Raw genomic sequence first — 461,373 nt, forward strand, 5'->3', positions numbered from 1 at the left:
AATCGCCGGCTCCAGCACGTCGCGCAGCCTCATCGTGCCGTAGTCGCGCAGCAGCAGCATCCAGGACTCGAACGTGCCGGGCACGCAGGCCGCGAGCAGGCCGGTGCCGGGCACCATGTCGAGGCCTTCGTTCCTGTAGTGCGCGATGGTGGCGCCTGATGGCGCCGGGCCCTGGCCGCAGATCACCTCGGTGCGCCCGCGCCTGACGTCGTGCAGGATGATCGGCACGTCGCCGCCAGGACCGTTCAAATGCGGCTCCACCACCTGCAGGGTGAAGGCCGCCGCGACGCCGGCATCGAAGGCGTTGCCGCCGCGCTCCAGCATCGCCATACCCACCGCGGTGGCGAGCCAGTGCGTGGAGGTGACGACGCCGAAGGTGCCGTCGATCTCGGGGCGGGTCGTGAAGGGATCGGGGTTGATGAAGCTCATGTGACTTTCATTCTGATGATCGGTCCGTCCGCACCACGACTCGTTGCCTCATGCAGGAACGGCCGCGCTCGCCGGCTGGTTCACCGCATGGCAGGCCACGCCGCCGATGAGTTCGGGCGACTGCTGCCGACAGAGATCGAATGCAAGGGGACAGCGTGGGTTGAAGGTGCAGCCCGAGGGCGGATTGATCGGGTTCGGGATCTCGCCTTTGACCGGAATGCGCTGGCGGCCGGACATCGACAGGTCCGGCACTGCGCCGAGCAGCATCTTGGTGTAGGGCATGCGCGGGTCGCTGAACAGCGTGCGGCCATCGGCGATCTCGACGATGCGGCCGAGATACATCACGCCGATGCGGCTCGCCATGTGGCGGACGACTGCGAGATTGTGGCTGATGAACAGATAGGTCAGGCCGAACTTGTCCTGCAAATCGCGCATCAGATTGAGGATCTGCGCCTGCACGGAGACGTCGAGCGCCGAGGTCGGCTCGTCGCAGACGATGAACTCGGCCTCGGAGGCGAGCGCGCGCGCGATGGCGATGCGCTGACGCTGCCCGCCAGAGAATTCGTGCGGGAATTTCTGGCCGTCGTCGGGATGCAGGCCGACCAGCGTCAGCAACTCGCCGACGCGGTCCTTGATCTGGCGCTCACCCTCGATGATGTCAAAGGCGCGGATCGGCTCGGCGATGATGCTATCGACGCGGAAGCGCGGATTGAGGCTCGCGTAAGGATCCTGGAACACCATCTGGATGCGGCGGCGCAGCTTGCGCCGCACCTGGGCCTGGCGCGCTTCGCTCATCGACACGCCGTCGATGATGACCTCGCCCGACGTCGGCGCCAGCAGCCCGACCACCATGCGCGCGACCGTGGTCTTGCCAGAACCGGATTCGCCGACCAGCGCGAAGGTCTCGCCCTTCCTGATGCCGAAGCTGACGCCGTCGACCGCCTTCAGGAACTCCTGCGGCTGACGCTCGATCACGCGGTTGAGCCAGGGTTTCGAGACGTCGAAGACCCGGCGCAGGTTCTTGACCTCGACGAAATCAGTCATGCCGCGGTCTCCGTCGCGCGATCGTACAGATGACAGGCGACGGCCTGCGTGCCCTGGCGCAGCGGCTCCGGCCGGTCGACGCGGCAGCGGTCGAAGGCGAAGCTGCAGCGCGGATTGAACGAGCAGCCGGGCGGGATCGCGGACAGTCGCGGCATCGAGCCTGGGATCTGCACCAGCCGCTTCTCCTCGCCCGCGAGCGTCGGGATCGCGCCCATCAGCCCCTTGGCGTAGGGGTGCAGCGGGTTATTGATCACCTCCTGCACCGGGCCGATCTCGGCGACGCGGCCGGCATACATCACGGCGACGCGGTCGCAGGTCTCGGCGATCACGCCCATGTCGTGGGTCACCAGCATCACGGCGGTGCCGTGGTCGCGGCCGAGCCGCTTGATCAGCGAGATGATTTGCGCCTGCACGGAGACGTCCAGCGCGGTGGTCGGCTCGTCTGCGATGATCAGCTCCGGCTCGGCGCACAGCGCCAGCGCGATCACGACACGCTGGCGCATGCCGCCGGAGAATTCGTGCGGATAGCCGTCGATGCGCTTCTCGGGCGCCGATATGCCGACCTCGGCGAGCAGGTCGATGGCTCGCTTGCGCGCCTGCTGCTCGGTGAGGTTGGTGTGGGTCCTGATGGTCTCGATGATCTGGTCGCCGACGCGATACAGCGGATTGAGCGAGGTCAGCGGATCCTGGAAGATCATGCCGATGCGCTTGCCGCGCACCTTGCGCATCTCCTCCGGCGGCAGGTTGTCGATCCGCAGGCCGGAGAGCTGGATCTCGCCGCCGGAGATGCGGCCCGGAGGATCGATCAGGCCGATCACGGCGAGGCCGGTGACGGATTTGCCGGCACCGGATTCGCCGACGACGCCGAGCACCTCGCCCTTGGCGATGTCGTAGGAGACGCCGTCGATCGCGCGCAGGGTGCCGCGCCGGGTCGCGAACTCGACCTGCAGGTTGCGCACGGACAGAACGGGGGCGGTCATGAGCTCAAGCCTCGGAAGGACGCATTCACGCGGGTCATCGCAGTTTCGGGTTGAGGGCGTCGCGCAGCCAGTCGCCGAGCAGGTTGATGGCGAGGATCAGTCCGGCCAAAGCGATGCCGGGGAAGGCAACGATCCACCATTCGCCGGCGAACAGATAGTTGTTGCCGATCCGGATCAGGGTCCCGAGCGACGGCATCGTTTCGGGCATGCCGGAGCCGAGGAACGACAAGGTCGCCTCGGTGATGATCGCCAGCGCGAGGTTGATGGTGGCGATCACCAGCACGGGACCGGTGGTGTTGGGCAGCACGTGGCGCAGCATGATGACGGGCGCGGGCAGGCCGATCAGTTGTGCCGCGGCGACGTAGTCCTTGTTCTTCTCGACCAGCACTGAGCTCCGCACCGTGCGCGCATATTGTACCCAGAAGGAGAGGCCGATCGCCAGCACGAGCACGACCAGCATGCTGAGCCAGTCCAGCCGGTTGCCGGACACCGACTTGGCGATGCCGTTGACCAGCAGCGCAATCAGGATCGGCGGAAAGGTGAGCTGGACGTCCGCGATGCGCATGATCACTGTGTCGACCCGGCCGCCGAAATAGCCGGCGATCAGGCCGAGGCCGATGCCGAGCGCGCCGGAAAAGGCGACGCCGAGAATGCCGACCAGGAGTGAGATGCGCAGGCCGTAGAGGATGGCCGAGAGCACGTCGCGGCCCTGCTCGTCGGTGCCGAGCAAGAACGGGCTCTGTCCGTCGGCGGTCCACAGCGGCGAAATCCGCGAGTTCAACAGCTGCAATTGGGCCGGGTCGAACGGGTTTTGCGGCGACAGCAGCGGCGCGAAGATCGCCAGCAGGAAGAACAGCAGCGTGATCACGGCCGCGGCGACCGTCAGCTTGGAGCGGCGGAACGAGTAGAACAGGTCGCTCGCAAGCGCACGCTTCAGCCATCCGTCGGCGGCGCGCGGCGTCTCGACGGGCGTGGGGTGGGGAAGGGCGGCGTCGCTCATGATCAGGCCGGACGGCTGATGGTCGCGCGCAGGCGCGGATCGACCACGGTGTAGAGGATATCAACCACGAGATTGATGGTGACGAAGATCAGCGACACCATCATCAGGTAGGCCGCCATGATCGGGATGTCGACATTCTGCACCGCCTGCACGAACAACAGGCCCATGCCCGGCCATTGGAACACCTGCTCGGTGATGATCGAGAACGCGATCACCGAGCCGAACTGCAGGCCGACCACGGTGATCACCGGCACCAGCGTGTTGCGCAGCGCATGGCCGAAATGAATCGCGCGCGTGGTCAGCCCACGGGCGCGGGCGAAGCGGATGTAGTCGGTGCGCAGCACCTCGAGCATCTCGGCGCGAACCAGTCGCATGATCAAGGTCATCTGGAACAGGCCGAGCGTGATCGAGGGCATGATGAGCGCCTTCCAGCCGGAGACGGTGAACAGGCCCGATGTCCACCAGCCGAACCTGACGGTGTCGCCGCGGCCGAACGACGGCAGCCAGCCCAGCGTGACCGAGAACAGGTAGATCAGGAGGATGCCGATCAGGAAGGTCGGCAGGGAGATGCCGATCAGCGACAGCATCTGGAACAGCTTGGCGAGCAGGGAGTCGCGGTGCAGCGCCGAGAACACGCCCATCAGGATGCCGCAGAACAGCGCCAGGATCGTCGCGCAGACCGCGAGCTCCAGGGTGGCGGGCATGCGCTCCTTGAGCAGATCGGAGACCGGCTGCCGGAACTGATAGGAGACGCCGAACTTGAACTGCGCCGCGTCGAACAGATAGCGACCGAACTGCACGATGAAGGGATCGTCGAGCCCGAGCGACTGGCGGATGCTGGCCCGTTCCGCGGCCGACGCGTCGATCGGCACGATCTGGCTCACCGGGTCTCCGGCGAAGCGGAACATGGCGAACGCGATGATTCCGACGGCGATCATGACGCCGATGGCCTGAATTGCTCGGCGAAGCGCGAAGGCGAGCATCTGATCCTTTCAGGTCCTTCGAGATGCGGCGGCGCGTAGCATCTGCCGCAGGAAATGAAAAGTCCCGAAAAGCAGTTCTGCTTTCCGGGACTTGTCGTTGCGTCTGGACTACTCGGTCTTGGTGGCGAGGAACAGCAGCACGGCGTTGTCGGCGCGCAGCGGAATCTTCACCTTCTTCGAGACGCCCCAGGCCACCGCCTGCTGATGCAGCGGGATGTAGCCGTAATCCTTGATGCCGATCTCGAAGGCCTGCTTGATCAGTTGATTGCGCTTGGCGGTATCGGTCTCGACCAGGACCTTGTCGGTCAGGGCGTCGAACTCCTTGTTGCAGTAATTGCCGAGATTGGCCTCGCCCCGGGTCGGGTCCTTGGCATCGTCACGGCAGCCCATGATGTCGTGCATCACGTTGTGCGCGTCCATCGAGGAGGGCGTCCAGCCGAGCAGGAAGAACGAGGTGTTGTAGCCGCCGGGCTTCAGCACCTTGGCGAAATACTGCGCCTTGGGCTGGGCGTTCAGGTTCACCTTGACCCCGATGCGGGCGAGCATGCCGACCACGGCCTGGCAGATCGCGGCGTCGTTGACGTAGCGGTCGTTCGGGCAATCCATGCCGACCTCGAAGCCGTCGGGATAGCCGGCCTCGGTCAGCAGCTTCTTGGCGGCGTCCGGATCATATTTCGGCCGGGTGAAGTCCTTCGACAGCGCATAGAGCTGCGGAGCGATCATCAGCGCCGACGGGGTCGACAGGCCGCGCATGACGCGGGTCTTGATCAGCTCGACGTCGATCGCCTTGTAGAAGGCCTCGCGGACGCGGATGTCCTTGAACGGGTTCTTGCCCTTGACGTTGGAGTACAAGAGCTCGTCGCGCGTCTCGTCCATGCCAAGGAAGATCGTGCGCAGCTCCGGTCCCTTCAGGACCTGGGCGTTCGGGCTGGAATCGACGCGGCCGATATCCTGCACCGGGACCGGCTCGATGACGTCGACCTCGCCGGACAGCAGCGCGGCGACGCGCGTGGCGTCGGAGGCGATGGTGGTGAACACGATCTCCTTGAGATTGTGCTCGGGCTTGCCCCACCAGTTCGGATTGACCTTGAACACGGTCTTCACACCGGGCTGATGGCTCTCGATGATGAAGGGGCCGGTGCCGTTCTCATGCAGCGCGGCGTAGCTCGGCGTGGTTGCCGACACCGGCGTCGGCGCGACCGAGTTGTTGTCCTCGCACCACTTCTTGCTCATGATGTACCACGTATCCCATTGCGAGATCAGGATGGGATTGGGGGCATCGAGCTTCACGTCGACTGTGTAGTCGTCGACCTTGATGAATTTTGCGTCCGGCGGAACGTTGGAGAGGAAGTTGGAACCGGTGGCGCGGACGCGATCGGCGGAGAAGATCACGTCGTCGGCCGTGAAGGGTTCGCCATTGTGGAACTTGACGCCCTTGCGCAGATGGAAGCGCCAGCGGGTCGGCTCGGGCGTTTCCCAGCTCTCGGCCAGCGCGGGGATGATCTTCAGATCCTTGTCGCGCGCGGTCAGCCCCTCGTAGACGTGAGCATGGTGCGCAATCGTGGTCGATTCCTTGAAGGTGTAGGGATCGAGCGATTTCAGGGTGCCCTGGTTGGCATAGCGCAGGGTCTGGGCCGAAGCTGGCATGACGGCGAGGCCGAATGCGACCGCTGCCGCGATGAGCAGGGATTTGCGTCCCGACATATGTCCAAATTCTCCGCGTTTGACGCTTGGTTTTTCGGCAGGCGCGATTGTGTCCGGCCTGTTTTGCTTCGAAGTTCGTGTTGTCTGCAGCGCCTCTTGCACGAACTTCAAGAAGCAACAAGACGCCGGGCGATATGCTTGCAAGTCTGATGCCGCGCCGGAATGAACTGATCCCGTTGGCTCTGGCCTGGCGGTGCGTCGTGCGACCCGCGGCAGATCGATCCGAATATGTTGCCAGAGTTCAGCGGCGGCACACAAGTGCAGTTTGTTTAAGCCTAAACGATATGGTTATCCCCCCGCCGCCGCTGTGCGGCGCACGCGAGCGGCGGCTTCCGGGATGGGGCTGAGGGCTCGCCGGATTGACCATGTCCCGGGAATTGCGCACCTGCAGCAACGCGCCGCTTGCTAGAGGGGGGCCGGCGCGGTGATACTGGACACCCCCTGCCGCGAGTCCGGGATGGTCTTCCTGGTGAAGGGAGCCCGGCCCGGGGCTCGCGTCGGGATGGTTCGAACAGCGGAGCGGACATGAAAGTCAATATCGAGATCGATTGCACACCGCTCGAAGCGCGGCAGTTTTTCGGACTTCCCGATGTCGGTCCGATGCAGGCTGCGGTCATGGACCGGCTGCAGAACCAGATGACGAGCAACATCGACAAGCTCACGCCCGAAGCCATCATGCAGAGCTGGTTCACGTTCGATCCCCGCTTGGCCGAACGGTTTCAGGACCTGATGCTGACCATGACAGGCCTCGGCGGCAGCCGCTCGAACGACAAGAAGTCGGCCTGACGCGGCCGACGGCCGCACGGATTACGCTTGCGCGGAACTCCGAAGGGACGTGGCGTGACGTCACGGCATGGAGCAGGCTCCATGCCGGAGCCGAAGACCGGTCGAAAAAGACCGGCTGAACACTTCAGGGGAGGACGCATGACCGATCCGTCTTGGATGCCGGCGCTGCAGTTCGCGACGACCAACGGCATCCGCATGGGCTATTACGAGGCGGGCCCCGTCAGCGACCGGCCGCCGATGATCCTCTGCCACGGCTGGCCGGAGCTGGCCTTCTCCTGGCGGCATCAGATCAAGGCGCTGGCCGAGGCCGGCATCCGCGTCATCGCACCCGATCAGCGCGGCTATGGCGCGACCGACCGGCCGGAGCCGGTCGAGGCCTATGACCTCGAGCATCTCACCGCCGACCTCGTCGGCCTGCTCGATCATCTGAAGATCGACAAGGCGATCTTCGTCGGTCACGATTGGGGCGGCTTCGTCGTCTGGCAGATGCCGCTGCGATACCCCGACCGAGTCGCGGGCGTGGTCGGCATCAACACGCCGCATCTGCCGCGCGCGCCCGCCGATCCCATCGCCATCATGCGCAAGCGGTTCGGCGACATGATGTACATCGTGCAGTTCCAGGATCCCGCACGCGAGCCGGACCGCATCTTCGGCAGCCGTGTCGGGGAGACCTTCGATGCCTTCATGCGCAAGCCGCTGCCGCGCAGCGATACGCCGCCGACGGAGCCGCCGGACGGCGGGATCGCAGCCTCGCCATCGCTCAACCTGGCGTTCCCGCAGATGATCGCAGCCTATGACGCCGCCAAGGACACGCGGCAGCCGATCCTGTCGGAGGCGGAGAAGCAGGTGTTCGTCGACACCTTCACGCGCACCGGCTTCACCGGCGGCATCAATTGGTATCGCAACATGACGCGCAACTGGCAGCGCGCCGAAGGGCTCGATCAAACGGTGCGCGTGCCGTCGCTGATGATCATGGCGGAGAACGACGCCGTGCTGCCGCCCTCGGCCGCCGACGGCATGGAGAAGCTGGTGCCAGACCTGGAGAAACATCTCGTCCGCGACAGCGGCCATTGGACGCAGCAGGAGCAGCCCGCGGAGGTCAGCGCGAAGCTGATCGAATGGCGCCGGCGACGGTTCGGTTGAAGAACGGCCGAGGCAGATTGCACGTCCGAGTGAGAGGCTGCGGCCGAGCCAAACAACAACAGATGTCGTCAAGCCTGCCGACGCAGCGCGTCGGCTCTCCTAAGCCGCCTGCGGATTCGCGCCGTGCGCGTGCTCGGCGATTGCGTCGATGATCTGCGGCCACATCGGCCGCGGAGTAGCGTGACCCATGCCGTCGATCATCAGGAGCTTGGCATTCGGAATCGACTCCGCCGTGTCCTTGCCGGCGGTGGGATGGACCAGCGGGTCGACCTTGCCGTGGATCACGAGTGTCGGCGCCGTCACCAGATGCAGCCGCGGCTTGCGGCTGCCGGAGGCCAGGATCGCGCGCAACTGACGTCCGACGCCGGCGGGATTGATGCCGCGCGCGAAGCAGCGTTCGGCGAGTGCCACGTCATTTACCTCGTCCTCGGGAAATGAGCCGACGCGCAGCGCCTTCCAGGTCTTCTGGAAGCGCTTGATGTAGTCGTCCTTGGTCTTCGGCGGCGGCGCCATCAGCAGCATCGCGACCTCGCGCGTCGGCGGCGGGATGCGCGGATTGCCGGTCGTCGACATGATCGACGTCAGCGAGCGCACGCGATGCGGAAAGGAGATCGCGATCTCCTGCGCGATCATGCCGCCCATCGACGCGCCGACCAGATGCGCCGACTTGATGTCGAGCGCGTCCATCAGGCCGACCGTGTCCTTGGCCATGTCGAGCAGCTTGTAGGGCGCGGAGACGGGAATGTTGAAGAAGCGCAGCTTGATCAGCTCGAACGGGGTCAGCCGGCGGCCGCCATGCAGCTTGCTCGATTGGCCGATGTCGCGGTTGTCGAAGCGGATCACGCGGAAGCCGCGGCTTGCGAGCTGTTCGCAGAACTCGTCGTACCAGATGATCATCTGGCCGCCGAGGCCCATGATCAGCACGAGGGGAGGGGCCGCCGGGTCGCCGAAGATCTCGTAGCAGATGTCGATACCGTTGGCGCGCACAGTCTGCGGCGGCTGATGAGCAGTTGCAGTCACTTGATCCCTCGTTCAAGGCCTTGGAACCCTCTATGGCATGGTTCTGTTGGTCGAGAGAAGCAAGCTACAAGTTCTCCCGCACCGCAGCGAAGGCGTGCTATGATAAGTTGTGTTTGAGTCTTGTATTGGTCTGAAGGAGCGTGCCGATGGCGAACAAAGCTGGCGACCCGATCGCATTCTGGCAGCAGATGGTCGGAGAGATGCAGAAGAGCTTCAGCGCCTTCACGCGGCTGCGCCCGATGGGTGTGACGCCCCGTCCATCCTCCGATGGTCCCGCAACTGGTTCAGGAAACGGACAGAAGCCCATGGTTGATCTGATGGAAAACTACTTCGCCGGCATGAACGTGCCGAGCCGTGGTCAGCTCACCGCCTTGAATGAGCGGCTCGCCTCCATCGAGGGCGAACTGGCGGAGACACGGGTGTTGTTGAAGGAGCTGCTGGCTTCCGCTCAGGTGCCCGCGACGACGCCCGCCGATCTCGCTCCGCAGTTGAATGAGATCAAGAGCGTGCTGGATTCGCTTCTCTCCGCGTCCAAGGCGCCGGCGCCAGTCGTGGCGCCGCCGCGCGACGTCACGCCGGACTTGAAGGCGATCAAGGACTTGCTCAACGAGCTTCTTGCCGCGACCAAGGCTCCGCAACCGGCGGCAAAACCCGCCGTCGACGTCACGCCTCAGTTGAGCGAGATCAAAGCATTGCTCGACCAGACGCTGAACGCTGCCAAAGCACCCGATCCGTCACCGACAGTCGCGATCGAGGCAGAGTTGCGCGAGATCCGGGCCATGCTCGACACGTTGATGAAGCCGTCTCAGCCCGTCGACGCCGCGCCCAAGGCTGATGAGGCGGCTCCAAAGCCGGCCGAGCCGGCCCGGCCGGGGAAGAACCGCAACAAAAAGCACGGCGGCGCCCCTGCCGAGCACTGAGGCTCACCCGAACGTTCCGACGTGCGGCGGGTCGCTCAGCGGTTGCCAGTCTTTTCCTCCCATCCAGGATGGTGCGTTGCAACATTTATGTTGCGTCGCACCATCCAGAATGATATAGCTGAGTCACTCCGGTTTCATAAGGGACGGAGCGAGCCATAGCTCAGAAGCATTGAGGATGGAGACAGCCATGACCACCGAGACCAATACCGTGTTCGACACCGTCAAGGACGCCTTTGCACCGGTGACCGACGCGTTCAAGAATCTGCAGACGATGGAAGTGCCGGAGTCCGCGCGGGAGTTCGTCAAGAAGACCGCGTCGACCGCCAAGGAGCGCGCTGCGGAGGCCCTCGCTGGCTCCGAGAAGGTGACGTCGGCGATCGAGACCGCCGTGTTCGACGGCGTGACCGAGGCCGGCAAGATCAGCCGGAACATTCAGCAGGCGCTGTATCAGGACACCGAGGCCTTCTTCGACGGCATCGACCGGCTGGCGTCCGCCAAGTCGATCAGCGAAGCCGTTCAGATCCAGGGTGAGCTGGCCCGTGCCCGTGGCGAGGCGCTCGTCGCCCGCGCCAAGTCGACCAGCGAGTATGTCGGCAAGCTCGTCACCGAGGGTGCAAAGCTCGCCCAGGAGAACATGGCCAAGGCCTACAACAAGACCGCCTGATCGCCTCGCGCATCAGCCGATCGACCTGCAAGGCCCGCATCGTGCGGGCCTTTTCTTTTGTGACCAGGCGAAACCGGATAAAGCGGAGACATGGCGCAGCCTCTGTCCCGCATCGTCAATCAACTGAAGAGCGAGCCGTCGCGCACGGGCTCGCTGATCATCACCGTGTTCGGCGACGCCATTGTGCCGCGGGGCGGCAGCGTCTGGCTCGGCAGCTTGCTCGCCTTCTTCGAAGGGCTCGCCATCGACGGCAGCGTGGTGCGCACGGCGATGTCGCGGCTGACGGCGGAAGGCTGGTTCGAGCGCAGCAGAATGGGCCGCAACAGTTTCTATCGCCTGACCCGGCGCGGCGAGCAGACCTTCGCCGGCGCCACCCGCCACATCTACGATTCGCCGCCGGCGGAATGGAACGGCAGCTTCGAACTGCTGCTCATCGGCAGCGCCGAGGATCGCGAGCAGGCGCGGACTGCGCTGCGCGATGCGGGCTTCGGCAGCCCGCTGCCCGGTGTGTTCGTGGCCCCCTCGAGCATCGCCGTCCCTGACGCAGTGGAGGGGGCCATCCGCCTGCAGGCGTCCGCCGGCTCCGACATGGCGCGACGGCTGGTCGCCGAGAGCTGGGCGCTGGAGCGGACGGCGGAGGCGTACCGCAAGTTCAGCGCCTCCTTTGCGCCGCTCAAGGACAGCATCGCGCGCGGCGAGGTGTTGTCCGACGGGCAGGCCTTCACCGCCCGGATCCTGCTGATCCACCACTATCGACGCATCGTGCTGCGCGATCCGCTGCTGCCGGCCGAGCTGCTGCCGGGGAATTGGCCTGGACGGCAGGCCCGGGCGCTGTGCGGCGAGATTTATCGGTTGCTGCTGCCGGGTTCCGAGCGCTGGCTCGACGCGCATGCGACAAATGAGGAGGGGCCTCTGCCGGCGGCCGGAGCGGCGCTGCTGCGGCGTTTCGCCGTTGAGAATGAGGTCCGTTGATATATTACAGAATTCGATTGCACGGATGAAATCTCGTTATATATTGGCGTCAACCAAGTCCTGGGAGGACGCCGCCGCATGTACACGCAGGCGCTCAATTCGCCCGAGGAGGGCAGCTTCGCCGAGGACGCTGGACGCGCCTCGCGCTTTCAGGCGCGCATCGATGCCGAAGAGCGCATCGAGCCGAACGATTGGATGCCGGCGGCCTATCGCAAGACGCTGGTCCGGCAGATCTCGCAACACGCCCATTCCGAAATCGTCGGCATGCTGCCCGAGGGCAACTGGATCACGCGCGCGCCGAGCCTGCGCCGCAAGGCGGCGTTGCTCGCCAAGGTCCAGGACGAGTGCGGCCACGGGCTGTATCTCTACGCCGCCGCCGAGACGCTCGGCGCCTCGCGCGAGGAACTGGTCGATGCGATGCTCGCCGGCAAGGCCAAGTACTCCTCGATCTTCAACTACCCGACTCTGACCTGGGCAGACATCGGTGTGATCGGCTGGCTGGTCGACGGCGCCGCGATCATGAACCAGATTCCGTTGTGCCGCTGTTCCTATGGTCCCTATGCGCGCGCGATGATCCGCGTCTGCAAGGAGGAATCGTTCCATCAGCGGCAGGGCTACGAGATCATGCTCACGCTCTGCCGCGGCACGCCCGAGCAGAAGGCGATGGCGCAGGACGCGCTGAACCGCTGGTGGTGGCCGGTGCTGATGATGTTCGGCCCGCCCGACCAGGCCAGCCAGCACAGCGACACCTCGACCAAGTGGAAGATCAAGCGCTTCTCGAACGACGAGCTACGCCAGAAGTTCATCGATGCCACCGTGCCGCAGGCGCAGTATCTCGGGCTCACCATTCCCGATCCCGAGATGACGCAGGACGAGCAGGGCCATTGGGTGCACGGCCCGATCGACTGGAACGAGTTCAAGCAGGTGCTGGCCGGCAACGGCCCGTGCAACCGCGATCGCATGGCCGCGCGCCGCAAGGCGCATGCCGAGGGCGCCTGGGTGCGCGAGGCCGCGACCGCCTACGCCGAGAAGCGCGCGCGGCGCCGGATGGCACAGGCTGCCGAATAGGACAGGGAGATCGAAATGGCGACGCCGAACACGCCGTTGTGGGAAGTCTTCATCCGCAGCCGCAACGGGCTTGCGCACAAGCATTGCGGCTCACTGCACGCGCCGGATGCGACCATGGCACTGCAGGCGGCGCGCGATCTCTACACCCGCCGCGGCGAGGGCCTGTCGATCTGGGTGGTGCCGTCGAGCGCGATCACCGCGTCCGATCCTGCCGACAAGGGCATGATGTTCGAGCCGGCGGAGTCGAAGATCTATCGGCATCCGACGTTCTACGAGGTGCCCGAGGAAGTCGGGCATATGTAAGTGCGGACGGCCGTCAGCCGTCGCTATTGCGAGCGCAGCGAAGCAATCCAGACTGCCGGCTCGGATGAATCCCTGGATTGCTGTGCTCGCAATGGCTGAGTTCGTGGCGGGCCTGATCGGATCACAACCATGACCGCTCCCTCGATCACCGTCTGCGAAACGCCGCTGGTGCTCTACACCTTGCGCCGCGCCGATGATGCGCTGATCCTCGGCCATCGCCTCTCCGAATGGTGCGGCCATGCGCCTGTTCTCGAAGAGGACATGGCGCTGTCCAACATGGCGCTCGACCTGATTGGCCAGGCGCGCGAGCTCTACGGCTACGCCGCCAAGGTCGAGGGTCGCGACAAGGACGAGGACAAGCTCGCCTATCTCCGGGATGTCAGGCAGTATCGCAACCTGCTGCTGGTCGAGCGTCCAAATGGCGACTTCGCGCACACGATGGTGCGGCAGCTGTTCTACGCGGCGTTCGCCGATCTGTATTGGCGCGGCATGATGGGCTCGACCGATGCGACCCTGGCGGCGATCGCGGCCAAGTCGGAGAAGGAATGCGCCTATCATTTGCGCCACGCCAGCGAATGGGTGATCCGGCTCGGTGACGGCACCGACGAAAGCCACGCCCGCGCGCAAGCCGCGATCGATGACCTCTGGCCCTATACCGGCGAGATGTTCAGCGTCGACGAGAGTGAGCGCGGTCTGATCGACGCGGGTATCGCGATCGATCCGACGATGCTGCTGCCGGAATGGCTGTCGAGCGTGTCGCATGTCGCGCGCGAGGCGACCCTGATGCTGCCGGAGAACGAGTGGATGCAGCAGGGCGGCCGCGACGGCCGGCACAGCGAGCATCTCGGCCATCTCCTCTGCGAGCTGCAATACATGCAGCGCAGCTTTCCCGGTGCGACATGGTAGTTGCGGATTTCAGCCCGGCCGAGCTGCGCCAGCGCGCCTGGGACGCCGCGGCATCGGTGGCCGATCCGGAAATCCCGGTGCTGACGATCGACGATCTCGGCGTCCTGCGCGAGGTCGAGGTCGTCGGCGACCGCGTCGAGGTCGCGATCACGCCGACCTATTCCGGCTGTCCGGCGATGAACATGATCGCGCTGGAGATCGAGCTGGCGCTCGAGCGCGCTGGCTTCCGTGAGACCCACGTTCGCACGGTGCTGTCGCCGGCCTGGACCACGGACTGGATGAGCGAGGCTGGGCGGCGCAAGCTGCGGGAGTACGGTATTGCGCCGCCGCAGCCGTCGAGCGGGCGCCGCGCGCTGTTCGGCGTGGCCGAGGTTGCGTGTCCGCAATGCGGATCCGTCGACACCGAGCAACTCGCCGAGTTCGGTTCGACCTCGTGCAAGGCGCTGTGGCGCTGCAGATCGTGCCGCGAGCCGTTCGATTATTTCAAGTGTCACTGATGCAGCAGCCGTCATCGCGAGCGCAGCGACTTTGTCCGCCGAAGCCCGAAGGGCGTAGGCGGAAGCGATCCAGAGTCCCGCGCGCGGCCCTGGATTGCTTCGTCGCTTCGCTCCTCGCAATGACGGGAGGATGAACCCGATGTCGACCACGCCACGCTTCCACCGTCTCGCTATCCGTGACCTGCGCCGCGAGGCGCCCGATGCCGTGTCGCTGACCTTTGCGATTCCGAACGAGCTGGCGGCGGACTATCAGTTCGCGCCGGGGCAATATCTCACGTTGAAGACCACGCTCGGCGGCGAGGAGGTGCGGCGCTCCTATTCGATCTGCTCCGGCCCCGATGATGACGAGATCCGCATCGCGGTGAAGCGCGTCGATGGCGGCGCGTTCTCCAGCTTCGTCACTGACGAACTGAAGCGCGGCGACGAGATTGACGTGATGACGCCAACTGGACGTTTTGGCGTGGCATTGCAGCCGGAGGCCGCGCGCACCCACGTCGGCTTCGCGGCGGGCTCCGGAATCACGCCGATCCTCTCGATCGTGAAGGCCGTGCTGGCGCGGGAGCCGCACAGCCGCTTCTTCCTGTTCTACGGCAACCGCACCACCGCAGGCATGCTGTTCCGCGAACAGCTCGAGGAGCTGAAGGATCGCTTCCTCGACCGCTTCTCGCTGTTCCACGTCATCTCCGGCGAGGAGCAGGATCTGCCGATCCTGCACGGCCGGCTCGATGGCGAGAAGGTGCGCGTGCTGCTGCGCTCGCTGGTGCCGGCCGAGAGCGTCGATCACGTCTTCATCTGTGGCCCCACCGGCATGAGCGAGGATATCGAGGCCGCCTGCCGCGCGCTCGGGATCTCCGACGACCGCGTCCATGTCGAGCGCTTCGTCTCCGGCGCCGGCGGCAAGCCGCGGCCCAAGATGGTCGTTCCGGACTCGGCGCCGCCGAAGGCCATCGCCGCCCTGATCATCGACGGCAAGCGCCGCGAGGTTCCGGTCGCCGACGGCGAAGCCATCCTCGACGCCGCGCTGCGTGCCGGTGTGGACTTGCCCTTCGCCTGCAAGGGCGGCATGTGCTCCACCTGCCGCGCCAAGCTGGTCGAGGGCAAGGCCGAGATGGAGCTGAATTACTCGCTCGAGCCTTGGGAGCTGAAAGCGGGGTTCGTGCTGACGTGTCAGGCCAGGCCGGTGACGGAGCGGGTGGTGGTGGACTACGATCATATGTGAGGTAGTGGCCGCGAAATTTCGACTGCTGATCGAGGCTTATGTGAGCACTCTCGCTCGCTGCACCTCGCCCCGCTTGCGGGGAGAGGTCGGATCGCATCGTTAGATGCAATCCGGGTGAGGGGGACTCTCCGCGAGTTCGGTGCGTGGAGAGTCCCCCTCACCCAACCCTCTCCCCGCAGGCGGGGCGAGGGAGCTCACTGTCATCGGCGCTCAATCTCGATTTCATCTCTGAACGGCTACCCCACCGGCCGCTTGTCCTTGATCCGTTTCGCTTTGCCGGCCGAGCGCTCCAGCGTGTCGGGTGGGACGACTTTCACCTTTGCCGTGAGGCCGATGGTGTTCTTGATGTGGATGGAGATGCGCTCGGCGTGCGCGCCGAGGCCGGTCTCGTCCCAATGCTCGGGGCGCGACTCCGCGTAGATGGTCAGCTCGTCCATGCGGCCCTCGCGCGTCAGCTCCAGCATGAAATGGCCGCCGCACCACTCGGTCGACAGCAGGATCTCCTCGATCTGTGACGGGAACAGGTTGACGCCGCGCAGGATGATCATGTCGTCGGAGCGGCCCGTGACCTTCTCCATCCGTCGCATTCCCGGCCGCGCGGTGCCCGGCAGCAGCCGCGTCAGATCGCGGGTGCGATAGCGGATGACGGGAAAGGCCTCCTTGGTCAACGAGGTGAACACCAGTTCGCCCATCTCGCCGTCGGGCAGCACCTTGCCGGTGTCGGGATCGACGATCTCCGGATAGAAATGATCCTCCCAGATGTGCAGCCCGTCCTTGGTCTCCAGGCATTCCTGCGCCACACCAGGGCCGATCACCTCGGACAGGCCGTAGATGTCGGTGGCGTCCATCGCGAACGCATCCTCGATCTCGGCGCGCATCGCATTGGTCCACGGCTCGGCGCCGAAGATGCCGATCCTGAGCGAGCTCTGCCGCGGATCGAGGCCCTGACGCTTGAACTCGTCGAGGATTGCCAGCATGTAGCTTGGCGTCACGGTGATGATGTCAGGGCGGAAATCATTGATCAGCTGCACCTGCCGCTCGGTCATGCCGCCGGAGATGGGCACCACCGTGCAGCCGAGCTGCTCGGCGCCGTAATGGACGCCGAGGCCGCCGGTGAACAGGCCATAGCCGTAGGCGTTGTGGATGATCATGCCGCTCCGGCCGCCGGCGGCGCGGATCGAGCGGGCCATCACGGCCGACCAGGTCGCGATGTCGTTCCTGGTATAGCCGACCACGATCGGCTTGCCGGTCGTGCCCGAGGAGGCGTGTACCCTTACCAGTTGCTCGCGCGGCACGGCGAACATGTTGAACGGGTAATTGTCGCGCAGGTCGGTCTTCACCGTGAACGGAAACTTGGCGAGGTCGGCGAGCTCGCGGAAGTCGGAGGGATGCACCCCCGCCTTGTCGAAGGCGCGGCGGTAATGGGCGACGTTGTCGTAGGCGTGCTTCAGCGACCAGGCGAGCCGGCTCGTCTGCAGCGCCATGATCTCGTCGCGCGAGGCTCGCTCGGCTGCGTCCATCTCGGGAACGTAGCTGCCGGTCGATTGAAGCTTGGTCGATGTCATGGTCAGGTCCTCCGGCAGGGGCGCGGGGCGATAGGGAAGCGGATCAGCTCGCGGCGGCCGGGACCAGCGTGCCGCCGATGCTGCGGGAATGGCCGCGGAATTCGGCGATCACCGTGTCGCCTGCCGTAACGCGGACATCATAGATGCCTGAGCGCCCGCTGCGGGATACCTCGTGCGCGCGAGCAAGCAGAACGTCGCCGAGCTTGCCGGGGCGGATGAAGCTGATGCTGCCCTGCGCCGCCACGGTGCGGTCGTTGTGCGAGTTGCAGGCAAAGGCGAAGGCGGAATCGGCCAGCGTGAAGATGAAGCCGCCATGGGCGATGCCATGGCCGTTGACCATGTGCGGCTGCACCGTCATCTGCAGCGTGGCGCGTCCGGGGCCGATCTCGACGATGTGCATGCCGAGCCCCTGGCTGGCGCGGTCGTCCTGCCACATGGCGTCGGCGCAGGCGCGGGCGAGAGCGTCGGCGGAAAGTGTCGCCACGCCGCTCACCGTGCGGCCTCCATGCATGCGCAATGCGTCGGCCACCCCTCAGGATGCGCTTCTGAAATCACGGCGTTCTCTCCCGTCGATGCTTGTTGGAACAAGCATTCTCATCTAGTTAGGTGCGACATCGTGGCAAATATTCTGCGCGCGTCAAGCGAAAGCGCTGCCTGCGCAACGCGCGTGTTGTCCGCAACCGGAAGGAATCCCGAACGTGCCCGAAGCCGCCAATCTGGCCATGATGGCCGGTCTCATGATCGGCCTGGTCTATGGCGTGGTGGGGCTGCTCAGCGGCTTCTGCATGATGAGCAGCCTGCGCGGCTGGTGGGCCGACGGCGACCGCCGGCTGGTGCGAACTTACGCCCTGGCGATGGGCATTGCCATCATCGCCACACAGCTGCTCGCGGCCAACGGCGCCGTCGATCTCGGCAAGTCGATCTATCTGCAGCCGACGTTCTCGGTGCCGCTGATGCTCTTGGGCGGTGTTCTGTTCGGCTACGGCATGGTGCTCGCCAACGGTTGCGGTTCGCGCGCGCTGGTGCTGCTCGGCCGCGGCAATCTGCGCTCCCTCGTCGTCGTGACCGTGCTCGCGATCGCGGCGGAGATGACGTTGAAGGGCCTGATCGCGCCGCTGCGCATCGCGCTGATGCAGGGCTCGCAGACCACGGCGACCGCGACGTCGCTGCCGGCTGTGCTGTCGGTCGGTGGCCTGCATGGTGCAGCGGCGCGGCTGCTGCCGGCCCTCGGGCTCGGCGGCGCGCTGATCGTCTTCGCCCTTGCGCATGCGCCATTCCGGCGCGCGCCCGGCCAGATGCTCGCCGGCCTCGTCGTCGGCCTGCTGATCGCGGCCGGCTGGTTCGCGACCGGCACTCTCGGCGCGGACGATTTCAACCCCGTGCCGGTCGCGTCCCTGACCTTCGTCGCGCCGATCGCCGATGCCCTGCAATACATCATGCTGTCGACCGGCTCGACCGCCAATTTCGGCATCGCCACCGTGGCCGGGGTGCTCGCCGGCAGCCTCGTCACCGCGGTGGCGACGCGGCGCTTCAAGCTCGAAGGCTTCCACTCTCCGCATCACATGCTGCGCTCGGTTGGCGGCGCCGCGCTGATGGGCATCGGCGGCGTGATGGCGCTGGGCTGCTCGGTCGGGCAGGGCCTGACAGGGCTGTCGACCCTGGCGCTGCCGTCCTTCGTCGCCGTCGCGGGAATCTTCATCGGCACGGCGGCCGGCCTGCGCGGAGCGTTGCGCGTCAGGCCGCTGAAGAGCGAGCCGCAGGCCGCGCGTTAGTCTCATTGTGTCACGACCACCGTCGTTCCGGGGCAATCGTCGATGCGAAGTCGCGAAGCGGCTGCGCGTCGGCGATTGAACCCGGAATCTCGACATTGCCGGAAATGGACGCAAGACAATCTCGGGATTCCGAGTTCAAGGCCTCACGGCCTTGCCCCGGAATGCGGTGGTTGTGACTCAGTCGAATGAGCTCACTCCGTCGCGCGCGTGACGATACGGATCTCCGACGTCAGCGTCCGGTGCACCGGGCATTTGTCGGCGATCTCCATCAGCTTCCTGCGCTGCTCCTGATCGAGCGCGCCGTCCAGGTGGATCTCGCGGTCGAGCTGATCGATCAGCCCGACCTTGGTCTCGCACTCCGCGCAGTCCTCCGCATGGATCTTGCTGTGGCGCAAGGTGACCGTGATGCGGTCGAGCGGCAGGAATTTGCGGTCGGCATAGAGCCGCATCGTCATCGAGGTGCAGGCGCCGAGCGCCGCGAGCAGGAGGTCGTAGGGGCCCGGGCCGGTGTCCTGGCCGCCGACCGAGAGCGGCTCGTCGGCGGTGAGATGATGCGGGCCGAGCGCGATGGCCTGCTGCAGCTTGCTCGACCGGGTCTCGCGCACGACCACGTCGCGCGGACCATCCTTGGCTGCCGGCTCGGCGGCCGCCGGCGCGACGTAACGGCGGGCCCAGCTCGCGATCACCTCGGCGATGTAGGCTGCGTCCTCCTTCCTGCTGATGAGATGATCAGCGTGATCGAGCGAGATGAAGCTCTTCGGATGCCTAGCGGCGACGAAGATCTTCGTCGCGTTGTCGATGCCGACGGTGTCGTCGACAGGCGAGTGCATCACCAGCAGCGCCTTGTGCAGATGCTTGACCCTGTCGAGCAGGCGCTGCTCGACGACGTCGTCGAGGAACGAGCTGCTGATGCGGAACGGACGGCCCGCGAGCGAGACCTCGGCCGAGCCGTCGCGGCGGATCGCCTCGAGGCTGTCCTTGAATAGCGCGGTGACGTGGCCCGGGTCCGAGGGCGCCGCGATCGTCACCACGGCTTTCGCATCGGGAATGTCGCCGGCGGCGGCCAGCACGGCAGCTCCGCCGAGGCTGTGGCCGATCAGGATCGCCGGCGCCTGTCGGGTCTCGCGCAGATGATTGGCGGCGCGGACGAGGTCGGCGACGTTGGAGGAGAACGTCGTGTTGGCGAAGTCGCCTTCGCTGGAGCCCAGGCCGGTGAAGTCGAACCGCAGCACGGCGATGCCATGGGCCGTCAGCGCCATGGCAATGCGCCGCGCCGCATGCGTGTCCTTGCCGCAGGAGAAGCAATGCGCGAACAGCGCATAGGCCCGCGGCGCGCCATCAGGCAGATCGAGCGCCGCGGAGAGCTTGTCGCCGCCTGCGCCTTCAAACTGGAAACGTTCGGTCGGCATGATGTGGTCTCCATCCGTTGCGTCTTCACCGCCGTGCGAGGCGATGACACGGCATCGTTCCCCGTTGTCATACAACAGATCTGGCCATACGCGCAGACATGGTGGCATACCCTCGCGGCCTGCACGGCCCGAGCTCCGCGGATCTTCCACCCTCTTGAAACAAGAGGGCGCAGGGAAGGTCGGGAGCCTGCCGCCCCCATGGCCCGCCTGCGGAAAAAATGCAGGCGGCAGAACCACAGGTACGGCTGAGGACATCCCGGCCTTCCCTGCGCAATGGTTGGAACGGCTTATACGTGCTCTCTCCGGGGAACGGCTTTCTTGCCCCCGTCATCGCGATGCGCGTCATCCGCACCACGACTTGACGCCAGCACCGCGGCGCCGAGACCACACGATTTCACCGTGCGCACCGGATCGTTCGTCCGCACGGAAGACCATGCTGCGACCCGTCGCGCCCACCGCATCCCGCGCTCCACGTCCGTGACGATCGCGATACGCCCCTCTGCAACGAGGCGGGATGGCGAGGAGTAAATCACGATTTTCAGAAAAACGCAAGGGGAGATTATTTAGGGGGCGAGGCTGGACGTGGGACCACATGATTGACGCCAACACCTTCCGGTCAGACCGAGGGCTGTCGCATTTGACGAACGGAGTTTTGTGCCGCCTGTCTCCAGGTCGTCATGGCCGGGCTTGTCCCGGCCATCCACGCCGTTCGGCATGCTGGGAACGACGTGGATGCCCGGGACGAGCCCGGGCATGACGGAGTAACTGGTGTGATGGTTCGTTACGACGTAGGTCAATATGCGATTGGACTGCGGTCGGCCCGGACCAGCGATCGATCTCACGACCAGGCGCCGATCAGTCTCGCGGAGGCAGGAGCTCGATCTCCTGTTCGCCATGCCGGATCGCGGTCGGCAGGTCCTGCGAGACGAGATCGGTAATCCATCGGACGAGCGCCGGCAGCGCTTCGTCCTTCGCTTGCCGGCGGAGTGGGGGTAAATCCCGCTCGTGCGCGGTGCCGACCTTGATGTTGAGACGCTCGTAAGGAATGTCGCCGTCCGGCGGCCGATATCGTGCATCGAACAGACGCCTGCCGTGGCTGCGAACGAGGTGGATGCGAATGCCGCCGAGATCTCTTGCGGTCAGTGCGGCGAGGATGACGCTCGGCTTGAGAAGGTACCCATAGCCTTTGGGGATCTTGCCGGTTTCTGAGGTGAACTCCATGCTGCATCTCTGGCACGTTCGGATATCGCGGTGACCGCGCTTCGGGTCGGAAGCGATAGCATGCAGTCCGTAGGGTGGGCAAAGCGAAGCGTGCCCACCAATCTTTTCTCATCGGCGGGGCGATGGTGGGCACGACGCGTTCCGCGTCTTTGCCCGCCCTACGGCTCCGCGGGCGTGTCGATACGCGAGCCCGTCAGTCCGAATAGCGCTGCTCGGCCCATGGATCGCCGCGGTTGTGATAGCCTCGCACCTCCCAATAGCCGGGTCTGTCGGCCTCGAGAAACTCGATCGCCTTCAGCCATTTCGCGCTCTTCCAGAAATACAGATGCGGCACGACGACGCGCACGGGGCCGCCATGCTCTCCAGTCAACGGCGCGCCGGACCAGCTATGCGCGAGCAACGCATCCTCGGTCGCGAAGTCTTCGAGCGTCAGGTTCGTCGTGTAGCCGTCATAGGAATGCAGCACGACGAATTCAGCGCTGTCACGCGGCCGGCAGGCGGCGAGCAGGTCACGTGTGGCGAGCCCTTCCCATTGATTGTCGTAGCGCGACCAGGTCGTGACGCAGTGGATGTCGGAGACGAACTGGCGCTGCTCCTGGGCGAGGAAGGCGCGCATGTCCCAGAACAGCGGGTTCTCGACGGCGCCATAGACATCGAGTCGCCAGCGCTCTGATGTGACCGACGGTGTCAGGCCGAGGTCGAGCACCGGCCAGTCGCGGGTCAGATGCTGCCCCGGCGGCAGGCGCTGGTCCTCCGGCCTGATGATGCGGCCGGTCAGGAATTTGCCCTCGCGCGCCCAGCGTTCCTTGCTGCGGGTCAGCTTGCTCTCGGGCGGCAGGCTGGACTCGTCGGCCATCTCGACACCTCGTCAATTCGTGCGGGCTTTTTCGTGCGGGCTCATTCGTGCCGGTGCATCGCGGACGCATGCTTGGTGTCGCGCATGGTCGCATAGATCAGCAGCGACAGGAAGATCACGCCGGTGAGATAATAATAGAACCACGTCTCGTGCCCTATACTCTTGAAGTAGAGGGCGATCGCCGGCGCGGTGCCGCCGAACAGCGATACGGTGATTGCATAGGGCAGGCCGACACCGAGCGCGCGGACATTGGTCGGAAACAGCTCGGCCTTCACCACCGCATTGATCGAGGTGTAGCCCGCCGTGAAGATCCAGGCGCCGCAGATCAGCAGGAAAGCTGTGAACGGCTCCTTGGTGCCCTTCAGTACCGTCAGGATCGGGATCGTCGACAAGGTGCCGGCGACGCCGAAGAAGATCAGCAGCGGCTTGCGACCGATGCGGTCGGAGATCGCGCCATACAGCGGCTGCAGCACGCAGGCGAACAGCAGCGAGCCGAAGATCACCATCGTGGTCTGGTCCTCGGTGAGGCCGACCGAGAGCTTCACGAAGGTCTGCATGTAGGTGGTGAAGGTGTAGAACGCGGCGGTGCCGCCCGCGGTCAGGCCGACCACCAGCAGCAGCTCCCGCGGATATTTGAACAGGGCGGTGATCGAGCCGGAAGGGCCTACGGTCTTCTTGGCCTCCACGAAGGCTTCGGTCTCGTGCAGGTTCCGCCGCATCACCGCGACGAAGATTGCGAGGCCGGCACCGATCGCGAACGGAATGCGCCAGCCCCAGGCTCTCAATTCTTCCGGGGTCAGGAACACCTTCTGCAACAGCAAAAGCACGATGATCGCGGTGAGCTGCCCGCCGATCAGGGTGACATATTGGAAGCTCGAATAGAAGCCGCGATGCTTGGCGTCGGCGACCTCGGAGAGATAGGTGGCGCTGGCGCCATATTCGCCGCCGAGGCTGAGGCCTTCGATCACGCGGGCGAGCGCCAGGATGATCGGCGCGGCGATGCCGATGGTGGCATAGGTCGGTGTCACCGCGATGATCAGCGAGCCGAAGCACATGCAGAGCACCGAGACGGTCAGCGACAGCCGCCGGCCATGGTGATCGGCGAGATAGCCGAACAGCCAGCCGCCGAGCGGGCGCATCAGGAACGTCGCGGCGAACACGACAGCGGCGTTGAGCTGCTCGACCACCGGGTCCTTCGACGGAAAGAAGGCCGGCGCGAAGTACAGCGCGAACGCCGTATAGGCATAGAAATCGTACCACTCGACCAGGTTGCCGGCCGAGCCGATCAGGATCGCCTTGATGCGCCGCTCGACGTCGGTGAATGTGGTAGTGTCCGCGGCAGGCAGCAGCGCCTCGTCTGTCATATCCGGTCTCCGGCAAGCATGATTTGCGGCCCTTCTACGGCAGCTGCCCGGATTGCCAACAGCCGATAACGGACATGGGTCCCCTGTTCAGAGCATGGAACTCGGCGGATGGCGGCCTTGAAGAAAAGCCCCGTTCGTCGGCCATCGCGCCACGAAAGCAAGTCCCGATCCTCATGGTGAGGCGCGCCGCAAGGCGCCTCTCGAACCATGAGGCCGCCGACCAAACTAGCCCTTCGGCGCGCGCGGATCGATCGGGGTCGAGCTGGCCACGCCAAGAACATCTTCCAGCAACTTGGCGCCAGCGAGCAGCTTGGCGTCGGCGCGCGGCGCCGCGATCATTTGCAGGCCGATCGGCAGGCCCGTTTCCGTGAAGCCGCAGGGCAGCGACAGGGCTGGGCAGCAGGCCAGCGTGATCGCATAGACGATGCCGAGCCATTGCACGTAGTTGTCGAACTTCTGCCCGGCGCATTCGGCGACGTAGCGGTTCTCGACCGGGAAGGGGGGCACGATGGTCGCCGGCGCCAGCAGCAGATCATACGTCTCGAAGAACTTCACCGCGCGCGCGGTGATCGCGACGCGCTGCGCCTCGGCGCGCGCGATCTGCGCGACCGTGAGCTTCAGCCCTTCCTCGATGTTCCAGATCACCTCGGGCTTGAGCAGGTCGCGCTTGGTGCGCAGCAGCTCCGCCTTGCTCATCGCGAAGTCGAGCGCGCGCAGCACGTGGAAGCATTCATGCGCCTCGCTGAAATCGGGATGCGCCTCCTCGACGATCACGCCGAGCTCGGCGAAGCGCTGCGCCGCCTTGCGGGTGACGGCAGCGACTTCGGGATCGACGGGCGTGATGCCGAGATCGGGCGAGTAGGCGACGCGGACCGGCTTCTGGCCGGAGCGCGCGCCGGCCAGGAACGACGTCGCAGGCGAGGGCAGCGAGATCGGATCCGCGACGTGCTCGCCGCTCATCGCGTCCAAGAGCAGCGCGAGGTCCGCGACGTTGCGGGCCATCGGGCCCTGGACGGCGAGATTGCGGTCGATGGTCACCGTCGGCGTATTCGCGACGCGGCCGAAGCTCGGGCGCAGGCCGACGATGCCGCAGAAGCTGGCGGGGTTGCGCAGCGAGCCGCCCATGTCCGAGCCGTGCGCCAACCAGGCCATGCCGGTGGCGAGCGCCACCGCGGCGCCGCCGGAGGAGCCGGCCGCCGAGCGGGACGTGTCCCAGGGATTGCGCGTCGCGCCGAACACCTCGTTGAAGGTGTTGGCGCCGGCGCCGAACTCCGGCGTGTTCGACTTGGCGTAGATCACGCCGCCATTGGCTTCGAGATGCTCGACCATGAGATCGGAGCGTTCCGGAATTCGGTCCTTGAAGATCGGCGAGCCCTGGGTGGTGAGCACGCCGGCGACGTCGGTGAGATCCTTGATCGGCACGGGCAGCCCGGCCAGCACGCCGCGCTCGGCAGCCGGCTTCTGCATCAGCGCCTTGGCGTGATCGCGCGCGCGATCGAAGCACAGCGTCGGCAGCGCATTGACCTTGCCGTCGACGGCTGCGATGCGCGCTTCCAGCGCGTCGAGGCAATCCAGCGGCGTGACCTTGCCGGACTTCAACTTGTCGACGACGGCGCAGGCGCTCTCGCGGATCAATCCCTGGTCGGCCAAAGCTTAGTTCTCCTGATGGCAAGCGTCCCGGCGCTTCGCTGTAGATCACGTTTCGGCTGAGGTGGAAAGGTCGCGGCGATCAACCCCACCCTGCGCTGATGCCGCCATCGACGGTATAGATCACGCCGGAGGTGTAGCCGGCACGGTCCGAGGCCAGGAACGCCATCAGGTCGGCGATCTCGCTGACATGCGCGGGACGGCCGAGCGGCAGGCTTTTCTGGAACTCCGTGTAGCGGCTCTCGTCACCGAACAGATCGCGGGCCCGCGTCTTCAACAGGGTGACGTGACGATCGGTGCCGACCGGCCCGGGATTGATGCCGACGACGCGGATGTTGTCGGCGAGGCTCTTGGAGCCGAGCGCGCGGGTGAAGGCCATCAACGCTGCATTGCCGGCGCTGCCGCAGATGTAGTTGGCGTCGAACTTCTCGCCGGCCGCGCCGATGTCGTTGATGATCACGCCGCCGCCGCGCGCCTTCATCTGGGCATAGACCAGCCGGGTCAGGTTGATGAAGCCGAACACCTTGAGGTCCCAGGCATGCCGCCAGGCCGCCTCGTCGATCTTGTCGATCGCGCCGCCCGGAATATCGCCGGCATTGTTGACGAGAATGTCGATCTCGGACGCCTCCTGCGCCAGCCGCGCGACGTCTTCGGATTTCCGCAGGTCCACCACATGCGCGGCTGCATCGATCTGGTGCTTCGATCGGAGCTGCTCGACCAGGGCGGAAAGGCGGTCGCCGCTGCGCGCAGCGAGCCGGACGTGGCAGCCTTCCTCGGCAAAGGCTTCGGCCGCCCCGGCGCCGATTCCCTTGGACGCGCCGGTGATGAGAACGCGCTTGCCGCGCAGATGAAGGTCCATGGAGGCTCTCGCTGAGGGGAGGGAGACCGGATTGTCGGGGGCGTCAGCCATGCGGTCAATCTTGCACCGCAGCGTTGCGCTGGGCCGTCGTTTGGTCCATTCAGGCGTCGACGATTTCAGCCGGGACAGTCCGGCAGCACCATCTGAGGATCCGCTCGATGAGCAAGAAGCCCTATCGCATCGCAGTCATTCCCGGCGACGGCATCGGCAAGGAGGTCATGCCCGAGGGCATTCGCGTGATCGAGGCCGCCGCCAAGAAGCATGGCGTCGCCGTGCAGTTCGACCATTTCGACTTCTCGAGCTACGACTACTACGAGAAGCACGGCCAGATGATGCCGGACGATTGGAAGGCGCAGATTGGCGGCCATGACGCGATCTATTTCGGCGCCGTCGGCTGGCCGGCCAAGATCGCGGACCACGTCTCGCTGTGGGGCTCGCTGATCAAGTTCCGCCGCGAGTTCGATCAGTACGTGAATCTCAGGCCCGTGCGCCTGATGCCCGGCGTGCCGTCGCCGCTGGCTGGCCGCAAGCCCGGCGATATCGATTTCTGGGTGGTGCGCGAGAACACCGAGGGCGAGTATTCCTCGGTCGGCGGCCGCATGTTTCCGGACACCGACCGCGAGTTCGTGACGCAGCAGACGGTGATGACCCGCACCGGCGTCGACCGCATCCTGAAGTTCGCCTTCGAGCTTGCACAGTCCAGGCCGAAGAAGCATCTGACCTCGGCGACCAAGTCCAACGGCATCTCGATCACGATGCCGTATTGGGACGAGCGCGTCGAGGCGATGGCGAAGAACTATCCGAGCGTGAAGTGGGACAAGTACCACATCGACATCCTCACCGCGAACTTCGTGCTGCACCCGGACTGGTTCGACGTCGTCGTCGGCTCCAACCTGTTCGGCGACATCCTGTCCGATCTCGGCCCGGCCTGCACCGGCACCATCGGCATCGCGCCGTCGGGCAACATCAATCCCGAGCGCCGTTTCCCGTCGGTGTTCGAGCCGGTGCACGGCTCGGCGCCCGATATCGCGGGGCAGGGGATCGCCAATCCGATCGGCATGATCTGGTCGGGCGCGATGATGCTGGAGCATCTCGGCGAGAAGACCGCGGCGCAGTCGATCGTCGGCGCGATCGAGCGTACGCTCGCCGAGCGCACCTTGCGCACGCGCGATCTCGGCGGCAATGCCGACACGGTGGCGTGCGGCAAGGCGGTCGCGGAGATGGTGGACTAGGAACGCTGTTTGTTGTCGCCCCCGGCGAACGCCGGGTTGCATAGCCACGGTTCGTAAGGCGGATTAGCGGAGCGTAACCCGCCTTACTAATCGTTGCTGGACGACGGCGGATTACGCTGCGCTAATCCGCCCTACGCGATTGCCACCGTCCGCTCTCGATCAATCACGCGGTATGATCCCGGCATTCGCCGGGACGACAGTGGTAGTTTAGGCGACAGCTCGACCAACAACCTCACTGCGAGGAGCGCAGCGACGAAGCAATCAGGGTCGCCGCGGGACTCTGGATTGCTTCGCTGCGCTCGCAATGACGGAGGAGAGAGCGTTTACTCTGCCGCCACCCGCCGGCAGTGCTCCCACGCGGCGTGGATCAGGTTTTCGCTCGCCTCCGGGGTGCGGAAGGCCGAGTGCGCGGACAGCGTCACGTTCGGGATCGTGGTCAGCACGTGACCGGCGGGCAGCGGCTCGGTGTTGAAGACGTCGAGGCCGGCGTGGCGGATGTGGCCGGAACGCAGGGCGTCGATCATCGCGGCCTCGTCGATGATGGCGGCGCGGGCGGTGTTCACGAAGATCACGCCCTTGCGCATCTGCGCGATGCGCTCGCGCGACAGGAAGCCGCGGGTCTCGTCGTTGAGCAGGAGGTGCAGCGAGACGACATGGCTCTGCTGCAGCAGCGTGTCGAGGTTGACGAAGTCGACGCCCGGATGGCTCTTCGGCGAGCGGTTCCAGGCGATCACCTTCATGCCGCTGCCCGACGCGATGCGCGCGACCTCGGCGGCGATGCCGCCGAAGCCGATCAGGCCGAGCGTCTTGCCGGTCAGCTGCATGCCGTCGTCGCGCAGCCAGTTGCCGGCGCGCATCTCGCGGTCCATCTGCGCGATGCCGCGCGCCGAGGCCCACATCAGCGCAATGGCGGCTTCGGCAACCGCCGTGTCGCCATAGCCCTTGATCAAATGCACGGTGATGCCGAGCTGGCTAAGCTCCTCGGGGTTCATATAGCTGCGCGCGCCGGTGCCGAGAAAGACGACGTGCTTGAGGCCCTTGCACTGCTTCGCGACCTCGGTGGGCAGGGCGGTGTGATCGACCACGCCGATCTCGGCGCCGTCGAGGATCGTGGGCCAGTCCTCCGGCTTGATGTCCGGATCGAGATGCACGCGCATCTCGGGATCGCCCGATTTGCGCTGCCGCTCGAAGATCTCGGCCAGCGAGTCGTTGGCGTCGATGAATACTCCGCGCACGGATACCTCCTAGTTGTCCTGCCTGGCTAGTGCGGCAACAGAGGCGAACTCCCTCCCCCCTTGTGGGGGAGGGTTGGGGAGGGGGTAGCCCCGGGCGACACCGCCGTTGTGGACCCCCACCCCCGACCCCTCCCCGCAAGGGGGAGGGGAGCCCAGCGTGCCCGCGCTATTCAGGCTTATGATTGATCATTGATATTGGAGTAGATTGAAGCAGTAGATCACGACGCCACGCCCGCCAGCGATAGCACGGTGTGCAACAGCACGTTGGCGCCGGCGGCGCAGTCGGATTGGGTGGCATCCTCGAGCTCGTTGTGGCTGATGCCGTCCTTGCAGGGCACGAACACCATGGCGGCCGGCATGATCGTGTTCAGATTGCAGGCGTCGTGGCCCGCTCCCGACGTGATGCGCCGGTGCGAATAGCCGAGCGTGCCGGCGGCGCGCTCGACGGCATCGACCAGCTTCGGATCGAAATGCGTCGGCGGCTTGCGCCAGACCTGGTCGATCGCGATCTCGACGCGGCGCTTCTTCGCAATTTCACCCGCGGCCGCGCGCAGGCTGGCATCGAGTGCGTCCAGCGTATCGGCATTGGCGCTGCGGCAATCGATGGTGAAGGCGATCTCGCCGGGGATCACGTTGCGCGAGGGATTGGCGATGACGGCCTCGCCGATGGTCGCGACCGCGTTCGGCCCGAGCTTGATCGCGATCTGCTCCAGGGTCAGCGCAAACTCCGACAGCGCCAGCAGCGCGTCGCGGCGCAGCGGCATCGGCGTCGAGCCGGCATGGCTCTCGAAGCCCGTGACCTTGCCGTCGTACCAGAACACGCCCTGGCCGTGGTCGACCACGCCGATGGTCTTGTTCTCGGCCTCCAGGATCGGACCCTGCTCGATGTGCAGCTCGACGAAACCGGAGAATTTCTGCGTGCCGACGGCCGTCGCGCCGCGATAGCCGATCTCGTCCAGCGCCGCGCCCACGGTCATGCCTGCGGCATCTGTCCGCGACAAAATGTCCTCAACCGTGAAGTCGCCGACATAGGCAGCCGAGGCCATCATGGCCGGCGCGAAGCGCGAGCCTTCCTCATTGGTCCAGTTGACGATGCACAGCGGCGCGTCGGTCTCGATGCCGGCGTCGTTGAGGGTGCGGATCACCTCCAGCGCGCCGAGCGTGCCCAGAATGCCGTCGAACTTGCCGCCCGTGGGCTGGGTGTCGAGATGCGAGCCGAGCCCGACCGGCGGCTTCGCCATGTCGCGCCCCTTGCGAAGTGCAAACATCGAGCCGAGCGTGTCGACGCGCACTTCGAGCCCGGCATCCTCGCAGGCTTTCCGGAACCAGTCGCGGACCTGCTTGTCCTCCTGGCTCAGGGTCAGCCGCCGCACGCCGCCCTTCGGCGTGGCGCCGAACCTGGCGGTCTCGTGGATGCTGTCCCAGAGGCGGGCGGAATCGATCTGCAGATTGGTGACGGCGCGGCTCATGCTTGAATTCCCTGTACTCCGGCATCCTGTCCATCGCGCGCCGCGACGAGCCCGTCAACCGATGCAGAGGGATGGCTGGCCGTCTGCGCCGTCCGGACTGCGAGCTCGGCGACGCGCTCGATCGCGATCATCTCGGGCGACGACAGCCAGCTCGCGGTGAAGGTCAGCGGTGGAATCCTCAGGTCCGTCTTCAACTCCTGCAGGCGGCCGCTCTCGATCTCGTTGGCGACGATCGCGGCCGGAATGACGGCGACGCCGAGCCCCTCGACCGCCATGTGGATCACGGTCGCCAGCGAGGCGCTGGCGTGCAGCCGCATCGGCGGCAGATGCGGGCGGTTGAACAGCGAACGCACATTGTCATAGGGCTGGGTGTTGCGCGGAAAGGTGATGATCGGAAACCGCGCCATCTGCTCGGCGGTGACCACGCCCGTGCCGAAGCCGAGGGCAGGGCTGGCGAGGAAGCTGATCGGATAGTCGCACAGCACGCGGCTGCGGATGCCGGACTCGGAGGGCGCGCCCAGCGCGAAGGCGAGCTCGATCTCCTGCGCCAGCAGGCGCGCGTGCAGATGGGGCGTGACGTCGACCTCGATCTCCAGCGACAGATTCGGATAGCTCTCGTTGACGCTCTTGATCAGCCGCGGCAGCCAGTCGTGCACGATGGTCTCGGCGACGCCGAGCCGGAGCACGCCGCGCATCGCCGAGCGGTCGCCGACCTCGGCCAGCATCTCCGCGCGCAGGCCGATCAGCTTCTCGGCATAGACCAGCATCTGCCGGCCGCTCGCGGTCGGGGACGCCACGCGATGATCACGGTTGAGTAGCTTGACGCCGAGCTCGCGCTCGAGCTGGGCGATGCGCTGGGAGATGGCGGGCTGGGTCGTATTGAGGCGCTGCGCCGCGCCGCGGAAGCTGCCAAGCTTCACGACCCAGAGGAAGGTCTCGATGGAACGGAAATCCAGCATCGCGCCCCGCTCGGATCAATTCGTCTTATCGATCCTGATTAAAAACGAAGATTAGACTTTATAGCATGGCTGATGTTCAGTGAGTTTGTCGAGATATTAGGCAAGTGGCACAAATGACTGTTTCTGCGGCAGTGCAGCAATCAGCCGGCGAGACGGATCTTCTCCCGAGCCATCGGGCCCGCCTGGATTATCGCGCGGGCAGGGGCTGGAGCACGGCGGGCGTCGCCAACGGCTTCGTCCAGGGCAATCTGGCTGTTATCCCCGAGCAGTACGCCGGCGCCTTCCACCGCTTCTGCCAGCTCAACCCGAAGCCGTGCCCGATCATCGGCATGTCCGATCCGGGCAATCCTTTCATTCCGGCGCTCGGCGCCGATCTCGACATCCGCACCGACGTGCCGCGCTATCGCGTCTGGCGCGATGGCGAGATGGTCGAGGAGCCGACCGATCTCATGGCGCATTGGCGCGACGACCTCGTCGCCTTCGTGCTCGGCTGCTCGTTTTCCTTCGAGGAGGCGCTGATGGCCGACGGCCTGCCGATCCGCCACATCGAGCAGGGCTGCCGCGTGCCGATGTATCGCACCAACATCGCCTGCACGCCGTCGGGGCCGTTCGCGGGGCCGATGGTGGTGTCGATGCGTCCGTTCAAGCCGGCGCAGGCGATCCGCGCGGTGCAGATCACGACGCGCTTTCCCGCCGTGCACGGCGCGCCGGTGCATCTCGGCCATCCCGACCAGATCGGCATCGCCGACATCAGCAAGCCGGACTACGGTGACCCGGTGCCGGTTGGCGCCGACGAAATTCCCGTCTTCTGGGCCTGCGGGGTGACGCCGCAGGCGGTCATCGCTGCGGCCAGGCTGCCCTTCGCCATCACCCACGCACCGGGCCTGATGCTGATCACCGATCTCAGGAACAAGGATCTCGCCGTCCTCTAATCAGGCAGCCATGCTGCTCATTGAGCCTTTACCGTCGACCTCAACCGCTTCATCGATGCGCTTTCATCAGAGGATCTTGCCATGACCATCACGCGCCGAAACGTCCTGCTTGGAGCCACCGCCGCCGCTGCGCTCGGTCCGATCGCCGCCCGCGCCCAGACGTCGGAAGTGAAGATCGGCGTCATCTATCCGTTCTCCGGCGCCAGCGCCCAGATCGGCGTCGACGCGCAGCGGGCGTTCGAGACGGCGGCCGAGATCATCAACGGCAAGTTCGACTACGACCTGCCGCTGGCCCGTACCGAGGGTCTGCCGGGCCTCGGCGGCGCCAAGATCAAGCTGGTGTTTGCCGACCACCAGGCCGACCCGCAGAAGGGCCGCGCGGAGGCCGAGCGCCTGATCACCCAGGAGAAGGTCGCAGCCGTCATCGGCTCCTATCAGAGCGCCGTCGCGGTGACGGCGAGCCAGATCTGCGAGCGTTACCAGATTCCGTATCTGTCGGCCGACAATTCCTCGCCGAGCCTGCATCGCCGCGGCCTGAAGTATTATTTCCGCGCCGCCCCGCATGACGAGATGTTTTCGCAGGCGATGTTCGACTTCTTCGACGCGATGAAGAAGAAGGGCACCAAGATCGACACGCTAGCCCTGTTCCACGAGGACACCATCTTCGGCACCGATTCGAGCAATGCCCAGCTCAAGCTCGCCAACGAGCGCGGCTACAAGATCGTCGCCGACATCAAGTACCGCGCCAACTCGCCGTCGCTGTCGGCCGAGGTGCAGCAGCTCAAGGCCGCCAATGCCGACGTGCTGATGCCGTCGAGCTACACCACGGACGGCATCCTGCTGGTCAAGACCATGGCCGAGCTCGGCTACAAGCCGAATGCGATCGTGGCGCAGGACGCCGGCTTCTCCGAGAAGGCGCTGTATGACGCGGTCGGCGACAAGCTCGAAGGCGTGATCTCGCGCGGCTCGTTCTCGCTCGACCTCGCTGCCAAGCGGCCGATGGTCGGCAAGATCAACGACATGTTCAAGGCCAAGTCGGGCAAGGACTTCAACGACTACTCGTCGCGCCAGTTCATGGGCCTGATCGTGATGGCCGACGCCATCAACCGCGCCAAGTCCACCGACGGCGAGAAGATCCGCGACGCGCTGGCCGCGACCGACATGCCGGGCGAGCAGACCATCATGCCGTGGAAGCGGGTGAAGTTCGACGAGAACGGCCAGAACAACGACGCCGATCCGGTGCTGCTGCAATATGTCGGCGGCAAGTTCGTCACCATCTTCCCGACCCAGGCCGCGGTGGCCCAAGCCACCTGGCCGATGAAGTAAGCGTCTTCGGCCCGAGGGGCGGGGAGACCATGGCGGAGCATCTGTCGTGCTCCGTCATTGCGGGGAGCGCAGCGACGAAGCAATCCAGTGGCCGCAAAGAAGGTCTGGATTGCTTCGCTTCGCTCGCAATGACGGGGAGCAAGTGAAGTGACAGCAGAAACAATCATCCAAAGTCTCGCCAGCGGCCTATTGATGGGCCTGCTCTACGGGCTGATCGCCGTCGGCCTGGCGCTCATCTTCGGCCTGATGGACGTCGTGAACTTCGCCCACGGCGAGTTCCTGATGATCGCGATGTACGCGACCTTCTTCCTGTTCGCCTATTTCGCGCTCGATCCGCTGCTGTCGGCGCCGATCGTCGCCGCTGCTCTCTTCGTGTTCGGCGCGGTGGTCTATCTTCTGATTGTCAGATTTGCGGTCAGGGCGAAGGCCAATACCGGCATGGTGCAAATCTTCTCCACCTTCGGTCTCGCCGTGCTGATGCGCGGTGTCGCGCAGTACTTCTTCACCCCTGACTATCGCAGCATTCCGCACTCCTGGCTGGGCGGCAAGACGATCTCGATCGCCGGCATCTATCTGCCGCAGCCGCAGCTGGTCGGTGCCCTCATTGCGATCGCCGCCTTCGCCGGCCTGTACTTCTTCATCCACCGCACCGATTTCGGCCGCGCGCTGGAGGCGACGCGTGAGGATGCCGGCGCGGTGGCGCTGGTCGGCATCGACAAGAACAAGGTGTTCGCACTCGGCTGGGGCCTTGGTGCGGCGCTGGTCGGCCTTGCCGGTGCGGTCATGGCGATCTTCTTCTATGTCTTTCCCGACGTCGGCGCGTCGTTCGCGACCATCGCCTATGTGACGGTGGCGCTCGGCGGCTTCGGCAGCGTATTCGGCGCCTTTGCCGGCGGCATCGTGGTGGGCCTCGTCGAGGCCATCACCACGCTGATCCTGCCGCCGTCGCTGAAGACTGTCGGAATCTACGGGGTCTATCTCCTCGTCGTCTTCATCCGCCCGCGCGGCCTGTTCGGATCGATCTGATGGACAAGGCATTCATCCAACGCCGTCGGCGCGACCTCGTCCTCGCCGCCTTCCTTGCGGCCATCGCCGCCGTCGTGCCGTTCTTCGTCAAGGACGTCTACGTCCAGAACATCATGGTGCTCACCCTGATGTACGCGGCGCTGTCGCAGAGCTGGAACATCCTGTCCGGCTATTGCGGCCAGATCTCGCTCGGGCACGCGCTGTATTTCGGGCTCGGGGCCTACACCACCGCAATTCTGTTCACCAAGTTCGGCCTGCTGCCGTGGTTCGGCATGCTCGCCGGCGGTCTGATCTCGGCGCTGATCGCCATGGCGCTCGGCTATCCCTGCTTCCGGCTCGGCGGCCATTACTTCGTCATCGCGACCATCGTCATCGCCGAGATCACGCTGCTCTTGTTCCAGAACTGGGATTGGGCGGGGGCGGCACTCGGCATCGACATTCCGGTGCGGCGTGACTCGTGGCTGACCTTCCAGTTCACCCGCTCCAAGCTGCCGTACTTCTACTTTGCACTCGTGCTCGCCTGCGTCGCCTGGTTCGTGACCTGGTGGCTGGAGGATTCGAAGTGGGGCTATTGGTGGCGCGCGGTGAAGGACAACCCGGTCGCCGCCGAGAGCCTCGGCGTCGACGTGTTCAACTCCAAGATGGGCGCGGCGGCCGTCTCGGCCTTCCTGGTCGCGATCGGCGGCAGCTTCTATGCGCAGTTCGTGTCCTACATCGATCCTGAAAGCGTGATGGGATTCCAGTTCTCGCTCTTGATGGCGCTCCCGGCCGTGCTCGGCGGCATCGGCACGCTGTGGGGACCGATGCTGGGCGCGGTCATCCTGATCCCGCTGACCGAGTTGACCCGCTCCTTCATCGGCGGCTCCGGCCGCGGCGTCGACCTGATCGTGTATGGCGGCCTGATCGTTGCGATCTCGCTGGCGCGGCCGCAAGGTCTGGTCAGCCTGTTCTCCCGCAAGCCGAAGCCGGCCGTTCAGCCCGCGAGAGAGGCGGTGGCGTCATGACCGCGCTGCTGGAAACCCGTAAAATCACCCAGCGCTTCTCGGGCCTGACCGCCAACTCCGACGTCTCCATCAAGGTGGGGCATGGCGAGATCGTTGGCCTGATCGGTCCGAACGGCGCCGGCAAGTCGACCTTGTTCAACCTGATCGCCGGTGCGTTCAAGCCGACCGAAGGCGCCATCATCTTCGACGGCGAGGACGTCACCGCGCTGCCGGCCGCCGAACGCTGCCAGCGCGGCATCGGCCGCACCTTCCAGGTGGTGAAAAGCTTCGAAAGCATGACGGTGATCGAGAACGTCATCGTCGGCGCGCTCGTCCGCACCACCAACATGCGCGAGGCGCGGCGGAAGGCGCATGAGGTCTTGGAGTTCTGTGGCCTCGGCGCCCGCGCCGATGTGCTCGCCAGCGATCTCGTGCCTTCGGAGAAGCGGCGCCTGGAAGTGGCGCGTGCGCTCGCCACTGAGCCGAAGCTGCTGCTGCTCGACGAGGTCCTGACCGGCCTGACGCCGGTCGAGTCACAGAAGGGCGTCGAGCTCGTGCGCCGCGTGCGCGACACCGGCATCACGGTGCTGATGGTCGAGCATGTCATGGAGATCGTGATGCCGCTGGTCGATCGCGCCATCGTGCTCGATCTCGGCAAGGTGCTGATCGAAGGCAAGCCCACGGACGTCGTCCGCGATCCCAAAGTCATTTCCGCCTATCTCGGAGACCGCCATGCTGTCGGTGCGTGACATCACCACCGCCTATCAGGGCCTGGTTGCGATCTCGAATATCTCGATCGATGTCGAGAAGGGCGAGATCGTCTGCGTCGCCGGCGCCAATGGCGCGGGCAAGTCGACCTTGTTGAAGTCGATCGCCGGGGCCGAGCGGCCGCGTGCCGGCAGCATCACCTTCGACGGCAGCCGCATCGACGGCATGGCGCAGCACCTGATCACGGCCAGGGGCATCGCCTATGTGCCGGAGAACCGCCGGCTGTTCCCGCGGCTCTCGGTGCGCGACAATCTGCGGCTCGGCAGCTATCTCTATCGCGGCGAGGCCAACCGCGAGGAGCCGCTCGACTTCGTATTCACACTGTTTCCGCGGCTGTCCGAGCGGCTCGAGCAGCGCGCCGAGACCTTGTCCGGCGGCGAGCAGCAGATGCTGGCGATCGGCCGCGCTCTGATGACCCGGCCGCGGCTTCTGATGCTCGACGAGCCGTCGCAGGGCATCATGCCGAAGCTGGTCGACGAGATCTTCCAGGCCGTCAAGCGCATCCGCGACGCCGGCATGACCGTGCTGATCGTCGAGCAACGCATGGCCGAATGCCTGGAGATCGCCGACCGCGCCTACATCCTCCAGACCGGCCGCGTGCTGATGCAGGGCACGGCAGCGGAGATCAGCGGCAACAAGGATGTGCGGAAGGCGTATTTGGGGCTGTGAGGCGATATGTTCAATTGCCTGCTCTGCGTCGTTGTGTTCGCGGCGCGTAGCGAAGCCATCTAGAGTCCCGTCCGAGGCCCCTGGATCGCGTCGCTGCGCTCGCGATGACAGCGTTCGTGGAAGGCGCGGTGTCCGCCACAACCGTCATTGCGAGCGCAGCGAAGCAATCCAGGGGCCAAGGCAAAGTTCTCTTTGGCTAAGATGTCGAGCAACAGCGGCGACTGTTCGGTCAGCCGCCGCGGCTACACCATCCCCTTGCCGGCGTCGGACCCCTGGCGGCGCTGCCGCGCCTGCAGCATCAGGATCACCGACAGCGCGGCGAAGATCACGACGAAGGACACCGCCGATGTCAGCGTGCCCAGCGCGTAGATGTCGGGCTTGGTGACGGTCGTCGTCAGGCCCTGCAATTCCAGCGGAAGCGTATTCACCGAGCCGATCGCCTGGCTGGAGCGGGCGAGTTCGTCCCAGGACAGGGTGAAGCCGAACAGGCCGATGCCGACAACGGATGGCAGGATGATCGGCAGCACGACGTGGCGGAAGGTCTGCCAGGGCGTGGCGCCGAGGTCGCGTGCGGCTTCCTCCAGCCGGCCGTCGAAGCGGTTGAAGATCGCGAACATGATCAGGAGTCCGAACGGCAAGGTCCAGGTCAGATGCGCGCCGAGGCCCGAGGTGAACAGGCCCATCGCGGTGGTGTAGCCGTCTGCGAGCCAGCCGAGCCCGACATCGGCGCCGTGCTTGTTGACGAAGTCGTCGATCAGCCGGAACTCCAGCGCGATGCCGAGCGAGGTGATGATCGAGGGCATGATCAGGCTGGCGATCGCGGTGTAGAACAGGATCGAGGCGCCACGGAACGGCTTGCGGAACGCCATGCCGGCCGCGACCGACAGCACCACCGTGATTACCATCACCACCAGGCCGAGCGCCAGCGAGCGCTTGAAGGCGGCGCCGATGTCGACGATGCCGCCGCCGGAGAACACCTTGCCGAACCAGGTCAGCGACACGCCGTTCATCGGAAACGTCAGGCCGCCATCCGGTCCTTGGAACGACAGGATGTAGATCGCGATCATCGGCCCGTACAGGAACAGCACATAGGCTGCGAAGAAGGCCGCAAGGATGTAGAAGGAGCGGGGGCGCTTGTCTCCCATCTCAGAGCTCCTTGCGCACGTCGACGATCCGCGTCAGCGCGGAGATGATGATGATGGTGATGCCGAGCAGGATCACGGCATTGGCCGCGGCGGCCGGGAATTGCAGTGCCGACAGCCGGGACTCGATGATCTTGCCGGCGGAGGCGATCTGCTGGCCGCCCATCACGCCGATGGTGACGAAGTCGCCCATCACGATGGTGATGACGAAGATCGAGCCGATCACGATGCCGGGCTTCGACAGCGGAATGACGATGTTGACCAGTGTCTGCCAGCCCGATGCGCCGGCATCATAGGCGGCCTCGATCAGGCGCTTGTCGATGCGGATCATCGAATTGAAGATCGGCACCACCATGAAGAACGTGAACAGGTGCACCAGCGCCAGCACCACCGAAAATTCGGAGAACAGCAGCCATTCGATCGGCTTGTTGACGATGCCCACACCTTGCAGGCCCTGATTGACGAGGCCGTTGCGTCCCAGCAGCGGGATCCAGGCGATCATCCGGATCACGTTGGAGGTCCAGAACGGGATCGTGCACAACAGCGACAGCACGATCTGCCAGGTCTTGCTGCGAACGTGGAAGGCGAGGAAATAGGCGACCCAGAAGCCGATCATCAACGTCAGGCCCCAGGTCAGCAGGCACAGCTTCAGCGTCTTCAGATAGGTCTTCAGGATCGTGCACAGCTCGGGCAGGTTCGCGACGCAGCCTTCGAAGGTGTCGGTATAGCCGCGGAAGCTGAACGCCGGGATCATCTCATATTCGTTGTAGTCCCAGGCGCTGACGACGACGACGAGCACCAGCGGCAGGAGGAAGAACAGCGCGAATACCAGCATCATCGGGCCGGCCTGCAGCCACGCGATCGAGCGCTGGGTCAGCTTGCGGAAGGTGCTCTCCGCGGGCGCTACGGTGTCGGGCGAATTGTCGATCGTCACGGCCACGTGGGAAACCTGTCGTCCGGTGCGGATGTTTCGAAACCTCTGAGACGAGCTGCCGCGCCCACGACGTCGCGGGCGCGGCAGCAATGGCGGTCACATCAGGCGGCGATGAACTCGTTCCACTTGCGGACCATGTAGTCGTTCTCGTCCATGACGGCGTTCCAGCAGACGACGTTGCCCATGCGGTCCTCGTAGGAGCCGCCGTCGCGCACGGCGCCGGCCTTTTCCATCAGGGTGCCGTCGGGGGCCTTGATGTCGTTCTTCGCCGGCTTGCCTTCCATCCAGTAGCCCCACTCGTCCTCGGTCATGTTGGCCTTGGCGGTGGAGAGCACGGCCGAGTAATAGCCCTGGCGGTTGAGATAGGCGCCGGCCCAGCCGGACAGGTACCAGTTGACGAACTCATAGGCCCAGTCGAGCTTCGGGCTGCCGCCCACCGCCTTGGAGACGCAGAAGCCCGAGGCCCAGGAGCGATAGCCTTCCTTGAGCGGCTGGAACACGCAGGGGATGCCCATCGAGCGCACCTTGGTGACGGCCGGCGACCACATCGACTGGATCACGGTCTCACCCGAGGCCATCAGGTTGACGGACTCGTTGAAGTCCTTCCAGAACGCGCGGAACTGGCCGGCCTTCTTGGCCTCGGTCAGCACCTTCATCGTCAGGTCGATCTCGGCCTTGGTCATGTTGCCCTTGTCGGCATATTTGTATTGGCCGGTCGCCTCGACGACGAGGGCGGCATCCATGATGCCAATCGAGGGAATGTTGAGGATCGAGGCCTTGCCCTTGAATTCGGGGTTGAGCAGCTCGGCCCAAGAGTTGATCGGGCGCTTGATCAGGTCGGGGCGGATGCCGAGCGTGTCGGCGTTGTAGACGGTCGGGATCAGCGTGACCCATTCGGTCGGGGTTGCCGAGAAGGTCTTGGAGTTTGCGCCGTCGAGATAGAGCACCTTCCAGGGCGCAGTGCCCTGGCCGCCGATCTTCTTGCCGTTCGGCAGCTCGCCCTTGGTGAAGACGGGCGTGATGTTGTCGAATTCCTTGATCTTGCGCGCGTCGAGCGGGAAGATGTTGCCCGACGGCACCAGCTTCTTGAGCGAGAAATATTCGGTGTCGAGCACGTCGAAGGAGTTCGGCTGGGTGATGACGCGCTTGGTGACGTCGTCGGTCGTCGCCGTGATGTATTCGATCTTGATGCCGGTGTCGGCGAGGCACTTCTTGGAGATCTCGTCGCCCTCGTTCACGGCGGTGCCGAGATAGCGCAGCACCTTGGCGTCGGCGGCGTGGACGTAGGGCGCGCTGAGCAGCGTGCCGGAGCCGGCGAGACCGGCAACGCCCGCCGCGCCCTTGAGCAGCGAGCGGCGGCTGATGGATGTCGTCTTCGATCGATCAGTCATGATCATCTCCTTGGGAAAGAACGAGCAAACGAAAATCAGGTGACCAGCTCCGCAGCCGGAGCGGCTGCGGCAGGGCGGGGCGTCAGTGCGTCAGCGAAGGCCATGTTCCAGGTGACGACGACGCGCTCGCCGATGCTGTGGGTCTGTGCATCGAACTGATCGTCGCTGAGCTGCGCCGAGATCTCGGGGCCACCGTCGGTCGCGACCGCGACCAGCACATAGGTGCCCTGATATTCGATCTTGCTGATGGTGCCGGGCACCACCGGGCCGTCGATCGCCGCATTCGGCGCCTTGAGCTGGATGCGGTCGACGCGCACGGCGAAGGTCTCGCCGTTCAGCGGGATCACGTTGTGGCCGCCGATGAAGCGGGCGGCGAATTCGGTGCGCGGATGATTGAAGATGTCGCGCGGGCTGCCCTGCTGCTCGATGCGGCCGCCATTCATCAGCACCACGAGGTCGGACAGCGCCATGGCCTCGTCCTGGCCATGGGTGACGTGAACGAAGGTGAGCCCGAGCTCGCGCTGCAGTCGCTTCAGCTCGGCGCGCATGCGCAGGCGCAGGAACGGGTCGAGCGCCGACAGCGGCTCGTCGAGCAGCAGGATCTGCGGCGAGGTGATCAGCGCACGGGCCAGCGCCACGCGCTGCTGCTGGCCGCCGGAAAGCTGCGCCGGCAGGCGGCCAGCATAGCTCTGCATGTCCACCAGTTCGAGCAGCTCGCGTGCCTTGGCGTGGCGCTCGGGCTTGGACACGCCTTTCATCTTCAATGCAAACGCGACGTTGTCGATCACCGACAGATGCGGAAACAGCGCATAGGACTGGAACATCATCGCGGTGCCGCGTCCTGCGGGCGGCAGCTCGGTCACGTTCCTGGCGCCGACGATGATGTCGCCCGACGTCGCGGATTCGTGGCCGGCGATCATGCGCAGGGTGGAGGTCTTGCCGCAGCCGGACGGGCCGAGCAGACAGCAATAGGAGCCGGCGGGAATCCGCAGGTCGATTGCGTCGACGGCGGTGACGTGACCGTACATCTTCGTCACCTTCACCAGTTCCAAGCTCGCGCCCGCCGCCATCCGCCCTCCGTCGTCCTGTCCCGTGTCGGTCATGATCGCAGCTCGCTCCGTCGGGCGCCCGCGATCCGGCCCGTCTGATGTCTGCAACGGATATGCCAAGGGTCGCCGTGGGCGCGGAGCAGCGCGTGAAAATTGCGCGCTGGATAAGATGCGTATGCAACGCTCGAAAGGGCATTCCCCGGTCCCGGCGTCAGTCCGCTCAGATGGGCCGCCGATCCGGCCAAACAGCCGCGCCCACGCCGATGTGGAGGCATTTTGCCCTGTCCTTTCGTGCTCCGGGCGTGCTCAGCGATAGGCTGCAATCGATGGTGGAAGAGCGGGGCGCATCCTCGCGCCGCGGCAGCGATGAGCTGCCGGTGTTGTCCTTGCTCGACCGATCCGTCCCTGATTGCTGCCGAAGTCGCACTTTGCCTGAATATTAGGCATCGTTGTCCTCCCGAGGCAAGGCAGCTTGATGAGCGACAAGGCGGCGCAGGCTACCTCGCATGCAGGCCGGGCTGGCGGGACGCTAGATCCGCCGTGCCCGCGATCTCGCCTGCGCGGCGGCCACCAGCATGCGCTCGGCAATGCCGCGCAGCTCGCTGACCGCGATCGGATCAGAGGCGGCGAACGCGTCATAGGAGTCGGCTGCGATCGGAAACCAGCGATAGAAGCGGGCCTCCTCGTAGAGCACCCGGGCAGCGGCATCGATCTCGGCCGGCGTTGTTGCGAAATATTGCATGCCCATCCATCCGCCGGCGGATCAGTGATGATCGTTGTGATCGGGCAGGGTGAGGCCGAAGACTTTGACCAGATCGTCGACCTGCTGCGGCGACAGATGACGCGGGTTGAGCCCGCGCAGCAGCAGATAGAGCTTTGCGGTCTCCTCGAGCTCCTCCATCGCGAACACGGCGGCTTCCAGCGTGTCACCGGACACGACGGGCCCGTGATTTGCGAGCAGCACCGAGGCGTATTTGCCGGCGAGACCCTTGATGGCATCGGCTACCGCGGGATCGCCCGGACGATGATAGGGCACCAGCGCGGTCTGGCCGCAGCGCATCAAGTAATAAGGTGTCAGCGGCGGCAGCGCGGCGCGCGGATCGATCTCCGGCAGCATCGAGATCGCGACCGAATGGGTCGAGTGCAGATGCACGACGGCGCGCGCGGCGTCGCGCGTCTGGTACAGCGCCGTGTGCAGCGGCACCTCCTTGGTCGGCGCATCGCCCGAGACCAGTCGCCCCTCGGCATCGAGCCGCGACAAACGGGCCGGATCGAGGAAGCCGAGCGAGGCATTGGTCGGCGTCACCAGCCAGCCGCCATCATCGAGCCGCACGCTGATGTTGCCGGACGACCCCGGCGTCAGTCCGCGCTCGAACAGCGAGCGGCCGAACCGGCAGATGGCCTCGCGAATCGCAGTTTCCGCCACGGGTCTTTCCTCGCATGTCGCTGTTTTGCCGCTTTGTCTCACGCTTTGGCAACGCGGCCAAGCCGTGATACCCAGAGTGCAGTCCGGGGCAACCGGACGTCTCCGGGAAACGCTTCAGGGATCTGCCGTATGCCGTCGCCATTGCAATTGAAAGTCGCCGTGATCGGGCTTGGCTCGATGGGATTCGGCATGGCGACCTCGCTGAAGCGCGCAGGCTTCGAGGTGACCGGATGCGACGTCTCGGCGGACGCGGTGGCGCGTTTCGTGGCCGACGGCGGCAAGGGCGCGACGACTCCCGCCGAGGCGGCTGATGGCGCCGACATCGTGGTCAGCGTCGTGGTCAATGCGGCGCAGACGGAAGCCATCCTGTTCGGCCCGGGCGGTGCTGCCGAAACCATGCCGAAGGACGCCGTGTTCGTCTCCTCCGCGACCATGGATCCTGACGTTGCGCGGCGGCTGGCGAAGCAGCTCGAAGCCACCGGCCGGCACTACCTCGACGCGCCGATCTCCGGCGGCGCGCAGCGCGCCGCGCAAGGCGAGCTGACGATCCTGGCCTCGGGCAGCGCGGCGGCGTTTGCCAAGGCGCGGCCGGCGCTCGATGCGATGGCGGCCAAGCTCTATGAGCTCGGCGATGCCGCCGGGCAGGGCGCTGCGTTCAAGATGATCAACCAGCTTCTCGCCGGCGTGCACATCGCAGCGGCGAGCGAGGCCATCGCCTTCGCCGCCAAGCAGGGCCTCGACATCCGCAAGGTCTATGAGGTCATCACCGCCTCGGCCGGCAATTCCTGGATGTTCGAGAACCGCATGCCGCACGTGCTCGACGGCGACTACACGCCGCGCAGCGCGGTCGAGATCTTCGTCAAGGACCTCGGCATCATCCAGGACATGGCACGCAGCCATCGTTTTCCGGTGCCGGTCTCGGCCGCCGCGCTGCAGATGTTCCTGATGACGTCGGCCGCCGGCATGGGCCGCGACGACGACGCCTCTGTGGCGCGTATGTATGCACAGGTCACCGGCACGACGCTGCCGGGCCCCTCCAAGTAGCAGCACGACGAGTCTTCACGCCATGCCCCGCTTCGCCGCCAATCTCTCGATGATGTTCACCGAGCATCCGTTCCTCGACCGCTTCGCGGCCGCCGCCAAGGCCGGCTTCACTGCGGTCGAATTCCTGTTTCCGTATGACCATCCGGCCGAGGAGGTCGGCCAACGGCTGCACGGCAACGGCCTGACCCAGGCGCTGTTCAACCTGCCGCCCGGCAATTGGGATGCCGGCGAGAAGGGCTTTGCGGCGCTGCCGGAGCGCTTCGACGATCTGAAGGCGAGCCTCGAGACCGCGCTGCCCTATGCCATGGCGACCGGCGTGAAGCGGCTGCACATGATGGCGGGGATCGCCGAGCGCAGCGATCCGAAGGCGGTGGAGGCGTACTACAAATCGGTCGCATGGGCGGCCGAGTTCTTCGCGCCCCACGGCCTCGACATTGTCATCGAGCCGATCAATCCGCGCAACGTGCCCGGCTACTTCCTCAACGATTTCGGCTTCGCCCGCGATCTGATCCGCGAGCTGAAGATTCCGAACCTGAAGCTGCAGTTCGACATCTATCATTGCCAGATCATCCATGGCGACGTCACGATGCGGCTGCGCGAGATGATGGACATCATCGGCCACATCCAGATCGCCAGCATTCCCTCGCGCAACGAGCCCGACGGCGAGGAGCTCAACTATCCGTTCCTGTTCGCGGAGCTTGACCGGCTCGGCTATGCCGGCTTCGTCGGCTGCGAGTACAATCCGCGCGGCCGCACCGAGGACGGGCTCGGCTGGTTCGCGCCCTACAAGGGAGTGAAGCCGTGAGCCTGAAGCTCGGCTGCATCGCCGACGACTACACCGGCGCCTCAGACCTCGCCAACACCCTGACCCGCGCCGGCCTGCGCACGGTGCAGACCATCGGCGTACCGGCTGATGACCTCACGCTGCCCGAGGTCGATGCCGTCGTGGTGTCGCTGAAGAGCCGCTCGATTGAGGCGTCGCTTGCCGTGGCCCGCTCACGCGAGGCCGACACATGGCTGCGCGCACGGGGCGCCGACCACGTGCTGTTCAAGATCTGCTCGACGTTCGATTCCACCGACGCCGGCAATATCGGTCCTGTCATGGACGCGCTGGCGGGCGATGCCGGTGACACGATCGTGCTGGTGACGCCGGCGTTCCCGGAAACCAGGCGGACCGTCTACCAGGGCAACCTGTTCGTCGGCGGCGTGCCGCTCAATGAGAGCCCGCTCAAGGATCATCCGCTCAACCCGATGCATGACGCCAATCTGGTGCGCGTGCTCGGCCGGCAAAGCCGACGGAAGATCGGTCTGGTCGATCTCGCCACCGTGGTGCATGGGCCGGAGGCGATCAGCCACCGGCTGCAGGAACTGGCCGGGCAGGGCATGGGTGCCGCGATCGTCGACGCCGTGTTCGATGCGGACCTGACCGCGATCGGTGCGGCCGCCTTGAAGAGCCGGGTCTCCGTCGGCGCGTCCGGCATCGGGCTCGGTCTGGCGCGCGCTTTGGTCGAGGCCGGGCGCGTGCATTCCCACGGCTTGGCGCATCACGCCGATGCCCCCGTCGGCGGCTTGGCCGCCTGCCTCGCCGGCAGCTGCTCGCAGGCGACGTTGCAGCAGATCGCGCAGGCCGAGACCATCATGCCGGTGCTGCATCTCGATGCGGCGGGTCTGGTCGCCGGTCCGGACGAGACGCAGCGCGCGCTCGCCTGGGCGCGTGAGCGCATCGCCAAGGGGCCTGTGCTGATTGCCTCCAGCGCGACGCCGGATCAGGTCAGCGCGCTGCAATCCAGGCACGGCCGCGAGGCGGCGGGGCACGCCATCGAGCAGGCGATGGCCGATCTCGCCGAGGGGCTGATCCAGGCCGGCGTGCGGCGGTTGATCGTCGCCGGCGGCGAGACCTCGGGCGCTGTCGTTGATCGGCTGGGGATTCCGGGCTTCCTCGTCGGTCCGGAGATCGCGGCCGGCGTGCCCGTGCTTCGCACGATCGGCGCCGACGCAGGCGACATGCTGCTGGCGCTGAAGTCCGGCAATTTCGGTGGGCCGCAGTTTTTCGCCGACGCGCTCGGGCTGATGCGCTAACTGCGCGTCAGCCGACTCCCGGCTGCGTCGGCCCGTGCCGGATTTTGGAACGACGTGCTTGGCCTCGGTCCCGATCTCATCATCTGCTTAGTTTGTGAGCCGTCGCTCGGGCGCGGCAGCGCCGTCGTGCCGCCATAAGCATCGGGACGCACACTGAAAAAGCAGAAGTTTTTTGCGTGTAATGCCCGATAACTCCCGTAAATTAACGGTCTCTAGGGACCTCACCGCTATACCTCCAGTACGGACCGTCGCGTGACGCGTTCATCTGTGGGTAGGGCAATGAAACTGAATCGGATCGGCTACAAACTCGGGCTCGCTGGCGCCATCGGCGCATCTCTCGCCGTCGGCATGATCGCTAACCAGTTGATGGCGGAAAGAGCGGTCAACCACGCCAATCAGCAGGCCGAGCGCGCGCGGCGCGTCGTCGAGAGCGTGCTGTCGGCCAGCATCAACATGCAGCAGACCCAGCTCGGTGGCCGTTCGGCGCGGCTGGCGCGTGCGCCGGCCGAGGCAGAGAAGGCAGCCGCCGACATTCAGCAGTTCTCGACCGGGATGGTGACGGACATCGACGCCGCACTCGCCAACGTGTCGACCGATGACGATCGCGCCCGGCTGACCCGGATCAAGGAGCTGATGACGAGCTATGCCGCGGGAGCGGTCGATCTCGCCGAGGCGCAGAAGAAGTTGCTGACGCAGATCGAGAAGCGCAGTGCCGTCTCCAACGACTGGAACACCAGCCTGAAGGCGCTGCTCGCCTCGCCGTCGCTGCCGAAGCTCGCCTTCCGCGAGCGGGTCGAGCGCCAGCTTCACGCGGCCGATGCCAAGTTGAACTACATGCGGTCGCAGGCCTGGCGGTTCGGTATGACTGGCGATGCCGCGACGATCCTGACGGTGAAGCAGACGGTGCCGGGGCTGAAGAGCTCGCTGACCGACGCCCGCATGCTGGCCGACGACCGCGAGATCCAGGCCACGATCACCAAGCTCAATGGCCTCGCCTCGGACTTCGTCGCCGCGAACGACGAGGTGGTGAAGACCGAGGGGATCAAGGAGGCCGTGCTGCGCGACCGCACGCTCATCTATCTCGGCGAGGCCGGCGAGCTGATGTCCTCTGCGATCCAGGACGCGCGCGCGCGCAACGCGAGCGCGCGGTTCGAGGCAGACCAGGTCGCCGCGCAGGCGAGCTATATCACGCTGTTTGTCGGATTGGCGGTTCTGTTGTCGGTGATCGGTTCGGTCGTGTTCTCGTTCCTCGGGATCGCGCGGCCGTTGACGCGGCTGAACGCGGCGCTCGGCGAGATGGCGCGCGGCCGGCTCGACATCGCCATTCCCGGCGCATCGCGGGGTGACGAAATCGGCGATCTCGCCAAGACCGTAACGGTGATCCGTGGCAATGCGGAGGAGAAGGCGCGCGCCGAGGCCGAGGAAAAGAGCGCGCAGGACGCGATCACGGCGCGCCAGCGCAAGGCCGACATGCAGCGGCTGGCCGAGCAGTTCGAAGCCGCGGTCGGCGAGATCGTGAACACCGTCTCGTCGGCCTCGAGCCAGCTCGAGCAGTCCGCCACCACGCTGACCCAGGCCGCGACGCGCTCGCAAGGCTTGACGACGGCGGTTGCGTCCGCCTCGGAGGAAGCCACGACCAACGTCCAGTCGGTGGCGTCTGCGACCGAGCAGATGGCCTCGTCGGTCACCGAGATCAGCCGCCAGGTGCAGGAATCGGCGCGCATCGCCAACGACGCCGTCGGCCAGGCCCGCACCACGACCGGGCGCGTCAGCGAGCTGTCCAAGGCTGCCACCCGCATCGGCGACGTCGTCGAACTGATCAACACGATTGCCGGCCAGACCAACCTGCTGGCGCTCAACGCCACCATCGAGGCCGCACGCGCCGGTGACGCCGGCCGCGGCTTCGCGGTCGTCGCCTCGGAGGTCAAGGCGCTGGCGGAGCAGACCGCGAGGGCGACTGGCGAGATCGGCCAGCAGATCTCGAGCATCCAGGTCGCAACGCAGGAGTCGGTCAGCGCGATCAAGGAGATCTCCTCCACGATCGAGAAGCTGTCGGAAATCTCCTCGACCATCGCAGCCGCCGTCGAAGAGCAGGGCGCGGCGACGCAGGAGATCTCGCGCAACGTCCAGCAGGCGGCGCATGGCACGCAGCAGGTCTCGTCCAACATCGCCGACGTCGAGCGCGGTGCGGCCGAGACCGGGTCGGCCTCGGCCCAGGTGCTCTCAGCGGCACAGGCGCTGTCCGGCGACAGCAACCGTCTCAAGCAGGAGGTCGCGAGCTTCCTCGGTTCGGTGCGGGCGGCGTAACGCCGAGACGCGGAAGCGGCCAACTCGGATTGCGCAGGGGATTAAAAGGCCGGAGCATCGAACGCTCCGGCCTTTTGCGTTGTCTCGCGTTGCATCGACGCCGGCAAACTAACCTGCGTAGTCAATCTGCGTTTTTAACTTGTGTTAAGAATCGGCGCGTAGGGTCCGGACGTTCGCGGCCAACGCGCAGTCGAGTCCCACGGGCAGACGGCGCTTCTCTCGTTCGGTCGCATGGCACGAGACGACGCGTCGCACGGCAAGCCGGAGCGCGTTACCGATCTGGACGGGCAACGATCAGTTTTCGATCGTTGCTCCGTATTTGCACGGACATCGTCTTAACCAGACTTAATATTGGGTTCCGTAGCTTCCACGCGTGGGCTGCGGGCCCGTTTGCGTGACGACGAGGGCGAGCCCCCCGACCGTCGACGTGATCTGTCCCCGAGCGCCCCAAGCATGAGTCGCGCCCGTGGAGACTGACATGTCGTTTGCAATGCCTCATCGCCTCAAGCTCACCATCGGGATCAAGATCTACGCCCTGATCGGTCTGAGCTTCCTCGGTCTGATCGGCCTGACTGCCTTCAATTCCCGTGAGCTCGCTGCCGGCCTCAAGCAGCAGAAGCAGCTCGAGCTGCGGCATCTGACCGAGCTCGCGCTCGCCATCTTCGCCGAGGAGCATGCTGCCGCGCAGAAGGGGACGATCTCGGTCGCCGACGCGCAGAAGCGCGCTCTGGAGCGCGCCTCCCAGCTCCGCTATGGCGGCAACGAGTATTTCTTCGTCACGGACATGACCGCGAAGATGCTGATGCATCCGATCTCGAGCAAGCTGATCGGGCAGGACGTCGCGGACATGAAGGATCCGAACGGCAAGAAGCTGTTCCAAGAGATGATCGACGTGGTTCGCCAGCATGGCCGCGGCTTCGTCGACTACGATTGGCCGAAGCCCGGCTCCGAGACGCCGCAGCCCAAGCTCACCCATGTCGCAGGCTTCGCACCCTGGAATTGGCTGGTCGGGACCGGCGTCTATATCGATGACCTCTCGGCTCAGGCCTGGGCCTCGACGCGGCAGTCGTTGATGGCGGCCGGGATCGTGCTGCTGATCCTGCTCGTCGTGTCGACGCTCGTCGGGCGCGGCATCACCAGCCCTCTGCATCGCATGACCAGCGCGATGAAGAGCCTCGCCGGCGGCCGTCTCGACGTCGAGGTCCCCGGCGTAGGACGCGGCGACGAGATCGGCGAGATGGCCGGCGCCGTCGAGGTGTTCAAGAGCAATGCGGTCGCACGTCACGCGCTGGAAGCGGAGCAGAAGGAAGCCGAGCAGCGGGCGCTGGCCCGCCGCAAGGCCGACATGCACAAGATGGCCGACGACTTCGAAAGCGCCGTTGGCGAGATCGTCGAGACGGTCTCGTCGGCTTCGTCCAGACTGGAAGTCTCGGCGGATACCTTGAGCAAGACGGCGGTCCGCGCCGGCGAGCTCGCAACCACGGTGGCGGCTGCGTCGGAGGAAGCGTCGACCAACGTGCAATCCGTCGCCTCGGCCACCGAGGAGATGACGTCCTCGGTCACCGAGATCGGCCGCCAGGTGCATGAATCGGCGCGCATGGCCAACGAAGCGGTCGAGCAGGCGAAGAAGACCAACGAGCGGGTGAGCGAGCTGTCGCGCGCGGCGAGCCGCATCGGCGATGTGGTCGAGCTGATCAACAGCATTGCCGGGCAGACCAATCTGCTGGCGCTGAACGCCACGATCGAGGCGGCGCGTGCCGGCGAGGCGGGGCGGGGCTTCGCCGTGGTCGCCGCCGAGGTCAAGGCGCTGGCGGAGCAGACCGCCAAGGCGACCGATGAGATCGGCCAGCAGGTGGCCGGCATCCAGGCGGCGACACAGGAATCGGTTGCGGCGATCAGGCTGATCTCCGGCAGCATCGAGCGGCTGTCGGAGGTTTCCTCGACGATTGCAGCCGCTGTCGAAGAGCAGAACGCCGCGACCAAGGAGATCTCGCGCAACGTGCAGCAGGCGGCGCACGGCACGCAGCAGGTCTCCGTCAACATCACCGACGTGCAGCGCGGCGCCACCGAGACCGGCTCGGCCTCGACCCAGGTGCTGGAGGCGGCCCAGGGGCTGTCGACAGACAGCAACCGCCTCAAGCGCGAGGTCAGCCGCTTCCTGCAGACGGTCCGCGCGGCCTGACAGGCCGCGGCAATCTCACTAGCTCAATCAACGATCCGACCAGCGTGTCTCAACGAGTTCAAATCCCGTCATGATGGCCTTCCTTGACCTCCGGCCCCGCCACGAGGTGGTGAACCGGATCCGATCGCTCGCGACTTCCTCGGTGATCATCCTCACCCTCATGCTCACGACCTCGGTCGGTGCCGCGCCCGGCGACAACCTCGCCGTCGTGCGCGACCTCGGCGGCAGGATCGGTCCCGCCATCGGAGCGGCCCTTGCCTGCAGCGAGATCCCTCGGCCGCGGATCCAGGCCATCATCGGCAAGTTCCAGGCCGTCATCCGGGAGGCGTCGAGCGACGACGGCGATCGCAACGAGCTGACGCGCGAGTTCGACCGCTCCATCGCCGACGGTCGCGCGGCCGTGGCGAGTGGCCGCCAGGACTGCCGGCGGGCCGAGCTTCAGCTCGCAGACATCGAGCGATCGATCGGCGCGCCCGCAACGGCGGCCGGCGCGCTGCCGGACTCTGCGCCCTCCATCGCTGCGGCTGGTGCGACGAGCGCCGTGCCTGCTCCATCGGTTCGCGGCGTCACGGAGCGCGACATCACGTTCGGCAGCGTCTTGCCACTGTCGGGCGCGAACAAGGAATCGGGCCGGCTGCTCAAGGTCGGCATCGAAGCCGCCTTCAACCGCGCCAACGACGCCGGCGGGGTCAATGGCCGGATGCTCAAGCTCGTCGTCGCCGATGACGGCTATGATCCGAACCGCACGCTCGACGCCATGAAGCAGCTCTACGAAAAGGAGCGCGTGTTCGGCTTCGTCGGCAGTTTCGGGACCGCGACGGCGGCCGTCGCGATCCCATATTCGCTCGAGCGCCGGATGCTGTTCTTCAGCCCCTATACCGGTGCGAACGTCTCGCGCCACGATCCGCCGGACCGCTACGTCTTCAACTATCGTCCGAGCTATTCGGAAGAAGCCGATGCGCTGGTCCGTTACCTGGTGAAGCTGCGCCGCGTGCCGCCACGCCAGATTGCGCTGTTCGCGCAGGACGATTCGTTCGGCGATGCAGGCTTTGCCGGCGTGGCAAAGGCGTTTCGCGTCCTCGGCCTCAGCGACGCCGCGATCCTGCGCGTCAACTACACCCGCAACACCGTCGATGTGGAGCCGGCGATCAACCAGCTCAAGGCCCAGAAGGTGCCCGTCCGCGCGGTCATCATGGTCGCGACCTCGCGCGCGGCGGCGAAGTTCATCGAAAAGGCGCGCGACGCGCTTCCCGGCGTCCTCTTCGTCAATGTGTCGGCGGTCGGCGCATCGGCGCTTGCCAATGAGCTCATGCTGCTCGGTTCGCGCTACGCGGCCGGGGTCGTCGTGACCCAGACCGTTCCCGCCGTCTCCGGCTATTCGAGCGTGGTGCTCGACTACAAGGCCGCGCTGGCTCGACACTTCCCCGGTGAACCGCCGGACTACACCTCGCTCGAGGGCTACATCGAGGCGAGTATCCTGGTTCAGGCCCTGAAGCAGGCCGGTCCGCAGCTCGATACCGAGCGGCTGATCGATACGCTGGAGTCGATGCGCAACATCGATCTCGGTCTTGGCGCCTCGCTCAACTTCGGCCCCGCCGAACATCAGGCCTCGCACAAGATCTGGGGCACGGCGCTCGACGAGACCGGCGCCTATCAGCCGATCGAGCTGGAATGACGCGGCTATCGCCGGGGTGCAGCGCGGCTCCGGCGAGACCGGCTCGGCGTCGTCCCAGGTGCTCTCGGCGGCGCAAATGCTGTCCGGCGACAGCAACCGACTGAAGCTCGAGGTTGGACGTTTCCTGTACACCGTGCGCGCAGCCTGATCCCGGCGCGCAGATCCCGACCAGACCAGGGCGTGGCCGCGAGGCCGCGCCCTTTTTTCGTGGGCCGGTCGGCGCGGATGGCGGGCGAGGCAGCCGGCCAGGCGCGCGGGACCACCGATCGCCTCGGCGGGCTGTCGAAGGCCGCGACCCGCATCGGCAAAATCGTCGAGCCGATCAACATCACCGCCGGCCGAACCAACCTGCTGGCGCTCTTGCGCTTCCTGCAAACGGTTCGCACCGATTGATCCAGTTTCCTGCATCAACGGCGGCAACATGGTTGGGCCGTTCTGTCTGGCTCGTATCGAGGAGACACGCCGGCGACAGGTCTTGTGAGATTGCGGCCGTCCGTGAACGGGGTCCAGCGACCCGTATTTCAACGGTTGCGGCATTTTATCTTAGGTTAATCGGCGACTGCGACAATCGATGCATCGTTTGCAGCAAAATTAGTCATGCCGATGCCGGCATGGCTCGCGGCCATCATCGTCGATTGAAAGACTCGCCATGCGTAAGAATTTGCCCGTCACCAACGTCGAGTATCCGATCACGGATGACACGCTGATCGTGTCCAAGACCGACACGAAGGGCAAGTTGACCTTCTTCAACCAGGATTTTGTCGATGCGGCCGGCTTCACCGAAGCCGAGCTGATGGGGCAGCCGCACAACATCGTGCGTCATCCGGACATGCCGCCTGAAGCCTTCGACAATCTCTGGACCACGCTCAAGGCCGGCCGTCCCTGGGTCGGCGCGGTCAAGAACCGCCGCAAGAACGGCGACTATTACTGGGTGCTGGCGACGGCGTCGCCGATCTGCAAAGACGGCCAAGTCGTCGGCTACACCTCGGTGCGCACCAAGCTGCCCGCCGACCAGCGCGCAGAGGCCGAGCAGGTCTATGCGGCGATCCGCGAAAAGCGGCCACATGGTTACAAGATCGACGACGGCATCGTCCGCCGCCGCTCGGTGTTCGACCATCTCTCGATGTTCACCGGCACGATCGCGGCAAGGCTGCGAACGCTGGTCGGATTGCAGACGCTGTTCCTGCTCGTGCTTGGTGTCATCTCGTTCGGGGAGGGCGGGCTCGCCGGAATGACCGCCGTGGCGATTGCTGCCACCGGTGTCGTGCTGTGTGGCCTGGTCGGACTGCGCACGATGAACGTGATCGTGGCGCCGCTTGATCATGTGAACGAGACGATGGAAAGCATCACCCAGGGCAAGCTCGACACCCGCATGCACATCGAGCGCGACGACGAGATCGGCCGCGCCTTGCGTAACCTGCAGACCGTCCAGACGATGGTGCGGTTCAACGCCAGGGAGCTCGGTGAGCAGGAGCGGCGAGCAGCCGCCTCGCGCAAGCGGGAGATGTCGGAGCTCGCCAACAGTTTCGAAGGCGCCATCGGCAACATCGTCAATACTGTGTCCTCGGCCTCCAGCGAGCTCGAGAGCTCGGCCAACTCGCTGTCGAGCACCGCCGTGCGAGGGCAGGAGCTTTCCACCACCGTCGCCGCGGCCTCCGAAGAGGCGTCGGCCAATGTTCAGGCCGTCGCCTCGGCGACCGAGGAGCTCACTTCGTCGGTCCGTGAGATCAGCCGCCAGGTGCAGGAGTCCGCGCGCATCGCCTCCGATGCGGTCGAGCAGGCACGCCGCACCAATGATCGTGTCGGCGAGCTGTCGAAGGCGGCGACCCGCATTGGCGACGTTGTCGAACTGATCAACACGATCGCCGGGCAGACCAATCTGCTGGCGCTCAATGCCACGATCGAGGCCGCGCGGGCGGGCGAAGCCGGCCGCGGCTTTGCCGTCGTCGCCTCCGAGGTCAAGGCGCTGGCCGAACAGACCGCCAAGGCGACCGGCGAGATCGGCCAACAGATTTCTGGCATCCAGGGGGCCACGCAGGAGTCGGTCGGCGCCATCAGAGAGATCTCGACGACGATCGAGCGGCTGTCGGAGATCGCCGCGACGGTGGCGGCCGCGGTCGAGGAGCAGGGCGCAGCAACCGCCGAGATCTCGCGCAACATCCAGCACGCCGCCGCAGGTACACAGCAGGTGTCCGCCAACATTTCCAATGTCCAGCGCGGCGCCAGCGAGACCGGCGACACCTCGGGGCAGGTGCTCAGCGCCGCGCGCCAGCTCTCCGGTGATAGCCAGCGTCTCAAGCTGGAGGTCAGCCGCTTCCTGCAATCGGTTCGCGCCGCCTGACCCAAGACAGTGACGAAGCGGAGGACAGCGGCCGAGATTGGCCGCTGTCGCATCCGATAGTCGAACGACACAGCCCTAACGATAGCCGCGGACAGAGCCGACGATGCCCCCGCGAACCACGTCGACGCTCATGCGTGCGCCGTTCGTCAGGCGGCGCCCCGCTCGACCGGATCATCCCCCACCGTTGCAGACTCCCCACACCTGACGCCCCGGCCAGAAAGGCCGTTGTCGCGCCATAATCCCGCTAAGGTGCGGAGATTAACTTGTGTTAGGCATTTATTCAACCGACGGTATATTTGAGTGGCAGGCAATGTGATTGCGGGTGGTTTTTCGCGAAGGACCCTGGTGCTATCGGCCGCGACGGCCGCGGCTGCTTTGGGTCTCGATGCGGGACTAGCCGTCGTTGCCGCCAAGCCGCACCGCCGCACTGAGGATCCCGCACGCGGCTATCGCCGGATCACGATCGGCGAGGCGGAGGTGATCGCCCTCTACGACGGCGTGTGGGAAAAGCCGCACGAGGCCGGCTTCATCAGCAATGCCAGCATCAGCGACGTGAAGGACGCACTGCGCGCCGCTGGTCTGAGCCCAGCCTTCGTCCCGGTCCCGATCTCCACCTTCGTGGTGCGGCTGAAGGGCAAGACCGTGCTCTGCGATGCCGGCGGCGGTGGTCAGGTGCAGGGCTACAATTCCGACTCGATCTTCGTTTCGGGTCGCATGCTGGACAATCTGAAAGCAGCCGGCATTCGCCCGGAAGACATCGACACCATCCTGATCTCGCACTTCCATCCCGATCATATCTTCGGCCTGCTCGGCGAGAACACCGACGCGCCGGTGTTTCCCACCGCCGAGATCATCGTGGCTGCGGCCGAGTACAAATTCTGGACCGATGCATCTCTGACCAGCCGGCTGCCGCCGTGGCGGCAGGCGCTGGCGCGCCGCATCCAGAGCGTGATCCCGGGCTGGAAGAACGTGCTGCCGGTCGAGGGCGAGGACGAGGTGGTGCCCGGCATCCGCTTCGTCAGCGTCCCCGGTCATACCCCGGGGCACACCGCGTTTCATCTCGGCTCCGGAGCGGAGCAACTGATGATCTCCGGCGACACCGCCTATGTGCCGGCGTTGTGCCTGCGCCATCCGGAATGGCACGGCGCCTATGACCAGGACGGCGCGGCTGCCGAGGTCAGCCGGCGCAGATTGCTCGATCGTATCGTTGCAGAAAAGATGTTGGTTTGTGGATCTCATTTTCCGTGGGCCGCGTTCGGTCGGCTCACCCGCGATGGCGCCCATTATGCGCTCGACCTGCTCCCCGCGTGATCCCGGACCGACCTCGGAAGAGAGGTTCGGGATCGCGCCATGACGACGCATTATGAGGTGCTCGGCGTATCGCCGCGGGCCGATCTCGACACGATCAAGCGGGCGTTCCGCCAGGCCGCCAAGGCGCACCATCCCGACCTCCGGGGCAGCGCCGATGCGGCGTCGGAGCATCAGCTCAAGCTGATCATCGTCGCCTACAACGTGCTGCGCGACGCGGGCCTGCGTGCCGAATACGACGCCCATCTCGCCTCCGAGCGCGACCGCGTCCGCCGCGAACGCTGGGACGCCATCCTGCAGTTTACCGCGGCGACCGCCGTGCTCAGCGCGGTCCTGATCGGCCTCGAGATTCTGCTGTTGCCCTCCGCCGGTGACTGGATGAGCAGGCAGGCGACGCGCTCGATCGTGACACCGTCGCCGCAGGCCCGATCGGGGCCGCAGCGCAAGGTCGCAGGTGAGACCGTCCCGGCGCCTGCCGTCCAGGATGCGACCGGAGCCGTGCTCCCGGTGCCGCCTCCGGCGGCGGAGGCCCCCGCGCCGCCTCCGCCGGCAGAGCCGAAAGCGGCAGAGCCGGTCGTCCCGGCTGCGCCGATGACCGCCGCATCCTTGGTGAAGCGCGCGATGGACCGCAGCCGACAGGGCGATCTCGAGGGCGCCGTCGCCGATTTCGACGAAGCAATCCGGCTCGCGCCCCGCAATGCCGATCTCTATCACTACCGCGCCAAGGATCTGGTCCGCATGGGCCGCTTCGACCGGGCGCTTGGCGATTATGAGCGGGCGATCCGGCTGGATCCGCACAACCCGATGCTGTTCCACGATCGTGGACTTGCGTTCCAGCGCAAGGGAGATCTCGACGAAGCCCTTGTCGATCTCGACCACGCCGTGCGCATGGGCTTCAGCGATGCCGCAACGTACAGCGACCGGGGCACGGTGTGGCTGGCAAAGGGGCACTACGACCGCGCGCTCGCCGACTTCAACCAGGCGCTCAAGCTGGATCCGGAATTGGCGGTCGCGGCCGCCCGGCGTGACGAGGCGCTCGCGCGCAAGCGCGACCAGCAATTGGCGGGCGACGACAGCGCGCCTCCGGCGGCTGCGGAGACCACGGGCACGGTGCCTGCCAACGTGAAGCCCAGGCGAAGTGGGCGCTGAGCGCCGGCCCGTGATCCGCACTCGACATCCAGGACGCGGTGGGCAGCGTTGTGCTCACACCTGTCGGCGCGACCGTTCCATCGCGCGGCGGTTTGCGATCCAGGAGCGCGCCATGAGCGTCTACGTGTCCGTCACCGGCTTCCGCCCGCATCGCGGCCTCACGCGGCTGGCGCGATTCTGGTGGCACACGCTGCGCGCCGTCCGCCAGGCGCGTGCGGCTCCCGGAAATCTGCGCGTCGAGCTTCGTCCGGTGAATGGCATCTATCACACGCTGACGGTCTGGACCGACGAAGCCAGCATGCGCGCCTATGTCAGAAGCGGCGCGCACCGCCGCGCCATGATCGGCTTCCGCGACCTCGGCGGCGGCAGGACGCTCGGCTTCGCGGCGGAGCGCGATCCCGATTGGGAGACGGCCCATGCGCGCTGGCAGCACGAGGCGCGGGAGGTGTGAGGCGACGGAAGCGAACTAATTCGTTCGCCACTCCGGCACACCATCGGCGGCCATCGTGATCGTGCCGAGCGCGCCGACCGGCGACCTGTCCTGATCCATCAGCCGCGCCAGCGTGGCTGCGTCCTGCGCCGGCACGCGCGCCAGCGTGCGCGTGTCCTGCTCGGTGCGCAGCATCACCACGCCATGCTCGACCTCGCCGTTGCGATCGAACAGCGCGGTGAAGCTCTCGACCCTGCCGCCGCCGCCGGCCTCGCTGACGAACTCCGGCGTTGCGGCGCGATGCCGATCGGCCTCGGCCTGCACGCTCACCTCCTGCGACAGCGATGACGGCGGCTCGCGCGAGATCACCAGCGCATGATGCTTGGTGACGAAGCCGCCCTGGCCGTACAGCAGGCCGCGCCTGGCGCCGCCGCGCAGCCGCCGCACCATCGCGCAGGCGGCATGCGTCATGTAGGTGTTGAGCGGCGCGCCGAAGAAGGTCAGCCCGCCGGTGACGGTCGGCTCCACGTCAGCGCCGAGGCCGAGGATCCGCCGCGCCATCTTCGGCACGCAGGGAAAGCAGCTGTAGAGCTCGATGACGTCGAACGCCGCGCCGTTGCCGCCGACGATGTTCATTGCGGCCCGCAACACGGCGTTCTGCGGATGACTCTCGGCGAACTGATCGCGCGTGAGGTAGTCGCGCGGATCCTCGGCAGACGCGCCGCCGAGCGGATAGATCATGCGGCTGTCGGCAATGCCTGCCGCACGCGCCTTGGCCAGGCTGGTCAGGATCAGCGCCGCGCCCATGTTGACCATGGGATTGGCGACCATCAGCTTGGTGTAGGGCCAGGCGATCGGGCGGTTGTCGGCCGACGGCGTCGTGATCTCCTCGGGCGCGAAGTGCCGCTTCAGCCAGGCGTTGGGATTGTAGGCGGCAACCGCGGAAAAGCGCGACCACAGCTCGCCGGATTCGGCGAGCGCCTGCCGCGTCGTCTGGCCCCATTTGGCTGCGCTCGCGACTTCGTAGAACGGATAGACCGTGACCGGACGGAACACGCCGAGCTTCACCGCCAGCGGCTTCTGGAATGCAGCGCCGCGCTTCGGCTCCTCGACATCATGCGCGAACGGCGTCCACGGCAGGGTCACGCCGGCGCGTTCGGCCTTGGTCGCCGTCGATTGCGCCTCGGCGCCGCAGACCACGGCGACCTCGCATTCGCCGCGCGCGATGCGCAAGGCGGCCTCGTGCAGAAAGCGGATCGGGCTCTCGCCGCCGACGGGACCGTAGTGGCAGTGCGCCGGGCTCACGCCGAGCCGCTGCGCGAGAAGCTGCTCGGGATCGCGGTAGCGCCAGCTCAGGAAGTTGACGACGTCGAGCGAGCCGGTGTCCTGGATGAGCTTGGCGCCCGCGTCATTTTCCGCGCGGCGGATCGCCTGTTCGAGCAGCGCCAGCGGCTCGAGACCGTCGCCGATGTCCTTGGGGCGATCGACGATCTCGCCCACGCCGACGATCACGGGAATGCGGTCGGGGGGCAGGGGACTTGCAGTCATCGGCGTTTCCAGGAGCCGGCCCGCGACGGACCGTCATTGTTGTCTTGTCTCCGTTCTGTCATCGCAGGTTCGACCGCGCAATGCAGAAAATGCTGATGGCGCCCGCGCGCAGCGTGGCTTCCGCTCGACGGCATATGCGCCTAAAACGCTCGCTCCTGACGCTCACGCCGGAGTCTGCCGTGTCTGAACAGAACAGCTATGTGCCGCCCAAGGTCTGGACCTGGAACAAGGCCAGCGGCGGCCGCTTCGCCAACATCAACCGGCCGATCGCAGGTCCGACGCACGAGAAGGAATTGCCTGTCGGTCGTCATCCCTTGCAGCTTTATTCTCTGGGAACGCCGAACGGCGTAAAGGTCACAGTGATGCTCGAGGAGCTGCTGGCGCTCGGCCACAGCGGCGCCGAATATGACGCCTGGCTGATCCGGATCGGCGAGGGCGATCAGTTCGGTTCGGGCTTCGTCGCCATCAATCCCAATTCCAAGATCCCGGCGCTGCTGGATCGCAGCGGGCCGGAACCGATCCGCGTGTTCGAGTCCGGCGCGATCCTGGTTTATCTGGCCGAGAAGTTCGGCGCCTTCCTGCCGACCGAGCCGGCCAAGCGCGCCGAATGCCTGTCCTGGCTGTTCTGGCAGATGGGGGCTGCGCCCTATCTCGGCGGCGGCTTCGGCCACTTCTATGCCTATGCGCCGACCAAGATCGAGTATGCCATCGACCGCTTCGCGATGGAGGTGAAGCGCCAGCTCGACGTGCTCGACCGCCGCCTGGCCGAAAGCGAGTATCTCGCCGGCCCCGACTACACCATCGCCGACATCGCGGTGTGGCCGTGGTACGGCGCGCTCGCCAAGGGCCTGCTCTACGAAGGCGGCGAGTTCCTCTCGGTGCAGGACTACAAGAATGTCCAGCGCTGGACCGACCAGATCGCGCAGCGTACCGCTGTGAAGCGCGGCCGCATGGTCAACCGCGTCTCCGGCGATCCCAAGAGCCAGCTCCACGAGCGCCACGACGCCAGCGACTTCGAGACCAAGACGCAGGACAAGATCGGGCAGGGCACGTAGTTGCGCGTGTGGGGTGCACAAAGGAGCGGCGAGCTCATCGCGGCGTGCAACAACCGTGGAGCGCGCCGTGCCCAACGTCGTCCCTCGCCGGCGCCGTCGGTGGGCACGCGCCGCCTGACGGCCCCGATTGCCCCCCTGCGGTTCGATGCACGATTGGTCTTGTTGCACGTGCGAAGTCTCGGCCGTTGCCGCGCTGCGATGCTATGATTGCGCACGTTCGCGGCTTTTCTCGCAGTGAGAGAATGTGCAACGATCAATTCGCAGCGGCCGTGCATGCCGCCAGATTTCGATGAGAGCCGGCGGTGATGACCGCGGGTTCAAAACGACCCTCCGGAGGGAGTTGCATGATCGACAGACGTGATCTGCTCAAGGGAGCAGGGCTGGCGGCGCTGCTGGGCGGGTTTGGCGCGACTCACGCGCTGGCCGAGGACACCGTGACGTTGCCCTTCGCCAACGGCGAGCGCCCGCTGGTGAAGTATCCGCAGAAGCGGCCGATGATCGGCCTGACCAGCCGGCCGCCGCAACTCGAAACGCCATTCGGGGTGTTCAATGACGGCGTGATCACGCCGAACAATGCCTTCTTCGTCCGCTATCATCTGGCGGGCCTGCCTTACGATCTCGATCCGGACAGGTTCACGCTCGCGATCAAGGGGAAGGTCGACAAGCCGCTCAAGCTGTCGCTCAAGGACATCCGGAAGATGAAGGCGACCGAGATCGTCGCCGTCAACCAATGCTCCGGCAACAGCCGCGGCTTCTTCGAGCCGCGCGTCGCAGGTGGCCAGCTTGGCAACGGCGCCATGGGCAATGCGCGCTGGCGGGGCGTGCCGCTCAAGACCGTGCTCGACATGGCGGGCGTCCAGGCCGGCGCCAGACAGGTCGCCTTCGGCGGCATGGACGGCCCGGTGATCGACAAGACGCCGGACTTCGTCAAGGCGCTCGACCTCGATCACGCCATGAATGGCGAGGTGATGCTGGCCTACGGCATGAACGGCGAGGATCTGCCGTTCCTCAACGGCTTTCCGCTGCGCCTGATCGTGCCCGGCTATTACGGCACCTACTGGGTCAAGCACCTCAACGAGATCACCATCATCGACAACGTGTTCGACGGCTTCTGGATGAAATCGGCCTATCGAATTCCAGACACGCCGAACAACGCCGTGGAGCCCGGCACCACGCCGAAAGCGACGATCCCGATCAACCGCTTCACGGTCCGCTCGTTCATCACCAGCCTGGCCGATGGCGCGAAGCTCAAGGCGGGCAGGGCGGTGCTGCGCGGCATCGCATTCGACGGCGGGGCGGGAATCAAGCAGGTCGCGGTCTCGACCGACGGCGGCAAGACCTGGACCGACGCCAAGCTCGGCAGGGATCTCGGGAAATATTCCTTCCGCGAGTGGAAGCTGGCGGTGAAGCTTGCCGCGGGATCCCACGATCTCAAGGTGCGTGCCACCAGCAATTCCGGCGAGACGCAGCCGGAGACGCCGCGCTGGAATCCGGCCGGCTATCTGCGCAATGTCATCGAAACCGTCCGCGTCACGGCGGCCTGAGGAGCAGCACCCATGCAGCGGACGTTTTTCCTCATCGCCACGCTAGCCACCGGACTTGGCTGCCTGGCGGGCAGCCCCATCGCCCTGACCGCGGCGCCAGTCAACTACCAAGTTCCGCAGGAGACTGCCGCCTTCAAGCCCGGGCCCGATCTCGCCGTAGTGCAGGGCAACTGCACGGCCTGTCACTCCTCCGACTACATCAAGACGCAGCCGCCGATGCAGAACAAGAAGGAGTTCTGGCAGGCCGAAGTCACCAAGATGATCAAGGTTTATGGCGCCCCGATCGACGCGGCCGATGTCGGCAAGATCGTCGACTATCTCGCCGCAACCTACTGACGCCAGGGCCCGGCGGCCAGGGCGTTCAGCCAGCGCCCTTCGCCGGCGGGAAATCCATCCGGTCGTCGGTGCGGCAATAGCGGTCGGCGAACATGCGCCCGACAGGATGGAACAACTCCATCTCGACCCGCATCTTCTCGGTGTCCCACAATTCGTCACGGATGTGGAAGGCGAGGCCTTCGCCGAGCACCAGCACGCGATCGCCATTGACGTCGATGAGCTGCCAGGTCTTGCACTCCATCGCGAACGGCGCCTCCGCCAACCGCGGAACGCCGATCATCCGGGACGGTGTGAGCTTGAGCCCAAGGTGATCCGGCTCGCCGATCTCGGGCGGAAAGTCGCCGCCGGTCTCATGCATCGCCTGCGCCAGGGGCTCGTCGGTGATGTGGACCACGAACTCGCCTGAGCTGCGGATGTTGACCAGCGTGTCCTTGATCCGGCCGTCCGGCCGCAGGTTGATCGCGAACACGCACAGCGGCGGGTCCTCGCCGAGCACGTTGAAGAAAGAGAACGGTGCGGCGTTGACCACCCCGGTCTCGCCTCTCGTCGTAACCCAGGCGATCGGCCGTGGCAGCACGAAGGAGGTCAGGATCTTGTAGCGCTCGCGCGGGCTGAGATCGGTGGCGAGGTATTCCATGTAGAGGCCTCTGATGCGTCGGTTCCCCGACCGTAGTGGGCCGCGACGCGATCAGGAAGCCAATAAAGCGGGCAGGGGTGCGCACCTCGGCGTCGTCGCGGGAAATTCCATGTTTCCGGGAACGGCTCCGCCGGCGCCACGTTCGGACAGCACGGCAACTACAAATGGAGGTCGCCCATGAAGCCAATGATCAGTCTGATTGCTTGCGCATTCGTCGTCTCGGCCACGTCAGCGCTGGCGCAGGGCAGCCCACAGACCACGCCGCCGCCGAGTGCGCAGAATTCCGGAGCAGGCATCCAGGGCGCGCCTGGCAACAAGAACGGACCGGGCACTGAGACGAAAGGCGGCACCGTCGGCTCGTCCACGATCAACCGCCATAATCCGGACGTCAGCGCTCAGGACCCGTCGAACATCAAGGGCATGCCGGGGAATAAGAACGGCCCACCGGTCAAGAAACCGCAGGACTGACGCCTGCGATGGCAGCTGCGCGATTGCGCAGCTGCCATCGCACGCCAGCGCTGAGGTGTCGTCAGATCAGGGCAGGGCCGCTGCGCCGTTGGTCACGATCAGATTGTCGGTGTCTGCCGGGGCCAGTTCGCTCGTCGCATCGCCGCCGAGATATTTGTCGAGCGTCGCCTGGATCCGTTCCCGCGCCGTGTAGGGGCCGCGGTCGCTCATCCAGGTGTGCTGGAACTCGGTCTTGATGATGTCGATGCCGCTCTTCTTGTCGACATGCGTTGGCAGAACGCCGGGGTCGGTCTTGAACTGCGGATCATCCGAGCGGAACGACAGGATCTTGAGCTTGTCCCTGATGACGAAAGGAACGCGCAGATTGTCGAGCGTCACCACCTGCGAGACGATGTTCGGATGCTCCTTGGCGAAATACATCGCGGTATCGCCGCCATTGGAGTGGCCGACCAGGGTCAGGTGATCGTAGTCGGCATTCGGATGACGCTTCTTCATCTCGTTCAGCACGCAGAGGATGTTGGCCTCGCCTTTCCGGTAGACGTCGAGCCGGCCGACATAAGGCATCCCGACCTTGGTGACGAGCGGCGGATCAGTCGGAAGGTCCTGCTGGACGCTGGCGACAAGGTAGCCGCGCGCGGCGAACACGTTCGCGAGGAAGGAGTACTCGGTGTTCTTCACTGTGTTGCCGTTGCTGATGATGGCGACCGGCAGCCGCCACAGCCCGGCATTGGCCTTCATCTCGTAGTCCTTGCGCACGGCGACATCGACATTGATCGACCGCTGCCGCGCGGCATCGAAGAACTCGCGGCTTTCGTGCTGAATGCCCCATTTGGCCATTGCAAAGTAACCGGCCACAGCCAGGGCAGACACACAGGCCAAAACCGTCACACCGCGCTTCATGGTATCCTTCCTTGGACGTCTCTCCGTTATGTGATGGAAGACAACGCCCGGGTCACGGGGGTGTGGCAGCCAGGGGTGGATTAAATTTCCGAAATCTTGCAGTGCAGCACGGGAACAATCCGCGGTTGGTGAACCGGCGCACCGGCTCACCTCCCACTGCGAGGAGTCAGAATGCGGTATAGCCGCCGTCGATCACGAGGCAGTCTGCGGTGTGATAGGACGACGCCTTGCTCATGAGGTAGACGGCGATGCCGCCGAAATCCGACGGCTCGCCGAAGCGGCGCACCGGGATACGCGGCATGACGTTGGCGACGAACTTCTCGTTTCCCATGATGCCTGCGGTCATGTCGCTCTTGATCCAGCCAGGCAGGATCGCATTCGCGGTGACGCCGTGGCGTGCGAGTTCGACCGCGAGCGCGCGGCACAGCGCATTGATTGCCGCCTTGGTTGCCGCATAGTGCTCGTTCCGCGCGGTGCCGAACAGCGAGGCGAGGCTGGAGGTCGCGACCAGGCGGCCGAACGGATCGCCGGCTTCGGCGCGCGCGGTCATGTGCTTGGCGGCGGCCTGGAAGGCATGGAAGACGCCGTCGAGATTGGTCGCGAACATTGTGCGCCATTCCTCCTCGCTGCGCTCGATGAAGGGTTTGCGGCCGCCGCCGCCGATGCCGGCGTTGGCAAAGCAGCCGTCGACGCGACCGAAGGTGTCGAGTGTCGCCTTCATCGCCTCGTTGACGGAAGCAGGGCTCGTCACGTCGCAGACATGGGTATCGACCCTGCCGGGCCCCGCGGCCATCGACGCCGCAGCCGCCTTGTTCTTCTCGGCGTTGCGGCCCCAGATCGAGACGTTGCAGCCACTGGACGCAAGTGCCTGGGCGATTCCGAGGCCTATGCCTCCATTGCCGCCGGTGACGACGGCCACACGGCCGGTGAGGTCGAACATGCTCATGGGGTTCTCTTGGGCGTTTCCGTGATGATGTGAGCGCGCTGCGCGCCGCTTCGGTTATTGGGATGATCCAACCATGGACAAGCGAAGCGCAAAAATCAAATATGCTGACAGAACCATGCCGCGCTTCAAATTTCCGCGGCGAAGAATGCACTGACCGAAAAGCTCTTGAGAGGAAAACATGCAGTTCAAGCACGTCACGCTCGATTTCGACGGGCCCGTCGCCGTCCTCACGCTCGATCATCAGGAGGTCATGAACGCGGTCTCGATCGACATGCTTGGCGGGCTCGCCGAGGCGCTCGACGAGATCGAGGAGAAGAAGGCCGAGGTGCGCTGCCTGGTCGTAACCGGCGCGGGGCGAGCGTTCTGCACCGGTGCCAATCTGCAGGGCCGCAATGCGCAGGCGAAGCCCGGCCGCAGCAATGCCGGCGCCGCGCTCGAGACGGCCTTTCATCCGTTCCTGCGCCGCTTGCGCAATCTGCATTGCCCGATCGTGACGTCGGTCAACGGCCCGGCCGCCGGTGCTGGCATGAGCTTCGCGCTGATGGGCGACATGATCCTGTGCGCGAAGTCCGCGTATTTCCTGCAAGCCTTCCGCCGCATCGGTCTCGTTCCCGACTGCGGCTCGACCTGGCTGTTGCCGCGCCTCGTCGGCAAGGCGCGCGCGATCGAGCTGTCGCTGCTCGGCGAGAAGCTGCCGGCCGAGACGGCGCTGCAATGGGGCCTCGTCAACCGCGTCTATGACGATGCGGCCCTCAAGGAGGAAACGATGAAGCTCGCGCGCGAGCTCGCCAACGGGCCGACGGTGGCGCTGGCGCAGATCCGCAAGCTTTATTGGGACAGCCCGGAGAACTCGTTCGAGGAGCAGCTCAACGCCGAATTCCAGTCGCAGCGCATCGCGGGCGGCACGTCGGATTTCAAGGAGGGCGTCACCGCGTTCCTCGAAAAGCGCCCGGCCAAGTTCAAGGGCCAATGATCGAGGCCGAGCTGTCGCGCTGCGTCGCCTCGTTCATGCCGGGGGCGACTGGCGTGCGCGGCGCCGCGAGACTCTCCGGCGGGGCCAGCCAGGAGACGTGGCGCTTCGACATCGTCCATCCCGGTGGTGATGTCGGCGCCATCCTGCGCCGCTCGCCGAAGGGCTACGGCGCCGCGCCCGGGCGTGCCGCCGGGCTCGACAACGAGGCGGCGCTGATGCGGCTCGCTTGTGCGGCCGGCGTGCCGTCGCCCGAGGCACTGCACGTGCTACGGCCGGAGGACGATCTCGGCGCCGGTTTCATCATGCGCCGCGTCGAGGGCGAGACCATCGCGCGCAAGATCCTGCGCGATGCTGAATTCGCCGAGGCGCGGCCGCGCCTCGCGCGCCAGCTCGGCGGCATCGCTGCCGGCATCCACGGGATTCGACGCGAGACGCTGCCCGCGTTGCGCGAGATGAACGCGACCAGGGAGATCGCGGAGCTCGCGCGCGAATATCAAAGCTTCGACTGGCCGCGCCCGGTGTTCGATCTCGCGCTGCGCTGGCTGTCGCACAACGATCCCGGCCCCTCGGCGGAGGTGACGCTGGTGCATGGCGATTTCCGCAACGGCAATCTCATCATCGGCCCCGACGGGGTGCGCGCTGTGCTCGACTGGGAGCTCGCCCATCTCGGCGATCCCATGGAGGATCTCGGCTGGATCTGCGTCAACTCCTGGCGCTTCGGCGAGATCGACAAGCCCGTCGGCGGCTTTGGCTCGCGCGAGGAGCTGTACGCGGGCTACGAGGCCGCTGGCCGCAAGGTCGATGCCGGCAGGGTGAAGTTCTGGGAGGTCATGGGCACGTTGCGCTGGGGCGTGATGTGTTGCGGCATGATGCAGCGGTTTCGCTTGGGTCCCGACCACTCGATGGAGCGCGCCATGATCGGCCGCCGCGCGTCGGAGACAGAGATCGATCTGCTGCGGCTGCTGGCGCCGAGAGGAGAGGGCTGATGCAGGACGAACCGACGCCGACGGAGCTGGTGAAGGCGGTCGCGGATTTCCTGCGCACCGACATCGCGCCGCTGATCTCCGGGCACCCGGCGTTCAAGCTGCGCGTGGGAATCAACGCGCTCGATCTGGTGGTGCGGCAGTTGACGCAGGCTGCTCCGGCGGATGCCGCGGAGCACGCGCGGCTGAAACAGCTATTGAGACGAGACGGCGACTTGCTCGAACTGAATCGTGTGCTTTCCGAGCAGATCGCCAGTGGTGCCGTCGATCTCGGCACGCCGGGACTGAAGGACCACCTCTGGCAGACCACGCTCGACAAGCTCGCTGTCGATCAGCCCAACTACGCGTCCTACAGGCGCGAGGCGGGGAGGGGCCAGGATGATGCCTAATTCTCCGTCGTCATTGCGAGGAGCGCCAGCGACGAAGCAATCCAGACTGCTTTGGGACTCTGGATTGCTTCGCTTCGCTCGCAATGACGGCGGCGGGAGCTGGACGGGCGTTGCGATCACCTCGGCCGTCGTCCCGGGGCGCGACGCAGTCGCGAGCCTGGAATCCAGACTCCCGTTCGTGGTCACGGATTCCGGGCGCGCGCTCCTCGTGTCCCGGAATGATCACCTTGGCGATGCGCTACCGCCCCAGCCATTTCGGCGGTCGCTTCTCGGAAAACGCCTTCGGCCCCTCAATGTAGTCCTGCGAGTGGATCATCGCCTGCACCGCCGCGTAGTCGCGCTGCTCGGTGATGGCCTGCTCCAGCGACACCGCGAGGCCCTTCTCGATCGCCTGTTTGGAGGCGCGGATCGACATCGGCGAGTTCTTGGCGATGGTGTCGGCCCAACGCTCCGCGGCCGCCAGCGCCTCGCCCTGCGGTACGACCTCGTTGACGAAGCCGAGCTCGTGGCCCTCGCGGGCGCCGACGTGGCGGCCGGTCAGGATCATGCCCATCGCGCGCTTCATGCCGATCTGGCGTGGCAGCCGCTGCAGCCCGCCGGCGAGCGCGGCGAGGCCGACGCGCGGCTCGGGCAACGCGAAGGTCGCATTCTCGGAGGCGATGATCAGGTCGCAGGCCAGCGCGATCTCGAAGCCGCCGCCCATCGCAACGCCGTTGACGGCCGCGATCAGCGGCTTGTCGCAATCGAAGCGCGAGGTCAGTCCGCCGAAGCCGCTTTTGCCCCAGCCGCGCGCGCCGCCGGCCGCCTGCCATTTCAGATCGTTGCCGGCGCAGAATGCCTTGTCGCCCTCGCCGGTGACGATCGCCACCCATTGCTCGGGATCGGCGGCGAAGCCGTCGAACACGCGCTCGAGCTCGTAATGCGCCTCGATGTGCAGGGCGTTGTAGACCTCGGGGCGCGCCAGGGTGACGATCGTGATCGGCCCCTTGCGCGTCACTCTCGAAAACTTCAGCTCCATCGGCCGTTCCTCCTGTTTTCTGATTGGCTGTCGCGCATCAGCTTAGCGCCTGCGCAGGTGTCGCAGTCATCCAAATACGCAACGGCGCTGCGCGCCACAAGCGCGCGACGGGAGGTCGCGCCCATCAGGACCAAGAACAACAACGAAACGCACAGGGAGACACGCCATGGATTTTTCCTTGCCGAAGGAATTGGTCGCCTACCTCGACGAGCTCGATCGCTTCATCGCCGCCGAGATCAAGCCGCTGGAGCAGGCCGACGACAACATCCGCTTCTTCGATCATCGTCGCGAATGGGCGCGCACCGATTTCGAGAATGGCGGCCTGCCGCGGCATGAGTGGGAGCAGCTGCTGCGCAAGGCCAAGGATCGTGCCGACGCGGCCGGGCACCTGCGCTTTGCGATCCCGAAGCGCTACGGCGGCAAGGACGGCTCGAACCTCTGGATGGCGGTGATCCGCGAGCATTTCGCGTCGAAGGGCCTCGGCCTGCACAACGACCTGCAGAACGAGCACTCGATCGTCGGCAATCTGCCGATCGTCACCATGCTCGACCGCTATGGCCGCGACCACCAGAAAGCGATGATCGACGGCTCGATCACCGGCAAGTACCGCATCACGTTCGGTCTCACCGAGCCGCATCACGGCTCGGACGCAACCCACATGGAAACCAAGGCGGAGCCGGCCACCCGCGACAACGTCAAGGGCTGGCTGATCAACGGCGAGAAGATGTGGACCACGGGCATGCACGTCGCCACCCATTGCGCATTGTTTGCGCGCACCTCGGGCAAGGACGGCGATGCCCGCGGCATCACCTGCTTCCTGGTGCCGGCCAAGACCGAGGGCGTCAAGGTCGAGGAGTATCTCTGGACCTTCAACATGCCGACCGACCATCCGCGGGTCAGCTTCACCGACGTGTTCGTGCCGGAGGACGCGCTGTTCGGCGAAGTCGGTCGCGGCCTGTCGCTGGCGCAGTGCTTCGTGCACGAGAACCGCATCCGGCAGGCGGCGAGCTCGCTCGGTGCGGCCGTATTCTGCATCAACGAGAGCGTGAACTACGCGCGTGAGCGCAAACCGTTCGGGAAGGCGCTGGCCGAGAACCAGGCGATCCAGTGGCCGCTGGTCGAGCTGGCGACGCAGGCCGAGATGCTGCGGCTGCTGATCCGCAAGACCGCCTGGGAGATGGACCAGCTCACCCAGGCGCAGGTCGAGCACACACTCTCCGACAAGGTCTCGATGTGCAACTACTGGGCTAACCGTCTGTGCTGCGAGGCGGCCGATCGCGCCATCCAGGTTCATGGCGGCATGGGCTATTCGCGCCACAAGCCGTTTGAGCACATCTACCGCCACCACCGCCGCTACCGCATCACCGAAGGCAGCGAGGAGATCCAGATGCGCAAGGTGGCGGGCTTCCTGTTCGGGTATATGGGGGTGAACAAGAGGTGATGTCGTCTTGATCGAAGGCCGCCGCAATCCCAGCGCTCAATTCACCTGCCGATCCTTGCCCGCCCAGTACGGGTCGCGCAGATTCCGCCGCAGGATCTTGCCGGACGGGTTGCGCGGCAGGGCGTCGAGGAAGTCGACGCTCTTCGGCGTCTTGAAGCCGGCGATGCGGGTGCGGGTGAAATTGATGATGTCGGTCTCGGTGGCGCGCTTGCCGGGCTTCATCACGACGATCGCCTTGACGGCCTCGCCCCATTTGTCGTCGGGAATGCCGATCACGGCGGCCTCGGCGACATCGGGGTGGTCGCAGATCGCGCTCTCGACCTCGGCCGGATAGATGTTCTCGCCGCCGGAGATGATCATGTCCTTGATGCGGTCGTGGATGTAGACGTAGCCGTCCTCATCCATGTAGCCGGCATCACCCGTGCGCAGCCAGCCGTCCTTGCCGAGCGTGCGTGCGGTCGCCTCCGGCAGGTTCCAGTAGCCGGTCATGTTGGAGCCGGAGCGGGTGGCGATCTCGCCGACCTGCCGCGGCGGCAGCGGGTTGCCCGAGGGATCGATGATCGCGACTTCGACGCCCGGCAGCGGCTTGCCGGCCGAGCGCATCCGCTCCAGCCCTTCGACGTGATCCTCGGGCGGCAGCGCGATGATGGTGCCCGTGGTCTCGGTCATGCCGTACATCTGCACAAAGCCGCATTTGAACACCTCGATGCATTCCTTCAGCAGCGCCGCCGGGATCGGCGAGGCGCCGTAGAGCATGTATTTGAGCCGCGAGAAGTCGACCTGCCGCGCTCGCGGCTGCCGGACCACGAACTGCATCGCGGCGGGCACCATGAACAGCTTGGTGATGCCGGACTGTTCGAAGAAGTCGAGGATCTTCGTGGGATCGAACTCGCGCGCGATCACGCCGCGGGCGCCGTGGTAGAGGCTCATCAGGCCCCAGCCGGAGCCGCCGATGTGGAAGATCGGCATCGCGATCAGCGAGACGTCGTCGGTCGTCCATTTATTCCAGTCCGGCTTCTCCTCGGGATTGCCGGTGTTGACGAGGTTGAGGAAGTTGGCGTGCGACAGCATCGCGCCTTTCGGCTTGCCGGTGGTACCGGAGGTGTAGAGCTGCAGCGCGATGTCCTTCGGCGTGATCGCCTCGCCGGGAGCGTCGGCGCTTTGCGCGTCGCGCCAAGCCGTGTAGTCCTGCCATTCCGGCGCGCCGCCTTCGGTGGTGATGATGTGCCGCACGCTCGGAATCTGGTCGCGGATGTTGCGGATCATCGTGACGAACTCGGGACCGACGAACAGGGCAGGCGCCTTGCAGTCCTCGACGATGAAGGCGACCTCGGGACCGGCGAGGCGCCAGTTCACCGGCGCCATCACGACGTTGGCCTTCATGGCGCCGACCAGCAGCTCGAAATAGATGTCGCTGTTCTTGCCGAAATAGGCGATCCGCTCATGCGGCTTGATGCCGATCGCCTTCAGCGCGTTGGCAACCTGGTTGGTCTTGCGGTCGAATGCGGCGAAGCTGGTGAGGCGGCCTTCGAACTCATAGGCGGTGGCGGAGCCAAGCGCTTCCGCCTGCCTGCGCACGACGTCGACGAGCGTCGACGCTGCCGTCGTGACGGACATGTTTCCCCTCCGATTGCGTCTTGTTCTTTGTTCGATGTCTTGTCGTGGTCCTCGCCCCGGATTGCGCCGGAGCAAGCATCTCTCGATCAGTCTACAGGGAGCAGATCGCCGATCAACAGGGTGATTGCGCCATCAGCTCGTGCGCGTCGCGCGATCCTTTTCGTTCTGCGCCTTGATCGACTCCTTGGCCTTGGTCCAGTCGTCGTCGCTCCAGTCGCGCAGCTGATAGAAGTTGCCGCCCATCGCCAGCGCCTGGGCACCGTCCATCGCGATTGTCTCGCCGTTGATCCAGTTGCAGCCGCCGGAGATCAGGAACACCGCGAGGTTCTGCAGCTCCTCCATGGTGCCGACCCGACCCATCGGGTTCATCGCCTTGGTCCGCGCGCCGGCCTCGTCACCGGGCTTGATGCGCTTGCTCATGCCTTCGGTCGGGATTTCGCCGGGTGCGATGGTGTTGAGGCGGATGCCGTAGCGGCCCCATTCAGTCGCGAGCGACATCGTCATGGCGTGGATCGCCGACTTGCTCATCGCCGAGGGCACCACGTAAGGCGAGCCGTTGCGCACCCAGGTTACCGTGATCGAGACGACGTTGCCCGGCTGCTTCGCGGCGATCCAGCGCTTGCCGACGGCGTGCGTCACGTAGAACGTGCCGTGCATCACGATGTTGGCGACCGCGTCGAAGCCGCGCGGGCTCAATTCCTCGGTGCGGGAAATGAAGTTGCCGGCCGCGTTGTTGATGAGATCGGTGAGACCGCCTTCCTGGAAGATGGCCTCGATCATGTCCTCCACCGCCATGGCATTGCGGATGTCGACGCCATGGCTGGCCACACGGCCGCCGTAGAGGTCCATGAGTTCGGTCGCGGTCTCGTCGCAGACGATTTTCCGCCGGCCGCAAATATGCACTTCGGCGCCGAGTTGCAGGAAGCGTGCAGCCATTGCTTTGCCAAGGCCCGTGCCGCCGCCGGTCACCAGAATGCGTCGACCTTCGAGGAGATTGTCCTTGAACATGGGAGTTTCCGCCTGACATGTTGTGAGTTAATTGGTCGATTGACTAAATCGCTCCGACAGCCTTCTGTAAAGTCACAAAGACATCCGTAGGGAGACCGCTCGATGGACAACCGCCTCGCGATCGAGATCAAGGACGGCGTCGCCGATGTTCGCCTGGTTCGCGCCGACAAGATGAATGCGTTGGACATGGAGATGTTCGAGGCGCTGGTCGCGGCGACCGACCGGCTGTCGAAGGAGAAGGGCCTGCGGGCGGTGGTGCTGTCCGGCGAGGGCCGGGCCTTCTGCGCTGGCCTCGACACGGGCCGCTTCGCGGCGATGAAAGATTCGGGCGGCAACGGCATACCCGGCGGCGAGAAGCGCGACCTCACCATTCGCACCCACGGCAAGGCCAACTTCGCGCAGCAGGCGGTATGGGGCTGGCGGCAGTTGCCGGTGCCGGTGATTGCTGCAGTGCATGGCGTCGCCTATGGCGGCGGCTTCCAGCTCGCGCTCGGCGCCGACATGCGCTACGTCGCGCCGGACACCAAGATGTCGATCATGGAGATCAAATGGGGTCTCGTGCCCGACATGGCGGGCACGCCGCTCCTGGCGACCCTGATGCGCGACGACATCCTGCGCGAGCTGACCTACACCGGCCGGGTGTTCACGCCCGAGGAAGGCCAGGCCTACGGCCTCGTCACGCGCATCTGCGCCGATCCGCGCGCGGCCGCACTGGAGACCGCACGTGAGATCGCCGGCAAGAATCCCGATGCGATCCGCGCCGCCAAGCGGATGTTGAACAATCTCTCGGTCGATCCGGGGCCGGCGCTGCTCGCCGAATCGGTCGAGCAGCAGAAGCTGATCGGCAGCCCGAACCAGCTCGAATCGGTGCGCGCCAACATCGAGAAGCGCGCGCCGAAGTTTGCGGACTGAGTCCGTCATTCCGGGATGCCCCGAAGGAGCAGGCCCGGAATCTCGAGATTCTCCGGTGCGCAACTGCGCACCTGAGTTCGATGCGCCCCGGATTGATGGCGGAAACTCAAACCGACGCCAGATCGGATAACAAAGAAAATGGAAACGTCCTCCCTGTTCTGCGGCATCATCTCCGGCGAGCGCCGGCGCAGCCACGCCGAAATCGCCGACCGCGCCGCGCGGATCGCCAGCGGCCTCGCGCAGCTCGGCGTACGCCAGGGCGATTGCGTCTGCATGCTGATGCGCAACGACATCGCCTTCATCGAGGCGGCCTATGGCGCGATGCGGCTGGGCGCCTATGGCGTGCCGGTGAACTGGCACTTCAAGCCGGAGGAGATCGACTACATCCTCAAGGACTCCGCGACCAAGGTGCTGATCGGTCACGCCGATCTGCTGCATCAGCTTCGCGGCCTGATTCCACCCGGAGGCACGGTGCTCAGCGTGCCGACGCCGCCGGAGATCCTGTCCAACTACAAGATCGGCGCGGATCTGCTCGCAACACCGGAGTTCGCGACCGACCTGGAAAGCTGGCTGACACGGCAGAGCCCGTACGAGGGGCCGCAGGTGCCGCAGCCGCAGAACATGATCTACACCTCCGGCACGACCGGTCATCCCAAGGGCGTCCGCCGCAATGCGCCGACGGTGGAGCAGGCCGCCTCGGCCGAGCGCATGCGCGCGTTGATCTACGGGCTGAAGCCGAACGCGCGCGCGCTGCTGCCGGGGCCGCTGTATCATTCGGCGCCGAACGCCTTCGGCCTGCGGGCGGGCCGGCTCGGCGGCGCGCTGGTGCTGATGCCGCGCTTCGAGCCGGAGGCGTTTCTCGACGTCCTCCAGACAGAGCGGATCGATACCATCTTCATGGTGCCGACCATGTTCATCCGGCTGATGAAGCTGCCGGAGGAGGTTCGCCGCCGCTACGACGTATCGTCGCTGCGCCATGTCATTCACGCTGCCGCGCCGTGCCCGGCCGACGTCAAGCGCGCGATGATCGACTGGTGGGGGCCGGTCATCTACGAGTTCTACGGCTCGACCGAATCCGGTGCCGTGACCTTCGTGACCTCCGAGGACGCGCTGCGCAAGCCCGGCACCGTCGGCAAGGTCTCGCCGGGCGCGGAGCTGCGCTTTCTCGGCGAGGACGGTCGCATCCTGCCGCAGGGCGAGATCGGCGAGATCTATTCGCGCATCGCGGGCAATCCGGATTTCACCTATCACAACAAGCCGGAGAAGCGTGCCGAAATCGACCGCGACGGCTTCATCACCTCGGGCGATGTCGGCTACATCGATGCCGAGGGCTACGTCTTCCTGTGCGACCGCAAGCGCGACATGGTGATCTCTGGCGGCGTAAACATCTATCCCGCCGAGATCGAGGCCGTGCTGCATGCCGTGCCCGGCGTGCATGATTGCGCCGTGTTCGGCATCCCCGATGCCGAGTTCGGAGAAGCCCTGATGGCCGTGGTCGAGCCGCAGCCGGGCGTGACGCTTGACATTGGGGAGATGAGGGCCCGGCTGAGAGCGTCGCTGGCCGATTACAAGGTGCCCAAGCACATCGAGATCCACGAGAAGCTGCCGCGCGAGGATTCCGGCAAGATCTTCAAGCGGCGGCTGCGCGATCCCCATTGGGAGCAGGCGGGGCGGAAAATATGATGATGGGCCCGCACCTGGCGGCGAAAGGAGACGAGACCGACATTGAATAGGGCAGGCGACGCCTCTTTCTTGATCTTGCGCTGCGGTATAGATACGGCAGACTGACCCGTAAATGGGCAGCTGCTGGAGAGCGCATCCATGTCGCCGCAAGCCATGACAGAGGAAATCCGTCCCAACCGCGCCGCCGAGGCGCAGGCCATGGAGGAGGACGCGCGGCTCCGGGACGATATCCGGCTGCTCGGCCGCATCCTCGGCGATACCGTCCGCGACCAGGAAGGCGCCGAATTGTTCGACCTCGTCGAGCGCATCCGCCAGACCTCGGTGCGCTTCCACCGCGACGAGGACCGCCAGGCGCGGCGCGAGCTGGAGCAGATCCTCGACGGCATGACGACGGCTGAGACGGTCCGCATCGTCCGCGCCTTCAGCTATTTCTCGCACCTCGCCAACATTGCCGAGGACCAGAACAACATCCGACGCATGCGTGCCAAGAGCGACTCCAATGGCGGGGCCGGCATGCTGGCGGCGACGCTCGCTCACGCCAAATCCGCCGGGTTCGAGGCTTCCGATCTGCGCAAGTTCTTCTCGACGGCGCTGGTCAGCCCGGTCCTGACCGCGCACCCGACCGAGGTGCGGCGCAAGAGCACGATGGATCGCGAGATGGAGATCGCGATGCTGCTCGACCGCCGCGAGCGGATGCAGTTGACGCCGGATGAGCGCGAGGCCAATGACGAGGCGCTGCGCCGCGCCGTGCTGACCTTGTGGCAGACCAACCTGCTGCGCCGGACCAAGCTGACGGTGCTCGACGAGGTCACCAACGGGCTGTCGTTCTACGACTACACGTTTCTGCGTGAGGTGCCGCGTCTGTTGTGCTCGCTCGAGGATCGGCTCAATGACGGAGCGGAGGTGGCGGGCGATCTCGCCTCGTTCCTGCGCATGGGGAGCTGGATCGGCGGCGACCGCGACGGCAATCCGTTCGTCACCGCCGAGGTGATGCGCGGGACGCTCAAGCTGCAATCCAGCCTGGCGCTGCACTACTATCTCGAGGAACTGCATCTGCTCGGCAGCGAGCTGTCCATCGCCGCGCATCTCGCCGATGTCTCCGAGGAGCTGCGTGCGCTGGCCGAGCGCTCGCCGGACACGTCGCCGCATCGTCGCGGCGAGCCATATCGTCTGGCGGTGTCCGGCATCTATGCGCGCTTGGCAGCGACGGCGAAGAAGCTCGGTATCCAGATCAGCCGCCTTCCCGTGGCGGCGGTGGCGCCTTACGACAGCGTCAAGCAGATGCAGGACGATCTCGACGTGCTGCATCACTCGCTGATCGCCAACAATGCCGAGGTGATCGCCCGCGGGCGGCTGCGGCTGCTGCGGCGTGCCGTGGATTGCTTCGGCTTCCATCTGGCCCGGCTCGACATCCGCCAGAATTCGGCGGTGCACGAGCGCACCGTCGCCGAGCTGATCGACACCGCGATGCCCGGCATGTCCTACATGGCGCTGAGCGAGGATGCCAGGGTCGGCCTGCTTGTCAGCGAGCTGCGCAATGCGCGGCCGCTGGTGTCGCAATTCGTCAAGTACAGCGACGAGACCGTCGGCGAGCTTGCGCTGTTCCGCGCCGCCGCCGAGGCGCACGCGACGTTCGGCGCCGACGTGATTCCCCAGTGCATCATCTCGATGTGCAAGGGCATGTCGGACATGCTCGAGGTGGCATTGCTGCTCAAGGAGGTCGGCCTGATCGACCCTTCGGGCCGCTGCGCCGTCAACATCGTGCCGCTGTTCGAGACGATCGAGGACCTACAGGCGTCCAGCGGCATCATGGACCGCATGCTGGCGCTGCACGATTACCGCCGCCTGGTCGACAGCCGCGGCGCCGTGCAGGAGGTCATGCTCGGATATTCCGACAGCAACAAGGACGGTGGTTTCGTCACCTCGGGCTGGGAACTCTACAAGGCTGAGATCGGCCTCGTCGACATCTTCGAGCGCCACGGCATCCGGCTCAGGCTGTTCCACGGCCGCGGCGGATCGGTCGGCCGCGGCGGCGGACCGAGCTACGACGCCATCATCGCCCAGCCGGGCGGCGCGGTGAACGGCCAGATCCGCATCACCGAGCAGGGCGAGATCATCTCCAGCAAGTATTCCAACGCCGAGGTCGGACGTAACAATCTGGAAATTCTCGCCGCCGCGACGCTCGAGGCCAGCCTGCTGCATCCGCGGCAGCCGGCGCCGAAGCGCGAATATCTCACCGCGATGGACCGGCTCTCGGAGCTCGCGTTCAAGGCCTATCGCGGCCTGGTCTACGAGACCGACGGCTTCGTCGACTATTTCTGGGCCTCGACCGTCATCAACGAGATCGCGACCTTGAACATCGGCAGCCGCCCGGCCTCGCGCAAGAAAACCCGCGCGATCGAGGACCTGCGTGCGATCCCCTGGGTGTTCTCCTGGGCGCAGTGCCGGCTGATGCTGCCGGGCTGGTACGGCTTCGGCAGCGCGGTCGAGACCTGGATCGCGGAAAATCCGGAGCAGGGCATGCCGTTCCTGCGCGAACTTTATCAGGAATGGCCGTTCTTCCGCATGCTGCTGTCGAACATGGACATGGTGCTCGCCAAGAGCTCGATCGCCATAGCCTCGCGCTATGCCGAGCTGGTTCCGGACGAGGCCCTGCGCGAAAAGATCTTCGGCCGCATCCGGCGCGAATGGAATCTGGTGATCGAGACGCTGCTCGACATCACGGGGCAGGAGCGGCTGCTGCAGGGCAACCCGCTGCTGGAGCGCTCGGTGCGCAACCGCTTTCCCTATCTCGATCCGCTCAACCACGTGCAGGTCGAACTGCTCAAGGAGCATCGCGCGCAGAACCCGGACGAGCAGGTGCTGCGCGGGATTCAACTGACGATCAACGGCATCTCGGCGGGGTTGAGAAATACCGGATGAGGGCGAATAGGGAGTTGCGAATAGCGAATAGGGGGTAGATCTCGCTACTCGCTACTCGCTACTCGCTACTCGCTACTCGCTACTCGCTATTCCCTATTCGCTAACAGATGTGCGCCCCCTGCGTCTCCACATAGACCGCATAGAGCGATTGGCTCGCGGTCATGAACAGGCGATTGCGCTTCTTGCCGCCGAAGCAGACATTGGCGCAGATCTCCGGCAGCTTGATCTGGCCGATGCGGACGCCGTCCGGCGCGAAGATGTGGACGCCGTCATAGCCTTCGCCGACCCAGCCGGCGCCGACCCAGATGTTGCCGTCGATGTCGACCCGCAGCCCGTCCGCGAAGCCCGACTTGCCGTCGAGCGTCATGTCGATGAACGCCTTCGGGTTCGCCAGCTTGTCGCCATTGATGTCGTACTGCCAGATCACGTTCTTGGCGTTCGGATAGTGCGTGATGCCGGTGTCGCAGACGTAGAGCTTCTTGTAGTCGTGGCTGAAGGCGATGCCGTTCGGCTTGAACGGCTCGTCCGCGACCTTGGTGATCGCGCCGGACTGCGCATCGACGCGGTAGACGGCTTCCTTCTGGAACGGCTGGTTGGAGCCGTTGCGGGCGTTCTGCCCTTCGTACAGGTTGATCGAGCCGTAGCCGGGATCGGTGAACCAGATCGACTTGTCGCTGGGATTGACGACCATGTCGTTCGGGCCATTGAGGGGCTTGTCGTTCGCCTTCTCCGCGAGGACGGTGACCGAGCCGTTGTGCTCGAACCGGACGAGGCGGGTCCGCTCGGCCGTGATCTGCCGCCCTTCGTAATCGAAGGTATTGCCGTTCGATTCGTTCGATGGCTTGCGGAACTGCTGGGAGATGTGGCCGTCGTCGTCGAGATAGCGCAGCTGGCGGTTGTTCGGGATGTCGCTCCAGACCAGGTACTGCGCCTGCGCGTTCCAGGCCGGACCTTCCGCCCATAGGCAGCCGGTGAACAGGCGCTTGATCGTGGTGTTGCCCACCTTGGCCTTGAAACGCTTCTCGTCGATCACGACGATGTCGGGATCGGGATAGCGTTGCGGCTGCGCGCCCGGTCCGAAATCGCGGGCACGGGCCGGCGAGACTGCCGCAGCCGCCGCGGCAAAGCCGGCGACGCCCTTGAGGAGCGTGCGCCGGTCGAAGCCGTCAGCTCCGGCCGGCGAATCCTGCGTGATGTCGTGTCGTGAATTCGTCATCTGTGTCCTCCCGACGTTTTGTTGGGAGGCGACCATACGACGAAATCATGGCAACGCGCGGGTCGTTTGGACAAAAAACAACTTGAGATGGTGTGCGCTGCAAGCAGATTTTGGGCGCTGCAAATCTCAGATCGGGTCCCAGCCGAACACGTCGGCGGAACGATCGAGCTTGTAGAACGACGGCTTCAGTGCCGGCATGCCATGCTCCGCAATGGTCTGCGGCGTCCAGCCTTCGCCGCGGTGCACCGAGCGCAATGGGCGCGACTGGCTCATCAGAAAGATCTCGTTCATGCGAACGGCGAAGATCTGGCCGGTGACGTCTTTCGAGGCATCGCTGAGCAGATAGGCGACGACGGGCGCGATCTTCTCGGGCCCCATCCGCTTCATGCGTTCGACGCGTTCCTTCTCGGCCTCGGTCTCCGCCGGGATGGTGCCGATCATTCGGCTCCAGGCAAACGGCGAGACGCAATTGGAACGCACGTTGAAGCGGCCCATGTCGAGCGCGATCGACTTCGACAGGCCGACGATGCCGAGCTTCGCCGCGGCGTAATTGGCCTGGCCATAATTGCCGATCAGGCCCGAGGTCGAGGTGAAATGGACGAAGGAGCCGCTCTCCTGCTCGCGGAACAGCCGCGCGGCGGAGTGAGCGACATAGAACGACCCCATCAGGTGGACCTTGATGACGGCTTCGAACGCCTCGATGCTCATCTTGTGGAAGATCATGTCGCGCAGGATGCCGGCATTGTTGACCACGCCGTCGAGCTTGCCGAAGTGGTCGGTCGCGGCCTTCACGATCTTGCTGGCCGGGATCGCTTCGGACACGCTCTCGAAATTCGCCACCGCCGTGCCGCCGCGCTTCTTGATTTCCTCGACCACTTCCTCCGCCGGCGCTGCGCTGGTGCCCGAGCCGTCGGACGCCACGCCGGGATCGTTGACCACGACCTTGGCGCCTTCGGCGGCGCACAGCAGCGCGATCTCGCGGCCGATGCCGCGGCCGGCGCCGGTGACGATGATGACTTTGTCCTGGAGCGATTTGGTCATGAGAGGTTCTCCTTAGCGTGATGTGCTGTTCATCCTGCCCCGTTTGCGTCAGGGCTATTGCATTTGACGAGACGGCTCAGATCAGCCGGGCTGCCTGCCAATATGTTGCTCCGTCATGCCCGGGCTTGTCCCGGGCATCCACGTCGTTCCGAGGGCGCCGGACGATGTGGATGGCCGGGACAAGCCCGGCCATGACGACAAAACGAAAGAGAGCGACCGGAACGGCGAGCGTCGTTACCTCTCGTTCGTAAAGATGATCGTCCCCGATGCGGCGAACATGCCGCCGACGCCGTGGCACACCGAGATCTTGGCTCCTGGTACCTGCGCCGGGGCGATGCCACGCATCTGGCGCACGCTCTCCTGCAACGCATACATGCCGTACATGCCCGAATGCATGTAGGACAGGCCGCCGCCATTGGTGTTGAGCGGCAGCTTGCCGCCGGGCCGTGTGTGTCCGGCGGCGATGAACGGTCCGGTCTCCTCATGCGGCATGAAGCCGAGATCACCGAGACCGAACAGCGGCAGATGCGCGAACGCGTCGTAGATCATGAGATGGTCGACGTCGGCATGGCCGATGCCGGCCTCCTTGAAGGCGAGGGGGCCCGCGACCTTGAAGGCGCGCGATGAATTGAACGTCTCCATCTGGCTGACCATCGGCGTCTCCACGCTTTCGCCGGTGCCGAGAACATAGACTGGCCTCTGCGGAAAATCCTTGGCGCGATCGGCCGAGGTCAGGATCAGCGCGCCGCCGCCGTCGGTGACGAGGCAGCATTGCAGCAGCCGGAACGGATAGGCGATCATGCGCGAGTTCAGCACGTCCTCGACGGTGATCGGGTCCTTCATCATCGCGCGCGGGTTCTTTGCCGCCCATTCGCGCTGTACGACCGCAACCATCGCCAGCTGCTCATGGGTGATGCCGTACGTCTTCATGTAGCGCAGCACGGGGATCGGGAACATGCTGGGCGGCCCGTAGACGCCGAACGGCGCCTCGAACTGGCCCTGCAGGCTGTCCGGCGGGATCGAGCGCGGCAGCTTGCCGATCATCGATTTGCCGCTCTCGGCGTGGGTGATCAGCACGGTCTTGCATAGCCCGGCTTCGATCGCAGCCGCGGCGTGGCGGACATGCAGCATGAAGGAGCAGCCGCCGACCGAGGTGCCATCGACCCAGGTCGGTGTGATGCCGAGATAATGGCAGATCTGCTGCGGCGTCTCGACCGCGGTGGCGAAGCCGTCGATGTCCGACAGCTTGAGCCCGGCATCGGCGATGGCATTCAGTGCCGCGTCCGCATGCAGCTGGATCTGCGACATCGTCGGGATGATTCCGAGCTCGGTGGTCTCGGCCGCGCCGACCACGGCCACCTGGTTTCGACGCATGGCGCTATCCTTTCGCCGGCCGGAACAGGGGCAGGGTGATCTGCTCGTCCATTTTCTCGAATGTGACTTCGAGGGCCATGTCGAGCTCCAATGCCTCCGGTGTCTGCGGGCAGCCCGTGATGTTGCTCATCATGCGCGGGCCCTCTTCGAGCGCCACGACGGCAATGGCGTAGGGCGGCGTGAAGCCGGGCGCCGGGGGACGATGGTTGATGACGTAGCTGTAGAGCGTGCCTTTGCCCGTGGCCTTGAAGACGCTGACCTTGCGGCTGGCGCAGGCCGGACAGAATGGGCGCGGCGGGAAGTAGACGTGGGCACAGGCGTCGCAGCGCTGCAGCCGCAATTCGCCGGCCCGGGTGCCGTCCCAGAAATGCTGCGTCTCGGGTGTCGGTTTGGGGCGTGCACGCATCGGCTCGGCCATCCCGGTTGATCCTCCCTGCGGCGGGCTCCGTCGCCCGCTCCTTTGCATCCGTGATGCGCCATTTGACGCAGACGCGTCAACGGTCCATCACGCCACGCATGCGGCCCTCCGGGAGGCGCAGAGGTGTTTGGACGGCAATTGCCGCCTGATGAAAATTGGTCTTTGATGCTGGGAGTATGATCGGAGCCGAGATGAAGCTGCGTGACATCGCCCATTCCAGAACCGGCGACAAGGGTGACACCTCGAACATCTCGGTCATCGCCTACGACCCCAAGGATTACCCGCTGCTGCTCGCACAAGTCACGGCCGAGCGTGTGAAGGCGCACTTCGCCGGCATTGTCCAGGGCGAGGTGGTCCGCTATGAGCTGCCCAACATTGCGGCGCTGAATTTCGTGATGAGCCGGGCGCTCGGCGGCGGGGTCACCCGGTCGCTCGCGCTGGATGCGCACGGCAAGTCGCTGAGTTCCGCGCTGCTCGATCTGGACATCGCGGCCGATGCCGCAGACACGCGATAGGATGCCATGACCGTTTCAATTCCGACGCTGGCCGCGCTGGCCGACGATCTCGCCGCCGGCCGCACCTCGTCCCGTAAGCTCGTGGAGGAATGTCTAGCCCGGATCGCCGATCCCGCCGGTGAGGGCCAGCGCGCCTTCATCCATGTCGACAAGGAGGCCGCGCTGGCGGCGGCCGACGGCATGGACGCGCTGCGCAAGGCCAATGCGGCGCCGTCGCCCTACGCCGGCATTCCGGTCTCGGTCAAGGACCTGTTCGACATCAAGGGCCAGGTCACCCGCGCCGGCTCGCGGGCGCTGGAGGATTCCGCGCCGGCCGAGGCCGATGCGCCGGCGGTGGCGCGGCTGCGCCGGGCCGGCTTCGTCGTGATCGGCCGCACCAACATGACCGAGTTCGCTTATTCCGGCATCGGCATCAACCCGCATTACGGCACGCCGAAGAGCGCCTGGAAGCGCGAGGTTGGCCATGTGCCCGGCGGCTCGTCGTCGGGCGCGGCGGTGTCCGTCGTCGACCGCATGGCCTATGGCGCGCTCGGCACCGACACCGGCGGCTCCTGCCGCATCCCCGCGGCCTTCAACGGCATCACGGGCTACAAGCCGACGCAGGCCCGCGTGCCGCTCGACGGCGGCGTGCCGCTGTCGACCACGCTCGACAGCTTCGGGCCGCTCGCCAACACGGTCGCCTGCTGTGCCGTCCTCGATTCCGTGCTGGCCGACGAGCCGGTCCGCCCGCTCGCGTCGCGCCCGGTGAAGGGTTTGCGGCTTGCGGTGCCCACCACGGTCGTGCTCGACGAGCTCGATGCCGAGGTCGCCGAGACCTTTGAGCGGGCGCTGCAGACGCTGGCGAAGCAGGGGGCGCTCATCGAGCGTATCGAATTCCCCGAGTTCCTCGACGTCGGCCTGATCGGCATGAAGGGCGGCTTCGCCGCCGCCGAGAGCTATGCCTGGCACCGCTTCCTGCTCACAGCCAAGGGCGACGTCTACGATCCGCGCGTGTCCGTCCGCATCATGCGCGGCGAGGCGATCACGGTGCCCGACTACATCGAGATGCTCAACGCCCGCCGCTCGCTGGTGAAGCGCGCCGCTGCACGCATCGCGCCCTACGATGCGCTGGCGATGCCGACTACGGCCAACGCGCCGCCTGTCATCGCCGATCTCGCCGACGACCAGGCCTTCGCCCGCGAGAACATCCGCGCTTTGCGCAATTGCACCTTCATCAACATGATCGACGGCTGCGCCATCTCGCTGCCGGCGCACCGCCACGGCGAGGTCCCGGTCGGCCTGATGCTGGCGCAGTCCGGCGGCCACGACCGCAAGCTGCTGGAGATCGCGGCGGGCATCGAGGGCGTGGTGCGGGGCTGAGTAGGGAAAGAGCCCGGCGTTCCGACGCCGGATGGGAACCTGTCGTCGTTACGGTATCATCGACATGGATGCTACCGGAAATCGGGTGGTGCCCCGCTGGCCACTCCGTAACACTGTCGTCATTCCGGGATGCGCGCCCTTGCGCGCAGGCGCGGAATACATAACCACGACCGTGCGTATGGATTCCGGGCTCGTCGCTTTGCGCCGCTCCGGAATGACAGCTGGAATGTCCGAATGACCAGGCTCAAACAGGCTACGCTCGACATCGATACTCCCGCCGCGATCGGGATCGACCAGCTCGATTGGGCGATGGTTGAACGCGATCTCGATTCCAGCGGCTGCGCCGTGTTGACGCAGCTGCTGTCGCCCGACACGTGCCGCGCGCTGGCCGCGTTCTATCCGGACGACCGGCACTTCCGCAGCCGCGTCGTCATGGCGCGGCATGGTTTCGGCCGCGGCGAGTACAAATATTTCAGTTATCCGCTGCCCGATCCGATCGCGCAGTTGCGGCCGCGGCTCTATTCGCATCTGGTCGCGATCGCCAACCGCTGGAATGCGACGATGGGGATCGACATCCAATATCCCGCCGAGCACGACGACTTCCTGGCGCGCTGTCATCAGGCCGGCCAGATCAGGCCGACGCCGCTCTTGCTGCAATATGTCGAGGGCGACTACAATTGTCTTCACCAGGATCTCTATGGCGAGCACGTGTTTCCGTTGCAGATCGCGATCCTGCTGTCAGAGCCGGGGCGCGATTTCGAGGGAGGCGAGTTCGTGCTGACCGAGCAGCGGCCGCGCATGCAGTCGCGCGCCGAGGTGGTGCCGCTCCGGCAGGGCGACGCCGTGGTGTTCGCGGTCCACAATCGCCCGGTCCAGGGCACGCGCGGCAGCTACCGCGTCAACATGCGTCATGGCGTGAGCCGGCTGCGTTCCGGCCGGCGGCATACGCTCGGTGTGATCTTTCACGATGCGAAGTAGCATATGACGGATCTGTTCGATGGATTTGAGATCGCCGGACCGGCGCGCGAGCCGCTCGCGCCAGGCGCGGTGCTGCTGCGTGGTTTTGCGCAGCCACATGCGACGGAGCTTCTGGCCGCGATCGAGGCGATCACCGCGCAGGCGCCGTTCCGCCGGATGATCACGCCCGGCGGGCACCAGATGTCGGTGGCCATGACGAATTGCGGCTCGGTCGGCTGGGTGACGGACCGCAGCGGCTATCGCTACGATCCCGTTGATCCAGACAGCGGACAGAGGTGGCCGGCGATGCCGCCGCTGTTGCGACAGCTCGCCGAGCAGGCGGCGAGCGAAGCAGGCTTTGCGGCCTTCGCGCCCGATGCCTGCCTGATCAATCGCTACGAGCCCGGCGCCAAGATGTCGCTGCATCAGGATCGCGACGAGCGCGACGTCGGCGCGCCGATCGTCTCCGTGTCATTGGGCCTTCCCGCGACGTTCCTGTTCGGCGGCCTCAAGCGCTCCGACAAGACGCAACGCTATCGGCTGGCCCATGGCGACGTCGTCGTCTGGGGCGGCCCGGCGCGGCTCGCCTTTCACGGCGTCGCGCCGCTCGCCGATGGCGAGCATGCCCGGCTCGGCCGCCGGCGCATCAACCTGACGTTCCGCCGCGCCCGATAGTCCTGGCCGCCCTGTGACGTTCCTCATTTTGCAACGGGCATCCCTGGCTCTATGCTGCGCCCGGGAGAAGGGCCATGAGCACTGTCGAACTTGCGGACGAGCGGGCACCTGCGGCGACGCGAATAGGACTTCACCTTGCGCTGCTACAGCTGGTGTTCACGCTGCTGTGGACGACCTACGTGATCTATCTGCCGAAGCTCGCCGCCCAGGCCGGCATCGCGCCCTCCGCCGTCGTTCTGATCCTGATGCTGGACCAGGCGATCTTCACAGTGTCCGATACTGCGATGGGACTTGCGGCCGATCGCATCGGGCGCGCCGCCGCGCGGTTCGGTCTCTTCATCGGCCTGCTGACTGCGGTATCCTGCGCCGCCTTTGTCGCGCTGCCTTTCGTGGCGGCGTCCACAGGTCCAGCGGTCTTCATCGGACTGATCGCGATCTGGGCGCTGACCTCGTCGGTCTTGCGCGCGCCGCCCTTGACGCTGCTCGGGCGTCATGCGGCCCGGCCGGCCATTCCGTTCCTGGCAGCGCTGGTCATGCTCGGCTATGGCGTGGCCGGCGCCGTGTCGCCCTACCTCGGCGTGATCCTGCGCGACTACGATCCGCGCCTGCCGTTCGTCATCTCATCGGCCGTGCTGCTGCTGACGGCGCTCGGTCTCTCGCGCATTCCGCAGGATAGCGGTCGGGCAGCGCAAGCAGCTGCCAAGCCCGAGCCCAGGCCGCTGCGGGGACTCCCGCTGCTGTTCATCGGCGCCATGGTGATCCTCGCGCTCGGCTACCAGCTGCATTTCAGCATCAACAGCTCGGCGTTCTATCTCCGCTTCGCCAGGCCGGAGGACCTTTCCTGGCTGATGCCGGTGTTCTGGATCGGCTTCAACCTCGTGCTGTTCCCGGCCAGCGTGGTCGTCAAGCATCGCGGCGGGCTCATCGTGATGGGATTCGCCGGTCTGCTCGGTGCGCTCGCGATCGTGATCGCCGAGCTCGCGGGCGCATTGACCGTGCTGATCGTGGCGCAGTTCATCGCCGGGGCGGCCTGGGGCTGCATGATGATGAGCGCCATTTCCGCGGCGCTCGCGATCGGGACGACCGGCGCCGAGGGCAAGGTGACCGGGCTCGTGTTCTCGGCGCTGGCGCTGGCAACCTTCGCGCGGATCGCTGCCGTCGCCGGCGGCCTGCAGAAGTTGCCAGACTATGCGCCGCTGGTGCAGTGGGCGCCGGTCGCGTGCTGGCTCGTGGCCGGCGCGGGCCTGCTGGCGATGGCCGCGGCCGGATTGCAGGGACGCCGCGCGTCCCCGCCGTGAGGTCGATCAGATCCCTGGAGGCTTCGACGGATGGATGAAGGCCCAGGGCGAGACCTCGGAGTCGCGCGGCACCTCGATGTCGATCAGATATGGCCCGCCATGCGCCAGCGCCGTCTCGAGCGCGGATTTGAACTGATCGGGTGACGTGACCTTGCTGGCGGCGACGCCGAAGGATTCGGCGAGCGTGACGAAATCCGGATTGACGAGATCGGAGGCGACGACGCGGCCGTCGAAGCGCTCACGCTGGTCGCGCCGGACATTGCCATAGGAATTGTTGTTGAACACCAGGGTGACGACGCCGATGTTGTATTGCACGGCAGTCGCCAGCTCCTGCACGGCGAACATGAAACCGCCATCGCCGGTGATCGCGATCACAGGTCTGTCGGGATGCGCCACCTTGGCACCGAGCGCGGTGGGAAAACCCGCGCCGAGCGTGCCCTGATAGCCCGAGGTGATGAAGGTGCGCGGCTCGTAGACGGGAAAGCCGTACCAGGAGGCGAAGCCGACCTGCGACAGTTCGTCGGTGACGATGGCGTCGCGCGGCAGCACCTCGCGGAGCACGTTCAGATAGGCCATCTGCGGCTGTACCTTCTGGATCTCCTGCAAGGTCGCTGCGGTGACCTCCCGGATCGCGGCGCGGCGTCCCGAGCTCTTGCGGTACCCCGCCTTGCTCACAGCAGCGACGAGCGCGGCCGTGCCCGCCTTGGCATCGGCGACGATGCCGGCGTCGACGATCAGGCGCCGCATCTCCACCGGGTCGATGTCGATGCGGATCGACTTCAATCCATCCGGCTTGAACGGCCAGCGGAACGTGGTCGGCAGCTCCATGCGGGTGCCGATGCCGATCATCAGATCGGTCGCCGGCCAGAGCTTGTAGGCAGCAGCCATCGTCAGTCCGAGCTCGTGTGCATTGGAGACGATGCCGCGCCCGGACCGGAAGGCGACGACCGGCGCGTCGATCATCTCGGCGAGCTCGAGGATGTCCTCGCGCGCCTCGATTGCGCCTGAGCCGACGAAGATCATCGGCGCCTTCGCGGACGTGATCAGCCCGGCCGCCTTGGCGATGCGGTCGGGATCGGGCTGCGGCGGCGCGAACTGTGCCAGCGGCATCGCCGCGGCGGTGGCCGCCTTCTGCGTGAACACGTCCCACGGCATCTCGAGCGCAGCGGGGCCGCGCCGCCCCGACATCATCTCCTGGAACGCGCGCGCGACCTGCGTCGGCGCGCTGTCGGGGTATTCGATGCGCTCGGCCCATTTGACGAAGGTGCGCAGGGTCGCGAGCTGGTCCGGCATCTCGTGCAGATGGCCGCGGCCGCGGCCGAGATAGTCGGTCGGCACCTGGCCCGTGAGACAAAGCACCGGTTCGTTGCAGCCGAAGGCGGTGAGCAGTGCCGCGCCGGCGTTGAGCACGCCGGGACCCGGCACGACGCTGAACACGCCGGGCCTGCCGCTGGCGCGGGCATAGCCGAACGCCATGTAGCCGCAGGCCTGTTCGTGGCGGGCGCCGACGACCTTGAGCTGCGCCTGGTGGAAGGCATCGAACAGGCCATAGACCTGCGCTCCAGGCAGGCCGAACACGGTGTCGACGCCGTGGGCGACGAGCCCGCTGACGATGGCTTCGCCGCCGGTCATGGTGGTCATGCTGACATTCCGTTGCTGACTTTACAGAGCTTCGTCGACGACGCCATTGCGCAAGGTGCCGACGCCCTCGGCTTCGATCTCGATGACGTCGCCGGGCTTCAGATAACGCGGCGGATCGAACCGTGCACCGGCGCCGGTGGGCGTGCCCGTCACGATCACGTCACCGGGGACGAGCGTGGTGAAGGTCGAGATGTAGTTGATGAGGTAGCGGAAGCCGAAGATCAGCCGTGACGTGCGGTCGTCCTGGCGCAATTCGCCATTGACGCGCGTCGTCAGCCGGATATCGGCAATCTGGCTCTCATTCGTGTAGGGCACGATCCAAGGCCCGAGGCTGCCGGTCGAATCGAAGTTCTTGCCTTGGGTGACGTTGAACTTGGCATGCCGCACCCAGTCGCGGATGGTGCCCTCGTTGCAAAGCGTGAGTGCGGCGATGTGATCCAGCGCCTGGGCCTCCGGGATGTGACGGCCGGCCTTGCCGATGATCAGCACGAGCTCGCCTTCATAGTCGAGCTGCGGCGAGGCGCGGGGACGCACCAGGGGCGTTTCATGACCGACGAAGGAGCGCGGCGTCCGCATGAACATCGACGGATATTTCGGCGCGTCCTGGCCATCCTTGTATTCGGCATTGCGGTCAGGATAATTGACGCCGATGCAGATGATCTTCTCGGGCGAAGCGATCGGCGGCAGCCAGGTGATGGCATCGAGGCCGTGATCGGGCGACAGCCCGGCTGCGGCATCGATCAACCGGGGCAGGGCGCCCGCGGCGATCACCTCACGCAAGGTCGGATAATCCCTGGCGAACCGCGCGGAGAGATCGACGAGGCCGGTGTCGGTCACGAGCCCGTAGCGGACCGAACCATCGACGGCATAGGTGGCGAGGCGAGCGGAGGTCATGGGCAGTTCTCCTTAGACGCCGAGCCGCTGGATCTTGTGGGTGCCGCGCGCGAGCGAAACGTGCTTGGTCTCCATGTAGAAGTCGAACGAATAGTCGCCGCCGTCGCGGCCGATGCCCGATGCCTTCATGCCGCCGAACGGGGTTGGCAGGTGGCGGACATTCTCCGAGTTCAGCCAGATCATGCCGGCTTCCAGCGCGTCGGCGACGCGCAGCGCGCGGCCCATGTCGCCGGTCCAGACATAGCCGGTGAGGCCGTATTGCACGTCATTGGCGACCGCGATCGCGTCAGCCTCGTCGCGGAACGGGATCACGGTGAGGAACGGCCCGAACACCTCTTCTTGCGCCACGCGCATGGTCTGGCGCGCGCCGGTCACCAGTGTCGGCTCGACGTAATGCCCGCCGCCCGGGCCGTCGAACCGCTTGCCGCCGACGGCGATGATCGCACCGTCCTCGCGTGCAACGTCGACATAGGAGCAGACCTTGGCGAGATGCCGTTCGTGGATCAGCGGCCCGATCTCGGTGGCGGGATCGAGCGGATGACCCACTTTCAGCGCACGCACGCGCGCCGCAAGCTTGGCCGTAAAGGTCTCGGCGATACTCTGCTGCACCAGCAGGCGGCTGGATGAGGTGCAGCGCTCACCGTTGAGCGAGTAGATCATGAACACGACGGCATCGAGCGCGCGGTCGAGATCGGCATCGTCGAACACGATCACCGGGTTCTTGCCGCCGAGTTCGAAATGCACCCGCTTCAGGGTCGGTGCGCCCTGCGCCATGATCGCAGATCCCGTCGAGCTCTCGCCGACGAAGCCGATTGCCTTGATCGCGGGATGCTCGGTCAGCGCCTTGCCGGCCTCCTCCCCGAAGCCATGAACGGTGTTGAGGACGCCGTCGGGAATGCCGGCGTCCTTGGCGAGCTTGGCCAGCCACTGCGCCGTGATCGGCGACCATTCCGCCGGCTTGTGTACGACCGTGCAGCCGGCCGCGAGCGCCGGGGCGATCTTCCAGGTCGACAGCATGAACGGCGTGTTCCATGGCGTGATCACGCCGACCGGGCCGATCGGCACCCGCGTCGAGATGTTCCAATGCTCGTCGCTCGGCGTACTCAGGCCGTCACGCGCCTCGGTGCATTTGTCGGCGAAGAAGCGGAAGTTTTCCGCCGCGCGGACCGCGGCCTTGGCCATGAAGCGATAGGCCTGCCCGGTGTCGATGCATTCGAGCACGGCGATGTCGTCGGCATGATCCTCGATCGCGTCGGCCACGCGATGCAGTAGCTTGCGCCGCATCGCCGGCGCCATGTCGCGCCAGGATCTGAAGGCGAGTGCGGCCGATGTCGCCGCGCGGTCGATGTCCTCTGCATTGCCGCGAGCGACCTTGGCCAGAACAGTGCCGTCGATCGGGGACTTCGTCTCGAACGTCGTGCCCGAGATCGCCGGCACCACCTTGCCGTCGATGAAGTGGCCGATGCCCTCGTCCTTCAGCTTCGCGAGCAGGGGAGCGGCACGGTCGAGATTGGCCTTGTAGATGTCGGTCTTGGGGCTGGCCTTATCCATGGGATGCCTCCGCTTTCAGGGCGTCGTGGATGTTGTTGCGCTTCCAGCTGGTCGCGGCGTCGTTGATCTGCATGTCGAAGGACAATGCGAACTTGGTGCTTGCGAAGACCGGATCGAGATACGCCGAGAGTGCCTTGAAGACGTGCTCGCCGGCCTTCTGCCGTGCCGCGAGGTCGCGGCCTTCGCCGAGCCGCAGCAGCATGGCGAGGAAGGCGGAGTCGGGCTTGCCGTCGGCGATCGCGTAGTGCTCGCAGCGGATCGCGCGCACGCGGATGCCGCCGATCGGAAAGATCCCGGTCTCGCTGGCGGCCTTGCGGACCACTTCGCAGACGTTGGCCATCACGACAAAGGCGTCGAGATTGGCGGAGTATTCGATGCTGAAATGCGGCATGATGCGGTCGCTCCGGGGCAGGCTTCAGGCGAAGTAACAGCTCACCGTCCCATACGGGCCGTAGTCGGCCTGGATCGTGTCGCCCTTGCGCGCCTCGATCGGCCGGATGAACGAGCCGGCAAGGACCACCTGTCCCGGCTCCAGCGCGAATCCATTTGCCGCGATCTTGTTGGCGAGCCACGCAACGGCCGTTGCCGGGTTGTTCAGCACGCCGGCGGCCAAGCCGGTCTCTTCCAGTTGACCGTTCTTATAACAGAGTGCGCCGATCCAGCGCAGGTCGGCATCGAGCGGCCGCAGCGGCCGGCCGCCGAGCACGATGCCGGCATTTGCGGCGTTGTCGGCGATCGTATCGAAGATCTTGCGGGTCGCCTTGGTCGCGGGATCCACCCGCTCGATCCGCGTATCCAGGATCTCGAGTGCCGGCACCACGAAATCCGTCGCGTTGAGTACGTCGAACAAGGTGCAGTCCGGTCCAGACAGACGGTGCTTCATGACGAAGGCAAGCTCCGCCTCGATACGCGTCGCGATGAAGCGGTCGGACGGCACCAGCCCGCCATCGGCAAAGAACATGTCGTCGAGCAGCACGCCCGAATCCGGTTCATCGATGTTCAGCGCGCTCTGCATCGCCTTCGATGTCAACCCGATCTTGTGACCCTTGATGACGCGGCCCGCGGCCACCTTGATGCTGATCCAGGCCTCCTGGATCGCATAGGCATCTGCGATGGTGATATCGGGAAACTCCTGCGACAACTGCCTGATCTGGCGGCGGCTCTTTTCGGCCTGATCCAGGCGTAAGGCGCAGCTATGAATCTGGTCGCTCGCAAGAGGCATGGTCTATCGCTCAGAAAAGAGATGGCGACAGATGATTAACATGTTAAGTTTCAGTCGGCAAACCGAAAGGACGTTTGCTGCAGTGCAAATGTTCAGGATAGCCCACGGGAGATTGAGGAGATTGATGTGAGCGAGACCAGGGCCAAGGTCGCCAGGCAGGCGGCGAAGGAAGCGCGCAAGGTGCCGATGCGCGACTTCTCGCAGTCGCTGCCGATGGCCTTGTTGCGGGCGCGTGAGGCCGTGATGCGGCAGTTTCGCCCCAATCTGCGACAGCACGGCCTGACCGAGCAGCAATGGCGTATCTTGCGCGCGCTGGCGGCGGTCGATGTGATCGAGGTGACGGAGCTGGCGAGGGTCGCGTTCCTGCTCGGGCCCAGCCTGTCCCGCATCCTGCGCGATCTCGAGGCGCGCGGCCTGATTCAGCGCGAAGTCGATAGCCGCGACATGCGCAGGGGCGTGTTGTCGATCTCGGCCAAGGGCATGAAGCTGATCGCACAGGTCGCGCCGAGCTCAGAGGCGATCTATGCATCGATTGCCAGCCGGTATGGCGCCCGCAAGCTTGCCGCATTGCACAAGATGCTGGGCGAGCTGGAGCAGAGCATCGGCGGCGATCTCGACGCCTCCGACGACGGCGATGGCTGATCTGCCGCGGACCAAGCGCAATGACGCGGTCTCATGCTTGGCAGGCCGTTCGGCGTTTTGATAAGAAGCGATGCAGTCCAGCGGAGAGGGCGTGCGTCGCAGGCATGGCAAACCATGCTAACTCTGTTTTCGCATGCTGATCGAACCCGCGAGTTGTCATGGTCACTATCAAGGTTGCGCATCTCATCGATTTCGTTGCCGACGTCTTTGAACACGCCAATTCCTCACCGGAGGAGGCCCGCCGGATCGCGACCTATCTGACGACGGCCAACCTGACAGGGCATGACAGCCACGGTGTGATCCGCGTGCCCGTCTATATCCGTTGGCAGAAGATGGGTTCGATCGTGCCCAACCAGACCGCAGAGGTCGTGGTCGACACCCCGTCGCTGGTGGTCGTCGACGGCAAGTTCGGCTACGGTCAGACCGTGACACCACAGGCCGTGAGGATCGGCATCGAGCGTTGCAAGAAGGGCGGCTTGGCTGCGTTGGCGCTGCGCAATTCCGGCCATCTCGGCCGGGTCGGCGACTGGGCGGAAATGGCCGCCGCCGAGGGGCTCGTCTCCATTCATTTCGTCACGGCCGCAGGTTCACTGCTGGTGGCGCCCTATGGCGGAGTCGAGAAGCGGTTCTCCACCGCGCCATATTGTGTCGGCATTCCGCGCCAGGGAAAGGATCCCATCGTGCTCGATTTCGCGACCTCGATCGTGGCCGAGGGAAAGGTCTTGGTGGCGAGCCGTGGCGGCAAGAAGCTGCCCAAGGGCGCCTTGATCGATGCCGACGGGACGCTCAGCGAGGATCCGGCGGTGCTCTATGGACCCTATGAGGCCGAGGGGACGCGCGACCACACCAAGGGGACGGGAGCGATCCGCGCCTTCGGCGAGCACAAGGGCTCTGGTCTCGCCTTCATCTGCGAGCTGCTCGGCGGCGCCTTGACCGGCACCGGGGCGACGTCGGCAAATCGGCGCTTTGCCAACGGCATGCTCGCGATCTACATCGACCCGAAGGTGGTCGATCCGGCGAGCTTCTTTGATGGTGAGATCACCCGCTACACGGATTTCATCCGGGCGACCAAGCCGGTCTCCGGCGTTGATCAGGTGCTGGTGCCGGGCGATCCCGAGCGCAAGATGCGGGCCGAGCGTACGGCCAATGGCGTACCCTTGCCCGATGACACCTGGGCGGCAATAGTGAACACGGCACGCGAAGTGGGTGTCAGCGAAGCGAGCATTCAGCGGGCGACATCGTGAAATCGGTGTGACTGCGGGTGGTGCGAAGCATCCATGCTCGAATTGAGCGGGATTGCATTGCGTTGCGCCATCGGCGAGAACGAATTCTAACGAGACGGATCGGTTGAACAACAAGGGAAGGAAACGCAGTCGTGGCGAACAATAAGGTCAAGCAGCTCTGGGCCGAAGGCAAGACGGTGGTGAATGCCTGGCTCGCGATCCCCTCGGGCTTCTCCGCGGAGGTCGTGGCTCAGTGCGGCTTCGACAGCGTCACCGTGGACATGCAGCACGGGGTGCAGGACTATCTGTCGATGGTGCAATGCTTCCAGGCCATGCATGGCCATCCGGTCACGCCGATGGTGCGCGTGCCGTGGAATGAGCCCGGCATCATCGGCAAGGTGCTCGATGGTGGTGCCTATGGTGTCATCTGCCCGATGGTCAACACAGCGCAGGAAGCGCGCAACCTCGTTTCCTATTCCAAATATCCGCCGAAGGGTGTGCGCTCCAACGGTCCGATCCGCTCGGGCATGTATGGTGGTGCGGGCGAGTATCAGAAGACGGCCAACGACGAGATCGTGCTGCTGCCGATGATGGAGACCAGGACCGCGGTCGAGAACATGGAAGCCATTCTCGATGTCGAAGGCATCGACGGCGTCTATATCGGGCCCTCCGATCTCGGCTTTTCCTATGGCCTGGTGCCGAAGCTCGATCGTGACGAGCCGGAAATCCTCAAGATCTATGAGAAGATCGTGAAGGAGTGTGGCAAGCGTGGGCTCAATCCCGGCATTCACTGCAGCGGCGCCGAGGGTGCGGTCCGCGCCATCAACATGGGCTTCAAGCTCGTGACCTTGTCGAACGAGGTCGGCCTGATGCAGGTCTATGCCCGCCAGCAGGTCGCGCAGACCCGCAAGGAATCCGGCGGCAAAGCGTAACGAGAAAGGCGAGTGGCGAGGAGGGCGTAGCGAACGGGGATCCGTCCATTCGCTATGCGCCGCTCGCCATTCGCATATGTGTTCGCGATCGTCGTATTGATACGAGAGAGACAGCCATGGCTCCCACCCCCGTCATCCGTCTTCATCCCGAGGACAGCGTCCTGATCGCGCGCGCCAGCCTGCCCCCGGGGCTGTCGATCGCCGATGGGGTCACCACGACCGACCGGATTCCGGCCGGTCACAAGGTCGCGGTGCGTCCGATCGCACAGGGCGAGCCCATCCGCCGCTACGGCCAGATCATCGGCTTCGCGACCGCGCCGATCGCGCCCGGGCAGCACGTTCATACGCAGAACTGCGGCATGGGCGATTTCGCCAAGGACTACGCCTATGGCGTTGACGTGAAGCCGACGCCGAATTTCGATCTTCCGGCGACGTTCGAGGGCATTCGCCGGCCCGATGGCCGGGTCGCGACCCGCAACTACATCGGCATTCTGACCTCGGTGAACTGCAGCGCGCATGTCGCGGGCCTCGTTGCCGACGTGTTCAAGCGCAATCCCTTCACCGGTGACGATCCGCTCGCCGACTTCTCGAACGTCGACGGCGTCGTGGCGCTGACGCACAAGACCGGCTGCGGCATGACGCTCGACGAGCCGTTGAAGCTGCTGCGGCGAACCCTCGGCGGCTACGCGCGGCACGCGAACTTCTCTGCGGTGATCGTGCTCGGCCTTGGTTGCGAGGCCAATCAGATCGGCGGATTGATGGAGGAGCAGAAGCTCGCCGGCCGCCTGCGCGCCATGGACATCCAGGAGGTCGGCGGCACCCGCAAGACCGTCGAGGCCGGCATCGCTTTCGTCAGGGAAGCGCTCGCCGACGCCAACAGGGTCAAGCGCGAGACGGTTCCGGCCAGCGAACTGACTGTCGCCCTTCAATGTGGTGGGTCCGACGGCTATTCCGGCATCTCGGCCAATCCGGCGCTCGGTGCGGCAAGCGATCTGCTGGTGCGACATGGCGGCACAGTGATCCTGTCGGAGACGCCTGAGACCTACGGCGCCGAGCATCTGCTGACGCGCCGCGCAGTCAGCCGCGACGTCGGCGAGAAACTCGTCTCCCTGATGCGCTGGTGGGAAGAGTATACCGCGCGTGAAGGGGCGGAGATGAACGCCAATCCCAGCCCGGGCAACAAGGCCGGCGGCCTGACGACGATTCTCGAGAAGTCGCTCGGCGCGATGGCCAAGGCCGGCAGCACCAATCTGGTCGATGTGCTGCATTATGCGGAAGCCGTCACCAAGAAGGGCTTCGTGTTCATGGACACGCCCGGTTACGACCCGGTTGCGGCGACGGGGCAGGTGGCCGGCGGCGCCAATCTCGTCTGCTTCACCACCGGCCGCGGCAGCGTATTCGGCTGCAAACCGGCGCCGTCCATCAAGCTCGCGACCAACACGCCGATGTACAAGCGGATGGAAGACGACATGGACGTGAATTGCGGCACCATCCTCGACGGCGAGGAGACGGTGCAGGAATGCGGCCAGCGCATCTTCGAATTGATGTTGAAGACCGCCTCGGGGCAGCCGACCAAGAGCGAGAGCTTCGATTTCGGCGGGGCCGAGTTCGCGCCCTGGGTGCTCGGCGCGACGATGTAGCTGGATCACTCAGCTATTCGGCGGCCCCTATCGGGGCTGTGGTCCGGTGTCCCGGCATCTGATCGCAGCTGAGATCGCAAGTTAACTGAGACTGGATCGCAACTGAGATCAGATGACAGGTGAGCGCGCCGCCATGGGCTGGCTGTCGTGGGCAGTCCGTCATGGGCTGGCCCTGCCGACGCTCGCGCGACAGCGGCGCCGAGCAATTTACCGCTGGTGGCCCAGGCCGATGCCGAGCGCCAGAGCCTTCTGACGGAGCGAGCCTTCGGTCCGCTTCATCGCCTTGGCGATCTTGGCGACCGGGGTCTTGGACTTCGAGTGCTGCTTCAGCAGCTTGATGTCGGCGGGCGTGTAGGGTTTCCGCGCCAACTTCTTGGTAGCTGCCTTCTTAGCTGTCTTCGCCACTTGATTCTCCTTTTGGCAATGATGGTCCTAAATAGCATGTGTAGTCGAGCTATCAAGCGATTGCGGCAAATGCAACGCTATTAGTTCTTGTTAGTTCATCATTCGGGGTTAATCCCTGCTTTGAGAGACTGGTCAATCTTCCGTGAGCGCCTGCGCGCCTTCCTGTGGACAACTCTCCGCGTGCGGCCGGATAGGTTGTTTGTTCTTCTCTCGTTCTTCGTGACGGGCCTGATTGAGGCGCGCAGCGGCCGGAAAAGCGACCGGTGCGTGCAGCGGAGACACCTGATAGGGCGGCTCAACTGGGCCGACCCGGTCCAAATGCCGCCTTTCGGGCTTAGGATCGTCCAATAGGCAGCTCTGCCCTTTGTTAGTGCTTGATCCCTAAGCACAGCAATGTTCTGCTTAAAAAAGTTGCTGGAGCGCCGAAGCCTCGTGTCAATCTACGTCGCATTACATCACGTCACCCATTACAAATACGATCGTCCGGTCGAACTGGGCCCGCAGACCATCCGCCTGCGTCCTGCACCACATACCAGGACCCCCGTGCTGAGCTATTCGCTCAAGGTCACGCCGCCCAACCATTTCGTGAACTGGCAGCAGGATCCGCAAGGCAATTGGCTGGCCCGCTACGTTTTCCCCGAGAAGGTGAACGAACTCAAAATCGAGGTCGACTTCACGGCGCAGATGACCGTGATCAATCCGTTCGACTTCTTCGTCGAGCCTTACGCCGACAGTTTTCCCTTCGCCTATCCGGAGGGCCTCAAGGTGGAACTGGCGCCCTATCTCGAGACGATCGAGCCGGGGCCGTTGTTCGCGGAATACTTGAAGTCGATTCCCCGCGATGCGGACAACACGGTCAACTATCTCGTCGAACTCAATGCGCAGTTGCAGAAAAAGATTCGTTATATCATCCGGATGGAGCCTGGCGTTCAAACGCCGGAGGAGACGCTGTCGTCGGCCGCCGGCTCCTGCCGCGACTCGGCGTGGCTGCTGATCCAGACGCTGCGGCATCTCGGGCTCGCCGCCCGCTTCGTCTCCGGCTATTTGATTCAGCTTCGTCCCGACATCGATCCGATCGAGGGGCCGGTCGAGGTCGAGAATGATTTCACCGATCTGCATGCCTGGGCCGAGGTCTATCTGCCCGGCGCTGGATGGATAGGCTTCGACGTCACCTCGGGCATGCTGGCGGGCGAAGGACACATCCCCGTTGCTGCGACTCCCCACTATCACTCGGCCGCGCCGATCAGCGGCAGTGCCGGAGTCGCCGAGGTCAACTTCAACTTCGAGATGAATGTGAGGCGCATCCGCGAAGCGCCGCGGATTACCCGGCCATTTTCGGATGAGGCGTGGGACCGGCTCGACCGCCTCGGCGAAGCCGTCGATGCCGATCTCGCCGAAAACGACGTGCGCCTCACCATGGGCGGCGAGCCGACCTTCGTGTCGATCGACGACATGGAATCGGCGGAGTGGAATACGGCTGCCGTCGGCCCGGCCAAGCGCGGGCTCGCGGACAGCCTGATCCGGCGTCTGCGCGCGCGTTTCGCGCCCGGTGGCCTGCTGCATTACGGACAGGGCAAGTGGTATCCCGGCGAAAGCCTGCCGCGCTGGGCGTTCGGACTGTATTGGCGCAAGGACGGTGAGCCGATCTGGCGCAATCCGGATCTGATCGCCAGCGTCGATGGTCCGCGCAGGGCGACGATCCAGGATGCAGAGCGTTTCCTGGACACGGCCGCCGAGACGCTCGGGCTCGAGCCGGACTACGTGCTGCCCGCGTTCGAGGATCCCGCGCATTGGCTGCAGAAGGAAGCCGCGCTGCCCGAGAACGTCGACGCACTCGACTCCAAGCTCGCCGATCCCGAAGAGCGCGCGCGCATGGCGCGGGTGTTCGACGAAGGCCTGCACATCCCGCGCGGCTTCGTGCTGCCGATCCAGCGCTGGAATGCGCAGCCCAGCCGCTGGCGCAGCGAGCGCTGGGGCCTGCGGCGCAAGCGCCTGTTCCTGATTCCCGGCGACTCGCCGCTCGGCCTGCGGCTGCCGATCGGCTCGCTGGCCTACATTCCGCCGGAAGATTTCCCGTATATCCACGAGCAGGACCCGATGGAGGAGCGCGGGCCGCTGCCGATGTTCACGCAGGGGCGTCCGGTGATCGTGCCGCAGGTACCGCCGCTGCCGAAGCTCGATCGCGCGCCGAAGCCGCAGCAGGATGTTCAGTATCAGTACTGGGGAGGGCTCGGCGTCCGCACTGCGATGTCGGTCGAGATCCGCGATGGCATTCTGTGCGTGTTCATGCCGCCGGTCGAAACCATCGAGGACTACCTGGAGCTGGTCGCAACGGTCGAAGCGACGGCCGAGTCGATGCAGATCAAGGTTCACGTGGAGGGCTATGCACCGCCGTTCGATCCGCGCATCGAGGTCATCAAGGTGACGCCCGATCCCGGCGTCATCGAGGTCAACATCCAGCCGGCCGCGAGCTGGCGGCAATCGGTCGACATCACTTTCGGGCTGTATGAGGATGCCGCGAAGGTGCGGCTCGGCGCCAATCGCTTCCTGATCGATGGCCGCCACACCGGCACCGGCGGCGGCAATCATGTCGTCGTCGGCGGCAGCTCGCCGCAGGATTCGCCCTTCCTGCGTCGCCCCGATCTGCTGAAGAGTCTCGTCCTGTATTGGCAGCGGCACCCGTCGCTGTCTTATTTGTTCTCCGGCATGTTCATCGGGCCGACCAGCCAGGCTCCGCGCATCGATGAGGCGCGCCACGACAGCCTTTATGAGCTCGAGATCGCGCTCGCCAACGTGCCTCGGATCGGGCAGAGCGTGCCGCTGTGGCTGGTCGACCGGCTGTTCAGGCATCTGCTCGTCGACATCACCGGCAATACCCACCGCTCGGAGATCTGCATCGACAAGCTGTACTCGCCGGAGGGACCGACGGGCCGGCTCGGACTCGTGGAGTTCCGCGCACTGGAAATGCCGCCGGATCCGCGGATGTCGCTGGCGCAGCAGCTTCTCATCCGTGCGCTGATCGCCAAATTGTGGCGCGAGCCGCAGGACGGCCGGTTCGTGCGCTGGGGCACGGCGCTGCACGACCGCTTCATGCTGCCGCACTTCATCTGGGAAGACTTTCTTGATGTCCTGGATGAGCTGCGGTCGTCCGGCTACGACTTCTCGCCGGAATGGTACCAGGCGCAGCTTGAATTTCGCTTTCCGACCTTCGGCCGCGTGCAGCATGGCGGCGTGACCCTGGAGCTGCGGCAGGCGTTGGAGCCCTGGCATGTGCTGGGCGAGGAAGGCGCCGCGGGCGGCACCGTGCGCTATGTCGATTCCTCGGTCGAGCGACTTCAAGTCAAAGCCGAAGGTTTCATCGAAGGCCGCCACCTCATCACCTGCAATGGTAGGAGGATGCCGATGACCTCGACCGGACGGTCGGCGGAAGCGGTGGCGGCGGTTCGTTTCAAGGCATGGCAGCCGGCCTCCGGCCTGCACCCGACGATCCCGGTGCATGCGCCGCTGACCTTCGACCTGATCGACACCTGGAACGGCCGTTCGCTGGGCGGCTGCGTCTATCACGTCGCCCATCCCGGCGGCCGCAACTACGATACCAAGCCGATCAACTCCTACGAGGCGGAGGCACGGCGGCTCGCCCGCTTCCAGGATCACGGCCACACTCCGGGACGAATCGCGCTGCCGCCGGAGGAACGCACAAATGAATTCCCGATGACCCTCGACTTGCGCAGGCCGCTCCTGCATTGATGGCACGGAGTTTGTGCGGAGGACCAGGGTATGGACGGCTCGAGCGGCCAGGACCAGGGAGCGAGCGCCGCCGGTCGGCCGGCGGCACGTTCTCCGCTGCGCCGGGCCGAGCATTGGGCCCGCGACTATGCCCGGCTCCCCGGCATCCCCGATGAGTTCATCGGGGCCGACGGCCGTCCGCGACCGGTCTGGACCCGCTTTGCCGAGACCTTCGCCGCACTCGCGCCGAGTGACATCGAGCGCCGCTTCGCCTCCGCCGATCGCCATCTGCGCGAAGCCGGCGTCACCTATCGCTCGCCGGGCGACAACGCCGAGCGATCGTGGCCGCTGAGCCATCTGCCGCTGCTGATCGACGAGTCCGAATGGGCGCAACTGTCCCAGGGCATCGTCCAGCGCGCCGAACTGTTCGAACGGGTGCTGCAGGACATCTATGGCGAGGGACGGCTGGTGGCGAGCGGCGCGCTGCCGGCAGCCGCCGTCGCCGGGTCCAGCGAATATCTGCGCCCGGTCTGCGGCGTCAAACCGCCCGGCGGCCGCTTCCTCAGCATCTACGCCGCCGATATCGGCCGCGGGCCCGACGGCGGCTGGTGGGTGCTCAACGACCGCACCCAGGCGCCGTCCGGCATGGGCTATGCGCTGGAAAATCGGCTCGTGCTGTCGCGCGCCTTCTCCTCGATCTACAAGTCCATGAACGTGGAGCGGCTCGCGCCGTTCTTCGAAGCATTCCGCGATGCTCTGCGCGCCAGCGCCGATCGTGACGAGCCGCGCATCGGCGTGCTCACGCCGGGCATGTTCAGCGAGACCTATTTCGAGCACGCGACGCTGGCGCGCTATCTCGGCTTTCTGTTGGTCGAGGGCGACGATCTCGCTGTCAGCGGCGACCGCGTGCATATCCGCACCGTCGCCGGCCTGAAGCGCGTCGACGTGCTGCTGCGGCGGCTCGATTCCAACTCGCTCGATCCGCTCGAACTCGATGCCGGCTCGCGACTCGGCGTCGCCGGCCTGATGGACGTCGTGCGCAAGGGCGGTGTGGTGATCGCCAACATGCCGGGTTCTGGTGTGCTCGAGGCGCGCGCGCTGCTCGGCTTCCTGCCGAGCCTTGCGCGGCGCGTGCTCGGTGAGGATCTCAAGATCCCGCACATCGCGACCTGGTGGTGCGGCCAGAAGTCCGCACGCGACGAGGTGCTGTCGCGGCTCGAGGAGTTCGCGATCGAAGGCGCCTATGGCCGCGCCGTGCCGGGCTTGGCAAGCAGCGGTCCGGTGCTGGCTGGTGAGCTCTCGGCCGCCGAGCGCGAGCGGCTGCGCGCTGCGATCAGCCAGCGCGGCATCGATTATGTCGGACAGGAGGTGGTGCGGCTGTCGACCACGCCGGTGTGGGAGGACGGTCGGATCGCGCCGCGGCCGTTCGTGCTGCGGGTGTTCGCGGCCGCCACGCCCGACGGCTGGACCGTCATGCCCGGCGGCTTCTGTCGCATCGCCGACAAGCTCGATGCGCGCGCGGTGTCGATGGGCGATGGCGCGCGCGCCGCCGACGTCTGGGTGGTCGCCGACAAGGCGGTGGCGGCGCGCACCTTGCTGCCGGGCTCCGACAATGTGCGGATACGCCGCATCGCCGGCGTGCTGCCGAGCCGCGCCGCCGACAATCTGTTCTGGCTCGGACGCTATCTGGAGCGCGCCGAGGCCACCGTGCGGCTGATCCGGGCGCTCGCAGCCCAGCATCGTGATCCCGGCAAGGGATCGCCGGCGCAGCTCAACACCTCCGAGCGTATCCAGCGGCTGTTGCTGGCGTGGGGCGCGGTTGAGCAGACCTCGCGCAGCAAGGGATTTCAGGTGGCGGCTGAGGCCCTGCAGGCCGAGGCGCAGTTCGGCTCGGCGCTGTCGCTGCTCAGATCGGCTCAGCGCACCGCGACCTCGCTGCGCGAGCGCCTCTCGCCCGACGCTTGGCAGGTCATCACCGAGATGCCGAATCGCCTGGCGCAGGAGGCCGAGGATGAGGACGCCGTCGTCAGCATCGCCGAGCTCACGCTCGACCGGCTTGCGAGCTTCGCCGGCCTTGCCCAGGAGAACATGAACCGCGCCGCCGGCTGGCGCTTCCTCGACATGGGGCGCCGCGCCGAACGCGCCATCAACACCGCGCGGTTCGCGCGCCAGTTCGGCTATGACGAGGCGACGCCCGAGGATCTCGACGTCCTGCTCACGCTGGTCGACTGCCAGATCACCTACCGCTCGCGCTATTTGATCGGCCCGTCGCTGGCGCCGATCCGCGATCTCGTCGTGCTCGACCTCTACAATCCGCGCTCGGTCGCGTTCCAGGTCGAGCTGCTCAACGAGCACATCGCGAGCCTCCCGGTGCTGAAGGAGAACGGGCTGATCGAGCGGCCGCAACGCCTCGCGATCTCGCTGGGCGCGCGGCTGACCGCGGCGGAGGCGGCCCATCTCGATGGCCGCGCCTTGTTTGCACTGGAGCAGGACCTGCTCAATCTGGCGGAGGCGATCGGTCAGCACTACTTCCCACACGGTCCGAACGCGACGCGGCCGGAAAAGCTGACGGGCCTCGCGTGATCTACGACATCCGCCATGTCACCACCTACGAATACGGGAGTGCCGTCAGCTTCGCGCGCTGCTCGCTGCGCCTGGAGCCGCTCAGCGGCGACGGCCAGGAGTTGATCTCGCACAGCGTTGACATCCGCCCGCGTCCCTCGGAGCGGACGGCGCGGCGCGATTTCTTCGGCACACTGACCGAGAGCATCGTGATCGACACTCAGCACCGCCACCTGCGCATCGACTCGCGCTCGCGGGTGAAGCTGTCGCGCACGCCGCCCGAGCGCGATGCGCCGAGTGCGGAGTGGGAGCAGGTGCGCGATGCAGCTTTCGAGGCGACGAGCCTCGGCCCGTCGTCGCCGATCGGCTACGTCTTCGCCAGCGCGCTGGCGCCGGTGCTGGAGCCGGTGACGGACTACGCCGCGGCGAGCTTCTCCGCCGAGACGGGGATCGTAGCCGGCGCCGCCGATCTGATGCGGCGCATCCGCAAGGAGTTCAGATACGATCCGAAGGCGACCGTGATCTCGACCCCGCTGCGCGAGGTGTTCGACAATCGCCACGGCGTCTGCCAGGACTTTGCTCACGTCATGATTGCCGGCCTGCGCGGTCTCGGTCTCCCCGCGGCCTATGTCAGCGGCTATCTGCGCACCATCCCGCCCGAGGGCCGGCCGCCGCTGCAGGGCGCCGACGCCACCCATGCCTGGGTGTCGCTGTGGTGCGGCGACGACCTCGGCTGGATCGGCTTCGATCCGACCAACGATCTCCTGGTCGGCAATGATCACATCATCCTCGGCATGGGCCGCGACTTCTCCGACGTCTCGCCGGTCGATGGCATCATCGTCGGCTCGCGCAAGCAGAAGCTCGGCGTCGCCGTCGATGTCGTGATGGTCGAGTAGGGTTCCCTGACCGGGAACGGTCGGAACATTTTTCCCGCATCGCACTTGATCCGCCCGAGGGGCCCGAATGGGGGCTGGCTGACCCTTTCGAGCGATGGAGTGATCGACATGAAACGTGTTGCAATCGTCATTGGCCTGGTCGGCGCCTGCGTCGCCGGCAGCGCCTCGGCCCAGCCGAGTGCGAACCTCACCGGCACCTACCGCTGCATCCAGATGTGCCGCGACGGAATGATCGGCGCGCCGGCCTTCGTGACGCAGAACGGCGATGCCGTGAACCTGACCACCGAAACCGGCGAGTCCCTCCAGGCCTGGCCGGACTGGAATGCTCCCAATAGCCGGCTTTGGATCGACGCACGTGACGAAAGCGCAGTGTATTCGCCCGACGGCATGCGCATCCAGTTCGACGACGGCCGTGTCTGGGAGCGCGACCTGCCGCCGCCGCTCATCGTCCGCCGCGCGCCGGTGGTGTACGGGCGATAAGCGATCGCCATTGCTATCGAGGCTCTCGCGCACGCGGGGGCCTTGATTTGCGGGTGAGATGAAAGGTGCCGGCCTCACGATCCAGTACTCGCCGGAAGGGGTGATGAATCGAGACGCCGCGGCGTACCGGATGCCCGCCTGCGCGGACATGACACGGGGTACGGGGCGGCGTTCTCGCGACACGATCTGTCCGAGTCATGAAGGATAGCTCGAACCCTCTGAGAACAAGAGGGCGCAGGGAATGCCGGGTGATGGCCTCACCCGTGGCCCGCCTGCGAAAAGAATGCAGGCGGCAGGAACCACAGGTGCAGCCGGATCAACCCGGCATTCCCTGCGCGATGGCTTTACGGCTTATACGTGGTCTCCCTGGTGCGCCGGGCTTTCTGGCCACCATCCCCAGCGCGATCGTTTTGCGCCAGGTTGACACCAGCATCGGGGTGTCGGGACATCACGACTTCACCGTGCGCATCATGCCGTTCGTCCGCGCGACTGATCACGCTGCAGCACCACACGCCCACCGCTCCCCAGGCTCCACGTTTGTGACGATCGCGATACGCCCCTCTCACGAGCCCGGGATGGCCGGAAACATCGGTCTGATTTGCCCGACGACACAAGTGGGCAAGCGTGCGACAAACTGGCACGACGGGCAATTCGGGCATGGCGGATATGCGCGATCTATTAGTTGTCGTTCAGACAGCGAGCGCCATGCTGAATCCGGCACCAGCAGAGAAGCTCAGCACTTCCGCATCTGCAAACAATGCTCTCGCCCCTCGACATCAGTCCGAAACGACTCGATGAAGCCGCCCTGGCGCTGGGTCACATACACGGTCTTGCCGTCGCTGCCGCCGAAGGCGAGGTTGGTCGGCTCCTTGGCTTTCAGCGCGATCTCCCGGATCATGCGCCCATCCGGCGCCAGCATGGCGATGCTGCCCTTGAGGATGTGCGCGACCAGCAGCCGGCCGCTGGCGTCGGTGCGCAGTCCGTCGATCGTGTTCGGCTCGAAGGTCTTGATCAGCTTTGGCCGTGTCAGCGCGTCGCCGTCGATCGCATAGGACCAGATCTCGCCGCTGTTGGATTCGCCGACATAGAGCGTGCGGCCGTCGGGGCTGAGATCGATGCCGTTGGCGGTGCCCATGGCACGCGGCGCCGACATGGCTGCGCCTTGCAGGGATCCGTCGGGTCCTTTCGCGATCCGCCAGATGCGGCCGCTGCGCGCCTTCCAGTTGGGATCGCTCGCATAGATCGTGCCGTCGCGCGCCAGCGTGATGTCGTTGGGCTGGCTCATGTCATCGGCATGGAAGACGAGGCGGGGCTCGGTCGTGCCGGGGGCGATGGCGAAGATGTTGTGGCGCTTGTAGTCGGCGACGAACATCGTGCCTGTGGCGTCGATGCGGATGGCGTTGCCAATGCTGTTGTCGGGCAGCTCGGTGAACTTTTCGGAGGCCGTCGCCTCCGGCGCGAGCTTGCCGATCGTGCCGGCCTTGCCGAGATTGACGACGAACAGATTGCCGTCGCGGTCGACGGCGGGCCCCTCGATGCCGAAGGTGTATTCGCCGGATGGAGTGAGCTGGGTGCTCTCGAACAGCTTTGGTGCGGCGAGGGTGGGCGCGCTCGCAAGCAAGAGCATGAGAACAGTCGCCAAACCCGAGATGCGTAGGGTGGACAAAGGCGCAGGGCGACGCCGCTTGCGCCCGAACGCACGCTCGTTCGCGCCGTGCCCACCAGCATCAGCACCGGTGCGCGCGGCCGGTGGGCACGCGCCGCCTGCGGCGGTCGCTTTGCCCGCCCTACGGGCCATTGCAAGCCGGTCAGAGCGGCACCAGAAACTGCTGTTGGATGTAATAGCCATTGTCGTCCGTACAGGTGCCGTTGAGGTAGGTATCGGCGGGCCGGAAGAAACGGCTGAAGCCGGGCTTATTGACGGCAGACCTCTCGGTCATCACGACGACCTTGCCGAACGGGATCTCGCCGCATTCGCGGCCGTCGCCGGCGAAGAACTTGCGATGCGGAGGGCCGCCCGGTTTCACCCGCATCCTGGTTCCTGGAATCATGCGCGCGACCAGATCGTCCGCCACATCAAGCACCCTGGCGTAGCCTGGTTCCGTCTTGATGAGGTTGGCGCCCGGCGGCATCTGCCGCTCGGCACCCAATCCGCGCAATCGTTGACGCAGCCGGCCGGCTTCGGGATCGCCCGGGTAGATCCAGCCGTCTTGCGCCAGCATGAAGCGCAGCACGGCGCGGTCCTTGTCGTCATCGGATTGCCCGGCCTTGAGGCCGAAATCCGAATGGCAGCCGCTGCAATGTTTTTCGATCAGGCTCCTGCGCACGGTCGTGAGCCGCGCGCGACTCGCCGCGTCCTGCATCACGAAAGCCGCGAGCCGGTCGATCAGCGCCTCGTTCCTGATGTCGCAGGGCAGGGGGTCGGGGGCCGCCTCGCCTGAGCGGTCGATGCGGATCACGGTCTGGTTCTTGTCCTCGACCAGCCAGATCGCGCCGTCGTCGGCGATGGTCATGCCGACCGGCGCGCCCTGCGGCCGGATGCCGTTGACGCGATGCCACCCCGTGATGATCTCGTCGAACGCCGCGGCCGGCGCGGGACCGGCTGCGGTCTGGAAAGCGCGGCTTGGCTCGGCGGCGCAGCTCACATGGTAGCGCACCGGCGCCGGGCTCAGCTTGGGGAAGCCGTGGTCGTCGACCTCGAAGGCGAGTAGCCGGCTGCCGGTCGGCCGATAGCCATGCAGGCCGACCAGCAGCTTGCCCTTCAGGTCGTCGAAGCGATCGCCGGTGTAGTAGAGCATGCCGAGCGGCGCGCCATGCGGCGGCAGCAGCGACCAGGGCTGCTTGTAGAGCGTGGTGGTGTTGCAGAGGTTCTTGAGCGCGCCGGACTGCAGCACACGCTTGAATTCCGGGCTCGGCGTCGTCAGGTCGTAGCAATAGGGCCAGCCATAGTGGCGGCCTTGCTCGATCGCGTTGATCTCCTCGTTGGGCGCGAAGATGTCCTGCAGGTCGCGCGCGTTCTCGCCCTGCAGGAACGCGGTGCCGGGATCGGGAAAGCGCGGATGCAGCGCCAGCGCCATCGAGTTGCGCAAGCCGCGCGCGAACACCTCATGAGGCGGAGCGGAATCGCCGGGTTTCAGCGCTGGAAAGAGGCCGCCGGCGGGCGGCGTGAACAACCAGATGGAAGCCAGCGGCGAGGTGCCGTCGCCCGCCGCGCAGGGGCGCGTGATCGGCGCCGGCGACAGGCAGTTGTCGCTGTGCGAGCCGATGTTGACGAACAGCCGCCCATTGCGGTCGAAAGCGAAGGCCTTCAGCGGATGCGCACTCTCCGCGATCCGGGTGCCGTCCGGCAAGGTCAGGCGGCGCCCAGGCAGATCGCGGATGATGGTCTCGATGGTCGCTCTCGGGTTCGCGGCGAGCGGATCGAAGCGGAAGATCGCGGTGTCGGTCGAGGCGTAGATCCTGCCGTCGAGGCCCGCGGCGAGGCCGAATGGATAGGACAGTCGCGTGACCGCCTCGCGGATGCGCTGGCCCGCGGGCGCTACGGGATCGAGGATGAGGAGGCGGCCGTCGTCATGGCCCCAGCCGCCCATGTCCGCGACCACGAACAGTTGATGGCCGGGAATCTGCACGATGCTGCGGGGAAATCGCAGGCCGTCGTCGCGACTGGCGACGAGGCCGGCGCAGAAGCCGGGCTTCATGTCGATCTGGAGGCGCGGAAAGGTGAGGGCGCCGTCGCCGCAACTGGCCGGGCCGAGCGCGTAGCCGCTGCGGATCGTCGCGTCGTCGGCGTGGCCAGCTCCGATGCCGATGAGCATGGCGGTCGCGACGGCTGCAAGACTGTGCCACGACCATTCCATGCGTCGGTCCCGCTCAGTGAAGCAGATTGTATTGGATGATGTAGGCGGCGGCGCCGGCAAAATAGCCGAGCAGGGCGATGCCGCTGATGCGGCGCACGTACCAGAAGAAGTGGATGTTCTCGAGCCCCATCGCGGCGACGCCGGCCGCCGAGCCGATGATCAGGATCGAGCCGCCGGTGCCGGCGCAGTAGGCGACGAACTCCCACAGGAAACTGTCCGGCGGAAACTGGCTCAGGCTGTACATGCCCATGGATGCTGCGACCAGCGGCACGTTGTCGATGACCGCGCTGGCGAGGCCGAGCACGATCACGATCAGGTCGAGCCGGCCGACGGTGCGATCGAGCCATTGCGCCAGCGCCTGCAGGATGTGGGTGTGCTCCAGCGCTGCGACGGCCAGCAGGATGCCGATGAAGAACACGATCGAGGGCATGTCGATGCGGGTCAGCGCATGTACGAGCGTCAGGCGCTGCTTCTGCTCCGAGGCCTTCTCGCGATGGATGATCTCGCCGACCATCCAGAGCAGGCCGAGGCCGAACAGGATGCCCATGAACGGCGGCAGGTGCGTCAGCGCCTTGAACACCGGCACGGCGACCAGGATGCCAAGGCCCATGAAGAACATCAGATTGCGCTCGAACGGCAGGATCGGGCTGATCGAGGCGAGCCCTGCGCTCGCCGGAGGCGCGAGCTGCTTGCCGCGCAGCGTGACGCTGACGACCGCGAGCGGCACCAGCAGGTTCAGGAGCGAGGGGATGAAGACCGACTTCATGATCGCGAGCGGCGTGATCTGGCCGCCGATCCACAGCATGGTGGTGGTGACGTCGCCGATCGCCGACCACGCGCCGCCGGCATTGGCGGCAATCACGATGATGGCGGCGAACACGAGACGATCTTCGTCACGCCCCGACAGCTTCTTCATCAGCGACACCATCACGATCGCGGTGGTGAGGTTGTCGAGCATGGCGCTGAGGAAGAAGGTCACGAAGCCGACCAGCCAGACCAGCGTGACCTGATTCCTGGTGCTGATCAGCGAGGTCACGACCTCGAAGCCGTTGTGCGCGTCGATGACCTCGACGATGGTCATCGCCCCGATCAGGAAGAAGATGATCTGCGCGGTCGAGGCCACGGACTCGTTGAGTTCAGCCGCAACGGCCGGTGCGGTCCCGCCCATGACGGCGTAGATGGTCCACATCAGGCCGGCACCGACCAGAGCGGTGGCTGCCTTGTTGATCCGGAACGGATGCTCCAGCGCCACCACGGCATAGGCGAGCGTGAAGACGGCGACGATGGCGGCGGTCATGGGCAGGGCATTCCGGGCTGGATCGGCGGGAGACGGATGGAACTGCCCAAGATATGACCGATCGGCGTCCGGCCAGCAAGCCGTGAGCGCTGTTCAGGCTGGACGAACGCCGGTTACACCAGGGCCGACGCGATCGCGTCGGCGTGGCTCCGGATGGCGCGGATCTCCGCCGCGCTGCGGCGCTCGAGATTGACGTACTGGTTGCGCATGCGGCCATTATTGGCGAAGCGCCGGCGGTGCTTGGCAAGGAAGCTCCAATACAGCGTCGTGAGCGGGCAGGCCCTGTCGCCGGTCGCCTGCTTCGGATCGTAGCGGCAGTTGCGGCAATGGTCGCTCATGCGGTCGATGTAGTGGCCCGACGCCGCATAGGGCTTGGTGCCGACCACGCCGCCGTCGCCATGCTGGCTCATGCCGAGCGTGTTGGGCAGCGACACCCAGTCGATGGCGTCGTGAAACATCGACATGTGCCAGAGGTGCACATCGTAGGGCCGGACGCCGAGCAGCATCGCGAACAGGCCGAGCACCATCAGCCGCTCGATGTGATGCGCATAGGCGTGATCGATGGTATGGCCGATCGCCTGCGCCAGGCAGCGCATCTCGGTCTCGCCGGTCCAGTAGAAGCGCGGCATCGGCAGGCCGGCGTCGAGCGCGTTCTCATCGGCGTAGTGAGGCATGCGCTGCCAATAGATGCCGCGCACGAATTCCCGCCAGCCGATGATCTGGCGGACGAAGCCCTCGAGCGCGTTCAGCGGCGCGTTGCGGCTCTGAAGCGCGGCCGCGACCACTTCGCGCGGATTCAGCATGTGCAGGTTCAGCGCGCCCGACAGCCGCGAGTGATACAGGAACGGCTCGTCGCTCAGCATCGCGTCCTGATAGGTGCCGAACAAGGAGAGGCGCCAGGCGACGAAATCGGAAAGCTCGGTCAGCGCGTCGACGCGCGACACCGGCAGGTCGAAGCGGTCGAGCTTGCCGGGACTGTTGGAGAAGCGCGCCGCGACCAGCTTGAGCACGTCGCGCGTGATCGCGTCGGGCGCATAGGATCTGGCGACGGGGATCGGCGGGCGCGACTTGCCGAATCCCTTGCGGTTCTCGGCGTCGAAATTCCAGCTGCCGCCGACCGGGCGGCCGCTCTCGTCGATCAGGATGCCGGTCTTGCGCCGCATCGCGCGGTAGAACGTCTCCATGATCGGGCGCGGATGGCGCTCGGTGAAGGCGTCGAACTCCTCCGCCGTGCACAGGAAGTGGCGGTCGGCGCGGATGTCGGGCCGCTGCGGCAGCTTGCGCAAGCCCTCGCGCACGCGAAAATCGCCGGGCTCCAGCACGATGGTCGCCGCAGGCCGCAGCGCCGCCTGATGCCGCGCGATCTCGCTGTCGAGTGCGCCGGTGTTGGCGGGATCATCGAGCCGGACGTAATGGACGGTGCGGCCGCGGCTCTCGAGATCGGCGCGGAAGTGGCGCATCGCCGCGAAGAAATACGCGATGCGCATCTTGTGCTGCGGAACGTAGCTGGCCTCGTCGCTGACCTCCATCTGCGGCACGGCGTCCTGCTCCGGGTCGAAGCCGTCGAAGGCCGCCGAGTCCGCATCGAGCTGGTCGCCCAGCACGATGACAAGGTGTCTTACGGCACGTGTCCTGGTCATGGGACCTTGGTCATCACGCCATGCAGCCGATCAGGCGGCCGCCGCGGTAACCGCGTGGGCCTGGCCAAGACAGTCCTTGCGCACCGTGAGCAGGCTGCGATGCAGCCAGGTCTTGATGGTGCCGACCGGCACGCCAAACCGTTCCGACAGACGCGTCCGGCTTTCGCCCTCGAGATAGGCGAGCGCCAGCAGCCGTCGGCGCTCCTCCGGCAGCCGCCCAAGCGCCTCGCGGGCGATCGGTTCCGCCAGCGCGTAGTCGAATTCGTCGGCGGCGCTGTCGGCGGGATCGGGGATCGCGAGGGCCTCATCGAGCTCCGAGGTCGGCACGCCGGTGGCGCGCAGCGCGTCGATCGCGGTGTTGCGCATGATGCTGCACATCCAGGTGATGGGCGAGGCGCGCGTCGGGTCGAAGCTCGCGGCATGCCGCCAGATCTTCAGGTAGCCATCCTGCAGGATGTCGTCGAGGTCAGCCGCGGACGGCAGCAAGGCGCGCACGGTCTTCCGCATCTTCAAGATCGTTGCAGCATGGAGCTCGGCAAAGGCTTGCTCATCGTTGCGTCCGGCACGGGCCAGCAGGCTGCCAAGATGCGCGACGCAACCCTTCTGATCCGCGCTTGCTGATCGCATCATTCTCCTCCATGCGCTCTCTCTGAACGGAAACGGGTCAGAGTCAGATGCGGATCACCGCCAGCGTGCTGTCGGTATCGCGCGGAGGGAAGTGGCGAATCGTCCAGCCGATCTAGCTCGTCTTGATTGCTCCGCGGCGGCACGCCACGATGCGATCAGAGCTCAGAGCCGGACGAAGGGGCTGATGAGGCGGCCGAGCAGGCCGTGCATGCGCAGGTCGCCGGTCATGGCGACGAGGCAGAGGCAGGGGCCCTCGTCACCGACCACCGGACGATGGTCGACCTCGTCGTCGCCATAGTCGAAGTCGCCGGGTCCGTAATAGCCGCCGAGATGGCTGAAGCTGCCCTTCAGCACGCAGGTCAGCTCATTGCCGGAATGCGTATGCTCCAGCATCCGCGCCCCTGGCTCCGAGCGCAGCAGGAAGGCGCGCGATTTGCCGGTGCCAGGCAGCAGGATCGGGCGCATGCTGATGCCGGGTGCCACGCGCCGGCGCTTGCCGATCTTGCAGCGCTTGACCATCTCGGGCAGGTCCGCGAGCTCGGGATCGTGCTCGGCGACCTCGCTCACCTGCGGCGCCGCCTGCGGGCGTCGATCGATGCGGGCCATCACGGCATCGAAAGCATCCGCGCCCGTCGCGATCGGCTCGGCCGCGTCCAGCGAGGCGCCGGCGAGCTGCTCGATGGCGCGGACGAAGCGCTGGCATCGGCCGCAATCGGCGACATGGACGCCGACGACCAGCCGCTCGGCCTCGTCGAGCGCACCAGTGGCGAAGTCGGCCAGCAGGTCTTCCGGCGGGTGGTGGCTGATCGTCATGTCGCGTCGTCCAACAGGTCTCTCAGGCGATTCATCGCCAGTCTGATTCGTGACTTTACCGTACCCAGCGGCAGGCCGAGCACCGCCGCGATTTCCGAATGCGGTCGTTCCTCAACGAACGACAGGCGGATCACGGTGGATTGCTCCGCCGATAATCTTTCGATCGCGGCCGCTACCCGTGTGGCATCTTCGACACGCGAGACGATCTGGTCGGCTGCGGGCGTCGGATCGGCTTCCTCGTCGCGCCCCACTTCTCTGCTCAGCCGGCTGTCGCGGGCGGCCTTGCGCACCGCGTCGATCCGCTGGTTGCGCGCGATCGTGAAGATCCAGGCGGCCGCGCCGGCCGTCGACGGATCGAATTGCCCCGCCTTCGTCCACACCGCCACCATGGTGGATTGGGCGATTTCTTCGGCGTCGTCGGCGTTGCAGCCGGTCTTGATGAGGAAACCTTTGATGCGGGGCGCAAAATGCGCGAACAGGGCCTTGAACGCCTCGCGGTCGCCGCGCGCGGCGACGCGTCCGATCAATTCAGCCCAATCCACAGTCGCCTTCGGCCCTCTGCTCACATTCACCTTGGTACGGGCGCCCAAGGCCCGTGCAAATCGATGCCGGGACGATGCCACGTTCCATTGCGCTAATCCAGCCGCTCTCATCGCGTGGTCATGGTCCCCGGCACGCATGCTTGATCCCGGATAACGTGGCTCATGGACGGCTGGATCACAGCGGGCGGACGATTTTCCGTGCCCCTCAATCCTTCAGATCGGAATTGACCATCGCCAGGAACTCCTGGCGGCTCATCGGGTCGGTGCGGAAGCAGCCGAGCATGCGGCTGGTGGTGAGATCGACGCCGTGCTTCTTGACGCCGCGCGAGCTGATGCAGTGATGGGCTGCCTTGATCACGACCGCCACGCCCTGCGGCTGCAGCACCTCGTCGATGATGTTGGCGATCTCGGCGGTCATGCGTTCCTGGATCTGCAGCCGGCTGGCATAGGCCTCGACGACCCGGGCGAGCTTGGAAATCCCGACCACGCGGTTGCGCGGCACGTATCCGACCCAGGCGCGGCCGATGATGGGCGCCATGTGGTGCTCGCAATGGCTCTGGAACGGGATGTTCCGCAACAGCACCATCTCGTCGTAGCCGGCGGTCTCCTCGAACGTCTTGCGCAGATACTCCTCGGGGTTCTGCTCATAGCCGGAAAAATAGCTCTTGTAGGCCCGCGCGACGCGGGCCGGGGTCTCGGATAGACCCTCGCGTGACGGGTCCTCGCCGATCCAGGTCAGGATGGTGCGGATGGCGTCCTCGACGTCATCCTGGGTGACCGCAACCGGGTCGCAGGCGAACGGAAGTTTCTTGGCTGTCTGGCGCACGATGGCTCTCCAAAAACCAAGAAACGGTTCCGGTGTCGGAACGGATCACGTCTTGTGGGGGCGATTTCCGCAACCGATGGCTCGCCGCCGTCAGCTCGCCTTGCGCAGCCGCATCTCCGCAGACGGACCCGAGCGGAGGTTCTGGAAGAACTTCTCGACCTCGTTGGCGAGCGTCTGCGCGGTCGCGTTGAGGTCGCCGGACGCCGACAGGACGGAGGCGGCGGCTGTCGAGGTCTCGCTGATGGCGTCGCGGAGCGAGTCGATGTTCATGACCAGCGTCTGGTTGCCCTGGGCGGTCGACTGCGCGTTGGTCGAGATCTCCCGCGTCGCCTGGTCCTGTTGCTGGATGGCATTGGAGATGTTCGAGGTGATCTCGTTGATGCCGCGGACCGCCTGGCCAATCTCGCGGACGGCGTCGACCGCGGTCTTGGTCGAGGCCTGGATCAGGCCGACGTTCTGGCTGATCTCCTCGGTCGCCTTGGCCGTCTGCCCGGCCAGCGCCTTGACCTCGTGAGCGACCACGGCAAAGCCACGGCCGGCCTCGCCGGCGCGGGCGGCCTCGATGGTCGCATTCAGCGCGAGGAGATTGGTCTGCTCGGCGATGGTCTGGATCAGGGTCAGTACGCCGTCGATGCGCTGGGTGGCGGCGGCAAGGCCCTCGATCTCCGTGACCGACTTCTCGGTGCGTTGGCCGGTCTGCTCGACGGCGCCGGCCGACTGCCGGATCTGCCGGCCGATCTCCTCGACCGACGTCGACAGCTCCTCGGCGGCGCTGGCGACGGCGGAGACGTTGGTCGAGGCCTGCGACGTGGCGCCGGCCGCGGTGACCGCGCGCTCGTTGGCATCGGCCGTCAGCCGCGTGATCATCTCGGCGGTTTGGCGCATCGCGGCGGCGTTCTCGGTGACGGTCCGCATCACGCTGCCGATCGCGGTGCGGAATTGCTCGACCGCGGTCTCGATGTGGCGGGCCCGGGCTTCGCGGATTTCCGAGTCCTGCGAGACCTGGACATTGAGGTCGCGGTTATGGGCCATCGCCTGCTGGAACACGCCGATGGCGCGGGCGAGCTCGCCGATCTCGTCGGCCCGTCCGGCATGCGGCACCTCGACGTTCTCGGCGCCGGTCGCGACCTGGCGGATCGTATCGGTGATCTGCGACAGCGGCCGAGCGATCGAGCGGGCGATGATCACCACGCCGGCTGCGACCAGAACCAGCATCAGGCCGCCAAGACCGGTCAGCACGAGCGAGAGCTTGTTGTTCAGCGCCGTTTCCTCGGCGATCTTTCCTGCGCGCTCGACATAGACTTTGGACAGCGCCTCGAGATCCGTGTTGAGCGCCTTGCGCACGGAGCGATTGGCATCGTTGTCGCCCCACTCGCGTCCCGCAGCCGGGCTGATTTCATTGGCGCGGCGGACCAGTTCGGCGCGGAATTCGACGAACTGCTCGATCCGCTTCTTGAACGTTGCGAATTGCTGGGCGTCGTCGGCCTGGACGATCGCCTGCCACTTGTCGACGACCTTCAGGATGTCGGCATTGAACTTGAGCAAGCCGTTGCCGTATTGCTTCACGACGGCGGGGTCTGTCGACATGTAGACGCCGCGCGACTCCATGACGACGGCATAGACAAGGCCGTTGACCAGCTGAACGTTGTGAGCGGCGAGATTGGCTGTCTCGATGGCTTTGATGAGCTCCGTGGCTCGCCGCGAGTTGTAGTCGGACAGCCAGGTGATTGCGGCGGTCAATAGCGCAAACAACGCAAAGATTGCGTAGAGCTTGACTGCGATGGATTGGCGCGTGGCCGTCTTCGTTGACGTCGGGCTTGAGGTCATGAGGTGAGATACCGCGAGTTTTTGCTACGACGGAGGAGGCGCTTGATTGTTAATAGTTATGCAAAACCTTCATGGAGAAAGCGTTAAGTGGACACCGTCAGTATTATGCAACCACAGCGTACTTTGCTTGGCGTTTCAATCGATTAGTTGGTGCTCCGCAGCAGGGGAGGGCGTCGGGGCATCCGGTCGACTACGGAGGGCATGCGCCATTTCGAGGCTCCTCGTTCCCCTGCAAATGCATTGCAAACCAGTGGCCGCGCACGCGCGCTCCGCAATTGGTTCGTCGGTCGGAGACAGGCGGGAGCAGTCGTCGCGCTCGACCGATCAATTATCCATCCGATTGGAACTTTGGATCGCCCTTCGCATTCCGCCATCCGTATTGCGATGCATCGGATCAGGTCGCCTCGTCAGGTCGCGTCTGATCATGCCAGGCAGCGTGAGCATCTGGCACGCGGCGGGACCTCGCGCCTTGCGACAGGAGCGGAAGGCGCGATCGCACTCAACTTTTCCGGAAGGGGTAGCGAAGCCTTATCTTCGGCCGTAAGGTAACCGGTTAGCGGGTTGTCGCGAGGGGCAGTCGATGAGATTCGAGGGCATCGAAACGGTACGTCGCATTCTCTGTGTGTTTCCGCGCTACACCTCGTCGTTCGGAACCTTCGAGCATGCCTATCCGCTCACCGACGGCATCCAGGCTTTCATGCCGCCGCAGGGGCTGCTGCTGATCGCGGCCTATCTTCCGGGTTCCTGGCAGGTGCGCTTCATCGATGAGAACATCCGCCCGGCGCAGGACGAGGATTTCTCATGGGCCGAAGCGGTGTTCGTCAGCGGCATGCACATCCAGCGTCAGCAGATGAACGACATCTGCCAGCGGGCGCACGCGTTCGACCTGCCGGTCGCGCTCGGCGGCCCCTCGGTCAGCGCCTGTCCGGACTACTACCCGAGCTTCGACTATCTGCATGTCGGCGAGCTCGGTGATGCGACCGACGAGCTGATCGCGCGGCTGGCGCGGGATTCGTCACGGCCTGCGCAGCAGGTCGTGCTGCGGACCAACGAGCGGGTGGCGATGACGGATTTCCCGGTGCCGGCCTACGAGCTCGCCGAGGTGAAGAAGTACTTTCTCGGCAGTATCCAGTATTCCAGCGGCTGCCCCTATCAGTGCGAGTTCTGCGACATCCCCGGCCTCTATGGGCGCAACCCGCGCATCAAGTCGCCGCAGCAGATCATCGCCGAGCTGGACAAGCTCAGGGAATGCGGCGTCACCGGCTCGGTCTATTTCGTCGACGACAACTTCATCGGCAACCGCAAAGCCGCGACGGAGCTGCTGCCGCATCTGATCGAATGGCAGAAGCGCACCGGCTATGTGATGCGGCTCGCCTGCGAGGCCACGCTCAACATCGCCAAGCGGCCCGAGATCCTGGAGAAGATGCGTGAGGCCTATTTCATCACCATCTTCTGCGGCATCGAGACGCCCGATCCGGATGCGCTGACGGCGATGCAGAAAGATCACAACATGATGGTGCCGATCCTGGAGGGGATCAGGACCATCAACAGCTACGGCATGGAGGTCGTCTCCGGTATCATCATGGGGCTGGACACCGACACGCCGCAGACCGCGGACGCGCTGCTGCAGTTCGTCGAGGAGAGCCGGATCCCGCTGCTCACGATCAATCTGCTGCAGGCGCTGCCGAAGACGCCCCTGTGGGACCGCCTCGAGCGCGAGGGTAGGCTGGTCCACGATGACGGTCGCGACTCCAACGTGAAATTCCTGATGCCCTATGACGAGGTGGTCACGGCGTGGCGGCGCTGCATGGAGGTGGCCTATGAGCCGGAGCGGCTGTTCGCGCGCTACAAGCACCAATGCGACACCACCTACGCCAACCGTATCGAGGTGCCGGTCAGCGACGAGATGAAGAGTTGGCCGAACATCAGGCGCGGCCTGGTCATGATGGGCAAGATTTTCTGGAAGGTGGGCGTGCTCGGCGACTACAAGCGGCCGTTCTGGCGCTTTGCCTGGAGCCAGCTCAAGCGAGGCGAGATCGAGAATTTCATCGCCGTGGCGCTGATCGCGCATCACCTCATCATGTTTGCGCGCGCCGCCTCGCGCGGGCATCAGAACGCGTCGAACTACTCGATCCGGCTGCGCGAGGCCGCCCTTCCCGCAGGGTGATGGTCCTCTGTGGAACTGGGGGCGGCGGGTGGTGCTCGCCAGCACCGGCTCGCGGCCTGCCCAGAGCAAGGGACGGCTCGGTCGGATACCGGTCCTTGAGTCGTTCAGGTTTCGAGGCCCCGCGTCCGTCGGGGCCATCCACGCTCTTTTCAAGCACGGCAGAATCGTGGCGTGATCGGAAGCCGTGGCGGCTCGCCGTATTGTGTGGCCGCGCATGGTTGCGGCCGGGGAGTGAACCCTGCTAGATCGCCTCGACGAATTTTCACGTGTTTTCAAGGATTAGCTTGGGCTGCGGGCCACAATGCGGTCATCTCTGCTTCGCTGAGCGGCCTTATTTCTGCCCTATGCGCTCAGGCCCTCAGAATTGGGCCGCACCCCAACCACTGGACACCGCATGCTGGAAGTCAGGCACGACAACGAAGTCCATGTCGAGAAGGTCGAGCACCGGCCGGCCGACAGCATCGCTTTTGGCATCGAACGACTCGGCCTCCTCGCGGTCAAGGCGCCGATCTTCTCCTGCGTCGTCCTGCTCGTCCTCATCGTGGCGGCGGTGTTCGGCATCAAGCGCATCCAGATCGACGATTCGCTCAGCCAGCTGTTTCGCTCCGACAGCAAGGAATTCCACCAGTACGAGGAGGTGACGAAGAAGTTCCCGGCCGAGGAATTCGACGTCCTCGTCGTGGTCGAGGGCAAGACCCTGCTGGCCCGCCAGAACCTCGAGAAGCTTCGTGACTTCGTGACCGACCTGCAACTGGTCGAGGGTACCCGTGGCCTGGTGTCGCTGTTCTCGGCCCGTCAGGCGCCGGCGCCCGGCAAGCTGCCGGCCGCGCTGTTTCCGTCGGATCTGCCGGAGGGCGAGGCCTACGACAAGTTCATCGAAACGGTGAAGTCGAACGAGATCATCCGCGGCAAGCTGTTGTCGGAGGACGGTACGCTCGCCCTGATCGTGCTGTCGCTCGAGCCCAAGGTGGTGGCCTCGAACGATCTCGGGAAGGTGGTGGGCGACATCCGGAAGCTGATGGCGGAGGACCTCGGCGACACCGGCCTGAATGTCCAGCTTTCCGGCGTGCCGGTCATGCAGCTCGAGATCCGCAACGCGGTGGAACGTGACGGGCTGACCTACAACATTCTCGGCATTCTCGCCGGCTGCATCATCGCCATCATCTTCTTCCGCAAGGTCTCCTTCATGATCGCAGCGGCGTTTCCGCCGCTGATCGCGATCATGCTCGCGCTCGGCGCGCTCGGCTGGGCCAATTTCAATCTCAACATGTTCCTGAACGTGATGACGCCGCTCATCATGGTCATCAGCTTCTCCGATTCGATGCAGCTTACCTTCGCCGCCCGCGACCGCCTGATCGCGGGGCAGGACAAGGTGACGGCGTTCAAGAACGCCGTGCTGGTCGTCGGCCCGGCTTGCGTGCTGACCCACGCCACCGCCGGCATTTCCTTCATCGCCCTGCAGTTTTCCGACAGCGACCTGATCCGCAAGTTCGGCGAGGCGGGGCTCGCAGCCACCATCATCGCGCTGGTCGCGGTGCTGTCGCTGGTGCCGGTGTTCGGCGTGCTGCTGGTGCGCAACGAGAAGACATTCGCGGTCAAATTCCAGGGCGCCGACGCCGGCGTCCAGGCGCTGCGCAATTTCTGCTACTGGATCGCGGTGCGCATGGTCGGCCGTCCCGGCCTGTTCAGCCTGATCGCGGTGCTGTTCGTCGGCTCGCTCGCGGTGGTGTATTCGACCCTGGAGCCGCGCTATCGCCTCGCCGACCAGGTGCCGGACAAGCAGCAGGCGGTTGCAGCAAGCAACCGGCTCGATGCCAAGCTGACCGGCGCCAATCCGGTCAACGTGCTCATCCAGTTTCCGAAGGGCGCCTCGCTCTATGCGCCGGAGACGTTGCAGGCGATCGCCGACGTCCATGCCACCGTCGAAAAGACCGCTGGTGTCGGCAACGTCTGGTCGGTCGAGACGCTCCGGCGCTGGCTGGCCGAGAAGGCCGGCTCGTCGGATACGGCGACGTTGCAGGAATACGTCAATCTGATCCCCGAGCACCTCGTGCGCCGCTTCATCGACAAGGAGCAGGACGCCGTCGTGGTCGCCGGCCGTGTGCCGGATGTCGATTCCAGCCAGCTGCTGCCGGTGGTCGACAAGCTCGACCGCGAGCTCGATGCGGTGAGAAAGAAGCATCCCGGCTATGAAATCGCCGTTACCGGTCTCGCCGCCATCGCCGCGCGCAACTCCGCCGGCATGATCGAAAAGCTCAACCATGGGCTGACGATCGAGTTCGCGCTGGTGGCGATGTTCATCGGGCTGGCCTTCCGGTCCTGGGTCGTCATGCTCGCCTGCATCCTGCCCGGCATTTTCCCTGTCGTGATGTCGGGTACCGTGCTGTGGGCAATGGGGGAGGGGCTGCAATTTGCCAGCGTGGTGGCGCTCACGGTCTCTTTCGGCCTTGGCCTGTCGGCGACTATCCACTTCCTGAACCGGCTGCGGATGGAAAGCGCGCCCGGCGTCAGTGCCGCCGTCGCAGTGGAGCGCGCCACCGTGCTGGTCGGACCGGCGCTGATCCTCACCACCGTGGTGCTGGCCTGCGGCCTGGTCGTCACCGTGTTCTCGGATCTGCCGTCGCTGCGGCTGTTCGGTTGGCTCAGCGCGTTCTCGATGGTGGCGGCGTTGTTTGCCGACCTCTTCATCCTCCGCCCGACCGCGATGTTCCTGATCAACCTGTCGCAGAAGCTGAAGCGCAAGCCGCTTTAGCCCAGGCTATTGCGTAAACCAGGCCGTCATCACCCGTGAAAGCGGGTGATTCAGTACGCCGCGGCCTATCGGTTCAATCACGACAGCCTCTGGAAGACTGGGTCGCCCGGTCCCGTCTGCGCCTTCGGCTTCGACGCGGCTATGAGTTCAAGGGCGCGCCGGAGCTTTAGCGAAGGCGGCAAGCCGGGCGACGACAGCGGCGGGTCTCATTCGTATCCGAGGGTTGCGGAAGCACCGCAAAACAAAACGGCCCTGACATTGTCAGGGCCGTTTGCGCATTCGACTGCCCGTCAGCGCGCGACGCGCTCCGGTCCAAGGATCAGGTCTTCGACATCGTGATGTTGACGCCGCGGATCTCGCCCTTGGAGGAGATCTGCACGACCTGCTTGTTGCCGCTGGTCCTCAGGGTGATGCTGGCGGCGAAGCCGGCGGCCTGCACGAACACGTCGATCTGGCCGTTGCCGGCGGTGCCCTGCAATTCGCCGTTCACGTTGCGGCTGGATTCGCTCCAGTTGCCGGAGATGCGGTCGCCCTGGCTGGTGACGTCACTGGACAGGAGGAACTTGTAGCTGTCGCTGGCGCATTGCAGGCTCTGCTTCAGATTGGCGCCGGCCACCTTGTAGCTGGCCTTGCAGCGGATGCGCTCGGTGGTGCCGTCCGACAGCGCGACCGTGCCGTTGCCCGACCACGAGCCGTCGAAGCCGGCGAAGGGGCCCGACTGAGCCTGAACTGCGGTCGCCGCCACGAACAGTGCCGCTCCGAGACCGGCGGCCTTGATGACGTGCCCCGAGAAAGATGAGCCGAACAGTTTCATATCGAGTTTCCCATCCAAAATGACACCGCTGTGTCGGCGTATGCCGCCGCTTCGAACACTTGGTGTTCTCGCCGAAGGTTAGGTTCAAATGACGGCCGGTCGGGCGCTGCGACCGGATGCCATGATGCCCGCCGACGCCGTGCGACCGGTCGGCGCCGAATGGTCGTCCTCGCAAGACGGCTGCACGCAAGCCGCCTCGACGGCGCTGCATCTAACGGTCCGCGCGGCATGCTTGCAACAGCCAAATGCGAAAAACGTGTTCCGAGAATAACGCCCTAGTATCAACGCCTTGTTTGTGCCAAAGCTGTGATCTCCGAGCTTGATCCGCTCGGGATCATAGGGCGCAAATTTGGCCGCATTTGGCAGCGTACCTCCGGCGCTGGGGGGCTTGCGGTCCTTGCCAAACCAAACAGGTGTTTCCCGGGCAGCATCGGCGATCCGGGAGGTCTCCTCCGCTGTCAAAATGAAGGAACACGATGCGTAAGATTTTCCTGGCACTTTCCCTGCTGTCGTCGGTGTCCGTTTCCACCGGTGCGTTCGCGCAAGGCCGCGGCGGCACGCCCGAAGAGCAGGCGGCCTGCACGCGTGACGTTCAGAAGTTCTGCCGTGCCGTCATCGATCAGGGTGACTTCACCATTCTGGCGTGCCTCAAGGAGAACCGGCCCAAGATCAGCCCGGCCTGCGACCAGGTTCTGAAGACCCACAACCAGTAAGCGGTTGCCGTTCGGAACGGTTGTTTCCGAACTCCCTTGGTTAACGACCGCCGGCCCGCCCCTCAGGGGAGGCCGGCGGTTCGGTCCTATGGACTGCCCGACATCGATTGCATTGGTTTTGGCGGGATCTTCGCCTATATGGGGCGAGCAATCCGTTCGCATGAGCGAAGCGGCGGGCATTGTTTTCGGTAGCGCCCTTTCAACCTGATAGCTGTTTCGTCCATGACCACCGCGAGCGATTTGCGATCCGGCAAGACACACCGGGACGAGAACTTTCCGGTGGCGTCGTGGATCATCCGTCCCGAGCACCGGGCGCTGATCCTCGCCTTCTACAATTTCGTGCGCACCGCCGACGACATCGCCGACCATCCGAGCCTGCCGGGCGACGAGAAGCTGGGGCTGCTCGATCTGCTCGAAGCCGAGCTGACCGGGACCGGCGAGACCCAGGACGTCGCCGTCAGCCTGCGCCGGGCGCTCGCCGAGCGCGGCATGCCGCCCCGGCACGCGCTCGATCTGCTGGTTGCCTTCCGGATGGACGTGACCAAGCTGCGCTACGAGAACTGGGACGAGGTCATCCACTACTGCCGCTACTCGGCGATGCCGGTCGGACGCTTCATGCTCGACGTGCACGGCGAGTCCACCGCGACCTGGCCGGCCTCGGACGCGATCTGTGCGGGCCTGCAGATCAACAATCATTTGCAGGACTGCGGCAAGGACTACAAGGCGCTCAACCGCGTGTATCTGCCGCGCGATGCGCTGGCGGAAGCCGGCGCGACCGTCGAGATGCTCGGCGAGGCCAAGTCGCCGCCGCCTCTGCTGACCTGCCTGCAGAAGCTCGCGGTGCGCAACGCGGCGCTGCTCGATGAGGGCAGGGACCTCAACAGCGGCGTCAAGGATTTCCGCTTCGGACTGGAGATCGCCGTGATCCAGGCTTTCGCCGACCGCATCGTGGCGTTGCTGAAGGTGCGCGATCCGCTGAGCGAGCGCGTGCACCTGTCGCCCGTCGGCATGCTCGGTCTCACCTTCACGTCGGTCATGGGCGAGATCGGCCGCCGCGTGGCCGGGCGTCATCCCGTCACCAAATCGGCAGCCGGCGCATGACCCTCGAGGCAACCGCAGACAATATCGATCACGGCACGGCAGCCTCCGGCAGCTCGTTCTATGCCGCCATGCGCATCCTGCCGCGCGCCCAGCGCGACGCGATGTTCCAGGTCTACAGCTTCTGCCGCGAGGTCGACGACATCGCCGATTCCGACGGCCCGCGGCCCGAGCGGCTGGCGGCGCTACAGAAATGGCGCGACGACATCGACGCGCTGTACCAGGGCAACCCGCCGCCGCGGCTGCGCGACTATGTCAGCTCGGTGAAGACCTTCGGGCTGAAGCGCGAGGACTTCCTCGCCATCATCGACGGCATGGAGATGGACGTGCCGCAGGAGATCCGCGCGCCCGATCTCGCGACGCTCGACCTCTACTGCGATCGCGTGGCGAGCGCGGTTGGCCGGCTCTCGGTGCGCATCTTCGGCATGCCCGAGGAGGACGGCATCCTGCTTGCCCATCATCTCGGCCGCGCGCTGCAACTCACCAACATCCTGCGCGACATCGACGAGGACGCGGCGATCGGCCGGCTGTACCTGCCGCGCGAGGCGCTGCTGTTCGCCGGCATCACCGGCGACGATCCGGTCAAGGTCACGCAGGAGCGCGCGCTGCCGAAGGTCTGCAACTCGGTTGCGGTCAGGGCCAAGACGCATTTCGAGAAGGCCGACGAGATCATGCGGCGAAATCGCCGGCGCGCCGTGCGGGCGCCGCGGATCATGTCAAAATACTATCGTGCCGTGTTCGACCTCTTGCTCGAGCGAGGCTTCGCGCTGCCGCGCGAGCCCGTCCGCGTGAGCAAGCTCACGAAGATCGGCATCATCCTTCGTTACGCAATCATCTGATGCAGAAGACAGCTCACATCATCGGCGCCGGCGTGTCCGGCCTTTCCGCCGGCGTGCGGCTCGCCAATGCGGGCTACATCGTCCATGTCCACGAGGCGACGCAGCAGCTCGGCGGCCGCTGCCGGTCCTATTACGACGCCGCGACCGACCTGGTGATCGACAACGGCAACCATTTGCTGCTGTCGGCCAATCATCACGTGCTGTCCTATGCCCGCGCGATCGGCTCGGAAGCGGGGCTGGTCGGGCCGGAGAAGGCGCAGTTCGCCTTCGTCGACATCCGGAGCGGCCAGCGCTGGCTGCTCGATCTCGGCAACGGCCGCCTGCCGCTGTGGGTGTTCGACGAGGGCCGCCGCGTGCCGGATACCAAGCTCGGCGACTACCTCGCGCTGTCGCCGCTGATCTGGGCCGGTACGTCCAGGACGATCGGCAGCACGATTCCCTGCAAGGGTACGCTGTATGACCGTCTGGTGCAGCCGCTGCTGCTTGCGGCGCTGAACTGCGATCCGCCGGAAGGGTCGGCGGGGCTGGCCGGCGCCATCGTCCGCGAGACCTTGCTCGCCGGCGGCCAGGCCTGCCGGCCGCTGATCGCGCGCGACGGCCTGTCGGGCGTGCTGATCGATCCGGCCGTGAAATTCCTGGAAGGCAAGGGCGGCAGCGTGCGGATCGGCCGCGAGCTGCGCGGCCTCGACGATGCGGGTGGTCGCGTCACCGGGCTCAGGTTCGGCGGCGATGAAACCGTCGCGCTCGGTCCGTCCGATGTCGTGGTGCTCGCCGTGCCGCCGCGGCCGGCGATGGCCCTGCTGCCGGGGCTCACGGGGCCGACGAAATATCGTGCCATCGTCAATGCCCATTTCCGCATCACGCCGCCGCGCGATGCACCAGCTCTGCTCGGGGTTGTCGGCGGCCTGGTCGAGTGGCTGTTCGCCTTCCCGCAGCGGCTCTCGGTCACCATCAGCAATGGCGATCGCCTCGTCGACATGCCGCGCGAGGAGCTCGCCGCCGCGATCTGGACCGACGTCTGCAAGGCCGCCGGCATCACGGCCGAGCTGCCGCCGTGGCAGATCGTGCGCGAGCGTCGCGCCACCTTCGAGGCGACGCCCGAGCAGAACGCGCTCCGACCGGGAGCGAAGACGGCGTTCGGCAATCTCGCTCTGGCGGGGGACTGGACCGATACCGGCCTGCCGGCAACCATCGAAGGCTCGGTGCGCTCCGGCGACCGCGCTGCGAATCTCCTGCTCGGGCACGGCTGACCGGCGCAGGGGCGGCCGAATCTGGCCGCGCCGTCATGCCGCCTGCCGTGAGTCTCACATTTTCGTGGCGTGGTTCTTGCTTAAAGTTCCACGCCCGGTGGCACCGGCGCAATCTGTTCCAGGGCGGAACAGGGATCGGCGGGGCCAAATGGCAACACCGGGCAAAAAACGCATCAGGTGCCGGTGCAGTGCGGCGCAAACGGGGTTTCCTCGCGGATTTTTTCTGCGTAATCCTCGGTTTGTTAAGGCCTTTCCGCTCTGGCGCCGCCGTGGCTGAGGCTTTGGAACAAGAGACGGAGACGTCGGATCACGCGACGTCCGAGAAGGTGTCAGGGGTCGGATTGTGAAGTTGGGGATGGGGGACGACACGTCCGCGGATCGCCCGATTGATTCGCGGCCGGTCTTGGTCGTGACGGGCTTGGTGCAGGAGGCCCGGATTGCTGCCGGGCCCGGCATGATGGTGATCTGCAGCTCGAGCGACCCCAGGCAGTTGCGCTCGCTGCTCACCGTGTTCGATCCGACTTCGATCCGTGGCGTCGTCAGCTTCGGCGTGGCCGGCGGTCTCGATCCGAGCCTCAAGGCCGGCGACATCGTCGTCGCCACCGAGGTGACCGCCGGCGATGCCCGCTGGCTGTCGGGCCTGTCGCTGCGCGAGGAGCACATCGCCCGCGCCGCCCTGAAGAAGCGCCGCGTCGTGCGCGGCGTGCTCGCCGGGGCCGAAGAGGTGGTGGTGGCCCAGGCCCGCAAGGCGGCGCTGCGCATGAAGACCGGCGCGGCCGCGGTCGACATGGAGAGCCACATCGCCGCCGCCTATGCCGCCGAGTACGGGCTGCCGTTCGCGGCGCTGCGGGTGATCTCCGATCCCGCCCATCGCACCCTCCCGTCGCTTGCCAAGGACGCCATCAAGCCCAACGGCGACATCGACCTGCCGATGATCCTGCGCGGCGTCGCCCGCAATCCGGCCGTGCTGCGCGGCCTGGTGTCGACGGGCATCGAGTTCAATCGCGCCCTGCGCTCGCTGCGCGGCGCCCGCGACCTGCTGCTGAGCGGCATGCTGGCGGCTGAGCATTTCCTCGAGACCGAGACGCTGGCCGCTGCCGAGGCGTGAGCCGTTTGCTCGTCGCGGAGCGTAACGTCCATTCCGATCCGCAGATCAGTTCAATGAAAAAGGCCGCCGATCACTCGGCGGCCTTTTGATTGATCAGAGCGTGAAGATCAGGCGGCCGTCGAGGCCTTCTGCTGCGCCTCGATCGCCTCGTCGTGACGGATCTCGGAGAGGCGCTTCTGCACCTCCGACGAGAACACGTATTGCGCCGGGCGCTGCTTGGAGAGGTCGATCTCCGGCGCCATCGGGCCTTCGGTCTTGATGCCGCGCAGCGACACGAACATCGCCTTGATCGGGTTGGTCAGCGCCGCATTGGCGGCGGTCGCCTCGTAGCCGCAATGCGCCATGCAGTCGGCACACTTCTCGTACTTGCCGGTGCCGTAGGAGTCCCAGTCGGTGGTCTCCATCAGCTCCTTGAAGGTCTTGGTGTAGCCTTCGCCGAGCAGATAGCAGGGCTTCTGCCAGCCGAAGATGTTGCGCGCAGGCATGCCCCAGGGGGTGCACTCGAACTCCTGGTTGCCGGCCAGGAAGTCGAGGAACAGACCGGAATGCATGAAATTCCACTTCTTGCCCTTGCCGAGCTTGAAGACGTCGCGGAACAGCTGCTTGGTCTTGGTGCGGTTGAGGAAGTGCTCCTGGTCCGGGGCGCGCTCATAGGCGTAGCCGGGCGACATGGTGACGCCGACGCCGAGCTCGGTGGTGAAGTCCAGGAACTTGGCGATCTCCTCGGCGGGGTGGCCGTCGAACACCGTGGCGTTGACGTTCACCGTGAACCCGCGCGCCTTGGCGGCCTTGATCGCGGAGACGGCGCGGTCGAACACGCCCTTCTGCGACACCGCCTTGTCGTGATGCTCGCGCAGGCCGTCGAGGTGCACCGAGAAGAACAAATACGGCGACGGCTCGAACAGGTCGAGCTTCTTCTCCAGCAGCAGCGCGTTGGTGCAGAGCGAGACGAATTTCTTGCGGGCGACCAGGCCGCGCACGATCTCGCCGATCTCCTTGTGGATCAGCGGCTCGCCGCCGGGGATGGCGACCATCGGCGCGCCGCACTCGTCGGCCGCGTCCCAGCACTCCTGCGCGCTCATGCGGCGGTTGAGGATCGCGTCGGGATAGTCGATCTTGCCGCAGCCGGCGCACGCCAGGTTGCAGCGGAACAGCGGCTCCAGCATCAGCACGAGCGGATAGCGTTTCCGGCCGAGAAGCTTCTGCTTCATCAGATAGGCCCCGATACGCAGTTCCTTATGGAAGGGGATTGCCATTACGTCTCTTCTTTCTGGACCAAACGAGGACCGATCAGCCCGCGACCAATTCGGCCGGCAGGCGGAATTCGATGTTTTCTTCCCGCCCCGGGACCACCGCGACCTCGACCGGTCCGATGCGCCGCAGGGCTTCGATGACGTCGTCGACGAGAACTTCGGGAGCCGAGGCGCCGGCGGTGATGCCGACGGCCTTGGCATCCTTCAGCCAAACCGGATCGAGCTCGCTGCCATCAGCGATCAGATAGCTTGCGACCCCGGCCTCGGTGCCGATCTCGCGCAGTCTGTTCGAGTTGGAGCTGTTGGCGGCGCCCACCACCAGGATGACGTCCACCAGCTTGCTTAAGTCCCTTACCGCAGATTGCCGGTTCTGTGTCGCATAGCAGATATCCCGGATATCGGGACCTTGAAGGTCTGTAAAGCGGGCTTGGAGGGCTAAAATGATGTCTCTTGTGTCGTCCACGCTGAGCGTGGTCTGGGTAATATAGGCCAGCGGGGTATCGACCGGCAGGGGCAGGGTGGCCACATCGGCCACGTTCTGCACCAGGTGGACCGGGCCGGGAACCTGGCCCATGGTTCCCTCGACTTCCGGGTGGCCGGCATGGCCGATAAGTACCAGGGTACGGCCTTTGGACATGTAGCGCTTGCCCTGGTTGTGGACCTTCGTCACCAGCGGGCAGGTGGCATTGAGCACCGGCAGCCCGCGGGCGGCCGCTTCCTCCTCCACCGTCCGGGCGACGCCGTGGGCGCTGAACACGGTGACGGCGCGCGGGGGGACCTCGGAGAGGTCCTCGACGAAGATGGCGCCCTTGGCCTTCAGGCTCTCGACCACGTGCTTGTTGTGGACGATCTCATGACGCACATAGACCGGCGGGCCATACTTCTCCAGCGCGCGCTCCACGATCTCGATCGCACGCACGACTCCAGCACAAAAACCGCGCGGCTGCGCGAGATACACCTGCATTGGACGTCCAGCCACATTGCCTCACTTTCGACCTGGCACCTCCGTGCGTGCGACAGGGTTGCAATAATCGCACCAGCGAATGCCCAATGGCCCGCCACACGGATGGAAACGCAGGGCTTTGTGTCAAAAATCGAGCGAAGAAGAAAGCCGGTCTGCAAGCGGCTCGCATGTGACACGTCGCACACAGCCCGCGACAGGCTGCCGGTAATTTGGTAATTATAAATTAGATCAATCAATTGAGTTGGTTATGCTCTCACTCGTTCGTCACTTTACCGCCGAGAACAGCCGCTATATCAGCCGCCCCGACGGTTCCGTGCATCGTTCGACCTGATCCGCCGTCGACGGACCATCCTCGTCTTCAAGGTTGGGCCAGGCCGGGTCGGGGCGCCGCTCAGGATGTGTGCGTCCGGGGCTCGCCCTGATCGGGGAACTCCGCCATGAAGCGGACGTTTCCGCCCAGCTCTCTAAACATTAGAAAGTCACGAAGTGCTGACCACGTTTGTCGTCTCGATCGTCAAGGCCTGCACCCGGTTTGCCTGGCCGACATTGATTGCGGCCCTGCTGCTCTCCGTAGGCGCGGGCTTCTATACGGCGCGTCATTTCTCCATCAATACCGACATCAACAAGCTGATTTCGCCCGAGCTCGACTGGCGCAAGCGCGACCAGCAGTACGAGCAGGCCTTCGATCGCGATCGGATGATCCTGGCGGTGGTCGAAGCGGCGACGCCCGAGATGACAGGTGTGGCGGCCGATGCGCTCGCCAAGAAGCTCAAGGGCGACACCGCGAACTTCTCATCGGTCGAGCTGCTCGGCGGCGGCGAGTTCTTCGCCAGGAACGGCCTGCTGTTCCTGCCGACCGAGGAGGTCAAGCAGCTCACGGACCAGTTCGCGGCGGCGGCACCGCTCGTCGAGATCATGGCCGGGGACCCCTCGATCCGCGGCCTGACCGGTGCGCTGGAGACCGGCCTTGCCGGCGTCAAGCGCGGCCAGGTCAAGCTGGACAATGCCGCACGGCCGTTCGACTACATCTCCCAGACGGTGGAGACCGTGCTCGACAAGGGCGATGCGACCTTTTCCTGGCGCCAGCTGATCTCCGACAAGCCGCTCGAAGACAGCGACAAGCGCGCCTTCATCCAGTTCAAGCCGATCCTCGACTACCAGGCCCTGGAGCCCGGCAAGGCCGCCACCGATGCGATCCGGCAGGCCGCGGCCGAGCTCGATTTCCCCAACCGCTTTCACGCGCGCGTGCGGCTGACCGGTCCGGTGCCGATCGCCAACGAGGAATACGCCACCGTGCAGGAGGGCGCCGTCGTCAACGGCATCGGCACCGTGGTCGTCGTGCTGATCATCCTGTGGCTGGCGCTGCATTCGGCCAAGATCATCTCGGCCGTGTTCATCAACCTGTTCATCGGCCTCGCCCTCACCACGGCCGTTGGCCTGATGATGGTCGGCTCCCTGAATCTGTTGTCGGTCGCGTTCGCCGTGCTGTTCATCGGCCTGGGCGTCGATTTCGGCATCCAGTTCAGCGTGCGCTACCGTTCCGAGCGCTTCAAGAACGACAATCTGCCGGAGGCGCTGGCGGAAGCTGCGCGCCGCTCCGCGGTGCCGCTGTCGCTCGCGGCGATGGCGACGGCTGCCGGCTTCCTGTGCTTCCTGCCGACCGACTACAAGGGCATCTCCGAGCTCGGCGCCATCGCCGGCGCGGGCATGATCATCGCGTTCCTGTCGTCGATCACGGTGCTGCCGGCCTTGCTGAGGATTCTCAATCCGCCCGGCGAGAAGGAGCCGGTCGGCTACGCATTCCTGGCGCCGGTCGATCATTTCCTGGAGAAGCACCGGGTGCCGATCATCGTCGGCACGCTCGGCCTGGTCGTCGCCGGCCTGCCGCTGCTCTACTACATGAAGTTCGACTTCAACCCGATGAACCTGCGCAATCCGCGCGCCGAGTCGATCGCGACCTATCTCGACCTGCGAAAGGATCCGAACACGGGCGCCAACGCGATCGACGTGCTGACGCGCTCCGAGACCGAGGCCAAGGCGATCGAGGCCAAGCTCGAGAAGCTCCCCGAAGTGGCGCGCGTGATGTCGCTCGACAGCTTCGTCCCCGAGGACCAGCCGGCCAAGCTGAAGCTGATCGCGCAGGGCGCGAAGGTGCTGGGGCCTGCGCTCAATCCGGATCAGGTCGATGCGGCGCCAAGCGACAAGGAGAATGTGGACGCCCTGAACTCGACTGTCGACAATCTCCGGCGCACCGCGGGCGAGATCAGTGGGCCGGGCGCGGTGGCGTCGCGGCGGCTCGCCGACGCGCTTGCCAGGCTCGCGGGCGCCAGCGAAGCGGTGCGCAACAAGGCGCAGGCGGTGTTCGTCGAGCCGTGGAAGATCACGCTGGCGCAGCTCAGCGCCACCCTGCAGGCGCAGCCGGTCAGCCTCGCGAACCTGCCACCGGAGCTGGTGTCGCAGTGGAAGAGCAAGGACGGACTGATTCGGGTCGAGGCGCAGCCGAAGGGGGATCCGAATGACAACGACAATCTCAGGCGATTTGCCAACGCGGTGCTGACGGCCGAGCCCAATGCGATCGGCGGGCCGGTGTCGATCCTGAAGTCAGGTGACACGATCGTGAAGGCATTCATCCACGCCGGCATCTACTCGCTGGTCGTGATCAGCCTGCTGCTGTGGGTGACCTTGAAGCGCTTCACCGACGTGCTGATGACGATCGTGCCGCTGCTGGTCGCAGGCGCCGTGACGTTGGAGATCTGCGTGCTGATCAAGCTGCCGCTGAACTTCGCCAACATCGTCGCTCTGCCGCTCCTGCTTGGCATTGGCGTCGCGTTCAAGATCTACTACGTGGTGGCGTGGCGCGGCGGCCGCACCAATTTGCTCCAGACCAGCCTGACCCGGGCGATCTTCTTCAGCGCACTGACGACGGCGACCGCATTCGGCAGCCTGTGGCTGTCGAGCCATCCCGGCACGTCCAGCATGGGCAAGCTGCTGGCGCTGTCGCTGGTCACCACGCTCGCCGCCGTGCTGCTGTTCCAGCCGGCCCTGATGGGCAAGCCTCGCGAGGTCAAGGAGCAAGAGGGCTCTTGATCACCGAATAGAAAAAGCGGCCGATCTCTCGGCCGCTTTTTTGTTCGGGTGACGGACGCCAATTAGCGGGCGCGCGCAATATCGGGCAGCAGGCAGATATCGCCGACCTGGTCCGCGGGCTTGTGTCCCGGCTTGGCCGATGCGGTTGCGCCGCTGCCGACGCCGGTCGTCGTCTTGGCCGCCGGGGCAGGGGCCGGCGCGATTGGTTTCTGTGTACCTTTGGCCATGCTGTTCACGGGGCTCGACGGGATCGGCGGAGCAACCCGCGTCCAGGTCTCGCCGCCGCACAGGAAGCCGAGCACGCAGCCCTTGATCTCCAGGTGATCGGGGTCGACCGGCGTGATGGTGGAGCTGTAGAGCTGCCCATCCTTGGCGTTGTAGACTTGGCCTTCCCACGCGTCTGCGCCGGGCTTCTTCTTCATGTCGATCAGGATCGGCATGCCGAGCGTCGGCCGGCTCTGGCGGGCCGGATCGGGGTTGTTGCTGTCGCGTCCGCCCGGGGTCTTCTCCCAGGCCACGACGCCCCACATGCTGCCATTACATTGTGCGACTCGGATGTTAGCGACGCCGTCGGCGACCCGCCAGTCGCCGGTGGGGTCGGCCGCGAGCGCGGAAGAAATTCCTGCTGCGAACACTACTGCGGAGTATGCTAGTGTCGTCGACATGAGATATCTAAGGCGATGCAACATTGGCAGAAACCCGTGCTTGCTTTGATGGTGCGAATGAGGGCAAAACGCCGCATTGCGCGTTTTCAGTTGACGTCACGTCCATCAACCGAAGTATGTAGCCGATGCTAAAACCCAATCTAGACGTTTCCGAGATGTTTGTGGAGCGCCAAGCGCAGCGCAGCACGATGCACTCTCGGCATCTGAACGAGCAGCTTGTCCGCGTTCTAAAGACGATTGGATATGATGTTGGGTTCCAGAAGGGACAAGGGCAATATCTCTACGATCGTGATGGCGCCCGTTATCTTGATCTGCTCAGCGGTTTTGGCGTCTTTGCAATCGGCCGCAATCATCCGACGCTGCGTGCCGCGCTGAAAAGCGTCCTCGACACCGATCTGCCGAATCTCGTTCAGCTCGACGTCTCGACCTTGGCGGGCGTTCTTGCCGAGCGGCTGCTGGAATATGTCCCGTATCTGGACAAGGTGTTCTTCGCCAATTCCGGCGCCGAGACGGTGGAAGCCGCGATCAAATTCGCGCGTGGCGCGACCGGCCGGCCCGGCATCGTCTATTGCGGGCACTCCTATCACGGTCTCACCTACGGCGCGCTGTCGCTGACCGATGATTCGAACTTCCGCAACGGCTTCGAGCCGCTGCTGCCGGGCTGCACGGCGATCCCCTTCAACGATCTCACCGCGCTCGAGCAGGCGCTGTCGTCGCGCGAGATCGCAGCGTTCATCGTCGAGCCGATCCAGGGCAAGGGCGTCAACATGCCCTCCGACGAGTTCCTGCCCGGCGCCGCGGCGCTCTGCAAGAAATACGGCACCATCTTCATCGCCGACGAGATCCAGACCGGCATGGGCCGCACCGGGCGGTTCCTGGCGGTGGAACATTGGAACGTCGAACCCGACATGGTGCTGCTGTCGAAGGCGCTGTCCGGGGGCCATGTTCCGGTCGGCGCGCTGCTGACGCGCAAGCAGATCTTCGACAAGATCTTCAACCGCATGGACCGCGCTGTGGTGCACGGCTCGACCTTCGCCAAGAACGACCTCGCGATGGCCGCCGGCATTGCCACGCTCGAGGTGATGAAGGCCGAGAAGCTGGTGGAGGCCGCCGCCAAGCGCGGCGCCGAGCTGCGGCTGGCGCTGACGCGGATGGTGCCGGGCTACGAGCTGCTCAAGGAAGTGCGCGGCAAGGGACTGATGATCGGCGTCGAGTTCGGTCCGCCGAAATCGCTGCGCCTCAAGGCGTCGTGGACCATGCTGGAGAGCGCCAACAAGGGCCTGTTCTGCCAGCTCATCACGGTGCCGCTGTTCAAGGATCACAAGATCCTGACCCAGGTCGCCGGCCACGGCTTGCATACGATCAAGCTGCTGCCGCCGCTGACCATCACCGAAGAGGACTGCGCCTGGATCGAGCGCGCCTTCGACGACGTCATCGCGCAGAGCCACAAGGTCCCCGGCGCGATCTGGTCGCTCGGCAAAACCCTGGTCGACAACGCGATCCGCAAGTCCGCGTGATGTTCGCGTCGGGTGGGCAAAGGCGCGTGGCGCCGTGCCCACCGCTTCAGTTCGTCTCCGGACAGACCGTGGGCACGCTTCGCTCGCAATGACTGAAGCGCGAGAGCGCGTTACCCCTCCTTGTTCGCACCCATCGCGCGCTCGAACCGCTCGCCGAACTCGTTGAGTTCGTCGGCGCCGATATCGCTGACCGCCCAATAGCTCAGGCCGCGGTCGCGCCAAGAGCGGATGTTGAAGCCCTGGATCGTGTCCATCCGTGCGGCGCGGCGCTCGGTGGACGAGGTCTGCGCCACGAACAGATTGATCACGTGCTGGCGGCGGCGATAGACCACCGCGCCGATCGCGCGTGCGTCGACGTAATCGAGCCGCCCGCCGATGAGGGTGAAGCCCTGCGCGGTCAGGTCGATCACCGGCGGCGCGACGTCGAGCTTGCCGTTGAACCAGGGCTTGACGGTGTGCTGATCGGTCGAGATGACGTCGGTGAGGTGGCCGGCCTGTAGCGAGCGCAGATGCGCCGAGACGATCTCGGCCTCGATCCGCTGCTGGTCGTCATTGCGCAGCACGATGGCGACGAGGCCGGTGGCGGCCAGCGCCGACACCGCCGAGCCCAGGGCGAAACCTCGCAGCAGCGTGCGTCGGCTCGGCACTGCAGCGAGCGGGATGATGGAGGCCGCATCGGCCGGCGGCAGGGCGGCTTCGATGCGCTGGCGCAAGGCAGGGGACGCCCTGTAGCCGAGGTCGGTGCCGGCGAGCATCTGCTTCATCTGCCTGACCGCGGCAAGCTCCGCGGCGCAGCGCGGGCAGGTCGCAACATGGGCTTCGACCTCACGAGCGTGGCCGGCATCGAGCTCGCCATCGGCCAGCGCGTGGATCAGGATCTCGGCTTCATCGCAGGTCATGGCTTAAGGCTCCTCCTGCGCGAGCCAGGCGGCGCGCAGCATCGCGCGGGCGCGGGCAAGACGCGACATCACGGTGCCGACCGGCACGCCGGCGGCCTCCGCGATCTCGCGATAGGACAGATTGTTGACCTCGCGCATGACGAACGTCTCGCGAAACGGCTCGGCCAGCGTGTCGATCAGCCGGCGGATCGCCGAGGCATCACGTTCCCGCAACACGGCGCCTTCCGGCGTCTCGGCGCTCTCCTGCCACAGCGGGGGCTGCTCGGCCGCTTCCGGCGCGTCATCGAGCGCCTTGACCGGCGCGCCGGCCCGGCGCGCGAATTCGGCGTGGCAGACGTTGCGCAGGATCGCGAACAGCCACGGCTTCATCGCCGGGCCGCGATAGGTGTCGAAATGCTTCAGCGCGCGCAGGTAGCATTCCTGCACCGCGTCTTCGGCGTCGGCGGCGTTGCGCAGCAGATAGCGCGCCAGCGTGTAGACATCGTCGAGATAGGGCAGCGCCGCCTCGCGGAAGCGTCGCGCCTTCTCGGGATCGTCACTGGCTGTCGTCACCGGCGAGGTCTCCGGCCCGGTTCGCGGTCGCACGGCGCGGCCGGCGGTACGCCGCCGACCGGCCCATCCGACGATGCTCATGCCCTGGTTCGCGATGCTACTCAACCTTGACCAGCCCCGTCATGTGCGGATGCAGCGAGCAGAAATATTTGTAGTCGCCGGCGGCTGCGAACGTGAAGGAGAAGCTGTCGTCGGTGTCGAGCGTTTTCGATCGGTATTTCCCGGCCGACACCACCGTGTGCGGAATGTCGTCGTGGTTGGTCCAGGTGACGGTGTCGCCGACCTTCACCGTCATTTCGGCCGGGGTGAAGGTGAAATTGTCGATCGTGACCTTGATGGTCTCGGCGCGCAGCGGCGCGGCGCAAACAAGCAGTACGGCGGCCAAGCCTGCACCGCGAAGAACTGGCTGGATCATCGCGTTTTCGTCCCTCAGCCCGCAAGCGGCGTGTCGATGATGGCGAGCCGCTCGTCACCGACCTTGAAGTCGATGCTGGCGATGCCGAGCAGGCTGCGCAGCCTGGCATCCTCGACCTTCATCGGGCCGGGCGAGGGCGCCGTGCCCGGCGCCGGCTGCGGAAAGGCGGTCGAGCGCGCGGTATGGAAGGTGACGTTGCCTTCGACCTTCTGCATCACCTGGTGGATGTGTCCGTTCAGCACCGTCACCGAGCCGAAGCCCTTCAGGGTGTCGAGCGCGCGCCCGCCGTCCTCGGTGCCCCAGCCCCATTGCGGATACACCGTCCACAGCGGGATGTGCGCGAACACCACGATCGGCGTGGATCTGGAGCGGCCCTTGAGATCCTGCTCGAGCCAGGCAAGCTGCTCGGCGCCGAGATTGCCGAGCCCGCCGGCCTTGAGATCGACCACGTTGACGAGCCCGACGAAGTGCACGCCGTTGGCATCGAACGAATACCAGCCGGCACCGCGCGTGCCCTTGCCGTAGCGCTCCTTGTAGAGCTTGACGTCCTCGTCGAGGAAGTCGTGCTCGCCCGGCACGTAGTGCACGTCGAGCCTGGACTGCGAGATGATGCGGTCGGCATCGTCGAACTCGGCTGCCTTCGACAGATGCGAGATGTCGCCGGTATGGATCATGAAGGCCGGCTTCACCGGCATCGCCTTGATGCGGTTGACGGCCTCCTCGAGCGTGCCGGTCGCGTTGGGATTGGCTGGCTTGTCGAAGCCGACATGGCTGTCGCTGATCTGCAGGAAGGTCAGGCCGGAGGCCGGCTGCTCGGCCGCCCGCGCCGCGTCGACCAGGCCGAGCGAACGTGGCACGCCGCCCGACAGCGTCCAGAGCACGCCCGTGCCCGCCCATGTCATGCACTCCAGCACCTTGCGGCGGCTGACGCCGTTCTCGTCATGATCACCAAGGCTCATCGTCATCTCCCGTTGCCCGTCATCGGGCTTGCGGGTGAGAAGAGCGGTCGCGGCCCGGTTTTATTCCCGGCTTCTCGCGATCGAAACGCGATGACGTGTTCGTGATCATGGCGGCAATGGCCGACGGCTCACCCGGTCACGCAGGATGTCGGCGCAGGGCCGGGCGAATGATATGAGCGGCGCGCGCCGCCGAGGGGCGGCTGATGGACTGGATGCGACGTCGATGCATGAGCGCGTGACCCCGACCCTGCAACGAACCGAGACGTCGCGCGATCGGATCGTGCCGCTCGACCGCGCCAGGACCTTCATCACGCTCTCGGTCGTGCTCTATCACTCCGCCATCAACTACACCGATTTCGGCCAGGGCGGCGACCGCATGCACTGGCTCGGATTCGATCTCGTCGCGCTGTTCAACGACAGCTACTTCATGTCGTGCATGTTCTTCATCTCCGGCCTGTTCGTGCCGGCAAGCCTGGCGGGCAGGGGCGCGTCGGACTATGTCGGGCGCCGTGCGCTGCGGCTCGGCGTGCCCTATATCATGTCGATCTTCGTGATCATGCCGATCGCCTACTACCGCTACTACGTGGCGGAGGATCAGTTCAGCGCGGTGTGGTGGCGGATGATCAGCGAGGGGCCGTGGCCGTCCGGCTCGGCCTGGTTTCTCGGCGTGCTGCTGGGGTTTGATATGCTGGCTGCGTTCGTCTGGGTCCTGGCACCGCAGGCGATCGGCGCACTCGGGCGCTGGGCCGGGACGTTGCTGCACTATCCGCTCACTGGCTTCCTGATCTTCCTCGTGATCGCCAACCTGGTCTATCTGCCGCCGCATCTCGGCTTCGGTGACGGATTCTGGTTCATGCCCGGACATTTTCCGCTGCCGCTGCAGGCGAGCCGGGTGCTGCTCTATCCGGCCTTCTTCGCCGGCGGCGTCGCGATCGGCGCAGCCGGGCTGCGGACGGGGCCGTTCGCAGCCGACGGCGCGCTGGTGCGGCGCTGGTGGATCTGGTTCGGTCTTTCCTACGGCTGCTATGGCGCGATCCTGTTGCTGGCCTACGCGCATCACAACTGGATCGTCGATTTCGATTCACCGCCGCTGTGGTGGCGTGCGGCCTATGGCGTGGCGGTGGCGAGCTTCTGCGCCGCGATGGCGTTCGTGCCGACCTTCTTTCAGCGCTGGGCGAAGGCGCCGCTGACGCTGATGGATCGCCTGCAGCCGTCGGCCTACGGCATCTACCTGCTGCACTTCCTGCCGCTGCTGTGGCTGCAATATCTGGTCTACGACCCGGCGTGGCCGGCGGGAGTGAAGTTCGCGATCGTGATGATCGGCACGCTGTCGGTGAGCTGGCTCGCCGCAGCACTGTTGCGCCGGGTTCCGCTGGTGGCGCGGATCATTTGAAGCTGAACCTCTCTGACCTCAAAGGCCACCGTTCATTGATGGTGTCATTGCGAGCGAAGCCGACGAAGCAATCCAGAGTCGGGACGGGGCTCTGGATCGCTTCGCTTCGCCGCTTCGTTCGCAATGACGGCAGAGGTGGTTGCTGGACGTGAGCGCCTAGCGTCCATCCTCCAAGATCATCGACGCCGCCTTCTCCGCGATCATCGCCGTCGGTGTGTTGGTGTTGCCTGACGTGATGGTCGGCATGATCGAAGCATCGGCAACGCGCAGGCGGTCGATGCCGCGAAAGCGCAGCCGCTCGTCGACCACGGCCATCGGATCATCAGCGGAGCCCATCTTCGCCGTGCCGACCGGATGAAAGATCGTCGTGCCGATGTCACCGGCGGCCTTGGCCAGCGCCGCGTCGTCATCGCCGACGGATGGGCCGGGCAGATATTCCTCCGGCCTGTAGGCGGCGAGCGCATTCTGCTTCATCAGCCGGCGGGTGACGCGGATGGCGTCGGCCGCCACCTGGCGGTCGTCCTCGGTCGCCAGGTAGTTCGGCGCGATCGATGGCGCCTCGTCTATCCCCGCCGACCTGATCCGGACCGTGCCGCGCGAGGTCGGACGCAGGTTGCAGGCGCTGACCGTGATCGCGGGAAAACGATGCAGGGGATCGCCGAACTTGTCGAGCGACAGCGGCTGCACGTGGAACTGGATGTTGGCGCGGTCGCGCGTCGCATCCGAGCGCGTGAAGATGCCGAGCTGCGACGGGGCCATGGTCAGCGGCCCGCGGCGCCGGAACGCGTAGTCGAGCCCCATCAGGCCGCGCCGCACCAGCGAGTAGTAGGTCTCGTTCAGCGTCTTCACGCCCGTGACCTTGTAGATCGCGCGCTGCTGCAGATGGTCCTGCAGGTTGCGTCCCACGCCCGGCTTGTCGAGGGCGACATCGATGCCGAGCGCGCCGAGCCAGTCGGCCGGGCCGATGCCCGAGCGCTGCAACACCTGCACCGAGCCGATCGAGCCGGCGCTGAGGATGACCTCGCCCCTGCTGCGCGCCTCGATGGTCTCGCCGTTCTGCCGGTAGCGCACGCCGACGGCGCGGCCGTTCTCGACGATCAGGCGGTCGACGAGGACGTTGGTTTCGAGCCGCAGGTTCGGCCGGTTCAGCGCCGGCTTGAGGAAGCCCCGCGCGGAAGACCAGCGCCGGCCGCGCTTCTGGTTGACGTGGAAATAGCTGATGCCTTCATTGTCGCCGGTATTGAAGTCGGGGATGCGGCGGAGGCCCATCTGCTCGGCGGCGTCGCCGACCGCGTCCAGCACCGCCCAGGACAGCCGGGGCGCCTCGATGCGCCAGCCGCCGCCGGTGCCGTGATGCTCGCTCTCGCCGAGAAAATGATCCTCCAGCCGTTTGAACACCGGCAGCACGTCGGAATAGGACCAGCCGGAGAGGCCGAGCTGGCGCCAATGGTCGTAGTCGGCGGCCTGGCCGCGCATCGAGATCATGGCATTGATCGCCGAGCAGCCGCCGATCACCTTGCCGCGGGGGTAGGCCAGCGAGCGGCCGTTCAGCCCCGGCTCGGCCTCGGTGCGAAACATCCAGTCCGAGCGCGGATTGCCGATCGCGAAGAGGTAGCCGACCGGAATATGGAACCAGATCCAATTGTCATTGCCGCCGGCCTCGAGAATTAGGACGCGGCGCTTCGGATCGGCCGACAGCCGGTTGGCGAGGATGCAGCCGGCGGTGCCGGCGCCCACCACGATATAATCGTAATCCCCCTCGAGCTGTCTCGGCATCGGCATTCCCTTCCCATCGTTGCCAGCTTTTAGTCAGCCCGGACGGGGCCGGACAAGCGCCACGTTCATGGCTGGTTGACCGAGCCATGAGGCGGGCGCAGCCCTTATCTTGGGCGGTGCGGCTTTTGCATGCTAAACAGGCGCAAAGTCCCACCGGAGTTACGAGATTCCCCATGCCCATCGTCAACCGCGTCGCCGATCTGCAGCCCGATATCCAGGCCTGGAGGCGGGATATCCATTCGCATCCGGAGCTGCTCTACGACGTGCACCGGACGGCGGCCTTCGTCACCGAGCGGCTGCGCGAGTTCGGCTGCGATGAGGTCGTGACGGGCCTCGGCAAGACCGGCGTGGTCGGCGTCATCAAGGGCCGCAAGCCCGGCCACGGCGAGGTGAAGGTGCTCGGACTGCGCGCCGACATGGACGCGCTGCCGATCGAGGAGGCGACCGGGCTGCCCTATGCCTCGAAGACCCCGGGCATGATGCATGCCTGCGGCCACGACGGTCACACCGCGATGCTGCTTGGCGCCGCGCGCTATCTCGCCGAGACCCGCAACTTCGCCGGCGAGGTCGCGGTGATCTTCCAGCCCGCCGAGGAGGGCGGCGGCGGTGCGGACGCGATGATCAAGGACGGGTTGATCGACCGTTTCAAGATCGACCAGGTTTACGGAATGCACAACGGGCCCGGCCTGCCGGTCGGCGCGTTTGCCATTCGCCAGGGCCCGCTGATGGCATCGACCGATGCGGTCGACATCACGATCGAGGGCCATGGCGGTCATGCCGCCAAGCCGCACAATTGCATCGACTCCCTTCTGGTCGGCGCCCAGCTTGTCACCGCGCTGCAGCAGATCGTGTCGCGCAGCGTCGACCCGTTGGAGGCCGCGGTGTTGTCGATCTGCGAGTTCCACGCCGGCAATGCCCGCAATGTGATTCCGCAGAGCGCGGTGCTGCGCGGCACCGTGCGGACGCTGACGCCGAAGGTACGTGAGCTGATGGAGAAGCGCGTGCGCGAGGTTGTGACCGGCGTCGCCCAGATGACCGGCGCCAAGATCGACCTGAACTATGCACGCGGCTATCCTGTCGTCATCAATCACGCCGAGCAGACCGAGATCGCGATCCGCGCCGCCAAGGAGGTCGCGGGCGACGCCAATGTGCACGAGATGCCGCCGATGATGGGCGGCGAGGACTTCGCCTACATGCTCGAGGCGCGCCCCGGCGCCTTCATCTTCGTCGGCAATGGCGACAGCGCCGGCCTGCATCACCCCGCCTACAACTTCAATGACGAGGCGATCGTCTACGGCACCTCGTTCTTCATCAAGGTGGTGGAGAATACGCTGGCGGCGTGAGGCTCGCGGCCGCGTGCAGCGGCACCGCCGCGATCAGGCACGAACGTGGACTGGCAGGGCCCGTGCGATGAGCGCGGGCCTTTTGCTTTCCATATGCACGTCGAGCTTCATGAGCTACGCGAGAATGTGCGCTGCCGCGGAATGAGGTGCGACAATATGCCTGGCGGGACATCCGAGAGCGCAAGACGTCATCACGCGTGGTCACTGCCGGCCTGAGACGGCCGTAGTGCGTCGCTCATTCGAGCAATCAACAGGTGTATCTGACAAACTACTCTATTGTTAAAGAACTAGCTTCATGTTAGTTTTTTTCTGGCTTCGACGACTGGCGAATTGGGACAGCCTGAGCGAAGTGCTTAGCACAGCTACATTGCTTCAGGTTCTGTGAGTTCAGGGCGCGAGATCACAGAGCTTGTACCGGGACGTTGCTATTTCCTTTCTGAACGATGGCGGTTCTCAACCGACTGGGAGTATAGGAATGGCTGATCGCGATCCGGCGGAAATGCGCAAGAAGGTCGATCTGGCGCTGAAATCCGTAGTCGACTCAGAGATCGCACGCGCGTCTCTGAAGATCGACATCATGGCAGAAGGCGTTCCATTCTCGCGTGGAGCGATCTTCAGCAAGACCAATCCATTCTCGCGCGGCATCGTCTTCAGCCGCCTTGCGGCGATGGAGCGTCCGGACGAGATGGAACGTGAAATCGCCAACGATCCCGCGGTGTTGGGGGCTCTTGCGGAGCGTCTCACGCAGGTACGGGCGGTGAAGGACCTCAAGGGTCAATTTAGCGTGCCGCAGGCGGGGGGCGCGCCGAAATCGGTCAGGTGAACGGATCGATCGTTCGGCTCAGACGGAGCGAAGCGGGCCTGCGATGTCGGATCTTTCCGACGTGACGTGTCGTGGGCCCGCCCGCGACTCGCTGGTGCGGATGACGGGCAATGGTCGCCGTCATCAGCGTGACCTTTCCTGATAGCTGCTCTTGATACCGGCATCGGTTGCGGTCCTGTCTGACGGCGGGACAGCTTGCGGCCGGCTTCGTTGGCGTATTTCCGGAGGCATGCTCGATCATGAGTGACGCGTGGACCTGGCGACCGTCGAAATCTGCCTGGCATGAAAAATTCAACGACAGGATCCTGAGATGGCAGCCGGAGGATCGCCTCGGCCTCGATTGCGAGCCGCTCAAGGCGTCGCTCATCGAAGCCAACGCGCGTGAAGCGGACTGGCTTCGCCATCCCTGCATGAACTCCATCACCTATGAGAGGCATGACAAGAGCCCGCAGCGTGATCTGCAGGTGGCGATCTGGACGGCGGCGAATGCGCCGACCGCATCCACCTCGCTGACGACGCCGGAGCCGCTGACCTTGTGGTCGCCGGTCGGAGGCTACCGGATCGAGGCCGGCAGCTATGACCTGAACGAGCTCGCTGGGCTGCTCCCGATGAAGGAATGGCCCTACGACATATCGGTCGACGTGGGGTGCCACTCCCTCGGATTTCCGATTCCCGACACCTGGGCCGAGCACACCGATCTCTCGGCCGACGAGCAGGCCCGGATGACGCGCGAGGTGACGAACGCGCTCGAGATCCTCGTGACCGCCGCGAAGAAGTTTCCCGAGTGCGTGAATTGGGTGTCCGATGTGACGCGGGTCCTGATCCCCCTGCGCAGCAGCGAGCGATCCTATTTCCGCAGCGGGTCGCAAGCCGATGTGCCCGGGATGGTTTACGCCGACCTGTTCGGCGGCCTGATGCAGGTGATGGAGGCCATCGTCCACGAATCCGCGCATCTGCATCTGTTCATGGCGGAGGCGTCGGGACCCCTGGTGGATCCGCAGCACCAGGGGCGCTACGCATCGCCGTTGCGGCCGGAGCCGCGGCCCTTGCGCGGGATCCTGCTGGCCTTTCACGCCATCGCCTATATCTGCGCCTTCTATCGTGAGGCCGAGAAGCAAGGGTTCGGCGGATCAGCCGAGTATCAGGCCGAGCTTGCCAATATGCTGACCAAGCTCAAGGAGGCGCAGGTCGTACTGGACGGTGCCCGGCCGTTCCTGACCGAGGACGGCCGCATCTTCGTCGATCGCACCGCCGAGATTGCGTACCAATGAACGACGGTCCCCATCTTCACTTCGTGTTCAAGGTCGCGTCGCGCTGCAATCTGAACTGCTCCTATTGCTACGTCTACAACAAGGGCGACAGCACGTGGAGAGAGCGGCCCGCGATCATGGATGATGAGGTCGTCGAGATCGCGATCGACCGCATCCGCCGCCATTGCCAGGCAACGGGTCAGAGCTATCTGACGATCACCTTTCATGGCGGCGAGCCGTGCCTGGTCAAGCAGGAGCGGTTCAGCTCATGGTGCCGGAAGATCAAGGAGGGGCTGTCGGGCGTCGCGCGGGTGCAGCTCTGCATGCAGACCAACGGCACGCTGCTCGACGACGGCTGGGCCGAGATCATCAAGAGGTTCGACATCGATCTCGGGATCAGCATCGACGGAACCCCCGAGGTGCATGATGCCTTGCGCGTCGATCATGCCGGGCGTGGCTCCTATCGCGATGTCGAGCAGGGCCTTGGCGTGCTGCGCCGCGCCGGGATTCCGCTGCGCTTCCTGTCGGTGATCCAGCTCGGGGCGAGCGGTGCCGCGGTGCATCGCCATCTGACGAGCCTGGGCCCGGCCTCCATCGACTATCTGCTGCCGGATTTCACCCACGACACCATCGCGGCGGTTCGCGACCGGTATGGACCGACACCCTGTGCCGATTTCCTGATCCCGATCTTCGAGGATTGGTGGCGGGACGGCACGCTGGACCTCCGGATCAAGATCTTCTGGAACATCGCGTGGCTGGTCCAGGGCGGGGAGAGCCGCATCGACATGCTCGGCAACCAGCCGCTGACCTTCCTGTTCGTCAACACCGATGGCGAGATCGAAGGGCTGGATGTGCTGCGGGTCTGCTACGACGGCGCCGCGCGCACCGGCCTGAATGTGCGGACGTCCGACTTCATGGACGTCCGGCACGCCGGCGAATTCCATCGTGCGGCGGTGTTCGAGGGCATGCCGCTGCCCGACGGCTGTCGCGCGTGCCGCGAGCGCGACACGTGTGCCGGCGGCTATCTTCCGCATCGCTATGCATCGCGGACGGGCTTCAACAATCCGACGGTGTGGTGCGCCGATCTCCTGAAACTGTTCGATCACGTCCGCGAGCGGCTGGGAACGTCGGTGGAGGAAACCAAGCTGCGCCGGGCTCATCTCCTCGACACCGCCCTGCGGCGGGCGGTGGGGCTGCAGCAGGAATCTCCGGCCATCGGCTGAGGTCGGACCTCGATCGCCGACTTATGCGCGCTGTCGCGCGGGCCTGCTGCAAGGCGGCGTGGTCGAGAGTGGAACGTGGAAGGAGTGCGCACGATGACGATCACCCTGATGCCTGACGTTCTGCGCTGGAATGACTACGAGGCGGTGTGTGACGGCGTGCTTGCGACCTATGGCGACCGGCTCGCGCAGAAGCTGGGCGAAGCCCTCGGCGAGATCGGCCGCGACGACCCTGCGGGCGGGGACGAACTGCGCAGCCTGATGGATCGCGTGGCGGACGACGGCTTCATGCGGGTTCTCGATGCCCCCGAGACCTCGTTCCGTCTGCTGTCGGCGCCGGGCCGGTACGCCGAGGACAAGGGACGATTTCTGCGCGATTCATTCGTGGCTGAGGCCTTGCGCCAGGGACTCGAGATCACCGCCGATCGGGAGCTGTGGACCGCGCTCGGCGATCGCGGCTATCGGCGTGACGGCGCCTGCATCTGGCCGCAGATCGAGGGCATGCCCGTGACCGATTACGGCAGCCCGCATGCGGTCAAGGTGGATCTGTCCGGCCAGGACCGGCCGGTCCCGCCGCAGCGCCCGCCGTTCTCCGAGGACGAAATCGACCGGCTGCACGATCTGCTGCACCGGTCCCGGGATGCGCTCGAACGGACCGAAGCGGGGCTTCCCCGCTTCGTCGCGCGCTTCAACATCGCGCTCATCCTGCAGAAGGATCCGGAGAGCCCGGGCAGCTTCTCGTCAGGATCGAACGGCTACTACATCGGCCGCACCTTCCTCGCCAACCCGCATCTTCCCGAGATCGACGAATCCCACATCGCCGATGCGCTCGTCCATGAGGGCATCCACGCGCTGCTCTACATGCAGGAGCAGGAACAGCCTTGGTTCCTCGATTCAACGGCGAAGGGCTCGCTGCCGCGCATCACCTCGCCCTGGAGCGGCAGCCGGCTGCCGTTTCCGTCTTTTTTACAGGCCTGTTTCGTCTGGTACGGCCTGCTGCACTTCTGGAGCCTGGCGATGCAGTCCGGCGCGTTCGAGCAGGGCGTCGCGATGAAGCGCATCCAACTCTGCCTGCGCGGCTTCTGCAAGCAGCCGCTGCTCGACAGCATCGCGGGGTTTTCATCGGTGGTCGACGCCGACGTGCAGAAGACGATCGAGGAGATGCAGAACGTCGTGGTCGGCGCCTTTGCCGATGTCCGCCATGCGGGCTGATGCGACGACGTCAGCGGCGGTTGAGTGTGGAGGCTGCGGATGGCGAATGGAACGGCACTGCATCGGGATCGTCTGGCGCGTCCGGTCCCGAAGAGCTTTCGATGGGGAACTCAGCGGTCGGTGCCGCCGTCGCAGACGGTCGAGCGGGTGCGTCCGTTCCTGGGAGAAATGGGAATCACGCGCATTGCTGACGTCACGGGTCTCGACCGCGTCGGCATTCCCGTCACCATGGTCTGCCGGCCGAACTCGCGCTCGGTCTCGGTGTCGCAGGGCAAGGGGCTGACCCTCGATGCTGCGAAGGCGTCGGGCGTGATGGAATCGATCGAGCTGTTTCACGCCGAGACGATCACATTGCCGCTGAAGCTTGCGACCTATGCCGAGCTGATCAGCGACCATGAGGTGGTCGACGTGGCGGACTTGCCGCTGATCGCCGGCGGGCGTTTCCATCCCGATCTGCAGATGCTGTGGATCGAAGGGCGCGATCTCATGGCCGATGCCGACGTCTGGGTGCCCTTCGAGATGGTGAACTTGTCGACCTCGCGGCCGGAGATGCCGGCCGGCAGCTTCATCTCGTCGTCGAACGGGCTGGCGTCCGGCAACCAGCTGATCGAGGCGGTCCTGCACGGCATCTGCGAGGTCGTGGAGCGCGATGCGACCACGCTCTGGCACCTCCGCAGTCCGGACGAGCAGCAGAGCCGGCGCGTCGCGCTCGAGACGGTTCAGGACGAAGGCAACCGGCGGCTGCTGGAGATGTGCGAGCGCGCGGGCCTCGAGGTCGTGGCGTGGGACATCAGCTCCGATGTCGGGCTCGCCGCCTGCCAGTGCCTGATCTTCGATCGTGACGAGGAGCTGGGGCGGGATCTCTACGCGGCGTTGGGCATGGGCGCGCATCTGTCGCCAGAGATCGCCTTCCTGCGGGCGCTGACGGAAGCCGCGCAGAGCCGGCTGACGCTGATCGCGGGCGCGCGCGACGACGTGTTCCGCGAGGAATATGACGAGAAGGCATTGGCCGCACAGTTTCTCGGCGAGCAGCGGGCGCTGCTGCGAAACAGCCCGCCGACGCGAAGCCTGCGCGAAACTCCGTCGCTGGCAGCGGAGACGTTCAACGATGATCTCGCCGTGGTTCTCGAACGGCTGCAATCCGCCGGTGTCCGGCAGGTGATTGCGGTCGATCTCACCAAGAGCAGGTTCGAGATCCCCGTGGTGAGGATCATCATTCCGGGGCTCGAAACCTTCGACAAGAATCCTGACTACAGCCCGGGGCGCAGAGCGCGGGCGTTCGCCGGCGATCAGATCTCGCGGCATCAGCCATCGGGGCATCCGCTATGACGTGCATCGTATTCACCGGGCCGACGCTGCATCCGCGCGACGCGGCGCTCGAATTGGAGGCCGAGTATCTCCCGCCGGTGCAGCAGGGCGACGTCTATCGTGCCGCGCTGGCGAAGCCTGCGGCGATCGGAATCATCGACGGCTATTTCGAGCAGGTGCCCTCGGTGTGGCACAAGGAGATCCTGTGGGCGATGGCCAACGGCATCCACGTGTTCGGCAGCGCCAGCATGGGCGCGCTGCGCGCGGCCGAGCTGCACGCGTTCGGCATGGAAGGCGTCGGCAAGGTGTTCGCGGCGTATCGCGACGGCGTGTTCGAGGCCGACGACGAGGTCGCCCTGATTCACGGACCGGCTGAGCTCGGCTTTCCCGCGCTGTCCGAGCCGCTGGTCAACATCCGCTTCACCCTGCAGAAGGCGGTCGACCATGGCGTGATCTCGGAGGCGTCCCGCCTGGTCCTGGAGGCGCTCGGCAAGGCGAGCTTCTATCCCGAGCGCAGCTACCCGGCGCTGCTGCAGGGCGCGCGGTCCGACGGCAGCCTGGCCGCGGAGGAGATCGACGCGCTGAAGGCGTGGCTGCCGGATCACCGCGTCGACCAGAAGCGCGAGGATGCGCTGGAGATGCTGCAGACGATGCGGCGCCGGTTTGCCGGAGACACGGTGCCCAAGGCGGTCGATTACGCCTTCGAGCACACCCAGCTATGGGACGGCCTGATGCAGGACGCGCAGCGTTCGGCGGCCGCAGCGCGCGAGACGGTGATGCCGGACGGAACGCCGCACCTGCTGGACGAGCTGCGCCTGCTGGCCGTGCGCGGCAGCGACCTGTCCGACAAGGCGATCGCGCGATTTCTCGCGGCATCGGAGGCGAAGCGCCGCGGCATCAGGGTCGACGCCCAGGCGCTGAGCGCGGAGATCATCCGGTTTCGCCAGAGCAGGGATTTGATGGACCCGGCTGAGCTCGAGGCATGGATCGCGCGCAACGGCCTGACCCGGTCGGAATTTCTGGAGCTGATGCTGGACGAGGCGCGCATTCGATCGTTCAGGAAGGGGCTCAACGGCTCGGCTCTGAATGCGCTGGCCGACTGGGCGCGGATCGACGGCCATTTCGAGGATCTGCTGGCGCGCGCACGCGACAAATGCGACGTGCTGAAGCAGACGGAACTCGACGGCGGTGGCAGTCCGGCGGACTATGGCCTCGGCGAGGACGAGCTGATGGCGAGATACCTGCCCGCGATGCAGGCCGGCGCACCCGACCGGGACGAGACGGACGTGGCGGTGTCGCTCGGCTTTCCCGACCGAGCAGCGCTGATCCAGGCCTTGCTGCGTGAGCACGTCTACACGTCGCGCAAATCCTGAGGCCCCGTTGTCGCGTGGGGGCGGCCCGGTCGAGGCCATGCCGGCCCGTCACGCCGCATGTGCGCGCTTGATCGCGGCCGCGGCAATCTTCAGGTCCTCGACGAAGCGCTCATACTCCCGCGCCTTGGCGTCGGCATCCGGCAGCCGCAGCAGGTAGGACGGGTGCACCGTCACCATCGCCTTGGGGCCGTCGGGCAGGTCGGCGACATGACCGCGGTTCTTGGTGACCTGCGTGATCTTGCCGAACACCGCTTGCGCGGCGGTCGCGCCCATCGCCACCACCAGCGCCGGACGCACGGCGGCGAGCTCGCGCTCGTACCATTGCCGGCAGGCCTTGATCTCCGGCGTGTTCGGCTTCTGGTGCAGCCGGATCTTGCCGCGCGGCACGAACTTGAAGTGCTTCACCGCATTGGTGACGTAGACCTTGGACCGGTCGATGCCGGCCTCCTCAAGCGCGCGGTCCAGCATCTGGCCGGCCGGGCCGACGAACGGATGGCCGGCAAGGTCCTCCTTGTCGCCGGGCTGCTCGCCGACCAGCATCAGCGGCGCATGCGCGGGGCCTTCGCCGAACACGGTCTGCGTGGCGTCCTTCCACAGCGGGCAGGCGCGGCAGGAAGCGGCTTCTTCGCGCAAGGTCTCAAGATCGGTGGCCTCGACATCACGCGAGGTCTCAGCAGCGGGCGCGTGGGCTTTCGGCTTGCGGCTCATCGCGATCTCCTCGACGCGTTTCTGCGGCTTGTGGGGTTCGGTGCCGGCTTCGGCGATCATCGATGACGTGCGCCGGCTGGCTGCCGCGATCAGCGGCTGGATCAGCTTGGCCTCGGGCAGGTTCTGCCAATATTTCTTCGGCATCTCCTTTTCCATCGCCTTCACTTTCAGCCGTGCCGGATTGAAAATGCTGGCATAGTAACGCAGCCAGACCTCTTCGAGCCGGTCCTCCGACGGCGCTTCAGCCTTGCTCACACCGGGCGTGAAGCTGACGCGGCTGCCGTCCCAATGCGCACAGAGTTCGGGCGTCAGGATCGACCACGGCATGTCGGCGAAGCGGCGGGCGAAGAACGGAGCGGCGCGCTCGACGATGTGGTGCTCGGGCTCGAACCAGGCGACGTAGCGCGCCTCGCGCTCGCGGCCGACCTCGCGGAAGCGGACGAAGGCGTGCATCTTGTGGACGTCGCGGCGCACGGCCCGGGCGAGCGCGTTGGCCTGTACGACATCAGGATCGGTCGCGATCTCCATGAGATCGTGGTTGGTCCGCAGACGCCACAGCAGCCGGTAGAGCAGGGCGAAGCGGTTGGGATCATTGTGCAGAATCGCGCTCTCGGCGAGCTCCATGAAGCTCGCCGGCACCGAAAACGCGCCCTTTGGCACCTCGGGAAGCTGCGTGTCGGCCTGATCGTCGAACAGGTCGGGCGCCGCGCCCTTGACGCGCCAGCTGACATCGGCCGGCTTGACGTCGTTCATCGCCAGCGCCCGCGCCGCCTGACGCCAGCCGTCGAAATCAGTGTCGCTGTCGAGGGTTACGACGTGCATTTCACCTCTCTCGTCATTGCGAGCGAAGCCGCCGCGTCATTCCGGGGCGCTTCGCAGAGGCGAACGCGGAATCTCGAGATTCCGCGTTCGATGCTGCGCATCGCCCCGGAATGACGGCTGCTTCCTGGCTTCGGTCTTCGCCACGACGTTCAATTAGAACCCAAATCCCAGCTGCTGCGGTTTGGGCCGCAGCCGGGCTCTGAGGCTGGCACCGTCGAGCAGGGACGGCTGTGGCCGGTGGTCGGAGAGAACGATGAACGGCAGGACCTTGTTCCTGACAACGTTGAGCCGGGCGAGATCCGCAAAGCGGATCGTGGTGGTGCGGCGGGTGGCGAGGATGCGCTGCACGGTGCGGGTGCCGAAGCCGGGCACGCGCAACAGCTCCTCGCGGCTTGCTTTGTTGATGTCGAGCGGGAAGCGGTCGCGGTGGCGCAAGGCCCAGGCGAGCTTGGGGTCGATGTCGAGCGGCAGCATGCCTTCGTTCTCCTCGACGATCTCGTCGGCATCGAAGCCGTAGAACCGCATCAGCCAGTCGGCCTGGTACAGCCGGTGCTCGCGCACCAAGGGTGGCGCCTGCAGCGGCAGCGCGCGGCTGGCATCGGGGATCGGGCTGAAGGCGGAGTAATAGACGCGCTTGAGCTTGTAGGCGCCGTACAGATTGGCCGAGGTCGACAGGATGACGCGGTCGTTGGCGTCGTCGGCGCCGACGATCATCTGCGTGCTCTGGCCGGCCGGCGCGAAGCGCGGCGGCTTGGCCCGGCGCACCGTCTTCTTCGCCTCCGCCGTCTCGTCGAGCTTGAGCCGGAGACGGCCCATGGTGCGGCGGATGGCGCGCTGGTCCTTTTCCGGCGCGAGCGTCGTCAGGCTCGCCTCCAGCGGCGTCTCGATGTTGATGCTGAGCCGGTCGGCATAGCGGCCGGCCTCGGCGATCAGCGCCTCGTCAGCCTCCGGGATCGTCTTCAGATGGATGTAGCCGCGGAAGCGATGCTCCTCGCGCAATTTGCGCGCGACGTTCACGACCTGCTCCATCGTGTAGTCGGGGCTGCGGATGATGCCCGACGACAGGAACAGTCCTTCGATGTAGTTGCGGCGATAGAAGTCGATGGTCAGCTTCACCACCTCGTCGACCGTGAAGCGCGCGCGGGCCACGTTGGAGGAGGCGCGGTTGACGCAATACAGGCAATCGAAGTTGCAGGCATTGGTCAGCAGAATCTTGAGCAGCGAGATGCAGCGTCCGTCCGGCGCATAGGAATGGCAGATGCCCATGCCGGGCGAGGTCGAGCCGAGCCCCTTGCCGTCGCGGGAATCCCGCATCCCGGTACCGCTGGAGGCGCAGGACGCATCGTACTTGGCGGCATCGGCCAGGATCTCCAGTTTGCGCATCAGCTCCATGGCTTTGAATCCCTTTGATTCCATTCGTTGAATCACACCCGGGTCAATCCCGATTGACTCTCTCGAAGGCGTTAGCTTTATATTAGAACGTATCATGAACAAAGAGGGTCGTCGCGGGTTCACTGCCTGATCACTGAAACAACGGCAGCGCCCGCACGATGGATTGAAGAGGAGCGGCGACGGATGACCGGCGCACGCATGGATACGCTCGCGCGTCTGCGCGGCCGCATTGCCCGTCTCGAGGCGGGAGATGGCGCACATGATTTGCGCCGGGTCGCGCTCGGCCATGACGAGGCCGACGCGACCTTGCAGGGCGGGCTCGCTACCGGCGCGCTGCACGAGGTGTTCGCCGAGACCGGCCGCCAGGCGGCAGCCGCGACCGGCTTCCTGTGCGGGCTTGCCGCGCGTGTCGCCGCGCACCGGCCCCTGATCTGGATCCGGCAGGATTTCGCCGAGCGCGAGATGGGCGCGCTGTCGATGAGCGGGCTCGCCGAGCTCGGCCTCGATCCGCGCCGCATCGTCATCGTGCGCGCGCCCGATCTCGACCACGCCTTGCGCACCGCCGCCGACGCGCTCGCCTGCGATGCGCTCGGCAGCGTGATGCTGGAGGTGTGGGGGGAGACGCAAAAGCTCGATCTCGTCGCCAGCCGCAAGCTGACCCTGGCGGCGCAGGAATCCGGCGTCACCGCGCTCATGTTGCGCATTGCGGCTGCGCCCGAGCCGTCGACCGCGGAGACGCGCTGGATCGTGCGCACCGCGCCGTCACCGCTCGTTGCCCCGTGGATGGCGTGGGGCGCGCCGCGCCTCGATGTCGAGCTCATTCGCAACCGTCACGGCCAGACCGGACGATGGATCATGGAGTGGACCCCCGATGCATGCCGTTTCAACGAACCGGCGGCGGATCCTCAGCCTGTGGCTGCCGCGCCTGCCCATCGATCGCATCAAAAGACAGCGGGCACTCACAGGCGCTCCGCCTGAGAGCAAGCCGCAGGTCGTCGTCATCAAGGACGCCAATGCGCTCTTGATCCATTCGCTGGACGAAGCGGCGGCGTGCCACGGTGTGTCGCTCGACCAGCCCTTGGCGAATGCCCGCGCGGTCTGTCCCGACCTCGTCGCGCACGAAGCCGATTTGGCGGCTGATGCAAAGATGCTGGAGAGCATCGCCGACTGGTGCGACCGCTTCACGCCGCTGGTGGCGCTCGACCCGCCGCATGGGTTGTCGCTCGACATCACCGGCTGCGTGCATCTGTTCGGCGGCGAAGCCAGGCTGATGCAGTCGGTCTGCGACGCGCTGACCGCGCATGGCCTCATTGTGTCGGCGGCGATCGCCTCCAACGCCGTCTGTGCGCATACACTGAACCGCCAGGTGCATGGCCGCATCGTGTCCGACGGCGAGGAGGCGGCCGCGGTGGCGCCGCTGCCGGTGGCCGCCCTCGGCGGCAGCGAGGCCATTACGCTCGGCCTGCGCCGAGCCGGCCTCAAGACCATCGGTGACGTCGCCGCGCGCGGCCGCAACGAGATCACCGCGCGGTTCGGCGCCGCCTTCACCCGCGTGCTGGCGCAGGCGCTGGGCGAGGCCGATGCGCCGATCAGCCCGCGCAAGGTCCCGCCGGACTACATCGTCGACAAGCGTTTTGCCGAGCCGGTCGCGACCGACACGGTGATTGCGGCCAGCCTCTCCCGTCTGGCCGCGATGCTGGTGGCGGCGATGGCGCAGCAGGGCAAGGGCGCGCGGCGGCTGGAGGCCTGCTTCTTCCGCACCGATGGAATGGTGCGCGTGATCACGGTCGACACCGGCCAGCCGGTCACCGAGGCCGCAATCATCGACCGGCTGTTCCGCGAGCGGCTCGAGGCGCTGAACGATCCGCTCGATCCCGGCTTCGGCTTCGACATGATCCGGCTCGCTGCTGGCCGCAGCGAGATCGTGGTGCAGCAGCAGCGCGATCTCGATGCCCATGTCCACGACAATGACGAGCTGTCGGCACTGATCGACCGCATCGCCGCGCGCATCGGCGGCAAGCGCGTGGTCGTGCATCTGCCGGTCGACACCCATGTTCCGGAGCGCGTGGCGCTGCCGCTGCCGGCGCAGCAAAATCTTGCCGCCGCCACTGCTGTCGCCTGGCCAGAGCGCGCCGAGGGCGAGCCGCCGCTGCGACCTCTGCGGCTGTTCGCGCACCCCGAGGCGATCCAAGTCATCGCCGGCGTGCCGGACGGCCCGCCCGCGCGCTTCGTCTGGCGCCGTGCCGCGCATGCGGTGGTCCGCGCCGAGGGCCCGGAGCGCATCGCGATGGAATGGTGGCGGCCGGACGGGCAGGGCCTCACGCGCGATTATTTCCGCGTCGAGGACGAGCACGGCCTGCGCTTCTGGCTCTATCGCGACGGGTTGTATGATCGTGAGTTCGAGCAGCCGGAGGGCCTGCCGGTGCAGCCCGCCTGGTACATGCATGGCCTGTTCGCATGAGGGTCGGGATCGCACATCTCTCGCGGCGATCTCGCTGCTCACCCTCCCCTGGAGGGGGAGGGTGGGCTCGCATGCGCGCATGCGAGCCGGGGTGGGGTGACAGACCATCCGCGTGCACGGTGCCGATTTTCGCCGGAGCCGAGACGCCCACAGCCCTAACGTGTCGACGTCAGGACGACCGATTGTTGGGCTCACCCCACCCCGCCGCGCGCTGTGCGCGCGTCGACCCTCCCCCTCCAGGGGAGGGTGGGCAGCTGCGCAAGCCGCTTGGTGAGGGGCTGTCTTTCGTATCGCATGGGCAACGCGCCGCCCCAGCCTTCGCAGCCGCGCCATGACTCCCATCCCCTATGCCGAGATCGGCGTCACCACCAATTTCTCCTTCCTGCATGGTGGTTCGCATCCGCAGGACTATGTGCACCAGGCCGCCGAATATGGCCTCACCGCCATCGGCATCGCCGACCACAACACGCTGGCCGGCGTCGTGCGCGCCTATAGCGAGCTGAATAACGACCGGCTCAGCTACAAGCCGAAGCTGCTCTACGGCGCGCGGCTGGTGTTCACCTGCGGCACGCCGGACATCCTGGTCTATCCGCGCGACCGCGCGGCCTACGGCCGGCTGTGCCAGCTGCTCACCCGCGGCAAGCGCGGCAGTGACGCGGACAAGGTCGCCAAGGGCGATTGCCGCCTGAGCTTCGAGGACCTGTTTGAGTTCATCGAGGGACAGTTGCTGGTGCTGATGCCGCCGCATCGCTTCGACGAAGCCGCGCTCACCACCATTCTCACGCGGCTGAAAGACAGCCCCGCCGAAGGCGTGTGGCTGGCCGGCAGCCTGCTGTATCGCGGCGACGACCGGCGCCGGCTGGCGCGGCTGTCGCGCCTCGCAGCTTCAAGCAAGGTGCCGCTGATCGCCACCAATGACGTGCTCTATCATCATCCTCGACAGCGGATGCTGCAGGATGTGCTGACCTGCATCCGCGAGAAAGCCTCGATCGAGGCCATCGGCCGAAGGCTCCAGGCCAATGCCGAGCGCCATCTCAAGCCGGGACACGAGATGGCGCGGCTGTTCCGTGACCACCCCGACGCCGTGACCGAGACCCTCCGTTTCACCGACCGCATCGTGTTCTCGCTCGACCAGCTCAAATATCAATATCCCGACGAGCCGGTGCCGCCCGGCAAGACCGCGCAGGGGCATCTGCAGGATTTGACCTGGGCCGGCGCCAAGACCTATTTCGGCAATGACCTCGACGACCGGCTGCGCGCTGTCCTCGACAAGGAGCTGGCGCTGATCGCCGAGCTCAACTACGCGCATTACTTTCTCACCGTCCACGATATCGTGCGCTACGCCCGCAGCCAAGGCATCCTGTGCCAGGGCCGTGGCTCGGCGGCCAATTCGGCCGTGTGCTACGTGCTCGGCATCACCTCGGTCGATCCGACCAAGATCGACCTGCTGTTCGAGCGCTTCATCTCCAAGGAGCGGCTGGAGCCGCCCGATATCGACGTCGATTTCGAGCATTCGCGACGCGAGGAGGTGATGCAATATGTCTATCGCCGCTACGGCCGGCACCGCGCGGCGATCATCGCCACTGTCATCCATTATCGTCCGCGCAGCGCCATTCGCGACGTCGGCAAGGCGCTGGGCCTGACCGAGGACGTCACCTCGGTGCTCGCCGACACCGTGTGGGGCAGCTGGGGCGACGGCCTCTCCGACATGCAGGTGCGCCAGGCCGGGCTCGATCCCGCCAATCCGATGATCCGCCGCGCCGTGGAGCTGGCATCGGAGCTGATCACCTTCCCGCGTCATCTGTCGCAGCATGTCGGCGGCTACGTGCTGACGCAGGATAGACTTGATAGTTACGTCCCGATCGGCAATGCCGCGATGGACGACCGCACCTTCATCGAATGGGACAAGGACGACGTCGATGCGTTGTCGATGATGAAGGTCGACGTGCTCGCGCTGGGCATGCTGACCTGCATCCGCAAATGCTTCGACCTGATCGCCGATCACAAGGGCAAGCGATACGTGCTCTCCGATATCCGCTCGGAGGACGATAACGAAGTCTACCGGATGCTGCAGCGAGGCGAGTCGCTCGGCGTGTTCCAGGTCGAGAGCCGCGCGCAGATGAACATGCTGCCGCGGCTGAAGCCACGGACCTTCTATGATCTCGTCATCGAGGTCGCGATCGTCCGGCCCGGGCCGATCCAGGGCGACATGGTGCATCCCTATCTGCGCCGCCGCAACAAACTGGAGAAGGTGAGCTATCCGTCGCCGTCGCCGGATCACGGCCCGGCGGATGAGCTCTACAAGGTGCTGCACAAGACGCTCGGCGTGCCCTTGTTCCAGGAGCAGGCGATGCGGATCGCGATCGAAGCCGCCAAATTCTCGCCCGAGGAGGCCAACGGCCTGCGCCGCGCGATGGCGACCTTCCGCAACGTCGGCACCATCGGCTCTTATGAAGAGAAGATGGTCAGCAGCATGATCGCGCGCGGCTACGATCCCGCCTTCGCCAAGAGCTGCTTCGACCAGATCAAGGGCTTTGGTTCCTACGGCTTTCCGGAAAGCCATGCCGCGAGCTTCGCCCAGCTCGTCTATGTCTCGTCCTGGCTGAAATGCTTCCACCCCGACGCGTTCTGCTGCGCGCTCTTGAACTCGCAGCCGATGGGTTTCTATGCGCCGGCCCAGATCGTCGGCGACGCCCGCAAGAACGGCGTCGAGATCCGCAACATCGACGTGTCCTACAGCTTCGCCGACAACACGCTGGAGGAAATGGGTGGCAAATACTGCGCCGTTCGCCTCGGCTTTCGCCAGATCGACGGCTTCCGCCGGATCGACCGCGACGAGGAGCGGATCAGGAAATTGTCGGAGGCGCTGCGGAGGAAGGCGCAGCCTGCTCCAACATCTTCAAAAGGTGCTGGGGAGGCTCTCTCCCCATCGTCATTCCGGGGCGCGCGCAGCGCGAGCCCGGAATCCATACTCCCGATCGTGGTTATGGATTCCGGGCTCGCCCTCCGGGCGCCCCGGAATGACGGCGTGGGTGGAGTTGTTTCTAACTCGCAAACGCTTGGTGCATTTGGAGAGCATGCAAACGCATCGCCCCGCAACGATAACGAGACACAAGCCGACATCTTCGACCGCGAGGACGACTGGGCCGACCGCATCATCCAGGCGCGCGAGCGCCGTCCCTTCACCTCGCTCGAAGACTTCGCTCGCGACACCGCTCTGCCCAAGCGCGCGCTGCTGCTGCTGGCCGATGCCGATGCGTTCCGCTCGCTCGGGCTCGACCGTCGCGCCGCGCTCTGGGCCGTGCGCCGGCTGCCCGACGACGTGCCGCTGCCGCTGTTCGAGGCTGCCATCGCCCGCGAGCAGCCGGACGAGGGCGCCAGGCCGCTGCCCGAGATGCCTCTACCGGAGCACGTCGTCGCGGACTATCAGACCATCCGCCTGTCGTTGAAGGGGCACCCGATGGAGTTCCTGCGCGAGCGTTTCGCTGCCGAAGGCGTGCTGGCCTGCCGCGACGTCAATGATGCCAACGACCGCCGTCGCGTCCGGTGCGCCGGCGTGGTGCTGGTGCGGCAGCGGCCGGGCAGCGCCAAGGGCGTCGTGTTCATGACCCTGGAGGACGAGACCGGCATCGCCAACATCGTGGTGTGGCCGAAGGTGATGGAGACCTTCCGCAAGGAGGTGATGGGCGCGCGCCTGGTGCTGGTCGAAGGCAGCATCCAGAGCAGCCCGGAGAAAGTGGTCCATCTCGTCGCCGAGCGCCTGGTCGACCGCAGCGCCGATCTCGCGCTGCTGTCGGACGACCGCCTCGGCGCCGTGCCACACGGCCCGATGCCCGCCGAGCCGCTCAACGACGACCGCCGCGATCATCCCGACACTCCCTCCCAGCGCGTCAGCCACCCCCGCAACGTCCGCATCCTGCCGCGCTCGCGGGATTTTCATTGAGGGGACCGCGGACTTGTTGCGACATGGTGGGCACGGCACTTCGTGCGATCCTTCGCATCGACTAAGCGCCTTTGCCTACCCTATGGTTCTCTATGAGTTGAGAGATGGGCGCCACGAATTGTAGGGTGGGCAAAGGCGCGACGCGCATCGCGCGTCGTGACGTGCCCACCGGCCGTCACACGGTACTCACCGTCATATTCATATGGAGTGCAGTGACGCGATTCAGAAATTCAGAATAATCGAGTCTCGCCCCAAAATTCTACTTTCAATTTTTCCGAAATCATGCTCTATTGTCGCCATCCCGCTCCACCGAGAAGGGGCGTAGCGCGCGATCGTCACGACACGCGGGGCGGGGAGCGATGGCTGCGAGATGCCGCAGCGCGGGGCGAGGCCTTGCGCGGACGAACGGCAGCTTGCGGACGCGAAGGCGTGTGGTCCTGGCGCCCCGATGCTGGCGCCAAGTCTGCGGGCGATGATCCCGCCGACGACGGTGGCTAACAAGCCGGACACCGGGGAGAGCGCGCAGTAAGCGTGAAAACCATCGCGCAGGGAAGGCCGGGCGATCTCGGCTGCACCTGTGGTTCCTGCCGCCTGCATTTTTTTCGCAGGCGGGCCGCAGGCGTCAGCCGACGCCTGGCCTTCCCTGCGCCCTCCTCACGAGAGGGTGAAACGGTCGGCAAGACTCGGACGCATCTGCGCCGCGAGACTACGTATTCATGTGCGCGTCACAGTCACCTGATCGAGGCTGCACTCGATGATCGCACGATGGACCGTCGCCCATCGCAGGGCCATGGAAACCATGACTCGATTTTGGAGGAAAAGCGCGACGTCGCGATCTCGTCCGAGCCGGAACGCAAACCCGGAGCATGGACGTGAGGCCGGAGTAGGTGCGTACCCGCGGAGGTTGGCCTGCAGGCCGGCAACACCGTCACGGCGATCCCCTGCGGCCCGATGCTTTCATGGTGCGTCGCGGTGGAACCGCGATTGCCCAAAACGAGCTGAATGCAAGCTGAACGGCTGTCGTTCAACTTTCAAATTTTTAAAGCAAAACGGAGGCGAGTTGGGCGATTTTTAGGTTGTTTAAAGCTCCAGTTCCGCACTATTAGCGCGACGATGAGACCGCCAGAGCCGGAATCGTCGACCGATCACGCGAGCCGATCTGACCAGCCATGGCGTCTGACATGAACCCATCCCCCCAGATGCTCAGCACCAAGCGGTTGCTGATCGGCCTTGCTGCCCTGGCGATGGCCGGCGCGGGCGGCTATGGCTACATGCAAGTCCGGTCGGAGACGGCTGCGAAAGACAATATCGAGCTCTCCAGCCAGTCCAAACGCAACGGCACCACCTTTACGCCGTCGGCAGCGGAATGGTCGACGCTGACGATCGAGCCGGTGTGTGAGAAGATATTTCGTGCCGAGCATGTTACCGAGGGCAAGGTTGCCGTCGACGAGGATCGCTCGACACCGGTTTTCTCGCCCTATGCCGGCCGCGTCACCAAGCTGCTGGCGCGCCCGGGTGAGACGGTGCGCCAGGGCCAGCCGCTGTTCGTGATCGAGGCCGCCGACACCGTGCAGGCCCAGAACGATTTCATCGCCGCCATCACCGCGATGAACAAGGCGAAGTCCGCGCTCGACCTCGCCGATATCCAGTACAAGCGCGCCAAGGACCTGTTCGAAGGCCGGGCGATCCCGCTGAAGGATTTTCAGCAGGCGGAGGCGACCTCCGTTCAGGCCCAGAACGACATGCGGTCGTCACAAACGGCCCTGGAGGCGGCGCGCAACAAGCTGCGCATCCTCGGCTTCACGGATGCTGCGATCACCGATTTTCAGAGCAAGGGCGTGATCGACCGCGAGATCACGATCTACTCGCCGATCACCGGTACGGTCGTGCAGCGCAAGGTCGGCCCCGGACAATATGTCAACTCCGGCGCGAGCGACCCGGTCTTCGTGATCGGCGATCTCTCCACCGTCTGGCTCACGGCGTTCGTCCGCGAGAGCGACGCGGCGCTTGTGAACATCGGCGAGGAGATTCTCGTCAACGTGCTGGCGCTGCCCGGCCGACCGCTCAAGGCCAGCATCAACTACGTCGCCGCTTCGATCGATCCGGCGAGCCGCAGGCTGCTCGTCCGCGCGACCATCGACAACAAGGATGGCCTGCTGAAGCCCGAGATGTTCGCCAATGTGACGATCTATTCGCCGGGCGAACAGCCCGCGGTCGCGGTGCCCCGCCAGGCACTGATCTACGAAGGCAATCAGGTCCGCGTCTGGGTCGCCCGTCCCGACAAGTCGATCGAGCTGCGCAAGATCAAGACCGGTTTGATCAACGGCGACCAGGTCGCGGTCGAAAGCAATCTGAGCGCGGGCGAGCAGATCGTCACCAAGGGCAGCCTGTTCATCGATCGCGCAGCCTCGGGCAGCTGAGATGCGCTTCTCCTGCATGCCTTCCTGAAAGTGCCGATCTGAATGGACCGTCTCGTCGCCATCGCCGTTCAGCGGCGCTTCCTGATGGTCGGAATGTTCGTCGCCGTCCTGATCGGGGGTCTGATCGCATTCCGCCAGCTCAACATCGAGGCCTATCCCGATCCGACCCCGCCGATGGTCGACATCGTGACGCAGAGCCCCGGCCTCTCGGCCGAGGAGATCGAGCGTTACATCACGATCCCGATCGAGACCCAGGTCGCCGGCATCAAGAACCTGCGCACCATTCGGACGATCTCGCTGTACGGCCTGTCCGACGTCAAGCTGCAGTTCTCGTTCGACTACACCTACGACGAGGCCCTGCAGCAGGTGCTGAACCGCCTGTCGCAATTGTCGCCGCTGCCCGGCAACGTCACGCCGCAAATCTCGCCCTTGAGCGCGGTCGGCGAGATCTATCGCTACCGGCTGCGCGGTCCGCCCGGCTACAGCGTGCTCGACCTCAAGACCTTGCAGGACTGGGTGCTGCAGCGGCGCTTCCGCGCCGTGCCGGGTGTCATCGACGTTACCGGCTGGGGCGGCAAGACCAAGACCTATGAGATCCAGGTCGACTTCAACAAGCTGGTCGCCAACGGCCTGACCCTGCCGCAGCTCCTGCAGGCGGTCGGCAACTCCAACATCAATGTCGGCGGCAACACGGTCGAGATCGGCACGCAGTCGGCGGTCGTGCGCGGCGTCGGCCTGATCCGCTCGATGGAGGACCTTGCCAGCACCATGGTGTCGCAGAGCGGCGGCAATCCGGTGCTGGTGAAGGACGTCGCCAATGTCACGGTGGCGGAGAAGCCACGGCTCGGTATCGCCGGCCTCAACAACAACGACGACATCGTCCAGGGCATCGTGCTGATGCGGCGCGGCGAGCAGAGCTCGCCGACCATCGCGCGGGTCGAGCAACTGGTCGACCAGATCAACAGCTCCAGCATCCTGCCGCCCGGCGTGCGGATCGAGCGCATCTACGACCGCAAGGACCTGATCGATACCACGACGCACACTGTGCTCCACAACATGGTGGTCGGCATCGGCCTGATCGTGCTGCTGCAGTGGGTGTTTCTCGGCAATCTGCGCAGCGCGCTGATCGTCGGCGCCACGATTCCGTTTGCGTTGTTCTTCGCCGTCATCATCCTGGTGCTGCGCGGCGAGTCCGCCAACCTGCTGTCGGTCGGCGCGATCGATTTCGGCCTGATCGTCGATGCCACCGTCATCATGGTCGAGGCGATCTTCCGCCGGCTGACGCAAACCACGCCATTGTCCGAGGCCGAGGAGAGCCACATCTCGCCGGAGACGATGATGGGCATGAAGAGCCACGCGATCCTGTCGGCGGCTGCCGACGTGTCGCGCTCGATCTTCTTTGCCGCGGCGATCATCATCGCCGCCTTCCTGCCGCTGTTCACCCTGAGCGGCGTCGAGGGCAACATCTTCGGGCCGATGGCGCGCACCTATGCCTATGCGCTCGCCGGCGGTCTGCTTGCGACCTTCACCGTGACGCCGGCGCTGAGCGCGATCATCCTGCCGGCACATGTCGAGGAGACCGAGACCCGGCTGATGCGGCTGCTGCACGCGATCTATTCGCCGGTGCTGCGCTGGGCGGTGGGCAACCGCAATCTGGTGATGACCGGCGCGATCGGTCTCGTGCTGCTGACCGCGGTGGTCGGCCGGCTGCTCGGGCTCGAATTCCTGCCCAAGCTGGAGGAGGGCAATCTCTGGATCCGCGCGACCCTGCCGCCGACGATCTCGCTGCAGGAGGGCAATGCCTATGTCAACGAGATGCGCAAGATCATCCGCGCGCGGCCCGAGGTCGAGGCGGTGGTCTCGCAGCACGGCCGTCCCGACGATGGCACGGACGCGGCCGGCTTCTTCAATGCCGAGTTCTTCGCGCCGCTGAAGCCGGTCAAGGACTGGCCCGGCACCAAGGACAAGGACCAGCTCACCGCGGAGCTCTTGAAGCAGCTCGACGACCGCTTTCCCGGCGTCGAGTTCAACTTCTCGCAATATCTGCAGGACAACGTCTCGGAAGCCGTGTCCGGCGTGAAGGGCGAGAACTCGATCAAGCTCTATGGCAATGATCTGCAGGCGCTGACGGACACCGCCAACAAGATCAAGCAGGTGCTGTCGACGGTGCAGGGCGTCACCGATCTTGCGGTGTTCACCTCGCTCGGCCAGCCGACGGTGCAGATCGACATCGATCGGGCCAAGGCTGCGCGCTACGGGCTGGCGCCCGGTGACATCAACGCCACCATCAAGGTGGCGATCGGCGGCGACACTGCGGGCGATCTCTACGAGCCCGGCTCCGACCGGCATTTCCCGATCATCGTTCGTCTGGCGCCGGAATATCGCAAGAGCGCGGAGGCGATCGAGAATTTGCGCATCGGCGCGCAGGGGCCGAACGGCATCACCCAGATTCCTCTGAGCGAGGTCGCGACCATCAAGCTGGTCTCGGGCGCAGCCTATATCTATCGCGAGCAGCAGGAGCGCTATCTGCCGATCAAGTTCTCGGTGCGCGAGCGCGACCTCGGCAGCGCGATCCAGGAGGCGCAGCAGAAGGTCGCCGAGCAGGTGCAGCTGCCGCCGGGCTCGCGCGTCGAGTGGGTCGGCGAGTTCGGCAATCTCCAGGACGCGATCAAACGGCTGTCGATCGTGGTGCCGATCAGCCTCGCGCTGATCGGCGTGCTCCTGTGGTTCAATTTCGGCTCGATGGCCGACACCTTGCTCGCCATGAGCGTGATCCCGATGGCGATCTTCGGTGGCGTGGTCGGCCTCGTTTTGACCGGCATTCCGTTCAGCGTGTCCGCGGCGATCGGCTTCATCGCGCTGTTCGGCATCGCCGTGATGGACGGCATCATCATCCTTTCGCAGTTCAACCAGCTGATCGACGAGGGCGTCGACCGCATCGAGGCGGTCATCCGCACCGGCGAATTGCAGCTTCGTCCGGTGCTGATGACCTGCGTCGTCGCCGGCATCGGGCTGATGCCGGCCGCGGTGTCGACCGGCATCGGCTCGCAGGTGCAGAAGCCGCTCGCGATCGTCGTGGTCACCGGCATGATGCTGGCGCCGGTGGTCATCCTCATCACGCTGCCGGTCCTGATCTCGCTGTTCTCGCGGCGACGGGTCCGCTAGATGCGCATGTGCTCGTCGATGCGCGCGGCGGAGTCACGATCGACCGCGGCGGCATCGACGATCTCGCCGCGCTTGAACACGAGGTATCTGTCGCTGATCGAGAGCGCGAATGGCAGATGCTGCTCGACCACGATCATGGAGGTGCCGATCTCGCGCCGGACGCGCACCAGCACCTCGGACAGCCGGTCGACGACGGACGGCTGCAGACCTTCCGTGACCTCGTCGAGCAGCAGCACGTCGGGCTTCGCCATCAGCGCGCGCGCCACGATCAGCATCTTCTGCTCGCCGCCGGACAGCGTGCCGGCCCGCTGGCTCAGCCGCTTGGTCAGCACCGGAAACCAGCCTCCGACCTGCTCGAAACGCGCGCTCATGTCACCGTCCGTGAGCACGCCAAGTCTGAGATTGTCGCGGACCGACAGGTCCTGGAACAGCGCATGTTCCTGGGGAACATAGACCAGCCCCATCTTCCGCTTCAGATGCGGCGCTATTCGCGTCACGTCCTTGCCTGCAAGTTTCACTCGGCCGCACCAGGCCGGCGGGAAGCCGACGATGGCCTTGAGCAGCGAGGTCTTGCCCATGCCGTTCTTGCCGACGATGGCGAGGGTTTCGGCTTTGCCGAGCGCAAAACCGACGTTGCTGATCACCTCCGACGAGCCGTAGCCGCTTGCGCGCTCGTCGACGTCCAGAACTCTGCTCATTTGCTGATTTTCAGAAGCGATTTATTTGTCGCGCAGGCTCTTGAAATCGGCGTTGTTGCTGGAGCGGCAGACAAATTCGGCATTCTGGAGCATGTTTTCGCCGGCAACATCGCGTCGTGGCGGGGGCCAAAGTCGAATTCGAACGTTGACCATCTCGCGACCAGGCGGCAAACCGTCCGCCGTGGAGGAAGGAACGGTCCAACTCACGGTCCCGGTCCGATAGGAAAGCCAGATGCGTAGCCTCGAAGACCGAGCCCTGCTTCTCTTGCTCGTCGCGATATCGCTGATGTTCGGGTGGATCCTGCTGCCGTTCTACGGCGCGGTTCTGTGGGGCATCATCGGCGTCATCGTCTTCGTTCCGCTGCACCGCTGGCTGTCGCGATCGATGCACGGCCGACACGGCCTGGCGGCGGCCGTCGTGGTGTTGATCTTCGTCGTGATCGTCATCCTTCCGCTGTCACTGATCGGGGCGTCGCTGGCGCAGGAGGCCTCCGGAGTCTACAAACAGATGCAGTCCGGTCAGCTCGACATCGGACAGTACTTTCGGAAGATGCTGGCCGCGCTTCCGACATGGGTGGTCGATATGCTCAACCGATTCGGGCTCGGCAGCCTCGCCGGAATGAAGGACAAGCTGTCGGCCGGCCTGCTGAAGGGCAGCGAGGTCATTGCGAGCCAGGCGCTCGTGATCGGACAGGGGACGTTCGAGGTCTTCGTCAATCTGTTCATCATGGTCTATCTGCTGTTCTTCCTGCTGCGTGACGAAGAGACGCTATCGGAGCGCATCAAGAGCGCCATTCCCCTGCGCCCGGAGCAACGCGATGCGCTGCTGCGCAAATTCACGGTGGTCATCCGCGCGACGGTGAAGGGCAGTCTGCTCGTCGCTCTGGCGCAAGGCGCGCTGGGCGGCCTGATGTTCTGGTTTCTCGGCATCAACGCGCCCCTGCTGTGGGCGGTCGTGATGGCCTTCCTGTCCCTGCTTCCGGCAGTGGGAGCGGGCCTCGTCTGGTTTCCGGTCGCGCTCTATCTCCTGGCCACCGGATCGATCTGGCAGGGCGTGGTCCTGATCGCCTATGGCGCCCTCGTCATCGGCCTCGTCGACAATGTCCTGCGTCCGATCCTGGTCGGACAGGACACCAAGATGCCCGACTATGTGGTGCTGATTTCGACATTGGGCGGGATCGAGGCATTCGGCCTCAACGGGTTCGTCATCGGGCCCGTGATCGCGGCAATGTTCATCGCAATCTGGGACATTTTCTCCACCTCGCGTCGCGAGGGGGCCGTGGCGCAGGATGCCTCGCGCGGGACGGGGTGAAGGGAACGCGGTGCACAATCGAAGCGGCATTTCATCGGGCGGATTAACGGATCGTAACCCGTCCTCTCCTAGCAATGAGGCGTTCGACGGGTTAAGTTCCATTGATCCGCCGCACGCGCTCTTTACCCGTCTCCTGACGGGCGTCCGCATCCCAGACTTTCTCGTCCAGAGCGGTTCATCGCGGGGCGCACGATGAACCATTTGGCTTCGACGGCGGTTAAACCGACGAAAGCTCGTGATTTCGAACTCCTGCAGCCCGTTCGGCGCTGCGCAGGGGTCCATTTGGCCGCGGTCGCGCCATGCGCGATCGCCAAGAACACAAGGTGGAGACGACATTGCAGTTCGATCAGCCAGTCGCGACGGCGACTGTGCCGCCCAAGGACCGCGCCACGCCGCGCGCCGGCGACGACGAGGGCCGCGCGGCGGCCGACGCCCGCTACTGGATGCAGATTCTCAGCAGCTATCGCACACCAAACCGCGTCCGCAGCGTCACCGAGCTGGTGATCACGGCGGTGCCGCTGGTGGCGCTGTGGGCGGCAGCCTGGTTCACATTCTCGCTCGGCCATGCCTGGGCGTCGTTGCTCATCGCGATTCCTGCTGGCGCCTTCCTGGTGCGCCTGTTCATGATCCAGCACGATTGCGGCCACGGCACCTTCTTCGCCGGGCGTCAGGCGAACGACTGGGTCGGCCGCGTCCTCGGCGTGCTGACCCTGACACCTTACGACTGGTGGCGGCGCACCCACGCGATCCACCACGCCAGCAGCGGCAACCTCGACAGGCGCGGCATCGGCGACATCGATACGTTGACGGTGCGGGAATATCAGGCGCGATCGACCTGGGGCCGTCTGCGCTACCGGCTGTACCGCCACCCGCTGGTCATGTTCGTCGCAGGACCCGCCTACCTGTTCTTCCTGCAGCACCGCCTGCCGTTCGGCCTCATGCGCGCCGGCTGGTCGCCCTGGGTCAGCACGATGGCGACCAATTTCGGCATCGCCCTGATCGTCGCCGGGCTGGTGTGGCTGATCGGCATCCAGGCGTTCCTGGTCGTGCATCTCCCGATCATGCTGCTCGCCGCCATGGCCGGGGTGTGGCTGTTCTATGTCCAGCATCAGTTCGAGCACACCGTCTGGGAGCGGAGCGAGCGCTGGACGCAGCAGCAGGCCGCGCTCTACGGCAGCTCACATTACGACCTGCCGGCATGGCTGCACTGGCTCACCGCCAATATCGGCATCCACCACGTCCACCATCTCTCGAGCCGGATTCCCTATTACAGGCTGCCGGTGGTGCTGCGCGATCATCCCGAGCTGCGCGAGATCGGCCGCATCACGCTGCCCGAGAGCCTGCGCTGCGTCCGGCTGGTGCTGTGGGACGAGTCGCAGCGCCGGCTGGTGTCGTTCCGCGAAGCCGGAGCGGGAGCATTGGAGCTTCGGACAACGACACCGAAGCTCGCTGGGCCACAACCATAGTACGTAGATGAGGCAGAGGCGCGCGAACGACCTGCCCACATACAAGTTCTGAGCCGGCGGATTGGGCCGTCAGATGGAAACCCAGGCGCGACGACCGCGCGCGTCTCAGGCCGCGCCGCTTTGTTTGGCCGGTGCCTGTCGTTGGGCCGCCGACCAGGATGCGTGGAACCAGCCGCCGAGGCCCCAGGGGTGAGTCCGTTCCAACCAGATGAACGGTCCCATCGGCGTTTCAAACTTGCCGGGCTGGGGCCCGACCACACCCCGACCATGCAGCAACTCGCCCTGCCAGCCTTCGTTCTTGGAGCCTTCCGCGCCGACATGAAGCCGGTAGGCCCAGGGCTCGGTGTCCATGATGACGTTGCCCTGCGCCGTCTTCATCCAGGCGATGGTGTCGGCGTGGATCGCACCAAAGGGATGGAAAGGACGGTCCTCGGGGACGCCGACGAATACGCCGACGCCGGTCTTGACCGTCGCGCCGGCGGCGATCGTCATGGGCTCGCCTTTCTGATCGTACAGCACGCCGTGCCAGTTCTGCGATCTCGTGCCCGGCGCAGTGACGATGATCTGGTAGGCGAGGCGCGGCTCGTCGAGGAGCGGCTCTTGTGACATGATCGTCTCCCATCCATGCGGGCCGGCGTGACCGCCGGGACACGTGCGGCCCTATTCTGACGCAGTATCGGCACGGCGCTAGATCGGGCGTTGATCTGAATCAACCATCACGAGTGGAGTGCAATTTCAGATTGAGTAAAAGGCTGGTGCGGAGTGTCAGCGGACGCGCCGTGCCCACCGCCCGTCGGTCGTAGTAATCGACCTCATAGTAGGACGGCAGGCACGCATCTTCCTTCGCTCTGTCGAGCGAAGGCAGATGCCTTGTCCGTCCTGCGGGCTAAAGGCTCAATCCCTCACCGGCGCTTGAGGCGAACGCGGCGTAGGCCTTCAGGGCGGCGTAGCATCGTGCGGCGGGTTACGCTGCGCTAACCCGCCCTACGGACTAACAACGCCATCAAAACCCGTACAGCTTCGCCGGATTATCGACCAGGATCTTCTCGCGGACCGCGGCGTCCGGCGCCCAGACCGGGAGCTGGTTCATCAGGCGGCCGTCGTCGATGGGATAGAAGGGCCTGATATCCGTGACCTTCAGTTCGGGATGCGGCGACGAATCCGGGTGGGGCCAGTCGGTGCCCCAGACGATGCGGTCCGGGTTGGCTTCGATCAGGGCCTTCGCGAACGGGATCACATCGGTGTAGTCGGGACCGCGGGTCGAGGCGCGGTAGGCGCCGGAGATCTTCACATAGGCCTTGCCGCTGCGGACGAGCTCGACCAGATCGGCAAAGCCCGGCTGCCCGAGGCCGAGATCGGCCTGCGCGCCGCCGAAATGGTCGAACACGGCCGGCACGGGCGATTGCATCACGAGGTCCTTGATGGCCGCGATCATCGCCGTGTTGGTGTAGAGCTGGACGTGCCAGCCCCGCGCCTTCATCCGCTCGACCGCGGCCTGGAAGCGGGCGCGGCCGACATTGGGGTCATTGATGCCACCGGTCGCGAGATTGAGGCGGATGCCGCGGAAGCCCTCGGCATGCATGGCATCCAATTGCGCCTCGGTGGTCTTGTCGTCGATGACGGCGACGCCGCGCGCGTCATTGCCGCGCGCCTTCATCCCGTACAGCGTCGCGGAGTTGTCGGTGCCGTAGACGCTTGGCGTCACGATCACCACGCGCTGGATGTGCAGGGCCTTGTGCAGCGCCGCCATCTCCTCGGGCAGGGCCGGCTCCGGCGTGTAGACGCGGTTCGCTGCAAACGGGAATTGTTTCGGATCACCGTGGATATGGGTGTGGCAGTCGCAGGCTTGCGCCGGCACGTCGAAATCGACCGGGGTCGAAGGTTGCGCCGGCTTGGCGCGCGCGGCTGTCGTGGTCATCGTCACTCCGGCGGCAAGCGAGGCGAGCAGCAGGCTGCGGCGGTTCAGCATGGCGATCCTTCCCAGGGCCTGGCGCGTGCATTGTGGCTGACGCGCTCATTGTCGATGAAGGGAGCCTGAACCCGCTGTCGTCAGTGGGCAACAACGAAGTGCGGCATGGCTGTTCGCAGGACGAGAGCGAGACGAGGAAGTCTATGGTGAGGCCGCGGCCGCCGGCCGCAGCAACCGGTCGGAAAGGACCGGTGCTGCCGACCGAACAGATCGGTCTTACTCCTTGACGATCCGCACCGCGCCCTTGGCGGCGCTCGACGCGAACGCGGCGTAGGCCTTCAGCGCGGTCGAGACCTTGCGGGCGCGCGTCTTTGGCTTCCAGGCTTGATCGCCCTTCGCCTCCATCGCGGCGCGGCGGTTGGCGAGCTCCTCGTCCGACACTGCGAGATGAATGGCGCGGCTGGGAATGTCGATCTCGATGCGGTCGCCGTCCTGCACCAGGCCGATCAGGCCGCCCTCGGCGGCTTCCGGCGAGACGTGGCCGATCGACAGCCCCGAGGTGCCGCCGGAGAAGCGGCCGTCGGTGATCAGTGCACAGGCCTTGCCGAGGCCCTTCGACTTCAGATAGCTGGTCGGATACAGCATCTCCTGCATGCCCGGGCCGCCGCGCGGGCCCTCATAGATGATGACGACGACGTCGCCGGCCTTGATCTTGTTGGTCAGGATCGCTTCGACCGCGGCGTCCTGGCTCTCCATCACGCGCGCAGGACCCGAGAACTTCAGGATCGAGGCATCGACGCCCGCGGTCTTCACGATGCAGCCGTCGCGCGCGATGTTGCCGGTCAGCACCGCGAGGCCGCCATCCTTGGAATAGGCATGCGCGAGGTCGCGGATGCAGCCCTTCTCGCGATCGAGATCGAGCTCCTGATAGCGGCGGTCCTGGCTGAACGCGACCTGCGTCGGCACGCCGCCGGGGGCGGCCATGTAGAAGTTCTTCACGCTCTCGCTCGACGTCTGGCGGATGTCCCAGCGCTCCAGCGCTGCTGCCAGCGAGGCCGAATGCACGCTCGGCAATTCGGTGTGCAGCAGGCCGGCGCGGGCGAGCTCGCCGAGGATGCCCATCACGCCGCCGGCGCGATGCACGTCCTCCATGTGCACGTCGGCCACGGCCGGCGCGACCTTGCACAGGCAGGGGACCTTGCGCGAGAGGCGATCGATGTCGGTCATGGTGAACGGGATCTCGCCCTCATGGGCGGCGGCGAGCAGATGCAGCACGGTGTTGGTCGAGCCGCCCATCGCGATGTCCATGCTCATCGCGTTCTCGAACGCCTTGAAGTTGGCGATGTTGCGGGGGAGCACGGACGCATCGTCCTGCTCGTAATAGCGGCGGGCGAGGTCGACGACGAGATGACCGGCCTCGACGAACAGGCCGCGGCGGTCGGCATGGGTCGCCAGCACCGAGCCGTTGCCGGGCAGCGACAGGCCGAGCGCCTCGGTCAGGCAGTTCATCGAATTCGCCGTGAACATGCCCGAGCAGGAGCCGCAGGTCGGGCAGGCCGAGCGCTCCATCACCTCGACATCGGCATCCGACACCTTGTCGTCGGCGGCCACGATCATCGCGTCGATCAGGTCGACCTTGCGCAGCTTGCCTTCGATGTTGACCTTGCCGGCCTCCATCGGGCCGCCGGAGACGAACACCGCGGGGATGTTGAGGCGCATCGCGGCCATCAGCATGCCGGGCGTGATCTTGTCGCAGTTGGAGATGCAGACCATGGCGTCGGCGCAGTGCGCGTTGACCATGTATTCGACGCTGTCGGCGATCAGCTCGCGCGACGGCAGGCTGTAGAGCATGCCGTCATGGCCCATCGCGATGCCGTCGTCGACAGCGATCGTGTTGAACTCCTTGGCGACGCCGCCGGCCTTCTCGATCTCGCGGGCGACCAGCTGGCCGAGGTCCTTGAGGTGGACATGGCCGGGCACGAACTGGGTGAAGGAGTTGACGACGGCGATGATCGGCTTGCCGAAATCCTCGTTGGTCATGCCGGTGGCGCGCCACAGGCCGCGGGCGCCGGCCATGTTGCGGCCATGGGTGGAGGTTCGGGAGCGATAGGCGGGCATGACGGTTTCCTTAGGCGTTCCTCGGGATCAGGCAATGTTGGTCCGCGGGCGGAAGGGTCCCGACAACCGACGGACGGCAATGATGCGGCGAGGCATACAGCGAAGTGCTTGATGATTCGACCCTAAATTTCGCTGTTCCGGGATGCCCTGCGGGCAGGGCCGGGGCCTCGTGCCGCTGCCGGAGGTGCCGGCCGGCCCCGGTCACGCGTTTGTGGCTACGTGGGGAACAGGAAGGTCGCTTAGATTAGAACGGTCGAGTTTTGTTCGTCCCGATCCAGCCCGAACGTTCCTGCCGCAGCCTCCGCCGCCCGCGCGTCCCATGCCGTCCGTCATCCGCTTCCGCCATCTGCCGACCCTTGCCGCGCTGCTTCTGGGCGTTCCCGGCGCCGCCTCGGCTCATGCCGTCATCGTCTCGTCGCAGCCCGCGGCGGGCGGGACCATCGAGACGCAGCCGACAATGATCCGGCTGCGCTTCAACAGCCGCATCGATCACGCCCGCTCGCGGCTGAAGCTGCGCGCGCCCGACGGTGCCGAGCAGGCGCTTACTCCGGCAGTCGATGCGCCGGCCGACGAGATCGACGCCGAGGCCAAGGCGCTCAGCCCCGGCGCCTGGCACCTGCAATGGCAGGTGCTCAGCGTCGATGGCCACATCACCCGCGGCGACATTCCTTTCAACGTGCGCTAGCCGTGTCGCTGTTGCTCGACATCTTCGGCTATCTCTCGGTGGTGCTGCGAGGCCTGACCCTGCTGGCACAGTCCTTCACCATCGGCGGCTTGGCATTTCTGCTGTTGCTGCTGCGCCCGCTACAGCAAAGGCTGTCCGCTGACGCGATCGTGGTCGGGAAGCGCGGCCAGCGCTTCCTGCGCCGAAGCGCATTCGGCTGGTTCGCGGTCGTGCTGGCTTCGCTCGCAGTCAACATGGGCGCGCTGATCGGGACGCTCGATCTGTCGCTCGGCGCGGCGGCGAGCGCGGATTTCGCACGCTCCGGCCTGGCTGTTGCCGCGTGCGCGCTCGGCATCGCCGTGCTCGCCCGGACCGGCAGCTGGGCCGCCTGGCGCGTCCTGACGCTGACCGTGCTGGCCGTCTCAGCGCTGCTGCTGCAGCTCAACCTGACGCACGCGGCGAGCCGGCTCGAGGTGCGCTGGCCGCTGCTCGCCGCCGACTTCCTTCACATGCTCGGCGCCGGCGTCTGGATCGGCGGCCTGCCGTATTTCATGATGGCGCTGAACGGCTGCAAGGCGGATGACGATCAGCGCAGAATCGGACGGCGCTACTCGTTGATGTCGATGGTCTCGGTGGCGGCGATCGTGCTCGGCGGCATCGTGATGGCGATCGCCTATCTCGGCTCGTTCGCGGCGATCTACGGTACGGCCTATGGTGTGATGACCTCGGCCAAGGTCGCGATGCTGCTGATGCTGCTCGCGCTCGGGGCGGGCAATTTCCTGGCCGTGGAGCGCCTGCGTCGCCGTGATCCCGCAGCGCCGCTGCTGCGGATGAAGCGCTTCGTCGAGGTCGAACTCGGCATCGGGTTGACGGTGCTCCTGACGGCGGGCTCGCTGACCTCGCTGCCGCCGGGCATCGACCTCAGCCAGGACCGCCTGAACTGGGCCGAGATCGTCGAGCGCGCCGCGCCGCAACGGCCGCGGCTGACCAGCCCCTCGGTCGACCAGCTCACGATCTCGCAGTTGCAGGCGAGGATCGACGCCGCCGACGCGCAGCGCGTGACGGCGCCGCAAGCCTACGTGCCGGGCGAGGGCGTGATCCTGCCGCGCAGCGCCGCCGAAATCGCCTGGTCGGAATACAACCACCATTGGGCCGGCATCTTCGTCGTGCTGATCGGGCTGCTCGCGCTGATCGAACGCTTCGCCTGGGGACGCTGGGCACGGCACTGGCCGTTGCTGTTCCTGGTGATGGCGGCGTTCCTGTTTCTCCGCGCCGACGAGATGGCCTGGCCGCTCGGCCCGATCGGCTTCTTCGCGTCGCTGCGCGATCCCGAAGTGGCGCAGCACCGGCTGTTCGTGGTGCTGATCGTCCTGTTCGGCCTGTTCGAATGGCGGGTGCGGCTGCGCGGGCAACAGGCGGGGCGGGCGGCGCTGGTGTTTCCGCTGACGGTCGCCGCCGGCGGCGCGCTGCTGCTGACCCATTCGCACGCCATCGCCAACATCAAGGATCAGCTCCTGATCGAGATGAGCCACACGCCGCTGGCGCTGTGCGGCATCATCGCCGGCTGGGCGCGCTGGCTCGAGCTGCGCCTGGACGGCCGCATCAGCCGCGCCGCCGCCTGGGTCTGGCCGGTGGCCTTCGTGCTGGTCGGGCTGATCCTGCTGGATTATCGCGAGGCGTGAGCAGCCTTACTGCTTCTGCAGGAACACGTAGTCCGCGGAATAGGCCACGCTGCGGAGTTGCCCGGCGGTCTCGCAGGCGCCCTCCAGCTTGCCGCCCGACGTGTTGATCCGCTGCACGGTGGTGACGTCCGACAGCACGCCCTTGCTGCCGCGGTGGGAGACGACGGCGAGCTTCAGCCAGGGGATGTCGTTGTCGGTGGCGCCGATGGCGGTGCCCTGGACGCGGCCGCCGACGATCGAGCCGTCCTGGTGCTCCCAGCTCGGGCCGGCGTAGTGCCGACCGACGGTCTTGCCGTCCTCGAATAGACTGGCGATCGGTTCGCGAAAGGTCCAGGCGAGCTTGCCGTCCTTGTCGGTCTTGCAGTCGTAGACCTGCGCGCCTTCGGCATGCAGCGTCAGTACGGCCTTTTCGCCGGCGGCGATCAGCGCGTCGGGAATCGTGGTCTCTGCAGCGTAGGAGGAGCCGATCTGGGCCCCGAGCAACAGCAGGGCGAGCGATGAGGTCAAGCGCATGATCAGGTTCCTCGACAGCAGGAGTGAAACAGAAACGGGCCACGCTTGTAGCGCGGCCCGTTGATAGGTGACGAAACCAGAAGGCGAAAGTGGGGAAACTTACGCCGCCATCGCCTTGGTCAGGTTCTCGGCGATCTTGTCGAGGAAGCCGGTGGTCGAGAGCCAGCGCTGATCGGCGCCGACCAGGAGCGCGAGGTCCTTGGTCATGTAGCCGGACTCGACGGTGTCGACGCAGACCTTCTCCAGGGTGGCGGCGAACTTCGCCAGTTCGGCATTGTTGTCGAGCTTGGCGCGGTGCGACAGGCCGCGGGTCCAGGCGAAGATCGAGGCGATCGAGTTGGTCGAGGTCTCCTTGCCCTTCTGGTGCTCGCGGAAATGGCGGGTCACCGTGCCGTGGGCCGCCTCGGCCTCGACGGTCTGGCCGTCCGGGGTCATCAGCACCGAGGTCATCAGGCCGAGCGAGCCGTAGCCCTGCGCCACGGTGTCGGACTGCACGTCGCCGTCATAGTTCTTGCAGGCCCAGACATAGCCGCCCGACCACTTCAGCGCCGCGGCGACCATGTCATCGATCAGGCGGTGCTCATAGGTGATCTTCTTGGCCTCGAACTTGTCCTTGAACTCCTTCTCGTACACCTCCTGGAAGATGTCCTTGAAGCGGCCGTCATAGACCTTCAGGATGGTGTTCTTGGTCGACAGGTAGACCGAGTAGTTCTTGGCGAGGCCCATGTTGAGCGAGGCGCGGGCGAAGTCGTAGATCGACTCGTCGAGGTTGTACATCTCCATCGCGACGCCGGCGCCGGGTGCCTTGAAGACTTCCTTCTCGATCACGGTGCCGTCGTCGCCGACGAACTTCATCGTCAGCACGCCCTTGCCCGGGAACTTGAAGTCGGTGGCGCGGTACTGGTCGCCATAGGCGTGACGGCCGATGATGATCGGCTTGGTCCAGCCGGGAACGAGGCGCGGCACGTTCTTGCAGATGATCGGCTCGCGGAACACGACGCCGCCGAGGATGTTGCGGATGGTGCCGTTCGGCGACTTCCACATCTCCTTGAGGCCGAACTCCTTCACCCGGGCCTCGTCCGGGGTGATGGTGGCGCACTTCACGCCGACGCCGACCTTCTTGATGGCGTTGGCCGCATCGATCGTGATCTGGTCGTTGGTCTTGTCGCGGCTTTCCATCCCCAGGTCGAAATACATCAGGTCGATATCAAGGAAGGGGTTGATCAGCTTGTCCTTGATGTACTGCCAGATGATCCGGGTCATCTCGTCGCCGTCGAGCTCGACGACCGGGTTGGTCACCTTGATTTTTGCCATGATCGATGGGGCCTTCTTGGGAACAGCGCGCCAGGAATGGAAAGCGCTTGTGAAATCAAGCGCGTCATAGCACTGCTGCACCGCGGGCGGAAGCGCACCCGGTATGCGTCCGGTGCTGATTTTCGCAGCCCGCTCATGCGGTGGGCAACGGCAGGCCGCGGGCCGGCCTGCCGTTTCGCGCAAACTGCAAAATTCAGGCGTAAGCCGATTATTTTGCTTGAGAATTCTCATCGGCCGGGCCAACGAGCGGGCAGGGCGCGATCGGCGCTTCAACCGGATCTGGAAGTCGAGGATTGAGCGTGTCGGGCACCGACAAGACGAAGGCGGGCGTGGAGATCGCAGGGCCGGTGGTGATCCTGGTCGAGCCGCAGCTCGGCGAGAACATCGGCATGGCCGCGCGCGCCATGGGCAATTTTGCGTTGTCGGAGCTGCGACTGGTCAACCCGCGCGACGGCTGGCCGAACATCGCCGCCCAGCGGGCGGCGGCCGGGGCCGACCACATCATCGATCATGTCCGGCTGTTCGACACCCTGCCGGAGGCGATCGCCGACCTCGACCTGGTGTTCGCGACCACCGCCCGAGCCCACGACCAGGCCAAGCCGGTGATGGGACCAGAGGCGGCCGCCCGCGAGATGCAGGGCCAGATCGCCGGCGGCGGCCGGGCCGGCATCCTGTTCGGCCGCGAGCGGGCGGGGCTCACCAACGAGGAGGTCGCCCGCGCCAACCGCATCATCACCTACCCGGTCAACCCCGGCTTTGCCTCGCTGAACCTCGCCCAGGCGGTGCTGCTGATGGGCTATGAATGGTTCAAGCTGGTGACATCGGGCGCGCTGCCCTTCGCCATGCCCGAACGCTCGGAGCGCGCCAGCCAGGGACAGATGGAGGCGTTCTTCGAGAACCTGGTGCGCGAGCTCGACCGGGTCGAATTCCTGCGGCCCGCCGAGAAGCGCGAGACCATGCTGGTCAACCTGCGCAACATCTTCTTCCGCATGGAGCCGTCGCGGCAGGACATCCACACCCTGCACGGCGTGGTCATGGCGATCGCCGAGGGGCGCAAGGGGCCGGCCAAGGGCGGCGTGCTCGACAGCGAGCAGGCGACGCGCCTGCGGGCGCTGATCGCCGAGCAGGGCACGGTGGCCAACCTGCCGGATTCGCGCGGCTCGCTGCGCGGGCTGGCGCGGCTGCTCCGCCGCAACCCGACCGACGCCGAGCGCGCGCTGTGGCACGCGCTGTCGCGCGACCGCCGCTTCGCCGGCCAGTTCAAGCGCCAGACCCCGGTCGGCCGCCACATCCCCGACTTCGTCTCCTTCATCCACCGCCTCGCGATCGAGCTGGTCGGCCCGGACGAGAGCGAAGGCGTGGTGGCGGATCGCAGCGCAAGGCGGGCGTGGCTGGAAAGCCGCGACTATCGCGTCACCGAGGTGAAGGCGGCGGATGTCGAGGCGAATCTGGAGGCCGAGCTGGCGCGGCTGCAGGCGGTGATCGCCGCAGCCAAGTAGTCGCCGACGGTCGCATCGCGAGCCGCGTGGCGGCTATCAATGGCTTCGCGCGTCCGTTCATCACGCGCAAGCGTCGATTGAGTTGCCGCGTGGCATGCGCGGCCCTCGCAACTCATCCGCGCCCGGCAGGCCCCGAGTCTGCGATCTCGTTTACACCGGCTGAACGATGATTTGTGAACGCAATTCCAGATTGTGGTTCTCCCAATCGGTTCTGGTTAGATCGCAGCACCAAGAGCAAGACCTAAGGGGGCATTCATGGCTACGCGACGATGGCGCTCGATTCTGTGTTGTGCGTTGATCATCGGCTCGATCTTCGGCTTGTCGGCAAGCGCCGAACCGGCGGCACCGAAGCGGTGCACGACGGCGGCCGATCTCGGTGCCGACGAGCGCATCGCTGGTTGCACTACGGTGATCGAGCGCGGCAAGCCGGCGACGCCGCAGGTGATCGAAGCCCGTTTCGCACGCGCCGGCGCCTACTTCCACAAGGGAGATGTCGAGCATGCGATCGACGACTACAAGATCGTCATCGAGCAGTCCTCGGCTGGTCTTCTTGCCGCATTCGATCGCGCCGCTCCTGATCTGCGCGAGAGCGAGCCGCAGCCGGGGTCGGGTTTCGGGCGGGCGTTCGGTCGCAACGGCTACCGCGCGCAGGCCTATCGCGCGCTGGGGATCGCAAGCTTCCAGGCCGGTCTCCTGGAGGAGGCGCAGGACGATTTCAGATGGCTCAGCGAGATCGATCCCCACAATGCCGAGGCGGCCTTGTGGCTGGATCTGGCGCGCCGCCGTGCCGGGCTGGGGAGCGAGCTCGCCGACCACGCGAAGCGGCTCGACATGGGTAAATGGCCGGCCCCGATCGTCCGTCTCTTCCTCGGGCAGGAAACGCCAGAGGCTGTGCTTGCGGCGGCCGACCGCGGTGCTCCCGTCACGCGCCGGGCACGGCGTTGCGAGGCGAGCTTCTTCGCCGCCGAGCTGATGCTCGACCAGAGTCGTGAGCGCGACGCCATGCAACTGATCGACCGGGCTCTCGCCGAGTGTCCGTTGACATCGCGCGAACGCTCGGTCGCCGAGGCGGAGGCGCGCGCGCTCCGCATCATGCCGTAAAAGTCATGCGGAGAGGCACGGCAATCCCGCAGCGAGCTGTTCTCCGGCCGCATGCTTAACGCGCGCGTGCGCATTTGAGTGAAAATGCCCGGTCAAATCCGCACGCGGCGGGTTACGGAACGCTCGGGTTCGAACGGTATGGTCTGCGCATTGCCCTTTCATCGTTGCAACTGTGCGGCCTTTCATCATGAACGAAACCAGATCCGTGTTGCGGGACCTCGAGGATGCGATTGCGCGGGGGACCGCGGACAGCCGCGAGCGCGCGCTGTGGCATGCGACCGACCTGCTGATCGCGGGGCGCTACTGCGAGGAGGAGATCGCCACCTTCGGCGAGGTGATCGGCCGGCTCGCCGACGAGATCGAGATCGAAGCGCGCGCCAAGCTCGCGGATCGCCTCGCCAGGATCGAATATTCGCCGGCCAGCGTCATCCGCAAGCTCGCCTTCGACGACGAGATCTGGGTCGCCGGCCCGGTGTTGCGCGAATCCGAGCGGCTCGATGACGCCACGCTGGTCGAGAACGCCAGCACCAAGAGCCAGGACCATCTGCTCGCGATCGCCGAACGAAAGACGTTGAGCCCCGCCGTGACCGACGTGCTGGCGACGCGCGGCGACCGTGCCGTCGCCACGGCGGTGGCGCGCAATCAGGGCGCCCAGTTCTCCGGCGCCGGATTCCTGCACATGGTCAAGCGGGCCGAGAACGACTCGATTCTCGCCGAGCATCTCGGCCGCCGGCTCGACATCCCCCGCCATCTGTTCCAGCAACTCATCGCCAAGGCCTCGGACGATGTCGGCAAGCGGCTGGCCAGCGAGCGCCCCGAACTGCTCGGCGAGATCAACAGCTCGGTCGCCAACATCGCCGGCGACCTGCAGTCGAAGTTCGGACCCGGCTCGCGCAACTACTTCGTCGCCAAGCGGACCGTGACGATCCAGCACCGCCTCGGCAATCTGCACGAGAGCACCATCGCCGGCTATGCGACCGCGCACAAGGTCGAGGAGGTGACGATCGGCCTCGCGCTGCTGTCGGGATTGCCGGTCGACGTCGTCGAGCGTGCCTTGTTCGACCGCAACCGCGAGATGCTGCTGATGCTCGCCAAGGCGCTTGGCTTTACCTGGGATACGATGATGGCGCTCGCGTTCCTCGGCGCCCGCGACCACCGCATCACGGCCGGCGAGTTGCAGGAGCTGGAGCGTGACTATGCCAAGCTCCAGTCGCTGACATCGCGCAGCGTGCTCGAATTCTATCAGTCCCGCAAGAATCCAGGCAAAGGCGGCAAGGCATCCGCGCCGCGCGCCGTGGCCTATTGAACCTGCAGCGACGGATGGAGGTGATCGCGGATGAAGGGTATGGGACTTCCTCTTCGCAGAGAGCAACGGCTCGGCCATCGCGAGGCGCCTGCGGACCGCGCGGCGGTCGATGCGGCCTGGCACGTGCTCGAAGCGGCCAACGAGCTCGGCGATGAGGCTGCGGTGGCCGCCTGCCGCCGCGTCATCGATGCGAGCCTCAACGGCGCGGGCGCAGACCAGGCGGACCTGAAGCTGGTGACGGAGTATTTCCGCTAGTTCTGTCGCTCGGTTCGCGGGGCAGGGCGGCTCAGACCGCAGCGAGCTGCGGGCCCGCCGCCTTGCTGTTGCGCTGGCCCGCCTTCAGCTTCGCCGGCTCGATCAGCGCCTTCGCCGCCAGCCCGGCGGTGTCCGCGACCTCGGGATTGCGCGACACCATCGCCGCCACGATCGCGCCGTCGATCAGCAGTGCAAGCTGATGCGAGAAGCTCTCCGGCTCGGCAGCGCCCATCTCACGGGCGAGCTTCTCGATATGCGCCAGCACCACTTTCTTGTGGCGCATTGCGATGGTGCGAAACTGCTTCTGGTCCTTGTCGTGCTCGCCGACCGCATTGATGAAGGGGCAGCCGTAGAAGCGCTCCTCGCCGAACCAGCTCTTCAGCGCCGGAAAGATGCGTGCCAGCTTGGTCTCGGCGTCACCGCCGCCGCTCTCCATTTCCGCGATGAACCATTCGCGCCACTGCTTGCCTTCGCTTTCCAGCACGGCGGTGACCAGCGCGGTCTTCGATCCGAACAGCTTGTAGAGCGTGGTCTTCGCGGTGCCGGCCTCGCTGATGATCGCATCGATCCCGGTGGCATTGATGCCGTTCTTGCAGAACAGCCGCGTGGCGGCGCCGAGCAGACGGCCGCGCGCGGATTCGTCATCGCCGGCCGAGATCGTCCTCGCGATCGCCTGCTTCTTGCCGGTTTGTTTGCCCGCAACTGACTTTGCCATGCGTGCAAGCTTAATCGCTGTGCGCGTGAGTCAGCAAGACTGCTGATGTGCTCGAGGCAGCGTTGCGCTCAATTTGATCTCCGAAGGCGGCATTCTGCACTGCGCTTGGGCAGCGGAGGGGACGCAGCGGCTCGCCACTTGCCGCGATGACCGCGTAAGCCGCGAGGATCACTCCGGCTTTTGATTTTCGGCCTCTCTGGCACGCTTCGTGCAGGATACAGACCGTTCGGTATCCTCATCCCAGGGAGAGAAATGAGATGACCGCTGTGGTTCAGAAGACGGCGCTGACGGGCTGCCTCGCACCCATCGACAAGAACGGGCTTGAACAGCTCATCGTCAACGGCAAGGCCAACCCCAAGGTCATCAAGACCCTGAAGTGCAAGACCGTCGCCGAGGGCAAGTTTCGTCACGCCAACTACATCCGCAACCTCGCGCCCTACATCGTCGACGAGCCGCCGGGGCTGCTCGGTGACGACACCGCGCCAAATCCGTCGGAAGCCTCGCTCGCCGCGCTCGGCTCCTGCCTGGCCGTCGGCCTGCATGCCAATGCGGTGCATCGCGGCTGGATCGTCAACAAGCTCGAGCTGGAGCTCGAGGGCGATCTCAACATCACCGCAGTCTGGGGCACCGGCGACGTCAGCGAGAAGCCGGTCGGCTTCACCGACGTCCGCGTCAAGGTCGACATGGAGTGCGAGGGCATTCCGCAGGAGGAGGTCAAGGCGCTGATCGACCACGTCAAGAAGTGGTCGCCGGTCGCCAACACCTTCACGCGTCCGGTCAATCTCGAGGTCGGGATCTGAGGCGGCCCTCGAGGTCGGCGTAGCGGAGGACGTCATGAACTCAGTAGTCTCGGGTTCACTCGGACAGCATCTGGCGGTCGATGGCGCGGGCGTCATGCCCATACCGTCGACCGTGGAGCAGGTCACGGCGATCGCGCGCAAGGAACTCGCGCCGCTGGCCGCTGGCATCGACGCCGGGACGGTGTACCCGGCCGACGTGCTCCGCCGCTTCGGCAAGGTCGGCGCGTGGAGCAGCCACGTGCCGGAAAATGGCGCGGCGGATCTCAACTGCGCGATCGACACCATCGGCGCGATCGGTGAGGTCTGCGGCGCCTCTGCCTTCATGGCGTGGTGCCAGAACACGCTGGTCTGGTACATCGCCAACTCGCCCAACAAGGCGCTCGTCGGCCGTCTTCTCGACGACGCCGCCAGCGGCCGGTTGCTCGGTGGCACCGGCTTGTCCAATCCGATGAAGAGCTTCTTCGGCATCGAGAAGCTCAAGCTCAGGGGTCGCAAGGTCGAGGGCGGCTACGTCGTGCGCGGCGTGCTGCCCTGGGTCTCGAACCTCGGGCCGGACCACATGTTCGGTACGATCTTCGAGCGTGAGGACGCGCCCGGCGAGATCGTGATGTTCATCGCCGACTGTGCCGATCCGGCGGTGACCCTGCAGCCATGCCAGCCGTTCCTGGCGATGGACGGCACCGGCACCTACGGCATCCAGTTTCGCGACCTGTTCGTGCCGGACGAACTGATCCTGGCCGATCCCGCCGGTCCCTTCGTCAAGAAGATCCGTGCCGGATTCATCATGTTGCAGGCCGGCATGGCGCTCGGCCTGATCAAGGACTGCATCAAGATCATGCAGGAGGTCGAGGCGCCGCTCGGCCACGTCAACCGCTATCTGCCGCAGCAGCCGGTCGATTTCAGCGCGCTCGCCGATGAACTCGCGAAGGAGACGGCAGAACTCGCCAGCGATCCGTTCAACCCCGACGAGACCTATTGGCGCAAGGTCGTGGCGCTGCGCCTGCGTGCCGGCGAGGCCAGCGTCGCTGCCGCTCATGCCGCGATGCTCCATTGCGGAGCCCGCGGCTACCTCAAGGGCAATCGCGCCGAACGTCGCCTGCGCGAGGCCTATTTCGTCGCGATCGTGACTCCCGCGACCAAGCAGCTCCGCAAGATGCTCGCCGACGGCTGACGCCGGCGAGAACGGCAAACCAACAAATCCCAACCAGGAGAGGCCTGCCATGACGGACGTTCTGATTACAGCCGGCGAACTCGCTGAGTTCATCAAGACCGAGCCGTGTGTCGTGATCGACACCCGCAATCCCGATGCCTACGCCGCGGGACATCTTCCCGGCGCCGTCAACGTCCACGAGATATTCACCTATCTCGCGACGTCCACACCGGAAGGCATGGAGGAATTGAAGACGAAGTTTGCGGACGCGTTCGGCGCCGCCGGCCTTTCGGGCGCCGAGACCGCCGTCGTCTACGAACAGTCGATGAACTCCGGCTTCGGCCAGTCGTGCCGCGGCTATTTCCTGCTCACGATGCTCGGCTATCCCAAGGTCAAGGTGCTGCATGGCGGCTACGATGCCTGGGTGGCCGCCGGCATGCCGGTGACGACCGACGTGCCGTCGCCGGCCAAGGCCTCGTTCGCCATCGTGCCGGAGGCGGGCAGCATCCTGATCGACGCCAAGGCGATGCTGGCGGCGGTTGGCAATCCCGCTATCGCGATCCTCGACGTCCGCGATGTCGATGAGTGGATCGGCGATTCCTCCTCGCCCTACGGCAAGGATTTCTGTCCGCGCAAAGGCCGCATCCCCGGCGCCGTCTGGCTCGAATGGTACCGCATGATGAAGCCGACCGCCGAAGGCCCGCGCTTCAAGTCGAAGGACGAGATCCTCGCCGAATGCGCCACCGTCGGCATCACGGTCGACACGCCGGTTTATCTCTACTGCTTCAAGGGCGCGCGGGCCTCGAACACCTTCCTGGCGCTGAAGAACGCCGGCGTGAAGGATGTGCGGATGTACTTCGGCTCGTGGAACGAGTGGTCGCGCGACCCGTCGCTGCCGATCGAGGAAGGACTTCCGATGCCGGCGATGACCAGCAAGGCGGCATAGAAGCTGCATGTTAAGCACGTCCGGCCGCTGAAAAATGCGGCCGGACGAGCAGTTCGAAGGCGCTGACAGCGCAGGTGTGACAAAGGGGCGCAGCACATGTCGATTTTCGATGATCCGTTCGATGCCGATTCACGCGTGAATGCCGGTTGTATCTGCGGCCAGCATCGCAGCCCGGCCGAACATGAGCACGCCGCGCTGGCGCTGCGCTGCGAGCCCGTGGCGGACTCCACCGAGAAGCGCTACGAGAACGTGGTCGCGTCAGCCGTGCTGCGCGCGGTGTTTCCGCAAGCTGCCACCCGCCGCGCGTTTCTGAAGTCGGTCGGCGCCGCCACCGCGCTCGCCGCAGTGTCCCAGTTCTTCCCGCTGAAGACCGCGACCGAGGCGTTCGCCGAAGCGGGCGCGCCCGAGAAGAAGGATCTCAAGGTCGGCTTCATCCCGATCACCTGCGCGACCCCGATCATCATGGCGGCGCCGCTCGGCTTCTATGCCAAGGCCGGGCTGAACGTCGAGGTCGTCAAGACCGCCGGCTGGGCCGTCATCCGCGACAAGACCATCAACAAGGAATACGACGCCTCGCACATGCTGGCGCCGATGCCGATCGCGATCTCGCTCGGCCTCGGTGCGCAGCCGATCCCGTTCACCGTGCCCGCGATCGAGAACATCAACGGGCAGGGCATTACGCTTGCGATGAAGCACAAGGACAAGCGCAATCCGAAGGACTGGAAGGGCATGAAGCTCGCCATTCCGTTCGACTATTCGATGCACAACTATCTCCTGCGCTATTATCTCGCCGAGCACGGCATCGATCCCGACACCGACGTGCAGCTGCGCTCGGTGCCGCCGCCGGAGATGGTCGCGAACCTGCGCGCCGACAACATCGACGGCTTCCTCGCGCCCGACAACATCTGCCAGCGCGCGATCTTTGACGGCGTCGGCTTCCTGCACATCCTGTCGAAGGAGATCTGGGACGGTCACCCCTGCTGCAGCTTCGCGGCGAGCCGCGAGTTCATCACCACGGCGCCGAACAGCTTTGCCGCTCTCACCCGCGCCATCGTCGATGCCACCGCGTACGCGTCGAAGGCTGAGAACCGCAAGCAGATCGCGGAGGCGATCGCTCCGGCGAACTACATCAACGCGCCGGTGACCGTGATGGAGCAGGTCTTGACCGGCACCTACGCCGATGGCCTCGGCAGCGTGAAGACCGATCCGAAGCGCGTCGATTTCGATCCGTTCCCGTGGCAGTCCTTCGCGGTGTGGATGCTGACGCAGATGAAGCGCTGGGGCCAGATCAAGGGCGACGTCGACTACAAGGCGGTCGCGGAGCAGATCTATCTCGCCACCGACACCCGCAAGGTCATGACCGACATGGGCCTGATGCCGCCGAAGGACTCCTACAAATCGTTCTCGGTGATGGGCAAGCCGTTCGATCCGACCAAGCCGGACGACTACGTCGCCAGCTTCAAGATCAAGAAGGCGTCGTGATGGGGGGAATGGGCGCGGCGCTGCTGGCCGCGACAATCGCGATGGACACGACGCTGCCGATCAAATCATCGGTGTCGTCCCCGCGAACGCGGGGACCCATACGCCGTGAACTCGCTTGTGGCAGGAATGGCGACGACGATCTTTTTTACCAAGTCTGGACGGTGGTTATGGGTCCCTGCGTTCGCAGGGACGACACCGTGAGTGGAGCGCCGGCATGACCGCCTCTCTTCGCCTCCGCGCCGCCGTGGTTTCCATCGTGCTGCTCGCCGTGTTCCTCGGCGCCTGGCATATCGCGACGCGCAGCACGGGCGCCGCGGCCAACATGAGCCCGGAATACGCCAAGCTGATGGGCATGACGGCCACGCAGGGCAAGTCGGCGATGCCCGGGCCGCTCGATGTCGGTGCCAAGCTGTGGGAGCATCTGCGGCGGCCGTTCTACGACAATGGTCCGAACGACAAGGGGCTCGGCATCCAGCTCGCGTTCTCGCTCGGGCGGGTCATGCTCGGCTATTTGATCGCAGTCGCGGTCGCGATCCCGCTCGGCTTCCTGATCGGCATGTCGCCCTTGATGAGCAAGGCGCTCGATCCGTTCATCCAGATTCTCAAACCCATCTCGCCGCTCGCCTGGATGCCGCTCGCGCTCTACACCATCAAGGATTCCAGCCTGTCGGCGATCTTCGTGATCTTCATCTGCTCGGTGTGGCCGATGCTCATCAACACCGCCTTCGGCGTCGCCAGCGTGCGCAAGGAATGGATCAACGTCGCCCGCACGCTCGAGGTCGGCAATTTCCGCCGGGCCTTCACGGTCATCCTGCCGGCTGCGGCGCCGACGATCCTCACCGGCATGCGGATCTCGATCGGCATCGCCTGGCTCGTCATCGTCGCCGCCGAGATGCTCGTCGGGGGCACCGGCATCGGCTACTTCGTCTGGAACGAGTGGAACAACCTCTCGATCACCAACGTGATCATCGCGATCCTGCTGATCGGCCTGGTCGGCATGGTGCTGGATCAGATCCTGGCCCGCGTGTCGCGGCTCGTGACGTTTCCGGAGTAGGGCATGATCAGGCGAACGGCTGCAAGGTGCGCAACTCCGTTCCCCTCCCCCTTGCGGGGAGGGGTTAGGGGTGGGGGTGCCCCACGCGCGAGTCTTCGTGGGGGACCCCCCTCCCTGACCCTCCCCCACAAGGGGGGAGGGAACGGAAAGACCTTCCTATGACCGACAAGTTCATCTCCATCGAAGGGATCGCCAAGCGCTATGATGGGGCGCGCAGCACGACGATCTTCGAGAATCTCTGGCTCGCGATGGCGCGCGGCGAGTTCGTCTGCGTGATCGGGCATTCCGGCTGCGGCAAGACCACGGTGCTGAATGTTCTTGCCGGCCTCGACGTGCCGAGCGAAGGCGCCGTCATCGTTGACGGCCAGGCCATCGAAGGTCCGAGTCTCGACCGCGCGGTCATCTTCCAGAGCCATGCGCTGCTGCCGTGGCGAACGGTGCTCGGCAACGTCGCCTATGCCGTCTCGTCGAAATGGCGCAAATGGGACCGCGCCAAGGTCAAGGCGCATGCGCTGAAATACATCGAGCTCGTCGGCCTGTCCGGCTCCGAGCACAAGCGGCCGTCGGAGCTGTCCGGCGGCATGAAGCAGCGCGTCGGGATTGCCCGCGCGCTCTCGATCACGCCGAAGATCATGCTGATGGACGAGCCGTTCTCCGCGCTCGATGCGCTGACGCGCGGCACCCTGCAGGACGAGGTCCGCCGCATCTGCGTCGAGACCGGGCAGACCGTGTTCATGATCACCCACGACGTGGACGAAGCGATCTATCTCGCCGACAAGATCGTGCTGATGACCAACGGACCCGGCGCGGTGCTCGCGGAGATCGTCGAGAACCCGCTGCCGAAGGACCGGCTGCGCGGCGACCTGCATCGCCATCCGCTGTACTACGCGCTGCGCAACCACATCATCGATTTCCTGGTCAGCCGCAGCAGGACCTTCACCGCCGAGACGCCCGATTACGACCCGCGCAAGGTGCCGGTGGTGACGATCGGGCGCAGCGAGCCGACGATCGTCGCGTCCAACCCGGTCGAGAACGACGCGCCGCAGGCGATCGCCCGCTGACGCCCAGCCGGAAGAAACCCATCAACGAAGACAAGGGAGACCAAGCATGAAGCGATCCGACCTCACCGAGAAGCTGCTCGACATCAAGCGCGAGAAGGGCTGGAGCTGGAAATACATCTGCGAGCAGATCGGCGGCTATTCCGAGGTGCTGATTGTCGGCGCCGTTCTCGGCCAGATGAAGCTGACCAAGCCGCAGGCGGCGAACGCCGGCGAGCTGTTCGGCCTGTCCAAATCCGAGATCGCGATGCTGAACGAGACGCCGATGCGCGGCGAGGGCGTGCAGATGCCCCCGACCGATCCCTTGATCTACCGCTTCTACGAACTCGTGATGATCAACGGCCCGGCGTGGAAGGAGCTGATCCAGGAGGAATTCGGCGACGGCATCATGTCGGCGATCGATTTCGACATGGTGATGGAGCGCCTGCCCAATGCCAAGGGAGACCGCGTCAAGATCACGATGTCGGGCAAGTTCCTGCCTTACAAATATTACGGCGCCAGCGGCAACGTGCCGGAATACGGCTTCAAGGAGGAATAGGGGAGGGGCGAGTCGTGAATAGGGAGTAGCGAATAGGGATCTCAGCTATTCGCTACTCGCCATTCACTCTCGTCTCGGATATCTCAAGCCGTGATGGGCCCATATCGGCGGAGACTCGGCGTGAGCGTCATGGAGACCAACTTCCTATTTTCTTATGGCACGCTTCAGCTCGAAAGCGTCCAACTGAAATCTTTCGGTCGACGGCTTGTCGGTCGTCCGGATTCGATGCCGGGCTTCAGAAAGAGCTTCATCGAGATCACGGATCCGGACGTGCTCGCTAGCAGTGGTGAGCGGTTTCACCCTATCGTCGTGCCGAGCCACGATCCTGACGACGCTGTCGACGGGACTGTGTTTGAAATCACGTCAGATGAATTGCGTGCAGCCGACCAGTACGAAGTCGCCGATTACAAGCGCATCGATGTTGTGTTGCGCTCCGGCACGCGGGCGTGGGTGTACGTCAAAGCAGCCGAGTAGCGAATAGGGAGTAGCGAATACGGGAAGGACATCGCTGCCCGCCACTCCCTATTCGCTATTCGCCCACTCGCTATTCGCTTCTTCTCACTGTCCCGCCTTGACCTGCGCCACGGCGGTCACCAGCAGCTCGCTCATCTTCGCGCGCACGTCCGCCTCGGTGACGGCCGCGCCCTTGGCGGTGAGGTCTCCCAGCACCTTGCGCAGCACGTCGGCATCGCCGGCTTCCTCGAAATCGGCCGCGACGACCTCCTTGGCGTAGGCGTCGGCGTCAGCGCCGGACTTGCCGAGCTTTTCGGCTGCCCACAGGCCGAGCAGCTTGTTGCGGCGGGCTTCTGCCTTGAACTTCAATTCCTCGTCATGGGCGAATTGCTTCTCGAAGGCGTCCTCGCGCTTGTCGAACGTGGTCATGGTCGGAACTTCCAGTGTTGCCGAAGAGGGTTAACCGCGCAGGCGGTTGCGGGGCGGTGGCCGCACGCCTAAATAATTGGAACATCTTGCCAATACAACGGGTACGAGGCCGCAGGGAAGGGCGGTAAAACTCCGCTCCCGAGGCCCGGATCGATTGTGCTCGGGACACCAATGAGATAGGTTTCCCACAGGCCCGGTTCTTGTTCTGTTTCCGTCCGTCCGGGCCCTCGCGGCAGCTCCGTCGTGGTCCTGTCCAAAGTCATCCGGAGCCCACCATTTCATGGATTTCAACAAAACACGGTACATCCCAATGAGCCGTCGGCGTCGCATTTATGAAGGCAAGGCCAAGGTCCTGTATGAAGGCCCCGAGCCGGGCACCCTGATCCAGCACTTCAAGGACGACGCCACCGCCTTCAATGCCAAGAAGCACCAGGTGATTGAAGGCAAGGGCGTCCTCAACAACCGCATCTCGGAGTACCTGTTTCAGCACCTCAACGACATCGGGGTTCCGACTCACTTCATCCGCCGGCTCAACATGCGCGAGCAGTTGATTCGCGAGGTCGAGATCGTGCCGCTCGAGGTCGTCGTCCGAAATGTGGCGGCGGGCTCGCTGTCGCAGCGCCTCGGCATCGAGGAAGGCACCCAGCTGCCGCGTTCGATCATCGAATTCTATTACAAGAACGACCAGCTCAACGACCCCATGGTGTCGGAGGAGCACATCACTGCGTTCGGCTGGGCGACGCCCCAGGAAATCGACGACATCATGGCGCTCGCCATACGCGTCAACGACTTCCTGACCGGGCTTTTCCTCGGCATCGGCATCCGCCTGGTCGACTTCAAGATGGAATGCGGCCGGCTGTTCGAGAACGAGATGATGCGCATCATCGTCGCCGACGAGATTTCCCCCGATTCCTGCCGGCTGTGGGACATCAAGTCGAACGAGAAGCTCGACAAGGACCGCTTCCGTCGTGATCTTGGCGGCCTTCTGGAGGCCTATACCGAGGTCGCCAAGCGGCTCGGCATCCTCATCGAGAACGAGCGCCCGGCGGGCTCCGGCCCGGTCCTGGTCAAGAGCTAAAAGGGAACAAGACGTGAAAGCGCGTGTCACGGTGACGCTGAAATCCGGCATCCTCGATCCGCAGGGCAAGGCGATCGAGGGCGCCCTGAAATCGCTCGGCGTCGACGGCGTCGCCAGCGTGCGGCAGGGCAAGGTGTTCGACATCGAGCTCGCCGGTGCCGACAAGGCCAAGGCGGAGGCCGCCCTGAAGGCGGCCGCCGACAAGCTGCTGGCGAATACGGTGATCGAGAATTACCGGGTGGAGTTGCTGGGGTAGGCAATGGCCGTGATCGACCGCGAGATCCACGAGCTTCTGCTGGAAATCCCGCGTGATCAGGTCCGTGTCGAACATTCTGTCGATGAGCTGCTTGCTGGTGTGCGAGCGTTGAACAGAGAGCTCTCGTCGGACTCACACACTCTCGCGACGCTGCGAGGGGATCATTATCGAGCAAACACGTAGCATCATGAAATCCGCCGTCCTCGTCTTCCCCGGCATCAACCGCGAACGCGACATGGCCCGCGCGCTGCGCATGATCTCCGGCCATGAGCCGGCGATGGTCTGGCACGCCGAGACGTCGCTGCCGAAGGGCACCGACCTCGTCGTGGTGCCCGGCGGCTTCTCCTATGGCGACTATCTGCGCTGTGGCGCGATCGCGGCACGGGCCCCGGTGATGGACGCAGTACGCGATTTCGCCGCCAAGGGCGGCTTGGTGCTCGGCGTCTGCAACGGCTTCCAGATCCTGTGCGAGTCTGGCCTGCTGCCGGGCGTGCTGATGCGCAACGATAAGCTGAAGTTCATCTGCAAGGACGTGCATCTGCGGGTCGAGCGCTCCGATTCGCCGTTCACCCGCGGCTACAATGCGGGTCAGGTCATCCGCGTGCCGGTCGCTCACGGCGAGGGCAATTATGCGGCCGACGAGGAGACCTTGAAGCGGCTCAATGGCGATGGGCGCGTGCTCTATCGTTACTGCTCAGCCGATGGCGAGGTCGGCGACCTCAGCAACATCAATGGCGCTGCGCATTCCATCGCCGGCATCGTCAACGAGAACGGGAATGTGCTCGGCATGATGCCGCATCCCGAGAATCACGTCGAGGACATCATGGGCTGCACCGACGGCCGTGGCCTGTTCGCCGGCCTCGTCGCCCATCTCGACCGCGCGGCCTGATCGGCGGGCTGCGCCCGTGACGTTTCTGTCGGGCCGCTCGCCCGGCCCGACCCACAAACGACCGATTGGTGATCGAGGTTGCGGGACGTCCTCCATCTCCCGGATCGTCCCTGACGTCCGTCCTGCCTGCCACTTCCTCGATCCCGACGGTGCCTTGATGTCGACGCTGCCTCTCACTCAGCGCGCCCTGCGCTGGCTTCTCCTGTCCGTGTCGCTCTCGCTCGTCACGGGCGTTGGCGCCGCTCGGGCCGAGACCCCGTCGACGACGCCGTCGGTCGCCACACCGACTCTGCCGTTCACCGTGGGCGGCTGGAAACCGCAGCGGCCGAACGGCACCGATGTGACCTTCTTCCTGTGCGACGATGCGAAATGCGGCCCTGGCTCGAAGGTGAGCTACCGGCTCTACGGACCCAACACGACGATGACGATCGAGCAATTCCGCGCCTCCCAGGACCAGACCGTCAAGCTGCTCGACCAGCGCGTGCCGGGGCAGACCACGACGATTCTGGGCGTCGAGGGCGGCAAGGGCAGCGGGCTGCCGCGCATGTTCTATGCACGGCGCCTGAAAGTGTCGCCAGGCGGAGAGAAGGAATATCAAGTGAGCGGCATGCTGTTCGGCGCGAGAGGCAGTGCCAGCCTGATCAGCTCCGCGACTGGCGAGGCGAACAGCACGGCCAACTTCAAGCAATTCGCGGTCCCGGTCATGCTTCTGCTCGCGCCACGGTCAAAATGATCGCGTGACGGCGCGCCGAAGCCGTTCATCAAAATCGTTCCGGAGTTTTTTCTCGCGCCGTCCGGCAACGCCGGGCGGCGGTTTGCGTTGTCCGCCAGCGAATGGGGCAGGGATCCAAGGAGGTTCTCATATGACGACGAAACATTGGCTGGGAACGGCCGCGATCATCCTGGCGATCGGCACGGCATCAGGTGCATCGGCGCAAGGCGACATGAAGCGCGAGGGAGGCCCGGCCGCTGCGACGGCGCACGAGGCCACGCGTCCGGCTGCCGAGGCGAAGGGAGAGGCAAAGGGCGGCGCCGCCGCGGCGGAACGTGCCGGCGCCGAGGCAAAGCAGAGCGCGCAGGAGCAGCGCCGTGGCGAGCCTTCATCCGCAGCAGGACGCGAGCAGGCTCAGGAAAGGTCCTCCGAGCGGTCGGCACATGATGCCAAGCAGAGCGCCGAGAGCAAGGGCGGTGCGGCCGCCGAGCGTGGCCGCGAGGCCAAGGAGAGCGCCGAGTCGAAGTCGTCGACTGACAGCAAGCAGGCCGACAAGCAGTCTGACAGCAAGAGCAAGGCTGAGTCGAAGCAACAGCAGGGGCGCGCCGACGAGCCGCGCAAGGGCGAGGATCGCGCCGCCGAGAGTAAGTCGGGGGCGACGGATCGGAAGTCCGACCGTGAGGCCGATCGCGCTGATCACGATAAGGACAAGACCCGGCAGAGCCAGGGCGAGCGCAAGACCGGCACGTCCGACGAGGCCGCGGACAAGCAGACCGGCGACCGCAACAAGCAGGCCAACCAGCCGAACGCGGCCGACAGCAAGAACACGACCGCGCAGCAGAACCAGCCGACCGGCGCCGGTCAGCGTGATCAGACCGGGCAGGCCAACAATCAGACCCAGCCCAATGGCAGCCGCTCCAGCACGCAGGTGTCGGTCAACGAGCAGCAGAAGACCCGCGTGGTCGATCAGCTCAAGCGCGATCACGACTTCGACCAGGCGCGCACCAATCTCAACATCAACATCAATGTCGGCGAGCGCCTGCCGGAGCGCGTGCGGCCGCGTCCGCTGCCGTCGGACATCGTGACGATCGTGCCGGAATATCGCGGCTACGAGTACACCGTGATCCATGACGAGATCGCGATCGTCGACCCGCGCAGCCGCGAGATCGTCGACGTAATCCCGCAGAACGGCATGCGCGCGGACCGCGGCTATGATCGCGGCGGCTATGGCGTCGGCTCGACCCGCATCGTGCTGTCGGACGATCAGCGCCAGATTCTGCGCCGCGCCGCCACCGAGACGGGCACTGTGGGCTCGACGACATCGTCGTCGTCCTCGTCCGGATCGAGCTGCCTGAGCCTGCGCCGCGTGCCCGATGAGCTCGCGCGCAGCAATCCGGAGCTGGCCAACTACCAGTATCTGGCGATCGGCGAGCAGGTCGTGCTGGTCGACCCGCGCGATCAGAAGGTGGTGCAGGTCATCGACCAGCAGCAGTAGGGCCGAGGCGCGGCTGCGCCTTGTCTCATCGATGACCTCCCTTGCCGCTGCGGCATGGGAGGCCATCGAAAGATTGATTTGGACATAGCACGTCCGGCTCTGCTTCAGTTCGCTCACAACGGGGAACGAGATTCCATCTCGTCCACAAGGGGAGCGAAACGAGCCATGGCGATCATCCGCCAGCTGTATGTCCAAGTCCTGATCGCGATCCTGCTCGCGATCGCCGTCGGCCTGCTGGCGCCAGAGGCGGCCGTTCAGATGAAGCCGCTCGGCGATGCGTTCATCGCACTTCTGCGCATGATGCTCGGGCCGATCATCTTCTGCTCGGTGGTGCTCGGGCTGACGCATGTCCGCGATATGAGGCAGCTCGGCCGGCTCGCGTTCAAGTCGCTGCTGTATTTCGAGATCCTGACCACGCTCGGCATGGTCGTCGGCTTCATCGCGGTCAACGTGTTCCAGCCCGGCGACGGGCTCCATGCCGGCAACCTCGCGCTCAATGACAGCGTGACGCGCATCTCCAACGCCGCGAGCAATTTCACGGCTATCGGCTTCTTCCTCAGCATCATCCCGACCACGATCGTCGACGCCTTCGCCAAGGGCGAGATTCTCCAGATCCTGTTCATCTCGGTGACGGTGGGCGCGGCGCTGAGCGTCGGCCTGAAGACGGAGTCGGCGATCCTGCGCGGCATCGAGGAGGGGCAGGACGTGCTGTTCCGCATGCTGGGTTTCATCATGAAGCTGGCGCCACTCGGGGCGTTCGGCGCCATGGCGGCGGCGATCGGCACGCATGGCGGCGCCACGCTGCTCTATCTCGGCAAGGTCGTGCTGCTGTACTGGATCACGGCGGTCGTCTTCGTCGCAGTCGTGCTCGGCGGCGTGTGCGCCATCATGCGGCTGTCGCTGCTGAAGCTGCTGCGGCTGATCCGCGAGGAGCTGCTGCTGGTGCTCGGGACCGCGTCCGGCGAGGTTGCGCTGCCGCGGCTGATGCAGAAGCTCGAGCAGGCCGGCTGCGACGGCGCCATCGTCGGTTTCGTGCTGCCGGCCGGCTACAGCTTCAATCTCGACGGCACGGGCATCTACATGGCGATTGCCGTCGGCTTCATCGCCCAGGCCACCGACACGCCATTCAGCTACGGCCAGCAGCTGGCGGTGCTCGCGGTCATGCTGCTGACCTCGAAGGGCGGCACCACCGTCGCGGGCGGCGCCTTCATCAAGCTCGCGGCGACCCTGCAATCCGTCCGCGTGCTCCCGCTCAACGGCCTCGGCCTGTTGTTCGGCATCGACCGCCTGATGGCGACCTGCACCGCGCTCACCAACGTCGTCGGCAACACCGTTGCCGTGTTCGTCATCGCGCGCTGGGAAAATGCGCTGGATGCCGCCAGGCTCGATGCCTATCTCGCGGGCGGCACCGCGGCGACGGCCGCGGAGGCGGCCGTCGACGAGGGCCACGCTGCAATCGCCGGTGCGGGCGAATGAGCTCAGCGCACGTAGTCGCCGATGATCTTGGCGCCGGGCCAGGCGCCGTCCGCCACGCTCTGCGCGATCACCTCGCGCATCAGCGCCAGCAGCTCGTCGGCCAGCCAGGTCGGCTGGCGTTCCCGCGGCATGCCGATCGAGACGGTCGAGATCAGCGGCGGCCGCTCGATCGACCGCACGGTGAGCTCGCCGCGCTTCGCCTCGGCGACGACCGCGGCATGGGCGAGGATCGTTGCGCCGAGACCGCGCCGAACCATGGCCTTCGTCATGCTCACGCTGTCGACCTCGAAGGCGACGTTGAGCCGCGTGCCGTTCTGGATCGCCGCCTGCTCGATCAGCCGCCGGTTGCTGTGCGGAAGACTCGGCAGGATCAGGGACAGCCCGGCCAGCTCGCGCCAGCCGATCGTCTCGGCCACGGTGTCGCCGCGCTTGGCCGGCGGCAAGGCGACGACCATCCGCTCGTGCAGGATGGGAGTCAGCGCGATGCCGTCGAGCGGCGGCGGATTGTAGAGCACGGCGATGTCGAGCCGGCGGTCCAGCAGCCATTCCTCCAGCGACGAGCTGATGCCCTCGCGGACCTGCACGGAGGCCTGCGGCCAGCGCCGGCGCAGTTCGACCACCACGGACGGCGCGATGCGCAGGCCCGCGACCGGCGGCACCCCGAGCGCGATGTGACCGGCGAAGCTCGAATCCGGCGAGCGCACCGCGCCGGGCATCTGGTCGATCTGCAGCAGGACGGCATGGGCGTGCTCGAGGAACGTCGTGCCGGCGCGGGTCAGGCGGACGCCGCGGCCGTGCCGCACCAGCAGCGCGACGCCAAGCTCGTCCTCCAGCTTCATCAGCTGCCGGCTGAGCGCGGATTGCGCGACATTGAGCAATGCCGATGCCCGGCTCAGGCTGCCGGCGCGCGCCACCTGCACGAAGTAACGAAGCTCGCGGATGTCGATGGCCGTGTCCTCCGCGCCGCTGCCCGCCGCAGTTTATTGCAAGCGGCCCAGGGCGAGTCAAACCGCGCGGTTGCGACGGCGCCGACAACGATGAGACGGGCGCCTTGCCGATGAACTTCATCCATCTCGACGGCTTGACGCTGCGCTATGAGCTGCGCGGCGGTGGCGCGAGGACGCTGGTGTTGCTGCATGAGCTCGGCGGCAGCCTCGAAAGCTTCGATGCCTTGATGCTCGAGCTGCCCGACGACCTGCGGGTGCTGCGCTATGATCTGCGCGGCGCCGGCCTGTCGGAAAAGCCGCGCGCGCCGTTCGGCTTCGCCGATCACGTCGGCGACCTCGACCGGCTGCTGCGGGCGCTCGGTGCCGACGGACCGGTCGATATCGCCGGCGTCGCCGCCGGTGCGGCGCTCGCCGTCAGCTTCGCGCTGGCCCATCCGCAGCGCGTGAGCGCGCTGGCGCTGTGCGCGCCGGCCCTCAGCGTCGATGCTGGTCGCGTGCAGTATCTGGCGGCGCGCTCCGCGCTCTGCATGCGCGCCGGCATGCGCGCCGTGGCGGTGGATACGCTCGAGCGTTCCTATCCGCCGGTGCTGCGAACCGACCGCAATGCCTACCTCGCTTATCTCGGCCGCTTCCTCGGCAACGATCCGGTCGGATATGCCCATAACAACCTCGCGTTCGCCGAGGTCGATCTGCGCGAACGGCTCGCGGAGGTTCGGCAGCGTTGCCTGCTGCTTGCCGGCGCGCATGATCTATTGCGGCCGCAGGCGCAGGTCGAGGCGCTCGCCCGTCTCATTCCCGGCGCGGCGTTCGCGACCATCGACATGGCCGGTCATCTGATGCAGGTGCAGGCCCCGGCCGAGCTGGCGGGGCGGCTGACGGCTTTTCTTGCCACGCCCGCGACACAGCCGATTCCTCGCGCCTCGTGACCAGGAGCATCGCATGCGCATCAAGGACCTTGCCCCGGCCGAGATGGACGAGACGCAGCGCGCGGTGGCCGAAGAGGCCATGGCCGGCCGGCGCGGCCGGATCCCGGCGCCGCTGCGGGCCTGGCTGCACAGTCCGGAGCTCGGACGTCGGGCCCAGAAGCTCGGCGAGTTCGCCCGCTACGAGACGTCATTGCCGCCTGCGCTGTCCGAGCTCGCGATCCTCGTGACGGCACGTCACTGGACCTCGCATGTCGAATGGTATGCCCACAAGCGGGATGGGCTCGCGGCGGGCATCGCCCCGTCGGTCATCGACGCGATCGCGCAACGGTGTGATCCAGAGTTCACCGATCCCGCCGCGAAGCTCGTTCACGACTACACCCGGCTGCTGCTCGCCAGCGGCCGCGTGCCGGACGATCTGCACGCGCTGGCGGCCGCAACCCTCGGCACGCGCGGCGTCGTCGATCTCGTCGGCATCATCGGCTACTACGGGCTGGTGGCGCTGACCCTCAACGCGTTCGACATCGGCCTGCCCGATGGCGAGACGCCGGAGCTGGAGCCATGACCATGACGAAGCGCCTGGAGGGCAAGGTCGCGATCATCACCGGTGCCGGCTGCGTCGGTCCGGGCTGGGGCAACGGCCGCGCCGCGGCGGTCATCTTCGCGCGCGAGGGCGCCAGGGTCCTCGCCGTCGACCGCGATGGCGGCCGCATGGACGAGACGCTGGCGCGCGCCCGGGACCACGGCGGCGTCATCCAGGCCCACCGCTGCGACGTCACCGATGCGGCGGATGTCGCCGCGATGGTCGACGCCTGTATCGCAGCGTTCGGCCGCGTCGATATTCTGGTCAACAATGTCGGCGGCTCGGCGCCGGGAGGCCCGGTCGAGCTGAGCGAGCAGGGCTGGGACGCGCAGCTCGATCTCAACGTGAAGAGCGTCTTCCTCACCTGCAAGGCGGTGCTGCCGCACATGGCGGCGCAGGGCGGCGGGGCCATCGTCAACACGGCCTCCACCTCGGGCATCCGTTGGACCGGATCGGCGCAGGTCGGCTACGCCTCGGCCAAGGCCGCGGTGATCCAGTTCTCGCGCGTCGTTGCCGTGCAGTATGCCCCGCAGCGCGTGCGCGTGAACACGGTGGTACCTGGCCAGATGCACACGCCGATGGTCGAGGCGCGCCTCGCTGGGCAGCGCGCCGGCGGCGATGTCGCGGCGCTGCTGCGGACGCGGCAGGCTCGCATCCCGCTCGGCTTCATGGGCGACGGCCGCGACACCGCCCACGCCGCGCTGTTCCTCGCCTCCGACGAGGCGCGCTTCGTTACCGGCACCGAGATCGTCGTCGATGGCGGCATGAGCGCCCGCTGTGACTGAACCCATGAGCACGGGCATGGCTGCCGTTTCCCGCGCATGGCCGGCAGGGGCCTGCGATGCGCATTGTCACATCTTCGGTCCGTTCGACCGCTTTCCGCTGCCCGACGATCGCAGCTTCACGCCGCCGGAGGCGCCGGAAACGGTGCTCCGCCGTCTGCACGATCGGCTGGGCACCGATCGCGCCGTCATCGTGCACAGCCAGGGTCATGGCCGCGACCATCGCCCGCTGCTCGATGCGCTGGCCGTGGGAGAAGGCCGCTACCGCGGCGTCGCCGTGCTCGGCGCGGAGGTCAGGGCTGCGGAGGTCGCGCGCCTCGATGCTGCCGGCGTCTGCGGTGCCCGCTTCAACTTCCTGGCGCATCTCGGCGGCGCGCCGTCGGCGGAGCGCATGCGGGCCGTGCTCGCGCTGGTGAGGCCGCTCGACTGGCATGTCGCCATTCATGTCACGGGCGCCGATCTCATCCGCTATGCCGAGCTGATCGCGGCCATCGAGGTGCGTGTGGTGATCGACCACATGGCCCGGCCGGACCTCGGCCGAAATCTCGGCGCCTGTCAGGAGATTCTGTGTCGCCTGCTCGACAGCGGGCGGGTCTGGATCAAGCTCAGCGGTGCCGATCGCATCTCGCGCGAGGGCGCGCCCTATCATGACGTTGTGCCGTTCGCCCGAAGCCTTGCCGCGCACGCCCCTGAGCGCGTGCTGTGGGGCAGCGACTGGCCGCACGTCAACATCAAGGGACACATGCCGGACGATGCGGTGCTGGCCGACCTCGTGGCCGAGATCGCGCCGTCGGAGACGGCGCGACAGCGGCTTCTGGTCGACAATCCCTCGGCGTTCTTTCGCTTCGATGAATCGCGCCGGGGCCCCGTGGGGGCTTAGCCACGAGCGTCGCGGAGGCCGCCGCCACAGGCGTGCGTCCATTGAACCTGCTGTGGCCGTGATGCGTCAAAACGGGATCGTCCGCAACGGCCTGCGTGAGCGCGGGATTGTCCGGGCTGGCCGGCCACGCTATCAACGTCGGCGTGTAAAATCTCGCCGTGAGTTGGGGATCTGCCGTGCCTATCGCGCTCGTCGTACTTCTGCTCGACATTTCGCTGATCTACCATGCGTCGCGGACTGGCCGTCTGCAGCCCTGGGCCTTCATCATCCTGATGGTGCCGATGATCGGCGCGCTCGCCTACATCGTCGTCGAGCTGGTGCCGGAATGGCTGGGCAGCCACGACGTCCAGAAGGCGCGCAGGCGCGTCGCCAACAAGCTGGACCCCGAGAAAGACTACCGCGAGCTGTCCGATCGTGTCGCGATCACGGACACGATCGCCAACCGCGCGGCGCTGGCCGAGGAATGCGTCGCGGTCGGGCGTTATGACGAGGCCGAGCAGCATTACGATCACATCCTGAGCCTGCCGATGGGCCACGAGCCGCTGTTCGCGCTCGGCAAGGCCAAGGCGCAGTTCGCGCGCCGCCGCCCCACGGATGCGCTGGCGACGCTCGACGAGCTGCAGAAGAGCTGGCCGGACTACAATTCGGCCGAGGCGCATCTGCTCTATGCACGGGCTTTGCAGGAAGCCGGCCGCATCGATGAGGCCATCGAGGAGTACCAGGCGCTGCTGGACTATGCGCCGGGCAGCGAGGCGAAGGTCCGCTACGGCACGCTGCTCAAGCTGGTCGGCCGGATCGATGAAGCCAAGGTTGTGTTCACCGAGCTGCTGATCCAGATGAAGCGCGCGCCACGACATGTACGCAAGGCGCAGGCCGAGTGGATCGCGATCGCCGAGAAGCAGATCGCGGGGTAGCTCCGCAACGGCAGGGTACATCTTCTCCGCGCGTCATTCCGGGGCGCGCGAAGCGCGAGCCCGGAATCCATAACCACGCATGTCTTGGGAGGCGGGATGCGCGTGGCGCTGTTCTTCGACCATTTTGCGGCTGCCGGCTCATTCGCGCTGCTTCAAAATGGCTACGCCATTTTGCGCGCGAATGCCCCGGAACGACGGAGAGGGTTGAGCGCGATCCCCCTTGCTCCGTCCCTACGGCGAGTTCGCCGCCTCCGGTGTCCGCCGCCTGATGCGCTTGATGGTGCCGGAAAACGAGAACAGCGGCTTTGGGCCGGAATGCAGCATGCCGCGCAGGAAGATCAGCGAGGCGCCGGCGCGGGTGACCTCGCCGGTAGCCTCGATCAGTTCGCCCTCACGCGCGGCATCGAGGAACTCGGACGAGAACGACACCGTGACACCCGGGCCCTGCATGATCGGCGCGGCGAAGGCGAACAGGCAGTAGTCGGCGAAGGTCATCAGGCAGCCGCCATGGACGTTGCCGCCGCCGTTGAGGTGCTTCTTCTCGACCCGGAAGGCGCAGCGGATCGAGCCATCGTCCTCCATCCGGTGCCAGAATGGCCCGGTGTGGGATTCGTAGCTGTCGCGCATCCAGGTCCGCCAGCCGGCGAACTCGCCGTCGGTCGCGATGTGGATGCCAGGGCGGTTCTCGAAGGCGGAACGGGACAGGTCGTGCACGTGTCAGGGCCTTTAACTGTTGATTTACCGTCTTAAATCCGATTGGTCGCCAATCTGCAAATATCCCGCTCTGCGGGTCCGGGCCAAAGCTCTGGACAGGGCGGAATAGGGCCGTAAAAGGCCTTTTCCCGCCCTGGCGATCTTTCTATGAAGCAGGCTTCAAGGGACCAGCGGCCCACGGGCAAAGGCATTTCTCCATGCGCAATGAACCGCAGATCACCCCCGAGCTCGTCGCCGCCCACGGGCTGAAGCCCGATGAATATGAGCGCATCCTGAAGCTGATCGGGCGGGTGCCGACCTTCACCGAGCTCGGCATCTTCTCGGCGATGTGGAACGAGCACTGCTCGTACAAGTCGTCCCGCATCCATCTCAAGGGACTGCCGACCAAGGCGCCCTGGGTGATCCAGGGCCCCGGCGAGAACGCCGGCGTGATCGACATCGGCGACGGCCAGGCGGTCGTGTTCAAGATGGAGAGCCACAACCACCCGAGCTACATCGAGCCGTACCAGGGTGCGACCACCGGCGTCGGCGGCATCCTGCGCGACGTGTTCACCATGGGCGCGCGCCCGATCGCCTGCCTGAACGCGCTGTCGTTCGGCGCGCCGGAGCATCCCAAGACCCGGCATCTGGTGTCCGGGGTGGTGGCCGGCATCGGCGGCTATGGCAACTCGTTTGGCGTTCCGACGGTCGGCGGCCAGACCCGCTTCCACACCCGCTATGACGGCAATATCCTGGTCAACGCCATGGCGGTCGGCCTCGCCGACGCCGACAAGATCTTCTATGCGGCGGCCTCCGGCGTGAACATGCCGATCGTCTATCTCGGCTCCAAGACCGGCCGCGACGGCATCCACGGCGCCTCGATGGCCTCGGCCGAGTTCGACGATTCCTCGGAGGAGAAGCGCCCGACGGTGCAGGTCGGCGACCCCTTCGCCGAGAAGCTGCTGCTGGAGGCGTGCCTGGAGATCATGGCCGCCGATTGCGTGATCGCGATCCAGGACATGGGTGCGGCCGGCCTGACCTGCTCGGCGGTCGAGATGGGCGCCAAGGGCGACCTCGGCGTCGATCTTGATCTCGATGCCGTGCCGACCCGCGAGATCGGCATGAGCGCCTACGAGATGATGCTCTCCGAGAGCCAGGAGCGCATGCTCATGGTGCTCAAGCCGGAGAAGGAGAAGGAGGCGGAAGCGATCTTCCGCAAATGGGGGCTCGATTTCGCGGTGGTCGGCTACACCACGCCGAGCAAGCGGTTCGTGGTGAAGCATGGCGGCGACGTCATGGCCGACCTGCCGATCAAGGAGCTCGGTGACGAGGCGCCGCTGTACGACCGTCCGCACGTGGCCTCATCGGCGCTGCCGGTGATCCACGCCCGCGAGGTCAAGCCGCCCCTGGACATCATCCCGGCCCTGGAGAAGCTCGTCGCAACGCCCGATCTGTGCTCCAAGCGCTGGATCTGGGAGCAGTATGACCATGTGATCCTCGGCAACACCGTGCAGCGCCCCGGCGGCGATGCCGCCGTGGTGCGCGTGCAGGATGGCCCGAAGGGGCTTGCGCTCACCGTCGACGTCACGCCCCGCTATTGCGAGGCCGACCCTTTCGAGGGTGGCAAGCAGGCCGTCGCCGAAGCCTGGCGCAACATCACCGCGGTCGGTGGCCGACCGCTTGCGATCACCGACAATCTCAATTTCGGCAACCCGGAGCGGCCCGAGATCATGGGCCAGTTCGTCGGCTGCCTGAAAGGCATTTCGGAGGCCTGCCGCGCGCTCGACTTCCCCGTCGTGTCCGGGAACGTCTCGCTCTACAACGAGACCAACGGCCGCGCGATCCTGCCGACGCCCTCGATCGGCGGCGTCGGCCTGCTCGATGATTTCACCAAGTCGGCGAGCATCGCCTTCAAGGCCGAGGGCGAGGCGATCCTGTTGATCGGCGAGACCCATGGCTGGCTCGGCCAGTCGGTCTACTTGCGCGACGTCTGCGGCCGGGAGGAGGGCGCTCCGCCGCCTGTCGACCTCGCCGCCGAGAAGCGCATCGGCGATGTCGTCCGCGGCATGATCCATGCGGGCACGGCGACAGCTGCGCATGATCTGGCCGACGGTGGTCTGCTCGTCGCGCTCGCCGAGATGGCGATGGCCTCCGGCATCGGCGCGCGGCTGCTGGCCGCGCCTGCCTCGATCGTGCCGCATGCCTATTGGTTCGGCGAGGACCAGGCGCGCTATCTCGTGACGGTGCCGGAGACCGAGGCTGGCCGCGTGCTCGCCAAGATGCGCGGCGCCGGCGTGCCGTGCACGCGCATCGGCACGACAGGCGGCACTGCGCTGGCGATCGCCGGCGATGGTGCCGTCGAGGTCGCCGCGCTCAGGACGGGATTCGAAAGCTGGCTGCCCAAATACATGGGCGGGTCAGCCGCCTGACCCCGGACGCACGCCGCGGCTGTCACAGTCAGGCACGCTGGCAAACGACGACGGAGTTCGTCGTGAGAGCGTTGGCCTTGCCCAGCGTCATTGCGGGCGCAGCTTAGCAATCCAGGACCGCCATCCGCGGATGCGGTCTGGATTGCGTCGTCGCTGCGCTCCTCGCAATGACGGAGGAGGCAGGACCGTCCTACAACACGTTCTTCGCCCCCGGAATCTGCCTGAGCACCCAGGTCGCGCCCCAGCTCAGCAGCATGCTGCCGACAAAGGCGATCGTCGCCTTGGCGATGGCTGGCAGGCCGAAGTCGAACAGCCAGTACTGGATCCACAGCACGATCGGATAGTGCACCAGGAACATGCCATAGGCATCGGCCTGCATGCGATCGAGCACGGAGAATTCCGAGCGCCGGTTGTTCAGGAAGTAGGACAGGATCGCAAACAGGATCGCGGCGCTGAAGATGACGAACAAGAAGCCATAGGCCGCCTCGTACCATTGCGGCAACACGGGCGGATTGCCCAGCACTTGGCGCTTGATCGTGATGAGCACCCAGAGCAGCGCATAGGGCACGAGCGTGACCACGATCCAGGCCCCGAGTCCGCGCTGCGACATCTGCCCTTCTGCGGCCAGCAGGCCGCGTTCGAAATTGGCCGAGCCGATGCCAGCCCCGACGTAGAAATAGGCGGCGTAGAGCAAGACGCGGCTGGCCTGCACCGAGAGCGGCCCTGCCTCGAACCACAACGTCGGGCCGAAATAGAGCCGGGACGGGATGTAGAGCCCGCCCGTGATCAGCAGGAAGACGAAGAAGAAGTCGCGCGGATGCTCGAAGGCGCGCCGCGACAGCCGATTGACCGGATCCAGCAGGCGCGGCGAGACGCGGTACAAAAGGGCTGCCGAGGTGTCGAACGCCAGCAGCACCCAGATGAACCAGATCGGTCCGCTCGGCCATGGACCGACCGTGACCGTCTTCCACCAGAAGGCAGCGAAGCTGGCGTCGGGATTGGCGCGCAGCTCGATCGCGTAATAGGCAAGCGGAATGACGGTCAGGGCCGCGATGGCGAAGGGCAGGCCAAGGCGCAATAGCCGGTCACGCAGGAACTGCAGCGTCGACTTGTGGGCAAGGCCCGACCACACGAACAGGCCCGACAGAAAGAAGAACATGGCCATGAAGAAGCTGTCGGTGGCCAGCACGATGGCGTCGAAACCGAGGAAGGACGTCGGATCGGTGTGCCCGAAATAGGTATAGGGAATCACGGCGTGGTGGAGCAGCACCACCAGCGTCAGGAATGTCCGGGCGTGATCGAGCGCGGCGTTGCGTGCCCGGGCGCGCGGGCGGGCCTGAAGCTCGACCTTTGCGGCCGCCGCCGATTGTGTAACCGATATGACCATACGCCCCCCGGCGTCGCTGCTGCCCGGCCCGTGCAGCGGATGTGACGATCGCATCCCCCCTTCGCCGCGGGGCGTCATGCAAACGTCGTCCAGGCTGCGCGAGCTGGAATGAGTGGATGAGCTCGTGTGACCCTCTGGCACCGCCATTTGCTGGAGTCGCCCAAAAGCGAGCGAATGACGGCGCCGGACTACCAGATGTCGTCGTTGGTGCTGCAAATCAGCAAGTGCCGCGGTCCGCAAGCCGGTTTCTCACACACTCTGCCGATTTCCGCTCCCGATATCCTTACGAACCAACGACCTACGAAGTTACGGCCGGGACTGTCGTGGGTTGCGCATTTCTTCGGCACCGGGACCGATGGCCGAAGGAACCGGTTCCCCGCGTCATCGTTAGTGAGGCGCCGCGCCGGCATGGCGCAGAACCGGAGGACCATACCGTGACTATTCTCAAATGGGCGCTGCTGTTCTTCGTGATCTCGGTGGTGGCCGGTATTCTCGGCTTCACCGGCATCTCGGCAGCTTCCGCCGACATTGCGCGGATCCTGTTCTATATCTTCCTGGTGATCTTCCTCGTGCTGCTGATTCTCGGGCTTACGATTTTTAGAGTGTAGCACGCCATCAGGTCAGTGATCGAAACGACCGCCGCGCCGGTATGGGCCTCGTGCCGGCCGCGCGGCGGGCTGTCACCGCAGTTCAATCAGCTGCGACCTCCTCGATCCGTACCTTGTCCGGATAGAACGCCAGGTGGCCCGAGATCTCGGTCATCGCCGGGAAGGGCGCCTCGTAGCTCCAGATCGCATTGTCCAATGTCTTGCCGTTGGCGATGACGCTGAAATAGCTCGCATCCCCCTTGTACGGACAATGGGTGACACGATCAGTCTTGTGCAAGGTCGCCATGTTGGCGTCGGCCCGCGGCACGTATTGAACCGCGGGGTAGCTCGCTTCCTTCAGCGTCAACGCGCGGGTGGTGTCGGCAATCACGACGCCGTCGGCGATCACCCGTACGCGTTTCGGATTGGGGGTGACGGTGATCGGATGATCCGGTCCTGGAAGCTTCATGTCGTCGTCCTCGCGATTCGGCCATTTGGGTGCGTCACCCAGTCCGACGCATCTCGTCTGGTCCCGGTATATAGTGGTTCCGCGCGTGACCTCGAAAGCGGTTCGCGCTAGATTTCACTATCACGGTCCCGCGAGAACGCCTTGATTCGCCGCGCTCCGCGGGCCACTGATGGGAGCTGCAGCCAAGCCGCAGGCCCTGCGGGCTACATCGTCCACGGGATGCGGCGCCTGCCCGACACAAGGAGATGCACCGGGATGCCCATGGATGCCCACGATATCGAGCAGATGATCAAGTCTGCCATCCCTGACGCACAGGTGACGATTCGCGATCTCGCTGGCGACGGCGACCATTACGCCGCGACGGTGATCTCGGAATCGTTCCGCGGCAAATCCCGCGTTCAGCAGCATCAGCTCGTCTATCAATCGCTGCGCGGCCAGATGGGTGACGTGCTGCATGCTCTGGCCCTGCAGACCGGGGTGCCGGACCAGCGCTGACTGCTTAGGGGGAGATCGCGCATCCGGGGGAGATGGCGGTGGACAATCCGCGTGGTGCGCTGTTTCGCGTCATCGAGCCGAACCGGCACAGCCGGGTCACGTTCGTCGAGCTGTTCTTCGATCTCGTCTTCGTCTACGCGGTCACGCAGATCTCGCACTATCTGATCGGCCATTTCTCGCCGCTCGGCGCCGCCCAGACGGCCGTTCTGTTTCTTGCGGTCTGGTGGGTGTGGGTCTACACCGCCTGGGTTACCAACTGGCTCGATCCCGAGAAGGCGCTGGTCCGAGGTCTCTTGTTCGCGCTGATGCTGGCGGGCCTCGTTCTGTCGATGTCGATCCCGCGGGCGTTCGAGGACCGCGGCCTGTGGTTCGCCATGGCCTACGCCGCCATGCAGGTCGGCCGGACCGCGTTCTGGCTGACCGCGACGCCGCCGCAGCGATCTGCCGTCCGCCGCAACGCCGCCCGCATTCTCTCCTGGCTCAGTGCCTCCGCCGTGCTCTGGCTGCTCGGCGGCCTTGCCGAGGGCCCGGCGCGGATGGGGCTGTGGGGGGCGGCGCTCACCCTGGAATATGTGTCGCCGGCCGTCCGCTTCTGGGTGCCCGGGCTGGGTGCATCCACCGTCGAGGACTGGATGGTCGAAGGCGGCCACATGGCGGAGCGATGTGCGCTGTTCATCATCATCGCGCTCGGCGAATCCATCGTCGTCACCGGCGCGACCTTTGCCGAGCTCGACTGGACTGGAGCCAACATTGCCGCTTTCGCCAGCGCCTTCATCGGCACGGTGGCGATGTGGGCGGTGTATTTCAACCGCGGCGCTGAGGCGGGATCGGAAGTGATTTCGCAGTCGGCCCAATCCGGGCTGATGGCGCGCTCGGCCTACACCTACTTGCACATGCCGATTGTCGCCGGCATCATCGTTTCGGCGGTGTCGGACGAGATCGTCCTGAAGCACCCGCTCGGGCATACCGACCTGAATACGGCGGCGACGACGATCGGCGGTCCGTTCGTGTTTCTGCTCGGGACCATCCTCTTCAAGTTCAACATCCGCGGCTTCCTGCAGCTGTCGCACGGCGCCGGACTGCTCGCGCTGATCGGGCTCGGCTGGTTCGCGACCGGACTGTCGCCTCTCGTGCTTTCGGCGCTGACGAGCGCGCTACTGGCGATCGTCGCGCTGTGGGAGACGCTGTCGTTGCGGTCGAAGCCGGAGCCTCACGCCTCGGCGACGAGCGCCTGAACCGAGAACATCTTCTCGGCATCCGTCCACACGGTCTGGACTTTCCAGCCGGATCCGCGGGCCAGCGCGCCGAAGCGCGCGATGCTGTATTTGTAGCTGTTCTCGGTGTGAATGCTCTCGCCGGCCCGGAACGAGATGGTGGTGCCGAGTAGCCGCACCGTTTGCGGCTTCCGCGCCACCAGATGCATCTCGATGCGGTGCTGCTCGCGATTGTAGATCGCGCGGTGGACGAAGGCGGACAGGTCGAAATTGCCGCCGAGTTCGCGGTTGATCCGCAGCAGCAGATTGAGATTGAAGCGCGCGGTCACGCCAGCCGCGTCGTTGTAGGCGGCGTGCAGCACACGTTCGTCCTTCTCCAGGTCGACGCCGACGATCATCCGCGCGCCGGTCCCCAAGATCTCGCGTGCCGAGCGCAGGAAGCGGCACGCCTCATGCGGCTCGAAATTGCCGATCGTCGATCCCGGAAAGAAGCCGACCTTCGGCTTGCCTTCGATGGCGCCAGGTAGTTTGAACGCCGTCGTGAAGTCGGCGACGACCGGGTGCACGGCGAGCTGCGGGAAGTCGCGGCGCAGGCTGTCGGCCTGTGCGGTCAGGAACTCGCCGGAAATATCGACCGGCACGTAGGCCGCGAAGCGGCAGCTTTCCAGCAGCAGCCGCACCTTGGTGGTGGCGCCGGCGCCGAACTCGACCAGGGCGGCATCGTCGGGAATGACTGCCGCGATCTCGGCGCCGCGATCCCTCAAGATGCCGAGCTCGGTCCGCGTCGGATAGTACTCCGGCAGGCGCGTGATCTGCTCGAACAGATCGGATCCGGCGGCATCGTAGAAATATTTCGGCGATAGCTGCTTGGGCTGCTGACTGAGGCCTGCGACGGCGTCCGTCGCAAAGGCCGACGTCTTGTCGTCGGGGAGATGGGCGTCGAGCAGCGCGTTGACGTGCACGTTCATGATACTCTCCTGGACGCGCACACACGCGCGACTGTCGGGCAACGAATGCTGATAGCTCAGGTGTAGTCGGCGAGCCGGAGCCCGGTGAATTGCCAGCGATGATGCGGATAGAAGAAGTTGCGATAGGTGACGCGGCTGTGGCCCACCGGCGTCGCGAGCGATGAGCCGCGCAGCACCAGTTGATTGACCATGAACTTGCCGTTGTACTCGCCGAGCGCACCCTCCATGGCACGATAGCCGGGATAGGGACTGTAGGCGCTGCGGGTCCACTGCCAGACAATGCCGAAGGCATCGTTGAGCTGGTTGCCGCGCGCGGCGACCTCCCATTCCATCTCGGTCGGCAGATGCTTGCCGCGCCAGCGGGCAAAGGCGTCAGCTTCGTAGTAGCTGACGTGGCACACCGGAGCAGCGGGATCGACCGGCCGCAGTCCGCCCAGCGTCATGATGCGCCATTCGCCCTCGACCTTGTACCAATGCCCGGGAGCCTGCCAGCCCTCGCGGCTGGCGGTGGCGAAGCCGTCCATGAGCCAGAGTGTGGCGGTCCGGTAGCCGCCGTCATCCATGAAGGCGAGCCACTCGGCATTGGTGACGAGATTGCGCGCGATGCCCACCGGCCCGACCAGCGCGCGATGGGCCGGCTCCTCATTGTCGAAATGGTAACCATCGCCGGCGTGCCCAACGGTATGGATGCCCTCGGGGAGGTGAACCCAATCCTCGCCCGTTTCCGTGGGGGCAGGGAAGGTCCAGGAAGGATCGTAGGCCGGGGCCGTCGGGTTCTGCGCGAACGCATGCAGGATATCGGTCAGCATCAGCTCCTGATGCTGCTGCTCATGGTTGAGGCCCACCTCCACGAGCGGCGCCACCGCGGTCAATGTGGCGGTATCGGCGCTGCCCAGGAAGTCCACCATCGCCGCATCGACATGCCGCCGATATGCCGTGACCTCGGCCACGCCCGGGCGAGTGATCAGGCCGCGCTCGCCCCGCGTGTGGCGCGGGCCGGCACTGACGTAATAGGAATTGAACAGGAACGCGTAGTCGGCGTGAAAAGGGGTATATCCTCGGCAGTGCTCGCCCAGCACGAACTGCTCGAAAAACCAGGTCGTATGGGCGCGATGCCACTTGGCAGGACTGGCGTCCGGCATCGACTGGATGACCTGATCCTCCGGGCTCAGCGGCGCCGCGCGCCGCTCGGTCTCGCCCCGGACGGCGAGGTACGCCTCGGTCAGGCGCCCGGCGAGGGAGCCGGACCTGCTCTGAAGCGCATCAGTAACGGGGATCGGGGCCGTAGCGGAGGCAGAACTGGTCACGAGGGTCTCCGTTTGCCAGCAGAAAACGATGTTCGACGGAACAAGTTCCTTTCGACAGTTCGTCCTAAATAGGGGCTTGGTTACGGGATGAAACCCTCGTGCCGGCTATAATATTGCTGCCGTCAGCCTATGGTCCGGCCGGGGCCTGGGTCGCCGGCCGATCCTCGGCATTTTACTTTGGTTGAACAACGGTTTGCGCTACATATAGAGAAGTGACGGTCGGCTGCGGACGAAATCCGTCCGGTGGCGATCAGCGCGCACCGAGCCCCAGGCGTTCCTTGAGGCGCCCTAGAGGAAGCGAAGATGAGCATTGAGCAATTCATTGACAATGAAGTGAAGTCGAACGACGTCGTCCTGTTCATGAAGGGGACGCCGCAGTTTCCGCAGTGCGGATTTTCCGGCCAGGTCGTGCAGATCCTGGACCATGTCGGCGTCGGCTATAAGGGCCTCAACGTTCTCGAATCCGCCGAGCTGCGCAACGGCATCAAGACGTTCTCGAACTGGCCGACGATTCCGCAGCTCTATGTGAAGGGCGAGTTCGTCGGCGGCTGCGATATCGTGCGCGAGATGTTCCAGAGCGGCGAGCTGCAGCAGCTGTTCACCGACAAGGGCATCCCGGTCGGCACGGCGGCCTCTGTCTGAGCTATCCGCGGACATCCCCCAACGCGGCGCTGACGGGATTGTCGGCAACGCGCCGATGGCGCGGCAGCGTGCGATGTCGAGAGCCAGACTGACGGGCGGGGCCGGCCTCATGGACGGCCTCGTCTCGCGACGAGCGTTGCTCGGCGCATTCTTCACGGCGCCCATGCTGCCGTGCCTTGCCCGCGCAGGCGTTGTGTCCCCGCGCGATCTCGATCCGCGGCGCCTCGAGGCGGTCTCGACCTATTTCCGCGACGAGGTCTCCGCCGGCAAAATTCCCGGCGCGGTCGTGCTGATCCAGCAGCACGGCAGCCCGGTCCTGCTGCGGAGCTTCGGTGTCCGCGATCCCGCGACGCGCGCGCCGATGACGGAGGATGCGATCTTCCGCATCTACTCGATGTCGAAACCGGTCACGTCGGTGGCGGCGATGATGCTGGTCGATGACGGCAGGCTCGGGCTCGACGATTTGCTGTCGAGCTACATTCCAGCCTTCGCGAAGGTGACGGTCGGCGGTGCGCCGCTCATTCGCCCGATCACCATTCTCGACCTCTTGCGTCACACTTCTGGCATCACCTACGGCTTTTATGGCGAGACGGCCGTCCGCAGGCTCTATGCCAACGCTCATCTGTTCGAGGGGGATATCGACAACGCCGCCTTCGTCGAGCGTCTCGCCAGGCTGCCGCTGGCCGAGCAGCCGGGGACGCTGTGGGACTACGGCCATTCCACCGACGTGCTCGGGCGGGTGATCGAAATCGTCTCCGGCCGCTCGCTCTATGAGTTCGAGCAGGAGCGGCTGCTCGGGCCGCTCGGCATGCGCGAGACGGCGTTCTTTCTCGCCGATCAGGGCCAGCGTCGCCGCGTCGCCGAACCGTCGCCGCGCGACTGGTTCGATCGCCCGATCGCCGGCATCGACGATCCCATTCGGCCCAGACGCTGGGAGTCGGGCGGGGCGGGGATGATCAGCACCATCTCCGACTACGCGCGGTTCGCTCAGATGCTGCTGACGGGCGGTGAGCTTGGCGGCCGCCGCTATCTCAAGCCTGAGACCGTCGCGGTCATGACGCGGGATCATGTCGTGGGGGCGGGGATTCGTCGTGACGACCTCTATTTTCCGGGCACCGATTGCGGCTTCGGCCTGGGTTTCTCCGTGCGCCTCGCGGAGAAGCCTCCGTTGCCATCAGGCGAATATGGCTGGGATGGCGTCGGCGGGGCGTTCTTCTTCATCGATCCCGCCGACGACCTGTTCGTCATCGTCATGATGCTGGCTCCCTCGCAGCGCGGCCGCATCGCGAGCGATGTGCGGCGGCTGGTCTACGAGGCGCTCGCGTAGCCCGGGCGACCGGAGCGCCGCACGGGGGCATGGGCTGCATCGGTGAGCCCGCATGTCGCTGCGCTCCTGTGGGCTACGAGGTCATGCCCTGCGTACGATCTCCCTGACGTGGCCGATCGTCTCTTCGATCATGGCGGCTGTCACGTCGAGATGGGTGCAGGCGCGGATGCGGCCGTCCATCATCGCCAGCAGCACGCCGCGCTTGCGCAATTCACTCACCATCGTCTCGCCGGACACGCCGGCGCCGTCAGGCTTGAAGAACACCAGATTGGTCTCGGGCTCCTGGACCTCGACGCCCTGGATCTGCGACAGCCCGCGTGCCAGCGCCCGCGCATTGGCGTGATCCTCGGCGAGCCGGTCGACGTGATGATCGAGCGCATAGATGCAGGCCGCGGCGACCACGCCGGCCTGGCGCATCGCGCCGCCGAGCCGCTGCTTCCAGCGCCACACCTCGTCGATGAAGGCGGCGCTGCCGGCGAGCACGCCGCCGATCGGCGCGCCCAGCCCCTTAGAGAAATCGATCCAGGCCGAATCCCAGCCTGCGGTCATCTCGGCCGCCGGAATGCCGGTGGCAACCGTCGCGTTGAGCAGCCTTGCGCCGTCCATATGCGTCGCCATGCCGTTCGCCTTGGCGATCTCGGCGATCTCGTCGAGCGCGGCCTTCTTCCAGATCGTGCCGCCGCCGATATTGGCGGTCTGCTCGACGCTGACGACGGTCTGCGGCGGCTGGTAGCGCGAGCGCGGATGCAGCGCGGCGCGGAACGTCTCCGGTGTGAACTGTCCGTCGGGCCCCTTCAGCTGCGTCACCTGGAAACCGCCGAGCGCCGCATGCGCGCCGCCCTCGCGCGAGATGATGTGCGCGGTCTCGTGTGCCAGGATCTCGTCGCCTGGGCGGCAATGCACCAACGTCGCAGCGACATTGCACATCGTCCCCGACGGCATCAGCACCGCGGCCTCCTTGCCGAGCAGCGCGGCGACGCGGCCGCACAATTCATGCACGGTCGGATCGTCGCCGATCTGCTCGTCGCCGACCTCGGCCCGCGCGATGGCCTCGCGCATCGCGGCTGTCGGGCGGGTCTGCGTGTCCGACAACAGATTGACGCGCACGGGCGGCGCCTTGGGATCACGCGCGGGCGGGGTGTAATACATCGGCAGTCCTCGTTCGGCTTATCACGACCCGGACCTTACCCAACTCGCATCGCCCCCGCAAAACGCCTCCTCGATTACGCCGCGCGCGGCGGGTTGAGCCAGATGTCCGGCCGCCGCAACGGCTTGCTCTCGATCGGCTCGGCGACCAGCGGCGGCGCCTCGGTGCAATCGAACACCCAGGGTTCGAGCGGGCTCTGCCGTGACGGTGAAAGAAGCAGCGCGGCGCCCGGGCGTTGCCGCTTGATGTTCCAGCCCATGTTCACCGCGGCCCAGCCGACCAGCATGGTGTGCCATTCGTCGGCGAGCTCGCGCGAGTCGTCGAAACAGTGGAGGAGCTCGAGCGCGTAGGGATCGTGGCGAAGCTGCGCATCGGCGAAGGTGAGCCCGGTCCCGACATGGCGGATCACATGGGCTGTCGCATCGGACTGGACGTGCCAGCAGGAGCGTTCCAGGAGGTCGAAGACCGTCGAGGGATAGAGGCCGTCGTTGAAGCGGTAGCGGACGCCGGATGTCCGTGCGCGTAACGGCGGAGCGCTGAGCGGCGGCGCCCGCAACGGCGGCAGAGGCGGGGCACCGACCGCATCGGTCGGCAACGCACCGAAGATGATATTGCGCCTGTTGAACTCCATGGCGAACGCCCCGCTACTTTACAACTGCAGACAGTGAATCACGGGACGGAGTAGCTGTCAGCCCAGGTTGGGGCGAATTCGTGGCAGGTGTGGCATTCGGGAATCGGTTCGCCCCATCCGAAAAGAAGCCCAAAAAGAAAAGGCCCCGGCGCATGCCAGGGCCTTCGGATTATCAGATGGGACCGGACCGCGGTCCGGTCAAGCTCAGCGCGAGTAGAACTCGACGATCAGATGCGGCTCCATCTGCACCGCGAACGGCACGTCCGACAGCGCGGGGATGCGGATGAACTTCGCGGTCATCTTGGAGTGATCGGCCTCGATGTAGTCGGGCACGTCACGCTCGGCGAGCTGGGTCGCTTCCAGCACCACGGCGAGCTGCTTCGAGGCTTCCTTGACCTCGATCACGTCGCCCGGCTTGACCTGGTAGCTCGCGATGTTGACCTTGCGGCCGTTCACCTTGATGTGGCCGTGGTTGATGAACTGGCGCGCCGCGAACATGGTCGAGACGAACTTGGCGCGGAAAACCACCGTGTCGAGACGGCGCTCGAGAATGCCGATCAGGTTCTCGCCGGTGTCGCCCTTGAGACGGCCGGCCTCGACATAGATGCCGTGGAACTGGCGCTCGGAGATGTTGGCGTAATAGCCCTTCAGCTTCTGCTTGGCGCGCAGCTGCACGCCGAAGTCCGAGAGCTTGCCCTTGCGGCGCTGGCCGTGCTGGCCGGGGCCGTATTCGCGGCGGTTGACGGGGCTCTTCGGGCGGCCCCAGATGTTCTGGCCCATGCGGCGATCGATCTTGTACTTCGCCTCACTGCGCTTAGTCATCGCGTCCTCTTCGATCAAGTTAGGGTTTGAGGAAACGCGCCCTCCTGTGTGTCCGGGAAATCCGGTCCACCGACAGGCCCCTCCCCAAAGCATGAAGGGAGAAGGCCACGGGTCGCGAAACGCAACGCGGGCCGAAAGCGGCCCGCGAGCAGGGGGGTCTTAGGCGAGAAAGCGCCGGTTTGTCAAACCGCAACCGCCGCTTTTGCCGACAAATCACCCTTTCGGCCCCCTCAGGACGGTCATTTTCTGCCGCACCGCCTCGCATCCCAGGTCGGCCTCCGCCGGCCCGCGCCCGGGAACCGGGCAGGCCCGCAGTTCGGCCGCGATCTCCCCATTCAGCATCTGCTCGAGCCGGATCGCCGTCCTGGCGATCATGGCACCGTCGGTAACCCGGTGATCCCAACGGATCAGGATGTCGATGGTCTGGTCCGGCCGGACGACGTCGTAATTGATGATGAATGGTCCTGGGCTCAGGGCGAGAAGCTGGCCGCCACCACAGGCGGCGACGCTGGTGACGGAGAAATTGCCGAACCAGTTGGCGCGCTGGCGGCCGAAATTCAGCCCAACCCACCAGGCGAACCGGCGTAGTGGGAACGGTAGTCGGGTCGCCCGCATGATCTTGCGGAACATGGCGACGTCCCCGACCGGCGCCTCCTTGCCCTGCCGGATGACCGCGTCGATCTCGGCCAGCGACATGTCCTCCGGCCCGGAGACGCGCTGCGGCAGCACGCAATCCTCGCCATTCTCGACCCGGGCAATGGTGACGGTGGCGACGCTGCGCGGCAGCTCGTAGAGGCAGCGTCGCGGCCACCCGGTGTAGAGCGTGCGCAGCACCGGCTCGTCGCGGGCGACCAGGGCGAACGCCTTGACGAAGATCGCGGCGAAACCGGGCGGGCGGACGGCCGCGGCGCGGGCCTCGAGCAGCGGCCCGATCTGGATCGCGCGGGCCAGCGAGACGAACGGCACACCACGGGAGGCGAGCATCAGATCGATGATCAGACGGCGGTGCAGCGAAATCGGCCTGGTGGTTCCGCGCATCCTGAACCTGTCGCTCCCGTTCGTTCTGCTTGGCCTGGTCCGGCTCCCCGGCGGCGGCTGCTGTTAACACCGCAGGCCGGGATACGGAAGCGCCGTTCGAGGGCGCCGGCGAGGCGAGCGGCTTGGCCTCAGCCCCCGAGGACGGCCGGCGACAGGCCGAAAATCGTCTTCTTCCTCATGGTCTTCTCCCCCAAAGTTGTTTTTCGTTTGAAACATGAAGCGCGGCTCGAAACGGCGCGAATCAGCGCTTGATCCCCTCGAAGCTCGCGGCGATGCCGCGCTGGAACAAGGACCAGTCGAAGCCGAGCGCCAGCGCCACGTAACCGCGCGCGATCATCGCATTGGCCTGATCGGCCGAGCGCGCGGCGCCGCCGATCGGCACGCCTGATCTGAGGATGCCGGCCTCGGCGCGGGCGATCAGGGATTTCACTTCGGGATCATCGAGCTGGCCGCGCTTGTTGATCGAGGTGGCGAGATCGCCCGGGCCGATCACCGCGATGTCGATGCCGGGCGTGGCCATGATCTCGTCGATCCGCTCGACCGCCTCGACATGCTCGATCGTCACCATGCAGATCATGTCGTCGTCGGCGGTCGCCATGTAGTCGGCCATCGACACGTTCCAGCGGAAGGGGGCGTGGAACGGACCCCACAGGCGGTCGCCCTGGGGCGGGTAGCGCACGCTACGGACCGCCTTCTCGGCATCCGTGCGGCTGGAAATCATCGGGAAGTTGATGCCGAGCGCGCCGAGGTCCATCGGCGCCTTCGCCAGATGCGGCTCGTTGGCGGCGATGCGCACCAGCGGCACGCAGGGCGTGCCTGCGGTAGCCGTGATCATCGCATGCGCCGTCGAGAGATCGATCGGCCCGTGCTCGAGGTCGACGATGATCCAGTCGAGCGACTGCGCCATGATACGCACGGTCTGGATGCTCGGGATGGTGGCGATGGCGCCGAAGGTCGGCTGCTTGTCGCGCCAAGCCTGCTTGAGGCGGTTGAGCGGTTTGGGCGCTGCGGACATCGGCGGTCTCCGTCAGGCCGGGACGCGGCCGCCGAAATAGGGCGTGAGCGCGCGGCCGAGCTGATGTGGCTTGTTCGAGGTGAAGATCATGGTGGCGCCGCCATTGTCGGAGCCGCCGGCCGAGGGGCCCAGCAGGTCGGCGACGCGGCGCGCGATGGCGGGCGCGGGATCTATCCAGGTGACCGGCCAGGGCGCCAGGCGTTCGAGCCGGTCGAGCAGCAGCGGATAATGCGTGCAGGCGAGCACGACCGTGTCGGTGCGATCAGCGGGATCGGCGGCGTCGCCCACGAAGCAAGGCGCGATCTCGGCGGCAATGGCCGCGTCGCTGACCTGGGTTCCGCTGAGCGCGGCCTCCGCCAGTGACGCGAGTTCCGGCGAGCCGACCAGCGTGACGGCGCAGCCCCGCGCGAAGTCGCGGATCAGCGCGTGGGTGTATTCGCGCTGCACCGTCGCCTTGGTGCCGAGCACGGAGACGCGCTTCGTCTGCGACTGCGCGCAGGCCGGCTTGATCGCCGGGACGGTGCCGACGAACGGCGTCGCGTAGGCCGCGCGCAGCGGCGCCAGCGTCTGCACCGAGGCGGTGTTGCAGGCGATCACGACGAGGTCCGGCTCGTGCGCGGCGATCAGCTCGCCCATCAGCGGCACCACGCGGGCGATCAGCGCCGCCTCGCTGTGATGGCCGTACGGAAAGAACGCGTCGTCGGCGACATAGACGTAGTGGGCATCGGGCCGCGCCCGCACCACCTCGCGCAGCACGGACAGGCCGCCGAGGCCTGAGTCGAAGACGAGAATCGTAGGGCGATGGGTCACGCGGCGAGTCTACCGGATCGGGGAGGCGGATTCAGTCGGTTTTTCTGCGGGATTTGGCGGGAGTGAGGCGCTTGGGTGTGTTCGGGCAGCGGGGGCGAAGGTTCAAAGCTGCGCATTGGGGCCACGGTGGCTGTCAAAATCTCAGTGTCATCCGGCGAACGCCGGGATCCATAACCACCGGCGGGGTTGGGCGTGCGAGCTGGACGCTCCAGCGTGCGTCACACGACCGCTGCGGAGTATGGTCCCGGGGGCGGCGCCGCGCCAACGCTGACGCGTTGCCGCAGCTTGCCCGGGACGACAGTGGAGATGGAGGCGTCATGCCGAGCGAAGCAATCCAGAGTCTCGCGACGACTCTGGATTGCTTCGTCGCTGCGCTCCTCGCAATGACGCTGAAACATGAATGACGCTGAAACATGTGCTCTCATCCTCGCGCCCGCTTCCGCGTCCGAGTGTTGCTCGTCTGATCGCCCTCTTCAGAATGAGGGCGCGGGAAAGGCCGGGTGCCGGTCGCACCCATGGCCCGCCTGCGAAAAAAATGCAGGCGGCAGGAACCACAGGTACGGGCCGGATCATCCCGGCCTTCCCCGCGCAATGGTTTGAACGGCTTATACGTGATCTCCCCGGGGATCGGCTTTCTTGCCCCCGTCGCCAGCGCGCTAGTCGAACTTACAGCGCCGGCTTGGCATCAGCACCGGGATGCCAGGACCACACGATTTCGCCGTGCGCATCGGATCGTTCGTCGGCATGATTGCTCATGCTGCAACCCGACACGCCCACCGCATCCCGCACCCAACGTTCGTGACGATCGCGAAACGCCCCTCAAGTGAGGCGGGACGCGACACCATAGCATCAAATTCTGAAAAACGGAAGAGTAAAAATTCGGATTTTCGAGCGGGCGATTTAGCCGTGGAGGTTGAACTCCCCTTGCCATGACGAAATGCCAGGCGGTCTTTCCAGTAATATTAGCATTGACTAATTGATTAGTGGCTGCTATTGTGTTTTCCATGATCCAGCCTGAACCCATCACTGCCGTCATGCGCGCGCTGGCCGATCCGACGCGGCGTGCGGTGTTCGAGCGCATCGTCGAGGCCGACGAGATCACCGTCGTCGAACTCACCCGCGGCAGCACCGTCACGCAGGGCGCGATCTCCCAGCATCTGAAATCCTTGAAACAGGCCGGCTTGGTCTGCGAGCGCCCCGAGGGCCGCAAGGTCTATTACCGCGCGGAGCCACGCGGCCTGGAGCCGCTGGCCGACTGGATGAGCCATTACGGCGCGTTCTGGCGCGACCGCTTTGCCAATCTGAGAAACCTGCTGAAGGACATCGATCCATGAACCAAGCCGTGAACGCGGATACGCGGGCCATTGTCGTCGAGGACATCTTTCCGCATGCGCCGGAGATCATCTGGAAAGCCTTGACCAACGGCGAGCTGATCGGCCGCTGGCTGATGGCGCCCAAGGGCTTTGAGCCGATCATCGGCAATCGGTTCACCTTTCAAACGACGCCGGCCGGCGAATGGGATGGCACCATTCACTGCGAGGTGCTGGAGGTCGTGCCGAACGAGCGGCTGTCCTACGCGTGGAAGGGCGGCCACGACAGCAATGTCGGCTACGGCGCGAAGCTGGAGACGGTGGTCACCTTCAGTCTTTCCAAGGCGGACACGGGCACGCGCCTTCGCCTGGTGCATTCCGGCTTCGTGCTGCCGACCAATGACACCGCCTATCGCAAGATGGGCGAGGGCTGGAAGACGGTCGTCAAGAAGCTCGATCAGATCGCCGCCGAACAGGCGTCATCGCAGCGGCCGCATTGAACAAGGAGAGCGACATGACGAAGTCCTATGCCGGCGGCTGCGCCTGCGGCGCAGTCCGCTACGAGATTACGGGCGAGCCGGCCGTGATGCTGGACTGCCAGTGCCGGCAATGTCAGCGCGACAGCGGCACCGGGCATCAATCGCATTTGACCTTCGTCGCGGCGGAGGTGAAGGTCGACGGCGAGGTGTCGCATTGGCAGAGCATCGGCGACGGCGGCACCGTCAAGCGGCGCGCGTTCTGCCCGACCTGCGGCTCGCACGTTCACCTGACATTTCCCGCGATGCCCGAGGTGTTCATCGTCCCGCCGGCCAGTCTCGACGACCCCGGCCGCTACAAGCCGCAACTGGTGTCGTGGACATCAGCCGGGTACGCCTGGGATCACCTCGATCCGGCGCTGCCGAAATTCGAGAAGATGCCGCCGCGGTGAGTCTTGGTGCTTGGGGCGAACGAGACGAGCATTTCCTGAGAATCGGCAATTGGCCGTGGGATGAGCTCTCGCCGTCTCCAATGCTGTCATGCTCCGCCAAAAGCGGAGCATCCAGTATTCTGCTGCAGAAGATACCGAACCGAAAAACCTCGGCGTACTGGATCGTCCGCCTTCGACGATGACCAGGGTTACGGCCCCGGGGTTACTGTGCACTACACTAACGACGGCGTGCGCGGCGGTGGGGCAGTGGCGACTGCACGCTCTATCTTGCCCCTCCGATGTTGGACCGGCCCTTTCCTCGGTTGCTGCATCGAGCCGGGCCGCGCTGGCAGGCGATAGGATCGACAGGAAGCTCGCGGCATCACCGGTTCCCTGGCGGAACATTGCGCTTGCGCCTTGAATGTCAACGGTGGGCATCCATATGCCATCCATGCACCATCCCAGTGGATGGTGGAATTGGATGCCGCTGTGCCCGACAACGTCCACCCACTCCGCGGGAAAGTTCCGGACACCGAGAAGATCACCGTCAATCTCGGCTACGTCGATCTCGGTCAGGTCGATCTGATGGTGCGGGAAGGGTTCTATTCCAATCGCACCGATTTCATCCGCACCGCGATCCGCAATCAGCTCGACCGGCACGCCGACGTGGTCAGGCAGTCGACGGTGCGCAACAGCCTGGACCTCGGCTTGCGGCATTACAGCCGCGCCGATCTCGAAGCGGCGCAGCGGGCAGGGCAGATGCTGCAAATCAACGTGCTTGGGCTTGCCACCATCGCCGCCGATGTGACGCCCGAGCTGGCCCGCGCCACCGTCGCCTCGGTCTCCGTGCTGGGCGCACTGCATGCCACCCCCGCGGTCAAGGCCGCTCTCGCCGACAGAATGAGGTAGCGCGATGCTGAACCAAGAGATCATGCGCGAAGCGACGCGCCTGACGCGGGCCGGCCAGTTGGGCGAGGCCACGGCGTTGCTGCAACGTATGCTGCGCGGCGATGGCTCGCCGGCGGCAGCGGCCAGTCCAGTGCGATCAGTGCCGGCGCGGCTCGCGCCTCCGACCATCGAGGGACAGGCGACGCGCGTCAGTGAGCGCGACCGGCCGTCCGCGAAGGTTGCCCCGGCGCAAGCGCGCGCCACGCAGGCCAAGCCATCGCACAAGCCATGGCAAGCCAAGCCATGGCAAGCCAAGCCCGCTCAGGCGCGCCAGCGACCCGTCCGGCGCGAAGATCTCGGCGAGCTGCCGGGCTTCGGCCTGCGAGGTCCGCATCTGCGCGCGCCTTCGGCGCGCGACACCACCCCCGAAGGTGCAAGATTCGTCCAGGCCAGCTTCGGCAATGCGGCGGGACGCCGGAGCTACAAGCTGTTGATCCCCAGCAGGGCCGAGGGCCGTCAGCTTCCGCTCGTCGTCATGCTGCATGGCTGCACACAGTCGGCGGACGATTTCGCGGCCGGCACACGGATGAACTTCCTGGGCGAGGAGCAGAGCTGCTTCGTCGTCTATCCGGAGCAGCCGAGCGGTGCCAATCAGTCGAAATGCTGGAACTGGTTTCGCACCGGCGACCAGCAGCGCGAGGGCGGCGAGCCGTCGCTGATCGCGGGCATCACCCGCCAGGTGATGCGCGACCATGCTGTAGATTCCAGGCGCGTCTATGTCGCCGGCCTGTCGGCCGGAGGCGCCACGGCCGCCATCATGGCCGCGACCCATCCCGATCTCTACGCCGCAGCCGGCGTCCACTCCGGTCTCGCCTGCGGGGCCGCGCGCGATCTTCCCTCGGCGTTGATGGCGATGCGCCAAGGCGCCGGCCACACGGCGGATCGGAGATCGGCTGTGCCGACGATCGTCTTCCATGGCGATCGCGACACGACCGTGCATCCCGCCAACGGCGACCGGGTCGTTGCGCAGGCGACCGGCGCCATGCGCGGGACATCGTCGGTCGTGCACGGGCGGGTGCCCGGTGGCCATGCCTATACGCGGACGATTCTGACGGAGCCGAGCGGGAAGGTGACGTCGGAGCACTGGACCGTCCACGGCGCCGCTCACGCCTGGTCCGGCGGCAGTCCGGCCGGATCCTACACCGATCCGAAAGGACCGGATGCGACGCGGGAGATGCTGCGGTTCTTCCTCGCGCAGTCATGCGCGGACTAGCAAGACAACGGCGCCCGTGAAAATGCCGGTGGCGCTGCATTCCGTCTTGCGAGGTCAAGACATCTGCACATCTGCGCGTCGCTGCTACCGGCAACCATGATGCATCTCCCCCGTTAAGCGGGCACGATTATCTTGGCGGGTGTCGTCCTCGGGAGGGCGAATGACCATGTCACGACGAACGCGGGTGGTCCGATGTCGCGATTCCTGAACTGGTTCTTCCGCAATCGCGCGACCGGCGAGATCACGATCGCCCAGATGCCGAACCCCGCTCTTTGGATCGTGCTGGCGGGCAGCCTCGTCGGCTGGGTCTGGCATCCGCCGGGTCAGACAGGCGCCAATCTGGATTGTCTGGTCAAAGCCAGTCTCTTCGTCTGGGCGTTCGACGAACTCCTGCGCGGCGTCAACCCCTGGCGGCGCTGCCTCGGCGCAGCCGTGCTGGTGTATGTGATCGCGACCGCGGTCTGATGGGCATCAGCGCGTTGGCCACGTGATGATGTGGTCCGCTTGACATGCATCAACGGATGACGATGGCTGCCGACCGATGGTCGGGGATGTCATCCGATGTCGAGGATTCAGGCGTGAGACGTCTCGCACGTTCGACGCGGGCCTTTGGTGCAGGAACCGCAGCCCGATGAGTTCGGCCGTCACCAACGACGGGGGCCCCGCCGCGCCTTCTGATCGGCCCGGCGCCGCCCCGGTGTTCCGCGCGCGCAAGCTCTCGAAGACCTATCGGATGGGCGAGGTCGAGGTGCATGCGCTGCGCGATGTCGACCTCGACATCTACGAGGGGGAGCTCGTGGTGCTGCTCGGGCCGTCGGGATCGGGCAAGTCGACCCTGCTCAACATCCTCGGCGGACTGGACAGCCCGACGTCGGGCGAAGCGCAATGGCGCGATCATCAACTGGTCGGCGCCGGCGATGCCGAGCTGACGCGCTACCGGCGCGAGCATGTCGGCTTCGTGTTTCAGTTCTACAACCTGATCCCGAGTCTGACGGTCCTCGAGAACGTCGCGCTGGTTACCGAGATCGCCGACAAGCCGCTCGATCCGCTCGAGGTGCTCAAGCTCGTCGGCCTCGAGCGGCGGATCGACCACTTTCCCTCGCAACTATCCGGCGGCGAGCAGCAGCGCGTCGCGGTGGCCCGCGCCATGGTCAAGGCGCCCGACGTGCTGTTGTGCGACGAGCCGACCGGTGCGCTGGACTATGAGACGGGAAAGGTCGTGCTCGCCGCGATCGCCCGCGCCAACGCGCAGCTCGGGACGACCACCATCATCATCACGCACAATGCGGCGATCGCCGGCATGGCCGATCGCGTGCTCCGGCTCGGCGGCGGGCGCATCGTCGGCGAGACGCGCAATGCGCGGCGCCTCTCGGCCGATGAGGTGCGCTGGTGAGCCTGCTGGACCGCAAGCTGTGGCGCGACGTCGGCGCGATGCGCGGACAGGTGGTCACGATCGCGCTGCTGGTGGCGGCCGGTGTCGCCGTGTTCGTCGGCTCGGTCTCGACCTATTTGTCCCTGCGCGGCGGCTGCGAGCAGTTCTATGCCGACGGCCGGTTTCCGCAGATCTTCGTCACGCTGAAGCGGGCGCCGCTGGCGCTGGTGCCGCGGCTCAGTTCCATTCCTGGCGTGGTCGCGGTCGAGCCGCGCATCGTGCGCGAGGTCATCGTCGATTGGCCGGCCGTCTCGCAACCGGTCTCGGCCCGCCTGGTGTCGCTGACCCACGCCGGCGATGAGCCCCTGGCGCGGTTGCATCTGCGCCGCGGCGCCGCGCCTGAGCCGGGTGCCGCCCGCAGCGCCGCGGTCAACGAGGCGTTTGCCGAGGCCAATGGCGTCAGTCCGGGTGACGACATCCGCGTGCTGCTCAATGGCCGCGTGCAGGGCTTCCGGGTTTCCGGCATCGCGTTGTCGCCGGAATATGTCTACGCGGTGAAGCCGGGATTGCCGATCCCCGACGATCGCCTCTACGCCATCCTGTGGGTCGACCGGAGCGCGGCCGAGGCCGCCTTCGACATGAAAGGGGCGTTCAACGATGCCGTGGTCGCGCTCGCTCCGGGGGTCGATCCCAAGCCCGTGATCGAGGAGCTCGACCGGCTGCTCGAGCCCTATGGCTCGATCGGCGCGATCGCGCGGCGGGACCAGCCGTCGAACCGCTTTCTCGAGGACGAGCTGAACCAGCAGAAGGTGATGTCGATCACCATCCCCATCATCTTCTTCGGTGTCGCCACGTTCCTGCTCAACGGCGCGCTCGGGCGGCTGGTCGCCGCGCAGCGCGAGCAGATCGCGGCGCTGAAGGCGCTCGGCTTTCCGACGCTGCGGCTCACCTTCCATTATCTCAAGCTGATGCTGGTGATCGTGCTGATCGGATCGGTGCTCGGCATCGCCGGCGGCGTCGGCTTCGGCCATGCCATGATCGCGAGCTATCAGGGATTCTTCCGTCTTCCGGAGCTGCCGTTTCGGCTGGCGCCATGGGCGGCGGTGGCCGGTGTCGCGATCAGCGTCGCGGCGGGCGCCCTCGGTGTCGTCACGGCGCTTCAGGAGGTCGTCGGCCTTGCGCCGGCGGAGGCGATGCGGCCCGCGATGCCGCTGGGGTTCCGCCGCTCCTGGATCGAGCGCATCCTGCCTGGTACGGCGTTCGGCGCGCGGCGGATGATGATGCTGCGCAACGTCGCGGGGCGGCCGTTCCGTTCGCTGTTCACCATCGTCGGCATCGCCTTCGCGGTGCCGATGATGGTGCTCGGGATCTTCTGGCGCGACGCCATCGGCGAGATGATCGAACTGCAGTTCAATCTGGTCGAGCGCGGCAACGCCACGATCACTTTCATCCATCCGATGGACCGCGCGATCCTGCGTGACCTGGCGCGCCAGCCCGGCGTGCTCGCGATCGAAGGCCAGCGCATCGTTCCGGTGCGCCTGCGGGCCGGGCACCAGAGCTACCTCACCTCGGTGATCGGACTGGCCGCCGCCGACGAGCTGCGCCGACCGCACGATTCCGCGCGTCGTCCGATCGTCGCGGCGCCCGATGGCATCACGCTGACCCGACGCCTTGCCGAGCGGCTGGCGCTGGGCGCAGGGCAGGTCGTGACGGTGGAGGCGATGGAAGGCCACCGTCGGCGGCGCGACCTGCCGGTGAGCGCCATCGTCGACGAGGCGATCGGCATGGCGTCCTACATGGACATCGACACGCTCAACCGCTTCACCGGCGAAGGCGCGGTGATCTCGGCGGCGAGCCTCCAGGTCGAGCCGGCGGCGCTGGCTTCGCTCGGCGCGAGGTTCAAGAGCATGCCGAAAATCGAATCCGTGACGATGAAGGCCTACACCCTCGCATCCTTCATCGAGAAGATCGCGGGCCTCGTGTTCGTCACCGCCGGCATCCTCACCGGCTTCGCCGCGATCATCACCGTGGGCGTGGTCTACAACAGCGCCCGCATCAGCCTGCAGGAGCGCGCCTGGGAGCTCGCGAGCCTGCGGGTGCTGGGCTTCACCCGCGGCGAGGTCGCCGGCATCCTGTTCGGCGAGTTCGCGCTGGACATCGCGGTCGGGATTCCGCTCGGCCTATGGCTGTCGCACGCCATCATCGGGCTGATCGCGCGGCTGCATTCCAGCGAGAGCTTCCAGATCCCGGGCGTGATCGCGCCGCAGACCTACCTGATCGCCACGGCGGTGGTCTTGGCCAGCGCCGCGATCAGCGCCATCATCGTCCGCAGGAGGGTGGATCGGCTCGATCTGGTCGCGGCCCTCAAGACCAGGGAATGAGCATGCCACCCGTTTTGCGCCGCGTCGGCATCGTATCGAGCGTTCTGGCGGCGGCCGCCGTCATCGCCTGGATGATGATGCCGGGCCCCGTCCCGGTGGAGACGGCCGCGGTGACGAAAGGGCGGTTCGTTGCCACCGTCGAGGACGACGGCAAGACGCGGGTGCGCCAGCGCTACGTCGTGGCCGCGCCGCTCGCCGGCCGTCTCGGCCGCATCCGCTTCAAGGCCGGCGACCAGGTCAAGACCGACGACGCGGTTGCTACCATCACGCCAGCGCCGGCGCCGCTGCTCGATCCGCGGGCCCGCCGCGAGGTCGAGGAACTGCTCGGTGCGGCCGAGGCCAATGTCGAGCGCGCCAAGGAGGTGGTGGCCCGAGCGCAGGCGCAGAGCGCGCAGGCGAGCGCCGATCTGGCGCGTACCACGGCCCTGGCCGCCAGCGGAGCCGCGACGGCGCAGGCGCGGGAGCGCGCCGAGCTCGCGATGCGGATTGCCGAACGTGACCTGCGCGCCGCCGAATATGCCGACCATGCCGCCGAGCACGAGCTCAGCCAGCTCAGGGCGATGCTGGCGCGCTACGGGAGCAAGACCGATGCCGATGCGCCGGCGGATAGCTGGAGCGTGACCGCGCCGGTCGGCGGGCTGGTGCTGAAAGTGATCCAGGAAAGCGAGACGACGGTGCAGCCAGGCGCGGCGCTGCTCGAGCTCGGCGATCCCCGTGATCTCGAAGTGGTCATCGACGTGCTGAGCACCGACGCGGTCGAGATCCGTCCCGGCGCCGAGGTCACGATCGATCGCTGGGGCGGGGCAGGCCGCCTGTCGGGCCGGGTTCGCCGGGTCGAGCCGGCGGCTTTCACGAAGATCTCCACGCTCGGCGTCGAGGAGCAGCGGGTCAACGTGCTGATCGACATCGTCTCGCCGGCCGAGCAATGGCAGCGGCTCGGCGATGCCTATCAGCTCGATGCGCAGATCGTCGTCTTCACGCAGGAGGATGCGACCATCGTTCCGACCGGCGCGCTGTTCAAGCGCGGTGACGACTGGTCGGTGTTCGCGCTGAAGGATGGGCGCGCCGAGTTGCGCACCGTCCGGCTCATCCGGCGCTCGGGCCGGTTCGCCGCCGTGGCCGACGGCGTCGCCAGCGGCGATGTCGTGATCATCTATCCCAGTGACCGGGTCGCCGCCGGCGTCAAGGTGGCGCCGCGCTGACCTGCGGCGGCCGCAGACGCGTTCCTCAGCGCTGCGACGCCAGTTGCCTGAGCCGGGCATGGCGCGCCAGCGCGTGTGCGATCAGGCTGTCCATCAGCGCCGGCTGGGGCAGGCCGGTGGCCTCCCACATCTTCGGGTACATGCTGATGTTGGTGAAGCCCGGCAGGGTGTTCACCTCGTTGACGTAGACCTCCTCGCCGCGGACGAAGAAGTCGACGCGCGCGAGACTCTCGCAGCAGAGCACGCCGAACACCTCGGTGGCCATTTTGCGGATGCGCGCGGCGAGAGCGGGTTCGACCTGCGCCGGGACGTGCAGCGAGGCGCCCTTGGCATCGGTGTATTTGGCCTCATAGGAATAGAAGCCGTGGCTGTCGGCGGGCACGATCTCGCCGAGCTCGGAGGCGGCGACCTCGCCGTCGGCATGCTCCAGCACCGCGCATTCGATCTCGCGCACCGGGCTGATGCAGCGCTCGATCAGGATCTTCAGGTCGAAGCGCAGCGCCAGGCGGCAGGCGGCTTCGAACTCCTCGGCGTTGCGCGCCTTGGAGATGCCGACGGAGGAGCCGAGATTGGCCGGCTTGACGAACAGCTCGGATGACCCGACGGCGTCGACCGCCGCCGCATAGGTCACAGGCGACGCTTCCGTCATGGTGACGAACGGCACGATCGGCAGGCCGGCATCGCGCAGCAGGCGCTTGGCGACGTCCTTGTCCATCGCCGCCGCCGATCCCATCACGCGGCCGCCGACATAGGCGACATCGGCGAGCTCCAGCGCGCCCTGCACGGTGCCGTCCTCGCCGTTCGGACCGTGCAGCACCGGAAACACGACGTCGAAGGCGAGCTCGCGCGGGGCGCCGTCGCCGATGACCAGCGCGCGGCCCTGGCCGGCCGGCAGCAGCACGATCTGCGGGCCGTCAGCGGGTACGGTCAGCGCCGCGCCCGTGCCGTCATTCGCAGCGTCGGCGAGCACCCAGCGTCCGTCGGTGGTGATGCCGATCAGCGTGACGGCGTAGCGACCGGCATCGAGCGAGCGGACGATGTTGGCCGCCGAGGCCCGCGAGACGTCGTGCTCCGCCGAGCGCCCGCCGAACAGGATCGCCACGCGCGTCTTTGTCTCCGTCATCGTCCTCATCCAGCCCTGATCTCTGCGATGCGCGACCGTACAGCCAGAGGCCAACGCGTGGCAATTGAGGTGTTGTGTCGGGTGTGGTGGAAGGCGACGTCGTCATGCGGCGGCGCTCACCGCCAGCCGATCCCGCCGTCCGAGCACACCGACGTCGTACCGCCGGCATGCATGCAGCTCCGATAGAGCGGCGGCGCGATGAAGCGGCCCGACCAGATGCCGCGGCCGGCGCGGCGGGCGGCGCGCTGATCGGCGGTGTAAACGCCGCGCGAATATTGCGGCTCCTCGACCGCAAGCCCGCGCGACACCATGAACTGGCCGAGATCCGTCGCGCCGGCGGCGCAACGCGCGACGATGCGGCCGTAGCGATCGCCATCGACCGGCAGGCAGCGCAGAACCTTGCTGCGCGTGAACGCGTCCAGCGTGTTGGCGGCCAGCGCGCCGCAGCGATATGGCTTGCGGTCGCGGCCGCGGCAGAGCTGCGCGCTTTCGGGCGCGTCGATGCCCCACAGGCGAATCCGTTCGCCGTGAATGTCCAGCGTGTCGCCATCGACGATGCTGACGCGGCCGACGAGCTCAGCGGCTGTGGCGGGGAAAGCGAGGAGAAGCGGCAGAACGAGGCAGGCGAGACGGGGGAGGAGACGTCGCAAGATCGGCACCTGTGGCGCTGAGAGGGGCGTGATCGCTCGCTGCGCGAATCGATCGCGGATCATCCCGATCTATAGCGAATGGGAGGTGCGCGATTGTGTGGCGAGCACCGCAACAGCAGCGGAGCGCAATCGGCGCAGTTCGTCCGGCGAGCGTCGCGGTTCAGCGCAGGCTCGCATTCTCTGCGTGCCCATCCCGTGCGCGCGCCGCGTGCTCGACCTCGGCGGCGAGCATGCTCAGATGCTCGGCCAGGCGCGCGAACAGCTCGCGCTTGTCGCGGTCGGTGGCGAGATCACGAATGAGGGCGCATTCCGCTGCGTCGGCCCGCAGCTTGTCCGGCTGGGTCATCAACTCTGACATGTTCCGCTTCCCTGCCGCGCCGGCAAGTTTTCGAAACAACGGATCGTCATGATTGTTCCGGGTGTCCATGCATTTTTTCGAGCGGCGCCGTCAGCGCCTGATCGGAGTACCTCTATGGGGATGCGAGATGACGCGACGCTCGGCATTCGACTGTCTATCGTTCACCGGGCCACCATGTCGAGGCCGGATGCGCGGCCGAGATCTTGGTCGCGCGCAATGCCACCAGCGCGCTGCGCTTGTAGGGACGACCGCGCAGCCGCGAGCAGTCCTGGCAGCGCATGTAGCGCTCGAGTTCATGGATTGGCGTCGTCTTGGCGCGCCTGATGATGTCGAGCGCAACGGTCTGATTGGTGTCGCAGCCGAGGCAGCGCACTTCGAGATAGTAATAGCCCGCGTTGAGCGCGTCGCCGAGCAGCGGCGACGGCTGCGCCGGTCCCTTGTAGCCGAGCATCCGCTTGTTCCAGGCGTCGCAGGCTAGACGATCCGCTTCCTTGCGCGCGCGCGCGGCCTGCTCCTGCGCGATGCGGATGCCGGCACCGTAGAGTCTCTCGCGCGATTTCGTCGTCATGACCGCCATGATCGACGCTGCGGCGCTCAGCGGCAAGCCGCTAGGGTTAGCGCAGCAAGAGGCGCCGGATACAAGCTCTCTCGCGTGCAGCGTTCCGATACCGTTGTCTTTCAGTTCATCGGCGCAGCCGGCGACGAGCTCATCATGCAACGTCCAGCATTCGTGCTGCGCCGACGCGACGCGGAGTAGCACTGATGGTGTCGAGCAGAGGCGCTGGGGGCGCAGGGGCCATGTAGTCACGCTTGCCGGTGGCGGCGCAGCGGTCGCTTCTCCCACCACGCGGCATGATGCGTTCCGTCTGGCGCAACAGGGCCGTCAAACGCAACGGCGCGGCAAAAGTTCCTAAAATTTTTGCGCCCATGCGGCAGTTGCTTCAGCTTGTTCCTGCAGGCGTCCGGCGATAGACCTTGCGCTCGGGGTCAATCGTGCGCGCGGGTCGGAGTTTCTCAGATTGGATCGTTCGGGGCAGACAGTGGTCGGCGACCACGTTTCTGCTCACCATGCTCGCCGTCGCGATTTCGACCGCGGGCCGGATCGGGCTGGACTATGCCGGCGCGACGCTGCCCTACGCGACGTTCTACCCTGCGGTGGTGTTCGCCGCGCTGCTCGGCGGCATTCCCGCGGCCATTTTTGCCGCCTGGCTGTCTGCCACCGTGGTGCTCGTCGGCTTCACCGATCGTCCCGATCATGCCGAGGCGATCAACCTCGTCGGATTCCTGAGCACCGCGGCGCTGATCATCTGGCTCGGGCATCTCTGTCGCGGCGCGCTGATGGAGCTGAAGCGCAGCGAGCATGCGCGCGAGTTGCTGCTCGGCGAGCTGAGACATCGCGTGAACAATCAGCTCGCGTTGTTTCAGGCGATCGTCAGATCGAGCCTGTCGGGCGAGGATCGCGCCAAAGGGGAAGCGATCGCGCTGCGGCTCGACGCCGTCGCGCGCGCCAACAGTCTCGCCTGGTCGGACCACCGCCTGATGACCTTGCGCATGCTGCTCGACGTCGAGCTGCAGCCGTATCGCGCCTCCGGCGCCGTGACGGTGGACGGCCCGGACATGCCGTTGGGACCGGAAGCGGTGCGTAATCTCGCGCTGGTGTTCCACGAACTTGCGACCAACGCCGTCAAATACGGCGCGCTGCGCGGCCAGGGTGGACGACTCGAGGTCCAGATCGCGCAGGAGGGCGGCCGCGGCAGCGTGGCCTGGCGCGAGCTCGGTCCGCACCCGATCGAGCCGCCCGGGAAAGAGGGCTTCGGCACGCGCATGATCCGTGCGAGCCTTGCGGCGATCGGCGGCAGCATCGAGCAGGATTATCGCGACGAAGGTCTGGTCTGCCGGATCAGGTTCGACGCGGCGATGTGAAGGCCCGGTTCCTCGCAGGCGTCGCATGTCTCGCGGCGCGTGGCATGGCTGCGATGCGAAACGCGCAGCGGCGTTGCTGCGTATGTGTTCGATGGAACGGCGCGACATGCTGCTGCTGGCTGGATTGCTGCTGCTGGCACTCACCATTACCTGGGTTGGCACGGAATATGTGCTGAACCATGTCGTGATCCCGCTGATCGATGACTGAGAGCCGGCGGCGCCGCGACCATCGGATTTGCGTTGCGTTCGCGTTGTCTGTCCGCCGCGCGGAACGAGGCTCGGCTTGATCGCCGGCACGAAACGCTTCACCATTCCCGGCAGAACAACGAAGCGGCGACGCCGCTTGGGCGGGAGACATCGGATGCAATGTTACGAGCTGCAGGGGCCCGGCGGAATCGATGCGCTGGCGCTGGTCGACAAGCCCGTGCCGCAGCCGGGGAGGGGCGAGGTGCTGGTGCGGCTGACGGCGGCGAGCATCAACTATCGTGACCTGATCACGGTGAGGGGCGGCTACGGCTCGCGGCAGAAATTTCCGCTGGTGCCGCTGTCCGACGGCGCAGGCGTGGTCGAGGCGGTCGGTGAGGGCGTCACAGCATTCGCGACCGGCGACCGAGTCATCGGCAGCTTCTTCGAGAGCTGGACCGGCGGCGAGCCGAGCGAAGCGAAGATGCGTGCGGCGCTGGGCGGCGCCGTCGACGGCACGTTGACGGAGTATCGGGTGTTTCCCATGCACGCGCTGGTGCGGACGCCGGCGCATCTCACCGACGTCGAGGCCGCGACATTGCCGTGCGCCGGCGTCACCGCCTGGAGCGCGGTGATCAAGCTCGGCGGCATCAGGCCCGGCCACACCGTGCTGACGCAAGGCAGCGGCGGCGTCTCGATCTTTGCGCTGCTGATCGCGAAGATGGCCGGCGCGCGGGTGATCGCGACGTCGTCGAGTGAAGCCAAGATCGCGCGGCTGAAGGCGCTCGGCGCCGATGTCACGCTGAACTACAAGCAGGTGCCGGACTGGGGCAAGAAGGCGCGCGAGATCACCGGGCAGGGCGTCGATCTCGTGGTCGAGGTCGGCGGCGTCGGCACCTTGAACGAGTCGATCCGCGCCACCCGGATCGGCGGCACCATCGCCTTCATCGGCGTGCTCGCCGGTGCGCCGGCCTCGGAGCTGCGGCTGCCGCTGATGGTGATGCAGCAGCAGCAGCTGCAGGGCGTCACGGTCGGCTCGGTCGACGATCTCCAGGCGCTGGCGAACGCGCTGACGCTGCATCAGGTGAAGCCGGTGGTCGACCGCGTGTTTCCGTTCAGCGAGGCGCGCGAGGCGTTCCACTACATGGCGAGCGGCGCGCATCTCGGCAAGGTGACGATCGCGATCGGGGATGAGTGACCACGCTGCTGTCGGCGACTGCGTCATCGAAGCAGGGCAGCACTCTTAGCCTCACTCTCTCCGCCGTCATTCCGGGGCGCGTCGCGCAGCGGCGCGAGCCCGGAATCCATAGCCACAGGATGCTGTGCGACGCGAGCTGGCCGGTATGCTCGTCTTCGCCACATGCACAGTCGTGGTTATGGATTCCGGGCTCGTCGCTGCGCGCCGCCCCGGAATGACGGCGAGAGAAACGGGCTGCTAATGACGTGGCGGTTTGCGGTGCTGTTTTGGCAGCTTCAATTGCCAGCGGCCGTTGCTGCGTTCGACAGAGGCCGGGAATGGCTTCATCTCGGTGCCGACCTTGAAGGTGGCGATGAGCTTGACGCGGTCGTCGCCGTCCCAGCCGTCGAACTCGTAGAAGGTGTAGTCGTCGTCAGGGGTGAGATAGGACCAGCCCCCCAGCTTGAGGTCGAACGGCGCGGCAACGATCTCCATCCCGTTGCCGCAGCCGGAGGGACCTTCGCTGGAGCAGACCGAAAACAGCCAGCGGCGGCTTGGCGAGGCGTGCGGCGGCGAATGGATCTTGGTCTCGATGCCGCGATTGAGCCAGAGCAGCATCCATTGCACGCCTTCCCAATAGCCGATCTCGATCAGCAGGAGTTCGTGCTCCGGAAAGTAGCCGACGAGCTTGTACTCGACCGAGTCGTCCTCATGTCCGGGTAGGTCATCCGGAAGTCGGGTCACGTAGCTTCTGGTGGAACCATCCTTGAATGTGATTTCCAGCGACTTGCCGTTGCGCCTGACGACATCGTTCAACTGAGCGAGGCAGGCCTGCTCGTCGCGGTCGAGGTCGGCCTTGCCGGTGTCTCCTTTGCAGCGGCCGTCTTGTGAAGGATGCTCCGACATCGCGTAGGGGATGTCGGCCGAGGCCGCGGCCGGACCAATCGTGGTTGCCAGCGCGACAAGAAGCAAAACGAAGATGCATTGCATTTTATTGATCCAGCGTTGCCGCTTTGGGTTCAAAGCAGCGCTGGTGCGTGCGGTCAACCTTGGATCGGATCGCCTGTCGGCTTCTTGCGCGCGGGCAGCGTCATCGCGATCACACCAATGAGGACACAGGTGAGGCCGATCCAGGCGGTCGGCGCGAGGTGCTCGCCGAGCCCGGCCACGGCGATCGCAACGCCGATCGAGCCGAGCGTCTGCACCAGGCGGAAATAGATCACCATCGCGGCCGCAGTCGAGACGGTCGCGAGCGCGACCAGCGCCAGCACCGAGCGCAGTGACGGTGCCAGCGTCCACGGATGGTCGACGACCAGCGCAAGCGGGATCAGCACCGCGGCGCCCGACAGCAGCGATCCCGCGGCCGGCAACATCGGATCGAGTCCCTTGAAGCTCTTTCCCATGATCGCCGCACCGGCATAGCAGATGGTGGCGGCGACGATCGCAATCTGCGCCCACAGCTCGCGGCCAAGCCCGCCCAGCGCCTCGGTGCCGACGATGAGGCAGGTGCCGGCGAGTCCGGCGGCGACGCCGACCAGCTTGCGCAGGGTGACAGGCTCGTGGTGCGTCACCAGCGCGGTCAGCAGGAAGGTGAAGATCGGCGAGGTCGCGTTGAGGATCGTCGCAAGACCCGCCTCGACGGTGCGCTCGGCCCAGGCGATCAGCGTGAATGGCACGACGCTGTTGAGACCGGCCTGGATCACGAAGCGACGCCAAATCGTCCGGTCACGCGGCCAAGCGAGGCCGCGGCTGCGGATGATCGCGGCCAGCAGCAGCCCCGCAATCAGCGTGCGCGCGGCGATCAGGGTCAGCGGCGGAATGGTTTCGACGCCGATCTTGATGAAGGTGTATGAGGCGCCCCACAAGGTGGACAGAACGAGCAGGAGGGCGAATTCTGTCGTGAGATCGGAGCGGCTCTGCATGGTGCCTCGCGGGCGGGAGAATGGCTTCTCCTAGCCGGGCGGCGGCGCGTGATGTTTCGATACGGGGCGAACTGTTCGTGGAAGGAAGCCGAAGCCATTCCGATCGGTGCATAGCGTCCCTGGATCGCTTCGCTGGCGCTCGCGATGACGGAGCCTGTGGGGCCGGCGATGTCAGCCACACCCGTCATTGCGAGCGGAGCGCGGAGCGAAGCAATCCAGACTGGCGATCCGATGAAGATCCTGGATTGCTTCGTCGCCTACGGCTCCTCGCAATGACGCCGTTGCGAGCTTGCGCGGTCGCTCCGATCAGTTCGCCGGCATGCTCTTCTCGACCAGCTTCACCCAGTACGATGCGCCGGCGCTGAGGATGTTGTCGTTGAAGCGGTAGGCCGGGTGGTGGCACTCGTTGCCGGGGCCCATGCCGAGGAACACGAAGGCGCCCGGACGCGCCTCCAGCATGAACGCGAAATCCTCGCCGCCCATCAGCGGAATGGCGCGGTCGTTGACACGCTCAGCGCCGGCGACGTCGCGGGCGACGTCGGCGGCGAAAGCCGCCTGCGCAGGGTGATTCATCGTCACCGGATATTTGCGCTCGTAGATCGCCTCGGCCGAGCCGCCATAGGCGCGCGCGGTGGCCTCGGCGACCTCGACGATACGCCTCTCGACGAGATCGCGGATCTCCGGATCGAGCGTGCGCACGGTGCCCAGCATCTCGACCGTCTCGGGGATCACGTTGAAGGTGGTGCCGCCATGGATCGAGCACACCGAGATCACCGCCGACTTCAACGGATCGACGTTGCGGGCGACGATCGACTGCAGCGCGTTGACGATCTGCGAGGCGATCAGGATGCTGTCGACCGCCCGGTGCGGGCCGGCGCCGCCATGGCCGCCCTTGCCGGTGACCTTGATGTGGATCGCATCAGCCGAGGCCAGCATCGCGCCGGGCGAGATTTCGAAATGGCCTTCGGGCACGCCCGGCATGTTGTGCATGCCGTAGACCTCCTGGATGCCCCAGCGCGTCATCAGCCCGTCATCGACCATCGCCTTGCCGCCGGCGCCGCCTTCCTCGGCCGGCTGGAAGATGACGATGGCGGTGCCGTCGAAATTGCGGGTCTCGGCGAGATATTTCGCAGCGCCCAGCAGCATCGCGGTGTGGCCGTCGTGGCCGCAGGCGTGCATCAGGCCCGGCGTCTTCGAGGCGTAGGGAACGCCAGAGGTTTCCTCGATCGGGAGCGCATCCATGTCGGCGCGCAGGCCGATGGTCCTGCCGGAGGCCGACTTGCGGCCGCGGATCACGCCGACCACGCCGGTGCGGCCGATGCCCGTCACCACCTCGTCGCAGCCGAATGCGCGCAGCTTGTCGGCGACGATGCCGGCGGTGCGATGCACCTCGTACAGCAGCTCGGGATGTTCGTGGAAGTCGTGGCGCCAAGCGGCCATTTCGTCGGAGAGCGCGGCGATGCTGTTGAGGATGGGCATGAGGACCGGATGACTCGCTGAAGTGGATCGGGACGCTGCAGTGGATGCGGCCAAGCCAGCCGGCAGCACCGCGCGGTGACCGACTATGACCCGGTCAAAAAAGCCAGGCAAGTTGCCGCCGGCCATGGCGCCATGCGCGGATGCGCGGTCACCTCGACGGACCACGCCGGGCGTTCCGGATTGCGGAACGGGAGTCAGGTGAGCGGGGCGGGGGCCGGCACGCGGGGATATTTGCGCTCGGGTGGTACCTCCAGGCGGAAGGCCCGCAGCTTCGGCTCGTCCCACGCCGCCAATGGCGTGCCGCAGACGCCGCAGTCGAACCGCCCGGCAGCGCCAATGGCGGAGGTCGATTCCGCGATCTCGTAGGCGGCACGGCAATGGGGACACGTCACGCTGGATATCTTCATGAGATCACGCTCCCAAACAGCTCGACCAGACGCCTTGAACCAGATCAATGCGGTCCAGGTCCATGAACCGACGTCACCGCGTCCGGTCGTCACGCCTCCTCGGCCTGCCATGGCGTCGGCGCCTTGGTGAAGGCGCGCCACGCCTCGCGCAACGGCTCCTCCACGCCGGCCATGGCATGCGACTGCCAGCCGGTGATCGCGGCGGCCGCGATCGCCGCCTCGGTGGAGGCGGTGCCGAGGGTCTCGATCACGCCGGCGGTGACCGCCATGTCGTTGTAGTGGCCAAGCTGTTCCTGGAAGCCGGCGAGCGTCCTGGCATATTTCTTCGCCGATTTGCTCGCGCCGTAGAGCGGCAGCAGGAAGTCGATGCTGTAGCGCAGCTTCTTCAGCGCGAGACGCAGCCGGTGGCGCCGCTCGGCCGACAGCTTCTTGAAGCGGCGGCCGCGCTTGAGCACCTTCTGGTGGCGCTCCGACAGGACAGGCCCGGCGAAATCGATCGCGGGCGCCGCGAGGCGTCGGAGATCGTCGGGGGAGACGTCGTTGCGCCAGCCGCGGGTCTCGATCCATTCGCCGAGGCCGAGCACGAAAGCGGCGCAGCGGCGCTCGGCAAGCGCGATGCGCAGCGTGCGATAGGCGAGATCGCGCCGCCGCTCGGCGAGCGCCCGGAGCGAGTCGAAGCCTGCAACAGTGGGGCAGGCCTCGGCGATCTCGGGCAGCGTATCGGTCAGGAACACGTCGAGGTCGCGCGCCGCCGAGAGGCTCTGTGCCAGCCAGCGCGCATCCGCCTCGAGACCGTCGAGCGTCGCCGAGGTCCCGAGCGGCCGCATCAGGTGCAACGCGGCGCGCAGGCGGCGCAGCGCCACCCGCAACTGATGCACGCCTTCCGTATCGCGTCCGTCCTCTGCCGCAGGCATGGCCTGCAGCAGATGATGCAGGCCGCCGCGCAGGACGAGGGCGAAGCTCTCGTCGAGAGACACCGCCGGATCGAGGCGCAGCTTGGGCGGCTTTTCGGCCCCCGGCGCTGCTCCGGCTGCGAGGTCGAAACCGCGCGCGGATTTGCTGCGGATCGAAGGTCTGATCGGTCCGTGATCGGCGATGCGCTGTGCGATCTCGTAGATGGCGGCGGGGTTGCCGCTCTTGAGCTCCAGCTCGATCTCGCTCACGATCTCACGGTGCTCGCCGGCCTTGATGACACCGCTGTCGAACGCGATCTCGATGGTCGCACCGGGCAAGTCGAGCATGCGCGCGTGACGATGCACGTCGGTCGTGAACACCGCCTCGAGCGTTGCCTCGGCCAGCGCGGAGCGAAGCTCCTCCGGCAGCAGCGCGGCCGCCAGCACCGGATCTGGCGCCAGCGAGCTGACGCTGGCCTCCCACTCTCCGCGCTTGAGCGGGTCGTCGCTGTGCTGCTCTTTCACGGTCTGCACGAAGCGCGAGCCGCTCTGGCGCACCCGCAAGGTGAAGCCGTTCTTCCACAGCGTGCGCTTCGGCGTGTCGTAGTAGACCGATGTCAGATGCTTGCGCGAGCCCTTGTTGCGCGCATGCGCGGTGACGACCGGTGCGTTGTTGAAGCCGGCGAGTTGATCGGGCGCGACGAGGAGTTTCAGCTCGATCTCGTGGCCGCTGCCGGCCGCCGGATCCGGCAAGGACGGCGCCGCGACCTCCACGCCAAGCGCTGCGGCATCCTCCTGCGTGGCCGCGTGATCGGCTAGGTGCTGCGCAGTCAAGCGATCGGCGGCGCCACCGGGATCGCTGCTCGCCGACTCACCACTCTCCCGCACGCCGACCGCATGGCCACTGCCGTGGATCGACGCCGGTGCGTTCGAATCGGGCATGTGTCGATTCTGTAACCGTTTAATGACAGTCATCTCTCGTATAGCTGCAGCCGGCACAAAGGGACAGTGGCATTTCTCGCAGGCCGTCGACGATGCGCGACGCGCCAGAGCTTACCGGTCGCATTTTTTGTTGCTGCTTCAATGACAAGTGCTCGCGCTTCCGGCCGGCAGGTGCTCACGAAGATATGTCCGTCGCAGCCGCAATGCACCGTCGTGCGGCCGCGCCGCCACAGGCGGAACTTCAGATCGAGCCGGTGAGCATGAAACGCGTGGCGATGAAGACGGCGGCTGCGGTGGTCGCAATGCTTGCGGCGGCCACGAGGCCGCGGCCGCGACGCGCCAGCGCGCGGGAGCGCTCGCGCGGATCCTGCGCCGGATCGAAGGATGCGCGCCGGCTGCGCCGGTGGCGTACCGCCTGCACCCAGAAGGCAAGCGCAGCGATGCCGGTTACCACTGCAAATACGGTTGTCACGCCTGCGGCAAAGCCGAGATCGACACCGACGCTTTCCAGCATCGCCCGCAGATGCACAGCTAAGCGGGCCAGGAGAGTTGCGGCATAGTCGGCTGCTGCGGCGCCGGTGTAGAGCAGAACGGCAGTCCAGACCACCGCAGCCATCGCAATCAGGATCGACACCAGCACGGCGAGGCCGTCGCCTGCCATGAAGCCGATCGAGGCGGCGATCAGCGCCAGCGCCGGCATCACGTTGCCCATCGGGATCGGCAGGATGATGGTGACCGCCATCAGAAGCAGCGGCAGCGCGAGCAGCATCCGCGCCGGCCGGCCGGTCAGCCAGACCAGCCGGTCCTCGCGCAGGCCGCGTTCGGCATAGCCCGCCCAGTCGAGACCGGCGCGGATTATCTTGCGCAGCAGCCGCTGCGGCACCGGCCGGCGGCGCAACTGTTCGGGCAGCCATAGCCGCTCGGCGCCGAACAGGATCTGCAGCGCGACCAGCGCGACAAAGGTGCCGAACACCATGCCGAATGGGCCCGGCAACGGGATCAGCGCCGGCAGGGTCAGCAGCAGCAGGGTCAGGCCAAGACCTTCCGATTCCAGCCGGTCGAACAACTCGCCGATCGACGGCTCCTCGGACCGCACCGTCCGGGCGATCGCGAGCAGCCGGCGGCTGATCGGCCCGTTGTGACGGCGCGGCGCCGAGGAGTCCTCGTCGTCGGATGTGACATCATTCATTGTCACGCAGCAACCTCATGTCCTCTGATCGGCCTCACTTCATCGGCTCGACCGCAGGCCGCGTCTTCCATAGCGAGTACGCGATACCTGCGCCGAGCAGACTGAAGGTGATGCCGAGCGAAATCGCGGGCGGAAACTTCTCCAGCCCGAGCAGGTCGGCCAGGAAGATCTTCGAGCCGATGAAGATCAGCACCGCCGCCAGCGCCAGCTTGAGATACTGGAAGCGATCCACCATCGCGGCAAGCGCGAAATAGAGCGCGCGCAGGCCGAGGATCGCGAAGATGTTCGACGTGTAGACCACGAAGGGGTCGGTCGAGATCGCGAAGATCGCGGGCACCGAGTCGACCGCAAAGATGACGTCGGCAAATTCGATCAGGATCAGCGCCAGGAACAGCGGCGTCATGAACCAGGTCGGCTTGCCGCGCGCATCAGGCTGGCGCACGAAGAAGCGCTCTTCGTGCAGGCGGTCGGTGACGTCGAAGCGGCGGCGCACCCAGGCCAGCGCCGGGTTGGCGCCGATGTCGTGCGGCGTGTCCGTGAACACCAGCATCTTGATGCCGGTCGCGACCAGGAACAGCGCGAACAGATAGAGTACCCAGCTCGCCTGGGCGACGATCGCGGCGCCGAGCCCGATCATGATCGCGCGCAGCACGATGACGCCGACGATGCCCCAGAACAGCACGCGGTGCTGATAGGCGCGCGGGATCGAGAAGTAGCTGAAGATCATGGCGATGACGAAGACGTTGTCCATCGCCAGCGCCTTCTCGATCGTGAACGCGGTGAGATAGGCGGTGCCGGCCTCGGCGCCGATTTGCCACCACATCCAGGCGCCGAAGGCGAGGGCGAGCATGATGTAGATGCCGCTCATGACGAGGCTCTCGCGCACCGAGATCTCGCGCGTCTTGCGATGGAGGATGCCGAGATCGAAGACGAGGAGGGCGAGCACGATTGCGAGGAAGGCGAGCCACATCCAGACGGGCTTGCCGGCAAACGCGATGAGCAGGAATTCCACGACGGGTCCCTCTTTCAAGCCGGTGAGATTGATGTCAGGTCCGACATCGTGAGCGCACCGGCAGCTTCACCAGAGGGGCCCGGACCAGGGGTAGGCGACGGACGTATGTGTCTGCCGATTGGTTTTCAAGAGCCTGCGGTTTTCAAGAGCCCGCCGTTCGCATCTGCGTTCAGCAAGATGAACGGCGAGGTGCGACAGAGTGTCTGCTGCCCGGCGGCCGTCTTGCGGCCGTGCGGCGGTGAACTAATTCCAGAGGGCCGGAGATCCGGGCCCCTCTGATAGTCCGTGAGACTATGATGTCGGACTCTCTTTCATGACCGCTGCCGCTGGCGGTATTGCGCACTTCGGGCGCTATTGAGGAGTTTGACGAGATGCGGCCCCACGCGTCGCTTGTTGCTATCGGGCCTTGCGGCTCTCGCCCCCACATCACCATCCCAACAATCGTTACCCCGCTCAAACCTCCCGGCATCGCCTGGAGGGGCGGCGGTGATCGTGATGGAACCGGAGCGCCTGCTCGCCACTTTGTATGGAACCTGCGTGCTGGAGCGCGCTGGCATTTTGTGTACGGGAGACAATCGTGACCACGGGGGGTGACCAGGTATCGATCGCGAAGGCGCCGCCGTCGCGCCCGGCCGTGGCAACGCGCCGCCTCTTGATGATCATCAATCGCGGCAGCCGCTCCGGCGGCGAAGCGGCCGGCGTTGCCGTGTCGCGGCTGAGCGCAGCCGGCTATGATCTCGTGATCTCGGCGCCGCATAGTCCGCGCGAGGTGGCGCCGTGGATCGAAGCACATGCCGACGATGCGGAGGCGGTCGTCGTCGCCGGGGGGGACGGCAGCCTGAACGCGGCTGCGCCCGCACTGCTCAAGACCGGCCTGCCGCTGGGCATCATTCCGGCCGGCACCGCCAATGACCTTGCCCGCACGCTTGGCCTGCCGGCGGATATGGAGGCCGCGGTCGATGTGATTGCGGCCGGCCATCGCCGCCGGATCGATCTCGGCGAGGTCAACGGGCACCCGTTCTTCAACGTCGCCAGCCTCGGCTTGAGCGCCGAGCTCGCGCGGCAGCTGACCAAGGAAACCAAGCGGAGGTTCGGCCGGCTCGGCTATGCGCTCACGGCGCTGAAGGTGCTGACCAATGCACGGCCGTTCCGCGCGATGATCGTATCGTCCGACGGCGCGGTGCGGGTGAAGACACTGCAGATCGCGGTCGGCAATGGCCGCTACTACGGCGGCGGCATGGCGGTCGATCACCGCGCCGAGATCGACGATTCCCATCTCGATCTGTATTCGCTGGAGATCGGCCGCATCTGGAAGCTGCTGGCGATGGCCTATGACTTCCGCAAAGGCCGCCACGGCCTGTGGCAGGAGGTGCGGGCCTCGCGTGATACATCGTTCGAGATCCGCACGCGCCGTCCGCGCCGGATCAATGCCGATGGCGAGCTCGTCACCTTCACGCCGGCGCGCTTCTCCGTGCTGCCGCGTGCGGTCACGGTGTTCGTGCCCGAGGTCGCAGCGCAGGACCGCACCTGACGCGCGGCCGCTTGATCCGCCGTTCGCGGACACTCGATTTCGACTGATCACCCGATTGAGAGACCCATGACCAAGCAGACCCGCTTCAATCTCTGGTACGCAATCGTCGCGATCTTCGTCGCGATGATGATCCACAATGCGTGGACGAGCTATCGCCAGGTCGCCGTCATTCCCTACAGTCAATTCCAGGACCTGCTCGCAGCCGGCAAGGTGAAGGAGGTCGGCGTCTCCGAGAACTACCTGGAAGGCACGCTGAAGGAGCCGCTGCCCAGCGGCCAGTCGCGCTTCGCGACGACGCGCGTCGACCAGGAGTTCGCCAAGGAGCTCAGCAAGGCCAACGTCACCTTCACCGGCCGCGTCGAGAGCAACATCCTCGGCGACATCCTCTCGCTGGTGATGCCGATCGCGCTGTTCTTCGGCGTCTGGTACTGGCTGTCGCGCCGGATGATGGGCGGCGCCGGCGGGCTCGGCGGCGGCCTGATGCAGATCGGCAAGAGCAAGGCCAAGGTCTACGTCGAATCCAACACGGGCGTTCGCTTCGACGACGTTGCCGGCGTCGACGAGGCCAAGGACGAACTGCGCGAGATCGTCTCGTTCCTGAAGGATCCGAAATCCTATGGCCGTCTCGGCGGCCGCATGCCCAAGGGCGTGCTGCTGGTCGGCCCGCCCGGCACCGGCAAGACGCTGCTCGCCAAGGCGGTCGCGGGCGAGGCCGGCGTGCCATTCTTCTCGATCTCGGGCTCGGAATTCGTCGAGATGTTCGTCGGCGTCGGTGCCGCGCGCGTGCGCGACCTGTTCGAGCAGGCCCGCGCCAAGGCGCCCGCGATCATCTTCATCGACGAGCTCGATGCGCTCGGCCGCGCCCGCGGCATGGGCCCGTTCGCCGGCGGCCATGACGAGAAGGAGCAGACCTTGAACCAGTTGCTGGTCGAGCTCGACGGCTTCGATTCCTCGACCGGTCTCGTGCTGCTCGCGGCGACCAACCGGCCGGAGATTCTCGATCCGGCGCTGCTGCGGGCCGGCCGCTTCGACCGCCAGGTGCTGGTCGACCGGCCCGACAAGCCGGGTCGCATCCAGATCCTGCAGGTGCATCTGAAGAAGGCCAAGCTCGCCGCCGACGTCGATCCGGAGAAGGTCGCGGCGCTGACGCCCGGCTTCACCGGCGCTGATCTCGCCAACCTCGTCAACGAGGCGACCTTGCTGGCGACGCGGCGCGGCGCCGACGAGGTCACGCTCGACGATTTCAACAATGCGATCGAGCGCATCGTCGCCGGTCTGGAGAAGCGCAACCGGCTGCTCAATCCGAAGGAGCGCGAGATCGTCGCCTATCACGAGATGGGGCACGCGATCGTTGCGATGAGCCTGCCGGGCACCGATCCCGTGCACAAGGTCTCGATCATCCCGCGCGGCGTCGGCGCGCTCGGCTACACCATCCAGCGCCCGACGGAAGATCGCTTCCTGATGACGCGCGAGGAGCTCGAGAACAAGATGGCGGTGCTGCTCGGCGGCCGCGCCGCGGAGCTCGTGGTCTACGGCCATCTGTCGACGGGCGCCGCCGACGATCTGCGCCGCGTCACCGACATCGCGCGCTCGATGGTGACCCGCTACGGCATGTCGGAGCAACTGGGCTCGGTCGCCTATGAGCGCGACAACCAGTCGTTTCTTGCGCCGGGCGTCTCACGCAGCGCCGAGTATGGCGAGGCCGCAGGGGATGCGATCGACGCCGAGGTGCGTGCGATCGTGACGAACGCGCTGGAGCGCACCCGCAAGCTGCTCCAGGACAAGCGCGACGTGCTGGAGCGCGCGGCGCGCCGCCTGCTGGTCAAGGAGACGCTCGACGAGAGCGAGCTCGCCGCCCTGCTGAAGCAGGACCAGCGCGCCGGCGATCTCGTTGTGGCAGCGAAGCCGATATAGTTGTCGAGTCGGGGAGCAAAGGCGCGGCCGTGCGGTCTCCACGATCGGGATTGTGTAGCGCCGTGCCCATCGTCTTGGCAATGAGCTCGCCGCACGACGATGGGCACGCTGCCGGCTGACGGCGGCTGCTTTGCCCACCCTACGGCGGCCACGCTCACCGCCGCGGCCACATCCGGGCCAGCGCCTCGTCCTTCTTGACAAACGCGTGCCAGAGCGTGGCCGCAATGTGCAGGCCGACCACGAGATAGACCAGATAGGCCAGCGTATCATGCGTGATCTCGCCGGCATGGGCGATCGTCCTGTCGCCGGCGAACAGGCGCGGCCAGCTGAAGGTCCCGAAATAGCGCAGCGAGTAGCCGCCGGCCGACGAGAACATGTAGCCGGTGACGGGCATGATCAGCAGCAGCGCATAGAGCGCCCAATGATTGAGCTGCGACAGCGCGCGGACCATCGGTCCGAACGTGGCCGGAGCGGCCGGCGCCGTGGTGCGAGCCCGCACGATCACGCGGATAATGGCCAGCATAAACAGCGTGACGCCGAGCGATTTGTGAACCTCCAGCAGCTCCCGCCGCGGCGACGTCCCGGCCGGCTGAAGGCCGCAATACAGCCCGATCAGCATCGCTGCGATGAACAGCAGGGCGGTCGCCCAATGAATCCATCGCAGCAGGGGATCGTAGCTCGCGATCGTCTCGGGCATGTCGGGCTCGTCAGTGGTGAATTCCGGCGACCTGCTTAGTCGCGGATCTGACCTCTGTCGAAGGATCAGAGGTCGACGACGAGATGTCGGACAACCGCACAAAGGCATCTGCTGATCATTTTTGAGTGATTCCATGCGTGCCGCTCTGTCAGTCGCGCCTCGATAAGCCGTCCCCCGTTCGATGACCGCATTGGATCAAGCGACGATGTTGCCTTGCGGATGACGGGCGGTGCTGAGAACTGAGCGGGTGGTCCTGCGGGCTCGCGCAGGGATTGTGCCTTGATTTTCCTGCAATTGCGGACCAATCTCCCTGCCGGCATTCTGGTCGGGGGGCCTCGTGTCCAATCCTGTTGCAAAGAACATCGTGCTGTTGTCGGACGGGACCGGCAACAGCGCCAAGGCCGTGTTCAAGACCAATGTCTGGCGCCTGTTCCAGCTGCTGGACCTGCGCGATCCGCGCCGGCAAGTCGCCTTTTATGACGATGGCGTCGGAACGTCCTCCTTCAAGCTGTTCGCAGCCCTCGGCGGCATCTTCGGCTTCGGCCTGAAGCGGAATGTGATTGCGATCTACAGCTTCTGCTGTCGCAACTACAAGCCGGGCGACCGCATCTACTGCTTCGGGTTCAGCCGCGGTGCCTTCACCATCCGTATCGTGGCGGCAATGATCGCGGGGCAGGGGCTCGTCGCCTACGACGACAATGAAGCCGATCTCGCCCGGTTCGCCGCAGACGCCTATCGCCGCTATCGGCGTCGCTACAATAGCGGAATTCTCAGATATCTCGGCAAGATCGGCCTGGACCTGCGCGGAGTGCGCGACTGGGGAATTAGAACGCTGCGCAGAGTGCAGGGCGTGGCGCTGCAGGCTCCGCCAGCAGTCGAGGTCGAGAGCGTGCATTTCGTCGGCATTTGGGACACCGTTGACGCCTACGGCGGGCCGATCGAGGAGATGACGCGCGCCATTGACTATTGGATCTGGCCGCTGTCGATGCCGGACCAGTTCATGAATTCCAAGATCCATCGCGCTTGCCACGCCCTCGCGATCGAGGAGGAGCGTGACGCCTTCCGCCCGGTGATCTGGGATGAGCGCTATGTGTGGGGACGGGACGAGGCTGTTTCAGGCCGCAGTGACAAGAAGGACTGGCTGTTCGGCATCGACCACGATCCGCGCAGCGCGGCTGCGAAACTGGCCGAGCCGCCGCCGCATCTGCGCACCGATCTGCCGCCACGTGACCGCGAGCGCATCAGCCAGGTGTGGTTTACCGGCGTGCATTCCGACATCGGCGGCGGCTATCCGCAGGATGGCCTTTCCTATGTGACGCTCGATTGGATGCTCGACCGCGCCCAGGCCTATGGTCTCGTCTATCTCGACGGGCGGCGCAGGCTGCTCTACGATCCCGAGATCGATCCGCTCGACACGCTGAACGACTCGCGCAAGGGGCTTGCGGCCTACTACCGCTACAAGCCGCGCAATCTGCGCGAGATCTATGACGCGCCGCCCTACAAGCTATCGCTCCGGTACGATGTCAGTCGCATCAAGTGGCTGCTTCATTCGCCGTTCAAGGCCCAGACCGGGCTTCTTGCTGACGATCTGCATCCGAGCCTGCCGCAGCCACCTCTGCCGCCGGTGAAGCCGACGATCCACCGCACCGTGTTCGAACGCATTGGGTCGGGTCCCGATCACTATGCACCGGTGGTCGTACCCGCCGCTTACCGCGTCACGGATGAGACCGATACGCCGGTCGATGCGCTGCATCCGCTCGATCACGGGCACGCGCGGACGCGGGTGCAGGACGATGTCTGGAATTGGGTCTGGCTGCGCCGCGTGGTCTATTTCGCCACCATGTTCGCGCTGCTGTTCGTCGCGGCGATCCCATATTTCGTCATCTATTGGCCGCGCGTGCTTTATGAGCCCTTGCATGGGCTGGTAAATCCGCTGGTCAACGGAGCGGCAGCCTTCTTGCCCAAATTTCTCGACCCATGGTTCGTCGCGTTTCGGGATTCGCCGGGTTTGCTGGTGGTCGGTGTGGCCGCTGCGCTCGGCTTGACGGCGTGGGGCACCTCACTGCAGCGAACGATCCGCGACGCCGCACGCATCGCCTGGAACGATCCATCCCGGCACAAGCCGGTGACCGGCTGGCGCGCGACGGTTTATTCGCTGCGACGCCAGGGCTGGTATGTTGCCGGTTTCTACGTCCTGAAATCGTGGATCTTCCCGACCGGCATCATGTTCTGGCTGTTCTGGTGGCTGGCGTTCGGCGCGGCCAACACGGCCGGTCTGTTCTGCAAGGCAACACTGAGGCCGACCGAGGTCAACGAGACAGAGATCGGCGCATGGCACAATGGAAGTATCCGGCCGTTGTTCGAGACGCGCCACCATTGCTATCCGACAGCGCTTAGCGTGGCGCAGGACGAGACGTATCAGATCACGCTCGATGTCGGAGAGGGATGGAGCGACGGCAGCATCCCTGCATCCCCGGCCGGTTTTGGTTACGGGACCTGGACGCAGCTACCGGGCGTGCCGTTCAAGCGGTTGATCTGGTCGAACTGGTTCGCGCCCATCGTGCGGGTGGGCAGCACGGGATTGGAGGAGCATCTCCCCACATTCCGACCCGAAGCACCCGGCAGTAGCCGCTGGACGGCCGAGTTCACCGCACGCAGCGATGGGGAGGTGTTCGTCTACGTCAACGACACCTCCATCCTATTTCCCTGGTTGTTGTACCGGTTCTATTTCAACAACAAGGGCAATGCGGCCGTCTCGCTCAAGAAGCTGTGACGGCGCGCGCCGTCACTCGGCGCTGCCGAACACGCGCCGGAAGATCGTGTCGACGTGCTTGAGGTGATAGCCGAGGTCGAACTGCTCGTCGATCTCGGCGTCGGTCAGGTACTTCTTCACGTCAGCATCGGCCTTGAGCAGGGTGCGGAAGTCGCCTTCGCCGCGCCAGACCGGCATCGCGTTGCGCTGGACCAGTCTGTAGGAGTCCTCGCGGCTCGCGCCCTTCTGGGTCAACGCGATGAGCACGCGCTGCGAGTGGACGAGGCCGCCGAGCTTGTCGAGGTTCTTCTCCATGTTGGCCGGGTAGACCAGGAGCTTCTCGATCAGGCCGGCGAGGCGGATCAGCGCGAAGTCGAGCGTGACGGTGGCATCGGGGCCGATCATGCGCTCGACCGAGGAGTGCGAGATGTCGCGCTCGTGCCAGAGCACGACGTTCTCCATCGCGGGCGTCACATAGGCGCGCACCATGCGGGCGAGACCGGTGAGGTTCTCCGACAGCACCGGATTGCGCTTGTGCGGCATCGCCGACGAGCCCTTCTGGCCCTCCGAGAAGAACTCCTCGGCTTCGAGCACCTCGGTGCGCTGCAGATGGCGCACTTCGGTCGCCAGGCGCTCCACGGACGATGCGATGACGCCAAGGGTCGCGAAGAACATCGCGTGGCGGTCGCGCGGAATCACCTGGGTCGAGATCGGCTCGGGGCTGAGGCCCATCGCCTTGGCGACGTGCTCCTCCACCCGCGGATCGATCTGCGCGAAGGTGCCGACGGCGCCGGAAATCGCGCAGGTCGCGACTTCCTTCCGCGCGGCGACCAGGCGCTCGCGCGCGCGAGAGAATTCGGCATAGGCATAAGCGAGCTTGAGACCGAACGTCACCGGCTCGGCGTGGATGCCGTGCGAGCGGCCGATGGTCGGCGTCATCTTGTGCTCGAAGGCGCGCGTCTTCAGCGCCGCCAGCACGCGGTCGAGATCGGCGAGCAGCAGGTCGGCCGCACGGGTGAGCTGGACGTTGAGGCAGGTGTCGAGCACGTCCGATGACGTCATGCCCTGGTGCACGAAGCGCGCCTCGGGACCGACGATCTCGGCGAGATGGGTCAGGAAGGCGATGACGTCGTGCTTGGTCTCGCGCTCGATCTCATCGATGCGGGCGACGTCGAAGGTGGCGTCCTTGGCCTTGGCCCAGATCGTCTTGGCGGCCTCCTTCGGGATCACGCCGAGCTCCGCCAGCGCGTCCGCCGCATGCGCCTCGATCTCGAACCAGATCTTGAACCGGGTCTGCGGCTCCCAGATCGAGGCCATTTCGGGACGGGAATAGCGGGGGATCATCGACGGCGCTCCGAGGCGGGAGGGAAGGTGGGCGGGACCAGGCGTCCGCGCCGGCATTTTACGCCGCGCTTTACCAGAGCGGCCGGATCGACACAAACGGCGGTCTTTCCGGCCGCTCGGCATGCCGTTACCGGATCATAATACCATTTTCAAAAAATCGAGCTGACAGATATTGAAATCTGTCAGCGCGATGGTGTATGTCGATCCTGCCATCTTGCTTAAGACCAACTTCCACTGTCTGACCTTGGGTTCAGCGGTTTCAACTGCGAAGGACCGCTTCGATGAAGATTGAAAAGCGATTGTTGCACTCACAATTTCAGGACTGGCTGAATCTCCAGGTCGCGCGTCACCTGGAGGCCCAGGCCACCAGGTTTCGCGCGCCATCGTCCGCCGACCAGGCTGAGACGATCCAGATCAAGGCGAATACGTCCGACGCCGATATGGTGCACGCATGAATGAGGCCGTGGTTCTGACATCCGAGCGCATCCTCGAAGTCACCGAGGACGTGTTGCGCCGTTATGGGCTCGCCAAAGCGACGGTCGTCGACGTCGCGAGAGCGCTCGATGTCAGCCACGGCTCCGTCTACCGTCACTTTCCGAGCAAGGCGTCGCTGCGCGAGGCGGTTGCCAAGCGCTGGCTCGAGCGGGTCAGCGCGCCGCTGGCGCAGATCGCGGCCGAGCCGGGACCGGCGCCGGCGAAGCTGGAGCGCTGGCTGCGCGAGCTGTTCGGCGCCAAGCAGAAACGGGTCTGTGAAGATCCGGAGATGTTCGCGACCTATCTCACCCTGGCGCGCGAGGCGTGCTCGGTGGTCAAGGCGCACAAGCAGAACCTGATCGCCCAGGTCGAGGGCATGATCGCTGAGGGGGTCGCGCAGGGGACGTTCGATGTCGCTGATCCCAAGACCGCGGCCGCGGCGATCTTCGACGCGACCCGAAGCTTCCATCATCCCGCCCACGCTGAGGAATGGGGCGAATGCACCTGCTCGGCCCGCGTCGATGCCGTGCTGACCCTGCTGCTCCGTGGACTTCAGGCGCGCTAGGCGCGCGCTCATCCGGGCTACAAATCCGTCAGCCCGCTGGTCACCGCCAGCCGCACCAGCTGCGCATCCGTCTGCAGTCCCGTCTTGGCCTTCACCAGATAATGATAGTTCTGCACCGTCTTGACGCTGAGGTGCAGGTTCGTGGCGATCTGCTCGGTGGTCAGGCCCGACGCGAACTGGCGCAGGATTTCGATCTCACGCTCGCCGAGCCGGTCGAGCACGGTCTGCTGCGGATCGAGACTGTCGGCGGCCAGCACATGGGCGACGTCGTCGCTGAGCGCGCGCTCCCCGCTGATCACCATGCGGATGGCACGGACCAGCGCCGACGGCTCGCTGCTCTTGGTGACGAAGCCGCTCGCGCCGGCGGCGAACGCCGCCTTCACCAACGGCGCCTCGCCATGCATCGAGAACACGAGGATGCAGGCGCGATTGTCGCGAGCGCGGATATTGCGGATCGCCTCCAGCCCGCTGGCGCCCTTCATCGAGATGTCGAGCACGACCACGTCGGGCGCATGCGCCTTGAACGCGGCATAGGCCGCCGCGGCGCTGTCGGCCTCGGCGATGACTCGAAACCCGTCCTGGCTCTCCAGCACGCGGCGATAGCCTTGCCGGACCACCGGGTGGTCGTCGACCAGCAGGATCGAAATGCCTGTGCGCTCGGGCATCCCCGTAATCTCAGGCGGCCAGTGGAATTGTCGCGGAGACGCTGAGCCCGCGCGCGGCCGGTCCGATCGACAGCGAGCCGCCGACGGCGGCGATGCGCTCGCGGATTCCGGTCAGGCCGAAGCCGCTCGATTGCGCCAGCAGGGTCGCATCGCCGCCGCCGTCGTCCTCGACTGAAATCAGCAGCGCACCGTCGGGCCCGGAGCGCCGCTCGACCCGCAACGACACCTCGCTCGCACTGGTGTGGCGCAGGGCGTTGGTCAGGCACTCCTGCGCCATCCGGTAGGCGGTGACCGCGACCGGGCCCTGGATGTCGGCGAGATCACCGTGGAGGTCGAGCCGGATCGCCGGTCGCGCGGCGTGCTGATAGTTCTCGGTCAGCGCGATCAGGCCTGCGGCGAGGCCGAGCTCCTCGGTGAGCGGACGGCGCAGTCGGCTCAAGGTGCCGCGCAGGCACGCCATCAGATGGCTGACGGATCGCGTGATCATGCGTGCGTCCTGGGCGATCTGATCGTTGCGGCCGTTGCCGGCGCTCTCGATCGTCGAGGCAAAAGCGAGGATCGCCGTGAGGTTCTGCCCGAACTCGTCGTGCAGCTCGCGGGCGAGCGCCCGCCGCTCCTCGTCGCGGATGTCGAGCAGGCGCTCGGTCAGCGCGGCGCGCTGCTCATTGGCCTGCGCCAGCCGGTCGCCGAGCTCGCCGACGGCGCGGCCGATCATCGCGAGCTCCATCGAGCGGAAGCGCGGCAGCGAGGGGCGGTGGTCGCCCTCGGCCATCCGCTGCAGCGCCGAGACGATGCTGCGCGCCGGCGCCAGCGCATGGGCGATCGCCAGCGAGGCCAGTACGCCGATCGCGACCGCCATCGCCAGCGCCACGCCAAAGCTGTCCTGGATGCGCAGCCAGGCGAGCTGGATCGCCGCATCGGGATCGGCGATCGCCGAGACGGTTCCCGCCGTGGTGGCGCGCGCGCTGATCGGCTGCGCGACCGCCGCGTGATCGCCGAGGATGGCTTCCACGGCGCTTGAGAACCAGCGCGGCGGCGCGGCGCCGAGGCCCTTGCTCTGGCCGCACAGCGGCTTCTCGAATGCGGCCTCGGGCTTGAACTGTACGCAGATGCCGGGCGCGATCAGCTTCATGGTCTCGGTCGTGCGCCAGTCGGGCAGCGGCAGCAGCCGCTCGCGCGATCGGTTGCCGCGCAGCAGCAGCTCGCGCCAGTACAGCGCCTCCAGCGCCTGCGAGACCCGGTCTGCCGATGCCGCGGTGGCGCGGTCGACGCTGCGATAGGCGTCGACGGTGACCCATATGGCCGCGGCGGCCAGACACAGCAGCACGATCAGCGCGAGGCGCGCAATGAGCTGGAGCACGAGACGCATGCGATCCTCTCCACGGCTTTTGCCGCAGCGTAACAATGGGCTGGTGCTCCGCCAAGCAAATGCACTGCAGCAAGTGGCAGGTTGGGAAATTTTCCCGAGAGCCTCGAGGCAGATGTCTTTGGACGCTGTTCCGCCGCTCTGCTTAACTCGCCTGCGAAGCGCCGAACGAAACGGCGCGCATCGGGAGTTCATGCATGAGCGTGGTCAGCAGTGCCGAACGAGTGGAACCTGCGCGCGACGCAGCCGAGCGCGGGCCGCTGCTGCTCTGGATGATCTTCACCGGCCTCACGATATTCGCCGCCGTGGTGCTCGCCCGCTACGGCTATTTCCACCTGATGGTCGCCTCCGACCGCACCTACATCTCCAGCGTCATCGCCGTGCTCTACGTCGCCACGTGCTGCCATTGCTTCTGGCGCACCAGAGCGATCGCGCGCGAGGCGGATGCGGCGCGGCGCTGCCGCGCCGTGCTGATCGGGCCCGATGCGGCGCGCGCGCTCGAACCTGATGCGCAGTTGCTTCCCAAAGGGCTGGTCACCAACCACATCCGCAGCCTCGTCACCAAGGCGCAAACGCAAGGGGCAGGGCGGCTCGACCAGACGCTGCTGCTGCGGACGCTCGCCGACCGCCTGCGCGGCTCCAACGGCTTCGGCGGCTTCGCCTCGGACACGCTGATGAAGCTCGGCCTGCTCGGCACCATCATCGGCTTCATCATCATGCTGGCGCCGATTGCCGGCCTCGACGTCAACGACAAGCTGGCGATGAAATCCTCGATGGGGCTGATGAGCGACGGCATGGCGGTGGCGATGTACACGACGCTCGCCGGCCTCGTCGGCTCGATCCTGGTGCGCATCCAGTACTACATGCTGGACGCGGCGACCGGGCGCGTGTTTTCGGACGCGGTCATGCTCACCGAGACGCGGGTGACGCCGCGGCTCGAGCGCGCGATGGATCGCGCGCCGGAGCAGGGCGCATGATGGACGATTTCGGGCTCTATCCGCGCGAGGAGCAGTTCGACCCGTTCAGCGTCATGCTGTTCAAGGCGCTGCAGATCGTCGCGTTCTTCTTCTTCATCGCGGTGCTCGCGATCTCGCCGGACGCCAAGGACGGCAAGGTCGACTCGAAGGCCGAGTTCCTGATCACGATGGACTGGCCGGATAACCATCCCGACGATCTCGACCTGTTCGTGCAGGACCCCGTCGGCAACATCGCCTGGTACCGGCATCGCGAGGCCGGCTTCCTCACCCTCGATCGCGACGACCGCGGCGGCGCCAACGATTTCATCCTGGTCAACGGTCTGAAGATCCCGTCGCCGATCCGCGAGGAGATCGTGACCATCAGAGGCATCGTCGCCGGCGAATACACCGTCAACATCTCGCATTTCCAGAACGTCAGCGGCGCGCCGGTCGAGGCCACCGTGAAGGTGCAGAAGCTCAACCCGACCGCGCAGGTGATCTTCGACGACAAGGTCGTGCTCGACCATTCCGGCGACGAGAAGACGGCGCTGCGCTTCAAGCTCAATGCCGAGGGCAAGGTGATCGACGTGCAGCGCCGACCGAAATCGCTTTTGGAGACGTTCCGCAGCAATTGGCGCAACGGCGCCGATCTCGATCCCAAGACCGGCGTCAGGGTGATCAGGCGATGATGAGCAGTCTGCAGACCGTCATCGTCACGCTGTCCGTGTGCTACGCGCTGATCGGCGCGCTGCTCTTGCTGGTGCTGGTCTATGCAAGGCTGCCTTGGCAGGCCAAGGCGGTCGCCGTGGTCATCACCAGTGCGTTCTATGTCGGCAGCTTCGCCGGCGCCCGCGGCCTGCTCGGCTGGGCCAGCGTCGACCGGCTGCCGAGGAGCTTCAAGGTGCTGCAGGTGCGGATCGTCGATCCGCACTCCGTCGAGGGCGATCCCGGCGCGGTCTATCTGTGGGTCGAGGCGCTGGACGACGACAACCGTCCGAGCGGCGTGCCGCGCGCCTATCGTATTCCCTACAGCGACACACTTGCCGACAAGGCGCAGCACGCCGCCGACCAGATCGCGGCGGGCCATCCGCAGGGCGGCCGCGCCGCCGATTTCGGCACCGGCGACGGCGGGGTCATCGACGCCGCGCGCGAATACATTCTGCCGAAGACGATCATCGAGACCGCCGGCGGTGATCCCTCCACCGGCGAGTTCAAGGCGGCCAAGAACGCCGGCGACGGCGTCTCGTTCACGCCACTGCTGCCGCCGCGCATGCCGCCGAAGGACGAGCAGTAGGCGGCTGCAGCCGTATCCTCCCGCGCGAAGCTCGCGCGCGGGTGATGGCGAGCATCGGGACGTTCCTGGCACGGCGCCTCGAGCTCAAGGTCAACAAGGTCAAGAGTGCGGTCGCCAGACCGAACCACCGCAAGTTCCTGGGCTTCGGCTTTACCCAGGGAAGAAAGCCGCACCGGCGCATCGCAGGGGACCTGCAACGCTGACATTCCGCATCTCTCCGCCTATCTTGTTTGATGTTCCTCAAGTCTCGTGTGGCCACGGCCGCTAGCCTTGAGAACCGGAGGACACGGGTTGCTGCTGGCGATTTTCACCGATATCCATGCCAATCGGCAGGCCTTCGCGGCCTGCCTGGAGGCGGCGCGTGCGCGTGGCGCGGATCGTCTCATCTGTCTCGGCGACATCGTCGGCTATGGCGCCGATCCGGAATGGTCGGTCGACACCGTCATGGAGATCGTCGCCGGTGGCGGGCTGGCGGTGTGCGGCAACCACGACAATGCCGTCTCGACGGCAAGCGAGAGCATGAATGCCGAGGCGCAGGCGGCGATGGAGTGGACGCGCGGGCGGCTCAGCGCCGAGCAACGCCGCTTTCTCGCCGAGCTGCCGATGAGCATCGGTGACGACGACCGGTTGTTCGTGCATGCGGAGGCCTCGAGCCCGCCGCGCTGGCGCTATGTGCAGTCGTCGGCCGACGCGGCCCGCAGCATGATCGCGACCGAGGCGCAGGTGACGTTCTGCGGCCACATCCACCGTCCGGCGCTGTACTCGATGTCCGCCACCGCGAAGATGACGAGCTTCACCCCGACCGCCAACATGCCCATTCAGCTGTTGCGCGGCCGGCAATGGCTGGCCGTGGTCGGCTCGGTCGGCCAGCCGCGCGACGGTGATCCGGCCGCGTCGTTCGTGACCTTCGACACCAGGACCCGCGAGCTGACCTATTGCCGCGTGCCCTATGACGTCGAGGCGGCGGCGCAGCGCATTCGCGACAACGGCCTGCCGCCCTGGCTGGCGCAGCGGCTCTCGATGGGGCGCTAGAGCATGACGAAATCAAGGCTCAAGCCGGGCGTCGTGATCGACGGCTTCACGGTGGGTGAATGCGTGCATTCCGGCGGCATGGCGACGTTGTGGAGTGTCACCCACCCGGACATCGACCGGCCCATCCTGATGAAGGTGCCGCGCGTCTCCGAGGGCGAGGATCCTGCGGCGATCGTCAGCTTCGAGATGGAGCAGATGATTCTGCCAAAACTGTCGGGACCGCACGTGCCGGCCTGTTTCGGCACCGGCGATTTCGCCACCCAGGCCTATGTGGTGATCGAGCAGATTCCAGGCGATACGCTGTACAAGCGGCTGCCCGAGCTGCCGCTGGCTTACGAGGAGGCGCGGGTGCTGGTCGCGAAGATCGCGACCGCGCTCGCCGATATTCACCGGCAGCACGTCATCCATCACGACATCAAGCCCTCCAGCATCATGTTCCGGCCGACGGGGGAGGCGGTGCTGATCGACTACGGCCTGTCCTGCCACAAGCACTTGCCGGATCTCTTGCAGGAGGAGTTCCGCCTGCCTTACGGCACCGCGCCCTACATGGCGCCGGAGCGCATGATGGGTACGCGTAGCGATCCGCGCAGCGACATCTTTTCGCTCGGCGTGCTGCTCTACTTCTTCACCACCGGCGTGCGGCCGTTCGGCGAGACCGAGACCTTGCGCGGCATGCGCCGGCGGTTGTGGCGCGATCCCTATCCACCGCGACAGCTGAAGCCGGACTATCCGCCGTGGCTGCAGGAGATCGTGCTGCGCTGCCTGGAGATCGAGCCGGTCTGGCGCTACCCGACAGCGGCGCAGCTCGCCTTCGATCTCGGCCATCCCGACCAGGTCAAGCTGACGGCGCGTGCGGAGAAGGTCAAGCGCGACCCGATCACGGCCGTGTGGCGCCGCCGCTTCAACCGCGGCCTGGTGCAGCCGGAACAGAAAACATCCGACGTCGCGATGCAGATCGCCTCCAGCCCGATCGTGGCGGTCGCGATCGACACCGTGGAAGGCGGCGAGGAGCTCAACGGCGCGCTGCGGCTGACGGCGCAGCGCATCCTCGCCACCTTGCCTGCGGCGCGGCTCGCCTGCGTCAACGTGCTGAAGCTCGGGCGCCTCACCATCGACCGCACCCTGGACGAGGAGGGCAACAACAAGCACATCGACCGCATGGTCGCGTTGAAGCACTGGGCGACGCCGCTCAAGCTCGACACGAGCCGGCTGACGGTGCACGTGCTGGAGGCGGTCGATCCGGCGGCCTCCATCATCGAATTCGCCGAGGCCAACCAGGTCGACCACATCATCATCGGCGCCCGCCGCGATTCCGTGCTGCGCTCGCTGCTCGGCAGCGTCTCGGCGAAGGTCGCCGCGGAGGCGGGGTGTACGGTGACCGTGGTGCGGACACGGCTCGCGGCACGGGAAGCCGAGGGCGACGATGATGATGCGCCGGCAAGGGTCGTGTCGGGGGAATGATGGACATGCGATGAAGATCCACGGCGCCTCCAAGCACGACAGTCAGAACGGCATGCACAGGCTGAAAAGTGAGGCGCGGCTGCGGTTGCGTTTCGAAAGTTACCCCTCCAAAGTGATCCGGCGCGTGCGGAACGTGTCGGTTTTTTTCTGAGGGGGGACGATCAATGGCGGCAACGGATGTGAGCATGGCGGGGACAGCCGCGCCGAAGCGAGGCCTGTTCGGCTCGCTCTTCTTTCAGGTCGTGGCTGCGCTCGTGCTCGGCATCCTGATCGGCGTCTTTGCGCCCGAGACCGCCCAGGGGCTCAAATTCTTCAGCGACGCTTTCCTGCGTCTGATCGCCATGGTGGTCGCGCCGATCGTGTTCTGCGTCGTCGTGCACGGCATTGCGAGCGCCGGCGATCTCAGGAAGGTCGGCCGCGTCGGCGTCAAGTCGCTGGTCTATTTCGAGGGCATGACCACGATCGCGCTGGCCTTCGGCCTCGTGCTGGCGCTGGTCTTCAGCCCCGGCCACGGCATGAACATCGACGTCTCCAAGCTCGACGCCAAGCAGCTCGCGAGCTTCGCCGACAACGCCCACAAGCTGCAGGGCGGCGGCTTCGGCGGCTTCATCCTCAACATCATTCCGCCGACGGCGTTCGACGCCTTTGCCCGCAACGACGTGCTGCAGGTGCTGTTCTTCGCGGTGATCTTCGGCGTCAGCCTGGCGCTGGTCGGCGAGCCCGGCAAGCCCGTGGTCGACCTGATCGAGTCCGTCGCCAAGGTGCTGTTCAAGGCGATGGGGCTGATCGTGCGCGTCGCGCCGCTCGGCGTGCTCGGCGCCATCGGCTTCACCGTCGGCAAATATGGCGTCGGCTCGCTCAAGCAGCTCTTGGCGCTGGTCGTGCTGTTCTACGTCTCGGTGGCGCTGTTCGTCGTGACCGCGCTTGGCCTCGTGATGCGCATGGCCGGCCTCAGCCTGTTCAAGTTCCTGCGCTATTTGAAGGAGGAGCTGCTGATCGTGCTGGCGACGGCGTCGTCCGACTCCGTGCTGCCGCAGATCATGCGCAAGCTCGAGGCGATGGGCGTCAAGCAGGAGGTCGTCGGCCTGGTCATCCCGACCGGCTATTCCTTCAACCTCGATGCGTTCTCGATCTACCTGACGCTCGCCGTCGTCTTCATCGCCCAGGCCACCAACACGCCGCTGTCGGTCAGCGACCTGCTGCTGGTGCTCGGCGTGTCGCTGGTCACGTCCAAGGGCGCCCATGGCGTGCCCGGCTCGGCCATCGTCATCCTGGCCGCAACGCTCGGCGCCGTGCCGGCTATCCCCGCCATCGGTCTGGTGCTGGTGCTGTCCGTCGACTGGTTCGTCGGCATCGCGCGCGCCGTCGGCAACCTGATCGGCAACTGCGTCGCCACCGTCGTCGTCGCCGCCTGGGAGGACGACCTCGACCATGCCAAGGCGAAGGCCGTGCTCGACCGCGGCACGGCGGAAGAGGTGGAGTATCAGGGGGCGTGAGGGAGGATCACTAGGGGGAGAATGAGGGAGCGAGTACGGCGTGGATTGGTCGATCGCGCGATCGAGCCGGTGTTCGAGGCCGATGAGGAGAAGCTCTTCGTCGGCGGTTGCGGCCGAAGATTCGACGAGCGCATCAGGTGGCAGTCTTGCGATAGCCGATGTCGTGGCCGCATTCATAGCGGCCGCTCGGATCATGATTGCGCAATTCGTAGACCCGCTGCCATGTGCTCTCCCACGCGCCTTCGGCGGTCAGACAGGTCCGGGTTCCGTCAGCATCGATGTTGATCACCTTCCAGATTAGAAGCGCCACGCAGGCGAAAGAATCGAAAAATGCATCCAGAAACGAGGTGAACCAGCCGGAGTCCATGCCCATATGGCGGAACTCCGGTTCGTGCGCAGAACTCACCAGGCCCCAGGGGCAGCCCGGTCCGAAGCCGTGCTCACAATAGGCGATCTCGGCACCGGATTGTGCATCGCGAAGCACGAACCAGCAGGGATATTGCTCCCCCGGTTGGCCATAGTCCCAATCGCGCAGCACCATGTGAGGTGCGACGAGCATGCCGCGGATATGCGAGAGCACACGCTTGTCGGACAGCTCAGCCAATTCCCCTTCGATCAAGCTCTCCAGGCGTTCGGGAACGGTCGACATCAGCCGTGTATCCAGGACTCATTCAGCGGATGCTGCTGGCCTTCACCTGAACGGCCGCAGCTTCATGTGCCGGTTGGCGTCCTTGTAGAGCAGGTAGCGGAAGCGGCCGGGGCCACCGGCGTAGCAGGCCTGCGGGCAGAAGGCGCGCAGCCACATGAAGTCGCCGGCCTCGACCTCGACCCAGTCGCGGTTGAGCTTGTAGACCGCCTTTCCCTCGAGCACATAGAGCCCGTGCTCCATCACATGCGTCTCCAGGAACGGGATCACGGCGCCGGGCTCGAAGGTGACGATGTTGACGTGCATGTCGTGGCGAACGTCGAGCGGATCGACGAAGCGCGTGGTGGCCCAGCGGCCCTGCGTCTCCGGCATCGCGGCAGGGGCGATCGTCGCCTCGTTGGTGACGAAGGCCTCGGGCACGGCGATGCCGGGAACGGCCTCATAGGCCTTGCGGATCCAGTGGAAGGTCGCGGGCGCCTGGCTGTCGTTGCGCATCGTCCACTTGCAGGACGGCGGCAGGAAGGCGTAGCCGCCATGGCCCAGGCGATGCTCTTTGCCGGCGATGGTGAGCATGATCTCGCCTGACACCACGAACAGCACGCCCTCGGCCTCCGGATCCGGCTCGGGCTGGGCGCTGCCGCCGCCGGGCGAGACCTCGACGATGTATTGCGAGAACGTTTCCGAGAAGCCGGAGAGGGGACGCGCGATCACCCAGGTTCGCGTCTTGTCCCAGAACGGCAGCGCCGAGGTGACGATGTCGCGCATCACGCCCTTCGGGATGACGGCATACGCCTCGGTGAACACGGCGCGGCCGGTCAGCAGGTCGGTCTGCGGCGGGTGGCCGCCCTGCGGGACGAAATAGTTCGGCTTGTCCATCATCGTCTCTCCTGCGCGCGGATCGTCGATCTCGCGCGCCCACATTCAAGGGATGCTCAAATACAGCGGCTCATCGAGCCACAGCTCCTCGAGATTGTCCGGGCTCATGCGATCGACCACCATGAAGCGCGAGGCCTCGTCGAACACCAGCAGCGGATGGTGCCAGACGTTGCGGGCGTAGTTCACGCCCTGGCGGCCGCTCGCCGTGAAGGCCCGGTAGCTCGCGGGATTGCGCGGGTCGGCGCAGACCAGCACCAGCCAGGGGCGGTCCTGCAGCGGCATGAACAGCTGGGTGCCGAGCGGATGCCGCTCCATCAGCTTGATCTCTATCGGCAGCGGCCGCGGCCTGGCCTCGAACAGGCTGATGTTCACGGCCGCGCCACCGGAGGTCACGTCGATGGCGGCCAGCCCGTTGCAGCGGTGGGCGAAGCCCTGGTTGATCTCGATCGTCTCGGCGCCGTCGGTCTCGACAACGTCGCCGAAGGCAGCGAACGCTGCCTTCGTCAGCGGCTGCGGCGTGAGCTTATGCATTCCGGGTCCGTGCGGCTCAGATCGCTTCGCCGCGTGCCGACGCGGCGGCATCGCGGATCGCGGCGATGTTGCTGCGATAGGCCTCTGTCGTGCCACCCTTGAACACGGCCGAGCCCGCGACGAAGGCGTTGGCGCCGGCCGCGGCCAGCGCGCCGGCATTGTCGCGGCCCACGCCGCCGTCGACCTCGATGTCGATCGGCCGGCCCGCGGTCATCGCGCGGAGATCCTGCACCTTGCCGATCGCCGAGGCGATGAACGCCTGGCCCCCGAAGCCGGGGTTGACCGACATGATCAGCACGAGGTCGACGAGGTCGAGCACGTATTCGATCACGTTGAGCGGCGTCGACGGGTTGAGCGAAACGCCGGCCTTCTTGCCGAGCGCGCGGATCGCCTGCAGCGAGCGATGCAGATGCGGTCCGGCCTCGGCGTGCACCGTGATGTGGTCGCAGCCGGCCTTGGCGAAGGCCTCGAGATAGGGATCGCACGGCGTGATCATCAAATGCGCGTCGAAGATCTTGGTGGTGTGTGGGCGCAGCGCCTTGATGACATCCGGGCCATAGGAAATGTTCGGGACGAAATGCCCGTCCATGACGTCGAGATGGATCCAGTCGGCCCCGGCGGCATCGACGGCGCGCACCTCTTCGCCGAGCTTGGAGAAATCCGACGCCAGGATCGATGGCGCGATGACGAGCGGACGCGGCGTGAAGGACTGGGTCATGGGCGGCTGTTCCAGGACGATCGGGGATGTCGCCGTATCATGCAGGGCCGGCTGCGGCAACGCGAGCGGGAAAAATCTGCCGGGCACGGCACGATCTGCCGGGTTCAGGCCACCGTAACATCGCGAAATATCTGGACATATCAGCGGTTTGGCGCTGGCATGGGGATTGCGACGGCGGTGGGAAGATGTTCTGCCGCCGCGTGGGCGGCCTTGCGGGAGTTTCGCCATGTGGTTTGCACTGGGGGCCGCCTCGTCGGTCCTGGACAGCCTGCAGTCGCTCGGCTCGACCAAGTCGGGCTCCGGCAAGTCGGGCGGCGGTCCGTTCAGCCTCGACACCAAGGGGGCGAGCGGCTCCGGCAATTTCAGCCCGTGGTCGAGCGCGGGCGGCAGCAGCAGCTCGGGGCAGATCGCGCCGGAGACCATGAGCGCGCTGCTCGCAGCGCAGAGCCAGTCGGGCGCGTCGTCGAGCGCAAGCTCATCGACCAATCCGCTGCAGGACCTGTTCTCGCAGATCGACGGCGATGGCGATGGTCAGATCAGCAAATCGGAGTTCGAGAGCGCGCTCGGCGCCGGCGGCACCAACGTCGCCAATGCCGACAAGGTGTTCGGCAAGCTGGATACGAACGGCGACGGCAATGTCAGCCTCGACGAGCTGTCCTCGGCGCTGCAGGGCGCCAAGGGGCGACGTGGCCACCATCATCACCAGGAGGCGGGCGGGAGCGGCGGCTCGGGCACCTCATCCAGCGCGGGCGCAGATGCGCTGATGCAGGCGCTGTCGGGCGCCTCGAGTTCCTCGTCCACCAACAGCGACGGCTCGACCACGACCACCATCACCTATGCCGACGGCTCCAAGGTGACGCTGACGACGCCGGCAGCCACAACCGCGTCTAACGCTGCGACCTCGTCCTACAACATGATCGAGAAGCTGATCCAGCGGCAGTCCAACATGCTGTCGGCCTCCACGTCTTCAACGACCGCGGTCAGCGCGTAAGCTCAACTGCCGAAGCGGCCTTGCCAGGACGGCAGCGCGCCGGCGAACGGCAGCGGGCTCGCGTGATAGACGCCGCGGGCGATCGCGCGCGCCAGGACGTTGGCCGCGACCATGCCGAGCTCACTCAGCTCGACCAGCGGCTCGATCGGCCTGGTGCAGGTCGCGGCCGCGAACACGATGTCGCCGTCGAGCGGCAGATGCACCGGATAGATCGCGCGCGCCATGCCGGTCTGCGCCATCATCGCGAGCCGCTTGGCCTGCGCCTTAGTCAGGATGGCATCGGTCACGACGAGGCTGATCGTCGTGTTCTCGGAGGCCGATGCTGCCGGGCCGCCCTTGATGCGCATCGCCAGCATGTCCGGCGTGAAGGCGGCCGGCAGGCCGCGGCCGCCGAACTCGCCGTCGATCTCGTACGGTGCCGCCCAGAACCAGGGACCGTCGCCGACAGTGACGCTGCCGACCGCATTCACCACAACAATGGCCGCAACCTTGATGCCGCCTGTCGTCGTCGCCGACGCCGAGCCGAGCCCGCCCTGCAGGTTGGCCGTGGTGGCGCCGAGCCCGGCACCGACGCTGCCGAGCGCGAAGGTCGTGCTGGCCGCCGCCGCGGCCGCGTAGCCGAGCTCGCGATACGGCGCGTAGCGGCCCCAGGCCTTGTTGCCGCCGTTCAAGAGGTCGAACACGATCGCGCCGGGGACGATCGGGATCAGCGCGTCGCGCACGGCAAAGCCGCGCCCCTGTTCCGCCAGCCAGGCCTGAATGCCGCTCGCGGCCTCGAGCCCGAACGCCGAGCCTCCCGACAGGGCAATGCCGTCGACCCGTTCCACCGTATTCGCAGGATCGAGCAGCGCATCCTCGCGCACCCCGGGTCCGCCGCCACGGATGTCGATCGCGGCGACCGCCGGCTGATCGAACAGGATCGCGGTCACGCCGGAAGCGAGCGCGGCGTCATGGGCATGGCCTACGCGTACGCCGGGGATGTCGGTGAGGAGATTCTGCACGATCGTCCCTCGCTGCAGATGATGATGCCGGATGGATAGCGCGGCCGGCGCGAGGCCTCAATGCAGGAGGGCACGCGCCTCGGCGCTGGTATGAGCGCCCCGCTTGCGTCCCGCGGGCGCGAGGGGGGGGGGAAGCGACATCCGGGTCTCACGTGCCGCGCCGGTAGGCCCGGATGTCGCTTACGCCGATCCGGGCGCGTGCTTCAGCGCTCCAGCGCGATACGGATCATGCGGGCCAGCTCTGGCTTCCGGTAAGGCTTGGGCAGCAGCAGCACGCCGGCGTCGAGGCGGCCGTGGTGCACGATCGCGTTCTCGGTATAGCCCGAGGTGAACAGCGTCCGCAGCGCCGGCCGCCGCACCCGCGCGGCGTCGGCGAGCTGGCGGCCGTTCATGGCGCCGGGCATGATGACGTCGGTGAACAGCAGGTCGATCTCCGGATGGCGCTCGAGCACGTCGAGCGCCTCGGCGGCATTGGCTGCAGCCAGGGTGGTGTAGCCGAGGCTGCCGACCTGGGCGATCACGTGCTGGCGTACCAGCGGATCGTCCTCCACGATCAGGATCGTCTCATTGCCGCCGCGCGCGTCTGGCGCCTGCAAGCCCGCGCTGGCCGCCGAAGCGGACGCCGAGCGCGGCAGATACAGCTTGATCGAGGTGTCGTGGCCGACCTCGCTGTAGATCTTGATGTGGCCGCCGGACTGCTTGACGAAACCGAACACCATGCTGAGGCCGAGCCCCGTGCCCTTGCCGGTGCCCTTGGTCGAGAAGAACGGATCGAACACCTTCTCGAGATAGGCCGGCGGAATGCCACAGCCGGTGTCGCTCACGGCGATCATCACGTAGTCACCGACGATGACCTCGCTATGGACGTCGGCATAGTCCCGGTCGAGCGTGACGTTCGCTGTCTCCAGCGTGAGCTTGCCGCCCTGCGGCATCGCATCACGCGCATTGAGCGCGAGATTGATGACCGCGGTGGCGAGCTGGTTCGGATCGGCGAGCGCAGTGCAGGGATCGGCGTCAAGGATACGCTCGATCTCGATCTGCGCGCCGAGCGTCGGCTGCAGCAAGGCTGCGGTCTCGTTCAACAGCGCGTTGACGTCGAGATCCGTCGGCTGCAGCGGCTGCTTGCGGGCGAAGGCCAGCAACTGCCGCGTGAGCTGCGCGCCGCGGTCGGCGGAGTCGTCGATCAGCTTGGCGACGGAGGCGAGCTCCGGCCGGTCGGACACGGCGTCGGCAAGAATGCCGATGCTGCCGGTGATGACGGTGAGGATGTTGTTGAAGTCGTGGGCGACGCCGCCGGTGAGCTGACCGACCGCCTCCATCTTCTGCGCCTGGCGGAACTGCGCCTCGGCCGCGCGCTTCTCGGTGAGGTCGCGGCCGACGAAGAAGTGGCGCTGCACCGGCTCCGACCAGCTCGCCATCCAGTTCAGGACGACGCCGCGGCCTTCCTTGTGCATGAGCTGCGCCTCGAAATTACGGACGTCGCGGCCGCGGCGGCAGGCGCGCATCTGGCTACGGACCGCCTCGAGCTCGGGCGGATAGACGAAGTCGCTGGCATTGCGGCCGACCATCTCCTCCGGCCGGTAGCCGAGCACGTCCAGCGCGCTCGGGCTGACCTGCATCAATTGTCCGTAGGAGTTGGCAACCAGGATCAGGTCCTGCGAGGTCTCGAAGATGCGGCGGCGCTCCTCGGTCTCACGGGTCAGGGCGGTTCGGGTGCGCTTGCTCTCGGTGATGTCGTGCGCCACCTTCGAGGCGCCGATGATCACACCATGCGCGTCGAGGATCGGCGACACGCCGAGCGATACTTCGATCTCGCGGCCGTCCTTGTGGCGGCGGATCGTCTCGTGATGCTCGATCTTCTCGCCGCCGCCGATCCGGCTCAGGATGCGATCGACTTCGCTGCGCCGTTCGGCGGGCACGATCAGGCCGGCGTCGTTGCCAAGCGCCTCGTCTGCGCCGTATCCGAACAGGTGTTCGGCGGCGCGATTCCAGGACGTGATCTTGCCCTGCAGCGTCAGCGTGATGATGGCGTCGTTGGAGGATTCCACCACAGCGCTGAACAGCCGCTCCCGCGCGATGAAGCGTGCCCGCTCGCTTTCGCTCTGCCGGCGCTGCTGCTGCAGCAGCCGCGTGAGCCTCGTCTGCAGCCTGACATTGTCGGCGAGCAGGACGCCGAGGACGAAGCTCGCTGCCAGCAAACCATAGATGCGGCCCGCATAGTAGCCGAGGTCGAACCGGGCGGCGTTGAGCAGCGAGGAGAGCGAGAGATCGAACAGCCAAGCGCACAGCACCACCATGACCCAGAGGTCGAGAATGCTGTGCGGCCTGCGCAACGCCAGGACGAGCAGGGCAGCCGATGTTACGCACCAGATGGCGCCGACCACGATCTTCAAAGCCGGAGTGGCAGCGTCATCGCGGACGAGCGCAGGCAGCGCCGTATCATGGGCGATCACCGCCCAGGTGAGTGCCGCAAGTGCAATCGCCACGCCGAGCACGGCGACCGAGAGAGACAGCGCAACCGACCCAACGGGCGCCGGACGGAGACGGTCGTGCAGCGCATAGACCAGAACGAACAAGGGGAACGCGCCGTGCCAGATCATGTAGACCCAGGCTGCGGTCTGCGGCCCTGCATCGAGCAGGCCGGTCTGAGAATACAGGCCTGGGAACACCAGCGTGTGCAGCAGCGAGGCCGGCGCGGTAAACAGGTAACCGCAGGCCAACCACAGCAACGGTCGCGAGCGAAGCAGCACGAACTGGGAGAACAGCAGGAACGCGGTGATGAGATCGTTCAGCGCCAGCGCCGACTGGTAGCTCGCGACGAACGCAGGCACCGGCGGCAACTGCACCTTGGCAAAGGGAGCGGCGGCGGCAAACAGCAAGGTCGAGATCGCAACCGCGGCGAGTGCTGCGATTTGGTCTCGGCGCGTCGCGGTGGACGTCGACAGGAGGACTTCGCGATGATCCTTGATGCTCTGCATCTCCAAGGGTCCTGCGCAACAGAGCCGACTTGCAAGCGGGCAGGTTTACAGCTGATGCGCGAAGAAAATCACTATTCTAATGAAGGTTGTATGGTACCAGATCGGATCGTTCTGTAGAATGAGTCAATAGTTGGAGTAACCGCACCTTTACCGCAAATGAGATAAATATACTCATAGTTGTGTCCGATTTCTTTCTACGTTGTAGGCTGTCCAACGGAAAAATTCTGGAGAAGTTGATGCCACGGATTCTGGTGGTCGACGATCAGAAGGATGTGCGCGCCATGATCTGTATGGTGCTGCGCGTCAATCAGTTCGACGTGGTCGAAGCGGGAACCGCTGCGTCCGGACTGCAGTTGTTCCGCGATCAGGCATTCGATGCCGTCATCGTCGACATCTATCTCGATGATTCCAACGGGCTCGATCTGGTCAGCAGTATGCGCGCGCTGGTTCCCGACGTTCCGGTGGTCGCCGTCTCCGGCATGACTGCCTTCGATGGCGCGTCGATGTCGGACGAGCTGACCCGTGTCGTTTACCTGCAGAAACCGTTCCGCCCGGCCGAGCTGATGCGTGCCGTTGAAACGGCCCGTGCAGCAGTGGCGGCGAAGGGGGCCCCATCGCTTTCGGCCTGTGCCGGCTGAGCCGGTCTGTTCCTCTGTACGACGTGGTTCCCCACGGTGGGCGGGCCTCAACGACGAACCAAGCGCTCAGCAGAACGCCCCGGTCCAGGACCGGGGCGTTTGTATTTTGCTGATGATGATCGAGACGGTCAGGAGTTCTATCAGGAGCCCTTGCCGCCGAGCTCGGCGTAGCCGCCCTTGGCGTCCCACTTGTAGACGACGTAGTCGATCTGCTTGATGTCGCCCTTGGCGTCGAAGCCGAGCTTGCCCAGCACCGTGTCCCACTCGCCGGCCTTGATGGTGTCCATCACCTTCTTGGCGTCGGTGGTGTTGGCCTTCTTGACGGCCTGCGACCAGACCTGGATCGCGGCGTAGGTGTAGAGCGTATAGCCCTCGGGATCGATGTTCTTGGCCTTGAACTTGTCCACGATCGCCTTCGCGCTCGGCTTGTTGCGCGGCTCGGGGCCGAAGGTGAACAGCGTGCCTTCCGCGGCCGGACCGGTGATCGAAGCGAACTCCTTGTCGTTCATCGCGTCGCCCGCCATCAGGATGGTCTTGAGGCCCTGGTCGCGCATCTGGCGCAGGATGAGGCCGGCTTCCTGATGATAGCCGCCGACATAGACGAGATCGATGTTGTCACGCTTCAAGCGGGAGACGATGGCGTTGAAGTCCTTGTCGCCCTTGTTGTAGGACTCGAACATCTTCTCGGTGACGCCGGCCTTGTTCAGCGCCTTCTTGGTCTCGTCGGCGAGACCCTTGCCGTAGGTGGTCTTGTCGTTGAGGATCGCGATGTTCTTGCCCTTGAAGTTCTTCGCGATGTAGTTTGCGGCAACGAGACCCTGCTGGTCGTCACGGCCGCAGACGCGCGCCACGTTCCACAGCTTGCGCTCGGTGAACAGCGGGTTGGTCGAGGCCGGCGTGATCTGCAGCACGTTGCTGTCGGCATAGGCCTCGGAGGCCGGGATCGACGACGACGAGCAGAAATGGCCGGCGACGAACGGAATGCCGGAGCCGGCGAGCTTTTCGGCAACCGAACGCGCCTGCTTCGGATCGCAGGCATCGTCACCGACCTGCAGTGCGAGCTTCTTGCCGAGCACGCCACCGGCGGCATTGAGGTCGGCGACCGCCATCTCGGCGCCGTTCTGCATCTGGCGGCCGAAGGCCGATTCACTGCCGGTCATCGGGCCGGCCACGGCGATGTTGATGTCTTCGGCGAAGGCAGCAGTCGAGAGCGCCAGCGATGCGCCCAGAGCCAAGCCGATGAGTTTGAGTGGTTTCATGAGAAATCCTCGCGGGGGTAGGTCGACACGGAACGGCCCGAACGGCGGGCCGCAGACCGCGCGCATTGTGGCTGATTTTCCGGCGAAGTCACCGGCAATTTTTGACCACACCTACGAAGGACTAAGGCCATTCTGGCCGCGTTTTGAGGGCCCGCCTCAGTGGCGGCCGCCCTCCAGATAGGCAGCGCGGATCTCCGGTCGCTGCAGCAGCTCGGTGCCGGTGCCCGACAGCGTAATCAGGCCGTTGACCAGCACATAGCCGCGATGGGCGAGCTTCAGCGCGTGATTGGCGTTCTGCTCGACGATCAGCACGGTCAGACCGTCCTGGCGGTTGAGTGTCCGAATGGCGTCGAAAATCTGGCGGGCGATCAGCGGCGCCAAGCCGAGCGAGGGCTCATCCAGAAGCAGCAGGCGCGGCCGGCTCATCAGCGCGCGTCCGATCGCCAGCATCTGCTGCTCGCCACCGGATAGCGTGCCGCCGCGCTGGTCGACGCGCTCCTTCAGGCGCGGAAACAGGGCGAAGACGCGCTCCAGCGTGCTTGCCCGCTCCGCGTCGGTCGTCTCGCCGGCGTCGGCGCCCATCTGCAGGTTTTCCGCCACGCTCATGCGCGGAAAGATGCGGCGTCCCTCCGGCGACTGCGCGATGCGCAGCCGCGCGATCTGATGCGTCGGCACCTGTGTGATGTCGTTGCCGTCGTAGACGATGTTGCCGGAGCTTGCGCGCGGGCGGCCGAAGATCGACATCATCAGCGTCGACTTGCCGGCGCCGTTGGCGCCGATCAGCGCGACGATCTCGCCCGGCTTGATGTCGAGATCGACGCCCTTCAGCGCTTCGATCTTGCCGTAGGACGCGCGCAGATTGCGGATCGCGAGCAGGGACGCACTCACGCCTCGGCCTCCATCACGGCTGCGGCCTCTTCCTCGTCGGTGCCGAGATAGGCGGCGATGACCTTCGGATCGTCGCGGATCTCGCGCGGCGTGCCCTCGGCGATCTTGACGCCGTAGTCCATCACGACGACGCGGTCGGAGATTTCCATCACGACGCTCATGTCGTGCTCGATCAGCAGGATCGACGTGGCGTGATCGGCCCGGATCGACAGCAGCAACTCGCTGAGGGCCGCACTCTCGCGCGCGTTGAGGCCGGCGGCCGGTTCGTCGAGGCAGAGCAGGGCCGGCGAGGTGCACATCGCGCGCGCGATCTCCAGCCGACGCTGGTCGCCATAGGCGAGATTGCCGGCCGCGTCGTCGGCGCGGTCGATCAGCCCGACGCGCTTCAGCCAGAACACGGCCGCATCGATCGCGTTCCGCTCGGCCGCGCGCCACGAGGGCACGCCGAGCAGCCCGAGCACCGTCATGCCGGACGCGCGCATCAGCGCGTTGTGCTGCGCGACCATCAGGTTCTCGAGCGCCGTCATGCCCGGAAACAGCCGGATGTTCTGGAACGTCCGCGCCACCTTGGCCTGCTTGGAGATGTTGAAGTCCTTCAGCTTCTGCATCTCGAACTGCGCGCCGTCATCATGGGTCAGGCGGATGACGCCGGAGGTCGGCTTGTAGAAGCCGGTGATGCAGTTGAACACGGTGGTCTTGCCGGCGCCGTTGGGGCCGATCAGGGCCGTGATCTGCGTGCGTTGCGCGGTGAACGACAGCGCATTGACGGCGACGATGCCGCCGAAGCGCATGGTGAGGTTTTCGAGTGCGAGAATGGGAGCGGAGCTCATCCGTGGCCTTCCTTGACGAGGTCCGAAGAGATGCTCTTGGATTTTTCCAGGAATACGGTCGGCGCGCGATGGCCGACAATGCCGCGCGGCCGCCAGATCATCACCAGCACCATGGCGAGACCGAACACCAGCATGCGGTAGCCCTCGAGGCTTCTGAACAGCTCGAAGCCGCCGATCATGGCGAGCGCCGCCAGCGCCACGCCGAGCTGCGACCCCATGCCGCCGAGCACGACGATGGCGAGCACCAGCGCCGATTCCTGGAAGGTGAAGGATTCCGGGCTGATGAAGCCCTGGCGCGTGGCGAAGAAGGCGCCGGCGAAACCGCCGAACATCGCGCCGGTCGCAAATGCGGTCAGCTTGGTGGTGGTGATGTTGATGCCGAGCGCGCGGCAGGCGACCTCGTCCTCGCGCAGCGCTTCCCAGGCCCGGCCGATCGGCAGCCGGCGCAGCCGGATGGTGACCCAGTTGGTCAGGAGTGCCAGCGCCAGGATCAGATAGAACAGAAAAACGATGCGATGCGTCGGCGAGAACGGGATGCCGAGCATCGATGCAAGGCCGCCTTCGCCCGGTGCGAGCGGAATGCCGAACAACGTCGGTCGCGGAATCCCGGAGACGCCGTTGGGACCGCCGGTCACGTCCTGCCAGTTGATGAGGACGAGGCGGATGATCTCGCCAAAGGCCAGGGTGACGATGGCGAGGTAGTCGCCGCGCAGCCGCAGCACCGGAAAGCCGAGCAGCACGCCCCAGAAGGCGGCGAGAATGCCGGCGAGCGGCAGGCAGACCCAGAACGACAGGCCGAAGGTGGTCGAGAGCAGGCCGTAGGAATAGGCGCCGACGGCGTAGAACGCGACGTAGCCGAGGTCGAGCAGGCCGGCGAGACCGACCACGACGTTGAGGCCCCAACCCAGCATGACGTAGGTGAGGACCAAAATGCCGAGGTCGAGAATGTAACGCTGATTGTAGAAGATCACCGGCACCAGCAAGGTGAAGATCAGCAGCGCCGGCGCGAGATAGCGACCGGCTACGGACATGCCGCTCCGCACGGACGGCGGCACGAAGCTGCCGAGGCCGCCGCGCGGTCCGAGCCACAGCCGCAGCAGTTCGACCGCGATCGAGCCGACGAACACCGCCACAACCAGGCTGGCGAGGTCGCCGAAGCGGGTCCAGTATACGAGCTGGCCGCTCTGACCCGCTTCGGTGCGGATGCCGACCATCAGGGAGAACAGACCGAGAGCGACCAGTGCGCTGAGAAAGGCCTTCTTGAGGATGAAGGCGGCTCCGACCGGTTCGGAGCCTTTCGACGAGGCGGGAAGGGACGCGCTCACGCGGACTCCATCTTCAGACTTTTTCGACTTCGGGCCGGCCGAGCAGGCCGGTTGGCAGGAAGATCAGCACCACGATCAGGATCGAGAATGCCGCGACGTCCTTGTACTCCACCGAAAAATAGGCCGACCAGAACGTCTCGATCAGTCCGATCGCGAGGCCTCCGAGCATCGCGCCCGGCAGCGAGCCAATGCCGCCGAGCACCGCCGCCGTGAACGCCTTGATGCCGGCGACGAAGCCCATGAAGAAATCGACCAGGCCGTAATACAGCAGGTACATCATGCCGGCGACGGCCGCGAGCGCCGCGCCGATCACGAAGGTCATCGAGATGGTGCGGTCGACGTCGACGCCGAGCAGTGCCGCCATGGTCTGATCCTGCTCGCAGGCGCGCATGTCGCGGCCGAGCCGCGTGCGGGATACCAGCCAGGTGAACAGCGCGAGCAGAACGATGGTGGTGATGACCACCACGATCTGGATGTTGGAGAGCTGGACGACGAAGCCGCCCGCGCCCTCGTGCAGCGTGTAGCCGCCGGTGATGATCGGCGGCACCGGCTTGACGCGCGCGCCCTGCGACACCTGCGAATAGTTGGTGAGCACGAACGACATGCCGATGGCGGACAGCATCGGCGCCAGGCGGAACGAGTGCCGCAGCGGGCGATAGGCGATGCGTTCGATGGTCCAGCCATAGAGCGCCGTGATGGCCATCGACACCAGCAGCACGATCAGCAGGATCACCGGAACCGCAGTCAGGCCCAGCGACACCAGGACCAGGAAGCAGATCAGCGCGATGAAGCCGCCGATCATGAAGATGTCGCCATGGGCGAAATTGATCATGCCGACGATGCCGTAGACCATGGTGTAGCCGATGGCGATCAGGCCGTAGATCGAGCCAAGGACGAGGCCGTTGATGAGCTGTTGCGCGAAATAATCCATGAACTGCCGTGAGTGAGACTGCCGATACCGGTTCGCAACGCGGCGGGGGCCTTGTAGAGCGGGTGCCGGTATGCCTGGAGACGCACCCGCGCCCAAGGCGACGCGTGCGGCAGTACTAACAGTTCGGAACCGGGTGCCGCAACAGCGTGCAGTGCCACAATTGCGGGCTTATCCCGCCTCCTTTGATGGCGCGGTTCCCCTGCCTTCCTCGGGGCCGGCCGTCGCCATCAAATGACCGCTTGGGAACCCAGCACGTAGCGCCGAAAAGGAGGGTTCTCGCACTGGTTGCTGGCGCCGCTATATGCCGCTACCGCTGTCTTCCGTCGAACCAGGCACTTTTGCCATCAGCTTCGACTGGAGCCTGACCAAGGCGTCGCGCAGCCGTGTCGCCTCATCATACCGGGTTTCCCGAGCCACCATGCCAGAAAACGGATCTTTCACCATGGTCTCGGCGGCCTGGGCAAGACGGCGCATCGGCGTCACCACCCATTTCGCGGCGAAATTGAGCAGCACCAGGATCGAGAACACGCCACCGGCAACGTTGAACCAAAACGAGCGCACAAGCTGGCGGGTCGGCACCATCGCGGCAACGGCGTCCTGCCGGATCAGAAGGGACCAGCCGAAGCTCGGCAGATCGGCGTACTTCACGGTGGGGAACGTGAGGGTGAAATAATCCTTGCCGTCGGGCCATCGCTCGATGAGCGCGACCGAGGCCCCGCGGCTTGCGGCCTGCGCCGAGCCGATCGTCAGTTGCTTGCCGACGAGATCCGGCGGGCCGAACAGCACGATGCTCTCGCGCGACAGCAACACCAGATCGATGTCGCGCGACGCCAGCGCCGCGACGGATTCGATCACCCATTTCCAATCGATCTGGGCCCCGATGACGCCGGCGGGGGCGCCGTCGTGCACGAGCGGAGCCGACATGGCGATCAAGCGGTCCGGTCCCGAAGCGGCCTGCAACATCCGGCCCAGGGCCTCTGATTCGCGATCATCGACCGCCGTCGGCACCCCGAGTCCATGCCGGAACCAGCGCAGGTCGGCGACGTTTTGTCCTTCCAGCATCCGGTCCTTGCTCGCGATGACCTTGCCGCCGGAGTCGGCGATGCCGAGCCAGGCATAGCGCGGCTGGAACTGGCTCACGAACTGGATCTGCCGGCGCGCCTCGGCGACGTCGGCGGGGTCGATGATCGCGGCGAGCCGCGACACGTCGCTCCACGTGCCGTACAACTGTCGCGCCAGCAGGTTTGCGCTGAGCTCACCGCGCGTCCTCAGCTGCTCGATCGCGAGCTCCTCGCCGCGCCGCTGCAGCGACGCCGAATAGAGGATGGCAACGGCCAGCGCCGTCACGACGATCAGTGTCGTGCCGCCGAGGAACACCGCTGTCTGTAAGCTCCACCGTCGCCTCGTCATTGTCTTCTCCTCAATCGGCCACGGCTCGCGCGATTTCTTTCAGCATGCGGCCGAGATCGCCGCTGTCGGCGCCGGGCACTCCGCTCGCGGTGTGCAGCCGCTCGATGATCTGGGCGCGCTGCTGCGGCGTCACCGCAAATATGAGCCGGTAGCCGTCGTTCGTCGGAGCCGCGACCTTGGTTGGGATATCGCCGATCAGGGGCAGGGTGAGCGTGCCGATGGCGCCGGTCGCAAGGCCGACCGGACCGCTGACGCGTGCGCCGCCGGGGCCGAGATTGACGATCCAGCCGCGTTGCGGCTCGCCGTCGACCGTCAGGGTTATCGGCTCGACGATCTGGCGTTGCGGCCGGTTGTAGCGTGGACGGTCGATGCACACGGCGATCGCCACCGACAGCACCAGAATGTTGTAGATCGTCCAGAACATCACGACGATGACGCCGTCTCCCGCGGTCCCCGTGGTATTGAAGACGAAATCGGACGTCAGCGACACGATCATGCCACCGATCGTCAGCGCCATCAGGATCAGGAAGGGCCGCATCAGCGGCCATTGGACAATGATCTTGGCGCGATCGCCGCCCTTGGCGGTCACTGAGAATTTGTGCGGACCGGGGGAGAGCAGGCCGAGAGCGGCGGCGCGGAGCACGGGCCAGGCGGCGACGATCTGCGAGACATCGTTGACGATCGGAATGAACAGTCCCTTGGACAGCCAGTTCAGCGTGTACATGATCGAGAGATAATAGGGGCCGTAATACCGGATGATGTCGGCGATCGAGGCGTTCACCACCGTCACCCCGCCCCACCAGTAGAGCAGTGGACAGATCAGCGCGGCGAGGCGGAACGGATAGGTCGACGTCCAGTAGAGCAGCGAGTCGAGCACGCTGAGCCGGTGGAAGAAATCGAGACCATGGGAGCCGAATGGATTGTAGACGTTGCGCACGATCTGCATGAGGCCGAGGCACCAGCGACCGCGCTGCGTGACGTATTCCGCAAGGCCTTCCGGCGCCAATCCCTCCGACAACGCCTCGTTCAGGTACACGGTCTGGTAGCCGTGCGCGGACAGGCGCAGCGTGAGCAGGAAATCCTCGGTGACGCTCTCGGTCGGCACGCCGCCGATCATCTCCACGGCGGAGACGCGGAATATCGAGGAGGTGCCGCAGCACATTGCGATGCCCCAGGCGTCGCGCGCCGGCTCGACGTTGTCGAAGAAGTGGCGCTGCTCGTCGGGATAGGACGCGCCGATGCCGAGATTGTGCTGGATCGGGTCCGGGTTGAAGAAGTGCTGGGGCGTCTGTACGAGGCCGACAGCCGGATCGTGGAACAACGCGAGCGTCCGCTCGACGAAGTCGAGATGAGGCACGAAGTCGGCGTCGAGAACGGCGACGAACTCCGGCCGGTCCGCATCCGCCGCGCGCAGCCGCAAGGCATTGTTGATGTTGCCGGCCTTGGCGTGCGACTTGTCGGTGCGGGCGACATAGCCGATGCCGTGCTCGGTGCAGTAATCCCGGAGCCAGGCGCGGCTGCCGTCGTCGAGGACGAAGACGCGCAATGCCGCATAGGTGATCGCCCTGGCGCCGACGATGGTTCGCTCCAGGACCTCGAGCTGCTCGTTGTAGGTGGTGATGAAGATGTCGACCCGAGGCGGCGGCCTCGGAAGCCACCAGCCGGCATGGCGATCAGCCTCCGTCGTCCGCTCCTTGGTCCTGGTCAGGATCAGGAAGGCGAAGGACGACGAAACAACGGTGAGCGCTTCGAGAATGGCGAAGCCCCAGCTGAGGATCCCATCCGGCGTGAGGCCGGGCGGAGCAAGGGTCTCGGTGAAGCGCCAGGCGACATAGCGCCAGGCCAGCAGGATCGAGCCGCTGAGGAGCAGGGTCCGCCAGTACCATATCTTCGGGTCCAGGAGAGGCAACGCCAGGACGCGCAGCCCTACGATGATCGCAACGACTGCGAACGCGGACAGGAATGGTGACAGCGTCGGCATCAGTAGCCGTACCGGGCGACGAAGCCGCGCAATGCCGCGATCGGTCCGCTGGTGAAGATCACCCGGCCGGTGCGCCCTATGGCGCAGGACAGATCCGGCTGCTTGGCGAGATCTGGCACCGCAACGGTGACGTCGAAGCGCTGCAAGTGCTGCGGCGTCGGGCCGACGGCGAGATTGGCGTAGAGTTGCGAGGCGCCCGAGCCGCCGAGACGTGTCACCGTCCCATCGAATATCCGGTCGTCTCCGAACAGACGGAACTGCACCGGGGCGCCGATCGACAGACGGGCGTAGAGACTTTCGGGAACGCTCGCGGTCACCACGAGACTGTTGCAGTCCACCAGCTTGACGAGATCCTGACCGCGACGGGCATATTCGCCATCGTCGACGAGGAAATCCCAGGCCATGCCCAGGACGCGGGCCCTCAGCGTCGCCGAGGTCAGCCGGTTGATCCGGACGCGTTCGGCGTTGATCTGCTGCTCGTATTGGACCAGGCGGGATTGGATCTGCTGCTCGTCCACGGCAAGTTCGGCGAGGCGCAGGTCGAGCTCGTGAATGCGCTGCATCGAGAACGGCACGTCGTTGTAGGAGTCGCCGATGAAGACCCCCGATTGCGCGGAGCCGAGCTCGGTCTCGACATAGTTGCTGCGCTGTTTCGCGCTTTCCAAATCCTGCTTGGCGATATCGAGCGAGGCGCTGGCCTGGTCGAGGCCGGCGACCGTCTGGACCCCGCGTTCCTTCAGCTCGTTGGCCCGCGTGAAGGTGAGATCCGCGAGCTTCAGCCGGGCGGCCGCGGCATCCTCCGCCGCCTTGGCCTCGGCGATGCGTGCCGCGATCTGGCGGACGCGGCCGGTCTTGTAGTTGGCCGACTGGGCCGCGAAGGCGGCCCGCGCCTGCTCGAGCGCCGAACGCTGCGCCGGAACCCGCTTGAGCGCGATCTTCTGCTCGTCACGGTCGCGCTCGAGATTGAGCAGGCGCGTGGTGTCGAACCGGTCGTCGACGATCTCGGCCATGAGTTCCCCGGCGTTGACCCTGGCGCCGATATTGCTCACCCCCAGCGTCACGCGGCCTTCGATCGGCGCGCGCACGACGTAAAGCCGGGCATTGACGGTCGCGTCGCCTGAAGTTCCGGCGAAATGCTCGCCGACCAGGATGTAGAGGCCGCCGGCGAGCAGGAGGATGCCGATGAATATCCGAGCCAGTCTCATGCAGTACTCCCGCTCGGCGGCTGCTTGCCGCATCACGATCGAGCTGTGCGAAACGCAGCAGCGCTCGTCTTAAGATAGTATCACATTGTCTAGCTACTTTGACGATAGTCAAAAGGAACGATGGCGCGGCGCACATAATTGCGGTGCAGCGGCCATCGACGCGATCGGACTGCCGGCGCTCGATCGTGACCCCGATGCAGGCGTCGGTTACGGCGATCATTCAGCGGAGCAGCCGCATCGCGGTGCTGAAGACAAAGCGGGCGCGCAATGTCGGATACGATGCAGACGTTCGAGGAGGCATTGATGGCCGGGAAGGCCGTTGTCACGCGGGAAGTCGAGGCCTGATCGGCGAGGTCATCGGCACGGTCTCTTGGACGGTGACCGTTAATGGATCGCGCCCGTCGCCACCCTGTTAAGGTAAACGAATGGTTTAAATTGCCGGGCGCGTTTGCCGGGCGTTAGCTCGTCTGGAAATCGGCCGGACGGGCAGTTGATGGGATGCAAAGGTGGGCGTGACATGATCAAGGATTGCGTGATCAGGAATTGGCGGCTCAGCTGCGTCAACGGTGTGCTGCTGGCGCTCTATTTCGTGCCCGCCTGGACCATCATCGCGTTTCAGATCATGGTGTCGCCGATCCAGGGGTTGTTCGCGCGGCCGAATATCGCGGTGGCCTTGTTCATCAGCGACCACCTGCAGCTGTCGGGCATCGAGACGGTTCGCGCCGCCTGGCTGCTTGCGCTGGCGCGACTGACGGTCGCAGGCTTCTTCGCGATGTTCCTGGTGCTGATCCTGGTTCCGCGGGTGCGAAAGGTGGCCGGCTATGTCGAGGCGCTGTCGATCGGGCTCGGCTTCGGCAGCATGCTCGCCTTCTTCAGCATGATCATGGCTGCCAAAGTCGGGGAGCCCCAGGCGTTGCGTCTGCATGCCACGGAACTCCTGATGCTGCTCGGCACGGCCATCGTCATGCTGGTGGAGAAGCCGACGACGCAAGCCTCGCCGTCTTCCGCATCCGCTTCGCCGAAGATGGAGCCCACGGCGACGCCGTCGCCGCAGCAGGCATGACGCCCCGATCCATCTCGGTGCATCAGTGCTGGGTCAGAAAGCCCAGCACGGCATCGTTGAACTGGCCCGCCGCTTCGACATTCGAGATGTGCGCGGCATCGACGATGGTCATGCTGGCGCCGGGGATGCGGCTGCGGATTGCTTCGGCCATCGCGATCGGCGTCGATTTGTCGTAGCGGCCGGCCACGACGAGGGTCGGGCTCTTGATGGCCGGCAGATCCTCACGCAGGTCCAGGGCACGCAGCGCCGCGCAGCAGGCAAGATAGCCGCCGACAGGGGTGGCCACGAGCATTGCCTTCATCCGGTCGGCGACATCAGGATTGTGATCACGAAACTCCTGCGTCAGCCAGCCAGCGATGACCGTGTCGGCGATTCCAGCGAGTCCGCTGTCCTCGACCGCCTTGATGCGGACGTCCCAGATTGCCGGATCGGGGTAGTAGCAGGTGGTGTTGGCGAGCACGAGCTTGCCGATGCGTTCAGGAGCATGGGCGGCGAGCCACTGCCCGACCATGCCGCCCATCGACACGCCGCACCAGTGCACCTTTTCGATGTTGAGGTCATCGAGAATCGCCAGCGCATCGCGGCCGAATCGCTCGATCGAGTAGGGCCCGGGCGGCACTTGCGACTTGCCATGACCGCGCCGGTCATAGCGGATCACGCGGAACACCTGCGTGAAGGCGCGCATCTGCGGCTCCCACATCTGCAGCGTCGAGCCGAGCGAGTTCGAGAGCATCAGGGTCGGCCCGCCGTCGCGGCCCTCGACGGTGACATTCAACAGACAGCCGTCGGCATCGATCATCGGCATGGGCGGAATCCTTGTCGCAGGCGGCCGCGCCGCCGGAGGAATCGTGCAGATTTGATGGCGAACTAACCACCGCCGCCGCCGTCTGCCAATCAAAACCCGACGGCGGCGAGGTCCGGAATGCTGCGGTGCCCGGCTTTTCTGCAACGCTTCCGGGCGCTGCTCGCCCTTCCTTTTGGGCGTTCGGTGCTTTACTTGAATGCCTCTAACCGCGCCAATCGGGGGGAGATGCACATGGCTATGACGATGACGGGCGAAGTCCAGCTGGCCGCTCCGCGAGAGCAGGTCTGGGACAAGCTGAATGATCCGGAGGTGCTCAAGGCCTGCATTCCCGGCTGCGAGGAGCTGGAGAGGACCGAGGATGGCGGCCTCCGCGCCGTTGCCAAGATGAAGGTCGGACCGGTCTCTGCGCGCTTCAAAGGCAAGGTGACCTTGAGCGATCTCGATCCGCCGAACGGCTACAAGATCTCCGGCGAAGGCGAGGGCGGTGTCGCCGGATTCGCCAAGGGTGGCGCGGTCGTCGCGCTGGCGGACAAGGACGGCGGCACGCTGCTGACCTACAATGTCGAAGCGCAGATCGGCGGCAAGCTGGCGCAGCTCGGCCAGCGGCTGATCAACGGCACCGCAAAGAAGCTCGCCGACGAATTCTTCGCCAACTTCGCCAAAGCCGTTCAAGGCTGACCGCAACCGACCCATGCGCGGCCGGGGGCGAGGTTGCCCGCCGCCGGGAGCGCCCATATGATGGTTTTCGACTGATTTTGCTGGGCTGCGCTGCAGTGCAACGCTGTCGCGCGGATAATAGAGAGTCCTGAATGGCCAAGATTTCCATGATTGTGAACGGTAATCCCGTCACGGCGAACGTCGACCCGCGGACGCTGCTGGTGCAGTTCCTGCGCGAGAATCTGCGCCTCACCGGCACCCATGTCGGCTGCGACACGTCGCAATGCGGCGCCTGCGTCGTCCATCTCGATGGCAAGGCAGTGAAGTCCTGCACGACCTTGGCCGTGATGGCCGATGGTCATGAGGTCAGGACGATCGAGGGACTCGCTGCCGACGGCGCGCCGCTGCATCCGATGCAGGAGGCGTTTCGCGAGCATCATGGCCTGCAATGCGGTTTCTGCACGCCGGGCATGATCATGACCGCGGTCGACCTCGTCCACCGCAAGGGACATGAGCTCAGCGACGAGACCATTCGCGAGGAGCTCGAGGGCAATCTCTGCCGCTGCACGGGCTATCAGAACATCGTGCAATCGATCGCCGCCGGCGCCAAGGCGATGGCCAAATCGGACCTCGCCTAAACGTCTGACCTTGCCTTAGTCGGCCCGCTGCGCACAGGACATTCCCCCATGTACGAATTCAAATATCATCGGCCGGCGACCGTGCGCCAGGCCGCCAATCTCCTCACCAAGAACGAAGACGCCAAGCTGGTCGCCGGCGGCCACACGCTGGTGCCGGTCATGAAGCAGCGGCTCGCGAGCCCGCCGCATCTGGTCGATCTCTCCCATGTCGAGGGGCTCGATACGATCGAGGTGAAGGGCCGAAACCTCGTCATCGGCGCGATGGCGCGTCACGCCGACGTCGCCAACTCCGCAACCGTCGGCGAGGCGATTCCGGCGCTGGCCCATCTGGCGAGCCTGATCGGCGATCCCGCGGTGCGCCATCGCGGCACCATCGGCGGCTCGATCGCCAACAACGATCCGACCGCGGACTATCCGGCCGCATGCCTCGCGCTCGGCGCCACCATCGTCACCAACAAGCGCAAGCTGAAGGCCGAGGAGTTCTTCCTCGGTCTGTTCACGACCGCGCTGGAGCCGGACGAGATCATCACCAAGGTGAGCTTCCCGCTGGCCAAGAAGGCGGCCTACGTCAAGTTCCGCAACCAGGCCTCGCGCTACGCGCTGGTCGGCGTGTTCGTCGCCCGCCGTCCGTCCGACGTGCGCGTTGCGGTGACCGGGGCCGGCGGCAATGGCGTGTTCCGCGTCACCGCCTTCGAGGAGGCGCTGCAGAAGCGCTTCTCGCCGAAGGTGCTGGAGGGCATTCCGGTCTCGGCCGAAGGCCTCAACAGCGACATCCACGGCAGCGCCGAATATCGTGCCCATCTGATCGGCGTGCTGGCGCGCCGTGCGGTCGATGCGGCCAATGCCGGCGCCAAGGCCTCAACCGCGTCGGAGGGAGCCGCCGAACCCGAGGCTCCGGCTTCGTGACGGACGCGTGAAGAAGGAAGCGGTCTCGCCCATGAGTGCTCCGGCCCTGCCAGCATCGGTCGACGCGATGCTCGAATTGTTGTCCTCGCGCGGCTATCTGGCCGAGCGATCGCTGGCGACGGTGACCTATCTGTCGCTGCGCATGGGCCGGCCGTTGTTCCTCGAAGGCGAGGCCGGCGTCGGCAAGACCGAGATCGCCAAGGTCCTGTCGGCGGCGCTCGGCCGCAAGCTGATCCGGCTGCAGTGCTACGAGGGTCTCGACGTCGCCTCCGCCGTCTACGAATGGAATTCAGCGGCGCAGATGATCGCGATCCGGCTGGCGGAAGCGGGCGGCGAGGTCGACCGCGATCAATTGACGTCGGACATCTTCGCCGACCGCTACCTGATCAAGCGCCCGCTGCTGCAGGCGCTGGAGCCGGATGTCGCCGGCGCGCCGGTTCTGCTCATTGACGAGCTCGACCGCGCGGACGAGGCGTTCGAGGCCTATCTGCTCGAGATCCTCTCCGATTTCCAGGTCACGATCCCGGAGTTCGGCACCGTCAAGGCGCCGCATCCGCCGATCGTCATCATCACCTCGAACCGGACCCGCGAGATCCATGACGCGCTGAAGCGGCGCTGCCTGTATCATTGGGTCGACTATCCCTCCGCCGAGCGCGAGCTCGCCATCGTCAAGACGCGGCTGCCGGGCATCTCGCAGCGGCTGTCGCAGCAGATCGTGCGCTTCGTTCAGGCGCTGCGTGACCAGGACTTCTACAAGTCGCCCGGCGTCGCCGAGACGCTCGACTGGGCCACGGCGCTGACCGAGCTCGACGCGCGCTCGCTAAACGCCGAGGTCGTCGGCGACACGCTGGGCGCGCTGTTGAAATATCAGGACGACATCGCCCGCATGCAGGGCGATGCGTTGCAGAAGGCGATCAAGGACGCGACCAACGAGACGTAGTTCACGCCGGTGCCCACAATAAAGGTCGTCATTCCGGGATGGGTGCGCAGCACGCAGGCCCGGAATCCATAACCACGATCGTGAGTATGGATTCCGGGCTCACCCTCCGGGCGCCCCGGAATGACGAGCTCAATTTGAGGCGTGTGCGAAGCGGACGAGGGATCAGAACGTGCCCACAAGCATCAATCACCTCGCGCCGCCGACCGGCGGCATCGCCGACAACATCGCGGGCTTTGCGCGGGCGCTGCGTGCCGCCGGCCTGCCGGTCGGTCCGGGTGCCGTGATCGACGCGATGACCGCGCTCGAGGTCATCGACATCGGCAAGCGTGCGGACGTCTTCACCACGCTCGAATCGATCTTCGTCAAGCGCCACGAGCATGCGCTGATCTTCTCTCAGGCCTTCGACCTGTTCTTCCGCCCGGCCGAGGAGTGGAAGTCGATGCTCGATTCGGTGCCGCTGCCGGATCACGCCAAGAAGAAGCCGCCGCCGGCCTCGCGCCGGGTCCAGGAGGCGATGTCGCAGCCGCAGACCCATGAGGAGCCGAAGGCGCAGGAGCAGGACCTGCGGCTCGCGGTGTCCGACCGCGAGGTGCTGCAGAAGAAGGACTTTGCGCAGATGAGCGCGGCGGAGATCGCCGAGGTTGCGCGCGCCATCGCCAAGATGCGGCTCCCGCAGGCCGAGCTGAAGACCCGCCGCCACACCGCCGATCCGCGCGGCCGTCGCATCGACATGCGCAAGACGCTGCGTCAGGCGCTGCGCACCGAGGGCGAGATCATCAACTTTCATCGCTTGGGGCGGATCGAGAAGCCGGCGCCGATCGTGGCCTTGCTCGACATCTCCGGCTCGATGAGCGAGTACACCCGCCTGTTCCTGCATTTCCTCCACGCCATCACCGACGCGCGCAAGCGCGTCTCGGTGTTCCTGTTCGGCACGAGGCTGACCAACGTGACCCGGGCGCTGCGCCAGCGCGATCCCGACGAGGCGCTGGCGAGCTGCTCGGCCAATGTCGAGGACTGGGCCGGCGGGACCCGGATCGCCACCTCGCTGCAGACCTTCAACAAGCAGTGGGCGCGCCGCGTGCTCGGGCAGGGCGCGATCGTGCTGTTGATCTCCGACGGGCTGGAGCGCGAGGCCGACAGCAAGCTTGCCTTCGAGATGGACCGGCTGCACCGCTCCTGCCGGCGGCTGATCTGGCTCAATCCGCTGCTGCGCTATTCCGGCTTCGAGGCGAAGGCGCAGGGCATCAAAACCATGCTGCCCCACGTTGACGAATTCCGCCCGGTACATAACTTGACTTCGATCGAGACGCTGATCTCGGCGCTGTCGTCGCCGCTGCCGCCCCACCAGCGCAGCGCGATCCGGCCCGCCGCCTGAGAGGGAGATGACCATGCTCAACCGCGACGAAGACATCCTCAGGGCCGCCGAGGACTGGCACAAATCCGGTCACGGCGTGGCGCTCGCCACCGTGGTCGAGACCTGGGGCTCGGCGCCGCGCCCGGTCGGCTCCAACCTCGTGATCAACGATGAGGGCACCTTCCTGGGCTCGGTGTCCGGCGGCTGTGTCGAGGGCGCCGTCGTCACCGAGGCGCTGGACGTCATCTCCAGCGGCCAGCCCAAGATGCTGGAGTTCGGCGTCGCCGACGAGACGGCCTGGAATGTCGGGCTGTCCTGCGGCGGCACCATCCGCGTGTTCGTCGAGAAGGTGGGTTGATCCATGCAGCCTGCAACGCTGGCCGAACTGAACGCCGAGCGTGCCGCGCGTCGCCCGGCGATTCTCGTCACCGACGTCGGCTCCGGGGCGCAGCGCCTGGTCAGGGCCGCCGCCATCGCCAACGATCCGCTGCGCAACGAGCTGTCGACCCATCTGCGCATGGGCAAGAGCGGCATGGTCGAGGTGGACGGCAAGCGGCTGTTCCTGAACGTCTACGCGCCGACGGCCAAGCTCGTGATCGTCGGCGCCGTCCATATCAGCCAGGCGTTGGCGCCGATCGCCAAGTCGCTGGGCTATGACGTCACCGTCGTCGATCCGCGCACGGCTTTCGCCAGCCCCGAGCGCTTCCCTGACGTGCCGCTGATCGCCGAATGGCCCGACGTGGCGCTGCCCCCGCTCAACGTCGATCACTACACCGCCTTTGTCGCGCTGACGCATGATCCGAAGATCGACGATCCGGCGCTGCTGCACGCCTTCTCGCGCGACTGCTTCTATATCGGCGCGCTCGGCTCGCGGAAGACGCACGCCAAGCGCGGTGATCGGCTGCGCGCGCAGGGCGCCAGCGATGCCGACATTGCCCGCATCCATGCGCCGATCGGGCTCGCCATCGGCGCGGTGTCGCCGTCGGAGATCGCGGTCTCGATCATGGCCGAGATCACCGCCACGTTGCGGCTGCCGGCCAAGGAGAAAGAGCAGGCGGCATGAAGTTCGGTCCTGCCAGTCCAGCCGAGGCGATCGGCGGGGTGACGGTGCACACCCTGCGCAAAGGATCATTGGTGCTGAAGAAGGGCACGCTGATCGGTCCCGCGGAGGTCGAGGCGCTGGTCCGGGAAGGCGTCAAGGAGATCGTCGTCGTCCGGCTCGAGGCCGGCGACGTCTCCGAGGACGAGGCGGCCGCCGACGTCGCCAAGGTCGTCGCCGGCGCGGGCATTCACGACGATCGCGCCTTCACCGGGCGCGCCAATCTGTTCGCGGCGCGGGCCGGCGTGCTGATGATCGACCGCGCCGCGGTCGAGCGCATCAACGGCGTCGACGAGGCCATCACCTTTGCGACCCTGCCGGCGTTCAAGCCGGTGGTCGAAGGCGAGATGGTCGGCACCGTCAAGCTGATCCCGTTCGGCGTCGAAGGCCGCCTGCGGGATGCCGCCGTCGCGGCGGCGGGCAGGGGCGCGCTCAGCATCGCCTCCTATGTGATCAAGCGCGTCGGCGTGGTCTCGACGCTTCTTCCGGGGCTCGCACCCAAGGTCATCGACAAGACGCTGCGCGTCACCGCAGAGCGGCTCGCACCGGCCGGCGCCACCATCATCGCCGAGCGCCGCGTGCCGCATGAGCAGGCCGCGCTGGCTGCTGCGATCAGGGAGCTGCTGGCGCTGGGCGCCGAGCTCGTCATCGTGTTCGGCGCGTCCGCCATCGCCGACCGCCGCGACGTCATTCCAGCCGCAATCACCGGCATTGGCGGTGCCATCGAGCATTTCGGCATGCCGGTCGATCCCGGCAATCTGCTCTTGATCGGCAATGCCGGCGGTGTGCCGGTGCTCGGCGCGCCCGGCTGCGCCCGCTCACCGGCGGAGAACGGCTTCGATTGGGTGCTGATGCGGCTGCTCGCCGGCATCAAGGTCAGCCGCGCCGAGCTCACGGCCATGGGTGTGGGTGGCCTCCTCATGGAGATCGTGACGCGGCCGCAGCCGCGCGCCACGCCGGAGGCCGAGGGCGAACGCAAGGTTGCCGCCGTCGTGCTCGCCGCCGGACGCTCGACCCGCATGGGTGGACCGAACAAGCTGCTGGCCGAGCTCGACGGCAAGAAGCTGGTTCGCATCGTGACCGAGCAGGCGCTGGCCTCCAAGGCCGGTGAGGTCATCGTCGTCACCGGTCATCAGGCCGAGCTGGTCGAACAGGCGCTGTCCGACCTCAACGTCCGCTTCGTCCGCAACCCGGATTTCGCCGGCGGCCTCGCCAGCTCGGTGAAATCGGGCATCGCCGCGGTGCCTGAGGGCGTCGATGGCGCGGTGGTGTGCCTGGGTGACATGCCGATGGTGTCCTCGGATCTGCTCGACCGTCTGATCGGCGCGTTCGCGCCCGATCGCGGCAATTTGATCGTGGTGCCTGTGTCCGAGGGACGCCGCGGCAACCCCGTGCTGTGGTCGCGCCGCTTCTTCGCCGAGCTGATGACGCTGGACGGCGATGTCGGCGCGCGGCACCTGATCGCCAAGCACACCGAGGCTGTCGCCGAGGTGCCGGTCGACGGTGACAGTGCATTTCTCGACATCGACACGCCGCAGGCGCTGGAAGCCGCGCGGCGCGGTTGAAGCCCGTAGCCCGCATGAGCGTAAGCGACATGCGGGACGTCGTGCGTGAGAGCACGCATGTCGACTACGCTCGTGCGGGCTACCACTTCCCTCCGACTCAACCTCTCATTCACCAAGTTTCAACGACCCCCGGCTAGATTTGCCGACATTGGGCCTCGGGGGAGGAGAGAGTGATCATTTCGACCGCCGCGCGACGTTTCGCGCTGTTTGCATTTGGATTGACCGTGATCGTTGGTGCCGCGCGCATCGCAGACACCAGCGCTATCAGCCCGGCGCATGCGGCCGGCGCGTTCGCCATTGGCCAGTGCGCCGCCTATGGCCAGGCGTTCGACTATCCGGCGGAGCATCTCGCCAAGGCCGCGGCGCTCAAGCAGTGCAAGGGGGACTGCACCGCGGTGACGATGAAGAAGGCCTGCGCGGCGTTCGCGGTCGATCTCACCAATCCCTGCGGCGCCCACGGCTATGCTGTTCGGCCGACGATCTCGACCTCGCTCAACGAAGCGACCCGGGAATGCTACAAATATGGCGGCAAGGAATGCGTCATCCGCGCCTGGGTATGCGACGCCAAGGGTTGATTCAAGTCTGATGATCTCAGCGGCTCCGCTGCCGGGGTTCCACGTCCGCTTTCATTTCGATGCTTCACCCTGAGAACGGCTCGGCTATTCTCGGGGTTCGATGACATCGAACCCTGGAAGTGGCATGCAATTCGACACCAAGATCGCGCTGATCATCCGCAACGATCTCGAGGCCTGGCAGAAGCTCAACGTCGCGGCGTTTCTTTCCAGCGGCATCGCCGCGGCATTTCCCGAATGCATCGGCGCACCTTATGAGGACGGCTCGGCAACCCTGTATCACGCGTTGATCGGACAGCCGATCCTGATCTACGGCGCGCCGGATCGTGCCGCGCTGGCGCGTGCTCTGGATCGGGCGCTGTCGCGCAGCGTGAAGCCGGCGCTCTACACCGAGGACATGTTCAAGACCACGCATGACGAGGCCAACCGTGATGTCGTGAAGGCGGTGGCGCGCACCGATCTCAATCTGGTGGGATTGGCGTTTCGTGCGGAGCGCAAGGTGGTCGACAAGGTCGTCGACGGACTCAAATTTCACGCCTGACAGCCATGGGCACATTGCACTGTCATCAAACTGCTATTTCATGCAGCGGCGCGGCTTGATGCCGATCAAGCCCGGAATACGCCGACGTCGTTAGTTTGCGCCGCGACATGAGGAGCAGACAGATGCAGACCATGAAAGCCGCCGTCGTCAAAGCCTTCGGCAAGCCGCTCGACATCGAGGACGTTCCGAATCCTGTGCCGGGACCCGGCGAGCTTCTGGTCAGGGTGAAGGCGTGCGGCGTCTGCCACACCGACCTTCACGCCGCCTCCGGCGATTGGCCGGTGAAGCCGGTGCCGCCATTCATCCCAGGACACGAGGCGGCCGGGATCGTCGCGGCGCTCGGGCCCGGGGTCACCGACTTCAAGGTCGGCGACGCCGTGGGCGTGGCGTGGCTGCACGATGCCTGCCTGCGCTGCGAGTATTGCGAGACCGGCTGGGAGACCTTGTGCGAGCACCAGCACAACACCGGCTACAGCGTGAATGGCGGCTTTGCCGAATACGTGATCGCATCCGCGGCGTTCGCTGCGCGTCTGCCGGCCAATGTGGATTTCGCCAGGATCGCCCCGATCCTCTGCGCCGGCGTCACCACCTACAAGGGTTTGAAGGAGACCGACGCGCGGCCGGGCGAGTGGGTGGTGGTCTCCGGCGTCGGCGGCCTCGGTCATGTTGCAATCCAGTATGCGAAGGCGATGGGGCTGAAGGCGATCGGTCTCGACATCGCCGAGGACAAGCTGAAACTCGCGCTGCAGGCCGGCGCCGAACATGCCGTCAACGCGCTCGACAAGGATGCCGTGGCGCAGGTGATCGCAATCACCGGCGGCGGCGCGCATGGCGTGCTGGTCACCGCGGTGTCGACGCCGGCTTTTGCCCAGGCGCTGCACATGGTCCGCCGCAAGGGGACGGTCAGCCTCGTCGGCTTGCCGCCGGGCGAATTCCCGACACCGATCTTCGATGTCGTGCTGAAGCGCATCACCGTGCGCGGCTCGATCGTCGGCACCAGGCGTGATCTCGACGAAGCCATCGCGTTCGCCGCGGACGGCAAGGTGACGGCCGAGGTGACCACGGCGCCATTGTCGGAGATCAACACCGTCTTCGACCGCATGAAGGCCGGCAAGATCGACGGTCGCGTGGTGCTCGACTTCGGCTGATCGGCAAGACCGATCGACGCGCCGCCGTGCCGAACATTGGGGCGGCGGTTTGATCTGGATCAGGAATGGGGACGCGCGGCGCTGGCACAAATTGCTCATGGCAGCCGTCACCAAGATCGTCTTCCTCGGCGCGAGCAGCGCGTCCTTTGGACTCAGCGTGTTCCGGGACCTGTTCTCGACGCATGATCTCGCGGGTTCTACGCTCGTGCTGGTCGGCCGCGACCCGATCCGGCTTGCCCGGTCGGAAGCACTGGCCCGGCTGCTCAACGACCTCTCCGGCGCCGGCCTTAAGATCGAAGCGACCACGGATTGGCGCGCGGCGTTCGACGGCGCCGGCTTCGTGATCCATGCCACCGCGATCGACCGCAACCGCCTGTGGAAGCTCGATTTCGAGGTGCCGCGCAAATACGGCATCCGTCACACGCTGGGCGAGAATGGCGGGCCGGGCGCATTGTTCTTCACGCTCCGCACCTTGCCGGTCGTATTCGACTTCGTGCGCGAGATGGAGCGGCGCTGTCCGAACGCGCTGTTCATCAACTTCTCCAATCCTGAGAGCCGCATCATCCTCGCGCTGGGGCTTCACAGCCGCCTCGCGCATATCGGCCTGTGCCACGGCATCTTCATCGCGCGCAGCCAGGTGGCTTCCATTCTGGAACTGGCCGAGGAGCGCGTGGACGTGTGGGGCGCCGGGCTCAACCATTTCCAATGTCTCATGCAGATCCGGGATCGCGACACCGGGGCCGATCTCTATCCACTGCTCCGCGAAAAGGCTGGGAGCCACGACCCCAAGGTCGCGCCGCTGACGCGGGCGCTGTTGCGCGACTTCGGCTTCTGGCTGGGCTGCGGCGACAGCCATGTCGGCGAGTATCTCGCCTATGGCTGGGAAGCGGGCGAGAGCGGGTACGACTTCGCCTGGGACGAGGCGGAACGGGCCAAGCTGATCCGGCAGATCGACGAGGTCCTGGCAGGCAAATCCGGCATGCCGGACTGGTGGCGAATGCCGTCCGGAGAGCGCGCGGTCACCGTGATCGGCTCGGTGCTGCACGATCGGAAGCAGGTCATCGAGTCCGGCGTCGTTCTGAACCGTCACGTCATTCCCAACCTGGCTGCCGAGGCCGCGGTCGAAGTGCCCGTTGTCGCCGATCGCGTCGGTATCCATCCGGTGTCGCTGGGCCCGCTTCCAGATGCAGTCGCCAAGCTGATGTCGGTCCAGGTTCAGGTTCAGCAACTGGCGGTGCAGGCGGCCATGACCGCCTCCAAGGCTCTCGCGCTGCAGGCGCTGCTCATCGATCCCGTCGTCAACTCGGCGGCCGCCGCGCGCCAGATCGTGGACGAACTCTGGGAGGTCAATCGGCCTTACATCAGGTCCTGCGCGTGATCGCGCCGACTTCGTCTGACGAGGGGGCCGCGCGCGGTCGGGTAGGGCTCCTGACCCGCGCCGACGGATCTGCGAGGCCTCTTTACAATGACTGACTAGTCAGTCATAATCGTTCTATGTCGAAGCCGTCGAAATTGTCCGAGCGCAGAGTTCAGGCCGTCAAGCCAGCGGGAGCTGGCGGGTCGCGCCGGGCGGATCGCTCCGCAGAGCGCCGCGCGGCGATCGTGCAGGCGGCGATGGACGAGTTCATCGCCCGAGGCTTCGCGGCGACCCGGCTGGACGACGTCGCCAAGCGGGCCGGGGTCGCCAAGGGGACGATCTATCTGCACTTCAAGGACAAGGAATCGATGTTCGAGGAATTGATCCGGACCGCGATCGTGCCCTTCGTCGGCCGTCTTGCGGCGCCGCCGCCGGCCGGCGGCTCGGTGCGCGACATGGTCGAGGCGTTGGCGCGCATGTTCCTGCAGGAGGTCGCCGGCACCCGGCGGGCCGATCTCGTCCGGCTCATCATCGCGGAAGGGCCGCGCTTTCCGGCCATTGCCGATTTCTATTATCGCGAGGTCGTCTCCCGCGGTCTCGCGGCCATGCGCGCGCTGATCCAGTTGGCGATCACGCGCGGCGAGATCCGCGAGCCCAAGCTGGTGCAACACCCGCAATTGATGATCGCGCCAATGATGGTCGCGGTGCTGTGGAAGAGCCTGTTCGAGCGACACGCGCCGCTCGACGCCGAAGCGATGCTGCAGACCCATCTCGATCTGATCTTTGGCACGAGGAGGCCGACATGAGCCTGCTGCATTGCCTCGCCGTGCTGGTCACGGCCTTCACGTTCAACGCCTGCAAGGAGACGCGCGATCCCGGCTATCAAGGCTGGGTCGAGGCCGACATGATCTTCGTCAGCCCGGACGAAGCGGGTCGGATCACGAAGCTGAACGTGCATGAGGGCGACGTGGTCAAGGTCGGCGATCCGCTCTATTCGGTCGACGACGATCTGCAGCAGGCCGATCTCAACCAGACCAAGGCGACGCTGGCCAACGCGCAGCAGACCTATGACCGCGCCGCGGCCCTGAGCAAGACGGGCGCGGGGACACAGGCGACGCTCGACTCCGCCGTTTCGGCGCTGCGCGTCGCCGAGGCCCATCTCGTGACCTCGCAGACGCGGCTGGCACGGCGCAAGGGCGTGGCGCCGGTCGCGGGCACCATCCAGCAGATCTACTTCCGCGAGGGCGAGATGGTCGCGGCGCAACGGCCGGTGCTGTCGATCATGCCGCCGGGCAACATGAAGCTGCGCTTCTACGTGCCCGAGCCTGATCTGCCGAAGCTCGCGATCGGTGACGAGGTCCGCGTCACCTGCGACAACTGTGCTGATGATCTGACGGCCAGAATCTATTTCCTCGCGACCTCGGCGGAATACACGCCGCCGGTGATCTACAGCCTCGATGAGCGCAACAAGCTCGTCTATCTGATCCAGGCGCGGCCGTCGCGGCCGGATGCGCTGCGCGTCGGCCAGCCGGTCAGCATCTATCCGCATTCCAGGACGCCTGATCCGAAGACCCCGGTGGCGGACAAGCAATGAACGGAACGGGTCCCGCCGAGATCGCGATCGACGTCCAGGGATTGACCAAGTCCTTCGACGGCCGCGAGGTCGTGCATGATCTGTCGATGCAGGTGAAGCGCGGCTCGATCTACGGCTTTCTCGGCCCGAACGGCTCGGGCAAGACCACGACCATCCGGATGCTGTGCGGCCTGCTGACACCCGACGGCGGCGAGGGCACCTGCCTCGGTTTCGACATCCGTCGCGACGCCGACAAGATCAAGCGCCGGGTGGGCTACATGACGCAGCGCTTCAGCCTCTATCAGGACCTCTCGGTGCGGGAGAACCTCGAATTCGTGGCGCGCCTCTATGGCATGTCCGATCCGCGCCGGGCCGCGCGCGACATGGTGCAGCGGCTCGGGCTTGCCGGCCGCGAGCGGCAGCTCGCCGGCGAGTTGTCGGGCGGCTGGAAGCAGCGGCTGGCGCTCGGGGCCTGCACCCTGCCGAATCCGCAACTGCTGCTGCTCGACGAGCCCACCGCCGGCGTCGATCCCAAGGCGCGGCGCGACTTCTGGAACGAGATCCATGCGCTCGCCGGCGAAGGGCTGACCGTGCTGGTCTCGACCCACTACATGGACGAGGCCGAGCGCTGTCACGAGATCGCCTATATCGCCTATGGTCATCTGCTGGTGCACGGCGCCGTCTCGGAGGTGATCGCGCAATCGGCGCTCACCACGTATACGGTGAGCGGCGACGATCTGCGCGAGCTCGCGGCGGACCTCACCGGCAAGCCGGGGGTCGACATGGTGGCGCCGTTCGGCACCAGCCTGCACGTGTCCGGCCGCGACCGCGACGCGCTGGACGCTGCGATCGCGCCCTGGCGCGACAAGGCTGATCTGCACTGGCAGCCCGCCGCGCCCTCGCTCGAGGACGTCTTCATCGACCTGATGAACCGTTCACGGGACAATTTCCAATGAGCGACGCAGCCGTCCATCACGCGTCTTCCGAGCCGCGCTTCGGCTTCTGGCGGCGCACCTACGCGATGCTGGTCAAGGAGTTCATCCAGCTCAAGCGCGACCGGGTCTCGTTTGCGATGATCGTGATGATCCCGGTGATGCAACTGATGCTGTTCGGCTACGCGATCAACACCACGCCGCATCATCTGCCGGCGGCGGTGCTGCTGCAGGAGGACAGCGATCTCGGCCGCTCGATCCTGAAGGCGATGGAGAACACCGCCTATTTCCGCTTCACCCGGGAGGTCAGCAGCGTCGCCGAGTTCGACGATCTCCTGCTGTCCGGCAAGGTCCTGTTCGGCGTCGAGATCCCGCGTGGCTTCGAGCGCGCGGTCCGCCGCGGCGACCGGCCGGCCCTGCTCGTCGCGGCCGACGCGACCGATCCGGTCGCGGCGTCATCGGCGCTGTCCTCGCTCGGCATGATCGTGCAGACCGCGCTCGCGCACGATCTCTACACCGGCAATCCCGTCACGACGCCGTTCGAGATCAGGGCCCACGCGCGCTACAACCCGGCGGCGTCGTCGCGGCTCAACATCGTGCCGGGCCTCGTCGGCACCATCCTGACCATGACCATGCTGATCTTCACCGCGCTCTCGGTGACGCGCGAGATCGAGCGCGGCACGATGGAGAGCCTGCTGTCGATGCCGATCAAGCCGGTCGAGGTCATGCTCGGCAAGATCATCCCCTATGTGATGGTCGGCTTCCTGCAGGCGACGATCATCATCGGCATCGGCGTCCTGCTGTTCGGCGTTCCGATCATGGGCAACCTGCTGCTTTTGGCGCTGCTGTCGACGCTGTTCATCGCGACCAACCTCTCGATCGGCTACACCTTCTCGACCCTGGCGCAGAACCAGCTGCAGGCAATGCAGCTTTCGATGATGTTCTTCCTGCCGAGCATCCTGTTGTCCGGATTCATGTTTCCCTTTCTCGGCATGCCGCAATGGGCGCAAGTGCTCGGTGAATGCCTGCCGCTGACGCACTATCTGCGGATCGTCCGCGCCATCATGCTGAAGGGCTCGACGCTCCAGAACCTGCAGCATGATACGATCGCCCTGTTTGGCCTCATGCTGTTCGCCATGACGGTCGCCGTCCTGCGCTTCCGCCGCACCCTCGATTGAGGCACAATGGCGGCCGGGAGCAGGAACGGCTGAGGCAAGATGCAGATCGTGGGAGGAGCAGGACAGGCGAACGAAGCGCCGGCGGGAGCGCCGGCCGAGTTCGACCAGGCGCTGATGCGTCAGACGTTGAACACCGAGCTGCTGCGGGTGAGGGCGCTGATCGCCACTGCGGCTCTGTTTCTCGTGATATCGGTGCTGGTCGAAATCTTCGAGCCGAAGATCTCGGAGTGGATCTGGCCGACCCGAACCGGGGTCCTCTACGTCTACGCGATCATCGTCGCATTCATCAGCTTCCAGACTCTCATCCTGTTCAGGATCAAGGCGGACATCCGCCACGGCCGGGACGTACCGGTGATCTGGCGCTATGTCAGCGCCCTGGTCGAGACCTCGCTGCCAACGTTCGTCCTCATCCTGCAGATCGAGGGCATCGGCCACGACAAGGCGCTGGGCTTCGGCGCGCCGCTGGTCTATTTCATCTTCATCGTTCTCTCGACGCTTCGTCTCGATTTCTGGCTGTCGAGCTTCACCGGTCTGGTTGCTGCGGTGGAGCTGCTGGTGGTGGCGCTGTTCGACCGGCCTTCGATCGATCTCAGCCAGAATCCGGAGATCTATTATCACGGTGAGCGCAGCTTCATCATCCTGTTGTGCGGGATGCTCGCCGGTGCCGTCAGCGTGCAGCTGCGACGCCAGTTCGCGGCGAGCATCGAGGCCGCGTCGGCGCGCGACCGCGTCACGGATTTGTTTGGCCAGCACGTCTCGCCCCAGGTCGTCGAGCGCCTGATGAAGGAGGGGACCGCGGAGGCGCGCGACATCCACGAGGTCGCGGTGATGTTCGTCGACTTCCGCGGCTTCACCGCGGCGGCGCGGTCGAAGACGCCGCAGCAGGTTGTCGATCGTCTCGACGGAGCGTTCGCGGTGCTGGTGGAGATCCTCGAGCGTCATGGCGGCATCGTCAACAAATTCCTCGGCGATGGCTTCCTGGCGCTGTTCGGCGCGCCGTTCGAGTCGCGCGATGCCGCCGTGCAGGCGGTCGTTGCTGCGCGCGAGATGGTGGCTGCGATGGAGCGCGTCAACGCATCGTCGTCCTGGCAGCTCAGGATCGGGATCGGCATACATCTGGGCGAGGTGGTCGCCGGCAGCATCGGCTCACCGCGGCGCAAAGAGTATACCGTCATCGGTGACACCGTGAACTTCGCCTCGCGGCTCGAGGCGCTGAACAAGGAGTTCGATTCGCAACTCCTGATCTCGAGCGAGGTGCGGCAGGCGGCCGGCGACGGGGCGCGCGACGCCGTCTTCCACGGCGCGGTGTCGGTGCGCGGCTACGACCGGCCGTTCGAGATCTGGCAATTGCACTGACGCAGGCGATACGGCGCGATGTCGGAGATTTACATTGGCTGGCCTCCGCGTTTAACTGCCCCAAACGAGAAGCATCATCAGGGGGAATGCATGATCCGAACCGGGGCGTCGTTTTTGGCCGCAGCAGGGATCTTGTGCGTAACCGGGATGGAGGCGGTGCGGGCTGAGGATGTTGCCTGCAGCAAGGTGACGGCCGAGGCGTTGAAGGTCCCCGGGCTGACCTTGACGGGATCGAAGCTGCAGGAGGCCGCCGACGGGCTGCCGCGGCATTGCATTCTCTCCGGCAAGGTCAACGAGCGCACCGGCGTCGATGGCCATGCCTATGCGATCCAGTTCGAGATCAGGCTGCCGGAGACCTGGAACGGCCGCTTCCTGCATCAGGTCAATGGCGGCAATGACGGCGTGGTGGTGCCGGCGCTCGGCGACAAGGCCGACGGTCTCGTCAGCGGCGGTGTGACGCCGCTCGCCCGCGGCTTTGCCGTGCTGTCGTCGGACAGCGGCCACTCCGGCAGCGATCCCGCCAACAAGCCGCGCGGGCTTGCGTCCGGCTCAGCCTTCGGGCTCGATCCGCAGGCGCGCCGCGACTACGGCTATTCGGCCGACATCACGCTGGCGCCGATCGCCAAGGCGATCGTCTCGGCGCATTACGGCAGGAAGCCGGACTACTCCTACATCGCCGGCTGTTCCAATGGCGGCCGCCACACCATGGTGGCTGCCGAGCGCATGCCCGAGCAGTATGACGGCTTCCTGGTCGGCAATCCCGGCTTCAACCTGCCGCGCGCTGCCGTGCAGCACGCCTGGGACGTGCAGGCGCTGACCAAGGCCGATGTCGACATCCGCAAGTCGATCACGCGGGAGGATGCCAAGCTGATCGCTTCCAAGATCACGGAGGTCTGCGACGAGCTCGACGGCGCCAAGGACGGCCTCACGGCCAACCTGAAAGCCTGCCAGAAGGCGTTCAATTTCGACAGCCTGCGCTGCGCCGCTGGGGCAACCGAAGCCTGTCTGCCGGCCGCCAAGGTCGATGCCTTGAAGAAAGTCTTCGCGGGCCCCCACAATTCCAAAGGCGAGCCGCTGTATTCCGACTGGCCGGTGGATGGTGGCGTCGGCACCGGCAACTGGCGCGCCTGGAAGGTCGAAAGCCCGGTGGCGCCGTGGAACAACCTTCCGATCATTGCCACCATGGGCGGCGCCTCGCTCAACTACATCTTCTCGACGCCGCCGGTCGAGATCGAAGGCTCGCCCGACAAGCTCGTCGAGAAGCTGCAGACCTACGACTTCGACAAGGACGCGCCGAAGATCTACGCCAAGGAAGGCCCATTCACGGAGTCGGCGATGGACTTCATGGCACCGCCCGCGGTCGATAACCCAACCTTGCCGGCGTTCCAGAACGGTGCCCGCAAGATGCTGATCTACCACGGCCAGGCTGATCCGGTGTTCTCAATCAACGACACGATCCGCTGGTATGAGAAGCTCAACGCCAACGTCCAGGGCAAGGCCGACGGTTTCGCGCGGCTGTTTGCGCTGCCCGGCGAGACCCATTGCGGCGGCGGCGTCACGCTGGAGAAGTTCGATGCGCTGGGCGCGCTGATGGACTGGGTCGAGAAGGGCAAGGCGCCGGAGGCGATCACGGCCTCGGTCAATGCGGCCAACAAGGAGCTCCCATCGACATGGAGCCCGCAGCGGACGCGGCCGCTGTGCCCGTGGCCGAAATTCGCCAAATATGTCGGCGGCGACGTCGAGCAGGCGTCATCCTTCACCTGCGCGGCGGAGTGAAACGTCAGACCTGCGGCGCGATCAGATTCTCGACTCGGACATGGTCGCGCTCCTCGATGATCTCGGCGATCCATTGCCGGTGGCAATGGACGTGGTCGCGCTCGTAGCAGAGCAGGCAGACGGGACCGGCGCTCTTCACCAGCGAGGCCAGCTCGTCCATCTGCTCCTTCGCCTGCGGCGTCTTCAGATGGGCGCTGTAGATCTTGTGCAGCGTGTCGTAATGACCGCTGCGGGCGGCCTCGCGGCCCTCCTTCGGCGTGCCGAGCCCGCGCAGGTGCACATAGCCGATGCCTCGCTCGTCGAGCCCGGCCGCAAGCTGGCTCTTGGAGAAGCCCGGTCGGCGCGAGGCCGCCACCGCGCGCACATCGACCAGCAGCTTGACGCCGGCGGCCTGCAACTCATCGAGCACGGCCTTGGCCGGCGTGTGCTCATAACCGATGGTGAACAGGGTCTTGCTCTTGGCCATCATGCAACTCCTGCGTCAACTCACGCGCTCGATGAGCTCCATCGCGCCAGCCGGCGCGCGCACCTTGCCCTCGTGGATGACATAGGCGAACACGTCGCGCGGCATCTTCTTCGCCGGCTTGTCGTCAACCCGTGGCAGGTCGTCCGGTTCGCCGCCGCCGGCCCACAGCTGCAATCGCTTCGCCCAGGCGTCGAGCTGCTTCGGCGGATAGCAGGTCGCAAGCTCGTCATTGCCCTTCTGCAGCCGGGCGTAGACGAAGTCACCCACGACATCGGCGATCGCCGGATATTTGCCGTGCTCGGCGAACACGACCGGCGTTGCAAACTCGCGCAGCAGCGCGACGAAGCCGGGGACGCAGAAACTGTCATGGCGGACCTCGACGACGTGACGCAGCTTGCGGCCGTCGAGCTCGCGCGGCAACAGCTCGAGGAACTTGCCGAAATCGGCCTCGTCGAACTTCTTGGTCGGCGCGAACTGCCACAGCACCGGCCCGAGCCGGTCGCCGAGCTCGAGCACGCCGGTGTCGTAAAAGCGCTTCACCGAATCACCGGCCTCGGCGAGCACGCGGCGGTTGGTCGCGAAGCGCGGCCCCTTCAGCGAGAAGATGAAGCCGTCCGGCACCTCGCGCGCCCATTTGCGGAAGCTCTCCGGCTTCTGCGAGCCATAATAGGTGCCGTTGATCTCGATCGAGGTCAGCTTCGAGGCGGCGTATTCGAGCTCCTTCGATTGCGGCAGCTTGTCCGGATAGAACACGCCGCGCCAGGGCGCGAAGGTCCAGCCGCCGATGCCGATGTAGATGTGGCTCTTGGATTGCGAGGCGCGTGCAGGGGCTTTGCTCACGGATCGATTCCGATGCTGATTGCCGAGGGTGTTGCGGTAGGGGAGACGATAGTCAACCGGGCCGGTTCTGACCAGTTCGGCGCGGTCGCGCCGTCGCTCTTCCCGTGCTCCGGAGCCTCGTGTATCCAGGGCCGGGGCCGGGAAGGGGAGATATGACAATGAGAGCGGAATCGGTCGGCGGCCTGCTGGGGGCAATCGTCGCCGCTGTCGTGCTTGCGGCAGCCTTCTACTATGTTCCCGTCGGGCCGATGGCCCGTCAGATGCAGCCGGCCAAGGTCGAGGTGCCGCCCACGCCGGTGCAGACGGTTCCGGTGGCTCCGGCCGTACGCGGACCGGTGGTCCGGGAGGTTCCGAACTAGGCCGGCCAGGGACCCCTTGCAATCCTGCCGAGGTACCCCATTTTGGTCGGGACGGTGACGTCGAGCTGTAACGGCTCCGGCACCGAGACGACCACGGCAGAGCGGTTGCGCCGGATGTACGCGCGCCCTTTGTTTGTGGTCGTTGGCATTTTGGGCCGCCCGTTCGGCAGCGGTGCACGCCGGCACCACAGTCCGGGCTTTTTGCGCCTTCCTTCAGCCGTTGCGCTTGGCAGTGTGGAACGCGGCAGATATACGCATCCGCACCATGAACGATGTCCTCCGACCGGCCATGCCCGCGCCGCCGCAAACCGCTGATATTCCGATCGTTTCGGTGGTCGTTCCGACCTTCAACGAGCGCGACAATGTCACCACGCTGTACCGGCGGCTGGAGGCGGCGTTCAAGGATGTGCCGTGGGAGGTGGTGTTCGTCGACGACAACTCCCCGGACGGCACCTGGCAGGTGGTGCGCGAATTGTCGCGCAGCGACAAACGCGTCCGCTGCGTCCGCCGGGTCGGCCGGCGCGGCCTGTCCGGCGCCTGCATCGAGGGCATCCTGGCCGCCAGCGCGCCCTTTGCCGCCGTGATCGACGCCGATCTGCAGCATGACGAGACCCAGCTGCCGAAGATGCTGTCGCTGCTGCAGAGCGGCGCGGCCGAGCTCGTCGTCGGCAGCCGCTACATCGAGGGCGGCAGCGCCGCAAGCTTCGACAGCAAGCGGGCCGGGGCCAGCGCCTTCGCCACCGAGATCGCGCGCCGCGCGCTCAAGGTCGAGGTCAACGATCCCATGAGCGGCTTCTTCATGATCCGCCGCGATCGCTTCGAGGCGATCGCGCCGAAGCTCTCCACGCAGGGCTTCAAGATCCTGCTCGACATCATCGCCAGCGCCGAGGGTGGTCTGAAGACGGTCGAGGTGCCCTATACGTTCGGTTCGCGCCTGCACGGCGAGAGCAAGCTCGACTCGATGGTCGCGCTCGACTTCCTCGGCCTCGTGCTGGCCAAGATGACCAACGACGTGGTGTCGCTGCGCTTCCTGTTGTTCGCGATGGTCGGCGGCACCGGCCTGGTGGTCCATCTCGCCACGCTGTTCCTCGGTCTCAATTTGTTCGACCTTCCGTTCGCGGAGTCGCAGGCGCTCGGCGCCTTCGTCGCGATGACCTCGAACTTCATCCTCAACAACTTCCTTACCTATCGCGACCAGCGGCTGAAGGGCTTTGCCATCCTGCGTGGCCTGCTCGTCTTCTATCTGGTCTGCTCGGTCGGCCTGCTGGCCAATGTCGGCGTCGCCTTCTCGGTCTATGACCAGGAGCCGATCTGGTGGCTGGCGGGCGCCGCCGGCGCGCTGATGGGCGTGGTGTGGAATTACGCGATCTCCGGATTGTTCGTCTGGCGCAAGCGATGACCCCTGCGGCAGGTGCCGAGGACGCCCGGCTGGTCCGCAATGTCTGGCTGACCATCGCGGGCCTCGTCGTTGTCCGGCTGATCGCGGCCGCGGTCACGCCGATCACCTTCGACGAAGCCTATTACTGGATGTGGTCGAAGCGTCTCGCGGGCGGCTATTACGACCACCCGCCGATGGTTGCGGTCGTGATCCGGCTGGGCACCTTGATCGCCGGCGACAGCGAGCTCGGCGTGCGCCTCGTCTCGATCCTGCTCGGCCTGCCGATGAGCTATGCGGTGTATCGCACGGCCGAGATCCTGTTCGGCGGCGTGCGCGTGGCGGCGACGGCGGCGCTGCTGCTCAACGTCACCCTGATGGCGGCGGTCGGCACCTTGATCGTGACCCCCGACGCGCCGCTCTTGGTCGCCTCCAGCTTCGTGCTGTTCTTCTGCGCCAAGGTGCTGGAGACGGGGAGAGGCGCGTGGTGGCTCGCGGTCGGCGCAGCCGTCGGTGCGGCGCTGCTGTCGAAATACACCGCGATGTTCTTCGGCGCGGCGATCCTGATCTGGCTCGTCGCCGTGCCGAAACTGCGCCATTGGCTGGCCTCGCCCTGGCCCTATCTCGGCGGCCTCGTGGCATTCGCGCTGTTCGCGCCGGTGATCCTGTGGAATGCCGATCACCAATGGGTGTCGTTCATCAAGCAGCTCGGCCGTGCCAGGGTCGAGGCGGTCAGGCCTGTCTACATCGCCGAGATCATCCCGACGCAGTTTGCCTTCGCGACGCCGCTGGTCTTCATCCTCGGCCTGATGGGCCTCTACGGCCTGGCCCGGCGCAGGGCAGGGGATGCGGCGGCGCGCGTCCTGATCGAGGCGATGGTCTGGGTCATCGTCGCCTATTTCGTTTGGCATTCGCTGCATGCCCGGGTCGAGGCCAACTGGTTCGCGCCGGTCTATCCGGCGTTCGTGGTGGCTGCCGCGGCGGCGGCCCATCTCGTCGCCTGGTCGGCGCGCGAGCAGCGCACCGCGACGTTCTGTCTGCGCTGGGCCGTGCCCGCCGGCGTCGTGACGTTCGTCGCGCTGATCGTGCAGGCCGACACGGGCCTGCTGTCCGGCTACCGGCGCGATGCCACGGTGCGCAGCGTCGGCGTCGGCTGGCGGCCGCTGGCTGCCGAGATCGAGGCGGCGCGGGTGCGCGCCGGCGCCTCCTGCGTGCTGGCGATGGACTATGGCACCACCGCCTGGCTGTCGTTCTATCTGCCGCCGGGGACCTGCGTGCTGCAGCCGATCCAGCGCATCCGCTGGGTCAATTTCCCGGAGCCGGATCCGGCCAAGCTCGCGGGCACGCAGCTTTTCGTCGACGAGGCCCAGATCGCGACGCGGGTCTACGTCAGCAACACGTTCGGCCGCATCGAGAAGGTCGGCGAGGCCGCGCGCAAGCGCGGGTCCTTGACCATCGAGACCTACGCCTTCTACGCGCTCAGCGAGCCGAAGGGCGATCTCCTCGACCGCACGCCGCCGCCGGAGCTGCAGCGCTGACACGCGCCTCAGGCCTGCTGCGGAATGATGTCCGCCAGCGCCTTGTCCCCGCCGTGGATCGCGACCATGTTGATGTCGGCGTCGATGGTCTTGTAGCCGCGGCGATCGAACCATTGCCGCAACTGGTCGGCATCGGTCTTGATCTTCTCGACCAGCATGATCGGCGTGCAGCGTTCGATCGTCGCCGCCGCACCTTCGAGCGCCTCGAGCTCCATGCCCTCGACGTCGAGCTTGATCAGGTCGCAACGCGGCAGGTTGAAATCGTCCAGCGGAAGCTTGCGCACCTCGACCGTGTCGTTCTCATAGTCGATGGCCTGGCCAATGAACTCGGTGTTGGGACGCTGGCGCAGCTCGAGGCTGCCGAAGCTCGACGGGGTCAGATAGTTCGGGCTCGGGATGTTGAGCACGCCGCGCTCGGAGGATACCGCGGCATGGATCGCAATCGCGTTGAAGCAGTTGTTGATCGCGATATTGCCGGCGAGCGCGTAGTAGATCCGCTCCTGCGCCTCGATCGAGAGCACGGATCCCCAGCCGGTCATCGCCTTCGCCCATTCGATCGTGTGGACGCCGATATTGGCGCCGCAGTCGATCGCGACCGCGCCGTCCCCATGGTGCCTGCGGCGCACGCCGAGCAGGCGGACGGCCAGCTGCACCTCTCCCGGATCGAAGGCGCCGGTGTTGAGGATCTGGAAGCCGACGCCGTAGCCGCGGTTGGCGTCGATCATGCGATAGTCGAGCCGGTTGACGATCATCGTACCTTGATTGGTCGAGGCCAGCACGAAGGCCAGCTTCCGGCCGGGGATCTGCATGGAGAGGTCCTCTCGTGTCGTCTTGGCCGGGAGCGGACGCGGTACGATTCGCCGACGGCGTGTCGCAGAGAATCGTCCCGTACCATACTGTCGCCAGCGGCCACAGCGCCTGTAACTCCGGGTTGCTACGGATGCGCTTGTCGCGCACCCGGCCTGCCGGAGCAGGGGCTTTCGACTGGCGAGACCTGCGGCCTTTACCTCGTCAGCGCACGCATACGAGAGATCATCGATCGCTCGCCGCCGCCCCGGCCCAATCGTTAACGCGGCGTGCGCTGTTTTACGGATCGGCGCGACCGACGGATGCTGCCTCTCCCGATTTTTCCGGTACGGCAATATTGCCTCCGGCTGCAGTTTTGCCCTGTTTCTGCCCTGTTTGCCGGCAAAACAGGCCCTGATGGTTAACCCGCCTCTAATCCGCCAAAACTTAATCAGCATTTAACTAAAAGTCGCCTTAATGAAGCTCTGTGCTTCTGCGAGATGCAAAGCGGGTGTCCGTGGCGCATCGAGCGAGAGTTGTCGAGTATTCGTTCGGGCGTGAGTGAATGAGTAACAGTCGAGCTGCGTTGGCCGCACGAAATCGCAGGAAGTCCTCCCTGATCGCGTTCTCTCACAAATTGATCGGTGGCGCGGCAATCGCATGCCTGATCGGGGGCTGCGCCGTAACGGTCTATACCAAGATCATCGCGGCCGACGCTTATCCGACCCTGGGCAGCATCGAGCAGGATGAGCCCGTCGTGCGCCCGGCGCCGCGGCTTGCGACGCGCAGCGCCGCCGATGCTGTGGGTGAGGCCTTCTCGGCATTCCCGGAATCTCCGCCCGTCACCACGGCCGCCGCCATCACGCCGCAGATGTTCAACGACCGCTTCGGCGCGGCCGTGCCGCAGGGCGTCGCCTCCAACGCCGCGAACGGCGCGCCGCCGCTGCCCAAGCTCGCCGAAGCCGCGCCCAAGCAGATCGAGACCAGGCAGATCGAGACCAAGTCGGCCGAGGCCAAGCCGGCCGAGCCTGCGAAGGTCGCCGAGGCGTCGAAGAAGGATGCCCGGCCGCCGATGCAGCTGGCGCTCGCCAACACCAGGCCGGCCGCGCAGCCCGCGACGCCGGCGCAGGCTGCCGAGGCCAATGCGCCGAAGAGCAGCGGCTTCTCGCTGCGCGCGATGACCGAGCGTGCCAAGGCGGCGGTGCTGTCGATCGCGGGTGAGCGCCACTCGATCCAGGAAAAGCTCTGGGGCAAGCCGGAGAACCAGGATGGCGGGCTCCTGGCCTATGCCTCGGCTGATTCCAACATCACTGCCAGCATCGCCAAGGATCCGACCCGCGGCGGCCGGCCGCCGTACGATTTGAGCACGGCCGTGTACGACATCTCGGCCAAGGCGGTGTATCTGCCCGACGGCACCAAGCTCGAGGCGCATTCCGGCCTCGGCGACAACCTCGACAAGCCGAGCTCGGAGAAGATCAAGATGCGCGGCGTCACCCCGCCGCACATCTACGAGCTGAAGCCGCGCGAGGCGCTGTTCCATGGCGTGCCGGCGCTGCGGCTGAACCCGATCGGCGGCGAGGACGCCATCCACGGTCGCAACGGCCTGCTCGCGCACACCTTCATGCTCGGCCCGAACGGCGACTCCAACGGCTGCGTCTCGTTCCGCGACTACTATGCGTTCCTCGATGCCTACAAGAACAAGGGCATCCGCAAGCTCGCCGTGCTCGCCCGCATCGAGTGAGCCGGACAGGCGGCGTTGAGGTGGGATCTGCATGGTCGCCCTCACACTCAGCAGTAGTTCCGAACTGTAGGGCGTGCAAAGGTGCGCCGTGAATCCCGTCGCACGAGTGCTATATCGCCAACTACTACGCTGCGCGATACAGCGCCCTCTTCCCTTGTGGGAGAGGGCGCATTCACTTGCAGCGCTCGTCCGATCTCCCAATCTCCTAGAGCACGCACTTTTAGAGCCACAAGATCGAGAATCCGTTGGCTGCCGTGCAGTCACGAGCGCACGATTTCTGATGCGGCTTCGGGATCGGCGTCGCTCCGGGCGACCGCTTCATGCGATCGCACGGAAAGAAGGGAAAACGGATACACAGCTCGAACACTCCTGGACACGACATCGCATTCTCGCGGCGAACGACGCCCGAGGCTTGCCAGCGACGTCGCCCTCGAAAATCAGGAGAGGGCGCGGGGAATGCCGGGTGAGGGCCTCACCCATGGCCCGCCTGCAACAAAGAAAGCAGGCGGCAGTCACCACAGGTTCAGCCGCATCATCCGGCATTCCCCGCGCGATGGACCTACGGCTTATACGTGGTCTCCCTGGTGCGCCGGGCTTTCTGGCCACCATCGGTCGGAGCATTCGTCTCCCTCGACCTTGACACCAGCATCGGGGTGTCAGGACATCACGACTTCGCCGTGCGCGCCGGATCGTTCGTCCGCATGATCAGATCACGCTGCAACCCGACGCGCCCACCGCATCCCGCCCTCCACGTTCATGACGATCGCGAAGCGCCCCTCTCATGAGGGCGGGACCGGCATAGAATGCATGATTTCCGATTTTTGGAAACAAGAAAATGCGGGGCACAGGAGGCGAGCGGGGCGATCTGATTGACCCGGCTCAACAAATCAGCTTTCGCGCGCGCGCGTCTTCGATCGTTCGAGCGGGCGACAGAGCTCTTGTCGTGCGCGAAAACGCGCAACTGATTTGCCCGACGAGCAGTCCGGCTGTTGCAGATCCGTCGCATTGCGGAAGCCGGTAACGTCATCGCTTCACGCTTTGGTCTTGACGGTTTCGGAAAATTCTGCGCATAGCTCTGCCCCATCGCAATCGGCCGCCGACCATCACCGGCGCGCTCTTGAGGACTACGACCGTGTTGAGCCTACGCTCACATCTCGCGAACGCCGCCACCAACGAACGACCCTTTAATCGGTCGAGCGATTGGTCGGGTCTGCGCGTCGCCTGTCAGGGTCCAAGCGATCTCGTGAAAATCCTGGCCCGACCGGGACTCCAGATTTCAGCAAGAGCATAACAGCGGCGGGACTGCACCCTCCGCGCACCAAGCGGAGGGTTGGATGACCCGGACGTCAGGCGAAGATCCCGAGACTTGCGACATTGCGCGCGCACTGGATTCACCGGTGGCAGCAGCTTTCGTGCGCATCGTCATGACGTGCCGAGGCGTGACCGAAGCGCGCGCGCGGCAGCTCTATCTCGACTACCTCAATCGCACCGATCCGGACGCGTTTCATCCGCACGCGGTGGACGGCGGCGCGATGGCCGGCGAGCGTCGAGCAGTGCGCCGGGTAGACCATGAGGCCCATGTCCCCATCTGGCGAAGGGACCGGACCGTCGATCCGGGAAGGCGGGTTCGATTCCCGCCATGGGCGCCAGAACGACCAGGCGGTTGAAGCGAAGAGAGGAGGTCGACGATGTCAGCAACAAATCCGGCGCTGGTTCTCAACGCCGACTTCCAGCCGCTGAGCTACTTCCCGCTGTCAGTGGTCAGCTGGGAGGATGCGATCAGGGCAGTCGTCAGCGGCTCTCACGTCGTCGTCGCGGAGTACGACCGGGTGGTTCGTAGCCCGAGCGTCACCATGCGGCTGCCGGCGGTGATCGCGCTGCGCGACTATGTCAGGCCCGCGATGCGCGTGCCTTTCACACGGTTCAACGTGTTCCTGCGCGATCGCTTCGAATGTCAGTACTGCGGCGGCCGTTATCTGCACGGCGAGTTGACGTTCGACCACGTGGTACCGCGGGCCGATGACGGCGAGACGTCGTGGACCAACATCGTCGCCGCTTGCAGTCCATGCAACGCGCGCAAGGACCGGCGCTATCTCAAGCCGCGACGGCCGCCCTTCGAGCCGACGCGGCACGAGCTGATGGCCGCGCAGCGCCTGTTTCCGCCGAGATTCCTGCACGAGACGTGGCAGGATTATCTCTATTGGGACGTGGAGCTGGAGCGGTGAGGAGAGGTGGCCCAGATGAGCGTGCGCCGAGGTCCAGCGGGCCTCGGCGTAAGCGACATCCGGGCTACGAAATTGCGTCGCCCGCATTTGCATGCGAGCGACGTCGTTATTAGTAGATCGATATGTAGACGATTAGTTACGGAATGAGATCGTTCGAAAATATTCGATGTTTACGTCTTGCGCGTGCCGTTGATTGTGTGTAGTAGCACGGTCCTTCGTGATGACTTTGGTTCGGGCTCGCTGAAATCCCGACTGGCGCGGCCGGTGTCCGGTCCCGTGTTCCGTCGTCGCAAAGAACAAGGAGTCTGTAGCTCATGGAGAGCGTCGGGTTGAAGGCCCGAAGGCATCGGTTCGATTCCGATCGACACCACCAAAGGATAGCTCAGTTAGGTAGAGCAGATGACTGTGAATCATCGGGTCGCGGGTTCGACTCCCGCTCCAGCGCTTCGGTTTAGCCTGAAAAGCTAATCGCCTCTGACGAGGACCGGACGCGCGCTTCAGTCGCGGTCCGGCCGTTTTGCCCAAGAAGAAAGTTCTAGGGCATTTCGACCAGATCAAGACACTGCAGAACCGGCTCTGTGCCGCGGTGGATACCGCGTCTGAAGATGCCGGGAAGGCTGCGCAAGGACGCTCGGGCTGATAGCTCGTGTGACCGCGCGCGTGCGCCCGGCATCGTCAGATGCTCAAGCCTCGGTCCGCTCGGTTCACGCAGGAAGCGTCGTCCGGTCCTCACGTCCTTTGATCAATGAATCGCGTTTCGGCCGATGGGCCGGACGCAAGCTGTGGGAGTGTGTTGTGACTTGGCATCTGGTGACGAAGACCGTGACGGTGGAGGATGGCGAGCGGGCGCTGGTCTGGCGCGACGGCCAGCTCGTGCGCGTGCTCGCGCCGGGCCGTCATGCGCTGCTCGACCCGCTGCGCCGGCTGAAGGTGCAGGTGTTCGACGTGGTCAGGGCCGAATACCCGGCCGAGCGCTTCGCGGTGCTGAAGGCCGCGCGGCCCGATCTTGCCGCCGAGCTCTTCGAGGCCGTGGAGACCGGCGCGGACGAGATCGCGATCGTCAGCCTCGACGGCCGGCCAACGCATCTGCTCACGCCGTGGCAGACACGCGTCTACTGGAGGGTGGCGACGAAGGTCGAGGTCGAGCGTATCGACATCGCAAGCGACGTGCGCGTGAGCGCGCGGCATCTGGCGATGATCGAGCGTAACCGGCCGGGCATCGTGACCGAGGCCGTGGTCGAGAACCACGAGGCTGGTCTGCTCCATGTCGACGGCAAGCTGACCGAGCGGCTGGCGCCGGGCCGGCATGCCTTCTGGGCGATCGGTCGCAAGATCGAGGTGAAGCGCCTCGATCTCAGGCCCACGGTGCTCGAAATCACCGCGCAGGAGATGCTGACCAAGGATCGCATCGCGCTGCGGGTGACGCTGACGGCGTTCCGGCGGATCGTTGATCCGGAGGCGGCAGTGGCGACGTCGCCCGACGTGGATGCGTGGCTGTACCGGCTGGTGCAGTTCGCGATCCGGGAGGCGGTGGCGTCGCGCACGCTCGACGAGGTGCTGGCGGCCAAGGTCTCGCTCGATGCCGAGCTGCGCGACTACGTGCGCGCGCGGCTGGGTGTTTCGGGCGTCGAGGTGACGGAGCTCGGCGTGAAGGACGTGATCCTGCCCGGCGAGATCCGCGACCTCGTCAACAAGGTGGTGGAGGCGGAGCGGCTGGCCAAGGCCAACCTGATCCGTCGCCAGGAGGAGACCGCGGCGACGCGCTCGCTCCTGAACACTGCCAGGCTGATGGAGGAGAACCCGCTGCTGCTGCGGCTCAAGGAGCTGGAGTCGCTGGAGCGCCTGGTCGAGAAGGTCGGCCGTATCGACCTGCACGCCGGCGACGGCGCCGGCCTCGACGCGCTGCTGACGCGGCTGGTGCGGCTGAAGGCGCCGGAGACGGCGTGACCGATAAGAGAGGCCGCCCACGGGCGGCTTCTCGCTTGCGATGGAGGGAGCGTGGGACAGAATTGAAAAAGCTGCTGGGTTTCGTGAGTATGGATTCCGGGCTCTCGCTGCGCGAGCGCCGGAATGACGGGAGGAGAGATCACACCTCTCTCCACGCGTCATTCCGGGGCAGCCGCGTAGCGGCTGAGCCCGGAATCCATAACCACGGCTCTCGGATGGCATACTACGTCTATCTACTGGCGAGCAAAAAACACGGGACGCTCTATCTGGGCGTCACGAATGATCTCATTCGACGCGTCTACGAACACCGAACCAAGGCGGCTCCGGGCTTCACCTCGCGCTATGACATCGGCAAGCTCGTCTGGTTCGAAATCTACGACAACGCGATCACGGCCATCGCGCGCGAGAAGGAGCTGAAGAAGTGGCGGCGCGACTGGAAAATCAGGCTGATCGAGGAGAACAACCCGAATTGGGACGATCTGTATCCGGGGATTTGTGGTTGAGACGGTGCCTCACACTGATCGTCGGTAGTATGGACTCCGGGCTCGCGCCGTCTGCGCAAATGGCTTTGCCATTTGCTCGCCGACGCGCCCCGGAATGACGCATCGAGAGATCATGCGCTCTTTCCTCCGGCGTTCTGGGCCAGCACAGTGTCGTGGCATAGATCATCGACGGATGCCATATGCTTGGCCCGCGATGAGCGCAACATCTTGGTGTCACGAACTACGCACGCACAGCCACCACTCGTCGCGCTACGAGCGGCGAATGAACGCAGCTGCCGCTGGATGTTACAAACTGACCTGATTGGAATGTGAGACGAGCCATGATCGACGGAAACACCCTGATCGCCTGGGGCTTCAAGCCCGGTCGCTGGTTCAAGGAGGGGCTGGCGACGGCCAATGCGATGCGGGCCGATGGCGCCGATGATGACGCGATCTTCGCCGCGCTGCAGGAACTGCAGCCGGCGGAGACGCTGATGCGCACCAACGGCGTGCCGTTCGCGATGCTGATCGAAGCCGACAACGAGCTGGAGCGCGCCAATGTCGCGGCGGTGACCCAGCACATGGATGCGTTGATGCGGGTGCCGACCATCGTAGCCGGCGCCGTGATGCCGGACGCCTGTCCGTCGGGAACGGCGCTCGGCACCATCCCGGTCGGCGGCGTGGTCGCCTGTGAGGACGCGATCCATCCGGGCTTCCATTCCTCCGACATTTGCTGCTCGGTGGCGGTGACGGTGTTCGCGCGCAAGGACGATCCCAAGCGCATTCTCGATGCGGTTCACGCCGTGACCCATTTCGGTCCCGGCGGACGCGACCGGCTGCATCAGCCGCCCGACGAGGTGATGGCAGGGTTCGAGGCCAACCCCTTCCTGAAGGGGCTCGAGCGCTTCGCGATCGGCCACTTCGCCACGCAGGGCGACGGCAACCACTTCGCCTATGTCGGCCATCTCAGGTCGACCGGGCAGGCGGCGCTGGTGACGCATCACGGCTCGCGCGGCTTCGGCGCACAGCTCTACAAGCGCGGCATGGCGGTGGCGAAGCGGCACACCGCGATCCATGCGCCGAAGGTCCCGGAGCACAGCGCCTGGATCAAGGCGTCGAGCGACGACGGCCGCGCCTATTGGGAGGCGTTGCAGGTCGCGCGGCTGTGGACCAGGGCCAATCACCACGCGATTCACGATCTCGCTGCGGCGAAGCTCGGCAACGCCGTCGCGGACCGGTTCTGGAACGAGCACAACTTCGTCTTCCAGAAGAGCGACGGCCTGTACTACCACGGCAAGGGGGCGACGCCGAACTGGTCCGGCTTCTCGGCTGACGATGACGGACGCACGATCGTGCCGCTCAACATGGCCGAGCCGGTGCTGATCCTGAAGCATCGCGACAACAAGGATGCGCTCGGCTTCGCGCCGCACGGCGCTGGCCGCAATCTCGGTCGGAAGGCGTTTTTGCGCGCGCATCGCCCGGAGATGCCCGAGGGCATCGATGCGCGGTTCTATTGCGGCAAGCCTGATTTGTCGGAGCTGCCGCAGGCCTACAAGAACGCGGCGTCGGTACGGGCGCAGATCGCACGGTACGGCCTCGGCGAGGTGACCGACGAGGTGATCCCTTACGGCTCGATCATGGCCGGTGACTGGGAAGCCGACGCGCCGTGGCGGAAGGGGCGATGAAGACTCCAAATCGGTGAGGTCGCCCACGGGCGGCCTCCTGTTGACGGGGCGGCAGGCGCCGGAGGTGATCAGCGGCCGCGTGGCCGCCGGTTCATTTGGCGATTGCGCATGGCCGGGCCTTCCATCATCCTCAGGCTGTGAAGAAGGGGGGAGACGCGATGACGAGCCTGGATGCGGGTGCAATCGGGCCGAAGCGCGAGCCGTGGTGGGCGATCGCGGGGATATTCATCGCGGGCTTTGCGCTGCTGTGCCTGCTGCTGGCCTCGCCGGTACTGATCCGCTCCTTCCTGTATCAGCCGTTCAACATCCCTTCATCCTCGAACATTCCAACGCTTCTCGTCGGCGATGTCTTCTTCGTGTCGAAATATCCCTACGGCTACAGCCGCTTCACTTGGCCGTTGTCATGGCCTTCCTCGTTGCCGCCGTCGGCGCGCATCTGGGGCGCGACACCTGCGCGCGGTGATGTGGTCGCGTTCTTCCTGCCGAAAGACAATGCGACCGTCTACATCAAGCGCGTCGTCGGACTGCCCGGCGATCGCGTCCAGATGAAGGATGGAGTGCTCTACATCAACGATACGGCCGTCGAGCGCGAGCGGGTCGAGGATCTGACCGGAGAGGCTGCCTGCGGCGGCGATGCCAACGAGCGCGTCAAGCGTTGGCGCGAGACGTTGCCGAACGGGGCAAGCTACGAGACGCTGGATTGCCTGGACCACGGCTTCTTCGACAATACCAACGTCTTCGTCGTGCCGCCCGGGCGGCTGTTCATGCTCGGCGACAACCGCGACAACTCGACCGACAGCCGTGTGCTTGGCACCATCGGCTATGTGCCGATCGAGAATGTCATCGGCCGCGCCACGATGATCTTCTTCTCGGCCACGAGCGCCGAGAAAGGCAAGCCGGGCCGGATCCGTTTCGAGCGGATCGGGACGATGGTGAAGTAGGGCGGCGCGGAGCCCGTAGCCCGCATGAGCGAAGCGACATGCGGGATCACCTGGTCGGTTCGTGACACCCCGGATGTCGCTCCCGCCTGCGCCCTTCGGGATGCGGCGTGCGCTCATCTGAACTACGCATTGAATGCATCGGGGGCATGAGCCCGAAACCGAGGCTGGCGATGCGACAATTCCAGCACAAACGAAAACCCCGGCATCGCTGCCGGGGTTTTGCAATTGTCGTCTGCGACGAAGCGTCGGACTTAGAAGTCCATGCCGCCCATGCCGCCGCCCGGAGGCATCGCGGGGCCGCCGGCGTTCTTCTTCGGCAGCTCGGCGACCATGGCTTCGGTCGTGATCAGCAGCGCAGCCACGGAGGCGGCGTTCTGGATCGCGGCGCGAACCACCTTGGTCGGGTCGATGATGCCCTTGGAGACCAGGTTGCCGTACTCGCCGGTCTGGCTGTCGAAGCCATAGGCGTACTGGTCCTTCTCCAGGATCTTGCCGACGATGACCGAGCCGTCCTCGCCCGCGTTGATCGCGATCTGGCGGGCCGGGGCGGAGAGCGCCTTGCGGACGATCTCGATGCCGGTCTTCTGGTCGTCGTTCTTGGTGCGCAGGCCCTTGAGCTGCTCGGACGCCCGGAGCAGGGCGACGCCGCCGCCCGGCAGGATGCCTTCCTCGACAGCCGCGCGGGTCGCATGCATCGCGTCATCCACGCGATCCTTGCGCTCCTTGACCTCGACCTCGGTCGCGCCGCCGACGCGGATCACCGCGACGCCGCCCGCGAGCTTGGCCAGACGCTCCTGCAGCTTCTCACGGTCGTAGTCCGAGGTGGTCTCCTCGATCTGCGCCTTGATCTGCTGAACGCGCGCCTCGATGTCGGCCTTCTTGCCGGCGCCGTTGACGATCGTGGTGTTCTCCTTGTCGATCATCACCTTCTTGGCGCGGCCGAGCATGGAGAGGTTGACGTTCTCGAGCTTGATGCCGAGATCTTCCGAGATCGCCTGGCCGCCGGTCAGGATCGCGATGTCCTGCAGCATGGCCTTGCGGCGATCGCCGAAGCCCGGAGCCTTGACGGCCGCGACCTTCAGGCCGCCACGGAGGCGGTTGACGACGAGCGTAGCCAGCGCCTCGCCCTCGACGTCCTCGGCGACGATGACCAGCGGCTTGCCGGTCTGCACCACGGCCTCGAGCAGCGGCAGCAGCTCGTTCAGCGACGACAGCTTCTTCTCGTTGATCAGGATGTAGGCGTCATCCATCTCGACGCGCATCTTGTCGGCGTTGGTGACGAAGTAGGGCGAGATGTAGCCGCGGTCGAACTGCATGCCCTCGACGACGTCGAGCTCGGTCTCGAGCGACTTGGCTTCCTCGACGGTGATGACACCCTCGTTGCCGACCTTCTTCATGGCGTCGGCGAGGAACTTGCCGATCTCGGCGTCGCCGTTGGCGGAGATGGTGCCGACCTGGGCGATCTCGTCGTTCGACGTGACCTTCTTGGAGTTCTTGACGAGGTCGGCAACGACCGCCTCGACCGCGAGGTCGATGCCGCGCTTCAGATCCATCGGGTTCATGCCGGCGGCAACCGCCTTGGCGCCTTCGCGCACGATGGCCTGGGCCAGCACGGTCGCGGTGGTGGTGCCGTCGCCGGCCGCATCAGCGGACTTCGAGGCGACCTCGCGCACCATCTGCGCGCCCATGTTCTCGAACTTGTCGTCGAGCTCGATCTCCTTGGCGACGGTGACGCCGTCCTTGGTGATGCGCGGCGCGCCGAACGACTTGTCGAGGACGACGTTGCGGCCCTTCGGACCGAGCGTGACCTTGACGGCATTGGCGAGGATGTCCACGCCGCGCAGCATGCGGTCGCGAGCGTCGACGCCGAACTTTACGTCTTTTGCTGACATATTGGGTTTCCCTGAGTTGAATTGGTCGTCTCACCCTGGGCAGGGCGCCCGCAGGCGCTCCTCAGGGTGAGCGTTGAGCGGGTTGGCTTAGGCGGCCTTCTTCTTCGACGCGGTGTCGGTGAGCACGCCCATGATGTCGCTTTCCTTCATGATCAGCAGCTCGTGGCCGTCGATCTTGACCTCGGTGCCCGACCACTTGCCGAACAGCACGCGATCACCGACCTGGACGTCGAGCGGGACCAGCTTGCCGCTCTCGTCGCGGGCGCCCGGGCCCACCGCGATCACTTCGCCCTGCGAGGGCTTTTCCTTGGCCGAGTCGGGGATGATGATGCCGCCAGCGGTCTTCTCTTCGGCGTCGATGCGCTTGACCACGACGCGGTCGTGAAGCGGACGGAAAGCCATACAGTCCTCCTAAGCTATTGAGGCGATTGTCAGTTTCTGGAAATTTGGCAGTCGGCGCCGGCGAGTGCCAGCACGCAGGCTGGATTTAGGGGAGAGCATTCAGCCGGGCAAGGGCTTGTAGCAGAAAAATTAGCAGTCAACTGCGGGCTCTGCCAAAGCGTTCCGATAGCGTTAACGGGAGCGGAACGAACCATGAAACCCCGTATTAGCACCTGGGCTAAGTGGCTGCTAATGCAGCATTTTTCAACATGTCGTTAAACATTTAAGCTTGAGATGGGTTGAGGACATGCGTCACATTTCTAGGCAGTGAGCGCATCTTTGCCGGGTGGCTCCATCCCGGATGGCCACACGGACATGCGCTCCAGAAACGGAGGTTGGCATGGTGTCGAAGGTTGAGGTTTCCGAGGACTTTCGGAAACAGGTGCTGGGTTACGGGCTGACGACGGCGCAGATCCTGTATCGGATGCCGGACCATCGCTCGCTGCTGCAGACCTATGTCTGGCAGAACTACGACCTGTTTCCGAAATTCCCGGCGCTGCAGGACTTCCTGGCGTTCTGGCAGGAGAAGATCGAGGGTCCGCTGTATTCGGTCACGGTGGCGCATTCCAAGCTGATCAAGCCGGCCGAGCTGCGCGCCGTCGACGGCGTCTTCCGGCTGCATTGAGGCTGACAGCCACCGCTGCCGCCTCATGAGATTCCGGGGCGCGCGAAGCGCGAGCCCGGAATCCATCGGGCGGCAGAACGCGCGGAGGAATGGATTCCGGGCTCGTGCTTCGCACGCCCTGGAATGACGACCTTTGTTGGAGCGGCTGCTGGGACTCTCCAATATGTGCTACCCTCGCGACGAGGATACGCAGGGAGAGCACCATGGCCACCAAGAGCCGGACGACCAAGCCCGCATCACGCGCCGCCGCCAAGTCAGCGGCGCTGAAGACCGGCAAGAGCAGTAAGGCGACGGCGAAGGCCGTTACGAGAACTAGCGCCAAGCCGCTGGCGAAGACGCCCGCCAAGCCGGGCCGGGCGGCTGCGCCCTCGGCGCGCAAGGCGCTGGCGAGCAAGGGGCGACCAGCGCCGGCGCCGCGCCGCCGCAAACAGAAGGTCGCGATCAGCCATCACCGCGAGGAGGACTTCAAGGCCGACGGCCTGCGCGCCTATGCCCATTACCGCGACCTCGGCATCGCCGACGCGACGCACGGTTTGGCGCGCGCGCATGTCATCCGCATGCTGCCGCCGTGCAATCCGCAGGAAGTCTCCAAGCTGCACACCCATGCGGTCGACTTCCAGATGGTCTATGTGCTCAAGGGCTGGGTGAAGAGCTACCTCGAAGGCGTCGGCGAGACGCTGATGCAGGAGGGCAGCTGCTGGACCCAGCCGCCGAAGATCCGGCACATGATCCTCGACTATTCCGACGACGTCGAGCTGCTGGAAGTGATCCTGCCGGCCGACTTCAAAACCGTCGAACTGTCGACGTAAAGCCGACAGAAATGGATGGAAACATTTGCGCGCGATGGACGGCGGTCCCATCGCGCGTGTGTGTTGACATCCGGTCTCGCGTCACTGGGACGGATGGGCCGGCGACGAATCCGTAAGAGGTGTTCGCCGCGGGCTTGCGTAAAGGCGTACCCGTCCCGTTGCCGCGCTTCGTCGTCCAGTTCGCTCCCACGATCCCGCGCGCGCCTCGCACGCGCGCATCGATGCAGCCCCGCTTCGCCAGCGCGGGCGCCGGCTCGGCTTCGGGTGTAGGACATCGCGAGGACATCGACTGGCTGCGCGCCATCGCGGTGCTCTCCGTCGTCGCATTCCATTTCGAGGCGCCGGCGATCTTCGGCGGCTTCGTCGGCGTCGACATCTTCTTCGTCATCTCCGGCTACCTGATCACCGGCATCATCGCCGCGGAGATCGGGGCGGGCCGCTTCTCGTTCGTGCAATTCTACGAGCGGAGGGTGCGGCGGCTGCTGCCGGCGCTCTACGCCATGGTGGCGTTCGCGGCGCTCCCGGCGTCGCAGGACATGCTGGGCTCCGAGCGCGCCGAATTCTTCCGTTCCGCGGCCGCCGTCGTCACCTTCACTTCGAACGTCTTCTTCTGGCAGCAGTCGGGCTATTTCGACCACGCCGCGGTGGAGAAGCCGCTGCTGCACGCCTGGTCGCTCGCGGTCGAGGAGCAGTTCTATCTGGTGCTGCCGATCGTGGTCTGGGCCGTGTTGCTGATAGCGCGCGGCCGCAGGCTGGCGCTGACTTTCACGCTGGCGCTGCTGGCTGCCGGCTCGTTCGCGCTCGGTTTGCTGCTGATGCGCGAGGGCGCGTCCGCGAGCGCATTCTTCCTCAGCCCGCCGCGCGCCTGGGAATTCCTGCTCGGCAGCCTGGTCGCGATATCCGGCCTTCACGCACCGCGGCCTGGTCTCGCACGGCGCGGCGCCCGCGCGCTGTCGCTGCTGCTGATGGCGGTGCCGATTCTGGCGCTGCGCCCCGGACCGGGTTTCCCCGGCGTCGACGCGCTGGCGCCATGCCTTGGTGCCGCGCTGTTCCTGTGGAGCGGCGCCGGCGTGGCCAACGTGCCGCGTAGCCCGCTATCGCCGCTCGGCGTGGCGGCGTTCTTCGGCCGCATTTCCTATTCGCTGTATCTGTGGCACTGGCCGTTGTTCGCCTTCGCGCGCTTCGCCAAGCCCGGCCTCGCGCTCGACGGCTGGGAGCGGGTGGCGTTGTTCGCGCTCACGGTCGCAGTCGCCACGCTGTCCTGGCGCTTCATCGAGCAGCCGTTCCGCCATCGCAAACTCGCAGTGACCCCGCGCGCGGCCTTCGGTCTTGCGGCGCTGGCAAGCCTGCTGCTGCTGGCCGGCAGCGGCGTGGGTCTGTTGCGCGCCGGCGCCGTGTCGGACGCCGACCGCGCGGCGCAGCGGCTGGACGCCTACAACGCCTACGACATGAAGCCGGTCTATCGCTACGGCACCTGCTTCACGACGCCGGACGGGCGCGTGCCCGAGGATTGTCTCCGTCCAGTGCCTGGCAAGACCAACTTGCTGCTGTGGGGCGACAGCTTTGCCGCGCACTACTACCACGGCCTCAAGGCCGAGCTCGATCCGGACACCGTCAACATCATGCAGGCGAGCCAGCCCACCTGCATGCCGACCTTCAACGCGGAGACGCAGGGCGTGGCCGCCTGCCGCGCGCTGGCGGCCCAGATGCGCGACTACTTCGCGGCGCACCGGCCCGATCTGGTGGTGATGTCAGCAGATTGGCTCGAAGATGCCCGATCGCCGCGCTTTGCCGGAATGGTGCGCGACCTCAGGTCGACCCTGTCTCGGCTCAGTGATGCCGGCATTCCGGTGGTGCTGCTCGGTCCCTCCGTGCAATTCCGGGCGCGGCTGCCCTCGATGCTGGCGCGCGCCACCTTGCGCGGCATGGCGTCGGATCCCGTTGCGTTCGTCCGATCCGATATCTTTGCGCTGGATCAGGCGATGCAGGCGGCGCTGTCGACGAGCGAAGGCCTGTCCTACATCTCGATCCTGTCGGCGGTCTGCGAGAACGGACGCTGTCCGCTCACGGTCGGAGACGTCCCGCTGTCGTTCGACCACGCGCATCTCACGGCGGCGGGCTCGCAGCTCGTGATGGCCCGGATCGCGCCGCTGCTTCTCCCGAAGACGACCGAGCTCAGCTCACGTCAGCAGGCCGACGATCGCACCCATCAGGCAGGTGGTGAGGGTGCCCGAGACGATTGATTTCAGGCCGAGCGCGTTGATCTCGTCGCGCCGGGTCGGCGCCATGGTGCCGAGGCCGCCGATCATGATGCCGAGGCTGGCGAAGTTGGCGAAGCCGCACATCGCGTACAGCATGATCAGCCGCGCGCGCGGATCGAGCGCGCCTGCATCGAGCTTGGCCAGCTCGACATAGGCGATCAGCTCGTTCAGCACCGTCTTGGTGCCCATCAGGCTGCCGGCCGTGACGGCCTCCGACCACGGCAGGCCCATCAGCCAGCACACCGGCGCCATCACGAGGCCGAGCAGCCGCTGCAGCGAGATGTCGGCGCCGCCGATGGCGGGCAAGAGCGACAGGATCGCGTTGGCGAGATGCACCAGCGCGACCAGCACCAGCAGTAGCGCCACGATGTTCATCAGGAGTTCGAGCCCGGCGCTGGTGCCCTTGACGATCGCGTCCATGGTCGAGGTAGCCTGAGTCCCGGGATCGCCGAGCGCGCCGCCGGTGAGCTGCTTCGACGTCTCCGGCACCATGATCAGGCTGACCAGGATCGACGCCGGCGCGCCGAGCACCGAGGCGATGACGAAATGCGCGGCGGCATCCGGGATCAGTGGCGCCAGCAGCGTGGCGTAGAGCACCAGCACGGTGCCGGCGATGCCGGCCATGCCGCCGGTCATGACGAGAAACAATTCGCTGCGCGTCATCTGCGCCAGATACGGCCGGATGAACAGCGGCGCTTCGACCATGCCGAGGAAGACATTCGCGGCGGTCGACAGGCCGACGGCGCCGCCGACGCCGAGGGTGCGCTCCAGCAGCCAGGCCATGCCGCGCACCAAGGGCGGCAGCACGCGCCAGTAGAACAACAGCGTCGTGATCACGCTCATGACCAGCACGATCGGCAGCGCCTGGAAGGCGAGCACGAAATCGGCACCGGGCGCCTTCAGCTCGAAGGGCAGGGCGCCGCCGCCGACATAGCCGAAGACGAAGGAGGTGCCGGCCCGGGAGGCCGACGAGATGGCGCCCACGACGTCGTTGATGGCGCCGAACGCGCGGGCGACCGCAGGCACCTTGAGCAGGACAATGGCCGTCACGAGCGTCACCACCAGCCCGAGCCCGGCCTGCTTCAACGACACCGCGCGCCGGTTTTCACCGAGCGCCCATGCGATCGCGAGCAGTGCGATTATCCCGAACGCCGATTGCAGCTGAAGCATCAGATCCCCCGAACCCCGTTTCATTATGGGCGCAGGGAACTGCCGCGTGCAATGCCGCGCGGCCATGCGGGGCCCGCGATTGACAAGCAGTGAGGGCTGCGTCACGCAGGCGCCATCATGTCGTCCACCGTCCCGATCGGCGCGCGCGATCTCTTGAAGCAAAGCGCATTCCTGTTCTTCCTGTCGTCCCGCAGCCTGTCGCGCTTTGCGAGCCAGATCGCGGCGGTGGCGATCGGCTGGCAGATCTACGACCTGACCGGGCGCGCCTTCGATCTCGGCATGGTCGGGCTGATCCAGTTCCTGCCAACGGCACTGCTGGTGTTCGTCGCCGGCAGCGCCGCCGACCGATTCCAGCGCAAGCGCGTCGTGCAGCTCTGTCAGCTCGTCGAGGCGCTGACGGCGCTCTATCTGTGCTGGGGCGCTTACGCCGGTCAGCTCGGCGAATTCCAGCTGTTCGCGGCCGTCTTCGTGCTCGGCATTGCCGGCGCCTTCGAAAGCCCGGCCACGGCGGCGCTGCTGCCGCTGATCGCGCCGTCCGGGACCTTGCAGCGGGCCAGCGCGCTGTCCAGCGGTGCAGCGCAGCTCGCGACCATCGCGGGGCCTGCGATCGGCGGCTTCGCCTATGCGGTCGCGCCCGGTGTGCCCTACGGCATCATGATGCTGTTCTGGATCGGAGGCATGGCCCTGACCGGCCTGATGCAGGTGCCTGATGACGTGCCGGCCGAGCGGCTCGAGGGCAGCAAGGACGATCTGTTCGCCGGCGTCCGCTTCATCCGCGCCAATCCGGCGATCCTCGGCACCATCTCGCTCGATCTGTTCGCGGTGCTGCTCGGCGGCGTCACTGCGCTGCTGCCGATCTATGCGCGCGATATCCTCGACACCGGGCCGTTCGGGCTCGGCGTGCTGCGCGCCGCGCCCGCGGTCGGCGCGCTGGCGATGACGGCGGTGCTGGCGCGCTACACCATTCGGCGGCGCGTCGGCCTGCGCATGTTCCAGGCGGTCATCGTGTTCGGTGCGGCGACGGTCGTGTTCGCCGTCTCGCATGTGATGTGGATCTCGGTCGCTGCGCTCGCCGTTCTCGGCGCCGCCGACACCGTCAGCGTCGTGATCCGCTTTTCGCTCGTTCAGCTCGCCACGCCCAACGAGATGCGCGGCCGCGTCGGCGCGGTGAACTTCCTGTTCATCAACGCCTCCAACCAGCTCGGCCAGTTCGAGAGCGGCGTCACCGCCGCGCTGTTAGGGGCCATGCCCGCCGCCATCCTCGGCGGCGTCGGCACCATCGCGATCGCGCTGGCGTGGATGAAGCTGTTTCCGGAGCTGCGGAAGGTGGAGCGGTTGGAGTAGGGCGAGCCGGCTGCGCTCTCTCCGTCATTCCGGGGCATCGCGCAGCGATGAGCCCGGAATCCATCACCATGAGACGTCGTGTGACGAAGATAAATGCCACATCCATCTCGCGCCACACCACCGCGTGTGGCTATGGATTCCGGGCTCGCGCTTCGCGCGCCCCGGAATGACGAGTGGAGAGAGCAGGGAGCGGGATCTGAAAGAAGTGATCACCCCCGTCCCACGAACGGCATCTTCGTCGCCATCACCGTGATGAACAGGACGTTGGCGTCGAGCGGCAGCGAGGCCATGTAGGCGACGGCGTCGCCGACCGCCTTCACGTCCATGCGGGGCTCCGGCATCATGCGGCCGTCGGGCTGCAGCACGCCGCCGACCATGCGCTCGGTCATCGGCGTCTCGGCGTTGCCGATGTCGATCTGGCCGACCGCGATGTCATAGGCGCGGCCGTCGAGGTTCGACGCTTTCGTCAGACCCGTGATCGCGTGCTTCGTCGAGGTGTAGGGCGAGGAGAACGGCCGCGGCGCGTGCGCCGAGATCGAGCCGTTGTTGATGATGCGGCCGCCGCGCGGCGATTGATCCTTCATGATGCGGAAGGCGTGCTGCGTGCACAGGAACGGCGCAGTGAGGTTGGTCGCCACCACCGACTGCCATTGCTGCAGGGTGAGGTCCTCGAATGGCACCGGTGGCGCGCCCATGCCGGCATTGTTGAACAGCACGTCGAGCCGGCCGTAGGTCGACGTCACGGTGTCGAACAGCGCCGCGATCGAGGCGGGGTCCATCATATCGGCGGAGACGGGGAGGCTCATGCCGGCTGGGCCGAGCTTGGCGGTCTCCTCCAGCATCTCCTTGCGGCGACCGGCCAGCACCACGGTGAAGCCGGAGTTCATCAACGCGAGCGATGCGGCGCGGCCGACCCCCGTGCCTGCGCCTGTCACCAGCGCGATCTTCTTTGCCGCTTCAGCCATGTTTCCTCACCTTCAGTTCAAGTGTTTTGCAGTTTCAGTGTTTTGACTCGCTCTGAGTCTTATAGGGCGGCCTTGGAATGTTGTTATGCGCAGCGCGCAGGGCCGCCGACCAGCGCGAGCGGAGATCGTGGAAATAGGGCTCGCCGGCCTCGATGCGATGATTGAGGTCTGCCTCGCAGGCCTCCGCGCGCACGACCAGGACGTCGATCGGCAGGCCGACGCCGAGATTGGAGCGCATCGTCGAGTCCATCGAGATCAGGCCCGTCTTCAGCGCCTCGTAGAGCTCGACGTCGTAATGCATGGCGCGGTCGAGCACCGGCTTGCCGTATTTGTGCTCGCCGATCTGCAAGTACGGCGTGTCGGTGGTGCATTCGATGAAGTTGCCGGCGGTGTAGACCATGAACAGCCGCATCCGCGAGCCCTTGATCTGGCCGCCGAACAGGAACGAGACGTCGAACGAGATGTCCTCGGCCTTCAGGGCCGGCCCTTCGGTGGCGTGCACCATGCGGATCGCCTTGCCGATACGCTGCGCCGCCTGGAACATGGTCGGCGCATTCATCAGCGTCTCCACCTCGCCGGTGTCGGGGTCTTCCATCCCTTCAGTCAAGGTCGATAGGACGGACTGGCTGATGGCGAGATTGCCGGCGCTGGCGACCGCCACGATGCGCTCGCCCGGATTGGAGAAGATGTGCAGCTTGCGGAAGGTCGAGACGTTGTCGAGACCGGCATTGGTTCGGGTGTCCGCGATCATGACGAGGCCGTCACGCACCAGAATTCCGCAGCAATAGGTCATCTCAGTCCCCTCGAGCCATTGCGCGAATTACTAGCGAAAATCGGCCTCCCGTCCACCCCCGCCAATGTCGAAGCCGGAATGAGCGGTCGCTCCACAAAAGGTCGTCATTCCGGGGCGGAGCGAAGCGACGAGCCCGGAATCCATCCCTCCGTGCATTCTGCCGCCCGATGGATTCCGGGCACGCGCTTCGCGCGCCCCGGAACGACACCATGGCTGGAGCGCGCGTTCCAGAATTCAGGACTGCCGCTGCGACTGGGATTGCGACGGACCGCCGCGGCCGACCTGCTCGACCTTCACTTTCACGGTGAGCGTCTCGGTGCCGCCGCCATAGCGTGTGCCGCGCACCGGCGCCGCGCCGAGATAATCGAGTCCGATCGCGACCCGGACATGAGCGTCGGTGGTGCAGATGCAGTTGGCGGCGTCGAAACCGACCCAGCCGAGATCCGGTACATAGGCTTCCGCCCAGGCATGGCCGGCCTCCTGGTGCACTGCACCATCGGAACGCAGGAAGTGGCCGGATACGAAACGCGCGGGAATGCCGGCGGCGCGCGCGCAGGCGATGAAGATATGCGCATAGTCCTGGCAGACGCCGCGCTTCAGCACGAAGGCTTCCGCCGCCGAGGTGCCGCTGTGGGTCGGATCCTCGTCGAAGGTCATGTGCTCGTAGACCTGCATCATCAGCGTGTGCAGGAGGCCGAGTACGTCGCTCTCCGACTCCGCGCGCAGATCGCGCACGACGGCGGCCATGGCCGCATTTGCGGCCGTGAGCGGCGTCTGCCGGAGGAAGAAGCTGGGTGGGAAGCGTTCGTCCGCTCCCTTCAGCACGCCGCCGGTGTCGTGGGTCTCGACCAGTCCTTCGGCGGTGATCGTGAGGTCCTCGAGCGCGCCATGCGTGATCACGTGGGTGACGTTGCCGAATGCGTCCTCGTGCATGTCGAGGCGGGAATCGGTCGACACGTCGATCTGCCACTCCGCCACATATTGGCCGTCATTGCTGCCGGGCGTCATGCGGATGATCTGGATCGCGCCGGTCGCCGCCGGCTCGTAGCGGTAGGTGGTGGAATGGGAGATACGCAGGCGCATGGCGGTCGACCAGTCTTCGTCAGATGTGCTGTCCGCGGTAGCTCGTTTCACCTCTCCCTGAAAGGGGGAAGGAGGATCCGTCGGGCGGAGGGCAGGGGGCCGGGTGCCGGACGTGGTCTCGCAGTCACAGTCCGACGGCCGCCCATCGCCGTATTCGCCGCGCTCCAGGCGCTCAGATCAGATACTGCTTGGTGATGATCTCTCCGAGCCGTGAATTGTCGGCGATGAACTCCTGGATGAACTCGTGCACGCCGCGCTGGAAAATGTCGTCCATGTTGGAGTGGTCGAGCCGGTTGCGGACGCCGCGGGCATGGCGCTGCGCCGCCCCCTGGCGGCCATAGGCGACGCCAATCTGGTCGAGATTGCGGACGAGGTTGCCGTAGCAGCTCGCCAGCGAGCGCGGCAGCGTGTCGTTGAGGATCAGCAGGTCCGCGATCAGCCAGGGCTTCAGCGTCTCGCGATAGACCCAGTGATAGGCCGTGAGGGCCGAGACCGAACGCAGGATCGAGGTCCACTGATAATAGTCCAGCGGGCCGCCGACATGCTCCTCCTCGGGCAGTAACACGTGATATTTGACGTCGAGGATGCGGGCGGTGTTGTCGGCGCGCTCCAGATGCAGCCCGAGCCGCGAGAACCAGTAGGCGTCGTTGCGCAGCATGGTCCGGTAGGCCGAGCCGTCGAAGCGCAGCGAGGTTTCCTGCACGAAGCGCAGGAAGCGCGCCAGCTCCTCGCGCGTCTTGGTGCCCTTGCTCCAGACCTCCTGGAGCTCGATCCAGGAGCCGTTGAGGGTGTCCCACATCTCCGACGTCAGCGCCGTCCGCACCGAGCGGGCGTTGAGGCGGGCGGCCTCGATGCAGTTCTTGATCGAGGACGGGTTCGACTGGTTGAACGAGAGATATTCGACGACGTTCTGCTCGTTGGCCTCGGAGTAATGCTCGTAGAAGCTGACGTTGACGCCGGCGGTCATCAGCGCCGATTCCCACTCATTGGTCTTGCCGATATAGGCCGCGGGAAGCGCCGTGACGCGCAGGGTGGCGTCGATGGTGCGGGCGAGGTACTCGGCGCGCTCGACGTAGCGGGCCAGCCAGTACAGATTTTCGGCGGTGCGCGACAGCATGGGCAATCTATGAGGTGCGATGTGAACCCGCCCCGGCGAGGGGGAAGGCATGCACGGGAACGAAGCGCGTGAAGCGAGGGCGGCGAGGCTTACTCATCCAGCACCCATGTGTCCTTGGTGCCGCCGCCCTGGCTGGAATTCACCACCAGCGAGCCTTCCTTCAGCGCCACGCGGGTGAGGCCGCCGGGCACGATGGTGGTGCGGTCGCGGCCGGTCAGCACGAACGGGCGCAAATCGACATGGCGCGGTGCCAGCCCTGACGTGACGCAGGTCGGGCAGGTCGACAGCGCCAGCGTCGGCTGCGCGATGAAGCCCTCCGGCTCGCGCTTCAGCTTGTCGCGGAACGCCTCGATGGTCGCCTTGGTGGCGGCCGGGCCGATCAGCATGCCGTAGCCGCCGGAGCCGTGAACCTCCTTGACGACGAGCTCGCCGAGATGGTCGAGCACGTAGGACAGATCCTGCGGCTCACGGCAGCGCCAGGTCTGCACGTTCTTCAGGATCGGCTCCTCGCCGAGATAGAACTTCACGACATCGGGCATGTAGGAGTAGATCGCCTTGTCGTCGGCGATGCCGGTGCCGACCGCGTTGGCGAGCGTCACGTTGCCGGCAACATAGGCCGACATCAGGCCGGGCACGCCGAGCGCCGAATCCGGGCGGAAGGTGAGGGGGTCGAGGAAGTCGTCGTCGACGCGGCGGTAGATCACGTCGACCCGCTTCAGCCCCTCGGTAGTGCGCATGAACACCTCGTCGTTCTTGACGATGAGGTCGCGGCCCTCGACCAGCTCGATGCCGAGCTTGTCGGCCAGGAACGAGTGCTCGTAATAGGCGGAGTTGTAGATGCCCGGCGTCATCAGCGCTACCGTCGGCTCGGCCGAGGCGCTGAGCGGCGCCACCGAGCGCAACGCCGACAGCAATTCGTCCGGATAGCGCTCGACCGGCGCGACGCGGTGGCGCGCGAACAGGTCCGGAAACAGCCGCATCATGATCTCGCGGTTTTCCAGCATGTAGGACACGCCCGACGGCGTGCGCGCGTTGTCCTCGAGCACGATGAAGTCGTTGGCGTCGACGCGGACGATGTCGATGCCGGCGATATGGACGTAGACGTCGTGCGGCACGTCCTGGCCGTTCATCTCCGGGCGGAACACCGGGTTCTGGAAGATCAAGTCATCCGGGATGACGTTGGCGCGGAGGATGTCCCGGCCATGATAGATGTCGCGCAGGAACATGTTCAGCGCCTTGACGCGCTGCTTCAGTCCCTTCTCCAGCAGGGTCCATTCCTTGCCCGAGAGGATGCGCGGGATGACGTCGAACGGGATCAGCCGCTCCTGCGCCTCCGCCTCGCCGTAGACCGCGAAGGTGATGCCGATTCGCCGGAACAACAGCTCCGCTTCGTGGCGGCGATACTCTAGCGCCTCCGGCGGCGTTTCCTTCAGCCACCGCGACAGCTCCTGATACGCCTGACGGACCTCGCCGCCCGGCCCGTTCATTTCGTCGAACGCAACTGCCATAGATGCCCGTGTGTCCCAGCCTCGCCATACACTGCATGACTCCTCGGGATGGTAGCAAGGGGCGGGCCAGCGCGATATGCATTCTCCTGCGGCATTTCGTGGGGGGGTGCGAAGGCCGTGCCCGAAAAACCGGCTGCGTGGTGCTCAAATCCGCGGCATAGACTGCGACGTTCCGGATGACATTGGCGCCGTGGCGGGCCAAAAGAGACGACAGATGCGAGGAGAAACCATGAGCGAGATCGTCACCGCGGGGTTGCTGGTCATCGGCGACGAGATCCTGTCCGGCCGCACCAAGGACAAGAACATCGGCTTCATCGCCGAATACCTCACCAATCTCGGCATCGACCTCAAGGAGGTCCGGGTGGTCTCCGACGACGAGCCGGACATCATCGCGGCGCTCGATGCGCTGCGGCATCACTACACCTATGTGTTCACCACCGGCGGCATCGGTCCGACCCATGACGACATCACCGCGGATGCGATCGCCAAGGCGTTCGGCGTCGGCATCGACCACCATCCCGAGGTGGTGGCGCGCTTCCGCGAGCGCTGGAGCGAGCAGGAGCTCAACGAGGCGCGGCTGCGCATGGCGCGCATCCCCGACGGCGCCGAGCTGATCCAGAGCGCCACCATCCTGGCGCCCGGCTTCAAGCTCGGCAACGTCATCGTCATGGCCGGCGTGCCGTCGATCATGCAGGCGATGATGGACATCGTCGCGCCGAAGCTGAAATCGGGCGTGCGCATGCTGTCGGAGACCGTGCGCGCCAATGCCCGCGAGGGCGATATCGGCGGCCCCCTGCGCGAGATCGCCAAGGCGCACCCCGAGACCATCATCGGCAGCTATCCCTTCATCGACGAGGACCAGAAGCCGAACACGCATCTGGTGGTGCGCTCGCGCGACCAGGACAAGCTGTCGGCCGCGATGGCGGCCGTGAAGGAGATGCTCGCCGGGCTGAATGTGACGCGCTAAAGCAGGTGCAGCTTTCGAGAACTCACGGACGAGATGAGATGCCAGACAAGACTTTGAGTGCAGAGGAGCGCGCGGGCCGGGCCTTCCCGGTGTCCTGGGACCAGTTTCATCGCGATTGCCGGGCGCTGACCTGGCGGCTGAACGAGATCGGGCCGTTTCATGCCGTCGTGGCCATCACCCGCGGCGGACTGGTGCCGGCGGCGATCGTGGCGCGCGAGCTTGGCGTGCGCGTCATCGATACGATCTGCATCGCGAGCTATGACCACACCAAGCAGGGCGAGCTGCAGGTCCTGAAGGGCATCTCGGCCGACACGGCGCAACTCGGCGGCGGCACCGGCAAGGGGCTCCTGATCGTCGATGATCTCGTCGATACCGGCAAGACCGGACGCATGGTCCGCGAGATCCTCCCCGACGCCCATTTCGCCACCGTCTACGCCAAGCCGAAGGGCCGGCCGCTGGTCGACACCTTCATCACCGAGGTGTCGCAGGACACCTGGATCTTCTTCCCCTGGGACACCGCGCTGTCGTTCGCGCCGCCGCTGCGCGACGGGGCGGCGTAAGCCCGGAGAGTGGCGAATAGGGAGTAGCGAATAGGGAATTCGGGTGGGCGAGGCGTTCGCTATTCGCTACTCCCCATTCGCTATTCGCCAGCCGAAGGCTCGCCATGCCGCTGCAGAACCGCGTCACGCCGATGGGCGATATCGTCGCCGCGCCGCATCGCGGCCTCTTCACCGGAAATCGCGGCATCATCCACGACCCCGCGACGAAGACGCTGTTGCGGAAGCGCTGGTCGAGCCCCGCCTGGCTGGTCTGCCTGTGCGAGTTTCGCGGCAAGCGCCGAAAGGTCATGGCAACGCAAAGCTGGACCGAGCTGTTCTTCCTTGACGAGGCGACCGCGCTCGCCGCCGGCCATCGCCCCTGCTTCTATTGCCGGCGCGACGACGCCAAGAGGTTTCGCGCCGCATGGCAAGAGGGCAACGGCGTCGGGGCTCTGCGCATCTCCGAGATTGATCGCGTGCTCCATCGCGAGCGCCTCGATCGCGGTCGCAAGCGCCTGCATCCGCTGCCGACGCCGCTCGCCGCCTTGCCTGACGGGGCCATGGTGCAGGCAGGCGAGGAGAGCTTTCTGATCCGAAAAGGCAGGGCGCTGCCCTGGTCGGCGGCGGGCTATGACGCGCCACGCGCAGGGATCACCGACGCGTTGCTGTTGACCCCGCCCTCGACGCTGCGCGCGATCAAGGCGGGCTACGCGCCGGTGCTGCATCCGAGCGCGATGACCGTCGGGTGATCGGGGCGCCGTGCGGATGTGCCGCGCGGAGCTCCGCGCGTCACCACGTGTAGCGCACGATGCCCTTGCCGGCGTAGCTGCGGGTCACATCCGAGAACTCGCCCTCGAAGCTCGCGGCGGCCGACCAGCCATTCCGCCACTTCATTTCAGCGGAGACCGTGGTCAGCGCTGAATTCTGCGCCTGCCGCGCGCCGTTGACGACGAAGGATGCGCCCGGAAGGGTCTGGAACGTGGCCCCGGCCGACCGGCTGGGGTTGAAGTCATAGGCCCAGGCGAAGCGGCTGCGCAGCGTGAAAACGCCGTCAGCCAGCGCATAGGCCTTGTCGGTGCGCAGGCCCAGCTCCGACCGCGTATCGGTGACGTTCTGCGATCCAAAGCGCAGCGCGAAGGTATTGGCGCCGGAGACCGCATTCTCCGCATAGCCCGGCAGGCTGAACGTCGTGAACTGCGCCGCGGCGTAGGGCGTGATCCCGAACCCCATCCAGGGCGACACGAAGCGATAGCCGCCCTCGACCCGGCCGGCAAAGGTGTTGGCGTCGAAGTTGGCGCGCAGCTGGTCAACGCCGGCCACGGTCACGGTGCGGTTGGTGGTGATGTTCTGCCAGCCATAGGCCAATGCCGCGGAGATATAGGCCGGGCCGACCGTGTGCCGGACGAAGGCGCCGGCCTGGAACAGGTCGGACCGGCCGCTGCCGCCATTGGCGACGCTGAACGTGGTGCCGCCGCCGGCCATCGAGAACCCGGCGATCGTGGACGGCGAGAAGCGGTAGTCGGCGCCGACGGCCGTGCCGTAGATGTTGCTGGTGGTATTGTTGGACCCGAGCGCGGTGTTGCCATCAGTGGTCTGCGAGCCGCCGAAGCCGGCTGCCCACACGCTCCAGCCCGGCCTGACCACGGGCGCGGCCGGCGCCTTGGTGTAGATCGCGGCCAGCGCATCGTTCGGATTGCGCTTGGACGCAAAAGCAAGCGTCTCCTCCGCGTAGCCGATCGCGCCGCTGGGCGCAGAGCCCTGGTCGCCGCGGCCGCCGATGAACGGATCGGTCATGACGCCCATGAATTGCGTCATCGCATTGAACGTCGTCTGCTGCGAGCCGGTCGCGGTCTCGCCCGAGATCTGCGTCAGCCCCGCTGGCGTCAGCCCGGTGAAGACGACGGGAATGCTGCCGTTCGTGTTGAAGTAGTTGCTGAGCGCGTTGCTGACGTTCTGCTGGTTGATGTTCCCCGACGAGCTCATCGTCAGATTGAGGAAGGCGTTGTTGGCGTCGTAGCTCAACGTCGCGCTGAAGCCCGCCGGCAGGTTGGTGTTGGTGACGCCGCCGAAGGTGCCGCTGACGCCGCCGGTGGCGGTGAGAATGGTGTATTGCTTGGAGATGTAGCTGCCGTTTGCGAAGGTCGCGGTGACGGCGGCGCCCCCGAGCGTCGCAGTGCCGGTGACGGTGGCGAACGACGCCGTGCTCGGATTCACCTGCACCAGGTATTGCGCGCCCGACTGGAACGCGAGGTTGCCGACGATAGCCATGGAGGACGCCGGGGTGCCGTTGCCCGGCGCGAACGAACCTGAGATCGTCGCGTTGGCGCCGGTGACGGTGCCATCTCCGCTCAGCGTGCCGAACGTCTTGTTGAAGCCGTTGAGATCCAGCGTGGCGCCGGACAGCACGCTGAACACCGTGCTGGCGCCGAACGCGCCGGCCGAGCCCGCGCGCAGCGTACCTGCGTCGACATTGGTCGCGCCGGTGTAGGTGTTGGTGCCCGAGAGCAGCAGGATGCCGCCGCCCGCCTTCACCAGGGTGCCGGCGGAAGCGCCGTTGCCGACGATGCCTTGCAACGTGGTCGTGGTCGCGCTGGCTATGTCGATCGTCGACAGCCCGGCAATCTTGAAGTCGCGGCCGTTGGCGAACGTCGTCGTGCCGGTGACCGCCAATGTGCCGCCGTTGGAAATGATCACGTCGTTGGCGACGTTGCCGAGATTGGCGGTGGCGCCGACCGAGAGCGTGCCGGCGCTGATGTTGACGTTGCCGGTGAACGTATTGGTCGCCGACAGCACCAACGTGCCGATGCCGGTCTTGTTGATCGCCGTGTTGACGCCGCCGGTCGTCAGTCCGGTGCCGCCGATGGAGTCGCCGTAGGTCACGGTGCCGCCGGACACGCTGATATTGGCCGTCACGCCGCTCAGGAAGATGCCGGCGCCCTGCGCTGCACCGGCCGCTGCCGAAAACCCGTTGATGGCGCTTGGCCCGATGCCGATGCCGGGGGTGCCGGCGGCGCCACCGGTGACGGTGTTGCCCGAAATCGGCGAGTCGAGAATCGTCAGCGTGCCGCCGGTGGCGACATAGATGGCGCCGCCATTGGCTGCGCCGCCATTGCCGCCGGCGCCGCCGTCGGAGCCGGGCCCAGGCCCGCCCGCGCCGCTGGCATTCGTCGCGCCGTCGCCGCCGGTGCCGCCGTTGCCGCCATTGGCGTTGCCGGTGCCGCCCGGATTGTTGTTGGTGTAGGTGTTGCTGTTGGTGGTGCCTGAGCCGCCGCCGCCACCGCCGCCGTCGCCGAGCGCGGCGCCCGCGGTGCCGGCCGTGCCTTGCGTGCCGGTATGTCCGCCGGTGCCGCCCGCGCCGCCGCCGCCGCTGGCACCGCCGTTGTTCGCGGCACCGCCCGCGCCGCCGTTGCCGCCATTCACCGGGTCGGCCGCCGCATTCTGTGCGCTGCCGCCATTGCCGCCGGCGCCACCGGTGGCGCTGTTGCTGGTGAAGGTCACCGCGGCGATCGTGACGTTGGCGCCGCTGCCGACCAGCAGGCCGCCGCCGGCACCGAGACCGCCACCGCCGCCGCCGCCGGAGCCATAGGCCAGACCGCCGCTATAATAGCCGTTCTGGCCGTTCTGGCCGTTGCCGCCGATCGCGGCCGTGTTGGTGATCGCCAGGCTGGAGATGTTCACGGTCGGCGCGTTGGCACCGTTGACGACGATGCCCTGAAACGAGGAGGCGCCGTTGATCGTCTGGCCGTTGCCGGTGATGTTCACCGTGACGTTGCTGTTGGCGGCCTGCAGTTGCGCAAGCGAGCTCGACAGCGTGAAGCCGCTGGTGATGTTGATGGTGACGGTCGAGTTGGCGCCGGCGGCCGCGACCGCTGCCACCGCCGTATTCCAGTCGGTCTGGTTGGCGACATCGATCGCCAGGGCCTGGGTGCTCAACATGGTGCCCGCAAGAAGAACCGAGAGGGTCAGCCAGCGCCGCGACTTCGGCGCAGCAAACATCGTTCTCGCAAGGCAAGCCATTGCATTCCCCAATAATGAAAGCGGAGGTCAGATACGAACTGGATTAAGCAGCAAAAAATTCACGCCACACTTGTGGCCAAGAAATGAAATGTTAGGACACATACTGTCAAGCGCAGCAAAGACACACAGCGTCGGGAATGTTGTGCGTCTGGTATTTTGCTACCAAGGATAGATTTTCCGCATCCGGCGACCGTGATCGATGATCGCTGCGATCTGCCGCAAAACACAGAGCAGTGCATATGAAAGGCTGACGTGGCCATCGCGGCGGTCGTGCAGGGGCAGCAAAGGCGCGGCCGTGCTGTTGCGACGAATCGCGCGTGGTGAGGCCGTGCTCACCTCGGATGCGCTCTTACTTTGATTCCAGGCCCGTGTGCGTGTCGCCTCCCGGCGCGATCGCGATTGAGCCAGGGCCCCGAGCGCGATGCCTCGGGGGGCGGCGAGCCGTCGACGCCCTTGCCTCGGGTCTGACCTGACATCTGAGTCAGGCAAACCTTTGCCGTGCCAGCTTTGCGCCGGTGCCGAGCGCCATCAGCTTGGCCTCGGCGATCTCGCGCCGCATCGGCGCCATGCCGCAATTGGTGGTGGCGATGATGTTCTCCTTCGGCACCACCTTCATGACGTCCTCGAGGGTCTTGCAGACGTCCTCGGCGGTCTCGATCGCGTCGCTGGCGACGTCGATGACGCCGGCCTGCACGATCTTGTTCTTGAGCAGGCCGAGCAGCTCGATCGGCACCTTCGAATTGCGGCATTCGACGGCGACCTGCTGGATGGTGCTGGCGTCGATGACCGGGAAGGTCTCCTCATACTGCCGCCACTCGCCGCCCAGCGTCTCCTTCCAGTCGGTGTTGGCCTTGATGCCGTAGCCGTAGCAGATGTGCACGGCAGTCGGGCAGGTCAGCCCTTCGGCGGCGCGCTCCAACGCCTTGATGCCCCAGTCGCGCACCTCGTCCATGTAGACGTTGAAGGCGGGCTCGTCGAACTGGATCATGTCGATGCCGTCGTCGTGCAGCGCCTTGGCCTCCTGGTTCAGCAGCTCGGCGAAGGCGAACGCCATCTTCACACGGTCGCCGTAGTAATTGTCGGCGATGGTGTCGATGATGGTCATCGGTCCGGGCAGCGTGAACTTCAGCGCGCGCGTGGTGTGCGTGCGCGCGATCCGCGCCTCGTCGCCATGGACGCGGCCCTTCAGCGACAGCGGCGCCACCACCTGCGGTACCATCGCCTTGTAGCGGTCCTTGCGGATGCCCATCTCGACCTTGTGGGCGAAGTCGATGCCCTCGACACGTTCCAGGAAACCGTGCACGAAATGCTGGCGCGACTGCTCGCCCTCGGTGAGGATGTCGATGCCGGAATCCTCCTGCAGCTTCAGCGCCAGGATCGTCGCATCGCGCTTGGCACGCGCCAGCTCCTCGCCCTTCGACTTCCACGGAGCCCACAGCACGTTGGGCTCGGCCAGCCATTCCGGCTTCGGCAGCGAGCCTGCGATGGTCGATGGAAACAGCATGGTCGAACTCTCCAGCATAAAGGCGGTCAGGCTTGAGCGCCTGTCTGCCATGGCTTACCCTTCAGGTACAGAAGAACGAAGCCGCCTCGCGTGTTCCGCAGCGCGGCATAATGGTCCGGGGAAGGAATCGTGGAAGGATGATCGATCTCCATTATGCGCCGACGCCGAACGGCTGGAAGATCTCGATCATGCTCGAGGAACTCGGGCTGCCCTATACCGTCATTCCCGTCGACATCCGCGCCGGCGACCAGTTCAAGCCGGAGTTCCTGGCGATCAGCCCGAACAACCGGATTCCCGCGATCGTCGATCACGCGCCGGCCGACGGCGGCGCGCCGTTCCCGGTGTTCGAGACCGGTGCCATCCTGATCTATCTCGCCGACAAGACCGGCCGTTTCCTGCCGCAGGAGACGCGGGCGCGCTCGCGTGTCATCCAATGGGTGATGTGGCAGATGGCCGGACTGGGACCGATGATGGGGCAGCACGGCCATTTCGCGCTCTATGCGGCTGAGAAGATCCCTTACGCGATCCAGCGCTACCGCGACGAGGTGGCCAGGCTGTTCCACGTGCTCGACGTGCAGCTCGGCAAGACCGGCGCCTATGTCGCCGGCGACGACTATTCGATCGCGGACATCGCCTGCTTTCCCTGGATGATGACGCACAAGGCCCAGGGATTCACGCTCGACGACTATCCCGACATCCAGCGCTGGTACGCGGACCTGCGCGCGCGGCCCAAGCTGCAGGCGGGGCTGGCGATCGGCAAGTTCGTCAAGGAGCCGTTCAACGAGCAGTCGCGTCATGTGATGTTCGGCGCGCGCGCGAAGGAGATGACGGGGCGGTCGTGAGCGAGCTCCGCGGCATCGCGAGGAGCATGGGGATCAGCCATCCAGACCGTATGTTGCAGCCCCTGGATTGCTTCGTCGCTACGCTCCTCGCAATGACGGAAAGAGTGGTTTGCACCAACTCTCTCCGTCATTGCGAGCGAAGCGAAGCAATCCAGGGCCACGACCACACTCCGGATTTTTGCGCGCGCAAAGGCGAACTTATCGAGACCTTGAGGAAACACACATGATCGAATTCTTCTTCGACTGCTCCAGCCCCTGGACCTATCTCGCCTTCCACAACATCCAACCGCTCGCGCAAGAATTCGGCGTCGACATCGTCTGGCGGCCGATCCTGGTCGGCGGCATCTTCAACACCGTCAATCCCAGCGTCTATGCGCAGCGCGAGAAGCCGGTGCCGGCCAAGGCGGCCTACACGCTGAAGGACCTCGACGACTGGTCCCGCTCGGCCGGGCTCAAGATCAAGATGCCGCCATCGGTGTTTCCGGTGAACAGCGTCAAGGCGATGCGCGGCTGCATCTGGCTGGGCCAGGACATGGTGCCGTTCGCGCGGGCCGTGTTCGAGATCTATTGGGGCGAGGACCAGGACATCTCGCAGGATGCGGTGCTGACCGAGGTGTGCCGGCGCGTCGGCATCGATCCGAAGGCGTTCTTCGATGGGATCGCGCAGCAGGGCATCAAGGACCAGCTGCGCATCAACACCGAGGAGGTCGTCAAGCGCGGCGGCTTCGGCTCGCCGACCATCTTCCTCGACGTGACCGACATGTATTTCGGCAATGATCGGCTGCCGCTGATCCGCGAGGCGCTGGCGCGGGCGAAGGGGCGCGCCTGATGCCGCGTGCGATCGTCTGCCGCGAGCTCGGTCCGCCGGAGACGCTGCGGCTGGAGGCCCTACCGCCGCGCTCACTCGGTGACGGCGAGGTGCGGGTGAAGATCCGCGCTGCCGGGATCAACTTCCCGGACATCCTGATGGCGGCCGGCGAGTATCAGCTCAAGCCGGAGCTGCCGTTCACGCCCGGCGTCGAGGCCGCCGGCGATGTCGTCGAAACCGGGGCCGCCGTGACCGGCCGCGCCGTCGGCGACAAGGTGATCGTCCGCATGCGCTTCGGCGCCTACGCGGAGGAGGCGGTGGTGGCAGGGAGCCAGCTCACGCCGCTGCCGTCGACTTTCGACTACGCGGAAGGCGCGACCTATCTCGCCGGCCACGGCACCGCCCATCACGCCCTGGTCGATCGCGGCCAGCTCAAGCCCGGCGAGACGCTGCTGGTGCACGGCGCCGGCGGTGGCGTCGGCCTCGCCGCCGTCGAGATCGGCAAGCTGCTCGGCGCAACGGTGATCGCGGCGGCGTCGTCGGAGGAGAAGCTCGCGGTGGCACGCGCGCGTGGCGCCGATCATCTCATTCTGTATTCACGCGGGCCGTTCCGCGACGCCGTCAAACACATCACCGATGGCCGCGGCGTCGACGTCGTGTTCGATCCCGTCGGCGGCGAGGTGTTCGAGAACAGCGTGCGCTGCATCGCCTGGGGCGCGCGGCTGCTGGTGATCGGCTTCACCGGCGGCATCGGGCTCGCACGCACCAATCTGATCCTCATGAAGGGCGCAAGCGTGCTCGGCGTTCGCGCCGGCGAGGCGGTGCGGAAGTATCCCGAGCTGGGCGAGCGACGCATGGCGGCGCTGCTCGCGTTCGCGGAGCAGGGCAAGCTGCGGCCCAACGTCTCCCACCGCGTTCCGTTCGACAACTACGCATCGGCGATGCGGCTTCTGATCGAGCGCAAGGCCATCGGACGCGTCGCGCTGGTGATGGATTAGTTGGCAGGCGTCTGCCCAAAAATTCGGCGGATGGGGCTGTGTATTTTTTTACCACTGGATTCATAGAGTGATCGGACAGGTCGAGGCCGATCATGTTGAAGACGTCGAAGATACTTCACCGCATAGCCCTGTCTGCATTGCTGCCCATCGTCACACTGGCCGCGTTGGCGGCCTACGAGATTTCCACGAAATGGGCGGTGCGTGTCGAGATGACGCGCATGCAGCCGGCGGCGGACGCCGTCGCCAGGCTCAGCCGCTTCGTTCATGAGCTGCAGCGTGAGCGCGGCATGTCGTCGGCATTTCTGAGCAGCAAGGGCACGCAGATGCGTGCCGAGCTGGATCAGCAGCGCAAGCTGACCGATGGCGAGCGCGCGCACGCGGTTGCCGCGCTGGACGGGCTGCGCCGGAGCGCCGCACTGGCCGAGGCGGCGCAGGCGAGCGAACAGGCGTTGACGCAGCTCGATCGCCGCCGCGGCGACATCGATGCCCAAGCCGTCACGCCGGCGGCAGCGGTCAGCTCGCTCACCGAGATCGTCAGCCGGCTGATCAGCCTGATCAGCGGCATATCGAGGCTCAGCGATGACGACGATATCTCCAAGGCGATCATTGCCTATGGCAATCTGACCGAAGGCAAGGAGCGCGCCGGCCTGGAGCGCGCGGTCGTGGCGGGAGGCCTTGCCGCCGGTCGCTTCGAGCAGGCCGCCTACGCGCGCGCCATAGGGCTGGCTGCGGCGCAGGACAGCTATTTCGCGGCCTTTCGCGCCGCCGCCTCGGCGAAAGGACGTGCGGCGTTCGATGCGGCGATGACGGGACCGGCGATCGAGGGTGTCGTTGCCATGCGCAAGGTGGTGGAGCAGGGCGGCGTCAGCGGTGATTTCAAAGGGCTCGCGAGCAAGGCCTGGTTCGATGCGGCCACGCTGCGGATCGATCTGCTGAAGCAGGTCGAAGACGCTCTGGCCGTCGAGCTGTCCGAGCTGATGGCCGGCAAGCAGGCCGCGGCCACGGCCAGCCTCGCCGCCGTCGGCGCGCTGCTGCTGGTCGCCTTGGCGCTGAGCCTCGCGATCGTCGTTGCGCTGGCGCGCAGCATCACCGGGCCGATCAACGCGCTTGCCGATACGATGACGCGGCTGGCGAAGGGCGATGTGAGCACTGCAATCGACGCGGTCGATCGGCGCGACGAGGTCGGCCTGATGGCGAGGGCAGTGCAGGTCTTCAAGGAGAACATGATCCATGGTGCCGAGCTCGCTGCCAGGGATGCGGAGGCGATGAGCCAGCGCGCCGAAAAAGCCAAGCGCGTCGGCGAACTGACCGACCGTTTCAGCGGTGACATCGCGGCCGTGATCGACAGCGTGATCTCAGCCTCGGCACAGCTCGAATCGACGGCCGCCGTGATGAATCGGACGGCGAGCCGGACCTGCAGTGAAGCGAGCAGCGTCGCGCAGGCGACCGAGGCCGCGTCGAGCAACATGCAGACGATGGCCGCTGCGACGGACCAACTGTCGAGCTCGGTCGCGGGCATCGGCGGTCAGGTGACGCAGTCGGCCGACATGGCGCAGAAGGCGGCCGCGGAGGGGCAGAGGACCAACGAGACCGTGCAGGGCCTTTCCAGCATGGCCGAGCGGATCGGCGACATCGTGCGGCTGATCAGCGACATTGCCGGCCAGACCAATCTTCTCGCGCTCAATGCGACCATCGAGGCCGCGCGGGCGGGTGAAGCCGGCCGCGGCTTTGCCGTCGTCGCCGGCGAGGTGAAGCTGCTCGCCGAGCAGACCGCCAAGGCGACCGGCGAGATCCGCGCGCAGATCTCCGGAATGCAGGAGGTGTCGAGCGAGGCCGTCCGGGCCATCCGCGGCATCACCACGACCATCGGCGAGCTGAACGAGATCGCGTCGTCGATCGCGAATGCCGTCGAGGAGCAGGGCGCGGCGACACGCGAGATGGCGCGGAACGTCCAGCACGCAGCCAAGGGGACCGACGAAATTTCGCAGAACATCCAGCAGGTCACGGCCGCCGCAAACGAATCCGGCGCCACCGCCAGCCAGGTGCTCGGGGCGTCGGCGGAGCTGCTGCGTCAGTCCGAGAGCATGCGCCGCCATGTCGACGACTTCATTCGCGGCATCAAGGCGGCGTGAGCGATCGCACGCGATGGGATTGGCGCGGTGATTGGCTGCCGGGGTCGATTGCGATCCTGGTGCTGCTGATGGAGTCGTTGCAGTTGCCGCCCACGCGGCGTCGTCCCGGCCTTGAGCCAGGACCCATACCGCGCCATCTATCGCGTGGCGCTCTGGACGCCGTTCTTTGCCAAATGGTGTCCCGGGGCCGTGGCGCTACTTATACTCCCGCTCGTCCCACCACGGGAAATAGTCGGGCATATCGGCCGTCACCGTGTTCTTGAATTGCGCAGGGCGCTTCTCCAGGAACGACACCACGCCTTCCTTGACGTCGTCGGAGCGGCCGCGCGCGTAGATGCCGCGGCTGTCGACCTTGTGCGCCTCCATCGGATCGTCGGCGCCCATCATGCGCCACATCATCTGGCGGATCAGCGCGATCGACACCGGCGCGGTCTTGTCGGCGATCTCGCGGGCCAGCGCACGGGCGGTGGGCAGCAGATCATCCGGCGGCACGACCTTGCTGACGAGGCGGCCGGCGAGCGCCTCCTGCGCCGGAAACACGCGGCCGGTGTAGCACCATTCCAGCGCCTGCGAGATGCCGACGATGCGCGGCAGGAACCAGCTCGACGCCGCCTCCGGCACGATGCCGCGCTGGGAGAACACGAAGCCGAACCGCGCCGCGTCAGAGGCGATGCGGATGTCCATCGCGAGCTGCATGGTGACGCCGATGCCGACGGCGGGGCCGTTGACCGCGGCGATGACCGGCTTCAGCGACTTGAAGATGCGCAAGGTGACCTGGCCACCGCCATCGCGCACCTGCGGATCGGAATAGTCGACGCGGCCATCGGCGTGGCGCTTCACCGGTCCGCGCTTGGCATCGCGATCGAACGTGTCGGCCCCGGAGGAGAGGTCAGCACCCGCGCAGAACGCGCGGCCCGATCCGGTGACGATGATCGCCCTGACGCCGTCGTCCTTGTCGGCGCGATCGAAGGCGTCGATCAGTTCCTCCATCATGGTGCCGGTGAAGGCGTTGAGCTTTTCCGGGCGGTTCAGCGTGATGGTAAGGATCTTGTCGGCGACGTCGTAGAGGATGGTCTGATAAGCCATTGGCGCTTCCTGATGTTGTCGTGGCGCTTATTAGTTGTTTGCTCGTGCCACAATCTCCGCCGTCATTCCGGGATGCGCCCTCTTGGGCGCAGGCCCGGAATCCATAACCACCATCGTGAGTATGGATTCCGGGCTCGTGCTTCGCACGCCCCGGAATGACGACGACTGGGATCGACGATAGGGAGTACAATAGTTCAGCGAGAGGCCGCGTCAAATCGTGACGACATTCCGCATGGCGGGCAAAGCGCCGCGCTTTTCATTGGTCTCCCAGCACGCGATCCGGCAGCGATGTGGCCCACGCTCTGTCCCCGTCATTGCGAGCGCAAGCGAAGCAATCCAGAGCGTGGGCGGGACTCTTGCTTCGCTTCGCTCGCAATGACGGAGGAAGGAGTGGCGTGACGCGAATCAGGAGGCCGGCGGTATCGGCCATGGCCGCTGCTCGCCGCGTAATCCCTCGAACGTCTTGGCCATCCCGAGTACGCCGACATCATCGAAGCGGCGGCCGACGATCTGCAGGCCGATCGGGAAGCCGTCGGGGTCGTAGCCGGCATTGACGGAGATTGCCGGGTTCTCCGACATGTTCCAGGGCACGGTGTAGGTGATGTGCTCGAACGGCCTCTCGGGGTCGTTGACCGGCGAGGCGAACTCGGCGGGGAATTTCACGCCGGGCGAGACCGGCGAGATGATGTAGTCGTAGTCGCAGAACAGTCTTGCCGCGGCGGCGCGTAGCGCCATCGTGACGTTGAAGCCTCTGACGACTTCGACGCCGGAGAGCGCGGCGCCGCGTTCGGCCCAGCGCAGGATGTAGGGCAGGGTCTTCGCGCGCACCTCGGGCGCCAGCCGCGCCAGATCGTCCCACAGCCGTGCACGCCAGAAATTGTCGAGACCGTCGAGCATCTCGCGCGTCAGGAAGCCCTTGACCTCGCTGATCACGGCGCCGGCGTCCTCGAAGGCTTTCGCCGCAGCCAGGGTCGTCGCGCGCACCGGCTCCTCCAGTGGCTGGCCGACGCCGCCGAGATCGAGCATCAGGCCGATGCGCAGCTTGCGCACCGGCTTCTCCGTGACCTTCCAGTGCAGGTCCGACGGCGGCAGGCTGGTGCCGTCGCGGCGGTCGGGCTTGGACAGCACGCTCATCATCAGCGCGGCATCGTCGACGATGCGCGTCATCGGACCGGCGACGCGGCCGACATAAGGCGGGTCGATCGGCACGCGGCCGAAGCTCGGCTTCAATCCGACGAGGCCGCACCACGATGCGGGCAGCCGGATCGAGCCGCCGATGTCGGTGCCGACATGCAGCGGACCGTAGCCCGCGGCGGCTGCGGCGCCCGCACCGGCGCTCGAACCGCCGGGGTTCATGCGGAGATCCCATGGATTGCGCGTCAGCGGATGGAAGCTCGACAGGCCGGACGACAGCATGCCGTAATCGGGCATCGTGGTCTTGGCGAAGATGATCGCGCCGGCCTCGCGCAGCCGCGCCACCGGCGGCGCATCGGCGGCGAGCGGCGTGCGCGTGACGCTGGCTGCGCCGAGCGGCATCGGCTGGCCCTTGGTGGCGAGATTGTCCTTCACCGTCGCCGGTACGCCGTCGAGCACGCCGGCCGGCTCGTCATTGGCCCAGCGCGCGGTCGACGCCTCGGCCGCGGCCCGCGCGGCGTCGGCGTCGAGCAGATACAGCGCCTTGATGTGCGGCTCCCACGCCGCCACGTGCGCCAGGACCTCGTCCATCACCTCGGACGGCGAGAACTGGCGCGCGCGATAGCCGGCGATCAGGTCGACGGCGGAGAGATCATGAAGCGAGGTGACGTCATCCGAGACGGGCTTGTGCATGCTGGTACTCCCACGCCGAAGTTCATCTCGATCTGCCGCCCGCTCATTGAGTATGTCAGTCGCGCTAGGCCGCCGGCAGCCGCGTCTCGATGATGCGGGCGAACATGCTGGCGCCGATCGGCAGGATCTTGTCGTCGAGCACGTAGCCGGGATTGTGCACCGGCACCGAGCCGTCATGGCCGACCCAGAAATAGGCGCCGGGAATCGTCTGCAGCATGTCGGCGAAATCCTCGCTGCCCATCTTCGGCGTCGAGCGCGTCAGCACCTTGGATGGATCGACCACGGTGCGCGCGACTTCTTCGACCACCTTCGACTGCTCCTCCTGGTTCACCAGGACGCTGAACGTGTCGCGGATGTCGACATCGATCTCGCAATTGAAGGCGGCTGCCATGCCGGCGCAGATCGCGCGCATGCGCTCGCGCACCAACGCGCGCACGGGGTCCGAGAACGCGCGCACGGTGCCGCACAGCCAGGCGTCGCCGGGAATGACGTTGTAGGCCGAGCCGGCGTGGATCTGCGTGATCGAGACGACCGCGGCCTGCAGCGGCTCGACATTGCGGCTGACGATGGTCTGGATCGCCTGCGCCACGCTGGTCGCGATCACCACCGCATCCTTGGAACGCTCGGGCATGGCGCCATGAGCGCCGTAGCCGGAAATCCGGATGTCGAAGAAGTCGGCACCGGCCATTGCCGGACCGGGCAGGATCGCGATCTCGCCGTGCTCCAAGTCTGGCGCGTTGTGCAGGCCGTAGAGCTCGTCGCAGGGAAACTTCTGGAACAGGCCGTCCTTGATCATCGCGCGTGCGCCGCCGAGGCCTTCCTCCGCCGGCTGGAAGATGAAGTGCACGGTGCCGTCGAAGTTGCGGGTCTCGGCGAGATAGCGCGCGGTGCCGAGCAGCATCGTGGTGTGGCCGTCATGGCCGCAGCCGTGGAAACGGCCGGGGATGGTCGAGCGCCACGGCAGGTTCGTGTTCTCCTCCATCGGCAGCGCATCCATGTCGGCGCGCAGGCCGATCTTCCTGCCGCTGTCGTTCTTGCCCTTCAGCACGCCGATCACCCCGGTGCCGCCGAGGCCGCGATGCACCTCGATGCCCCATTGCGCAAGCTTCTCGGCCACGATGCCGGAGGTGCGCGTCTCCTCGAAGCCGATCTCCGGATGCGCGTGCAGGTCGCGGCGGATGGCGGTGAGCTCGTCGGCGTAAGCCTGGATGCGATCGATGGTGGGCATGGGGCGTTTCCGTTGTCGGGTTAAGCTTCGAACGCCGGGCCGTTCGGCTTGAGGCGGATGCCCGGACGCAAGCTGGTCCAGGGCAGGGTGGAGGGATCGGCGGGCATCGCGCCGGGCGCGGCGCAGATCAGGAGATGTTCGGCGATCGGTTCGAAATCGGCGCGGAAATGCACCGAGCTCTTGTTGACCAGGATCGCCTGCGCGGTCGGCTCGATGCCGACGAAGCGGTACATCTCCTGGTCGGCAAGCTGGGACTTGTGCGAGGCCACGACGACGCGGACGTCGCCAATGCGCAAACACGCTGACGGTCCCATTTCCATCTTGCGGCCGCCGTAGAACGGGCCGGGTGCGACGAAGCGGCCGTCGGAGATCTTCTCGACGATGAAGCTCTCCTCGAACGGCGCATCGCCGGGAATGCCGCTCTTGCCGCCGAGCGACAGCGTCACGGTGGCCCCTTCGCCGGCCGCATGCGCGGCGATCGCCGCTTGCGGATCGTAGATCATGCCGATCGCGGCGCGGCTGGCGCGATTGCGCACCAGCGCGCGCAGCATGCCGGTCGTATCGGAATCGCCGCCCGCGCCGGGATTGTCCTGGGTGTCGGCGATCACGATCGGACGCGTCGCTGTCTTCGCCAGCGTCATCGCATGGCGCACGCCGTCATCGGGCGTGTAGATGCGGCCGTCGAAATCATCCTCGTGGCCCGCGACGATCGCCGCGATCGCATCCGCCGCGGCGTCCGCGTCGGCCTGCGTCCGGCCATAGGCGAACACGCTTGGGCCGCAATGCGCGAAATCGGCGGCGGGAAAGCCGGGCGCGAACGACAGCGTCGGCACCGCCTCGCTCTGCAGCGCCGCAAGCTTCTCGTAGATGCCCTTGGTCGGCTGGTCATTGGTGCACTGCCAGCTGATCGGGATCAGGAACGGCAACTGCCGGAAGGCTTTCGCCAGCGGCGTCTTTGCGCGCAGCAGCAGCGCGAGGTGCTCGGCGCTGGCGCGGCCGGTGTCGGCCATGTCGGTGTGCGGATATTTCCGGTAGGCGATCAGCGCATCGGCATGTGCCATCATCTCGGGGGTGACGTTGGCATGCAGGTCGAGGCTCGCGACCAGCGGCACGTTCGGGCCGATCACCTCGCGCACGCGCGCCAGGATCTCGCCTTCGCCGTCGTCGAGATGCTCCGTCACCATCGCACCATGCAGGTCGAGATAGACGCCGTCGAGCGGGCCGGCGGCCTTGATGCGGTCGACCATCACGCCCGTGATGCGCTCGAACGCATCCCTGGTGACATGCGCGGAGGGACTCGCCGCGCAGGCGATGGTGGGCACGACGTCCCAACCGTTGGCTTCCGCGACTGCCATGAAGCCGGCCTGGCCGGCATTGATGCCGCGCATCGTCGTGAGCACGGAGGCCGCATCGGCGATCGAAGCGCGGCCGCCGCCGTGCATGAACGCGTCGTAGTCGGCTTTCGTCGGTGCGAATGTATTGGTCTCGTGCAGGAAGCCGCCGATCGCGACGCGCGTCATTACTTCGCCTCAGGCCGTTGAACGTGTCATGACGTTAGACCGGCCCTCGCGGCGCAGGCAAGCGAAGGAGCGATGCCGTTTTGCATGCGGGCCACGATGACGGCGCGCCGGCCTGCACGGACTCTCTCCGCGCGTCATTCCGGGGCATCGCGCGGCGATGAGCCCGGAATCCATACCCACAGGCGGTCGTTGGGAAGCAGGCTGTCGACCAGCCGATATCACCACACCCGCCGGTGGGTATGGATTCCGGGTTCGTGCTGCGCACGCCCCGGAATGACAGCGGTGGGTGGCGCTGCTACGCCACCGCCTCCGCCACCGGCCGGAAGTTCGCGAAATCCCAGTTCCGTCCCGGCGCGGCCTCGAGCAGGGACTTGGTATAGGCCTCCTTCGGATGCGTCAGGATCTCGCCGGCCGGGCCCTGCTCGACGATGCGGCCCTTCTGCATCACGACGACGTCGTCGCAGATCTGCGCGGCGACGCGCAGGTCATGCGTGATGAACAGGATGGCGATGCCGAGCCGGCGCTGGATCTCGTCGAGCAGCTCCAGCACCTGCGCCTGCACCGAGACGTCGAGCGCGGAGACCGCTTCATCCGCCACCAGCACGTCGGGATCGAGCGCGAGCGCGCGCGCGATCGCGATGCGCTGGCGCTGGCCGCCGGAGAACTGGTGCGGGTAGCGCGAGATCGCGTCCGCGGGCAGGCCGACCAGCTCGAGCAGCTCGCGCGCCCGCGCCATCGCCTTGTCATGCGAGGTGCCGTAGTTGACCGGTCCCTCGGCGATGCTCTCGCCGACGGTCAGCCGCGGGTTGAGCGAGCGGTAGGGATCCTGGAACACGATCTGGATGCGCTTGCGGTGCGGCTGCAGCAGCCGGCGGGTCAGGATCGAGATCTCGTGGCCGGCGAGGCGGACGCCGCCGGAGGTCGGATCGATCAGCCGCACGATGCAGCGGGCCACGGTCGATTTGCCGGAGCCGCTTTCGCCGACGATGCCGAGCGTGCGGCCCTTGCGCAGGGTGAGCGTGACGTTCTGCGCCGCGACGACTTCGCGCGCCTTGCCGAGGAACGAGCGCTCGCGATAGACCTTGCCGAGCTCGTTGGTCTCCAGCACCACCGGCTCGGTGCTCTCGGGCCGCGGCGGGCGTGGGATCAGGCTGGGGACGGAGGCGAGCAGGTTGCGCGTGTAGTCCATCTCGGGGCTGCGCAGGATCTTGTCGAGCGCGCCGGTCTCGACCAGGCGGCCCTGGCGCATCACCGAGACGCGGTCGGCGATCTCGGCGACGACGCCCATGTCGTGGGTGATGAACAGCACGGCGGTGCCGTGATCGCGCTGCAACTCGCGGATCAGCGAGAGGATCTGCTTCTGCGTGGTGACGTCGAGTGCGGTGGTCGGCTCGTCGGCGATCAGGAGTTTCGGCTCGAGCACCAGCGCCATCGCGATCATGATGCGCTGGCGCTGGCCGCCGGACAGGCGATGGGGATAGGAGCCGAAAATGCGCTCGACGTCGGGCAGGTGGACCTGCTCCATCATGTCGAGGATGCGCTTGCGCCGCGTCCGCGCATCGAGGGACGTATGCGCGCGCAGGACCTCGTCGATCTGGCGGCCCACCGGCACGACCGGATTGAGCGCGGTCATCGGCTCCTGGAAGATCATCGCCATCCGGGTGGCGCGCAGCTCGCGCAGCCGGCGATCGCTCGCGGTGAGCAGCTCTTCGCCGACCAGCTTGACGCTGCCGCCGACGGCATGCAGCGCGTTCTTCGGCAGCAGGCCCATCGTGGTCAGCGAGGTCACCGATTTGCCGGAGCCGCTTTCGCCGACGACGCAGAGCGTCTCGCCCTTTTCGACCTTGATCGAGACGCCGTCGATGATGCGCGGGCCGTTCGGGTTCTTCGTCTTGCCGACGGTGACGACGAGATTGTCGATGTCGAGGATGGTGTCGGTCATGTGTTCATTTCTCCAGCGTCATTGCGAGGAGCGAAGCGACGAAGCAATCCAGAGTTCCGGGCGTGGCCCTGGATTGCTTCGCTTCGCTCGCAATGACGAAAAGTGAGATGATCATCCGGGCTACGAAGGGCCGTCACTTGCCGGCCTCGCGCTGCTTCATGCGCGGGTCGAGCGCGTCGCGGGCGGCGTCGCCGATCAGGTTGATCGAGAGGATCGCGATCGACAGCAGCAGGCCCGGCCAGAAGATCAGCGACGGCTTGATCTGGAAGTAGGAGCGGCCCTCGGCCATGATGTTGCCCCAGGTCGGCGTCTCCGGGCTGATGCCGGCGCCGAGGAACGACAGGATCGCCTCGGTGAGGATCGCGGCGGCGCAGATGTAGGTGCCCTGGACGATCAGCGGCGCGATCGTGTTCGGCATCAGATGCCGCCACATGATCTTGGGCATCGACGTCCCCAGCGAAATCGCAGCTTCGACGTAGGGCTCCTCGCGTGCCGTCAGCACGACCGAGCGGACCAGGCGCGCGACGCGCGGGATCTCGACGATGGTGATCGCGATCATCACGGTGCCGACGCTGGCGCCCGACAGCGAGACGACGGCGATGGCGAGCAGGATGCTCGGGATCGCCATCAGGCCGTCCATCACGCGCATCAGGATGGCGTCGACCCAGCGGAAGAAGCCGGAGACGAGGCCGATCACGAGCCCGATCGCGATCGAGATGATCGCGGCGCCGACGCCGACCAGAAGCGAGATGCGGCCGCCATAGATCGTGCGCGACAGCAGGTCGCGGCCATAGGCGTCGGTGCCGAGCAGGTGTTGCGCGCTCGACGGCTTGAGCCGCTGCGCCGGCGCGAGCAGCACGGGATCGTGCGGCGCCAGCAGCGGTGCGAGGATCGATATCAGCACGATGAGCGACAGGCAGACGGTCGCCACGGCGATGATCGGGGTCGAGGTGAGAAAGCCGAACCGGGGCCCCAGTCGCGTGGTGACCGGGATCGACGGCTCAGGGGTGGTGACGATCGCCATCGGAAAGGGCCTCAGTAGCGGATGCGTGGATCGAGCAGGGTGTAGGCGAGGTCGATCAGGAGATTGACCGCGAGATAGATGAAGGAGGTCAGAAGGATCATGCCCTGGATGACCGGATAGTCGCGCGCCAGCACGGCGTCGACGGTGAGGCGGCCGATGCCGGGCAGGTTGAACACGCTCTCGGTGACCACGACGCCGGAGATCAACAGCGCGAAGCCGGAGCCGATCACCGTGATGACGGGCACGGCCGCATTGCGCAACGCGTGGCGCAGCAGCACCGCGATCTCGCTGACGCCCTTGGCGCGCGCGGTGCGCACGAAGTCCTCGCCGAGCACGTCGAGCATCGCGGCGCGCGTCATGCGCGCGATCAGCGCGACGTAGATGAAGGACAATGCGCAGGTCGGCAGGATGATGCGCTCGAAGAACGGGCCGAAGCCGGCGCTGAGACTCTTGAAGCCCTGGACGGGGACCCAGCGCAGGTTGATCGCGAACAGCTGGATCAGGATGTAGCCGATGACGAACACCGGCACCGAGAAGCCGATCACCGAGAGCGCCATCACGAAACGATCGATCCAGGTGCCGTGCTTCCAGGCCGCGATGACGCCGAGCGGGACCGCGACGAGAATCGACAGGATGATGGTCGAGATCGCGACCGAGATCGACGGCTCGATGCGCTGGCCGATCATCTGCAGCACCGGCACCTTCGAGATCAGCGACACGCCGAGATCGCCATGCAGCAGCTGATTGATCCAGGTGATGAACTGGATGTAGAGCGGCTCGTTCAGTCCGAGCGTGGTGCGGATGCGCTCGAGCTGCTCAGGGGTCGCGTTGTCGCCGGCGAGAATCGCGGCGGGATCGCCCGGCGTCAGCCGCAGCAGCAGAAAGACGAACAGCGCCACCACGCCCATCACGGGGATGGATGCGAGGATGCGGCGAAGCAGATAACCGATCATCTTGAGAGAACCGCCTTCATGGTGCTGGGGCGACGCGCGCAACGTCGTGAGAGAGTGTGCATGTCACCGATATCCATCGCTTTCAAGGTCTCCGGTGTTCGCTCGTCCGCTCGTGCACGCGCGATGACACGGCGTTCGTGATCCGCGCGAACCGTCGCATTTGCGAACAATGTCGCAGCACTTTGCGGCGAACCTTGCGCGAAACTTTGCAAGCCGCATGCCATCATGCGCGCGCCGTGGAGCCGTTGTCTACTCACCGTCCTGGTCCCGGAAAATGAAACCGTGCTGCTGCGCAGCAGGCGGTGCGTAGCCGGGAGAGCGAAGCGACCCCGGGGTCTCGCGCTGCGGCGGTGACCCCGCATGTCGCTGCGCTCATGCGGGCTACGAGATCTTGCCCGGAGGCAATCCTACGCCAGGGTCGCGAGCAGACCCGCCATCAGGCGGCCACGCTCGGCAAGGCTGTCGATCTCGATGTGCTCGTTCAGGGTGTGCATGTCGGTGCCGCGCACCCCGAGGCCGTCGAGGGTCGGAATGCCGAGCGCGCCGGTAAAGTTGCCATCCGAGCCGCCGCCTGCCGAGCCGTGCGGCAGCGACAGGCCGAGCTGTTCGGCGATGCCGCGCGCCTTGTCGTACAGCGCCATGGTTCCGGAATCCGGCTCCCACACCGGCCGCGTCACGCCGCGCGTCACCTTGAAGGTCACGTCGTCGGTGGTGCCGGACAGCGCCAGCATCCGCTCCACGCCGCGGTCGAGATCGGCCTGCCGCTTCGCCATGCTGAGCGCTTCGCCGGTGGCGGTGGTGGCGACGCAGTTGACCCACTGGCCGGCATGCACGATGCCGACCGAGAAGGTGCAGTCCTCCGTCGTCATGCCGTCGATGGCGAGGATCTGTCGCGCCATTTCCCGGATCGCGGAACGGCCCGCGCCGAGCCGCGCGCCGGCATGGCTCGGACGTCCGATCGCCTCGAGATTGAAGCGGGCGATGGCATAGCGGCCGGTCACCACGCCGTTGTCCTGACGGCCCGGCTCGGGCACCAGCACGTATTTGTTGCGCTGCGCCTCGGCTTCGATGATGTCGCGGGTCGAGGGCGTGCCGACCTCCTCGTCCGGCGTGAACAGGATGGTGATCGGCAGCGGCGTCGCGATGGAAGCCTTGATCAGCTGGCGGATCGCTTCCAGCGTGAGATAGTTGCCGCCTTTCATGTCGCAGATGCCGGGCCCGTAGCATTTGTTGCCCTCGCGGCGCCAAGGCAGCCTGGCCAGCGTGCCGACGGGGTGAACGGTATCCATGTGGCCGGCGATCAGGATGCCGGGCTCACCCTGCCGCGGGTGCGGGAAGCGGGCGCGCACGCAGCCGGCGAAACCCTGGCGCCCGGCGATGCGCTCGATCGTCGCACCCAGGATGGCCATGTCGCGCGCGGCAAGATCCAGCATGCGCTCCACCGCGGCGGCGTCCCAGGTCGGACTTTCGCATTCGACCCAGCCGCGCAAGCCCTGCAGCATGATGTCGGTATCGAAGGGAAGATGGGCTGGATTCATTTGTGCTCTCTCAAGGCTTTGTCGCGATCTCATGACACGAGACGGAGTTGCGCACGTCTTGTAAAGCGAAAGCTACGCAGACGTTAACGGCATTCTCAGCCCAGGGCCGCATGCGCTGAATGCGGATTGACGCGAAAGGCGACGTCTGCAACTGTCGAAAGCTCGCGACTTACAGCATGTTAGTTCGCACAAGGATTGATCTGCACGCCCAACGAATGGTCTGGATCTGATGAGTTTCAGGTCAAGCCATCCACTCAGGAGACCTCGTAATGTTCCACAGCCCGCGCTGGAAACGTCTGACGCTCGCGACGAGCCTCGCCGTTTCCATGCTTTCGCTCTCGACGGCGCTGAGCACCCAGGCCATCGCAGCCGGCAAGAAGACGATCACGGCGGTGATGCATTCGGATCTGCGCGTCATCGATCCCGGATTCACGACGGCCTACATCACCCGCGATCATGGCTACATGGTCTACGACACGCTGCTGGCGACCGATTCGAATTTCAAGGTCCAGCCGCAGATGGCGGACTGGAAGGTCTCCGACGACAAGCTGACCTACACCTTCACCCTGCGCGACGGCCTGAAATGGCACGACGGCACGCCGGTGACCGCCGAGGACTGCGTCGCTTCGCTGAAGCGCTGGGGCCGCAATGACGGCATGGGCCAGAAGCTGATGGACTTCACGGCGAGCCTGGAGGCGCCGGATGCCAAGACCATCGTGCTCAAGTTGAAGGAGCCCTACGGACTCGTCCTGGAGTCGATCGCCAAGCCGTCCTCGCTGGTGCCGTTTATGATGCCGAAGCGTCTCGCCGAGACGCCGCAGGGCGAGCAGATTCCCGAGCAGATCGGCTCGGGCCCGTTCAAATTCGTCAAGGCGGAATTCCAGCCGGGCGTGAAGGCGGTGTACGAGAAGAACACCGACTACGTGCCGCGCAAGGAGCCGGCGAGCTGGACGTCCGGCGGCAAGGTGGTGAAGGTCGACCGCGTCGAGTGGATCACGATGCCTGACGCGCAGACCGCTGTGAACGCGCTGCAGTCCGGCGACATCGACTTCATGGAGAACCTTCCCTACGACATGCTGCCGGTGCTGGAGTCGAACTCCGAGCTCAAGATCGACGTGCTGAACAAGTTCGGCTACCAGACGCTCGGCCGCATGAACTTCCTCAACCCGCCGTTCGACAACGTGAAGGTGCGCCGCGCGGCCTTCCTCGCCCTGAACCAGAAGGACGTGCTCGACGCGCTGGTCGGCAACGAGAAGTACCAGAAGGTCTGCGGCGCCGTGTTCGTGTGCGGCACGCCGCTCGAGACCGACGTCGGTGCCGAGACGCTGATCAAGGGCAACGGCATGGCCGAGGCCAAGAAGGCGCTTGCCGAGTCCGGCTATGACGGCACGCCGATCGCGATCATGGCGCCGGGCGACGTCACCACCTTGAAGGCGCAGCCCGTGGTGGCGGCGCAGCTGTTGCGCGAGGCCGGCTTCAAGGTCGACCTGCAGGCCACCGACTGGCAGACGGTGGTGACGCGGCGCGCCAGCCAGAAGCCCGTGAAGGAGGGCGGCTGGAACATGTTCTTCACCAACTGGGTCGGCGCCGACGTCGCCAATCCCGTGGCGAACGTCTCGGTCGGCGGCCGCGGCACCAAGGGCGGCTGGTTCGGCTGGGCCGAGGATGCCGACATCGAGAAGCTGCGCGACGCCTATGCGCGGTCGTCCTCGCTCGACGAGCAGAAGAAGATCGCCACCGAAATCCAGAAGCAGAACTACGAGAAGGTGATCTACATCCCGCTCGGACAATATCTGCTGCCGAGTGGCTGGCGCAAATCGCTGACCGGCGTGCTCGACGGCCCGGCGACGCCGGTGTTCTGGAATGTCGACAAGAGCGAGTAGGCGGCGGACGCACTCGTGACGCAAACAAAGACGCGGCGAAGTGGAGACTTCGCCGCGTCTCTTTTTTGTTCCTGCATTCGCCCGTGCGTTAGCGCCCTTCAGCAGTGCGGATCGCGCACGGCTTCGAGACCCTCGACCATCAAGGGTGGGCTGATCTGATCCTGGGACGGGTTCTTATCGGTGCGGATCGGCATGGCCGGATGTCGGCTGTCCCGCGGCTTGGTGACTTCATTCGGCATCATCAGGCTCCTTGCTGCTGCGCATAACGGACGAGGCGCAGCCGAGTTCCAGATGGCGGGACGCCATCGTCGGCAGTCACGATGTGTGCAGCCGCGTGATGCGGTGACCCATGCGTCCGTGGCGATTGACCTCCGATGGAACTGCTGCAAGTCTCCCTCGCCGAGACTGTTTGCTGAGCGTTTGCAGACGCGACGCAGGACGCCTCGTCAGGCCTTGATCGGTATCGGGGCCCTCGGATGGAAGCCCACGTCAAGAGAGATCGCATGTCACATACTCCGCGCCGGACCGCATCCGCGCTCGTTTCATGGTTCGTCGCCTCGGTCATGGCCGTGTCGATGGCGGGCGTGACGACCCAGGCCCTCGCCGCCGGCAAGAAGACGATTACGGCGGTGATGCATTCGGATCTGCGCGTCATCGATCCCGTGTTCACGCCGGCCTACATCACGCGCGACCACGGCTACATGGTATACGACACCCTGCTCGGGACCGACGCCAAGTTTCAGGTCCAGCCGCAGATGGCAGAGTGGACGGTCTCGGACGACAAGCTGACCTACACCTTCACCTTGCGCGACGGCCTGAAGTGGCACGACGGCGCGCCGGTCACCGCCGAAGATTGCGTCGCCTCGTTGAAGCGCTGGAGCCGCAACGACAGCATGGGCCAGAAGCTGATGGAGGCCACGGCCTCGCTCGAGGCCACCGATGCCAAGACCATCACCTTGAAGCTGAAGGAGCCGTACGGCCTGGTGCTGGAGTCGATCGGCAAGCCGTCCTCCTACGTACCGTTCATGATGCCGAAGCGTTTGGCCGAGACGCCTGCGAACCAGCAGATCTCGGAGCAGATCGGCTCCGGACCGTTCAAGTTCGTCAAGGCGGAATTCCAGCCGGGCGTGAAGGCGGTGTATGAGAAGAACACCGACTACGTGCCGCGCAAGGAGCCGCCGAGCTGGACGGCCGGCGGCAAGGTGGTGAAGGTCGACCGCGTCGAGTGGGTCTCGATGCCCGATGCGCAGACGGCCGTCAACGCGCTGCAGGCCGGCGACATCGACTTCATGGAATTCCCGCCGCTCGATCTCGAGCCGGTGCTATCAGCCAATCCCGATCTTTCGATGAACGTGCTGAACAAGTTCGGCTACCAGACCTTGGGACGCATGAACTTCCTGTTTCCGCCGTTCGACAATGTGAAGATCCGCCGTGCGGCGTTCCTGGCGCTGAACCAGAAGGATGTGCTCGATGCGCTCGTCGGTAACGCCAAGTACTACACGATCTGCGGCGCCGTGTTCGGCTGCGGCACGCCGCTCGAATCCGACATCGGCTCGGAGACGCTGGTGAAGGGCAACGGCATGGAGCAGGCCAAGAAGCTGCTGGCCGAGGCCGGCTATGACGGTACGCCCGTCGTGATCCTCGCGCCGGGCGATGCGATCACCCTGAAGGCGCAGCCGGTGGTCGCCGCGCAGCTGTTGCGCGAGGCCGGCTTCAAGGTCGATCTGCAGACGACGGACTGGCAGACCGTGGTGACGCGGCGTGCCAGCCAGAAGCCGCCCAAGGAGGGCGGCTGGAACATGTTCTTCACCAACTCGGTGATCGCCGACTCCGGCAATCCGATCGGCAGCACCTTCGTCGGCGCACGCGGCCAGAAGAGCCCGTTCGGCTGGCCCGACGATCCCAAGATGGAGGAGCTGCGCGACGCCTTCGCCAAGGCCACGAAGCCGGAGGACCAGAAGCGGATCGCCGCCCAGATTCAGCAGGAGGTCTACGACCAGGTGATCTACGTGCCGCTCGGCCAATGGTTCATGCCGAGCGCCTGGCGCAAATCGATCACCGGCGTCCTGGAAGGGCAGGCCGTGCCGGTGTTCTGGAACGTCGACAAGAGCGAGTGACGAGATGTCGGCCGCGGCCCGTAGCCGCAGCCCGGATGAGCGATAGCGACATTCGGGTTCAAACGCGCTGTGGAGGAGACCCGGATGTCGCTATCGCTCATCCGGGCTACACGACTGCCGACGGGGCCGGCTCTCTCGCCGTCATTCCGGGGCATCGCGCAGCGATGAGCCCGGAATCCATATCCACGCGCCATCATGTGGCGAAGACAAGCGCCACTGCCATCTCACACCACACCCTGTCCTGTGGCTATGGATTCCGGGCTCGTGCTGCGCACGCCCCGGAATGACGCGAGGATGGAGTGACGTGACGTCGGCAGCAGCCTCGTAGCTATGAGGCCCTGATCTCGTCCAGCGCCGCCAACACCTCGCTGGAAGCGACCTCGACCCTGCCGATCTCGTTGAGCGCTTCATCGATGCGCCCTGAGCTGAACAGGCGCGCGGCTTCCTTGCCGTGGCGGTGCACCGCCTCGTGAGGGCGTTCGAGGTTGCGAAATGCCGGATCGCCGGCCAGACGCTGGCCGCCTTCGCCATAGTACCATTTGCCGAGCCGGCACGTGTGATGATCGGAGAGCTCGTCGGCGCGAAGTTGCAGCCGGCCGACCGACATGTCCACCAGCCGCTTCTTCCAGATCACGTGATCGGCCTTGGCCAGTCTCACCACCTGGTTGTCGAGCGAGAGCTTGGCGATCTCGCCCAGCATCTTGCCGACCTTCGCGTCCGTCTTGCCCATGGTGTCCGCGAGCGACATCACCTCGTTGGCATTGGCGGTCGCGAGATCGGCGATGATGGTGATGCCCTGCGCGACCTCGTCGGTTGCGGCGGACTGCTCGGCGAGAATGCCGGAGATCTCGTCCATCTTGGTGCTGACCACCGCGGTCCGGGTGCCGGCCTGATCGATCGCCTGCGCCAGATCGTTCATCTCGGACATGCCGACCTCGACCGCCTTGGCGCCGCCGGCCATGGCCTCGACGATGCCGCTCATCTCGGCCTGCAGCCGCTCGATGCGACCCTTGATGTCCTCCGTCGCCTTGGTCGTCTGCTGCGACAGGTTCTTGACCTCCGCGGCGACCACCGCGAAGCCCCTGCCGAATTCGCCGGCGCGCGCCGCCTCGATGGTGGCATTGAGTGCCAGCAGGTTGGTCTGGTTGGCGATCGCGTCGATGGTGCCGACGATGGATCCGATCTCGGCGGAGGCGGCGCTGAGATCGGCGATCTTCGCCGAGGTGTCGCGCACGGAGCTGGCGATGCCGTTCATCGTCTGCAACGTCCGTTGTACCGCGGTCACGCTGTTCTCGACGGCCTGGCGCGTCGCGGCGGCCTCGGCAGCGGCTTCGGTCGACGTCGACCGGATGGTGTGCACGGAGGCCTGCATCTCCACCGATGCGGCAGCGAGACTCTGACAGCGTTCGGACTGATTGTTGGAGGCGCCGATCAGGCGCGCCGCGCTGATCGAGGCTTCGTTGCTGTTGATGCAGATGTCGACGACGGAATCGAGATCCTGGGACGCGCGGGCCGCGAGCGCAGTGCCGAGACGATGGATGGCCTCGATCAGTTGCGGCTTGAGCTGGGCGCGCAGCGCGGCAGCATCGACGCCTCCGATATCGCGATTGAGCTTGCCGTCCGCCCAGTCACCGAGGCACTGCGCCAGCGCGTCCTGGAAGGCGTCGTGTGCGGAGGTGTCGGACGCAAGCGGGGCGTCCGATGGTTCGTTCTTTCGGCGGAATCCCAGCATCGTGCCTCTCATTGATGGCGAGCCCCGGCCAGCCTGAGCGACGTCGCACAACCCGCCCGGACGCCGGCAACCGTTGGTTCCACCCTGGTTCGGTTATGGTTAATGGCGGGTTTCTCCTTGCAACCGGCGGTGGCGAGATCTGCAGGGATCGGGGCTCTCGCGTTCTCCGGCCTGCCGCCTTGACGTTTATGTAAGTAGTGGCTTACAGTAAGCCATGACTTACGGAACGACACTGAATGTGCTGGCGGACCCGACGCGGCGGGAGGTGTTCGAACGGCTGCGCGGTGGACCGCGGCCGGTCCATGCGATCGCGGCCGGGATGCCGGTGTCGCGGCCGGCGGTCTCGCAGCATCTGAAGGTGCTGAAGGATGCCGGGCTGGTCGAGGAGCGCAGCGAAGGCGTGCGCCGCATCTACGCGTTGCGCCGTGAGGGGTTGGCCGAGCTGCGCGACTGGCTCGACAGCTTCTGGGACGACGCGCTGCTCGCCTTCAAGATCGAGGCGGAGCGCACGCATCGGCAGACGAAAGGGGGGATCGATGAGTGAGGGGGCCGTGATCGCGCCGGTGCGGAAGCTCGTCCATGTCCGGGCGCCGATCGATCATGCGTTCGACGTGTTCACGCGCGGGCCTGACGCGCTGGTGGCCGCATACGCATGGGGTCGGCCGCAAGCCGATCGAGAAGGTGATGCTGGAGCCGAAGCTCGGCGGCCGCTGGCTCGAGATCGCCGAGGACGGCACGGCGACCACGGTCGCGACCATCACGCTATGGGAGCCGCCGCATCGCTTCGTCATGCTGTGGCAGATCGATGCGCAGTGGAAGCCGGACGCGGCGATGCGCTCGGAGGTCGATGTGCAATTCGTTGCCGAGGGCCCGGACGTGACCCGCGTCGAGCTGCTGCACCACAAGTTCGAAACCATGGGCCGCGAGGCCGGCGCGTCGATGCGGCGGGATGTCGACGGCGGCTGGCCGGGGCTGCTGCAGCGCTTCGTAGCCGAGGCCGAGCGGCCGCCGGCGTCATCATGAGCAGTTCATCATCTGCGTGGGGGAGATCGTGATGTCCGAGTTCGTCGTCCATTCCGTGCCGGGGAGCCCGTTCGGGCGCAGCGTGCTGATCGCGCTGGAGGAGAAAGGCGCGCCGTATCGGCTCGCGGCGCTGGCGCCGGGCGACTCCAAGGGCGCGGCGCATCTGGCGCGTCATCCCTTCGGGCGCGTGCCGGTGCTCGCGCATGACGGCTTCGTGTTGTACGAGACCCAGGCGATCCTGCGCTATCTCGACCGCGTGCTGCCCGAGCCGGCCCTGACGCCCGCGGATATCAGGCAGGCCGCGCGCATGGACCAGGTGATGAACATCAGCGACTGGTACCTGTTCCAGGGCGTCTGCAACGTCATCATCTTCCAGCGCATCGTCGGCCCGCAATTCTTCGGGACGACCACCGACGAAGCCGCGATCGCGCGCGCGATGCCGCAGGCGAGAACCGTCATCACGGAGTTGTCGCGGCTGCTCGGCGAGCAGCCGTTCATGGTCGGCGATCATCTGTCGCTGGCCGATCTGCAGGCCGCGCCGCAGGCGAGCTTCCTGTCGTTGACGCCGGAATGGGCGGAGCTGACCGCCGGCCATCCCAACCTCGTCGCCTGGATCGAACGGCTGGAGGCGCGGCCGAGCTTCAAGTCCACCACCATGGCGGAGCTGACGGCGCGAGCGCAGGCGGCGTAGGCGCGTGGCGTCAATCATGCTTCGGGTGAGATCCAAAGCCCAAGCGAGCGATCGCGCCGCGACGGCCGTCGGGATGGATGCGCGACTTTCAGCCGCCTGATTAATCCAGGTTATATCGCTGCGGGCCGGTTCCATTTTAGCTGCGACGCAGGTCGAAGGGCCTCGGCATCCGCCGCACCCGATCGACCGCCACAGCGTCCCGATGACCGAATGACGAAGCCGGGTCGGCGGGACGGATTGGACACAAGCGCGCACCCCTTGATGCTGCGATCAGAACCCGATCTCCCCGGCTGCTGCGTCTCCTGCACCCACGTCGATTCCGGATTCTGTGCCGCGCTTTTCAAGGCCTGCCGGGCGCAGTCGGCGCTGCCGCGGCTCCATCAGCAGTTCTTCACCGTCCGGGCCGGCCAGCAGATCAAATGCCAGAGCGAGGCGCGCGACGATGTGCTCGTGCTCTGCAGCGGCTGGGCATTCCGTTACATCCAGTTGTCGGATGGCGGCCGCCAGATCCTGCGCTTCCTGCTGCCGGGCGACATCTTCTCGCCGGCGGCGATCTTCGCCAAAGGCATGAGCTTCTCGGCCAAGGCATTGACCCAGGTCCAGGTCAGCCGGCTCGATGGCGAGGAGGTCCGCAAGCAGTGCCGCGCCGACGAGCTGGTCATGATGGAGGTGTTCCGCTCTCTCGGCGACAACGGCCGGGCCTCCTACGAGCTCATCACCGTGCTCGGCCAGCGTCCGGCCGAGCGTCGGATCGCGCATCTGCTGCTCAGCCTGATGCGGCGCGTCGCGGTGGACGGTGTGGTCCAGCATCACCGCTATCCGTTTCCCTTGAAGCAGCAGCACATCGCCGACGCCGTCGGCCTGACCTCGGTCCATGTCAGCCGCGTGCTGGCGCTGTTTCGCGATCGCAAGATCCTGACGATCTCGGAGGGCAGGCTGGAGGTCACCGATCTCGCCGAGCTCGAGCGGCTGGCGGCGTTGAACTGAGCCGGGCAGGGCGGCCGAGCGGGGCGTGCACAGGGCTGGTGCGGACGGTGGGACTCGAACCCACACGACGTTGCCATCGAGGGATTTTAAGTCCCTTGCGTCTACCCGTTCCGCCACGTCCGCCTGTTGATTGCGCTACCCTTTTTCGTCTGCCGCGGCAAGCGTTAGACGGGAACCGCCCAGTGTTAGACAAAACTCGTTCTGTTCTCGTTCACTTCGCCACGAAGTAGCCAGCGGCAACAGCGAGCGCCTGGAGCCCGATAGAAATCCCGGTGACGATGGCGGCTCTCTGATTTAGGCGAGATCCTTCAGCAAAAGTCCCCAGCACGCTGATCTGCTTTCCTGCCTTTTTTGCCCAAGGATGGTTCATGCCAAGGTAGTACCCGGGGACGTCTTTGGGATCGCCTTCACACACCACTACGACAGAGGCGCGGTACCAAAGATATGCCGCTGCGCCACCGGCGAGCACAGATAGCCAAGTGAGGGTCGTTTGTGCAGTCTCCCAGGTGAGCATTTTCCCTGCAATCTCCATAATCTATGTTCCTCAGCCGCACTACCCCAGCATTGCGAGTGAGCGTGATCTTATATGCCAATGGTAGAGAGCCTTGCCTCTGAAGGAGCCGTCATGGACATAAATGGCCTCTGGACCGCTCAGTTCGCAGCTCTCAGCGAAGGTGTGGGGGTGATGACCATCCAGGATGGCAATTTGTCGGGTGGCGACAGCGGCTACTACTACTATGGATCATATCAACAGGACGGAAATCGCGTCACGGGTAAGATTCGCGTGGTGCACTATGCCGGAGCGCTCAGTAGCGCTTTCGGTCCGCTGAGAGAGCTCGAGGTGAGCTTCGTCGGGCTTGCCGATGATGATCTGATCATGGCGCAGGGCCGGGCGCTTGGTCGTGGGGTGCCTCCCGTCCCGCTGGCAATCAGTCTACGGCGCGTCGCGAGGCCCGGAGATTTCAAATGAAGCTTTTTATTAGCTGGTCAGGGCAGTCGAGCCAACAAATCGCCAACGAGCTCCGAAAATGGTCTCCGTTAATTCTGCCTGCGGTCAAGCCGTTTATCACTACAACTGACATCGAGAAGGGAGCTCAATGGCAGGGGGTGATTCGAGACGAACTTGAGAAATCCAGCTTCGGCTTGGTTGTTCTCACGCGAGAAAACCTGGATTCTCAATGGATTGCGTTCGAGGCTGGTGCCCTGTCCAAGCACCTGTCTGGCCGGGGGGCGACCGTCCTCTTCGACATCGGGCATTCTGACGTCAAAGCGCCGCTAAGAATCTTCCAGGGAACGGTCTTTGGCGAACAGGATTTCCGGAAGCTTATTGGTGATATAAACGAGGCGGTCGAGCCCGAGCAACGCCGTTCCGACGACGAGTTGGATCAGCTCTTTCCAATGCTTTGGCCGAGTATCGAAAAGCCAGTTTAGCTTCTGCTAGAACAATCCTCGATGGCACAACCCGCGGCGGCCGCTGATCGACCACCGGACTACGCCGAACTGGCGCAGGAGATGATGGCGCTGTTGCGTCAACAAAATCTGGTGCTGGCCTCGCCGGAGAAATTCTTTGCTCCTCTTGTCGATGAAATTACAGCAAGACTGACGTCACCCAGACGACGTGCCCCTCCGTCAGCTGATTACGAAACTATCCAAAGAGCTTTAGGAAGGTTACCCTCGGGCGAGATCGTGCGCACCTTGACCGAAGAAGAGCTAAGGGCGCGCGCCCGAGCGATCAGGGAGGAGCGCATGACCGTTGCACAGCGCCAGCGTGAACAGGAGGCTCTGATAGAGGAAGAGCTTCGGCTCGCGCGCATGAAAGCTGCTGAGATCTCGGAAGGCGGTGAGGCCGAAGGATCATAGCTTAAGCGCGGATCATTCTTCAGTTCCGTGTGAATACCCAGGCGATTAATCCATATTCTTCAATCGCTTGAACGCCCGGACTACATTGTCCTCCCGGGAGACGTGCCGAGTATAGTGGGTTCCCATCCGCTGCGACTTGTCGCCCAGCAGGTCGGCGATCTCCGCGTCCGTCGCGCCATTGCGCTTCCACCAGGCCGCGTAGGAGACGCGGAGGCCGTGCAGGGTGGTGCCGGCGCCGATCAGGCCCTCGCGCTCCTTCTCGCGCAGCCAATGGCTCACGGTGGCCTGCATGAGCTTCTCGGAGCTCCACGGCGGGCCGTCGCGGTGGCCTTCTGACGCCCGCGCCTCTTCCGAGACCTCTTCGTCACATCCGATCACCCCTCGACTGCCCTGGAAGACTTACACGCGCAGGTCGTTGTCGTGAAGTGCAATTCGGGTTTCGCGGGCGAGGTCGATGAGAGAAGCGCAGAACGTCAGCAGCGCAGCCATGAACAGCAGCGCCACGCCATATTCGTGGGCAACATCGAACAGGGCGCTGATGAAGGCAACGATGATGATGAGGGCGGTGAGGATCGCAGAAAGGATGGAGCAGAACAGCGACCTGTTCAGGAGCGAAGCCCGGTGCCGCAGCCGGGGAATATCCGTCTTGAGGTAAGCCTTTGAAGCATCATCATCGGTGATGCCGTGAAGGAACTGGGCCCGGTCGACCACACGGTTGATGCGGGAAATAAGAACCGAGATGAAGGACGCGACGGCTCCCAGCAGGAAAGCCGGGGCCGCCACGTTGCCGATGATCCGTGCCAGCTGGTCGATTGAAGGCGTTACCGGCACTAACTGGATTACACTGTCCATCTCCTCGCGCAGTCCTTGCAAGTTCTTCAGGTGTCGCGAACGCGCCGGATGGGCGGGATCTTGAACGTGCCATCCTTAAGGGCAGTCTTGGGCTGATAGACCCTGACGCTGAGATTGAAGGGCAGGCTCGGCGGACACGGAAGCCAATTCGTCTCCTTGTCGGCGCCTGGTGATTGCGCCTGGATGTAGATATCGAGCGAGCCGTCTGGATTGTATTTGATCGGCATCGCCGAAGTTATGCCGTAGCGGTTGATCGCGTTCCGAACATAGAAATTCTCGCGATAGGGCGAGACCGACCAGACCCCAGCTTCGGATGGGAATATCTCGTCCTTCTCCAGATGGAGAACATACTTCGCCGCGCCGTCCAGCACGTTGCCGTCGCCATCGACAAAGGCGGTTGGATAGACCGCATCGTCCGATGTCAGCGCCCCCAATCCAAACCAGGCGATGAATGCCCGCGTGGTGTAGTCGGTACCGAAGCGACCGATATTCAGCGCGCCCTGCCAGCCGTTGACGGTCGGCGCAGTGTAGGGGCCTGTTTCCAGCTTGTACCAGACCTCGGCCGGCGCCCGGTTGATCCCCCGCAGAACGGCCGGATCGAGCTTGGACGGTTCAAAGTCCTTGCCGACCTCGATCCCGATGCGCTTGAGCTTGTCGATAGTCTTGGCGTCGTCAGGGTAAGGCGGGTTGTCCTTCAACGCAGCGGCGAGGCGCTTGAAGAACATCTCGCCGGTCATGAGCCGCACCTGATCGTACGGCGTCGCCGTTGTATCGACACTGGTGTCGATCGGCACATCGGAGGGTGGCGTGTAGGACTTGCCCCAGGCGCTGAGCGGCGTCAGTTGCAATTCATCCTGCAGCTTGTTGATTGCAACGAACTCCTTGGGGCTGTCGCATGCGATCTGGACCAGAACGGATGCGTAGCGGGTCGTCGAACGGAACGTTTGCTTGATGCCATTGGGCGCAACACCGTTCCATTTGGGGCCGGCGATCAGGAAGTTTCCGGCGCCAGTTCCGGTCGTCCGACTGCCCGCCGAGGCGAAATCGTCGGTCCACATGTTGAGCGCCTGCATGATGATGTATCGCCCCTGAGTGTCGGGCTGAGAATAGACGAACGGCTCCTTGTCCAGGTCGATGAATGAAAACGCCCAGAGGGAGTTGACGCTGATGCGGACGCAGTCTTTGAAATCCGGATCGACATAAGTCCGCATCCTGCCGAACTGGTTGACAGGCGCTTTATACTGTTCGGACTTCGACGTGGCCGTCATCACCGCTCGGGTTGCGTCCATCATGACAAGCGGAAAGCCGTAGACATAGCATTCCAACGCAAGAACATACGCCAGTTCTTCCTCGACATCGCCCTTCAGGTCGCCGAGTGCGCGCAGCAGCGGGCCGGCCGCCTCGCTTCTTGTGGATGACAAGGCTGTGCCCAGCCCGGCACCGAGTGCGGTCGTGAGCAGGCAGCGGCGATCAAGCGAAATGCCTTCCTGTCCAGCAGATGAATTCATGAGCGATCTCCTTTTCATTAACGCGCCGCTCGACCCATATTTGACCTAAGCTCGAAACGTCCCGTCTTTCGGTCGCAAGCCGTGGAAGAGGGAGACCACCGCAGATGACGCCCGGAACATATCGGATTCTGAGAGTGGGGAGCTTTTGCTCCCCACTGCTTTGCTGGGAATGACCAGGCTAGTCGTTTGCTTTGGTCGCGGCCTTCTGCATGGCTTTGCGATCTTCCTCAGCCAACTGTTCCGGCTTGATGTTGTAGGTCAGTTTGTCGATCTTGCCGGTGAATCGGAATGGCAGCGTATAGCTATCATCGACCGCGGTGCGGGTATCGAGCCCAACGTCCATGGATTCATCGATCGCCATCATGAATGGAATCGTGTGTTCCATTTTTTGTTGCGACAGCACCCGGCCGTCAACCGAAAGGACACCGCTGCCGCCTTTGCCGAGTCCGGGTCCATCGTATTTGAAGTCGAAGGCGATCTTGTGCTTACCCGGACTGAGCGCCTGGCCCAGCCAGTCATCGGCTCCAACGCCGCCCTCCCAGCTGTAACGTTTGAGATTGAGAAGATTGTAGACGAAGACCGGTTTACCCTTGAGCAGGTAAAGGCCGTAGCCACCGAACCTCCCGCCCATTGTAGCGATCATCCCTTCGGCACCGCCACTGGGCACGGTGATCTCGGCTGTGATCGTGTAGTCCCTGTTCAGGAGGCTGGGAGCATTGGCAATCGGAATGTCAGCGTTCTCACCGACATAGGTGAACTCCGTTCGCCCCGCCGTCCCACTCGGCCGCGGCGTGAGAAGTCGCGGGAGCACCGAGTTATCCAGCGGAAACACCTGGTACCTGCTCGCCTCCGCCGCAAACACCGCCTGCAGTTCCTTGAGCTTCTCGGGATTCTTCGCCGCAAGGTCGTCCGCCTGCGAGAAGTCCTCGGCAAGGTTGTAGAGCTCCCACTTGTACTGCTCGACCGGCGGCAGCGCCTTCGTGCCGACAAGCCACGGCGGCTCGGGTGGTGTGGTCGCGGCGTACCAGCCTTCGTGGTAAATGCCGCGGTTGGCGAACATCTCGAAGTACTGGGTCGTGCGCTTCGACGGTGCGTTGGCATTTGCCTTGTCGAACGTGTACGCCATGCTAACGCCTTCAATGGGCTTCTGCTTGATGCCGTCGACCATGTCGGGCGCCTTGATGCCGGCCGCCTCAAGGATTGTGGGCACGATGTCGATCACGTGATGAAACTGGGGGCGAATGCCTCCGACATCGTTGATGTGGCCGGGCCACAAGATAGCCATACCCTGCCGCGTCCCACCGAAATGCGACGCGATCTGCTTGGTCCACTTGAATGGCGTGTCGAACGCCCACGCCCACGGCACGGCCATGTGCGGATAGGTCTGGTCCGAACCCCAGGATTCGTAATATCGAAGATACTCGACCTCCGGCAAATCGAGCACGCCATTGGCGACCGTCAGCCAGTTTGGCGTACCCATCATCGAGCCTTCCGAACTCGTGCCGTTGTCGCCGTTGATGTAGATGATCAACGTGTTGTCGAGCTTGCCCATGTCTTCGACCGCCTGGATCACCCGGCCGATCTCATCGTCGACATAGGCGGTATAGGCCGCGAACACGTCGGCCTCGCGAATGACGATCTTTTTCTTCACCTCCGAGAGCGAATCCCACTTCGGCAAGACGTCCGGCCACGGCGTGAGCTGCGTGTTTGCGGGAATCACGCCCAATCGCTTCTGGTTGGCGAAGATCTGGTCTCGCAACTTCTCCCAGCCCTGGTCGAACAGGTGCATCTTGCTGATCTTGTCGATCCATTCCTTGGTTGGCTGGTGCGGGTCATGGGTTGCGCCAGGTACGTAGTAGACGAAGAACGGTTTCTCGGGCGCCGCGGCGTCAAGTTCCTTCATGTAACGGATCGCGTCGTCCGCCATGTCGGTGATCAGGTTGTAGCCCTTCTTCCCGACCCACGGGTAAACGGGGGTGTGGTCGCGGAACAGGTACGGCGTCCACTGGTCGGTCTCGCCACCCATGAAGCCGTAGAAGTACTGGAAGCCCATCCCGCTCGGCCATTGGTCGAACGGACCGGCCGCGCTGTATTGGAAGGACGGCGTGTTGTGGTTCTTGCCGAACCACGATGTGGCATATCCGTTGTCGCTCAGAATCCGGCCGATAGTCGCGTTCTCCGGACCGATGACCGAGTCATAGCCCGGATATCCAGTCGCCAGTTCGCTGATCTGGCCGAAGCCGACCGAGTGATGGTTGCGACCGGTGATCAGAGCCGCTCGCGTCGGCGAGCAGAGCGCCGTCGAGTGGAATTGGGTGTAGCGCAGGCCATTCTTGGCGATGCGATCGAGCGTTGGCGTTGGGATCACCCCGCCGAATGTGCTCGGCACGCCATAACCGGAATCGTCGGTCATGATCAGCAGAACGTTCGGCGCACCTTTACGCGGCACGACCGTCGGAGGCCACCACGGCTTCGAGGTCTTCGCATCCTCCGTGATCGTGCCGCCGAATTTCGGCGGTGGCGGTGGAAGCTGGTCGCCCGGAATGGTGATGGTCGCGGCCGGGGAGCCGAGCGGCGGCGTAGTCGGTTGCGCTTGCTGTGCAAACGCGGGGGCGGATATCGCCGACGTCAAAAACAATATGGAAGCAATCGCACGAAAATTCATCGCAGGCCCTCCCCAAGAGGTGCGCGCAACCGCGCAGATACTTGTGATCCTCTAGGACGGCGCAAGGAGCGACGTTGACGCAGATCAACCCACGCGCGAAGGCGCCTAGGGCAGATGCGATCGCCTGGCTGTGCTAACCAGCGGGGCACGCTCATCTATTGTATTATTGTATGGACCTGCCGATGTCTCACGCCGGTCAGGCATCTGCAAAGAACCATCAAATATCGAAGAAATACTGAAGAGCAGGACACGCGCACACGTTCGGCATCGTGCTGCACCGAACAAGTCGAATAACGGACCTTGAGCGAAATCAATGGGGAACATTTTCTGAGTCTCAAACCGTCAAGGGCAAGCTTTCCTGGTCTTCCTGGATCGACAGCGATACGCTATGCTCGCCTACAAGCTCAATCATCCCGTCGTCGGCGCCGCGCTCGCGATCACCTTGGTTGCAGTTTCGTTGGTTTCTTGGCAGAAGCTTTCTGCGAAGCATCGGCTTGCGATCAAGAGCGATCGTCTCGAGTAGGGCAATCGTCTTGACCTGGGAGATGGCTGTGCGGAGACAGCGTGGCCCTATGGATGTAGCTGGCAACTGCCTCCTGAAAGACGAGAAACCAAAAGGCACTTTCCCAAGCGGCGACAAGGTTTGTCTTGGTTTCTCTCATGATCACGCGCGAGGCTGTCCTGTCTCTTAGAGAGCCGCGTGAATTTCCCTAGGAACAAACAAGCAATTCTTTGCTAAGCGGCGGACCAGGGCGACACTGTGCTTCACTTGCAACATCCGGTTGCAAATTGTTCCCTGTCATCGTGACGGCTATCGCCCGGCGCAGTACGGCCTGTCATACTGTCAGCATCATGCTCGTCACTCACTATGAGCGAGGGTCGTGGTTCGGCAGGAGATTGCCATGAGAATGACGAGGGCGCTTGGCGCTATTGCATTTGCGACCATTGCATCAGTACCGACGATTGTCTCGGCAGATGAGAGCGGCATCAGCTTTTGGATTCCGGGCACATTCGGTAGCCTTGCCGCCACGCCTCAGCAGCCCGGTTGGTCGGCTGCGTCAATTTATTATCATACCTCAGTGTCTGCCGGCAGGGACGTGGCGCGCGCTCGTGAGATCCAGATCGGCCGTATTCCTGCGAATCTGACAGCTACCTTGAACGCAAACGTCAATGCGAACGTCGATCTTGGCCTGCTGAACGCGACCTACGTCTTCGCGACACCGGTTCTCGGTGGTCAGGCGTCTGCAAGCCTGATCGGAATCTACGGCGCAAATACAACCTCGCTCAATGGATTGGTGACGGGCTCGCTTTCAACACCGGGCGGCTCAATTCCGTTCTCGCGCTTTGATTCCGTCAGCGATTCCATCACTGGCTTCGGCGATTTGATCCCCCAATTCGCACTGCGCTGGAACGCGGGCGTCAACAACTACATGACCTACGTGATGGGTGACATCCCTGTCGGCGCTTACCAGTCCACGCGCCTCGCCAATATCGGGATCGGGCATGGGACGATCGATGCGGGCGGCGGCTACACCTATTTCAATCCACAGAGCGGACATGAGCTCTCCGGCGTGCTAGGCTTCACCTACAATTTCACAAATCCTGACACGCAGTATCAAAGCGGCGTCGACATGCACTTCGACTGGGGCGCTTCGCAATTCCTGAGCAAGCAGGTCCAGATCGGGCTGGTGGGCTACGTCTACAAGCAACTTGGCTGCGATAGCGGCTCCGGCGATCGCGTCGGCTGCTTCCGCTCGCAGGTCGCGGGTGTCGGCCCGCAGGTCGGGTTTATCTTCCCGGTCGGTGACATGCAAGGCTACCTCAACTTCAAGGCCTACAAGGAATTTGCCGCGGAAAACCGGCCTGACGGCTGGAACGCCTGGGTGACGTTTGTCATCTCGCCGGCAGCACCAACACCGACCGCGCCACCGAGGCGGATGATAACGAAATAAGGCTTTGATGAGCCGTGGCGGCCCAGCTCCCGCCCCGGCAATCGCCAGCTGACCTGCCCGGCTCTCCCCGGCGAGCGCGCTGCCCCACCGCTAGCTACACCACCACCGGGGACACGACCTCGGATCCGGCACGGTTGGTTGTGGATGCACGAGGAGCGGGGACTGATGTGAAGATTGCGCCTGCTAGAGTCGAGCTGTTCGCATGAGAAATTGCCGCAGAGCATTCAACTCGTGCGGGTGTAGCGCTATTTTGCAGCTTTGTGACTAACAACGACTAATCGTCATCTTTGCGGCATATGGTACCTCCAGCCCACGCAAGGGCGATCATTCGATCAGGGAGGCTATTTTGCATCGCTCTTCTATTCTGGTCCTCGTCGGTATCACTGCAAGCGCGGCGGCGTTTGCTCATGATCACCCCAGTCGGCTTCACGGGACCTATGCGATGACGGGCGCATCGGACTGTATCCAGAACTCGGCGTCGATCGGATTCGACTCGAACTTCTTGCCGAAGGGTCCGGTCGTGTTCTTCGCCACCACCGTCGACGGCGTCATGGTGTTTCGCGCCGACGGCACCGGCACGGTGAACAACCGGTCCTTCACGGTCGACGCCGGCGAAGGGACGACCAGCGATATCTCGTACCAAATCACCTACTCGATTGACCCCGGTGGCAAGCTGTCGGTCAAGGCGGTGCCAGGTACGTACAGCTCCACGACCCTGACCGGACCGAACGCCGGGTTGACGCAAGTCGTCGATGTTCCCGACACCAGCGGATTCATCGGCGAAGAAGCACGGGCCATCGTCCTCGCTCCGCCCGCGCCGACCGTCCTGACGGTCAGTCGTTCCAATGGCACCCAGTTTGCCCGGATCTGCAATGGATCTCTCATCATGACCCGCCTCAGCGACGACGACCGCTGATGTAAGGGCGAGCCATTGTTCTGATCGGGGAGGAAACCATATGCACCGCCTTCTTATTTTGGCCGCCGCTGCGACGGCAAGCACGGCCGCGTCTGCGAATGATCATGCAAGTCTACGCGGAACCTATGCGTTAGCTGGCAAATCGTTGTGCATCCGGAATCCGGCCGCTGTCGGATTCAATTCGAACTTCACGCCAAAGGTCGGCCCGCTGAAGCTCTTTTCCTTCACCGTCGAAGGCGTCATGGTGCTTCGCGCCGATGGCACCGGGATGATGGATGTCCAGGACTTCTCGGTGGACACCGGCGGAGGCGAGACCGGCGTTACCTCATACAAGTTCACCTACACGATCACCTCCGATGAGAGGGTGTTGCTCAAGGCGGTGCCGGGCACGTACAGCCACACGATCCTGACCGGCCCGATCGCCGGGCTGACGCAAGTCGCCGACGTTGCAGATGCGACTGGGGTGATCAGCGAGGGCGCGCGGACCATCACATTCGCCCAGCCCGCGCCGATCGTCCAATTGGTCAGCCGTTCCGATGGCAACCAGTACGCTCAGATCTGCAATGGATCGCGCATCTATATTCGCATCGGTGATGCCGATCGCTGATCTCGCCAACGGCGGCGCTCTGTGGCCGGCGCCGCCGTCCCGCCCCGAAGCTTGTTTCTCTCGCTCGGGCGGCCTCCTCGTCGCTCCCTTGGGCGCGGCGAGATCGGGTCCCCGCCGCCCGCAGCAAGGGATAAGAGGGGATGGTGTCGAAACCGATTGACCGCCCGCACCGTGAAAGGGACCGGATCAAGGTGAAAAACCGTAAGCGTCCGGCAATGGCGTGCCTGACGAAGCTCCTGCTCAAGCCAGCGCGAGCGCCTTGGTAAAGCCTCAATCCGGCCGTCACCAGCTGCTTTGAGATGCCTTCGCGTTGAAGCGCTTTGCCAAGTCTGGGATCACGTGGTGCAAGACATGGACGAAGCGGCCGTTGTAAGGCACGGACCCATCACGAGAATCCGATTCGGATCCGCATCCCTTGCGGGCCGGTCGTTGGGCGAGGTGAGCGTGACGAATCCGAGGACCATCGCAGAGACGAATGCTGCCGCCGTTCGGGCCGATGTCCGCGGCCGATCAGCCCATGATCGAGCCCAGGATCGAGCCAATGGCTCGACGCCGCTGCACGGTCGAGGCTGCGTGACCAGCGATCGGCTTCGCGTCGCGCTGGCCGCGGGACTGCTGGGGTTGGGATCGTTGCTGTCGGGCTGCGCCGGCATGAGCGACAGCGTGTCGACCGCCTTCGCGGATCCGGCCAAGTATGAGCTCTATGACTGCAAGCAGCTCGAGGCCGAGCGCAAGGCGCTGGCCGGGCGCGCAGCCGAGCTGCAGGGCCTGATGGCCAAGGCAGAGACCGGAGCCGGCGGCGCGGTGGTGGCCGAGGTCGCCTATCGCAACGACTATATCGCGATCCGTGGCCAGACCCAGTTCGCCGAAGAGGCCTGGCGCCGCAACAAGTGCCAGGAGACCCCGGCACCGCAGCCGGCTGCTGCGAAATCCGGCAAGCCGGTCAAGCCGGCGCGTCCCGCGCGGCCGATGGCCTCCGGTGCGGGCACGCCGTCGACCCTGCCGCGGGACGGCTCGGTCTACTGAGACCGGGCCGCTTCGCCTACGGCCGCCAGTCGTAGATCCAGCTCTGCCGCGCCGACAGGCGCTGCGGGCCGAGCGCCTTGATGCTGAGGTCGCGGGCCAGCGCCAGCGGTCCGGTCATGTGATAGAGGCGGCCCTGATTGCGTGCGGTGCGCTGCACCTGGCCGACGCGCGGGCGGCGCAGCTTGGCGTAGCGTTTCAGCGCAGCCGGGATCGCGCCCGGACCGTCCGGGCGCGCCTCGCTCAGGCACTTGGCGAGCACCACCGCGTCCTCGATCGCCATTCCCGCGCCCTGCGCTGCAAAGGGCAGCATGGCGTGCGCGGCGTCGCCCAGCAGCGCGACGCTGCCCTCGGTCCATTCGATGCCTTCGGGGACGCCGAACAGCGCCCATTTGCGCCAGCCGTCGACCGCATTGAGCAGCAGCCGCGCCGTCGCGGGCCAGCGCGGCGGCGCGAACGCCGCCTTCAGCTCGCTCGGATCACCTTCCGTGCTCCAGCCCGGCCGGTTCCAGGTCCCCGGCACCACCGCGACCACGTTGACCTGGCGGCCGGCCGAAATCGGATAGGCGACGAGATGGGCCTCGGGGCCCATCCAGAGCTGCACCCGCGCTGCCGTCAATTCGCGTGGCAATTGCCGGGCGTCGAGCGTGCCACGCCAGGCGATCAGGCCGGAGAACTCGGCGCGGACCTGCGGAAACAGGTGGTGCCGGACCGCCGACCACACGCCGTCGGCGCCGATCAGCGCCAGCGCCACGTCCTGGCGGCGCTCATTGCCGCGGCGATGCACCACGGTCAGGCCCTTGGCGTGGGCGGCGACGTCCTCGAACTGGCAGCCGAGCCGCAGTTCGACGTCCGGATGCGCCATCACCTCCGCGGCCAGCGCCGCCTGCAGATCGGCGCGGTGGATCACCCAATAAGGCGCGCCAGCCGCCTGGCTCGCGGCCTCGCCGAGCGGCAGGCGGGCGATCTCGCCGCCGGCCCGCGCGCTCATGATGCTGACGGCGTCGGGCACCACGGCACGCGCGGTCAGCCGCGGCCCCAGGCCGAGATCGAGCAGGATACGGCTGGCGTTGGGCGAGAGCTGCAGGCCGGCGCCGACCTCCTCGAGCCGTTCGGCCTTCTCCAGCACGACGACGCGGAAGCCCTTGGTGGCGAGCGCGAGCGCAGCCGTCAGGCCGCCAATTCCGGCCCCCGCCACATAGACGGTACGCGATGCCACGACACGCCGATCAGGCGACGTCCTTCAGCACGCATTCCGGCGGCCGCGCCTCGCCGGCGGCGAGGTCCGGCGCATAGCGGTACAGCGTCGAGCAGTACGGGCAGATGATCTCTTTGTCGTTGCCGAGATCGAGGAACACGTGCGGATGATCGAACGGCGGATTGGCGCCCACGCACATGAACTCATGCGAGCCGATCTCGATGACGGGGACTCCGGCATCGTTGTTGAAATGCGGGACGATGTTATCGGCCATCGGTATCACCTCGCGTGGCAACGGGAGCGTATGCGGTCAGCACGACGGAGCAGGACGGGACTGAGGTCGCACGGCCGCGCGCGTCGAAAACGGCGCGACCATACTGAGCCTTAAGGCCAATTCCTAGTGCTGGGAACCCGCGTTTGGTGCAACGCACGCCGTTATGTTGTGGCCTGTGGATTCGACACAAACTCAGGGCCGCCGAGAAGCCCTTCTTTCGTCGGGGCCGTTGTGTCAGGCACAAAAATTATTATGTCTCTCCGCATCGTTCCCGCGAAAACGTGAAGGCGGCGTGATCTCGAAGCGAATCAAGCTGGGACTCGGTCTGGCGCTGGCCGGGCTCGCCGTGAGCGCCGCGGTCGGCGCTGCGATATGGCCGCACGCCTATGGGGCCGGAGCCATCGTCGTGGCGCAGGACGATCCGGCGAGGCTGTCGGAGCTTCAGATCGCGTCCGTTCTGCAGAACGATCCGGCGCGGATCATCAGCAATATCGAGGACGCGCTCGCCGCCGGCGATCCAGATCTCGCGGAGAGCTTCGTCGCGCTCGCGCGGGATCAGCAGGTGGTGCTCGACGAGGGGCTGGTGCAGCGCGTGAGCGATGCGGTGGCCGCCGAGAAGGCGCCGGCCAGCGTTGCCAAGCGGTTCGCGACCGGGCTCGTCACCGGCCAGGCCGACGACGTCGCGAGCCTGTCCGGCACGGTAGCCGGCGATCTCTTCGTGTTCGGCGACATCCGCGACGCGGTCCGCGAAGGCAAGCATCTGGTGATGGGCGAGGAGACCGACCGCCTGGTGCTGGGCCTGGCCACGGCCGGTCTTGCCGTCACCGCCGCAACCTATGCCTCGGCCGGCACCGCCGCGCCAGTGCGGGCCGGGCTGACGCTGGTGAAGGATGCGCGAAAGGTTGGCCGGCTGGGCGAGGGGCTCGCCGCCTGGGCGGGACGTTCCGCGCGCGAGGTGGTCGATGCGCCGCTGCTGCAGCAGGCGGTGGCCTCGGGCTCGGTGCTTCGTCCGGGCCAGACCGCGACCGCGATCCGGGCGGCGTTCCGCGCCGAGAAGGCCGGCGCGCTGGTGCGGCTCGCCAAGGATGTCGGCCGCATCACCGAAAAGGCCGGCACGCGCGGCGCACTGGATTCGCTCAAGCTCGCCGAAGGACCGAAGGACATCGCCCGCGCGGCCCGCCTGGCGGAGGCCAAGGGCGGGCAGACGCGGGCGATCCTGAAGCTGCTCGGCCGCGGCGCGCTGCTGCTGACCGCGGGCGCATTCAATCTCGCGCTCTGGCTGTTCGGCGCGCTGATGACGCTGCTCAGCTTCGTCGCATCGCTGAAGGCGATGACCGAGCGGGCCACCCAGGCCTGGCTCGACCGGAGCCGGCGGCGCCGCCTGCGCCGGATGCAGACCGCGGCCGTCGCTCCCGAACTGGCCGCAACCGCGTCCTGCGGCTAGAGCATGATCCGGAAAAGTGGAAGCCGGTTTTCCGAAAAGATCATGCTCAAACAAAGGGATAAGATCATGATGCGATTCCGTGGAATCGCATCATGATCTAGACTTCGTCCGACCAGCTTCACTCCAGCGTTCCGGGATTCGCGACCGATGCCGAGCTTTCACAACGGCGCCGTTGAAATTGCCTTCATCGACGAGGGGGAGGGCGATCCGATCGTGCTCGTCCATGGCTTTGCCTCGAGCAAGAACGTCAACTGGGTCTATCCGGCCTGGATCTCCGAATTGCGCAAGGATGGCCGCCGGGTGATCGCGCTCGACAACCGCGGCCATGGCGATTCGGCCAAGCTGTACGACCCCACGCTGTATTCGATCGCGGAGATGGCGAGCGACGTCACGGCGCTGATGGATCATCTCGGCCTCGCCAGCGCCGACGTGATGGGCTACTCGCTCGGCGGCCGCATCGCCGCGCATATCGCGCTCACCGCGCCAGAGCGGCTGCGTTCGGCGATCTTCGGCGGCATCGGCATGGCGATGATCGAAGGCGGCGGTCCCGGCGAGAACGTCGCCGCCGCGCTCGAGGCGCCCTCGATCGATAACGTGACCGATCCCGTGGGCCGCACCTTCCGCGCCTTCGCCGACCAGACCCGCTCCGACCGTCTGGCGCTGGCCGCCTGCATGCGCGGCTCGCGCGGCCTGATCTCGCGCGACGACGCCCGCCGTATCGCCGTGCCGGTGCTGGTCGCGGTCGGCACGGCCGACGAAGTGTCGGGCTCCGGTCCGGCGCTCGGCGCGCTCATCCCCGGTGCCGAAGTGCTCGATATCCCCAATCGCGATCACATGCGCGCGGTCGGCGACAAGGTCTACAAGGCCGGGGTGATCGACTTTCTGTCACGGCGCTGAAGCCGTAGCCCGGGCGAGCGCAGCGCCCCCAAGGGGTCTCCGGCATAGCGCGCGAGACCCCGCATGTCACAATCGCCGACCGGCGCCGGCTGTCGCTGATGCGGGCCACGGGGGCGTCATGCGGCGGAGCCGTCCACACGCTCGCCGCTGAACCACCTCATCGCCGCGATCAGCGCGGTGAAGGTGGCGATCCACACCATCCGGGCGCCGTAGCGGTCATGCGGGCCGGAGATGACGCCGCAGATCACGGCATTGCCGAGCAGTGCCAGGGTCACGGTGATGGCGAGCAGGGCCACGTCGTCGCGTCGCCGGCGCCAGATCGCGTGCGCCGCGATCGCCGCCGCCGCCAGCATCGAGGCCAGCGCGACCGGCACGTGCAGCCAGTTGATGACGGCGAAACTGATCTCCCAGTGCTGCTGGTGTGCGGCGCGCATCTTCTTGACCTGCGAGGGGATGTAGCGCTCGATGATGCCATAGGTGTGCGGTAGCCAGCCGTTGGTGCCCTCGCCGGTCGCCACATGCACCAGCTGCTCGGCGGTGGCGACCGCGGCGGCCCTGGCCTGCCACAGCGGGTAGGCCGCGAGCGACCGCTTCACGATGAAGCCCATCTCGTCGTTCATGCCCTCGAAGCGGCCGAGCTTGTTGAACATGCTGTTGCCCCACAGGAAGTCGTCGGCGGTGGGCGGCAGCTCGTTGCGATAGGGGCAGAGCTTCAGCTTCTCGCGGGCGCAATGGTCCTTCAGATATTGCGCCACGATGCCGTCCTGGAGCATGCGGCCGAAGGCGACGCCGGTACCGCCCGGCGTCCACGCGAGCTGGCCGGACAGGGCAAAGTTGGCCGCGAGCAGCATCGCCGCACCCGCGACGATCGTCATGCTGGCCTGGATCAGGCCGGAGAGCGCGATCTGCCGGCGCAGCCAGGGATAGGCGATCCAGCCGGCGCAGCACAGGCCGAACAGCACGCCGAGCGTGGCGCTGTGGGTGGCGGAGGCGAAGGCGACGAAGCCGAACAGCGCGCACTTTTCCAGGACGGTGGTCCGGCGCGCCTGGGTGACCATGATGTAGAGCGCGAGCACCGACAGGCCGGCGAAGATGTCGGTCAGCAGCATGCTGGCGAGCCAGGGCAGGGCGGTGGTCAGGATCAGCAGCAGGCCGATCCAGAGCAGACGCAGCGGTTGGGCCAGTCCCAGCAGGCGCAAGGTGAGCTGCAGGATCCACAGCGTCGCCAGCGCCTGCAGGCCGAGATTGAGCCAGAAGCTCGAGCCCTCGCCCCAATGCAGATAGAGCCCGAACACGGTCGAGCGGCTCGGCACCAGATAGCCTTCGTACCAGCGCGCGAGATAGCCCCCGGTGTCCCACTGCAGCAGCGGGTAGCCGTTCCACAGCGCCGGCGCGACCAGGAAGAGCGGGATGACGATGACGGGGAGCCAGGCCAATCCGGCCTCGGTCGCGCGTTCGTCCAGGATCTGAGTGTTACTGATACCCGTGTCCCCCCGATCAGGAGCACCGTGGCCGAAGTATGGTCAGGGCGATATTCACTAGTAGACGCAGAGCGATGGATGGTAAAGCCGATCCCGTGATCGAACGGGGGCCGCCGGCCTTCGATCCCCCCGGGTGGTTCCTTTTTGCCGCAGCCACCGGTATCCGCCCCATCCGCCCGCAGGGTGCTCCAGGGGCGGGAACCGATTGCTTCCCCGGTGATCGTCTTGATTTCGGGTTCCTGCTGCCCACCTTGAGCCGACGCGGTGCCGAATGGCATGGCGGCGCAACCGGGACGTCACCGGCGGGGCGTAACGGAAATGTCTCAATCCCGTGTTCTCTGGGAGGCAGGCTGGCTGGAATGGATCCCCGGCCTCGCGCAGCCCGCTGAGGACATCGTTCCATGCGCCGTGCTATAAGGCCCGCCCACTGAAACTGCGAGAAGCAGCCATGGCTATGCATCAGACCAATCCGCAGCAGGGCAGCAAGCTGGCGACGCTTGATCCGATATGGGATCGGATCCGCCACGAGGCAGAAGAGATCGTGCGTCGCGAGCCCGAGCTTGCGACCTTCATCTATTCAACCGTTCTGCACCACGGCCGTCTCGAGGATTCGGTCGTGCACCGGGTTGCCGATCGTCTCGATCATTCCGCGCTGTCGGGCGACCTGATCCGCCAGACCTTCGACGACGCGCTGCGCGACGAGCCGGACCTCGGCCATGCGTTTCGCGCCGATCTCGTCGCCGTCTACGATCGCGATCCCGCCACCACGCGCTTCATCGATCCGTTGCTCTACTTCAAGGGCTTTCACGCGCTGCAGACGCACCGGCTGGCGCATTGGCTGTACCGCAAGAGCCGCAAGGATTTCGCGTTCTATCTGCAGAGCCGGTCTTCGGCGGTGTTCCAGACCGACATCAATCCGGCGGCGCGCATCGGCCGCGGCATCTTCCTCGATCACGCCACCGGCTTCGTCTGCGGCGAAACGGCCATCATCGAGGACAACGTCTCGATTCTGCACGGCGTGACGCTCGGCGGCACAGGCAAGGAGAACGAGGATCGGCATCCCAAGATTCGTCACGGCGTGCTGATCGGCGCCGGCGCCAAGGTGCTCGGCAACATCGAAGTCGGTCATTGCGCGCGCATTGCCGCCGGTTCAGTCGTCGTGAAGCCGGTGCCGAACAACGTCACCGTCGCAGGCGTGCCGGCGAAGATCGTCGGCGAGGCCGGTTGTGCGGAGCCGTCGCGCACCATGGATCAGATGATCAACGCGATCGGGATCTGAGCCGCGAGCGCGTCGGCGACAGCGAAGTCAAGACCTTCTCATCCAGGGAAATTCGTGCGAACACATTGGCGTCTGTGGATTTGACGATCCGCCGTTTGTCTTGGCGGAGTGAATGTGAGATCCACGGCGTCCCTTTCAGGTCGTTCGACATCGCCGGCTCGTCTTGCCTCGATCGATGGGCTGGAATGTCGAACTCATAAGGACACGGACGTTCGCGCTGCAACGTCCGCATCATCTGCAAACCTCGCTGTCGATTGGAGATCACCGTGGACGTTCAGGAAGTCAGGAAGCTCGACGCGTATCTGAAGCGCGTGTTCGGCAATCCCAAGATCCGTGTGGTGCCGCGGCCGAAGAAGGAAGACTCCGCCGAGGTCTATATCGGCGAAGAGTTCATCGGCGTGCTGTTCGTCGACGACGAGGACGACGACCGCTCGTTCCAGTTCCAGATGGCGATCCTGGAAGACGATCTGGTCGAGTAGTTGCCGGATGCAGCGGCCCGCATGAGCGCGAAGCGCATGCGGGGACGCTTGCGAAGATGGCGGCGTTGCCAGAACGAATCGTGGTGCAGGCGCGCCCAGGGGCGCGCTCGCGCGGGTTGAGAGAGCAGCTCCCGCAGACCGGCTCCAGCGTGCTTACGCACACGCTGTCAGCACGCAATCCGTCCGCGGATGAGCCCAGCTTCCATCCACGCCGTCATTCCGGGGCGCGCGAAGCGCGAGCCCGGAATCCATAGCCCCAGGACGGCGTGAGACGCGCGATGGCCGTGGCGCATGTGGTCGCCCCAACATCCGCTCGTGAGTATGGATTCCGGGCTCACGCTTCGCGTGCCCCGGAATGACGATCGGAGAGAGTTTGGCAGCTCTCACATTCGACGTCCGTGCGCGGGCTGCGCTCATCCGGGCCACGATTTCAACGATTGCCTACGACCTACTTCACCGCGTGCATCTGCGCAGTCAGCCGCTCCATCGCGCTCGCCACGTCCTGCCATTGCGACAGCCAGCTGCGAGGGTAGCGAAACACGAGATCCGCGCCCTCGACGCGGCGCTCGCTGAGGCACATGCCCGGCGTGGCGGCATCACGCGTGCAGCGGGCGACCAGCAAAGGCTGCTCGGCCGTGAACAGATCCTCCATGTCGTACGCTGTGCCCGCGCGGAAGCTTCGCAGGCTCAATCCGTCCTGCACCGGCACGGCCGTCGGATTGAGATAGCGCGGATAGATCGTCTTCAGTCGCGTCTCGGGCGACATCGCGTCGTGATGCGCCGATATCGAGACGAAGATGCGATCGATCGGGTGCGGCGCCTGATCGATCTGGTCGGCGCTGACGTGATGCGGCGCCTCGGGCGGCGTGAGCGAGGGATATTCGAAGCCGAGATCGACGCGCTCCTGCGGCCCCGTATGGCGCTGGATCTTCACCCGGATGGCGGCCGCCGGCACGTTGAACACGGTGCCGCCGATGCTGACCGGCAGGCGCTCGGGTCCCTTGAAGGTGCCGGCGCGCCAGGTCGGCCAGAGCAGGTAGGCGACCAGCGCGATTGCCGCCGCCGCCAGCACGCAGCCCAGGATGATCGGCACGGCATGGCCATGTCCGTTCGAAGGGCGGGCACTGCGGACCGAAAACATCGTCATGACGGGCAGGGGATCTCAAGGACCGAATCAGCGCCGACTATGCCATGGCGATGCGGCATTCTGCAGAAACTTACCTGCAGGGAGCCGCGCACCGGCCGCGGCCACCATTAACCCTTCCTTAAGGATAATGTGGCGGGCGCGGTCGCTTTTTGCCAAACCAGCATCGGTCAGTTCTGCAAGTGTGTGAGTGCGTACGATGTCGGCAGAGGCGTTCAATTCCCTGTTCTCGCTCCTCATCGGTTTCGCCTTGGCCGGCGCCTTGGCGAGCGGCTACCAGGCCTATGCCGAACGTCCGCCGGGCTTCGAGCTGCTGCAGGAGGGCGTCACGCCCCGGCGGTTCGCCGCGGTGCCATTCCTGGTGTTCGCCGCGCCTTTCATCATCATGCGCAACACGCTGCGCGGCGCCCGCATCGAGCGCCGTCGCTTCGAGTTCGTGATGCTGGCGACCGTGATCGCCGGCTTCTGGAGCATGATGTGCGGCACCTTCGTGGTGATGACGCTGCGCGCCGCGGGCGTGCTGGCCTAGTTCCCGTGCCGGGCGCCGCAGCGGCGCTTGCTTGAAATCGCTCCGGGGGCTGTGCCAAGGTCGCCTGCGAACGGGAGACCTCGATGGCCATCTACGAACTCGACGGGCAGGCGCCCAAGCTGCCGGCGGACGGCAACTACTACATCGCCGACAATGCCACCGTGATCGGCCGGGTGAAGCTCGCCAAGGAGGTCACGGTCTGGTTTGGCGCGGTGATCCGCGGCGACAATGACTGGATCGAGATCGGCGAGAGCTCCAACATCCAGGACAACGCCACCTGTCACGTCGATCCTGGCTTCCCGCTGCGCGTCGGCCGCAACGTCACCGTCGGCCACAACGTGATCCTGCACGGCTGCACGGTCGAGGATGATGCCCTGATCGGCATGGGCTCGATCATCATGAATGGCGCGCATATCCGCCGTGGCAGCGTCGTCGGCGCCGGCGCCATCATCACCGAGGGCAAGGATTTTCCGGAATACTCGCTGATCATCGGCGCGCCCGCGCGTGTCGTGCGCACGCTGGAGCCGGCGCAGGTCGAGCGCATGGGCATCGCGGCCAAGGCCTATGTCGCCAAGGGACCGCGCTACACCAAGGGTCTGAAGAAGATCGGCTGACATCACGGCCGATGGAGTCGGAGATTCTTCACGTCCCTTCGGACTCGCCTGCCTCCACTGCGCTGGCGACACGTTCGTGGCCGCTCGCCCACAGCGCATGCTGTTCGCTGCCGTCCTGATAGGGATTGGCCTCGGCCGGAATGTTCGCGCGCGCGGCGCGCTCGCCCTGTTCGAACGGATCGGGGTCGGTGCTCATGCTGACGTCCTGCTCCTCTGCTTCGGCTTGTGCTTCGACTGGTTTCTGGACTTGTCGTCGGGCTCGTTCTTGCGTTTGCGCGCAGGCTTGCCTGCGCCATCGCCATCCTCCGCAGCGCTCTTGCGCAGCGCGTCCTTCAGATCCGCCGGTACGCCGTGCTTTTCCAACAGGTCCATGAACGCCTCGTCGGCGAGGTCCTGCAGACTCAGCATCTGATCGCGGCCGAGCTGCTTGAGCTTGTCGAACGTGTCCTCGTCGAAGGCGATCAGCTTGCGCACGGCTCCTTGCTCTCCTCGCCCCATCAATCCTCTCCGATCAACATTCGTTCCGGAACGCGGTCCGTCCGGCTGGGTTGAAGTGTAAAGGGAGACGGTCCCATGGCCAGGTTTTCATTGGGCACCTTGATCGTGATTGCAGGCCTCGGCACGGCCACTGCGGTGTTCGCGCAAGGCGGTGGCGGCGGTGCGGGAGGCGCTGGCGGTGGAGCGAGCGCAGGTGGCGCGGCGAGCGCGGGAGCCGCCGGCATCGGCACGACCGGTACCGCTGCAGGATCAGGGAACGTCGCCGGTCTCGGCGACGCGCAGAACGAAGCCGGAAGCGGTAGCAATCCCTCGCGGCTGTCGCAACCGGGGGCGGCAGCTGCAAACGGGACTAACAGCCTCGGCACAGCGCAGTCGTCCGGCTCGGGCGCAAGCGGGGTGGGGTCGAGCAATTCCGGCGTCACGACCGGCGTGGGTCGTGGAGCGGCGGGAGGCACCGCGGCGACGGGACCGAACCGCGCCAGTGATACCGATGAGCAGGTTCAGCAGGAGAACAAGACGGCCGACCGGAAGGTGAAGAGCATCTGCCGCGGTTGCTGAATATTGCCCGCGGCTCCGGACGTCACGTAACGACATCGAGATCGCGCAGATGTGAGCGGGGTTGCCCGCGCGCCGTTCCAAATCCGGCTTAGAGACATTCGATGGACAGTACCGAGTGCAATGACATTGTCATGCCGGTTGAATTTGGAGACGGATCGATGCGCAAGAGATTGATGGGATTGCTGGCGGGCGCCGTGATCGCGGCCGCAATGATTCCGGGCATGGCGTCGGCGCACGGGCCGGGCGGTTTCCATCATGGCTTCGGCCATCGTGGCTTTGGCCCGGGTTTTGGACTCGGGTTTGGCTTGGGTTTTGGTTATCCCGGCTACTACGGATACGGAGGCTATCCCTATTACTACCCGTACACCTACGAGGACCTCGGCGGCTGTTACGTCGCCCGCAAGCGTGTGCGGACAGCGCGCGGCTGGCGCTTCCGCAACGTCGAGGTGTGTGAATGAAGCTTGGGTGAGGCGACCGGCCGATCCGGTCACTTCGCCTTAACGACATCTCGTGACGATTTGTTGCCGCTCCGATCGGCGGAGCGGCGGCGGAGAAGTAGCTGGCGCAACGCTTGCATGGGATCCAGGCATGATCAACACACTCACATCCCCTGAACTCACGTTTGTCTTCATGGGCGTCGTCGTCAGCCTGGGCGCCGCGCTGGTCTGGATGGCCTGGGAGCTCGAGCAGGGCGGCAGGCAGCTGGCGAAGATCCGTCGCGACGATCGTCGCCTGCGCTAGCAGCCGACGGTCCGGCGCCCGCATGAACGCAAGCGACATGCGGCAAGCGACATGCGGGAAGCCTCGCGGGCGCAGTCTGACGGGTTCGCTCGCCCGGGCCGCGGCTGTCAGCTCAGCACGCCATATTTCTTGAACCACGCCTGCATCTGCGCCCAGCCGTCCTCGGCGGCGTCCTTGCGATAGCTGGGGCGATAATCGGCGTGGAAGCCATGCGGCGCGCCGGGATAGATCTTGAACTCAGCTGTCTTTTTGTTGTCGGCAAGCGCGGTCTTCATGGCTTCGACGCTGGCGACGGGAATGCCGGTGTCGGCTTCGCCGTAGAGGCCGAGCACGGGCGCCTTCATCTCGGGTGCGAGCTGCGTCGGACTCTTCGGCCAGGCGGGATTGGGCGGATCGATCAGCGGGCCGTAGAACGCAACGCCCGCCTTCAGCGCCGAACTATGCGCCGCATATTCCCACACGGTGCGGCCGCCGCGGCAGAAGCCGACGATGCCGAGACGCGAGGTGTCGCCGCCCTGCGACTTGGCCCAGGCCACCGTCGCGTCGAGGTCCGACAGCAGCTCCGCGTCGGGCTTGGCATTCACGATCGGCAGCAGGTCCTTGATCTCGGTGATCTTGGTGAGGTCGGTCCCGCTGCGGAAGTAGTAGTCCGGCGCCACGGCGAGCGCGCCGAGCTTGGCGAGACGGCGCGTCACGTCCTTGATGTACTGATGCAGGCCGAAGATCTCCATCGCGACCAGCACGACGGGCGGATTGCTGGCGCTGGCGGGGCGCGCGAAATAGGCCGGCATGTCGCGGTCGCCGACCTTGATCTTCGCATCTCCGGCATTCAGGCCGCTGGTGTCGGTGGTAATGACCTCGGCCCGCACCGGGCCGGCAGCCAGCGTGTAGCCGGCCGTCACGGCAGCGGACGCGGTCATGAAGCCGCGGCGTGAGAAGGGGGCGACTTTTGTCAGCCCGATGACATCGGACGTCAGTGCTGGATCGGCGGACATGGGGGCTCCTCTGCGTCTTACGGGCGCATTGAGCCGAGAATTGACGGGGAAAAGCAAGTCACCAGCCGGAGAGCCGCGGCGTCGGATCCGTTGCGGGCGGTCGAACGCGCCGCCACAAAAAACAAGGCCGTCGGCGCAGTATGGCGCCAACGACCTTGCCAGCCCCGGATATTGAAATTGGCCCTGTGCCATCCTGAAATTGGCTCGCCATCCGGTGAAGGCAGGATGGCGTGACTCCCGGTTTCAATCTGTGAAGCACTTCACAGGATCCTGGGAATATTCGGCGGGAATTCTACGAGCAGGCGTCGGGACCGGCCGTCTCAGGATCGGTTACGACGATGCCGATGGCCGCCGCGGCTGGCATGGGCGCGGGCGCGGATGCTGCGGTTGCGTGGAGCAGGCGCGGCCTGCTCCGAGCTCTGCGTGCTGGCGAACGACTGACGCAGGCCATCGATGGAGTCCTTCAGGGTCGAGACCTGGTCCGACAGGCGCTTGGTGTCGGCCTGCTGGGCCGCGAGCAGGCGACGCATGCTCTGCAACTGCTCCTGCATCATCTGCAACTGGTCGATCGATTCCTGCTGGGTGGCCTCCAGGCCCTTGGTCTTCTCCACCAACTGCTCGGACGCCTGCACCGTGCGCGCCTGCAACTGCCGCGTCACCGCGCCGCGCTCGGCTTCCGGCGCGCCGCCATAGGCACGCCACAACATGATGCCGCCGATGCCCGCGATCAGCACCACGAGCGTCGCGGCTGCGAGCGCGATCGGCTGGGCGCCCTTGACGGGGGCCGGGCTGAGCTTCTCGGGGTAGCGTCTGGTGTCGCGCGTCACCGGATTCATCACGAAACCACCCAAATTGAAAAAGCTTCGGATGCTCCTCCCGAAAACTGGGAGAGGCGAAAAACTCGAGCAGAGAACGCTGTCCGCCCAGCCCGCAAATCGTGCATCTGGCGAACGAACCAAGTCGTCAGCTTTTGATTAGGAAATCCGACAAAAGCGAGGCCTGCAAGCCCGAAATGGCGCGCCCGCCGCATGCACCACGCCGGTTCCGGGGCGCGGTCGCGACCAGCCGAAAACTGCGGCCGGACAAATGCTTACTGCGTTGCGCTGCAGTTCCGGCAGATCGTGAGCTTCTGCTTGAGGCGGGCCTCGTCGGCGAGGTCGGCCGCCTGTTCCTCCTCCCAGCTCATCCGGCCGCGATAGCCGGAGCTCGACTGCGCGGACATCACGTCGACCCGCGAGTCGCCACGGCGCTTCGCGCCTTTGCGCGGTGTGCCGATGTCCGGCTCCGTCACCATCTCGGTGTCGGCGTCGGAGGTGGCGACACGGCCGTCCCAGTCGGCCGCAGCGCTCGTCGGCTGCGCGGTAATCACCGCGGGCGTAGCGGCCATCGCCGGCGCGGCTGGGCCCGCCGCGGCCAGCGGTCCCGAGCAGCCGGCGCCGGACATGCAGCAGTTCGCCAGGGTCAGGGCCGCGGCCAGCAAGGTCGCGCTTCGCAGGATCATCATCATGCCGACAACCTAAACCCGACGGTCGAGGGAAAACAAGGTTGGCCGGCCGTTGCCGCGCCCCGCCTGCGACATATCGTCAAAGCAAGGCCAAAAAAAGTTGCGGCCAGGCCTTGGGGGAGGCCTGGCCGCGCGCGAACCGGTCTGGGACGGGGAGGGGTGGGGATGTGACCGGGTCGCGTAACTCGAATTCGTGTCTCGCCTCTCTGATCAGCGCTTGCGGACGCCTTAGCGTTCTCTGGCGCTGGCGGTGGCCACTGCCGGGCGACCGTCGCCGAGCGAGACCCAGACGTTGGGGTCGCTCTGCGACTGCCGCTTGACGAAGCGGTAGCCGGTCTCGGTCCAGGCGACGACGCTCTCGTTCTGATTGTCGAGCACGTACTCGCCCTTGTCGGTCTTCACGGTGAGGACGGCGTGTCCTTCACCCTTCTTGTCGCGCACGACCGTGATCAGCAGCGCCTCGCGGGGCCAGCCGGCATCGATCAGCAGCTTGCGCTTCAGCAGCACGTAATCCTCGCAGTCGCCGTAGCCGTCCGTCGGCAGCGACCATTTCTCGACCACGCCCCAATGGTCCATGTCGGTGATGGGCTTGACGTTCTCGTTGACCCAGCGATTGACCTTTAGCAGATCGCGCCACGCGGTCTGGGACAGCACGATGTCGCGGGGCTGCGACGCGCCGCCGCGGCATTCCTCGGGGGTCTCGGTGCAGAACTCGACCCAGCCGATCGGGGCCCGCGTGGTGTCGCCGAGGCTCGCATAGAGCACCCGGTCATCACCGGCATGCGCCATCGTCCCCATCGCCATCAGGAAGGCTGCGACCGCCAACCCCTTTGCCTGTCCCGTCCGCTTGACCATTTTGGCCCCCGTTTTCGTTGGGACCATGTGTCTCACAAAGATTTTTCGCTGCCGCTAAATCGCCACGATGGATTTGACGCAAATCCAAGTAAAACAAAGGGCTTATTCGACTTTCACTTGAATCGAATCTAGCTAAAATTTGAATCATTCGCGGTTGAATCGAATGCGCTGCATTAAGCCGGGAACCGCTGCCGTTGCAGGGTCCCGTGCGCTTTTCCCGCCAACTATTAACTGCGCCGGATTACCTGTGCGATGGCCGAACGCCACACGGCGCCCGTGGTGGCGGACGCCGTGTGCTCCGTGAAGTTGCGGGATTTCAGAGGCTTGCGGCTTTACCGCGCGGTAACGCTGTCTTCGAGCGTTTCGGCGAGCTGGGCGTGCATGAACTCGATCGCGAAGCCGCCTTCGAGATTTCGCACCACGCGCGCCTGGACGCGGCCGAGCATGACCTGCGATTTCAGCGGCGGCCTGGTCTCGGCCGCAATCGCCGCGCCCGACAGCGACATGTCGATGATGCGGCAGGTCATCTTGGTGCCGTCCTCGAGCGTCAGCACCGCGATCGGGTTGCGCGGAATGATACGGTCGTGGCGGCGATCCTCCGGCAGATTGAGGATGTCGCGGTTGGCGAGCCAGGTCAGCTGCGCGGCGAGCTTGTCGCGCTTGCGCGCGGTGGCGCCGATCGTCATCGCGAAGCCGTTGTCGATGATGCGGGTGATCTTGCCCTCGACGCGGCCGATATGGTCGAGATAGGCGATCACGCGGTCGCCGACATTGCCGATGCCGGGCGCGAGCAGCGCCAGCCCGCCCGGCGACATGTTGATCACCTGGCAGGGAAACTCGCGCCGGTCGGGCAGCATGTAGCGGCCGAGCAGGTGGACCTTGACCCGCTGGAAACGGCGGCGCTCCTCGGCGGCCGGAAGAGAGAGTTTTTTGTTCGGCAACGCCATGTTTCGCCACTCAAAGCCGGCTCTTAGCGTGCCGGATGATCCAGTGTTGAAACTAAGTCCTTCACGGTTAATTCAGCGTTACGTTGTGCTCCTGCAGCACTCTGCCGCGGGCCATGACGAGCTGATAGAATGGGCAGGCGCGACATCGCGCCAATGACGCCAACGGAGATGGGAGAGACGTTCATGCGGAGCTTGTTGGGAGCCGTCGTGGCGGTCGTGGTCTGCGTGGTGGCTGGATCGCCGCCGGCCGCGGCAGCCGAGATGAAGGTGACCCTGCTCGGGACAGGCACGCCGACGCCGCGGCTGTCGAGCTTCAGCGCCTCGACCCTGATCGAGGCCGGGCCTGAGCGGCTGCTGTTCGACCTCGGACGCGGCTCCACGATCCGCCTGTTCCAGAAGAGCATCCCGCTCGGCAGCATCACCGCGCATTTCCTCACCCATCTGCATTCCGATCACGTGGTGGGACTGCCCGACATGTGGCTGAGCGGCTGGATCGGCACGCCCTGGGCCTCGCGCAAGGGGCCGATGGTCGTGTTCGGACCGAAGGGGACAGTGGCGATGACGGAGAATCTCACCAAGGCCTTCTTCGAGGACATCCGCATCCGCATCGATGACGAGCACTATCCGCCGGAAGGCGTCGCCTTCGCCGCGGCCGACATCGGGCCCGGCGTCGTCTACGAGCGCAACGGCGTCAGGGTGAGCGCCATCGAGGTCAATCACGGCGAGAAGATCAAGCCGGCGCTCGGCTATGTCGTCGAATTCGACGGCAAGAAGGTCGTGCTGTCCGGCGACACCAAGCCCGATCCGCGGGTGGAGAAGGCGGCGGAGGGCGCCGATCTTCTGATCCACGAGGTGGCGGTGATCGATCCCGAACTGATCAAGACCTATCCGAACTATCGTGCGATCGAGGACCATCACACCTCGCCGGAGGAGGCCGGCAGGATCTTCACCGAGGCGAAGCCGAAGCTGGCGGTCTACTCGCACATCGTGTTCGCCACCGTGAAGCCGGTCCAGGACGTGCCCGAAGAGGCGCTGATCGCGCGCACGCGGACGAGCTATCAGGGCCCGCTCGTGGTCGGGCGCGATCTCACGTCGTTCGTCATCTCGGATCAGGTCGCCGCGTTTGCTCCCGACGGCAGTCCGATCACGCCGCTGACCGGCTCACATTGAGGAGGCGGGACGGCAGCCCAGATCCCGTAGCCCGCATGAGCGCAGCGACATGCGGGGACGTCTGTCCGCCGGCGATTCACCGTCGGCGTGCGACAGCTTCGACGCGGGCACGCGATGTAAGGATGGTCTGTCCCGGATGTCGCTTTCGCCTGCGCCCTTCGGGCTCCGGCTGGCGCTCATCCGGGCCACGAGATCGGCGCTGCACTCAGCGCAGTCCCTCATACACCATCAGGCCGCGGGCGAGCGCGAGCTTGCGCAACGCGCGCGGCACGATCGGTCCGGCGGGCGGATGGATGTAGCGCCATGACACCATCTCCAGCGGACCGAGCGCGCCTTGCGGCGTCTCGAACGGGGCGAGCAGGCCGGTCAGGCTGATCGGCTCATGCGCGCGGGTGGCGAACGGCAGCAGCAGCAGTTCGAAATGCGCGGTCGTGCGATCCGGCGCCTGCGCCGTCACGCCGGCGATCGCCGGCAGCGTCTCTTCGCAGACCACCGCGGTGATCTCCTCGATCTCGCGGCGGCTGGCGGGCGCGAACTGCGCCGGAAAGCTCCTGTCCTTGACGTCGCCGCCGAGCAGGGCGCACAGCCGCGTGCCGGCCATGCGGAACGGAAAGCCGCTGTCGGCATCGCAGGACAAGACGAAGATGTCGCCGAGCAGCTCGCGCACGGCCGACGGCTCGAAGTCGCAGCGCTCCGGCGCCTTGGCATGGCCGCGCCTGTCGTTCCAATAGGCGAAGAGCTCGCGATTGGACGGATGTTTCATCTCGGTGATCCCTCGCGCCCTCGACGTCACGGAGGACATTGCTGTCCCGCTTTCGTCCAGGCGCCTCCCTGGTTTGTTTTCGCAGGAGGGGTGGTGCAGCGTCCATGCCGATGGTGCGATCGTGCCGGCTTTCCCCCGGCCTTCCGCGCGTTAAGGTTAAATTAACGATGAGCTTGGCGGCCGCCGAGCGATCGTTAACAATGCGTTCATCAGATCGCGGCCGGAAGGTGGAAGGTCCGCCGCGATACGGTGAGTTACACGCAGGCGGCGTCAAACAAGTCTGGTCGTCGCGACGGGGCGGGGTGGGGAAAACGACCCCGGGCGCTCCGGACGCGGCAAAGGCCGGCAGGTCTCGGAGGGAGGGTTTTCTCAGAACCCTCCCTCTTTCTTTTGGCGGATCGGCTGTCCTTTCGCCTCCGCGGCCCGGGGCTGCACATCAACTCTGCCGCCATGCGCTTGCACAGGCCGGCCAAAGCCGCCTATCTGACGGATCTGTTCCTCTCGTCGAAGGCGTGCGTTCCGTTGGATTCCCCCTCGTCAGACCTCACGCAGGATCCGCCGCTCCAGCAGGCGCGGGAGCCGATCCTCAATCTGCCGGGCGCACTGACCGCCTACATCCTGCTGATCGCGGTGATCCATCTGCGTGTGCTGCTGCCGGACGAGTGGAACGGCTGGATCATCGACCTGTTCGCCTTCGTCCCGAAACGATACGACCAGACCCTGATGGACGGGGCGTTTCCCGGCGGCACGCCGGCCAAGATCTGGACCTTTTTCAGCTACTCGCTGCTGCACGCCAATCTGGCGCATATCGGTTTCAACGTGCTGTGGCTGCTGCCGTTCGGCAGCGCGCTCGCGCGCCGCTTCGGTGCGGTCAGGTTCTATCTGTTCATGGCGGTGACGGCGGCGGCCGGTGCGCTGGCGCATCTGCTCACCCACGAGCACGCGCTGGCGCCGATGATCGGCGCCTCGGCCTCGGTGTCCGGCACCATGGCGGCGGCGATGCGCTTTGCCTTCGTGAGAGGCAGCTTCCTGTCGTTCACCCGCGGCGATGCCGAGGCGGCGGCCAGGGTTCCGGCGCTGTCGCTGACGCGTGCGCTGCGCAATCCGCGGGTGCTCGGCTTTCTGGCAGTGTGGTTCGGCGTCAACATCGTGTTCGGCATTGGCGGCATCACGCCCGGCGCCGAGGGCGCCGACGTCGCCTGGCAGGCTCATATCGGCGGATTCATCGCCGGACTGATCCTGTTTGCGCTGTTCGATCCCACCCCGCATGTGCGTGACGATGCTGCGCCTGCGTTGCCGTCCGACGTGGTCGACCGTTAGGTGCCGCGATCCTGCGCTTGCGAGCGCAGGTGATTTCATTCATCATTTGTGTCCACTGCAACCGGGGCACGATTCCGGATGAACGAAAGCAGGCGATTTGTGCCGCGCAGGCCAGCTTGCGGAGTGCAATGCAACCAAAGCGCGATCAGAAGGATTGGATCCGTTGCATTGTCAGACTGTTGATTGAAGACTCGCTTGACTGACGATCGCTGGAAGCATCGGCCGCAACGACGCCTCGCTCAAGAAGGCACACCGGCCCCTCAAGGAGACGAGCAATGACAGTACGTGCGATCCTCGACACCAAGGGCCATCAGGTCGAGAGCGTCGAGTCCCAGACCACACTCGCCGAAGCCGCCAAGCGGCTCGCCGACCGCAAGATCGGCGCGGTGCTGGTGATGTCGGGCTCCCGGATGGAGGGCATCCTCTCGGAGCGCGACATCGTCCGCGCGCTCGGCGAGCGCGGCGCCGCCGCGCTGACCGAGCCGGTGTCGAACGTGATGACGCGGCGGGTGGTGAGCTGCAAGCCTGCGGATACCGTCGCCTCGATCATGGAAATGATGACCAACGGTAAGTTCCGCCATCTGCCGGTGATCGAGGGCGGCGTCGTGGCCGGCCTGATCTCGATCGGCGACGTCGTGAAGTGGCGCGTCCAGGAATACGAGGCCGAGCAGGAAGCACTGCGCCAGTACATCAAGACGGCGTAGTCGCTCCGCCGCCGGTCGGCGTCACCGCGCCGATCGCTTCCTGGATGGAATCCAGCGCACGTTCGGCCGCCCTCGTGCCGAACGCGATGAGGTCGGCCGCGCGATGAAAGTCGAACCAGCCGATCTGGCCGACGCGCGGCGAGATCAGAAGGTCCGGCGGATCGCCCGCGAGGCGCGCGCGGGTGATGCGGTCCTGCATGATGTTGAAGGCGTCGACCATCACCGACGAGATGCCCGGCCGGCCACCCTCGCCGAAGAACTGCCGCTTCACCGCGCGCTCCGGCGAGAACAGCCTGCGGAAGCGCCGCTTCGGCGGCGCGCTCTCCATCACTGTCTCCGGCACCTCGACCGGCTGGCCATGCGAGTAGATCGTCGTCGAGTGCGTGAACACGTCGCTCGACAGGTTGGCGGCGATCACGATCTCGGCGCCGAGCGCGCGCGCCGCCGACACCGGCACCGGATTGACCATGGCGCCGTCGACCAGCCAGCGGTCGCCGATCAGGACCGGCGCGAAGATGCCGGGCAGGGCGTAGGAGGCGCGCATCGCGTCGACGAGGCTGCCATGGGTCAGCCAGATCTCGTGCCCGGTGCGGATCTCCGTCGCCACCGTCGCCACCTTCATCGGCAGCTCCTCGATGGTGACGCGGCCGAGCGAGGCTTCGAGTTGGGCGGCGAGCTTCTCGCCGCCGATCAGGCCGGAGCCGTTGAGGCGGATGTCGAGATAGCCGAGGATGTTGCGCATCTGCAGGCTGCGCGCCCATTCCTCCAGCGTATCGAGCTGGCCGGCCGCATAGGCGCCGCCGACCACGGCGCCGATCGAGGTGCCGACCACGACATCGGGCACGATTCCGTGCGCCATCAGGGTCCGGATCACGCCGATATGGGCAAAACCGCGCGCCGCGCCGCCGCCAAGCGCAAGGCCGATGACCGGCTTGCGGATCGTGCCGAGACCGACATCGGAACCTTCGGTTCCGTTCGCACGGCGTCCTTTCAGAATGTCCAGCACCGAGATCTCCACGCCTACGCAAACTGTGTGCAACGAGTCGGCAACGGACTCATGACGCATGACAGCCTAGCACCAGCCTACCAGAAGCATCCTTTATGCCGGGTCGACGGGAGCGCCGGATGCCGCTGATTTGAACTCTCCGCCGGAGAATGCGACCAAGTCGCGCGCTGCTTACGGGGTTCCTCCGGGACAGTTGAGTAGAGGCTTGAATTTGCCGCGTTTTTGTTCAAAAGCAAGACGATGACGACAGGTCGCGGGTTCACCAGATTCCGGCGCAGCGGGCGGCTATGGCTTGTGCTCGCCTTGTCGTGGCCGCTGACCGGGCTCGTGACGCTGCCGGCCGCGGCGCAACTGTTCAGCGACCGGCCACCGCCGATTCCGCCGGCTTCGGTGCCCGATCCCGGGGCGGCGGTGAGCCTGGCGCCACCCTCCGGCCCCGCCGCCGGTCCCATTCCGCCACCGGCCCCGCAGGTGCTGCCGGGACCGCCCGTCGCCGCGATCCCACCCGGCGCGCCGGCTGCGATCCCGCCGGTTGCTCCTCCACCCGCCGCGGCTCCCAATCAGGGCGTGCTGTCGCTGTCGGCGCGGTTCGGAAAGGACCTGCCGAACATCAATGGCGGTCTGGTCTGGCGCGTGTTCGCCGACCGGCCGGACGAATCCGGCGCCTTCAAGATGCTGCGCGAGGATCGCGGCCCGACGCCGAACATCGTGCTGCCGCCCGGCACCTATGTCGTGCATGTCGCGCTCGGCCTCGTCAGCGCGGTCAGGTCGGTGAACCTGAAGACGGAGACCGATCGCGAATCTTTCGTGCTGCCGGCCGGGGGCCTGCGCCTCGAGGGCAGGGTCGGCACCAGCAAGATCCCGCAGAACCAGATCTCGTTTGCCATCTACAAGGGCAGCCAGTTCGACGGCCGCGAGCGGGCGCCGCTGGTGCCGAACGTCGCCGCCGGCGACATGCTGATGCTGCCGGAGGGCACCTATTACATCGTCTCCAACTATGGCGACGCCAACTCGGTGGTGCGCTCCGACATCCGCGTCCAGGCTGGCAAGCTCACCGACGTCACGGTGACGCACCGCGCCGCGGTCATCACCTTGAAGCTCGTCTCCGACAAGGGCGGCGAGGCGCTCGCCAACACCGCCTGGTCGGTCATCAACCCCGGCGGCGACGTGATCAAGGAATCGATCGGCGCCTTCCCCAAGGTCGTGCTGTCCGAAGGCGACTACCGCGCGATCGCCAAGAACGAAGGCAAGGTGTTCGAACGCTCCTTCAGCGTCGTCAACGGCGTTGACGGCGAGGTCGAGGTGCTCGCGCGGTAAGCGGCTCGCACGCGAAATGGCACCGCAGAAGGACACAGACTCTCCCCGCTATCTATGAGAGCCAGCCTCCGGGAGAGCCGCATGCAGATATCCCACATCATCCGCCAGGCCATCGAGATCGGCGAGCGCAAGGGCTGGATCACGTTCGACGAGCTGAACGCACTTTGCCCGGCTAACACAATCGACCCCGAGGACATCGAGCGGATCATGCGGGCGCTCAGCGACGCAGGCATCCGTCTGGAGGAGGACTGATGCAAGAACAGCGTTTTTGGCAGGAGCGCGCCTGACCACGGGTGTCGTCCCGGCGAACGCGGGACCCATACCGCGGATGCTATCGGGGGACCTAGCTGTCAGTGGCCCGCATCACCGCGGCCGGTGGCTATGGGTCCAGGCTCAAGGCCGGGACGACAGCGGCGATTGTCGAAGCAGTGGTGCGCGACACGACTCGCCAAGTCGTGCACATCTGCCCGTCGGGTTAATTTGTCGCACTTATTAGTTCTTGCGCCGTCGGGCAAATCAGGCGGATCTTTCCGCGCATCCCGCCTCGAGATGAGGGGCGTATCGCGGTCGTCACGACACGCGAGGCGGGGAGCGGTGGGCGTGGTGGATTGCAGCGCGGGTTGCTCGCGCCGACGAACAATTCGCTGCGCACGGTCAAGTCGCGCGGTCCTGATATCCCGATGCTGATGTCAACTCACGTTGAGGCTTCGCTTCGCGTGGGGATGGTGGCCAGAAAGCCCGGCGCACCAGGGAGAACGCGAAGCAGCCGTTAAAGCCATCGCGCAGGGAGGGCCGGGTTTCCGGCTGACCTGTGGTACCTGCCGCCTGCATTTTTTTCGCAGGCGGGCCACGGGCCTCAGTCGAGGTCCGGCTCTCCCTGCGCCCTCTGTTTGAAGAGGGCGGTTCGAACAAGAAAACTCGGGCAGATATTGTCGCGAGATCGCGCAGTCACATCCGCAGCCATGCTGTATCGCTCTCTCGTTGGGACAGCGCCGATGAACGTGAAGCGATGCTGTCACAGTCGCTAATGCGCGATAACCATGGAACCACTTAAAACTGTCACAATCGCTGCGCGCCATGCGCGAAGGCAATGCATTTACAGCTCGTTAAAGCCGCGTCTGCTTCAGATACCGCTGGAACAGGCTGGGCGATTGAGTGGGAATGATGCGTGCCGCGACGACCAAGGCGTTGACTCCGATCAGCAGCGATCTCTTTGACGACATCCCGGTGCTCAGACGCAAATGGCAGGCGGCATTGAAGCCGGGCCAGCGCCTGCCGCGCTACGAGGACGTCATGCTGGGCAGCCTCGGCCGTCTCGCCGATCATATCGCGGTGCTCAACAACGAGGACGGTCGCCTGCAGATTTCGCGCAGCGGTCGCTACGTCCAGCAATGGCTGCAGGATGAACGCTGGGACGTCGCGGTCGAGGCCGTGTCGCCGGATTGCGCCACGGTGCTGGTGGAGGCCGCCAATTGTGCGCTCGCCAGCGGCCAGCCCTATCTCGCTTGTGCGCATTGCGTGCGCGACGGCATGGTTCGCAGCTATGACGTGCTGGCGCTGCCGACCAACTCGCGGTGGGGAAGCACGCTGGTCGGGACCTACGTCAACGAGCGGGCCACGCAGTACAATCTGCTCGACGCGATCTTCTCGACGACGGACGACGGCGTGGTTTCGCTCGCGACCATCCGCGACAGCGTCGGCATGCCCTGCGATTTCCAGGTGGTTCATCACAATCGCGCGGCGGCCGACCTGCTCAGGCTGCCGTCGGCGACGCTGCAATGGCATCGGCTGAAGCAAGGCGGCAACACGCTGTGCACGCCCGAGGTGATGGCGCGGCTGTTCGACGTCGTCACGCACGGGCGGAGCGACCAGTTCGAGCTCGACAGCGAGGCGCGCAGTCTCAGGCTCGGCGCCCACGCCTTTGGCGACATCATTTCATTGACCATTGCCGACGTGACCGCGCTGAAGCGGCGCGAGGCCTCGTTCCGGCTGCTGTTCGACGCCAACCCGGTGCCGATGTGCATCCTCGATGCGAAGACCGCGCAGATCCTCAATGTCAACGATGCGATGGTCGGACACTATGGCTACGGCCGGGCGGATCTGCTGTGCATGAATGTCTGGGATCTCTGGCCGCCGGGCGAATGGGAAAGCCTCGATGACGCGCTGCTGCGGCTGGCCGACGGTGATCTGTTTCACCGCGACTGGCGGCATCGCAAGGCCGATGGCAGCGAGATCGAGGTGCTGACCTACGGCCGCGAGATCACCTTCGATGGCCGCGACGGCGTGCTGGTCGCGATCGTCGACATCACCGAGCGTCGTCGCGCCGAGGCGCGCATCGCCTACATGGCGCACCACGACGGGCTGACCGGCCTGCCGAACCGCGAATTCTTCCAGCAGCGCCTCGCGCAGGAGCTCGACGGCGCCGGGGCGGCCGACCGCCGCATCGCGGTGATGTGCATCGACCTCGATCTGTTCAAGACCGTCAACGACTCCTTCGGTCATCCGATGGGCGACCGGCTGCTGCAGGCGGTCGCGGGCCGCCTGACACAGCAGATGCATGGCGGCAAGCTGGCGGCGCGGCTGGGCGGCGACGAGTTCGCGGTGATCATCAGTCAGAGCTGCGGCGCCAGCGACGCCAGTGAGTGTGCCGCCCGCCTGATCGCGGCGCTCAGCGCGCCCTATGACATCGACGGCAACGAGCTCGTGATCGGTGCCTCCATCGGCATCGCGCTGTCGCCGGGCGACGGCGCGAGCTGCGAGGAGCTGATGAAGAACGCCGACATGGCGCTGTACCGCGCCAAGCAGGACGGCGGCCGCGTGCATCGGTTCTTCGAAAAGGAGATGGACCGCCAGGCGCAGAAGCGCCGCGACATGGAGCACGATCTGCGCCGTGCCTTCGCCCAGGGCGAGTTCGAGCTGCACTACCAGCCGCTGGTCGACGTCGCGACCGGCGCGATCTCCGCATTCGAATGCCTGCTGCGCTGGCGTCATCCCGACAAGGGCATGATCTCGCCCGCCGATTTCATTCCCGTGGCCGAGGACATCGGCCTGATCGTGCCGCTCGGCGAGTGGGTGCTGCGCGAGGCCTGTCACGAGGCGGCGCGATGGCCCGACGGCATCAAGGTCGCGGTGAATCTCTCTGCGGTGCAGTTCCGCAGCCGCAACCTCGTGCAGGTCGTGGTCCAGGCGCTGGCGCAGTCGGCGCTGACGCCGGAGCGGCTCGAGCTGGAGATCACCGAGTCTATCCTGCTGGCCGAGACCGAGGCCAATCTGGCGACGCTGCATCAGCTTCGCCAGCTCGGCATCCGCATCTCGATGGACGATTTCGGCACCGGCTATTCCAGCCTGAGCTATCTGCGCAGCTTCCCGTTCGACAAGATCAAGATCGACCGCTCCTTCGTGAAGGATCTCGCGCAGCGCTCCGACTGCCTCGCCATCGTCCGCGCCATCTCCGGCCTCGGCAAGAGCCTCAACATCATCACCACCGCCGAGGGTGTCGAGACATCGGATCAGCTCGAGTGGCTGCGCGCCGAGGGCTGCAACCAGGTCCAGGGCTTTCTGTTCAGCGCGGCCAAGCCGGCCTCGGAGATCGCGGGCCTGCTGGCGCAGTTCGGCACGAGATCATCGAAGGCGGCGTGAGGATTAGAGGGAAGCCTACGGAATGTTGCACGCGGCTTCGGAGTGCCAATTAGTTGGGGCTGAGGCATCTCCGCGCGTCATTGCGAGCACAGCGAAGCAATCCGGACGGCCTCCGCGGAGGAATCCTGGATTGTTTGCGCTCGCAAGGTTGGGCGGATGGAGCGTGGCGCGGCAATGAGCCGAGCGATCGCCGGGCGTCTGCTCCTGAAGGTCGCGCCGGTCCCGCGCGTGCCTTCGTCAGAACCGCGTCACGATGTCCGCGAGCGCCGGACGCGGCCGGTCCTCGCTCGGCTTGGCCGGCTTGCCGATGTGAATGAGCCCGGCGAGCTTCTCCTCCGTCTTGAGGCCGAGACCGTCCATCACGTCGCGGTCGAACATGAACCAGCCAGACAGCCAGCAGCCGCCATAGCCGAGTGCGGTGGCCGCGGTCAGGATGTTCATCGCGCTCGCGCCGGCGGAGAGCTCCTGCTCATAGGCCGGCACCTTGGGATGCGGCCGGGTGAAGCTGACGAGGCCGATCACCAGCGGCGCCTCCATGAGGCGATTCTTCTCGACCTCCAGCTCGGCGGCGCTCGCCTGCGGGTTCTTCCTGGCGAACACGGCCGCGATGACCTCGCCGGCGCGGCGGCGGCCGTCGCCCTCGAACACGATGAAGCGCCATGGCGCGAGCTTGCCGTGGTCCGGCACGCGGGCGCCGATGGTCAGGATGGTGTCGAGCTCGGCGGGCGAGGGGCCGGGGCCGCTCATCTCGCGCGGCTTCACGGAGCGGCGGGTCTTCAGCAGTTCAATCGCGTCGGTCACGTCGGTGGGTCTCGTTCGTTGCACGCGCGACAGATAGCATGGGCCTCCGCCTGCAACGAGACCACGGCACGGCGTTTTGATCGGTTCTACTGCACCCGGTGCTGCAGCCTTTGCGGGTTTCGGCGAAGACTTCGCGCGGGACGACGCGGATCGGGCATATCCGATGCGGCCATCTGTCCTAAGCACGATATTCCCAGCGAATTGTCGAACCTTGGGCGGGCCGGTAAAAACATAGTGCTAAGAGATCCGCCGGGAGTTGCCTCGAGTGCAAGATCTGACGTGCCGATGACCGCACTGATTCCGTCACCTGACGCCGTCGCGCGGCTGCGCGGGACGGCTGGTTTCGCACGGGCGATGCGCGCGTCGACGGCATCGGCGATCAGGCTGTATCGGGGCGATCGCATCCTCAATGCGCTGCTGAGCGACCGGGCGCGGGCGCTGTTTCCGCACGTCGCGCTGTATCTGCATTTTGCCGAGCAGCGCGACGGCGAGCTCGGTCTCACCGTCGGCGCCATGAAGGAGATGTGTGCCAGGCTCGACCTGTGCAGCGGCGGCCGCTGCGAGGCCATGCTGGCGCTGATGCGGGCGACCGGGCTGGTGGCGTCGGCCTCGAATCTGGACCGCCGGCGGCGGCCGCTGGTCCCGACCGACAAGCTGATCGCGCTGCATCGCGAGCGCTGGGGCGTACAGTTCGACGCCATGCGCGCGGTGCTGCCGGCCGCCGTGGGTTACCGGGCTGCGTTGAACGATCCGGCCTTCGTGAAGAGCTTCGTGCTCGAGCTCGGCCGTCGCTTCATCGCCGGCGTCCGGATCCTCGACGGAGCGCCGGAGCTCGAGCCGTTTGCCGAACGGACCGCGGGCATGGTGATCCTGTTCAGCCTGGCCCAAGGCGCCGGGCCGGACCAGCCATTCCCGCCCGACGGCCCCGTGCCGTTCTCAATCAACGGTCTGGCGACCCGCTTTTCGGTGTCGCGCAAGCACGTGCTGACGCTGCTGCGAGACGCAGAGGAGAAGCGCCTGCTCATCCGCAGCACCGACGCCATCACCATTCTGCCGCTGGGGCGCGAGGCGATCGAGCGGATGCTCGCGACGATGTTTCTCTACATGGCCGAATGCGCCGACGTGGCGCTGCAGGCCGCGGGTCGAGACAGAGGTTCGGCGGATGCTGTCGCCAGTCTGTCGGCGTAGCCGCGTAGCCCGGATGAGCGCGCGCCGGAGCCCGTCAGGGCGACGGCGGGAGCGACATCCGGGATCTCACGCGCTGTCGCGGCGACACCGCATGTCGCTGCGCTCGTGCGGGCTACGCGCTACGACGTCACGCCGCCTCGCGCTGACGGCGCCGCACGTCCGGCGGCGTCGCCTCGTCGACCAGGGCGGCGATGGCCTCCGCGGTCGGCATCACGGTCTGGCCGTCGCGGCCGAGCCGGCGGACGGAGACTGAATGCGTCTCGGCCTCCTTCTTGCCGACGACGAGCAGGGCCGGGATCTTCTGCAGCGAGTGCTCGCGGACCTTGTAGTTGATCTTCTCGTTGCGCAGGTCGATCTCGCATCTGAGCCCGGCGCGGCGCAGCGCAGCCAGCACCTGCTTGGCGTATTCGTCGCCTTCCGAGGTGATGGTGGTGACGACGACCTGGGTCGGCGCCAGCCACAGCGGGAAGCTGCCGGCATAGTGCTCGATCAGGATGCCGATGAAGCGCTCCATCGAGCCGCAGATCGCGCGATGGACCATCACCGGCGCCTTCTTGGCGCCGTCGGCGTCGATGTAGAACGCACCGAACCGCTCCGGCAGGTTGAAGTCGACCTGCGTGGTGCCGCACTGCCAGTCGCGGCCGATGGCATCGCGCAACACATATTCGAACTTCGGCCCGTAGAACGCGCCTTCGCCCGGATTGATCTCGGTGCGGATGTGGTTGCTCTGCGCCTTGATCTCGTTCAGCACGGTCGCCATCACGCGCTCGGCGTGATCCCACATCTCGTCGGTGCCGACGCGCTTCTCCGGGCGGGTCGAGAGCTTCACCGTCAGTTCACCCTCGAAGCCGAAATCCGAGTAGGTCGACAGAATCAGGTCGTTGATCTTCAGGCACTCGTCGGCGAGCTGGTCCTCGGTGCAGAACACATGCGCGTCGTCCTGGGTGAAGCCGCGCACGCGCATCAGGCCGTGCATGGCGCCGGAGGCCTCGTAGCGGTGCACGACGCCGAATTCGGCGAGCCGCAGCGGCAGGTCGCGGTAACTCTTCAGGCCATGCTTGAAGATCTGCACGTGACCCGGACAGTTCATCGGCTTCAGCGCGAACCAGCGCTTGTCCTCGGCCTCGTCGCCGGCGGACTGCGCCGCGAACATGTTCTCGCGATACCAGTTCCAGTGGCCGGAGGTCTCCCACAGCGACTTGTCGAGGATCTGCGGCGCGTTCACCTCGTCATAGTCGCCGGCGAGGCGCCGGCGCATATAGGCGATCAGCGCCTGGAAGATGCTCCAGCCTTTCGGATGCCAGAACACGACGCCCGGGCCTTCCTCCTGGAAGTGGAACAGGTCCAGCTCGCGGCCGAGCTTGCGGTGGTCGCGCTTTTCGGCCTCCTCGATCTGCTTGAGGTAGGCGTCGAGCTGCTCCTGCTTGGCGAACGCCGTGCCGTAGATGCGGGTCAGCATCGGATTGTTGGAGTCACCGCGCCAATACGCGCCCGCCACCTTCATCAGCTTGAAGGCGTTGCCGATCTTGCCGGTCGAGGTCATGTGCGGACCGCGGCAGAGATCGAACCAGTCGCCCTGGTAGTAGATCTTGATCGGCTCCTCGCCGGGAATGGCGTCGACCAGCTCGACCTTGAAGGCCTCGCCCTTGTCGCGGAACACCTGCTTGGTCTTCGCGCGGTCCCACACCTCCTTGGTGAAGGGTTTGTCGCGGCCGATGATCTCGCGCATCTTCTTCTCGATCGCGGCGAAGTCTTCGGGCGTGAACGGCTCGTTGCGGAAGAAGTCGTAGTAGAAGCCGTTCTCGATGACAGGGCCGATGGTGACCTGGGTGCCCGGCCACAGCGCCTGCACGGCCTCGGCCAGCACATGCGCGCAATCGTGCCGGATCAATTCCAGCGCGCGCGGATCGTCGCGGTCGACGAGCTCGAGCCTGGCGTCCTCATTGATCGGATCGTTGAGGTCGACGAGATCGCCGTTCAGCGCCATGGCGACGGTGCGCTTGGCGAGCGAGGGCGAGATGCCCTTGGCGATGTCGAAGCCGGTGGTGCCCCGGGGATATTCACGCCGGGCGCCGTCGGGGAAGCTGATGGTGATCTTCTCGACCGGAGCGGCGGGCTTCAGGTTGCTGAGGCTGTATTGGAAATTGGACTTTTGCTGGTCGGACTTGGAATCAGGCGATTTCGGATCGGACATGGGTCACTCCTTGAGCTCACTCCTGCGAACGAGCGCAGGTAAGCGGGAGCAAGGGGTATAGCAGGGGATTTTCAGGCTGCAACCGGGAGAGGGACGGGAAAACCGCCCAATTGCGGCTGGTGCGGCGATGCGGAGATTGCCGCCGCGGGCCGGTATGATACAACTTCAAGTGTTCGGGGCGTGGGGACGCGTTTGGCGATGGAGTCTGCAGGAGAGGCGCCGCTGTCTGTGTGTCGGCGCGGCGGCATTCATGTTGGGGCCGCGCTGATCGTGTTCGTGTTGTCGAGCCTGTCGTCGCTCGCGGCCGTTCCGGCGATGCCAAAGCCGGCGACCCAGCCAAAGCCCGCGGCACATGCGAGGCCGGGTGCCCCGGCCAGGCCTGCAACGGAGTCCAGGCCGGCCGCGCGCCGCGCCGCGCCGCCGCGGGTCGCCGACGGCTCGACGCCGATTGCGTTCGCTCTCGTCAAGGGCTCCTCGGACGCCTGTGGACATGGCTGTGACAGCTGGATCGCCGCCGAAGGCAAGATCGACGGCGGCGCCGCGGCGCGCTTTCGCAAGTTCATGAAGCAGATCGGGGAGCGCAGACTGCCGATCTACTTCAATTCTCCAGGCGGCAATCTGCAGCAGGCGCTCGCCATCGGCGACATGCTGCGCGAGCGCAAGGCCGCCGTGCGGGTGGGACGCACCACCTTGCGCGAGTGTGGCTTCGAGCCTCAGGAGGGCGAAGCTTGTACCAAGCTGAAGCTGTCCGGGCGCGAGCTGCATGGCGAGGTCTGGACGCGGGGGGCGATGTGCAATTCGGCCTGTCCCTACATGCTGCTCGGCGCGCCCACGCGTGACATCGCAGCGGATGCGACGCTCGCGGTGCATTCGCCGCGCGTCATCCTGAACTTCACCGGCGGCGTGCCGACCCGCGAGATGCGGGCGCAGGCGATGCAGCAGGCGATGGCGCGGGCCGACAAGATGGTGCTCGACTACATCACCAAGCTCGGCGCGGATCCCGCTCTGCTCACGGTGGCGCGGTCCGTTCCGTTCGAGAGCATGCGCATCCTGACGCGGGAGGAGATCGCGCGGTTTGCGCTCGACAGGCGGCAGCGGGTCGAAAGCCCCTGGATGTTCGAGACCGCCAGCCGTGGGATTGCCTACAAGACCATTCTCGCACGCAAGGACGGTGAGAGCACGTTCCAGACCACGCGCTTGCAGATGGTCTGCTTCGATCAGGACCGCTTCGAGCTCGACGTCGAGCGCATCGCGCCGGCCGGCTCGCCGCCGGGTCCGCTGGCAATGGCGAGCGGAGATATGCGGCTCAATTTCCTCTCGCCGCCGCGGCGGTCGGGCGACCGCGAGACCTGGGGCGTGTTCCTGAATGCAAGCCAGGTGAAAACGCTGTCGTTGATGCCGTCGGCCGAGCTGAGCGATTCCCTGTTGAATGTCGCGCGTCGCAATGTCTCGACATTTCCGGTGAGCAGCGAAGGCCTGCAATCTGCTCTGAAGATGCTGATCGAGAGCTGCCCGCCGTCCAAGGCCGTCGCCCGTCCGACGAGTACGCCGGTTCCGTGGACGCAGATTCCCTCGCCGCAGGCCTCGGCGGCGCAGTCCGCCCCCGCGCCCTGACGAGAATGGCGGCCAGGACGAAGGAGGGAGGACGAAAGAAAGTCATGGGCGGCATGAGACATTTTCATGCAAATGCATGAAATTCTCTGCTATTGAGGCGCGATGACATCCACTTCCGCTTCCGGGCGCTTTGCGCCGACCGCGCTCATGCTCGGCAATCTCGTCACCGGCTGCTCGGTGCTCGCGCCCGCCGGCCTGCTGTCCGAGCTCGCCTCGGATCTCGCTGTCGGCGTTCAGACGGCGGGGCTCCTGATCACCTTCGGCGCGGTGGTGCTCTGCATCTGCTCGCCCTTGACCGCTTGGCTGACGAGCCGCTTCGATCGCCGCCGTCTGCTCGCAGCGACGCTCATGGTGCTCACGCTCGGCAATCTCGCCTCGGCGTTTGCGCCCGATTATGCGAGCCTGCTGGTGCTGCGCCTGGTGATGCTCGCGGTCGGCGCGCTCTATACACCGCAGGCCGCCGGGACGGCGGCGCTGATCAGCCCGCTCGAGAGACGCGGCAGCACCATCGCCTATGTCTTCCTGGGCTGGTCGCTGGCGGCCGCCGTGGGGCTGCCCATGATCACCTTCATCGGCAGTCATTCCGGTTGGCGGGCTGCCTATCTCGCCGTCGGTGCGGCCGGCGCGGTCAGCTTTGTTCTGCTGACATGGCGCCTGCCATCCGGCCTGAAGGGCGCGCCGGTTGCGTTGAAGACCTGGACCGAGCTCGGCCGTAACCGTCTGGTGGTTCTGCTGCTCCTGGTCACGACCCTGCAGATGTCGGGGCAGTTCGTGATCTTCACCTTCATGGGACCGCTGTTGAAGCGCCTGACTGGCGCGGACTCCAACCAGATCGGGCTCGTGTTCGCGATCTACGGCGCCTGCGGCTTTCTCGGCGTCGTCATCGCAACCCGGATCGTCGATGGCTGGGGGGCCTACCGGACATCGCTCTTGTTCACCTGCCTGATGTTCGCCGGTGTGTCGGCCTGGACGCTGGCGGCGGGCACCTACGGCCTCATGGCGGTGGCGGTCGCCATCTGGGGGTTGGGGTTTGCGTCCACCAATTCGATGCAGCAGGTTCGGCTGGTGGCAGCCGCGCCGCCGCTTGCCTCGGCCTCGGTGTCGCTCAACACCTCCGTGCTCTATATCGGCCAGGCCATCGGCTCCGCGATCGGCGGCAGCCTGTTTGCACGCGACCTGCTCGGAGCCACCGGCTACGTCGCACTGATGTTCCTAACTCTGGCGTTGCTGGCAATTCTGGCCAGCCGCCAGCGCGCGCGGACCGCGGTTCCGGCCTGAGCAGCGGGTTGGCGCTTGGCAAAGCCGGCCCGACCGGATTAAAGGCCGATGTCGTGGGGGTTGCTGGGGCGTGGATTCTGCCACGGCCGGCGAGTAGCATCGACGGACGTCCTCGCGTGCCCACGGGTCGGATGAGAGAGATATGGCATGAAGAAGATGATGTTGAGCCTGGCCGCAGTGCTGCTGTGCACCCCTGCGCTGGCCCAGAGCGCACCGATGGTCGGTGACCGTCCGCTGGTGCAGGTCAAGCCGAAGGGGACGAAGACCGCCGCCGCCGCGCCGGCCAAGCCGCAATCGGCGGCCGCCAAGCTCCAGGCCTGCCTGGAGATCGACGACGGAACCAAGGAGCGCCTGAACTGCTACGACGCCGTCATTCCGCCGGCAGCCAAGCCGAAGGCGATGAAGGCCAAGGTGGTCGGCGACTGCAAGTTCACCAAGGAAGAGGATGAGCGGCTCGCCTGCTTCAACGGCTTCGTCGAGAAGCTTCCGAAGTCCTGAGGCATTGCGGCGGCCTCTGTCTCAGCGGCTCGACACGCGGTTCGACATGTCCTGGGCTCCGGCCGCGATCCGGATCGGCGGCTGGGCGGCCGCCATCTTGACCAGCACATCCTTGATCGGGTTGCGGGTCCATGCCTGCGTGACGTAGTCGCGATGGGTGATGCCCTCGTCGGTCTCGACGAAGACGACGCTGCCCGGGCGCAGCGGCCGTTCCATGTCCTCGGAGACCTCGATGCCGCGATTGCGCAGCATCGTCATCAGTTCCTGATCATGCCGCGCCGTATAGCGCGTGTAGGAGCTGATGAAAAAGCCGGAGCGGTTGCGCTCGACCCAGTTGGCGAACTTGTCGAGCTGGCCGTAGACCGCATCGAGCAGCACGACGCCGCGCACGCGATCGCCGATGCCGCCGACCTCAAGGCTCCAGGCCGTGGGGAGAAAGCCACCGCTGTAGCCGACGATCACGATGGGCATGCCGGCGAACGTCTTCGCGGTGGCCGGATTGCCGGTCAGGCGGGCGAGGCTGGCCGCGGCCTCGTCCATGAAGCGCTTGAAGCCGCCGGGCTGCCAGAACTTGCCGGCGCTCGAATCGGCGGCGTCGACGGCCATCTGCGGCGCGAGCAGTACCGCGTTGACGCCCGCCGCGGTGATCTGCTGCGGCACCAACTGGCGGTCGCGCACGTCGCGCTCCAGCGTGGCGCCGTTGCCGTGGAAGAACACGACGATCACGCCCGGCTTGCGCACATCGAATTGTTCGGGGACGTGCACCAGCACACGGCTGTCGTTGTAGGTCTGGTCCTGCCAGTAGACGCGGCCGGACAAGCTGCGGTGGCCGCGGCGCTCACCGTTGCTGACGTTCAGGAATGGCGCGTCGGATGCCGGATTGTTACCGAAATAGGGAAAGGCCGACGACTGCATGCTGACGAGGGTCGTCAGATCCTCACGCTGCCGCCGTTCCGACCGTTGCGGCTCCAGCGATGCGATCTGTGAGGGCGCCGGCTTCGGAGCGAAGTCGGAGGGCGTGTGAAGCCGGAAGCTCTCCTGCGCGGACGGGAAGCGGTCGCTGAATTCAGGTACCGGAAAACGATCGTCGAAGGTCAGCCCCTGGGCCGTCGATGCGTTGGCGGCCAACGCCTCGGGATTAGGCGCCTTGCCGCAATGCGTGAAGGAAAGGCAGATTGCCAGCGCCGATGCCGCGCGCCACCAGAGGCACGAGCCCCTGCGCACAGACGTCACCACTTTCTCGTCTTCCCCGATCATCCGTCCCCAAAGACGCGTTCGAGCCGCAACACGGCTCTTCAACCAGCGGATTTCGTTCAACCTGCGCCGCCGAAATTGAGGTCGCGTTAAGGACCGTGTCCGGTCGACCCCGGGCGTACCGGGACACACCACGCGAACGTGTCGCGATTGTGGGACGGCCGGAGGCCCGATGCAATGCCGCAGCCCAGCCCGGCCGAAATCGGTTCAAAAATACCCTTGAAGAAGGTCATATTTAACGCCCGTTAACGATGTTTGAATGCTTCGGCGGGAACCTGGGCTGAGGCAGAGGAAGGGGCGCCGGGCGTCCCTCGACGAGATGGCTGCATCCGAGGCGGACGATCCCGGCCGGGGCCGGACAGACGGCGACCGGGTTCCATCCGTGTCCTTGCCGGTCGCGACCGCGATCGTCATCGCCGACATGATCGGAGTCGGCGTCTTCACCAGCCTCGGCTTCCAGGTCCGGGACATCCCGTCCGGCTTCTCCATTCTGGCGCTGTGGGCGGTCGGGGGACTGGTGTCGATCTGCGGGGCGCTGTCCTATGCCGAACTCGGCACGATGTTTCCGCGCTCGAGCGGCGAATACAATTTCCTCACACGGGCGTTCCATCCGGCGATCGGCTTCATGGCCGGGTGGGTCTCGGCGACGGTGGGCTTCGCGGCGCCGGTGGCGCTCGCGGCCATGGCGTTCGGCGAATATGGTCGCGCCGTCATCACCAGTGCTCCGCCGATGCTGCTCGCCACGGGTGCAGTCTGGCTCGTGACAGCGGTGCAGCTCGGCGGCATCAGGCAGTCGAGCCGCTTCCAGCTGTTGTCGACCATGCTGAAGCTCGCGCTCATCACCGCCTTTCTCATCGCAGGCTACACCATTGCCGCCCCGCAGTCGGTCACTTTCCTGCCGACCGCGGCCGATATCGGCCACGTGACGAGTGCGGCGTTCGCAACCGGACTGGTGTTCGTGATGTACGCGTTTTCCGGCTGGAACGCGGCGACCTACATCATCGGCGAACTGCATGCGCCGGAGCGGACCTTGCCGCGCGCGCTGCTGCTGGGCACGGTGATCGTTCTGGTACTCTACATCGCGCTCAACGCTGTTTTCCTGCGGGCTGCACCGATGGACGCTCTCGCAGGCCAGCTCCAGGTCGCGAGCATCGCGGGCAGTCATATCTTCGGCGAGACCGGCGGGCGCTTCGTGGCCGCGATGATCTGCGTCGGACTGGTTCCTTCCATTGCCGCGATGATGTGGATCGGCCCGCGCGTGCTGATGACGATGGGCGAGGACATTCCGGCGCTGTCGGTGTTTGCGCGGCGCTCGCGTAATGGGGCGCCGGCCTATGCCGTGCTGTTCCAGCTCACGGTCGCCACCCTGATGCTGTTCACGGAAAGCTTCGAGGCGGTGCTGGACGTCGTCCAGTTCTCGCTGTTGTCCTGCTCGCTTCTCGCTGTGCTCGGACTGATCAAGCTGCGCATCGCGCAGCCCGAACTCACGCGACCCTACCGCGCCTGGGGCTATCCGGTCACGCCGTTGATTTTCCTCAGCGTGACCTTCTTCATGATGTACTATCTCATCACAACGCGGCCCTTGCAGGCAGGGCTCGGCGCAGGCGCAATGGCGTCGGGATTGGTGATCTATTGGTTCGCTCACGCGCGATCGCGCCGTATCGCCGCAACGCTCGCATCGGGTTCGGATTGAAATGCTGTTGGTCTCGAGAGTCTGGTTCGCCGTCGCATGTCTGATCCTTGCCATGAGCTTCGAGGCTCGGGCTCAGACCACCACGCCGGACGATACGGCGCGGGTGCTGGCGGGCATGCCGCCAGCAGCGGGCTCGCCGCTCCTGCCCTTCGTGCAGGATCCGGCGTGGCGGCGGCACGCGGCGTTCTTCGACAACGCCTTCAATCAGCTCGAGCAGCGACAATTGTCGAAGATCAGGGCCTGGGCGGATGCCAATCTGGCCGCGCCGCGGCCGTCGATGTTCTATTTCTTCTCGGGGCCGGATTTTCTCTATGCCGATGCCTTTCATCCGAAGGCAACGACCTATGTCCTGGCGGCACTCGAGCCGACGGGCCCGATCCCGGACCTGACCAGATTGCCCCGAGGCAGCATCGGCCCGGCGCTGTCCTATGTCGAACGCTCGTTGCAATCGGTCCTGAGCTTCTCCTTCTTCATCACCAAGGACATGAAGGTCGACTTGCGCGAAGGCGAGCTCGAAGGGACCTTGCCGATCCTCTACGTCTTCCTGGCGCGCACCGGCAAGACGATCCGCGAGGCCAGTCTGATCTGGTTGGACGAGAACGGCGGATTGCACGGCAACGACGAGGCGCCGACGCGCAATGCGACCAAGGGCGCGCGCATCCTGTTTGCCGGCGCCGACGGGGTCGCCAAGACGCTCTACTACTTCTCCAGCGATCTCTCCGATTCCGGCGTGAAGGCGAGCGGGTTGCTCAAGTTCTGCGAGCCGCTGGGGCCGGGCGACAGTCTCCTGAAGAGCGCGTCCTATCTGTTGCATGAGAACGGCTTCGGGCGGGTCCGTAGCTGGCTGCTGAAGAACAGCGCCACCATCATCCAGGACGATTCCGGCATCCCGCTCGCAAGCTACGAAGCGCGGGCTTGGCGTTTCCTGCCGTTCGGACGCTACGCCGGGCCGATCGACAAGTTTCCGGACATGTATCAGAGGAGCTATGCGAAGCTGTTCGAGCGCGCGCAGCCGCTGGAGTTCGGGATCGGCTATCGCTGGCGCACGCGTGAATCGAATGTCCTGCTCGCGGTGAGATCGCCTCCGGCCGACGCGACAGTCTCGGCCGAAGCGAGCGTCCTTCCAGAGACGGATTACCAGCCGCCGCCGCGCGCCCGGCGCGTGCCGCGGGCGCCGGAGCCGGTTCCTCTCTATCCGCCGCCGCGGCGCGACGATTTCATCTTCTGGCCGAGATGGTAGGGGCGAATCTCACCAGTGCACGCTCTGGCTGGGCACGATGTAGGACGTCGTCGGCGGGGGCAGGGCGGTGCTGTCCGTGAGATAGCGCCAGGCACCGACAATGACGATCAACAAAGCGATGATGCAGAGCAGGTCCACCTGGCGTGCGTCATGATGGCCGGCATGATCGGGACCGACACTCTTGCGCGCTCGGTGGCTTCTGGGGCTGATTGTCCAGCGCATCGTTGTTTCCTCCCGAAGGAAGCGTCACATCAATGCCAGTCCAAGCGGCGCGGTTCCTGCTGACAGCGCCGTCGCATTGCAGAAGCATAGTCCTGGCGTGGGATTTCGCCAGCGCCATCTGCGAGGTCGATCGATCGATTCGGTGCTTGTTGCGCTGCACCTCAGTTCGGCCCGTTGACGCCGCGCCATCGCGCATAGCGCCAAGGCAGGTACCAGCGGGCGCGCGCAGGAGCCGTCGTTGGGACGTTGTCGATGCCGGAGGTGCCAAAGGGCTGGCAGCGCAGCAGCCGGGCGAGCGTCATCCAGCCACCCGCCCAGAGCCCAAAGCGCTCGATGGCTTCATCAGCATAGACCGAGCACGTCGGCAGGTGCCGGCAATTGTAGCCGACCAGCGGCGACAATGTGTGGCGATAAAGCCAGATCAGCGCGTGAGCCGCGCGGCGCGGGAGTCGCCCCAGCAGCGACCCGATGTGCGCAGAATGGCAGCCGATGTCGGAGCATGAGTGCTTCATGAGCGAAATGCCAGATGGATGTGCGAGCTTCTGACCGGTTCCTCGGCAGGGAACCCTGCTCTCGTTCATTTGTGGTGATGTGATGCAACAATGGCCAGTTTTCAGCGGCGCCGCAGCACGCCGCAGCTGGACGGTCGGTGATTGCCCGGATACGTTTCCCGACAAGGATGTGACAGACTAATAACGGATTTGAGGCCAGCTTGTCAGGTCTTTCCGCAAGAAAACCGAGGAACTGCGTACCGAGCTATACGAGGGGGACGGATTGCGCGTGAGATTGCTGCGGTCGCATGAATTGCGCTGGATGCTACTCGGTGTGGCAGCGCTTGGTTTGGTGGTCGGTGGGGCGATCACCGTTATGTCCAACACGGCGCGCGCCGGCGGCGCGCTCGAAGAGCGCAAACTCCCGATGCGGTTCGGTTGGGTCGCCTGCGAGCCGAATTGCGGCTGGGTCAGCGCGGTCGGGATCGTTACCGGCGACACGCCGAAGGATTTCGAGGATTTCGCGAGGGATCGGGACCTGACGGGCGCCACCCTGGTGCTCGACTCCAGCGGCGGTTCGGTCAACGACGCCATAACCCTGGGTCGCCGGTTCCGTGGGCTGAAGATGCGCACCACGGTCGGCATGACCCAGCGTCCGAGCCGCGCGGGTGACCGGCCGCGCGTGGTGCCCGAGGCCTATTGCGAGTCGATGTGCGTGTTCCTGCTGCTGGCTGGAACCACGCGTTATGTTCCGGACACCGCCCATGTCCGCGTTCACCAGATCTGGATGGGAGACCGAGCGGACGACGCCAAGGCGGCGAGCTATACGGCGCAGGACCTGATGATCGTCGAGCGCGACATCGGGCGTCTCGCCAAATACACCTTCGACATGGGCGGAGCGGGCGATCTGCTGTCGCTGGCGCTGAACGTGCCGCCCTGGGAGGACCTGCATGAGCTGTCGCGCGCCGAGCTGCGGCTCACCAATATCGTGACCACGGATTTGGTCGCCGAGGTGCTGCCGCCAAAGGGGGCGGTGCCCGTCGCCGAGCTCGCGCCGAAGCCGCAGGCCAGGGACAAGCAGCAGGACCGCTTCCCGGCCGCGCTCGACAAGCAACTCTCCCGCACCGCCGAAGCGCTTCCGGCGGCGACGGTGGCGGCGACGCCGCCGCAATAGGCAGCGACGTCGCTGGCGAACCGGCGCCAGCGTCCGAAAGGGGCGACAGGTGCCGTCACCCTCGCGCGAGCTGGCTATGCGATTTTGACGTGCGGGGGAATGATGCCGCCTCAGCCCTGGGCCGCGGCCGGCTGCTCGCCGTTGGCTTTGGCCTCGATCTGGCCGATCGCATCCACCACGGCATCGAAGGTCAGCATCGTGGAGGCGTGGCGGGCCTTGTAGTCGCGCACCGGCTCGAGCAGGGCGATGTCGGCCCATTTGCCTTCCGGCGGCGCACCGTTCTCCTTCAGCATCCTTCTCACCGTCTCCCGCAGCTCCCGCAGCTCCGCGGCGCTGGAACCGATGACGTGACGGGCCATGATCGAGGAGGAGGCCTGGCCGAGGGCGCAGGCCTTCACGTCGTGGGCGAAGTCGGTCACCACGGGCCCGTCCATCTTGAGGTCGACCTTGACGGTCGAGCCGCACAGCTTGGAATGGGCGGTGGCGGTGGCATCCGGGTGGTCCAGCCGTCCGAGCCGCGGAATGTTGCCGGCGAGCTCGATGATGCGCTTGTTGTAGATGTCGTTCAGCATGTGCCTGACGTCCCGGAATTACCGGCGTGGCGGCCTTGGCGGCCGGGTTTCATCGCCCTATATTGCGAGCATATGGAAACGATTGGCAGGAATTCCAGCCACATCCACAGGCGTCCGGCGCGAGAGGCGCCAGCCTGCGTGTGGCACCTCTGCAGGTGACGCCCTCAAGGTGATGCTGTGCCGGTGACACTCCGGTCGGACCGCCGACCGGTCGAACGGAGTTGAGATGGACACTTTGATCAAGACGTTGCGCGCGAACAAGCCCGAGGGCAAGCCGTTAGACGCCAAGCTGACTGACCCCCGCGCTGCAGAGCTCGATCCTGCCGATTTTCTCGCCGCCGCCGTGCGGCCGGATCGGCCACGGCCGTCGCGCGCGGAAGCCGAGGCCGCGGTTTACACGCTCCTGAATTACATCGGCGAGGATCCGACCCGCGAGGGGCTGGTCGACACGCCGCGCCGGGTCGTCGAGGCCTATGATGAATTGTACCAGGGCTATCACCAGTGCCCGGCCGAGGTGCTTGACCGCACCTTCGGCGAGACCGCCGGCTATGACGACTTCGTGCTGATTCGCGACATCGAGTTCACGTCGCAATGCGAGCATCACATGATGCCCTTCTACGGCCGCGCGCATATCGCCTATACGCCGGTCGAGCGGGTGGTCGGCCTGTCCAAGCTGGCGCGCCTGACCGACATCTTCGCCCGCCGCCTGCAGACCCAGGAGCATCTCACCGCCCAGATCGCGGCTGCGATCGACGAGGTGCTGAAGCCGCGCGGCGTCGCCGTCATGATCGAGGCCGAGCACACCTGCATGTCGGTGCGGGGCGTTGCCAAGCACGGCGCCATCACCTTCACCAGCCGCTTCACCGGCATGTTCAGGGACAATCCGGCCGAGCAGTCGCGCTTCCTGTCCATGGTGCGGTCGCCGCAACGGTAAGCCTGCCAACCCGTTGAGCAGAGAGTTTCGTGTCTTCATCCTCAGTTGAGCGCGAGGAGGGCTTGGCCTTCCTGCCCAAGTTCGACGCGGCCGGCCTCGTCACCTGTGTGACGACCGATGCCGTGAGCGGCGACGTGCTGATGGTCGCCCACATGAACGAGGAGGCCCTGCGCAAGACGGTGGCGACCGGCGAAGCTTGGTATTTCAGTCGCTCGCGCAATGCGTTGTGGCGCAAGGGTGAGAGCTCGGGCCAGACCCAGCGCGTGGTCGAGATGCGCACCGATTGCGACCAGGACGCGGTCTGGCTGCGCGTCGAGCAGGCTGGCGCGGCGTGCCACACCGGCCGCCATTCCTGCTTCTATCGCAAGGTCGAGCGATCGGATGACGGCAGCGGTGCGCAGCTCGTCTTCGTCGATGCCGACCGTCTGTTCGATCCGGCCGAGGTCTATCGCAAGTAGGCCAGCGACCTGCCTCCGGGTCTATCCGGTCGTTCATTGGCCCGGCCGGGCCCAGCGAATTAACTCGCCATTAACCATGCCCGCCGCATTTTGCCGGACGTTTCCGGCGCGTTCGTCTGCCAGCAAATCTGCAAACAGCGGGTCTTCCCATGTCGGTCGACGCATCCAACTCCTCGTCCACCGGTTTCCTCGATGGCGTCCGGGCGAAGGTCGCCGGCGCGATCAAGCAGGCCGCTGACAGCGTCGGCACCAGCTTCGAATATCTGCTGTCGACCGCCAAGATGGAGTCCGACTTCAATCCGACCGCCGGCGCCTCGACGTCATCAGCGCGCGGGCTCTACCAGTTCATCGACCAGACCTGGCTCGGCACGGTGAAGGAAGCCGGCGCCGATCTCGGCTATGGCCAATATGCCGACGCAATCACCCGGACACCGTCGGGCGACTACACGGTCAGCGATCCCGCCATGCGGCAGGCGATCATGAAGCTGCGTGACGACCCGCAGGCGTCGTCCGCAATGGCGGCGGCGCTTACGCAATCGAACAGCTTTCAGCTCACCGGCAAGATCGGCCGCCGGCCGACCGACGCCGAGCTCTACATGGCGCACTTCATGGGCGTTGGCGGCGCCGCGAAGCTGATCACCAGCACCCAGGAAACTCCGAATGCATCGGCTGCGCGGATGTTTCCCAGCGCCGCCGCGGCCAACCGGCCGATCTTCTACGATCGCGACGGACAAGCCCGCAGCGTGTCCCAGGTCTATGCGGTCCTGAACACGCGCTATGCCGGCGCCGCCAATTCCTCGGCCACCAGGGGCGCGCTTGCACTCTATGGTGGGACGAATGTCGCGGCCAATGCGGCCGGCGGCGGCGCGCTGCCGACCACCGACACCGCAACCTTCCTGTCGATGTTTCCGGATGCGCGCGGTTCATCCCGGTCCGGCTCCTCGACGACGGCCGATGCGTCGGCGGTCAACCGGCCGGCAGATCCGATGTTTCGTTCGCTATTCCAGGTTGACGGCCAGTCGAGCCAGGCGGTCTCGCCGACCGTGCGCGAGTTGTGGGGCCATTCATCGGTTGCCAGCGCGACCCCGTCGGAGAGCGGCAGTATCGATGCCAGCGGCAATAGTCAGCGCAGGCTCGACCTGTTCAGCGATCCGCACGGCACCTTCTCGGGCTGATGCACCGGCGAAGGCGGTCGCGCTCGTCGCTGAACCATTGATCAAAAAGAACTATTTTGAAGTCCCGCCGCGGCTCGCGCCGCTGGCGGCGGCCGCATTTCCCCCGTCGGATTACGGCCAAATGCGGCGTTGAGTGGTACCATAGTATGTAAACAACTTGCCGCCTTAACAAAACATCAACAAAACCAGCCACTTATGGTGAACGCTTTGTTAAGCGTCGTGGTTTATTTTCGGTGCTGTTGAGGCCCTCGTGGCCTTTGTCTGCAAGTTGCGTAAGCCGGAAAGACCATGATCGTTCGGCAGTTTCTCAGTTGGGTCAGAACCGCACCCGCCGGTGAGCGGGCAGAGGCCACCAGGGCGCTCGCGCGGGCGTGGCTGTTGTCGGATCTTTGCGATGAGGATCGCGGCGCCGCGGAGGGCGCGCTCCTCATGCTGCTGGACGATCCGTCGCCGCTGGTGCGGCAGGCGATGGCGGAGGTGTTCGCCCGCTCGGAGGAGGCGCCGGCCGCCATCGTCCAGGCGCTCGCCACGGACCAGGCTTCCGTGGCCGCCATCGTCCTCGAACATTCGCCGCTCTTGATCGATGCCGACCTCGTCGACATCGTCGCGACCGGCAACTCCGACACGCAATGCGCGATCGCGCGCCGCGTCGGCCTGCCCGCGCCGGTGTGCGCCGCGATCGCCGAGGTCGGCAGCGCCGCCGCCGCGCTCGAGCTGATCGAGAATGCCTATGCCGAGCTCGCGCCGTTCTCCTGGGACCGCATCGTCGAGCGCCACGGCCACCTCGCCGCCATCCGCGAAGCGATGCTGGTGCTGGACGACCTGCCGGCCGCGACGCGCGCGGCGCTGGTCGACAAGCTGTCCGAGACGCTGGCGCAGTTCGTCGTCGCCAGGAACTGGCTCAGCGCCGACAGGGCAGGGCGCATCACCAATGAGGCGCGCGACCGCTCGACCATCACCATCGCGGCGCGCTCGCGCGGCGAGGAGCTGCGCGGGCTGGTCCAGCATCTGCGCGCAACCTCGCAACTCACCGCGGGCCTGATCCTGCGCGCGCTTCTCTCCGGCAACGTCGAATTGTTCGAGATCGCGCTATCGGAGCTCGCCGACATGCCGCGGGCGCGGGTGTCGGCGCTGCTCAACGATCGCGGTCGCGCCAGCCTGCAGGGGCTGCTGCGCAAGGCCGGCATTCCCGACACCACCTTCGACGCGTTCAGCATCGCGCTCGAGGTCTGCCGCGAGAACGGCTTTGCCGACACCCTGAGCGGAGCAGCGATCCTGCGTCGCAAGATGGTGGAGCGCGTGCTCACCCATTGCGCCACCGACCGCGACGCGGCCGCGCCGCTCTTGATCCTGCTGCGCCGCTTCGCCACCGAATCCGCGCGCGACGAGGCCCGCGAGTTCTGCGACGAGGTGATGGCGGAGGATTTCGTCGCCGGGCTGGAGTTCGGACTGATCGCGGCCTAGCGCAGCTCGCCTGTTCGTCCGCGGATTCCTCAGCAGATTAAGGCCGACCTCTCTCCGCCCGTCATTCCGGGGCGCGCGAAGCGCGAGCCCGGAATCCGTAACCACAGGGCAACGTGCCGAGGCAAGCTGTCACCGCTCGCGCGCCTCACATTCCATTCTATGGCGATGGATTCCGGGCTCATCGCTGCGCGATGCCCCGAAATGACGCCAGGATGGATGGTGGCCAACGATCCTGCGATGGAATGCATGGATAGTGAGCGGCCTGCCGGCCTATGGCTGATCGCTCGGCACGAGGCTCGGCGCCAGGATCGCTTCGAGATGCTCAGGCCGGTTGCGGTTGACCTGGATCAGATAGTCGTCCGCCACGCGGCGCAGCCGGCGGCTCAATTCGCCTGCGACCGTCGCGCTGTCATACTTCGTATGATCATGCACGATCGCCTGGATGGCGTTGACGTGATGCTCGAACAGCTCGGCGGGGACCTTTTCGAGGTCGGGCGCGTGCTCGATGATCCGGCACAGGCTATCGGCAACCTCGGCAGCGGCGGGATAGCCGAAGGTCGCGGCGTCGCCCTTGATGTCGTGGGCGGCGCGAAACATCTCCTCGCAGGCGTCGTCGTCGAAGCCGGTCTTGAGCACTGCTGCATAGGCCTCGGTCAGACGATCGGCCTCGGTGTCCATCCACGATTTGAACTCGCCGGACAGCCCGGCCAGCGCGGCTTCCGCGCGTGCGATCGGATCGTCGAGATCCTTCTCCTCGGCGCGGCGCAGCACCTTCTTCAGCGGATTGGGCTGGGTGATGACGTGATGCGAGGCGTAGGTCTTGACCTGGACCGCCGGGGCCTTGTCTTTCGCCATCTCGATATCCCCTGATGATGCCGATCAACGCAAATCGACCCACTTCCCCGATTCATAGCCGAGGACCTTGGCGCTCTGGGCGCCGATCCCCGGATTGCGTTAACGCGGGCTCACTGCCGCGCCCCTAAACTGCGGAGCGCGCCTTATCCAGAAGTGACGGCTGCTGGAAGATCTCCGCCTCGCCGCCGATCCGGCGTTCCGGCCCGATATAGGCCGTGTTGGTGTTGCGGCGCCGGTCCGGGCCGAAATAGGTCTTGGTCTTGATGAAGGGCCGCGGATTGGCGACCACGTTGAGGATGCGCTGATACAGGCCCTTGGCCGAGATCGGCTTGGCGAGGAATTCCGTGACGCCGGCGTCGCGCGCGACGGTGACGCGGCGCTTCTCCGAATGTCCCGTCAGCATGATGATCGGCGCGTAGGGATTGCCCTTGGCTTCCGGCTGCCGGATCATCTGCGCGAGCTCGAGGCCGTCAAAGATCGGCATTGCCCAGTCGGTGATGACGATATCTGGCGAGAAATGAGTGTACATCTCGAGCGCGGTCGCGCCGTCCTCGGCCTCGTTGACCTCACGGGCGCCGAACGAATGCAGCAGCGTGCGCAGGATGCGGCGCATGTGCGGGTTGTCGTCGCAGACGAGAAAGCGCAGCTTGTTGAAGTCGATGCGGTACATTTGGCCGGCCCGAAGGGATCACCGGTGATGGCGGTATACCCACATTAACCATACGGAGCCGCGGGTTAACAAAGCGTTGCGCAGCGCGGCCACGGAGCAAAAAGGCGCGGAAAACCGCCCGATGTCAGTAGCCGAACTGCTCGCTCAGGATCCGCTCTTCCAGGCTGTGGCCGGCGTCGAACAGCATCCGCATCGAGATCGTCTTGTCGGAGAGCACCTCGACCCGCTGGACGTTGCGGACCTCGTCATGGTCGGCCACCGCCGCGACCGGCCGCTTGTCGCCTTCGAGCACCTCGATGATCACATAGGCCGTGTTCGGCAGCAGGGCGCCGCGCCAGCGACGCGGCCGGAACGCGCTGATCGGCGTCAGCGCCAGCAGTGCGGCGTTGATCGGCAGGATCGGGCCCTGCACCGAGAGGTTATAGGCGGTGGAGCCTGCGGGCGTGGCGACGAGCACGCCGTCGGCGATCAGCTCCGGCATGCGCTCGCGCTCATCGATCAGGATGCGCAGCCGCGCCGTCTGTGCCGTCTGGCGGAACAGGTAGACCTCGTTGATGGCGTGGTGGATGTGAACGACGCCCGCGGCATCGGTCGCCCGCATCAGCAGCGGATGGATCACCGATTCCTGCGCCGCTTCGAGCCGTCCGTGCAGATCGATCGTGCTGAATTCGTTCATCAGGAAGCCGACCGTGCCGCGATGCATGCCGTAGATCGGCTTTCCCGACCGCATGTGGTCGTGCAGCGTCTGCAGCATCAGGCCATCGCCGCCGAGCGCGACCACGACGTCCGCCAGGTCGGGATCGGAGTTGCCGTACAGCGCGGAGAGCTGCGTCAGTGCGGCCTGGGCTTCGGCACTCGGACTCGCGACGAAGGCGATCCGCTCATATCGCTTGGACGTGGTCATGCGTCGCAGGGCTCGCTGGTCGGTTGGCCGGTGACAGGCGCCGTGTCGTCTAGCCGACCTTGCCCGTGCTTGTCCATCGCGGCCGGTATCCTGGGGCAATGGGGCCGGGATGAGGCTGATATGGCCCGGACGTGCGCGCACGCACGGAAGTCATCGTGGCGTCATTTTTCCTGCAGGCTGCGCACTGGGTCCCAGGCCAGGGATCCGGTCGCCAAGCTTGCTTTCACGCGTTCGGCGAAGAAGTGGCTTGGCGGATCGCTCAGTGCGCTTTGCGCGAAGCAGTCGACTGCTTGCGGCAGCTCGCCGGCGCGCCAGTGCGCAAGGCCTGTGGCATAGCTGGTGAGGAGGGCCTGTTCCTCCGGCGTGAGCTCGGCTGCGCGGCCATGCAGCTCGTAGATCTTCAGTGACTGCTCGCGGCCCTTGACCCGGATGGTGTCGAGCTCGCGCCAGGCAAACTCGGTGCCGGCCAGCGCCACCGTGCTCTCGGAGGCGATGATCGTGGTGCCGTAGAATTTGTTGGCGCCCTCCAGCCGCGAGGCCACGTTCACGGCGTCGCTCATGACGGAGTAGTTGAAGCGGCGTTGCGAGCCGAAATTGCCGACCAGCGCGGCGCCGCTGTTGATGCCGATGCGCTGTGCCACCTTGATGCCCTGGAACGCCGTCGACGAATGGTTGAGCTCGGCGAGCCTCACCTTGCAGTCGAGCGCTGCACGCGCCGCGCTGCGCGCATGGTCGGGATCGTCGAGCGGAGCGCCGAACACGGCGACCACGGAGTCGCCGATGTATTTGTCGACATAGCCGTCGTGGCTTTCGATGACGTCGGTCATGGCCGAGAGATATTCGTTGGTGAGCGCCATGAGCTGCTCCGGCGCCATCTGCTCGGCGAGGCGCGAGAAGCCCTCGATGTCGGAGAAGAACACGGTGACCTCGCGGGTCTCGCCGCCGAGCTGCGGCAGCCGGCGCGAGGCGAGCATGCGGTCGATCTCGTGCGGTGCGAGGTAATAGGCAAAGCTCTTCTGCAGCAGCCTGCGGTCCTTGTCGGTGACCATGAAACGATAGCCGGTGGTCGCAGCCAGCGCGAGCGCGCCGGCTGCGAGCGGCTCCGTCAAGGGCAGCCCGTAGGCATGGTCGAAGAGGGCGGTGGCAAGCGCGGTGTAGAGCAGCGCGAGCCCTGCCAGGATTGCCGCTGCAGAGGCGGGGCGCAGCAATCGGGCGAGCAGCGCAGCCAGCAGGGCGATGGTTGCGGCGATGGCGAAGATCGCTGGGCGTCCGAGTTCGGTGACCGCATCCTGCCGCACCAGATTGTTCACCGCCGTGGCGTGGATGTAGACGCCGGCAATGGTGCTGCGGGCGAACGTCTCGGCAATCCTGCGCTCGTCCAGAACGCAGCGCGGCCGCCGCCCGCCCTCGGCGCGGGTTGCGAAGCGCTTCGAGGTGAGCCGCCGATCCTCGATCCCGACGGTGCCGAGCAGGACGACCTTGCCGGCGAACTCGCGGTGAAAATAGTCCTTGTCGCCCTTGAGCGCGCAGGCGCGCAAGTCGGCAAACGAATAGGTCGGAATGTCCTGGGCGCCGCCGGCGAAATTCAGGGTCATGGTGCTCGGCACGCTGCCGGGCACCATGTACGCACCGAGTGTGACGCCATCGGCGGCAATGACCGGCGCGGTGCCGGTTGCGCGCCCCGCCAATTCCAACGCCATGCTCGGAACGGCCTTGCCGTCGACCGACAGCGTCAGCGGATGGCGGCGGACGACATCGTCGCTGTCGGTATAGGTGTTGAGCGGACGAAGGTTCTGCTGCTGGCGCACCGCGATGCGCTGTCCGGGCGCGGGCAGGATCGGCGGCTCGGCAAAGATCTCGCCCAGCACCACCTTGCCGCCGGCGGCCGCGGCCGCGAGCGCACGCAGGAAGTCGCGATCGAAGCCGCGCGTCTTCTCGCCGAGAGTGCTGTCGCCGAGCGGAATCTCCGACTGCTCGATCGAAGTCTGGAACACGATGTCGAAGCCGACCACCTTGGCGCCGCCGTCGAGGACGGCCGTCAGCACGCGCCCGATCTCGCCGGTCCAGGTCAACAGCGGCGCGCCCTTGAAGGGGGGCGCCTGGTAGCTCTCCTCGTCGACCGCGATCACCACCGCCGGACTCGCTGCTGCATCGTGACGGTTGCCGAAGGTCTCGAAGCGCAGCCATGTCAGTGCATCCAGCGACAGGCCGCGGCCGCGCTCGAAGAGGGGCGACACGAACAGGCCCGCGCACGCCAGCGCGATGGCGATGACGGCAAGCGCGTCGCGCGTCCGGCGTCCGATCGCCACCGACAAGAGCTTTCGGCTCAGTTGAACCGGATCAATCGCCCGACCGCAGGGCCGGGGCCTGCCTTGGCCTGTGCATCGACCTTGAACACGATGCGCAAGTTGCTGAAGCTCGCGACATAGGTGCCGCCGGGCGTGAGCGGGTGACTGGTGCCGGCGAAATCGTAGAATCGTCCCTTGTATTGCCGGCCCGAGAGCTCGACCTGCTGGCGCTCGCCGGGCTGGTCGAGGCGTTCGACGGTCAGCGTGCCGCGCCCTTTGGCCTCGAAGATGGGCGACGCGCTGTAGATGATCGCCTGCGCCACCGGCGCGCTGTCCGGTCCGACGCTGCGCACGATCGTCGCCGCGACCTCGCTGGTCTCGCGCGAGGTGGCCTGTGCATGGCTGGCGTCGCAATTGACGATGTCGCTCTTGAGCGTCGCGCCGTCGACCGTGCTTTCGCCGGGGCCGACGGTGACACTGCCGGCGCCGTTGACCGTCTCGCGCCGGCACGATTTGAGGTAGCTCATCACCACGGCGCCATCCGGGCCGAGCTTGATCACCTGGCCGGGCGCGACATAGTCCATCAGCTCGGCGCCGGCCACATCACCCTGGACGTCCTCGACCAGCGCCGCTGGCGGACCGGCCCAGGCTGCCGGCGATCCGATCACGGCCGGTCCGGCGAGCCCGGAGAGGGCTGCGATGATGAGCGTCGGCAACTTCATGATGAACTCCGTGATCGCAATCGGCGGCGGCCTCTTGCCCCAAACCTGGGTGTCCCAGTGATGGGACGTCGGAGGCGATGGAGAGGTTCGAGCCCATAACACACCTGAGGGGAACAGGCACTGGTGCGGATGTGACTTGGATCACGGAAGAGTTGCTTGAGCTTGCTCCCAAGCCGCGGTTCATGCCCTTGCAGAGGTGGCGTGTTGCGCCAAGCGCCTAGGGGAGTGAGCTGATGGCAGGGATGAGATCGTCCGTCGCGTGGCCGAGACTGATGGCTTTGACCGTGACGGCACTGCTCGCCAGCCCGGCCCTGCACGCCGAGGATGCGCCACCGGCGGCGCACGACGCCGCAGCGCCGGGCTCGCATCGCACCGGCTCGGCCGGAAATCGCGCCGCCAGCCCGCCCGGCTCAGCATCGACCGCCGAGCAGCACAAGTTGCCGCCGGACTCCACCACGACACAGAAGCTCGAACTGCCCGGCCGCACGCTGTCGTTCACGGCGACTGCCGGTTCGATCCGCCTGTTCGACGACAAGAGCGAGCCGCAGGCCGACATCGCCTACACTTCGTATCAGCTCGATGGCGCCGACCGCGCCAGCCGCCCGGTGACCTTCTTCTTCAACGGCGGGCCGGGTGCCTCGTCCGCCTATCTGCAGCTCGGCAATGCCGGTCCGTGGCGGATCGGAATCGACGCGGCCAGCGTGACGCCGTCGTCGAAGCTGGAGCTGATGCCGAATGCAGACACCTGGCTCGACTTTACCGATCTGGTGTTCATTGATCCCGTCGGGACCGGCTACAGCCGTTTCGTCGCAACCGGCGACGAGGTGCGCAAACGGTTCTTCTCGGTCGACGGCGACGTGCGTTCGCTGTCGCTCGTGGTGCGTCGCTGGCTGGAGAAGCACGACCGTCTCGCATCGCCCAAATTCATCACGGCCGAGAGCTATGGCGGCATTCGCGGTCCGAAGATCGTCAACAACCTGCAGCATGACCAGGGCATCGGCATCAGCGGCCTGATCCTGCTGTCGCCGCTGATGGACTTTCGCGACTATTCCGGCTCGAGCCTGATGCAATATGTCGCGAGCCTGCCGAGCTATGCGGCCGTCGCGAAGCAGATGAAGGGGCCGGTGACCCGCGCCGATCTTGCCGATGTCGAGCGTTACGCCAGCGGCGACTTCCTGCTCGATCTCGTCAAAGGCGAGGCCGATACGGAAGCCACCAATCGGCTCGCCGACAGGGTCGCGACCCTGACCGGCATCGACCAGGTGGTCAGCCGCAGGCTGGCCGGCCGCTTCGACGTCTCGGAGTTTCGCCGTGAGTTCGACCGCAAGAACGGCCGCATCACCGGGCGCTATGACGGCTCGGTGCTGGGCATCGATCCCTATCCGGATTCGAGCCGCTCGCGCAGCTCCGATCCATCCGGGGACGTGCTCACCGCGCCGTTGACCAGCGCCGCGGTCGAGCTGACGACACGCAAGCTGAACTGGCACCCCGACGGCTCCTATGAGCTGTTGAGCGGGGCGGTGAACCGGTCATGGGATTTCGGAAAGGGCACCAACCCGCCGGAGTCCACCGGCGAACTCCGGCAGATTCTCGCGCTCGATCCCAAGCTCAAACTCCTGGTCGGCCACGGCCTGTTCGATCTCGCCACGCCATATTACGGCTCGAAGATCCTGCTCGACCAATTGCCGGCCTTCGCGCGGCCGCCGCGGGTCAAGCTCGTGGTCTATCCGGGCGGCCACATGTTCTATTCCCGCGACGATGCGCGCAAAGCCTTCCGCGGCGAGGCCGAGGCGTTGATGAAGGAGGGCAGGGAGGAGGCCCGATGAGTGCAGCGACACCCGGGCTATGAGTCTTTCTTGCGCCGGCCCTTGGGATATTTCCGCTCCATCTCGGCCTTCACCACGCGCTCCGGCCGCACCCGTGCGCCGGCGAGCCAGATCTCGCTGACGCCGGACTTGGTGCGCACGCGCCGCACCGCCTCACCATGGCTGGCATAGCCGGCCGCGTGCACGATGCGCCCGGTGTCGCGTCCGGTCACCTCGATGCGGGCGGCATCGAGGAACGGGTTGATGAATACCGGATTGGCGACCATGACCTTGTCACCAAACGGGACGAGATCGACGGCGCCCCACAGCGTCCACCAGCGGCCGGTCCAGTCGCGCGTCTTGCGCGACGGCGCGCCGTGGGTGGCGAAGGCCTGCAGGATGAACTTGACGCCATTGGCCCAGCCGGGTGCCCAGCCGTCGACGGCATTGGTCAGCACGGTGATCGTGATGTCGCGGGCGGGAATGACCGACGTCCGCGAGATGTAGCCCTGGAAGCCGCCGCCATGGCCGAACCAGTCGAAGCCGGCCGTTGTCCCGCTCATGAGCGCCAGGCCGTAATAGGCCTCTTCGACGTCCTGGGGCACGCGCCATTGCCGGCGCACCATCTCGCGCCGGCTAGCGACCGACAGCAGGCTCTTCTTCGCGTTCGGGGCAAGCTGGGCGAAGAAGCGGGCGGTGTCGGCCGCGGTCGCGACGATGCCCGCTGCCGGCATGATCGCGTTGGTCGGATTGTCGCCGGGAATCACGACCCGGCGGCCCACGGGGACGACGCGTGAATGGCCGCGCGCGAATGGGACACTCTTGCCGAGCAGCGTCATGTCGGGCGCGCTTTCTCGCAAAGCCAGCGGCGTCATGATCTCGCGCTGCAGCCAGGCCGGGTAGGGCTCGCCGGTGATCGCCTCGATGACCATGCCGAGCAGGCCGTAGCCATGGTTGGAATATTTGAACCGGCTGTTGGGATCGATCGCCGGCGGCTGCTTCAGCTCGGCCAGCAGTTCGTCCTTGTCGAGATAGGACCGGCCATCCGTGAACTGGCCGGAATCCTTGCCGTCACGGATCAGGCCTGCCGTGTGCGACAGCAGCTGGTTCAGTGTGGCCGCGGCGACATCCGGATGCAGATCCTTGACGTATTGTCCGACGGTGTCGTCGAGCTTCAACCGCTTGTGCTCGCGCAGGCGCATGATGGCGGCGGCGGTGAACGCCTTGGTGTGCGAAGCGATGCGGAAGCGGTGCCGCGGCGTCAGCTTCTCGCCGCTGTCGAGATTGGCGTGCCCGAAGGCCGCCTCCAGGACGATCTCACCGCGATGGGCGATCGCAATAATGCAACCGGGTTGCTCGGAGACCGCGACCTGAAAGGCCAGCCAATCCCTGATGTAATCGAGTGCTGCGCCAAGCCAGGACTCCACGAGGCAATCTCCCATTCAAAAATCTGATGAAAATGGTCTGCACGAGGTTTCATCCATAACGGATCAACGACAGCGGACAAACGAAAATGGCGCAACCCTTTCGGGTTGCGCCACTTTCGAGATCGGAGCTGGTCCGATCGCGTCGTCAGTAGACGAGGCCGGTGCCCGGCTGCTTCTCGAGCGCGTCGGCCAGCGAGCGATATTCGGGGCTGTTGGTGCCGGCGAGCTGCGCGACCTTGTCGAGGTGGTACTTGGCCTGCTCGCGGTTGCCCTGTTCGAGCTGCCACAGGCCGTAGTACTGCCAGGTGCGCACGTGGTTCGGATCATCCGCCAGGGCCTGCTCGTAGTACTGCTTGGAGGCCTGGTAGTTGCCGAGCTTGCGATAGGAGTAGCCGATCAGATTGGCAACGTCGGCGACGTCCTCGCGGTTCAGCGCCTTGAGCTGCTGGATCGCGGTGGCGTAGTCGCCGCGATCATAGATCGAGGTATAGGCCGTGCGATAGGCCGCCAGGAACTTCGGATCTTCGATGCTCGAGCTCTTGTCCTTCTTCTTCTTGCCCGAATCCGACGCCGGCGGCGACGACGGGGTATCGCTGCCCGCGGCATAGGCCTTCGACAGAAGCAGCGGCCCGGAGGCCACGGCCATCGAGAACAGAGCCAGCGTGGCAATCCTGAGCGCAGACTTTTTCATTCGTATCTCCCGAGTTGTCGATCCAACAGGTGACTGCGTACGGGGAAGAACTCCCGCAGCTGCGAAATATTCCCGGCCATTTGCGCGGATTTTGCGCCGCGATCGGTGCATTATACGGACGACATGATGACAGACCAGTCACCTCGATGACTATCCCTTCATGTCCATGAACCGAAAACAGCGCTTTACTTCAGGGTGGGTTCAGTGCCGGTTCCCTATCGTCGTCTCCATGATCACGAGCCCATCCAGACTGGATGGTGCCTCCAGATCTTCACATCACGGAGACGACCATGCTGAAGTCAATGTCTGTTGCGCTGCTCGCCGCGTCGATCCTGACTGCGCCCGCATTCGCTGCTGGTGCTGCAAAAACCGATACGTCCGCGAAGTCCAGCCAGACCACTGGCACCGCGAAGACCGATGTGAGCAAGACCGATGCGGCCAAGACCAACGCCACCAAGCCGGGCGCGACGCAGGCCGGCGACAAGGCGAACGAGATGAAGCCCACCGTCGGCAAGACGAAGACCAAGCCGCATGCCTCGCTTGTCCGCCACAAGCATCGCCACGTGGCGCATCTCGGCCATCACAACAAGGTGAGCTTCAAGCGCGTGACGCCGGCGACCCGCCGCGGCTGATCTAGCCAAGGCCGCGCAGAGCCGATCTGGTCGTTGACCGCCGGAGCGCGCCAGAGCGCTCCGGCGGCAGCGGCTTGACGAAGGCGTGAGCCGGGACGGATTTCCCGGCCTCTGGCTTTGAGCTAGAACGGCCGCGGGATTGGCTTTCAAGAGTTGGGCGCCTGGGGATGGGGAGAACGAGCTGGTGGCCGGCAACCGCGCTGGCGCTGCTGTTGGCGGGGTGCGCCAGCGGAGGTCCCGCCGCGTTCATGAGCGAGGACAATCGCGGCATCTCCTACACCGGCGATCGCGGCGTCGGCAGCCAGCCGTTTCCGGCCAACCACCGCAGCGAGATCCTGTCCTATCTCAGGACCTACCTGAACAATCCGGTCGGGGTGCGCGACGGCGTCATGGCGGAGCCGGTGCAACGGACGGTCGGTGGCCGGCTGCGCTATGTGAGCTGCCTCCGTTATGCGGCGCGCGAGTCCGACGGCAGCTACCGTCCGGCGCAGGAGCGCGCGGCGGTGTTCGTCGACGGCCGGTTCGACCGTCTGGTCGAGGATGCCGGCGAGCTCTGTGCCGGGTCGACTTACGCGCCATTCCCGGAGCTGGCGGGCCTCACGCGCTAGACCGCGGCGTTTTCAGGTCCCGGCGTTTTCGAAGGATTGCCACGTCGTCGCAGCGCCTTGCCAAGCCGCTTGCCCGATCACAAATCGGGGATGGACCGAACGCTTTGTCGCCTCGCGGCGACCAAATATCGGGCGAGGCGTCAGCTTCACGAAATATTCGGGAAGCCTATGGAACAAAAGGCCTTTGTTGCCCTCTGGTGACACCGCAGCGGCAATCACAGCTGCGTCACCGCCACCGGGCAACCCAAATGCGGCCATGATGTTCGATAGATGTCGCAAACGAATAACGGGGACGTCCCATGAAGCGGTTTTTGTTCAGTGCAGTGGCTTTGACCACATTGGCTGCCCCGGCTTTCGCCGCCGATATGCCTCCGCGCACCTACACCAAGGCGCCGGTCTACACGCCGCCTCAGGCGATCTACAACTGGACCGGCTTCTATCTCGGTGGTCACCTCGGCGGCGCCTTCGCGGGCAATAACAGCCTGGAAGGCAACAACGGCCGCTTCCTGGGCGGCGTGCAGGGCGGCTTCGACTACCAGTTCGCCCCGAACTGGGTGCTCGGCATCGAAGCCCAGTACAGCTGGATGGATCGCAATACGACCAATTTCGGCTTCCCGGGGGCTGCGGTCGTGACCTCGACCGGCGCCAACCAGCTCGGCTCGGTCACCGGCCGTCTCGGCTACACCTGGGGACCGGCGTTGCTCTATGCCAAGGGCGGTTATGCCTGGCGGGACGGCAACAATCTCGGGGTGAGCGTCGCCGGCGTGCCGACGGGCTTCAGCACGTCCGGCAATACCAAGGACGGCTACACCGTCGGCGCCGGCCTCGAATACATGTTCGCGCCGAACTGGTCGGCCAAGGCTGAATACCAGTACTACAATTTCGGCAATACGACCTTCACGGGTGGGCCGGCTCCGGTTGTGGGCAGCCGCTTCAACAGCGACGAGCATACGGTCAAGGTCGGCGTGAATTACCGCTTCGGCTGGGGCGGACCAGCCGCCAGCAAGTACTAAGCGAGATCGCCGAGCCCGCGGCCGGCGGCGTTCGGCTGGAAGCGGATCACGCCTCAATTCCAACACGCCCGCGCCGTCTGGTGCGGGCGTGTTGCTCTCCGGTGGTTGGCTGGCGATGGTTTCGCGATCGCTCACGCAGTGCGAAAAAATTTTCAAACCTTCGTGAAACTTTCGCCATCAGTTGATATTATCGGTGCGCCGGTTTGATGGATCATCCCACATGCGTATCTTGGTGTCCGTGCTGTTGTTGTCGGCGGCTGTTTTGCCGTGCTCCGCCCAGACCGTTCTGAAGACCGAACCGTTGATGCTGGCCCCCTACGAGGTGGCGCTGGTGCAAACCGCGTCCTGCCCGTCGGGCAAGGTGCTGAAGGTGACCGGTGCGATCCGCGGTGTCAGCCGCAAGCGTGCCTGTGTCGCCCTTCCGGCCGAAACGGCATCGCTGGCGACGGCGACGCCCTGAGAACGGGCTTCATGGCGACCTTCCAGCGGGCAGCTCCGGCTGCCCGCTGATCGCGGGTCTGTCTGTCGAAAAATCCTTGATGAAGGCAAGTCGTCCGCGGGACCGGACTGGCATGAAGACGTGAATGTCTTCTGCCGGCGGCTTCCGTCCAGGCACGGCGAGGCTCGGGGACAGCAGCGCACAGAGACTATAAGTATCACCCGAGAAGTATCACCCGCGGCGCGCTTCCGCCGCAGCCGCTCAGGATGCGAACGGGATGTTGAACTCCTGCTCGGCTTCGGCACGGTTCTGCCAGGGATCTTCCTCGGGCTCGGCGGCGCAGGGCCGGATCTCGTAATCATTGTCGAGCTGCAGATGCGCGGTCGATCGCGCATTGATCATCACGTCCACCACCAGCCCGCTCTGCCGCGCCAGCCGCCAGACATCCCCCTCGGTCGGATAGGCCTTGCTCAACTTGGCGTCGTTGCAAAACAGCGCGTAGGGCATTCCAAACAGCTCCAGAGAAGCGAAGGATGAACCGAGAATGAACGGCACGTGCAGCGAGACACTGGCGCGCCTGGGGCAGGAAAGGGGCCTTTTCGGGCGGCCGAGTCGTAAACGAGTCCTAAATTTTTGAAAAAAGAATCCGTGGGACTCCGGGGCTAGAATCGCCAGATGGTTAAGCCCATGGGAACCGATCTCCACATCTTCTGCGGGCGGATCCAGCTGACGCTCGCCTTTGGGCTGCTGCTCGCCTTCGTCGCCAATGTGGCGCTGCTGTGCGCCTGGCTGTGAGCCGGCGCGGCGATTGCGGATATGTTTGTGTACCCTCGGCCATAGATCCTCAGCGCGGTCGCCTTTAGTCCTCAGGGAGGGCGCTCCGTCCGGCCGATGCTTTCAGGCGCGCGAGTGTCGCGCTGAAATATTCCTGACGCTCCCGATTGAAGCGCTCCTGATGGGCCCGGAAGCGCGCGACGCGGGCGCGAATCTCCGCCTGCATGTCGCGCTGGAGATCGAGCTGCGAGGCGATGCTGGTGAAACGCTCCGCAGGGACCGGGCTCGGGGCGGCGAACGAAGCCTCGGATGCAATGGCGTCGGGCGCTCTCGGCCTTGCAGGCTCCCCCACGGCATTGGGGATTGCGACTTGCACGTTGCCGCCGCGACGTGCCTCGGTTTCAACGGTGTTGGCGATCACGTGCTCGACAGCGGCGTGCGTCGGGCGACCGGCCCCGGCCTGCTGCGGTGTGATGGGGGTGCCGACCGGAACGGTAGGCAGCTCGAACTGGGCGAAGTCGGCCGGCTTGCCGGTCACAGACTGCACAAAGGCCATGGTCTGCGCGATCAGCGCATCACGCTCTTCCTTCCACGTCATGACGCTTGTCCCCCGATGCCTCAATTGCAACAAAAGCGGCTGACGAAATCAAGTTGAAGACCAGTGACTTCTGGGGATAAGCAGGAGTTCTAGGTGAGATGTGACAACAATGTTGCCACAGTCTGAACTCGTTTCGTCCCCCACCCGCGAAAGGCGATACCGGAAATCCAATCCCGCACAGATGGTTCCTAAGCGGCGTTTTTCCGGAGCTCTTCTTGACAGAGGAGCGCGGCTCGCCCCTATGGCCGAGCCGCCCCGGTCTTCGGGGCATCATCTGCTCGCAACCTTCGTGCACCGTCCGGGCACTTCGCAGACTTCGATGGACAACCCTTCACGCTCCGAGCGGTCGCGCAAGGCCGCGCTCACCGCCGCCCTCACCATCATCGCCCGCGATGGTCCGGGGCGGCTGACGCTCGACGCCATCGCCCGCGAGAGCGGGCTGAGCAAGGGCGGCCTGATGCACCAGTTTCCCAACAAGGAAGCGGTGCTCAAGGCTCTGCTGGAACAGCAATTCCTGCATTTCGACGAATTCGCCAGCAGGTACAGGGCTGGAGCCGGCAAAGCGGCTGATCAGCCCGAACTCGCGACGCAGATTGCGATCTCGCGGGAGCTGATCGCCCAGCAATATTCGGTGGCTCAGGCCATGCTCGGGGCGCTCGCCCAGGAGCCGGGATTGCTGGCCGATGCCCGTGCCAAGGATGCCGAGAGAGTAGCCGAGATCCGCGGCGAGGCCGATGACGCTGATCTCGCGGTCCTGCGATGGGCGGCGGCACGTGGGCTTGCCTTGATGACGATGCTGCGCGTCTCGCCGCTGGAGCAGCCGGATCTGGACCGTCTGTTTGCCCGCCTGCTCGACGACCAACAATGGACCACATTCCGGCAGGCCGGGACGACTGGGGAGCGATGACACGCTCGAGCTCGGCGCCATCTCCATCATTGGACGGTTCGATCTGAGCGAAGTCGGGCTGGCTTGCCGTCCGACTTCCGTCCGCCGATGCCTCCTGGAGGTCCCGTGCCGACCGCATCGACGTGTGAACAATTCTTTTCATTCGATTTGTATTTACAAACCGCCTGGTCGGTTTATTGGGGTGGCCATGTCGACGCGCTGGCAACGGCGCCGCAATCGTGGAGGAGGGGGATGAGGAGTCGATTTCCGATGTCTGGCTTCGCGGCGATCGCCGCGAGCCTCTGTGCCGGATGCAACACGGTGACGCCGGTGGCCTATTCCGGGGTGGCGTCGGCGCACTATCTGGCGCCCAACACATCCGATCCATCGGGCCGGGTGCCTTACCGCTACGGGACTGCCACCGACTGGCGCAGCTACGACAAGGTGACGCTCGATCCGGTCGTGATCTATCGCGGCGCGGATCATCAGTTCGGCGACATGTCCGACCGGGACAAGGCTGCGCTCGCCGCCTACATGCAGCGGCGTTTCCTGGAAAGTCTCTCGGCGCGCTTCCAGATCGTCCATCAGCGGGGGCCGAATACGCTGCGCGTGCGGCTCACCCTGACCGGCGCCGTCGCCAACACGCCGGTGCTCGGCACCGCCTCGCGCTTTGATCTCGCGGGAGCCCTCTACAACGGCGTGCAGAGTGCACGCGACGGTGAGGGACTGCTGACCGGCTCGGTATTCTACGCGGCCGAGATCTTCGATGCCGCGAGCGGGCGACTGCTGAGCGCCTTCGTCAGCAAGCAATATCCCTCGCCCTACGACATCAAGGCCAGCGTTGGTGCGCTCGCGGCCGCCGAGGCCGGAATCGACAAGGGCGCCGAGGCCCTGGTCGCGCAGCTCCAGTGAGCGGGCCGTGCGAACGATCGCGTCGCGCGGGCAGATGGCCCCGCATCGGGGCGCCTTCGTGTGCGCGCTTTGGCATCGAGGGCACGGCCAGATCTCGGGCAGTCAGCGGTGACGTCAACCCGGCCGTACGAGCGCGTGGCTCGAGGCCATGGAGACAGTGAGGTCCCTGGACATGACATTGAGATTCGTTCTGCGCGTCGGCTTACGCATCGTCGTCGGCCTGCTGCTGTCGATGGCGGAGGGCCGCGGTCACGCCGCTCCCGTCGGCGATCCGTTCGGCACATGGTTGACCGAGGACGGCCGCGCCCGCGTCCGCGTCGAGCGCTGTGGCGCGATGGCCGACCGCGTCTGCGGCTACATCGTGTGGATGAAGGCGACGGCGGATGCCAAGGGGCAGCCGTTCCGCGACCGGCTGAATCCCGATCCGGCCAGGCGCGGCCGTCTGCTGCTGGGCCACCAGATGCTGCTCGGCCTGAAGCTGAACGCCGAAGGCCGCCACAGCGGCGAGGTCTACAACGCCGAGGACGGCAAGACCTATGCCGTCTCGATCTGGCGCGAGGGCACGAAGATGCTGGCGGTCAAGGGCTGTCTGCTCGGGCTGTTCTGCGCGACGCAAGGCTGGGTGCTGGTCACGGATCAGGTGCCCGGCCAACTCATCGGAGCGACCGGCGAGGGCGGCGGGCCGCTGCCGGATCCAGAGTGGACTGCGCCCAGGCTGCCGTCGGCGACCGGCATCGCCAGACCCGCGGTCAGGACGAGGGCGAATTGACGCCTAAAGCCGGTGACAGCCATTGCCGCAGCAAATCCCAACTTCACGGAAGCTGGTGCCGGCTGAGGGGATTGAACCCCCGACCTTCGGTTTACAAAACCGCTGCTCTACCGCTGAGCTAAGCCGGCGAATGCACATTGGTGGCGGAGATCTCGTCGTCAGTTTGCGACGAGGTCTCGCGAAGCGCGGTGTTCCTACCAGAGTTGATGCAGTCCGGCTACTCCCCCCGTGAGCGCCGCTTCTGCCATCAGCCCAGCAAAAAGGGCGGCCGTTGGGCCGCCCCTGTCGGAGCCGATCGTCGAAGCCGCTCCGGCTCGATCTTTACTGGCAGATGTGCATCAGCCCGTCGCTGCCCTTGAACATGGTGCCGGGGCGGCAGACCAGGCCGTTGCGGGTCGCGTAACTGTTCCAGTCGCCATAATAGCCGTTCGGGCCGCGATCATAGCTCGGTTGGCCGTAAGAGGGGCCGGGACTGTACGCATAGGCATCCGCGGTGCGGAACGGCGCGGTCGCGATGGCGCCGGCGGTTCCGATGGCTGCGCCTGCGATGCCGGCAGCGGTGCCGACCGCTCCAGCGGCGACGTCAGCCGGCCAGAAGCCGCTGTTGCGGCGATCGCTGTTGCGGCGATCCCAGCCGTTGTTGTTCCATCCGGTATCGGTGCGCTGCTGCATCATGGCCCCGTCCTGGCGGGCCATGTGCCGGTGCTGCATCATTCCTTCCTGCTGGTGGTTCATATGCCGGTGGTGCACGTCGCGCGCCATGGCCGGGCCGGCGAGCGCCGTTGCGAGTACCGCAGCCCCGAGAATAGCAAATCGTGTCATGGAATACTCCATCGTTGCGCCCCACCTGCTAAGCGCAAGCCGGCCCCGTCGTTCCCGCCGCGACGGGAATGTTTTGGAACGACATGAGGCCCGGTGCCTTCGGAGGCCGGAGCCGCGGTTGCGGTCCGGCTTGCTCCGACCCGAAGGCTGTTAGTCTTGCGGACAGGGCAGCGGGGTTGATGCTGGCAATATTGTCGCTCATCGGCTGATGATCAGCCATTAACCCTCGCACTCGAACCCCACCCGGGCTTTAACCCGGAATGGTGGCTCCCGCGTTAGTCTTACCAGCAGATTGATGTGCGCGTTTAACCCATCGGGGCGCGCGTTGCGGTATTGGTAGGATGGCAACCGGGGCGTGAATTCATGCGTACTACAACGGCTCTTGTGATTCTGATTGGAGCGTCTTCCGCCGCGCTCGCCAGCGAAGGCTTCGAGATCGTCATTCCGCAGCGGCCCGGCGTGCCCGTCGTCATCAACGGCATCGATGCGTCCTACGCCGTCGTCGAAGGCCAGTACGGTCTTGGCAGGGGCAACTACATGCAGCCGACGATCTATGGCGGCCGGCCGGTCGAGCCCGAGCCATATGTTGGTCATTACTATCCAACCCTCGGAGCAAGGCCCGGCTATGGCCGGATGGAGATCGAGCCGCCGGCCGATCGCAAGCTGCCGAAGCCGGCCGAGAGCTATTCCCGCTCGTGGGGCGCCCAATCCCAGATGCAGCCGCCGGAGCCGGCGGTGCCGATGTATCCGCCTGCCGTCATCCTGGCTCCGCCCGATGGTGATCCTCGCGGCTATCCCAATCGGCCGCCGGCCTACCGCCGCTAGCCAGCAACTCACCATCGACAGCCAGACCAAGCAAGAACAGATCAACAGGAGAGAGTTATGCGTGGAGTAGTTTCAGGACTTTTCGCCATTGCCGGCCTCGCCGTCGCCGGCAGCGCGCCGGCCGCGGCCTGCGGCGCCACCGCCTGCGGCCCGTGCGGCTACGCCGCGCCGTGCGCGCCGCAGGTCACCTATCAGCCGACCGTCACCTATCAGCCGACCGTGACGTACCAGCCCACGGTGACGTATCGGCCGCAATATTTCTATCAGCCCGGCTACACCTACACCTACGGCCATGGCTGCGGCGCCTGCGGCGCGAGCTATGAGCGGCTGCCCGAGCCGACCCGGCAGTATTACTATGTCAACCAGGGCCCGACCTACAGCGGTCCTGGCGCCTTCGCGCCGTATCCTGCCTATGAGGAGCAGGCGCTTCCGGTCTACAGCTATCATCACCGCCGCCACGCCTATCGCTGGGGCGCTTCGCCTTATTATCACGGGCAGCGCGTGCTGCGCCGCTATTACTGATCAGACGGACGTTCGTTCGCGCCAACGCCCGTGCGCCTCATGCGCGCGGGCGTTTCGTCATTTTGACATCAAGCCGAGCCGGCTCGCGCCGATATAGAGCGCGAGCACGGCGGCATTGGAGACGTTGAGGCTCTTGATCGCGCCGGGCATGTCGAGCCGCGCCACGACGCTGCAGGTCTCGCGCGTCAATTGCCGCAGGCCCTTGCCCTCGGCGCCCAGCACCAGTGCGAGCGGCTCGCGCAAGGCGACCGCCGCGATGTCCTCCTCGCCCGCGCTGTCCAGCCCCACCGTCTGAAAGCCGCGCTCGTTCAGCCGCGTCAGCGCGCGTGCGAGGTTCTGCACCGTGATGATCGGCACCAGCTCCAGGGCGCCCGATGCGGACTTGGCCAGTACACCGGTGGCCTCCGGACTGTGGCGGGCGGTGGTCACGATCGCCTTTACGCCGAACGCCGCTGCCGAGCGCAAGATCGCGCCGACATTGTGCGGGTCGGTGATCTGGTCGAGCACCAGGATCAGTCCCTCGGCCGCGAGCGTGTCGATGTCCGGCGAGGGCAGGGGCTCGGCCTCCGCCAACAGGCCCTGGTGCACGGCGTCCGGACCGAGCCGCTGGTCGATCTGGCTGGGGCGCACGATCTCGGGCGTCACCCGCGTCTCGATCCGCTCGTCGGCAAGCCGCCTGGCGGCGTTCTCGGTCAGGTAAAGCTTGCGAATCCGCCGCTTCGGATTGGCGAGCGCCAGGGTCACGGTGTGCCAGCCATAGAGAATGACGGGGGCATCCGAGTCCTGGTCGCGCTCCCGCCACGGCTGGGGGCGCTCGAATCCGCGCGGTTTGCCGGAGAATTTACCGCCCGGACGGCGAAAAGGGGGCTTTCGATCGCGTTCGCTCATGGCCCGAGCTTCTGTCACGGCCTGCGGATTCTGGCAATTTGGCACCGCTGAGACGGGAAAATTCGTCGTCCCTTGGTTGACTTCGAGGGCCGGGTTCGATCATAAGGGCCCCGGCCGCGCGCGCCCGCTCCTTCGGGTCCCGCGGTCTTACCGTCTCCATGGCGCTGATGGTCCCGACGCTGCTGTTCCGCGGCCGGCCCGAATTGCCATCGATACGGGGGAGTGTCCCGAGTGGCAAAGGGAGCTGACTGTAAATCAGCCGCCTCATGGCTTCGCAGGTTCGAGTCCTGCCTCCCCCACCATTCACTGCCTCTCAGCTCCACGAGATTTTTCGAGGACAATGGACCCCATTGGCCATTGCTTCCCTGCAGACTATGCGTCGAAATATATGGGTCGCATCTGGGTCTGCCGGCCGGTCGTGATCTTCATTGGATCCTTCGTTGTTCGCGATCCCTGGGCGGCGATCGCTCACGGCTGTCGTGACGGCGCGCCAGAACCCAGGCTTCCGACATCTGCGGGGCCGGCGTGGCAATGGCGGGCGACTGATCGCCTGTTGCCGTTCCGCCGTCTCGGGTTGAGGGCCCCGGCTGCGACATCTCAGTTAATGCCGCGGAAGCGGTCCATATTGAAGATAAACACAAAAAACTCGACATTCTCTGACGCGAGATTTTTCTTTATGAAATAAATAGCTGACTTTAAATCACCGCCTCAGCCTCACGTCATCCCCACGACGTTGATTTCGCTTCAGATTCTGAAATCTTTGCCCTGAGGAATATGGCGGAGCGTAGCTATTCTGCCACAACCGGGCGGCTTTTCGCCGCAAATGTGGCGAGTCACATTGCGAGCCGATCTCGGGTTTGTTATCGGTTCCCTATGTTGAAGATCGTATATACACCCATTTTCATATGTGTTGTGGGAATGAGCTTTAGCCCGGCATTGGGCGCTGAGCCGTTCACCATCCAGGACGCCATCAACCAGGCGGTGAAGACCAATCCCGGTGTCGGAGAGGCCGCCGCCAATCGGCGGGCCACCGAAGCCGAGCTTCGCCAGTCCCAGGGGACGCTGCTGCCGCAGGTCCGGCTCGATGCGAGCGCCGGACCGGAGATGCTCAAGCAGTATGTCTCGCCGGCGCCGAGCAACAATGGCCGCTACCTGCGCGGCCGCGAGGCCGGCGTGGTGGTCCGTCAATTGCTGTTCGATGGCTTTTCCTCGATCAATGAAGTGTGGCGACAGGCCGCGCGGGTCGATGCCGCCGCGTACCGCGTGCTGGAGCGAACCGAACTGATTGGTCTCGATGCCGCCGAAGCCTATGTCGACGTGGTGCGCTACTCCAGGCTGGTCGCTCTGGCCGAGAAGAACCTCAAGGTTCATCTCGAACTGCGCAAGAACGTGCTGGCCCGTTTCCAGGGCGGCCGGGCCGGCGAGGGCGACACGCAGCAGGCCGAGGAACGGGTTGCGGCAGCGCAGGCCGTGCTCGAAGAATTCCGTCTCAGCCTCGAAGTGGCGCGCGCGAAGTACCGCAAGGTCGTCGGCGTCGAGCCTTATAACCTGCGTTTCCCCGGCCGGCTGTCCGACATGCCGCGGGACAAGGCGGAATCGCTCGACATCGCCTACAAGTTCAATCCGACCCTGCGCGCTGCCGCGGCGGATGTGACGGCCGCCAAGCGGGGATTCGATGCCACCACCGGCACCTTCCTGCCGACGCTTTCGCTCGAAGGCCGCGCGACGACCGGCAAGGAATCGATCACCTACAACAATCGTTACGACGAGGTCAGCGGCAAGGTCGTTGCATCCTGGGATATCTTCAACGGCGGCCAGAACAGCTGGCGCCGCGAAGAAGCCGCGCAGCGGATGATCCAGGAGCAGCAGAAGCATGCTCGCCTGCAGCGCGATGCGCTGGAGTCGATCGACAAGGCCTGGGCGGCCCGGATCATCACCGCCGATCGCGTCTCAGCTCTTGTCCGCGATGTCGAAGCGGCCCGCCGCACGTTCGTCGCCTACAACAAGGAGTATGAGCTCGGCCAGCGCACGCTGATCGATCTCTTGAACTCCCAGAACCAGTACTTCAACGCCAACGTGTCGCTGGTGTCGGCGCGCGGTGTGGTGGTGTTTGCCGACTATCAGCTGCTCGCCGCGATGGGCCAGATGCTGAACTACCTGAAGACCGGGCATCCGCCGGAGACCGAGCCGGTGGACACGCCGAGTGGCTTCATCGGCTACAGCCTGGCGCCCATTCGGCTGAGTGCGCCGGCGCCCGGACCGCAGCCGCTGAGCTCCGCCGGTCCGGTGCCGATGTTCGGCCTGCATGACGGTACGCCGAAGCATCCCGCGCCGATTACCTTTGGCGATCGGTGGGCCTCGAGCGATCCCGAGGATACGACGCTGTTCGTCGCGTCCGGAAAATACGGCGGATACGCTCAGAGCCCCAACGGGCACGCGCCGAAATAGGTGAGACTAACAAGAGCCGGTGCATGTCGCGCCGGCTTTTCACCATACGCATTTACTTTGCGCTGAGTTTGTCGCGAAACACCTGTAAAAATCTCAGAAAAGCCAAGTGCGGGCCAAAGAATTAGGCTAAGGCAAATTATTAGCAAGAAGCAATGGGTGCCGGTCCGCGTTGCTCGGTGGGCCAGATGGATTTCCGAGGCGTCGTTGAACATTCGTCCGACAAGGTTCGAGCTCGAAGAGACGGCGCACGTGATGCCCCAGATGAGCGCAGCCGCACCAGCAGCTGATCCTCTCAGTGACAGTCTGCTTTACCTCGCTGCTCATCACGGCCGCGCCCTGAGCCGCAGCGCGCTGCTGTCCGGATTGCCGCTCGACAGCGGCGTGCTCAGCATCGCGCTCTACGAGCGCGCCGCGCAGCGGGCCGGGCTCGAGGCGCAACTGGTCGAACGGCCGCTGAGCGATATTCCCGCGCTGGTGCTGCCCTGCGTGCTGATGTTTCACGACGGCACCACGCGCATCCTGCTGACGATCGACGAGGCCGCCGGCCGTCTCACCATCGTCGATCCTTCGCGCCGCGAACAGCCGGCGATCGAGCGCTTCGAGGCGGTCGCGGCGCGGTATGTCGGCTTCGCCTATCTGGTGCGGCCCGCCACAATTGCCGATCCGCGCGTGGCGGCAGCCGGTGAAGTGCCGAAGACGCACTGGTTCTGGTCGGTGGTCAGCCGCTTCGGCGCCAATTACGGCCATGTCGCGATCGCCGCGTTCATCGTCAACATCCTGGCGCTGGCCGCGCCCCTGTTCACGATGAGCGTCTACGACCGCGTGATCCCGAACGGCGCGATCCCCTCGCTGGTCGCACTCGGCGTTGGCCTCATGCTGGCCATCGGATTCGACTTCCTGCTCAAGGTGGTGCGCAGCCGCATCATCGACATGACCGGAAAGAAGATCGACGTGGTGCTCGCCGCGAACATCTTCGAGCACGTGATGTCGCTGAAGATGGACAAGCGGCCGCCATCGGTCGGCATCCTCGCCAATCAGCTCCGCGACTTCGATTCGGTGCGCGAGTTCTTCACCTCCGGCACCGTGGTGTCGGCGACGGACATGCTGTTCGCGGTCGTGTTCATCATCGTGCTGTTCATCATCGCCGGTCCCATCGCCTGGATTCCGCTGCTGATGCTGCCGGTGATGATCGCCGTCGGGCTGCTGATCCAGCGGCCGCTCGAACGCGCGATGCGGCAGATGCAGGCGCAATCCGCCGCGCGTCACGGCATTCTCGTGGAATCGCTCAACGGGATGGAGACGGTCCGCGCGGTGGCCGGCGAGAGCCGGGTGCAGACGGTGTGGGAGCGTTCGGTGGCGGCGCAGGCGCGCTCCAGCGAGGACGTCCAGTTCTGGGCCTCGATGGCGATGACAGCGGCGAGCGTCGCGAGCCAGTTCTGCAGCCTGCTGCTGGTCGTCGTCGGCGTGTTCCTGATCCTCGACGGCAAGCTCTCGGTCGGCGCGCTGGTGGCGGCCAACATGCTGTCGGGTCGCGTGCTCGGTCCGATCGCAGGCATCGCCGGCCTGATGACGCGCTTCACCCAGACGACGTCGGCGTTGCGCTCGATCGACCGGCTGATGTCGCTGGACCGTGAGCGTCCGCCGGAGAAGATCTACGTCGCGCGCGAGATCAACCAGGGCCGCATCCAGTTCAAGAACGTCAGCTTCTCCTATCCGGGAAGCCAGACCAAGGCGCTCGACAACGTCTCCTTCGACATCAAGCCCGGCGAGAAGATCGGCATCATCGGTCGCGTCGGCTCGGGCAAGACCACGGTCGGTCGCCTCGCCACCGCGTTCTATCCGCCGACCGAAGGCAGCATCCTGATCGATGGGATCGACATCCAGCAATACGACCCGGCCGATCTGCGCGCCGGCATCGGCTTCGTGCTGCAGGATACCGACCTGTTCTACGGCAAGCTGCGCGACAACATCACGCTCGGCCGTCCGGCGGCGACCGATGAGGAGGTGCTGGAGGCCGCGCGGCTCGCCGGCGTCGAGACCTTCATCGCCGGTCATCCGCAGGGCTACGAGATGATGATCGCCGAAGGCGGCCGCAGCCTGTCGGGCGGGCAGAAGCAGGCGATCGGGCTCGCGCGCGTCCTGATCCGCAAGCCGCGCGTGCTGTTCCTCGACGAGCCGACCGCACATTTCGACGTCCGCAGCGAGGGCGAATTCCTCGAGCGCCTGAAGTCGCTGGCCAAAGGCGAGATGTCCATCATCGTCTCGACCCACCGACCGTCGTTGTTGTCGCTGGTCGACCGCATCCTGGTATTCGACTCCGGCAAGATCGTCGCCGACGGGCCGACCGCGCAGATCCTCACCATGCTGCGTCCGCAGCAGCCCGCGGCGGCGCCGGCCGCGAGCCACGCGGTGAAGCCGGTCCAGGGGACGAGGTGACATGGCGCACAGCGATTTCGCGTTCTCCAACGACATCAGGGCTGCCGTCGAGCTGCGCACGCCGAAGACGGCGCGGATGCTGCTGCTCGCCTCGCTCGGCCTGTTCTTCACCTTCCTGATCTGGGCGCATTTCGCCGTGCTCGACGAGGTCAAGCGCGGCAACGGCAAGGTCGTGCCGTCGCGCCAGACCCAGGTGGTGCAGTCGCTGGAAGGCGGCATCATCGCCGACCTCCTGGTGCAGGAAGGCGCGATCGTCGAGAAGGATCAGCCGCTGGCGCGCATCGAGGACACCAATTTCGCCTCGCAGTTCGGCGAGATCCGCGAGCGCCGCGGCGCGATGGCGGCCCGGGTGATCCGGCTCGCGGCGGAGACCGAGGGCCGCAGCCCGGTCGAGTTTCCCGACGACCTCGTCGCCGACGCCCCGCGCGCGGTGCAGACCGAGCGCGCGGTGTTCGACGCCCATGCACGCAAGCTCGCGCAGGACATCGACGTGGTGCAGCAGCAGGAACAGCAGAAGAGCAAGGAGATCGACGAGCTCAGGGCCACCGAGAAGCGCTTCTCGGAGACGCTGGCGCTGCTCAATCGCGAGCTGGGACTGACCCGCAAGCTGTTCGACCAGAAGGTGGTGCCGGAGATCGAGATGCTGCGCGCCGACCGCCAGGCGACCGACATGCGCGGCCAGCTCGCGGTGGTGCAGGCGAGCATCGTGAAGACCGAGGCGGCGGTGCAGGAGGCGCGCTCGCGCCGGCTCAACATCGTCACCGCCTTCCGCGCGCAGGCCGAAGACGATCTCGCGAAATCCCGCGGTGATCTCGCCGTGCTCGACGAGAACATCAAGTCGGCCCAGGACCGGGTGCGACGCACCGAGCTGCGCTCGCCGGTGCGCGGCATCGTCAACAAGCTCAACGTCACCACCATCGGCGCGGTGGTCGCGCCGGGCGCCAGCCTGATGGAGATCACGCCGCTCGACGACACGCTGCTGGTCGAGGGCCGCATCCGTCCGCAGGACATCGCCTTCATCCGTCCCAACCACGAGGCGGTGGTCAAGCTCAGCGCCTATGATTCATCTGTGTACGGCTCGTTGCACGGGCGCGTCGAGCGCATCAGTGCCGACACGATCACCGATGAGAAGGGCGACAAGAACGAGCGCGGCGAGACCTTCTATCGCGTGATGGTGCGCACCGAGAAGAACCATCTCGGCACCGCCCAGCAGCCGCTTCCGATCCTCCCCGGCATGGTCGCGACCGTGGAGATCCTGACGGGCAAGAAATCGGTGCTGGACTATCTGGTCAAGCCCGCCCGCATGCTGCGTGACGAGGCGCTGCGCGAGCGCTGAGCAGGCGTCCGCGCGAGCGCACCGAAACCCGGGTTCTCCACGAAAGCGCGTGTGACCCAGAATGCCGCTGCGCTCATCCGGGGCGCCCCGTGCGGCGGACAGCGTTGCCAAAATCTGAATCGTTCAAATGCGACGCGATTTGGTCGGCCGTGATTAGTCGCGTTCGCAGCTTGGCGGCGAACATCACCGCGGTTTAACCGGCCCGCAGCAGCGCCGGCCCTATCCCTGATCCGATAACAACCGGGACAGGGATCGACGCGATGACGTCGGCCGATGCCCCGGAGCATACGGGGCGTCACTGATGTTGCGGATCGATCGGCCGCGGGTTCTCCCGCGCGCGCTGGGGCTTGCGCTTGTGTTGTCGGTCGTGGCCGGTTGGGCCGGCGCTGCGTTTGCCGAGACTTCGAATCGTAGATCTCCGCAGGACACCGCGCATGGCGCGCTGCCGGTACCGCCGCCCGTCCGTTTCTTCACCATCAATGCCGTGCTTGCCAAGCATGACGGCCTGCGTCGCGCCGCCTCCGCTGCTGTGGAAGTCGCATCGACCGACCCGGCCGGGCCTGCGGGATCAGTCAGCGACGCTCCGCAGGGACCCGCGGTCGCGACTCCCAGCGACGAGCCGTTCGGCCTGATGACGTTCCGCGCACCCGAGGGTGTGCTGTGGGTGAAGTGGCGTGGCATTCAGGGCGCGATGGCGAGCGAGCGGATCTCGGTCGAACGTTGCAACCGCGATGACGCGCGCTGCTCGGCCTCGGAGCGCCTTTTCGTCGCGCTGACCCGGTCGGCGTCTGCGGCGAGCGACGGCCGCACGCGCGCGGAAATGATCAATCGTGGCGTCAACCAGGCGGTGCGCTACGTCAGCGACGATCAGCAACACGGCCTGCCGGACGTCTGGAGTTCGCCACTGCAGACCTTGCGCAGTGGACTCGGTGACTGCGAAGACTACGCGATTGCCAAATACGCGCTGCTGCTGGCGGCGGGGACGCCCGAATCGGATCTCAAGCTGCTGCTGGTCCGAGACCTCGCCGTGCGGCAGGATCACGCCGTCGTCGCCGTGCGGCTCGACGGCAAATGGTCCGTGCTCGACAACCGGCGGGCCGCTCTGATGGAAGGCCGCGATCTGCAGTCCTTCATGCCGTTGTTTGCCATCGATCACCGCGGCGTCAGCCTGTTCGCTGCGCCCTATGCCGAGCGGCCGCACCACGAAAGCGAGAGCGACGTCACGCCGGCGGCGGAGGCCGACATCGGCGGTGGCGGGAATCCGGGGCGGCCGCTGCTGCTCTGAATGTCGCAGGTGGACGGCTTGTAGCCGAGGTCATTTGCGGTCTTAATGCGCGCAGGGAAGCTGGCGAGCAGGGGGCCGCGGTGAATATCAAGCAAGTCATGGTTTGCGGGGCATTGGCCCTGTCGGCGATCGGTGGATTCATCGGCGGTGCACAGGCTCACGCGGTGATGCTGCCGGGCGCTGCGTTTTCGATCGCCTGCGAGAATGGCGGCAGCTACGTGCTGCGCTCTCGTCCCGTGCTCGCGCCGGGCGAGATCGTTACCGCGCAACTCTACCTCCATCCTCACCGTGCGATTCCGGTCCGTCTCGTCCCGATGGGCGACGGCTATCGCTATGCGGGCCGCGGCGTGTGGCTCGATGGCATCGGTGACCAGGCATTGTTGTATTTCCGCAAATACGAACCGGTGGCCTGCGTGGTCAGTCGCATCTGAGGCAATCTGCCGCGACTTCGACGCTCCTCAAGAATAGTTCCTGCCTTTCGCAAATAATTCGCGAGAGGCCGGTTCCATTTCGGCCGTTTCATGGCGGCAAGCTTTTATTCCCAACAGCGTGCGTGTTGTTCCCCAAGTATTGTGTGATCGAATAACTGCCAATTAGCAGTAATTCTCCCGGCCCTGCCTCCATTTATTCTTGTCGTTCCGCCCCTGCCGCGCGGGGGACGGAAGCATAGGCACAGCCTTGTTTCCCTTCATAAATGCCGCTGCACTTGACTGCATTTACCCAAAGTCCCTAAAGTCCGATTAACAAGAACCGGTAATATTGACCCGTATTCTCGTTTAATAATAGTTTAACGATTAGAAATGGGGCGCCACCAAAACGCCCCATATTTGGAGGTTTTGGCGCATGAATGCTCCTGTCCTGCTGGCCCAGTTGACCGGCACGTCCACGCAGCCATCCAGCGCCTCGGCCAAGCACCTCAAGATCGGGAAACCGCCGGGCAATCAAGCCGTTACGATTCATCTCGACGGCCAGAGCCAGATCGATTTCAGCGATATCGCCAGCGAGCGGCTGACCTTCGTCAAGATCGGCGACCGCCTGATCATCCTGTTCGACAATCAGTCGACGGTCTCGATCGACCCGGTTTTCGACGCCAACGGCGCCCCGCTGAAGGACGTCAGCTTCGAAGTCGGCCCCGACCGAATCATCAATGGCGATCAGTTCGCCGAGTTGTTTCCGATCACCACCGACCAGTCGGTGCTGCCCGCCGCGGGTACGCCCGGTGCGCCCGGCGTGCCTGCCGGCGCGAACTTCGGGACGTTCAAGGTCGACCCGCTGACCGTCGGCACGCCGCTCGGGCTGCTGGGACCCGAGGACTCCACCACCAAATTCGGCGACAACCCGGTCACGCCGAATCCGACGCCAATCGCCGGCGTTGCCGACAGCGTGGTGCTCAACGAGGACGGCCTGTCCGAAGGCCGGCCCGGCGGCAGCGGCGACATCGGCGGCGTGGTGACGAGCTTCACCGGTTCGCTGAACGTCGACTTCGGCACCGACGTGATCGGCCGCGCCTTTGCGTTCGCGGCGTCACAGCCTGGTCTTGCCGGGCTGACGTCCGGCGGCCAGGAGGTGCATTTTGCGATCACCACGGTCAACGGCCAGCCGGAACTGATCGGCTATATCGGCAGTGATCCTTCGATCGTCGCCAACCAGGTCTTCACCGTCACGCTCGACGCCAACTCGACGATCGCGGGGACCTACACGGTTACGCTGCTGCAGCCGCTCGATCATCCGGTCTTCGGCACCGAAGACACGCTGAACCTCACCATCAACGTCATCGCCATCGACGGCAGCGGCGACACCGCGCCGGTGACGATCGTGATCGGCGTCAACGACGATTCGCCGGTCGCCGGCACCGTCGAGGCGATCAATGTCGCCGAGCACACCGGCGGCGGAAGCGAAGGCGGCGGCGAGAGCGAGCTCGTCGCCAAGGTCGTGGGCGGCGACGGCTTCGAGCCGTCCACCGCGAGCGTGGACCTCAACATCGGCTGGGGCGCCGACAACGGCAACAGCAAGGTCGATGGCGGCTCCAACGGCACCGTGGTCGACGGCGACCGCTCGCTGGTGTTCGATGCGTCCGAGATCGCGACCTTGCAGGCGCTGGGCCTGACCTCGAACGGCGAGGCCATCTCCTACACGCTGTCGGCCAACGGCACCGAGATCATCGCGACCGCAGGCGAGGGTAAGGGCGCACGCACCATCTTCACCGTGTCGCTGTCCGACACCGGCTCCGGCAGCGCCACCTTCACGCTGTCCGACAATATCGACCACAACGGCGCCAACGACGCCTCGCTGCCGCTGACCTTCAAGGTGGTTGCGACCGACGCCGACGGCGACCCCGTCAACAGCGCCTTCACCGTCAACGTCGCGGATGACGGCCCGAGCTTCGGCGAGAAGCCGAGCTATTCGGTGGTCGACGAAGACGGGCTCGGCAATGCCGGCAACAGCTACGCCGACGGCCATGATGCCTATGGCGAAGACCTGACGGTCACGGATACGCTCGGAATCCGCTGGGGCTCCGACGACGCCAACAACAATGTCGACGGCGGCATCAACGGAACGCCGGTCAATGGCGACCGCGCCGTCACCTTCGCCGCAAACGTGGCGGCCTCGCTCGAGGCAAAGGATCTGACCTCCGACGGCTTTGCCCTGCGCTACGAGGTGTCGGGGAACGGCACCGTGCTGACCGCCTATCGCTATGATGCCGCGCACGAGACCTATGTCGACGCCAACGGCAAGCCGCTGGAAGGCGAGGGCCTGTCGGGCGCCGTGGTGTTCACGGTGTCGCTGTCAGACCAGGGCCATGGCTCCTATACCTTCGCGCTGTCGGGCAACCTGGATCACCCGGTGCACGGCACCGAGGACGACATCACCCTCAACATCGGTTTCGTCGCGACCGATTCCGATGGCGATGCGATCACCGACACCTTCACGGTGAAGGTCAATGACGACGCCCCGAGCTTCGGCGAGAAGCCGAGCTATTCGGTGGTCGACGAGGACGGCCTCGGCAACGCCGGCAACAGCTACAAGGACGACGGCGACGCCTATGGCGAAAGCCTGAAGGTCACCGATACGCTCGGCATTCGCTGGGGCGCCGACGGCGCCAACAGCCATGTCGATGGTGGCATCGATGGCGCGCCGGTCAATGGCGACCGCGCCGTAACCTTCGCGGCCGACGTGGTCGCGACGCTCGACGCCCAGAATCTCACCTCGAACGGCTTCGGTCTCACCTACGTCGTGTCCGAGAACGGCACGCTGCTGACCGCCTATCGCTATGACGCCGAGCACGAGACCTATGTCGGCGCAGACGGCAAGCCGACGGATTCGGCCCACGCGACGGTGTTCACCGTGGCGCTGTCCGATCAGGATCACGGCTCCTATACGTTCGAGCTGAAAGGCAATCTCGATCACCCGGTGCACGGCACCGAGGACGACATCACGCTCAACATCGGCTTCGTCGCCACCGATTCCGACGGTGACGCAGTCACCGACAGCTTCACCCTGAAGGTCAACGACGACGCGCCGGTGTTCGGCGATGCGCCGAGCGCTGGCGTGGTCGACGAGGACGGACTCGGCAATGCCGGCGACAGCTATGCGCAAGGCAGCGACGTCGCCGGCGCCGATCTCACGGTGACCAAGACGCTCGCGATCCTGTGGGGTGCCGATAGCGCCAACAGCCATGTCGACGGCGGCATCGATGGCGCCCCGGTCAAGGGTGATCGCGCCGTCACTTTCGCCGCCGACACCGTTCCCTCGCTCGAGGAACTGGGGCTGACGTCGAACGGGATTGCGCTGAGCTATCAGGTCTCCGAGAACGGCACGCTGCTGACCGCCTATCGCTACGACGCCGCCCACGAGACCTATGTCGACGCGAACGGCAAGCCGACGGAGGACCTCGCCAGCGCCACGGTGTTCACCGTCTCGCTGTCGGATCAGGACCAGGGCTCCTACACGTTCAATCTCACCGGCAATCTCGATCATTCGGTCCACGGCAGCGAGGATAATCAAGGGCTGTATTTCGGCTTCGTCGCCACCGATTCCGACGGCGACGCAATCCACGGCAGCTTCAATGTCGAGGTCAACGACGACGCTCCGGTGTTTGGAGAGCGCGTCAGCTACTCCGTGGTCGACGAGGATGGTCTCGGCAATCCCGGCAACTCCTATTCGGACGGCAAGGACGCAGCCGGCGCCAATCTGACGGTGACCGATTTCCTCGGCATCCGTTGGGGCGCCGACAGTGCCAACAGCCATGTCGACGGCGGCATCAACGGTACGCCGGTCAATGGCGACCGCGCCGTCACCTTTGCCTCCGACGTGATCTCGACGCTCACCGGCCAGCATCTGACGTCGAACGGCGTCGCGCTGACCTACACCGTGTCCCCCGACGGCACGCTGCTGACCGCTTACCGCTACGATGAAGCGCATCACACCTACGTCGACGGCGAGGGCCATGCCACCGGTGATCCGGCCAAGGCTGCGGTGTTCACGGTGTCGCTGTCCGACCAGGGGCAGGGGTCCTACAGCTTCACGCTGATCGACAATATCGATCATCCGGCCCACAACACCGAGGACGACGTCACGCTCACCCTCGGCTTCGTCGCCACGGATTCGGATGGCGATGCGGTCTCCGACACCTTCACGGTCAAGATCAACGACGACGCGCCGGTGCTGAACCGGGAGATTGCGACCGGCGTGGTCGATGAGGACGGGCTCCCGACCGGGCTCGCGGGCGGGTCTGGCGACGTCCCCGGCCAGAACACCGTCGCAACGGGCGATCTCGGCATCTCCTGGGGCAGCGACAGCGCCAACAATCTCGGCAATGTCGGGATCACCGGTGCGTCCCCGGTGAACGGCGACCGCGCCGTCACCTTCGCGTCCGACGCCACCACCACGCTCGCCGCGCAGCACCTGACCTCGAACGGCGTCGCGTTGACCTACGACGTCAGCGAAGGCGGCACGTTGATCACGGCCTACCGCTTCGATGGACAGCATTACATCGACGGCAACGGCAACTGGACCGGCAACAAGGCCAATGCCGCCGTGTTCACAGTGAAGCTGTCCGACCTCGATTCCGGATCCTACAGCTTCACGCTGCTCGACAATCTCGACCACCCGGTGCCCAACACCGAGGACAGCATCGCGCTGACATTGAAATACGTCGCCACGGATTCCGACGGCGACCAGGTCAGCGGCACGTTCAAGGTCAGCGTCAACGACGACAGCCCGGAGGCGCATACCGGGACGGCCAAGAGCATCAGCGAAGCTGATCTCAACGCTGGCGGTGGCGATTGCGGCCCCGATTTCGGCGGTCACGATTTCGGCGGTCACGATGGCGGCAGCCGCGATCCCCAGGTGACCGGCGCGCTCAACATCAAATGGGGTGCCGACAACAACGACAGCGGCGCCGCCGATCGCTCGGTTCGCTTCGCCAATACGTCCAACGCCGCCGACGACGTCCATGTGACCAACGGCAGCGACGTCGGCCTCAGTGGCCTGACGTCGGACGGTCAGCAGGTGAAATACGCCTTCGATCATGGCGCGCTGGTCGGCTACACCGGCAACAGCCTCAATTCCGGTCAGCGCGTGTTCGAGGTCTCGCTCGATGACGACGGCACCGGCACCTACACCTTCAAGCTGCTCGGCAATCTCGATCATCCGGCCGGGCAGGAGAGCAACGTCGTCAAGCTGACCTTCGATTACACCGCGACCGATTCCGACGGCGATTCGAGCAGCAGCACGTTCACCGTCACCGTGGTCGACGACGTCCCGACGATCGGACACGCCGAGAGCGAGACCGTCAGCGAAGCCAACCTGCCGACCGATCTCTATGACGTCCTGTTCCCGGATTCGCCGTACTCGACGGTGCAGACCGGCCGTCTCGCGATTTCCTGGGGCGCCGACGACAATGATTCCGGCGCGACCAACAACCGCTCGGTGGCGTTCTTCAACACGACCGCACCGGACGGGCTCACGTCGAACGGCTATGCGGTCAGCTATGTGGTCTCGTCCGACGGCACCACGCTGAGCGCGGTCACCACCGATCACCGCACCGTTTTCACCGTCACGCTGAGCGATGACGGCGACGGCAGCTACAAGTTCACGCTGCTCGACAACCTCGATCATGGCAAGTCGGGCACCGACAGCCTGGCGCTGAGCTTCGGCTTCAAGGCCACCGATTCCGACGGCGACAGCGCCGCGAGCAGCTTCACGGTGGCGGTGACGGACGACGTCCCGACCGTCGGCTGCCCCGAGGACGAGACCGTCAGCGAGGCCAGCCTGCCGACCGACGGCTACGACACCAGCCATCCGGATGCATCGAACTCGACGGTCCAGACCGGCAGCCTCGACATCTCCTGGGGCGCCGACGACAACAATACGGGTGTCGGGCACAACCGCGCGGTGGCCTTCACGACCGCCGCCGGCGCCGCGGGCCTGACCTCCGACGGCTCGGCGATCAGCTACACGATCTCCGGCGACGGCACCTTGCTGACGGCGGTCACCGCGGATCACCGCACCGTCTTCACGATCCAGTTGTCCGACAGCGGCGATGGAAGCTACAAGTTCACGCTGTACGACAACATCGACCACCCGGCGTCCGGCCAGAACGATGACAGCCTGCCGCTGACGTTCGGCTTCAAGGCCACCGATTCCGACGGCGACAGCGTCACCAGCAGCTTCAAGGTCACGGTGCTCGACACCGCGCCGGTGGCGGCGGCCGGCGATGCCAGGACCGTTGACGAGGACGATCTGCCGGGCGGCACCGATGTCTCCAAGGAGCCGACCGCGGTCAGCGGCGACCTCAACATCAGCTGGGGCTCCGACGACAGCAACAAGACCTCGGGCGGCGGGCTCGGCGACCGCTCGGTCAGCTTCCGCTACACGAGCGCAGGCGCGAATGTCGACGCCGAGGACAGCGCAGGCCGCAACCTGGCGCTGACGTCGGACGGCCAGACGGTGAAGTACAGCTTCGAGAATGGCGTGCTGGTCGGCTACACCGGCAGCGATCTCGCCCACGGCACCCGCGTGTTCGAAGTGTCGCTGAGCGACCAGAACGACGGCTCCTACAGCTTCAAGCTGCTCGGCACCCTCGATCATCCCGCCGGCAGCGGCGAGAACATCGTCAAGCTGTCCTTCAGCTTCACGGCGACCGATGGCGACGGCGACACGTCCAGCAACAGCTTCACCGTCTCGGTCAAGGACGACGTGCCGGTGCTCGGTTCGCCGACCGCAGCGACGGTGACCGAGAACACCACCGGATCCGCCGGGGCGGAGGTGTTCCAGACCCAGACCGCGTCCAATGTCGCGCTCAACATCAATTGGGGCGCGGACGACAACAATTCGGGCGCGGCCAATCGCAGCGTCGCGTTCGATAGCGCGATCCATACCGGCGACGTGGTCAAGACCACCGGCGCAGGCAGCCCGACGCTGACGTCGAACGGCACGGCGGTGCAGTTCATCCGCGTGTCGGACACCGAGATCTGGGGCGTCGCCAACGACAATGGCGGCCAGCTCACGACGAACGACCGCAAGGTGTTCCACATCACGCTGTCCGACGACGGCTCCGGCAGCTACACCTTCGAGCTCCTGGACAATGTCGATCACGTCGGCTCGGGCCAGACCAATGCACTGTCGCTGAAGCTCGGCTTCACCGCGACCGATGCCGATGGCGATACCGCCTCCGGCGGCAACTTCACCGTCACCATCAATGACGACAACGGCCGGCCCGCGATCGGCACGGCTGATGCCGGGACCGTCGACGAGGATGGGCTTTCCGGCGGCAACACCGGAGCGGCCACCGGCGACGTCGCCGGTGCCAATGTCACGGCCAACGGCTCGTTGGCGATCTCCTGGGGCGCCGACGACAACAACAGCGGCAGCGTGAACCGCGCGGTCGCGTTCAGCGGCATCACCAACGGCCAGAACGCCACTTCGGACGCGGGCTCGCTGACGGTCGAGGGCGTCCAGGTCAAGCTCTGGGTCGTCGGTAATACGGTCTATGGCTACACCGGCAGCAATCCGACCAACGGCAACCCGCCGTCGGTGGCCAGCCAGGTGTTCAAGGTCTCGCTCGATGATTCCGGTGCAGGCAGCTACAGCTTCACGCTGCTGAAGCACGTCGATCATCCGGCCGGCCAGAACGAGAACGACGTCAAGCTGACCTTCGGCTTCACCGCCACCGATGCGGATGGCGACAGCGCCAGCTCGTCATTCGCCGTGACGATCGACGACGACACCCCCGTCGCGACCGCGACGGTGTTGAGAGCGGCGGTCTACGAGAGCGAGCTGCCGAACGGAACGGTAGTGACCGCGACCGGCAACCATGGCGGCGACCTCAACGGCGACGGCAACGGCAACGATTCCTACTTCACCGGCAATCTGAGCTCGCTGGTGTCGTTCGGCGCCGACAGGCCCGGCACCTATACGGTCGAGAAGACCAACCTCGCGCCCGAGCTGCTGTCGCTGACGTCGGGCGGCGTGGCGCTGACCTACAGCATCGGGGTCGACAACACGCTGATCGCCAAGGCTGGCAGCGTCACGATCTTCGAATTCCAGGTCGATGCCAACACCGGCCAGTATTCGTTCCGTCTGAAGGGCGCGCTGGACCACGTGGGCACCGGCCATGACAACACGCTGACGCTCGATCTGTCGACGGCGGTGACCGCCACCGATTCCGACGGCGATTCCGTTGCGCTGCACGATCAGATCATCATCACCGTCAACGATGACAGCCCGCAGTCGCAGGACGTCGACACCGTCGCGATCTCGGAGGCAGCCGGCAGCGTCTCGACCGGCGCGGTCGATCTGCGCATCACCTATGGGGCCGATGGCGACAGCTCCGGTCCGTCGGTGACGTTCCTCGGCGCGTCGCCAGTGCGCGCCTACGATGCGGCCAACCACCAGCTCTCCGGGCTGACCTCGCTCGGCTTCGGTCTGACCTACGTCATGTCGGCCGATCACACCACGCTGACCGCCTATCGCATGAGCGGTGGCAGCTACATCGGCCAGAATGGTCTGGTGACCGGCAACGCGGCTGATGCCGCGGTCTTCACGGTGACGCTGTCCGAGGCCGGCACCGGCTCCTACAACTTCACCTTGCTGCAGCCGCTCGATCACCCCGCGCCGATCGGGACCTCGAGCGCGGCCGACCAGTATCTCGACATCAATTTCGCCTTCGCGGTCGAGGATCGCGACCATGACGTCTTCACCAACAATTTCACCGTCCGGGTCGATGCTGCCGGCACGGTGACGACGACTCGCTATGACGCGCCGAACTCGCCGGTGTTCGTCAATCTCGGCGATACCTCGGCGACGGTCCTCGGCGAGACGGTCGGGGCTCACAGCGTGACCGACCGCGCCGCGGTGACCGACAAGGTGGTCGGCACCGACAAGCTCGGCGGCGTGACCGAGGCCCACGGCTCAAATGGCGACGACATTCTGGTCGGCGGCAACGGCGTGGGCGGCGATGTCCTGTATGGCGGCGCCGGCAACGACATCATCATCGGCGGAGGAGGTGGCGACCGGCTGTTCGGCGGCGCCGGCAACGACACCTTCCTCTACACGGTGGGCGACGGCAGCGACGTCATCGACGGCGGCTCGGAGTCTGGCACGACCTTTCCGAACTACGACGTGCTCGCGATCACGGGCGATGGAAATGCGCGCAATTTCACCATCGGCAAGACCTCGACCGGCACCGAGATCAATCCGACGCTGAACGATCCCTCCGCCAGCAACGCCACCGACATTCTGGTGCGCTATGACGGTCCGAACGGAGCGACCATCCGCGCCGACGAGATCGAGCGCATCACGATCACCGGCGGCACTGCCAGCGACACGGTGACGATCACCGATATCAGCGGCACCGCGATCGCGCCGTCGACCATCGTGTTCAACGGTGGCTCCGGCAGCGACACGCTGGATCTCTTCCGGTTTGCCGGCAACACCAGCGTTGTGTCCGACGGCGGATCTGACACCGACACCGTGAAGTTCGGCTTCAAGTTCGCCGAGGCGACCTACACCAAGGTGTTCGCCACCGACGGCGTGACGCTGATCGGCGTGCAGGTCACCCACAACGGCCTGACCGATACGTTCACGAACTATGAGAGCTTTGCATTCACCGACGGCACGCGCACGCTGACCGGCGTCTTCAACACGCCGCCGGTGGCTCATGACGACGCGGTGCAAGCGAGCGAGGACAGCCCGCTCACGGTCAACGCGCTGCTCAGCCTGCTCAACAACGACACCGACGTCGACAACAACACCTTGACCGTCAGCGGCGTGTCGAACGCGACGCACGGCACCGTTTCGCTCTCCAACGGCAATCCGGTGTTCACGCCGGACAAGAACTTCTCGGGCGTTGCCGGCTTCGATTACACGGTCAGCGACGGCGATGGCGGGACCGCGACCGCGCATGTCACGGTCGACGTCGCACCGAAGGCGGACGCGCTGACGCTGGGCTTCATGGATCTCGGCCCGGCCTCGGGTGCCGAGGACACCACGATCAACCTGAAGCTCATCAGTGCCGCCGTCACCGACACCGACGGCTCCGAAAGCCTGCGGCTGCTTATTACAGGTTATCCGGCCGGCGCGACCTTCTCGGTCGGCCATGCCGGAACCGGCGCTGACGCCGGCAAGTGGGTGATCGATAGCGCCGCCGCGATCGCCGCGTTCGACAGCCATCCGCTGCAGATCACGCCGCCCGCGAATTACAACGGCACGTTCTCGCTGTCGGTGGTCGCGGAGGTTACCGACCAGGCTACGTTGTCGGACGGCAACGTCCACACCGACGTCGTCAACACCGCACTGCAGACGATCGATGTCACGGTGACCCCGGTCAACGACGCGCCGCAGATCCATGCGCCGGCGCAGGTGACGACGAACGAGGATACGCCATTCGCCTTCACCGGCGCGAACGCGTTCTCCTTCTCCGATGCGGACGGCGATGTCGTCGAGTCCGTGAGGTTCGACATCTCCGGCGGCACGTTCGCGATCCCGTCTCTCGGCGTCTACAACGCCAGCCAGACGCTCTCGATGAGCGGGTTCAAGATCAGCGATCTGAACACCTATCTGGCGTCGGCGGTGTTCACGCCGGCCGCCGACAACGACGTGACGGGATCGGTCACGATCACCATCAACGACAACGGCAATGTCGGCGGCGGCAATCTGAGCGCGACGCAGACGATCACGATCAACATCAACCCGATCGAGGATGCTCCCAGGGCCGTGGATGACACGGCCAGCGTGAACGAGGACACGACGCTGACCGTGTCCAATCCGGTGCAGGGCGTTCTGCACAACGACCGCGACCCGGATACGGGCGACACGCTGAGCGTGGTGGCGGGTGACTTCACGACGGCCAAGGGCGGCACGATCCATTTCAATGCCGACGGCACCTATGTCTACAAGCCCAAGGCCGACTTCTATGGCGCGGATACCGTGGATTACACGGTGCGTGATGCGGCCGGACAGACGGACACCGGCACGCTGACGATCAACGTGGCGCCGGTGAACGATGCGCCGGAGATCCATGCCCCGACGCATGTGACGGCCAATGAAGGCGCCTCGTTCGCCTTCACCGGAGCGAACGCGATCACCTTCTCCGACGCGGACGGCGATGTCGTCGAGTCCGTGAGGTTCGACATCTCCGGCGGCACGTTGTCCATTCCGTCGCTCGGCGTCTTCAACGCTGAACAGACGCTCTCGATGAGCGGGTTCAAGATCAGCGATCTGAACACCTATCTGGCCTCTGCCGTCTTCACCCCGAACAGCGACCATCCGGGGTCGGTCACGATCACCATCAACGACAACGGCAATGTCGGCGGCGGCAATCTGAGTGCCACCCAGACCGTCAGCGTCGAGGTCATCCCCGCCAACCACCCGCCGGTGGCGAACTCCGACACCCATGCGGTGCTGGAGGATGGCAGCCTCAACATCTCGGCGGCGAACGGCGTGATCCGCGGCTCGACCGGCGGCTCGGTGGCCGACAGCGACGTCGACAACCCCGTCAGCTCGCTCGTCGTGTCCGGCGTCGTGGCTGGCACCGGCAGCGTGACGCAGGGGGCGGGCGTCGGCACCTCGATCGAGGGCGCCTACGGCCATCTGACGCTGAATTCGGACGGCTCCTACACCTATGTCGCCGACAAGGCCGATGCGCTGGCGGCGGGCGTGCCCGCGGTGGACACCTTCACCTATACCGACAAGGATCCGTCGGGCGCGGTGTCGAACACCGCGACGCTCAAGATCACGGTCACCGGCGTCAACGACGCGGCCGTGATCAGCGGTGACGCCACCGGCACCGTCGCCGAGGAGGGCGGCATCGCGAACAGCCAGAGCAGCCCGCTCTACGGCATCGCCCGCGGCGACCTCAATGCGACCGACGTCGACGGGCACAACGATGTGTGGCAGGCGACGTCCTCGAACACGGCCAACGGCTACGGCTGGTACGACATCGGCAGCGATGGCAGATGGACCTACGGCATCTATAACAACGACCCGAGAATCCAGGCGCTGAAGGAAGGCGAGACCACGCTGACCGACAGCTTCACGGTCTACACGGAGGACGGCACCGCCAAGGCGGTGACGATCCAGATCCTCGGCAACAATGACGCGCCGGTCCTGCAGAACGCGCTGACCGACCGCAGCTCGGCGGAAGATCAGCCGTTCAGCTTCACCATCCCGTCGAACACGTTTGCCGATGTCGATGGCCGCTTCGATGGCACCGCGAACCCGCTGACGCTGTCGGCGAACCTCAGCGACGGCAGCAACCTGCCGGCGTGGTTGCACTTCGACGCCACGACCGGCACCTTCAGCGGCACCCCGCCGGCCAATTTCGCAGGCACGGTCAACGTCACGGTCTACGCCAGCGACGGCGAATATGCCGTCTCGGACGCCTTCACGCTGACCATCACGCCGGTCAATGACGGCGCTGCGAGCGTGACGGTGTCGGGCACGGCGACGCAAGGTCAGACGCTGACCGCCAATCTCGGCAGCGATCCGGATGGTGCCGCGTCGAACGTCGTCTATCACTGGCTGCGCGACGGCGCCGTCATCAACGGCGCGACGGGCTCGACCTACACGCTGGGCTCCAACGACGTCGGCCACAAGATCTCGGCCAACGTCACCTACACCGACGGCCAGGGCTTTGCCGAGAACGTGACCAGCGGCCAGACCGGCTCGGTCACGGCGCCGAACCACGCGCCGACCTTCGGGGCGGGAACGACCACGGCAAGCGTCACGGAGGACGCCTCCTATGCGGCGCCGAGCGGCAACCTGATCCAGAACGGCTCGTTCGGCTACTACAACGGCAACTTCTACACGCTGGATGCGTGGACGGTCGGGGGCGCCCATGCCGTCACCGTCGTGGGCGGCCGCACGGACGGCGGCTCGGCCGATTTCTACGGCGCATCGAGCTCGATGAGCCAGACCATCAGCACCGTCGTCGGCGTGACCTATACCGTCGACTTCTACGTGATGACCTACGGCACGGCCGTGACATCAGCCGTTGATGGAACAACCCTTCTGACGACGAGCGCCTGGAACTTTGGCTGGACGGAGCAGACCTACCAGTTCACCGCGACCTCGACGTCGACCACCATCAAGTTCGCGAGCGGCGGCGGCGCCGTCATCGACGACATCTCGGTGCAGCCCAGCACGGTCGTGACACCGGGAGTGGAGCAGGCGTCCGGCGCGATCGCCTTCACCGACGTGGACGGCGATGCCCAGACCGTGACCTACACGACACCGGCCGGCAGCAACTACTACGGCTCGTTCAGCGCCACGGTCGACAATACCGGCCACAAGGTGAACTGGACGTTCGCCGTCAATGACGCCGACATCCAGTCGCTGCGCGCCAGCGACCATATCGATCAGACCTATACGGTGAAGATCGATGACGGTCACGGCGGGACGACGATGCAGACCGTCACCGTTACGGTGAACGGCGTCAACGATGCGGCGTCGATCGCGGGCATGGCAAGCGGTGCGGTCAAGGAGGACGCCACGCTGACGGCAGGCGGGACCCTGACGGTCACCGACGTCGATAGCGGAGAAGCCCAGTTCCAGACGCCGGCTTCGCTGGCGGGGACGTATGGCACCTTCACCTTCAATGCGGTGACAGGCGACTGGGGCTATACGCTGAACAATTCGGCTGCCAACGTGCAGGCGCTCAACAATGGCGACGTCAAGCATGACACGCTGACGGTGAAGTCGGTCGACGGCACGGCCAGCCAGGTCATCGACGTGACCATCAGCGGCACGAATGAGCCCGCGCCGCTGGCCGTGGTGGACACCACGAGCGCCGACGGACGCTATGCGCTGTCGAAGAACAGCGACTCGCCGAACGTGATCAGCCTGGACGCGGCGACGCTGTTCTCGGGCGGAATGGGGACGGTCACCTACACCTACAGCCTCGTCTACAGCTCGACCGGCGACGACAGCTGGATCCACCGGACCGGCAATCAGTTCACCGGAGATCCGAGCAACAACGACGCGGGCCTGTATGTCTACAAGGTCACGGCCACCGACTCGGTATCGTCCGTATCGACCTATCTGGCCTTCAATGCGCTCGACAATGGTGCGCTCAACCTCACCATCAACTCGCTGTCGGACAAGTCGTGGGTGGTCGGTTCGGCCCCGTGGCTGTCCGGCTACAGCGCCAACGACGGCGACGCGATCACCGCCACGGTCGACAACCCGCTCGAGGCCAATGCCAACAACGGCTACGACGTGATGATCGGGTCGAGCGGCGGCAACAACTTCAACGGCGGTGCCGACGACGACGGCATCTACGGCCTCGGCGGCAACGACACGCTGCTCGGCGGCGCCGGCAACGACTACATCAACGGCGGCGCCGGCAACGACTCCATCCGGGGCGGCAGCGGCAACGACGTCACCATCGGCGGCTCCGGCAACGACACCTTCTATTGGGGCGTCAACGACGGCGTCGACACCGTCGACGGCGGCATCGGCACCGACACGTTCGTCATCGAGGGGACGTCGTCCCAGGATCTGATCTATGTCACGGTTGCCGGCGGCGTGATCACCGACGTCAACGGAACCAAGCTCAGCAATATCGAGGCCGTGACCGCCGATCTCGGCAGCAGCAGCAGCGATACCCTGACCTACATCACCAGCGAGGACGTGACGGTCAATCTCGGCGCCGGCACGGCCACCGGCTTCAGCTCGATCGCCAATATCGAGCGCGTGACCGGCGGCTCGGGCGACGACATCCTTATCGGCAGCAGTGCTGCCAACGCGATCAATGGCGGCGATGGCGACGACATCATCCGCGGCGGCGGCGGCAACGACACCATCGATGGCGGGGCAGGGATCGACCTGCTCGACTTCTCGGATGCGACGGCCGGCATCACCTTCACGCTGACGCAGAGCAGCAGCAACACTACCGGCCCGACCTTGTCCGGGATCGGCCAGGACACCTACAAGAACATGGAAGGCGTCATCGGCTCGGCCTATGACGACGTCATCAACGGTTCCTCGAGCAACGACGTCCTGATCGGCGGCGCCGGCTCGGATAAGCTGACCGGCAATGGCGGATCGGACACGTTCAAGTGGAACGCCGGCGATCTCGCCGGCGGCGGGCTCGACACCATCCTGGACTTCCAGACCGGCACATCCGGCGACGTCATCGACCTCTCGGGCCTCTTGGCCAGCGTGTCCGGCAACCATGCCGACGCGGTGCGCTTCGTCGACAGCGGCGGGCACACCAGCCTGGCCTCGGCCAACGGCAGCGGCGTGCTGAACAACGGCGACCTGACGCTGCAGATCAACGCCGGCTCCGGCTGGACCAACGTCGCGACGATCAAGGACACCGGCGGCAACCTCACGGCCGGCGACGACGTGATCAAGATGATCATCGACAACAGCCACGCCCAGACGCAGGTCCACGTCTGATCCGGTCGGCTTGGAACAGCAGAAGCAAAGGGTCGCCCATGAGGCGGCCCTTTTTCATGGCTGGAGGCGGCGGCGCGCCGATGCGCTGCGGCTCAGATCTTCTGCCCTGCCGGCCCGACGCCGACGTTGATCATGATCCGCTGCACTTCGGTGCGGCCCTGCGGGAACTTGACCTCGAGCGTCACCGTGTCGGTGCCGGCGAAGTCGGCCTTCGACTGATAGAAGGCGATGAAGCCCGGCACTTCCAGGGCGAGGCACTGCTTGTAGTTGGTGGCGCTGACCTTGCCGCGCTTGATCGTGACGGTGCCGTTGCCGGGCGGCGACACAAGGCGGATGGCGGGAAGGGGCCCGGATGAGCAGTCGGGCTGGACGTTGAGATAGATGCCGACCTGGATCGGCTTGCCGGCGACGCCCTTGGCGTTGCGCTCGACCGTGGTCTGAGCGGGACCGGGCGCGGGAGCAGGCGTCTGGGCTTGCGCCGAGGCTGCGGTGGCCGCCGCCAGCAGCGCCGCGACGGCTATTCCCGCGAACGCTGCCCGCCATTCTCCTCGCAACAGGTTCATCACCGCTCCTCAGCCCCGCATTGTCCCTCAGCGCCGCCAGATTGCCGTATTCGAGCTGATCGTTCAACGGATTGCCGAACTTGCGGCCGACTTCAGCAAACTTCCTTCACGTCCGCCACGGCATCGCCCGCGCGGTGTCATCGGATGGGTCCGATGACGTCATGACTGTTTCCCGCTGTTGCCATCCGTGTCTGCGCAACTCGTCCGCCTCGAGGAATGCGCGGAGTGGACGACATTGGAACGCAGTCATCGGGCTGACATCGATGCCCTTCGGGCGATCGCTGTCGTCATCGTCATTCTCTTCCATCTGAGGATCACCGGCTTCGAGGCCGGCTATGCCGGCGTCGACATCTTCTTCGTCATCTCCGGCTATCTCATCACTGGGCAGATCCTGCGCGATGTCGCCGCGCGGCGTTTCTCGCTGTCGGACTTCTATCTGCGACGGGCACGGCGCATCCTGCCGGCGCTGGTTGTGACCATTGCGGCCACGTTCGCGGTCGGTTGGCTGTTCCTGTCGCCGGAAGCCCTGCGCCAGCTCGCGAAGGAGGCGACACACGGCCTGCTCTCGATCGCCAACATCCAATATTGGCGCGAGGCCAGCGCCTATTTCGCGCCGAGCGCGGATCAGTTGCCGCTGCTGCACCTGTGGTCGCTGTCGGCGGAGGTTCAATTCTACGCGCTGGCGCCGCTGCTGCTGATGTGGCTCGGCACGCGCCGGCATGTGTTCGGTGCCATTGCCGCGATCGGGTTGTTGTCCCTTGCCGCGGCCACACTCTGGTCATCGCGCGATCCGGACGCCGTGTTCTTCCTGACGCCGTTCCGGGTGTTCGAATTCGCCCTCGGCGCGCTCGCCATTCCGCTCGAGGCCCGGCTGGCAGCGTCGCCGCGCGCACGCTCTCTCGCGGCCGCCTCCGGCGACGTTCTGTTGTTCGGCAGCCTTCTCCTCATCGGCTGCTATCAATTCCAGGCAGGCGTCGCCGCGCTGCTGCCCTGCATCGCCACAGCCGTCATCATCGCGGCCAATGCCCCGACGTCGCTGGTGATGGCTCGCCCGGTTCGCGTCGTCGGCGCTGCGTCCTATTCGCTCTATCTCGTGCACTGGCCCGTGATCTTCTTCGTCCGCTTCATCTTCGGCGATGCGGCGCAGACCGTGGCGGGACTGGCGGCGCAGCTCGCGCTGATGGCGGTGCTGACCACGCTGATGTTCGTCATCGTCGAGCGGCCGCTGCGGCGGCTGCCGTGGCCGAGGGGCGCGCAGGTGGCGAGCTTTGCGACCGTGCTCGTCGTCGGTGCCGCGCTCACCCATGTGACGTTCCGCGCCAATGGCGTCGTGTCGCGGCTGCCCGACGATCAGCTCGCGCTGTTCCAGCTGCAGGGCTTCGGCCTCAACAAATGCGGCCGCACCGTCGGCCGTCTGTGCGCGTTCGGCGATCTCGAGGGCACGCGCGGCGTCGAGCTGCTCGGCGACTCCTATGTCCAGCAATATGTCGCCGCGCTCGATGCGACGCTGAAGGCGCGCGGCATGATCGGGCACGTGTCCACCATGAGCGGATGTCCCACCCTCGCGGGGCTCATCGCCGAGGGACCTCGCGCCCAGGTCTGCGCCGAGCTGCGCGACAGCGAGCTGCCTCGGATCCGGCAGTCGCAGGCCGATTTCGTCGTGATCGGGCAGGCGTGGCAGCACTATCTCGACCTCGGCGAAGGGCCGGCAGCGCGGGCCCGCAACGCCGCGGTCGCCGGTCATCTCGCCGAGACCATCCGTCTGCTCGACCGGCCCGGCCGGCATTTCCTCGTCGTCGGCGGCCAGGTCCGACCGGTGAATTGCGCCTTCGATCAGTTGCGCATGCTGCCGGGGCCGCGCTGGCACGCGCCCGCCAAGCCGTGCGATGCCGTGCCGAAGAGCGAGGCGATCGCGACCAACCGCGTCATCGACGCCGTCCTGTCGGAGGCGATCAGGCCGCTCGCCAAGGTGACGCTGCTCAGGCCCTCGGAGGTCTATTGCGACCGGGATTGCCCGGTCGTGGAGGGGGGCGTGTGGTTGTTCCAGGACGCCGGTCATTTCACCGTGGCAGGGGCCCAGCGGATGGGCGAGCGCGCTGCGCCGGTGTTCGCGAGGTTCCTGTCGGACGATTAGGTGGCGCTATTCGCTGTCGGCTGCGGCGCTTGCGGCTGCGGCCAATGCCGGCGACGCCGCGACGATCCGTGCGCCTGTGAGCTCCGAGCCCTGCGCCGTGAGGTGACCATCGTCCCAGGCGAGCGGCGCGCCGTCGGAGGTCTGGAGCACGCAATCTCCCGCCGGACACAGCAGCGCGAGCGGCGACACGTATTCGGTCTGCGCCACGTCCGCCAGCAGCGTGCGCATGAAGTCGTCGACCTCGCCGAGCAGATCCAGCATGTGCCCGTCGGTCCCGACGCCAAAGCGCTTCGCCGCGATGAGCAAATGCGGCAGCGGACGATCGAATTGCGGGCTCGGCCCGACCACCACCACCTTGCTGCCGGTGTCCGCAATCGCGTTGATCGTGGCGAGCAGGCTGGCCTGTGCGGCCGGCGTCATCGCGGTGCGTGTCCAATTGCCCGACAGCACGACGATGTCGGGCGTGAGCTCGCGCACCAGCCGAGGCAGCCGGCGGTTGAAATCCATGCAGGCGGCGGACTGGCCCGCTTCGGCGTGAGGGACGCATTGCGCAAGGCTGGCGCGCAGCAGCGAGGCCTGGGGCAGGGCTCGCGTCAGGCCATGGGTGAGGTGAGCGGCGTGGCTGTCGCCCCACACCAGGATGCGCGGGCGCTGCCCTTTGGCAAGGCATGACGGCTGCAACGCCGCGAACGTCTGGCCCGGATCGAGGAAGCAGGTGCCGCTCTCGTAGGCGGACTTATGATCGTAGCTGATGAATTCCGCCAGCGCCCGCTCCTGCGGCGAGAAGCGGGCGGGAAAGCCGGCAAGTCCGATGATCGAGAGCGAGGCCAGCAGCACGACCGATGCGCTCGCGACCAGCGCGCGCGCGGCGATCGGCGACTGCGCACGCCTCGCCGGCTGCTCGATCAGATGGAAGCTCGTCAGCGCCAGCACGGTGCAGGCTCCGAGCAGCGCCAACTTGTCCGCGATCGAGCTCGGCGGACCCCAGACCGCCGTCGCCAGCGAGACGACGGGCCAGTGCCAGAGATAGAGCGAGTAGGACCACAGCCCGATTGTGATCATCGGTTTGACCGCGGTCAGCACGGCCTTGCTCGGGGGCGGATTGGCCCAGATCACGGCGGCGGCGCCGAGGCACGGCAGCAGCGCGGCCGTGCCGGGATAGGGCGTGTGCGGCGAGAACAGGTTGACGGCGGCGCCGAGCGCGATCCAGCCCAGTGCGGCCGCCGTGATCCTGAGCCATTGGCTTTGCGGCGCCGGCAGGGCTTCCACGGCCAGCAGCGCGCCGAGCGCGAGCTCCCAGACCCGGGCCGGCAACAGAAAGAACGCGGCGGCGGGCTGCAGCCCGGTCTGGATCACGCAGAGCAGGAACGAGGTCGCGCAGACCGTGGCGAAGCTCGCAAGCATCAGCGACCGCCGCAGCGCGAAGGCGGCGAGCGCCAGCGTCGGAAACAGCAGATAATACTGCTCCTCCACCCCGAGCGACCAGGTGTGCAGCAGCGGCTTGGTGATGGCGGCGGCGTCGAAATAGCCCTGCTGCGACCACAGCAGGATGTTGGAGCAGAAGACGAGGACGGCCAGCGCCTGCTGCGCCACGGACACCGCATCCCGCGGCAACAGGATCACGCTGGCGCCGAGCAGGGTCACGGACAGCATCGCGAAGGCGGCGGGCAGGATGCGCCGGGCACGGCGCCGGTAGAAAGCGGCGAACGAGAATGTTCCGCTCCGCACCTCCGCATGAATGATCCGCGTGATCAGGAAGCCCGAGATGACGAAGAACATGTCGACGCCGACATAGCCGCTGCGAAACGGCGAGATGTCGTAGTGGAACGCGATCACCGAGATCACTGCGAAGCCGCGCAGGCAGTCGATGTCGGGACGATAGTCGGTTGCGCTCAAGGGGGCTGTCCGGACGCTCGCATCTGGCGGCGGCCGTCAATCCCCGACGGTCACTGCACGCAGGCGACCCTGGTAGGCTCCGATTGCAACCGCATTGAGGGATTCCTGCGGCACCGTTGGTCGTGCAGACAGGACACAATGCCATCGAATTGACACCGCAGCGGGAATCCGCGGCTTGCCTTCACAGACTTGCCTCAATGGCGTGATGGCCTTGTCGGAGTTCATGCGTCGAGCGAGCGTGTCATGCGTACATTGGGGCGGAAGGCCGGCCGGGCCGGATTGTTGTGCGGCGTTGTTCTATTTCAGGTTGCGGTTGGCGTTTCGCTTGCGCGAAGCGCCGAGCCGGGCGGCTCCTCACCATCCGCAGGCGAGGTGGCCAAGGATCAGGGCAAGGAGAGCGGGCCGTTCGGCGGATGCGAGCCGATCGGGTTGACGGCATCGGGCGAGCTGGTGTTCCCGCTGGAATGCAAGAAGCTGATCAAGAAGCCGGCTGAGGCGCCGGTCGCCGAGGACAAGACCCCAGCCGACGACAAGACCGCGTCGGTCAATCCCGCGCCGTCCGTTCCGAGCCAGGCGGCCAGCGCCGACATTTCGGCCGGTCCCGAGGTCAAGCCTGCCGCGGCTGCGGAGGCGGTTGCGACGACACCCGCCGCGTCGGCTGAGCCGAAGCAGGCCGCAGTTGCGGACAAGCAGGATGCGGCTCAGAAGGTCGCCGTAGCAGAGCCAGCCGCCGGCAAGCCCTCCCTGACCAAGCCGTCCGTGAAATCGCCATCGGCGCTGGCGCCAGCGAACAAGCCGCCCTCTGCCAAGTTGTCCTCTTCCAAGCCGTCCTCTGCCGAGCCGTCATCTGCCAAGCCGTCCTCTGCCAAGACGGCCGCGGCCAATCCGCCTGGGACGACGCCATCGCCAGCCGGCGCCTCGTCGGGTAAGCCGTCATCCGGCAAGGCGGCCCAGGCGCAGGCCGTTGTGGTCGCCGCCAGGGATGCAGCGGTCAAGGATGCCGGCAGGACATCGCGCATGGTCGCCAGCCGGCCGATGATCGTGATCGCGAGGCCTGCCACCGCAACCACGGCCTCGGTCCGGCTGCAGGCGGAGGGCAGGCCGCGACTGCGCACCGCGGGACTGCCGGCCTGCGTCCAATTCCGCAGCTATAATCCGGCGACGCACAGCTATCGCGGCTTCGATGGCCACATCTATGCCTGCCGGTGAGGGCTGACGCTCGAGGGCCGGTTTGGTCTGGAGGGTGGCGAGTGACGTGACAGCCTGCCGCCCAAGGGCGGCAGCGAAGTCGGGCGGCGCGGCGCCGGAGCTGCTATAGAAGGTGAGTCCTCATCTCCGTTCCTCGCCGCGGTTGCTTCCGATTCGACATGGCAGAGCCTCAGTCCGACCTGTTCGAGATGCGCCGGCTGGAATCGCTCTCCAACACCATCTTCGGTGTTGCGATGACGCTTCTCGCCTACGACCTGCCGAAGCCCAATTTCGCGCATATGCCGGGTTGGATCGACCTGGTGCATACCTATTTCGGGCGGCTTGCCGGGCTGGTCCTCAGCTTCATCATCGCCGGCGTGTTCTGGATCAGCCACCACCGGCGGCTGGCCCGGCAGCCGTTCGCGGGCCGGCCCGTGGTCATCCTGAATCTGTTCTTCCTGTTGTCGATCGTGCTGCTGCCGGTGACCAACGGGCTCTACGGCGGCTACAGGCTGAGCAGCGCGGTGGCCGTCCTCTATGGCCTGCATCTGACGATCATTGCGTCGCTGAACGCCGCGCTGTGGTGGCTCGCGCTTCCAAGCGGCCGCCATGCCGAGATCGCCGGCGCGATCTTTCCCGTCATCGTGTTCGTGCCGGGCATCGTGATCGCAGCGCTTGCACCGGAGTATGTGCAGTATTTCTGGATGCTCGGCTTCGGCGGCTTCCTGGCGCGGCGGTTCGTCCGCAGCCCGGCGCCGTCGGCCGGCGAGCAGGCGGAGTTGCCATAAAAAAAGACGCGGCGGGCCGTGAGACCCGCCGCGCTTCCGTTCTTGAACTCGCTGGTCCAGGGCCGAGACCGCCCCGTTGCCGAGCCGCGATGGCGCAATCCGCTGACGAATCACGCCCTCAAACGTCGCTCATGAAGAGCCGCTCAGCGGGCGATCCCAGCGAGGTGACAGCGCTTGGTGAAAGACACTGGATCACCTCCTTTCGTTGTTGATGGTGACGCCAATATAGGACGGTCCGGGCGGCGAGGGTAGGGGGGCCGATTACGGAACCGGGCCGCCGCCGCCGTGTCGCGCCGCGGTCTCAAGGTCGCGCGCTGCCATCGCTTCGGGCCGTTGCATCAGGCCGGATCCGGGACCCATCCGCTTCGAAACCCCGCCCCGAAGAGGTTGAGACCCGCCGCGGACCATGTTAGGGAACGCCCAATGCGGGTGTAGCTCAATGGTAGAGCAGCAGCCTTCCAAGCTGAATACGAGGGTTCGATTCCCTTCACCCGCTCCAACGATTTCAGGCACTTGTCGCGCCGTCAGCTTTCCATTCGGACAAGCAGGCTGATGCTCATTCGGACAAATGTCCTTCCTTTGTTCGAGCTGCCCGCCGCTTTTTGGCGCCGTTGACGATCTGCCGCGTCGTGCGCTTGGTGTACTTTGGCAGCACCTTCACCGTCGTGTGCCGGCCCTGTGCCAGCATCTCGCGGTCAGTCAGTTCGGCGTCGCCACCTTCAGTAAAGCCGCCATGCCGGAACGATGTGAACGACAATTCATCGCGAAGGCCAGCAGCACGGGTGACTTCTTTGACCTTGCGGCTCACGTGCGTGAAATCCGGCTGATCCGGCTTCGGCCATGTCGGCCATGGTCCGCGCTCGCCCCAATCCCGGCACAGCATTAGGCCGCCGATGCGGTCGCGTTTGATGGCGTCGAGCTCCGCCATCAACTCGGGATAAACCGGTGCACCTGTATCGTCGAACAGCGGTATCCAGTCCTTCTGCCTAGTCTTCTCATCGATGATGCGGACCATACTCGGGCGCCCTTTCGGGCGTTAATGCGACACGTCGAAAGTCGCAAAGACGTCTGTCTCGCGCTGGAGCCATTCCCAGCCGATCAGGGCAGCGGTCGTCGGTCAGTGCCGTATCGATGATCGTGTCCCCAAGCGTGGTGTAGCTGGCGGCCCACCGCGTTCGCCGGCTGGAGCCGGGCCTGTCAGCTGGCGATAGCCGTGAGGCTGACGTTCGGATCATCGCTCAATGGCGCGATGGTTTCCAGCGTCATGTAGCGGGCGCGTTGGACCGCCCATTCATCGTTCTGTTCGAGCAGGACAGCTCCGATGAGGCGGACGATAGCGTCCTCATTGGGGAAGATGCCGACCACCTCGGTGCGCCGTTTGATCTCGCCGTTGAGGCGTTCGATCGGATTGGTGGAGTGCAACTTGGTCCGATGCTGCGGCGGGAACGTCATGTAGGCAAGCACGTCGGTCTCGGCCTCGTCGAGGAAGCCGGCAAGCTTGGGCAGCTTGGGACGGAGCTGATCGGCGACCTTGCGCCATTGGGTGCGAGCGGCCTCGGCATCGTCCTGGGCAAAGGCCGTGGCGATGAAGGCGGAGACCACGCGCCGTCCGCTCTTGCCGGCATGAGCCAGCACGTTCCGCATGAAGTGGACGCGGCAGCGTTGCCAGCTGGCGCTGAGCACCTTGGTCACGGTGGCCTTGATGCCCTCGTGGGCGTCGGACACCACCAGCTTGACGCCGCGCAAGCCGCGGCGGGCCAGCTTGCGCAGGAAGGCGGTCCAGAACGTCTCGGCCTCGGACGGCCCGATGTCCATGCCGAGAACCTCGCGCCGGCCGTCGCTGTTGACGCCGACTGCAACGATCACCGCGACGGAGACGATGCGCCCCTGCTGGCGCACCTTCACATAGGTGGCGTCGATCCAAAGATAGGGCCAGTCACCCTCGATTGGACGGCCGAGGAAGGCCTTCACTTTGTCGTCGATCTCGCCGCACAACCGACTGACCTGGCTCTTGGAGATGCCGGTCATGCCCATCGCCTGCACCAGATCGTCGACCGAACGGGTCGAGACGCCCTGAACGTAAGCCTCCTGAACCACGGCGGTGAGCGCCTTCTCGGCCATGCGCCGCGGCTCCAGGAAGCCGGGGAAATAGGAGCCCTTGCGCAGCTTTGGGATGCGCAGCTCCACCGCACCGGCGCGGGTCTCCCAGATCCGGTCGCGGTAGCCATTGCGCTGGGCCAGACGTTCGGGGCTCTTCTCGCCATAGGCAGCCCCGGTCTGGCTCTCGACCTCCAGCTCCATCAGGCGCTGGGCCGCAAAGCCGATCATCTCGCGCAGCAGATCGGCGTCTGGGGTCTTCTCTACCAGCGTGCGCAGGTTCATCATGTCTTCGGTCATCGGTGGTTCCTCGGTTGCGTTGGCGTGTCGCAACCCGATCCTACCGGAGAACTGCCGGTGACCACCGCAAAGCCGCCCGCCCGCTACGGCGCTATTTGGGAGCGCGCGTCCGGGCGGCTTTGCTCCACCGAGCTACACCACCTCCGGGGACACGACCGTATCGATTGCGGTGAGGCGCTTCTCGCCCAGTCGCTTGCCATCTTTCAGGACGTAGCCGCCGACAAGCTTGAATCCGACCTCGTGATTACGCTTGGACTTAGGATCGAGCTTGGCGTAGCGGCGATCAGAGCGGTATTCGGCAAACATCCAATCGAGCGTTCCGACCGCATTGGGAGGCGACGCTGCCAAGGCCTTGCCGCCGGTCCGCCACGCGCGCCACCCGTAGATTCGCTTCTTCTGGACTCATCTACAAGGGCAATTTGCGGGCTTCAGTCTGTGGTCTTCGCGTACCCGCCAATCAAAGCAGGTCGGAGGACTTGTTCATCTGGAAATACTGCAATTTGCGATGCCTAAGCAAAATAGTCGTCGAAGGCACATCGTACAATTGGATGCTGCGGCAAGCAAAAAGGAAGGATCACCGACATTTTTCGCATTCGGCAATCTTGTCGATTTTCACCCTGCCGAATTTGCAGAACCTTCAGCAAGAGCCCCGCGGGGGGGTGCCGTTTGGCTGCCGAATTTATTGTTGCTTGTTCACCAAAGGTCGAACCTGTAACCAGACCGTTATGAGCGGGAGGAGATTGAATAGGTTTATTGATTTTGCAGCATTTTTGCCCAATGTTGATAGCGCCTGTCGCGGTTTGTTCAGTTCGTTTCTGGTGCGAAACTGGTGCGGCCGCGTTCGGAGGCATCGCCCTTTAAGGCAAGGCGGTTCGATAGGGGGAAGGGCAACGGCAAGCCGCTTGCCTTACACGCCGCTTCGATGAAGAGCCGAGCGGCTCAGGCGTACCAGTAAATTCGCTCGATAGCCGTACCCAATTGGGTTCGGTCGGCCTCAATTGAGCTCGGACACCGTCCTTCTCGAGCGATTTTGTGCGTTCCTTCAGCCCGATCCGCGATTGCAGTCCGGGTAGCCGTACCATGATGTAATATTTGCGCGCGCTGGTGTTTTATGGCCAAGCATCGCCGGCAAACAGCCCATCCAAAACGTGGATGGTCGGCTTTTGTCCACCATGAGTATTCCGGAAGTCACGACGAGCCATCCGCCGAAGTTAAAAGTCGGAGTTATGCTTGAAACTGTAAAGTCCGCGATCGATATCGACGTAGACGCCGCGCAAAACTCAGAAGACCGTCAACCCGATCCTCGTGTCGGCGATCTCGGGCGCAATTTTATGGCACCGATTTTCTGCACCGTGGAAATGCTTCCCAATAACCAGCAGTTCTTTGGAGGCATCTTTTCAAATTTGCGAGTTGGTAAGGCGCGCCTCGCGACCGCTTGAGCAGTCGTTCCCCTTAAGCAGCCCGCAGCGCCTGGCGGAAAGCGTTTGCGCCGGATACATGG

At 65.7% G+C, this 461,373-nt stretch carries 410 protein-coding genes, 7 tRNA genes and 1 pseudogene (1 of these 418 only partly in view); 241 read left to right on the top strand and 177 right to left on the bottom strand.

All coding sequences use genetic code 11. The annotated features are described in order from the left end of the window. The 6 genes from QX041_RS01805 to QX041_RS01830 all read right to left on the bottom strand — a co-directional run. A protein-coding gene (locus tag QX041_RS01805; protein WP_316164347.1) for a gamma-glutamyltransferase family protein crosses the window boundary here: on the bottom strand, positions 1 to 429 show its beginning. The gene continues 1,374 nt to the left of window position 1, outside the view; 429 of the gene's 1,803 nt are visible here — the first part of the coding sequence; it begins with the start codon at positions 427 to 429; the stop codon falls past the left edge of the window. Between the two features lie 48 nt (positions 430 to 477). Beyond that, the gene (locus QX041_RS01810) at positions 478 to 1,473 is read right to left on the bottom strand and encodes an oligopeptide/dipeptide ABC transporter ATP-binding protein (protein WP_315715758.1); all 996 of its coding nucleotides are present in this window, start codon (positions 1,471 to 1,473) and stop codon (positions 478 to 480) included. After that, positions 1,470 to 2,453: an ABC transporter ATP-binding protein gene (locus QX041_RS01815; protein WP_315715759.1), complete on the bottom strand. Its 984-nt coding sequence runs from the start codon at positions 2,451 to 2,453 to the stop codon at positions 1,470 to 1,472. Before QX041_RS01815 ends, QX041_RS01810 begins: the two co-directional genes overlap by 4 nt. A 34-nt stretch (positions 2,454 to 2,487) precedes the next feature. After that, a complete protein-coding gene (locus QX041_RS01820; RefSeq protein ID WP_315715760.1) occupies positions 2,488 to 3,453 on the bottom strand; it encodes an ABC transporter permease in 966 nt (321 codons plus the stop codon). Positions 3,454 to 3,455: 2 nt separating this feature from the next. Continuing rightward, positions 3,456 to 4,436 carry an ABC transporter permease gene (locus QX041_RS01825; RefSeq protein ID WP_315715761.1) on the bottom strand — a complete coding sequence of 327 codons (981 nt, stop codon included), beginning with the start codon at positions 4,434 to 4,436 and terminating at the stop codon, positions 3,456 to 3,458. Between the two features lie 108 nt (positions 4,437 to 4,544). Next, the gene (locus QX041_RS01830; RefSeq protein WP_315754699.1) at positions 4,545 to 6,140 is read right to left on the bottom strand and encodes an ABC transporter substrate-binding protein; all 1,596 of its coding nucleotides are present in this window, start codon (positions 6,138 to 6,140) and stop codon (positions 4,545 to 4,547) included. 525 nt (positions 6,141 to 6,665) lie between these two features. Here QX041_RS01830 and QX041_RS01835 point away from each other — a divergent pair. Further along, entirely contained in the window at positions 6,666 to 6,926 is a 261-nt protein-coding gene (locus QX041_RS01835) for a DUF6489 family protein (protein ID WP_315715763.1), read from the top strand. Between the two features lie 138 nt (positions 6,927 to 7,064). Further along, positions 7,065 to 8,069: an alpha/beta hydrolase gene (locus tag QX041_RS01840; RefSeq protein ID WP_315715764.1), complete on the top strand. Its 1,005-nt coding sequence runs from the start codon at positions 7,065 to 7,067 to the stop codon at positions 8,067 to 8,069. 99 nt (positions 8,070 to 8,168) lie between these two features. Here the strand turns inward: QX041_RS01840 and QX041_RS01845 are convergent, their stop codons facing one another. Next, positions 8,169 to 9,089 (bottom strand): alpha/beta hydrolase, encoded by a 921-nt coding sequence (locus QX041_RS01845; protein WP_315826389.1) that lies wholly within the window; start codon positions 9,087 to 9,089, stop codon positions 8,169 to 8,171. Positions 9,090 to 9,235: 146 nt separating this feature from the next. On the opposite strand from QX041_RS01845, the gene QX041_RS01850 reads away from it, so the two are divergent. The 8 genes from QX041_RS01850 (at position 9,236) to paaE (ending at position 15,638) form a co-directional block, all read left to right on the top strand. Next, positions 9,236 to 10,009 carry a hypothetical protein gene (locus QX041_RS01850; RefSeq protein WP_316164348.1) on the top strand — a complete coding sequence of 258 codons (774 nt, stop codon included), beginning with the start codon at positions 9,236 to 9,238 and terminating at the stop codon, positions 10,007 to 10,009. A gap of 187 nt (positions 10,010 to 10,196) precedes the next feature. After that, complete coding sequence (locus tag QX041_RS01855; protein ID WP_315715766.1) at positions 10,197 to 10,673, top strand: phasin; 477 nt, start codon at positions 10,197 to 10,199, stop codon at positions 10,671 to 10,673. Positions 10,674 to 10,763: 90 nt separating this feature from the next. Continuing rightward, positions 10,764 to 11,645 (top strand): phenylacetic acid degradation operon negative regulatory protein PaaX, encoded by an 882-nt coding sequence (gene paaX / locus QX041_RS01860; RefSeq protein WP_315754695.1) that lies wholly within the window; start codon positions 10,764 to 10,766, stop codon positions 11,643 to 11,645. Between the two features lie 78 nt (positions 11,646 to 11,723). Further along, on the top strand, positions 11,724 to 12,713 hold the full coding sequence (gene paaA, locus QX041_RS01865) for a 1,2-phenylacetyl-CoA epoxidase subunit PaaA (protein ID WP_315715768.1): 990 nt from the start codon (positions 11,724 to 11,726) through the stop codon (positions 12,711 to 12,713). Between the two features lie 15 nt (positions 12,714 to 12,728). Further along, positions 12,729 to 13,016 carry a 1,2-phenylacetyl-CoA epoxidase subunit PaaB gene (paaB, locus tag QX041_RS01870; RefSeq protein WP_009025702.1) on the top strand — a complete coding sequence of 96 codons (288 nt, stop codon included), beginning with the start codon at positions 12,729 to 12,731 and terminating at the stop codon, positions 13,014 to 13,016. 129 nt (positions 13,017 to 13,145) lie between these two features. Beyond that, positions 13,146 to 13,922 carry a 1,2-phenylacetyl-CoA epoxidase subunit PaaC gene (paaC, locus tag QX041_RS01875; protein ID WP_316164349.1) on the top strand — a complete coding sequence of 259 codons (777 nt, stop codon included), beginning with the start codon at positions 13,146 to 13,148 and terminating at the stop codon, positions 13,920 to 13,922. Continuing rightward, positions 13,916 to 14,419, top strand: coding sequence for a 1,2-phenylacetyl-CoA epoxidase subunit PaaD (gene paaD, locus QX041_RS01880; protein WP_316164350.1), 504 nt, complete (start codon positions 13,916 to 13,918; stop codon positions 14,417 to 14,419). The genes paaC and paaD overlap by 7 nt, the downstream gene beginning before the upstream one ends. Positions 14,420 to 14,558: 139 nt before the next feature. After that, positions 14,559 to 15,638 carry a 1,2-phenylacetyl-CoA epoxidase subunit PaaE gene (gene paaE, locus QX041_RS01885; protein WP_316164351.1) on the top strand — a complete coding sequence of 360 codons (1,080 nt, stop codon included), beginning with the start codon at positions 14,559 to 14,561 and terminating at the stop codon, positions 15,636 to 15,638. A gap of 236 nt (positions 15,639 to 15,874) precedes the next feature. Here the strand turns inward: paaE and paaK are convergent, their stop codons facing one another. Continuing rightward, positions 15,875 to 17,203, bottom strand: coding sequence for a phenylacetate--CoA ligase PaaK (paaK, locus tag QX041_RS01890; RefSeq protein ID WP_315757796.1), 1,329 nt, complete (start codon positions 17,201 to 17,203; stop codon positions 15,875 to 15,877). 43 nt (positions 17,204 to 17,246) lie between these two features. Further along, complete coding sequence (gene paaI, locus QX041_RS01895) at positions 17,247 to 17,696, bottom strand: hydroxyphenylacetyl-CoA thioesterase PaaI (RefSeq protein ID WP_315754681.1); 450 nt, start codon at positions 17,694 to 17,696, stop codon at positions 17,247 to 17,249. A gap of 232 nt (positions 17,697 to 17,928) precedes the next feature. Between paaI and QX041_RS01900 the strand changes: the two genes are divergently transcribed. After that, positions 17,929 to 18,975: a YeeE/YedE family protein gene (locus QX041_RS01900; protein ID WP_316164830.1), complete on the top strand. Its 1,047-nt coding sequence runs from the start codon at positions 17,929 to 17,931 to the stop codon at positions 18,973 to 18,975. A 191-nt stretch (positions 18,976 to 19,166) separates the two neighbouring features. On the opposite strand, the gene QX041_RS01905 is transcribed toward QX041_RS01900, so the two are convergent. The 6 genes from QX041_RS01905 to QX041_RS01930 form a co-directional block, all read right to left on the bottom strand. After that, on the bottom strand, positions 19,167 to 20,384 hold the full coding sequence (locus tag QX041_RS01905; RefSeq protein WP_316164352.1) for a bifunctional alpha/beta hydrolase/OsmC family protein: 1,218 nt from the start codon (positions 20,382 to 20,384) through the stop codon (positions 19,167 to 19,169). Positions 20,385 to 21,239: 855 nt separating this feature from the next. Next, positions 21,240 to 21,605 carry a hypothetical protein gene (locus QX041_RS01910; RefSeq protein WP_315754677.1) on the bottom strand — a complete coding sequence of 122 codons (366 nt, stop codon included), beginning with the start codon at positions 21,603 to 21,605 and terminating at the stop codon, positions 21,240 to 21,242. A 193-nt stretch (positions 21,606 to 21,798) separates the two neighbouring features. After that, entirely contained in the window at positions 21,799 to 22,461 is a 663-nt protein-coding gene (locus QX041_RS01915; protein ID WP_315715778.1) for a sulfite oxidase-like oxidoreductase, read from the bottom strand. A gap of 41 nt (positions 22,462 to 22,502) precedes the next feature. Continuing rightward, positions 22,503 to 23,825: an MFS transporter gene (locus QX041_RS01920; protein WP_315826380.1), complete on the bottom strand. Its 1,323-nt coding sequence runs from the start codon at positions 23,823 to 23,825 to the stop codon at positions 22,503 to 22,505. Between the two features lie 225 nt (positions 23,826 to 24,050). Beyond that, positions 24,051 to 25,475 carry an amidase gene (locus QX041_RS01925; protein ID WP_316164353.1) on the bottom strand — a complete coding sequence of 475 codons (1,425 nt, stop codon included), beginning with the start codon at positions 25,473 to 25,475 and terminating at the stop codon, positions 24,051 to 24,053. 79 nt (positions 25,476 to 25,554) lie between these two features. Beyond that, positions 25,555 to 26,331, bottom strand: a complete 777-nt coding sequence (locus QX041_RS01930; protein WP_316164354.1) for an SDR family oxidoreductase — start codon at positions 26,329 to 26,331, stop codon at positions 25,555 to 25,557. A 158-nt stretch (positions 26,332 to 26,489) separates the two neighbouring features. Between QX041_RS01930 and QX041_RS01935 the strand changes: the two genes are divergently transcribed. Continuing rightward, positions 26,490 to 27,563, top strand: a complete 1,074-nt coding sequence (locus QX041_RS01935; protein ID WP_316164355.1) for a tartrate dehydrogenase — start codon at positions 26,490 to 26,492, stop codon at positions 27,561 to 27,563. A 323-nt stretch (positions 27,564 to 27,886) separates the two neighbouring features. On the opposite strand, the gene QX041_RS01940 is transcribed toward QX041_RS01935, so the two are convergent. The 3 genes from QX041_RS01940 to QX041_RS01950 all read right to left on the bottom strand — a co-directional run bounded on the left by QX041_RS01940 (position 27,887) and on the right by QX041_RS01950 (position 31,226). After that, a complete protein-coding gene (locus QX041_RS01940) occupies positions 27,887 to 28,798 on the bottom strand; it encodes an NAD(P)-dependent oxidoreductase (protein ID WP_316164356.1) in 912 nt (303 codons plus the stop codon). A gap of 218 nt (positions 28,799 to 29,016) precedes the next feature. After that, on the bottom strand, positions 29,017 to 30,267 hold the full coding sequence (locus tag QX041_RS01945) for a Zn-dependent hydrolase (RefSeq protein ID WP_315749150.1): 1,251 nt from the start codon (positions 30,265 to 30,267) through the stop codon (positions 29,017 to 29,019). After that, the gene (locus tag QX041_RS01950; protein WP_315715785.1) at positions 30,264 to 31,226 is read right to left on the bottom strand and encodes a LysR family transcriptional regulator; all 963 of its coding nucleotides are present in this window, start codon (positions 31,224 to 31,226) and stop codon (positions 30,264 to 30,266) included. Before QX041_RS01950 ends, QX041_RS01945 begins: the two co-directional genes overlap by 4 nt. A gap of 113 nt (positions 31,227 to 31,339) precedes the next feature. On the opposite strand from QX041_RS01950, the gene QX041_RS01955 reads away from it, so the two are divergent. From QX041_RS01955 to QX041_RS01980, 6 genes are all read left to right on the top strand, one after another. Then, complete coding sequence (locus QX041_RS01955) at positions 31,340 to 32,158, top strand: putative hydro-lyase (RefSeq protein ID WP_315749151.1); 819 nt, start codon at positions 31,340 to 31,342, stop codon at positions 32,156 to 32,158. Positions 32,159 to 32,239: 81 nt separating this feature from the next. Continuing rightward, the gene (locus tag QX041_RS01960; RefSeq protein ID WP_315715787.1) at positions 32,240 to 33,484 is read left to right on the top strand and encodes an ABC transporter substrate-binding protein; all 1,245 of its coding nucleotides are present in this window, start codon (positions 32,240 to 32,242) and stop codon (positions 33,482 to 33,484) included. A gap of 147 nt (positions 33,485 to 33,631) precedes the next feature. Further along, the gene (locus QX041_RS01965; protein ID WP_315715789.1) at positions 33,632 to 34,510 is read left to right on the top strand and encodes a branched-chain amino acid ABC transporter permease; all 879 of its coding nucleotides are present in this window, start codon (positions 33,632 to 33,634) and stop codon (positions 34,508 to 34,510) included. After that, entirely contained in the window at positions 34,510 to 35,514 is a 1,005-nt protein-coding gene (locus tag QX041_RS01970) for a branched-chain amino acid ABC transporter permease (RefSeq protein ID WP_316164357.1), read from the top strand. Before QX041_RS01965 ends, QX041_RS01970 begins: the two co-directional genes overlap by 1 nt. Then, positions 35,511 to 36,242: an ABC transporter ATP-binding protein gene (locus QX041_RS01975; RefSeq protein WP_316164358.1), complete on the top strand. Its 732-nt coding sequence runs from the start codon at positions 35,511 to 35,513 to the stop codon at positions 36,240 to 36,242. The genes QX041_RS01970 and QX041_RS01975 overlap by 4 nt, the downstream gene beginning before the upstream one ends. After that, positions 36,226 to 36,930, top strand: a complete 705-nt coding sequence (locus QX041_RS01980; RefSeq protein WP_316164359.1) for an ABC transporter ATP-binding protein — start codon at positions 36,226 to 36,228, stop codon at positions 36,928 to 36,930. The genes QX041_RS01975 and QX041_RS01980 overlap by 17 nt, the downstream gene beginning before the upstream one ends. 242 nt (positions 36,931 to 37,172) lie before the next feature. Here QX041_RS01980 and QX041_RS01985 read toward each other — a convergent pair whose 3' ends face one another. The 6 genes from QX041_RS01985 to QX041_RS02010 form a co-directional block, all read right to left on the bottom strand. Further along, positions 37,173 to 38,075, bottom strand: coding sequence for an ABC transporter permease (locus QX041_RS01985; protein WP_316164360.1), 903 nt, complete (start codon positions 38,073 to 38,075; stop codon positions 37,173 to 37,175). 1 nt (position 38,076) lies between these two features. Then, complete coding sequence (locus QX041_RS01990; RefSeq protein ID WP_316164361.1) at positions 38,077 to 39,012, bottom strand: ABC transporter permease; 936 nt, start codon at positions 39,010 to 39,012, stop codon at positions 38,077 to 38,079. A gap of 95 nt (positions 39,013 to 39,107) precedes the next feature. After that, entirely contained in the window at positions 39,108 to 40,397 is a 1,290-nt protein-coding gene (locus QX041_RS01995; RefSeq protein WP_315714958.1) for a PotD/PotF family extracellular solute-binding protein, read from the bottom strand. A gap of 35 nt (positions 40,398 to 40,432) precedes the next feature. Next, positions 40,433 to 41,467 (bottom strand): ABC transporter ATP-binding protein, encoded by a 1,035-nt coding sequence (locus QX041_RS02000; protein WP_315826484.1) that lies wholly within the window; start codon positions 41,465 to 41,467, stop codon positions 40,433 to 40,435. Between the two features lie 508 nt (positions 41,468 to 41,975). Continuing rightward, complete coding sequence (locus QX041_RS02005; RefSeq protein ID WP_316164362.1) at positions 41,976 to 42,188, bottom strand: hypothetical protein; 213 nt, start codon at positions 42,186 to 42,188, stop codon at positions 41,976 to 41,978. Between the two features lie 21 nt (positions 42,189 to 42,209). After that, the gene (locus QX041_RS02010) at positions 42,210 to 42,872 is read right to left on the bottom strand and encodes an aldolase (protein ID WP_316164363.1); all 663 of its coding nucleotides are present in this window, start codon (positions 42,870 to 42,872) and stop codon (positions 42,210 to 42,212) included. Positions 42,873 to 43,001: 129 nt separating this feature from the next. Here QX041_RS02010 and ltnD point away from each other — a divergent pair, with 129 nt between their 5' ends. The 12 genes from ltnD (at position 43,002) to QX041_RS02070 (ending at position 57,408) form a co-directional block, all read left to right on the top strand. Beyond that, positions 43,002 to 43,916, top strand: coding sequence for an L-threonate dehydrogenase (gene ltnD / locus QX041_RS02015; RefSeq protein WP_316164364.1), 915 nt, complete (start codon positions 43,002 to 43,004; stop codon positions 43,914 to 43,916). 22 nt (positions 43,917 to 43,938) lie between these two features. Beyond that, on the top strand, positions 43,939 to 44,721 hold the full coding sequence (otnI, locus tag QX041_RS02020; RefSeq protein ID WP_316164365.1) for a 2-oxo-tetronate isomerase: 783 nt from the start codon (positions 43,939 to 43,941) through the stop codon (positions 44,719 to 44,721). Continuing rightward, positions 44,718 to 45,995 carry a 3-oxo-tetronate kinase gene (gene otnK / locus QX041_RS02025; RefSeq protein ID WP_315749163.1) on the top strand — a complete coding sequence of 426 codons (1,278 nt, stop codon included), beginning with the start codon at positions 44,718 to 44,720 and terminating at the stop codon, positions 45,993 to 45,995. Before otnI ends, otnK begins: the two co-directional genes overlap by 4 nt. Before the next feature lie 279 nt (positions 45,996 to 46,274). Next, complete coding sequence (locus tag QX041_RS02030; protein WP_316164366.1) at positions 46,275 to 48,302, top strand: methyl-accepting chemotaxis protein; 2,028 nt, start codon at positions 46,275 to 46,277, stop codon at positions 48,300 to 48,302. 478 nt (positions 48,303 to 48,780) lie between these two features. Then, positions 48,781 to 50,484 carry a methyl-accepting chemotaxis protein gene (locus QX041_RS02035; RefSeq protein WP_316164367.1) on the top strand — a complete coding sequence of 568 codons (1,704 nt, stop codon included), beginning with the start codon at positions 48,781 to 48,783 and terminating at the stop codon, positions 50,482 to 50,484. A 160-nt stretch (positions 50,485 to 50,644) separates the two neighbouring features. Continuing rightward, entirely contained in the window at positions 50,645 to 52,159 is a 1,515-nt protein-coding gene (locus QX041_RS02040; protein WP_315826483.1) for an ABC transporter substrate-binding protein, read from the top strand. Between the two features lie 16 nt (positions 52,160 to 52,175). Then, positions 52,176 to 52,307, top strand: coding sequence for a hypothetical protein (locus QX041_RS02045; RefSeq protein ID WP_316164853.1), 132 nt, complete (start codon positions 52,176 to 52,178; stop codon positions 52,305 to 52,307). Positions 52,308 to 52,339: 32 nt separating this feature from the next. Then, positions 52,340 to 52,552 carry a hypothetical protein gene (locus tag QX041_RS02050; RefSeq protein ID WP_409998600.1) on the top strand — a complete coding sequence of 71 codons (213 nt, stop codon included), beginning with the start codon at positions 52,340 to 52,342 and terminating at the stop codon, positions 52,550 to 52,552. 256 nt (positions 52,553 to 52,808) lie between these two features. After that, positions 52,809 to 54,500 carry a methyl-accepting chemotaxis protein gene (locus QX041_RS02055; RefSeq protein ID WP_315749170.1) on the top strand — a complete coding sequence of 564 codons (1,692 nt, stop codon included), beginning with the start codon at positions 52,809 to 52,811 and terminating at the stop codon, positions 54,498 to 54,500. 345 nt (positions 54,501 to 54,845) lie between these two features. Further along, positions 54,846 to 55,811 carry an MBL fold metallo-hydrolase gene (locus QX041_RS02060; protein ID WP_315714948.1) on the top strand — a complete coding sequence of 322 codons (966 nt, stop codon included), beginning with the start codon at positions 54,846 to 54,848 and terminating at the stop codon, positions 55,809 to 55,811. Positions 55,812 to 55,850: 39 nt separating this feature from the next. Beyond that, positions 55,851 to 56,957 (top strand): tetratricopeptide repeat protein, encoded by a 1,107-nt coding sequence (locus tag QX041_RS02065; protein WP_315749172.1) that lies wholly within the window; start codon positions 55,851 to 55,853, stop codon positions 56,955 to 56,957. A 112-nt stretch (positions 56,958 to 57,069) separates the two neighbouring features. After that, positions 57,070 to 57,408, top strand: a complete 339-nt coding sequence (locus tag QX041_RS02070) for an antibiotic biosynthesis monooxygenase (RefSeq protein WP_316164368.1) — start codon at positions 57,070 to 57,072, stop codon at positions 57,406 to 57,408. Positions 57,409 to 57,423: 15 nt separating this feature from the next. On the opposite strand, the gene QX041_RS02075 is transcribed toward QX041_RS02070, so the two are convergent. Next, a complete protein-coding gene (locus QX041_RS02075) occupies positions 57,424 to 58,935 on the bottom strand; it encodes an acetyl-CoA acetyltransferase (protein ID WP_316164369.1) in 1,512 nt (503 codons plus the stop codon). Between the two features lie 134 nt (positions 58,936 to 59,069). On the opposite strand from QX041_RS02075, the gene yghU reads away from it, so the two are divergent. The 3 genes from yghU (at position 59,070) to QX041_RS02090 (ending at position 61,870) form a co-directional block, all read left to right on the top strand. Next, positions 59,070 to 59,990, top strand: coding sequence for a glutathione-dependent disulfide-bond oxidoreductase (yghU, locus tag QX041_RS02080; RefSeq protein ID WP_410051844.1), 921 nt, complete (start codon positions 59,070 to 59,072; stop codon positions 59,988 to 59,990). A 344-nt stretch (positions 59,991 to 60,334) separates the two neighbouring features. Beyond that, positions 60,335 to 61,534 carry a molybdopterin-dependent oxidoreductase gene (locus tag QX041_RS02085; RefSeq protein WP_316164371.1) on the top strand — a complete coding sequence of 400 codons (1,200 nt, stop codon included), beginning with the start codon at positions 60,335 to 60,337 and terminating at the stop codon, positions 61,532 to 61,534. Positions 61,535 to 61,546: 12 nt separating this feature from the next. Continuing rightward, the gene (locus tag QX041_RS02090; protein WP_316164372.1) at positions 61,547 to 61,870 is read left to right on the top strand and encodes a cytochrome c; all 324 of its coding nucleotides are present in this window, start codon (positions 61,547 to 61,549) and stop codon (positions 61,868 to 61,870) included. A 25-nt stretch (positions 61,871 to 61,895) separates the two neighbouring features. Here the strand turns inward: QX041_RS02090 and QX041_RS02095 are convergent, their stop codons facing one another. Beyond that, positions 61,896 to 62,507, bottom strand: a complete 612-nt coding sequence (locus tag QX041_RS02095; protein ID WP_316164373.1) for a flavin reductase family protein — start codon at positions 62,505 to 62,507, stop codon at positions 61,896 to 61,898. A gap of 177 nt (positions 62,508 to 62,684) precedes the next feature. Between QX041_RS02095 and QX041_RS02100 the strand changes: the two genes are divergently transcribed. Further along, positions 62,685 to 62,975, top strand: a complete 291-nt coding sequence (locus QX041_RS02100) for a hypothetical protein (protein WP_316164374.1) — start codon at positions 62,685 to 62,687, stop codon at positions 62,973 to 62,975. Between the two features lie 66 nt (positions 62,976 to 63,041). Here the strand turns inward: QX041_RS02100 and QX041_RS02105 are convergent, their stop codons facing one another. Further along, positions 63,042 to 63,875 carry an alpha/beta hydrolase gene (locus QX041_RS02105; protein ID WP_315714939.1) on the bottom strand — a complete coding sequence of 278 codons (834 nt, stop codon included), beginning with the start codon at positions 63,873 to 63,875 and terminating at the stop codon, positions 63,042 to 63,044. A 166-nt stretch (positions 63,876 to 64,041) separates the two neighbouring features. Continuing rightward, complete coding sequence (locus QX041_RS02110) at positions 64,042 to 64,821, bottom strand: SDR family oxidoreductase (protein WP_315749184.1); 780 nt, start codon at positions 64,819 to 64,821, stop codon at positions 64,042 to 64,044. Between the two features lie 178 nt (positions 64,822 to 64,999). Between QX041_RS02110 and QX041_RS02115 the strand changes: the two genes are divergently transcribed. The 3 genes from QX041_RS02115 to QX041_RS02125 are packed head-to-tail and all read left to right on the top strand — an operon-like array spanning position 65,000 to position 67,166. Then, complete coding sequence (locus QX041_RS02115; RefSeq protein WP_315749186.1) at positions 65,000 to 65,794, top strand: enoyl-CoA hydratase/isomerase; 795 nt, start codon at positions 65,000 to 65,002, stop codon at positions 65,792 to 65,794. Beyond that, positions 65,791 to 66,780: a phosphotransferase family protein gene (locus tag QX041_RS02120; protein ID WP_316164375.1), complete on the top strand. Its 990-nt coding sequence runs from the start codon at positions 65,791 to 65,793 to the stop codon at positions 66,778 to 66,780. The genes QX041_RS02115 and QX041_RS02120 overlap by 4 nt, the downstream gene beginning before the upstream one ends. Continuing rightward, positions 66,780 to 67,166, top strand: a complete 387-nt coding sequence (locus tag QX041_RS02125; RefSeq protein WP_316164376.1) for a DUF6285 domain-containing protein — start codon at positions 66,780 to 66,782, stop codon at positions 67,164 to 67,166. The genes QX041_RS02120 and QX041_RS02125 overlap by 1 nt, the downstream gene beginning before the upstream one ends. Before the next feature lie 238 nt (positions 67,167 to 67,404). Here QX041_RS02125 and QX041_RS02130 read toward each other — a convergent pair whose 3' ends face one another. After that, on the bottom strand, positions 67,405 to 68,184 hold the full coding sequence (locus QX041_RS02130) for an enoyl-CoA hydratase-related protein (protein ID WP_316164377.1): 780 nt from the start codon (positions 68,182 to 68,184) through the stop codon (positions 67,405 to 67,407). Between the two features lie 166 nt (positions 68,185 to 68,350). Between QX041_RS02130 and QX041_RS02135 the strand changes: the two genes are divergently transcribed. Next, complete coding sequence (locus QX041_RS02135) at positions 68,351 to 69,625, top strand: acyl-CoA dehydrogenase family protein (protein WP_316164378.1); 1,275 nt, start codon at positions 68,351 to 68,353, stop codon at positions 69,623 to 69,625. Positions 69,626 to 69,661: 36 nt separating this feature from the next. Here the strand turns inward: QX041_RS02135 and QX041_RS02140 are convergent, their stop codons facing one another. Continuing rightward, complete coding sequence (locus tag QX041_RS02140; RefSeq protein WP_316164379.1) at positions 69,662 to 71,242, bottom strand: fatty acid--CoA ligase; 1,581 nt, start codon at positions 71,240 to 71,242, stop codon at positions 69,662 to 69,664. 132 nt (positions 71,243 to 71,374) lie between these two features. After that, positions 71,375 to 72,250 carry an SDR family oxidoreductase gene (locus QX041_RS02145; RefSeq protein WP_316164380.1) on the bottom strand — a complete coding sequence of 292 codons (876 nt, stop codon included), beginning with the start codon at positions 72,248 to 72,250 and terminating at the stop codon, positions 71,375 to 71,377. Between the two features lie 102 nt (positions 72,251 to 72,352). On the opposite strand from QX041_RS02145, the gene QX041_RS02150 reads away from it, so the two are divergent. From QX041_RS02150 to ppc, 3 genes are all read left to right on the top strand, one after another. Further along, positions 72,353 to 73,162, top strand: coding sequence for a crotonase/enoyl-CoA hydratase family protein (locus tag QX041_RS02150; RefSeq protein ID WP_316164381.1), 810 nt, complete (start codon positions 72,353 to 72,355; stop codon positions 73,160 to 73,162). A gap of 138 nt (positions 73,163 to 73,300) precedes the next feature. Continuing rightward, on the top strand, positions 73,301 to 74,845 hold the full coding sequence (locus tag QX041_RS02155; protein WP_316164382.1) for an acyl-CoA synthetase: 1,545 nt from the start codon (positions 73,301 to 73,303) through the stop codon (positions 74,843 to 74,845). Positions 74,846 to 74,983: 138 nt separating this feature from the next. Then, entirely contained in the window at positions 74,984 to 77,767 is a 2,784-nt protein-coding gene (ppc, locus tag QX041_RS02160) for a phosphoenolpyruvate carboxylase (protein ID WP_315767465.1), read from the top strand. A gap of 100 nt (positions 77,768 to 77,867) precedes the next feature. On the opposite strand, the gene QX041_RS02165 is transcribed toward ppc, so the two are convergent. The 4 genes from QX041_RS02165 to QX041_RS02180 form a co-directional block, all read right to left on the bottom strand. Then, positions 77,868 to 78,983, bottom strand: coding sequence for an SMP-30/gluconolactonase/LRE family protein (locus QX041_RS02165; protein ID WP_316164383.1), 1,116 nt, complete (start codon positions 78,981 to 78,983; stop codon positions 77,868 to 77,870). Positions 78,984 to 79,109: 126 nt separating this feature from the next. Further along, positions 79,110 to 80,024, bottom strand: coding sequence for an SDR family oxidoreductase (locus QX041_RS02170; protein ID WP_315813057.1), 915 nt, complete (start codon positions 80,022 to 80,024; stop codon positions 79,110 to 79,112). A gap of 234 nt (positions 80,025 to 80,258) precedes the next feature. Continuing rightward, the gene (locus QX041_RS02175) at positions 80,259 to 81,398 is read right to left on the bottom strand and encodes a thiolase C-terminal domain-containing protein (RefSeq protein ID WP_315749200.1); all 1,140 of its coding nucleotides are present in this window, start codon (positions 81,396 to 81,398) and stop codon (positions 80,259 to 80,261) included. Between the two features lie 4 nt (positions 81,399 to 81,402). Continuing rightward, complete coding sequence (locus QX041_RS02180; protein ID WP_315749201.1) at positions 81,403 to 81,816, bottom strand: Zn-ribbon domain-containing OB-fold protein; 414 nt, start codon at positions 81,814 to 81,816, stop codon at positions 81,403 to 81,405. Positions 81,817 to 82,007: 191 nt separating this feature from the next. Between QX041_RS02180 and QX041_RS02185 the strand changes: the two genes are divergently transcribed. The 5 genes from QX041_RS02185 (at position 82,008) to QX041_RS02205 (ending at position 86,620) form a co-directional block, all read left to right on the top strand. Beyond that, positions 82,008 to 82,331, top strand: coding sequence for a hypothetical protein (locus QX041_RS02185; RefSeq protein WP_315749203.1), 324 nt, complete (start codon positions 82,008 to 82,010; stop codon positions 82,329 to 82,331). 6 nt (positions 82,332 to 82,337) lie between these two features. Then, entirely contained in the window at positions 82,338 to 83,690 is a 1,353-nt protein-coding gene (locus QX041_RS02190; RefSeq protein ID WP_316164384.1) for an amidase, read from the top strand. Positions 83,691 to 83,924: 234 nt separating this feature from the next. Then, positions 83,925 to 84,668: a 2OG-Fe(II) oxygenase gene (locus tag QX041_RS02195; RefSeq protein WP_316164385.1), complete on the top strand. Its 744-nt coding sequence runs from the start codon at positions 83,925 to 83,927 to the stop codon at positions 84,666 to 84,668. A gap of 3 nt (positions 84,669 to 84,671) precedes the next feature. Then, positions 84,672 to 85,322, top strand: coding sequence for a DNA oxidative demethylase AlkB (gene alkB, locus QX041_RS02200; protein WP_316164386.1), 651 nt, complete (start codon positions 84,672 to 84,674; stop codon positions 85,320 to 85,322). A gap of 74 nt (positions 85,323 to 85,396) precedes the next feature. Continuing rightward, on the top strand, positions 85,397 to 86,620 hold the full coding sequence (locus QX041_RS02205; protein WP_316164387.1) for an MFS transporter: 1,224 nt from the start codon (positions 85,397 to 85,399) through the stop codon (positions 86,618 to 86,620). Between the two features lie 6 nt (positions 86,621 to 86,626). On the opposite strand, the gene QX041_RS02210 is transcribed toward QX041_RS02205, so the two are convergent. From QX041_RS02210 to hpaH, 5 genes are read right to left on the bottom strand one after another with little or no spacing between them, the layout of a single operon-like run. Further along, a complete protein-coding gene (locus tag QX041_RS02210) occupies positions 86,627 to 88,261 on the bottom strand; it encodes a thiamine pyrophosphate-dependent enzyme (RefSeq protein ID WP_316164388.1) in 1,635 nt (544 codons plus the stop codon). A gap of 21 nt (positions 88,262 to 88,282) precedes the next feature. After that, a complete protein-coding gene (locus QX041_RS02215; protein WP_316164389.1) occupies positions 88,283 to 89,155 on the bottom strand; it encodes a fumarylacetoacetate hydrolase family protein in 873 nt (290 codons plus the stop codon). A gap of 12 nt (positions 89,156 to 89,167) precedes the next feature. After that, the gene (gene hpaE / locus QX041_RS02220) at positions 89,168 to 90,706 is read right to left on the bottom strand and encodes a 5-carboxymethyl-2-hydroxymuconate semialdehyde dehydrogenase (RefSeq protein ID WP_316164390.1); all 1,539 of its coding nucleotides are present in this window, start codon (positions 90,704 to 90,706) and stop codon (positions 89,168 to 89,170) included. Then, positions 90,699 to 91,097: a 5-carboxymethyl-2-hydroxymuconate Delta-isomerase gene (locus QX041_RS02225; protein WP_315826358.1), complete on the bottom strand. Its 399-nt coding sequence runs from the start codon at positions 91,095 to 91,097 to the stop codon at positions 90,699 to 90,701. The genes hpaE and QX041_RS02225 overlap by 8 nt, the downstream gene beginning before the upstream one ends. A 24-nt stretch (positions 91,098 to 91,121) precedes the next feature. Then, the gene (gene hpaH / locus QX041_RS02230; protein WP_316164391.1) at positions 91,122 to 91,928 is read right to left on the bottom strand and encodes a 2-oxo-hept-4-ene-1,7-dioate hydratase; all 807 of its coding nucleotides are present in this window, start codon (positions 91,926 to 91,928) and stop codon (positions 91,122 to 91,124) included. A 186-nt stretch (positions 91,929 to 92,114) separates the two neighbouring features. On the opposite strand from hpaH, the gene hpaR reads away from it, so the two are divergent. From hpaR to QX041_RS02250, 4 genes are all read left to right on the top strand, one after another. Continuing rightward, positions 92,115 to 92,570, top strand: coding sequence for a homoprotocatechuate degradation operon regulator HpaR (gene hpaR, locus QX041_RS02235; protein WP_409977900.1), 456 nt, complete (start codon positions 92,115 to 92,117; stop codon positions 92,568 to 92,570). Positions 92,571 to 92,728: 158 nt separating this feature from the next. Then, positions 92,729 to 93,814 (top strand): malate/lactate/ureidoglycolate dehydrogenase, encoded by a 1,086-nt coding sequence (locus QX041_RS02240; protein WP_316164392.1) that lies wholly within the window; start codon positions 92,729 to 92,731, stop codon positions 93,812 to 93,814. 131 nt (positions 93,815 to 93,945) lie between these two features. After that, positions 93,946 to 94,725 carry an HpcH/HpaI aldolase family protein gene (locus QX041_RS02245; RefSeq protein WP_315749218.1) on the top strand — a complete coding sequence of 260 codons (780 nt, stop codon included), beginning with the start codon at positions 93,946 to 93,948 and terminating at the stop codon, positions 94,723 to 94,725. 116 nt (positions 94,726 to 94,841) lie between these two features. After that, the gene (locus QX041_RS02250) at positions 94,842 to 96,365 is read left to right on the top strand and encodes an altronate dehydratase family protein (RefSeq protein WP_316164393.1); all 1,524 of its coding nucleotides are present in this window, start codon (positions 94,842 to 94,844) and stop codon (positions 96,363 to 96,365) included. 207 nt (positions 96,366 to 96,572) lie between these two features. Here QX041_RS02250 and QX041_RS02255 read toward each other — a convergent pair whose 3' ends face one another. After that, complete coding sequence (locus QX041_RS02255) at positions 96,573 to 96,770, bottom strand: hypothetical protein (protein ID WP_008964013.1); 198 nt, start codon at positions 96,768 to 96,770, stop codon at positions 96,573 to 96,575. 432 nt (positions 96,771 to 97,202) lie between these two features. On the opposite strand from QX041_RS02255, the gene QX041_RS02260 reads away from it, so the two are divergent. The 4 genes from QX041_RS02260 to QX041_RS02275 all read left to right on the top strand — a co-directional run bounded on the left by QX041_RS02260 (position 97,203) and on the right by QX041_RS02275 (position 104,434). Further along, positions 97,203 to 100,517, top strand: a complete 3,315-nt coding sequence (locus QX041_RS02260) for a transglutaminase family protein (RefSeq protein WP_316164394.1) — start codon at positions 97,203 to 97,205, stop codon at positions 100,515 to 100,517. 30 nt (positions 100,518 to 100,547) lie between these two features. Beyond that, complete coding sequence (locus QX041_RS02265; protein WP_316164395.1) at positions 100,548 to 103,079, top strand: circularly permuted type 2 ATP-grasp protein; 2,532 nt, start codon at positions 100,548 to 100,550, stop codon at positions 103,077 to 103,079. Next, on the top strand, positions 103,076 to 103,954 hold the full coding sequence (locus QX041_RS02270) for a transglutaminase family protein (protein WP_315714908.1): 879 nt from the start codon (positions 103,076 to 103,078) through the stop codon (positions 103,952 to 103,954). The genes QX041_RS02265 and QX041_RS02270 overlap by 4 nt, the downstream gene beginning before the upstream one ends. 99 nt (positions 103,955 to 104,053) lie before the next feature. After that, positions 104,054 to 104,434, top strand: a complete 381-nt coding sequence (locus tag QX041_RS02275; RefSeq protein ID WP_315714907.1) for a hypothetical protein — start codon at positions 104,054 to 104,056, stop codon at positions 104,432 to 104,434. Between the two features lie 733 nt (positions 104,435 to 105,167). Here the strand turns inward: QX041_RS02275 and QX041_RS02280 are convergent. From QX041_RS02280 to QX041_RS02320, 9 genes are all read right to left on the bottom strand, one after another. Further along, positions 105,168 to 106,061, bottom strand: coding sequence for an SMP-30/gluconolactonase/LRE family protein (locus tag QX041_RS02280; RefSeq protein ID WP_315749225.1), 894 nt, complete (start codon positions 106,059 to 106,061; stop codon positions 105,168 to 105,170). Between the two features lie 181 nt (positions 106,062 to 106,242). Further along, positions 106,243 to 108,291, bottom strand: coding sequence for a PQQ-dependent sugar dehydrogenase (locus tag QX041_RS02285; RefSeq protein WP_316164396.1), 2,049 nt, complete (start codon positions 108,289 to 108,291; stop codon positions 106,243 to 106,245). Between the two features lie 13 nt (positions 108,292 to 108,304). Then, positions 108,305 to 109,588, bottom strand: coding sequence for a sodium:proton antiporter NhaD (nhaD, locus tag QX041_RS02290; RefSeq protein ID WP_315749228.1), 1,284 nt, complete (start codon positions 109,586 to 109,588; stop codon positions 108,305 to 108,307). Positions 109,589 to 109,701: 113 nt separating this feature from the next. Next, positions 109,702 to 111,228, bottom strand: coding sequence for a cryptochrome/photolyase family protein (locus QX041_RS02295; RefSeq protein WP_316164397.1), 1,527 nt, complete (start codon positions 111,226 to 111,228; stop codon positions 109,702 to 109,704). A gap of 30 nt (positions 111,229 to 111,258) precedes the next feature. Further along, positions 111,259 to 111,855, bottom strand: a complete 597-nt coding sequence (locus tag QX041_RS02300) for an RNA polymerase sigma factor (protein WP_315749230.1) — start codon at positions 111,853 to 111,855, stop codon at positions 111,259 to 111,261. Positions 111,856 to 112,017: 162 nt separating this feature from the next. Further along, positions 112,018 to 112,668 carry a ChrR family anti-sigma-E factor gene (locus QX041_RS02305; protein ID WP_315749232.1) on the bottom strand — a complete coding sequence of 217 codons (651 nt, stop codon included), beginning with the start codon at positions 112,666 to 112,668 and terminating at the stop codon, positions 112,018 to 112,020. Beyond that, the gene (locus tag QX041_RS02310; protein WP_315714900.1) at positions 112,665 to 113,210 is read right to left on the bottom strand and encodes a sigma-70 family RNA polymerase sigma factor; all 546 of its coding nucleotides are present in this window, start codon (positions 113,208 to 113,210) and stop codon (positions 112,665 to 112,667) included. Before QX041_RS02310 ends, QX041_RS02305 begins: the two co-directional genes overlap by 4 nt. 205 nt (positions 113,211 to 113,415) lie before the next feature. After that, a complete protein-coding gene (gene folE / locus QX041_RS02315) occupies positions 113,416 to 114,036 on the bottom strand; it encodes a GTP cyclohydrolase I FolE (protein ID WP_315714899.1) in 621 nt (206 codons plus the stop codon). 90 nt (positions 114,037 to 114,126) lie between these two features. Beyond that, complete coding sequence (locus QX041_RS02320) at positions 114,127 to 115,863, bottom strand: methyl-accepting chemotaxis protein (RefSeq protein ID WP_315826346.1); 1,737 nt, start codon at positions 115,861 to 115,863, stop codon at positions 114,127 to 114,129. A gap of 580 nt (positions 115,864 to 116,443) precedes the next feature. Here QX041_RS02320 and QX041_RS02325 point away from each other — a divergent pair. Next, a complete protein-coding gene (locus QX041_RS02325; protein WP_316164398.1) occupies positions 116,444 to 118,030 on the top strand; it encodes a B12-binding domain-containing radical SAM protein in 1,587 nt (528 codons plus the stop codon). A 394-nt stretch (positions 118,031 to 118,424) separates the two neighbouring features. After that, positions 118,425 to 120,782 (top strand): efflux RND transporter permease subunit, encoded by a 2,358-nt coding sequence (locus QX041_RS02330; protein ID WP_315714896.1) that lies wholly within the window; start codon positions 118,425 to 118,427, stop codon positions 120,780 to 120,782. A 319-nt stretch (positions 120,783 to 121,101) separates the two neighbouring features. Here QX041_RS02330 and QX041_RS02335 read toward each other — a convergent pair whose 3' ends face one another. Continuing rightward, positions 121,102 to 121,596: a hypothetical protein gene (locus tag QX041_RS02335; protein WP_315714895.1), complete on the bottom strand. Its 495-nt coding sequence runs from the start codon at positions 121,594 to 121,596 to the stop codon at positions 121,102 to 121,104. A 476-nt stretch (positions 121,597 to 122,072) separates the two neighbouring features. On the opposite strand from QX041_RS02335, the gene QX041_RS02340 reads away from it, so the two are divergent. From QX041_RS02340 to QX041_RS02360, 5 genes are all read left to right on the top strand, one after another. Next, positions 122,073 to 122,309, top strand: coding sequence for a hypothetical protein (locus QX041_RS02340; RefSeq protein WP_315714894.1), 237 nt, complete (start codon positions 122,073 to 122,075; stop codon positions 122,307 to 122,309). A gap of 222 nt (positions 122,310 to 122,531) precedes the next feature. Beyond that, positions 122,532 to 123,410, top strand: a complete 879-nt coding sequence (hpnC, locus tag QX041_RS02345; RefSeq protein ID WP_315714893.1) for a squalene synthase HpnC — start codon at positions 122,532 to 122,534, stop codon at positions 123,408 to 123,410. Further along, positions 123,407 to 124,246 carry a presqualene diphosphate synthase HpnD gene (hpnD, locus tag QX041_RS02350; RefSeq protein ID WP_316164399.1) on the top strand — a complete coding sequence of 280 codons (840 nt, stop codon included), beginning with the start codon at positions 123,407 to 123,409 and terminating at the stop codon, positions 124,244 to 124,246. Before hpnC ends, hpnD begins: the two co-directional genes overlap by 4 nt. Continuing rightward, positions 124,246 to 125,496 (top strand): hydroxysqualene dehydroxylase HpnE, encoded by a 1,251-nt coding sequence (hpnE, locus tag QX041_RS02355; protein ID WP_316164400.1) that lies wholly within the window; start codon positions 124,246 to 124,248, stop codon positions 125,494 to 125,496. Before hpnD ends, hpnE begins: the two co-directional genes overlap by 1 nt. A 343-nt stretch (positions 125,497 to 125,839) precedes the next feature. Beyond that, a complete protein-coding gene (locus QX041_RS02360) occupies positions 125,840 to 126,604 on the top strand; it encodes a phosphorylase (RefSeq protein WP_409977888.1) in 765 nt (254 codons plus the stop codon). A gap of 107 nt (positions 126,605 to 126,711) precedes the next feature. Here the strand turns inward: QX041_RS02360 and hpnH are convergent, their stop codons facing one another. Further along, positions 126,712 to 127,860 (bottom strand): adenosyl-hopene transferase HpnH, encoded by a 1,149-nt coding sequence (gene hpnH / locus QX041_RS02365; protein ID WP_315714889.1) that lies wholly within the window; start codon positions 127,858 to 127,860, stop codon positions 126,712 to 126,714. 34 nt (positions 127,861 to 127,894) lie between these two features. Then, positions 127,895 to 128,821, bottom strand: a complete 927-nt coding sequence (ispH, locus tag QX041_RS02370) for a 4-hydroxy-3-methylbut-2-enyl diphosphate reductase (RefSeq protein ID WP_315714888.1) — start codon at positions 128,819 to 128,821, stop codon at positions 127,895 to 127,897. 486 nt (positions 128,822 to 129,307) lie between these two features. On the opposite strand from ispH, the gene QX041_RS02375 reads away from it, so the two are divergent. Then, positions 129,308 to 131,908: an MMPL family transporter gene (locus QX041_RS02375; RefSeq protein WP_316164401.1), complete on the top strand. Its 2,601-nt coding sequence runs from the start codon at positions 129,308 to 129,310 to the stop codon at positions 131,906 to 131,908. A gap of 62 nt (positions 131,909 to 131,970) precedes the next feature. On the opposite strand, the gene QX041_RS02380 is transcribed toward QX041_RS02375, so the two are convergent. Beyond that, positions 131,971 to 132,597, bottom strand: coding sequence for a DUF2147 domain-containing protein (locus tag QX041_RS02380; RefSeq protein ID WP_409977889.1), 627 nt, complete (start codon positions 132,595 to 132,597; stop codon positions 131,971 to 131,973). Positions 132,598 to 132,698: 101 nt separating this feature from the next. Here QX041_RS02380 and hpnO point away from each other — a divergent pair, with 101 nt between their 5' ends. Then, positions 132,699 to 134,090, top strand: a complete 1,392-nt coding sequence (gene hpnO, locus QX041_RS02385) for an aminobacteriohopanetriol synthase HpnO (RefSeq protein WP_316164402.1) — start codon at positions 132,699 to 132,701, stop codon at positions 134,088 to 134,090. 110 nt (positions 134,091 to 134,200) lie between these two features. Here hpnO and QX041_RS02390 read toward each other — a convergent pair whose 3' ends face one another. From QX041_RS02390 to QX041_RS02405, 4 genes are all read right to left on the bottom strand, one after another. Further along, complete coding sequence (locus QX041_RS02390; RefSeq protein WP_316164403.1) at positions 134,201 to 134,989, bottom strand: anti-sigma factor; 789 nt, start codon at positions 134,987 to 134,989, stop codon at positions 134,201 to 134,203. Positions 134,990 to 134,992: 3 nt separating this feature from the next. Continuing rightward, the gene (locus QX041_RS02395; RefSeq protein WP_315714997.1) at positions 134,993 to 135,541 is read right to left on the bottom strand and encodes a sigma-70 family RNA polymerase sigma factor; all 549 of its coding nucleotides are present in this window, start codon (positions 135,539 to 135,541) and stop codon (positions 134,993 to 134,995) included. 97 nt (positions 135,542 to 135,638) lie between these two features. Then, on the bottom strand, positions 135,639 to 135,956 hold the full coding sequence (locus QX041_RS02400; protein WP_316164404.1) for a cupredoxin family copper-binding protein: 318 nt from the start codon (positions 135,954 to 135,956) through the stop codon (positions 135,639 to 135,641). A gap of 14 nt (positions 135,957 to 135,970) precedes the next feature. Then, entirely contained in the window at positions 135,971 to 136,915 is a 945-nt protein-coding gene (locus QX041_RS02405; protein ID WP_316164405.1) for a metallophosphoesterase family protein, read from the bottom strand. A 223-nt stretch (positions 136,916 to 137,138) separates the two neighbouring features. Here QX041_RS02405 and QX041_RS02410 point away from each other — a divergent pair, with 223 nt between their 5' ends. Beyond that, positions 137,139 to 138,308 carry an acyltransferase gene (locus QX041_RS02410; protein ID WP_316164406.1) on the top strand — a complete coding sequence of 390 codons (1,170 nt, stop codon included), beginning with the start codon at positions 137,139 to 137,141 and terminating at the stop codon, positions 138,306 to 138,308. A 156-nt stretch (positions 138,309 to 138,464) separates the two neighbouring features. Here QX041_RS02410 and QX041_RS02415 read toward each other — a convergent pair whose 3' ends face one another. Beyond that, positions 138,465 to 140,084 carry a GMC family oxidoreductase gene (locus QX041_RS02415; protein ID WP_316164407.1) on the bottom strand — a complete coding sequence of 540 codons (1,620 nt, stop codon included), beginning with the start codon at positions 140,082 to 140,084 and terminating at the stop codon, positions 138,465 to 138,467. 173 nt (positions 140,085 to 140,257) lie between these two features. Between QX041_RS02415 and QX041_RS02420 the strand changes: the two genes are divergently transcribed. The 7 genes from QX041_RS02420 to QX041_RS02450 all read left to right on the top strand — a co-directional run bounded on the left by QX041_RS02420 (position 140,258) and on the right by QX041_RS02450 (position 148,613). Continuing rightward, the gene (locus tag QX041_RS02420) at positions 140,258 to 141,427 is read left to right on the top strand and encodes a M20 aminoacylase family protein (RefSeq protein WP_315714879.1); all 1,170 of its coding nucleotides are present in this window, start codon (positions 140,258 to 140,260) and stop codon (positions 141,425 to 141,427) included. A gap of 475 nt (positions 141,428 to 141,902) precedes the next feature. Then, the gene (locus tag QX041_RS02425; RefSeq protein ID WP_315714878.1) at positions 141,903 to 142,250 is read left to right on the top strand and encodes a hypothetical protein; all 348 of its coding nucleotides are present in this window, start codon (positions 141,903 to 141,905) and stop codon (positions 142,248 to 142,250) included. A gap of 239 nt (positions 142,251 to 142,489) precedes the next feature. Continuing rightward, entirely contained in the window at positions 142,490 to 143,521 is a 1,032-nt protein-coding gene (locus QX041_RS02430) for an aKG-HExxH-type peptide beta-hydroxylase (RefSeq protein WP_316164408.1), read from the top strand. Continuing rightward, positions 143,518 to 144,723 (top strand): radical SAM protein, encoded by a 1,206-nt coding sequence (locus QX041_RS02435; RefSeq protein WP_315826332.1) that lies wholly within the window; start codon positions 143,518 to 143,520, stop codon positions 144,721 to 144,723. Before QX041_RS02430 ends, QX041_RS02435 begins: the two co-directional genes overlap by 4 nt. Before the next feature lie 93 nt (positions 144,724 to 144,816). Continuing rightward, positions 144,817 to 145,932, top strand: coding sequence for an aKG-HExxH-type peptide beta-hydroxylase (locus QX041_RS02440; protein ID WP_316164409.1), 1,116 nt, complete (start codon positions 144,817 to 144,819; stop codon positions 145,930 to 145,932). A gap of 39 nt (positions 145,933 to 145,971) precedes the next feature. Then, positions 145,972 to 147,261, top strand: coding sequence for a YcaO-like family protein (locus QX041_RS02445; protein ID WP_315714874.1), 1,290 nt, complete (start codon positions 145,972 to 145,974; stop codon positions 147,259 to 147,261). Continuing rightward, positions 147,258 to 148,613: a TfuA-like protein gene (locus QX041_RS02450; protein WP_316164410.1), complete on the top strand. Its 1,356-nt coding sequence runs from the start codon at positions 147,258 to 147,260 to the stop codon at positions 148,611 to 148,613. The genes QX041_RS02445 and QX041_RS02450 overlap by 4 nt, the downstream gene beginning before the upstream one ends. 48 nt (positions 148,614 to 148,661) lie before the next feature. Here the strand turns inward: QX041_RS02450 and QX041_RS02455 are convergent, their stop codons facing one another. Both QX041_RS02455 and QX041_RS02460 read right to left on the bottom strand, forming a co-directional pair. Beyond that, complete coding sequence (locus tag QX041_RS02455) at positions 148,662 to 150,143, bottom strand: UdgX family uracil-DNA binding protein (RefSeq protein WP_316164411.1); 1,482 nt, start codon at positions 150,141 to 150,143, stop codon at positions 148,662 to 148,664. Positions 150,144 to 150,296: 153 nt separating this feature from the next. Further along, complete coding sequence (locus QX041_RS02460; RefSeq protein ID WP_316164412.1) at positions 150,297 to 151,535, bottom strand: putative DNA modification/repair radical SAM protein; 1,239 nt, start codon at positions 151,533 to 151,535, stop codon at positions 150,297 to 150,299. 183 nt (positions 151,536 to 151,718) lie between these two features. On the opposite strand from QX041_RS02460, the gene QX041_RS02465 reads away from it, so the two are divergent. The 5 genes from QX041_RS02465 to QX041_RS02485 all read left to right on the top strand — a co-directional run bounded on the left by QX041_RS02465 (position 151,719) and on the right by QX041_RS02485 (position 163,524). Beyond that, positions 151,719 to 152,513, top strand: coding sequence for a DNA repair protein (locus QX041_RS02465; RefSeq protein ID WP_316164413.1), 795 nt, complete (start codon positions 151,719 to 151,721; stop codon positions 152,511 to 152,513). Then, positions 152,407 to 153,996, top strand: coding sequence for a DNA polymerase Y family protein (locus tag QX041_RS02470; RefSeq protein WP_316164414.1), 1,590 nt, complete (start codon positions 152,407 to 152,409; stop codon positions 153,994 to 153,996). The genes QX041_RS02465 and QX041_RS02470 overlap by 107 nt, the downstream gene beginning before the upstream one ends. Before the next feature lie 331 nt (positions 153,997 to 154,327). Beyond that, on the top strand, positions 154,328 to 157,939 hold the full coding sequence (locus QX041_RS02475) for an error-prone DNA polymerase (protein WP_316164415.1): 3,612 nt from the start codon (positions 154,328 to 154,330) through the stop codon (positions 157,937 to 157,939). Positions 157,940 to 159,120: 1,181 nt separating this feature from the next. Then, complete coding sequence (locus QX041_RS02480) at positions 159,121 to 160,359, top strand: efflux RND transporter periplasmic adaptor subunit (protein ID WP_409977890.1); 1,239 nt, start codon at positions 159,121 to 159,123, stop codon at positions 160,357 to 160,359. Positions 160,360 to 160,401: 42 nt separating this feature from the next. Continuing rightward, positions 160,402 to 163,524, top strand: coding sequence for a CusA/CzcA family heavy metal efflux RND transporter (locus QX041_RS02485; RefSeq protein ID WP_315714866.1), 3,123 nt, complete (start codon positions 160,402 to 160,404; stop codon positions 163,522 to 163,524). Here the strand turns inward: QX041_RS02485 and QX041_RS02490 are convergent. Further along, positions 163,521 to 164,222, bottom strand: a complete 702-nt coding sequence (locus QX041_RS02490) for an ABC transporter ATP-binding protein (protein WP_316164416.1) — start codon at positions 164,220 to 164,222, stop codon at positions 163,521 to 163,523. The genes QX041_RS02485 and QX041_RS02490 overlap by 4 nt on opposite strands. A 232-nt stretch (positions 164,223 to 164,454) precedes the next feature. On the opposite strand from QX041_RS02490, the gene QX041_RS02495 reads away from it, so the two are divergent. Both QX041_RS02495 and QX041_RS02500 read left to right on the top strand, forming a co-directional pair. Then, positions 164,455 to 165,534: an AI-2E family transporter gene (locus QX041_RS02495; RefSeq protein ID WP_315714864.1), complete on the top strand. Its 1,080-nt coding sequence runs from the start codon at positions 164,455 to 164,457 to the stop codon at positions 165,532 to 165,534. 443 nt (positions 165,535 to 165,977) lie between these two features. Continuing rightward, positions 165,978 to 167,000, top strand: a complete 1,023-nt coding sequence (locus tag QX041_RS02500; RefSeq protein ID WP_315714996.1) for a fatty acid desaturase — start codon at positions 165,978 to 165,980, stop codon at positions 166,998 to 167,000. A 105-nt stretch (positions 167,001 to 167,105) separates the two neighbouring features. Here QX041_RS02500 and QX041_RS02505 read toward each other — a convergent pair whose 3' ends face one another. The 3 genes from QX041_RS02505 to ilvD form a co-directional block, all read right to left on the bottom strand. Beyond that, complete coding sequence (locus QX041_RS02505) at positions 167,106 to 167,609, bottom strand: hypothetical protein (protein ID WP_315714863.1); 504 nt, start codon at positions 167,607 to 167,609, stop codon at positions 167,106 to 167,108. Positions 167,610 to 168,003: 394 nt separating this feature from the next. Beyond that, positions 168,004 to 168,969: an amidohydrolase family protein gene (locus QX041_RS02510; protein ID WP_315714862.1), complete on the bottom strand. Its 966-nt coding sequence runs from the start codon at positions 168,967 to 168,969 to the stop codon at positions 168,004 to 168,006. Between the two features lie 216 nt (positions 168,970 to 169,185). After that, on the bottom strand, positions 169,186 to 171,027 hold the full coding sequence (gene ilvD, locus QX041_RS02515; protein WP_315714861.1) for a dihydroxy-acid dehydratase: 1,842 nt from the start codon (positions 171,025 to 171,027) through the stop codon (positions 169,186 to 169,188). Between the two features lie 319 nt (positions 171,028 to 171,346). Between ilvD and QX041_RS02520 the strand changes: the two genes are divergently transcribed. Further along, positions 171,347 to 171,712: a copper resistance protein CopC gene (locus QX041_RS02520; RefSeq protein WP_315714860.1), complete on the top strand. Its 366-nt coding sequence runs from the start codon at positions 171,347 to 171,349 to the stop codon at positions 171,710 to 171,712. A 2-nt stretch (positions 171,713 to 171,714) separates the two neighbouring features. After that, a complete protein-coding gene (locus QX041_RS02525; RefSeq protein WP_315714859.1) occupies positions 171,715 to 173,373 on the top strand; it encodes a copper resistance D family protein in 1,659 nt (552 codons plus the stop codon). 6 nt (positions 173,374 to 173,379) lie between these two features. Here QX041_RS02525 and QX041_RS02530 read toward each other — a convergent pair whose 3' ends face one another. Both QX041_RS02530 and QX041_RS02535 read right to left on the bottom strand, forming a co-directional pair. Beyond that, positions 173,380 to 173,886, bottom strand: coding sequence for a DUF3455 domain-containing protein (locus tag QX041_RS02530; protein WP_315826318.1), 507 nt, complete (start codon positions 173,884 to 173,886; stop codon positions 173,380 to 173,382). A gap of 99 nt (positions 173,887 to 173,985) precedes the next feature. Further along, positions 173,986 to 175,200, bottom strand: coding sequence for an NADP-dependent isocitrate dehydrogenase (locus tag QX041_RS02535; RefSeq protein WP_315714857.1), 1,215 nt, complete (start codon positions 175,198 to 175,200; stop codon positions 173,986 to 173,988). Between the two features lie 299 nt (positions 175,201 to 175,499). Between QX041_RS02535 and QX041_RS02540 the strand changes: the two genes are divergently transcribed. The 4 genes from QX041_RS02540 (at position 175,500) to QX041_RS02555 (ending at position 179,361) form a co-directional block, all read left to right on the top strand. Further along, positions 175,500 to 176,699: a TrmJ/YjtD family RNA methyltransferase gene (locus QX041_RS02540; protein WP_316164417.1), complete on the top strand. Its 1,200-nt coding sequence runs from the start codon at positions 175,500 to 175,502 to the stop codon at positions 176,697 to 176,699. A 255-nt stretch (positions 176,700 to 176,954) separates the two neighbouring features. Beyond that, positions 176,955 to 177,800 carry a hypothetical protein gene (locus QX041_RS02545; protein WP_316164418.1) on the top strand — a complete coding sequence of 282 codons (846 nt, stop codon included), beginning with the start codon at positions 176,955 to 176,957 and terminating at the stop codon, positions 177,798 to 177,800. A 187-nt stretch (positions 177,801 to 177,987) separates the two neighbouring features. After that, complete coding sequence (locus tag QX041_RS02550; RefSeq protein WP_315826317.1) at positions 177,988 to 179,106, top strand: DUF2336 domain-containing protein; 1,119 nt, start codon at positions 177,988 to 177,990, stop codon at positions 179,104 to 179,106. 39 nt (positions 179,107 to 179,145) lie between these two features. Next, positions 179,146 to 179,361: a hypothetical protein gene (locus QX041_RS02555; protein ID WP_315714853.1), complete on the top strand. Its 216-nt coding sequence runs from the start codon at positions 179,146 to 179,148 to the stop codon at positions 179,359 to 179,361. A gap of 31 nt (positions 179,362 to 179,392) precedes the next feature. Here the strand turns inward: QX041_RS02555 and QX041_RS02560 are convergent, their stop codons facing one another. After that, positions 179,393 to 180,076: a TetR/AcrR family transcriptional regulator gene (locus tag QX041_RS02560; protein WP_315714852.1), complete on the bottom strand. Its 684-nt coding sequence runs from the start codon at positions 180,074 to 180,076 to the stop codon at positions 179,393 to 179,395. Between the two features lie 257 nt (positions 180,077 to 180,333). On the opposite strand from QX041_RS02560, the gene QX041_RS02565 reads away from it, so the two are divergent. The 8 genes from QX041_RS02565 to QX041_RS02600 all read left to right on the top strand — a co-directional run bounded on the left by QX041_RS02565 (position 180,334) and on the right by QX041_RS02600 (position 187,578). Beyond that, the gene (locus QX041_RS02565) at positions 180,334 to 180,876 is read left to right on the top strand and encodes an OsmC family protein (protein ID WP_172113730.1); all 543 of its coding nucleotides are present in this window, start codon (positions 180,334 to 180,336) and stop codon (positions 180,874 to 180,876) included. Positions 180,877 to 180,910: 34 nt separating this feature from the next. Next, positions 180,911 to 182,047: an acyl-CoA dehydrogenase family protein gene (locus tag QX041_RS02570; protein WP_409999220.1), complete on the top strand. Its 1,137-nt coding sequence runs from the start codon at positions 180,911 to 180,913 to the stop codon at positions 182,045 to 182,047. A gap of 49 nt (positions 182,048 to 182,096) precedes the next feature. Continuing rightward, positions 182,097 to 182,972: a sulfurtransferase gene (locus QX041_RS02575; protein WP_315749287.1), complete on the top strand. Its 876-nt coding sequence runs from the start codon at positions 182,097 to 182,099 to the stop codon at positions 182,970 to 182,972. Between the two features lie 96 nt (positions 182,973 to 183,068). Beyond that, the gene (locus tag QX041_RS02580) at positions 183,069 to 184,454 is read left to right on the top strand and encodes a CmpA/NrtA family ABC transporter substrate-binding protein (protein WP_315749288.1); all 1,386 of its coding nucleotides are present in this window, start codon (positions 183,069 to 183,071) and stop codon (positions 184,452 to 184,454) included. A 214-nt stretch (positions 184,455 to 184,668) separates the two neighbouring features. Next, on the top strand, positions 184,669 to 185,508 hold the full coding sequence (ntrB, locus tag QX041_RS02585; RefSeq protein ID WP_315749290.1) for a nitrate ABC transporter permease: 840 nt from the start codon (positions 184,669 to 184,671) through the stop codon (positions 185,506 to 185,508). Positions 185,509 to 185,666: 158 nt separating this feature from the next. Continuing rightward, positions 185,667 to 186,569 carry an ABC transporter ATP-binding protein gene (locus QX041_RS02590; protein WP_315749291.1) on the top strand — a complete coding sequence of 301 codons (903 nt, stop codon included), beginning with the start codon at positions 185,667 to 185,669 and terminating at the stop codon, positions 186,567 to 186,569. Positions 186,570 to 186,615: 46 nt separating this feature from the next. Continuing rightward, a complete protein-coding gene (cynS, locus tag QX041_RS02595; protein WP_315749292.1) occupies positions 186,616 to 187,104 on the top strand; it encodes a cyanase in 489 nt (162 codons plus the stop codon). Between the two features lie 129 nt (positions 187,105 to 187,233). Beyond that, on the top strand, positions 187,234 to 187,578 hold the full coding sequence (locus QX041_RS02600) for a gamma-glutamylcyclotransferase family protein (protein ID WP_315750006.1): 345 nt from the start codon (positions 187,234 to 187,236) through the stop codon (positions 187,576 to 187,578). Positions 187,579 to 187,662: 84 nt separating this feature from the next. Here QX041_RS02600 and QX041_RS02605 read toward each other — a convergent pair whose 3' ends face one another. Beyond that, a complete protein-coding gene (locus QX041_RS02605) occupies positions 187,663 to 187,986 on the bottom strand; it encodes a DUF1476 domain-containing protein (protein WP_315714845.1) in 324 nt (107 codons plus the stop codon). A gap of 310 nt (positions 187,987 to 188,296) precedes the next feature. Here QX041_RS02605 and purC point away from each other — a divergent pair, with 310 nt between their 5' ends. The 6 genes from purC (at position 188,297) to QX041_RS02635 (ending at position 193,892) form a co-directional block, all read left to right on the top strand. Next, entirely contained in the window at positions 188,297 to 189,064 is a 768-nt protein-coding gene (gene purC / locus QX041_RS02610; RefSeq protein WP_016843454.1) for a phosphoribosylaminoimidazolesuccinocarboxamide synthase, read from the top strand. Positions 189,065 to 189,077: 13 nt separating this feature from the next. Beyond that, positions 189,078 to 189,320: a phosphoribosylformylglycinamidine synthase subunit PurS gene (gene purS, locus QX041_RS02615; RefSeq protein WP_315706343.1), complete on the top strand. Its 243-nt coding sequence runs from the start codon at positions 189,078 to 189,080 to the stop codon at positions 189,318 to 189,320. Positions 189,321 to 189,507: 187 nt separating this feature from the next. Beyond that, positions 189,508 to 190,209 carry a phosphoribosylformylglycinamidine synthase subunit PurQ gene (gene purQ, locus QX041_RS02620; RefSeq protein WP_315714844.1) on the top strand — a complete coding sequence of 234 codons (702 nt, stop codon included), beginning with the start codon at positions 189,508 to 189,510 and terminating at the stop codon, positions 190,207 to 190,209. Positions 190,210 to 190,225: 16 nt separating this feature from the next. Continuing rightward, the gene (locus QX041_RS02625; protein ID WP_316164419.1) at positions 190,226 to 190,942 is read left to right on the top strand and encodes a hypothetical protein; all 717 of its coding nucleotides are present in this window, start codon (positions 190,226 to 190,228) and stop codon (positions 190,940 to 190,942) included. A gap of 211 nt (positions 190,943 to 191,153) precedes the next feature. Continuing rightward, a complete protein-coding gene (locus QX041_RS02630) occupies positions 191,154 to 192,416 on the top strand; it encodes a DUF1236 domain-containing protein (protein WP_316164831.1) in 1,263 nt (420 codons plus the stop codon). 165 nt (positions 192,417 to 192,581) lie between these two features. Further along, a complete protein-coding gene (locus tag QX041_RS02635) occupies positions 192,582 to 193,892 on the top strand; it encodes a cation:dicarboxylate symporter family transporter (protein WP_316164420.1) in 1,311 nt (436 codons plus the stop codon). Positions 193,893 to 193,894: 2 nt separating this feature from the next. Here QX041_RS02635 and QX041_RS02640 read toward each other — a convergent pair whose 3' ends face one another. After that, positions 193,895 to 194,839, bottom strand: a complete 945-nt coding sequence (locus QX041_RS02640) for a LysR family transcriptional regulator (protein ID WP_315729347.1) — start codon at positions 194,837 to 194,839, stop codon at positions 193,895 to 193,897. 110 nt (positions 194,840 to 194,949) lie between these two features. Between QX041_RS02640 and QX041_RS02645 the strand changes: the two genes are divergently transcribed. The 5 genes from QX041_RS02645 (at position 194,950) to QX041_RS02665 (ending at position 198,921) form a co-directional block, all read left to right on the top strand. Then, positions 194,950 to 195,765 carry an alpha/beta fold hydrolase gene (locus QX041_RS02645; protein ID WP_316164421.1) on the top strand — a complete coding sequence of 272 codons (816 nt, stop codon included), beginning with the start codon at positions 194,950 to 194,952 and terminating at the stop codon, positions 195,763 to 195,765. A 13-nt stretch (positions 195,766 to 195,778) separates the two neighbouring features. Further along, positions 195,779 to 196,327, top strand: a complete 549-nt coding sequence (locus tag QX041_RS02650) for a carboxymuconolactone decarboxylase family protein (protein WP_316164422.1) — start codon at positions 195,779 to 195,781, stop codon at positions 196,325 to 196,327. A gap of 2 nt (positions 196,328 to 196,329) precedes the next feature. Further along, a complete protein-coding gene (locus QX041_RS02655; protein ID WP_316164832.1) occupies positions 196,330 to 197,130 on the top strand; it encodes an SDR family NAD(P)-dependent oxidoreductase in 801 nt (266 codons plus the stop codon). 16 nt (positions 197,131 to 197,146) lie between these two features. After that, on the top strand, positions 197,147 to 198,007 hold the full coding sequence (locus QX041_RS02660) for an amidohydrolase family protein (protein WP_316164423.1): 861 nt from the start codon (positions 197,147 to 197,149) through the stop codon (positions 198,005 to 198,007). A 176-nt stretch (positions 198,008 to 198,183) separates the two neighbouring features. Further along, entirely contained in the window at positions 198,184 to 198,921 is a 738-nt protein-coding gene (locus QX041_RS02665) for a tetratricopeptide repeat protein (protein ID WP_316164424.1), read from the top strand. Positions 198,922 to 199,152: 231 nt separating this feature from the next. Here QX041_RS02665 and QX041_RS02670 read toward each other — a convergent pair whose 3' ends face one another. Then, a complete protein-coding gene (locus QX041_RS02670; protein ID WP_315714838.1) occupies positions 199,153 to 199,635 on the bottom strand; it encodes a PaaI family thioesterase in 483 nt (160 codons plus the stop codon). Between the two features lie 197 nt (positions 199,636 to 199,832). Here QX041_RS02670 and purL point away from each other — a divergent pair, with 197 nt between their 5' ends. Continuing rightward, a complete protein-coding gene (gene purL / locus QX041_RS02675; protein ID WP_316164425.1) occupies positions 199,833 to 202,043 on the top strand; it encodes a phosphoribosylformylglycinamidine synthase subunit PurL in 2,211 nt (736 codons plus the stop codon). Between the two features lie 190 nt (positions 202,044 to 202,233). On the opposite strand, the gene QX041_RS02680 is transcribed toward purL, so the two are convergent. After that, the gene (locus QX041_RS02680; protein ID WP_316164426.1) at positions 202,234 to 203,430 is read right to left on the bottom strand and encodes an acyltransferase; all 1,197 of its coding nucleotides are present in this window, start codon (positions 203,428 to 203,430) and stop codon (positions 202,234 to 202,236) included. A 434-nt stretch (positions 203,431 to 203,864) separates the two neighbouring features. Between QX041_RS02680 and QX041_RS02685 the strand changes: the two genes are divergently transcribed. Next, positions 203,865 to 204,038, top strand: a complete 174-nt coding sequence (locus tag QX041_RS02685; RefSeq protein ID WP_012045337.1) for a DUF1328 domain-containing protein — start codon at positions 203,865 to 203,867, stop codon at positions 204,036 to 204,038. Positions 204,039 to 204,120: 82 nt separating this feature from the next. Here QX041_RS02685 and QX041_RS02690 read toward each other — a convergent pair whose 3' ends face one another. Continuing rightward, positions 204,121 to 204,486 carry a DUF427 domain-containing protein gene (locus QX041_RS02690; RefSeq protein WP_316164427.1) on the bottom strand — a complete coding sequence of 122 codons (366 nt, stop codon included), beginning with the start codon at positions 204,484 to 204,486 and terminating at the stop codon, positions 204,121 to 204,123. A gap of 255 nt (positions 204,487 to 204,741) precedes the next feature. Between QX041_RS02690 and QX041_RS02695 the strand changes: the two genes are divergently transcribed. Next, positions 204,742 to 204,981: a BolA family transcriptional regulator gene (locus QX041_RS02695; protein ID WP_315714834.1), complete on the top strand. Its 240-nt coding sequence runs from the start codon at positions 204,742 to 204,744 to the stop codon at positions 204,979 to 204,981. 32 nt (positions 204,982 to 205,013) lie between these two features. After that, on the top strand, positions 205,014 to 206,216 hold the full coding sequence (locus QX041_RS02700) for a low temperature requirement protein A (RefSeq protein ID WP_316164428.1): 1,203 nt from the start codon (positions 205,014 to 205,016) through the stop codon (positions 206,214 to 206,216). On the opposite strand, the gene egtD is transcribed toward QX041_RS02700, so the two are convergent. Together egtD and egtB are read right to left on the bottom strand one after the other, a co-directional pair. Beyond that, a complete protein-coding gene (gene egtD, locus QX041_RS02705; RefSeq protein ID WP_316164429.1) occupies positions 206,192 to 207,163 on the bottom strand; it encodes an L-histidine N(alpha)-methyltransferase in 972 nt (323 codons plus the stop codon). The genes QX041_RS02700 and egtD overlap by 25 nt on opposite strands. 56 nt (positions 207,164 to 207,219) lie before the next feature. After that, positions 207,220 to 208,470 (bottom strand): ergothioneine biosynthesis protein EgtB, encoded by a 1,251-nt coding sequence (egtB, locus tag QX041_RS02710; RefSeq protein ID WP_316164430.1) that lies wholly within the window; start codon positions 208,468 to 208,470, stop codon positions 207,220 to 207,222. 303 nt (positions 208,471 to 208,773) lie between these two features. On the opposite strand from egtB, the gene grxD reads away from it, so the two are divergent. Next, positions 208,774 to 209,112: a Grx4 family monothiol glutaredoxin gene (gene grxD / locus QX041_RS02715; protein ID WP_315714830.1), complete on the top strand. Its 339-nt coding sequence runs from the start codon at positions 208,774 to 208,776 to the stop codon at positions 209,110 to 209,112. A 109-nt stretch (positions 209,113 to 209,221) separates the two neighbouring features. Further along, the gene (locus tag QX041_RS02720; protein ID WP_316164833.1) at positions 209,222 to 210,439 is read left to right on the top strand and encodes a serine hydrolase domain-containing protein; all 1,218 of its coding nucleotides are present in this window, start codon (positions 209,222 to 209,224) and stop codon (positions 210,437 to 210,439) included. Positions 210,440 to 210,520: 81 nt separating this feature from the next. On the opposite strand, the gene QX041_RS02725 is transcribed toward QX041_RS02720, so the two are convergent. From QX041_RS02725 to murI, 6 genes are all read right to left on the bottom strand, one after another. Further along, positions 210,521 to 211,588, bottom strand: a complete 1,068-nt coding sequence (locus QX041_RS02725; protein WP_316164431.1) for a threonine aldolase family protein — start codon at positions 211,586 to 211,588, stop codon at positions 210,521 to 210,523. 74 nt (positions 211,589 to 211,662) lie between these two features. Continuing rightward, on the bottom strand, positions 211,663 to 212,217 hold the full coding sequence (locus QX041_RS02730; RefSeq protein ID WP_315714828.1) for a hypothetical protein: 555 nt from the start codon (positions 212,215 to 212,217) through the stop codon (positions 211,663 to 211,665). Between the two features lie 204 nt (positions 212,218 to 212,421). Further along, a complete protein-coding gene (gene rpsD / locus QX041_RS02735; protein WP_011925811.1) occupies positions 212,422 to 213,039 on the bottom strand; it encodes a 30S ribosomal protein S4 in 618 nt (205 codons plus the stop codon). A gap of 213 nt (positions 213,040 to 213,252) precedes the next feature. Beyond that, a complete protein-coding gene (locus QX041_RS02740) occupies positions 213,253 to 214,077 on the bottom strand; it encodes an acyltransferase (protein ID WP_316164432.1) in 825 nt (274 codons plus the stop codon). A gap of 241 nt (positions 214,078 to 214,318) precedes the next feature. Continuing rightward, entirely contained in the window at positions 214,319 to 215,092 is a 774-nt protein-coding gene (locus tag QX041_RS02745) for an HpcH/HpaI aldolase family protein (protein WP_315714826.1), read from the bottom strand. Between the two features lie 12 nt (positions 215,093 to 215,104). Beyond that, positions 215,105 to 215,902 (bottom strand): glutamate racemase, encoded by a 798-nt coding sequence (gene murI, locus QX041_RS02750; protein WP_316164433.1) that lies wholly within the window; start codon positions 215,900 to 215,902, stop codon positions 215,105 to 215,107. Between the two features lie 1,004 nt (positions 215,903 to 216,906). Here murI and QX041_RS02755 point away from each other — a divergent pair. From QX041_RS02755 to QX041_RS02795, 9 genes are all read left to right on the top strand, one after another. Next, complete coding sequence (locus QX041_RS02755; protein ID WP_315714817.1) at positions 216,907 to 217,236, top strand: metalloregulator ArsR/SmtB family transcription factor; 330 nt, start codon at positions 216,907 to 216,909, stop codon at positions 217,234 to 217,236. Further along, the gene (locus tag QX041_RS02760) at positions 217,233 to 217,712 is read left to right on the top strand and encodes an SRPBCC domain-containing protein (RefSeq protein ID WP_315714816.1); all 480 of its coding nucleotides are present in this window, start codon (positions 217,233 to 217,235) and stop codon (positions 217,710 to 217,712) included. The genes QX041_RS02755 and QX041_RS02760 overlap by 4 nt, the downstream gene beginning before the upstream one ends. A gap of 14 nt (positions 217,713 to 217,726) precedes the next feature. After that, on the top strand, positions 217,727 to 218,140 hold the full coding sequence (locus QX041_RS02765; RefSeq protein WP_315714815.1) for a GFA family protein: 414 nt from the start codon (positions 217,727 to 217,729) through the stop codon (positions 218,138 to 218,140). Positions 218,141 to 218,587: 447 nt separating this feature from the next. Continuing rightward, on the top strand, positions 218,588 to 219,028 hold the full coding sequence (locus tag QX041_RS02770) for a CopG family transcriptional regulator (protein WP_315714988.1): 441 nt from the start codon (positions 218,588 to 218,590) through the stop codon (positions 219,026 to 219,028). Between the two features lie 4 nt (positions 219,029 to 219,032). Then, entirely contained in the window at positions 219,033 to 220,280 is a 1,248-nt protein-coding gene (locus QX041_RS02775; protein WP_316164434.1) for a PHB depolymerase family esterase, read from the top strand. A 192-nt stretch (positions 220,281 to 220,472) separates the two neighbouring features. Then, the gene (locus QX041_RS02780; RefSeq protein WP_315714813.1) at positions 220,473 to 220,745 is read left to right on the top strand and encodes a hypothetical protein; all 273 of its coding nucleotides are present in this window, start codon (positions 220,473 to 220,475) and stop codon (positions 220,743 to 220,745) included. 166 nt (positions 220,746 to 220,911) lie between these two features. Further along, positions 220,912 to 221,673: an ABC transporter ATP-binding protein gene (locus QX041_RS02785; RefSeq protein ID WP_315714812.1), complete on the top strand. Its 762-nt coding sequence runs from the start codon at positions 220,912 to 220,914 to the stop codon at positions 221,671 to 221,673. Continuing rightward, positions 221,667 to 224,033: an ABC transporter permease gene (locus QX041_RS02790; protein ID WP_316164834.1), complete on the top strand. Its 2,367-nt coding sequence runs from the start codon at positions 221,667 to 221,669 to the stop codon at positions 224,031 to 224,033. The genes QX041_RS02785 and QX041_RS02790 overlap by 7 nt, the downstream gene beginning before the upstream one ends. 2 nt (positions 224,034 to 224,035) lie before the next feature. Beyond that, complete coding sequence (locus QX041_RS02795) at positions 224,036 to 225,235, top strand: efflux RND transporter periplasmic adaptor subunit (protein WP_316164435.1); 1,200 nt, start codon at positions 224,036 to 224,038, stop codon at positions 225,233 to 225,235. 25 nt (positions 225,236 to 225,260) lie between these two features. On the opposite strand, the gene QX041_RS02800 is transcribed toward QX041_RS02795, so the two are convergent. The 4 genes from QX041_RS02800 to QX041_RS02815 all read right to left on the bottom strand — a co-directional run bounded on the left by QX041_RS02800 (position 225,261) and on the right by QX041_RS02815 (position 227,934). Beyond that, positions 225,261 to 226,358 carry a D-alanine--D-alanine ligase family protein gene (locus QX041_RS02800; protein ID WP_315714810.1) on the bottom strand — a complete coding sequence of 366 codons (1,098 nt, stop codon included), beginning with the start codon at positions 226,356 to 226,358 and terminating at the stop codon, positions 225,261 to 225,263. A gap of 116 nt (positions 226,359 to 226,474) precedes the next feature. Further along, complete coding sequence (locus tag QX041_RS02805; RefSeq protein WP_315714986.1) at positions 226,475 to 227,011, bottom strand: thermonuclease family protein; 537 nt, start codon at positions 227,009 to 227,011, stop codon at positions 226,475 to 226,477. A 157-nt stretch (positions 227,012 to 227,168) separates the two neighbouring features. Further along, the gene (locus QX041_RS02810) at positions 227,169 to 227,354 is read right to left on the bottom strand and encodes a hypothetical protein (protein WP_315714985.1); all 186 of its coding nucleotides are present in this window, start codon (positions 227,352 to 227,354) and stop codon (positions 227,169 to 227,171) included. 166 nt (positions 227,355 to 227,520) lie between these two features. Further along, positions 227,521 to 227,934, bottom strand: a complete 414-nt coding sequence (locus QX041_RS02815; protein WP_316164436.1) for a hypothetical protein — start codon at positions 227,932 to 227,934, stop codon at positions 227,521 to 227,523. Between the two features lie 500 nt (positions 227,935 to 228,434). Between QX041_RS02815 and QX041_RS02820 the strand changes: the two genes are divergently transcribed. The 3 genes from QX041_RS02820 to QX041_RS02830 all read left to right on the top strand — a co-directional run bounded on the left by QX041_RS02820 (position 228,435) and on the right by QX041_RS02830 (position 230,670). Then, a complete protein-coding gene (locus tag QX041_RS02820) occupies positions 228,435 to 229,289 on the top strand; it encodes an HWE histidine kinase domain-containing protein (protein ID WP_315714808.1) in 855 nt (284 codons plus the stop codon). A gap of 25 nt (positions 229,290 to 229,314) precedes the next feature. Continuing rightward, positions 229,315 to 229,497 (top strand): hypothetical protein, encoded by a 183-nt coding sequence (locus QX041_RS02825; protein ID WP_315749324.1) that lies wholly within the window; start codon positions 229,315 to 229,317, stop codon positions 229,495 to 229,497. Between the two features lie 153 nt (positions 229,498 to 229,650). Further along, a complete protein-coding gene (locus QX041_RS02830; RefSeq protein ID WP_316164437.1) occupies positions 229,651 to 230,670 on the top strand; it encodes an NAD(P)-dependent alcohol dehydrogenase in 1,020 nt (339 codons plus the stop codon). A gap of 237 nt (positions 230,671 to 230,907) precedes the next feature. Here the strand turns inward: QX041_RS02830 and QX041_RS02835 are convergent, their stop codons facing one another. From QX041_RS02835 to QX041_RS02865, 7 genes are all read right to left on the bottom strand, one after another. After that, positions 230,908 to 231,639, bottom strand: coding sequence for a hypothetical protein (locus QX041_RS02835; protein ID WP_316164438.1), 732 nt, complete (start codon positions 231,637 to 231,639; stop codon positions 230,908 to 230,910). 53 nt (positions 231,640 to 231,692) lie between these two features. Continuing rightward, positions 231,693 to 232,571 (bottom strand): DMT family transporter, encoded by an 879-nt coding sequence (locus QX041_RS02840; RefSeq protein ID WP_316164439.1) that lies wholly within the window; start codon positions 232,569 to 232,571, stop codon positions 231,693 to 231,695. A 306-nt stretch (positions 232,572 to 232,877) separates the two neighbouring features. Beyond that, a complete protein-coding gene (locus tag QX041_RS02845) occupies positions 232,878 to 234,050 on the bottom strand; it encodes a M20 aminoacylase family protein (RefSeq protein ID WP_315714803.1) in 1,173 nt (390 codons plus the stop codon). A 194-nt stretch (positions 234,051 to 234,244) separates the two neighbouring features. Beyond that, a complete protein-coding gene (locus tag QX041_RS02850) occupies positions 234,245 to 234,457 on the bottom strand; it encodes an MJ0042-type zinc finger domain-containing protein (RefSeq protein WP_315749332.1) in 213 nt (70 codons plus the stop codon). A gap of 89 nt (positions 234,458 to 234,546) precedes the next feature. Then, on the bottom strand, positions 234,547 to 236,292 hold the full coding sequence (locus QX041_RS02855; protein WP_316164440.1) for a CHAD domain-containing protein: 1,746 nt from the start codon (positions 236,290 to 236,292) through the stop codon (positions 234,547 to 234,549). Positions 236,293 to 236,533: 241 nt separating this feature from the next. Further along, positions 236,534 to 237,487, bottom strand: coding sequence for an exopolysaccharide biosynthesis protein (locus QX041_RS02860; protein ID WP_410051845.1), 954 nt, complete (start codon positions 237,485 to 237,487; stop codon positions 236,534 to 236,536). A gap of 28 nt (positions 237,488 to 237,515) precedes the next feature. Continuing rightward, a complete protein-coding gene (locus QX041_RS02865) occupies positions 237,516 to 238,493 on the bottom strand; it encodes a TerC family protein (RefSeq protein ID WP_316164441.1) in 978 nt (325 codons plus the stop codon). A 577-nt stretch (positions 238,494 to 239,070) separates the two neighbouring features. Between QX041_RS02865 and QX041_RS02870 the strand changes: the two genes are divergently transcribed. Continuing rightward, complete coding sequence (locus QX041_RS02870; protein ID WP_315749338.1) at positions 239,071 to 240,024, top strand: lipid kinase; 954 nt, start codon at positions 239,071 to 239,073, stop codon at positions 240,022 to 240,024. Positions 240,025 to 240,090: 66 nt separating this feature from the next. Beyond that, entirely contained in the window at positions 240,091 to 241,938 is a 1,848-nt protein-coding gene (gene ftsH / locus QX041_RS02875; protein ID WP_315826287.1) for an ATP-dependent zinc metalloprotease FtsH, read from the top strand. A gap of 154 nt (positions 241,939 to 242,092) precedes the next feature. Here the strand turns inward: ftsH and QX041_RS02880 are convergent, their stop codons facing one another. Beyond that, the gene (locus tag QX041_RS02880; protein WP_315826286.1) at positions 242,093 to 242,635 is read right to left on the bottom strand and encodes a cytochrome b; all 543 of its coding nucleotides are present in this window, start codon (positions 242,633 to 242,635) and stop codon (positions 242,093 to 242,095) included. A 337-nt stretch (positions 242,636 to 242,972) separates the two neighbouring features. Between QX041_RS02880 and QX041_RS02885 the strand changes: the two genes are divergently transcribed. After that, positions 242,973 to 245,408 (top strand): DUF2235 domain-containing protein, encoded by a 2,436-nt coding sequence (locus QX041_RS02885; RefSeq protein ID WP_315826285.1) that lies wholly within the window; start codon positions 242,973 to 242,975, stop codon positions 245,406 to 245,408. A 12-nt stretch (positions 245,409 to 245,420) separates the two neighbouring features. Here the strand turns inward: QX041_RS02885 and purB are convergent, their stop codons facing one another. After that, positions 245,421 to 246,731 carry an adenylosuccinate lyase gene (purB, locus tag QX041_RS02890; protein ID WP_315826284.1) on the bottom strand — a complete coding sequence of 437 codons (1,311 nt, stop codon included), beginning with the start codon at positions 246,729 to 246,731 and terminating at the stop codon, positions 245,421 to 245,423. Between the two features lie 281 nt (positions 246,732 to 247,012). On the opposite strand from purB, the gene QX041_RS02895 reads away from it, so the two are divergent. After that, on the top strand, positions 247,013 to 247,186 hold the full coding sequence (locus QX041_RS02895) for a hypothetical protein (RefSeq protein WP_315714793.1): 174 nt from the start codon (positions 247,013 to 247,015) through the stop codon (positions 247,184 to 247,186). Continuing rightward, complete coding sequence (locus tag QX041_RS02900; protein ID WP_316164442.1) at positions 247,183 to 247,770, top strand: TetR family transcriptional regulator; 588 nt, start codon at positions 247,183 to 247,185, stop codon at positions 247,768 to 247,770. Before QX041_RS02895 ends, QX041_RS02900 begins: the two co-directional genes overlap by 4 nt. A 17-nt stretch (positions 247,771 to 247,787) precedes the next feature. Here the strand turns inward: QX041_RS02900 and QX041_RS02905 are convergent, their stop codons facing one another. Both QX041_RS02905 and QX041_RS02910 read right to left on the bottom strand, forming a co-directional pair. Next, a complete protein-coding gene (locus QX041_RS02905) occupies positions 247,788 to 248,435 on the bottom strand; it encodes a response regulator transcription factor (RefSeq protein WP_315714791.1) in 648 nt (215 codons plus the stop codon). A gap of 10 nt (positions 248,436 to 248,445) precedes the next feature. Beyond that, entirely contained in the window at positions 248,446 to 249,804 is a 1,359-nt protein-coding gene (locus QX041_RS02910; RefSeq protein ID WP_316164443.1) for a histidine kinase, read from the bottom strand. 194 nt (positions 249,805 to 249,998) lie between these two features. Here QX041_RS02910 and QX041_RS02915 point away from each other — a divergent pair, with 194 nt between their 5' ends. The 8 genes from QX041_RS02915 (at position 249,999) to QX041_RS02950 (ending at position 256,040) form a co-directional block, all read left to right on the top strand. Beyond that, complete coding sequence (locus QX041_RS02915; protein ID WP_316164444.1) at positions 249,999 to 250,778, top strand: MotA/TolQ/ExbB proton channel family protein; 780 nt, start codon at positions 249,999 to 250,001, stop codon at positions 250,776 to 250,778. Next, the gene (locus QX041_RS02920; RefSeq protein ID WP_315714788.1) at positions 250,775 to 251,446 is read left to right on the top strand and encodes a hypothetical protein; all 672 of its coding nucleotides are present in this window, start codon (positions 250,775 to 250,777) and stop codon (positions 251,444 to 251,446) included. Before QX041_RS02915 ends, QX041_RS02920 begins: the two co-directional genes overlap by 4 nt. Then, the gene (locus tag QX041_RS02925) at positions 251,443 to 252,051 is read left to right on the top strand and encodes a hypothetical protein (protein ID WP_315749351.1); all 609 of its coding nucleotides are present in this window, start codon (positions 251,443 to 251,445) and stop codon (positions 252,049 to 252,051) included. The genes QX041_RS02920 and QX041_RS02925 overlap by 4 nt, the downstream gene beginning before the upstream one ends. 44 nt (positions 252,052 to 252,095) lie before the next feature. Next, positions 252,096 to 252,254 carry a hypothetical protein gene (locus tag QX041_RS02930; RefSeq protein ID WP_315714786.1) on the top strand — a complete coding sequence of 53 codons (159 nt, stop codon included), beginning with the start codon at positions 252,096 to 252,098 and terminating at the stop codon, positions 252,252 to 252,254. Positions 252,255 to 252,342: 88 nt separating this feature from the next. Continuing rightward, positions 252,343 to 253,083, top strand: a complete 741-nt coding sequence (locus tag QX041_RS02935) for a metallophosphoesterase family protein (RefSeq protein WP_316164445.1) — start codon at positions 252,343 to 252,345, stop codon at positions 253,081 to 253,083. Between the two features lie 3 nt (positions 253,084 to 253,086). Beyond that, entirely contained in the window at positions 253,087 to 254,544 is a 1,458-nt protein-coding gene (locus tag QX041_RS02940; protein ID WP_316164446.1) for a bifunctional serine/threonine-protein kinase/universal stress protein, read from the top strand. A gap of 10 nt (positions 254,545 to 254,554) precedes the next feature. Then, a complete protein-coding gene (locus QX041_RS02945) occupies positions 254,555 to 254,695 on the top strand; it encodes a hypothetical protein (protein ID WP_316164447.1) in 141 nt (46 codons plus the stop codon). Positions 254,696 to 254,708: 13 nt separating this feature from the next. Beyond that, complete coding sequence (locus QX041_RS02950; RefSeq protein WP_315714783.1) at positions 254,709 to 256,040, top strand: dicarboxylate/amino acid:cation symporter; 1,332 nt, start codon at positions 254,709 to 254,711, stop codon at positions 256,038 to 256,040. Between the two features lie 133 nt (positions 256,041 to 256,173). Here the strand turns inward: QX041_RS02950 and QX041_RS02955 are convergent, their stop codons facing one another. From QX041_RS02955 to rpe, 4 genes are read right to left on the bottom strand one after another with little or no spacing between them, the layout of a single operon-like run. Further along, a complete protein-coding gene (locus QX041_RS02955) occupies positions 256,174 to 256,689 on the bottom strand; it encodes a hypothetical protein (RefSeq protein WP_315714782.1) in 516 nt (171 codons plus the stop codon). 42 nt (positions 256,690 to 256,731) lie between these two features. Further along, positions 256,732 to 257,562, bottom strand: a complete 831-nt coding sequence (locus QX041_RS02960) for a bifunctional allantoicase/(S)-ureidoglycine aminohydrolase (protein WP_315750015.1) — start codon at positions 257,560 to 257,562, stop codon at positions 256,732 to 256,734. Between the two features lie 45 nt (positions 257,563 to 257,607). Continuing rightward, positions 257,608 to 258,093, bottom strand: coding sequence for an ureidoglycolate lyase (locus tag QX041_RS02965; protein WP_315749353.1), 486 nt, complete (start codon positions 258,091 to 258,093; stop codon positions 257,608 to 257,610). Positions 258,094 to 258,109: 16 nt separating this feature from the next. Further along, positions 258,110 to 258,811 carry a ribulose-phosphate 3-epimerase gene (rpe, locus tag QX041_RS02970; RefSeq protein ID WP_315719397.1) on the bottom strand — a complete coding sequence of 234 codons (702 nt, stop codon included), beginning with the start codon at positions 258,809 to 258,811 and terminating at the stop codon, positions 258,110 to 258,112. 226 nt (positions 258,812 to 259,037) lie between these two features. Between rpe and QX041_RS02975 the strand changes: the two genes are divergently transcribed. After that, a complete protein-coding gene (locus tag QX041_RS02975; RefSeq protein ID WP_315749355.1) occupies positions 259,038 to 259,802 on the top strand; it encodes an EF-hand domain-containing protein in 765 nt (254 codons plus the stop codon). A gap of 2 nt (positions 259,803 to 259,804) precedes the next feature. Here the strand turns inward: QX041_RS02975 and QX041_RS02980 are convergent, their stop codons facing one another. Next, a complete protein-coding gene (locus tag QX041_RS02980; RefSeq protein ID WP_316164448.1) occupies positions 259,805 to 260,803 on the bottom strand; it encodes a P1 family peptidase in 999 nt (332 codons plus the stop codon). A gap of 203 nt (positions 260,804 to 261,006) precedes the next feature. Next, positions 261,007 to 263,781 carry a PAS domain S-box protein gene (locus tag QX041_RS02985; RefSeq protein WP_316164449.1) on the bottom strand — a complete coding sequence of 925 codons (2,775 nt, stop codon included), beginning with the start codon at positions 263,779 to 263,781 and terminating at the stop codon, positions 261,007 to 261,009. Between the two features lie 236 nt (positions 263,782 to 264,017). Here QX041_RS02985 and QX041_RS02990 point away from each other — a divergent pair, with 236 nt between their 5' ends. Then, positions 264,018 to 264,419, top strand: a complete 402-nt coding sequence (locus tag QX041_RS02990) for a response regulator (protein ID WP_315750016.1) — start codon at positions 264,018 to 264,020, stop codon at positions 264,417 to 264,419. A gap of 140 nt (positions 264,420 to 264,559) precedes the next feature. Here the strand turns inward: QX041_RS02990 and QX041_RS02995 are convergent, their stop codons facing one another. The 8 genes from QX041_RS02995 to QX041_RS03030 form a co-directional block, all read right to left on the bottom strand. Beyond that, positions 264,560 to 265,678 carry a branched-chain amino acid ABC transporter substrate-binding protein gene (locus tag QX041_RS02995; RefSeq protein WP_315714776.1) on the bottom strand — a complete coding sequence of 373 codons (1,119 nt, stop codon included), beginning with the start codon at positions 265,676 to 265,678 and terminating at the stop codon, positions 264,560 to 264,562. A 156-nt stretch (positions 265,679 to 265,834) separates the two neighbouring features. After that, entirely contained in the window at positions 265,835 to 266,566 is a 732-nt protein-coding gene (locus QX041_RS03000) for an ABC transporter ATP-binding protein (protein WP_315749359.1), read from the bottom strand. After that, on the bottom strand, positions 266,563 to 267,396 hold the full coding sequence (locus QX041_RS03005) for an ABC transporter ATP-binding protein (protein ID WP_315714774.1): 834 nt from the start codon (positions 267,394 to 267,396) through the stop codon (positions 266,563 to 266,565). The genes QX041_RS03000 and QX041_RS03005 overlap by 4 nt, the downstream gene beginning before the upstream one ends. Next, entirely contained in the window at positions 267,393 to 268,721 is a 1,329-nt protein-coding gene (livM, locus tag QX041_RS03010; protein ID WP_315714773.1) for a high-affinity branched-chain amino acid ABC transporter permease LivM, read from the bottom strand. The genes QX041_RS03005 and livM overlap by 4 nt, the downstream gene beginning before the upstream one ends. 13 nt (positions 268,722 to 268,734) lie before the next feature. Beyond that, positions 268,735 to 269,652, bottom strand: coding sequence for an ABC transporter permease subunit (locus tag QX041_RS03015; protein ID WP_315714772.1), 918 nt, complete (start codon positions 269,650 to 269,652; stop codon positions 268,735 to 268,737). 297 nt (positions 269,653 to 269,949) lie between these two features. After that, positions 269,950 to 271,029, bottom strand: a complete 1,080-nt coding sequence (locus QX041_RS03020; protein ID WP_315714771.1) for a hypothetical protein — start codon at positions 271,027 to 271,029, stop codon at positions 269,950 to 269,952. Between the two features lie 43 nt (positions 271,030 to 271,072). Then, complete coding sequence (locus QX041_RS03025; RefSeq protein ID WP_316164450.1) at positions 271,073 to 273,043, bottom strand: glycosyltransferase; 1,971 nt, start codon at positions 273,041 to 273,043, stop codon at positions 271,073 to 271,075. Beyond that, entirely contained in the window at positions 273,043 to 274,248 is a 1,206-nt protein-coding gene (locus tag QX041_RS03030; protein WP_316164451.1) for an HlyD family secretion protein, read from the bottom strand. The genes QX041_RS03025 and QX041_RS03030 overlap by 1 nt, the downstream gene beginning before the upstream one ends. A 517-nt stretch (positions 274,249 to 274,765) precedes the next feature. Here QX041_RS03030 and QX041_RS03035 point away from each other — a divergent pair. Further along, on the top strand, positions 274,766 to 275,311 hold the full coding sequence (locus QX041_RS03035) for a hypothetical protein (RefSeq protein WP_315714767.1): 546 nt from the start codon (positions 274,766 to 274,768) through the stop codon (positions 275,309 to 275,311). Positions 275,312 to 275,333: 22 nt separating this feature from the next. On the opposite strand, the gene pcaD is transcribed toward QX041_RS03035, so the two are convergent. Beyond that, complete coding sequence (gene pcaD, locus QX041_RS03040) at positions 275,334 to 276,116, bottom strand: 3-oxoadipate enol-lactonase (protein WP_316164452.1); 783 nt, start codon at positions 276,114 to 276,116, stop codon at positions 275,334 to 275,336. A gap of 231 nt (positions 276,117 to 276,347) precedes the next feature. Here pcaD and QX041_RS03045 point away from each other — a divergent pair, with 231 nt between their 5' ends. From QX041_RS03045 to QX041_RS03130, 18 genes are all read left to right on the top strand, one after another. Beyond that, positions 276,348 to 276,794: a carbon monoxide dehydrogenase subunit G gene (locus QX041_RS03045; protein ID WP_315714765.1), complete on the top strand. Its 447-nt coding sequence runs from the start codon at positions 276,348 to 276,350 to the stop codon at positions 276,792 to 276,794. A 131-nt stretch (positions 276,795 to 276,925) separates the two neighbouring features. Continuing rightward, entirely contained in the window at positions 276,926 to 277,411 is a 486-nt protein-coding gene (locus QX041_RS03050) for a (2Fe-2S)-binding protein (RefSeq protein WP_172180444.1), read from the top strand. A 48-nt stretch (positions 277,412 to 277,459) separates the two neighbouring features. Then, on the top strand, positions 277,460 to 278,317 hold the full coding sequence (locus QX041_RS03055) for a xanthine dehydrogenase family protein subunit M (RefSeq protein ID WP_315714764.1): 858 nt from the start codon (positions 277,460 to 277,462) through the stop codon (positions 278,315 to 278,317). 31 nt (positions 278,318 to 278,348) lie between these two features. Then, positions 278,349 to 279,257, top strand: coding sequence for a MoxR family ATPase (locus QX041_RS03060; RefSeq protein WP_315714763.1), 909 nt, complete (start codon positions 278,349 to 278,351; stop codon positions 279,255 to 279,257). Positions 279,258 to 279,426: 169 nt separating this feature from the next. Further along, positions 279,427 to 280,632, top strand: a complete 1,206-nt coding sequence (locus QX041_RS03065) for a VWA domain-containing protein (RefSeq protein ID WP_315749367.1) — start codon at positions 279,427 to 279,429, stop codon at positions 280,630 to 280,632. Positions 280,633 to 280,645: 13 nt separating this feature from the next. After that, positions 280,646 to 280,969 carry an XdhC family protein gene (locus QX041_RS03070; RefSeq protein WP_315750017.1) on the top strand — a complete coding sequence of 108 codons (324 nt, stop codon included), beginning with the start codon at positions 280,646 to 280,648 and terminating at the stop codon, positions 280,967 to 280,969. 3 nt (positions 280,970 to 280,972) lie between these two features. Continuing rightward, positions 280,973 to 281,674: an XdhC family protein gene (locus QX041_RS03075; RefSeq protein ID WP_315714761.1), complete on the top strand. Its 702-nt coding sequence runs from the start codon at positions 280,973 to 280,975 to the stop codon at positions 281,672 to 281,674. Then, the gene (locus tag QX041_RS03080; RefSeq protein WP_316164453.1) at positions 281,671 to 283,275 is read left to right on the top strand and encodes a molybdopterin-binding/glycosyltransferase family 2 protein; all 1,605 of its coding nucleotides are present in this window, start codon (positions 281,671 to 281,673) and stop codon (positions 283,273 to 283,275) included. Before QX041_RS03075 ends, QX041_RS03080 begins: the two co-directional genes overlap by 4 nt. 170 nt (positions 283,276 to 283,445) lie before the next feature. After that, a complete protein-coding gene (locus QX041_RS03085) occupies positions 283,446 to 283,850 on the top strand; it encodes a DUF4189 domain-containing protein (protein ID WP_315749370.1) in 405 nt (134 codons plus the stop codon). 124 nt (positions 283,851 to 283,974) lie between these two features. Further along, entirely contained in the window at positions 283,975 to 284,388 is a 414-nt protein-coding gene (locus tag QX041_RS03090; protein WP_316164454.1) for a DUF2000 family protein, read from the top strand. 122 nt (positions 284,389 to 284,510) lie between these two features. Then, complete coding sequence (gene adhP, locus QX041_RS03095) at positions 284,511 to 285,536, top strand: alcohol dehydrogenase AdhP (protein WP_316164455.1); 1,026 nt, start codon at positions 284,511 to 284,513, stop codon at positions 285,534 to 285,536. A gap of 97 nt (positions 285,537 to 285,633) precedes the next feature. Continuing rightward, complete coding sequence (locus QX041_RS03100; RefSeq protein WP_316164456.1) at positions 285,634 to 286,914, top strand: alpha-glucosidase/alpha-galactosidase; 1,281 nt, start codon at positions 285,634 to 285,636, stop codon at positions 286,912 to 286,914. 116 nt (positions 286,915 to 287,030) lie between these two features. Further along, positions 287,031 to 287,699, top strand: coding sequence for a TetR/AcrR family transcriptional regulator (locus QX041_RS03105; protein WP_316164457.1), 669 nt, complete (start codon positions 287,031 to 287,033; stop codon positions 287,697 to 287,699). Further along, positions 287,696 to 288,487, top strand: a complete 792-nt coding sequence (locus QX041_RS03110; protein ID WP_315714754.1) for an efflux RND transporter periplasmic adaptor subunit — start codon at positions 287,696 to 287,698, stop codon at positions 288,485 to 288,487. Before QX041_RS03105 ends, QX041_RS03110 begins: the two co-directional genes overlap by 4 nt. Further along, the gene (locus QX041_RS03115; RefSeq protein ID WP_315826265.1) at positions 288,484 to 289,422 is read left to right on the top strand and encodes an ABC transporter ATP-binding protein; all 939 of its coding nucleotides are present in this window, start codon (positions 288,484 to 288,486) and stop codon (positions 289,420 to 289,422) included. The genes QX041_RS03110 and QX041_RS03115 overlap by 4 nt, the downstream gene beginning before the upstream one ends. Beyond that, the gene (locus QX041_RS03120) at positions 289,419 to 290,576 is read left to right on the top strand and encodes an ABC transporter permease (RefSeq protein WP_315714752.1); all 1,158 of its coding nucleotides are present in this window, start codon (positions 289,419 to 289,421) and stop codon (positions 290,574 to 290,576) included. Before QX041_RS03115 ends, QX041_RS03120 begins: the two co-directional genes overlap by 4 nt. A 39-nt stretch (positions 290,577 to 290,615) precedes the next feature. Then, positions 290,616 to 291,932: an adenylate/guanylate cyclase domain-containing protein gene (locus tag QX041_RS03125; protein WP_315826264.1), complete on the top strand. Its 1,317-nt coding sequence runs from the start codon at positions 290,616 to 290,618 to the stop codon at positions 291,930 to 291,932. A 90-nt stretch (positions 291,933 to 292,022) separates the two neighbouring features. Then, positions 292,023 to 293,708, top strand: a complete 1,686-nt coding sequence (locus QX041_RS03130; protein ID WP_316164458.1) for a tannase/feruloyl esterase family alpha/beta hydrolase — start codon at positions 292,023 to 292,025, stop codon at positions 293,706 to 293,708. A 4-nt stretch (positions 293,709 to 293,712) separates the two neighbouring features. Here the strand turns inward: QX041_RS03130 and QX041_RS03135 are convergent, their stop codons facing one another. Continuing rightward, the gene (locus tag QX041_RS03135; protein WP_316164459.1) at positions 293,713 to 294,174 is read right to left on the bottom strand and encodes a DUF488 domain-containing protein; all 462 of its coding nucleotides are present in this window, start codon (positions 294,172 to 294,174) and stop codon (positions 293,713 to 293,715) included. A 15-nt stretch (positions 294,175 to 294,189) separates the two neighbouring features. After that, entirely contained in the window at positions 294,190 to 295,014 is an 825-nt protein-coding gene (locus tag QX041_RS03140; RefSeq protein WP_315714748.1) for a DUF72 domain-containing protein, read from the bottom strand. A 158-nt stretch (positions 295,015 to 295,172) separates the two neighbouring features. Between QX041_RS03140 and QX041_RS03145 the strand changes: the two genes are divergently transcribed. The 3 genes from QX041_RS03145 (at position 295,173) to QX041_RS03155 (ending at position 298,286) form a co-directional block, all read left to right on the top strand. Next, a complete protein-coding gene (locus QX041_RS03145; protein ID WP_315714746.1) occupies positions 295,173 to 295,373 on the top strand; it encodes a hypothetical protein in 201 nt (66 codons plus the stop codon). A gap of 265 nt (positions 295,374 to 295,638) precedes the next feature. Further along, complete coding sequence (locus QX041_RS03150) at positions 295,639 to 296,772, top strand: glycosyltransferase family 2 protein (protein ID WP_316164460.1); 1,134 nt, start codon at positions 295,639 to 295,641, stop codon at positions 296,770 to 296,772. Continuing rightward, positions 296,769 to 298,286, top strand: coding sequence for a glycosyltransferase family 39 protein (locus QX041_RS03155; protein ID WP_316164461.1), 1,518 nt, complete (start codon positions 296,769 to 296,771; stop codon positions 298,284 to 298,286). The genes QX041_RS03150 and QX041_RS03155 overlap by 4 nt, the downstream gene beginning before the upstream one ends. 8 nt (positions 298,287 to 298,294) lie before the next feature. On the opposite strand, the gene QX041_RS03160 is transcribed toward QX041_RS03155, so the two are convergent. Then, the gene (locus QX041_RS03160) at positions 298,295 to 299,095 is read right to left on the bottom strand and encodes an FkbM family methyltransferase (protein WP_315749389.1); all 801 of its coding nucleotides are present in this window, start codon (positions 299,093 to 299,095) and stop codon (positions 298,295 to 298,297) included. A 542-nt stretch (positions 299,096 to 299,637) separates the two neighbouring features. On the opposite strand from QX041_RS03160, the gene QX041_RS03165 reads away from it, so the two are divergent. Continuing rightward, complete coding sequence (locus tag QX041_RS03165) at positions 299,638 to 300,813, top strand: DUF2778 domain-containing protein (protein ID WP_315749391.1); 1,176 nt, start codon at positions 299,638 to 299,640, stop codon at positions 300,811 to 300,813. Positions 300,814 to 302,204: 1,391 nt separating this feature from the next. Here the strand turns inward: QX041_RS03165 and QX041_RS03170 are convergent. Then, the gene (locus tag QX041_RS03170) at positions 302,205 to 302,393 is read right to left on the bottom strand and encodes a hypothetical protein (RefSeq protein ID WP_316164462.1); all 189 of its coding nucleotides are present in this window, start codon (positions 302,391 to 302,393) and stop codon (positions 302,205 to 302,207) included. Here QX041_RS03170 and QX041_RS03175 point away from each other — a divergent pair. The 8 genes from QX041_RS03175 to lepB all read left to right on the top strand — a co-directional run bounded on the left by QX041_RS03175 (position 302,388) and on the right by lepB (position 308,093). Continuing rightward, positions 302,388 to 302,462: transfer RNA gene (locus QX041_RS03175), tRNA-Asp, on the top strand. The genes QX041_RS03170 and QX041_RS03175 overlap by 6 nt on opposite strands. 39 nt (positions 302,463 to 302,501) lie before the next feature. Further along, positions 302,502 to 303,038 carry an HNH endonuclease gene (locus tag QX041_RS03180; protein WP_316164463.1) on the top strand — a complete coding sequence of 179 codons (537 nt, stop codon included), beginning with the start codon at positions 302,502 to 302,504 and terminating at the stop codon, positions 303,036 to 303,038. Positions 303,039 to 303,338: 300 nt separating this feature from the next. After that, positions 303,339 to 303,411, top strand: a tRNA-Phe gene (locus QX041_RS03185). A 2-nt stretch (positions 303,412 to 303,413) separates the two neighbouring features. Next, positions 303,414 to 303,479: transfer RNA gene (locus tag QX041_RS03190), tRNA-His, on the top strand. 354 nt (positions 303,480 to 303,833) lie between these two features. Next, a complete protein-coding gene (locus QX041_RS03195) occupies positions 303,834 to 304,985 on the top strand; it encodes a slipin family protein (RefSeq protein WP_316164464.1) in 1,152 nt (383 codons plus the stop codon). 215 nt (positions 304,986 to 305,200) lie between these two features. Continuing rightward, positions 305,201 to 305,488, top strand: coding sequence for a GIY-YIG nuclease family protein (locus QX041_RS03200; protein WP_315826474.1), 288 nt, complete (start codon positions 305,201 to 305,203; stop codon positions 305,486 to 305,488). A 320-nt stretch (positions 305,489 to 305,808) separates the two neighbouring features. Continuing rightward, complete coding sequence (locus QX041_RS03205; protein WP_316164465.1) at positions 305,809 to 307,152, top strand: RtcB family protein; 1,344 nt, start codon at positions 305,809 to 305,811, stop codon at positions 307,150 to 307,152. A gap of 158 nt (positions 307,153 to 307,310) precedes the next feature. Further along, entirely contained in the window at positions 307,311 to 308,093 is a 783-nt protein-coding gene (lepB, locus tag QX041_RS03210) for a signal peptidase I (RefSeq protein ID WP_316164466.1), read from the top strand. Between the two features lie 251 nt (positions 308,094 to 308,344). Here the strand turns inward: lepB and groL are convergent, their stop codons facing one another. Further along, a complete protein-coding gene (gene groL, locus QX041_RS03215) occupies positions 308,345 to 309,985 on the bottom strand; it encodes a chaperonin GroEL (protein WP_315714737.1) in 1,641 nt (546 codons plus the stop codon). A gap of 87 nt (positions 309,986 to 310,072) precedes the next feature. Next, positions 310,073 to 310,387, bottom strand: coding sequence for a co-chaperone GroES (groES, locus tag QX041_RS03220; RefSeq protein ID WP_315714736.1), 315 nt, complete (start codon positions 310,385 to 310,387; stop codon positions 310,073 to 310,075). 379 nt (positions 310,388 to 310,766) lie between these two features. Between groES and QX041_RS03225 the strand changes: the two genes are divergently transcribed. The 3 genes from QX041_RS03225 (at position 310,767) to QX041_RS03235 (ending at position 314,103) form a co-directional block, all read left to right on the top strand. Further along, on the top strand, positions 310,767 to 311,051 hold the full coding sequence (locus QX041_RS03225) for an usg protein (RefSeq protein ID WP_315714735.1): 285 nt from the start codon (positions 310,767 to 310,769) through the stop codon (positions 311,049 to 311,051). A gap of 203 nt (positions 311,052 to 311,254) precedes the next feature. Continuing rightward, positions 311,255 to 311,860 carry a cupin gene (locus tag QX041_RS03230; RefSeq protein WP_315749404.1) on the top strand — a complete coding sequence of 202 codons (606 nt, stop codon included), beginning with the start codon at positions 311,255 to 311,257 and terminating at the stop codon, positions 311,858 to 311,860. A 221-nt stretch (positions 311,861 to 312,081) separates the two neighbouring features. Then, positions 312,082 to 314,103: an acyltransferase family protein gene (locus QX041_RS03235; protein WP_316164467.1), complete on the top strand. Its 2,022-nt coding sequence runs from the start codon at positions 312,082 to 312,084 to the stop codon at positions 314,101 to 314,103. On the opposite strand, the gene QX041_RS03240 is transcribed toward QX041_RS03235, so the two are convergent. Further along, positions 314,041 to 315,291 (bottom strand): NupC/NupG family nucleoside CNT transporter, encoded by a 1,251-nt coding sequence (locus QX041_RS03240; RefSeq protein ID WP_315749407.1) that lies wholly within the window; start codon positions 315,289 to 315,291, stop codon positions 314,041 to 314,043. The genes QX041_RS03235 and QX041_RS03240 overlap by 63 nt on opposite strands. Positions 315,292 to 315,408: 117 nt before the next feature. On the opposite strand from QX041_RS03240, the gene QX041_RS03245 reads away from it, so the two are divergent. Beyond that, entirely contained in the window at positions 315,409 to 316,635 is a 1,227-nt protein-coding gene (locus QX041_RS03245; RefSeq protein ID WP_315749409.1) for an MFS transporter, read from the top strand. 209 nt (positions 316,636 to 316,844) lie between these two features. On the opposite strand, the gene QX041_RS03250 is transcribed toward QX041_RS03245, so the two are convergent. From QX041_RS03250 to QX041_RS03270, 5 genes are all read right to left on the bottom strand, one after another. Further along, a complete protein-coding gene (locus tag QX041_RS03250) occupies positions 316,845 to 317,600 on the bottom strand; it encodes an SDR family oxidoreductase (RefSeq protein WP_316164468.1) in 756 nt (251 codons plus the stop codon). A gap of 34 nt (positions 317,601 to 317,634) precedes the next feature. Then, positions 317,635 to 318,393 carry a peptidase gene (locus tag QX041_RS03255; RefSeq protein WP_315714729.1) on the bottom strand — a complete coding sequence of 253 codons (759 nt, stop codon included), beginning with the start codon at positions 318,391 to 318,393 and terminating at the stop codon, positions 317,635 to 317,637. Between the two features lie 234 nt (positions 318,394 to 318,627). Further along, positions 318,628 to 319,476, bottom strand: a complete 849-nt coding sequence (locus tag QX041_RS03260; RefSeq protein WP_315749412.1) for a transglutaminase family protein — start codon at positions 319,474 to 319,476, stop codon at positions 318,628 to 318,630. 172 nt (positions 319,477 to 319,648) lie between these two features. Beyond that, positions 319,649 to 320,593: an alpha-E domain-containing protein gene (locus tag QX041_RS03265; protein WP_315714727.1), complete on the bottom strand. Its 945-nt coding sequence runs from the start codon at positions 320,591 to 320,593 to the stop codon at positions 319,649 to 319,651. Positions 320,594 to 320,682: 89 nt separating this feature from the next. Beyond that, entirely contained in the window at positions 320,683 to 322,101 is a 1,419-nt protein-coding gene (locus tag QX041_RS03270; RefSeq protein WP_315749414.1) for a circularly permuted type 2 ATP-grasp protein, read from the bottom strand. Positions 322,102 to 322,330: 229 nt separating this feature from the next. On the opposite strand from QX041_RS03270, the gene QX041_RS03275 reads away from it, so the two are divergent. From QX041_RS03275 to QX041_RS03285, 3 genes are all read left to right on the top strand, one after another. After that, on the top strand, positions 322,331 to 323,068 hold the full coding sequence (locus tag QX041_RS03275; RefSeq protein WP_316164469.1) for a competence/damage-inducible protein A: 738 nt from the start codon (positions 322,331 to 322,333) through the stop codon (positions 323,066 to 323,068). A gap of 38 nt (positions 323,069 to 323,106) precedes the next feature. Continuing rightward, entirely contained in the window at positions 323,107 to 323,628 is a 522-nt protein-coding gene (gene gpt / locus QX041_RS03280; RefSeq protein WP_315714724.1) for a xanthine phosphoribosyltransferase, read from the top strand. Positions 323,629 to 323,732: 104 nt separating this feature from the next. Further along, positions 323,733 to 324,356: a hypothetical protein gene (locus QX041_RS03285; RefSeq protein WP_316164470.1), complete on the top strand. Its 624-nt coding sequence runs from the start codon at positions 323,733 to 323,735 to the stop codon at positions 324,354 to 324,356. Positions 324,357 to 324,396: 40 nt separating this feature from the next. On the opposite strand, the gene QX041_RS03290 is transcribed toward QX041_RS03285, so the two are convergent. Next, positions 324,397 to 327,603 carry an autotransporter domain-containing protein gene (locus tag QX041_RS03290; protein ID WP_316164471.1) on the bottom strand — a complete coding sequence of 1,069 codons (3,207 nt, stop codon included), beginning with the start codon at positions 327,601 to 327,603 and terminating at the stop codon, positions 324,397 to 324,399. A gap of 502 nt (positions 327,604 to 328,105) precedes the next feature. Next, a complete protein-coding gene (locus QX041_RS03295; protein ID WP_315714721.1) occupies positions 328,106 to 329,128 on the bottom strand; it encodes a methionine synthase in 1,023 nt (340 codons plus the stop codon). A gap of 137 nt (positions 329,129 to 329,265) precedes the next feature. On the opposite strand from QX041_RS03295, the gene QX041_RS03300 reads away from it, so the two are divergent. The 4 genes from QX041_RS03300 to QX041_RS03315 all read left to right on the top strand — a co-directional run bounded on the left by QX041_RS03300 (position 329,266) and on the right by QX041_RS03315 (position 333,908). Beyond that, a complete protein-coding gene (locus QX041_RS03300; RefSeq protein WP_315749420.1) occupies positions 329,266 to 329,970 on the top strand; it encodes a glutathione binding-like protein in 705 nt (234 codons plus the stop codon). Between the two features lie 223 nt (positions 329,971 to 330,193). Next, positions 330,194 to 330,799, top strand: a complete 606-nt coding sequence (locus QX041_RS03305; protein ID WP_315826247.1) for a 2-hydroxychromene-2-carboxylate isomerase — start codon at positions 330,194 to 330,196, stop codon at positions 330,797 to 330,799. Next, entirely contained in the window at positions 330,799 to 331,776 is a 978-nt protein-coding gene (locus QX041_RS03310; RefSeq protein ID WP_316164472.1) for an NADPH:quinone oxidoreductase family protein, read from the top strand. The genes QX041_RS03305 and QX041_RS03310 overlap by 1 nt, the downstream gene beginning before the upstream one ends. Before the next feature lie 92 nt (positions 331,777 to 331,868). Beyond that, on the top strand, positions 331,869 to 333,908 hold the full coding sequence (locus tag QX041_RS03315; RefSeq protein ID WP_316164473.1) for a methyl-accepting chemotaxis protein: 2,040 nt from the start codon (positions 331,869 to 331,871) through the stop codon (positions 333,906 to 333,908). Positions 333,909 to 334,103: 195 nt separating this feature from the next. On the opposite strand, the gene QX041_RS03320 is transcribed toward QX041_RS03315, so the two are convergent. From QX041_RS03320 to QX041_RS03355, 8 genes are all read right to left on the bottom strand, one after another. After that, positions 334,104 to 334,994: a crotonase/enoyl-CoA hydratase family protein gene (locus QX041_RS03320; RefSeq protein ID WP_315714716.1), complete on the bottom strand. Its 891-nt coding sequence runs from the start codon at positions 334,992 to 334,994 to the stop codon at positions 334,104 to 334,106. Between the two features lie 405 nt (positions 334,995 to 335,399). After that, entirely contained in the window at positions 335,400 to 336,821 is a 1,422-nt protein-coding gene (locus tag QX041_RS03325; RefSeq protein ID WP_316164474.1) for an amidase, read from the bottom strand. A gap of 64 nt (positions 336,822 to 336,885) precedes the next feature. After that, positions 336,886 to 338,049, bottom strand: a complete 1,164-nt coding sequence (locus tag QX041_RS03330) for a M20 aminoacylase family protein (RefSeq protein ID WP_316164475.1) — start codon at positions 338,047 to 338,049, stop codon at positions 336,886 to 336,888. Positions 338,050 to 338,069: 20 nt separating this feature from the next. Next, positions 338,070 to 339,569 carry a M81 family metallopeptidase gene (locus tag QX041_RS03335; protein WP_315749427.1) on the bottom strand — a complete coding sequence of 500 codons (1,500 nt, stop codon included), beginning with the start codon at positions 339,567 to 339,569 and terminating at the stop codon, positions 338,070 to 338,072. A 295-nt stretch (positions 339,570 to 339,864) separates the two neighbouring features. Next, the gene (locus tag QX041_RS03340; RefSeq protein ID WP_315714712.1) at positions 339,865 to 341,511 is read right to left on the bottom strand and encodes an ABC transporter ATP-binding protein; all 1,647 of its coding nucleotides are present in this window, start codon (positions 341,509 to 341,511) and stop codon (positions 339,865 to 339,867) included. 133 nt (positions 341,512 to 341,644) lie between these two features. Beyond that, positions 341,645 to 342,535: an ABC transporter permease gene (locus QX041_RS03345; RefSeq protein WP_315714711.1), complete on the bottom strand. Its 891-nt coding sequence runs from the start codon at positions 342,533 to 342,535 to the stop codon at positions 341,645 to 341,647. Positions 342,536 to 342,546: 11 nt separating this feature from the next. After that, positions 342,547 to 343,488: an ABC transporter permease gene (locus QX041_RS03350; protein ID WP_315714710.1), complete on the bottom strand. Its 942-nt coding sequence runs from the start codon at positions 343,486 to 343,488 to the stop codon at positions 342,547 to 342,549. A 407-nt stretch (positions 343,489 to 343,895) separates the two neighbouring features. Continuing rightward, positions 343,896 to 345,026 (bottom strand): M20/M25/M40 family metallo-hydrolase, encoded by a 1,131-nt coding sequence (locus QX041_RS03355; RefSeq protein ID WP_316164476.1) that lies wholly within the window; start codon positions 345,024 to 345,026, stop codon positions 343,896 to 343,898. Positions 345,027 to 345,295: 269 nt separating this feature from the next. On the opposite strand from QX041_RS03355, the gene QX041_RS03360 reads away from it, so the two are divergent. Continuing rightward, positions 345,296 to 346,909, top strand: coding sequence for an ABC transporter substrate-binding protein (locus QX041_RS03360; protein ID WP_316164477.1), 1,614 nt, complete (start codon positions 345,296 to 345,298; stop codon positions 346,907 to 346,909). A 98-nt stretch (positions 346,910 to 347,007) separates the two neighbouring features. On the opposite strand, the gene QX041_RS03365 is transcribed toward QX041_RS03360, so the two are convergent. After that, positions 347,008 to 347,148 (bottom strand): hypothetical protein, encoded by a 141-nt coding sequence (locus QX041_RS03365; protein ID WP_315714707.1) that lies wholly within the window; start codon positions 347,146 to 347,148, stop codon positions 347,008 to 347,010. Positions 347,149 to 347,412: 264 nt separating this feature from the next. Between QX041_RS03365 and QX041_RS03370 the strand changes: the two genes are divergently transcribed. Next, a complete protein-coding gene (locus QX041_RS03370; RefSeq protein ID WP_315826241.1) occupies positions 347,413 to 349,026 on the top strand; it encodes an ABC transporter substrate-binding protein in 1,614 nt (537 codons plus the stop codon). 328 nt (positions 349,027 to 349,354) lie between these two features. Here QX041_RS03370 and QX041_RS03375 read toward each other — a convergent pair whose 3' ends face one another. Further along, positions 349,355 to 350,758, bottom strand: a complete 1,404-nt coding sequence (locus QX041_RS03375) for a methyl-accepting chemotaxis protein (protein WP_315826240.1) — start codon at positions 350,756 to 350,758, stop codon at positions 349,355 to 349,357. Positions 350,759 to 350,972: 214 nt separating this feature from the next. Here QX041_RS03375 and QX041_RS03380 point away from each other — a divergent pair, with 214 nt between their 5' ends. The 4 genes and pseudogenes from QX041_RS03380 (at position 350,973) to QX041_RS03395 (ending at position 353,459) form a co-directional block, all read left to right on the top strand. After that, positions 350,973 to 351,302 (top strand): metalloregulator ArsR/SmtB family transcription factor, encoded by a 330-nt coding sequence (locus QX041_RS03380; RefSeq protein ID WP_315714704.1) that lies wholly within the window; start codon positions 350,973 to 350,975, stop codon positions 351,300 to 351,302. Then, positions 351,295 to 351,781: pseudogene (locus QX041_RS03385) on the top strand (SRPBCC family protein). The gene QX041_RS03380 and the pseudogene QX041_RS03385 overlap by 8 nt, the downstream one beginning before the upstream one ends. 31 nt (positions 351,782 to 351,812) lie before the next feature. Continuing rightward, positions 351,813 to 352,472, top strand: coding sequence for a glutathione S-transferase family protein (locus QX041_RS03390; protein WP_316164478.1), 660 nt, complete (start codon positions 351,813 to 351,815; stop codon positions 352,470 to 352,472). Positions 352,473 to 352,733: 261 nt separating this feature from the next. Beyond that, positions 352,734 to 353,459: a Crp/Fnr family transcriptional regulator gene (locus QX041_RS03395; RefSeq protein ID WP_316164479.1), complete on the top strand. Its 726-nt coding sequence runs from the start codon at positions 352,734 to 352,736 to the stop codon at positions 353,457 to 353,459. A 36-nt stretch (positions 353,460 to 353,495) separates the two neighbouring features. Here QX041_RS03395 and QX041_RS03400 read toward each other — a convergent pair. Together QX041_RS03400 and QX041_RS03405 are read right to left on the bottom strand one after the other, a co-directional pair. Beyond that, positions 353,496 to 353,582: transfer RNA gene (locus tag QX041_RS03400), tRNA-Leu, on the bottom strand. Between the two features lie 88 nt (positions 353,583 to 353,670). Continuing rightward, positions 353,671 to 353,991 carry a hypothetical protein gene (locus QX041_RS03405; RefSeq protein ID WP_315826236.1) on the bottom strand — a complete coding sequence of 107 codons (321 nt, stop codon included), beginning with the start codon at positions 353,989 to 353,991 and terminating at the stop codon, positions 353,671 to 353,673. Positions 353,992 to 354,084: 93 nt separating this feature from the next. On the opposite strand from QX041_RS03405, the gene QX041_RS03410 reads away from it, so the two are divergent. The 3 genes from QX041_RS03410 to QX041_RS03420 are packed head-to-tail and all read left to right on the top strand — an operon-like array spanning position 354,085 to position 355,319. Continuing rightward, positions 354,085 to 354,429, top strand: a complete 345-nt coding sequence (locus QX041_RS03410; RefSeq protein WP_315826235.1) for a GrlR family regulatory protein — start codon at positions 354,085 to 354,087, stop codon at positions 354,427 to 354,429. Beyond that, positions 354,426 to 354,890 (top strand): toll/interleukin-1 receptor domain-containing protein, encoded by a 465-nt coding sequence (locus tag QX041_RS03415; protein ID WP_316164480.1) that lies wholly within the window; start codon positions 354,426 to 354,428, stop codon positions 354,888 to 354,890. Before QX041_RS03410 ends, QX041_RS03415 begins: the two co-directional genes overlap by 4 nt. Positions 354,891 to 354,911: 21 nt before the next feature. Beyond that, positions 354,912 to 355,319: a hypothetical protein gene (locus QX041_RS03420; protein WP_315826233.1), complete on the top strand. Its 408-nt coding sequence runs from the start codon at positions 354,912 to 354,914 to the stop codon at positions 355,317 to 355,319. A 45-nt stretch (positions 355,320 to 355,364) separates the two neighbouring features. Here the strand turns inward: QX041_RS03420 and QX041_RS03425 are convergent, their stop codons facing one another. The 4 genes from QX041_RS03425 to QX041_RS03440 all read right to left on the bottom strand — a co-directional run bounded on the left by QX041_RS03425 (position 355,365) and on the right by QX041_RS03440 (position 360,344). After that, a complete protein-coding gene (locus QX041_RS03425) occupies positions 355,365 to 355,610 on the bottom strand; it encodes a hypothetical protein (protein WP_315826232.1) in 246 nt (81 codons plus the stop codon). 108 nt (positions 355,611 to 355,718) lie between these two features. Next, positions 355,719 to 356,171: a DUF2721 domain-containing protein gene (locus tag QX041_RS03430; RefSeq protein ID WP_315826231.1), complete on the bottom strand. Its 453-nt coding sequence runs from the start codon at positions 356,169 to 356,171 to the stop codon at positions 355,719 to 355,721. A 26-nt stretch (positions 356,172 to 356,197) separates the two neighbouring features. After that, positions 356,198 to 357,679 carry a DUF1254 domain-containing protein gene (locus tag QX041_RS03435; protein ID WP_315826230.1) on the bottom strand — a complete coding sequence of 494 codons (1,482 nt, stop codon included), beginning with the start codon at positions 357,677 to 357,679 and terminating at the stop codon, positions 356,198 to 356,200. 178 nt (positions 357,680 to 357,857) lie between these two features. After that, positions 357,858 to 360,344 carry an arylsulfatase gene (locus tag QX041_RS03440; protein ID WP_316164481.1) on the bottom strand — a complete coding sequence of 829 codons (2,487 nt, stop codon included), beginning with the start codon at positions 360,342 to 360,344 and terminating at the stop codon, positions 357,858 to 357,860. Positions 360,345 to 360,732: 388 nt separating this feature from the next. Between QX041_RS03440 and QX041_RS03445 the strand changes: the two genes are divergently transcribed. From QX041_RS03445 to QX041_RS03465, 5 genes are all read left to right on the top strand, one after another. Next, positions 360,733 to 360,867: a hypothetical protein gene (locus QX041_RS03445; RefSeq protein ID WP_316164482.1), complete on the top strand. Its 135-nt coding sequence runs from the start codon at positions 360,733 to 360,735 to the stop codon at positions 360,865 to 360,867. Positions 360,868 to 361,252: 385 nt separating this feature from the next. After that, the gene (locus QX041_RS03450) at positions 361,253 to 362,296 is read left to right on the top strand and encodes a transporter (RefSeq protein WP_315714978.1); all 1,044 of its coding nucleotides are present in this window, start codon (positions 361,253 to 361,255) and stop codon (positions 362,294 to 362,296) included. Between the two features lie 442 nt (positions 362,297 to 362,738). Then, on the top strand, positions 362,739 to 363,212 hold the full coding sequence (locus QX041_RS03455) for a hypothetical protein (RefSeq protein WP_315729345.1): 474 nt from the start codon (positions 362,739 to 362,741) through the stop codon (positions 363,210 to 363,212). 40 nt (positions 363,213 to 363,252) lie between these two features. Continuing rightward, positions 363,253 to 363,819, top strand: coding sequence for a hypothetical protein (locus tag QX041_RS03460; RefSeq protein ID WP_316164483.1), 567 nt, complete (start codon positions 363,253 to 363,255; stop codon positions 363,817 to 363,819). Positions 363,820 to 364,470: 651 nt separating this feature from the next. Then, on the top strand, positions 364,471 to 364,845 hold the full coding sequence (locus QX041_RS03465; RefSeq protein WP_409999229.1) for a hypothetical protein: 375 nt from the start codon (positions 364,471 to 364,473) through the stop codon (positions 364,843 to 364,845). A gap of 16 nt (positions 364,846 to 364,861) precedes the next feature. Here QX041_RS03465 and QX041_RS03470 read toward each other — a convergent pair whose 3' ends face one another. Then, positions 364,862 to 366,061, bottom strand: coding sequence for an FAD-dependent monooxygenase (locus tag QX041_RS03470; protein ID WP_315714693.1), 1,200 nt, complete (start codon positions 366,059 to 366,061; stop codon positions 364,862 to 364,864). A 10-nt stretch (positions 366,062 to 366,071) separates the two neighbouring features. Then, a complete protein-coding gene (locus QX041_RS03475; protein ID WP_315714692.1) occupies positions 366,072 to 366,314 on the bottom strand; it encodes a zinc-finger domain-containing protein in 243 nt (80 codons plus the stop codon). A 292-nt stretch (positions 366,315 to 366,606) separates the two neighbouring features. On the opposite strand from QX041_RS03475, the gene QX041_RS03480 reads away from it, so the two are divergent. Together QX041_RS03480 and QX041_RS03485 are read left to right on the top strand one after the other, a co-directional pair. Next, on the top strand, positions 366,607 to 367,758 hold the full coding sequence (locus tag QX041_RS03480; RefSeq protein ID WP_410051846.1) for a hypothetical protein: 1,152 nt from the start codon (positions 366,607 to 366,609) through the stop codon (positions 367,756 to 367,758). A 147-nt stretch (positions 367,759 to 367,905) separates the two neighbouring features. Then, positions 367,906 to 368,655 carry an alpha/beta hydrolase gene (locus tag QX041_RS03485; protein WP_315714691.1) on the top strand — a complete coding sequence of 250 codons (750 nt, stop codon included), beginning with the start codon at positions 367,906 to 367,908 and terminating at the stop codon, positions 368,653 to 368,655. A 116-nt stretch (positions 368,656 to 368,771) separates the two neighbouring features. Here the strand turns inward: QX041_RS03485 and QX041_RS03490 are convergent, their stop codons facing one another. Next, entirely contained in the window at positions 368,772 to 370,136 is a 1,365-nt protein-coding gene (locus QX041_RS03490) for a hypothetical protein (RefSeq protein WP_410051857.1), read from the bottom strand. 448 nt (positions 370,137 to 370,584) lie between these two features. Between QX041_RS03490 and cysE the strand changes: the two genes are divergently transcribed. Both cysE and QX041_RS03500 read left to right on the top strand, forming a co-directional pair. Next, a complete protein-coding gene (gene cysE / locus QX041_RS03495; protein ID WP_315714689.1) occupies positions 370,585 to 371,415 on the top strand; it encodes a serine O-acetyltransferase in 831 nt (276 codons plus the stop codon). Between the two features lie 266 nt (positions 371,416 to 371,681). Then, positions 371,682 to 371,894: a DUF3126 family protein gene (locus tag QX041_RS03500; protein ID WP_006611186.1), complete on the top strand. Its 213-nt coding sequence runs from the start codon at positions 371,682 to 371,684 to the stop codon at positions 371,892 to 371,894. A 448-nt stretch (positions 371,895 to 372,342) separates the two neighbouring features. On the opposite strand, the gene QX041_RS03505 is transcribed toward QX041_RS03500, so the two are convergent. Beyond that, positions 372,343 to 373,041 carry a hypothetical protein gene (locus tag QX041_RS03505; RefSeq protein ID WP_316164485.1) on the bottom strand — a complete coding sequence of 233 codons (699 nt, stop codon included), beginning with the start codon at positions 373,039 to 373,041 and terminating at the stop codon, positions 372,343 to 372,345. Between the two features lie 196 nt (positions 373,042 to 373,237). Between QX041_RS03505 and QX041_RS03510 the strand changes: the two genes are divergently transcribed. Both QX041_RS03510 and QX041_RS03515 read left to right on the top strand, forming a co-directional pair. Continuing rightward, on the top strand, positions 373,238 to 373,567 hold the full coding sequence (locus QX041_RS03510; protein WP_009027540.1) for a DUF6949 family protein: 330 nt from the start codon (positions 373,238 to 373,240) through the stop codon (positions 373,565 to 373,567). 83 nt (positions 373,568 to 373,650) lie between these two features. Next, the gene (locus tag QX041_RS03515; protein ID WP_316164486.1) at positions 373,651 to 374,181 is read left to right on the top strand and encodes a gamma carbonic anhydrase family protein; all 531 of its coding nucleotides are present in this window, start codon (positions 373,651 to 373,653) and stop codon (positions 374,179 to 374,181) included. Positions 374,182 to 374,209: 28 nt separating this feature from the next. On the opposite strand, the gene QX041_RS03520 is transcribed toward QX041_RS03515, so the two are convergent. Both QX041_RS03520 and QX041_RS03525 read right to left on the bottom strand, forming a co-directional pair. Then, positions 374,210 to 374,377, bottom strand: coding sequence for a hypothetical protein (locus QX041_RS03520; RefSeq protein WP_316164487.1), 168 nt, complete (start codon positions 374,375 to 374,377; stop codon positions 374,210 to 374,212). Continuing rightward, entirely contained in the window at positions 374,374 to 374,679 is a 306-nt protein-coding gene (locus QX041_RS03525) for a hypothetical protein (protein WP_315749454.1), read from the bottom strand. Before QX041_RS03525 ends, QX041_RS03520 begins: the two co-directional genes overlap by 4 nt. A gap of 75 nt (positions 374,680 to 374,754) precedes the next feature. Between QX041_RS03525 and QX041_RS03530 the strand changes: the two genes are divergently transcribed. From QX041_RS03530 to QX041_RS03540, 3 genes are all read left to right on the top strand, one after another. Then, the gene (locus QX041_RS03530; RefSeq protein ID WP_316164488.1) at positions 374,755 to 375,237 is read left to right on the top strand and encodes a hypothetical protein; all 483 of its coding nucleotides are present in this window, start codon (positions 374,755 to 374,757) and stop codon (positions 375,235 to 375,237) included. Between the two features lie 158 nt (positions 375,238 to 375,395). After that, positions 375,396 to 375,695 carry a hypothetical protein gene (locus tag QX041_RS03535; RefSeq protein WP_315714683.1) on the top strand — a complete coding sequence of 100 codons (300 nt, stop codon included), beginning with the start codon at positions 375,396 to 375,398 and terminating at the stop codon, positions 375,693 to 375,695. A 130-nt stretch (positions 375,696 to 375,825) separates the two neighbouring features. Further along, on the top strand, positions 375,826 to 375,978 hold the full coding sequence (locus tag QX041_RS03540) for a hypothetical protein (RefSeq protein ID WP_315715000.1): 153 nt from the start codon (positions 375,826 to 375,828) through the stop codon (positions 375,976 to 375,978). A gap of 107 nt (positions 375,979 to 376,085) precedes the next feature. Here QX041_RS03540 and QX041_RS03545 read toward each other — a convergent pair whose 3' ends face one another. From QX041_RS03545 to QX041_RS03565, 5 genes are all read right to left on the bottom strand, one after another. After that, complete coding sequence (locus QX041_RS03545) at positions 376,086 to 376,898, bottom strand: dienelactone hydrolase family protein (protein WP_409977902.1); 813 nt, start codon at positions 376,896 to 376,898, stop codon at positions 376,086 to 376,088. A gap of 395 nt (positions 376,899 to 377,293) precedes the next feature. Further along, a complete protein-coding gene (locus QX041_RS03550) occupies positions 377,294 to 377,809 on the bottom strand; it encodes a hypothetical protein (protein ID WP_315714681.1) in 516 nt (171 codons plus the stop codon). Between the two features lie 254 nt (positions 377,810 to 378,063). Continuing rightward, complete coding sequence (locus tag QX041_RS03555; protein ID WP_316164489.1) at positions 378,064 to 378,480, bottom strand: hypothetical protein; 417 nt, start codon at positions 378,478 to 378,480, stop codon at positions 378,064 to 378,066. Between the two features lie 225 nt (positions 378,481 to 378,705). Further along, entirely contained in the window at positions 378,706 to 379,332 is a 627-nt protein-coding gene (locus QX041_RS03560) for a transglutaminase-like cysteine peptidase (RefSeq protein WP_316164490.1), read from the bottom strand. A gap of 332 nt (positions 379,333 to 379,664) precedes the next feature. Beyond that, positions 379,665 to 380,279 carry a PilZ domain-containing protein gene (locus QX041_RS03565; RefSeq protein ID WP_315801062.1) on the bottom strand — a complete coding sequence of 205 codons (615 nt, stop codon included), beginning with the start codon at positions 380,277 to 380,279 and terminating at the stop codon, positions 379,665 to 379,667. Between the two features lie 183 nt (positions 380,280 to 380,462). Here QX041_RS03565 and QX041_RS03570 point away from each other — a divergent pair, with 183 nt between their 5' ends. After that, positions 380,463 to 381,449, top strand: coding sequence for an MBL fold metallo-hydrolase (locus QX041_RS03570; protein WP_316164491.1), 987 nt, complete (start codon positions 380,463 to 380,465; stop codon positions 381,447 to 381,449). A 205-nt stretch (positions 381,450 to 381,654) separates the two neighbouring features. On the opposite strand, the gene QX041_RS03575 is transcribed toward QX041_RS03570, so the two are convergent. Then, positions 381,655 to 382,212, bottom strand: a complete 558-nt coding sequence (locus QX041_RS03575) for a PAS domain-containing protein (protein WP_316164492.1) — start codon at positions 382,210 to 382,212, stop codon at positions 381,655 to 381,657. A gap of 522 nt (positions 382,213 to 382,734) precedes the next feature. On the opposite strand from QX041_RS03575, the gene QX041_RS03580 reads away from it, so the two are divergent. After that, a complete protein-coding gene (locus tag QX041_RS03580) occupies positions 382,735 to 383,532 on the top strand; it encodes a rhomboid family intramembrane serine protease (RefSeq protein WP_316164837.1) in 798 nt (265 codons plus the stop codon). A gap of 275 nt (positions 383,533 to 383,807) precedes the next feature. Next, positions 383,808 to 384,236, top strand: a complete 429-nt coding sequence (locus QX041_RS03585) for a CBS domain-containing protein (protein ID WP_315714675.1) — start codon at positions 383,808 to 383,810, stop codon at positions 384,234 to 384,236. Here the strand turns inward: QX041_RS03585 and QX041_RS03590 are convergent. Continuing rightward, positions 384,223 to 385,242 carry a patatin-like phospholipase family protein gene (locus QX041_RS03590; protein ID WP_315714674.1) on the bottom strand — a complete coding sequence of 340 codons (1,020 nt, stop codon included), beginning with the start codon at positions 385,240 to 385,242 and terminating at the stop codon, positions 384,223 to 384,225. The two genes, QX041_RS03585 and QX041_RS03590, sit on opposite strands and share 14 nt — an antisense overlap. Positions 385,243 to 385,482: 240 nt before the next feature. Between QX041_RS03590 and QX041_RS03595 the strand changes: the two genes are divergently transcribed. From QX041_RS03595 to QX041_RS03605, 3 genes are all read left to right on the top strand, one after another. After that, positions 385,483 to 386,559, top strand: coding sequence for a hypothetical protein (locus QX041_RS03595; RefSeq protein WP_316164493.1), 1,077 nt, complete (start codon positions 385,483 to 385,485; stop codon positions 386,557 to 386,559). Between the two features lie 81 nt (positions 386,560 to 386,640). Next, positions 386,641 to 386,811 (top strand): RNA polymerase sigma factor region1.1 domain-containing protein, encoded by a 171-nt coding sequence (locus QX041_RS03600; protein ID WP_315714672.1) that lies wholly within the window; start codon positions 386,641 to 386,643, stop codon positions 386,809 to 386,811. Between the two features lie 912 nt (positions 386,812 to 387,723). After that, the gene (locus QX041_RS03605; protein ID WP_316164838.1) at positions 387,724 to 390,198 is read left to right on the top strand and encodes a putative bifunctional diguanylate cyclase/phosphodiesterase; all 2,475 of its coding nucleotides are present in this window, start codon (positions 387,724 to 387,726) and stop codon (positions 390,196 to 390,198) included. A gap of 237 nt (positions 390,199 to 390,435) precedes the next feature. Here the strand turns inward: QX041_RS03605 and QX041_RS03610 are convergent, their stop codons facing one another. Then, on the bottom strand, positions 390,436 to 390,999 hold the full coding sequence (locus tag QX041_RS03610; RefSeq protein WP_316164494.1) for a nitroreductase: 564 nt from the start codon (positions 390,997 to 390,999) through the stop codon (positions 390,436 to 390,438). Between the two features lie 285 nt (positions 391,000 to 391,284). On the opposite strand from QX041_RS03610, the gene QX041_RS03615 reads away from it, so the two are divergent. Further along, positions 391,285 to 392,187 (top strand): hypothetical protein, encoded by a 903-nt coding sequence (locus QX041_RS03615; RefSeq protein ID WP_409977893.1) that lies wholly within the window; start codon positions 391,285 to 391,287, stop codon positions 392,185 to 392,187. Positions 392,188 to 392,314: 127 nt separating this feature from the next. Here the strand turns inward: QX041_RS03615 and thrS are convergent, their stop codons facing one another. Next, positions 392,315 to 394,381 carry a threonine--tRNA ligase gene (gene thrS, locus QX041_RS03620; protein ID WP_315714669.1) on the bottom strand — a complete coding sequence of 689 codons (2,067 nt, stop codon included), beginning with the start codon at positions 394,379 to 394,381 and terminating at the stop codon, positions 392,315 to 392,317. 315 nt (positions 394,382 to 394,696) lie between these two features. Here thrS and QX041_RS03625 point away from each other — a divergent pair, with 315 nt between their 5' ends. From QX041_RS03625 to QX041_RS03635, 3 genes are all read left to right on the top strand, one after another. Continuing rightward, on the top strand, positions 394,697 to 395,995 hold the full coding sequence (locus tag QX041_RS03625; protein WP_315714974.1) for a hypothetical protein: 1,299 nt from the start codon (positions 394,697 to 394,699) through the stop codon (positions 395,993 to 395,995). Positions 395,996 to 396,097: 102 nt separating this feature from the next. Next, entirely contained in the window at positions 396,098 to 397,273 is a 1,176-nt protein-coding gene (locus QX041_RS03630) for an MFS transporter (RefSeq protein WP_316164495.1), read from the top strand. A gap of 147 nt (positions 397,274 to 397,420) precedes the next feature. Further along, positions 397,421 to 397,771: a hypothetical protein gene (locus tag QX041_RS03635; RefSeq protein ID WP_315714667.1), complete on the top strand. Its 351-nt coding sequence runs from the start codon at positions 397,421 to 397,423 to the stop codon at positions 397,769 to 397,771. A 21-nt stretch (positions 397,772 to 397,792) separates the two neighbouring features. Here the strand turns inward: QX041_RS03635 and QX041_RS03640 are convergent, their stop codons facing one another. Next, a complete protein-coding gene (locus QX041_RS03640) occupies positions 397,793 to 399,004 on the bottom strand; it encodes an alpha/beta hydrolase (RefSeq protein ID WP_410051847.1) in 1,212 nt (403 codons plus the stop codon). Between the two features lie 340 nt (positions 399,005 to 399,344). Here QX041_RS03640 and QX041_RS03645 point away from each other — a divergent pair, with 340 nt between their 5' ends. Together QX041_RS03645 and QX041_RS03650 are read left to right on the top strand one after the other, a co-directional pair. After that, on the top strand, positions 399,345 to 400,718 hold the full coding sequence (locus QX041_RS03645; RefSeq protein WP_315826213.1) for an APC family permease: 1,374 nt from the start codon (positions 399,345 to 399,347) through the stop codon (positions 400,716 to 400,718). Between the two features lies 1 nt (position 400,719). After that, positions 400,720 to 401,958: a hypothetical protein gene (locus QX041_RS03650; RefSeq protein ID WP_409998610.1), complete on the top strand. Its 1,239-nt coding sequence runs from the start codon at positions 400,720 to 400,722 to the stop codon at positions 401,956 to 401,958. 9 nt (positions 401,959 to 401,967) lie between these two features. Here QX041_RS03650 and QX041_RS03655 read toward each other — a convergent pair whose 3' ends face one another. Both QX041_RS03655 and yidD read right to left on the bottom strand, forming a co-directional pair. Beyond that, positions 401,968 to 402,180 carry a hypothetical protein gene (locus QX041_RS03655; RefSeq protein WP_315714664.1) on the bottom strand — a complete coding sequence of 71 codons (213 nt, stop codon included), beginning with the start codon at positions 402,178 to 402,180 and terminating at the stop codon, positions 401,968 to 401,970. Positions 402,181 to 402,341: 161 nt separating this feature from the next. Beyond that, positions 402,342 to 402,692, bottom strand: a complete 351-nt coding sequence (gene yidD / locus QX041_RS03660; RefSeq protein ID WP_315749469.1) for a membrane protein insertion efficiency factor YidD — start codon at positions 402,690 to 402,692, stop codon at positions 402,342 to 402,344. Positions 402,693 to 402,954: 262 nt separating this feature from the next. Here yidD and QX041_RS03665 point away from each other — a divergent pair, with 262 nt between their 5' ends. Continuing rightward, entirely contained in the window at positions 402,955 to 403,845 is an 891-nt protein-coding gene (locus QX041_RS03665; RefSeq protein ID WP_315714662.1) for a hypothetical protein, read from the top strand. Between the two features lie 110 nt (positions 403,846 to 403,955). On the opposite strand, the gene QX041_RS03670 is transcribed toward QX041_RS03665, so the two are convergent. After that, on the bottom strand, positions 403,956 to 404,417 hold the full coding sequence (locus QX041_RS03670) for an iron-sulfur cluster assembly scaffold protein (RefSeq protein ID WP_315826211.1): 462 nt from the start codon (positions 404,415 to 404,417) through the stop codon (positions 403,956 to 403,958). Positions 404,418 to 404,643: 226 nt separating this feature from the next. Between QX041_RS03670 and folE (QX041_RS03675) the strand changes: the two genes are divergently transcribed. The 4 genes from folE (QX041_RS03675) (at position 404,644) to QX041_RS03690 (ending at position 408,448) form a co-directional block, all read left to right on the top strand. Further along, on the top strand, positions 404,644 to 405,351 hold the full coding sequence (gene folE, locus QX041_RS03675) for a GTP cyclohydrolase I FolE (RefSeq protein WP_315714660.1): 708 nt from the start codon (positions 404,644 to 404,646) through the stop codon (positions 405,349 to 405,351). Positions 405,352 to 405,380: 29 nt separating this feature from the next. Further along, positions 405,381 to 405,809, top strand: coding sequence for a phosphoribosyl-AMP cyclohydrolase (hisI, locus tag QX041_RS03680; protein ID WP_315714658.1), 429 nt, complete (start codon positions 405,381 to 405,383; stop codon positions 405,807 to 405,809). Between the two features lie 149 nt (positions 405,810 to 405,958). After that, positions 405,959 to 406,984, top strand: a complete 1,026-nt coding sequence (locus tag QX041_RS03685) for a lytic transglycosylase domain-containing protein (protein ID WP_316164496.1) — start codon at positions 405,959 to 405,961, stop codon at positions 406,982 to 406,984. Between the two features lie 288 nt (positions 406,985 to 407,272). Next, complete coding sequence (locus tag QX041_RS03690; RefSeq protein ID WP_316164497.1) at positions 407,273 to 408,448, top strand: DUF2336 domain-containing protein; 1,176 nt, start codon at positions 407,273 to 407,275, stop codon at positions 408,446 to 408,448. A gap of 270 nt (positions 408,449 to 408,718) precedes the next feature. Here QX041_RS03690 and QX041_RS03695 read toward each other — a convergent pair whose 3' ends face one another. The 5 genes from QX041_RS03695 to QX041_RS03715 form a co-directional block, all read right to left on the bottom strand. Next, the gene (locus tag QX041_RS03695) at positions 408,719 to 409,303 is read right to left on the bottom strand and encodes an Hpt domain-containing protein (protein WP_315714655.1); all 585 of its coding nucleotides are present in this window, start codon (positions 409,301 to 409,303) and stop codon (positions 408,719 to 408,721) included. 124 nt (positions 409,304 to 409,427) lie between these two features. Then, on the bottom strand, positions 409,428 to 409,973 hold the full coding sequence (locus QX041_RS03700; protein WP_172107934.1) for a response regulator: 546 nt from the start codon (positions 409,971 to 409,973) through the stop codon (positions 409,428 to 409,430). Positions 409,974 to 410,097: 124 nt separating this feature from the next. Further along, positions 410,098 to 410,877 (bottom strand): NAD kinase, encoded by a 780-nt coding sequence (locus QX041_RS03705; protein ID WP_315714654.1) that lies wholly within the window; start codon positions 410,875 to 410,877, stop codon positions 410,098 to 410,100. A 161-nt stretch (positions 410,878 to 411,038) separates the two neighbouring features. Further along, a complete protein-coding gene (locus QX041_RS03710; RefSeq protein ID WP_316164498.1) occupies positions 411,039 to 413,192 on the bottom strand; it encodes an adenylate/guanylate cyclase domain-containing protein in 2,154 nt (717 codons plus the stop codon). A gap of 11 nt (positions 413,193 to 413,203) precedes the next feature. After that, entirely contained in the window at positions 413,204 to 413,887 is a 684-nt protein-coding gene (locus tag QX041_RS03715) for a hypothetical protein (RefSeq protein ID WP_315714652.1), read from the bottom strand. Positions 413,888 to 414,120: 233 nt separating this feature from the next. Between QX041_RS03715 and QX041_RS03720 the strand changes: the two genes are divergently transcribed. After that, positions 414,121 to 415,713 (top strand): S10 family serine carboxypeptidase-like protein, encoded by a 1,593-nt coding sequence (locus tag QX041_RS03720; protein WP_315714651.1) that lies wholly within the window; start codon positions 414,121 to 414,123, stop codon positions 415,711 to 415,713. A gap of 17 nt (positions 415,714 to 415,730) precedes the next feature. Here the strand turns inward: QX041_RS03720 and QX041_RS03725 are convergent, their stop codons facing one another. Both QX041_RS03725 and QX041_RS03730 read right to left on the bottom strand, forming a co-directional pair. Beyond that, positions 415,731 to 417,119 carry a serine hydrolase domain-containing protein gene (locus tag QX041_RS03725; protein WP_315714650.1) on the bottom strand — a complete coding sequence of 463 codons (1,389 nt, stop codon included), beginning with the start codon at positions 417,117 to 417,119 and terminating at the stop codon, positions 415,731 to 415,733. A 145-nt stretch (positions 417,120 to 417,264) separates the two neighbouring features. Continuing rightward, entirely contained in the window at positions 417,265 to 417,810 is a 546-nt protein-coding gene (locus QX041_RS03730; RefSeq protein ID WP_315714649.1) for a tetratricopeptide repeat protein, read from the bottom strand. Between the two features lie 290 nt (positions 417,811 to 418,100). Here QX041_RS03730 and QX041_RS03735 point away from each other — a divergent pair, with 290 nt between their 5' ends. The 4 genes from QX041_RS03735 to QX041_RS03750 all read left to right on the top strand — a co-directional run bounded on the left by QX041_RS03735 (position 418,101) and on the right by QX041_RS03750 (position 420,523). Continuing rightward, positions 418,101 to 418,442, top strand: coding sequence for a hypothetical protein (locus QX041_RS03735; RefSeq protein ID WP_315714648.1), 342 nt, complete (start codon positions 418,101 to 418,103; stop codon positions 418,440 to 418,442). Between the two features lie 161 nt (positions 418,443 to 418,603). Then, on the top strand, positions 418,604 to 419,050 hold the full coding sequence (locus tag QX041_RS03740) for a hypothetical protein (RefSeq protein ID WP_315776666.1): 447 nt from the start codon (positions 418,604 to 418,606) through the stop codon (positions 419,048 to 419,050). A 299-nt stretch (positions 419,051 to 419,349) separates the two neighbouring features. After that, on the top strand, positions 419,350 to 420,063 hold the full coding sequence (locus QX041_RS03745) for a porin family protein (protein WP_315714647.1): 714 nt from the start codon (positions 419,350 to 419,352) through the stop codon (positions 420,061 to 420,063). Between the two features lie 220 nt (positions 420,064 to 420,283). Next, positions 420,284 to 420,523, top strand: a complete 240-nt coding sequence (locus tag QX041_RS03750; protein ID WP_315714646.1) for a DUF6719 family protein — start codon at positions 420,284 to 420,286, stop codon at positions 420,521 to 420,523. A 240-nt stretch (positions 420,524 to 420,763) separates the two neighbouring features. Here QX041_RS03750 and QX041_RS03755 read toward each other — a convergent pair whose 3' ends face one another. Next, a complete protein-coding gene (locus tag QX041_RS03755; RefSeq protein ID WP_315714645.1) occupies positions 420,764 to 421,009 on the bottom strand; it encodes a hypothetical protein in 246 nt (81 codons plus the stop codon). A 180-nt stretch (positions 421,010 to 421,189) separates the two neighbouring features. On the opposite strand from QX041_RS03755, the gene QX041_RS03760 reads away from it, so the two are divergent. Beyond that, positions 421,190 to 421,297, top strand: a complete 108-nt coding sequence (locus QX041_RS03760; protein ID WP_041750859.1) for a hypothetical protein — start codon at positions 421,190 to 421,192, stop codon at positions 421,295 to 421,297. A 64-nt stretch (positions 421,298 to 421,361) separates the two neighbouring features. Here QX041_RS03760 and QX041_RS03765 read toward each other — a convergent pair whose 3' ends face one another. Next, positions 421,362 to 421,874, bottom strand: coding sequence for a hypothetical protein (locus QX041_RS03765; protein ID WP_315714644.1), 513 nt, complete (start codon positions 421,872 to 421,874; stop codon positions 421,362 to 421,364). 241 nt (positions 421,875 to 422,115) lie between these two features. On the opposite strand from QX041_RS03765, the gene QX041_RS03770 reads away from it, so the two are divergent. The 3 genes from QX041_RS03770 (at position 422,116) to QX041_RS03780 (ending at position 424,441) form a co-directional block, all read left to right on the top strand. Next, complete coding sequence (locus QX041_RS03770; protein WP_316164499.1) at positions 422,116 to 422,781, top strand: TetR/AcrR family transcriptional regulator; 666 nt, start codon at positions 422,116 to 422,118, stop codon at positions 422,779 to 422,781. A 249-nt stretch (positions 422,782 to 423,030) separates the two neighbouring features. Next, a complete protein-coding gene (locus QX041_RS03775) occupies positions 423,031 to 423,672 on the top strand; it encodes a DUF3313 domain-containing protein (RefSeq protein WP_315714642.1) in 642 nt (213 codons plus the stop codon). 172 nt (positions 423,673 to 423,844) lie between these two features. Then, the gene (locus tag QX041_RS03780) at positions 423,845 to 424,441 is read left to right on the top strand and encodes a DUF2147 domain-containing protein (RefSeq protein WP_316164500.1); all 597 of its coding nucleotides are present in this window, start codon (positions 423,845 to 423,847) and stop codon (positions 424,439 to 424,441) included. 53 nt (positions 424,442 to 424,494) lie between these two features. Here the strand turns inward: QX041_RS03780 and QX041_RS03785 are convergent. Both QX041_RS03785 and QX041_RS03790 read right to left on the bottom strand, forming a co-directional pair. After that, positions 424,495 to 424,569: transfer RNA gene (locus QX041_RS03785), tRNA-Thr, on the bottom strand. 193 nt (positions 424,570 to 424,762) lie between these two features. Beyond that, positions 424,763 to 425,263, bottom strand: a complete 501-nt coding sequence (locus QX041_RS03790) for a hypothetical protein (protein ID WP_315749493.1) — start codon at positions 425,261 to 425,263, stop codon at positions 424,763 to 424,765. A gap of 363 nt (positions 425,264 to 425,626) precedes the next feature. Here QX041_RS03790 and QX041_RS03795 point away from each other — a divergent pair, with 363 nt between their 5' ends. Beyond that, positions 425,627 to 426,088 (top strand): hypothetical protein, encoded by a 462-nt coding sequence (locus QX041_RS03795; protein WP_315714639.1) that lies wholly within the window; start codon positions 425,627 to 425,629, stop codon positions 426,086 to 426,088. A gap of 57 nt (positions 426,089 to 426,145) precedes the next feature. Further along, entirely contained in the window at positions 426,146 to 426,610 is a 465-nt protein-coding gene (locus QX041_RS03800) for a hypothetical protein (RefSeq protein ID WP_316164501.1), read from the top strand. 57 nt (positions 426,611 to 426,667) lie between these two features. On the opposite strand, the gene rlmB is transcribed toward QX041_RS03800, so the two are convergent. Continuing rightward, entirely contained in the window at positions 426,668 to 427,498 is an 831-nt protein-coding gene (gene rlmB / locus QX041_RS03805) for a 23S rRNA (guanosine(2251)-2'-O)-methyltransferase RlmB (RefSeq protein WP_315714637.1), read from the bottom strand. Positions 427,499 to 427,714: 216 nt separating this feature from the next. On the opposite strand from rlmB, the gene QX041_RS03810 reads away from it, so the two are divergent. The 7 genes from QX041_RS03810 to QX041_RS03840 all read left to right on the top strand — a co-directional run bounded on the left by QX041_RS03810 (position 427,715) and on the right by QX041_RS03840 (position 450,906). After that, a tRNA-Tyr gene (locus QX041_RS03810) sits at positions 427,715 to 427,800 on the top strand. A gap of 616 nt (positions 427,801 to 428,416) precedes the next feature. Beyond that, positions 428,417 to 429,946: a TolC family outer membrane protein gene (locus tag QX041_RS03815; RefSeq protein ID WP_315729346.1), complete on the top strand. Its 1,530-nt coding sequence runs from the start codon at positions 428,417 to 428,419 to the stop codon at positions 429,944 to 429,946. 252 nt (positions 429,947 to 430,198) lie between these two features. Next, entirely contained in the window at positions 430,199 to 432,382 is a 2,184-nt protein-coding gene (locus QX041_RS03820) for a type I secretion system permease/ATPase (RefSeq protein WP_315714635.1), read from the top strand. 1 nt (position 432,383) lies between these two features. After that, positions 432,384 to 433,718, top strand: a complete 1,335-nt coding sequence (locus tag QX041_RS03825; protein WP_315749499.1) for an HlyD family type I secretion periplasmic adaptor subunit — start codon at positions 432,384 to 432,386, stop codon at positions 433,716 to 433,718. 301 nt (positions 433,719 to 434,019) lie between these two features. Continuing rightward, on the top strand, positions 434,020 to 435,003 hold the full coding sequence (locus QX041_RS03830) for a transglutaminase-like cysteine peptidase (protein WP_316164502.1): 984 nt from the start codon (positions 434,020 to 434,022) through the stop codon (positions 435,001 to 435,003). Positions 435,004 to 435,116: 113 nt separating this feature from the next. Further along, positions 435,117 to 435,434: a hypothetical protein gene (locus QX041_RS03835; protein WP_315714632.1), complete on the top strand. Its 318-nt coding sequence runs from the start codon at positions 435,117 to 435,119 to the stop codon at positions 435,432 to 435,434. Positions 435,435 to 435,846: 412 nt separating this feature from the next. Next, complete coding sequence (locus tag QX041_RS03840; protein WP_316164503.1) at positions 435,847 to 450,906, top strand: VCBS domain-containing protein; 15,060 nt, start codon at positions 435,847 to 435,849, stop codon at positions 450,904 to 450,906. 92 nt (positions 450,907 to 450,998) lie between these two features. Here QX041_RS03840 and QX041_RS03845 read toward each other — a convergent pair whose 3' ends face one another. After that, entirely contained in the window at positions 450,999 to 451,469 is a 471-nt protein-coding gene (locus QX041_RS03845) for a hypothetical protein (protein WP_316164504.1), read from the bottom strand. Between the two features lie 235 nt (positions 451,470 to 451,704). Between QX041_RS03845 and QX041_RS03850 the strand changes: the two genes are divergently transcribed. Next, positions 451,705 to 453,603, top strand: coding sequence for an acyltransferase family protein (locus tag QX041_RS03850; RefSeq protein WP_316164505.1), 1,899 nt, complete (start codon positions 451,705 to 451,707; stop codon positions 453,601 to 453,603). A gap of 6 nt (positions 453,604 to 453,609) precedes the next feature. Here QX041_RS03850 and QX041_RS03855 read toward each other — a convergent pair whose 3' ends face one another. Beyond that, on the bottom strand, positions 453,610 to 455,499 hold the full coding sequence (locus QX041_RS03855) for an acyltransferase family protein (protein WP_316164506.1): 1,890 nt from the start codon (positions 455,497 to 455,499) through the stop codon (positions 453,610 to 453,612). Positions 455,500 to 455,871: 372 nt separating this feature from the next. Here QX041_RS03855 and QX041_RS03860 point away from each other — a divergent pair, with 372 nt between their 5' ends. From QX041_RS03860 to QX041_RS03870, 3 genes are all read left to right on the top strand, one after another. Beyond that, complete coding sequence (locus tag QX041_RS03860; protein WP_316164507.1) at positions 455,872 to 456,708, top strand: hypothetical protein; 837 nt, start codon at positions 455,872 to 455,874, stop codon at positions 456,706 to 456,708. 158 nt (positions 456,709 to 456,866) lie between these two features. Further along, a complete protein-coding gene (locus QX041_RS03865) occupies positions 456,867 to 457,475 on the top strand; it encodes a TMEM175 family protein (RefSeq protein WP_316164508.1) in 609 nt (202 codons plus the stop codon). Between the two features lie 425 nt (positions 457,476 to 457,900). Then, positions 457,901 to 457,974 (top strand) — tRNA-Gly (locus tag QX041_RS03870). A 57-nt stretch (positions 457,975 to 458,031) separates the two neighbouring features. Here the strand turns inward: QX041_RS03870 and QX041_RS03875 are convergent. The 3 genes from QX041_RS03875 to QX041_RS03885 all read right to left on the bottom strand — a co-directional run bounded on the left by QX041_RS03875 (position 458,032) and on the right by QX041_RS03885 (position 460,220). Beyond that, entirely contained in the window at positions 458,032 to 458,490 is a 459-nt protein-coding gene (locus QX041_RS03875; RefSeq protein WP_316164509.1) for a hypothetical protein, read from the bottom strand. Positions 458,491 to 458,672: 182 nt separating this feature from the next. Next, entirely contained in the window at positions 458,673 to 459,872 is a 1,200-nt protein-coding gene (locus tag QX041_RS03880) for an IS256 family transposase (RefSeq protein ID WP_316164510.1), read from the bottom strand. A 132-nt stretch (positions 459,873 to 460,004) separates the two neighbouring features. Continuing rightward, a complete protein-coding gene (locus QX041_RS03885) occupies positions 460,005 to 460,220 on the bottom strand; it encodes a hypothetical protein (RefSeq protein ID WP_315714625.1) in 216 nt (71 codons plus the stop codon). An 824-nt stretch (positions 460,221 to 461,044) separates the two neighbouring features. Between QX041_RS03885 and QX041_RS03890 the strand changes: the two genes are divergently transcribed. Further along, a complete protein-coding gene (locus QX041_RS03890) occupies positions 461,045 to 461,311 on the top strand; it encodes a hypothetical protein (protein ID WP_315714624.1) in 267 nt (88 codons plus the stop codon). Positions 461,312 to 461,373: the final 62 nt, after the last annotated feature.

Source organism: Bradyrhizobium sp. SZCCHNRI2009 (assembly GCF_032485115.1).
Classification (GTDB): Bacteria; Pseudomonadota; Alphaproteobacteria; order Rhizobiales; family Xanthobacteraceae; genus Bradyrhizobium.

Coding starts and splice junctions, on each gene's coding strand:
- QX041_RS01810 (WP_315715758.1), bottom strand. CDS start 1,473: ATGACTGATTTCGTCGAGGTCAAGAACCTGCGCCGGGTCTTCGACGTC.
- QX041_RS01815 (WP_315715759.1), bottom strand. CDS start 2,453: ATGACCGCCCCCGTTCTGTCCGTGCGCAACCTGCAGGTCGAGTTCGCG.
- QX041_RS01820 (WP_315715760.1), bottom strand. CDS start 3,453: ATGAGCGACGCCGCCCTTCCCCACCCCACGCCCGTCGAGACGCCGCGC.
- QX041_RS01825 (WP_315715761.1), bottom strand. CDS start 4,436: ATGCTCGCCTTCGCGCTTCGCCGAGCAATTCAGGCCATCGGCGTCATG.
- QX041_RS01830 (WP_315754699.1), bottom strand. CDS start 6,140: ATGTCGGGACGCAAATCCCTGCTCATCGCGGCAGCGGTCGCATTCGGC.
- QX041_RS01835 (WP_315715763.1), top strand. CDS start 6,666: ATGAAAGTCAATATCGAGATCGATTGCACACCGCTCGAAGCGCGGCAG.
- QX041_RS01840 (WP_315715764.1), top strand. CDS start 7,065: ATGACCGATCCGTCTTGGATGCCGGCGCTGCAGTTCGCGACGACCAAC.
- QX041_RS01850 (WP_316164348.1), top strand. CDS start 9,236: ATGGCGAACAAAGCTGGCGACCCGATCGCATTCTGGCAGCAGATGGTC.
- QX041_RS01855 (WP_315715766.1), top strand. CDS start 10,197: ATGACCACCGAGACCAATACCGTGTTCGACACCGTCAAGGACGCCTTT.
- paaX (WP_315754695.1), top strand. CDS start 10,764: ATGGCGCAGCCTCTGTCCCGCATCGTCAATCAACTGAAGAGCGAGCCG.
- paaA (WP_315715768.1), top strand. CDS start 11,724: ATGTACACGCAGGCGCTCAATTCGCCCGAGGAGGGCAGCTTCGCCGAG.
- paaB (WP_009025702.1), top strand. CDS start 12,729: ATGGCGACGCCGAACACGCCGTTGTGGGAAGTCTTCATCCGCAGCCGC.
- paaC (WP_316164349.1), top strand. CDS start 13,146: ATGACCGCTCCCTCGATCACCGTCTGCGAAACGCCGCTGGTGCTCTAC.
- paaD (WP_316164350.1), top strand. CDS start 13,916: ATGGTAGTTGCGGATTTCAGCCCGGCCGAGCTGCGCCAGCGCGCCTGG.
- paaE (WP_316164351.1), top strand. CDS start 14,559: ATGTCGACCACGCCACGCTTCCACCGTCTCGCTATCCGTGACCTGCGC.
- paaK (WP_315757796.1), bottom strand. CDS start 17,203: ATGACATCGACCAAGCTTCAATCGACCGGCAGCTACGTTCCCGAGATG.
- QX041_RS01900 (WP_316164830.1), top strand. CDS start 17,929: ATGGCCGGTCTCATGATCGGCCTGGTCTATGGCGTGGTGGGGCTGCTC.
- QX041_RS01905 (WP_316164352.1), bottom strand. CDS start 20,384: ATGCCGACCGAACGTTTCCAGTTTGAAGGCGCAGGCGGCGACAAGCTC.
- QX041_RS01910 (WP_315754677.1), bottom strand. CDS start 21,605: ATGGAGTTCACCTCAGAAACCGGCAAGATCCCCAAAGGCTATGGGTAC.
- QX041_RS01915 (WP_315715778.1), bottom strand. CDS start 22,461: ATGGCCGACGAGTCCAGCCTGCCGCCCGAGAGCAAGCTGACCCGCAGC.
- QX041_RS01920 (WP_315826380.1), bottom strand. CDS start 23,825: ATGACAGACGAGGCGCTGCTGCCTGCCGCGGACACTACCACATTCACC.
- QX041_RS01930 (WP_316164354.1), bottom strand. CDS start 26,331: ATGGACCTTCATCTGCGCGGCAAGCGCGTTCTCATCACCGGCGCGTCC.
- QX041_RS01935 (WP_316164355.1), top strand. CDS start 26,490: ATGAGCAAGAAGCCCTATCGCATCGCAGTCATTCCCGGCGACGGCATC.
- QX041_RS01945 (WP_315749150.1), bottom strand. CDS start 30,267: ATGAGCCGCGCCGTCACCAATCTGCAGATCGATTCCGCCCGCCTCTGG.
- QX041_RS01950 (WP_315715785.1), bottom strand. CDS start 31,226: ATGCTGGATTTCCGTTCCATCGAGACCTTCCTCTGGGTCGTGAAGCTT.
- QX041_RS01955 (WP_315749151.1), top strand. CDS start 31,340: ATGACTGTTTCTGCGGCAGTGCAGCAATCAGCCGGCGAGACGGATCTT.
- QX041_RS01960 (WP_315715787.1), top strand. CDS start 32,240: ATGACCATCACGCGCCGAAACGTCCTGCTTGGAGCCACCGCCGCCGCT.
- QX041_RS01970 (WP_316164357.1), top strand. CDS start 34,510: ATGGACAAGGCATTCATCCAACGCCGTCGGCGCGACCTCGTCCTCGCC.
- QX041_RS01975 (WP_316164358.1), top strand. CDS start 35,511: ATGACCGCGCTGCTGGAAACCCGTAAAATCACCCAGCGCTTCTCGGGC.
- QX041_RS01980 (WP_316164359.1), top strand. CDS start 36,226: ATGCTGTCGGTGCGTGACATCACCACCGCCTATCAGGGCCTGGTTGCG.
- QX041_RS01985 (WP_316164360.1), bottom strand. CDS start 38,075: ATGGGAGACAAGCGCCCCCGCTCCTTCTACATCCTTGCGGCCTTCTTC.
- QX041_RS01995 (WP_315714958.1), bottom strand. CDS start 40,397: ATGACTGATCGATCGAAGACGACATCCATCAGCCGCCGCTCGCTGCTC.
- QX041_RS02000 (WP_315826484.1), bottom strand. CDS start 41,467: ATGGCGGCGGGCGCGAGCTTGGAACTGGTGAAGGTGACGAAGATGTAC.
- QX041_RS02005 (WP_316164362.1), bottom strand. CDS start 42,188: ATGCAATATTTCGCAACAACGCCGGCCGAGATCGATGCCGCTGCCCGG.
- ltnD (WP_316164364.1), top strand. CDS start 43,002: ATGCCGTCGCCATTGCAATTGAAAGTCGCCGTGATCGGGCTTGGCTCG.
- otnI (WP_316164365.1), top strand. CDS start 43,939: ATGCCCCGCTTCGCCGCCAATCTCTCGATGATGTTCACCGAGCATCCG.
- QX041_RS02030 (WP_316164366.1), top strand. CDS start 46,275: ATGAAACTGAATCGGATCGGCTACAAACTCGGGCTCGCTGGCGCCATC.
- QX041_RS02035 (WP_316164367.1), top strand. CDS start 48,781: ATGTCGTTTGCAATGCCTCATCGCCTCAAGCTCACCATCGGGATCAAG.
- QX041_RS02040 (WP_315826483.1), top strand. CDS start 50,645: ATGCTCACGACCTCGGTCGGTGCCGCGCCCGGCGACAACCTCGCCGTC.
- QX041_RS02055 (WP_315749170.1), top strand. CDS start 52,809: ATGCGTAAGAATTTGCCCGTCACCAACGTCGAGTATCCGATCACGGAT.
- QX041_RS02065 (WP_315749172.1), top strand. CDS start 55,851: ATGACGACGCATTATGAGGTGCTCGGCGTATCGCCGCGGGCCGATCTC.
- QX041_RS02070 (WP_316164368.1), top strand. CDS start 57,070: ATGAGCGTCTACGTGTCCGTCACCGGCTTCCGCCCGCATCGCGGCCTC.
- QX041_RS02075 (WP_316164369.1), bottom strand. CDS start 58,935: ATGACTGCAAGTCCCCTGCCCCCCGACCGCATTCCCGTGATCGTCGGC.
- yghU (WP_410051844.1), top strand. CDS start 59,070: ATGCGCCTAAAACGCTCGCTCCTGACGCTCACGCCGGAGTCTGCCGTG.
- QX041_RS02085 (WP_316164371.1), top strand. CDS start 60,335: ATGATCGACAGACGTGATCTGCTCAAGGGAGCAGGGCTGGCGGCGCTG.
- QX041_RS02090 (WP_316164372.1), top strand. CDS start 61,547: ATGCAGCGGACGTTTTTCCTCATCGCCACGCTAGCCACCGGACTTGGC.
- QX041_RS02095 (WP_316164373.1), bottom strand. CDS start 62,507: ATGGAATACCTCGCCACCGATCTCAGCCCGCGCGAGCGCTACAAGATC.
- QX041_RS02100 (WP_316164374.1), top strand. CDS start 62,685: ATGAAGCCAATGATCAGTCTGATTGCTTGCGCATTCGTCGTCTCGGCC.
- QX041_RS02105 (WP_315714939.1), bottom strand. CDS start 63,875: ATGAAGCGCGGTGTGACGGTTTTGGCCTGTGTGTCTGCCCTGGCTGTG.
- QX041_RS02110 (WP_315749184.1), bottom strand. CDS start 64,821: ATGAGCATGTTCGACCTCACCGGCCGTGTGGCCGTCGTCACCGGCGGC.
- QX041_RS02115 (WP_315749186.1), top strand. CDS start 65,000: ATGCAGTTCAAGCACGTCACGCTCGATTTCGACGGGCCCGTCGCCGTC.
- QX041_RS02120 (WP_316164375.1), top strand. CDS start 65,791: ATGATCGAGGCCGAGCTGTCGCGCTGCGTCGCCTCGTTCATGCCGGGG.
- QX041_RS02125 (WP_316164376.1), top strand. CDS start 66,780: ATGCAGGACGAACCGACGCCGACGGAGCTGGTGAAGGCGGTCGCGGAT.
- QX041_RS02130 (WP_316164377.1), bottom strand. CDS start 68,184: ATGGAGCTGAAGTTTTCGAGAGTGACGCGCAAGGGGCCGATCACGATC.
- QX041_RS02135 (WP_316164378.1), top strand. CDS start 68,351: ATGGATTTTTCCTTGCCGAAGGAATTGGTCGCCTACCTCGACGAGCTC.
- QX041_RS02140 (WP_316164379.1), bottom strand. CDS start 71,242: ATGTCCGTCACGACGGCAGCGTCGACGCTCGTCGACGTCGTGCGCAGG.
- QX041_RS02145 (WP_316164380.1), bottom strand. CDS start 72,250: ATGTTCAAGGACAATCTCCTCGAAGGTCGACGCATTCTGGTGACCGGC.
- QX041_RS02150 (WP_316164381.1), top strand. CDS start 72,353: ATGGACAACCGCCTCGCGATCGAGATCAAGGACGGCGTCGCCGATGTT.
- QX041_RS02155 (WP_316164382.1), top strand. CDS start 73,301: ATGGAAACGTCCTCCCTGTTCTGCGGCATCATCTCCGGCGAGCGCCGG.
- ppc (WP_315767465.1), top strand. CDS start 74,984: ATGTCGCCGCAAGCCATGACAGAGGAAATCCGTCCCAACCGCGCCGCC.
- QX041_RS02165 (WP_316164383.1), bottom strand. CDS start 78,983: ATGACGAATTCACGACACGACATCACGCAGGATTCGCCGGCCGGAGCT.
- QX041_RS02170 (WP_315813057.1), bottom strand. CDS start 80,024: ATGACCAAATCGCTCCAGGACAAAGTCATCATCGTCACCGGCGCCGGC.
- QX041_RS02175 (WP_315749200.1), bottom strand. CDS start 81,398: ATGCGTCGAAACCAGGTGGCCGTGGTCGGCGCGGCCGAGACCACCGAG.
- QX041_RS02180 (WP_315749201.1), bottom strand. CDS start 81,816: ATGGCCGAGCCGATGCGTGCACGCCCCAAACCGACACCCGAGACGCAG.
- QX041_RS02185 (WP_315749203.1), top strand. CDS start 82,008: ATGAAGCTGCGTGACATCGCCCATTCCAGAACCGGCGACAAGGGTGAC.
- QX041_RS02190 (WP_316164384.1), top strand. CDS start 82,338: ATGACCGTTTCAATTCCGACGCTGGCCGCGCTGGCCGACGATCTCGCC.
- QX041_RS02195 (WP_316164385.1), top strand. CDS start 83,925: ATGACCAGGCTCAAACAGGCTACGCTCGACATCGATACTCCCGCCGCG.
- alkB (WP_316164386.1), top strand. CDS start 84,672: ATGACGGATCTGTTCGATGGATTTGAGATCGCCGGACCGGCGCGCGAG.
- QX041_RS02205 (WP_316164387.1), top strand. CDS start 85,397: ATGAGCACTGTCGAACTTGCGGACGAGCGGGCACCTGCGGCGACGCGA.
- QX041_RS02210 (WP_316164388.1), bottom strand. CDS start 88,261: ATGACCACCATGACCGGCGGCGAAGCCATCGTCAGCGGGCTCGTCGCC.
- QX041_RS02215 (WP_316164389.1), bottom strand. CDS start 89,155: ATGACCTCCGCTCGCCTCGCCACCTATGCCGTCGATGGTTCGGTCCGC.
- hpaE (WP_316164390.1), bottom strand. CDS start 90,706: ATGGATAAGGCCAGCCCCAAGACCGACATCTACAAGGCCAATCTCGAC.
- QX041_RS02225 (WP_315826358.1), bottom strand. CDS start 91,097: ATGCCGCATTTCAGCATCGAATACTCCGCCAATCTCGACGCCTTTGTC.
- hpaH (WP_316164391.1), bottom strand. CDS start 91,928: ATGCCTCTTGCGAGCGACCAGATTCATAGCTGCGCCTTACGCCTGGAT.
- hpaR (WP_409977900.1), top strand. CDS start 92,115: ATGCGCGACTTCTCGCAGTCGCTGCCGATGGCCTTGTTGCGGGCGCGT.
- QX041_RS02240 (WP_316164392.1), top strand. CDS start 92,729: ATGGTCACTATCAAGGTTGCGCATCTCATCGATTTCGTTGCCGACGTC.
- QX041_RS02250 (WP_316164393.1), top strand. CDS start 94,842: ATGGCTCCCACCCCCGTCATCCGTCTTCATCCCGAGGACAGCGTCCTG.
- QX041_RS02265 (WP_316164395.1), top strand. CDS start 100,548: ATGGACGGCTCGAGCGGCCAGGACCAGGGAGCGAGCGCCGCCGGTCGG.
- QX041_RS02280 (WP_315749225.1), bottom strand. CDS start 106,061: ATGCTCTTGCTTGCGAGCGCGCCCACCCTCGCCGCACCAAAGCTGTTC.
- QX041_RS02285 (WP_316164396.1), bottom strand. CDS start 108,291: ATGGAATGGTCGTGGCACAGTCTTGCAGCCGTCGCGACCGCCATGCTC.
- nhaD (WP_315749228.1), bottom strand. CDS start 109,588: ATGACCGCCGCCATCGTCGCCGTCTTCACGCTCGCCTATGCCGTGGTG.
- QX041_RS02295 (WP_316164397.1), bottom strand. CDS start 111,228: ATGACCAGGACACGTGCCGTAAGACACCTTGTCATCGTGCTGGGCGAC.
- QX041_RS02300 (WP_315749230.1), bottom strand. CDS start 111,855: ATGCGATCAGCAAGCGCGGATCAGAAGGGTTGCGTCGCGCATCTTGGC.
- QX041_RS02305 (WP_315749232.1), bottom strand. CDS start 112,668: ATGACGATCAGCCACCACCCGCCGGAAGACCTGCTGGCCGACTTCGCC.
- QX041_RS02320 (WP_315826346.1), bottom strand. CDS start 115,863: ATGACCTCAAGCCCGACGTCAACGAAGACGGCCACGCGCCAATCCATC.
- QX041_RS02325 (WP_316164398.1), top strand. CDS start 116,444: ATGAGATTCGAGGGCATCGAAACGGTACGTCGCATTCTCTGTGTGTTT.
- QX041_RS02330 (WP_315714896.1), top strand. CDS start 118,425: ATGCTGGAAGTCAGGCACGACAACGAAGTCCATGTCGAGAAGGTCGAG.
- QX041_RS02335 (WP_315714895.1), bottom strand. CDS start 121,596: ATGAAACTGTTCGGCTCATCTTTCTCGGGGCACGTCATCAAGGCCGCC.
- QX041_RS02340 (WP_315714894.1), top strand. CDS start 122,073: ATGCGTAAGATTTTCCTGGCACTTTCCCTGCTGTCGTCGGTGTCCGTT.
- hpnC (WP_315714893.1), top strand. CDS start 122,532: ATGACCACCGCGAGCGATTTGCGATCCGGCAAGACACACCGGGACGAG.
- hpnD (WP_316164399.1), top strand. CDS start 123,407: ATGACCCTCGAGGCAACCGCAGACAATATCGATCACGGCACGGCAGCC.
- hpnE (WP_316164400.1), top strand. CDS start 124,246: ATGCAGAAGACAGCTCACATCATCGGCGCCGGCGTGTCCGGCCTTTCC.
- hpnH (WP_315714889.1), bottom strand. CDS start 127,860: ATGGCAATCCCCTTCCATAAGGAACTGCGTATCGGGGCCTATCTGATG.
- ispH (WP_315714888.1), bottom strand. CDS start 128,821: ATGCAGGTGTATCTCGCGCAGCCGCGCGGTTTTTGTGCTGGAGTCGTG.
- QX041_RS02380 (WP_409977889.1), bottom strand. CDS start 132,597: ATGTTGCATCGCCTTAGATATCTCATGTCGACGACACTAGCATACTCC.
- hpnO (WP_316164402.1), top strand. CDS start 132,699: ATGCTAAAACCCAATCTAGACGTTTCCGAGATGTTTGTGGAGCGCCAA.
- QX041_RS02390 (WP_316164403.1), bottom strand. CDS start 134,989: ATGACCTGCGATGAAGCCGAGATCCTGATCCACGCGCTGGCCGATGGC.
- QX041_RS02400 (WP_316164404.1), bottom strand. CDS start 135,956: ATGATCCAGCCAGTTCTTCGCGGTGCAGGCTTGGCCGCCGTACTGCTT.
- QX041_RS02405 (WP_316164405.1), bottom strand. CDS start 136,915: ATGAGCCTTGGTGATCATGACGAGAACGGCGTCAGCCGCCGCAAGGTG.
- QX041_RS02410 (WP_316164406.1), top strand. CDS start 137,139: ATGCATGAGCGCGTGACCCCGACCCTGCAACGAACCGAGACGTCGCGC.
- QX041_RS02415 (WP_316164407.1), bottom strand. CDS start 140,084: ATGCCGAGACAGCTCGAGGGGGATTACGATTATATCGTGGTGGGCGCC.
- QX041_RS02420 (WP_315714879.1), top strand. CDS start 140,258: ATGCCCATCGTCAACCGCGTCGCCGATCTGCAGCCCGATATCCAGGCC.
- QX041_RS02425 (WP_315714878.1), top strand. CDS start 141,903: ATGGCTGATCGCGATCCGGCGGAAATGCGCAAGAAGGTCGATCTGGCG.
- QX041_RS02430 (WP_316164408.1), top strand. CDS start 142,490: ATGAGTGACGCGTGGACCTGGCGACCGTCGAAATCTGCCTGGCATGAA.
- QX041_RS02435 (WP_315826332.1), top strand. CDS start 143,518: ATGAACGACGGTCCCCATCTTCACTTCGTGTTCAAGGTCGCGTCGCGC.
- QX041_RS02440 (WP_316164409.1), top strand. CDS start 144,817: ATGACGATCACCCTGATGCCTGACGTTCTGCGCTGGAATGACTACGAG.
- QX041_RS02445 (WP_315714874.1), top strand. CDS start 145,972: ATGGCGAATGGAACGGCACTGCATCGGGATCGTCTGGCGCGTCCGGTC.
- QX041_RS02450 (WP_316164410.1), top strand. CDS start 147,258: ATGACGTGCATCGTATTCACCGGGCCGACGCTGCATCCGCGCGACGCG.
- QX041_RS02455 (WP_316164411.1), bottom strand. CDS start 150,143: ATGCACGTCGTAACCCTCGACAGCGACACTGATTTCGACGGCTGGCGT.
- QX041_RS02460 (WP_316164412.1), bottom strand. CDS start 151,535: ATGGAGCTGATGCGCAAACTGGAGATCCTGGCCGATGCCGCCAAGTAC.
- QX041_RS02465 (WP_316164413.1), top strand. CDS start 151,719: ATGACCGGCGCACGCATGGATACGCTCGCGCGTCTGCGCGGCCGCATT.
- QX041_RS02470 (WP_316164414.1), top strand. CDS start 152,407: ATGCATGCCGTTTCAACGAACCGGCGGCGGATCCTCAGCCTGTGGCTG.
- QX041_RS02475 (WP_316164415.1), top strand. CDS start 154,328: ATGACTCCCATCCCCTATGCCGAGATCGGCGTCACCACCAATTTCTCC.
- QX041_RS02480 (WP_409977890.1), top strand. CDS start 159,121: ATGAACCCATCCCCCCAGATGCTCAGCACCAAGCGGTTGCTGATCGGC.
- QX041_RS02485 (WP_315714866.1), top strand. CDS start 160,402: ATGGACCGTCTCGTCGCCATCGCCGTTCAGCGGCGCTTCCTGATGGTC.
- QX041_RS02490 (WP_316164416.1), bottom strand. CDS start 164,222: ATGAGCAGAGTTCTGGACGTCGACGAGCGCGCAAGCGGCTACGGCTCG.
- QX041_RS02495 (WP_315714864.1), top strand. CDS start 164,455: ATGCGTAGCCTCGAAGACCGAGCCCTGCTTCTCTTGCTCGTCGCGATA.
- QX041_RS02500 (WP_315714996.1), top strand. CDS start 165,978: ATGCAGATTCTCAGCAGCTATCGCACACCAAACCGCGTCCGCAGCGTC.
- QX041_RS02505 (WP_315714863.1), bottom strand. CDS start 167,609: ATGTCACAAGAGCCGCTCCTCGACGAGCCGCGCCTCGCCTACCAGATC.
- QX041_RS02510 (WP_315714862.1), bottom strand. CDS start 168,969: ATGCTGAACCGCCGCAGCCTGCTGCTCGCCTCGCTTGCCGCCGGAGTG.
- ilvD (WP_315714861.1), bottom strand. CDS start 171,027: ATGCCCGCCTATCGCTCCCGAACCTCCACCCATGGCCGCAACATGGCC.
- QX041_RS02520 (WP_315714860.1), top strand. CDS start 171,347: ATGCCGTCCGTCATCCGCTTCCGCCATCTGCCGACCCTTGCCGCGCTG.
- QX041_RS02530 (WP_315826318.1), bottom strand. CDS start 173,886: ATGCGCTTGACCTCATCGCTCGCCCTGCTGTTGCTCGGGGCCCAGATC.
- QX041_RS02535 (WP_315714857.1), bottom strand. CDS start 175,200: ATGGCAAAAATCAAGGTGACCAACCCGGTCGTCGAGCTCGACGGCGAC.
- QX041_RS02545 (WP_316164418.1), top strand. CDS start 176,955: ATGGCTACGCGACGATGGCGCTCGATTCTGTGTTGTGCGTTGATCATC.
- QX041_RS02550 (WP_315826317.1), top strand. CDS start 177,988: ATGAACGAAACCAGATCCGTGTTGCGGGACCTCGAGGATGCGATTGCG.
- QX041_RS02555 (WP_315714853.1), top strand. CDS start 179,146: ATGGGACTTCCTCTTCGCAGAGAGCAACGGCTCGGCCATCGCGAGGCG.
- QX041_RS02560 (WP_315714852.1), bottom strand. CDS start 180,076: ATGGCAAAGTCAGTTGCGGGCAAACAAACCGGCAAGAAGCAGGCGATC.
- QX041_RS02565 (WP_172113730.1), top strand. CDS start 180,334: ATGACCGCTGTGGTTCAGAAGACGGCGCTGACGGGCTGCCTCGCACCC.
- QX041_RS02570 (WP_409999220.1), top strand. CDS start 180,911: ATGAACTCAGTAGTCTCGGGTTCACTCGGACAGCATCTGGCGGTCGAT.
- QX041_RS02575 (WP_315749287.1), top strand. CDS start 182,097: ATGACGGACGTTCTGATTACAGCCGGCGAACTCGCTGAGTTCATCAAG.
- QX041_RS02580 (WP_315749288.1), top strand. CDS start 183,069: ATGTCGATTTTCGATGATCCGTTCGATGCCGATTCACGCGTGAATGCC.
- ntrB (WP_315749290.1), top strand. CDS start 184,669: ATGACCGCCTCTCTTCGCCTCCGCGCCGCCGTGGTTTCCATCGTGCTG.
- QX041_RS02590 (WP_315749291.1), top strand. CDS start 185,667: ATGACCGACAAGTTCATCTCCATCGAAGGGATCGCCAAGCGCTATGAT.
- cynS (WP_315749292.1), top strand. CDS start 186,616: ATGAAGCGATCCGACCTCACCGAGAAGCTGCTCGACATCAAGCGCGAG.
- QX041_RS02600 (WP_315750006.1), top strand. CDS start 187,234: ATGGAGACCAACTTCCTATTTTCTTATGGCACGCTTCAGCTCGAAAGC.
- QX041_RS02605 (WP_315714845.1), bottom strand. CDS start 187,986: ATGACCACGTTCGACAAGCGCGAGGACGCCTTCGAGAAGCAATTCGCC.
- purC (WP_016843454.1), top strand. CDS start 188,297: ATGAGCCGTCGGCGTCGCATTTATGAAGGCAAGGCCAAGGTCCTGTAT.
- purQ (WP_315714844.1), top strand. CDS start 189,508: ATGAAATCCGCCGTCCTCGTCTTCCCCGGCATCAACCGCGAACGCGAC.
- QX041_RS02630 (WP_316164831.1), top strand. CDS start 191,154: ATGAAGCGCGAGGGAGGCCCGGCCGCTGCGACGGCGCACGAGGCCACG.
- QX041_RS02635 (WP_316164420.1), top strand. CDS start 192,582: ATGGCGATCATCCGCCAGCTGTATGTCCAAGTCCTGATCGCGATCCTG.
- QX041_RS02645 (WP_316164421.1), top strand. CDS start 194,950: ATGAACTTCATCCATCTCGACGGCTTGACGCTGCGCTATGAGCTGCGC.
- QX041_RS02650 (WP_316164422.1), top strand. CDS start 195,779: ATGCGCATCAAGGACCTTGCCCCGGCCGAGATGGACGAGACGCAGCGC.
- QX041_RS02655 (WP_316164832.1), top strand. CDS start 196,330: ATGACGAAGCGCCTGGAGGGCAAGGTCGCGATCATCACCGGTGCCGGC.
- QX041_RS02660 (WP_316164423.1), top strand. CDS start 197,147: ATGGCTGCCGTTTCCCGCGCATGGCCGGCAGGGGCCTGCGATGCGCAT.
- purL (WP_316164425.1), top strand. CDS start 199,833: ATGCGCAATGAACCGCAGATCACCCCCGAGCTCGTCGCCGCCCACGGG.
- QX041_RS02680 (WP_316164426.1), bottom strand. CDS start 203,430: ATGGTCATATCGGTTACACAATCGGCGGCGGCCGCAAAGGTCGAGCTT.
- QX041_RS02690 (WP_316164427.1), bottom strand. CDS start 204,486: ATGAAGCTTCCAGGACCGGATCATCCGATCACCGTCACCCCCAATCCG.
- QX041_RS02695 (WP_315714834.1), top strand. CDS start 204,742: ATGCCCATGGATGCCCACGATATCGAGCAGATGATCAAGTCTGCCATC.
- QX041_RS02700 (WP_316164428.1), top strand. CDS start 205,014: ATGGCGGTGGACAATCCGCGTGGTGCGCTGTTTCGCGTCATCGAGCCG.
- egtD (WP_316164429.1), bottom strand. CDS start 207,163: ATGAACGTGCACGTCAACGCGCTGCTCGACGCCCATCTCCCCGACGAC.
- grxD (WP_315714830.1), top strand. CDS start 208,774: ATGAGCATTGAGCAATTCATTGACAATGAAGTGAAGTCGAACGACGTC.
- QX041_RS02720 (WP_316164833.1), top strand. CDS start 209,222: ATGGACGGCCTCGTCTCGCGACGAGCGTTGCTCGGCGCATTCTTCACG.
- QX041_RS02725 (WP_316164431.1), bottom strand. CDS start 211,588: ATGTATTACACCCCGCCCGCGCGTGATCCCAAGGCGCCGCCCGTGCGC.
- QX041_RS02730 (WP_315714828.1), bottom strand. CDS start 212,217: ATGGAGTTCAACAGGCGCAATATCATCTTCGGTGCGTTGCCGACCGAT.
- rpsD (WP_011925811.1), bottom strand. CDS start 213,039: ATGACTAAGCGCAGTGAGGCGAAGTACAAGATCGATCGCCGCATGGGC.
- QX041_RS02740 (WP_316164432.1), bottom strand. CDS start 214,077: ATGCGCGGAACCACCAGGCCGATTTCGCTGCACCGCCGTCTGATCATC.
- QX041_RS02745 (WP_315714826.1), bottom strand. CDS start 215,092: ATGTCCGCAGCGCCCAAACCGCTCAACCGCCTCAAGCAGGCTTGGCGC.
- QX041_RS02755 (WP_315714817.1), top strand. CDS start 216,907: ATGATCCAGCCTGAACCCATCACTGCCGTCATGCGCGCGCTGGCCGAT.
- QX041_RS02760 (WP_315714816.1), top strand. CDS start 217,233: ATGAACCAAGCCGTGAACGCGGATACGCGGGCCATTGTCGTCGAGGAC.
- QX041_RS02765 (WP_315714815.1), top strand. CDS start 217,727: ATGACGAAGTCCTATGCCGGCGGCTGCGCCTGCGGCGCAGTCCGCTAC.
- QX041_RS02770 (WP_315714988.1), top strand. CDS start 218,588: ATGGTGGAATTGGATGCCGCTGTGCCCGACAACGTCCACCCACTCCGC.
- QX041_RS02775 (WP_316164434.1), top strand. CDS start 219,033: ATGCTGAACCAAGAGATCATGCGCGAAGCGACGCGCCTGACGCGGGCC.
- QX041_RS02780 (WP_315714813.1), top strand. CDS start 220,473: ATGTCGCGATTCCTGAACTGGTTCTTCCGCAATCGCGCGACCGGCGAG.
- QX041_RS02785 (WP_315714812.1), top strand. CDS start 220,912: ATGAGTTCGGCCGTCACCAACGACGGGGGCCCCGCCGCGCCTTCTGAT.
- QX041_RS02795 (WP_316164435.1), top strand. CDS start 224,036: ATGCCACCCGTTTTGCGCCGCGTCGGCATCGTATCGAGCGTTCTGGCG.
- QX041_RS02800 (WP_315714810.1), bottom strand. CDS start 226,358: ATGACGGAGACAAAGACGCGCGTGGCGATCCTGTTCGGCGGGCGCTCG.
- QX041_RS02810 (WP_315714985.1), bottom strand. CDS start 227,354: ATGACCCAGCCGGACAAGCTGCGGGCCGACGCAGCGGAATGCGCCCTC.
- QX041_RS02815 (WP_316164436.1), bottom strand. CDS start 227,934: ATGACGACGAAATCGCGCGAGAGACTCTACGGTGCCGGCATCCGCATC.
- QX041_RS02820 (WP_315714808.1), top strand. CDS start 228,435: ATGCTCGCCGTCGCGATTTCGACCGCGGGCCGGATCGGGCTGGACTAT.
- QX041_RS02825 (WP_315749324.1), top strand. CDS start 229,315: ATGTCTCGCGGCGCGTGGCATGGCTGCGATGCGAAACGCGCAGCGGCG.
- QX041_RS02830 (WP_316164437.1), top strand. CDS start 229,651: ATGCAATGTTACGAGCTGCAGGGGCCCGGCGGAATCGATGCGCTGGCG.
- QX041_RS02835 (WP_316164438.1), bottom strand. CDS start 231,639: ATGCAATGCATCTTCGTTTTGCTTCTTGTCGCGCTGGCAACCACGATT.
- QX041_RS02840 (WP_316164439.1), bottom strand. CDS start 232,571: ATGCAGAGCCGCTCCGATCTCACGACAGAATTCGCCCTCCTGCTCGTT.
- QX041_RS02845 (WP_315714803.1), bottom strand. CDS start 234,050: ATGCCCATCCTCAACAGCATCGCCGCGCTCTCCGACGAAATGGCCGCT.
- QX041_RS02850 (WP_315749332.1), bottom strand. CDS start 234,457: ATGAAGATATCCAGCGTGACGTGTCCCCATTGCCGTGCCGCCTACGAG.
- QX041_RS02855 (WP_316164440.1), bottom strand. CDS start 236,292: ATGCCCGATTCGAACGCACCGGCGTCGATCCACGGCAGTGGCCATGCG.
- ftsH (WP_315826287.1), top strand. CDS start 240,091: ATGACCAAGCAGACCCGCTTCAATCTCTGGTACGCAATCGTCGCGATC.
- QX041_RS02880 (WP_315826286.1), bottom strand. CDS start 242,635: ATGCCCGAGACGATCGCGAGCTACGATCCCCTGCTGCGATGGATTCAT.
- purB (WP_315826284.1), bottom strand. CDS start 246,731: ATGATCCCCCGCTATTCCCGTCCCGAAATGGCCTCGATCTGGGAGCCG.
- QX041_RS02895 (WP_315714793.1), top strand. CDS start 247,013: ATGAAGATTGAAAAGCGATTGTTGCACTCACAATTTCAGGACTGGCTG.
- QX041_RS02900 (WP_316164442.1), top strand. CDS start 247,183: ATGAATGAGGCCGTGGTTCTGACATCCGAGCGCATCCTCGAAGTCACC.
- QX041_RS02905 (WP_315714791.1), bottom strand. CDS start 248,435: ATGCCCGAGCGCACAGGCATTTCGATCCTGCTGGTCGACGACCACCCG.
- QX041_RS02910 (WP_316164443.1), bottom strand. CDS start 249,804: ATGCGTCTCGTGCTCCAGCTCATTGCGCGCCTCGCGCTGATCGTGCTG.
- QX041_RS02915 (WP_316164444.1), top strand. CDS start 249,999: ATGAGCGTGGTCAGCAGTGCCGAACGAGTGGAACCTGCGCGCGACGCA.
- QX041_RS02920 (WP_315714788.1), top strand. CDS start 250,775: ATGATGGACGATTTCGGGCTCTATCCGCGCGAGGAGCAGTTCGACCCG.
- QX041_RS02925 (WP_315749351.1), top strand. CDS start 251,443: ATGATGAGCAGTCTGCAGACCGTCATCGTCACGCTGTCCGTGTGCTAC.
- QX041_RS02930 (WP_315714786.1), top strand. CDS start 252,096: ATGGCGAGCATCGGGACGTTCCTGGCACGGCGCCTCGAGCTCAAGGTC.
- QX041_RS02940 (WP_316164446.1), top strand. CDS start 253,087: ATGACGAAATCAAGGCTCAAGCCGGGCGTCGTGATCGACGGCTTCACG.
- QX041_RS02945 (WP_316164447.1), top strand. CDS start 254,555: ATGAAGATCCACGGCGCCTCCAAGCACGACAGTCAGAACGGCATGCAC.
- QX041_RS02950 (WP_315714783.1), top strand. CDS start 254,709: ATGGCGGCAACGGATGTGAGCATGGCGGGGACAGCCGCGCCGAAGCGA.
- QX041_RS02955 (WP_315714782.1), bottom strand. CDS start 256,689: ATGTCGACCGTTCCCGAACGCCTGGAGAGCTTGATCGAAGGGGAATTG.
- QX041_RS02960 (WP_315750015.1), bottom strand. CDS start 257,562: ATGGACAAGCCGAACTATTTCGTCCCGCAGGGCGGCCACCCGCCGCAG.
- QX041_RS02965 (WP_315749353.1), bottom strand. CDS start 258,093: ATGCATAAGCTCACGCCGCAGCCGCTGACGAAGGCAGCGTTCGCTGCC.
- rpe (WP_315719397.1), bottom strand. CDS start 258,811: ATGACCCAGTCCTTCACGCCGCGTCCGCTCGTCATCGCGCCATCGATC.
- QX041_RS02975 (WP_315749355.1), top strand. CDS start 259,038: ATGTGGTTTGCACTGGGGGCCGCCTCGTCGGTCCTGGACAGCCTGCAG.
- QX041_RS02985 (WP_316164449.1), bottom strand. CDS start 263,781: ATGCAGAGCATCAAGGATCATCGCGAAGTCCTCCTGTCGACGTCCACC.
- QX041_RS02990 (WP_315750016.1), top strand. CDS start 264,018: ATGCCACGGATTCTGGTGGTCGACGATCAGAAGGATGTGCGCGCCATG.
- QX041_RS02995 (WP_315714776.1), bottom strand. CDS start 265,678: ATGAAACCACTCAAACTCATCGGCTTGGCTCTGGGCGCATCGCTGGCG.
- QX041_RS03005 (WP_315714774.1), bottom strand. CDS start 267,396: ATGAGCTCCGCTCCCATTCTCGCACTCGAAAACCTCACCATGCGCTTC.
- QX041_RS03015 (WP_315714772.1), bottom strand. CDS start 269,652: ATGGATTATTTCGCGCAACAGCTCATCAACGGCCTCGTCCTTGGCTCG.
- QX041_RS03025 (WP_316164450.1), bottom strand. CDS start 273,043: ATGCCGACGCTGTCACCATTCCTGTCCGCGTTCGCAGTCGTTGCGATC.
- QX041_RS03030 (WP_316164451.1), bottom strand. CDS start 274,248: ATGAGACTGGCTCGGATATTCATCGGCATCCTCCTGCTCGCCGGCGGC.
- QX041_RS03035 (WP_315714767.1), top strand. CDS start 274,766: ATGATCAAGGATTGCGTGATCAGGAATTGGCGGCTCAGCTGCGTCAAC.
- pcaD (WP_316164452.1), bottom strand. CDS start 276,116: ATGCCGATGATCGATGCCGACGGCTGTCTGTTGAATGTCACCGTCGAG.
- QX041_RS03045 (WP_315714765.1), top strand. CDS start 276,348: ATGGCTATGACGATGACGGGCGAAGTCCAGCTGGCCGCTCCGCGAGAG.
- QX041_RS03050 (WP_172180444.1), top strand. CDS start 276,926: ATGGCCAAGATTTCCATGATTGTGAACGGTAATCCCGTCACGGCGAAC.
- QX041_RS03055 (WP_315714764.1), top strand. CDS start 277,460: ATGTACGAATTCAAATATCATCGGCCGGCGACCGTGCGCCAGGCCGCC.
- QX041_RS03060 (WP_315714763.1), top strand. CDS start 278,349: ATGAGTGCTCCGGCCCTGCCAGCATCGGTCGACGCGATGCTCGAATTG.
- QX041_RS03070 (WP_315750017.1), top strand. CDS start 280,646: ATGCTCAACCGCGACGAAGACATCCTCAGGGCCGCCGAGGACTGGCAC.
- QX041_RS03075 (WP_315714761.1), top strand. CDS start 280,973: ATGCAGCCTGCAACGCTGGCCGAACTGAACGCCGAGCGTGCCGCGCGT.
- QX041_RS03080 (WP_316164453.1), top strand. CDS start 281,671: ATGAAGTTCGGTCCTGCCAGTCCAGCCGAGGCGATCGGCGGGGTGACG.
- QX041_RS03090 (WP_316164454.1), top strand. CDS start 283,975: ATGCAATTCGACACCAAGATCGCGCTGATCATCCGCAACGATCTCGAG.
- adhP (WP_316164455.1), top strand. CDS start 284,511: ATGCAGACCATGAAAGCCGCCGTCGTCAAAGCCTTCGGCAAGCCGCTC.
- QX041_RS03100 (WP_316164456.1), top strand. CDS start 285,634: ATGGCAGCCGTCACCAAGATCGTCTTCCTCGGCGCGAGCAGCGCGTCC.
- QX041_RS03105 (WP_316164457.1), top strand. CDS start 287,031: ATGTCGAAGCCGTCGAAATTGTCCGAGCGCAGAGTTCAGGCCGTCAAG.
- QX041_RS03110 (WP_315714754.1), top strand. CDS start 287,696: ATGAGCCTGCTGCATTGCCTCGCCGTGCTGGTCACGGCCTTCACGTTC.
- QX041_RS03115 (WP_315826265.1), top strand. CDS start 288,484: ATGAACGGAACGGGTCCCGCCGAGATCGCGATCGACGTCCAGGGATTG.
- QX041_RS03120 (WP_315714752.1), top strand. CDS start 289,419: ATGAGCGACGCAGCCGTCCATCACGCGTCTTCCGAGCCGCGCTTCGGC.
- QX041_RS03125 (WP_315826264.1), top strand. CDS start 290,616: ATGCAGATCGTGGGAGGAGCAGGACAGGCGAACGAAGCGCCGGCGGGA.
- QX041_RS03130 (WP_316164458.1), top strand. CDS start 292,023: ATGATCCGAACCGGGGCGTCGTTTTTGGCCGCAGCAGGGATCTTGTGC.
- QX041_RS03135 (WP_316164459.1), bottom strand. CDS start 294,174: ATGGCCAAGAGCAAGACCCTGTTCACCATCGGTTATGAGCACACGCCG.
- QX041_RS03145 (WP_315714746.1), top strand. CDS start 295,173: ATGAGAGCGGAATCGGTCGGCGGCCTGCTGGGGGCAATCGTCGCCGCT.
- QX041_RS03150 (WP_316164460.1), top strand. CDS start 295,639: ATGAACGATGTCCTCCGACCGGCCATGCCCGCGCCGCCGCAAACCGCT.
- QX041_RS03155 (WP_316164461.1), top strand. CDS start 296,769: ATGACCCCTGCGGCAGGTGCCGAGGACGCCCGGCTGGTCCGCAATGTC.
- QX041_RS03160 (WP_315749389.1), bottom strand. CDS start 299,095: ATGCAGATCCCCGGCCGGAAGCTGGCCTTCGTGCTGGCCTCGACCAAT.
- QX041_RS03165 (WP_315749391.1), top strand. CDS start 299,638: ATGAGTAACAGTCGAGCTGCGTTGGCCGCACGAAATCGCAGGAAGTCC.
- QX041_RS03170 (WP_316164462.1), bottom strand. CDS start 302,393: ATGGGCCTCATGGTCTACCCGGCGCACTGCTCGACGCTCGCCGGCCAT.
- QX041_RS03180 (WP_316164463.1), top strand. CDS start 302,502: ATGTCAGCAACAAATCCGGCGCTGGTTCTCAACGCCGACTTCCAGCCG.
- QX041_RS03200 (WP_315826474.1), top strand. CDS start 305,201: ATGGCATACTACGTCTATCTACTGGCGAGCAAAAAACACGGGACGCTC.
- QX041_RS03205 (WP_316164465.1), top strand. CDS start 305,809: ATGATCGACGGAAACACCCTGATCGCCTGGGGCTTCAAGCCCGGTCGC.
- lepB (WP_316164466.1), top strand. CDS start 307,311: ATGACGAGCCTGGATGCGGGTGCAATCGGGCCGAAGCGCGAGCCGTGG.
- groL (WP_315714737.1), bottom strand. CDS start 309,985: ATGTCAGCAAAAGACGTAAAGTTCGGCGTCGACGCTCGCGACCGCATG.
- groES (WP_315714736.1), bottom strand. CDS start 310,387: ATGGCTTTCCGTCCGCTTCACGACCGCGTCGTGGTCAAGCGCATCGAC.
- QX041_RS03225 (WP_315714735.1), top strand. CDS start 310,767: ATGGTGTCGAAGGTTGAGGTTTCCGAGGACTTTCGGAAACAGGTGCTG.
- QX041_RS03230 (WP_315749404.1), top strand. CDS start 311,255: ATGGCCACCAAGAGCCGGACGACCAAGCCCGCATCACGCGCCGCCGCC.
- QX041_RS03235 (WP_316164467.1), top strand. CDS start 312,082: ATGCAGCCCCGCTTCGCCAGCGCGGGCGCCGGCTCGGCTTCGGGTGTA.
- QX041_RS03240 (WP_315749407.1), bottom strand. CDS start 315,291: ATGCTTCAGCTGCAATCGGCGTTCGGGATAATCGCACTGCTCGCGATC.
- QX041_RS03245 (WP_315749409.1), top strand. CDS start 315,409: ATGTCGTCCACCGTCCCGATCGGCGCGCGCGATCTCTTGAAGCAAAGC.
- QX041_RS03250 (WP_316164468.1), bottom strand. CDS start 317,600: ATGGCTGAAGCGGCAAAGAAGATCGCGCTGGTGACAGGCGCAGGCACG.
- QX041_RS03255 (WP_315714729.1), bottom strand. CDS start 318,393: ATGACCTATTGCTGCGGAATTCTGGTGCGTGACGGCCTCGTCATGATC.
- QX041_RS03260 (WP_315749412.1), bottom strand. CDS start 319,476: ATGCGCCTGCGTATCTCCCATTCCACCACCTACCGCTACGAGCCGGCG.
- QX041_RS03265 (WP_315714727.1), bottom strand. CDS start 320,593: ATGCTGTCGCGCACCGCCGAAAATCTGTACTGGCTGGCCCGCTACGTC.
- QX041_RS03270 (WP_315749414.1), bottom strand. CDS start 322,101: ATGGCAGTTGCGTTCGACGAAATGAACGGGCCGGGCGGCGAGGTCCGT.
- QX041_RS03275 (WP_316164469.1), top strand. CDS start 322,331: ATGAGCGAGATCGTCACCGCGGGGTTGCTGGTCATCGGCGACGAGATC.
- gpt (WP_315714724.1), top strand. CDS start 323,107: ATGCCAGACAAGACTTTGAGTGCAGAGGAGCGCGCGGGCCGGGCCTTC.
- QX041_RS03285 (WP_316164470.1), top strand. CDS start 323,733: ATGCCGCTGCAGAACCGCGTCACGCCGATGGGCGATATCGTCGCCGCG.
- QX041_RS03290 (WP_316164471.1), bottom strand. CDS start 327,603: ATGTTTGCTGCGCCGAAGTCGCGGCGCTGGCTGACCCTCTCGGTTCTT.
- QX041_RS03295 (WP_315714721.1), bottom strand. CDS start 329,128: ATGCTGTTTCCATCGACCATCGCAGGCTCGCTGCCGAAGCCGGAATGG.
- QX041_RS03300 (WP_315749420.1), top strand. CDS start 329,266: ATGATCGATCTCCATTATGCGCCGACGCCGAACGGCTGGAAGATCTCG.
- QX041_RS03305 (WP_315826247.1), top strand. CDS start 330,194: ATGATCGAATTCTTCTTCGACTGCTCCAGCCCCTGGACCTATCTCGCC.
- QX041_RS03310 (WP_316164472.1), top strand. CDS start 330,799: ATGCCGCGTGCGATCGTCTGCCGCGAGCTCGGTCCGCCGGAGACGCTG.
- QX041_RS03315 (WP_316164473.1), top strand. CDS start 331,869: ATGTTGAAGACGTCGAAGATACTTCACCGCATAGCCCTGTCTGCATTG.
- QX041_RS03320 (WP_315714716.1), bottom strand. CDS start 334,994: ATGGCTTATCAGACCATCCTCTACGACGTCGCCGACAAGATCCTTACC.
- QX041_RS03325 (WP_316164474.1), bottom strand. CDS start 336,821: ATGCACAAGCCCGTCTCGGATGACGTCACCTCGCTTCATGATCTCTCC.
- QX041_RS03330 (WP_316164475.1), bottom strand. CDS start 338,049: ATGCCCACCATCGATCGCATCCAGGCTTACGCCGACGAGCTCACCGCC.
- QX041_RS03335 (WP_315749427.1), bottom strand. CDS start 339,569: ATGACGCGCGTCGCGATCGGCGGCTTCCTGCACGAGACCAATACATTC.
- QX041_RS03340 (WP_315714712.1), bottom strand. CDS start 341,511: ATGACCGACACCATCCTCGACATCGACAATCTCGTCGTCACCGTCGGC.
- QX041_RS03345 (WP_315714711.1), bottom strand. CDS start 342,535: ATGGCGATCGTCACCACCCCTGAGCCGTCGATCCCGGTCACCACGCGA.
- QX041_RS03350 (WP_315714710.1), bottom strand. CDS start 343,488: ATGATCGGTTATCTGCTTCGCCGCATCCTCGCATCCATCCCCGTGATG.
- QX041_RS03355 (WP_316164476.1), bottom strand. CDS start 345,026: ATGAATCCAGCCCATCTTCCCTTCGATACCGACATCATGCTGCAGGGC.
- QX041_RS03360 (WP_316164477.1), top strand. CDS start 345,296: ATGTTCCACAGCCCGCGCTGGAAACGTCTGACGCTCGCGACGAGCCTC.
- QX041_RS03365 (WP_315714707.1), bottom strand. CDS start 347,148: ATGCCGAATGAAGTCACCAAGCCGCGGGACAGCCGACATCCGGCCATG.
- QX041_RS03370 (WP_315826241.1), top strand. CDS start 347,413: ATGTCACATACTCCGCGCCGGACCGCATCCGCGCTCGTTTCATGGTTC.
- QX041_RS03375 (WP_315826240.1), bottom strand. CDS start 350,758: ATGCTGGGATTCCGCCGAAAGAACGAACCATCGGACGCCCCGCTTGCG.
- QX041_RS03380 (WP_315714704.1), top strand. CDS start 350,973: ATGACTTACGGAACGACACTGAATGTGCTGGCGGACCCGACGCGGCGG.
- QX041_RS03390 (WP_316164478.1), top strand. CDS start 351,813: ATGTCCGAGTTCGTCGTCCATTCCGTGCCGGGGAGCCCGTTCGGGCGC.
- QX041_RS03395 (WP_316164479.1), top strand. CDS start 352,734: ATGCTGCGATCAGAACCCGATCTCCCCGGCTGCTGCGTCTCCTGCACC.
- QX041_RS03405 (WP_315826236.1), bottom strand. CDS start 353,991: ATGGAGATTGCAGGGAAAATGCTCACCTGGGAGACTGCACAAACGACC.
- QX041_RS03410 (WP_315826235.1), top strand. CDS start 354,085: ATGGACATAAATGGCCTCTGGACCGCTCAGTTCGCAGCTCTCAGCGAA.
- QX041_RS03415 (WP_316164480.1), top strand. CDS start 354,426: ATGAAGCTTTTTATTAGCTGGTCAGGGCAGTCGAGCCAACAAATCGCC.
- QX041_RS03420 (WP_315826233.1), top strand. CDS start 354,912: ATGGCACAACCCGCGGCGGCCGCTGATCGACCACCGGACTACGCCGAA.
- QX041_RS03425 (WP_315826232.1), bottom strand. CDS start 355,610: ATGCAGGCCACCGTGAGCCATTGGCTGCGCGAGAAGGAGCGCGAGGGC.
- QX041_RS03430 (WP_315826231.1), bottom strand. CDS start 356,171: ATGGACAGTGTAATCCAGTTAGTGCCGGTAACGCCTTCAATCGACCAG.
- QX041_RS03435 (WP_315826230.1), bottom strand. CDS start 357,679: ATGAATTCATCTGCTGGACAGGAAGGCATTTCGCTTGATCGCCGCTGC.
- QX041_RS03440 (WP_316164481.1), bottom strand. CDS start 360,344: ATGAATTTTCGTGCGATTGCTTCCATATTGTTTTTGACGTCGGCGATA.
- QX041_RS03445 (WP_316164482.1), top strand. CDS start 360,733: ATGCTCGCCTACAAGCTCAATCATCCCGTCGTCGGCGCCGCGCTCGCG.
- QX041_RS03450 (WP_315714978.1), top strand. CDS start 361,253: ATGACGAGGGCGCTTGGCGCTATTGCATTTGCGACCATTGCATCAGTA.
- QX041_RS03455 (WP_315729345.1), top strand. CDS start 362,739: ATGACGGGCGCATCGGACTGTATCCAGAACTCGGCGTCGATCGGATTC.
- QX041_RS03460 (WP_316164483.1), top strand. CDS start 363,253: ATGCACCGCCTTCTTATTTTGGCCGCCGCTGCGACGGCAAGCACGGCC.
- QX041_RS03465 (WP_409999229.1), top strand. CDS start 364,471: ATGAGCGACAGCGTGTCGACCGCCTTCGCGGATCCGGCCAAGTATGAG.
- QX041_RS03475 (WP_315714692.1), bottom strand. CDS start 366,314: ATGGCCGATAACATCGTCCCGCATTTCAACAACGATGCCGGAGTCCCC.
- QX041_RS03485 (WP_315714691.1), top strand. CDS start 367,906: ATGCCGAGCTTTCACAACGGCGCCGTTGAAATTGCCTTCATCGACGAG.
- cysE (WP_315714689.1), top strand. CDS start 370,585: ATGGCTATGCATCAGACCAATCCGCAGCAGGGCAGCAAGCTGGCGACG.
- QX041_RS03505 (WP_316164485.1), bottom strand. CDS start 373,041: ATGACGATGTTTTCGGTCCGCAGTGCCCGCCCTTCGAACGGACATGGC.
- QX041_RS03510 (WP_009027540.1), top strand. CDS start 373,238: ATGTCGGCAGAGGCGTTCAATTCCCTGTTCTCGCTCCTCATCGGTTTC.
- QX041_RS03515 (WP_316164486.1), top strand. CDS start 373,651: ATGGCCATCTACGAACTCGACGGGCAGGCGCCCAAGCTGCCGGCGGAC.
- QX041_RS03520 (WP_316164487.1), bottom strand. CDS start 374,377: ATGAGCACCGACCCCGATCCGTTCGAACAGGGCGAGCGCGCCGCGCGC.
- QX041_RS03525 (WP_315749454.1), bottom strand. CDS start 374,679: ATGGGGCGAGGAGAGCAAGGAGCCGTGCGCAAGCTGATCGCCTTCGAC.
- QX041_RS03530 (WP_316164488.1), top strand. CDS start 374,755: ATGGCCAGGTTTTCATTGGGCACCTTGATCGTGATTGCAGGCCTCGGC.
- QX041_RS03535 (WP_315714683.1), top strand. CDS start 375,396: ATGCGCAAGAGATTGATGGGATTGCTGGCGGGCGCCGTGATCGCGGCC.
- QX041_RS03540 (WP_315715000.1), top strand. CDS start 375,826: ATGATCAACACACTCACATCCCCTGAACTCACGTTTGTCTTCATGGGC.
- QX041_RS03545 (WP_409977902.1), bottom strand. CDS start 376,898: ATGACCGCGTCCGCTGCCGTGACGGCCGGCTACACGCTGGCTGCCGGC.
- QX041_RS03550 (WP_315714681.1), bottom strand. CDS start 377,809: ATGAATCCGGTGACGCGCGACACCAGACGCTACCCCGAGAAGCTCAGC.
- QX041_RS03555 (WP_316164489.1), bottom strand. CDS start 378,480: ATGATGATGATCCTGCGAAGCGCGACCTTGCTGGCCGCGGCCCTGACC.
- QX041_RS03560 (WP_316164490.1), bottom strand. CDS start 379,332: ATGGTCAAGCGGACGGGACAGGCAAAGGGGTTGGCGGTCGCAGCCTTC.
- QX041_RS03565 (WP_315801062.1), bottom strand. CDS start 380,279: ATGGCGTTGCCGAACAAAAAACTCTCTCTTCCGGCCGCCGAGGAGCGC.
- QX041_RS03570 (WP_316164491.1), top strand. CDS start 380,463: ATGCGGAGCTTGTTGGGAGCCGTCGTGGCGGTCGTGGTCTGCGTGGTG.
- QX041_RS03575 (WP_316164492.1), bottom strand. CDS start 382,212: ATGAAACATCCGTCCAATCGCGAGCTCTTCGCCTATTGGAACGACAGG.
- QX041_RS03585 (WP_315714675.1), top strand. CDS start 383,808: ATGACAGTACGTGCGATCCTCGACACCAAGGGCCATCAGGTCGAGAGC.
- QX041_RS03595 (WP_316164493.1), top strand. CDS start 385,483: ATGACGACAGGTCGCGGGTTCACCAGATTCCGGCGCAGCGGGCGGCTA.
- QX041_RS03600 (WP_315714672.1), top strand. CDS start 386,641: ATGCAGATATCCCACATCATCCGCCAGGCCATCGAGATCGGCGAGCGC.
- QX041_RS03605 (WP_316164838.1), top strand. CDS start 387,724: ATGCGTGCCGCGACGACCAAGGCGTTGACTCCGATCAGCAGCGATCTC.
- QX041_RS03615 (WP_409977893.1), top strand. CDS start 391,285: ATGACCGCACTGATTCCGTCACCTGACGCCGTCGCGCGGCTGCGCGGG.
- thrS (WP_315714669.1), bottom strand. CDS start 394,381: ATGTCCGATCCGAAATCGCCTGATTCCAAGTCCGACCAGCAAAAGTCC.
- QX041_RS03625 (WP_315714974.1), top strand. CDS start 394,697: ATGCCAAAGCCGGCGACCCAGCCAAAGCCCGCGGCACATGCGAGGCCG.
- QX041_RS03630 (WP_316164495.1), top strand. CDS start 396,098: ATGACATCCACTTCCGCTTCCGGGCGCTTTGCGCCGACCGCGCTCATG.
- QX041_RS03635 (WP_315714667.1), top strand. CDS start 397,421: ATGAAGAAGATGATGTTGAGCCTGGCCGCAGTGCTGCTGTGCACCCCT.
- QX041_RS03645 (WP_315826213.1), top strand. CDS start 399,345: ATGGCTGCATCCGAGGCGGACGATCCCGGCCGGGGCCGGACAGACGGC.
- QX041_RS03650 (WP_409998610.1), top strand. CDS start 400,720: ATGCTGTTGGTCTCGAGAGTCTGGTTCGCCGTCGCATGTCTGATCCTT.
- QX041_RS03655 (WP_315714664.1), bottom strand. CDS start 402,180: ATGCGCTGGACAATCAGCCCCAGAAGCCACCGAGCGCGCAAGAGTGTC.
- yidD (WP_315749469.1), bottom strand. CDS start 402,692: ATGAAGCACTCATGCTCCGACATCGGCTGCCATTCTGCGCACATCGGG.
- QX041_RS03670 (WP_315826211.1), bottom strand. CDS start 404,417: ATGCTGAACGACATCTACAACAAGCGCATCATCGAGCTCGCCGGCAAC.
- folE (WP_315714660.1), top strand. CDS start 404,644: ATGGACACTTTGATCAAGACGTTGCGCGCGAACAAGCCCGAGGGCAAG.
- QX041_RS03685 (WP_316164496.1), top strand. CDS start 405,959: ATGTCGGTCGACGCATCCAACTCCTCGTCCACCGGTTTCCTCGATGGC.
- QX041_RS03690 (WP_316164497.1), top strand. CDS start 407,273: ATGATCGTTCGGCAGTTTCTCAGTTGGGTCAGAACCGCACCCGCCGGT.
- QX041_RS03695 (WP_315714655.1), bottom strand. CDS start 409,303: ATGGCGAAAGACAAGGCCCCGGCGGTCCAGGTCAAGACCTACGCCTCG.
- QX041_RS03700 (WP_172107934.1), bottom strand. CDS start 409,973: ATGTACCGCATCGACTTCAACAAGCTGCGCTTTCTCGTCTGCGACGAC.
- QX041_RS03705 (WP_315714654.1), bottom strand. CDS start 410,877: ATGACCACGTCCAAGCGATATGAGCGGATCGCCTTCGTCGCGAGTCCG.
- QX041_RS03715 (WP_315714652.1), bottom strand. CDS start 413,887: ATGAAGTTGCCGACGCTCATCATCGCAGCCCTCTCCGGGCTCGCCGGA.
- QX041_RS03720 (WP_315714651.1), top strand. CDS start 414,121: ATGGCAGGGATGAGATCGTCCGTCGCGTGGCCGAGACTGATGGCTTTG.
- QX041_RS03730 (WP_315714649.1), bottom strand. CDS start 417,810: ATGAAAAAGTCTGCGCTCAGGATTGCCACGCTGGCTCTGTTCTCGATG.
- QX041_RS03735 (WP_315714648.1), top strand. CDS start 418,101: ATGCTGAAGTCAATGTCTGTTGCGCTGCTCGCCGCGTCGATCCTGACT.
- QX041_RS03745 (WP_315714647.1), top strand. CDS start 419,350: ATGAAGCGGTTTTTGTTCAGTGCAGTGGCTTTGACCACATTGGCTGCC.
- QX041_RS03750 (WP_315714646.1), top strand. CDS start 420,284: ATGCGTATCTTGGTGTCCGTGCTGTTGTTGTCGGCGGCTGTTTTGCCG.
- QX041_RS03755 (WP_315714645.1), bottom strand. CDS start 421,009: ATGCCCTACGCGCTGTTTTGCAACGACGCCAAGTTGAGCAAGGCCTAT.
- QX041_RS03760 (WP_041750859.1), top strand. CDS start 421,190: ATGGGAACCGATCTCCACATCTTCTGCGGGCGGATCCAGCTGACGCTC.
- QX041_RS03765 (WP_315714644.1), bottom strand. CDS start 421,874: ATGACGTGGAAGGAAGAGCGTGATGCGCTGATCGCGCAGACCATGGCC.
- QX041_RS03770 (WP_316164499.1), top strand. CDS start 422,116: ATGGCCGAGCCGCCCCGGTCTTCGGGGCATCATCTGCTCGCAACCTTC.
- QX041_RS03775 (WP_315714642.1), top strand. CDS start 423,031: ATGTCTGGCTTCGCGGCGATCGCCGCGAGCCTCTGTGCCGGATGCAAC.
- QX041_RS03780 (WP_316164500.1), top strand. CDS start 423,845: ATGACATTGAGATTCGTTCTGCGCGTCGGCTTACGCATCGTCGTCGGC.
- QX041_RS03790 (WP_315749493.1), bottom strand. CDS start 425,263: ATGACACGATTTGCTATTCTCGGGGCTGCGGTACTCGCAACGGCGCTC.
- QX041_RS03795 (WP_315714639.1), top strand. CDS start 425,627: ATGCGTACTACAACGGCTCTTGTGATTCTGATTGGAGCGTCTTCCGCC.
- QX041_RS03800 (WP_316164501.1), top strand. CDS start 426,146: ATGCGTGGAGTAGTTTCAGGACTTTTCGCCATTGCCGGCCTCGCCGTC.
- rlmB (WP_315714637.1), bottom strand. CDS start 427,498: ATGAGCGAACGCGATCGAAAGCCCCCTTTTCGCCGTCCGGGCGGTAAA.
- QX041_RS03815 (WP_315729346.1), top strand. CDS start 428,417: ATGAGCTTTAGCCCGGCATTGGGCGCTGAGCCGTTCACCATCCAGGAC.
- QX041_RS03820 (WP_315714635.1), top strand. CDS start 430,199: ATGCCCCAGATGAGCGCAGCCGCACCAGCAGCTGATCCTCTCAGTGAC.
- QX041_RS03825 (WP_315749499.1), top strand. CDS start 432,384: ATGGCGCACAGCGATTTCGCGTTCTCCAACGACATCAGGGCTGCCGTC.
- QX041_RS03830 (WP_316164502.1), top strand. CDS start 434,020: ATGTTGCGGATCGATCGGCCGCGGGTTCTCCCGCGCGCGCTGGGGCTT.
- QX041_RS03840 (WP_316164503.1), top strand. CDS start 435,847: ATGAATGCTCCTGTCCTGCTGGCCCAGTTGACCGGCACGTCCACGCAG.
- QX041_RS03845 (WP_316164504.1), bottom strand. CDS start 451,469: ATGAACCTGTTGCGAGGAGAATGGCGGGCAGCGTTCGCGGGAATAGCC.
- QX041_RS03865 (WP_316164508.1), top strand. CDS start 456,867: ATGGCAGAGCCTCAGTCCGACCTGTTCGAGATGCGCCGGCTGGAATCG.
- QX041_RS03875 (WP_316164509.1), bottom strand. CDS start 458,490: ATGGTCCGCATCATCGATGAGAAGACTAGGCAGAAGGACTGGATACCG.
- QX041_RS03880 (WP_316164510.1), bottom strand. CDS start 459,872: ATGACCGAAGACATGATGAACCTGCGCACGCTGGTAGAGAAGACCCCA.
- QX041_RS03890 (WP_315714624.1), top strand. CDS start 461,045: ATGAGTATTCCGGAAGTCACGACGAGCCATCCGCCGAAGTTAAAAGTC.